The sequence below is a fragment of the Kineosporiaceae bacterium genome (assembly GCA_016713225.1).
Classification (GTDB): Bacteria; Actinomycetota; Actinomycetes; order Actinomycetales; family Kineosporiaceae; genus JADJPO01.
Window position 1 is genome coordinate 1 of record JADJPO010000004.1, and the last position, 461,373, is coordinate 461,373.

The 461,373-nt window shown below is 70.8% G+C and carries 366 protein-coding genes, 7 tRNA genes, 1 other RNA gene and 11 pseudogenes; 155 read left to right on the plus strand and 230 right to left on the minus strand.

What is annotated here, in order from left to right:
- Positions 1-418 precede the first annotated feature (418 nt).
- Positions 419-709 (plus strand): annotated as a pseudogene (locus IPK24_16615) (N-6 DNA methylase).
- Between the two features lie 787 nt (positions 710-1,496).
- Positions 1,497-4,815 (plus strand): annotated as a pseudogene (locus tag IPK24_16620) (DEAD/DEAH box helicase family protein).
- A gap of 264 nt (positions 4,816-5,079) precedes the next feature.
- On the opposite strand, the pseudogene IPK24_16625 reads toward IPK24_16620, so the two are convergent.
- The 6 genes and pseudogenes from IPK24_16625 to IPK24_16650 form a co-directional block, all read right to left on the minus strand.
- Positions 5,080-5,987 (minus strand): annotated as a pseudogene (locus IPK24_16625) (aldo/keto reductase).
- Positions 5,988-6,324: 337 nt separating this feature from the next.
- A tRNA-Ala gene (locus IPK24_16630) sits at positions 6,325-6,397 on the minus strand.
- Between the two features lie 70 nt (positions 6,398-6,467).
- The gene (locus IPK24_16635; protein MBK8077144.1) at positions 6,468-7,157 is read right to left on the minus strand and encodes a histidine phosphatase family protein; all 690 of its coding nucleotides are present in this window, start codon (positions 7,155-7,157) and stop codon (positions 6,468-6,470) included.
- Positions 7,154-7,531 carry a ribosome silencing factor gene (gene rsfS, locus IPK24_16640; protein MBK8077145.1) on the minus strand — a complete coding sequence of 126 codons (378 nt, stop codon included), beginning with the start codon at positions 7,529-7,531 and terminating at the stop codon, positions 7,154-7,156. The genes IPK24_16635 and rsfS overlap by 4 nt, the downstream gene beginning before the upstream one ends.
- Positions 7,528-8,128 (minus strand): annotated as a pseudogene (locus IPK24_16645) (nicotinate-nucleotide adenylyltransferase). The gene rsfS and the pseudogene IPK24_16645 overlap by 4 nt, the downstream one beginning before the upstream one ends.
- Before the next feature lie 30 nt (positions 8,129-8,158).
- Positions 8,159-8,347 carry a hypothetical protein gene (locus IPK24_16650; GenBank protein ID MBK8077146.1) on the minus strand — a complete coding sequence of 63 codons (189 nt, stop codon included), beginning with the start codon at positions 8,345-8,347 and terminating at the stop codon, positions 8,159-8,161.
- Positions 8,348-8,483: 136 nt separating this feature from the next.
- Here IPK24_16650 and IPK24_16655 point away from each other — a divergent pair, with 136 nt between their 5' ends.
- Complete coding sequence (locus tag IPK24_16655; protein ID MBK8077147.1) at positions 8,484-9,482, plus strand: glycosyltransferase family 2 protein; 999 nt, start codon at positions 8,484-8,486, stop codon at positions 9,480-9,482.
- A 373-nt stretch (positions 9,483-9,855) separates the two neighbouring features.
- On the opposite strand, the gene IPK24_16660 is transcribed toward IPK24_16655, so the two are convergent.
- The 10 genes from IPK24_16660 to IPK24_16705 all read right to left on the minus strand — a co-directional run bounded on the left by IPK24_16660 (position 9,856) and on the right by IPK24_16705 (position 18,234).
- Complete coding sequence (locus IPK24_16660; GenBank protein MBK8077148.1) at positions 9,856-10,449, minus strand: nucleotidyl transferase AbiEii/AbiGii toxin family protein; 594 nt, start codon at positions 10,447-10,449, stop codon at positions 9,856-9,858.
- The gene (locus IPK24_16665; GenBank protein MBK8077149.1) at positions 10,446-10,640 is read right to left on the minus strand and encodes a hypothetical protein; all 195 of its coding nucleotides are present in this window, start codon (positions 10,638-10,640) and stop codon (positions 10,446-10,448) included. The genes IPK24_16660 and IPK24_16665 overlap by 4 nt, the downstream gene beginning before the upstream one ends.
- Positions 10,641-10,830: 190 nt before the next feature.
- Positions 10,831-11,532 (minus strand): class I SAM-dependent methyltransferase, encoded by a 702-nt coding sequence (locus IPK24_16670; protein ID MBK8077150.1) that lies wholly within the window; start codon positions 11,530-11,532, stop codon positions 10,831-10,833.
- Between the two features lie 28 nt (positions 11,533-11,560).
- Entirely contained in the window at positions 11,561-12,859 is a 1,299-nt protein-coding gene (locus IPK24_16675) for a glutamate-5-semialdehyde dehydrogenase (protein ID MBK8077151.1), read from the minus strand.
- A 76-nt stretch (positions 12,860-12,935) separates the two neighbouring features.
- Positions 12,936-13,394, minus strand: coding sequence for a hypothetical protein (locus IPK24_16680; protein ID MBK8077152.1), 459 nt, complete (start codon positions 13,392-13,394; stop codon positions 12,936-12,938).
- A 32-nt stretch (positions 13,395-13,426) separates the two neighbouring features.
- A complete protein-coding gene (locus IPK24_16685) occupies positions 13,427-14,563 on the minus strand; it encodes a glutamate 5-kinase (protein MBK8077153.1) in 1,137 nt (378 codons plus the stop codon).
- Positions 14,560-16,113, minus strand: coding sequence for a GTPase ObgE (gene obgE / locus IPK24_16690; protein MBK8077154.1), 1,554 nt, complete (start codon positions 16,111-16,113; stop codon positions 14,560-14,562). Before obgE ends, IPK24_16685 begins: the two co-directional genes overlap by 4 nt.
- Before the next feature lie 90 nt (positions 16,114-16,203).
- On the minus strand, positions 16,204-16,458 hold the full coding sequence (rpmA, locus tag IPK24_16695; protein MBK8077155.1) for a 50S ribosomal protein L27: 255 nt from the start codon (positions 16,456-16,458) through the stop codon (positions 16,204-16,206).
- A gap of 23 nt (positions 16,459-16,481) precedes the next feature.
- A complete protein-coding gene (gene rplU, locus IPK24_16700) occupies positions 16,482-16,832 on the minus strand; it encodes a 50S ribosomal protein L21 (GenBank protein ID MBK8077156.1) in 351 nt (116 codons plus the stop codon).
- Positions 16,833-16,947: 115 nt separating this feature from the next.
- Positions 16,948-18,234 carry a S8/S53 family peptidase gene (locus tag IPK24_16705; protein MBK8077157.1) on the minus strand — a complete coding sequence of 429 codons (1,287 nt, stop codon included), beginning with the start codon at positions 18,232-18,234 and terminating at the stop codon, positions 16,948-16,950.
- A gap of 84 nt (positions 18,235-18,318) precedes the next feature.
- On the opposite strand from IPK24_16705, the gene IPK24_16710 reads away from it, so the two are divergent.
- Entirely contained in the window at positions 18,319-20,955 is a 2,637-nt protein-coding gene (locus tag IPK24_16710) for a CHAT domain-containing protein (protein MBK8077158.1), read from the plus strand.
- Positions 20,956-21,022: 67 nt separating this feature from the next.
- On the plus strand, positions 21,023-21,391 hold the full coding sequence (locus IPK24_16715) for a DUF393 domain-containing protein (protein MBK8077159.1): 369 nt from the start codon (positions 21,023-21,025) through the stop codon (positions 21,389-21,391).
- Between the two features lie 82 nt (positions 21,392-21,473).
- Here IPK24_16715 and IPK24_16720 read toward each other — a convergent pair whose 3' ends face one another.
- The 4 genes from IPK24_16720 to IPK24_16735 all read right to left on the minus strand — a co-directional run bounded on the left by IPK24_16720 (position 21,474) and on the right by IPK24_16735 (position 26,570).
- Complete coding sequence (locus IPK24_16720; GenBank protein MBK8077160.1) at positions 21,474-24,086, minus strand: Rne/Rng family ribonuclease; 2,613 nt, start codon at positions 24,084-24,086, stop codon at positions 21,474-21,476.
- A gap of 102 nt (positions 24,087-24,188) precedes the next feature.
- On the minus strand, positions 24,189-24,956 hold the full coding sequence (locus IPK24_16725; protein MBK8077161.1) for a DUF2344 domain-containing protein: 768 nt from the start codon (positions 24,954-24,956) through the stop codon (positions 24,189-24,191).
- Between the two features lie 49 nt (positions 24,957-25,005).
- Positions 25,006-25,710 carry a class F sortase gene (locus IPK24_16730; protein ID MBK8077162.1) on the minus strand — a complete coding sequence of 235 codons (705 nt, stop codon included), beginning with the start codon at positions 25,708-25,710 and terminating at the stop codon, positions 25,006-25,008.
- Complete coding sequence (locus tag IPK24_16735; GenBank protein MBK8077163.1) at positions 25,707-26,570, minus strand: DUF4397 domain-containing protein; 864 nt, start codon at positions 26,568-26,570, stop codon at positions 25,707-25,709. The genes IPK24_16730 and IPK24_16735 overlap by 4 nt, the downstream gene beginning before the upstream one ends.
- Positions 26,571-26,838: 268 nt before the next feature.
- Between IPK24_16735 and IPK24_16740 the strand changes: the two genes are divergently transcribed.
- Entirely contained in the window at positions 26,839-28,155 is a 1,317-nt protein-coding gene (locus IPK24_16740; GenBank protein MBK8077164.1) for a hypothetical protein, read from the plus strand.
- A 42-nt stretch (positions 28,156-28,197) separates the two neighbouring features.
- Here IPK24_16740 and IPK24_16745 read toward each other — a convergent pair whose 3' ends face one another.
- The 5 genes from IPK24_16745 to IPK24_16765 all read right to left on the minus strand — a co-directional run bounded on the left by IPK24_16745 (position 28,198) and on the right by IPK24_16765 (position 35,746).
- Entirely contained in the window at positions 28,198-30,111 is a 1,914-nt protein-coding gene (locus tag IPK24_16745; GenBank protein ID MBK8077165.1) for a TIGR03960 family B12-binding radical SAM protein, read from the minus strand.
- Between the two features lie 49 nt (positions 30,112-30,160).
- Positions 30,161-30,583, minus strand: a complete 423-nt coding sequence (gene ndk / locus IPK24_16750; GenBank protein MBK8077166.1) for a nucleoside-diphosphate kinase — start codon at positions 30,581-30,583, stop codon at positions 30,161-30,163.
- Positions 30,584-30,774: 191 nt separating this feature from the next.
- Positions 30,775-31,152, minus strand: a complete 378-nt coding sequence (locus tag IPK24_16755; protein MBK8077167.1) for a DUF4233 domain-containing protein — start codon at positions 31,150-31,152, stop codon at positions 30,775-30,777.
- Complete coding sequence (locus tag IPK24_16760; GenBank protein MBK8077168.1) at positions 31,149-32,510, minus strand: bifunctional folylpolyglutamate synthase/dihydrofolate synthase; 1,362 nt, start codon at positions 32,508-32,510, stop codon at positions 31,149-31,151. The genes IPK24_16755 and IPK24_16760 overlap by 4 nt, the downstream gene beginning before the upstream one ends.
- Positions 32,507-35,746 carry an isoleucine--tRNA ligase gene (locus IPK24_16765; GenBank protein ID MBK8077169.1) on the minus strand — a complete coding sequence of 1,080 codons (3,240 nt, stop codon included), beginning with the start codon at positions 35,744-35,746 and terminating at the stop codon, positions 32,507-32,509. Before IPK24_16765 ends, IPK24_16760 begins: the two co-directional genes overlap by 4 nt.
- Before the next feature lie 588 nt (positions 35,747-36,334).
- Here IPK24_16765 and IPK24_16770 point away from each other — a divergent pair.
- On the plus strand, positions 36,335-36,772 hold the full coding sequence (locus tag IPK24_16770) for an Hsp20/alpha crystallin family protein (protein ID MBK8077170.1): 438 nt from the start codon (positions 36,335-36,337) through the stop codon (positions 36,770-36,772).
- A 13-nt stretch (positions 36,773-36,785) separates the two neighbouring features.
- On the opposite strand, the gene IPK24_16775 is transcribed toward IPK24_16770, so the two are convergent.
- The gene (locus IPK24_16775; protein ID MBK8077171.1) at positions 36,786-37,979 is read right to left on the minus strand and encodes a glycine C-acetyltransferase; all 1,194 of its coding nucleotides are present in this window, start codon (positions 37,977-37,979) and stop codon (positions 36,786-36,788) included.
- Between the two features lie 46 nt (positions 37,980-38,025).
- Positions 38,026-39,075 (minus strand): L-threonine 3-dehydrogenase, encoded by a 1,050-nt coding sequence (gene tdh / locus IPK24_16780; GenBank protein ID MBK8077172.1) that lies wholly within the window; start codon positions 39,073-39,075, stop codon positions 38,026-38,028.
- A 221-nt stretch (positions 39,076-39,296) separates the two neighbouring features.
- On the opposite strand from tdh, the gene IPK24_16785 reads away from it, so the two are divergent.
- Both IPK24_16785 and IPK24_16790 read left to right on the plus strand, forming a co-directional pair.
- Complete coding sequence (locus IPK24_16785) at positions 39,297-40,175, plus strand: hypothetical protein (GenBank protein MBK8077173.1); 879 nt, start codon at positions 39,297-39,299, stop codon at positions 40,173-40,175.
- A gap of 18 nt (positions 40,176-40,193) precedes the next feature.
- Complete coding sequence (locus IPK24_16790) at positions 40,194-41,393, plus strand: MFS transporter (protein ID MBK8077174.1); 1,200 nt, start codon at positions 40,194-40,196, stop codon at positions 41,391-41,393.
- Here the strand turns inward: IPK24_16790 and IPK24_16795 are convergent.
- Positions 41,371-44,010, minus strand: coding sequence for a valine--tRNA ligase (locus tag IPK24_16795; protein ID MBK8077175.1), 2,640 nt, complete (start codon positions 44,008-44,010; stop codon positions 41,371-41,373). The two genes, IPK24_16790 and IPK24_16795, sit on opposite strands and share 23 nt — an antisense overlap.
- A 173-nt stretch (positions 44,011-44,183) precedes the next feature.
- On the opposite strand from IPK24_16795, the gene IPK24_16800 reads away from it, so the two are divergent.
- A complete protein-coding gene (locus IPK24_16800; protein ID MBK8077176.1) occupies positions 44,184-44,750 on the plus strand; it encodes a hypothetical protein in 567 nt (188 codons plus the stop codon).
- On the opposite strand, the gene IPK24_16805 is transcribed toward IPK24_16800, so the two are convergent.
- The 10 genes from IPK24_16805 to IPK24_16850 all read right to left on the minus strand — a co-directional run bounded on the left by IPK24_16805 (position 44,689) and on the right by IPK24_16850 (position 58,622).
- Entirely contained in the window at positions 44,689-46,977 is a 2,289-nt protein-coding gene (locus IPK24_16805; GenBank protein MBK8077177.1) for an EAL domain-containing protein, read from the minus strand. The two genes, IPK24_16800 and IPK24_16805, sit on opposite strands and share 62 nt — an antisense overlap.
- A gap of 91 nt (positions 46,978-47,068) precedes the next feature.
- The gene (locus IPK24_16810; GenBank protein ID MBK8077178.1) at positions 47,069-47,845 is read right to left on the minus strand and encodes an SDR family oxidoreductase; all 777 of its coding nucleotides are present in this window, start codon (positions 47,843-47,845) and stop codon (positions 47,069-47,071) included.
- Positions 47,842-50,154, minus strand: a complete 2,313-nt coding sequence (locus IPK24_16815; GenBank protein ID MBK8077179.1) for a bifunctional diguanylate cyclase/phosphodiesterase — start codon at positions 50,152-50,154, stop codon at positions 47,842-47,844. The genes IPK24_16810 and IPK24_16815 overlap by 4 nt, the downstream gene beginning before the upstream one ends.
- Before the next feature lie 149 nt (positions 50,155-50,303).
- Complete coding sequence (gene clpX, locus IPK24_16820) at positions 50,304-51,584, minus strand: ATP-dependent Clp protease ATP-binding subunit ClpX (GenBank protein MBK8077180.1); 1,281 nt, start codon at positions 51,582-51,584, stop codon at positions 50,304-50,306.
- Positions 51,585-51,729: 145 nt separating this feature from the next.
- On the minus strand, positions 51,730-52,350 hold the full coding sequence (locus IPK24_16825; protein ID MBK8077181.1) for an ATP-dependent Clp protease proteolytic subunit: 621 nt from the start codon (positions 52,348-52,350) through the stop codon (positions 51,730-51,732).
- A gap of 40 nt (positions 52,351-52,390) precedes the next feature.
- Complete coding sequence (locus tag IPK24_16830; protein MBK8077182.1) at positions 52,391-53,032, minus strand: ATP-dependent Clp protease proteolytic subunit; 642 nt, start codon at positions 53,030-53,032, stop codon at positions 52,391-52,393.
- 166 nt (positions 53,033-53,198) lie between these two features.
- Entirely contained in the window at positions 53,199-55,805 is a 2,607-nt protein-coding gene (locus IPK24_16835; GenBank protein ID MBK8077183.1) for a serine/threonine protein kinase, read from the minus strand.
- A 67-nt stretch (positions 55,806-55,872) separates the two neighbouring features.
- Positions 55,873-57,288, minus strand: coding sequence for a trigger factor (locus IPK24_16840; protein ID MBK8077184.1), 1,416 nt, complete (start codon positions 57,286-57,288; stop codon positions 55,873-55,875).
- A 358-nt stretch (positions 57,289-57,646) separates the two neighbouring features.
- Positions 57,647-58,390, minus strand: a complete 744-nt coding sequence (locus tag IPK24_16845; GenBank protein MBK8077185.1) for a DUF1361 domain-containing protein — start codon at positions 58,388-58,390, stop codon at positions 57,647-57,649.
- Between the two features lie 158 nt (positions 58,391-58,548).
- Positions 58,549-58,622: transfer RNA gene (locus IPK24_16850), tRNA-Pro, on the minus strand.
- A gap of 105 nt (positions 58,623-58,727) precedes the next feature.
- Between IPK24_16850 and IPK24_16855 the strand changes: the two genes are divergently transcribed.
- Positions 58,728-58,801 (plus strand) — tRNA-Gly (locus IPK24_16855).
- A 217-nt stretch (positions 58,802-59,018) separates the two neighbouring features.
- Here IPK24_16855 and IPK24_16860 read toward each other — a convergent pair.
- The 8 genes from IPK24_16860 to IPK24_16895 all read right to left on the minus strand — a co-directional run bounded on the left by IPK24_16860 (position 59,019) and on the right by IPK24_16895 (position 65,504).
- Positions 59,019-59,474: a hypothetical protein gene (locus tag IPK24_16860; GenBank protein ID MBK8077186.1), complete on the minus strand. Its 456-nt coding sequence runs from the start codon at positions 59,472-59,474 to the stop codon at positions 59,019-59,021.
- A gap of 189 nt (positions 59,475-59,663) precedes the next feature.
- Positions 59,664-60,425, minus strand: a complete 762-nt coding sequence (locus IPK24_16865) for a DUF429 domain-containing protein (protein MBK8077187.1) — start codon at positions 60,423-60,425, stop codon at positions 59,664-59,666.
- 503 nt (positions 60,426-60,928) lie between these two features.
- On the minus strand, positions 60,929-61,363 hold the full coding sequence (locus IPK24_16870) for a type II toxin-antitoxin system VapC family toxin (protein MBK8077188.1): 435 nt from the start codon (positions 61,361-61,363) through the stop codon (positions 60,929-60,931).
- On the minus strand, positions 61,335-61,538 hold the full coding sequence (locus tag IPK24_16875; GenBank protein MBK8077189.1) for a hypothetical protein: 204 nt from the start codon (positions 61,536-61,538) through the stop codon (positions 61,335-61,337). The genes IPK24_16870 and IPK24_16875 overlap by 29 nt, the downstream gene beginning before the upstream one ends.
- A gap of 317 nt (positions 61,539-61,855) precedes the next feature.
- Positions 61,856-62,497 (minus strand): DUF998 domain-containing protein, encoded by a 642-nt coding sequence (locus IPK24_16880; protein MBK8077190.1) that lies wholly within the window; start codon positions 62,495-62,497, stop codon positions 61,856-61,858.
- A gap of 208 nt (positions 62,498-62,705) precedes the next feature.
- On the minus strand, positions 62,706-63,086 hold the full coding sequence (locus IPK24_16885) for a VOC family protein (GenBank protein MBK8077191.1): 381 nt from the start codon (positions 63,084-63,086) through the stop codon (positions 62,706-62,708).
- 235 nt (positions 63,087-63,321) lie between these two features.
- Positions 63,322-64,701 (minus strand): amidase, encoded by a 1,380-nt coding sequence (locus tag IPK24_16890; protein MBK8077192.1) that lies wholly within the window; start codon positions 64,699-64,701, stop codon positions 63,322-63,324.
- 212 nt (positions 64,702-64,913) lie between these two features.
- Positions 64,914-65,504 (minus strand): TetR family transcriptional regulator, encoded by a 591-nt coding sequence (locus IPK24_16895; GenBank protein MBK8077193.1) that lies wholly within the window; start codon positions 65,502-65,504, stop codon positions 64,914-64,916.
- Positions 65,505-65,600: 96 nt separating this feature from the next.
- Between IPK24_16895 and IPK24_16900 the strand changes: the two genes are divergently transcribed.
- On the plus strand, positions 65,601-67,322 hold the full coding sequence (locus tag IPK24_16900; protein ID MBK8077194.1) for an amidohydrolase family protein: 1,722 nt from the start codon (positions 65,601-65,603) through the stop codon (positions 67,320-67,322).
- Positions 67,323-67,381: 59 nt separating this feature from the next.
- Here the strand turns inward: IPK24_16900 and IPK24_16905 are convergent, their stop codons facing one another.
- Complete coding sequence (locus IPK24_16905) at positions 67,382-68,224, minus strand: alpha/beta hydrolase (GenBank protein ID MBK8077195.1); 843 nt, start codon at positions 68,222-68,224, stop codon at positions 67,382-67,384.
- Between the two features lie 112 nt (positions 68,225-68,336).
- On the opposite strand from IPK24_16905, the gene IPK24_16910 reads away from it, so the two are divergent.
- The 4 genes from IPK24_16910 to IPK24_16925 all read left to right on the plus strand — a co-directional run bounded on the left by IPK24_16910 (position 68,337) and on the right by IPK24_16925 (position 72,288).
- A complete protein-coding gene (locus tag IPK24_16910) occupies positions 68,337-69,677 on the plus strand; it encodes a serine hydrolase (GenBank protein MBK8077196.1) in 1,341 nt (446 codons plus the stop codon).
- 134 nt (positions 69,678-69,811) lie between these two features.
- Positions 69,812-70,714 (plus strand): serine hydrolase, encoded by a 903-nt coding sequence (locus IPK24_16915; GenBank protein ID MBK8077197.1) that lies wholly within the window; start codon positions 69,812-69,814, stop codon positions 70,712-70,714.
- Positions 70,715-70,812: 98 nt separating this feature from the next.
- A complete protein-coding gene (locus IPK24_16920; protein ID MBK8077198.1) occupies positions 70,813-71,670 on the plus strand; it encodes an alpha/beta fold hydrolase in 858 nt (285 codons plus the stop codon).
- A gap of 24 nt (positions 71,671-71,694) precedes the next feature.
- Entirely contained in the window at positions 71,695-72,288 is a 594-nt protein-coding gene (locus tag IPK24_16925; GenBank protein ID MBK8077199.1) for a hypothetical protein, read from the plus strand.
- Between the two features lie 31 nt (positions 72,289-72,319).
- Here the strand turns inward: IPK24_16925 and IPK24_16930 are convergent, their stop codons facing one another.
- Together IPK24_16930 and IPK24_16935 are read right to left on the minus strand one after the other, a co-directional pair.
- The gene (locus tag IPK24_16930) at positions 72,320-73,417 is read right to left on the minus strand and encodes a serine/threonine-protein phosphatase (GenBank protein MBK8077200.1); all 1,098 of its coding nucleotides are present in this window, start codon (positions 73,415-73,417) and stop codon (positions 72,320-72,322) included.
- 52 nt (positions 73,418-73,469) lie between these two features.
- Positions 73,470-73,943 carry a ribose-5-phosphate isomerase gene (locus IPK24_16935; GenBank protein MBK8077201.1) on the minus strand — a complete coding sequence of 158 codons (474 nt, stop codon included), beginning with the start codon at positions 73,941-73,943 and terminating at the stop codon, positions 73,470-73,472.
- Between the two features lie 17 nt (positions 73,944-73,960).
- Here IPK24_16935 and IPK24_16940 point away from each other — a divergent pair, with 17 nt between their 5' ends.
- Entirely contained in the window at positions 73,961-74,962 is a 1,002-nt protein-coding gene (locus tag IPK24_16940) for a hypothetical protein (protein ID MBK8077202.1), read from the plus strand.
- Complete coding sequence (locus IPK24_16945; GenBank protein MBK8077203.1) at positions 74,959-76,983, plus strand: FAD-dependent oxidoreductase; 2,025 nt, start codon at positions 74,959-74,961, stop codon at positions 76,981-76,983. Before IPK24_16940 ends, IPK24_16945 begins: the two co-directional genes overlap by 4 nt.
- A gap of 83 nt (positions 76,984-77,066) precedes the next feature.
- Here the strand turns inward: IPK24_16945 and IPK24_16950 are convergent, their stop codons facing one another.
- The gene (locus tag IPK24_16950; GenBank protein MBK8077204.1) at positions 77,067-77,561 is read right to left on the minus strand and encodes a DUF2867 domain-containing protein; all 495 of its coding nucleotides are present in this window, start codon (positions 77,559-77,561) and stop codon (positions 77,067-77,069) included.
- Between the two features lie 89 nt (positions 77,562-77,650).
- On the opposite strand from IPK24_16950, the gene IPK24_16955 reads away from it, so the two are divergent.
- A complete protein-coding gene (locus IPK24_16955) occupies positions 77,651-78,250 on the plus strand; it encodes a TetR family transcriptional regulator (GenBank protein MBK8077205.1) in 600 nt (199 codons plus the stop codon).
- Positions 78,251-78,299: 49 nt separating this feature from the next.
- Here IPK24_16955 and IPK24_16960 read toward each other — a convergent pair whose 3' ends face one another.
- A complete protein-coding gene (locus IPK24_16960) occupies positions 78,300-78,920 on the minus strand; it encodes a histidine phosphatase family protein (protein ID MBK8077206.1) in 621 nt (206 codons plus the stop codon).
- The gene (locus IPK24_16965) at positions 78,920-79,537 is read right to left on the minus strand and encodes a DsbA family protein (GenBank protein ID MBK8077207.1); all 618 of its coding nucleotides are present in this window, start codon (positions 79,535-79,537) and stop codon (positions 78,920-78,922) included. Before IPK24_16965 ends, IPK24_16960 begins: the two co-directional genes overlap by 1 nt.
- 198 nt (positions 79,538-79,735) lie before the next feature.
- Between IPK24_16965 and pepN the strand changes: the two genes are divergently transcribed.
- The gene (gene pepN / locus IPK24_16970) at positions 79,736-82,297 is read left to right on the plus strand and encodes an aminopeptidase N (GenBank protein MBK8077208.1); all 2,562 of its coding nucleotides are present in this window, start codon (positions 79,736-79,738) and stop codon (positions 82,295-82,297) included.
- 70 nt (positions 82,298-82,367) lie between these two features.
- Here the strand turns inward: pepN and IPK24_16975 are convergent, their stop codons facing one another.
- Complete coding sequence (locus tag IPK24_16975; protein ID MBK8077209.1) at positions 82,368-83,288, minus strand: hypothetical protein; 921 nt, start codon at positions 83,286-83,288, stop codon at positions 82,368-82,370.
- A gap of 150 nt (positions 83,289-83,438) precedes the next feature.
- Positions 83,439-85,508 (minus strand): 4-alpha-glucanotransferase, encoded by a 2,070-nt coding sequence (gene malQ / locus IPK24_16980; protein ID MBK8077210.1) that lies wholly within the window; start codon positions 85,506-85,508, stop codon positions 83,439-83,441.
- 875 nt (positions 85,509-86,383) lie between these two features.
- Between malQ and IPK24_16985 the strand changes: the two genes are divergently transcribed.
- The 4 genes from IPK24_16985 to IPK24_17000 all read left to right on the plus strand — a co-directional run bounded on the left by IPK24_16985 (position 86,384) and on the right by IPK24_17000 (position 90,476).
- Entirely contained in the window at positions 86,384-88,582 is a 2,199-nt protein-coding gene (locus tag IPK24_16985) for a S9 family peptidase (protein ID MBK8077211.1), read from the plus strand.
- 11 nt (positions 88,583-88,593) lie between these two features.
- The gene (locus tag IPK24_16990) at positions 88,594-89,508 is read left to right on the plus strand and encodes a mechanosensitive ion channel family protein (protein ID MBK8077212.1); all 915 of its coding nucleotides are present in this window, start codon (positions 88,594-88,596) and stop codon (positions 89,506-89,508) included.
- Positions 89,444-89,956, plus strand: coding sequence for a globin (locus tag IPK24_16995; GenBank protein ID MBK8077213.1), 513 nt, complete (start codon positions 89,444-89,446; stop codon positions 89,954-89,956). The genes IPK24_16990 and IPK24_16995 overlap by 65 nt, the downstream gene beginning before the upstream one ends.
- 124 nt (positions 89,957-90,080) lie before the next feature.
- Positions 90,081-90,476: an STAS domain-containing protein gene (locus tag IPK24_17000; GenBank protein MBK8077214.1), complete on the plus strand. Its 396-nt coding sequence runs from the start codon at positions 90,081-90,083 to the stop codon at positions 90,474-90,476.
- Between the two features lie 145 nt (positions 90,477-90,621).
- Here the strand turns inward: IPK24_17000 and IPK24_17005 are convergent, their stop codons facing one another.
- From IPK24_17005 to IPK24_17015, 3 genes are read right to left on the minus strand one after another with little or no spacing between them, the layout of a single operon-like run.
- Positions 90,622-91,608, minus strand: coding sequence for an NADPH:quinone oxidoreductase family protein (locus tag IPK24_17005; GenBank protein MBK8077215.1), 987 nt, complete (start codon positions 91,606-91,608; stop codon positions 90,622-90,624).
- A gap of 17 nt (positions 91,609-91,625) precedes the next feature.
- Positions 91,626-92,444: an SDR family oxidoreductase gene (locus IPK24_17010; protein ID MBK8077216.1), complete on the minus strand. Its 819-nt coding sequence runs from the start codon at positions 92,442-92,444 to the stop codon at positions 91,626-91,628.
- Entirely contained in the window at positions 92,441-93,589 is a 1,149-nt protein-coding gene (locus IPK24_17015; protein ID MBK8077217.1) for an acyl-CoA dehydrogenase family protein, read from the minus strand. The genes IPK24_17010 and IPK24_17015 overlap by 4 nt, the downstream gene beginning before the upstream one ends.
- A 274-nt stretch (positions 93,590-93,863) precedes the next feature.
- Here IPK24_17015 and IPK24_17020 point away from each other — a divergent pair, with 274 nt between their 5' ends.
- The 7 genes from IPK24_17020 (at position 93,864) to IPK24_17050 (ending at position 103,196) form a co-directional block, all read left to right on the plus strand.
- Positions 93,864-94,121 carry a hypothetical protein gene (locus IPK24_17020; GenBank protein MBK8077218.1) on the plus strand — a complete coding sequence of 86 codons (258 nt, stop codon included), beginning with the start codon at positions 93,864-93,866 and terminating at the stop codon, positions 94,119-94,121.
- 210 nt (positions 94,122-94,331) lie between these two features.
- The gene (locus tag IPK24_17025; protein MBK8077219.1) at positions 94,332-95,285 is read left to right on the plus strand and encodes a sulfide/dihydroorotate dehydrogenase-like FAD/NAD-binding protein; all 954 of its coding nucleotides are present in this window, start codon (positions 94,332-94,334) and stop codon (positions 95,283-95,285) included.
- The gene (gltA, locus tag IPK24_17030; GenBank protein ID MBK8077220.1) at positions 95,282-96,844 is read left to right on the plus strand and encodes an NADPH-dependent glutamate synthase; all 1,563 of its coding nucleotides are present in this window, start codon (positions 95,282-95,284) and stop codon (positions 96,842-96,844) included. Before IPK24_17025 ends, gltA begins: the two co-directional genes overlap by 4 nt.
- Entirely contained in the window at positions 96,841-98,751 is a 1,911-nt protein-coding gene (locus IPK24_17035; protein MBK8077221.1) for a 2-oxoacid:acceptor oxidoreductase subunit alpha, read from the plus strand. The genes gltA and IPK24_17035 overlap by 4 nt, the downstream gene beginning before the upstream one ends.
- Complete coding sequence (locus IPK24_17040; GenBank protein ID MBK8077222.1) at positions 98,748-99,752, plus strand: 2-oxoglutarate oxidoreductase; 1,005 nt, start codon at positions 98,748-98,750, stop codon at positions 99,750-99,752. Before IPK24_17035 ends, IPK24_17040 begins: the two co-directional genes overlap by 4 nt.
- Positions 99,745-102,021 carry a hypothetical protein gene (locus IPK24_17045; GenBank protein MBK8077223.1) on the plus strand — a complete coding sequence of 759 codons (2,277 nt, stop codon included), beginning with the start codon at positions 99,745-99,747 and terminating at the stop codon, positions 102,019-102,021. The genes IPK24_17040 and IPK24_17045 overlap by 8 nt, the downstream gene beginning before the upstream one ends.
- 284 nt (positions 102,022-102,305) lie before the next feature.
- Complete coding sequence (locus tag IPK24_17050) at positions 102,306-103,196, plus strand: acyl-CoA thioesterase II (protein MBK8077224.1); 891 nt, start codon at positions 102,306-102,308, stop codon at positions 103,194-103,196.
- Between the two features lie 34 nt (positions 103,197-103,230).
- On the opposite strand, the gene IPK24_17055 is transcribed toward IPK24_17050, so the two are convergent.
- The 5 genes from IPK24_17055 to IPK24_17075 all read right to left on the minus strand — a co-directional run bounded on the left by IPK24_17055 (position 103,231) and on the right by IPK24_17075 (position 110,215).
- Positions 103,231-103,980, minus strand: a complete 750-nt coding sequence (locus IPK24_17055) for an SDR family oxidoreductase (protein ID MBK8077225.1) — start codon at positions 103,978-103,980, stop codon at positions 103,231-103,233.
- A 72-nt stretch (positions 103,981-104,052) separates the two neighbouring features.
- Entirely contained in the window at positions 104,053-105,819 is a 1,767-nt protein-coding gene (locus tag IPK24_17060; GenBank protein MBK8077226.1) for an alpha/beta fold hydrolase, read from the minus strand.
- A complete protein-coding gene (locus IPK24_17065; protein MBK8077227.1) occupies positions 105,819-106,985 on the minus strand; it encodes an acetyl-CoA C-acyltransferase in 1,167 nt (388 codons plus the stop codon). The genes IPK24_17060 and IPK24_17065 overlap by 1 nt, the downstream gene beginning before the upstream one ends.
- Before the next feature lie 81 nt (positions 106,986-107,066).
- Entirely contained in the window at positions 107,067-108,698 is a 1,632-nt protein-coding gene (locus tag IPK24_17070) for a long-chain fatty acid--CoA ligase (GenBank protein ID MBK8077228.1), read from the minus strand.
- Between the two features lie 2 nt (positions 108,699-108,700).
- Complete coding sequence (locus IPK24_17075; GenBank protein MBK8077229.1) at positions 108,701-110,215, minus strand: long-chain-fatty-acid--CoA ligase; 1,515 nt, start codon at positions 110,213-110,215, stop codon at positions 108,701-108,703.
- Between the two features lie 317 nt (positions 110,216-110,532).
- Between IPK24_17075 and IPK24_17080 the strand changes: the two genes are divergently transcribed.
- Positions 110,533-111,423: an alpha/beta fold hydrolase gene (locus IPK24_17080; GenBank protein ID MBK8077230.1), complete on the plus strand. Its 891-nt coding sequence runs from the start codon at positions 110,533-110,535 to the stop codon at positions 111,421-111,423.
- A 50-nt stretch (positions 111,424-111,473) separates the two neighbouring features.
- Here IPK24_17080 and IPK24_17085 read toward each other — a convergent pair whose 3' ends face one another.
- From IPK24_17085 to IPK24_17110, 6 genes are all read right to left on the minus strand, one after another.
- A complete protein-coding gene (locus tag IPK24_17085; GenBank protein ID MBK8077231.1) occupies positions 111,474-112,673 on the minus strand; it encodes a YbfB/YjiJ family MFS transporter in 1,200 nt (399 codons plus the stop codon).
- Between the two features lie 208 nt (positions 112,674-112,881).
- Positions 112,882-114,450, minus strand: a complete 1,569-nt coding sequence (locus tag IPK24_17090) for a cation acetate symporter (protein MBK8077232.1) — start codon at positions 114,448-114,450, stop codon at positions 112,882-112,884.
- Complete coding sequence (locus IPK24_17095; protein ID MBK8077233.1) at positions 114,447-114,860, minus strand: DUF485 domain-containing protein; 414 nt, start codon at positions 114,858-114,860, stop codon at positions 114,447-114,449. Before IPK24_17095 ends, IPK24_17090 begins: the two co-directional genes overlap by 4 nt.
- Before the next feature lie 254 nt (positions 114,861-115,114).
- Positions 115,115-116,614, minus strand: a complete 1,500-nt coding sequence (locus IPK24_17100; GenBank protein MBK8077234.1) for a wax ester/triacylglycerol synthase family O-acyltransferase — start codon at positions 116,612-116,614, stop codon at positions 115,115-115,117.
- 17 nt (positions 116,615-116,631) lie between these two features.
- Positions 116,632-117,636, minus strand: coding sequence for a 2Fe-2S iron-sulfur cluster binding domain-containing protein (locus tag IPK24_17105; protein MBK8077235.1), 1,005 nt, complete (start codon positions 117,634-117,636; stop codon positions 116,632-116,634).
- A 48-nt stretch (positions 117,637-117,684) separates the two neighbouring features.
- Complete coding sequence (locus tag IPK24_17110) at positions 117,685-118,713, minus strand: hypothetical protein (protein ID MBK8077236.1); 1,029 nt, start codon at positions 118,711-118,713, stop codon at positions 117,685-117,687.
- Positions 118,714-118,953: 240 nt separating this feature from the next.
- Here IPK24_17110 and IPK24_17115 point away from each other — a divergent pair, with 240 nt between their 5' ends.
- The 9 genes from IPK24_17115 to paaN all read left to right on the plus strand — a co-directional run bounded on the left by IPK24_17115 (position 118,954) and on the right by paaN (position 128,800).
- Entirely contained in the window at positions 118,954-120,501 is a 1,548-nt protein-coding gene (locus IPK24_17115) for a 3-hydroxyacyl-CoA dehydrogenase (GenBank protein MBK8077237.1), read from the plus strand.
- Positions 120,502-120,578: 77 nt separating this feature from the next.
- Entirely contained in the window at positions 120,579-121,778 is a 1,200-nt protein-coding gene (gene pcaF / locus IPK24_17120) for a 3-oxoadipyl-CoA thiolase (protein MBK8077238.1), read from the plus strand.
- Positions 121,779-121,867: 89 nt separating this feature from the next.
- The gene (gene paaA, locus IPK24_17125) at positions 121,868-122,860 is read left to right on the plus strand and encodes a 1,2-phenylacetyl-CoA epoxidase subunit A (GenBank protein MBK8077239.1); all 993 of its coding nucleotides are present in this window, start codon (positions 121,868-121,870) and stop codon (positions 122,858-122,860) included.
- The gene (gene paaB, locus IPK24_17130; GenBank protein MBK8077240.1) at positions 122,857-123,183 is read left to right on the plus strand and encodes a 1,2-phenylacetyl-CoA epoxidase subunit B; all 327 of its coding nucleotides are present in this window, start codon (positions 122,857-122,859) and stop codon (positions 123,181-123,183) included. Before paaA ends, paaB begins: the two co-directional genes overlap by 4 nt.
- The gene (paaC, locus tag IPK24_17135) at positions 123,180-123,965 is read left to right on the plus strand and encodes a phenylacetate-CoA oxygenase subunit PaaC (GenBank protein MBK8077241.1); all 786 of its coding nucleotides are present in this window, start codon (positions 123,180-123,182) and stop codon (positions 123,963-123,965) included. Before paaB ends, paaC begins: the two co-directional genes overlap by 4 nt.
- Positions 123,962-124,492 (plus strand): phenylacetate-CoA oxygenase subunit PaaJ, encoded by a 531-nt coding sequence (gene paaJ / locus IPK24_17140; GenBank protein MBK8077242.1) that lies wholly within the window; start codon positions 123,962-123,964, stop codon positions 124,490-124,492. The genes paaC and paaJ overlap by 4 nt, the downstream gene beginning before the upstream one ends.
- Positions 124,492-125,649, plus strand: a complete 1,158-nt coding sequence (gene paaK / locus IPK24_17145) for a phenylacetate-CoA oxygenase/reductase subunit PaaK (GenBank protein ID MBK8077243.1) — start codon at positions 124,492-124,494, stop codon at positions 125,647-125,649. Before paaJ ends, paaK begins: the two co-directional genes overlap by 1 nt.
- Positions 125,650-125,711: 62 nt before the next feature.
- Positions 125,712-127,067 carry a GNAT family N-acetyltransferase gene (locus tag IPK24_17150; GenBank protein MBK8077244.1) on the plus strand — a complete coding sequence of 452 codons (1,356 nt, stop codon included), beginning with the start codon at positions 125,712-125,714 and terminating at the stop codon, positions 127,065-127,067.
- Positions 127,068-127,120: 53 nt separating this feature from the next.
- Positions 127,121-128,800, plus strand: a complete 1,680-nt coding sequence (gene paaN, locus IPK24_17155) for a phenylacetic acid degradation protein PaaN (GenBank protein ID MBK8077245.1) — start codon at positions 127,121-127,123, stop codon at positions 128,798-128,800.
- Positions 128,801-128,819: 19 nt separating this feature from the next.
- Here the strand turns inward: paaN and IPK24_17160 are convergent, their stop codons facing one another.
- The 4 genes from IPK24_17160 to ettA form a co-directional block, all read right to left on the minus strand.
- Complete coding sequence (locus IPK24_17160) at positions 128,820-129,428, minus strand: TetR family transcriptional regulator (GenBank protein MBK8077246.1); 609 nt, start codon at positions 129,426-129,428, stop codon at positions 128,820-128,822.
- A 21-nt stretch (positions 129,429-129,449) separates the two neighbouring features.
- Positions 129,450-129,827 (minus strand): hydroxyphenylacetyl-CoA thioesterase PaaI, encoded by a 378-nt coding sequence (paaI, locus tag IPK24_17165; protein ID MBK8077247.1) that lies wholly within the window; start codon positions 129,825-129,827, stop codon positions 129,450-129,452.
- Between the two features lie 85 nt (positions 129,828-129,912).
- The gene (locus IPK24_17170) at positions 129,913-130,698 is read right to left on the minus strand and encodes an enoyl-CoA hydratase/isomerase family protein (protein MBK8077248.1); all 786 of its coding nucleotides are present in this window, start codon (positions 130,696-130,698) and stop codon (positions 129,913-129,915) included.
- Between the two features lie 216 nt (positions 130,699-130,914).
- On the minus strand, positions 130,915-132,591 hold the full coding sequence (gene ettA, locus IPK24_17175; GenBank protein ID MBK8077249.1) for an energy-dependent translational throttle protein EttA: 1,677 nt from the start codon (positions 132,589-132,591) through the stop codon (positions 130,915-130,917).
- Between the two features lie 72 nt (positions 132,592-132,663).
- Here ettA and IPK24_17180 point away from each other — a divergent pair, with 72 nt between their 5' ends.
- Positions 132,664-134,097, plus strand: a complete 1,434-nt coding sequence (locus IPK24_17180) for a class II fumarate hydratase (GenBank protein MBK8077250.1) — start codon at positions 132,664-132,666, stop codon at positions 134,095-134,097.
- A gap of 215 nt (positions 134,098-134,312) precedes the next feature.
- On the opposite strand, the gene IPK24_17185 is transcribed toward IPK24_17180, so the two are convergent.
- The 3 genes from IPK24_17185 to IPK24_17195 are packed head-to-tail and all read right to left on the minus strand — an operon-like array spanning position 134,313 to position 136,974.
- Complete coding sequence (locus tag IPK24_17185; GenBank protein ID MBK8077251.1) at positions 134,313-135,119, minus strand: ABC transporter permease; 807 nt, start codon at positions 135,117-135,119, stop codon at positions 134,313-134,315.
- Positions 135,119-135,952 (minus strand): ABC transporter permease, encoded by an 834-nt coding sequence (locus tag IPK24_17190; protein ID MBK8077252.1) that lies wholly within the window; start codon positions 135,950-135,952, stop codon positions 135,119-135,121. Before IPK24_17190 ends, IPK24_17185 begins: the two co-directional genes overlap by 1 nt.
- The gene (locus IPK24_17195) at positions 135,952-136,974 is read right to left on the minus strand and encodes an ABC transporter ATP-binding protein (GenBank protein ID MBK8077253.1); all 1,023 of its coding nucleotides are present in this window, start codon (positions 136,972-136,974) and stop codon (positions 135,952-135,954) included. The genes IPK24_17190 and IPK24_17195 overlap by 1 nt, the downstream gene beginning before the upstream one ends.
- A gap of 157 nt (positions 136,975-137,131) precedes the next feature.
- Here IPK24_17195 and IPK24_17200 point away from each other — a divergent pair, with 157 nt between their 5' ends.
- Positions 137,132-137,572, plus strand: coding sequence for a hypothetical protein (locus IPK24_17200; GenBank protein ID MBK8077254.1), 441 nt, complete (start codon positions 137,132-137,134; stop codon positions 137,570-137,572).
- Between the two features lie 243 nt (positions 137,573-137,815).
- Entirely contained in the window at positions 137,816-139,576 is a 1,761-nt protein-coding gene (locus IPK24_17205; GenBank protein MBK8077255.1) for a glycoside hydrolase family 13 protein, read from the plus strand.
- On the opposite strand, the gene cobA is transcribed toward IPK24_17205, so the two are convergent.
- The 6 genes from cobA to IPK24_17235 form a co-directional block, all read right to left on the minus strand.
- Positions 139,534-140,847, minus strand: coding sequence for a uroporphyrinogen-III C-methyltransferase (gene cobA / locus IPK24_17210; GenBank protein MBK8077256.1), 1,314 nt, complete (start codon positions 140,845-140,847; stop codon positions 139,534-139,536). The genes IPK24_17205 and cobA overlap by 43 nt on opposite strands.
- Positions 140,844-142,058, minus strand: coding sequence for a nicotinate-nucleotide--dimethylbenzimidazole phosphoribosyltransferase (cobT, locus tag IPK24_17215; GenBank protein MBK8077257.1), 1,215 nt, complete (start codon positions 142,056-142,058; stop codon positions 140,844-140,846). Before cobT ends, cobA begins: the two co-directional genes overlap by 4 nt.
- Positions 141,988-142,971 (minus strand): cobalamin biosynthesis protein, encoded by a 984-nt coding sequence (locus IPK24_17220; protein ID MBK8077258.1) that lies wholly within the window; start codon positions 142,969-142,971, stop codon positions 141,988-141,990. The genes cobT and IPK24_17220 overlap by 71 nt, the downstream gene beginning before the upstream one ends.
- A 65-nt stretch (positions 142,972-143,036) precedes the next feature.
- The gene (locus tag IPK24_17225) at positions 143,037-143,600 is read right to left on the minus strand and encodes a single-stranded DNA-binding protein (GenBank protein MBK8077259.1); all 564 of its coding nucleotides are present in this window, start codon (positions 143,598-143,600) and stop codon (positions 143,037-143,039) included.
- 216 nt (positions 143,601-143,816) lie between these two features.
- On the minus strand, positions 143,817-145,454 hold the full coding sequence (locus IPK24_17230; protein ID MBK8077260.1) for a 50S ribosome-binding GTPase: 1,638 nt from the start codon (positions 145,452-145,454) through the stop codon (positions 143,817-143,819).
- Between the two features lies 1 nt (position 145,455).
- Positions 145,456-147,297 carry a dynamin family protein gene (locus tag IPK24_17235; protein ID MBK8077261.1) on the minus strand — a complete coding sequence of 614 codons (1,842 nt, stop codon included), beginning with the start codon at positions 147,295-147,297 and terminating at the stop codon, positions 145,456-145,458.
- Between the two features lie 232 nt (positions 147,298-147,529).
- Between IPK24_17235 and IPK24_17240 the strand changes: the two genes are divergently transcribed.
- Positions 147,530-147,602 (plus strand) — tRNA-Arg (locus IPK24_17240).
- Positions 147,603-147,614: 12 nt separating this feature from the next.
- Here IPK24_17240 and IPK24_17245 read toward each other — a convergent pair.
- Positions 147,615-148,787 (minus strand): PrsW family intramembrane metalloprotease, encoded by a 1,173-nt coding sequence (locus IPK24_17245; GenBank protein ID MBK8077262.1) that lies wholly within the window; start codon positions 148,785-148,787, stop codon positions 147,615-147,617.
- Positions 148,788-148,982: 195 nt separating this feature from the next.
- Between IPK24_17245 and orn the strand changes: the two genes are divergently transcribed.
- The 3 genes from orn to IPK24_17260 all read left to right on the plus strand — a co-directional run bounded on the left by orn (position 148,983) and on the right by IPK24_17260 (position 152,700).
- Positions 148,983-149,552 carry an oligoribonuclease gene (gene orn, locus IPK24_17250; protein ID MBK8077263.1) on the plus strand — a complete coding sequence of 190 codons (570 nt, stop codon included), beginning with the start codon at positions 148,983-148,985 and terminating at the stop codon, positions 149,550-149,552.
- Positions 149,553-149,628: 76 nt separating this feature from the next.
- A tRNA-His gene (locus tag IPK24_17255) sits at positions 149,629-149,704 on the plus strand.
- 284 nt (positions 149,705-149,988) lie between these two features.
- Positions 149,989-152,700 carry a pyruvate, phosphate dikinase gene (locus IPK24_17260; protein ID MBK8077264.1) on the plus strand — a complete coding sequence of 904 codons (2,712 nt, stop codon included), beginning with the start codon at positions 149,989-149,991 and terminating at the stop codon, positions 152,698-152,700.
- A gap of 97 nt (positions 152,701-152,797) precedes the next feature.
- Here IPK24_17260 and IPK24_17265 read toward each other — a convergent pair whose 3' ends face one another.
- Positions 152,798-153,817 carry an endonuclease/exonuclease/phosphatase family protein gene (locus tag IPK24_17265; protein MBK8077265.1) on the minus strand — a complete coding sequence of 340 codons (1,020 nt, stop codon included), beginning with the start codon at positions 153,815-153,817 and terminating at the stop codon, positions 152,798-152,800.
- 188 nt (positions 153,818-154,005) lie between these two features.
- On the opposite strand from IPK24_17265, the gene IPK24_17270 reads away from it, so the two are divergent.
- From IPK24_17270 to IPK24_17285, 4 genes are all read left to right on the plus strand, one after another.
- Positions 154,006-154,081, plus strand: a tRNA-Lys gene (locus IPK24_17270).
- A 158-nt stretch (positions 154,082-154,239) separates the two neighbouring features.
- Positions 154,240-154,665 (plus strand): hypothetical protein, encoded by a 426-nt coding sequence (locus IPK24_17275; GenBank protein MBK8077266.1) that lies wholly within the window; start codon positions 154,240-154,242, stop codon positions 154,663-154,665.
- Between the two features lie 67 nt (positions 154,666-154,732).
- The gene (locus IPK24_17280; GenBank protein MBK8077267.1) at positions 154,733-156,841 is read left to right on the plus strand and encodes an HNH endonuclease; all 2,109 of its coding nucleotides are present in this window, start codon (positions 154,733-154,735) and stop codon (positions 156,839-156,841) included.
- A 97-nt stretch (positions 156,842-156,938) separates the two neighbouring features.
- Positions 156,939-158,015: an NAD/NADP octopine/nopaline dehydrogenase family protein gene (locus IPK24_17285; protein MBK8077268.1), complete on the plus strand. Its 1,077-nt coding sequence runs from the start codon at positions 156,939-156,941 to the stop codon at positions 158,013-158,015.
- On the opposite strand, the gene IPK24_17290 is transcribed toward IPK24_17285, so the two are convergent.
- Positions 158,016-158,645 carry a hypothetical protein gene (locus IPK24_17290; GenBank protein ID MBK8077269.1) on the minus strand — a complete coding sequence of 210 codons (630 nt, stop codon included), beginning with the start codon at positions 158,643-158,645 and terminating at the stop codon, positions 158,016-158,018. It lies immediately after the preceding gene.
- A gap of 132 nt (positions 158,646-158,777) precedes the next feature.
- Here IPK24_17290 and IPK24_17295 point away from each other — a divergent pair, with 132 nt between their 5' ends.
- The 5 genes from IPK24_17295 to IPK24_17315 all read left to right on the plus strand — a co-directional run bounded on the left by IPK24_17295 (position 158,778) and on the right by IPK24_17315 (position 163,334).
- A complete protein-coding gene (locus tag IPK24_17295; GenBank protein MBK8077270.1) occupies positions 158,778-159,344 on the plus strand; it encodes a DUF402 domain-containing protein in 567 nt (188 codons plus the stop codon).
- Positions 159,345-159,471: 127 nt separating this feature from the next.
- Complete coding sequence (gene ilvD / locus IPK24_17300) at positions 159,472-161,313, plus strand: dihydroxy-acid dehydratase (GenBank protein MBK8077271.1); 1,842 nt, start codon at positions 159,472-159,474, stop codon at positions 161,311-161,313.
- Positions 161,314-161,316: 3 nt separating this feature from the next.
- Positions 161,317-161,973: a class I SAM-dependent methyltransferase gene (locus tag IPK24_17305; GenBank protein MBK8077272.1), complete on the plus strand. Its 657-nt coding sequence runs from the start codon at positions 161,317-161,319 to the stop codon at positions 161,971-161,973.
- Positions 161,974-161,979: 6 nt separating this feature from the next.
- Positions 161,980-162,615 carry a TVP38/TMEM64 family protein gene (locus IPK24_17310; protein ID MBK8077273.1) on the plus strand — a complete coding sequence of 212 codons (636 nt, stop codon included), beginning with the start codon at positions 161,980-161,982 and terminating at the stop codon, positions 162,613-162,615.
- Positions 162,616-162,680: 65 nt separating this feature from the next.
- The gene (locus IPK24_17315) at positions 162,681-163,334 is read left to right on the plus strand and encodes a TVP38/TMEM64 family protein (protein MBK8077274.1); all 654 of its coding nucleotides are present in this window, start codon (positions 162,681-162,683) and stop codon (positions 163,332-163,334) included.
- Between the two features lie 4 nt (positions 163,335-163,338).
- Here the strand turns inward: IPK24_17315 and IPK24_17320 are convergent, their stop codons facing one another.
- Positions 163,339-163,545, minus strand: a complete 207-nt coding sequence (locus IPK24_17320) for a DUF2892 domain-containing protein (GenBank protein MBK8077275.1) — start codon at positions 163,543-163,545, stop codon at positions 163,339-163,341.
- A gap of 251 nt (positions 163,546-163,796) precedes the next feature.
- Here IPK24_17320 and IPK24_17325 point away from each other — a divergent pair, with 251 nt between their 5' ends.
- Together IPK24_17325 and IPK24_17330 are read left to right on the plus strand one after the other, a co-directional pair.
- A complete protein-coding gene (locus tag IPK24_17325) occupies positions 163,797-164,768 on the plus strand; it encodes an ABC transporter substrate-binding protein (GenBank protein ID MBK8077276.1) in 972 nt (323 codons plus the stop codon).
- A 7-nt stretch (positions 164,769-164,775) separates the two neighbouring features.
- Positions 164,776-165,582, plus strand: a complete 807-nt coding sequence (locus IPK24_17330) for an ABC transporter ATP-binding protein (GenBank protein ID MBK8077277.1) — start codon at positions 164,776-164,778, stop codon at positions 165,580-165,582.
- A gap of 9 nt (positions 165,583-165,591) precedes the next feature.
- On the opposite strand, the gene IPK24_17335 is transcribed toward IPK24_17330, so the two are convergent.
- Entirely contained in the window at positions 165,592-166,401 is an 810-nt protein-coding gene (locus tag IPK24_17335) for an ABC transporter permease (GenBank protein ID MBK8077278.1), read from the minus strand.
- On the minus strand, positions 166,398-167,192 hold the full coding sequence (locus IPK24_17340; GenBank protein MBK8077279.1) for an ABC transporter permease: 795 nt from the start codon (positions 167,190-167,192) through the stop codon (positions 166,398-166,400). The genes IPK24_17335 and IPK24_17340 overlap by 4 nt, the downstream gene beginning before the upstream one ends.
- Positions 167,193-167,367: 175 nt before the next feature.
- Between IPK24_17340 and IPK24_17345 the strand changes: the two genes are divergently transcribed.
- From IPK24_17345 to IPK24_17390, 10 genes are all read left to right on the plus strand, one after another.
- Complete coding sequence (locus IPK24_17345) at positions 167,368-168,408, plus strand: LacI family DNA-binding transcriptional regulator (protein MBK8077280.1); 1,041 nt, start codon at positions 167,368-167,370, stop codon at positions 168,406-168,408.
- 188 nt (positions 168,409-168,596) lie between these two features.
- Positions 168,597-169,910, plus strand: a complete 1,314-nt coding sequence (locus IPK24_17350; protein ID MBK8077281.1) for an ABC transporter substrate-binding protein — start codon at positions 168,597-168,599, stop codon at positions 169,908-169,910.
- Between the two features lie 108 nt (positions 169,911-170,018).
- Positions 170,019-171,041, plus strand: coding sequence for a sugar ABC transporter permease (locus tag IPK24_17355; protein MBK8077282.1), 1,023 nt, complete (start codon positions 170,019-170,021; stop codon positions 171,039-171,041).
- Between the two features lie 74 nt (positions 171,042-171,115).
- Positions 171,116-171,940 carry a carbohydrate ABC transporter permease gene (locus tag IPK24_17360; protein ID MBK8077283.1) on the plus strand — a complete coding sequence of 275 codons (825 nt, stop codon included), beginning with the start codon at positions 171,116-171,118 and terminating at the stop codon, positions 171,938-171,940.
- A gap of 38 nt (positions 171,941-171,978) precedes the next feature.
- A complete protein-coding gene (locus tag IPK24_17365) occupies positions 171,979-173,625 on the plus strand; it encodes a glycoside hydrolase family 13 protein (GenBank protein MBK8077284.1) in 1,647 nt (548 codons plus the stop codon).
- Positions 173,626-174,209: 584 nt separating this feature from the next.
- Positions 174,210-175,685, plus strand: a complete 1,476-nt coding sequence (locus IPK24_17370; protein ID MBK8077285.1) for an amidohydrolase family protein — start codon at positions 174,210-174,212, stop codon at positions 175,683-175,685.
- A 46-nt stretch (positions 175,686-175,731) separates the two neighbouring features.
- On the plus strand, positions 175,732-176,244 hold the full coding sequence (locus IPK24_17375; GenBank protein ID MBK8077286.1) for an NmrA family NAD(P)-binding protein: 513 nt from the start codon (positions 175,732-175,734) through the stop codon (positions 176,242-176,244).
- 57 nt (positions 176,245-176,301) lie between these two features.
- Complete coding sequence (locus IPK24_17380) at positions 176,302-178,281, plus strand: hypothetical protein (GenBank protein ID MBK8077287.1); 1,980 nt, start codon at positions 176,302-176,304, stop codon at positions 178,279-178,281.
- A 152-nt stretch (positions 178,282-178,433) separates the two neighbouring features.
- The gene (locus tag IPK24_17385) at positions 178,434-178,826 is read left to right on the plus strand and encodes a VOC family protein (protein MBK8077288.1); all 393 of its coding nucleotides are present in this window, start codon (positions 178,434-178,436) and stop codon (positions 178,824-178,826) included.
- Between the two features lie 127 nt (positions 178,827-178,953).
- Positions 178,954-179,958 (plus strand): GerMN domain-containing protein, encoded by a 1,005-nt coding sequence (locus IPK24_17390; protein MBK8077289.1) that lies wholly within the window; start codon positions 178,954-178,956, stop codon positions 179,956-179,958.
- A 2-nt stretch (positions 179,959-179,960) separates the two neighbouring features.
- On the opposite strand, the gene IPK24_17395 is transcribed toward IPK24_17390, so the two are convergent.
- Positions 179,961-181,622 carry a family 16 glycosylhydrolase gene (locus IPK24_17395; GenBank protein ID MBK8077290.1) on the minus strand — a complete coding sequence of 554 codons (1,662 nt, stop codon included), beginning with the start codon at positions 181,620-181,622 and terminating at the stop codon, positions 179,961-179,963.
- Positions 181,623-182,012: 390 nt separating this feature from the next.
- On the opposite strand from IPK24_17395, the gene IPK24_17400 reads away from it, so the two are divergent.
- Positions 182,013-183,719, plus strand: a complete 1,707-nt coding sequence (locus IPK24_17400; GenBank protein ID MBK8077291.1) for a hypothetical protein — start codon at positions 182,013-182,015, stop codon at positions 183,717-183,719.
- Here the strand turns inward: IPK24_17400 and IPK24_17405 are convergent.
- From IPK24_17405 to IPK24_17415, 3 genes are read right to left on the minus strand one after another with little or no spacing between them, the layout of a single operon-like run.
- Positions 183,716-184,624 carry a sugar kinase gene (locus tag IPK24_17405; GenBank protein ID MBK8077292.1) on the minus strand — a complete coding sequence of 303 codons (909 nt, stop codon included), beginning with the start codon at positions 184,622-184,624 and terminating at the stop codon, positions 183,716-183,718. The two genes, IPK24_17400 and IPK24_17405, sit on opposite strands and share 4 nt — an antisense overlap.
- 4 nt (positions 184,625-184,628) lie before the next feature.
- Positions 184,629-185,681, minus strand: coding sequence for an ADP-ribosylglycohydrolase family protein (locus IPK24_17410; GenBank protein MBK8077293.1), 1,053 nt, complete (start codon positions 185,679-185,681; stop codon positions 184,629-184,631).
- Positions 185,682-185,694: 13 nt separating this feature from the next.
- Positions 185,695-186,462 (minus strand): esterase family protein, encoded by a 768-nt coding sequence (locus IPK24_17415; GenBank protein MBK8077294.1) that lies wholly within the window; start codon positions 186,460-186,462, stop codon positions 185,695-185,697.
- 82 nt (positions 186,463-186,544) lie between these two features.
- Here IPK24_17415 and dinB point away from each other — a divergent pair, with 82 nt between their 5' ends.
- Positions 186,545-187,816, plus strand: a complete 1,272-nt coding sequence (gene dinB / locus IPK24_17420; GenBank protein ID MBK8077295.1) for a DNA polymerase IV — start codon at positions 186,545-186,547, stop codon at positions 187,814-187,816.
- A 1-nt stretch (position 187,817) separates the two neighbouring features.
- Here dinB and IPK24_17425 read toward each other — a convergent pair whose 3' ends face one another.
- Both IPK24_17425 and IPK24_17430 read right to left on the minus strand, forming a co-directional pair.
- Positions 187,818-188,255: a thioredoxin family protein gene (locus IPK24_17425; protein MBK8077296.1), complete on the minus strand. Its 438-nt coding sequence runs from the start codon at positions 188,253-188,255 to the stop codon at positions 187,818-187,820.
- Between the two features lie 97 nt (positions 188,256-188,352).
- Positions 188,353-188,940, minus strand: a complete 588-nt coding sequence (locus tag IPK24_17430) for a dihydrofolate reductase (GenBank protein MBK8077297.1) — start codon at positions 188,938-188,940, stop codon at positions 188,353-188,355.
- A gap of 289 nt (positions 188,941-189,229) precedes the next feature.
- Here IPK24_17430 and IPK24_17435 point away from each other — a divergent pair, with 289 nt between their 5' ends.
- Positions 189,230-190,996, plus strand: a complete 1,767-nt coding sequence (locus tag IPK24_17435) for a DUF222 domain-containing protein (protein ID MBK8077298.1) — start codon at positions 189,230-189,232, stop codon at positions 190,994-190,996.
- Positions 190,997-191,019: 23 nt separating this feature from the next.
- Here IPK24_17435 and IPK24_17440 read toward each other — a convergent pair whose 3' ends face one another.
- The 3 genes from IPK24_17440 to IPK24_17450 are packed head-to-tail and all read right to left on the minus strand — an operon-like array spanning position 191,020 to position 194,770.
- Positions 191,020-191,532: a (2Fe-2S)-binding protein gene (locus tag IPK24_17440; GenBank protein ID MBK8077299.1), complete on the minus strand. Its 513-nt coding sequence runs from the start codon at positions 191,530-191,532 to the stop codon at positions 191,020-191,022.
- A complete protein-coding gene (locus IPK24_17445) occupies positions 191,529-192,443 on the minus strand; it encodes an FAD binding domain-containing protein (GenBank protein MBK8077300.1) in 915 nt (304 codons plus the stop codon). Before IPK24_17445 ends, IPK24_17440 begins: the two co-directional genes overlap by 4 nt.
- On the minus strand, positions 192,440-194,770 hold the full coding sequence (locus IPK24_17450; GenBank protein ID MBK8077301.1) for a xanthine dehydrogenase family protein molybdopterin-binding subunit: 2,331 nt from the start codon (positions 194,768-194,770) through the stop codon (positions 192,440-192,442). Before IPK24_17450 ends, IPK24_17445 begins: the two co-directional genes overlap by 4 nt.
- Before the next feature lie 836 nt (positions 194,771-195,606).
- Here IPK24_17450 and IPK24_17455 point away from each other — a divergent pair.
- From IPK24_17455 to IPK24_17475, 5 genes are all read left to right on the plus strand, one after another.
- Positions 195,607-196,920 carry a hypothetical protein gene (locus IPK24_17455; GenBank protein MBK8077302.1) on the plus strand — a complete coding sequence of 438 codons (1,314 nt, stop codon included), beginning with the start codon at positions 195,607-195,609 and terminating at the stop codon, positions 196,918-196,920.
- 56 nt (positions 196,921-196,976) lie between these two features.
- On the plus strand, positions 196,977-199,661 hold the full coding sequence (locus IPK24_17460) for an amylase (GenBank protein MBK8077303.1): 2,685 nt from the start codon (positions 196,977-196,979) through the stop codon (positions 199,659-199,661).
- Between the two features lie 150 nt (positions 199,662-199,811).
- Positions 199,812-202,331 carry an FAD-dependent oxidoreductase gene (locus IPK24_17465; protein MBK8077304.1) on the plus strand — a complete coding sequence of 840 codons (2,520 nt, stop codon included), beginning with the start codon at positions 199,812-199,814 and terminating at the stop codon, positions 202,329-202,331.
- Positions 202,332-202,374: 43 nt separating this feature from the next.
- Positions 202,375-203,178, plus strand: a complete 804-nt coding sequence (locus tag IPK24_17470) for an electron transfer flavoprotein subunit beta/FixA family protein (protein ID MBK8077305.1) — start codon at positions 202,375-202,377, stop codon at positions 203,176-203,178.
- A gap of 41 nt (positions 203,179-203,219) precedes the next feature.
- On the plus strand, positions 203,220-204,203 hold the full coding sequence (locus tag IPK24_17475) for an electron transfer flavoprotein subunit alpha/FixB family protein (GenBank protein ID MBK8077306.1): 984 nt from the start codon (positions 203,220-203,222) through the stop codon (positions 204,201-204,203).
- Positions 204,204-204,230: 27 nt separating this feature from the next.
- On the opposite strand, the gene IPK24_17480 is transcribed toward IPK24_17475, so the two are convergent.
- The 5 genes from IPK24_17480 to IPK24_17500 all read right to left on the minus strand — a co-directional run bounded on the left by IPK24_17480 (position 204,231) and on the right by IPK24_17500 (position 211,661).
- Complete coding sequence (locus IPK24_17480; protein MBK8077307.1) at positions 204,231-206,330, minus strand: methyl-accepting chemotaxis protein; 2,100 nt, start codon at positions 206,328-206,330, stop codon at positions 204,231-204,233.
- 138 nt (positions 206,331-206,468) lie between these two features.
- On the minus strand, positions 206,469-207,461 hold the full coding sequence (locus IPK24_17485) for an ABC transporter substrate-binding protein (protein ID MBK8077308.1): 993 nt from the start codon (positions 207,459-207,461) through the stop codon (positions 206,469-206,471).
- A 90-nt stretch (positions 207,462-207,551) separates the two neighbouring features.
- Positions 207,552-209,597, minus strand: coding sequence for an ABC transporter permease subunit (locus IPK24_17490; GenBank protein ID MBK8077309.1), 2,046 nt, complete (start codon positions 209,595-209,597; stop codon positions 207,552-207,554).
- Positions 209,594-210,688, minus strand: coding sequence for a glycine betaine/L-proline ABC transporter ATP-binding protein (locus IPK24_17495; protein MBK8077310.1), 1,095 nt, complete (start codon positions 210,686-210,688; stop codon positions 209,594-209,596). The genes IPK24_17490 and IPK24_17495 overlap by 4 nt, the downstream gene beginning before the upstream one ends.
- A 163-nt stretch (positions 210,689-210,851) precedes the next feature.
- Positions 210,852-211,661 carry an IclR family transcriptional regulator gene (locus tag IPK24_17500; GenBank protein ID MBK8077311.1) on the minus strand — a complete coding sequence of 270 codons (810 nt, stop codon included), beginning with the start codon at positions 211,659-211,661 and terminating at the stop codon, positions 210,852-210,854.
- A gap of 329 nt (positions 211,662-211,990) precedes the next feature.
- Here IPK24_17500 and IPK24_17505 point away from each other — a divergent pair, with 329 nt between their 5' ends.
- A complete protein-coding gene (locus IPK24_17505; GenBank protein MBK8077312.1) occupies positions 211,991-216,148 on the plus strand; it encodes a fibronectin type III domain-containing protein in 4,158 nt (1,385 codons plus the stop codon).
- An 86-nt stretch (positions 216,149-216,234) separates the two neighbouring features.
- Positions 216,235-221,529 carry a fibronectin type III domain-containing protein gene (locus IPK24_17510; protein ID MBK8077313.1) on the plus strand — a complete coding sequence of 1,765 codons (5,295 nt, stop codon included), beginning with the start codon at positions 216,235-216,237 and terminating at the stop codon, positions 221,527-221,529.
- Between the two features lie 36 nt (positions 221,530-221,565).
- Here IPK24_17510 and IPK24_17515 read toward each other — a convergent pair whose 3' ends face one another.
- Positions 221,566-223,026 (minus strand): trimethylamine methyltransferase family protein, encoded by a 1,461-nt coding sequence (locus IPK24_17515; GenBank protein ID MBK8077314.1) that lies wholly within the window; start codon positions 223,024-223,026, stop codon positions 221,566-221,568.
- A 104-nt stretch (positions 223,027-223,130) separates the two neighbouring features.
- On the opposite strand from IPK24_17515, the gene IPK24_17520 reads away from it, so the two are divergent.
- The 6 genes and pseudogenes from IPK24_17520 (at position 223,131) to IPK24_17545 (ending at position 229,081) form a co-directional block, all read left to right on the plus strand.
- Positions 223,131-223,931 (plus strand): IclR family transcriptional regulator, encoded by an 801-nt coding sequence (locus tag IPK24_17520; GenBank protein ID MBK8077315.1) that lies wholly within the window; start codon positions 223,131-223,133, stop codon positions 223,929-223,931.
- Entirely contained in the window at positions 223,928-224,602 is a 675-nt protein-coding gene (locus IPK24_17525) for a corrinoid protein (GenBank protein MBK8077316.1), read from the plus strand. The genes IPK24_17520 and IPK24_17525 overlap by 4 nt, the downstream gene beginning before the upstream one ends.
- A gap of 65 nt (positions 224,603-224,667) precedes the next feature.
- Entirely contained in the window at positions 224,668-225,552 is an 885-nt protein-coding gene (locus IPK24_17530; GenBank protein MBK8077317.1) for a dihydropteroate synthase, read from the plus strand.
- Between the two features lies 1 nt (position 225,553).
- Positions 225,554-227,549, plus strand: a pseudogene (locus IPK24_17535) (DUF4445 domain-containing protein).
- A 79-nt stretch (positions 227,550-227,628) separates the two neighbouring features.
- Positions 227,629-228,246 carry a DUF1638 domain-containing protein gene (locus tag IPK24_17540; GenBank protein MBK8077318.1) on the plus strand — a complete coding sequence of 206 codons (618 nt, stop codon included), beginning with the start codon at positions 227,629-227,631 and terminating at the stop codon, positions 228,244-228,246.
- A 289-nt stretch (positions 228,247-228,535) separates the two neighbouring features.
- Positions 228,536-229,081, plus strand: coding sequence for an endonuclease V (locus tag IPK24_17545; GenBank protein ID MBK8077319.1), 546 nt, complete (start codon positions 228,536-228,538; stop codon positions 229,079-229,081).
- A gap of 141 nt (positions 229,082-229,222) precedes the next feature.
- On the opposite strand, the gene IPK24_17550 is transcribed toward IPK24_17545, so the two are convergent.
- Together IPK24_17550 and IPK24_17555 are read right to left on the minus strand one after the other, a co-directional pair.
- Complete coding sequence (locus IPK24_17550) at positions 229,223-230,914, minus strand: helix-turn-helix domain-containing protein (GenBank protein MBK8077320.1); 1,692 nt, start codon at positions 230,912-230,914, stop codon at positions 229,223-229,225.
- A complete protein-coding gene (locus IPK24_17555; protein MBK8077321.1) occupies positions 230,889-231,479 on the minus strand; it encodes an MEDS domain-containing protein in 591 nt (196 codons plus the stop codon). Before IPK24_17555 ends, IPK24_17550 begins: the two co-directional genes overlap by 26 nt.
- A 227-nt stretch (positions 231,480-231,706) precedes the next feature.
- Between IPK24_17555 and IPK24_17560 the strand changes: the two genes are divergently transcribed.
- The 6 genes from IPK24_17560 to IPK24_17585 are packed head-to-tail and all read left to right on the plus strand — an operon-like array spanning position 231,707 to position 236,283.
- Positions 231,707-233,218 carry a YHS domain-containing protein gene (locus tag IPK24_17560; GenBank protein MBK8077322.1) on the plus strand — a complete coding sequence of 504 codons (1,512 nt, stop codon included), beginning with the start codon at positions 231,707-231,709 and terminating at the stop codon, positions 233,216-233,218.
- A gap of 44 nt (positions 233,219-233,262) precedes the next feature.
- Positions 233,263-233,508, plus strand: coding sequence for a toluene-4-monooxygenase system B family protein (locus tag IPK24_17565; protein MBK8077323.1), 246 nt, complete (start codon positions 233,263-233,265; stop codon positions 233,506-233,508).
- Positions 233,505-233,909, plus strand: coding sequence for a Rieske 2Fe-2S domain-containing protein (locus tag IPK24_17570; protein MBK8077324.1), 405 nt, complete (start codon positions 233,505-233,507; stop codon positions 233,907-233,909). The genes IPK24_17565 and IPK24_17570 overlap by 4 nt, the downstream gene beginning before the upstream one ends.
- A gap of 37 nt (positions 233,910-233,946) precedes the next feature.
- The gene (locus IPK24_17575; protein MBK8077325.1) at positions 233,947-234,246 is read left to right on the plus strand and encodes an MmoB/DmpM family protein; all 300 of its coding nucleotides are present in this window, start codon (positions 233,947-233,949) and stop codon (positions 234,244-234,246) included.
- Position 234,247: 1 nt separating this feature from the next.
- Positions 234,248-235,255: a toluene hydroxylase gene (locus IPK24_17580; protein MBK8077326.1), complete on the plus strand. Its 1,008-nt coding sequence runs from the start codon at positions 234,248-234,250 to the stop codon at positions 235,253-235,255.
- Entirely contained in the window at positions 235,252-236,283 is a 1,032-nt protein-coding gene (locus tag IPK24_17585) for a 2Fe-2S iron-sulfur cluster binding domain-containing protein (protein MBK8077327.1), read from the plus strand. Before IPK24_17580 ends, IPK24_17585 begins: the two co-directional genes overlap by 4 nt.
- 109 nt (positions 236,284-236,392) lie before the next feature.
- Here IPK24_17585 and IPK24_17590 read toward each other — a convergent pair whose 3' ends face one another.
- Together IPK24_17590 and IPK24_17595 are read right to left on the minus strand one after the other, a co-directional pair.
- Positions 236,393-237,157: a pentapeptide repeat-containing protein gene (locus IPK24_17590; protein ID MBK8077328.1), complete on the minus strand. Its 765-nt coding sequence runs from the start codon at positions 237,155-237,157 to the stop codon at positions 236,393-236,395.
- Positions 237,158-237,178: 21 nt separating this feature from the next.
- The gene (locus IPK24_17595; GenBank protein MBK8077329.1) at positions 237,179-238,156 is read right to left on the minus strand and encodes a phosphodiester glycosidase family protein; all 978 of its coding nucleotides are present in this window, start codon (positions 238,154-238,156) and stop codon (positions 237,179-237,181) included.
- A 39-nt stretch (positions 238,157-238,195) separates the two neighbouring features.
- Here IPK24_17595 and IPK24_17600 point away from each other — a divergent pair, with 39 nt between their 5' ends.
- On the plus strand, positions 238,196-239,254 hold the full coding sequence (locus IPK24_17600) for an adenosine deaminase (GenBank protein ID MBK8077330.1): 1,059 nt from the start codon (positions 238,196-238,198) through the stop codon (positions 239,252-239,254).
- On the opposite strand, the gene IPK24_17605 is transcribed toward IPK24_17600, so the two are convergent.
- Positions 239,236-239,742: a GNAT family N-acetyltransferase gene (locus IPK24_17605; protein ID MBK8077331.1), complete on the minus strand. Its 507-nt coding sequence runs from the start codon at positions 239,740-239,742 to the stop codon at positions 239,236-239,238. The two genes, IPK24_17600 and IPK24_17605, sit on opposite strands and share 19 nt — an antisense overlap.
- A 23-nt stretch (positions 239,743-239,765) precedes the next feature.
- On the opposite strand from IPK24_17605, the gene IPK24_17610 reads away from it, so the two are divergent.
- The gene (locus IPK24_17610; protein ID MBK8077332.1) at positions 239,766-239,975 is read left to right on the plus strand and encodes a hypothetical protein; all 210 of its coding nucleotides are present in this window, start codon (positions 239,766-239,768) and stop codon (positions 239,973-239,975) included.
- 102 nt (positions 239,976-240,077) lie between these two features.
- Positions 240,078-241,592, plus strand: a complete 1,515-nt coding sequence (locus tag IPK24_17615; protein MBK8077333.1) for a flotillin family protein — start codon at positions 240,078-240,080, stop codon at positions 241,590-241,592.
- Positions 241,593-241,640: 48 nt separating this feature from the next.
- On the opposite strand, the gene IPK24_17620 is transcribed toward IPK24_17615, so the two are convergent.
- The 4 genes from IPK24_17620 to betA all read right to left on the minus strand — a co-directional run bounded on the left by IPK24_17620 (position 241,641) and on the right by betA (position 246,253).
- The gene (locus IPK24_17620; GenBank protein MBK8077334.1) at positions 241,641-242,435 is read right to left on the minus strand and encodes a crotonase/enoyl-CoA hydratase family protein; all 795 of its coding nucleotides are present in this window, start codon (positions 242,433-242,435) and stop codon (positions 241,641-241,643) included.
- A 400-nt stretch (positions 242,436-242,835) separates the two neighbouring features.
- Positions 242,836-243,711 (minus strand): hypothetical protein, encoded by an 876-nt coding sequence (locus tag IPK24_17625; protein ID MBK8077335.1) that lies wholly within the window; start codon positions 243,709-243,711, stop codon positions 242,836-242,838.
- Positions 243,708-244,556 carry a methylenetetrahydrofolate reductase gene (locus tag IPK24_17630; protein ID MBK8077336.1) on the minus strand — a complete coding sequence of 283 codons (849 nt, stop codon included), beginning with the start codon at positions 244,554-244,556 and terminating at the stop codon, positions 243,708-243,710. Before IPK24_17630 ends, IPK24_17625 begins: the two co-directional genes overlap by 4 nt.
- A complete protein-coding gene (gene betA / locus IPK24_17635; protein MBK8077337.1) occupies positions 244,553-246,253 on the minus strand; it encodes a choline dehydrogenase in 1,701 nt (566 codons plus the stop codon). Before betA ends, IPK24_17630 begins: the two co-directional genes overlap by 4 nt.
- Before the next feature lie 163 nt (positions 246,254-246,416).
- Here betA and IPK24_17640 point away from each other — a divergent pair, with 163 nt between their 5' ends.
- On the plus strand, positions 246,417-246,962 hold the full coding sequence (locus IPK24_17640) for an NUDIX domain-containing protein (protein ID MBK8077338.1): 546 nt from the start codon (positions 246,417-246,419) through the stop codon (positions 246,960-246,962).
- A gap of 67 nt (positions 246,963-247,029) precedes the next feature.
- Here IPK24_17640 and IPK24_17645 read toward each other — a convergent pair whose 3' ends face one another.
- Positions 247,030-248,607: a CYTH and CHAD domain-containing protein gene (locus IPK24_17645; GenBank protein MBK8077339.1), complete on the minus strand. Its 1,578-nt coding sequence runs from the start codon at positions 248,605-248,607 to the stop codon at positions 247,030-247,032.
- 80 nt (positions 248,608-248,687) lie between these two features.
- Here IPK24_17645 and IPK24_17650 point away from each other — a divergent pair, with 80 nt between their 5' ends.
- A complete protein-coding gene (locus IPK24_17650; protein ID MBK8077340.1) occupies positions 248,688-249,770 on the plus strand; it encodes a PHP domain-containing protein in 1,083 nt (360 codons plus the stop codon).
- A gap of 41 nt (positions 249,771-249,811) precedes the next feature.
- On the opposite strand, the gene IPK24_17655 is transcribed toward IPK24_17650, so the two are convergent.
- The 5 genes from IPK24_17655 to IPK24_17675 form a co-directional block, all read right to left on the minus strand.
- A complete protein-coding gene (locus tag IPK24_17655; protein MBK8077341.1) occupies positions 249,812-250,783 on the minus strand; it encodes an aminoglycoside phosphotransferase family protein in 972 nt (323 codons plus the stop codon).
- Between the two features lie 136 nt (positions 250,784-250,919).
- Entirely contained in the window at positions 250,920-252,293 is a 1,374-nt protein-coding gene (locus IPK24_17660) for a cytochrome P450 (protein ID MBK8077342.1), read from the minus strand.
- 34 nt (positions 252,294-252,327) lie between these two features.
- Positions 252,328-252,660 (minus strand): co-chaperone GroES, encoded by a 333-nt coding sequence (locus tag IPK24_17665; GenBank protein MBK8077343.1) that lies wholly within the window; start codon positions 252,658-252,660, stop codon positions 252,328-252,330.
- A gap of 43 nt (positions 252,661-252,703) precedes the next feature.
- Complete coding sequence (locus IPK24_17670) at positions 252,704-253,021, minus strand: DUF3618 domain-containing protein (protein MBK8077344.1); 318 nt, start codon at positions 253,019-253,021, stop codon at positions 252,704-252,706.
- A 113-nt stretch (positions 253,022-253,134) separates the two neighbouring features.
- Complete coding sequence (locus IPK24_17675; GenBank protein ID MBK8077345.1) at positions 253,135-254,247, minus strand: glycerate kinase; 1,113 nt, start codon at positions 254,245-254,247, stop codon at positions 253,135-253,137.
- A gap of 50 nt (positions 254,248-254,297) precedes the next feature.
- On the opposite strand from IPK24_17675, the gene bcp reads away from it, so the two are divergent.
- The 4 genes from bcp (at position 254,298) to IPK24_17695 (ending at position 257,376) form a co-directional block, all read left to right on the plus strand.
- On the plus strand, positions 254,298-254,762 hold the full coding sequence (bcp, locus tag IPK24_17680) for a thioredoxin-dependent thiol peroxidase (GenBank protein ID MBK8077346.1): 465 nt from the start codon (positions 254,298-254,300) through the stop codon (positions 254,760-254,762).
- A 25-nt stretch (positions 254,763-254,787) separates the two neighbouring features.
- A tRNA-Leu gene (locus IPK24_17685) sits at positions 254,788-254,872 on the plus strand.
- Between the two features lie 40 nt (positions 254,873-254,912).
- A complete protein-coding gene (locus IPK24_17690; protein MBK8077347.1) occupies positions 254,913-255,146 on the plus strand; it encodes a hypothetical protein in 234 nt (77 codons plus the stop codon).
- 115 nt (positions 255,147-255,261) lie between these two features.
- Positions 255,262-257,376 (plus strand): methyl-accepting chemotaxis protein, encoded by a 2,115-nt coding sequence (locus IPK24_17695; GenBank protein ID MBK8077348.1) that lies wholly within the window; start codon positions 255,262-255,264, stop codon positions 257,374-257,376.
- A gap of 27 nt (positions 257,377-257,403) precedes the next feature.
- Here IPK24_17695 and IPK24_17700 read toward each other — a convergent pair whose 3' ends face one another.
- The 13 genes and pseudogenes from IPK24_17700 to clpS all read right to left on the minus strand — a co-directional run bounded on the left by IPK24_17700 (position 257,404) and on the right by clpS (position 267,624).
- A complete protein-coding gene (locus tag IPK24_17700; GenBank protein MBK8077349.1) occupies positions 257,404-258,324 on the minus strand; it encodes a cation transporter in 921 nt (306 codons plus the stop codon).
- Between the two features lie 44 nt (positions 258,325-258,368).
- On the minus strand, positions 258,369-259,478 hold the full coding sequence (locus IPK24_17705) for a molybdopterin-dependent oxidoreductase (protein MBK8077350.1): 1,110 nt from the start codon (positions 259,476-259,478) through the stop codon (positions 258,369-258,371).
- A gap of 3 nt (positions 259,479-259,481) precedes the next feature.
- Positions 259,482-260,093, minus strand: coding sequence for an RdgB/HAM1 family non-canonical purine NTP pyrophosphatase (gene rdgB, locus IPK24_17710; GenBank protein MBK8077351.1), 612 nt, complete (start codon positions 260,091-260,093; stop codon positions 259,482-259,484).
- Positions 260,090-260,848, minus strand: coding sequence for a ribonuclease PH (gene rph, locus IPK24_17715; protein MBK8077352.1), 759 nt, complete (start codon positions 260,846-260,848; stop codon positions 260,090-260,092). The genes rdgB and rph overlap by 4 nt, the downstream gene beginning before the upstream one ends.
- A gap of 204 nt (positions 260,849-261,052) precedes the next feature.
- Positions 261,053-261,823: an MBL fold metallo-hydrolase gene (locus tag IPK24_17720; protein MBK8077353.1), complete on the minus strand. Its 771-nt coding sequence runs from the start codon at positions 261,821-261,823 to the stop codon at positions 261,053-261,055.
- A 17-nt stretch (positions 261,824-261,840) separates the two neighbouring features.
- Positions 261,841-262,671: a glutamate racemase gene (locus IPK24_17725; GenBank protein ID MBK8077354.1), complete on the minus strand. Its 831-nt coding sequence runs from the start codon at positions 262,669-262,671 to the stop codon at positions 261,841-261,843.
- Positions 262,646-262,870: a hypothetical protein gene (locus tag IPK24_17730; GenBank protein ID MBK8077355.1), complete on the minus strand. Its 225-nt coding sequence runs from the start codon at positions 262,868-262,870 to the stop codon at positions 262,646-262,648. Before IPK24_17730 ends, IPK24_17725 begins: the two co-directional genes overlap by 26 nt.
- Positions 262,871-263,033: 163 nt before the next feature.
- On the minus strand, positions 263,034-263,348 hold the full coding sequence (locus IPK24_17735; GenBank protein MBK8077356.1) for a hypothetical protein: 315 nt from the start codon (positions 263,346-263,348) through the stop codon (positions 263,034-263,036).
- Positions 263,345-264,140: pseudogene (locus tag IPK24_17740) on the minus strand (ABC transporter permease). The gene IPK24_17735 and the pseudogene IPK24_17740 overlap by 4 nt, the downstream one beginning before the upstream one ends.
- Before the next feature lie 99 nt (positions 264,141-264,239).
- Complete coding sequence (locus IPK24_17745) at positions 264,240-265,448, minus strand: ABC transporter substrate-binding protein (GenBank protein MBK8077357.1); 1,209 nt, start codon at positions 265,446-265,448, stop codon at positions 264,240-264,242.
- Between the two features lie 74 nt (positions 265,449-265,522).
- Complete coding sequence (locus IPK24_17750; GenBank protein MBK8077358.1) at positions 265,523-266,590, minus strand: ABC transporter ATP-binding protein; 1,068 nt, start codon at positions 266,588-266,590, stop codon at positions 265,523-265,525.
- 108 nt (positions 266,591-266,698) lie between these two features.
- Complete coding sequence (locus IPK24_17755) at positions 266,699-267,334, minus strand: DUF2017 family protein (GenBank protein ID MBK8077359.1); 636 nt, start codon at positions 267,332-267,334, stop codon at positions 266,699-266,701.
- The gene (gene clpS, locus IPK24_17760; protein MBK8077360.1) at positions 267,334-267,624 is read right to left on the minus strand and encodes an ATP-dependent Clp protease adapter ClpS; all 291 of its coding nucleotides are present in this window, start codon (positions 267,622-267,624) and stop codon (positions 267,334-267,336) included. The genes IPK24_17755 and clpS overlap by 1 nt, the downstream gene beginning before the upstream one ends.
- Positions 267,625-267,945: 321 nt before the next feature.
- Between clpS and IPK24_17765 the strand changes: the two genes are divergently transcribed.
- Entirely contained in the window at positions 267,946-269,967 is a 2,022-nt protein-coding gene (locus tag IPK24_17765; GenBank protein MBK8077361.1) for a hypothetical protein, read from the plus strand.
- A gap of 14 nt (positions 269,968-269,981) precedes the next feature.
- Here the strand turns inward: IPK24_17765 and IPK24_17770 are convergent, their stop codons facing one another.
- Positions 269,982-270,824 (minus strand): class I SAM-dependent methyltransferase, encoded by an 843-nt coding sequence (locus IPK24_17770; GenBank protein MBK8077362.1) that lies wholly within the window; start codon positions 270,822-270,824, stop codon positions 269,982-269,984.
- Positions 270,825-270,955: 131 nt separating this feature from the next.
- Here IPK24_17770 and IPK24_17775 point away from each other — a divergent pair, with 131 nt between their 5' ends.
- Positions 270,956-271,642 (plus strand): helix-turn-helix transcriptional regulator, encoded by a 687-nt coding sequence (locus tag IPK24_17775; GenBank protein ID MBK8077363.1) that lies wholly within the window; start codon positions 270,956-270,958, stop codon positions 271,640-271,642.
- A 31-nt stretch (positions 271,643-271,673) separates the two neighbouring features.
- On the opposite strand, the gene IPK24_17780 is transcribed toward IPK24_17775, so the two are convergent.
- The 3 genes from IPK24_17780 to IPK24_17790 are packed head-to-tail and all read right to left on the minus strand — an operon-like array spanning position 271,674 to position 273,731.
- A complete protein-coding gene (locus tag IPK24_17780) occupies positions 271,674-272,438 on the minus strand; it encodes a TIGR03943 family protein (protein ID MBK8077364.1) in 765 nt (254 codons plus the stop codon).
- Positions 272,435-273,454, minus strand: a complete 1,020-nt coding sequence (locus IPK24_17785) for a permease (protein ID MBK8077365.1) — start codon at positions 273,452-273,454, stop codon at positions 272,435-272,437. Before IPK24_17785 ends, IPK24_17780 begins: the two co-directional genes overlap by 4 nt.
- Positions 273,455-273,458: 4 nt before the next feature.
- On the minus strand, positions 273,459-273,731 hold the full coding sequence (locus tag IPK24_17790; GenBank protein ID MBK8077366.1) for a hypothetical protein: 273 nt from the start codon (positions 273,729-273,731) through the stop codon (positions 273,459-273,461).
- Positions 273,732-273,907: 176 nt separating this feature from the next.
- Between IPK24_17790 and IPK24_17795 the strand changes: the two genes are divergently transcribed.
- Genes IPK24_17795 through IPK24_17805 form a run of 3 tightly spaced genes read left to right on the plus strand, consistent with a single transcriptional unit; the run spans position 273,908 to position 276,243 of the window.
- The gene (locus IPK24_17795; GenBank protein MBK8077367.1) at positions 273,908-274,333 is read left to right on the plus strand and encodes a transcriptional repressor; all 426 of its coding nucleotides are present in this window, start codon (positions 273,908-273,910) and stop codon (positions 274,331-274,333) included.
- Positions 274,330-275,625 carry a nicotinate phosphoribosyltransferase gene (locus IPK24_17800; GenBank protein MBK8077368.1) on the plus strand — a complete coding sequence of 432 codons (1,296 nt, stop codon included), beginning with the start codon at positions 274,330-274,332 and terminating at the stop codon, positions 275,623-275,625. Before IPK24_17795 ends, IPK24_17800 begins: the two co-directional genes overlap by 4 nt.
- 9 nt (positions 275,626-275,634) lie before the next feature.
- Complete coding sequence (locus tag IPK24_17805) at positions 275,635-276,243, plus strand: isochorismatase family protein (GenBank protein ID MBK8077369.1); 609 nt, start codon at positions 275,635-275,637, stop codon at positions 276,241-276,243.
- 82 nt (positions 276,244-276,325) lie between these two features.
- Here IPK24_17805 and IPK24_17810 read toward each other — a convergent pair whose 3' ends face one another.
- Together IPK24_17810 and IPK24_17815 are read right to left on the minus strand one after the other, a co-directional pair.
- On the minus strand, positions 276,326-276,832 hold the full coding sequence (locus tag IPK24_17810; GenBank protein MBK8077370.1) for a MarR family transcriptional regulator: 507 nt from the start codon (positions 276,830-276,832) through the stop codon (positions 276,326-276,328).
- A gap of 10 nt (positions 276,833-276,842) precedes the next feature.
- On the minus strand, positions 276,843-280,088 hold the full coding sequence (locus IPK24_17815) for a cobalamin-dependent protein (protein ID MBK8077371.1): 3,246 nt from the start codon (positions 280,086-280,088) through the stop codon (positions 276,843-276,845).
- 91 nt (positions 280,089-280,179) lie between these two features.
- On the opposite strand from IPK24_17815, the gene IPK24_17820 reads away from it, so the two are divergent.
- Complete coding sequence (locus IPK24_17820) at positions 280,180-281,043, plus strand: hypothetical protein (protein MBK8077372.1); 864 nt, start codon at positions 280,180-280,182, stop codon at positions 281,041-281,043.
- Positions 281,044-281,057: 14 nt separating this feature from the next.
- Here IPK24_17820 and IPK24_17825 read toward each other — a convergent pair whose 3' ends face one another.
- The 3 genes from IPK24_17825 to IPK24_17835 all read right to left on the minus strand — a co-directional run bounded on the left by IPK24_17825 (position 281,058) and on the right by IPK24_17835 (position 285,360).
- Positions 281,058-282,116, minus strand: a complete 1,059-nt coding sequence (locus IPK24_17825; protein MBK8077373.1) for an RDD family protein — start codon at positions 282,114-282,116, stop codon at positions 281,058-281,060.
- A gap of 86 nt (positions 282,117-282,202) precedes the next feature.
- The gene (locus IPK24_17830; GenBank protein MBK8077374.1) at positions 282,203-283,882 is read right to left on the minus strand and encodes a GGDEF domain-containing protein; all 1,680 of its coding nucleotides are present in this window, start codon (positions 283,880-283,882) and stop codon (positions 282,203-282,205) included.
- Positions 283,883-283,974: 92 nt separating this feature from the next.
- Positions 283,975-285,360 carry an FAD-binding protein gene (locus tag IPK24_17835; protein ID MBK8077375.1) on the minus strand — a complete coding sequence of 462 codons (1,386 nt, stop codon included), beginning with the start codon at positions 285,358-285,360 and terminating at the stop codon, positions 283,975-283,977.
- Between the two features lie 91 nt (positions 285,361-285,451).
- Between IPK24_17835 and IPK24_17840 the strand changes: the two genes are divergently transcribed.
- Positions 285,452-286,141 carry a PAS domain-containing protein gene (locus IPK24_17840; protein ID MBK8077376.1) on the plus strand — a complete coding sequence of 230 codons (690 nt, stop codon included), beginning with the start codon at positions 285,452-285,454 and terminating at the stop codon, positions 286,139-286,141.
- 362 nt (positions 286,142-286,503) lie between these two features.
- Here the strand turns inward: IPK24_17840 and IPK24_17845 are convergent.
- The 8 genes and pseudogenes from IPK24_17845 to IPK24_17880 form a co-directional block, all read right to left on the minus strand.
- Positions 286,504-287,218 (minus strand): annotated as a pseudogene (locus IPK24_17845) (ATP-binding protein).
- Between the two features lie 56 nt (positions 287,219-287,274).
- Positions 287,275-288,748, minus strand: a pseudogene (locus tag IPK24_17850) (IS21 family transposase).
- Positions 288,749-289,172: 424 nt separating this feature from the next.
- On the minus strand, positions 289,173-289,784 hold the full coding sequence (locus tag IPK24_17855) for a hypothetical protein (protein ID MBK8077377.1): 612 nt from the start codon (positions 289,782-289,784) through the stop codon (positions 289,173-289,175).
- Positions 289,781-290,332: a SigE family RNA polymerase sigma factor gene (locus IPK24_17860; protein ID MBK8077378.1), complete on the minus strand. Its 552-nt coding sequence runs from the start codon at positions 290,330-290,332 to the stop codon at positions 289,781-289,783. Before IPK24_17860 ends, IPK24_17855 begins: the two co-directional genes overlap by 4 nt.
- Before the next feature lie 140 nt (positions 290,333-290,472).
- Positions 290,473-290,886 (minus strand): hypothetical protein, encoded by a 414-nt coding sequence (locus IPK24_17865; protein MBK8077379.1) that lies wholly within the window; start codon positions 290,884-290,886, stop codon positions 290,473-290,475.
- Between the two features lie 238 nt (positions 290,887-291,124).
- Positions 291,125-291,496 carry a barstar family protein gene (locus IPK24_17870; protein ID MBK8077380.1) on the minus strand — a complete coding sequence of 124 codons (372 nt, stop codon included), beginning with the start codon at positions 291,494-291,496 and terminating at the stop codon, positions 291,125-291,127.
- A gap of 421 nt (positions 291,497-291,917) precedes the next feature.
- Positions 291,918-293,237 carry an IS1380 family transposase gene (locus tag IPK24_17875; GenBank protein ID MBK8077381.1) on the minus strand — a complete coding sequence of 440 codons (1,320 nt, stop codon included), beginning with the start codon at positions 293,235-293,237 and terminating at the stop codon, positions 291,918-291,920.
- Positions 293,238-293,428: 191 nt separating this feature from the next.
- Positions 293,429-293,551 (minus strand): hypothetical protein, encoded by a 123-nt coding sequence (locus tag IPK24_17880; GenBank protein ID MBK8077382.1) that lies wholly within the window; start codon positions 293,549-293,551, stop codon positions 293,429-293,431.
- Positions 293,552-293,957: 406 nt separating this feature from the next.
- Between IPK24_17880 and IPK24_17885 the strand changes: the two are divergent.
- A pseudogene (locus IPK24_17885) lies at positions 293,958-295,210 on the plus strand (IS701 family transposase).
- A 456-nt stretch (positions 295,211-295,666) separates the two neighbouring features.
- Here the strand turns inward: IPK24_17885 and IPK24_17890 are convergent.
- Positions 295,667-302,065 (minus strand): hypothetical protein, encoded by a 6,399-nt coding sequence (locus IPK24_17890; GenBank protein MBK8077383.1) that lies wholly within the window; start codon positions 302,063-302,065, stop codon positions 295,667-295,669.
- Between the two features lie 869 nt (positions 302,066-302,934).
- On the opposite strand from IPK24_17890, the gene IPK24_17895 reads away from it, so the two are divergent.
- The 3 genes from IPK24_17895 (at position 302,935) to IPK24_17905 (ending at position 306,454) form a co-directional block, all read left to right on the plus strand.
- Positions 302,935-304,416, plus strand: a complete 1,482-nt coding sequence (locus IPK24_17895; protein MBK8077384.1) for an aminotransferase class V-fold PLP-dependent enzyme — start codon at positions 302,935-302,937, stop codon at positions 304,414-304,416.
- Positions 304,417-304,547: 131 nt separating this feature from the next.
- Entirely contained in the window at positions 304,548-305,738 is a 1,191-nt protein-coding gene (gene lhgO, locus IPK24_17900; protein MBK8077385.1) for an L-2-hydroxyglutarate oxidase, read from the plus strand.
- Positions 305,735-306,454 carry a hypothetical protein gene (locus IPK24_17905; protein ID MBK8077386.1) on the plus strand — a complete coding sequence of 240 codons (720 nt, stop codon included), beginning with the start codon at positions 305,735-305,737 and terminating at the stop codon, positions 306,452-306,454. Before lhgO ends, IPK24_17905 begins: the two co-directional genes overlap by 4 nt.
- Positions 306,455-306,469: 15 nt before the next feature.
- Here the strand turns inward: IPK24_17905 and IPK24_17910 are convergent, their stop codons facing one another.
- The gene (locus IPK24_17910) at positions 306,470-308,251 is read right to left on the minus strand and encodes a DEAD/DEAH box helicase (protein MBK8077387.1); all 1,782 of its coding nucleotides are present in this window, start codon (positions 308,249-308,251) and stop codon (positions 306,470-306,472) included.
- Positions 308,252-308,437: 186 nt separating this feature from the next.
- On the opposite strand from IPK24_17910, the gene IPK24_17915 reads away from it, so the two are divergent.
- Positions 308,438-309,895 (plus strand): NAD(P)/FAD-dependent oxidoreductase, encoded by a 1,458-nt coding sequence (locus IPK24_17915; GenBank protein ID MBK8077388.1) that lies wholly within the window; start codon positions 308,438-308,440, stop codon positions 309,893-309,895.
- 3 nt (positions 309,896-309,898) lie between these two features.
- Entirely contained in the window at positions 309,899-310,096 is a 198-nt protein-coding gene (locus tag IPK24_17920; protein ID MBK8077389.1) for a hypothetical protein, read from the plus strand.
- Here IPK24_17920 and IPK24_17925 read toward each other — a convergent pair.
- Both IPK24_17925 and IPK24_17930 read right to left on the minus strand, forming a co-directional pair.
- Entirely contained in the window at positions 310,080-311,522 is a 1,443-nt protein-coding gene (locus IPK24_17925) for an MFS transporter (protein ID MBK8077390.1), read from the minus strand. The genes IPK24_17920 and IPK24_17925 overlap by 17 nt on opposite strands.
- The gene (locus tag IPK24_17930) at positions 311,512-311,871 is read right to left on the minus strand and encodes a DUF3039 domain-containing protein (GenBank protein ID MBK8077391.1); all 360 of its coding nucleotides are present in this window, start codon (positions 311,869-311,871) and stop codon (positions 311,512-311,514) included. The genes IPK24_17925 and IPK24_17930 overlap by 11 nt, the downstream gene beginning before the upstream one ends.
- A gap of 375 nt (positions 311,872-312,246) precedes the next feature.
- Between IPK24_17930 and IPK24_17935 the strand changes: the two are divergent.
- Together IPK24_17935 and IPK24_17940 are read left to right on the plus strand one after the other, a co-directional pair.
- A pseudogene (locus tag IPK24_17935) lies at positions 312,247-313,203 on the plus strand (alpha-lytic protease prodomain-containing protein).
- A gap of 955 nt (positions 313,204-314,158) precedes the next feature.
- On the plus strand, positions 314,159-315,928 hold the full coding sequence (locus tag IPK24_17940) for an alpha-lytic protease prodomain-containing protein (GenBank protein MBK8077392.1): 1,770 nt from the start codon (positions 314,159-314,161) through the stop codon (positions 315,926-315,928).
- A 7-nt stretch (positions 315,929-315,935) separates the two neighbouring features.
- Here the strand turns inward: IPK24_17940 and IPK24_17945 are convergent, their stop codons facing one another.
- The 4 genes from IPK24_17945 to ssrA all read right to left on the minus strand — a co-directional run bounded on the left by IPK24_17945 (position 315,936) and on the right by ssrA (position 318,516).
- Entirely contained in the window at positions 315,936-316,523 is a 588-nt protein-coding gene (locus IPK24_17945) for a YqgE/AlgH family protein (protein MBK8077393.1), read from the minus strand.
- On the minus strand, positions 316,520-316,879 hold the full coding sequence (locus IPK24_17950; GenBank protein MBK8077394.1) for a VanZ family protein: 360 nt from the start codon (positions 316,877-316,879) through the stop codon (positions 316,520-316,522). The genes IPK24_17945 and IPK24_17950 overlap by 4 nt, the downstream gene beginning before the upstream one ends.
- A gap of 9 nt (positions 316,880-316,888) precedes the next feature.
- The gene (locus IPK24_17955; protein ID MBK8077395.1) at positions 316,889-317,836 is read right to left on the minus strand and encodes a calcium/sodium antiporter; all 948 of its coding nucleotides are present in this window, start codon (positions 317,834-317,836) and stop codon (positions 316,889-316,891) included.
- 307 nt (positions 317,837-318,143) lie between these two features.
- Positions 318,144-318,516, minus strand: a transfer-messenger RNA (tmRNA) gene (ssrA, locus tag IPK24_17960).
- A gap of 204 nt (positions 318,517-318,720) precedes the next feature.
- Here ssrA and IPK24_17965 point away from each other — a divergent pair.
- Positions 318,721-320,928 carry an EAL domain-containing protein gene (locus tag IPK24_17965; protein ID MBK8077396.1) on the plus strand — a complete coding sequence of 736 codons (2,208 nt, stop codon included), beginning with the start codon at positions 318,721-318,723 and terminating at the stop codon, positions 320,926-320,928.
- A gap of 20 nt (positions 320,929-320,948) precedes the next feature.
- Here IPK24_17965 and smpB read toward each other — a convergent pair whose 3' ends face one another.
- From smpB to ftsE, 4 genes are all read right to left on the minus strand, one after another.
- On the minus strand, positions 320,949-321,419 hold the full coding sequence (gene smpB / locus IPK24_17970) for an SsrA-binding protein SmpB (protein ID MBK8077397.1): 471 nt from the start codon (positions 321,417-321,419) through the stop codon (positions 320,949-320,951).
- Positions 321,420-321,448: 29 nt separating this feature from the next.
- Positions 321,449-322,768, minus strand: a complete 1,320-nt coding sequence (locus IPK24_17975) for a peptidoglycan DD-metalloendopeptidase family protein (GenBank protein MBK8077398.1) — start codon at positions 322,766-322,768, stop codon at positions 321,449-321,451.
- An 80-nt stretch (positions 322,769-322,848) separates the two neighbouring features.
- Positions 322,849-323,766, minus strand: coding sequence for an ABC transporter permease (locus IPK24_17980; protein ID MBK8077399.1), 918 nt, complete (start codon positions 323,764-323,766; stop codon positions 322,849-322,851).
- Entirely contained in the window at positions 323,763-324,449 is a 687-nt protein-coding gene (ftsE, locus tag IPK24_17985) for a cell division ATP-binding protein FtsE (protein MBK8077400.1), read from the minus strand. The genes IPK24_17980 and ftsE overlap by 4 nt, the downstream gene beginning before the upstream one ends.
- Positions 324,450-324,741: 292 nt before the next feature.
- Here ftsE and IPK24_17990 point away from each other — a divergent pair, with 292 nt between their 5' ends.
- On the plus strand, positions 324,742-325,650 hold the full coding sequence (locus IPK24_17990; protein ID MBK8077401.1) for an RIO-like kinase: 909 nt from the start codon (positions 324,742-324,744) through the stop codon (positions 325,648-325,650).
- A gap of 79 nt (positions 325,651-325,729) precedes the next feature.
- Here the strand turns inward: IPK24_17990 and prfB are convergent, their stop codons facing one another.
- Both prfB and IPK24_18000 read right to left on the minus strand, forming a co-directional pair.
- Positions 325,730-326,848: a peptide chain release factor 2 gene (gene prfB / locus IPK24_17995; protein MBK8077402.1), complete on the minus strand. Its 1,119-nt coding sequence runs from the start codon at positions 326,846-326,848 to the stop codon at positions 325,730-325,732.
- Positions 326,849-326,890: 42 nt separating this feature from the next.
- A complete protein-coding gene (locus tag IPK24_18000; GenBank protein ID MBK8077403.1) occupies positions 326,891-327,919 on the minus strand; it encodes a hypothetical protein in 1,029 nt (342 codons plus the stop codon).
- Between the two features lie 371 nt (positions 327,920-328,290).
- Here IPK24_18000 and IPK24_18005 point away from each other — a divergent pair, with 371 nt between their 5' ends.
- Positions 328,291-328,950 carry a PilZ domain-containing protein gene (locus IPK24_18005; GenBank protein ID MBK8077404.1) on the plus strand — a complete coding sequence of 220 codons (660 nt, stop codon included), beginning with the start codon at positions 328,291-328,293 and terminating at the stop codon, positions 328,948-328,950.
- Positions 328,951-329,030: 80 nt separating this feature from the next.
- Here IPK24_18005 and IPK24_18010 read toward each other — a convergent pair whose 3' ends face one another.
- Complete coding sequence (locus IPK24_18010; protein MBK8077405.1) at positions 329,031-331,646, minus strand: DUF3516 domain-containing protein; 2,616 nt, start codon at positions 331,644-331,646, stop codon at positions 329,031-329,033.
- Positions 331,647-331,735: 89 nt separating this feature from the next.
- Between IPK24_18010 and IPK24_18015 the strand changes: the two genes are divergently transcribed.
- From IPK24_18015 to IPK24_18025, 3 genes are all read left to right on the plus strand, one after another.
- Positions 331,736-335,458: an AAA family ATPase gene (locus IPK24_18015; protein ID MBK8077406.1), complete on the plus strand. Its 3,723-nt coding sequence runs from the start codon at positions 331,736-331,738 to the stop codon at positions 335,456-335,458.
- A 93-nt stretch (positions 335,459-335,551) separates the two neighbouring features.
- Positions 335,552-335,959 carry a hypothetical protein gene (locus IPK24_18020; GenBank protein MBK8077407.1) on the plus strand — a complete coding sequence of 136 codons (408 nt, stop codon included), beginning with the start codon at positions 335,552-335,554 and terminating at the stop codon, positions 335,957-335,959.
- A 32-nt stretch (positions 335,960-335,991) separates the two neighbouring features.
- On the plus strand, positions 335,992-336,750 hold the full coding sequence (locus IPK24_18025) for a SigB/SigF/SigG family RNA polymerase sigma factor (protein ID MBK8077408.1): 759 nt from the start codon (positions 335,992-335,994) through the stop codon (positions 336,748-336,750).
- Positions 336,751-336,771: 21 nt separating this feature from the next.
- On the opposite strand, the gene IPK24_18030 is transcribed toward IPK24_18025, so the two are convergent.
- On the minus strand, positions 336,772-337,140 hold the full coding sequence (locus IPK24_18030; protein ID MBK8077409.1) for a hypothetical protein: 369 nt from the start codon (positions 337,138-337,140) through the stop codon (positions 336,772-336,774).
- Positions 337,141-337,709: 569 nt separating this feature from the next.
- Here IPK24_18030 and IPK24_18035 point away from each other — a divergent pair.
- A complete protein-coding gene (locus tag IPK24_18035) occupies positions 337,710-337,958 on the plus strand; it encodes a WhiB family transcriptional regulator (GenBank protein MBK8077410.1) in 249 nt (82 codons plus the stop codon).
- Positions 337,959-338,025: 67 nt separating this feature from the next.
- Here IPK24_18035 and IPK24_18040 read toward each other — a convergent pair whose 3' ends face one another.
- Together IPK24_18040 and IPK24_18045 are read right to left on the minus strand one after the other, a co-directional pair.
- A complete protein-coding gene (locus tag IPK24_18040; GenBank protein ID MBK8077411.1) occupies positions 338,026-339,594 on the minus strand; it encodes a histidine kinase N-terminal domain-containing protein in 1,569 nt (522 codons plus the stop codon).
- Positions 339,591-344,534, minus strand: a complete 4,944-nt coding sequence (locus IPK24_18045) for an NAD-glutamate dehydrogenase (protein MBK8077412.1) — start codon at positions 344,532-344,534, stop codon at positions 339,591-339,593. Before IPK24_18045 ends, IPK24_18040 begins: the two co-directional genes overlap by 4 nt.
- A 111-nt stretch (positions 344,535-344,645) precedes the next feature.
- Between IPK24_18045 and IPK24_18050 the strand changes: the two genes are divergently transcribed.
- Positions 344,646-345,149: a DUF2505 domain-containing protein gene (locus IPK24_18050; GenBank protein MBK8077413.1), complete on the plus strand. Its 504-nt coding sequence runs from the start codon at positions 344,646-344,648 to the stop codon at positions 345,147-345,149.
- Positions 345,150-345,153: 4 nt separating this feature from the next.
- Here the strand turns inward: IPK24_18050 and IPK24_18055 are convergent, their stop codons facing one another.
- Genes IPK24_18055 through pruA form a run of 3 tightly spaced genes read right to left on the minus strand, consistent with a single transcriptional unit; the run spans position 345,154 to position 347,503 of the window.
- Positions 345,154-345,570, minus strand: a complete 417-nt coding sequence (locus IPK24_18055; protein MBK8077414.1) for a type II toxin-antitoxin system VapC family toxin — start codon at positions 345,568-345,570, stop codon at positions 345,154-345,156.
- Positions 345,567-345,824 (minus strand): ribbon-helix-helix protein, CopG family, encoded by a 258-nt coding sequence (locus tag IPK24_18060; protein MBK8077415.1) that lies wholly within the window; start codon positions 345,822-345,824, stop codon positions 345,567-345,569. The genes IPK24_18055 and IPK24_18060 overlap by 4 nt, the downstream gene beginning before the upstream one ends.
- 50 nt (positions 345,825-345,874) lie before the next feature.
- Entirely contained in the window at positions 345,875-347,503 is a 1,629-nt protein-coding gene (gene pruA / locus IPK24_18065) for an L-glutamate gamma-semialdehyde dehydrogenase (GenBank protein ID MBK8077416.1), read from the minus strand.
- A gap of 112 nt (positions 347,504-347,615) precedes the next feature.
- On the opposite strand from pruA, the gene IPK24_18070 reads away from it, so the two are divergent.
- A complete protein-coding gene (locus IPK24_18070; GenBank protein ID MBK8077417.1) occupies positions 347,616-348,401 on the plus strand; it encodes a hypothetical protein in 786 nt (261 codons plus the stop codon).
- Between the two features lie 24 nt (positions 348,402-348,425).
- Here the strand turns inward: IPK24_18070 and IPK24_18075 are convergent, their stop codons facing one another.
- Together IPK24_18075 and IPK24_18080 are read right to left on the minus strand one after the other, a co-directional pair.
- Complete coding sequence (locus IPK24_18075; GenBank protein ID MBK8077418.1) at positions 348,426-349,766, minus strand: hypothetical protein; 1,341 nt, start codon at positions 349,764-349,766, stop codon at positions 348,426-348,428.
- Positions 349,767-349,852: 86 nt separating this feature from the next.
- The gene (locus IPK24_18080) at positions 349,853-352,042 is read right to left on the minus strand and encodes an MMPL family transporter (GenBank protein MBK8077419.1); all 2,190 of its coding nucleotides are present in this window, start codon (positions 352,040-352,042) and stop codon (positions 349,853-349,855) included.
- A gap of 95 nt (positions 352,043-352,137) precedes the next feature.
- On the opposite strand from IPK24_18080, the gene IPK24_18085 reads away from it, so the two are divergent.
- Positions 352,138-352,893, plus strand: coding sequence for a TetR/AcrR family transcriptional regulator (locus tag IPK24_18085; protein MBK8077420.1), 756 nt, complete (start codon positions 352,138-352,140; stop codon positions 352,891-352,893).
- On the opposite strand, the gene IPK24_18090 is transcribed toward IPK24_18085, so the two are convergent.
- The 4 genes from IPK24_18090 to IPK24_18105 all read right to left on the minus strand — a co-directional run bounded on the left by IPK24_18090 (position 352,879) and on the right by IPK24_18105 (position 357,334).
- On the minus strand, positions 352,879-354,477 hold the full coding sequence (locus IPK24_18090; protein ID MBK8077421.1) for a GGDEF domain-containing protein: 1,599 nt from the start codon (positions 354,475-354,477) through the stop codon (positions 352,879-352,881). The two genes, IPK24_18085 and IPK24_18090, sit on opposite strands and share 15 nt — an antisense overlap.
- A 134-nt stretch (positions 354,478-354,611) precedes the next feature.
- Positions 354,612-355,154 carry a hypothetical protein gene (locus IPK24_18095; GenBank protein MBK8077422.1) on the minus strand — a complete coding sequence of 181 codons (543 nt, stop codon included), beginning with the start codon at positions 355,152-355,154 and terminating at the stop codon, positions 354,612-354,614.
- Positions 355,151-356,581 carry a wax ester/triacylglycerol synthase family O-acyltransferase gene (locus IPK24_18100; protein ID MBK8077423.1) on the minus strand — a complete coding sequence of 477 codons (1,431 nt, stop codon included), beginning with the start codon at positions 356,579-356,581 and terminating at the stop codon, positions 355,151-355,153. The genes IPK24_18095 and IPK24_18100 overlap by 4 nt, the downstream gene beginning before the upstream one ends.
- Positions 356,582-356,677: 96 nt before the next feature.
- Entirely contained in the window at positions 356,678-357,334 is a 657-nt protein-coding gene (locus IPK24_18105) for an HAD family phosphatase (GenBank protein MBK8077424.1), read from the minus strand.
- A 70-nt stretch (positions 357,335-357,404) separates the two neighbouring features.
- Here IPK24_18105 and IPK24_18110 point away from each other — a divergent pair, with 70 nt between their 5' ends.
- Positions 357,405-357,935 carry a hypothetical protein gene (locus tag IPK24_18110; GenBank protein ID MBK8077425.1) on the plus strand — a complete coding sequence of 177 codons (531 nt, stop codon included), beginning with the start codon at positions 357,405-357,407 and terminating at the stop codon, positions 357,933-357,935.
- Between the two features lie 15 nt (positions 357,936-357,950).
- Here the strand turns inward: IPK24_18110 and secA are convergent, their stop codons facing one another.
- Entirely contained in the window at positions 357,951-360,671 is a 2,721-nt protein-coding gene (gene secA / locus IPK24_18115) for a preprotein translocase subunit SecA (protein ID MBK8077426.1), read from the minus strand.
- A 90-nt stretch (positions 360,672-360,761) separates the two neighbouring features.
- Here secA and IPK24_18120 point away from each other — a divergent pair, with 90 nt between their 5' ends.
- The gene (locus tag IPK24_18120; GenBank protein MBK8077427.1) at positions 360,762-361,958 is read left to right on the plus strand and encodes a GNAT family N-acetyltransferase; all 1,197 of its coding nucleotides are present in this window, start codon (positions 360,762-360,764) and stop codon (positions 361,956-361,958) included.
- Between the two features lie 76 nt (positions 361,959-362,034).
- On the opposite strand, the gene IPK24_18125 is transcribed toward IPK24_18120, so the two are convergent.
- The 8 genes from IPK24_18125 to IPK24_18160 form a co-directional block, all read right to left on the minus strand.
- Positions 362,035-362,688, minus strand: coding sequence for a hypothetical protein (locus IPK24_18125; protein MBK8077428.1), 654 nt, complete (start codon positions 362,686-362,688; stop codon positions 362,035-362,037).
- A 92-nt stretch (positions 362,689-362,780) separates the two neighbouring features.
- Positions 362,781-364,040: a YcaQ family DNA glycosylase gene (locus IPK24_18130; GenBank protein MBK8077429.1), complete on the minus strand. Its 1,260-nt coding sequence runs from the start codon at positions 364,038-364,040 to the stop codon at positions 362,781-362,783.
- On the minus strand, positions 364,037-364,687 hold the full coding sequence (raiA, locus tag IPK24_18135; protein ID MBK8077430.1) for a ribosome-associated translation inhibitor RaiA: 651 nt from the start codon (positions 364,685-364,687) through the stop codon (positions 364,037-364,039). Before raiA ends, IPK24_18130 begins: the two co-directional genes overlap by 4 nt.
- A gap of 62 nt (positions 364,688-364,749) precedes the next feature.
- Positions 364,750-365,466 carry a ComF family protein gene (locus tag IPK24_18140; GenBank protein ID MBK8077431.1) on the minus strand — a complete coding sequence of 239 codons (717 nt, stop codon included), beginning with the start codon at positions 365,464-365,466 and terminating at the stop codon, positions 364,750-364,752.
- 127 nt (positions 365,467-365,593) lie between these two features.
- Positions 365,594-366,949 carry a GerMN domain-containing protein gene (locus IPK24_18145; GenBank protein ID MBK8077432.1) on the minus strand — a complete coding sequence of 452 codons (1,356 nt, stop codon included), beginning with the start codon at positions 366,947-366,949 and terminating at the stop codon, positions 365,594-365,596.
- Positions 366,865-367,455, minus strand: a complete 591-nt coding sequence (locus tag IPK24_18150; GenBank protein ID MBK8077433.1) for a hypothetical protein — start codon at positions 367,453-367,455, stop codon at positions 366,865-366,867. Before IPK24_18150 ends, IPK24_18145 begins: the two co-directional genes overlap by 85 nt.
- Entirely contained in the window at positions 367,452-369,074 is a 1,623-nt protein-coding gene (locus tag IPK24_18155; GenBank protein ID MBK8077434.1) for a HAMP domain-containing histidine kinase, read from the minus strand. Before IPK24_18155 ends, IPK24_18150 begins: the two co-directional genes overlap by 4 nt.
- Before the next feature lie 11 nt (positions 369,075-369,085).
- Positions 369,086-369,763, minus strand: a complete 678-nt coding sequence (locus IPK24_18160) for a response regulator transcription factor (protein MBK8077435.1) — start codon at positions 369,761-369,763, stop codon at positions 369,086-369,088.
- Between the two features lie 110 nt (positions 369,764-369,873).
- Here IPK24_18160 and IPK24_18165 point away from each other — a divergent pair, with 110 nt between their 5' ends.
- Genes IPK24_18165 through IPK24_18185 form a run of 5 tightly spaced genes read left to right on the plus strand, consistent with a single transcriptional unit; the run spans position 369,874 to position 375,150 of the window.
- On the plus strand, positions 369,874-371,082 hold the full coding sequence (locus IPK24_18165) for a hypothetical protein (GenBank protein ID MBK8077436.1): 1,209 nt from the start codon (positions 369,874-369,876) through the stop codon (positions 371,080-371,082).
- Between the two features lie 10 nt (positions 371,083-371,092).
- A complete protein-coding gene (locus tag IPK24_18170; GenBank protein ID MBK8077437.1) occupies positions 371,093-371,704 on the plus strand; it encodes a DUF4129 domain-containing protein in 612 nt (203 codons plus the stop codon).
- On the plus strand, positions 371,701-372,876 hold the full coding sequence (locus IPK24_18175) for a DUF4350 domain-containing protein (protein ID MBK8077438.1): 1,176 nt from the start codon (positions 371,701-371,703) through the stop codon (positions 372,874-372,876). The genes IPK24_18170 and IPK24_18175 overlap by 4 nt, the downstream gene beginning before the upstream one ends.
- Complete coding sequence (locus IPK24_18180) at positions 372,873-373,835, plus strand: MoxR family ATPase (GenBank protein MBK8077439.1); 963 nt, start codon at positions 372,873-372,875, stop codon at positions 373,833-373,835. Before IPK24_18175 ends, IPK24_18180 begins: the two co-directional genes overlap by 4 nt.
- Before the next feature lie 22 nt (positions 373,836-373,857).
- Positions 373,858-375,150 carry a DUF58 domain-containing protein gene (locus IPK24_18185; protein MBK8077440.1) on the plus strand — a complete coding sequence of 431 codons (1,293 nt, stop codon included), beginning with the start codon at positions 373,858-373,860 and terminating at the stop codon, positions 375,148-375,150.
- 111 nt (positions 375,151-375,261) lie between these two features.
- On the opposite strand, the gene IPK24_18190 is transcribed toward IPK24_18185, so the two are convergent.
- Positions 375,262-376,257 (minus strand): stage II sporulation protein M, encoded by a 996-nt coding sequence (locus IPK24_18190; protein ID MBK8077441.1) that lies wholly within the window; start codon positions 376,255-376,257, stop codon positions 375,262-375,264.
- 22 nt (positions 376,258-376,279) lie between these two features.
- Here IPK24_18190 and IPK24_18195 point away from each other — a divergent pair, with 22 nt between their 5' ends.
- Both IPK24_18195 and IPK24_18200 read left to right on the plus strand, forming a co-directional pair.
- Positions 376,280-377,182 (plus strand): RDD family protein, encoded by a 903-nt coding sequence (locus IPK24_18195; GenBank protein MBK8077442.1) that lies wholly within the window; start codon positions 376,280-376,282, stop codon positions 377,180-377,182.
- Between the two features lie 25 nt (positions 377,183-377,207).
- Positions 377,208-377,768, plus strand: coding sequence for a hypothetical protein (locus tag IPK24_18200; protein MBK8077443.1), 561 nt, complete (start codon positions 377,208-377,210; stop codon positions 377,766-377,768).
- Between the two features lie 108 nt (positions 377,769-377,876).
- Here the strand turns inward: IPK24_18200 and IPK24_18205 are convergent, their stop codons facing one another.
- A complete protein-coding gene (locus IPK24_18205) occupies positions 377,877-379,352 on the minus strand; it encodes an adenosylhomocysteinase (protein ID MBK8077444.1) in 1,476 nt (491 codons plus the stop codon).
- Between the two features lie 159 nt (positions 379,353-379,511).
- On the opposite strand from IPK24_18205, the gene IPK24_18210 reads away from it, so the two are divergent.
- From IPK24_18210 to IPK24_18220, 3 genes are all read left to right on the plus strand, one after another.
- Positions 379,512-380,150 carry a LysE family transporter gene (locus IPK24_18210; protein MBK8077445.1) on the plus strand — a complete coding sequence of 213 codons (639 nt, stop codon included), beginning with the start codon at positions 379,512-379,514 and terminating at the stop codon, positions 380,148-380,150.
- A 120-nt stretch (positions 380,151-380,270) separates the two neighbouring features.
- Positions 380,271-380,945 carry a hypothetical protein gene (locus IPK24_18215; GenBank protein ID MBK8077446.1) on the plus strand — a complete coding sequence of 225 codons (675 nt, stop codon included), beginning with the start codon at positions 380,271-380,273 and terminating at the stop codon, positions 380,943-380,945.
- Between the two features lie 20 nt (positions 380,946-380,965).
- A complete protein-coding gene (locus IPK24_18220; protein ID MBK8077447.1) occupies positions 380,966-381,808 on the plus strand; it encodes a hypothetical protein in 843 nt (280 codons plus the stop codon).
- Between the two features lie 46 nt (positions 381,809-381,854).
- Here the strand turns inward: IPK24_18220 and IPK24_18225 are convergent, their stop codons facing one another.
- Positions 381,855-382,484, minus strand: coding sequence for a DedA family protein (locus IPK24_18225; GenBank protein ID MBK8077448.1), 630 nt, complete (start codon positions 382,482-382,484; stop codon positions 381,855-381,857).
- 67 nt (positions 382,485-382,551) lie between these two features.
- Between IPK24_18225 and IPK24_18230 the strand changes: the two genes are divergently transcribed.
- The gene (locus IPK24_18230) at positions 382,552-383,259 is read left to right on the plus strand and encodes a response regulator transcription factor (protein ID MBK8077449.1); all 708 of its coding nucleotides are present in this window, start codon (positions 382,552-382,554) and stop codon (positions 383,257-383,259) included.
- Here the strand turns inward: IPK24_18230 and IPK24_18235 are convergent.
- From IPK24_18235 to IPK24_18260, 6 genes are all read right to left on the minus strand, one after another.
- Positions 383,201-384,589 carry a HAMP domain-containing histidine kinase gene (locus IPK24_18235; GenBank protein MBK8077450.1) on the minus strand — a complete coding sequence of 463 codons (1,389 nt, stop codon included), beginning with the start codon at positions 384,587-384,589 and terminating at the stop codon, positions 383,201-383,203. The genes IPK24_18230 and IPK24_18235 overlap by 59 nt on opposite strands.
- A 14-nt stretch (positions 384,590-384,603) precedes the next feature.
- Entirely contained in the window at positions 384,604-385,536 is a 933-nt protein-coding gene (locus IPK24_18240) for a cation diffusion facilitator family transporter (protein ID MBK8077451.1), read from the minus strand.
- 3 nt (positions 385,537-385,539) lie between these two features.
- Positions 385,540-386,706, minus strand: a complete 1,167-nt coding sequence (locus IPK24_18245) for a phosphosugar isomerase (GenBank protein ID MBK8077452.1) — start codon at positions 386,704-386,706, stop codon at positions 385,540-385,542.
- Between the two features lie 3 nt (positions 386,707-386,709).
- Positions 386,710-386,928 carry a hypothetical protein gene (locus tag IPK24_18250; protein MBK8077453.1) on the minus strand — a complete coding sequence of 73 codons (219 nt, stop codon included), beginning with the start codon at positions 386,926-386,928 and terminating at the stop codon, positions 386,710-386,712.
- Positions 386,929-386,931: 3 nt separating this feature from the next.
- Entirely contained in the window at positions 386,932-388,392 is a 1,461-nt protein-coding gene (locus tag IPK24_18255) for a phosphomannomutase/phosphoglucomutase (protein ID MBK8077454.1), read from the minus strand.
- 652 nt (positions 388,393-389,044) lie between these two features.
- Positions 389,045-389,428 carry a DUF3499 domain-containing protein gene (locus IPK24_18260; GenBank protein MBK8077455.1) on the minus strand — a complete coding sequence of 128 codons (384 nt, stop codon included), beginning with the start codon at positions 389,426-389,428 and terminating at the stop codon, positions 389,045-389,047.
- Between the two features lie 141 nt (positions 389,429-389,569).
- On the opposite strand from IPK24_18260, the gene IPK24_18265 reads away from it, so the two are divergent.
- Entirely contained in the window at positions 389,570-389,932 is a 363-nt protein-coding gene (locus IPK24_18265; GenBank protein ID MBK8077456.1) for a metallopeptidase family protein, read from the plus strand.
- 16 nt (positions 389,933-389,948) lie between these two features.
- Here the strand turns inward: IPK24_18265 and IPK24_18270 are convergent, their stop codons facing one another.
- The 7 genes from IPK24_18270 to IPK24_18300 all read right to left on the minus strand — a co-directional run bounded on the left by IPK24_18270 (position 389,949) and on the right by IPK24_18300 (position 401,658).
- Positions 389,949-391,568, minus strand: coding sequence for a hypothetical protein (locus tag IPK24_18270; protein MBK8077457.1), 1,620 nt, complete (start codon positions 391,566-391,568; stop codon positions 389,949-389,951).
- 105 nt (positions 391,569-391,673) lie between these two features.
- The gene (locus tag IPK24_18275) at positions 391,674-395,012 is read right to left on the minus strand and encodes a glycosyltransferase family 2 protein (GenBank protein MBK8077458.1); all 3,339 of its coding nucleotides are present in this window, start codon (positions 395,010-395,012) and stop codon (positions 391,674-391,676) included.
- 101 nt (positions 395,013-395,113) lie between these two features.
- Entirely contained in the window at positions 395,114-395,365 is a 252-nt protein-coding gene (locus IPK24_18280; protein MBK8077459.1) for a WhiB family transcriptional regulator, read from the minus strand.
- A gap of 419 nt (positions 395,366-395,784) precedes the next feature.
- Positions 395,785-397,812: a DUF2339 domain-containing protein gene (locus tag IPK24_18285; GenBank protein ID MBK8077460.1), complete on the minus strand. Its 2,028-nt coding sequence runs from the start codon at positions 397,810-397,812 to the stop codon at positions 395,785-395,787.
- Positions 397,813-397,910: 98 nt separating this feature from the next.
- Positions 397,911-399,749 (minus strand): hypothetical protein, encoded by a 1,839-nt coding sequence (locus IPK24_18290; protein ID MBK8077461.1) that lies wholly within the window; start codon positions 399,747-399,749, stop codon positions 397,911-397,913.
- Between the two features lie 86 nt (positions 399,750-399,835).
- On the minus strand, positions 399,836-400,471 hold the full coding sequence (locus IPK24_18295) for a response regulator transcription factor (protein ID MBK8077462.1): 636 nt from the start codon (positions 400,469-400,471) through the stop codon (positions 399,836-399,838).
- A 35-nt stretch (positions 400,472-400,506) separates the two neighbouring features.
- On the minus strand, positions 400,507-401,658 hold the full coding sequence (locus IPK24_18300; GenBank protein ID MBK8077463.1) for an ATP-binding protein: 1,152 nt from the start codon (positions 401,656-401,658) through the stop codon (positions 400,507-400,509).
- Positions 401,659-401,724: 66 nt separating this feature from the next.
- On the opposite strand from IPK24_18300, the gene IPK24_18305 reads away from it, so the two are divergent.
- Together IPK24_18305 and cofE are read left to right on the plus strand one after the other, a co-directional pair.
- The gene (locus tag IPK24_18305) at positions 401,725-402,738 is read left to right on the plus strand and encodes a 2-phospho-L-lactate transferase (protein MBK8077464.1); all 1,014 of its coding nucleotides are present in this window, start codon (positions 401,725-401,727) and stop codon (positions 402,736-402,738) included.
- Positions 402,735-403,817 carry a coenzyme F420-0:L-glutamate ligase gene (gene cofE / locus IPK24_18310; protein MBK8077465.1) on the plus strand — a complete coding sequence of 361 codons (1,083 nt, stop codon included), beginning with the start codon at positions 402,735-402,737 and terminating at the stop codon, positions 403,815-403,817. The genes IPK24_18305 and cofE overlap by 4 nt, the downstream gene beginning before the upstream one ends.
- On the opposite strand, the gene IPK24_18315 is transcribed toward cofE, so the two are convergent.
- A complete protein-coding gene (locus IPK24_18315; protein MBK8077466.1) occupies positions 403,800-404,108 on the minus strand; it encodes a hypothetical protein in 309 nt (102 codons plus the stop codon). The genes cofE and IPK24_18315 overlap by 18 nt on opposite strands.
- Before the next feature lie 122 nt (positions 404,109-404,230).
- Between IPK24_18315 and IPK24_18320 the strand changes: the two genes are divergently transcribed.
- Positions 404,231-405,169: an L-lactate dehydrogenase gene (locus tag IPK24_18320; GenBank protein MBK8077467.1), complete on the plus strand. Its 939-nt coding sequence runs from the start codon at positions 404,231-404,233 to the stop codon at positions 405,167-405,169.
- 61 nt (positions 405,170-405,230) lie between these two features.
- On the opposite strand, the gene IPK24_18325 is transcribed toward IPK24_18320, so the two are convergent.
- The 4 genes from IPK24_18325 to IPK24_18340 all read right to left on the minus strand — a co-directional run bounded on the left by IPK24_18325 (position 405,231) and on the right by IPK24_18340 (position 410,970).
- Positions 405,231-407,168, minus strand: coding sequence for a heparinase II/III family protein (locus IPK24_18325; protein ID MBK8077468.1), 1,938 nt, complete (start codon positions 407,166-407,168; stop codon positions 405,231-405,233).
- Positions 407,169-407,325: 157 nt separating this feature from the next.
- Positions 407,326-408,819 (minus strand): GGDEF domain-containing protein, encoded by a 1,494-nt coding sequence (locus IPK24_18330; GenBank protein MBK8077469.1) that lies wholly within the window; start codon positions 408,817-408,819, stop codon positions 407,326-407,328.
- Positions 408,820-409,040: 221 nt separating this feature from the next.
- Entirely contained in the window at positions 409,041-410,003 is a 963-nt protein-coding gene (locus IPK24_18335) for a DNA-3-methyladenine glycosylase 2 family protein (protein MBK8077470.1), read from the minus strand.
- A gap of 4 nt (positions 410,004-410,007) precedes the next feature.
- Entirely contained in the window at positions 410,008-410,970 is a 963-nt protein-coding gene (locus IPK24_18340) for a flippase-like domain-containing protein (GenBank protein MBK8077471.1), read from the minus strand.
- Positions 410,971-411,072: 102 nt separating this feature from the next.
- On the opposite strand from IPK24_18340, the pseudogene IPK24_18345 reads away from it, so the two are divergent.
- Positions 411,073-412,206 (plus strand): annotated as a pseudogene (locus tag IPK24_18345) (glycosyltransferase).
- 153 nt (positions 412,207-412,359) lie between these two features.
- Complete coding sequence (locus IPK24_18350; protein ID MBK8077472.1) at positions 412,360-413,028, plus strand: methyltransferase domain-containing protein; 669 nt, start codon at positions 412,360-412,362, stop codon at positions 413,026-413,028.
- Positions 413,029-413,109: 81 nt separating this feature from the next.
- On the opposite strand, the gene IPK24_18355 is transcribed toward IPK24_18350, so the two are convergent.
- Positions 413,110-414,057: a flippase-like domain-containing protein gene (locus IPK24_18355; GenBank protein ID MBK8077473.1), complete on the minus strand. Its 948-nt coding sequence runs from the start codon at positions 414,055-414,057 to the stop codon at positions 413,110-413,112.
- A 44-nt stretch (positions 414,058-414,101) separates the two neighbouring features.
- Positions 414,102-415,085, minus strand: a complete 984-nt coding sequence (locus IPK24_18360) for a glycosyltransferase family 2 protein (GenBank protein MBK8077474.1) — start codon at positions 415,083-415,085, stop codon at positions 414,102-414,104.
- A 141-nt stretch (positions 415,086-415,226) separates the two neighbouring features.
- On the opposite strand from IPK24_18360, the gene IPK24_18365 reads away from it, so the two are divergent.
- Positions 415,227-416,669 (plus strand): M1 family metallopeptidase, encoded by a 1,443-nt coding sequence (locus IPK24_18365; GenBank protein ID MBK8077475.1) that lies wholly within the window; start codon positions 415,227-415,229, stop codon positions 416,667-416,669.
- 56 nt (positions 416,670-416,725) lie between these two features.
- On the opposite strand, the gene IPK24_18370 is transcribed toward IPK24_18365, so the two are convergent.
- Positions 416,726-417,412: a DUF1996 domain-containing protein gene (locus IPK24_18370; protein MBK8077476.1), complete on the minus strand. Its 687-nt coding sequence runs from the start codon at positions 417,410-417,412 to the stop codon at positions 416,726-416,728.
- Between the two features lie 628 nt (positions 417,413-418,040).
- On the opposite strand from IPK24_18370, the gene IPK24_18375 reads away from it, so the two are divergent.
- Positions 418,041-420,077: a peptidase M13 gene (locus tag IPK24_18375; protein ID MBK8077477.1), complete on the plus strand. Its 2,037-nt coding sequence runs from the start codon at positions 418,041-418,043 to the stop codon at positions 420,075-420,077.
- A 32-nt stretch (positions 420,078-420,109) separates the two neighbouring features.
- Here the strand turns inward: IPK24_18375 and IPK24_18380 are convergent, their stop codons facing one another.
- The 3 genes from IPK24_18380 to IPK24_18390 form a co-directional block, all read right to left on the minus strand.
- On the minus strand, positions 420,110-421,981 hold the full coding sequence (locus tag IPK24_18380; protein MBK8077478.1) for a substrate-binding domain-containing protein: 1,872 nt from the start codon (positions 421,979-421,981) through the stop codon (positions 420,110-420,112).
- Between the two features lie 151 nt (positions 421,982-422,132).
- Positions 422,133-424,331: a hypothetical protein gene (locus IPK24_18385; GenBank protein MBK8077479.1), complete on the minus strand. Its 2,199-nt coding sequence runs from the start codon at positions 424,329-424,331 to the stop codon at positions 422,133-422,135.
- Between the two features lie 133 nt (positions 424,332-424,464).
- A complete protein-coding gene (locus IPK24_18390; GenBank protein ID MBK8077480.1) occupies positions 424,465-426,828 on the minus strand; it encodes a cell wall-binding repeat-containing protein in 2,364 nt (787 codons plus the stop codon).
- A gap of 130 nt (positions 426,829-426,958) precedes the next feature.
- Between IPK24_18390 and IPK24_18395 the strand changes: the two genes are divergently transcribed.
- From IPK24_18395 to IPK24_18405, 3 genes are all read left to right on the plus strand, one after another.
- On the plus strand, positions 426,959-427,768 hold the full coding sequence (locus IPK24_18395) for a CoA transferase subunit A (protein ID MBK8077481.1): 810 nt from the start codon (positions 426,959-426,961) through the stop codon (positions 427,766-427,768).
- Position 427,769: 1 nt separating this feature from the next.
- Positions 427,770-428,456, plus strand: a complete 687-nt coding sequence (locus tag IPK24_18400; protein MBK8077482.1) for a CoA transferase subunit B — start codon at positions 427,770-427,772, stop codon at positions 428,454-428,456.
- Between the two features lie 1,472 nt (positions 428,457-429,928).
- Positions 429,929-430,288 (plus strand): arsenate reductase, encoded by a 360-nt coding sequence (locus tag IPK24_18405; protein ID MBK8077483.1) that lies wholly within the window; start codon positions 429,929-429,931, stop codon positions 430,286-430,288.
- Between the two features lie 67 nt (positions 430,289-430,355).
- On the opposite strand, the gene IPK24_18410 is transcribed toward IPK24_18405, so the two are convergent.
- The 8 genes from IPK24_18410 to IPK24_18445 all read right to left on the minus strand — a co-directional run bounded on the left by IPK24_18410 (position 430,356) and on the right by IPK24_18445 (position 441,581).
- Positions 430,356-430,907: a SigE family RNA polymerase sigma factor gene (locus tag IPK24_18410; protein MBK8077484.1), complete on the minus strand. Its 552-nt coding sequence runs from the start codon at positions 430,905-430,907 to the stop codon at positions 430,356-430,358.
- Entirely contained in the window at positions 430,904-432,337 is a 1,434-nt protein-coding gene (locus tag IPK24_18415; GenBank protein MBK8077485.1) for a hypothetical protein, read from the minus strand. Before IPK24_18415 ends, IPK24_18410 begins: the two co-directional genes overlap by 4 nt.
- Positions 432,338-432,476: 139 nt before the next feature.
- Positions 432,477-433,022, minus strand: coding sequence for a hypothetical protein (locus IPK24_18420; GenBank protein ID MBK8077486.1), 546 nt, complete (start codon positions 433,020-433,022; stop codon positions 432,477-432,479).
- Positions 433,015-434,325, minus strand: coding sequence for a glycosyltransferase (locus tag IPK24_18425; protein ID MBK8077487.1), 1,311 nt, complete (start codon positions 434,323-434,325; stop codon positions 433,015-433,017). Before IPK24_18425 ends, IPK24_18420 begins: the two co-directional genes overlap by 8 nt.
- Entirely contained in the window at positions 434,322-437,042 is a 2,721-nt protein-coding gene (locus IPK24_18430; GenBank protein ID MBK8077488.1) for a glycosyltransferase, read from the minus strand. Before IPK24_18430 ends, IPK24_18425 begins: the two co-directional genes overlap by 4 nt.
- Complete coding sequence (locus tag IPK24_18435; protein ID MBK8077489.1) at positions 437,039-438,802, minus strand: glycosyltransferase family 4 protein; 1,764 nt, start codon at positions 438,800-438,802, stop codon at positions 437,039-437,041. The genes IPK24_18430 and IPK24_18435 overlap by 4 nt, the downstream gene beginning before the upstream one ends.
- 65 nt (positions 438,803-438,867) lie before the next feature.
- A complete protein-coding gene (locus tag IPK24_18440) occupies positions 438,868-440,181 on the minus strand; it encodes a nucleotide sugar dehydrogenase (GenBank protein ID MBK8077490.1) in 1,314 nt (437 codons plus the stop codon).
- Positions 440,178-441,581 (minus strand): glycosyltransferase family 4 protein, encoded by a 1,404-nt coding sequence (locus IPK24_18445; protein ID MBK8077491.1) that lies wholly within the window; start codon positions 441,579-441,581, stop codon positions 440,178-440,180. Before IPK24_18445 ends, IPK24_18440 begins: the two co-directional genes overlap by 4 nt.
- 48 nt (positions 441,582-441,629) lie before the next feature.
- Between IPK24_18445 and wecB the strand changes: the two genes are divergently transcribed.
- Entirely contained in the window at positions 441,630-443,075 is a 1,446-nt protein-coding gene (wecB, locus tag IPK24_18450; GenBank protein ID MBK8077492.1) for a UDP-N-acetylglucosamine 2-epimerase (non-hydrolyzing), read from the plus strand.
- Positions 443,076-443,234: 159 nt separating this feature from the next.
- On the opposite strand, the gene IPK24_18455 is transcribed toward wecB, so the two are convergent.
- From IPK24_18455 to IPK24_18465, 3 genes are read right to left on the minus strand one after another with little or no spacing between them, the layout of a single operon-like run.
- Positions 443,235-444,245: a Gfo/Idh/MocA family oxidoreductase gene (locus tag IPK24_18455; protein ID MBK8077493.1), complete on the minus strand. Its 1,011-nt coding sequence runs from the start codon at positions 444,243-444,245 to the stop codon at positions 443,235-443,237.
- Complete coding sequence (locus tag IPK24_18460; protein MBK8077494.1) at positions 444,245-445,333, minus strand: DegT/DnrJ/EryC1/StrS family aminotransferase; 1,089 nt, start codon at positions 445,331-445,333, stop codon at positions 444,245-444,247. The genes IPK24_18455 and IPK24_18460 overlap by 1 nt, the downstream gene beginning before the upstream one ends.
- On the minus strand, positions 445,330-445,980 hold the full coding sequence (locus tag IPK24_18465) for an N-acetyltransferase (protein ID MBK8077495.1): 651 nt from the start codon (positions 445,978-445,980) through the stop codon (positions 445,330-445,332). The genes IPK24_18460 and IPK24_18465 overlap by 4 nt, the downstream gene beginning before the upstream one ends.
- A 125-nt stretch (positions 445,981-446,105) precedes the next feature.
- Here IPK24_18465 and IPK24_18470 point away from each other — a divergent pair, with 125 nt between their 5' ends.
- On the plus strand, positions 446,106-447,494 hold the full coding sequence (locus IPK24_18470; protein MBK8077496.1) for a glycosyl transferase: 1,389 nt from the start codon (positions 446,106-446,108) through the stop codon (positions 447,492-447,494).
- Positions 447,491-447,949: a hypothetical protein gene (locus IPK24_18475; GenBank protein ID MBK8077497.1), complete on the plus strand. Its 459-nt coding sequence runs from the start codon at positions 447,491-447,493 to the stop codon at positions 447,947-447,949. Before IPK24_18470 ends, IPK24_18475 begins: the two co-directional genes overlap by 4 nt.
- 99 nt (positions 447,950-448,048) lie before the next feature.
- Here the strand turns inward: IPK24_18475 and IPK24_18480 are convergent, their stop codons facing one another.
- On the minus strand, positions 448,049-449,269 hold the full coding sequence (locus IPK24_18480; GenBank protein ID MBK8077498.1) for a hypothetical protein: 1,221 nt from the start codon (positions 449,267-449,269) through the stop codon (positions 448,049-448,051).
- 162 nt (positions 449,270-449,431) lie between these two features.
- Here IPK24_18480 and IPK24_18485 point away from each other — a divergent pair, with 162 nt between their 5' ends.
- The gene (locus IPK24_18485; GenBank protein ID MBK8077499.1) at positions 449,432-450,871 is read left to right on the plus strand and encodes a glycosyltransferase; all 1,440 of its coding nucleotides are present in this window, start codon (positions 449,432-449,434) and stop codon (positions 450,869-450,871) included.
- On the plus strand, positions 450,868-451,575 hold the full coding sequence (locus tag IPK24_18490; GenBank protein ID MBK8077500.1) for a hypothetical protein: 708 nt from the start codon (positions 450,868-450,870) through the stop codon (positions 451,573-451,575). The genes IPK24_18485 and IPK24_18490 overlap by 4 nt, the downstream gene beginning before the upstream one ends.
- Here the strand turns inward: IPK24_18490 and IPK24_18495 are convergent.
- The 6 genes from IPK24_18495 to IPK24_18520 all read right to left on the minus strand — a co-directional run bounded on the left by IPK24_18495 (position 451,541) and on the right by IPK24_18520 (position 458,685).
- Complete coding sequence (locus tag IPK24_18495) at positions 451,541-452,671, minus strand: glycosyltransferase (protein ID MBK8077501.1); 1,131 nt, start codon at positions 452,669-452,671, stop codon at positions 451,541-451,543. The genes IPK24_18490 and IPK24_18495 overlap by 35 nt on opposite strands.
- Positions 452,668-453,540 carry an ABC transporter ATP-binding protein gene (locus tag IPK24_18500; protein ID MBK8077502.1) on the minus strand — a complete coding sequence of 291 codons (873 nt, stop codon included), beginning with the start codon at positions 453,538-453,540 and terminating at the stop codon, positions 452,668-452,670. The genes IPK24_18495 and IPK24_18500 overlap by 4 nt, the downstream gene beginning before the upstream one ends.
- Positions 453,527-454,417 carry an ABC transporter permease gene (locus IPK24_18505; GenBank protein MBK8077503.1) on the minus strand — a complete coding sequence of 297 codons (891 nt, stop codon included), beginning with the start codon at positions 454,415-454,417 and terminating at the stop codon, positions 453,527-453,529. Before IPK24_18505 ends, IPK24_18500 begins: the two co-directional genes overlap by 14 nt.
- On the minus strand, positions 454,401-455,756 hold the full coding sequence (locus tag IPK24_18510) for a glycosyltransferase (GenBank protein MBK8077504.1): 1,356 nt from the start codon (positions 455,754-455,756) through the stop codon (positions 454,401-454,403). The genes IPK24_18505 and IPK24_18510 overlap by 17 nt, the downstream gene beginning before the upstream one ends.
- Before the next feature lie 39 nt (positions 455,757-455,795).
- The gene (locus IPK24_18515) at positions 455,796-456,884 is read right to left on the minus strand and encodes a glycosyltransferase family 2 protein (GenBank protein MBK8077505.1); all 1,089 of its coding nucleotides are present in this window, start codon (positions 456,882-456,884) and stop codon (positions 455,796-455,798) included.
- A gap of 79 nt (positions 456,885-456,963) precedes the next feature.
- Entirely contained in the window at positions 456,964-458,685 is a 1,722-nt protein-coding gene (locus IPK24_18520) for an LCP family protein (GenBank protein MBK8077506.1), read from the minus strand.
- 159 nt (positions 458,686-458,844) lie between these two features.
- Here IPK24_18520 and mtnA point away from each other — a divergent pair, with 159 nt between their 5' ends.
- Positions 458,845-459,873 carry an S-methyl-5-thioribose-1-phosphate isomerase gene (gene mtnA / locus IPK24_18525; protein ID MBK8077507.1) on the plus strand — a complete coding sequence of 343 codons (1,029 nt, stop codon included), beginning with the start codon at positions 458,845-458,847 and terminating at the stop codon, positions 459,871-459,873.
- Positions 459,874-459,935: 62 nt separating this feature from the next.
- On the opposite strand, the gene IPK24_18530 is transcribed toward mtnA, so the two are convergent.
- Together IPK24_18530 and IPK24_18535 are read right to left on the minus strand one after the other, a co-directional pair.
- Positions 459,936-460,649 carry an EcsC family protein gene (locus IPK24_18530; GenBank protein MBK8077508.1) on the minus strand — a complete coding sequence of 238 codons (714 nt, stop codon included), beginning with the start codon at positions 460,647-460,649 and terminating at the stop codon, positions 459,936-459,938.
- A gap of 100 nt (positions 460,650-460,749) precedes the next feature.
- Positions 460,750-461,139, minus strand: a complete 390-nt coding sequence (locus IPK24_18535) for a hypothetical protein (protein ID MBK8077509.1) — start codon at positions 461,137-461,139, stop codon at positions 460,750-460,752.
- Positions 461,140-461,373 lie beyond the last annotated feature (234 nt).

The window sequence follows — 461,373 nt, forward strand, 5'->3', positions numbered from 1 at the left end:
CTGAGCACTTAGATTTCCAGCTCTGCATTCAAGTAAGTTGTCGACGAGCCGTAGTCCGTTTCGCCGAGGTCGGAATCGAGGATGGATACGATCTTATTTGAGCAGATCACGCCCTACTCTTGGTGCGACGCATGGACGTGCTCCACGCCGCCGCGAAGAAGAAGCGCGCACATGACGGTGGCTCTGCTCGTGAATCTGATATTCGATACCGAGACGGATGCGATCCGCTGGTCAGGCTGAAGAACACCGCGCCAGACACATTGTTTGAACTCTTCGAGTCCAAGTTGTGCAGCAGGTCCACGAATACGACCGACCCATGGGGAGATGACCGCTTCACGATTCCTTCTCCGGGCGCTCCGAGTCGTATGATCGATCTGGTCGACAAAGGTCCCCTATGCTGGACCAGACCCAATGAAATGCCTACGAGTACTTTGATTCGAAGATCACAACGAAGAACAGCAGCAGCGGCTTCCCCACGCCGCGTCACCTCGTCGACCTCATCGTGAAGATGGTGGACCCGCCGCCCGGTGACATCGTGGCCGATCCGGCAATTGAATCAGGATGCTTCCTCGTCGCAGCCTGCACTTACCTCCGGAAACAGCACCCGGACCTGTTCATGGATGCTCTTAGTCGCGAGCCTCTTCCAGCGAACGATGTTTCTGGGATCGACAACGATCCCGCATTCGCTTACTCATGGCGGAAATCATGAGTCTCCTGCATACGCGGGACAATTAATCAAGATAGCCAGCTAGGAAGAACTCCCTTGGCGCCATACCCGGCGAGTTGGGAAATTCACTTGGTGTTTACCAACCCGTCGTTCAGCGAATCGATCGAGCCTTCTCGCTGGACGCGAATCTCTACCGCGACGTGAAGTCCGCTATCAAGGCTGCGCTCTTCATTGGGCGCGTGCTCACTCTTCTCAGACCTGGCGATCGAGCGGCCGTCATCGTTCCCGGGGGAGTTCTGTTCCGGGAACAGGAGGGCACAAATCGCTTTACGCAAGACTACTCGTAGATGATCACAGACTGGATGCAGTAGTCAGGATACCTCCGCTTCCCACGAACCATTCTCGCGACGGCCGGCCATTCTCTGTTGCACAAAGACGGGCCCCGAGCAGGACACGACGATAGTGTGGTCTACGACGTTCGCGCCGATGGTCGATCCCTCGACAAGAAGCGCCCCAGGAGTTGCTGAGAACGATTGCCCGACGCGCTCGCCCGTTAGCGATCACTGGAAACCGCGAGTCTGGAACTCGCGTTGAGCGGATCGAGCAGGCTTCTTCGCCCCGCGACGGGAGGTCACATCAAACGACTTCTTGCTCACCCTCAGCCAGTACGAACAGCCGACACGCAGAAGACCGTACGGTCTCCTGCACCGAGATCATTACATCCGCGCTCTCAACTCAGAGAGATCGAAGGGCGTTGGCCGCAATCGAGGAGTAGCTCAGCCGACTCATCGCCATATGTTGCCGACGTTGGATTGACAGGATAGATAGGATGACCAACTTCACCTTCGTCCAGCAGACGCTGCCGTCGATTCACCAGGACTGCGTCCGGGCTGGGTCGCATCTCGCCTCTGACCCGCGATCCGCGTGCTTCTACGCCAGGCGCGTGGTCGAACAGGTGGTCGGCTACCTGTACGACGTCCTGTCGCTGCGGGCGCCGTATCGCGACGACCTGGCGGCGAAGATCAGCGATGCCGCGTTCAAAGCCACAGTGCCGCAGGGCATCACGCAGAAGCTGACCGCCATCCGGCGCATGGCGAACACCGCCGTCCATGAGAACCGCACCATCCGGCCCGATGTCTCGCTCGCCGTGCTGCGCGAGTTGTTCCACGTCGTGGTGTGGGTGTCCTACCACCACTCCCCCAACCCTGGCGTGGTCCCGCTGCAGGCGCAGTTCGACCCGAAGCTCGCCGCTACGGCGGCGCCGCTGTCGCGTGAGGACGTCGTCCGGTTCGCAGCGAGGTTCAAGGCCCAGGACGAGCCTCACGCGACCGCACTGGCGGAGAAGGACGACCGGCTCGCCGCCCACGAGGCGGAGATCGCCCAGTTGAGGGCGCAGATCGCCGCTGCCCAGGCACTCGTCGCACCGGACGACCGTGACTACGACGAGGCGCAGGCGCGAGACCTGTTCATCGATGTACTGCTGCACGAGGCCGGCTGGCCGCTCGATCACGAACGTGACCGCGGTGAAGTCACCGGCATGCCGAACGCCGAGGGCAAGGGCTTCGTCGACTACGTCCTGTGGGGCGCCGATGGGTTGCCGCTGGCCGTGGTCGAGGCCAAGCGCACCTCGAAGTCGCCCGAGGTGGGCCAACAGCAGGCCAAGCTCTACGCCGACTGCCTGCAGGCTCAGTTCGGCCGCCGGCCCGTGATCTTCTACACCAACGGGTACGAACACCGGATCTGGGACGACGCCGGTGGCTACCCACCGCGTGAAGTGCAGGGCTTCTCCACGCGCGCTGAGCTGGAGCTGCTGATCCAGCGCCGAGAGACTCGGCTGCCATTGTCGGCTGCGGCCGTCAACACCGACATCGCCGGGCGTCCGTATCAGGTACGGGCGATCAAGGCGATCGGCGACGCCTTCGACCGCAAGCAGCGCGATGCCCTGCTGGTGATGGCCACCGGCTCGGGCAAGACCCGCACCGTCATCGCGCTGGTCGACCTTCTGCAGAAGGCCAACTGGGTCCAACGCGTGCTGTTCCTCGCCGACCGCACCGCTCTGGTGAAGCAGGCCACCAACGCGTTCACGGCGCACCTGCCCGGCTCCACCACGGTCAACCTGGTGACCGAGAAGAAGGTCACCGACGGACGCGTCTACGTCTCGACGTACCCGACGATGATGAACCTCATCAACGAGATGGACCACGGCACCAGGCGCTTCGGGCCGGGCTACCTCGACCTGATCGTGATCGACGAGGCCCACCGCTCGGTGTATGCGAAGTACGGGGCGGTCTTCGACTACTTCGACGCGATGCTCGTCGGCCTGACCGCCACCCCGAAGGACGAGGTCGACCACAACACCTACCGGCTGTTCCACCTCGAGGACGGCGTACCCACTGACGCCTACAGCCTCGACGAGGCGGTCGAGGACGGCTATCTGGTGCCGCCAAGGGCATCAGCGTCGGCACCCAGTTCTTGCGGTCGGGCATCAAGTACGACGACCTCACCGAGGAAGAGAAGGACCAGTGGGACGTCCTCGACTGGGGTGAGGATGGTCCGCCGGCCGAGGTCGGCGCCGAAGAGATCAACCGGTTCCTGTTCAACGAGGACACCGTTGACAAGGTCCTCGAAACCCTCATGACCCAGGGCTACACGGTCGCCGGCGGCGACCGGATCGGCAAGACCATCATCTTCGCCAAGAGCCAGAAGCACGCCGAGTTCATCGAGAAGCGCTTCAACGTCGCCTTCCCCGAACTCGCTGGTCACTTCGCCCGGGTCATCACCCACGGCACGCCGTACGCCCAGACGCTGATCGACGACTTCTCGGTCAAGGACAAGGCCCCGCATATCGCCATCAGCGTCGACATGCTCGACACCGGCATCGACGTACCCGAAGTCGTAAACCTTGTCTTCTTCAAGATGGTCCACAGCAAGTCGAAGTTCTGGCAGATGATCGGACGCGGGACGCGCCTGTGCCCGGACCTCTACGGTCCGGGCAGGGACAAGGAGGACTTCCTCGTCTTCGACTTCTGCGGCAACCTCGACTTCTTCAGCCAGAACCTCCCCGGCTCCGAGGGCCAGATCCAGAAGTCGCTTTCCCAACGTCTCTTCGAGGCACGACTCGCGCTCGTCACCGCTCTCGGTGACGCCGAACCAGACCTACGAACCTCCACCACGGCGATCCTGCACGAGATTGTTGCGGGGATGAACCTCGACAACTTCGTCGTCCGCAAGCAGCGCCGCGTCGTCGAGAAGTTCACCGACGCCGATACGTGGAGGACCCTCACGCCCGCGGACGCCCATGGCGCCCTGGCCCTGGCCGGCCTGCCCTCGTCGGTCCCGCGACGACGACGTGGCTGCCAAGCAATTCGACTTCATGGTGCTACGCCGCCAACTCGCTCAGCTCGACGGGGATGTGGGCCTCGCCGAGCTGGCTCCGCGAGACGATCCAGACCATCGCCTCCGCACTCCTGGGGAAGACGTCGATCCCGTCCGTCGCCCAGCAGGCTGTCCTCTTGGAGGCGGTGGCGGGGGACGAGTGGTGGATCGACGTGACCCTGCCGATGCTCGAACTCGCTCGTCTGCGCATCCGCAGCCTCGTCCGGTTCATCGAGAGGACTGCCCGCAACCCCGTCTACAGCGACTTCGAAGACACCCTCAGCGAGGGTGTCGAGGTGGTTCTGCCCGGTGTGACGCCCGGGACCAACTTCGAGCGCTTCCGATCGAAAGCCGAGGCCTACCTCAAGGAACATCTCGACAAGCTGGCTCTCGAACGCCTGCGCCGCAACAGGCAACTGACCCCAGAGGACCTCACCGAGCTCGAGCAGATGCTCATCGCCTCCGGCGGCCAGCAGGTCGACATCGCCTGGGCCACCGCGCACACCGGCGGACTCGGCCTTTTCGTGCGCGGCCTGGTCGGCCTCGACCGCTCCGCAGCCACCGAGGCCTTCGAGCACTACCTCGACAACACCCAGTTCTCGGTCGAGCAGGTCCGCTTCGTCAATCTGATCGTCGACGAGCTCACCAGGAACGGCGTCATGGAGCCACAGCGCCTCTTCGAGTCCCCCTACACCGACCACGCCCCAACCGGCCCCGACTACTTCTTCCGCGATGCGGACGTCGAGGTCATCGTCGACACGCTCCGGCACATCAGGAGACCGCCGTGCCCGAGGAGGTCGCGTGACAGCAAGCCGTGCTTGCCGTGTCCCCGCCCTCCGCTCCTCCTCGACCCACTGAGCTTGATCGAGGACATGACACGGGCCTCCGACCAAGATCGTTTCGGACGCCCGTGGACACCTGGTCTCCGTCCCATCGACCGCTCGGAACTCGACATGGGACGACACCCGGCTGAACCCTCGGCCGTCACGCCGAGGGGTGCCGGCCTGGCGTCGTGGGCACCCGTGCCGAACGGAGGCTCACCACCAGAAGTTGTCCTGCGCGGCATATGGCCGCTCGAGGTCTGCGATCTCCTCCGCGCTGAGCCGTAGGTCGAGCGCTGCCACGGCGTCCTGCAGGTGATGGGGCTTGGTGGCGCCCACGATCGGGCAGGCGACGACCGGCTTGGACAGCACCCAGGCCAGAGCGACGTGCGCCATCGGCACACCGCGGGCAGTTGCAATCTGTTCGACGCCGTCCACCACGGGCTTGTCGACGTCCCGGTCGAACGCCTTGGCCACGGTGTCCGTGGAGGACCGGGCGGTCTGCTCGCCCCACGGGCGCGCGGCGCGGCCCTTGGCGAGCGGAGAGTAGGGGGTCAGTCCGACCCCCTGGTCGAGGCACATCGGGATCATGTCCCGCTCCTCCTCGCGTTTGAGGACGTTGTACTGGTCCTGCATCGCCGAGAACTGCCCACCCGTTCAGGCGGCGGCATGCTGAAGCTTGGCGAACTGCCACGCCCACATCGACGAGGCGCGCCCAGGTAGCGGACCTTGCCCGCGCGAACCAGGTCGTCCAGGGTCTGCATCGTCTCCTCGACCGGCACCTGGTCGTCGAACCTGTGCACGTAGTAGATGTCGACGTAGTCCGTACCCAACCGTCGCAGGGACGCGTCTGCCTGCTCGAGGATCGCCTTGCGGGACAGGCCACCTCCGCCCGGCCCGTCGTGCATTCGGCCGCTCACCTTGGTGGCCAGCACGATGTCCTCGCGGCGGGAGAACCGGGTGACTGCGCGGCCGACGAACTCTTCCGACGTACCTGACTGGTAGACGTTCGCGGTGTCCCAGAACGTGACGCCCAGCTCGACCGCCTGCCGAAACAGCGGCGCGGCGGCTTCCTCGTCCAGCGTCCACTGGTGCAGACCAGCGCCCGCCTGGCCGTAGCTCATGCAGCCCAGCCCGACCCGGCTGACCTGCAGACCCGAACGCCCCAGCCTCGTGTACTCCTCGACACCCTCCAACCGGACGCCGTCGGACAACCGCAGGGACGCAACTGACGGCACGCTCGGCCGGTGCCCCACCGTTGCTGGCACGCTCTGCCCACACTGTGCCCCACAGTGCCACTCAGGTTCTCCACTCGATCCGGGTGAAGGGCCTGTGACCTGCAGAAAATGCGGTGGAGCTGAGGGGGCTCCGTCGCTCCGGCTCCGCTCCTCCTCGAATCACTCCGTTCGCTAACGAGAGAAGCACCCGGACGAACATCGTGTCCGGGTGCTTCTCTCGTTGTGGAGCTGAGGGGATTCGAACCCCTGACCCCCTCCATGCCATGGAGGTGCGCTACCAACTGCGCTACAGCCCCGTGGAGCGGAGCGAGTCTATCCCGACTTCCCCTCCGGACTCCAAATCGATACTCGCCCGGTCAGGCCCGGTCAGGACGCCGGCGCGTCCGGCGCGCTCAGGTTGAACCGCTCCAGCACCCAGCCGCTGCGCCGCACCCCCAGCTCGGCCCAATGGGCATTCCCGAAGCCGTCGAACGTCCGGTAGAGCGCCAGGTCGCGCGCGACCTCCTCGGCGCTGCTCCCCCGCCCGATCAGGCCCAGCAGCCGCAGCATCGCCCCACGCATCGAGGCCCCGTGCGAGACCACCACCAGCGTGCCGCCGTCCGCCTCACCGGTCATCGCCTCGGCGTGCCGACTGATACCGCCCTCGCAGCGCACCCAACACTGCCCCAGCGACTCCCCGCCGCCGATGACCAGGTCCTCCCCCGCCATCCAGCGGCCGTACTCGTCCGGGAAGCGCCGCTCGATCTCGTCACGCAACAACCCCTGCCACGCCCCGCCGTCCCGCTCGCGCAGCGCGTCGTCCAGCTCCAGGTCGACGCCGAGCGCCTTGGCCAGCGGCTCGGCCGTCTGTCGTGCCCGAGACAGGTCCGAGGAGACCACCCGGACGGCGCCGCGCGCCGCGGCGTCCGCCAACAGCTCGCCCAGGTGGGCCGCCGCGACGGCCGCCTGAGCCAGCCCCACGTCGTCCAGCTCGACGTCGAGGTGGCCCTGGAACCGGTTCTCGGCATTGGACGCCGTGCGCCCGTGCCGCAGCAAAACGAGCCGTCGAGCGCTCACTGGCTCGGGTTGCGCGGCATCACGGGCAGCTCGAGGGGCGGACAGTCACGCCACAGCCGCTCCAGCGAGTAGTACTGCCGCTCATCCGTGTGCTGCACGTGCACCACGATCTCGCCGAAGTCGAGCAGCACCCAGCGGCCCTCGCGCTCACCCTCGCGGCGCAGCGGCTTGGCCCCCAGGCCCAGCAGCCGCTCCTCCACCGCGTCGACGATCGCGCGCACCTGCCGATCGTTGGGCGCCGAGGCGAGGAGGAACACGTCGGTGATCACCAACTGCTCGCTGACGTCCAGCGCCACCACGTCGGACGCCAACTTGTCGGACGCCGCGAGCGCCGCCGCGACGGCCAGCTCCCGTGCCCGCTCCGAAGCACTCACCGAATGGACCCTTCCCCAACAGTCGACGGCGAACCAGGGGCATACAGCCCGTATTTGGCGATGTACTGAACGACACCGTCCGGCACCAGGTACCAGACCGGTTCGCCCCGCCCCACCCGATCCCGGCAGTCCGTGGACGAGATCGCCATGGCCGGCACCTCCATCAGCGAGACCCGGTCGGCGGGCAGCCCGGCATCGTTCAGCACGTGCCCCGGCCGGGTCACCCCGACGAAATGGGCCAGCTCGAACAGCTCGTCGCTGTCCTTCCACGACAGGATCTGCGCCAGCGCATCGGCACCGGTCATGAAGAACAGGTCCGCCCCGGCCGCGCTGCTTCTGCAGGTCACGCAGGGTGTCGATGGTGTAGGTCGGACCGGGTCGGTCGATGTCGACCCGACTCACGGTGAACCGCGGGTTGGACGCCGTGGCGACCACGGTCATCAGGTAGCGATGCTCTGCCGGGCTGACCTCGCGGTCAGCCTTCTGCCACGGCTGGCCCGTGGGCACGAACACGACCTCGTCGAGGTCGAACTCCGCGGCCACCTCGCTCGCGGCGACCAGGTGGCCGTGGTGGATCGGGTCGAACGTGCCACCCATCACCCCGAGCCGGGTGGGCTTGACCACTGGTTAGTGGCTACCCGTCCCCTGCGCGCCGGTCGAACCGTGAGCGACGAACGCCGCCGGGTCGTGGCGGTGGGCCACCGAGCGGAACGCCAAGGTGACCGCGAGCAACAGGGCGAACACAGCCAACGCGAGCAGGCCGAACCACATCGCGTCCATCGGCAGTTCGTTGACGACCTCTTCGGCCAACTTCATGGCGCCTCGATCCCTTCTCGAACCGTTTCCCGCGCGGGCTAGGCTTCCGGCAGGGGCAGCGCACAGTCTGTCATGTCGGGGCGGTCGCGTGCGATGCACCCGGCCGTGACGCGAACGAGGGAAGGACCACACCACGATGGACGACGCCGGGCATCCTGCGGCCCGGCCGGTGCGCGAACCGGTCGAGCTGAGCGTCGTCGTCCCGATGTACGACGAAGAGGACGTCCTGCCCCTCTTCGCAGCCCGGTTGCGCCCCGTGCTCGACGGCATGGTGAGCGACGGCCTGCTCACCGACTACGAGGTGCTCGCCGTGGACGACGGCAGCCACGACGCCACCCCGATCCTGCTGGTCAAGGAACGGCGCAACTGGCCGCAGCTGCGCGTCGTCCGGCTGCGGGCCAACGCCGGCCACCAGGCCGCGCTGTCGGCAGGTCTGGTGCGCTGCCGCGGCGAGTGGGTGGCCTCACTCGACGCCGACCTGCAGGACCCGCCCGAGGTGCTGCGCGACATGCTCGTGCGCGCCACGACGGACGGCGTGGACGTGGTCTACGGCGTCCGCACCGACCGCAGCACCGACTCGGTGTTCAAACGCCGGACGGCGCGCGCCTACTACCGCCTGATGCGCGCCACCGTGGGCAACCACGTCTCGGCGGACGCCGGCGACTTCCGCCTGATGAGCCGGGCCACGGTGGAGGCCGTCAACAGCCTGCCCGAACACAACCGGGTGCTGCGGCTGGTGATCCCGGCGCTGGGATTCCCCTCGGCCGAGGTCGGCTACCGCCGCGAGGCGCGGGCCGCGGGCGCCACCCACTACCCGATCTCGCGCATGATCCGGCTGACCGTCGACAGCCTGACCGGCTTCTCGATCGCCCCGCTGCGGGTGGCCACCTGGGCGGGCCTGGGCGGGGCCGTCCTGACCGCGCTGTTGTTCGGCTACGCGCTGCTGGCCTACCTGAGCGGCCGGGTCGTGCCCGGCTGGACCTCGACCTTCGTCGCCGTGGCCGGGGTGGGCGCCGTCCAGTTGCTGTGTGTCGGCATCCTCGGCGAGTACGTCGGCCGCCTCTACACCCAGATGCAGGGGCGTCCCTCGTACTTCATCGCCCACGACTCCCTGGACGACGACCTCGGCGAGTGATCACCACCAGCCCTCAACCATGATCACCGTCTTGAATCCAGTTTCGCGACAAAACACCGCATTCTGTATCCCAAACGGTGATCATGGGCCGTGGGTGGGACGGGGACGCTATTGCCTGCTGCCGCGGCGGGACCTGACGACGGTCACGATCAACCAGGCCATCGCGACGACGGCCATCGACAACCAGGCCGTGCCAGCGTCCACGAGCGGGTGCCCCACTGCGGCAGACATGGCCAGTGTCCCGAGAACAATGGCCATCACGGCGTGGACGATTCGTTGATTTCGCCTCGCCATCCCCGCCTCCTCGTCAGTGATCACCATTAGATCGCAGTTTCCACCGCTTCAGCCGGAGCAAACTGCGATCTAACGGTGATCAATAGGCGCCGTGCTCGCGTAGATCACGCAGAGCCGCACCCAGGTCACGCTCGCGGTGGAACCCTCGGGCTGTCACCAGGGCAGCGGCCGACGTCGCCACCATCCAATCGCCCTCGGTCGCCTCCTCGGCCAACGCGCGGAGGTCGTCGGCATCCATGGGCCGCTGGCGGTCATCGCGGGCAAGCAACTTCATGACGATCAGATGGCCGATCGACGCCACGGGCAGCGTCAGGCCGTCGGTGATCGCGAGGTCATCCGCTGCGTGCACGATCTCGGTCTCGATTCCCGACGAGGCGAGCAAGAGATCCACCACGAGCCCACCGTCGGCCGGATGGGTCAGTCGAACCGTCGACAAGCGCCCGGTGGACTCCTGCTCGACGAACAATCCCGCCGCGTACCCACGGCGAAACAGTCCGTGGATCAGATGCTCCGCGGCGGCGTCGTCCTCGACGGCCACGGCCAGGTCTGCGTCACGCGTGAGTCGAGGTTGCGCTCGGGCCGATACCGCGAGCCCGCCAACCAGGGCGAACCGGAACCCGACTTCTCGAACAGACTCGGCAATCCGCGCCAGGGCGGCCTCGAGCGCGATCACGAAGGCATGACGCGGACGACGCCCACACCGTCACCAAGTGGGGCACCCGGACGATCAGACCACCACGCCCGCACCGCGGACTCAACAGCGGCGTCCTCGGCGTCGGGGTGCTCGCGTCGGTAGCGAGCGGCGACCATGCGTGCACCGAACTCGGCCAGCTCACAGGCGATCTCGACGCCGGACCTCGTCATCCTGGGCTCCTTGTCAGTGATCGCCATTAGATCGCAGTTTCCACCGCTTCAGCCGGAGCAAACTGCGATCTAACGGTGATCATGGGCCGGGGGTGGGTTGTGGGCCGGGGGTGGGTTGTGGGCCGGGGGTGGGTTGGAGGGCGGGGTGGCTGTGACGCCCGGGGTGGGAGACCCGGGGCGTGGGGACGCCTCAGGCGAACTTGCGCGCCCGCACCAACAACGAGACCCCGGGCAGCGAGCCCACGGGCAGGTGACGCTCGGCGGCCACCACGGCACCCAGGATGCGGTTCATCCAGGCGGGCGGGTCGTCCAGGTCCGAGCCGTTCGCGCCGCCGAAGCGCCGGCGCAACGCCACCGCCGGACGCAACAGCACCATCCAGCTGCGCACGTCCTCGAGCACGAAGCCGGCGCCGGTGAGCAGGTCGGTCAGCTCGGTGCGCTCGTAGCGCCGCACGTGCCCCACCGACTCGTCGTGCGCCGACCACAGCCGCATGTCGACCGGGACGGCGACCAGGAACGTCCCGCCCGGACGCAACGCCTCGAACACGCTCACCGCGGCGGCCTTGTCGTCGTCCAGGTGCTCGAGCACGTCGAAGGCCACCACCAGGTCGAGGCTGTTCGGCGCCAGCGGCAGCGCGGTCGCATCACCGCGCAGCACCGTGATGCCGCGCTCGGCACACACCCGCGCGCCCTCGGCGCCGTACTCCAGCGCCGCCGCCCGCCAGCCGTGCTCGAGCAGCACCCGGGTGTTGCCGCCGCCGGCCGCGCCGACGTCGAGGGCATCCCCCGGGGTCATGCCGGTCACGGCCCGGCGCAACAGTTCACGACGCTCGGCGTACCACCAGTGGCGGTCCTCCACCTCGGTCAGCAGACGGACCTCGTGCGACTCCACGCGACGCTTCTCCTCGAACGACAACTCGCTACGGGCGGGTGTGGCCATCACCGATCACGACCCACTTGGTCGAGGTCAACTCGGCCAGGCCCATCGGACCACGCGCATGCAACTTCTGGGTGGAAATGCCGATTTCGGCCCCGAGCCCGAACTCACCGCCGTCGGTGAACGCGGTCGAGGCGTTCACGGCCACCACCGCCGAGTCGACCTCGGCCACGAACCGGTCGGCCGCCCGCAGATCAGTGGTCACGATCGCCTCGGTGTGCCCGGAGGACCACTGCCGGATGTGGTCGATCGCCGCATCCAGGGACGTCACGACGCCCACGGCGAGGTCACTGTCGAGGTACTCGGTGGCCCAGTCCTCGTCGGTGGCCGGGAACAACAGTTCGGCCGGCACCCCCGCCTGACGAGCCAGGACGGCGCTGGGCTCGTCGACGTGCAACCGCACCCCGCGCTCGGCGAGGGCGGTCAGCACCTGCGGCAGGAACCAGCGCGCCACCTCGGTGTGCACCAGCAGGGTCTCGGCGGCGTTGCACACGCTGGTGCGCCGGGTCTTGGCGTTGACCGTGATCGCCAGCGCCTGGTCGAGGTCGGCCGCCGCATCGATGTAGACGTGGCAGTTGCCGGTGCCGGTCTCGATCACCGGCACGGTGGCGTTCTCGACCACCGACCGGATCAGGCCCGCCCCGCCGCGCGGCACCAGCAGATCGACCAGCCCGCGGGCCCGCATCAGGTGCGTGGCGCCGTCCCGGCCGTGGGCATCGATCGAGGCCACGGCGTCGGCGGGTAGCCCCACCGAGCTCAGGGCGTCCCGAATACGTTGCACCAGAACGGTGTTGGTCTGCAGCGCCGCCGATCCGCCGCGCAGCACGGCGGCGTTGCCGCTCTTGAGGGCCAGCACCGCGGCATCGACGGTCACGTTCGGGCGGGCCTCGTAGATCATGCCGACCACACCCATCGGCACCCGCACCTGGCGCAACTGCAGGCCGTTCGGCAGCGTCGAGCCGCGCACCAGCTCGCCCACCGGATCGGGCAGTGAGGCCACGTGCCGCACCGCAGCGGCGATCGCCGCGATCCGGGCGTCGTCCAGCCGCAGCCGGTCGAGCAGACCCTCGGCCAGGCCGTCGGCCCGACCCCGCTCGAGGTCGGCGGCGTTCGCGGCGAGGATCTCGGCCGAGCCGGCCTCGAGCGCGGTGGCGATGGCCTCCAGGGCCTCGTCCTTGCGTGCCCTCGACGCCCCGGCGAGCGCCCGGGACGCCTCGCGGGCGTGGGCGCACACGGACAGGACGGCCTCGCGGACACCGTCCGCGTGCGGGTCACGCGGCATCAGATGCGTGTCGGCCAGAGTCATGGCCACAGCCTACGGTCAGACGCGCCGAGTCGGGCTCAGCCGGCAGCCGGGCTCAGCTGTCGCCGCCCTCCAACGGGCGGATCTCCCCCAGCTCACCGACCTGCGCCCGTACCGGCTCCTGCCAGCGACGACGCGCGGTGTCCCGGTCGACCACCTCGAGACCGACCACGGTCCACGCCGGCAACTGCGCCGTCTCCTGGTGCTCGCTCCACATCCGCAACGCCTGGGCGACAGCGCCCTCGATGTCGACCGATTCGTCCCAGTAGCGCAGTTCGGCCCGGCTGCTGGCGTACGCCGCCGAGACCAGGAACGGCTGCTCCTCGCTGAGGCGCTCCAAGCCCTGCCGCACCTCGTCGGCGCTCATCCGGGTGCCGCTCACCGTGATGGTGACGAACCACAGCGCCGGCTCCTCGCGCCGGTGCGCAGCGCGTTGAGCACGTCGGGAGGTACCCAGCGGAATGCCCCGCAACGGGGTCAGGGTTGCGAGCGGCTGGTCGTCGCCGGTAGTCACGGACCCAGTCCAGCAGGTGTCATCGCCTCGCGTCACCTCTTTGGCGCAGATGTCGCCACCAGGACCAGATCGTCGCGGTGGACGACCTCACGTTCGTACCCCGAACCGAGCTCTCGCGCGAGTTCACGAGTCGAACGGCCGAGCAGCGCCGGCAACTCGACGGCGTCGAAATTGACCAGGCCGCGCGCCACGATGCGCCCCGTGGTGTCGGTCAGGTCGACCGGGTCACCGGCGGTGAAGGTGCCCTCGACCCCGGTGACCCCCGCGGGCAGCAGCGACATCCGCCGCTCGACCACCGCGGCAACGGCGCCGTCGTCCAGCACCAGGCGCCCCTCGGCCTGCGCCGCGTGGGCCAGCCACAACAACCGACTCGCCGGACGCCGCGGCGCCTGTGCCCTGAACCAGGTACCGACGTCCTCGCCCGCCAGTCCCGGCCCGGCCAGGGTCGTCGAGGTGAGCAGGGTGGGAATGCCTGCCTCGGTGGCGATCTGAGCTGCCTCGACCTTGGTCACCATGCCGCCCAGGCCGACCCCTGCCGCACCGGTCTTGCCGATGGTGAGCCCGGCCAGATCGGTCCGGCTTCGCACCAGGGGCACCCGTGAGGTGCCCTCGCGCGATGGCGGCCCGTCGTAGAGCGCGTCGACGTCCGAGAGCAGCACCAGCGCGTCCGCCTGCACCAGGTGGGCCACCAGCGCCGCGAGCCGGTCGTTGTCGCCGAACTTGATCTCGTGGGTGGCCACGGTGTCGTTCTCGTTGACCACCGGGACGACGCCCATCGCCAGCAGCTTGTCGAGCGTGCGGCGGGCGTTGGCGTAGTGGCTGCGCCGGATCACGTCGTCCGCGGTCAGCAGCACCTGCCCCGCCTGCAACCCGTGCCGGGCGAACGAATTCGCGTACGCGGCGGCCAGCAACACCTGGCCGACGCTGGCGGCGGCCTGCTGCGTGGCCAGGTCTCGCGGACGGCGCTTCAGCCCCAGCGGGGCCAGCCCGGCGGCGATGGCACCGGAGGAGACCAGCACCACCTCGGACGGCGCCTGCCGGCGGTGGGCCAGCACGCTCACCAGCGCGTCCAGCCGATCGGGGTCCAGGCCGCCCTCGCGCGTGGTCAACGAGGACGAGCCCACCTTGACCACCACCCGGTGGGCACCGGCCAGCAGACGCCGGGTCATTCCCCGGGCTCCGTGGTCCCCTCGCCGGCCGTACCGGTCTGGCCGGCCTCGGCGGGGTCGGTCCACACCCCAGCCTTGCGCTCGGCGGCCAGCTCGGCCCGGGCATCGCTCTTGGCCTCGCGCCGTGCGGCGTAGCGTTCGCGCTTCTCCTCGCGGGTGGCCCGGCTGCCGGCGCTGAGCCGCACGTCCTCGCCTCGGCGCGAGGCGATCACGCCGGAGGCCGAGATCAGGGTCGGCTCCCAGTCGAAGACCACCCCGGTGACGTCGTCGCCGACGACGACCTCGTCACCGGCCACCGCCCCGGCGTCGTAGAGCGCGTCCTCGATGCCGAGACGGGCGAGCCGGTCGGCGAGGTAGCCGACGGCCTCGTCGTTGCTGAAGTCGGTCTGGCGCACCCAGCGTTCCGGCCGGACGCCGCGCACCCGGTAGCGCACGCCGTCCGGGGTGTTCTCGGCGGCCACGGTGAAGCCGCTGTCGTCAACGGCCTTGGGCCGCAACACGATGCGGGGCGGTTCGGCCGGTGCAGAAGCCGCGCGGGCCTCGGTGACCCGGCGGGCCATCGCGAAGGACAGCTCGCGCAGCCCCTCGTGGCTGGCCGAGCTCGCCAGGTAGACCTGTTCGCCGCGGGCCACCAGGTCGGGCAGCACCAACTCGGCCAGCTCGCGGGCCTCGGGTACGTCGATCTTGTGCAGGACGACGATCCGCGGCCGCTCGGTCAACGGCACCGCGCCGGGTTCGACCGGGTAGGCGGCCAGTTCGGCCTCGATCACGTCCAGGTCGCTCAGCGGGTCGCGGCCGGGCTCGAGCGTGGCGCAGTCGAGCACGTGGACCAGAACCGAGCACCGTTCGACGTGGCGCAGGAACTCCAGCCCCAGGCCCCGGCCGGTGCTGGCGCCCTCGATCAGGCCGGGCACGTCGGCCACGGTGTAGCGGGTGCCCCCGGCATCGACCACGCCGAGGTTGGGCACCAGGGTGGTGAACGGGTAGTCGGCGATCTTGGGTCGGGCCGCGGACAGGGCCGCCACCAGCGAGGACTTGCCGGCGCTCGGGTAGCCGACCAGCGCGACGTCCGCCACGGTCTTGAGCTCGAGCACCACCTGGCCGCTCGCGCCGGGCTCGCCGAGCAGGGCGAATCCGGGTGCCTTGCGCCGGGTGGAGGCCAGCGCGGCGTTGCCCAGCCCGCCCTTGCCGCCGGCCGCGGCGACGAAGCGGGTGCCGGCGCCGAGCAGGTCGGCGATCACGGCGCCGTCCATGCTCTTGACGACGGTGCCGTCGGGCACTCGCAGCACCAGATCGTTGCCGCTGGCCCCGGCCCGGTTGCTGCCCTGCCCGGCCTTGCCGGCAGGGGCGGTGCGATGCGGCGAGTGGTGGTAGTCGAGCAGGGTGGTCACCGAGGGGTCGACGACCAGGATCACGTCGCCGCCATCACCGCCGTTGCCGCCGTCGGGGCCGCCGAGCGGCTTGAACTTCTCGCGATGGATCGAGGCGCAGCCGTTGCCGCCGTCACCGGCGGCCAGGTACAGCACCACACGGTCCACAAAGGTGGTCATCGAACTGCCTTACTCTCCACGCCACAGCCAGACATGCGTGAAGGGCCGACCGGCTGACCGGCCCGCCCTTCACGGAGTCGAGAACCGGCGTTACTCCGCCGGCACCACGTTGACGACGCGGCGTCCCCGCTTGGTGCCGAACTCCACAGCGCCGGACGCGGTCGCGAACAGCGTGTCGTCCCCACCACGGCCGACGTTCTCGCCCGGGTGGAAGTGGGTGCCGCGCTGACGCACGATGATCTCGCCGGCGCCGACGACCTGCCCGCCGAACCGCTTGACGCCCAGGCGCTGCGCGTTCGAGTCACGCCCGTTCCGCGAGGAACTGGCGCCCTTTTTGTGTGCCATGGTGTCTCAGCCCTTTTCTGACGTCAGGAGATGCCGGTGACCTTGATGCGGGTGAGCTGGGCCCGGTGGCCCTGACGCTTGCGGTACCCGGTCTTGTTCTTGAACTTCATGATGACGATCTTGGGACCCTTGGAGGCCTCGACGATCTCGGCGGTCACACTCACCTTGGCGAGCGCATCGGCGTCGCTGGTGACGGTGGACCCGTCGACGAGCAGCACGGGGGTGAGCTTCACGGTCGAGCCGGGCTCGCCGTCCAGCCGGTCGACGTTCAGCACATCGCCGACGGCAACCTTCTCCTGCCGGCCACCGGCGCGGACGATCGCGTACACCTGGTACTCACTCTCTCGCGTGGAACTCGCGTGAACTCCGGTCATACAGACGCCCCGGTCGACTCGAGCGACCAGGCCACAGCGGGCGAGAACCTCGCACACACCAACGGACAGCGTACGGAGCACCCTTGGCAGGGTCAAACCGGTGATCATCCGCCGATCAGGGCACCAGCACCGGTCCCACCCCGGGAACCCGCACCAACCGCGCCTCGACCAACAGGTGCTTGAGCGCCGTGGCGGCGCTGATCTGGCAGCCGGACGCCCTGGCGGCGACCATTCCCGCCACCAACGGGGTGGCGAACGACGTGCCGCTCCAGCGTGCCAGGCCGGTGAAGGACCGTCGATCGCCCTTGAACGGGTCCTCGACACAGGTGAACCGACCCGTCGAGAAGGCGTTCACCAGGTCGGTGCCCGGGGCGTAGACATCGACCCACGGTCCGTGGTTGGAGTAGCTCGCGATCGAGGCGCAGTCCGGCTCGAGCGCCCCCACGCCGGTGACCCAGTCATAGGCGGCGGGGTACATCGGGTAGGACCAGCCGTCATTGCCGGCCGGGGCGAGCATCGCCAGGCCCTTCAGGTGCCTCAGGCGCTGTTCGTAGAGCACGTCGAAGGACACCAGACCCTGATCGCCGTAGGTGTTGGTGGCGAAGGTGTAGACCAGGACATCCGGCACCTGCTGGTCGAGCCGCGCCTGGATCTGGGCGACGATGTCGCGCTCGTAGGCCGCGCCGGTCGCCACGACCAGGGCGTCGCTGACGAACACGTCGGCCCGCGGCGCCACCACCCGGGCACACCCGGCGACGAAGGTGCCATGGCCGCCGTAGGGCAGGATCTCGTCCGCCTGCGGCCCGGTGCGCACCCCCGGGTCCGGATCGCCCTCGACCCCATGGGTCCACGGCCACTGCTCGACGGTCTGACGGTCGATGCCGGTGTCGACCGCCAGGATCGACATCCCCCACCCGGCGGCAGCAGGTCCGCAGCCGCACGTGGCCGAACCGCAGCAGGCGGTCGGCGGCCGGGTGAATCGCACCGTCGGCGTCACGACGTCGGTGTGCACCTCCTCCGGCTCGGTGGCCGGGCAGGGATGACCACAGACGTAGAGCAGGTGCTCCGGCCGGGCGATCGGCCGGCCGAGGCGATCGTTGACCTCGTCCAGCAGCCCGACCAGGCCCCGGCGGTTCTCCCGGTGACGGTCGGGCACGGTGATCCGGAACGCCACCACCCCCGAGACCGGCGAATCGTCCAGCCGGCGAGGCTCGGCGTCCAGGGCGCTCAGGGCCTCACCCACCACACCGGCGTCCTCGGCTCGCGCCATCACGGTGTCCGGCCGGTAGAGATAGGCCAGGGTCTGATCCGGATCACGCCAGTTCGGTGGATGGGCGACCACGTCGCCCTCGAAGGCGGCGAGGATCAGCTCGACCTGGTCATTCTCGCGCGGATCCGCCATGGTGGGCCTCCAGGGAAACCGTCGATCATCGACTGAGATCGTCATCTCATCGTGTCGTGACGATCAACGCAAGCGGAATGAACCATGCCAACTCACCCCACACCGATCAGCGGCGCCTCGACCACGACCGATCCCGAGCAGCTGCTGGCCCTGGCCCTTGCCGACCCGTCGAGTGCCCTGGTGGCCGCTCGTGAAGTGCTCGCCGGCCGACCGGAGGCGCGACTGGCCAGTGCCGCCCACCAGACGATCGGCGTCGTGTTCCGCCACTACGGGGCCATCGAGGAATCGATCACCGAATTGCGGCGGGCTCGTCGTTGGGCCGAGGCAGCCGGCGACAGTGAGCGAGTCCTCGATGTCACCTCGAGTCTCGGCGTCGCCCTGGCGCTCGCCGGACGCACCCGACCCGCCCTGACCGCCCTGGACGACGCCGTGGCCGCCGGCAGCGGCCGCACCCGGGGCCGGATCCTGATCCGCCGGGCTCACGTGTTCTGGCTCATCGGCCGGTATCACCAGGGGCTGGCCGATGCCCGCGAGGCCGTCAAACTGCTGCGACGCGATGAAACCCTCTGGCAGGCAAGGGCTTTCAATCACCGCGCGATGTTCCATCTGGCCCTGGGCGAGGCCGGGCGAGCCGATCGCGATCATGCCCGATCGGAGCAGCTCTTCCTGATCAGTGGGCAACACGCCGAGTACGCCTACGTCCGCATGGAGCGAGGGCTGGCGGCCCATGCCCAGGGCGACCTGCCCCGGGCGCTGCGCATGCTCCACCTGGCCGGGGAACTGTTCGCCCGTCTCGAGGTGGTCGAACCCGATCTGGCGATCAATCGCAGCGCCGTGCTGTTGGCCGCCGGGCTGACCCGGGAGGCCGTCGTCACCGCGGAGCACGCCCTGGCCGACGTGGTCGAGTACTCCGGCTCGGCAGCCAGTACGGCAGCGCTTCACCGCTCCGCGGCCCAGGCAGCGCTCGCCGACGGCGACCCGGACACCGCCGCCCGGCACGCCGAGAAGGCCCTGATCCACTACCGCCGCAGCAGTCATCCGCATGCCGCCACCGAGGTGCGCCTGGTGCTGCTGCAGGCCCAACTGGCCGGCGACGATGCCCGTGGGCAACCCGCCCTGCTGCGCCGCGCGGTCGGCCTGGCCCGCAGCGTCGACGGCCGGGACGTCGAGCTGGCCGGCGCGGCGCACCTGCTGGCCGGTCAACTCGCCCTGGCCCAACGCCGTCCCCGGTTGGCCCAGGCCGAACTGCTCGCCGCGGTGCCCCCACGCCGGGCACCCACCAGCGCCCAGGTGACCGGGTGGCTGGCCCGTGCCACGCTGCGGGCCGCCGCGGACGACGGGCCGGGTCTGTTGCGAGCCTGCGCCGCCGGCCTGAGGGTGCTCGACACCCACCTGAGCACGCTCGGTGCCACGGAACTGCGCAGCGCGGCCACGGCTCAGGGCGCCGCCTTGGCCACGCTGGCGCTCCGCCGAGCGATCGAGCTCGGTGATCCCGAATCGGTGCTGACCTGGAGCGAGCGCTGGCGGGCCGTGGTGCTGGCCACTCCCCCGGTGCGTCCGCCCTCGGACCCGGCTTTGGCGGCCGAGCTCACGGCGCTGCGGGCGACGATCCGCCGGCTCGCCGACACCGACAACCCCTCGCTGCGCCGCGACCGCCGACGGTTGGAGGACCGCGTTCGCTCCCGCGTGCTGCATCAACCCGGGCACGGCGCCCCCGAGTCGCGCCCTGCCACCGGCCGGACGGTGTTGGCCGCCCTACGCGCCGGTGCCGCCCGGCCGGCGCCGGAGTTGGTGCACCTGTCCGTGATCGACGGAACCCTGCACGCCGTCCACGTGCAGGACGGCTCGGCTCGGTTGCACCGGGTGGGTCCGGCGGACGCGGCCCGGCGCGAGCTGGACCACCTGCTGTTCGCCCTGCGTCGCGAGATCTCCGGCACCGCACGGCGGCCGATGGACGCCGAAGGGCTGGGCCGACGACTGCAGACGGCCCTGCTCGGCGATGTCGCCGAGCAGATCCGCGGCGAGGACGTCGTCCTGGCACCCCCCGGCAGTCTGCATGCCGTGCCCTGGAGCCTGCTGCCGGTGCTGCGCAACCGCGCCACCGTGGTGGCACCGTCAGCCACGGTGTGGCTGCGCGCCCTGACCGCCGATCCTCCGGCCACCGACCGCGTGGTCCTGGTCGGAGGTCCGAGACTCGGCGCCGCCCGGGACGAGATCGACGCCCTGGCCGAGCTCTACCCCGAGGCGACGGTGCTGACCGGGTCGGCCGCCACGGTCCACGCTGTCACCACAGCCATGGACGGCGCCCGTCTGGTGCACATCGCCGCGCACGGCACCCTGCGCGCCGACAGTCCGCTGTTCTCGGCCATCGAGCTCGCCGATGGACCGCTGACCGGCTACGACCTGGAACAGGTACAGCGCACCCCCCACCAGGTCGTGCTCTCGGCCTGCAGTTCAGCGGTCGGAGCACCGGCGGGCGCCGACGAGCTGCTGGGGGTCGTCGGGGCGCTGGTGGCCGGCGGCAGCACCGGGGTGGTGGCCAGCGTGGTCCCGGTGGCCGATGCGCAGGCGGTGCCCCTGATGACCGCGATGCACCGCCGCCTCTCCGGCGGGGCGAGCCTGGCCAGGGCACTGGCGGGCGCACGAAACGATCTCTACCGGGACGATCGGACCCTGCCCACCCGGCGTACGGCCGAGGCCTTCGTGGCGCTGGGTGCTTGACGCGGGGTTCCCGGGTTCCCGGGTTCCTGGGTTCCTGGGTTCCTGCTCTCGAGCGAGACTGGACGACGTGAGGTTCCTCTACGACGGCGACTGCGGGTTCTGCACCGCCTCGGCACGCTGGCTGCAGCGCCATGTGCGCCCCGCCGTCCCGATCGTGCCGTGGCAGGGCGAACCGGCGCACGTCACCGACCCGCTGCGCGACCAGCTCGCCCGCTCCGTGGTGTTGCTGGACGCCACGCAGCAGCTGCGCGCCACCGCGGGCAACGCCGTCGCGATCCTGGTGACCACCTCGCCGCACCGGTGGGCGCGATGGACCGGACACGCGATGCGGCTGCCCCTGGTGCGACTCGTGGTCGAGCTGATCTACCGCGTGATCGCCGCGAACCGGTACCGGTTGCCGGGCGCGACCGCGAGCTGCGCGATCGCCCCGGACTGACCACCCGGGTCGCACCACAACGGCGGGATTCGGTGCGCCCTGGCGACACCAAATCCCGCCGATGATCCTGCGTAAGCCTGGATCAGCCTGCGGCGGCCTCGACCGGCGCCGCCTGACCCGAGTTGCCGCCCTGGCCGCGACTGCGACCCCGGCTGCGACCGCTGCGGCCCGAACCACCCGAACCACTGCCACCCGAGCCGTTGCCACCGGAGCTGTTGCCACCCGAGGCGCCGCCACCGTCCTGCTGACGCTTCTCGACCGGCTCGTCGTGCATGATCAGGCCCCGGCCGCCACAGTGCTCGCAGGTCTCGCTGAAGACCTCCAGCAGGCCCTGGCCGACCCGCTTGCGGGTCATCTGCACCAACCCGAGCGAGGTCACCTCGGCGACCTGGTGCTTGGTGCGGTCACGCCCCAGGCACTCGAGCAGCCGGCGCAGCACCAGCTCGCGGTTCGACTCGAGCACCATGTCGATGAAGTCGACGACGATGATCCCGCCGATGTCGCGCAGCCGCAGCTGGCGGACGATCTCTTCGGCCGCCTCGAGGTTGTTCTTGGTCACCGTCTCTTCGAGGTTGCCGCCGGAGCCGGTGAACTTGCCGGTGTTGACGTCGATGACGGTCATCGCCTCGGTGCGGTCGATGACCAGCGACCCACCCGAGGGCAGCCACACCTTGCGATCCAGCGCCTTGGCGAGCTGCTCGTCCACCCGGTGCGCGGCGAAGATGTCGCCCCGCGCCGACCCGTCGACCACCTCGTCGGCGTCCCACTTGTGCATGCGCTCGACCAGGTCGGGCGCGACGTGACCGATGTAGCCGCGCAGCGTGTCCCAGGTGTCGGGGCCGCTGACCAGCAGCGAGGAGAAGTCCTCGTTGAAGATGTCGCGGACCACGCGGATCGCCAGGTCGGGCTCGCCGTACAGCAGGTTCGGGGCGTTGACCGCCTTCGCCTTGGCGGCGATGTCCTCCCACTGGGCGGCCAGGCGGGCCACGTCACGGCGCAGCTCGTCCTCCGAGGCCCCCTCGGCGGCCGTGCGCACGATCACGCCGGCCTCCTCGGGCACGACGTCGCGCAGGATCTTCTTCAGCCGGGCCCGCTCGGTGTCGGGCAGCTTGCGGCTGATGCCGGTCATCGAGCCGTTCGGCACGTAGACCAGGTAGCGGCCAGGCAGCGAGATCTGGCTGGTCAGCCGGGCGCCCTTGTGGCCGATGGTGTCCTTGGTGACCTGCACCAGCACGGACTCACCCGACTTGAGGGCGTGCTCGATGCGCTTGGCCTGCCCGTCCAGGCCCGCGGCGTCCCAGTTGACCTCACCGGCGTACAGGACGGCGTTGCGCCCCTTGCCGACGTCGATGAAGGCGGCCTCCATGCTGGGCAGCACGTTCTGCACCCGGCCGAGGTAGACGTTGCCGACCATCGAGGTCTGGGTGCGCCGGGCGACGTAGTGCTCGACCAGGACGCCGTCCTCGAGCACGCCGATCTGGGTGCGGCCCTCGAGCTCACGCACCAGCATGACCCGGTCGACGCTCTCGCGCCGGGCCAGGAACTCGGCCTCGGTGATGACCGGACGACGCCGGCCGGCCTCGCGCCCCTCACGGCGGCGCTGCTTCTTGGCCTCCAGCCGGGTCGACCCGCGCAGCCCGGTGACGTCACCGCTGCCCGAACCGCCGCTGGAGCCGCGCCGGCCCTCGCGGACCCGGACCACCGTGTTCGGCGGGTCGTCGTCCGTGCCGGCCTCGCCGCCGCCACCGCTGCGCCGACGACGCCGACGACGACGCCGGGTGCCCGCAGGCGTGTCCTCGTCCTCGTCGTCGCCGTCCTCGGCTGACTCGGCAGACTCTGCCGACTCGGCCGCGGCAGCCGCGCCGGACTCCCCGGCGTTCTCGCCGTCGGCGGCCTCGCCGGTGGTGGTCTCTTCGGCATCGCCGTCCTCGCGACCGCGGGGACGTCGTCCCCGACCGCCACGACGGCGCCGCCGCGGGCGCCCGGCCTCGTCGTCCTCGGCCTCGTCGTCGGCAGGTGCCGGTGCGGCGGGCTCGGCCACGGCGGGCACCGGCTCGTCGGCCACGAGCTCGACGACCGGCGGCCCGGCGGGGCGGCTCGCCGCCCGGCGGCGGCCACCGGTGGTGGCAGGTAGCGGCGCCGGTGCCTGGAACAGCGGCATGCTCAGCGACGTCGGGGCATCGAGCGCAGCGGCGGACTCGAGCGTCTCGTCCTCGTCCAGGACGGCGGACTCGGCCACGGCGAGGCGCGCCGGCTGGGCCGCGGCGGACTCAGCCGAGGTCTCGACGGGCGGTTCGGTGGCCTCGGCCGGTGGCGCTGCCACGGCCTTCTTGCGGGTGCGCCGCTTGGGTGCGGCGGCGGGAGCCGTCTCGGGCTCGGCAACCGGCTCGGCAACCGGCTCGGTGGGGGTCTCGGCAGCAGCCACCGCGGGGGCGGCGACGGCCTTCTTGCGGGTGCGGCGCTTGGGCGCCGGCGGAACCTCGCCAGCAGAGCCCTCGGCAGCAGAGGCCTCGACAACAGGGGCCTCGACAGCGGCGCCGTCGATGCTCGGGCCGGTGGGGCTGTCCGCGGGCGTGTCGGGAACCACAGGTGCCGGCGGGCCGGCCGGGCGAGAGGCCGCTCGGCGGCGGCGCGGGGTGGTGGTCGAGGTGGTGCTGGTCGTGGTGCTGGGTGCCTGCTCATTGTCGAGCGTCACGGGTACTCCCGTTCAACCCCGGGTGCCGCTCACACCATCAGCACCGCGCGGGGCGGTTGTCGCGTTCGTCCCGCCGGGCTCGGCGAAACGGAAGCATCTCTGTTACGAGGTCCGGTCGGCGGTCAGTGGATCGGCCACCGCGCCGCTCCGGTCGTCCAGCGGTCCCTGCGCCAGTCGCGTCATCCGGGCTGGAGACGGCGGCGCGAGGAGGGCCTGCGACCTGAGTGCGGCGAGGACATCGTCGGGTCGAACAGCCGGTGTGACATGCCGGACGACCAGACGAAGTATCGCACAGCCACCGTCGGTGACTCGAGCGACACCCGTACTGCTGATCTCCTCGGCAGATCGGCCCGCCGACTCGAGTGCCTCGGAGGTGGTGGTCTCGACGCGCACATCGAGCACCGCTGCCCGCGCGTCGAAGGTCCGCAGGCCCGCTTTCGTCATCCGGCTGACCTCGACCCGGTCTGCCACGCGGAAGGCCTCCACGGCCGCCGCGGCGGCGTCCGGGTCGACCCCGGGCAGCTCGATCCGCCACAACGAGGCCTCGAGCCGATCGGCCAGGCCCGAGGTGCGGGCCTCCACCACGTCGATCACGTCCAGGCCGGGCGGGAGCGCGGCGTCCAGGGCGGCCCGCAGCGCGTCCGGCTCGACCCGCGCCGCCAGTCCCAGCTCGAGGTACTCGGCCTCACTGGCCGCGCCGGTGGGGGCGGCATTGGCGTAGGAGATCTTGGGATGCGGATTGAACCCCGCCGAGTAGGCCATCGGCGCCTGGATCCGCCGCAGGGCACGCTCCAGCGCGCGCTGGAAGTCACGGTGGCTGGTGAACCGCAGCCGGCCCCGCTTGGCGTACCGGATGCGCACGCGTTGCACCGTGGGCGGCGGTGGAGGTCCTTCGGGCTGGCGGGCCATGACCAGAACCCTAAGCGCGCAGCGGCAGTGCCACGACGACGTAGTTGTCCCGGTAGCGGTGCTTGGCCCGGTCGAACGGCCCACCGCAGGTGATCAGAACCAGGCGATGCGGCCCCGCTTGACTGAAGAACTCGTCGTCCTGGGCCAGGCTCTGCTGGTTGATCTGCAGCGCCCGCTGGATCCGGTAGCGCTGCCGCTTCTTGCCGGCCTGAAGCACGATGACCTCGCCGGCCTTGGCCCACTTCAGCTCGGCCAGGGCACCCAATCCGTACGTGCGGGAATCGACATGGCCGGCGATCACCAGACTGCCGGACGGGTCACCGGCATGTGCCCCGCCGTCCCACCAACCGACGGTGTCGGGCCGGTCCGGGATCACCAGGCTGCCGTCCTCGGCGACGTCCGAAACCTGGACGGGTGCCTGACGACCGCTGGGCAACACCATCCGGGTGGGCACGAAGGTGGCCAGTTGTTCGCCGGTGCCCCGGACGACGGGTACCGAGACCGCCGGCGCAGGGCGCGCCGACGAGGAGGCCAGGGGCGGCATCAGGGAGGGCTCCACGAGGCCCGGTGCCGCCGCAGCCGAGGTTTCGGACAGCACCGTCACCACGGCAGGCACCGGCACAGCGGGCGCCACGGCGAGCGCCACACCCGAGGCGGCCATGCTCACGCCGTAGGCACCCAGGCCGATCAGGACCAGGGTCGAGCGACCTCTCACCGGGAGTGCCGGCTACCGATCACCGGACCGGCCGTCGAGCGGCGGTTGAGCAGGACCAGCCCGGCGAAGGCGGTGAACGCCGCCAGCAGCGCCCACGTCGCCGGCGAGGTACCGCCGATCACGGTGTCGGCAGCCTGGCCGCCGTCACCGGTGCGCACAACGCCGGGGCGCTTCGAACCGACCAGACCCAGGCGCATCACGTGCAGGACGGCGTCTGTCGTGCCGGCCGTGGCGTCACCGATCGCGTACAGCCGCACCAGGGTTCCCGGCTGCAGCGTCACCGTGACGGGGTCGAGGATCACCGGGCCGCTGGTCGCCGTGGGCACCATGTCGATCAGACAGTCCATGGCCTTGTTCTCGACCGTCAGCGACTCGCCGTTGGCGACGTTGCGGAAGATCACCTTGCCGTTGTCGCGGATGTCCACCGGCGGCGCGGCCGCCACGTGGGAGACCACCAACCGGGACTTGCCGGGGGCGATGGCGCGCAGATCGTTGCCGAAGACCGTGATGACCGCCGACCGGGCCGCATCGGCACTGCGGTGGGCGACGACGTCGATGCTCTCGCCGGCCTTGACGGTGAACGATCCGGTCACCACGGAGGTACCGGCGTTCTTCAACGTCAGCACGTGCGGACCGGCGGCCAGGTGCAACGGACCGACGATCGTCTTGGGCGCCGCCGCGGCGGCAACCGTGTGGCCATCGACCACGACGTCCGCGGGAGAGCCCACGAGCCCGTGGACGACGAAGACGTCACCGGTCGAGGCGGCGCCCGCGCTCATCGGCACGGCGAACAGCGCCGCGGTGCTCGCCAATGCCAGCGCCAGCACGCTCAGCAGGCCGCGAGCCCAGCGAACACCCATCGAGACCTCCGTGTCATGGCCGATCGTGACCAATCTGCGCGCAACCGCGGTTGTCGGCTGCTCTGCGTGAGCACACTCTAGGGCCGAGGATGCGACATTCGGTGGCAGCTTGGCCGAACCGTCACGGACGGGTCGTACCAGCTTGGTCACGAGCGGGACGTTTGACACCGAGTGTGACCATCGTGACGTCTGGATCCGGATAGTGTGTCCGGTAACAAGGCCGTCTCTTTGCACGTGGCGGGCTTGATCCGGGTGGTGGGAGGTACAGATGACGGAGCGGAATCCCGCTTCGACCACGGGGGAGATCGTCGAGCAGGCCTCGACGCTGCCCACCGTTGTCCCTGCGCCCGCCGAACCGGTTCCGGCCGGGGCGCTGTCCACCGAGGCCGAGCCACCCGAGATCACCGGGGACGCCGTCCCCGAGACGCGCCGCGCCGACGCCCCCGTGCCCGTGGTCGCGCCACCCCGTCCCGTGTCGAGTTCGCCGGGATTGAAGTCGCGCCACCCCCGCCGCCCCACGTCCCCGGTGGCGGTTCGTCCCGTCCGGGCGCCGCTGTCGGGCCTGCGCCAGAAGATCGAGAGCACGGCGGCACTGCGCGAGTCGCTGGACGCCAAGGAGGCCGAGGCCCAGGACCTGCGCGCCTCCATCGAACAACTGCGCCGCGAGCTGGACAACGAACGCGGTGCTCCGCCGGCAGCGCCGCTGCCCGACACCTTCGGCGGGGTGCCCCCGACCGCCGACGCGGTCGCCGACTCCTTCGAGCGCAGCGAGTCCGAGACCACGCGTCGTCCGTGGTGGTTCCTGATGCTGATGGCGGTGATCCTGGCGGCGCTGCTGCTGGCACTCGCCTCGCGGTGCGACAGCTCCCCCACGGCCTCCACCCCGCAACCCTCGGCCGGCGCCTCGGCACCGGTCACCGGAGCAGCCTCGCCGGCCGCGTCGTCCGAGCCGACCGCCGCAACCGGGGCGAAGGCGACGCCGATGCCCTGGCCGGGGTCCGGCCCCGTGGTCCGCCCGGCGAGTGTGCCGGCCACCGGCCCCGGGATCGACACGCCCGGAACCCATCTCGAGATCGCTCTCGACCGCGACGGCACGTCGGTCGACGCCTACGAGAGCCTGCGCCTGGTCGACCCGCGCAGCGAGCCGTTGGCCCTTCAGCTGCCGTCGATGACCAGCGAGGTCCGCTCGACGATACGCAGCATCCAGGTCGAGCTCGACGGCGTGCTCGCCCCGGTGACCGGCACGTCGGCCACCGGATTCAGCGCCGCACCGGTCGCCGGCAAGCCCTACACGACCGCCGTGGTGCGCTACCAGCTGGCCACCTCGGTCGTGGTGCCGACCCCGGCCCGGGCCGGGCGCATCTCGGCCGTGGCCGTGTCGCTGACCGCGCCGCTGGCCCAGGCCGCCGACCTGCCGGTGCGGCTGCACAGCGCTGATCCCCAGATGCGTGGGGTCGACTGCGCGCTGGCGGCCATCACCGACCGGTTGTGCGGTGCCCTCGATGCGAAGACCGGGCTGACCGCGCTCCTGCCGGCCTCGGCTCAGAGCGCCATCTTCTCCGTCCAGGTGGACCGCACGAGCTGAACGGTGCGAGCCACGACCTGAACGGTTCGGCTGAGCCGCCGGTCAGTGCGGGCGGGCGAGCTGGATCTCGGTGCCCAGCTGCGGGCAGACGCCGCAGTCGAAGCACGGGGTCCAGCGGCAGTCCTCGACCTCGACGGCGTCAGCGGATCCGACAGCGTCCTGCCAGTCCTCCCACAGCCAGTCCTTGTCCAGCCCCGAGTCCAGGTGGTCCCAGGGCAGCACCTCGCTCTGGTCACGCTCGCGCGTGGTGTACCAGTCGACGTCCACCGGTTCGCTCGCCAGCGCGGTCTCGGCCGCGCTCATCCATCGATCGAAACTGAAGTGCTCGCTCCAGCCGTCGAAGCGGCCACCGTCCGCCCACACCGCCCGGATGACCGCGGACAGCCGCCGGTCACCGCGCGACAACAGTCCCTCGACGATGCCCGGCTTGCCGTCGTGGTAGCGGAATCCGATCGCGCGGGCGTAGTTGCGATCCGACCGGACGGCGTCGCGCAGCTTGGCCAGGCGGGCGTCGGTGGTCTCGTGGTCGAGTTGAGCGGCCCACTGGAACGGGGTGTGCGGCTTGGGCACGAAGCCGCCGATGCTGACGGTGCACCGGATGTCGCGGGTGCCGGTCACGCGGCGTCCGGTCTCGATGACCCGCTTGGCGAGTTCGGCGATCTGCAGCACGTCCTCGTCGGTCTCGGTGGGCAGTCCGCACATGAAGTAGAGCTTCACCTGACGCCAGCCGGCCGAGTAGGCGGCCGTCACGGTACGCACCAGGTCGTCCTCGGTGACCATCTTGTTGATCACCTTGCGAATGCGTTCGCTACCGCCCTCGGGCGCGAACGTCAGCCCGGATCGCCGTCCGTTGCGGGACAGCTCGTTGGCCAGGTCGATGTTGAACGCATCGACGCGGGTGCTGGGCAGGGACAACCCGGTGTTGGTGCCGTCGTAGGTGTCGGCCAGCTGCTTGGTCAGGTCGGCGATCTCGGAATGGTCGGCGCTGGACAGGCTGAGCAGCCCGACCTCTTCGAAACCCGTTGCCGCCAAGCCCTTCTCGACCATGCCTCGAATACCGTGGGTGCTCCGCTCCCGCACCGGCCTGGTGATCATTCCGGCTTGGCAGAACCGGCAGCCGCGGGTGCACCCGCGAAAGATCTCGACGCTCATCCGCTCGTGCACGCTCTCGGCGAGCGGAACCAGCGGCTGCTTGGGGTAGGGCCAGGAGTCCAGGTCCATCAGGGTGTGCTTGCTGACCCGCCACGGCACGCCCGGGCGGTTGGGAGCCACCCGACGAATGCGACCGTCGGCGGTGTAGTCGACGTCGTAGAAGGCGGGCACGTAGACCGAGCCGGTCGCGGCAAGGCGCTCCAGCAGGCCGAGTCGTCCACCGGGGCGCCCCTCACGCTTCCAGGCCCCGACCAGGTCGGTCACCATGAGCACGGCCTGCTCGCCGTCCCCCAGGATCGCGGCATCGATGAACTCGGCGATCGGCTCGGGGTTGAAGGCGGCGTGTCCCCCGGAGAGGACGATCGGGTGATCCTCGCCGCGGTCGGCGGCGCTCAGCGGGATGCCGGCCAGGTCGAGCGCCGTGAGCATGTTGGTGTAGCCGAGCTCGGTCGAGAAGGACACCCCGAAGACGTCGAACGCTCCCACCGGCCGGTGGGCATCGACCGTGAACTGCGGGACGCCGTGGCTGCGCATCAGCGCTTCCATCTCGGGCCAAACCGCATACGTGCGCTCGGCCAACGCGTCGTCCCGCTCGTTGATGACCTCGTAGAGGATCATGACGCCCTGGTTGGGCAGGCCGACCTCGTACGCGTCGGGGTACATGAGTGCCCAGCGCACGGTGGCCTCGCCGACGAGGTCCCAGTCCTTGACCGTGCTGTTGAGCTCACCGCCGACGTACTGGATCGGCTTGCTGACCAAGGGCAGCAACGGTTCCAGGTCTTCGAAGACGCTCCGCACGGGCATGTAGGCAACCCTAACCCGGCTTGCACCGGGTGATGCTGACGAGGTGGGCTCAGCCCGCCAGGCCGGGGAACCAGAGCGCGATCTCGCGGGCCGCCGACTCGGGCGAGTCCGACCCGTGCACCAGGTTCTCGGTCGAGCCGTTGCCCCAGTCACGACCCAGGTCACCGCGGATGGTGCCCGGGGCCGCCTTGGTGGCGTCGGTGGTGCCCGCCAGCGAGCGCCAGCCCTCGATCACCCGTTGGCCCTCGATCACCGCGGCCACCACGGGGCCGGAGCTCATGAAGCCCACCAGGTCGTCGAAGAACGGCTTTCCGACGTGCTCGGCATAGTGGGCATCGAGCAGCGCTCGGTCGGCTCGGCGCAGATCCATCGCCACGATCGTGTAGCCCTTGGCCTCGATCCGGCGCAGCACCTCCCCCACGTACCCGCGCGCGACGCCGTCCGGCTTGATCAGTACGAGGGTTCGGTCCACGGCCGAAGCATAGCCAGACCGGGCATACCAGGCCCTGGACCAGAGGTCTCAGGTGCAATGCCGCTCGAGGTGATCCCTGGATGGTGTGCACCGCGAGCACCCATTCTTGGTGATCATGCAATCCGCGCACGTTTTGTGCACGGATTGCATGATCACCGAGGGTTTGGGGCGAGGACACCCACACACCGTGCTCAGGTCGAGGACTGACCTGCCTCGCGTCGGCGGTCCAGCTCCTGCGCGATCCGGGCGCGATCGCGCTCGACGCGGGTGCCCACCCGCAGGGCGGCGAACCAGAGCACCGCGAAGACCACCCCCACGATGTACATGGCGTGGATCCAGTACCCGGTGGCGATCACCGCGACCTGCAGCACGCTGCCCAGAACGTAGCCCGCGCGCGAGCGCAGCAGGCCGGCCGCCACGAGGCAGGCCAGCGCCAAGGCTCCCAGGATCAGCATCGAGCGGCCGAGGCTGATGGTGGTGGTTGCCTTACCCGCCAGGCCGCCCAGGAACACCGAGATCGACTCCAGCGCGAGCATGCTGGCGGCGAGGGTGCGGCGCGGAGATCTCATCGGTCCACCCGCAGCAGCGTGCGCACCTCTCCGGCCAGCGGGATCGAGCCCGTGACCAGCACTCCGGCACCCGGCTCGTGGTCGACCTCGGCCCGGGCCACGGCCAGGTCGAGAGCCGAGTCGAGCCGGTCGGCGACGTGCACGCGATCCTCGCCGAAGACCTCCCGGGCGATCTCGGCCAGCTCGTCCGGCGCCATGGCGCGCGGGGACGCCGAACGGGTCACGACGACCTCGTCCAGCACGGGTTGCAGCGCGTCCAGGATGCCGATCACGTCCTTGTCGGCCATCACCCCGACCACCCCGATCAGACGGGCGAACCCGAACGCGTCGTCGATCGAGTCGGCGAGCGCCTGGGCACCGGCGGGGTTGTGCGCGGCGTCCACCATGATCGTGGGGCTGCGGCGCACGACCTCGAGCCGGCCCGGCGAGTCCACCCCCGCGAAGGCGGCGCGGACGACGTCCGGATCGAGCCGTCCGCTGCTCGGCCCGGCGCCGAGGAACGCCTCGACGGCGGCCAGCGCACACACCGCGTTCTGCGCCTGGTGAATGCCGTGCAGTGGCAGGAACAGGTCCTCGTAGATGCCGCCGAGACCCTGCAGGGTCAGCAACTGTCCGCCGATGGCGACCTCGCGCCCGGCCACACCGAACTCGAGGCCCTCGCGGGCCACCGTGGCACCGACCTCGGCGGCACGACGCAGCAGGATCTCGGCCGCCTCGTGACTGTCCTGGTCGGCGATGATCGCCACGGCACCGGGCTTGATGATCCCGGCCTTCTCGGTGGCGATCTGGCTGATCTCGTGGCCGAGGAAGTGCTGGTGGTCGATCGCGATCGGCGTGATCACGGCGACCTCGGCATCGATCACGTTGGTGGCATCCCACGAACCACCCATGCCGACCTCGATGACGGCAACCTCGGCCGGGGCGTCGGCGAAGGCCGCGTACGCCATGGCGACGAGCACCTCGAAGAAGGTCATCCGTGGCTCGCCGCGCTCGGCCGAGCGGGCATCGACCAGGTCGAGATACGGGGCGATCTCGTCGTAGACCTCGACGAACCGCTCGGGCGAGAGCGGCTCGCCGTCGATCGCGATCCGCTCGCGGACGTCGGACAGGTGCGGGCTGACGAATCGACCGGTGCGCAAGCCGTGTTCGCGCAGCAGTCGCTCGACGATGCGTGTGGTCGAGGTCTTGCCGTTGGTGCCGGTCAGATGGACGGCGCGCAGCGAGGTCTGCGGGTCGCCCATCAGCTCGGTGACCGCTCTGATCCGGTCGAGGCTCGGCACCAGGTCGTGCTCGGGTGCCCGGGACAGGATCGCCCGGTAGACGTCCTCGAGGCGCTCGACCGGGTCGGTGTCGGTCACGCGCGTTCCACCGACACGGCCGCCACGGCCTCGCCGGACAGCGTCTCGTACGAGACCTGCCCATCACGTTCGGCCTGCGCGGACAGCACGACCTCGTCGGCCAGCGTCTCGCCGGCGATCAGGTCGCGATGCGCCTCGACCGCGGCAGCCACGTCATCGGATGGCGTGGTCAGCCGCAGCACGATCCGGTCGCCGATCGCCAGACCCGCGTCCCGCCGAGCCTGTTGCACGATCCGGATCACGTCGCGTGCCAGCCCCTCGCGGGCGGCCTCGGGCGTGACGGTGGTGTCCAGCACGACGAACCCGCCGCCGGGCAGCACCGCCACGGCCACCTGATCCTCACCGGCACCGGAGACCACGGTCTCGACCGCGAACTCGCCCTCGACCAGCGGCACCCCACCGCAGACCACGGCGCCGTCCTCGCCTCGACTCCAGTCCCCAGCCTTGCTGGCCTGGATCACCTGCTGGACGGCGCGCCCCAGCCGCGGGCCGGCGGCGCGGGCGTTGACGGTGAGCCGTTCGGTGACCCCGACGGCATGACCCCCGGCATCGGCCAGATCGACCAACCGGACGTCGCGCACGTTCACCTCGTCGGCGATCACCGCCGAGAACCCCTGCAGCGCAGCTGGTTCGGCAGTGACCACGGTGAGCTGGAGCAGCGGCAGCCGAACCCGCAGGTTCGCCGCCTTGCGCAGGCCCAAGGTGGCCGAGGCGACCTCGCGGGCGGTGTCCATGGCGGCCACCAGGGCGTCGTCCGCGGGCAGTTCGTCGGGGCTCGGCCAGTCGGTCAGGTGCACGCTGCGCCCGCCGGTGAGCTGCTGCCAGATGTCCTCGGTGACCAGCGGCAGCAGCGGCGCGGCGAGCCGGGTGAGCACCTCGAGCGAGCGGGCCAGGGTGTCGAACGCAGCCCGGCTCGAGGCGATGGCCGACGCCTCGGTTCCCGTGGCCCAGAACCGCTCCCGGGACCGGCGGATGTACCAGTTGGTCAGCACGTCGAGGTGGTCACGCACGCTCTGGCAGGCACCGGCGATGTCGTAGGCGTCCAGCTGCTCGGTCATGGTGGTGACCAGGGCGTGGGTCTTGGCGAGCAGGTACCGGTCGAGCACGTCGTCCGAGGTGGTGGCGCCTTCACCGGAGGCCCAGTTGGCCCGATACCCGTTCTCGCCGAACGTGTTCGCGTACAGCGAGAAGAAGTACCAGACGTTCCACAGCGGCAGCATCACCTGGCGCACACCGTCGCGGATGCCGCGCTGGGTGACGACCAGGTTGCCGCCACGCAGCACCGGCGAGCTCATCAGGAACCAGCGCATGGCGTCCGAGCCGTCGCGGTCGAAGACCTCGCGGACGTCGGGGTAGTTGCGCAGGCTCTTGCTCATCTTGCGGCTGTCGTCACCGAGCAGGATGCCGTGGCTGACGCAGCTCGAGAACGCCGGCCGGTCGAACAGGGCGGTGGCCAGCACGTGCATGGTGTAGAACCAGCCGCGGGTCTGGCCGATGTACTCGACGATGAAGTCGCCCGGGTAGTGGTGCTCGAACCAGTCCTTGTTCTCGAACGGGTAGTGCACCTGCGCGAACGGCATCGAGCCGGACTCGAACCAGCAGTCCAGCACCTCGGGCACCCGGCGCATGGTCGACCGTTGCCCTTCGGGGCGCGGGTCATCCGGGTTCGGCCGGGTCAGCTCGTCGATGAAGGGCCGGTGCAGGTCGGTGACCTCGACGCCGAAATCGGCCTGCAACTGCTCCAGCGAGCCGTAGACATCGGTGCGTGGGTAGGTCGGGTCATCGCTCACCCACACCGGGATCGGACTGCCCCAGTACCGGTTACGGCTGATCGACCAGTCGCGGGCATTCGCCAACCACTTGCCGAACGAGCCCTCCTTGATGTGCTCGGGCACCCAGTGGATCTGCTGGTTCAGCTCGACCATGCGGTCCTTGAACGAGCTGACCTTGACGAACCAGCTCGACACCGCCTTGTAGATCAGCGGGTTGTCGCAGCGCCAGCAGTGCGGGTAGGGGTGTTCGTAGGTCTCGTGCCGCAGCAGGGTTCCGGCAGCCTTCAGGTCGGCGACGATGCGCGGGTTGGCCTCGAACACCTGCATTCCGGCGTAGTCGCCGACCTCGCTGGTGAACCGCCCCTGGGCATCGACGGGGACGACGGGCTCGATGTCGGCGGCGTCGGTGACGAGCTTGTCCTCCTCACCGAAGGCCGGCGCGATGTGCACGATCCCGGTGCCGTCCTCGGTGGTGACGTAGTCGGCGGTCAGGATCTGGTGTGCGTTGCGCCGTCCGGCGAAGTAGGCGAACGGCGGGATGTAGGTCGAGCCGACCAGCTCGGCGCCGGTGAACCGGGCTGTGATGCGGGACGCCGCGTCGTCCCCGAGTTCGCGCGCGTACGCCGCCAGGCGCGCCTCGGCCAGCAGATACGAGGTGCCCTCGTGTCCGACCACGACATAGGTGACGTCCGAGTTCACCGCCATCGCGAGGTTGGACGGCAGCGTCCAGGGGGTCGTCGTCCAGATCAGCGCCTTGGCGCCGACGGCCGGACCGCTGGTGAGCTCGAAGGCCACGGTGACGGCAGGGTCCTGCCGATCGCGGTAGACGTCGTCCATGCGGGTCTCGGTGTTGCTCAGCGGGGTCTCACAACGCCAGCAGTAGGCCAGCACCCGGAAGCCCTCGTAGACCAAGCCCTTGTCCCACAGAGACTTGAAGGCCCACATGACCGATTCCATGTAGTCCAGGTCGAGGGTCTTGTAGTCGTTCTCGAAGTCGACCCAGCGCGCCTGGCGGTGGACGTAGTCCTCCCAGTCCTTGGTGTAGGCCAGCACCGAGGTACGGCAGGCATCGTTGAAGGTGGCGATGCCCATCGTCTCGATCTCGGCCTTGTGGGCGATGCCGAGCTGCTTCTCGGCCTCGACCTCGGCGGGCAGGCCGTGGCAGTCCCAACCGAAGCGGCGCTCGACCCGCCGCCCGCGCATGGTCTGGTACCGCGGCACGACGTCCTTGACGTAGCCGGTCAGCAGGTGGCCGTAGTGCGGCAGGCCGTTGGCGAAGGGAGGACCGTCGTAGAAGACGAACTCGTTGCCACCGGTCACGGTCTCGCCGTCGACGACGCCGTCCGCCGGACGGGCGTCCACGCTCGCCTGGAAGGTCTTGTCGCTCTCCCAGAACCGCTGGACCCGTTCCTCGAGCTGAGGAAAGGCGGGGCTCGCGGGCACCTCGGGATAGGGCTGGGACACGGGTCGTACTCCTCGGTCGGCTCGCACTACGCCGCGAGGACGACGCCACCGGAGTTCCGGGAGCACCGCGGTACCACCTCGCTTGCCCGACGCACGCGCCGGACCTCTCTCGATCGGCTGTGACGGGCCGTCCCGTCCGGTTCTACTGGGATCGGTCGACCGAGCTGATCGACCGTTCTGTTCTTCCGGAGGCTCGCCGGTGATGGCCGGGTCGACGCCTGTGCTGCGATGGTACGGGCTGTTGCGTGAGGTGGCCAAAGCGATACGCCTCGAGCTCACCGGCACCCCCGGTGAACCTGCCTCGGTCCATTCCCCCGCCACGCTCACAGTCCGAGGAAAATCGTTCACATGTTCGATCGCACGACGTGGGGACACTCCCACGGCACGGCGACCGACCCGAGGACATTGGCCCGTTACCCGCAGGGCCGCTCACGCCTAGACTCGTTCTATGGGGCCACTGCGCCCCGATGCGCGGCCACCGTCCGCCGATGTCCGACCGCCATGCAGCGCTGTGACCTGGGTAGCCCTGGTCGCCTCGCAACCGGCGGGGCCACGGGGAGGACGAGAAGGGCCGTGAGACACATGATCATGTATCAGATCGAACGCCGGCCCGCCGTGCCGCTCGGGCCGGCCTGGGCCACCTGGATGGGTTTGTGGTTCTCGCTGGCGCCGGTCTCCCTCGACCGGCCGGCGACGCCCCACGACGAGAACCGGATGGCGTGCCAGGAGTTCTGGCAGGACGGCCGGTACGGGTGGCGTACCGGGCTGCCGGGCATCGACCCCGATCGCGACCTTCGCGTCACCGTCGAGAACGGGGTGTTGACGCTCACCGCGCAGCGCTGGCACGGAACACGCACCTTCTCCGCCCGCCTGCCAGAGGGTGTCGACTCCGACGACATCGTCGCCGTCTACCGTGACGGTGTGCTCGAGGTGTCGATGCCGCTGGAACCGGACGACGCGATCGTCGCCTGGATGGACGAGATCCGACCCGAGAACGCGACGGTGCCGGTCCAGCATCCCGCGTGAACCCCGGCGTGGGTCACCGACCGAGGACGGCGCTCCGGGCCGTGACGAAAGCTGTCACGCAGGCCCGGACGTCGTCCTCGCTGTGTGCTGCGGACAACTGCACCCGAATCCGCGCCCGCCCCGTGGGCACCACGGGGTAGGAGAAGGCGATGACGTACACGCCGAGCTCGAGCATCCGGTCGGCCACCTGAGCCGCCTGCCGCGCGCCGTCCTCACCGGGGAACATCACCGGGGTGATCGGGTGCTCCCCGGGCAGCAGCTCGAAACCCTCGGCCGTCATCAGGTGCCGGAACAGCGAGCTGTTGCGGCGCAGTGCCTCGCGCCCCTGATTCGAGGACGCCGCGAGCTCGAGTGCCTGGAGCGAGCCGGCCACCACGCTGGGCGCGACCGCGTTGGAGAACAGGTACGGTCGCGCCCGCTGCCGCAGCAGCGCGATGACCTCGGCCGGGCCGCTCACGTAGCCGCCGGACGCCCCGCCGAGCGCCTTGCCCAGGGTGCCGGTGAGGATGTCGACCCGATCCGTCACGCCGAAGTGTTCGGGCGTACCCCGCCCACCCGGGCCGACGAACCCGACCGCGTGCGAGTCGTCCACCAGCACCAGCGCGTCGTAGGTCTCGGCCAGGTCGCAGATCCCCGGCAACGGCGCGAGGTAGCCGTCCATCGAGAACACGCCGTCGGTGACGATGCACCGCCGCCGGGCCCCGGACGCCGCCTGCAACCGGGCCTCGAGATCGGCCAGATCGGCATTGCGGTACCGATACCGCGACGCCTTGCTCAGCCGGATGCCGTCGATCAGCGAGGCGTGGTTGAGCTCGTCGGAGATGATCGCGTCGCGCTCATCGAACAGCGTCTCGAACACCCCACCGTTGGCGTCGAAGCACGACGAGAACAGGATGGTGTCCTCGGTGCCCAGGAAGGCCGACAACGCCGCCTCGAGCCGGGCGTGCAGCTCTTGGGTGCCGCAGATGAACCGCACACTGGCCATGCCGAAACCCCACTGCTGCAACGCCTCTGCGGCGGCAGCCTCGACGTCCGGGTGATCTGCGAGACCCAGGTAGTTGTTGGCACAGAAGTTCAGCGCCGCCCCCGAGGAGGTCGTGATCCGCGCCGACTGCGGCGAGGTCAACCGGCGCTCGTGCTTGGTCAGCCCGGCCGCCTCGATCTCGGCCAGCGTGGCCTGCAACTGCTCTCGCATCGTGCCGTACATCGTCAGACTCCCTTACCGCCGAAACGGGATCGCCACCGGAGAACGCTCAGCTCCAGTCGATCAGCACCTTGCCGCACTTCCCCGAGCGCACCACCTCGAACGCCCGGTCGAACTCCTCGGGGGCGAACCGGTGGGTGATCACCGAACCCAGCGCCGTCCGCAACGCAGCGGAGGTCTGCAGCATCGAACTCATGGCGTACCAGGTGTCGTACATCTCGCGACCGTAGATGCCCTTGATGGTGAGCATGTGGGTGATCACCCGGCCCCAGTCGATGGCATAGTCGCCGTGCGGCAGGCCCAGCATCGCCACCCGGCCACCGTGGTTCATCGTCGCCAACATGTCCGAGACCGCGGCCGGCGCCCCGGACATCTCCAGCCCGATGTCGAAGCCCTCCCGCATGCCGAGGCGGCCCATCGCCTCGCGCAACGGCGTGGTCGCCGCGTTGATCACCAGGTCGGCGCCGGCGGCCTTGGCCAGCTCGAGCCGCACGTCGCTCACATCGGTCACCACCACGAACCGCGCCCCCACGTGGCGCACGATGGCGGTGGCCATCACCCCGATCGGCCCCGCCCCGGTGATCACCACATCCTCCCCCGCGATCGGGAACGACAGCGCGGTGTGGGTGGCGTTGCCGAACGGGTCGAACAGCGCCCCCAGGTCGGGGTCGAGTTCATCGGGTTGCACCCAGAGGTTTCCGGCCGGCATGACCAGGTAGTCGGCGAACGCCCCGTCCCGGTTCACGCCGATGCCGACCGTGTTGATGCACAGGTGGCGCCGTCCGGCCCGGCAGTTGCGACAGGCTCCGCACACCAGGTGCCCCTCACCCGAGACCCGCTGTCCGACCCGCACGGCGCTCACATCGTCGGCGACGGCCGCCACCTCGCCGTAGAACTCGTGGCCGATGGTCATCGGCGGCGTCACGACAGAGGCCGCCCAGTCGTCCCAGTCGTACAGGTGCAGGTCGGTGCCGCACAGGCCGGTGCGCAGCACCCGCACCAGCACCTCGCCCGACCCCAAGCCCGATCGCTGGGTGGGCTCGGGGACGTCGAGCAGTTGCAGACCACGGCCGGCGGCCGTCTTCACCAGGGCACGCATCGCACTCCGTCGTGACGTTCTCTCGTGGCCTATCTTCGCCAGCCGCATCGTGGCAGGAATCCGCCCAGACGGGTGGTTGCCGGCGCGTGGCACGCCGCCACGACCGGATCTGCCCAGGTGGGACGGGCCTGCAAGCTACGCTCGGCCTCGTGGCTCGGCTGCTGTTTGCGGAGCAATCCGCTCGCGTCGCAGCCCGCCGAACCTCTCGATCAGCACTCTTAGTGTTCGCTTCACTACTCACAGCACTTGCACCCGCGCTGTCGGTCGCAGCGGCCCCCGGAGCGGCGGCAGCACCTGCCGCACCTGCAGCACCGGCAGCCACCCCGACCCCGAAGGCACTGTCCCTGGACCTCGCGGTCGCCGTCACCGGCACCGTGGCCGGACGCGCCGGTCAGAGCGTTCCGGTCACCGTCACCTGGCGCAACGCCGGCACGACGCCTGCCGTCGGCGTCTCCGTGAGCTACCTGCCCCCGTTGGGCGCCGAGCTCGGTGGCCTGCCGGCGGGCTGGACCAAGGCGGGCCGTAGCGCCGTCCGCACCGAGGCCGGCATGGCTCGAGGCGTCAGCCGGTCGGCAACCCTGACCGTCACGATCGGGGCCGCCGCCAAGCCCGGACTTCTGGTCGGCGGCGCCGCCGAGGTCCGCCCGGGCGTGGGGGTCGACAGCAAACCCGGCAACAACCAGGCGACCAGCCGGATCCGGGTCCAGGCCGGCCCCTCCCCCTCGCCCAGTCGCACCCCGACCCCCACCCGCACCCCCAGCCCGACCGCCAAGGTCACCACGCCGTCCGTCACGCCCACCCGCGCGGCACCCACCACCTCGCGCGGGGCGGTCGCGGCACCCGCCTCGACCAGGACGGCCCGCGAGCCGGCGCTGGCGCCGAGCACCTTCGTGGTGCCGGCCCGCACGACCTCGCCGAAGCCGGAGGTCGTCCAGGTCATCGACTCCGGCGGCGGCACCACCGCGGCGTGGCTGCTGCCGACCGTCGGGGCGATCGCCTGCTTCACCAGCGCCGGCTTGGTCGGCATGACCCTGCGGCGGCGCCGGGCCGCCGAACGCGCCCACGCCGACGAGGTGCGTCACCTGCAGCAAGTCCTCTGACCTGATGCGTGCGACCTGATGCGTTCTCGGCTCTGGCCCCTGTACGCCGGCGGGCTGCTCGGTCCGTTCGGCGGCGCCATGGTGACCACGATGCTGCCGGAGTTGGCCGAAGGGCTGCACACCTCGTTGGCCACCGCCGCCTCCTCGCTGACCGTCTACCTGGTGCCCTTCGCGGCGATCATGCTGGTCAGCGGCACGTTGGCCGAACACTGGGGACGTGCCCGCACCATCCGTTGGGCCTACCTGGTCTATGCCCTGGCCTCGCTGGCGTGCGCCCTGGCCCCCACGGCGGCAACCTTCCTGGGCGCCCGGGCGATCCAGGGCGCCGCCAACGCCTTCACCACTCCACTCCTGGTGGCAGCGATCTCGGACCTCGTGGGTCCCACTCGCCTGGGGCGTTCCCTCGGCGTCTTCGGCGGCATGCAGGCTGCGGGGCAGGCCTTCGCGCCGTTGGTCGGCGGTATCGCCGCCGCCCTCGACTACCGATGGGCGTTCGTCTCCGCTGCCGCAGCGGCAGCGCTGCTGGGCGCCGTCCCGCCTGCCGATCAGGCGCCGACCCAGTCGGCCACCACGGCCACCACGGTCACCGCGGACACCACGGACGACGCGGCGTCGCGTCTGTTCAGCGCCGCGCGCTGGCGTCCCCTGGCCAACCGGCGTCTCGCCCTGGCCTGCTCGGTGGCCTTCGGCCTGTACCTGACCACCAGCGGGCTGAACCTGCTGTCGGCGCTGCTCGCCCACGACCGATTCGACCTCGGCCCGGACCAGCGCGGCCTGGTCGTGGCCTCCTTCGGCCTGGCCGGTCTGCTCACCGGTCCCCGGTTCGGTCGCCTCGCCGATCGGGTGGGCATGACACGCTTCGGCGTGGTGGTGAGCCTGCTCTTCGCCGCTGTGGTCGCCGCAACCGCCTACACGCCGTCCGTCGCCCTGCTGGTGCTGGCGGTGGCGGCCGGGGGCGCGGCGTCCACCGCGGGGCGCCTGACCAGCACCACGCTGGCCGTCACCAGCACACCCGGCAACCGCGCCGGGGCGACGTCGATGACGTTGGCCTGGCAGTTCCTGGGCTCGGCGCTGGCACCGGTCGCCCTGCTACCGCTCTACCACCGCAGCGTCGGGTGGGGCTTCGCCGCCACGGCCTCCGGCGCCGTCCTGGCGGCCGTCCTGCTGGCCGGCGCGCCGGGCCTGAACCGAACCCTCAGGCGGTCGGCAGCGCGCTGAGCGAGGCGGTGATCCGCGCCACCTCGGAGGTGGCCTTGGCCGCACGCTCGCGAATCGTCGCGACCACGGTCGCCGGGGCCTTGGCCAGGAACTGCTCGTTGCCCAGCTTGGCCCCCGCGGCCGCGAGGTCCTTGGTCGCCGCGGCCAGGTCACGCTCGAGCCGCTGCCGTTCGGCGGCGACGTCGATCGCGCCGTGCAGGTCGAGGTCGACGTGCACCGAGCCCGCGGTCAGCGTCGAGGAGGTGGCGAACCCCTCGCCCTCGAACTCCAACGCCGCGAGCGCGCGGATCTCGGCCTCGTGGGTGGCCAGCGAGGGCGCGAGCCCGCTGATCCGGGCCGGCACCCGCTTGCCGGGTGGCAAACCCTGGTCGGAGCGGAACCGGCGCACCTCGGTGACCAACTCCTGCAGCGCGGCGACCTCGGCCTCGGCCGCGGTGTCCCTGCGGTCGGCGTCGGGAGCCGGCCAGGCGGCGATCACCAGGGACTCCTCGGCCGAGGCGCCCCGGGTCAGTTCGGTCCACAACGCCTCGGTGACGAACGGGGTCACCGGGTGCAGCAACCGCAGGACGACGTCCAGCACCTCGCCGAGCACCCGGCGCGTGACGTCGGCGGCGGGCCCGCCCGCCTTGAAGGGCAGCTTGGCCAGCTCGAGGTACCAGTCGCAGACCTCGTCCCACACGAAGTGGTAGAGCGCATCCGAGAGCTTGGCGAACTGGAAGTCCTCGTAGTCGGCGTCCACCTGCGCGGTCACCGCGGCCAGCCGCGACAGGATCCAGCGATCGACCACCGACAGGTCGGCCGGCTCCGGCAGCGGCCCGGCCACCGTGGCGCCGTTGAGCAGCGCGAACCGGGTGGCGTTCCACAGCTTGGTGGTGAAGTTGCGACTGCCCGCCACCCACTCCTCGCCGATCGGGACGTCGGTGCCCGGGTTGGCGCCACGGGCCAGGGTGAACCGCAGCGCGTCGGCGCCGTAGGCATCCATCCAGTCCAGCGGGTCGACCACGTTGCCCTTGGACTTGCTCATCTTGCGGCCGTGCTGATCGCGCACCAGACCGGTCAGGGCGATGGTGTGGAACGGGGCCACACCGTCCATCGCGTACAGGCCGAACATCATCATCCGGGCGACCCAGAAGAAGATGATGTCGTAGCCGGTGAGCAGCACATCGGTCGGGTAGTAGCGGCGCAGGTCGGCGGTGTCGTCGGGCCAGCCCAGGGTCGAGAACGGCCAGAGCGCACTCGAGAACCAGGTGTCCAGCACGTCGGGGTCCTGCCGCCAGCCGTCGCCGGTGGGCGCCTCGTCGTCCGGCCCGAGACAGACCGTCTCGCCGGCGGGACCGTAGTAGACCGGGATCCGGTGGCCCCACCAGAGCTGGCGCGAGATGCACCAGTCGTGCATGTTGTCGACCCAGTCGAAGTACCTCGAGCGCATCGTCGCCGGGTGGATCGCCACCCGGCCGTCGCGCACGGCGTCCCCCGCGGCCTGGGCCAGCGGGCCGACCTTGACGAACCACTGCAGCGACAGCCGCGGCTCGACCACGGTCTGGCAGCGCTGGCAGTGCCCGACGGCGTGGGTGTAAGGCCGCTTCTCGGCGACGATGCGACCCTCTTCGCGCAGCGCGGCGACCACGGCCGGGCGGGCCTCGAACCGGTCGAGCCCCTCGAACGGGCCGTGGGTGGTCACGATGCCGCGCTCGTCGAGCATGGTGATCGAGGGCAGGCCGTGCCGCTGACCGATCTCGAAGTCGTTGGGGTCGTGGGCCGGGGTCACCTTGACCGCGCCGGTACCGAACACCGGGTCGACATGGGCGTCGGCCACGATCGGGATCTTCCGGTCGGTCAACGGGAGCGAGACCTCGGTGCCGATCAGGTGCTGGTAGCGCGCGTCGTCCGGGTGGACGGCGACCGCGGTGTCGCCGAGCATCGTCTCGGCGCGGGTGGTCGCCACCACCACCGAGGACTCCCCCTCGCCGTAGCGGATCGAGACCAGCTCACCATCGTCGTCGGAGTGCTCGACCTCGATGTCGCTCAACGCGGTCTGGCACCGCGGGCACCAGTTGATGATGCGCTCGGCGCGGTAGATCAACTCATCGTCGTACAGCTTCTTGAAGATCGTCTGGACGGCGCGCGAGAGGCCCTCGTCCATGGTGAACCGCTCGCGGGACCAGTCCACCCCATCGCCGAGCCGGCGCATCTGGCCGAGGATCTTGCCGCCGTACTCGTGCTTCCACTCCCAGACCTTGGCGACGAACTCCTCGCGGGAGTAGTCGTGCTTGCTCTTGCCCTCGGTCTCGGCGAGCTGACGCTCGACCAGGGTCTGGGTGGCGATGCCGGCGTGGTCCATGCCGGGCAGCCACAGGGCGTCGTAGCCCTGCATCCGCCGGCGCCGGGTGAGTGCGTCCATCAACGTGTGCTGGAAGGCGTGCCCGAGATGCAGGCTGCCCGTCACGTTCGGCGGCGGGATGACGATGGTGTAGGTCGGTCGCTCCGAGGTCGGGTCCGCGGTGAAGTACCCGGCGTCAACCCAGCCCTGGTACAGCGCCCCGTCTACCTCCGCCGGTGTGTAGGTCGGCGGCAGGGTGGTCACGGGGCGCGCAGGCGCGGGGACGGTCTCGGACATGCCCTGATTCTACGGACGTGGCACACCGGTCGGCGCACGCGACCCCCCACCCGCATATGACTCAATGTCACGAATGACGTACGCATTGCAATAGCCGCGCGGGTATGTGAATCTCCCTCATCATGACCGAGACAGCTCCCTCCCTGTCTCAGTCCTCACCTGGCCTTGCCACAGTGCTGGATGACGACTGGGAACTCACCATCACCCTGTCACTGGCCCCAGACGCTGTCGAAGCGCTGTGGCCGATCTATCGGGACGCCTTCGACGCACTGCAGACGCAGGCAGCGCAGCGTCACCTGATGACTCGAGCCGAGTTCGATGACCTGATGACCGACGAGCGGGTCGACAAGCTCGTGATCACGGATCGACGAGCCGACCGGGTCGCCGCGCTCAGCATCATGACCAACCGCTTCGAGGCCGTCCCGCTCGTCTCGCCGGAGTACTTCAGGGCGCGCTGGCCGCAGGAGTTCCACGATGGCCGCGTCTGGTACGTCGGGTTCGTCGCGATCCCGCCCGCTTACCAGGGCAGCCGCGCGATCGGATCGATCATCCGACACGTGGTGGAGCAGGGCGGGACACTGGGCGGCGTCTTCGCGGTGGACATCTGCGACTACAACACTGAGGTCCATCGGCTCCCCGAGGCCATTGGACGACTCGGCCGGGCCTTTCACCCAGGCGTCACGAGTACCCGCCTGGATGCACAGGTGTACTGGGCCTACGAGGTGCCCCCACGACCGTAGCGGGCGTCCACCCGAAGTGGTCGCTCGCGAAAGCTGTCGCGTTGACTGCCTTGCCCCACAGCCACCCCTGGCCGCGCTGAACCCCGAGGTCACGCAGGATTCGATACTGATCTTCAGTTTCGATGCCCTCGGCCGTAACCACCAGGTCGAGGGAACCCGCCATGGCGACGATGGCTCGCGCAATGGTCTCGTCATGGTCGTTCTGCCCGATGTCCCTGACAAAGGAGCGGTCGATCTTGACACCGCAGACGGGCAGCTGACTGAGGTAGCTCAACGAGGAGTACCCCGTGCCGAAGTCGTCGACGGCCAACCGCACCCCGAGCCCTCGCAGATGCTCCAGCATCTCGAGTGCCCTCGTCCCGTCGACCATGAGGGCGGACTCGGTCAACTCCAGCGTGAGGCACGAGGGCGGTATCCGAAGTCGCTCCAGGGCTGACTCCACCGTGTCGAGCAGTCGATCGCCGACGAGTTGTCTCGCCGAGACGTTGACCGAGATCGTGAAGCCGTCGTCGACGATGCCCGCGCCTCGCCAGTCGGCGACCTGCCGCAACGACTCCAACAGCACCCATTCGCCGAGCTCGTTGATGAGGCCGGTGTCCTCGGCGATCCCGATGAACTCGGGTGGGGGGACGGCACCACGCACCGGGTGGTCCCAGCGCACCAGGGCCTCTGCCCCCGCCACCGTGGCGTCCGTCATGGAGACCAGCGGTTGGAACGCCACCCAGAGCTGTCCCTGGGCCAGAGCCGTCCGCAGATCCACCTCGGTCTGCACGCGCTTGCTGACCGATTCACGCATCTTCGAGGCGAACAGCGTCCATCGGTTGCGACCGTCGGCCTTGGATCGGTACATGGCCACGTCGGCGTCGCGCAGCATCGCCTCGACGCCCGCTTGGTCGCCACAACACACCACGCCGATGGAGGCCGTGGTGAACAGCTCGAGTTCCGGCAGATCGAACGGCTCCCGCAGAACCTGGAGGATGTCCTCGGCCATCGCGGTGCCACGACTCCGGTCACCGTCGCCCAGGATGACGAACTCGTCGCCGCCGATGCGGGCCACCGTGCCGTTCAGCCCGACCAGGCTCTGCAGCCGGTGGGCCACCTGCTTCAAGAGCAGGTCACCGGTCTCGTGACCCCAATGGTCGTTCACGAGTTTGAAGTCATCGAGGTCCAGGTAGATGAGCCAGAAGGCCGCGCGGGCGCGATCACCGGCGAGCCGCGCACCGACCGATGACACCAGGAAGGTCCGGTTCGGCAGGCCGGTCAGCGAGTCGTGCATCGCCGCGTGCAGCCACTCGGCCTGGGTCTCGGCGAGCCGCCCGACAGCCGACACCGCACGGGCGACCAACGCGATGGTGAGCAGTGCACTGAGAATGACGGCGATGAACCACCCGCGATCGATGGCCCGCGTCGCGGACAACACCACGAACGGCGCGACAAGGGCCGGCCCGATCAGGCTGAGTCGCATGAAGGACCACGGCTGGACGGGCTGGGAGACGATCTCGGCCATCCGAGCCATGCTCGGGTGCAGGGCTGACATGCCGAGTGCCACGAACCCGAGCAGGAATGGCAGGTCCAAGACTGCGGGCCCGACCAGGCGTCCCTGCGCACCGATCACGGCATATCCGAGATCGCCGACGAACAGCATGGAGGCAGAGAGCGCCAGCAGGCGGAAGCTGCTCAAGCGGATGGCGGTGGAGAAGGCGAGATTGACGATGACGAAGAGCACCAGGACGTCGATCACCGGGTAGAGCCCGGCCAGCACCGAGATCGCCAGCGGACGATCCACGATCCGGGCCGCGGGCAACGACAGGTACTGCACCGCAGGGGCAGCCATGCCGAGCGAGACGATCAGGCCGTCGATGACGGCGTTGCGGTCCAGACCACCGCCCACGCGGAGCATCAGGACGAGTCCGCCGATCATCATCCCGTAGGCGCTCAACGTGAACAGGTCGGCCGTCAGCGCTGCGACGCCCGACCTCTGGACAGCCCATGGTCGCGCGATGATGCCGCAAAGAAACAGCACGGTACTCGCCGTGAGCAAGCGCCAGGCCAACGGTCGGGCGGACCTGTTGATCCGTGGCCCCACCGCGGTGGCCAGCGCGGTCGTCACGCCGACGAGCAACGCCGAGGCAGAAGCGACCGCCGAACCGGGGAAGACGGCAAAGGCCACGCCCATGGCGACGCCTGCCGTCCCGAAGCCTGCGCTCAGCGCACCCGGCTTGATCACCCGAGTCTCCCCTCCGATCCCGGGACGTCGACCTGTCGCTACCTGGATCGGCCGATGAGACGCGCGGCCTGAGCCCTGAGTGCCCGCGGGTTCAGGCGCCTTCGCGCGCCACCAGGTGCTGGGCGGCCTGCGCCCTCGGGCGCACCACGAGCAGGTCGATGTTGACGTGGTGCGGTAGGTCGAGCGCCCAGCCGATGCACTCGGCCACGTCGTCGGCACTCAGCGGGTCGCGCACCCCCGCGTACACCGAGTCGGCCTTGGCGGCGTCGCCGCGGCTGCGGTTGAGCGAGAACTCCTCGGTCTTGACCATGCCCGGAGCGATCTCGATCACCCGGATGGGCTCACCCACCAGTTCGAGCCGCAGGGTGTGAGCCAGGGCGCCCTCGGCATGCTTGGCGGCGCAGTAGCCGCCGCCGCCGGGGTAGGCGACGGTCGCAGCGGTCGAGGTCACGAACAGGACGTCGCCGCGCCCGCCGGCCCGCAACGCCGGCAGCACCGCCTGGGTCACCCGCAGCGACCCGAGGGTGTTGACCTCGAACATCCGCTGCCAGTCGGCGACACCACCGGCTTCGACCGGCTCGAAACCGATCGCTCCCCCGGCGTTGTTGACCAGGGCGTGCACCGCGCCGTCCACGCCGGGCGCGGCTGCGGCGATCCGGGCCACGTCGGCGTCGACCGTCACGTCCGCGACGCAGATGTCACAGCCCGTCTCCGCCGCGAGCGCCTCGAGCCTGTCGCCACGGCGCGCCACGGCGAGCACCGACCATCCCGCCGCTCGCAGCCGCCGCACGATCGCAGCCCCGATCCCGATGCTGGCTCCGGTGACGACGGCACGCAGCGGGGTCACGGCGGCATTCGAGAGAGTCATGACCGCATGATGCCCGATCGCTCGACATGTTCCGCCGTCCAGCGCGTGACCCATGCCGTGAGCTCCTGCGCCGGCATCGGTGCGGCGAAGTGAAATCCTTGCAGCACGTCGAACCCGAGGCGCACCAAGGCCTCGGCCGTCTCGGCATCCTCCACGCCCTCGGCGACCGTGCGCAGCCCGAGACCGTGGGCCATCGCGTTCGTCGTGGCGACGATCATGTGGGTTCGATGGTCGGTCAGCAGCTGAGCCACGAACGACCGGTCGATCTTCACCTCGTTCACCGGCAACTCGCACAGATAGGCCAGCGAGGAGAAGCCGGTGCCGTAGTCGTCGATGGCCACCTGGTGGTCGTGGCGGCGGATGTCGTCGATCATCGCCCGGGCCCGGTCGGGTTCGGCCATGAACGAGTCCTCGGTGACCTCGACCACGATCGAGTTCGGGGGGAGCCCCGCCGAGGCGGCATCGTGGAACAGCCGAGCCAGCACGGGACCGCTGAGCAGCTCGGGCGGCGCGATGTTGACCGCGACCACGAACGAGCAGCCGCGGTCCTGCCAGCGACGGGCATCGGCGATCACCTGGCGCACCACGACCTCGGACAGGGCTGCCATGAGCCCCGCCCGCCGTGCGGTGGGGAGGAACGATCCGGGGGCGAGCAGACCATCGGACGGGTGTCGCCACCGCACCAGGGCCTCGACCCCGCACACCTCCCAGGTGCCGGCAGCGATCTGAGGCTGGTACCAGAGTTCCAGCTGCCCGGAGGCGATGCCGTCGCGCAGCTCGGCGGCCAGGCGCAACCGATGCCGGGAGAACTCATCCCGCTCGGGGTCGTAGATGGCCACGGACCCCCGGCGCTCCTTGGCCTGGAACAGTGCCACGTCGGCTCGGCGCAGCACGGAGCCGGGCTCGTCGTCCGGCCGGACACCGGCCACGCCGACCGACCCGCCGACTGCCAGCTCGAGACCATCGATGCGCACCGGCTTGGCCAGGGCAGAGAGCACGTCCCGGCCGAAGTGCGCCGCGGCGTCCGGCGAGAGCCCGGGCAGCAGCACGCCGAACTCGTCCGCACTCAGCCGGGCCGCCACGGCATTCGGCGGCACCAGGAACTCCAACCGCGTCGCCATGGTGCGCAGCAACAGATCACCGGCGGCGTGCCCCAGACTGTCGTTGATCTCCTTGAACCCGTCGAGATCGACCAACATCAGCGACCACGGTGCGGTGGTGGCCAACTCGGCTCGCACCCGGGCCATCAGACCCCGGCGATTGGCCAGACCCGTCAGATCGTCGGTCTGAGCCAGCCGAAAGGCCTCCGCCGCGAAACGGGCCTCACGCAACGCCAGCAGCAACCGCGCCCCTGCCGAGACGAGGGTGACGACAGCGGGGGCGACGACCCACACCCGTGCCTCACCCGCGGGCTGGAAGACCAGGACGACGACCGCGATCCCGGCGGCGAACACCACGCCCACGCCACCGGAGACGCGTCCGAGTCCGGCCACGCCCCACGGCGAGGGCGGCCGACAAACGCTGTCCACGAGCAGGACGAAGCCGGCCACCCACAGCAGCCCAGGCACCATCCCGTACGAGTAGGTGCCCTCGGACAGATTGACGACCAGACTCGTGTCGGCGGCCATGAGCAACAGCAGGGCCACCAGCAGCTCTGCCGTCGCTGCCGACCGGGGCCGCTGACGCAGCACGATCTGGCCACCGACGAGGACGATCAGCACCACGTCGAGCAGCGGGTAGAGCAGCGCGACGAGCAGCGGCACGCCCTGGCGTCCGAACGCCGGCGCGAGCGGGGTCACCAGCAACCCGCCGGCCAGAGCGCCGGCCCCGCCGCCGATGACGATCACCTCGAGCCAGGTCGAGGCCGCCGCGGCAGCCCGTGCCGGGACGTCGCGCAGCAGGGACGCGGCGATCCCCGCGTAGGCGGCCAAGAAGATGATCTCGCTCGGTGAGGGGAAGGTGGTCTCGGAACCGGTGCCCACCGTGAGCGTGGTCGAGCCGGCGGCCCACAGCAACACGCCCCCGGCCAGCAGCAGGAGCCCGATGCGCCGGGTGGGCCACACGATGATGCCGCAGAGCAACCGCACGATCAGGAGCGAGAACATCCCGCCCACGGCCACGCCGGCAACGGCCCCCGACACGGTGCCCTCGGGGGCGAGTGACGCGAGGACGGCAGCCCCTCCGGCCGACAGGAGCACCCACGCGGCGACGCCGAGCCATCCGAGGACCCGCGCGGCACGATCGTGTCCCGGCCCGGCACCCGGCAGGGGCGGGTGGGCGGCTGCGGAACGTCGAGGTCGTGGCAGCATCGCCCGCGGCGTCCCTTCGTGATCCCGGCCCAGGGAGGCACCCGCCGAACGGTAAGCGGAGCTCGTAGAGACTCTCGGATCGCGAAGAGGGTGACCTGAGGATTCGAGACGCAGATCAGCTCGAGCAGCAGGTCACGTCGAACCGCAGGTCACGCCGACTTCTCGCGCGGCGTCCGGGGCTTGCGCACCGGGGCCTCGCGCGGTACCAGCGTCGGGTTGACGTTGTTGAGCACGACCTCGCGGGTGACCACGACTCGGGCCACGTCGTCCCGGCTGGGCACGTCGAACATCACCGGCAGGAGGACCTCCTCCATGATGGCTCGCAGGCCACGCGCACCGGTGCCGCGCAGGATCGCCTGGTCGGCCACGGACTCGAGGGCGTCGTCACTGAACTCGAGCTCGACGCCGTCGATCTCGAACATCCGCTGATACTGCTTGACCAGGGCGTTCTTCGGCCCGGTCAGGATGGAGACCAGCGCGTCACGGTCGAGGTTGGTCACCGTGGTGATCACCGGCAGGCGGCCGATGAACTCCGGGATCAGGCCGAACTTCAGCAGATCCTCGGGCATGACGTCGGAGTAGGCCTCGGACTCCTCGCGCCGGGTGTGCAGCTGGGCACCGAAGCCGATGCCCCGCTTGCCGACCCGCTGCGAGATGATCGTCTCGAGACCGGCGAAGGCGCCACCGACGATGAAGAGCACGTTGGTGGTGTCGATCTGGATGAACTCCTGGTGGGGGTGCTTGCGCCCACCCTGCGGCGGCACGCTGGCCGTCGTCCCCTCGAGGATCTTCAGCAGGGCCTGCTGCACGCCCTCACCCGAGACGTCCCGGGTGATCGACGGGTTCTCGCTCTTGCGAGCGATCTTGTCGACCTCGTCGATGTAGATGATGCCGGTCTCGGCCTTCTTGACGTCGTAGTCGGCGGCCTGGATCAACTTGAGCAGGATGTTCTCGACGTCCTCGCCGACGTAGCCGGCCTCGGTCAGCGCCGTGGCGTCGGCGATCGCGAACGGCACGTTGAGCATTCGGGCCAGGGTCTGGGCCAGATAGGTCTTGCCGCAGCCGGTGGGGCCGATGAGCAGGATGTTCGACTTCGCGATCTCGATCGGGTCCTCGCCGCGTCGCGACGGTTCGCCGGCCTGGATGCGCTTGTAGTGGTTGTAGACCGCCACCGCGAGCGACTTCTTCGCCGGCTCTTGCCCGACGACGTACTGCTCGAGGAAGTCGAAGATCTCGCGGGGCTTGGGCAGCTCGACCAGGCCCAGCTCGCTGGCCTCGGCCAGCTCCTCCTCGATGATCTCGTTACAGAGATCGATGCACTCATCGCAGATGTACACCCCAGGGCCGGCGATCAGCTTCTTCACCTGTTTCTGGCTCTTTCCGCAGAATGAGCACTTGAGCAGGTCGCCACCGTCACCGATGCGTGCCACGAGGTGTCCTTCCCGATTGCCGGTTACTACCCATGGGCGCGTTGCTACCCATTGAACGCCACCCCGGGCCTGATGTCAGCGGATATCCCCGGTCGATGGACCGAGCGTGTCAGCCGAGGGCGAACGGGGCAACGGTGACGCACCGTTACGACGGTGTGGTTCCCTTACGGCTCGCCAGCACCTGGTCGACCAGCCCGTACTCGACGGCCTGCTCGGCGGTGAGGATCTTGTCGCGCTCGATGTCGGTACGCACCTGCTCGACCGTGCGGTTGGAGTGCTTGGCGAGGATCTCCTCCAGCCACTCACGCATCCGCTGTACCTCGTTGGCCTGGATCTCGATGTCACTGGCCTGGCCGTAGTCGCTGCCGGCGAGGGCGGGCTGGTGGATCATCACCCGGGCGTTCGGCAGGGCGAGCCGCTTGCCCTTGGTGCCGGCGGCGAGCAGGACCGCGGCCGCCGAGGCGGCCTGACCGAGGCAAACGGTCTGAATGTCCGGCTTGATGTACTGCATGGTGTCGTAGATCGCGGTCAGCGCCGTGAACGAGCCACCGGGCGAGTTGATGTACATCGTGATGTCGCGGTCGGTGTCCGCCGACTCGAGCACGATCAACTGCGCCATGATGTCGTCGGCCGACGTGTCGTCGACCGGTGCGCCGAGGAAGATGATGCGGTCCTCGAACAGCTTGTTGTAGGGGTCCTGGCGCTTGAACCCGTAGGCCGTGCGCTCTTCGAACTGCGGGACGATGTAGCGACCCGTGGGGTTCATCTGCCCTGCTCCTGTCGTCACGTGAGTCGGCGAGAGTTGGTCAGTTGGCGTTCGCGCCGGTGCCGCCGCCGCCGCTGACCTGGCCGGCCCGGCTGACCACGTGGTCGACCAGCCCGTATTCCTGGGCCTGCTCGGCGGTGAACCAGCGGTCGCGGTCGGAGTCCCGCGCGATCGTCTCGACGCTCTGACCGGTCTGCTCGGCGATCAGGGTGGCCATCTGCTTCTTCATGTGCAGGATGAGCTCAGCCTGGATCTTGATGTCGCTCGCGGTACCGCCGATGCCACCGAGCGGCTGGTGCATCATCACCCGGGCGTGCGGCAGGGCGTAACGCTTGCCCTTGGCCCCCGAGGAGAGCAGGAACTGACCCATCGAGGCCGCCAGGCCCATGGCCACGGTGGCGACGTCGTTGGGGACGAACTGCATGGTGTCGTAGATCGCCATGCCCGCGGTGACCGAGCCACCGGGAGAGTTGATGTAGAGGTAGATGTCCTTCTCGGGGTCGTCCGCGGTGAGCAACAGCATCTGCGCGCAGATCGCATTCGCGTTGTCGTCACGCACGTCGGAACCGAGGAAGATGATCCGGTCCTTCAGCAGCCGCTGGTAGATGTGCTCGTCCAGGCCGAATCCCGACTGGTTGCCCCGGGCGAGGCCCGCACCCTGCGGCACGATCAGGTCGCTCACGAAGTTCTCCGCTCCCCGGCTCGAATGAACCCCACCGACGGCACTGCCCCGAGGGGCTGCGACGTCGTGGGGCGGGCGATGGGTACCGCCCGGTTCTTGCCGACACTAACGCGAGCATCGCCACCAATTGATCCCGGCCCGAGCCGTGTTCGCTCTCGGCGCACGTTCAGCCGCTCGGGAAGGCCTTGGCGCAGTTGGCCTGAGAGCGCCCACCGTCGCCGCTGCGGTCGACGGTCAGGACGCACAACGGCTTCATCACCGCCCCGTCCGGCCAGGTGACCACGCCCGAGCGGATCGCGTAGTCGTTGATGGCCCCGGAGACGGCCACGTCGCGCACTTTGCCCGCGGTTCCCGCCGTCACTGCTGATCCCGCTGCACTCGGCTCGACCGCCGCGGCCCCGACCGCCACCGCATCCCAGACCAACGAGACGTGATCGCCGAGCTGAACTGCCGGCGTCCCGCAGGCGCCGAGGTCGCGGCGCGCCGCGTTGAGCAGTCTGGCCGCCTCGCCGTTGGGGTTGCGCCCGGCCCGCTGCACCAGCTCGGCGCACTGGGTGCCCTTCTTGAAGTAGGCCAACGGCCAGGGCGCCCGGACGGCGGCCCGCGCGGCATCGTTGGTCATGAAGCGGTTCACCGAGTCCCCGCCGACCACCAGGTCAGGCCCGGCCGCGCCACACAGCCGGGTCACGGCATCCGCGAAGGGGCCGAACGTGTTCCAGCGATCGACGAAGACCACGGCGGTCGACGGGCTCGCCCCGGTGCCGCTGCGACAGACCGACCGCGGGATCGCCTCGGGTGCCGAGACGATCCGGGCCGGCCCGGCGGCGGTGCGAGGGTTCGACCGCGCGGAGTTCTGGACGTCGCGGGCGAACGAGGTGGTGTAGAGGTCACCGGCGTCGGGCACGTGGTAGACGAGCACCTCGCGCGAGGCGGTGGCGGGGGTGTGCGCAGCGATGAAGTCGATGGCGGCGTCGGCCTGGTTCTGATTGGGAACCGACAGCTGCAGATAGCCGGGCCGGTTCACGAACGGCAGCCCTGGCCCATCGTCGTCCGAGGTGAGATTCGGTGCCACGAAAGGGATTCCGGCATCGAGCAGGTCGTTGAAGGCCTGCTTGGTGACGTCCCGGCTGTCACCGCCACCGACGGCCACCACCCGGCCCAGTTGGGCGCGCTTGGCCGTGATCAGCCGGACGACGTCGCCGGTGTGGCGCATGTCGGCACCGGCGTCGGCGATCACCACGCGCAGCCGGCCACCCAGGTCGGCCCGCCGTTGCGACAGCCGCAGGGCCTGCAGCGCCTGGCGCTCGGCGTCGTAGTCGCGGCCGTCCTGGCAGGCACCAGTGGGTGTATAGGCCGGGCAGGACAGCGAGCCCAGCCAGACCACGGTGAGGTCCTTCGGGCCGTACGGCGTGCCGACCGCTGCCCGGTTGGCGGCGAAGATCTCGTTCTGCAGGCGCAGGGCTGCCGGGTCACGGCCGAAGCCTGCGGTGGCGACGACCGGCAGGCCGACTCCGTCGGAGAAGCCGAAACACGCACCGTCCGATGCGGATCCGGCGGCGGAGAGCTCGGCACCGGCAGGCACCTGCAGGCAACTGGACGCCGCTGCGGCGACCGATCCCGGATCGCGGTTGCGCCAGGCCTGCACGCCCAGCCCACCGCCGGCCAGCACCACTGCGGCGGCGAGTGCTCCGGCGAGCACCTTGCGACGCTGGCCCGAGGTGACGGGGGGCCGGTTGGGTGGGATCGACAGCGGCGGACTTGTGGGCGGAGTCGTGGTGGACGGAGACGACAGGGGTGCGACCACCGGGGCCACCGGCGGGTTGGGCACCGCCGGCATCGTCACCGCCGTGGGGGCCACGACAACGGTCGGCGCCACCGGCGGCGGGGCGATCGGCGGGGCCGCCGTCGCCGGGGTCGCCGGGGTCGCCTGTGTCGCCGGAGTCGGCGGGGCGACCACGGACGGCATCGGGACGGTCGGCATCGGGTGTGCGCCGACGTCCAGGCCGGTGAGCAGTTCACGCGCAGTCGGGCGGTTCGCGGCGTCCCGATCGAGGCACTCGGCGACGACGCCGGCCAGGTGCGGGTCGGCGATGGCCGACAGGTCGGGCTTGCCGCCGATGATCATCGGGGTCTGCCCGGTGAGCAGGAAGTGCAGCAACGCGCCGAGGGAGTAGATGTCGCTGGCAGGGGTGGCGCGATCCCCCGCGATGCGTTCGGGCGCCATGTAGCGCGGCGTCCCGATCACCTGGCCGCTGCCGGTCAGGCCGGACTCCTCGGCGGCCTTGGCGATGATGCCGAAGTCGATCACGTGAGGGCCGTCCTGGTCGAACACCACGTTGGACGGCTTGATGTCGCGGTGCACATAGCCCGCGGCGTGGATGCCCTGCAACGCCTCGGCCAGGCCGAGCACCACCTGCCGGGCCTCGTCCGGTGCCAGCACGCCGTCGGTGTCGACCCGCTCCTGCAGCGAGCGCCCGTTGATGAAGCGGGTGGCCATCCAGGGGCTCGGCGCATCGGCGTCGAAGGAGGCCACCCCCGGGGAGTAGACCCCGCTCAAGCGGCCGGCGGCCTCGATCTCGCGGCGGAAGCGGTCGCGGAACTCGGGACTGCTCGCGAAGATCGAGTGCACCACCTTGACCGCGAACCGGCGGCCGCCGGGCGACAGTCCGAGATAGACCTTCGCCATCCCGCCGGTTCCCAGGACGCCGCGCAACCGGTACTCACCGATCTGGTGCGGGTCGTCCGGGCCGAGCGGGGTGAGGTCCGGATCCATCCCGCGATCACCCCCAGCAGCCGTGGTCCGTCCATCCGGGGTGAATCACCCCGGATGGGCGCAAAGGCTACTTGGCGACAGGCTCGTCGGGAACGAACCCACCGATGTCACTCAGCGAGACGGCGCTCGGGTCGGCCGCACCGGCCGGGGCCGGCTCGTCGTCGCCGATCGGCTCGAGGGCCTCGAGCTCCTCGCCCTCGGCGTCCTCGTCCTCGTCGGCCTCGAAGAGAGCCGCCAGGTCGACGACGTTGCCAGAGGCGTCGGTGACGGTGGCCTTCTGCAGGATCACGGCCAGCGCCTTGCGGCGGGCCACCTCGGCGACCATGGCGGGCACCTGACCGGCCTCACCCACGGCCTGCATGAACTGGTTGGGGTCCATGCCGTACTGCTGGGAGGCCTGCACCAGGTACTCGATCAGCTCGCGCTGACCGACGTTGACGTCCTCCTGCTCGGCGATGGCGTCCAGCAGCAGCTGGGCCTGGAGTGCCTTGCGGGCCTCGGCGTCGACCTCGGCGCGGTGCTCGTCGTCCTCGAGGCGTCCCTCGCCCTCGAGGTGGTGGTGCACCTCGTCGGCGATCACGGCGTCCGGCACGGGGATGTCGAGGGACTCGAGCAGCTGCTCGACCAGCCGCTCACGGGCCTGGATGCCCTGGTCGAAGACCTTCGCCTGGGCGGCCTGACCGCGCAGGTCCTCGCGCAGCTCGTCGAGGGTGTCGAACTCGGAGGCGAGCTGGGCGAAGTCGTCGTCGACGACGGGCAGCTCACGCTCCTTGACACCCTGCACGGTGATCGTGACGTGGGCGGTCTTGCCGGCCAGCTCGCCGCCGGGAAGCACGGTGTCGAACGAGGTGGTCTCCTCGGCGGACAGTCCGGGCAGCACGTCGTCCAGGCCTTCGACCAGCCGACCGGTGCCGACCTGGTACGACAGGCTCTTGGCAGCCTCGACCTCCTCGCCGTCCACCGCGATGGCGATGTCGAGGGTGATGAAGTCGCCGTCGGCGACCGGACGATCGACCGCCATCAGGGTGCCGAACCGCTCGCGCAACGACTCGACCCGCTCGTCGACGTCGGCCTCGGTGACCTCGGCGTCGTCCACGGTCACGGTCAGCGCGTCGAGGTCGGGCAGCGTGATCTGGGGGCGGACGTCGACCTCGACCGTGAACTTCAGGTCACCGTCGGTGCCCTCGGGGACGTCCGTCACCTCGACGGTCGGTCGGCCGAGCGGGCGGACGTCGACCTCCTGGACCGCCTTGGCGTAGAAGTCCGGCAGCGCCTTGTCGACGGCCTCCTGCAGGACGGCGCCGCGGCCGACCCGCTGGTCGATGATCCGCGGCGGCACCTTGCCCTTGCGAAAGCCGGGGATGGCGACCTGCTGAGAGATCGTCTTGTACGCGGCGTCGACGCTGGGCGCGAGCTCCTCGTAAGGGACCTCGACGGTCAGCTTGACCCGGGTCGGGTTGAGGGTCTCGACGGCGCTCTTCACGACAGATCTCTCCTGCGGACGGTGGTGGGGGTAGGGCTGGGTGGAGCTCGATCATCAGGTGGTGCAGCTGGGCGCGCGAGACGAGCCCTCGAAACGGTCATCGTAGCCGCCCGGTGAGGGGGCGCCGTCCGCACGGGGTGGGCGCTCCCCCGCACGGTTCAGCATGACGTCGCTCTTCGGGGTTCCCGTACCTCGGATCGCGTCCCCGCCCCCACCTTGATCACGTTGAAGATCACGTTGAGCGAATCGTCGACGTTCCCTGCGAGCGAGTCCTCAACGTGATCTTCAGGCGTGCACGAAGTCCTCACCGTGATCTTCAACGTGATCATGGACGGCGAGTGCCAGGCCTCCGGTCACGTCAGGACGCGCGATCCGAGGCGTCGACGTCCGCGGCGCCGTCCGCCCGCACCAGGTTGGCGAAGGCGTAGAGGGTCAGGTAGACGGCCGTGGTGAACACGATGAAGCCGAGCACCAGCAGCAGCGACTCCCGGCTGCGGGCGAGATCACTGAAGGACGTGGCGACGGCGTGTAACAACGAGGACGGCGCGGTGACGACGTCCCACGAGTTCCAGCGTTCGATGCGCCCGAGGTAGATGCCGTAGGCACCCAGGGTGATGGCCGCGCCGCTGACGGCCCATCCGGCACGGCTGCCGGCAGCGCGCCGGACGCTCGCCTGCACCAGGTAGAGCGAGACCAAGCCCAGCAACAGCCCCGTGGCGGCCACGGCGAAATAGAGCAAGGCGTCGAACCAGAGCGGGACGCCGCTGCTCGGGGCGAGATGGATCAGATCGGTGACCAGGTAGGGCGCGTTCGGGAAGAACGCCAGCCAGACTGCGCCAGGGATGGCCATCGTCCACCACGGGGCCGCGCGCCTGCTGAGTGCATCGACGGCCCAGGCCAGGGGGAACGGAACGGCGGCCAGGAAGAGGTTCCAGGCCAGGAACGTCGGGGACCAGCCGCCGAGGCGAGCGCGCAACACCAACATGGCGGCGCAGCCGACGAGGGCCATGACCAGCGCGGCGGCCATCAACCAGCGGCTGGTTCCGACGCGACGGGAGGGGGCCGCGGGCGCCGCTGGGTGCTGATCGGTCGTTGTCGCCACGAATCCACCATCGCATGACGACCACAGTCGATGGTCGGGGTAGCCGGAACCACCGTCGCGGTCAGCTCGTGCCTCGCTGCACGCTCCGGCTCCCATCATCACCGCTCCCCGACGCATGATGGCCCGCTCCGGCTGACGCCGGGCGGGCCATCAGTGAGTCGGGGTAGCCGGATTCGAACCGACGGCCTTCCGCTCCCAAAGCGGACGCGCTACCAAACTGCGCCATACCCCGGTGTCGCCCGAGTCCGAACCACGTGGGCATCGGGGGCGAGCACGCACTAGGCTACGCCGTCGAGGCCTGTACCTTCGACGAGGTTCCGTCGGGGGACGGCGTCACGCGGGTGTAGCTCAATGGTAGAGCTCCAGCCTTCCAAGCTGGTCATGCGGGTTCGATTCCCGTCACCCGCTCCAGGACATCACTGCAGGTCAGGGCTTGCGGGCATCGGCTCGAGGGCCCGTTGAGGATCGCCTACGTGCCACAAAGGGTCCCTTTCGGTCCCTGAGCGCGCTGAGTAACAGCCTCCAGCGACCGTGTTCCGCTCGGCATCCGCACACCTTCCTGATGGAGGTGTCATGGCCCGAGACCGCGGGCCGGTGTCGACCTGGGCGATGCGCAGCTCGACAGCGATCAGTGGCAACCCTCGCTGAGCCAATCATGTGTCCGCCTGTGACGGCCCAACCCGAGGGTGTCGAACTCGTCCTTGCCTCCGGCAGCCACCACCCCGATCTGTCGGAGCGCTTGGCTGATCGGCGAGCCGGGCCACTCGCCACCACCTTGGCGAACCCACTGAACAGCACCCCGATGGAGCACGGCGGCGGACTGTTCGCCTTGGCCGCCGAAGAACTCGGCCTCCACGTAGGCAACCGGCCCCTGGTGCGAGATCCTCTTCAGGTGTTGCAGCAACTCATCATCGAGGTACTCGAACATGACCAGCTCCGATGGCGTGGCGACGCCCCGGGGGCCGGCCTGGTCGCGACTCGTCCAGGGCAGTAACGCAAAGGACTGGTCCAGGGCCACGACGGGAGACTGCAAGCTGTCGCCCAACTCGGTCACGGTTGGCCCGCCGCCGATCACAGCGCTCAACTCAAATGCCACAGCTGCAGGGTAGGCGAAGCGCAGGGCAGCGGAGCGCGACCGAGGCGCTCGACGCCTACCCGGTGGGCCGGGGCAAACGGCTGCTCAGGACGCTGGCTTCTCCGCCGAGGTCGACCCCACGCCCCGCGCGGGGCATTCCTCTGTCCAACGGCCCAACCCGGAAGGCACTCTCCGCCGCTAGCTCGGTGGCGTCCTGACGAGGGTCGACAGGGGCTGGGTCGGGAGGGCGATCCATCCCTCGCGCGTGGCCTGCTCACGCTGAAGACCGGCGGCTGGGGTCGTGGTGAGCCCGAGTTTGTGTGCACGGGCGGTCAACGCGGCGATGACAGCGTCGAGTGCATCATCGGACCGGACGCAGAGGTCGCTCGAGGTACCGAGGTCCAACCAGGGCGCGGCGGCCAGGAGAGACGCGATCAGCTGCTCCCGCACCCGCTGGTTCTCGACCCGCTTGTAGCCCTGGTGTGGCAGTTGCCAGATCTTGAGCGATGCAGCGGGATAGACCTCCACGACGACGCCGCTGCCGGATCGATCGACGGGGCGACCTTCGTCGGCAAGGCGAGCGAGGATTCCGGCCGCTCGCATGGCGGTCAGGGCGATGCGATCCGCGGCCACGCTGAGCGGCGTCACCCCGCACACGAGGTGCACCTGCCGATCGGTTGCTCGGTTGGCCAGTCGTCGACGCCAGTCCCTGCCGATCACGTCCACGGGGGCGACAACGTGCCCGTTGTGATGAGCCTGAAGGAACGCCACGAAATCGTCCGGCCAGCCCAAGGGGCAGTCAATGCCGAGAACGTCCACACCGGCAATCGAGTTGAGGATGTCGTCATCATCGGCACCCAGCAGCACGGACGAGACCACGGCCCTGCCCGCGGTCCACGTGATGGTCGCTGTCGCCGTCTTGGCTGGCTCCGTCGCCAGGTCAACGCCGGCTGTGATCACAGAATCACCTTAGGTCGTGCCGCGTTCGCAGATCCCAGACCACCGCATTCCGCGCCCGTGCCGCTCTCGCGGTCCGCGCACCACGTGATGAAGCGGTGCAATCACATGCACGGCCAACCGCGCGTCCCGGGACTCAATCGTCCGCTCATGCCGCTTGCGGCTGGTCGCCACCCGGGGCATCAGGAGCCGTCAATGAGCTGCGGCCGGTGACGCGGAGATCACGGCCGTGTTCGGTGGACTCGACTCGCTCGCAGGGCAACGCTTCGGCCGCGCAGGGCCTCGCCCGCGGCGCGGCGTACCGCTCGGTGGCGGGTTTCGACCTGACGTTCACAGGTGCCGAAATCGGTAGGCGTCGTGTGGGCACTGACGGATCGCCGCATCCAGGCCGCGGTGGAGACGGCCCACCGGGCTTCATCCAGGCCGGCCGCGCCGAGGCAGACTCCGACTCATCGTGTGATCGAAACGTGAGCCACGGGGCGGGTGGTCTTCCGGCCTCAGGGTGGTCAAGCCGTGATGAGCCGCAGCCCGCTGCGTTCCGTGATGTCGCTGTAGTCCTTGACGTTCAGCGTGGCCAAGGGAAGCCCCTCCGCCAGGCAGCAGGCAGCGTTCCAGGTGTCGTTGGCAGGCGACGTTCTCCCGAGACGACGGCCCTCGGCCGACAAGCGCCCCCAAATACGGGCCACCTCATCGTCGTAACCCAGGCGCGGCACCATGTTGATCCAACGCTCGAGGCTCGCACGACGAGCAGATCCCCAGCCACGAAGGATCACCCACTGCTCCAGCTCAGCCAGAGTGACAAAGGTGATGCACGGTGACATGCCTGAGATTCGGCGCAACATCGACCCTGGCAAGGTGCGCTTGTGAAGACGCGAGACGACGTCCGTGTCCAGCACCACGAACTCGGCGGCGTCAGGCACCGTCCACCCGACGGGCCGCATAGGTGAACTGAATGAACTCCTCGACCTCGGCGTCGGACTCCCACGCCCCGTCCAACGCGTAGGTGTCAGCCGACTCGATCGGACGCGTCCCGCGTTCGCGGGCCTGTTCCTCGAGCGAGGGGCGACGTGGTGAGGCGACGCGGCCCACGGACGCCACAGTTTCTGGCTCGGTCATCACACTCCCCTTTCTCAACCCTGCCAGTGTGCCTCACGAGCCGCGAGTCGTCCTCCGACGGGCGAGGCGTCATAGGTTGCCGGCTCGCGCTGGAAACGTGCCATTCCGGTCCCTGAGTGGTCCCTGGGTACCGCCAACAGCGGTACCCAGGGGTCCACAACGGACAAGATCACAACGTGTTGGTGCAGGTGAGAGACGTTTCGACCAGATCGTCGCCACCCACGCGGCTGGCTTCCAAGCTGGTCATGCGGGTTCGATTCCCGTCACCCGCTCCAGGACATCACTGCAGGTCAGTGCTCCAGACCAGTCAGTCCGTTTCACGACGATCGGTGGAGCTCGCCCACACGGGTACCGGTGGAACGGGTGGCGCTGATGACCGCACAACCGACCCCGATCGCTCCGAACACCGTGACCGCGAGCAGCCGTTGCAGCAGGCCGCCGTTGGCGACCTGGTCGACCGGCGTCGTGCCGCTGAGCATCGCGGCGCATCCGATGAAGAGCGCGAGGTTCAGCCCGAGATAGCCTCGGACCACAGGTGATGCTGCCCTCCAGAGCAGGGTCGCCATCAGCAGCGGGATCACGAACATGCCGGCGCCGATCGGTCCGCCGCCGTGTCGGGGATCCGGCAGCGGGAAGACCCCCGCTGCGATGGCGGCGGCACCGGTCGATGCGACCGCCAGCGCGGTCAGTCTCGACCGGACCACGGGAATCGGACACCAGCGAGGGGCGACTGCCAGCCCGTACGCGGCGACCACAGCCAAGACCCCGGTCGAGATCGCACCCAGGTTGAAGACCATCGCCCGGATCGAGTCACCGACCCCGAGGTCGCTGGCCGCCTGCTGCCGGAAGCTGTACCCGGGCGTGAGTACCCCGACCACGCCCTGAGTCAGGAAGTAGAGCACCGGGACGCCGATACCCAGGCTCAGGGCGGCGCGGTCGAACCAGCGGGGAGAGGGCATGCCGTCACGATAGGGAGCGGACGGCATCAGGATCATCGGGGATCACCCTGATCGAGCCCTGACGATCCACTGATGTCGCGGCCGGTCGGCGGGCGCCCGTCCTGATGTACCGAGCCGACGACGACGCCCTCGAGGAGCCCGACACGTCGGCAGCCCTGCATGGCCCCAACTGATCGAACAACGCACAATGGCTCGAGAAGCCGATCGACTACACCGCCGCCATCCGACGCCGCAGCAAGCAGAACTCATGGCCCTCCGGATCGGCGAGCACGTGCCACGACGCGTCGGCAGGCTGCCCGATGTCGACTCGGCGGGCGCCGGCCGCGAGCAACCGCTCCAGCTCGTCGTCCTGGTCGCGGTCGGTGGCGTTCACGTCGAAGTGCAGCCGCAACGTGCCCCGCTTGGGTTCGCGGGTCCGGATGAAGACGATCGTGGGCTGCGGCCCACCGAACCCTGCATCGGGTGGTCCGATCTCCAGGGTCGCCTCGTCGCGTTCCAGTTCGACGTAACCCAGGACCTCACACCAGAACCGGGCCAGCAGCTCCGGATCGTGCGCGTACAGGACGAGTTCGGTGATGCGGCACGCCATGGCCTCACGGTAACCACTGCCGAACGACACCGCCGCACAGCGCACCAGACGAAGGGCACCAGCCGCGCACGATGCGCCGTGAACGCCAGGTAGGTCTCCCCCAGGCCGGCGATCAGGGCGCGCCCTCGAAGCGCATCCGATGCACGAGCGCTGCGAGCACGACAACGAACGAGGCACCCAGCGGCAACAGCAGGATCGCCCCGAGGCCGTACCGGCCAAGGACAATCCTCGCTACTCAGCTGAGCCCGGCCATCGGCGCGAACCGCTGCCACGGGGACGACGATTCCCATTGCGCCGCAACGGAGAGCAGCACGTCCTCGCCGCCGAGGGGTGCCACCAGTTGGACACCGATCGGCACCCCCGACGAGTGCATGGCGGCAGGCACCGTCAGGGCCGGGAACCCGGCGAAATTCCACGCCCCGGCGAACGGTGCCCACCGCAGATTGGCCGAGAAGTTGGCCAACCACGATCGCTCGCCCCACCGCGTGCCACCGGGCTCGGCGGGTAGCGGCGGGCCGGTGGTGACCGGGGTGATCAGAACGTCGTGATCGCGGAAGAACTCCCCCGCGCGCGCCGTCCACAGCTGCCGGTCGCTCTCACGGACCCGCCCCCACCGCTCCAACTGCCGCCCGATCCGAGCATGGTGGCGCTGCCGCGCCTCGAGCTGCGCGAACCCCTCGCCCACGCTGAGGATGTCATCGGAGGCTGCCGCGGCGAACCAAGCCGCGATCGCATTCGCCAGGGCCTGCGAGTACGGCGGGTCCGCCCGAACCACGGCATGCCCCGCTCGCCGCAGCACGCCCGCGACCCGGACGACGGCGCGCACGACCTCGGCATCGAGTCGCACGCCCGCGACCGGAACCCGGGTCGAGGCCGCGATCCGCAGCGCGCCGGCCGGCGGGGCGACCGCAGCGAGCTCGCGGCGTCCGGACATCACCGACAGCACCAACGCGGCGTCGGCCACCGTGGTCGTCAAGGGCCCGTTCTCGGCCAATCCACGCCAGGCCGTCGCGCCGATGTCGGCAGGGACCAGCCCGCCGCCCGGCTTCACACCCACCACACCACACGCCGCCGCGGGGATGCGGATGGACCCCATCCCGTCGTTGCCCTGCGCCACGGGAACCATGCCGGACGCCACGGCCGCCGCAGCACCACCCGAGGAACCACCCGCCGTCCGGTCGAGCTGCCACGGGTTGCGTGTCACGCCACCGGCGTCGTCCGTGGTGCCCCAGACGCCGAGCTCGGGCATCCGGGTCACACCGACCACGATCGCCCCGGCGGCACGCAACCGGACCACCACCTCGTGGTCGTCTCGCGCCGGCGTGGCATCGGTGACGGCGCAGCCGAACCGGGTCGCCTCCCCGAGCACGGCCGTGTTGCCCTTGACGGCGACAGGGACGCCGGCGAGCGGCAATCGGCCCAACTCGGGGTGTGCCGCGAGTTCCTCGGCCTCGGTCAGCGCCTGATCGCCGCGCACCTGAACGAAGGCCCCGACCACCGGATCGATCCGGTCGATGACCTCGAGGTGATCACGAACGACCTCGCGCGGCGTCACCTCGCCGCGGTGCACCGCAGCGGCGATCTCGCCCGCCGTCCATCCGACCGTGCTCGACATGTCGAACTCCTCTCGACGCGCCCTGTGGCGACCAATACTGGCGCCTGAGGCTCGTCAACCCCAGGTGTCATGGCTTCTTCCATCACAGCGCGGCCGCCTGGCGATGCCCGGCCTGCGGCACCGTGGTGATCCCGGCCGGTGATTCGGGCTTGGGCGGATCAGCCGCGGCGCCCACCGTAGGTTCGATCGGCGAAGGCTCGTGACGAACACCCTCAGGCGCCCGTGAAGTCGAGCAACGCCCGCACCACGGTCATCAGGTAGGCCGGCGCCCAGCGTTCGAAGTCCGGCTCCGGAACGCTGATCTGATACAGCACAAGGCCTTCCAGCGCACTGAGGTAGCGGTTGGCCGCCAGCTCCGGGTTCACGGCCCCCAGGCGTTCGAAGGCTCGCGTCTCGAGGTCGACGTGACGCCGCCGAGCCCTCGCCATCACCTCGGCCAGATCGGGACGGCGTGCCGCGTACAGATACAGCTCGTAGCGGGCCAGGGTGTTGGTGCGCCGGCTCATCAGTTCGGTGACGACCTCCCGAGCGATCTGATGGTGATCGAGCGTCGCCGGATCGGCCGCGGCCAGGCGCGCCCGGATCGCCGACTGCCAGGCGAGCAGCTCGTCGCCGACGAACTCCAGCAAGGCCCCCAGCAGGGCCTCGCGCGTGGCGAAGTGATAGGTCGTGACGCCGTGCGAGACCCCGGCGCGCCCCTCGATCGCCCGGTGGGTCAACGCCGACAGACCTCGTTCGGCCACCAGGTCACGGGCGCTCTCGAGCAGCAACAGCCGAGTCTGTTCCCCCTTGCTCCGCGCCATCGAGCCAGCCTACGAGCCACGGGCCGCCGGTCCGCCGAGAACCCCGCACCAATACTCTCCAGATGTAGAGTTTTCCCGAGGACAGGAGCGTGATCCATGGCTGCCAGCGACGAGCCTCAGCCCCGGGACGCCGACGCCACGGTGCTCAGCGGCGTCCCGATCTATCTGCGCCACGATCGGGCCCCGGTCGCAGCGATCGGCATCCTCGACGGTCACGTCCACGCGGCCGGACCGCTCGAGCACGTGCTCGCCACCCTGCCGCCCAACCCTCGACAGCTGACCTTCGACCGCGGCGCACTTCTACCGGCGTTCGTCGACGCCCACCAACACGCCTTCCTGGACGCCGTCGACCAGCCGACGGCCGACCTGCGCCTGCACGCGCACGACCTGCCCTCGCTGCTGGCGCAGGTGCGCCACCACGCCACTGTGGACGCCGCACTGAACGCCGCACTGAACGCCGCACTTGACGCCGCACCCTGGCTACGGCTGCACGGATACCTGCCCAGCGAGCTACGCGAGCAGCGCAGCCCCACCGCCGCCGAGCTCGACCCGGTGGTCTCCGATCGCCCGGTGCACCTGCTCTCCCGGACCTATCACGAGTCGGTGGTCAACTCAGCGGGCCTGGATGCCCTCGGGATCGGCCGCACCACCCCCGACCCGGTCGGCGGCCAGATCGTGCGAGACCGCTCCGGGCGGCCCACCGGCGTCCTGATCGAAACGGCCAGCTTCGCCGCCGAGGCGCGCAGCCGGCGTCCGCTCGACACCTCCTGGGCCGACCGGCTCAGCGCCCACGCGCAGCGGCTGCTCGCGCTCGGCATCACCCGCATCGCCGATGCCGCCGTACCGGCAGCCATCGCCGATCGGGTCGTGACCCTGTGCCGCGAGGCCGGCGTGGACGTCGTCCCGCTACTGGTCGACGACCGGATCAGCGAGCCGGCGCTGCAGGCGGGCTCGACCGCCAAGGTGCTGATCGACGGCGGCGAGCGTTCGCACCTCTGCTACACCCCGCGGCAACTGCGCACCGGATTGCTCTCGGCGCTCGCTGCCCCGCTCCGGGCTCGGTCGCGCACGGACCTGGCGATGGCGAAGGCGATCCTGCGCAGCGACCGGTTCCGCCGCGGCACCGACGGCACCTGGAACCACGGCACCTGGCAGTACGACACCGACAGTCTGCGTGCCCTGATGCGGCGCGCCGCCGACGCCGGGTCAGCGCTGGCGATCCATGCCATCGGCAATGGCGCGCTGCAGGCCGTACTGGCGGCCCGTGAGGCTGATCCTGTTCTGGCGCAAGCTGTTCCGATGCGGATCGAACACGCCATGGTGGTCGACCCTGGCCTGATCGGACGGCTCGCCGACGCTCGACTCACGGTCGTCACCCAGCCGGGCTTCCTGCCGGCGATGGGCCGCTCGTTGACGCTGGTTCCGCCGGCGCCTCCCCTGCAGTTGATGCCCTACCGGGCCATGCTTCGCGCCGGGGTCGCGCTGGCGTTCAGCTCCGATCACCCGGCCGCCGACCTCGACCCGTGGCACTGGGTCGCCGCAGCCGTGACCCGCCGCGACGACACGGGGCGAACCGTCCTGCCGGATCAGGCCATCACCGTCTCCCAGGCTCTGGACGCCGCCACGCGCGGTGCCGCAGCGGTGCTCGGCGAAGCGCCGGGTGTCCACAGCGGCCCGATCGGCGGTTCGCTCGAGCGGGGCGAGCGCGCGGATCTGATCTGGGCAGACGCCGACCCGCACCAGACGGCACCCGAGTCGCTGGCCGCCATCCGCACCCTGACCACCTGGCGGGCCGGACGACTGCGCGCCTGCCTCTGATAGCGCTCGTGCCCAACGCTCGTCGTATCCCCGTCGCGTTGGTGCCCAATGCCGACCGCTCAGCGCCCGGCACCGCTCGTGGCCACGAACTCCCGGATGTGCCTGGCGAGCACCAGGGGTTGGTCTTCCGGAATGAGGGTGAAACTGTCCTCGATCTCGACGAGCCGGGCGTGCGGCAGCAGGTCTGCGAACCGGCGCCCATGCTCGGGCTTCATCACCCGATCCTCGGGCGTCCAGACGACGAGCGTCGGGCGGTCGAACGAGCGCAGCTCCTCGGCCGCCGCCAGCATGTCGCCGCGCTGCGCAGTCAGCAGGTACTTCCGCAGGTCGCGCCGGATCTCACGGCTGCCCACCAGGGGCGCGACCCAGGCGTCGACGATCTCGTGCGGGACAGATCGCTTGGACATCCAGCCGTAGGTCATCGGCAGACGGCGCAGGAACCGGCAGCGCAACGCCTGCGCCGACAGCGCCACACCTCCCGGCAGTCGCGCCGACCAGACGAGAGAGCTGCCGGGCAGCCCCGGCGGGAAGTTCTCGAAGGCCTCACAGGTGGTGATGACCAGCCGGCTGATGCGGCCGACGTCCTGCGCTGCGGTGAAGAGGAATGCGCCGGAATCGTTGCCCACCAACGTGACATCGGCGAGGTCGAGCACCTCAAGGAACTCCCCTTCCAGGCGGGCGAGCCCCCGGGTCGACAAATCGGCATCCGGATTCATCGGTCGGCGATGCGAGCCGAGGGGCAGGGTGAGCGCCAGGCACCGGTGCGTCGGCGAGAGCTCCGCGACCACCGTGCGCCAGACCGAGGCGGACATCGCCAAACCGCCCACCAGGACGACGATCGGACCGTCACCACCACTGTCCTCATAGCTCAGCACCCCCGCCGAGAGTGTCACGTCGGGCATCGTCCCCCCGCTCCTACGGCCGCCGCTCGAGCTCGAACCCGGCGCTCCCAGGGTCGAGGACACCATCTTCGCGGACTGCGCAGCCACGGGCGAAGGCCCTACCCTGCCCCGCATGAGATGGCGCCGGATCCTGCTCGCCGTGGTGCTGCTGCTGGTCGCCGTCGTGACCGGGGGCCTGTTGTATGCCCGCCCACTGCTGCTGACCGGCACCGGCTACGCCGCGCACAACGCCTGCGCCGTCCGGTTTGTCGCCGAACGCGGCCCGGACGCCCCGGACGCCGACCTGCCACCGAACCCGCTGGTGCCCTATCTACGCACCTCGGTCGCGACCGATGAGCAGTCCGCGACCACATCGGTGCTGGGGCTGCTGTTCCGGCAGACCGCTTACTACACAGCGGGTTCCGGGTGCACCCTGGCCGATGAGCGTCCCGCCGCCGGCTCGGCGACCGCCACGACGGCGCCGGCCGCGACCAGCCTGCCGATCGAGGCAGCCGCCCCGAGCGCCGACGTCCAGCGCGCCCTGGACGACGCGTTCGGCGTCGGACTGCCCACCGACCAGGTGACGCGGCTGGGCACCCGGGCGATGGTCGTCGTCCAGCACGGCCGGATCGTGGCCGAGCGCTACGCACCGGGGTTCACCCCGCAAACCCGCCAACTCGGCTGGTCGATGGGCAAATCGGTCACCGCACTGATGGCCGGCCGCCTCGCCCAGCAGGGCAAGCTCGCCCTGACCGACGATCATCTCCGGCCGGAGTGGACCGACGGCCGGGCGCAGATCACGGTCGAGCAGCTGCTGCGCATGACCAGCGGGGTGCAGTGGGACGAGACCTACGACCTCGGTACCCCGATCACCCGCATGCTGTACCTGGAACCCGACATGGCCCGCTACGCGGCCTCTTTGCCGTCGGCGCACGCGCCGGGTAGCTACCAGCAGTACTCCTCGGGCACCACCAACGTGCTGTGCAGCGTGCTGCACCAGCGCACCGGGCTGGGCGCCGAACTGGGCGAACGGCTGCTGTTCGACGACCTCGATATCGGCTCGGCGGTGTGGGAACCGGACGCCACGGGGCACCTGGTGTGCTCGTCTTACCTGTGGGCCACCCCGCGCGACTGGGCGACCATCGGCCAGTTCGCGCTGCAGAAAGGCCAGTGGAAGGGCGAGCAGTTGCTGCCCGCCGACTGGATGGCCCGCACCACCACGGCCGTCCCGGTCACCGGCGAGGAGGACGGCTACGCCGCCCACTGGTGGGTCAACGCCCGGGCCGACGGCTCGCTGCTCGTGCCAGGGTTGCCGCGCGACGCCTATTGGGCCTCCGGCCACGACGGGCAACGGGTCATCGTGATCCCCTCGGCCGATCTGGTGATCGTCCGGATGGGCTTCTCCCCCGCGGCCGACGACCTCGGTGTCGAGCGCTGGGGACCCGCCCTGACAGCGGCGTTGTCTGCACGCTGAGATGTCACCGCACGGGGCCTGCGGCGCCCCACGGGTTTCCCAGCAGGGCGTGGTAGGACAGGCGCGTGACGCGGCACGACCACCCCTCTCCGGCGGAGCCACCCGTCCCCCGCCGGGCCGTCATCGTGGCAGGGATGGCCTTGCTGGCCACGGCGGCCGTCGGTGGCGGCCTCGAACTGGTCCTGGACGACGCCCCGGCCGAGGATGCGACCGTCACCTCGGCCGCCGACTCGATGGCGCCGTCACCCTCGGCCTCCTCGGCCCCGCCGGCCACCACGCTGTCGGCGACGCCGTCGGCCGCCCCCCGGTCGACCGCGGACTTCAGCCGCGTCGCCGCGGGCTACCTGCGCACCCGGCCCGGCCAGGCGGCCGTCGCGGGTGTGAACCTGGCCACCGGGGCCGTCGTGGGCCATCGCGACACCAGTCGGTTCACCTCGGCCAGCATCGTCAAAGTCGGCATCCTGATCAGCCTGCTGCTGCTCGACGAGGACGATGAACTGCCCGAGGCCGCACTGCGGACCCAAGCCCGCCAGATGATCACGATCAGCGACAACACCGCCGCCGACGCTCTCTGGGACCGGATCGGCGGTGACCGCGGCTATACCCGGGTCATGGCCCGCCTCGGCCTGACCGACACCGTCGCCGGCACCGGCGGGTACTGGGGCGCCACGCGCACCCCGGCCCGCGACCAGCTCAGGGTGCTGCGAGCACTGGTGCGTGAGGACGGGCCACTGTCGGCCCGCCAGCGTGACTACGTCCTCGATCTGATGCGCACCGTGACCCCCGAACAACGCTGGGGAGTCTCTGCAGCGACCAGACGCGACGGCTTCGCCCTCAAGAACGGCTGGCTCCCCTCGCGGGCGGACAAGGGGCGCTGGGTGATCAACTCGATCGGCTCCCTGACGCTCGACACGGGTGATCCGGCGCTGCTCGCGGTGCTGAGCAGCGGCTCGCCGAGCATGGCTGCCGGGATCACCACCGTCGAACACCTGGCAGGCCTGGCCGGAGCGGCGCTGACGGGGCGTCCGATCGCCTGATCCCGTGCGCTTCGGCGCGCTTCGGTGCGCTTCGGTGTGATCCGGCCCGGATGGCCCCTACCGCACGCGTTACCAGCGGGTAACAATCTCCTATGGCCATGGAGCTCACCTCGCAGATCTGTCGCATCAGCGGCCACGATCTGCACTACAAGCGCGGCGGCAACGGCCCCCCGTTGGTGTTCGTTCACGGGGTGCTCGGTTCGCACCGGGTCTGGGCCGACCTGGCCGCCGATCTCGCCGAGGAGTACACGGTCGTCGTCCCCGACCTGTTCGGTCACGGCGCCTCGGCCACCCACCGCGGCGACTACTCGCTCGGCGCGCACGCTGCCGCCGTCCGCGATCTGGTGCAGGCCTGCGGCCTGGACCGGGTGACGATCATCGGGCACTCCCTCGGCGGCGGGATCGCGCTGCAGTTCTCCTATCTGTTCCCCGAACGAGTGCGCTCCCTGGTGTTGGTGGCCAGCGGCGGCCTCGGCCGCGAGGTCAACGTGCTGTTGCGCGCCCCTACCCTGCCCGGCTCGGAGTGGATCCTGCCGATGATCGCCAACCGGTGGGCGCGACGGCAGGGCGCCACGCTCACCCGTGGTCTGAGCCTGGTGGGGTTGCGGGGCGGGCCGGATCTCGCCGAGGCGTTGAGCGGCTTCGAATCGCTGGGGGACGCCGAGCACCGCCACGCGTTCCTGGCCACGATTCGTGCGGTGGTCGGCCCCGACGGCCAACGGCTCTCGGCCCGCGAGATCCTGCCGGCCATCAGCGTGCCGACCCTGGTGGTCTGGGGTGACAGTGACCGCATGATTCCCATGAGTCATGCGCTGGAGGCCGTCGAGCTCATCCCCGGGGCACGGCTCGAGGTGTTCGAGAAGGCCGGCCACTTCCCCCACTTGGACGAGCCGGAACGCTTCGCATCCCTGGTGCGCGAGTTCACCGGAGCGCTGGACGACGCACCGCTGGGGTGATCACAGCACCTAGGCTGGGTCACCGTGACCGCTGACATGCCCGCCTCGACATCCCGCTGGGGACCGCACTGGCTGGCGCAGGGCGAACGTCCACCGCGGCTGGCCGATGTGCCGTTCGAGTCGTTGCCACCCGATCTTCGCCTGTTGCTGATCAGCGAGGGCACCCTGGCGCAGGCCCTCGAGGCACATCAGCTCGGCCCGATCGTGGCCGACGTCGAGGGGCACGAGCAGATGGTGCTGGACGCCGTGACCGCCCGGTGGCTGCAGGCCCACCCCGGCGATCGCGCCCTGAGCCGGCGCACGGCACTGCGCTCGGGCACCACCGGGCGACTCATCGTGCACGGTGACTCGGTGCTACTGCTCGACAGGTTGCCGCCGACGTTCCTGGACGTGCTGGCCGCAGAGCCACTCGGCCTGGGTGGGGCACTGGCGACGCTACGCCTCGAGACCCGGCGCGAACTGCTCTGGTTCGGCCGGACGCCGTTGCGCGGCCTGCGAGCCGGCGACCGCGCATTGGCCGGCGACGCCGGGGTGGCTCGCTGCTACCGGCTCATCGTGGACGGCACCCCGATCTGCTGCATCGAGGAGACGTTCCCCGACGGGGTCATCAGCCGCTGACGATCATGTCCCGATGACCAGGTGCCGATGATCACGTGCGGGTGATCAGGACCAGCGCGCGGTCGTCGTCCTGGGCGGCCCGCACGCCGGCGACGATCCGGTCGGCCGACCCGGCCAGTCCGTGGGCGATCACGCGCTCGGCGGCGCCGACCAGGCGGTCGATCCCCAGCACGATGTCGTTGTCGCGGCGCTCGACCATGCCGTCGGTGTAGAGCATCAGCGCATCGCCCGCCTGCAGCGTGCCCCGATGGGCCGGGAAGTCGGGCAGCGACACCACCCCGAGCAACGGGCCCCGGCCTCCCTCGACCACCTGCCAGCGCCCGTCGCCGCCGTGGTAATGCGCCCCCGGCGGGTGGCCGGCGCTGCGCAGTTCATAGTTGCCGGTGACCTGGTCGACAGCGACGTGCACCGCCGTGGCGAAGCCCTCGGACCAGTCCTGGCGCAGCAGATAGCGGTTGGCCTCCACCAGGAACTCACTCGACGGCAGCGCACCCAGGAGCCCACCGAAAGCACCGCTGAGCAGCAACGACCGGGTTCCTGCGGCCTGGCCCTTACCCGAGACGTCGACCAGCACGATCTCGAGCCGCCGTTCGTCGGGCGAGGTCGCCGCCACCATGAAGTCACCCGAGAACCGGTCACCGAACGCCGAGCGCAGCACCGTGTCGACCTGCCAGCCCGGGGCCAGCGGCGGCACCTTCGCCTGCGCCAGCAGGCGCTCTCGCAGGTCGATCAGCATCGAGTCGCCCACCGTGCCCTGGACGCCGGCCCGTTCCCGGCCACGGGTGTAGGCGTAGACCAGCGCCGCCGCGAAGATCATGCTCAGAAAGACCCCGGGCTGCGCTCTCGGCGCATCGCGCAGGGCCTGCGAGACGGCCGTCGCGCCGATCAGCGTGACGAAATAGACCAGCAGGTACCGCACCCGCAGGAAGAAACCCCCCAGCATCAGCCACACGAACACCACAGCCGAGGGAAACCAGTCCGGCCAGTGCACCGCAGCGACGGTGTAGAGCAGGATGAGCAGACACAGCAGGCCCAACAGCACGGGCTGGGAGCTGACCACCCGGCGACCACGGGCGCTGCGACGCAGGAGTCGCGTGATGCGACCCCGACCCGGCGCAGTGGACCCCACGCCACGACCCTAGCCAGCCAGGTGCCCGACCCCCGTCGGATCGGACAATTCCTCAGCCGACGGGCAAGGGCGGCAGATCACCGGTGCGCTCGTAATCGCCGAGCATGTCGATGCGCCGCTGGTGGCGCTCATCACCCGAGAACGCCTCGGCGAGGAAGGCGTCCACGAAGGCCGTCGACTCGTCGAGGGTGTGCATCCGCGCACCCACCGACACCACGTTCGCGTCGTTGTGCAGCCGTCCCAGCTGGGCAGTCTGCACGCTCCAGGCGAGGGCGCACCGCACCCCGGTGACCTTGTTGGCGGCGATCTGTTCGCCATTGCCGGACCCGCCGATCACCACCCCGAGGCTGCCCGTCTCGTCGACGACGGCGCGGGCTACCCGCAGGCAGAACGGCGGGTAGTCGTCGAGCGGGTCGAAGTGGTGCGGACCGTGGTCGACGACCTCGTGGCCGGCTTCGGTCAGGTGGGCGACGAGGTGCTCTTTGAGGTCGAATCCGGCGTGATCGGATCCCAGGTGGACACGCATGGCTCAGAGTGTCTCAGGTGACCGCTTCGTTGCATGCCCTCACCGTGATGGACGCCGCCGACGTCGCGCGATGCGGTGCGTACCTCGACCTGGTCGAGGCGCTCGAACAGGGCCATCGCGAGTCGCCGCCGCTGGTCGAGCGGCTGGTCTTCGGGCCGGCGGGGACCTCGCAGACGTTCATGGCGTTGCCCGCGTGGCAGCCGGGCGAGGCCATCGCGGCCAAGCTGGTGACCGTCGTGCCGGACAACCCCGATGCCCGAGGGATCCCGGCGGTGCAGGCGGTGCTGGTGCTCTTCGACGGCATCACCGGCTCGCCGTCGGCCCTGATCGACGGCACCGAGTTGACCTATCGCAAGACCGCCGCCGACAGCGCCCTGGGGTCACGTCTCTGCTCGCGCCCGGACGCCGCGACGCTGCTCATGGTGGGCGCCGGCGCCCTGGCCCCTCACCTGATCGCGGCACACCGCGCCGTCCGGGGGTCGATCGAGCACGTGCTGGTCTGGAACCGCTCCCCCGGCCGGGCGCTGGCCCTGGTCGAGGCCGGCCTGGCCGACGAGGTGGTCGAGGACCTGGACGGCGCCGTGGGCCGGGCGGACATCATCTGTACCGCGACCTCGAGCCGAGACCCGTTGATCCACGGACGATTCCTGCAGCCGGGGACACACCTCGACTGCGTCGGGGCGTTCCTGCCGTACCACCGCGAGGTGGACGACGAGGTGGTGCGCCGGGCGCGGATCGTGGTCGACTCGCGGCCCTCGACCATCGCCGGCAGCGGCGATCTGGTGATCCCGTTGGCCGCCGGCGTCATCGAGCCGGACGACGTGCTCGGTGATCTCTACCAGCTGGTGCAGGGCGAGATCACCGGGCGTACCCGGCCCGATCAGATCACCCTGTTCGAGAACGGCGGGGGTGGCCATCTCGACCTGATGGTGGCCCGGCACCTGGTTCGCCGTTTCACCGACCAGTCCCAGGCCCCTGCCCCTGCCCCGGCTCCTGCCCCTGAGGAGGCGCAGCCATGACACCCGACCGCCCACCGTTCCCGCACCTCGCACAGCCGCTGCAGCTGCGCCACCGTACGCTCCGCAACCGGATCACGTTCGGAGCCCACACCGCCAACATGAGCGAGGCCGGGCTGCCGGGCGAGCGCCATCTCGGCTACTACCTCGAACGGGCTCGGGGCGGGGCGGGCATGATCGTGGTCGAGCCGGTGCCGGTGCACGCCACCGGAGTGCTGACCCGGGGCAACTTCCGGGTCGGGGACGACGCGGTCGTCGCCGGCTTCCGGCGGATCACCGAGGCGGTGCACGCCGAGGGGACGACGATCATCCAGCAGCTCTACCACGTGGGTCAGCACGGTGACTTCGACAACTCCTTCCGCGAATCGTGGGCGCCGTCGGCGCTGCCGAGTTACCACGACGCGGACGGCGCGCACGCCATGACCGAGCGCGAGATCACCGAACTGCTCGAGGGATTCGTCGATGCCGCGGTGCGGGCGCAGGCGTGCGGGTTCGACGGCGTGGAGATCTTCGCGGCCTACAACGCCGTGGTCGACCAGTTCTGGAGTCCGTGGTCGAACCGGCGCGACGACCGCTGGGGCGGCTCGTTCGAGAACCGGATGCGGTTCTCGCACGAACTGCTCACCCGGATTCGCGCCGCGGTCGGTGACGACTTCATCATCGGGCTGGCCAGCGCGGTGAGCCCGCGGGTCGAGGTGGCGATGCAGGTCGAGAGCCTGTGCGAGATCGCTGCCTGGCACGACGAGCGCGAGCTGATCGACTACATCACTTGCGGCGTCGGCAGCTACTTCGACTTCGGTCCGCTGATGCCGACGTTCCTGTTCGGCGAGACGCTGGGAGCGGATGCGGCCCAGGCACTCTCGGGCGTCGTCCGGTTCGCGAAGGTGCAGTCGGAGTGTCACATTCGCACCCCGGACAACGCCGAGGCACTCATCTCGTCGGGCGCAGCCGACCTGGTGAGCATCGTGCGGGGCCAGATCGCCGATCCGCACCTGGCGGTCAAGGCGTTGTCGGGGCGGGCCGATCAGGTGCGCGGGTGCATCTCGTGCAACCAGATGTGCTGGGGGCGGCGGTCGCGCGACTACTGGATCTCGTGCCTGGTCAATCCGTCGGCCGGGCGCGAATTCGAGTGGGGCGGTGACCGTTTCGATCCGGCACCGCAGCCGCGGCCGGTGCTGGTGGTCGGCGGCGGGCCGGCTGGACTCGAGGCGGCACGGGTGGCTGCCGAGCGCGGGCACCGGGTGACGGTGGCCGAGGCAGGGCCACAACTGGGTGGGGCGTTCCGGCTGGCGGGGCTGCAACCGCGCCGGGCTCAGATCACCGACCTGATCGAGTGGTATCGCATCGAGCTGGCCCGCCTCGGGGTACAGGTGCAGCGCAACACCCCGCTGGACGGCGCCGAGGCCGCGGCGTTGGCCGACTCGCTGGGCGCGCAGGACATCGTGGTGGCGACCGGGTCCCGCCCGAGCGAGGACGGATTCCAGCGACCGCTGCCCGCCCAACTCGTGCTGCCCGGCGTCCGACGCCGAGACGTGGTCTCGATCGAGGACGTGCTCACCCGTACCGCCCGAATCGGCGAGCGGGTCGTCGTCCTGGACGATCTGGGCGATTGGCGCGGCACCGGAACCGCCTGGCACCTGGCCGAACAGGGGCACCAGGTGCACCTGGTGACCGGATGGCCGATGGTGGGTTACTGGATCCAGCGGACGGCCGGCGACGGCGAGCTGCGATCCCGCCTGACCCGGCTGGGGGTGACCTGGCAGACCGAGGCCGTCATCACCGCCTGGGACGACGCGGGCGCCCACGTGCGCAGTCTGCTGGCCGACCCGCACCACAGCGCCGAGCAGGTGGTCGCGGCCGACACGTTGGTGGTGGCGACCACGAACACCCCCGACACCTCGGTGGCCGACGAGCTGGCCGAGACGCCCTTCAGCGGACGGGTTCACGTGATCGGCGACTCGCGGGCCGCCCGGCTGGCGGTGCACGCGATCTACGAGGGCCGCCTCACCGGGATGCAGCTCTAGCCGGGCACCCCCCACCAGCCATGATCACCGTTGGATCGCAGTTTGCTCCGGCTCGAGGGGTGCACACTGCGATCCAACAGTGATCATGGTCGAGGGGTGGAGCCGGCTCGCTCGAGCAGTCGGCGCATGATCGCGGTGGTGACGATCGGATGGGCCAGGCGCACCACCGACCAGTAGGCCCGCCCACGCCAGCCGTGGAGCCGCACCACGGTGGTGACACGGACCAATCGGGCGGCGGGATCGATTCCGATGGCGCACCAGAAGTCCAGGTGCCGCTCGGAGGCCGTGATCAAGGCCTCGTTGCCGACCACCTCGTCGACCGCCATGGTGTCGCGAGGCGATGGCCTCACACCGATGAGTGGCACCAACACCTGACGCAGGCCGAGCGCCACCCGGGCCCAGACCGGCAGCCCGGCCGCAGTGAACGCCCGACGTGCCCACCAGGCCGGGTCGTCCGGTGCGCTGTCCGGCAAGGTCATCGCGTAGAGATCGACGTAGTCCGGGTCGGGGCAACGGTCCAGCGCCACGGAGGAGAACGCCGCTGCCGGGGGTCGTGGCTCATCAGTTTTTGAATTCATAACCAAAAACTATTCCAGCGCGAGCTCGTTGTCCACCAGTCCCCCTGCCCGTGCCCTGCCCGATGAACTCGGCATGACACCATGCGGGTGTGGGACGGCCTGCCAGGTACGACGACGATGCCGTCCTGGACGCCGCCCTGGCCGCCGTCGCCCGAACCGGTCGAGCAACGACCGTGGCCGAGGTGGCCGCCGCGATGGGCGGGCGGACCGGGTCGATCTACTACCGCTTCGCCTCGCGCGACGTGCTGCTGATCAGGCTCTGGGTACGCAGTGTGCAGCGGTTTCAGCAGGTGGCCTTCGCCGCCCTGCACGAGGCGCCCGGCCCGGACGACGCCCTGGTCGCCGCCGCCTGCGCGGTGCCGGACTACTGCCGCGGCGCCCCCGACGAGGCCCGAGCACTCACGCTCTACCGGCAGGACCGACTGCTCATCGACTGCCCCGCCGAGCTGCGCCCCGAGGTCGCCTCGCTCAACGACCACCTGCTGCGGCTGATCGACGAGACCGCGACAGCGCGGTACGGGCGGCTGACCCCCGACCTGCGACACCTGACGCGCACCGCGGTGCAATGGCTGCCCTACGGCCTGGTGAGGCCGTTCATCGGCAGCTCCCAGCCGATACCCCCGTGGGTCACCGACGCGGTGGCCGCCGGCGCGAGGTCGGTTCTGGCCGTCGGCGACGCCTGGCCATGATCACCGTTGGATCGCAGTGTGCACCCGCTGAGCCGGTGCAGACTGCGATCTAACGGTGATCATGGTCGAGCGGGGTGGGGGTGGGTGGTGGAGGCGCGTTCCAGCGCAGCAGGGCACGTCGCCCATGGGAGTCGCCGAGGACGCTGATGGTGGCCGTGTCCAGCGGGAACGCCTCGCCGTGCCCGAAGTCCAGGTCGAGCCAGACCAGGGTGAGCGCCCGCAACACGTGAGCGTGCGCAAAGCAGAGCACCCGATCGACCCCGGATGCCTCGGCGCGCTCGATCACCCGGCCCACCCGGGCCCGGACCAGATCGGCGGTCTCACCACCCGGGACGACACCGGTCCAGACCTCCCAGCCGGGCACGTCCTGCTGGACCTGATCGCGGGTCAGGCCCTCGTAGTCGCCGTAGGACCACTCGGCCAGGTCGTCGTCCACCACGACACGGGCCGGGTCGAACCCGGCGAGCTGCGCCGTCCGCTGCGCCCGCCGTCTCGGGCTCGACAACACCAATCCGAAGGCGGCCGGGTCGAGGTGGCCGCACAGCGATGATGCCTGAGCCACCCCGACGTCGGTGAGGTCGAGGTCGGTGACAGAGGTGAGCCGGCGAATCCGCGACCACGCGGTCTCACCGTGGCGCACCAGGTAGAGCTCCGGTGAAGTGAGGGTCATCAGTCGAAGATCGGACCCTGGGTGCGACTGCGCTTGAGCTCGTAGAACCCGGGCACCGAGGCCACGGCCACCGAACCGTCCCACAGCCGCGCCGCCAGCTCGCCCTTGGGCGCCGGGGTGACCACCGGACCGAAGAAGGCCACGCCGTTGACGGCGACCACCGGCGTGCCCACCTCGTCGCCGACCAGGGCCAGCGCCTCGGCCGTGCTGTCGCGCAGCATCTGGTCGAACTCGGAGCTGTGGGCCGCCTCGGCCAGTTCGGGCTTCAGGCCCACCTCGGCGAGTGCCTCGGCGAACACCTCCGGGTAGGTCGCGGCGTCCCCGCGCCCGCCCGGGTGGAACCGGTTGCCCAGGGCCGTGTAGAGCGGCAGCACGACGTCCTGGCCGTGTTCGGCGGCTGCGGCCGCCACCACCCTGACCGGCTGCCAGCCGGTCACCATCAAAGCCTGGTACTTCTCGGACAGGTCACGGCCCTCGTTCAACACCGACAGGCTCATGAAGTGCCAGCGCACGTCGACCGGACGAACCTGGGTCACCTCGAGCATCCAGCGTGAGGTCATCCAGGCCCAGGGGCAGATCGGGTCGAACCAGAAGTCGGCGACGTCGCGGTCACTCATGGGGCCAGGATCTCCTCGAGCGGGTCGAATGGGGCCGGCTGGGCCACCTCGGCAGGATAACCACGCCGCCGACGGGTCCATTCCGGCCTCGAAGACCATCCCGCGTGTCACCTCGGTACGACATCGTTCGGCGACACACCGTCACGACACGTCGACCTCGCCGGGAAGTCGTCCCACCGGCCGTGGCAGGATCGCCTGATGCCGGACGCCAACCTCACCCGCGACGAAGCAGCGGCCCGCGCCGCACTGCTCACGGTCGACAGCTACGCCATCGAGCTCGATCTGACCAGCAGCGAGCGCACCTTCACCTCGCGGACCACGGTGCGGTTCCGCTGCGCCCGGCCCGGGGCGGACACCTTCATCGACCTGATCGCCCCCACGGTGCACGAGGTCACCCTCAATGGACGATCGCTGGACGTGGCGGCGGTCGTCAGTGAGGCGCGCATCGCCCTGCCGGGGCTGGCCGAGGACAACGAACTGACGGTGGTGGCGGATGCCGCCTACATGAACACCGGTGAGGGTCTGCACCGCTTCGTCGACCCGGTCGACAAGGAGGTCTACCTCTACAGCCAGTTCGAGGTGGCCGACGCCCGGCGGGTGTTCACCTGCTTCGACCAGCCCGATCTGAAGGCGACCTTCGCGTGGACGGTGCTCGCGCCGTCCCACTGGCGGGTGCTCTCGGTCTCGCCCAGCCCGCAGCCCGAGCCCGCGCCGTCCGGCTCACCCGACGGCACCGCGGTGTGGCGGTTCGAGCCCACCCCACGGCTGTCGACCTACGTGACCGCGATCGTCGCCGGTCCGTACCACCGGCAGTCCTCGACGATCCGGCTGCGCACCGGCCGCGACCTCGAGCTCGGGGTGCTGTGCCGGGCCACGCTCGCCGAGCACCTGGACGCCGACGAGGTCATGGACATCACCGGTATCGGGTTCGCCCACTTCGAGGCGCTGTACGACTGCGACTACCCGTTCGCCAAGTACGACCAGGTGTTCGTGCCCGAGTTCAACGCCGGAGCGATGGAGAACGCCGGCTGCGTGACCATCCTCGAGGACTACATCTTCCGGTCCAAGCCTGCGCAGGCCACCGTCGAGCGCCGGGCGCTGACGATCCTGCACGAGTTGGCGCACATGTGGTTCGGCGACCTGGTGACCATGCGCTGGTGGGACGACCTGTGGCTCAACGAGTCGTTCGCCGAGTACGCCAGCACCCGGTGCCAGTCCGAGGCCACCCGCTGGCGCACGGCGTGGACCACGTTCCTGTCGAGTGAGAAGTCGTGGGCCTACCGACAGGACCAGCTCAGCTCGACCCACCCGATCGTGGCCGAGATCCGTGACCTGGCCGACGTCGAGCAGAACTTCGACGGCATCACCTACGCCAAGGGTGCCTCGGTGCTCAAACAGCTGGTGCACTGGGTCGGCCAGGATGCCTTCGACGCCGGCTTACGCGCCTACTTCGCCAAGAACGCCTGGGGCAACACGACTCTGGCCGATCTGCTGGCCGAGCTCGAGACCGCCAGTGGCCGCGATCTGTCGGCCTGGTCGACGGCCTGGCTGGAGCGGGCCGGGGTGACCACGTTGCGTCCGGCGGTGACGGTGGACGACGACGGCGTCATCACCGCCGCCGCGGTGCTGCAGGAGGCCCCGCAGTCCCACCCGACGCTGCGCCCGCACCGGCTGGGCATCGGCGGGTACGACGTCATCGACGGTGCCGTGCAACGGGTCTGGCATGTCGAGCAGACCGTGGACGGCGCCCGGACCGAGGTTCCCGAGTTGGTGGGGCGGCCTCGCCCGGACCTGCTGCTGCTGAACGACCACGACCTCGCCTACGCCAAGATCCGGCTGGACGACGCCTCGATGGCCACCGCCATCGGTCACCTCGGCGAGTTCTCGGACTCACTCGCCTCGACCCTGATCTGGGGCGCGGCCTGGGACATGACCCGGGACGGCGAGCTGGCGCCGGGGCGGTTCATCGACCTGGTGCTGGGCAACCTGCTGGCGGTGCCCGACGCCAGCGTGCAGTCGGTGTTGCTGAACCAGCTCTCCTCCACCCTCGCCTTCTATCTGGCCCCCGCCGGCCGCACCGACCGCCGGGACGACGCCACACATCGCCTGCTCGACCTGTTGCGCCAGGCGAAGCCCGGCAGCGACACCCAGTTGCTGCTGGCCCGCTCGTTCGCCCGGCTGGCCCGCCGTGAGGACCACCTGGACGTCATCGACGGCATCCTCGACGGCCGGCGAGCGCTCGACGGTCTGAGCGTCGACACCGACATGCGCTGGACCCTGCTGACCTCCCTGACCACGGCCGGCCGATTCGGCGACCACGAGATCCAGGCCGAACTCGACCGGGACGACACCGCGACCGGCCGGGTGCGCGCGGCGATGGCCACGGCCTCGGCCCCGACCGCACAGGCCAAGCAGGCGGCCTGGGCGAGCGTAGTGGAGTCCGACGAGCTGCCCAACGCCATCCAGGGGGCCACCATCGCCGGCTTCCTGCGGGTACACGACGAGCAGTTGCTGGAGCCGTTCGTCGAGCCGTATTTCGCTGCGCTGGAACGGATCTGGCGCGAGCGAACCAGCGAGATCGCGACCCAGATCGTCGAGGGCCTGTTCCCGGCGCAGCTGGCCAGTGAGGCGTTACTGGTTCGCACCCAACGCTGGCTCGACGAGACCACCACCGCCGAGCCCTCGATGCGCCGCCTGATCGCCGAGGGCCGCGACGGCGTCCAGCGGGCTCTGAAGGTGCAGTCCCGAGACACAGACTGACCCTCGATTGTGTGTGGTCGAACTGGGTTCATAGCCCCAGTTCGACCACACACAATCCATGGCGAGGGTGTCAGGCGGCTCGGGTGCGGGCCAGGTGATGGGCTCTGACCACCTGGTCCATGAAGGCATCCGGGGCCAGTCGCAGGCCGAGGACGGGGATGCGGAGCACCATGCGCCGGTCCAGGGTCACCTCGTTCTGGCGTAAGGCGTCATCGACCGGGTTCAACGCCTGCGCGTGATGCCCGCCGTCGATCTCCACCACCAGGCCCACGTCGGTGAACTCGACGTCGAGGTAGACCCGGCCACCCGGCCCACGACGCACCACCTGACGATCCGGCTCCGGCAGACCACGCTCACGGCAGCGCCGGGCGAAGTCGAGCTCACCCAACGACTGCGCGCCATCGCAGACATCACGCACCACCTGGTCGGGCAGAGCACGGCGCGGACTGTAGATCGTCGCCTCCCACGCCGCGAGCAGCCGGCCGGGCTCGACCAACCGTTGCTGCACCGGCAGACACACCAGCAGCGCTGCGGCGCGGTCGGTCCGAGCCCACTGCGCAGCATGCAGCGTGGCCCACTCGCGTCGCACGCGAGGTAGGCCACCACCACTGACCACCGGAGGCATCCGCCGACGGCGACGCACCCGCACGCCTACCAGCCGCCGCGGCTGAGTACCGGCAGGCACCGACACATCGATCACGTCGGGGTCGAACCCCTTCAGACCGACGGCCAGCAGCGCCGCCGCACCGTCCAGCACCGCGCCTGATCCGCTCTCCCAGACCGCCTGCCACAACAGGCCCTCGCCCTGCACCGGTCCACTACCCGCGATCACGGTGTGCCGTCCCGCCTTGGCCCATCGACCAGCAGCCACCTCGGCACGAACCCCCTGCTCGTCGATGCCCACACGTCGCAGGTCACGGCGATGCACGACACCAGCATGCCGAGCAGCAAGCGGAGCCACGAGCTCAGCCCGACGACGTCGCGGCGGCATCGACTCCACGAGGCCATCCTGCCCAGCCACGCGAGCCAGCGCAGCCGCCAGCCCTCACCCTGTGGACAACGCGCTGCACCAAGGATTGTGTGCGGCAGAACTGACGCCATAGCCCCAGTTCGACCACACACAATCGTGCGGCAGTGATGGCTAGCGGCCGTTGACCGTTCGGGCGAGGGATGCCGAGCGGACGGAGGCCATGACGTCCTCCAGCAGCACGGGCCGGCCGACACCATCGGCCAGGGGCAGCCGCCAGTTCGGGTACTCCTCATCGGTGCCCGGCTGGTTGATGGTGCGTCGATCCCCCACGGCATCGGCCAGGGCGACCCCCAGCAGCTTGGCCGGCGTCCAGGTCAGGTACCGGTGCAGCGCCTCGACCCGTTCGCGCTCGCTCGACTCCTCACCCAGCAGACCGAGTTCGCGCAGCTGTGCCAGCACGGCGGCGCGGTCGGCCTCGTCGACAGCGATCTCCTCGGCCACCGGCCGGGTGAGCAGGCCGAGCCGGTCACGCAGCTCGATGTGCTCACCGGCCAGATAGCCCGCGGTGGGGGGCAGGTCGTGGGTGGTCACCGTGGCCAGGCACAACTCACGCCACGCCTGCGGCCGCAACGGCCGGCCCTCGTGGTCGCGCTCGAACCACAGGATCGAGGTGCCCAACAGGCCCCGCTCGCGCAGGTAGTCCCGCGCCCACGGCTCGACGGTGCCCAGGTCCTCGCCGACCACGAACGCCCCGTTGCGCTGGGCCTCCAGCGCCAGGATGCCGATCAGCGCCTCGTGGTCGTACCGGACATAGGTGCCCGCACCGGCGTGGGTGTCACGCGGAATCCACCACAACCGGAACAACCCGATGATGTGGTCGACCCGCAGCCCACCGGCATGGCGCAGCACCGTGCGCAGCATGTCCCGATACGGCGCATACCCCAACTGCGCCAACCGGTCCGGACGCCACGGCGGCTGACTCCAGTCCTGGCCCTGCTGGTTGAAGGCGTCCGGCGGCGCCCCGACACTCACATCGCCCGCGAGCACGTCGGCCAGTGCCCAGGCGTCCGCGCCGTCCGGGTGGACCCCGACGGCCAGGTCGTGCACGATGCCGATCTGCATGCCGGCCTCGCGCGCCAGGCGCTGGGTGGTGGCCATCTGCTCGTCCAGGCACCACTGCAACCACATGTGGAACTGCACCCGCTCGGCCAGTTCCTCACGCAACTGCGCCACGGCGTGCGAGCGCGCGTCCAGGGCATGCGTCGGCCAGGCGGCCATCGGCAGCCCGTACTGCTCGGCCAGCGCGCACCAGGTGGCGAAGTCGAGCAGACCCTCGCCCTCGCGATCGCAGTACGCCTCGAACGAGGCCTGCCTCGAGCGTGACCGAGGCTGGGCGAAGACGGTCTCGAGGGAGGCTCGTTTGGCCTCCCACACGCCGTCCCGGTCGAGCTCACCCGGGTCACCGTTCAGACCGCGCATCGCCTCGGCCTGCCACTCGATCAGCGCCCGGTCCGTGGACGGCATGTAGGCCACCTCACGGATGTCCTCCACCCGCAGGTAGATCGGGTTGACGAAGCGGCGGGTGGCGGGCAGGTAGGGCGAGGCCTCCATCGGGGGAATCGGCTCCGCGGCGTGCATCGGGTTGACCAGCACGAAGTCGGCACCGTGGTCACGGGCACTCCACGCGGCCAGCTCGGCCAGGTCGGCCAGGTCACCCAGGCCCCAGGAGTACTGCGATCGCACCGAGTACAGCTGGGTCATGAATCCCCAGGCCCGCGAGGTCGCCAGCACGGGCGGCAGGTCGAGGCGCTGCGGCGTGATCACGAGCGGCCGGTCGTCCTCCCCGCCGGGGAAGCGCGCGCGCAATCGGTGCCAGCCCAGCGGCAGATCACCCGGGACGGCGAACTCGGCCTCACCGACCAACCGGCCGTCGATCTCGCGGGGATCGACCCAGTTCTCCTCCTGCGGCAGCGCGAACAGACCACCGTCCTCGAGCTCGACCCACACCTCCACCGGGCTGCCGTGGTCGACGTGCACCAGCACGCGGCCGCGAGAGCCCTGCCGCACCACGAGGACGTCGGGCAACACCTGTCGCCACGGCCGGTCCCTGACCTCGGCGAGCGAGCGGGAGATGGCCGCCTCCGAGGAGGCATCGACGTCCATGGCCGCCAGCACCGACAGGATCGTCGAGCGCGGCACGACCGTGTGACGGCCCTGCCAGTCCCAGAACTCGGTGGCCACGCCATGGGCCTGGGCGAGCTCGACCAGAGCCGGGAACAGCGACTGATCACCCTCGTTCGGCACCGCCGCCCGTCGGGCCCGGGCAGGGGCCGCCGGGGCCTGCGCGGGCTGAACCGCCGAAGCCGGACGCGGGGCAGGCTGCGGGGTGGCCGGAACGGAGGCAGCGGCCGCGGCGGGCGCCTGCGCCGGACGCTGGGCGGCGGCGGGCTGGGCCGGACGGGCCTGCGCCGGCTGGTGAGTCGGCTGGAGCGCCGGTTGCTTGGTGGGTTGCTGAGCCGGACGGACCGCAGCGGCGCGTGGGGCCGCCGGCGCCTTCTCGGCCTGAGGTGCCGCCTGGGGTGCCGCCTGAGGTGCCGCCTGAGGTGCCGCCTGGGGAGCTGCCGCGGGTGCCGCGGTCTTGGCCGGCGCCTTGGCGGGCGCTGGCGCGGGCGCCTTGGCCGAGGCCTTGCTCGCCTGACCGGACGCCGCGGCGTCGCCGCCGGCGGGCGCGGCAGCCGGGCTCTCGCCGTCCGGGGCCGCACCGCCGGCCCGCGCCGGAGCGGGCTTCTGACCGGCCGATTGCTTGCCCGCCGCCCGGTCCGAAACAGTCTCGGACGCGGCGGACCGAGCCTGGGGATCCGGCTCTGGGGCAGCCTGGGGCGCGTGGGCGTCACTCACGCTTGGGCATCCTGCCAGACCCGGCCCCTCCGAGCCGAGCCCGCGGGCATCGTGACAGGGTCCCGGGACCTCAGGTGAAGGCCTCCCGGCGTGAATTGCCGACCCCTGGGAGACGAACAGTCGGCGCATCGCGGGCGTGTCGCCCCGCGACGCCCACGCTGCCCTCGCCTCGCCCCGCCTGCCCGGCAGGGCGATCCGGGGCGCCTACCCTGGCCGCCATGAGCAGTCCTGCCGAACCCGACACCACTGCCCCACGCGACGACATCGTCGAGGTGATCCACGGACGACGCGTCGCCGACCCCTACCGCTGGCTCGAGGATGCCGACGACGAGCGCACCAGGGCCTGGTCGGCGTCCCAGGACGCGCTCTATGCCGAACGGCTGGGTACCTGGACGACCCGGGAGCACTTCGAGACCCGGATCACCCAGCTGCTGGGTGCCGGGATGATCGGGGTGCCGATCTGGCGGGGGGCGCGCCGGTTCCAGATGCGCCGCGAGGCCGGCCAGGAGCACGCCGTCCTGGTCGTGAGCGAGCCCGACACCGGCGAGCGAGTGCTGATCGACCCGATGGTGATCGATCCCACAGGCCTGACGACGTTGGACACCTGGCAGCCCAGCAAGGAGGGCGATCTGCTCGCCTACCAGATCTCGGTCGGCGGCACCGAGGAGAGCGTGCTGCAGGTGATCGACGTGGCCACCGGCGCTGTGGTCGACGGGCCGATCGATCGCGCGCGCTACTCACCCGTGGCGTTCCTGCCGGGCGGCCGGGCCTACTACTACGTCCGCCGGCTGGCCCCCGAGCTGGTGCCCGAGGGGGAGGGCCAGTTCCACCGCCGGGTCTACCTGCACCGGCTGGGCACCGACCCGGCCCAGGACGTCGAGATCTTCGGTGCACAGCAGGACCCGCGCAGCTATTTCGGCGTCGGCCTCTCGCGCGACGGTCGCTGGCTGACCGTGTCGTCCTCGACGGGCACCGCACCACGCAACGACCTGTGGATCGCCGAGATCTCGGCGGCGACGGACCAGGCCGACCCGCAGCTGGGTCACCCGGCGCTCACCGACCCCGCGTGGGTGCCGATCACCGTCGGCCTGGACGCCCAGACCGGCGTCCACATCGGACGCGACGGCCGGCTGTATGTCGCCACCGACCTGGACGCCCCCCGCGGCCGGTTCGCGGTCACCGACCCGCACGATCCGGCGCCACACACCTGGCGCACCCTGCTGATCGGCGGCTCCGACGGGGTGGACGGGGTGGACGGCCCCGACGCGCGGGTGCTGGCCGACACCGCGATCCTGGACGGCGACGAGCTCACCGAGCCGCTGCTGCTGGCCTCCTGGACCCGACACGCCGTCGGCGAACTGACCGTGCACCGCCTCGCCACCGGCGAACAACTGGACGGCGCCCGCGGCCGGGTGGAGCTGCCGGGCCTGGGCACCCTCGGCGGACTCGTGGAACGGCCCGAGGGCGGCCCACAGGTGTGGTTCGGCTACACCGACCACACCACGCCCCAGCACATCCACTGCTACGACGCCCGCACCGGCGAGGTGTCCCTGTTCGCCACCCCGCCCGGGGCCTCGACCGGGCTGGTGGCGCCGAGGGTGGCGGTGCGCACCGACCTGGTGCCCTTCACGTCGGCCGACGGCACCACGGTGCGGATGTTCGTGATCCGCCGCGACGAGCCGGCCGCCCCCGCCGGGCCGGCACCGACGATCCTGTACGGCTACGGCGGCTTCGGGGTATCGCTCACCCCGGGCTATTCGGCGGGCATCCTGGCCTGGGTCGAGGCCGGTGGCGTCTACGCAGTGGCCAACCTGCGCGGCGGCACCGAGGAGGGCGAGGCCTGGCACCGCGACGGGATGCTGGCGCACAAGCACCACGTCTTCGAGGACTTCGAGGCCGCGGCGGAGCACCTGATCGCGGCCGGCGTCACCACCCCCGCTCACCTGGCCATCAGTGGCGGGTCCAACGGTGGCCTGCTGGTCGGGGCCGCGCTCACGCGCCGTCCGGAGCTGTTCCGGGCCGTGGTGTGTTCGGCGCCGCTGCTCGACATGGTGCGCTACGAGAAGTTCGGCCTCGGGTCGACCTGGAACGTCGAGTACGGCTCGGCCGAGCTGGCCGAGGAGTTCGGCTGGCTGATCGGGTACTCGCCCTACCACCAGGTGCGCGAGCACACCGCGTACCCCGCGACGCTGTTCACGGTGTTCGACGGTGACACCCGCGTCGACCCGCTGCACGCCCGCAAGTTGTGCGCGACGCTGCAGTACGCGACGTCCGCCGATCCACGGCAGGCGCCGATCCTGATCCGGGCCGAGAAGGACGTCGGCCACGGTGCCCGGGCCCTGTCGCGCTCGGTGGCGCTGTCGGGCGAGACCATGGCGTTCACCGCGCACCACACCGGATTGACGGTGGCGCCGTGACGACGGCCGGCCTGATCCCGGCACGCTGGCCCTGGAACGGCACCTGGGCCGACCCGCTGTTCGGCGTCCCGCTGCGGATCGTCGCGATCGTGGTGGCCGGGGTGGTGGCCCGCTACCTGGCCCACCGCCTGATCGATCGCATCGTGCGGGGCATTGCCGCCGGCACCGCCGGGCTGGCCCGGTTCGAGGATCGGGTCAGCGTGACGCGCATCGTCGCCGCCCCGCTGCTGATGGAGCGTCGCGAACAGCGCGCCCGCACCACCGCCTCGGTGCTGCAGAGCCTGGCGACGGCGGTGATCAGCACGGTGGTGCTGCTCACCGTGATGGACGTGCTCTCGATCCCGGTGGCACCGCTGCTGGCCAGCGCCGGGATCGTGGGCGTGGCCGTGGGCTTCGGCGCGCAGTCGCTGGTCAAGGACGTGATCAGCGGCCTGTTCATGATCGTCGAGGATCAGTACGGCGTCGGGGACGACGTCGAGCTGGCCGGGGTCAAGGGCGTGGTCGAGGCGGTGGGGCTGCGGGTGACCCGCCTGCGGGCGCACGACGGCACGGTCTGGTACGTGCGCAACGGTGAGGTGCTGCGGGTGGGTAATGCCTCGCAGGGCTGGTCGCACGCCACGCTGGACGTCGCCGTGGCCTACGACGCGGACGTCGAGCGCGCCTCGGACGTGCTGCTCGAGGTGGCCCAGGAGGTGGCGCAACAGCAGGGTCTGGCCGACCGGGTGCTCGACCCGCCCAAGGTGGTCGGGGTGCAGCAGCTCACCGCAGAGGCGGTCGTGTTGCGCCTCGAGGTGCGCACCGAGGCCGAGGCCCAGGACGACGTCGCTCGCGAACTGCGCCGGCGGATCAAGCAGCGGTTCGATGCGGACGGCATCGCCCTGGCCCCGAGCCTCGACCACTCACCGTCCGGCCCCCGGACCCGCTGACCCGCTGACAGCCGCCTCGGTTCACCATGGGGTTCACAATGGAGGGGTGGAGACCCAGGACACCGCGGCCGCGACCAGCTTCTACGAGCTCATCGGCGGCCACGACACCTTCGTGCGGCTGATCGACGCGTTCTACGAGGGCGTCGCCACGGACGAGCTGTTGCGCCCGATGTACCCGGCCGACGACCTCGGCCCGGCCAAGGAACGGCTGCGGATGTTCCTGGAGCAGTACTGGGGCGGCCCCACCACGTACAGCGAGCAACGGGGCCACCCCCGGCTGCGGATGCGTCATGCGCCGTTCCCGGTCGGGCCGGCCGCCCGCGATCACTGGCTCTCGCACATGCGGGTCGCGGTCGACGCGTTGCACCTGCCGCCGCCGCAGGCCGCCGTACTGTGGGACTACCTGGAGCGGGCGGCGATCAGCCTGGTCAATCAGCGCGAGGGCTGAGGCGACCGGTCGACCACTCGACCGGCCGCTCGACCGGCACGGAGGGGGCGATGTGGAGGAGTCCTTCGACACCCGGCGCATCGGGCTGGATCGGCTCTCCCTCGGTCACCCTCGCCGCCACGTCCTGCACACCTATCGCCGCGACGGGTGCCAGGTGGTGGTGCTGCGCGGGGAACTCGATCTCTACACCGGCCCGGCCCTGCGCCGCCTGATGAGAGAGATCGCCCAGAGCGACCCGGTGGCCCGGGTGGTGGTCGACATGACCGAGCTGAGCTTCCTGGACTCCTCGGGTCTCGGGGTTCTGATCGGCGGGCTGCGCCGGCTGCGAGCGAGCGGCGGCAGTATGCACCTGGCCGGATGCCGCGGCCCCGTGCGCGACGTCCTGACCATCACGGGGTTGCACCAGGCCTTCCCGATCCACGACGACCTGCCCCGGGCACTGGCCGCTGCAGCCGGGCTCTCCGGCCCGGCCGGCCCGAGCCATGATGCCGATGACCCGTCACCTTCTACCGGTGTGTAACGAAGAGGCGACCCAGCGCGAATGAACCCCCGGAGGTCAGGACGTCGGTGAAGGGGAGGGGTCTTCACCGCCGTCTTCCTCCGCCCGACGCAACCAGACCCCGACCGGACCCCGCCCGACCCGGCCCACCCGGCCCGTGGAGGGCTCAGGTCGGCAGCACCACCAGGCGCCCGGTCGTGGACCCCTCACCGAGCCGGCGCAATCCGTCGGCCGCATCGGCCAACGACAACTGCTCGGTGACCAGCGGACGCACCGCGCGCGCCGAGGACAATCGCACCAGGTCGTCGTGGCAGCGGGCGACCAGCTGTGGCGCCTTCGTGCGGTAGAGCCCCCAGTGCAGCCCCAGGATCGAGTAGTTCTTGACCAGCGCATGGTTGAGCGCCGGCGTCGGGATCTTGCCGCTGGCGAACCCGACCAGCACGATCCGCCCCTCGAACGCCACCACCTTGGTCGAGACCTCGAACGCCTCGCCCCCCACCGGATCGAACACCACGTCGGCACCGTGCCCGTCGGTGGCCTTCAGGACGGCCTCGCGCACGTCGGTGGTGCTGCGATCGATGACCGTGCCGCACCCCAGCCTGCGCGCGGCCTCGACCTTGCCGGCATCGCCGACGACACCGATCACCCGCGCGCCCGCCGCGAGCGCCAGTTGCACGGCAGCGCTGCCCACTCCCCCGGCCGCGGCGTGCACCAGGACGTGCTCCCCGACGCGCAGTGCCGCCCGGCGGTAGAGCGCGAACCAGGCGGTCTGATAGGCGATGTGCATCGCCGAGGCGTGGACGTCGTCCAGCCCCGGGGGCGCCGGCATGACCTCGGACGCCGCGCAGATCGCATGGGTCGCCAGGGCGCCGTGCGGCAGGGTCACCGTGCCGATCACCCGCTCGCCCACCTGATGCGGCGAGACCCCCTCGCCGACGGCGACCACCAGGCCGCACAGCTCGAGACCCGGGGTGAACGGCAGCTCGGGCCGGTCCTGGTAGTGACCTCGGGCCAACAGGACATCAGCGAAATTGAGGGCACCGGCCCACACCTCGACCAGCACCTGGCCCGGGCCGGGCTCGGGCACCGGCAGCTCGACGAGCTGCATCACCTCGGCAGGTTCGCCGAGGGCAGGGACCTGCCATGCCCGCATGGATGTCGCAATACTGCTCATCCGCTCGCCCGACCTCCTGTCAGCCCACCGGCCATGCTCACTCCCCCGTCCACCACGAGCGTCTGACCGGTGATCCATGACGCATCGGGCGAGGCCAGGAACGCTACCGCGGCAGCGACGTCCTGTGGCACTCCCAGCCTGCCCAGCGGGTAGCTCGCTGCGACGTCTGTCTCTCGGCCCTCGTACAGCAGCCGCGCGAAGGCCGTCTTGACCACCGCGGGCGCGACGGCGTTCACGCGGACAGCGGGGGCGAGTTCCAGGGCCAGCTGCGCGGTGACATGGATCAAGGCAGCCTTGCTGGCGCCGTAGGCGCCCAGCGGCGGCGCCGGGGCGAGACCGGCGACCGAGGTGATGTTGACCACAGCGGCGCCCTCGCGCCGGCCGAGCCCGGCCTCCAGGGCCAGACCGGTCCAGGCGATGCTCGCCCCCACGTTGACCGCGAAGGTCTTGGCCAGCGCGTCCGGGTCGGTGGCGATGAGCGGGCCGGCGATCGGGTTGATGCCGGTGTTGTTCACCAGCACGTCGAAGCCCCCGAAGGTCTCGACCAGCATGGTGACGGCCTCGCGGCGGTGCTCGTCGTCGTCCGCCCGGCCGGCGATCGCGATCGCGTGGCGCGGGCCGCCGAGCGCCGCCACCGCCTCGGCGAGCGCCTCGGCGCCGCGGGCGGTGATCCCGACCCGGGCGCCCTCGGCCACCAGGCGCTCGGCGATGGCCAGCCCGATACCCCGGCTGGCCCCGGTGACCAGGGCGACCCGGCCCTCGAAGCGCCGCGGCGCGCCCGGCCGCGCCGCGCCGTGGCCCTCGACCGGGTTCACAGCCCGAGGTCCCGACCGATGAGCTCCTTCATGATCTCGTTCGAGCCCGCCCAGATCTCGGTCACCCGGGCGTCCCGCCAGGCCCGGGCCACGCGGTACTCGTTCATGAAGCCGTAGCCGCCGTGCAATTGGACGCACACGTCCAGCACGTCGTTCTGCACCTGGGCGCTCCACCATTTCGCCTTGGCGGCGTCGATGGCGCTCAGTTCGCCGGCCACGTGCGCCATCACGCACTGGTCGACGAAGGCCTGGGTCACCTCGACGGCGGTGACCAGCTCGGCGATCTTGAACTTGTTGTGCTGGAAGGTGCCGATCGCCTGACCGAAGGCCTTGCGCTGCTTGGTGTACTCGATCGTCTCGGCCAGGATCGTGCTCACATGGGCGATGTTGCAGACGGCCGCCCCGAGCCGCTCCTGGGGCAGACGCTCCATCATGTGGATGAAGCCGCGGCCCTCGGTGCCGATCAGGTTCGCGGCGGGCACCCGGACGCCGGAGAAGAACAGCTCGGCGGTGTCGGACTCGTCCTGACCGACCTTGTCGAGCTTGCGGCCGCGGCTGAACCCCGCCATCCCGGTCTCGACGGCGAACAGCGAGATGCCCTTGGCGCCCTGGGCCGGGTCGGTCCGTGCCGCGACGATCACCAGGTCGGCGCCGTAGCCGTTGGTGATGAAGGTCTTGGAGCCGTCGAGCACCCAGACGTCGCCGTCGCGCACCGCGGTGGTCTTCAAGGCCGCCAGGTCGGAGCCACCACCCGGCTCGGTCATGCCCATGGCGGTGACGATCTCGCCCGCAGCGAAGCCGGGCAACCATCGCTGCTTCTGCTCCGGTGTCGTCAGCTCGACCAGATAGGGAGCGTTCACGTCGCAATGGATGCCCAGGCACGAGCTGAAGGCTGCCGACACGGCCGACAACTCCTCGGCGAAGACCGCGGTGAACCGGTAGTCGTGGCCCACGCCACCACCGCCGTACTCCTCGGGTACCTGCAACCCCAGGAAGCCCTGTCTGCCGGCCTCCAGCCAGATCTCGCGGGGGATGGCCTTGGCCGCGATGAACTCCTCGTGGCGGGGCCGGACGTGACGGTCGAGGAACTCGCGCACCGAGGCGCGCAGGGCGTGATGCTCGTCGGTGAAGATGGTGCGCCGCATGGCGGCCTCCAGCGAACTGGTCGAGTCGAACTGTCGGATGGAGCTGTCGGATGGAGCTGTCGAATGGAGCGGGTGTCCGTTCCCGATGAGTCTTGCACCGACGTCCGACAGCCGATGATGAACCTCGACACGCACTCACGACAGAAGCCGGCGTGAGTGAGCTGAAAGTGACCGAGGGATCACAGTGCGTCGATGATCCCCTCGAGCGAGCAGGGTCCGACGATGCCGGACGGCGTCCCCGAACCCGAGACACGTTTCTCGACAACGGATCTGGATGCGAACCACCGGCCCCGTGCCGGCCGCGGTGGACACGCCCGCGCTGCACGCAGCGGTACTCGCCTACGCCAGCGACTACTCGATGCTCGAGCCGGTGCTGCGCCGCCACGGCCACACCTTCGCCGAACCGGGCATCAAGATGGCGAGCCCCTCGGCCCAGGCCGCCCGAGGGCTGGGTCTGTCGCGGATCTTCACCCGCGACGGCCTCCTGGCGGCCTCGGTGGCCCAAGAGGGCATGATCCGCGTCCCCGGCTGACGCCACCGAACCGACTCCACTGCCGTCCGTCGCACAACTCCCGCCGCTGGGCCGACATCGGCAGGATCCATCGGCGACGCCCGCACGAGGACGCACTGTTCAATGAAATTGCCCCCGACCCGACGGTCGGCCTCACCGGCGCAGCTGCCGGGGGAGCCGCCCGCCCGTGGGGCCTGAACACAATGGCGTGCTCGGCTCCAGGGAGCTCTCATGCAACGTGCGTCCCGTCGTCGCCCCGGTGGCTCTCGTGCCCGCGGGGTTCCTGCCAGTTCCTTCGAGATCGTGGCCAGGCAGGACTTCTCCGACGTCAGCTATCTGCTCGAGGTGCACCACCCGCTGATGGCACGGGCCGCCCTGCCGGGGCAATTCGTCATCGTGATGTCCCATCCCGAGGGCGAGCGCATCCCGCTGACCCTGGCCGACTTCGATCGCGAGGCGGGCACCATCACCCTGGTGGTGCAGGCGGTCGGCAAGTCCACCCTCGAGCTGCAGCGCGACGCCCAGGTGGGCACCACGCTCTACGGGATCGCCGGCCCGCTGGGCATGCCCAGCCCGATCCACCGGCTGCGCACGGTGATCTGTGTGGGCGGCGGGCTGGGCGTGGCCCCGACGTTCCCGCAGGCGCGGGCGTTCCACGAGAACGGCACCCGGGTGGTCGGCGTCCTCGGATTCCGCAGCGCAGGGCTGGTGTTCTGGGAGGACAAGTTCCGTGAGGTCTGTGACGACCTGATCCTGTGCACCGACGACGGGTCTGCCGGCATCCAGGGTCGCGTCACCGACGGGCTGACCCTGGCGCTGGACAGCTACGACGACGTCGACGAGGTGGTGGCGATCGGCCCGCCGGTGATGATGGCCGCCTGCGCCGAGGTCACCCGGCCACGCGGCGTCCGCACCAGCGTCAGTCTCAACCCGATCATGGTCGACGGCACCGGTATGTGCGGCGGCTGCCGGGTGCGACTGAAGGACGGCGTCAAGTTCGCCTGCGTCGACGGCCCCGACTTCGACGCCCACCAGGTCGACTTCGCCGAGCTGATCAACCGGCTCGGCAGCTTCCGCCCCACGGAATCCCAGGCCGTGGACGCCTGGGAACACTCCTGTCAGCGCGCCGAGCAGGCCTCTGCCGAGACCCTGGTCTCCGGCCTGCCGACCGACGGAAAGGCCTGACCGTGGCGGCCAAGCGGACCATCCGCACCATTCCTCAGGAGCGCACACCCGCTCGCGAGCAGGATCCCGCCGAACGGGCTCGCAATTTCTCCGAGGTGACTCTGGGCTACAACGAGGCCGAGGCCACCCGGGAGGCACAGCGGTGCCTGGACTGCGCCGACCCGGTCTGCATCCGCGGCTGCCCGGTGTCCATCGACATCCCCACCTTCATCCGCAAGATCAATGCGGGCGATCCGCGGGGCGCGTACGACACCATCGCCGAGTCCAATCTGCTGCCCGCGGTCTGCGGGCGGGTGTGCCCGCAGGAGAACCAGTGCGAGGGCGTCTGCACCGTCGCCGACTCCCTGGAGCCGGTGGCGATCGGGCGGCTGGAGCGCTACATCGGTGACCTGGCGATCGCCAACGACTGGGCGCGGCGTCCGCACATCGTCGCGACCGACCACCGGGTGGCCGTCGTCGGCTCCGGCCCGGCCGGCATGGCCTGCGCCGCCGACCTGGCCAAGGCCGGCTGCGAGGTCACCGTCTTCGAGGCCCTGCACCTGCCCGGCGGGGTGCTGCGCTATGGCATCCCCGACTTCCGGCTGCCCAACGAGGTGATCGACGCCGAGATCACCAATCTCGAGAAACTCGGCGTCCAGTTCATCACCAACACCGTGGTGGGTCGGTTGTTCACCATCGAGGACATGGTCACCGAGCTGGGCTTCGACGCGGTGTTCATCGGTACCGGCGCCGGGTACCCGACCATGTTGGGCATCCCGGGGGACTCGCTCAAGGGCGTGCTGTCGGCGAACGAACTGCTCACCCGGGCGAATCTGATGCACGCCCGGGAGTTTCCCGTCTACGACACCCCGATCCCGCTGGGCCGCGAGGTGGCAGTGGTCGGCGCCGGCAACACCGCGATGGACGCGATGCGGATGGGCATCCGGCTGGGCGCCGAGCGGGTGCACTGCATCTATCGGCGCTCGCGGGCCGAGGCCCCGGCCCGCGTGGAGGAGGTGCACCACGCCGAGCAGGAAGGCGTCGAGTTCCACTGGCTGACCAACCCGGTCGAGCTGCTGGACGACGGCACCGGCGCCGTACGCGGCATGCGCTGTGTGCAGATGGAGCTCGGCGAGCCCGATGCCTCCGGGCGACGCCGCCCGGTGCCGGTACCCGGCAGCGAGTTCGAGTTCGCCTGTGACCAGGTGGTCTTCGCCATCGGCACCAACGCCAACCCGATCATCGGTCAGACCTCGCAGCTGACCATGAACCAGCGGGGCTACCTCGAGGTCGACGAGACGATGGCCACCTCGATCATCGGCGTCTATGCCGGTGGCGACATCGTCACCGGCGCCGCCACCGTGATCGAGGCGATGGGCGCCGGACGACGGGCCGCCGCGGCCATCAAGGACTACCTCGCGATCCGCGATCCGCGCCGGCGCTACCGCGAGCCGGGCGAGCCGATCGTCTTCGGCCTGCCCGCCGGTGAGCGGAACTTCGCCCCGCTGCAGCTGGTCGCCGACCTGCCCGAGGACGTCGCCGAGACCGGCGACCGCAACGAGAGGACGCCGGCCCCATGAGCACCGTTTCCGAGGCGCAGGAGGCATCGGCCGGGGACACCGACCACGCCCGCGCCGGTGGCCCCAGCCTCACCCGGGTCACCGAGCACGTGGTGGAGATCATCAGCGACTCCGGTGAGGGCGCCCAACGGTGCGGCCAGTCCTTCGGCGCGATCGCCGCCCGCTCGGGGTACGGGATCTGGACCGTCGAGATCATTCCCGCCGAGATCCAGCCGCCGGCGCGCAGCGTCGCCGGGGCCAGCGGCAACCGGGTGCGGCTCGGGTCGGGCCGGATCACCAACGGTGGGGACGCCGCCGACCTGGTGGTGGCCTTCAACGAGCAGGTGCTGCTGGGCCGGGTCCGGATGAACGAGCTGCGCCCGGGCTGCACGATCCTGCTGGAGAACATGTGGCGCGAGCACCGCGACCCCGCGGTGGTGGCGTCCTACACCGAGACCTACGACGCCCTGGTCGCCGCCGGCTACCGGGTGATCGAGATCCCGATGGAACGCGAGTGCAAGAAGATCGTGCGTGACCCGCGCAAGGGCAAGAACATGTTCGCCCTCGGCATGCTCAGCGCCGTCTTCCGCTTCGATCTGGCGCTGGCGCGCGACCAGGTGGCGCTGACCTTTCGCAAGAAGTCGCGCCAGCTCATCGAGAGCAACACCCGCCTGCTCGAGGCCGGGTACGCCTGGGCGCAGGCCAACCTGCCCTTCGCCTTCGACATGCCCGCCACCCTGACCGCCGGCGACCAGATCGTGGTCAACGGCAACACCGCGCTGGCGCTGGGCGTGGTGGCCTCGGGCATGGAGATCTGCGCCATGTACCCGATCACGCCCGCCACCTCGGCCTCGCACTACCTGTCGGAGATCTTCGCCAAGGTCGGCGGGATGGTGCACCAGGCCGAGGACGAGATCGCGGCCTGCACCTTCGCCATCGGCGCCTCCTACGCCGGCAAGTGCGCGGTGACGATCACGTCCGGGCCGGGGTACTCGCTCAAGCAGGAAGCCATCGGGCTGGCGGTGATGGGCGAGATCCCGCTCGTCGTGGTGAACGTGCAGCGCGGGGGGCCGAGCACCGGCCAGCCCACCAAGGTCGAGCAGGGCGACCTGATGACCACCATCTTCGGCAGCCACGGTGACGCCCCCAAGGTGGTGATCGCCCCGAGCACGATCGAGGACTGCTTCTACTCGGTGATCGCGGCGCGACGGATCGCCGAGACCTTCAACATGGTGGTCGTCGTCCTGTCGGACGCGAGCCTGGCCACCGCGCAACAACCCTTCCCCCGGCCCCGGTTCGACCCGGCGTGGCTGGCCCCGCCGGTCGACCAGAGCCAGGTGCCCGAGGGCCTGGCGCCGTACGCCTGGGACGCCGACACGGGGCTCGCCCGCCGGTTCGTCCCCGGCCAGCCGGGAGGGATGTACACCATGACCGGTCTGGCTCACGACGCCGAGGCCGGGGTGGCCTACGACCCGGCGTCCAACGAGCAGGGAATGCACGCTCGAAGCCTCAAACTCGCGGCGCTGCAACGCACCCTGGTCACCCCACCGGTGGTGGGCGGTGACTCGGGCGAGTTGTTGGTGATCGGCTGGGGCAGCACGAAGGGGGCGATCGAGGAGGCTGCAGCCCGGGCGCGCGAGGAGGGATTGCGGGTCTCGTCCCTGCACCTGCGCTTCGTCCACCCGTTGCCCGGTGGCCTGAAGGAGATCATGCAACGGTTCGAGCAGGTGATGACCGTCGAGGGCAACTGGAGCGACAACCCGGACGACCCGCTCATCGACGAGTCCAACCGGCGTCACTCATCGCTGGCGATGCTGCTGCGTTCGCGCTACCTGGTCGACGTCGACTCCTGGAGCGAGGTCGGCGGTAACCCGATCAAGCCCGGCACCGTGCACCGCGTGATCTCGAGGAAGGTGGGTCGGCGATGACCGAGCTGCTGCACAACGGCTCCACACCCCAGGGTGCGGCCGAGTCCCTGCTGCGGTTGTACGACGAGCGCGTCGAGATCGAGGGCTACCAGAAGGCCATTCCCCGATGGTGTTCGGGCTGCGGCGACAACGCGGTCCTCGCGGCGCTGCAACGGCTGCTGCGGGACGAGGGGCTGCGGCCGGAGAAGACCGTGTTCGTGTCCGGCATCGGGTGCTCGAGCCGGTTGCCGCACTACATGAACACCTACGGCTTCCACGGCATCCACGGTCGCTCGCTGCCGGTGGCCGAGGGCATCCGGCTGGCCCGGCCCGACCTGCACGTGTTCGTGAACACCGGGGACGGCGACTGCTTCAGCATCGGGGCCGCGCACTGGATCCACGCCATCCGCTACAACATGAAGATGGTCGTGATGGTCCACGACAACCAGATCTACGGCCTGACCAAGAAGCAGGCCTCCCCCACCTCGCCGACGAACACCATCTCCAACACCACCCCTCGCGGGTCGCGGCTCGAGGCCCTGAACCCGCTGACGGTCACCCTCGGCATCCAGAACGTCTCGTTCGTGGCCCAGGCTGCCGACTGGATCCCCGAGGTGCTCTACGACATCGTGCAGGCCGCCTTCCACCACGACGGGCTCGCCTTCGTCCGCATCATCCAGCGCTGCCCGGAGTGGATGCCGTCGCTGCTGGACCCGTGGCTGCACGATCCGAGCCGGGTGCAGTTGCTGCACCACGAGAAGGCTCTCTCGCTGAGCTCGTCGACCAAGCTGCTCTATCGCAACACCCTCGAGCACGACCCGTCCGACATCCACCGGGCCCGCGAGGTGGCGTCCTCGACGGACCCGTTACCGATCGGCATCCTCTACCACGACCCGAGCGTGCCGCGGCACGACCAGATCCTGCGCGAGAACGTGACGCACTCCGCCGAATCGGTTCGCCGGCTGCTCGAGACCGAGTTCGACAAGTTCGCCGTGGCCGAGCGGGCAGGTTCGGATGAGTGAGATCGTCGAGGCCCTGCGCGCCAAGGCCCGCCAGCGCCGTCCGAACCGTCAGCAGGACCGGGCCGCGTTCTACCTCACCGGCCGGACGGCGCAGACCCAGCTCGGTGACGTCGCCGACCTCGGGTTGCGGGCCGCTCCGCTGGCCGCCTACCGGCGGCTGGAGGAGCTGCGCCACGACTTCCCGGTGATCCTCGTCGACGACCCGGTCCGGCCGGTGCGCGCCCTGTCGGCCGTGATCGACGACCTGGTGGACCTGGTGGTCGAGCAGGCGGGCAGCGACAGCGCCGAGCAGGTGCGAGCCGTGGCACTGGCCCTCGAGCAGGAACTGCGCCGCCGAGCCGAGGAGGGCGTGAGCCCGCTGGCGACGCGCTGGTCCGCGGCGGTGGCCGCCTCGCGCGAGCAGCTCAGTGAGTCGGACGACGCGCTGGCGTCGATCCTGGCCCAGCTCACCACCGCACGAGCCGCCGGCGGGCTGGACGGCGACCTGGTGGCGTGCACCACCGACAGCCCGCGGCGGATCGTCATCCACGCGTGGTCCGTCGTCCAGGCAGCCCGGGTGAGCCGGCTGGCCACCCGGATGGACCGGCTGCGCCGCGGGCTGGCCGACATCCTGGACGCCGAACAGGCCAACTCCCCCGCCGGCCTGACCCCGGACCGGTTGGCCCACTCGATCGGCATCGGGTTCGCCGACGAACTCGACGTCACGGCGCTGTCCCGGTTGCTCACCGAGAACCGGCCGGCCTTCGTGCTGTCCGACACCCGGCGGGCTCGGGTGCGCCGACTGCTGACGGTGCTCGAGGACCAGCAGTTCGTTCCGGTGGCCGGCCACGAGGGCTACCCGTTCGTCTACGAGACCCCGCGTGAGGCGATCGCTGCCCACCACGAACGGGTGTCGGCCACGACGGAGCTCGCCAAGGCGCTCGTGATCGCCGAGCTCGAGATCGACGGTCGCTACCACGGCCATACCCACGACGCCCTGTTCGAGACCTGGAGCGTCGCCGACCTGGACGCCGATCTGCTGGAGATGTTCCCGGAGTACCTGGTGCACTGCGACGCCGAGACCCTGGCCGCCGGGGACGACGTGGCGCTGCTCGAAGCGCTCTCGGACGGGCTGCCGATCAAGGCGCTGGTATGCGTCAACGACCTGGTCCCGCACCGGATCAACCAGAGTGCCAGTGGGTTGTCGGCCCGATTGATGACCGGTGCCGCCCTCGGCGACGGCGAGGCGTTCGTGCTGCAGGTGCCGATCTCGGCGCTGGCGGTGGCCGCCGGCCAGGTGGCCCGGGGGTGTGCCACCCCCGGATCGGCGCTGTTCACCGTCTACACCGGTGCCGGTCAGTGGATGGGCGACCTGCCCCCCTTCATCGCGGCAGCCGCGGCACTCGAGTCGCGGGTGTTCCCGGCCTACTGCTACGACCCGGCCGCCGGGCCGACCTGGGCCGACCGGTTCAGCCTGCGCGGCAACCCGCAGCTCGAGGCCGACTGGCCGGTGCACTCGTTGGAGTTCGCCGACGAGGAGCTGCAGCGACAGCGGGTCGAGCTGCCCTTCACCGCGGCCGATCTGTTCGCCGGCGACGCCCGGTTCCTCCCTCACCTGGCGCTGGCCGGCGACGACGAGAGCAGCGGCACCGAGGTGCCGTTCGCCGAGCACCTGGCCAAGGGCACCGACGCCTGGGCCGGTGAGCTGCCCTACCTGCTGATGGCCGATGCCGAGGAGGGGCTGCACCGGGTCCTGGTGGACCGGCCGATGCTGCGCCTGGCCGGGCGCACGGTCGGGCAGTGGCGACGCCTGCAGGAGCTGGGCGGCGTCCACAGCTCTTTCGCGGCGCGAGCAGTGGAGGTCGAGCGCGCCCAGTGGGAGATCGAGCGCGCCGAGCTGCTGACGGCCCGGACGACGTCCGGCGCGGTTGCGGTGACCGGGTCGGTGCCGGGCGCAGCGCCGTCCGGGGCGGGTGCCGTGCCTGCTGCCGCCGCGGTCGCCGTCGAGGACGAGGACGACGAACTGCCCGACGAGCGTGACCCGTACCTGCCCTGGATCGAGACGGCACGGTGTTCGACGTGCAATGAGTGCACGCAGCTCAACAACCGGATGTTCGCCTACAACGAGAACCGCCAGGCCTATGTCGCCGACCCGGACGCCGGGACCTACGCCGAGCTCGTCGAGGCCGCCGAGAACTGCCAGGTCGCGATCATCCACCCCGGCAAGCCCCGCAACCCGGCCGAGCCAGGCCTGGAGGAACTGCTCGAGCGCGCCAAGCCTTTCGTCTGAGACGCGCTCCTGGTGACGTGACGGGCGGCGAAACTCGCGCCCGGAAGCTTGCCGCGCCTCGGGCCGTTCGGTGACGACGGTGCCCCACGCGGCGTCCGCCACGAGCCGTCGGACGAATCGGTGTCGCTCACCCCGGCGTCGGGTACCGACGTGCGACGGCCGATGATGGCCCTGGACACGCGAGGACAGGAGATGACGTGACAGAGCAGCACGTGACCGGGGGACCACAGCCCGTCGACTCGACGCCACCGGACGAGCACCCGGACCGCGCGGGCGCGGACGACGTGGCGCCGTCCGGCACGCTGGAGGGCCTGGTGCAGCTGCTCGACCTGCGCGCCGAGCCCCGGCTGGGCGCCGACACCTTCATCGGCGAGAGCCAGCCGCAGCCCTGGGGCCGGATCTACGGCGGCCAGGTACTGGCCCAGGCGCTGGTGGCGGCTCAACGCACCGTCGACCCGATCGGGCTCGATCGCCCGGTGCACTCGATGCACGCCTACTTCCTGCGCGCCGGGGACGACCGCGAACCGATCACCTTCGGTGTCGAACGGCTGCGCGACGGCCAGTCGTTCTCGGCACGACGGGTCCTGGCGATGCAGTACGGCCGCGCGATCCTCACCCTGGCCGCCTCGTTCCAGGCACCGGGTGAGGGTCTGGACCATGCCGAGCCCATGCCGGACGACGTGCCGCCCCCGGAGCAGCTGCCGACCCTGGCCGAGCGCTATGCGCACATCACCGACGAGGGGCCGCGGCGGTGGCTGCGTCAGCGTCCGATCGATCTGCGTCACGTCACCCCGCCCGCCTACGTCGAGCCGGCTCCCGGGCAGGTGGCCCGCCAGCAGCTCTGGCTGCGCACGCACGGCCCGCTCACCGGCGCGCAGGACGTCCCCGCGCTGCACGCAGCGGTGCTCGCCTATGCCAGCGACTATTCCCAGCTCGAGCCGGTGTTGCGCCGCCACGGCGTGATGTTCGCGTTGCCGGGCCTGCGGGTGGCCAGTCTCGATCACGCCATGTGGTTCCACCGTCCGGTGCGCGCCGATGAGTGGCTGTTCGTGGACGTGACCAGCCCCAGCGCCCAAGGCGCCCGGGGCCTGGGCACCAGCCGGTTCTACACCCGGGACGGTGTGCTGGTCGCGTCGGCCGCGCAGGAGGGCATGGTCCGCGTGCCGCCTCGGTGAGAGCAGCACGCGGACCCATCGTCGGCCGTCGGGCTCACATCATCAACAGGCCACCGGCGACCGGCAACAACGCGCCGGTGATGTAGCCGGCCTTGTCCGAGCACAGGAACTGCACTGCCTCGGCGATGTCCTCGGGCGAGCCCATCTTCTTCATGGGCACCATGTCGAGGACCGCCTGCAGGATCTCGGCAGGCAGCTTGCCGGACATCTCGGTCTCGATGGCGCCCGGGATCACGCAGTTGACCGTGATCCCCTTGCCGGCCGTCTCGAGGGCGAGCGTTTTGGTCAGGCCGAACAGGCCCGACTTGGCCGCGGCGTAGTTCGACTGGCCGATCCGCCCGGTCTCACCCACGAACGAGCTGATGTTGACGATGCGGCCGAAACCGCTCTCGATGAAGTGCGGCAGGGCAGCCTTGGCCAGGAAGAACGGCCCGTACAGGTTGGTCTTGATGACCTGGTCCCAGTCGAGCAGCTGCATCTTGATCGCCGTGCGGTCACGCACGATGCCGGCGTTGTTCACCAGGTAGTCGAGCCGGCCGTGCTCGCGCACCACGGCGTCCACAACGCTCTGGCAGTCGGTGGGGTTGGCCACATTGGCGTGCCGGACCTCGATGTCCAGGCCGTCGGCGGCGGCCTGCTTGGCGTAGTCCTCGGCCGAGTCGGCGTGGCTGTTGTACACCGCGACGACCTTGGCGCCGCCGGCGGCCAGCACACGCGAGATGGAGGCACCGATACCCCGCGTCCCGCCGGTCACCAGGGCAACTCGGGTCTCAGTCGTGCTCATCGGGTACTCCTCTTCTTCCGCGCAGCGGCGGTCTCGCAGATCCGGTGGGGGTCGGGTGAACTGTCGTGGATCTCATTGCCGGACATAGGTTCCCGGTGCCTTCTCCAGCACGGGGTGAGCGGCGTTGCCGAGCTTGGCGGGGGCGCGCCGCCGCCGTCCGGAGCGCTCGCCGAGCCATTGGACCCAGTGCTCCCACCAGGTGCCCTCGTGGCGTTGCGCCCCGGCGAACCACTCGTCGGGGTCGGCCGGGGTGGCCGGGTTGACGTAATAGGCCAGGCCCCGGTGGCTGGGAGCGGCCACCAGGCTCTGCACGTGCCCGCTGGAGCAGAGCACGAACTCGCTACTGCCGCCGACCATCTGGGTGGTGCGGTAACAGCCGCCCCACGGGGTGATGTGATCGGTCAGCCCGCCGACCACGTAGGTGTCGATGTCGATCGCGGAGATGTCGACCGGGGTGTCCAGGATGCGCACGCGGCCGGGGGTGGCCAGCTGGTTCTCGGTGACGATCTCGAGCAGTTCGTGGTGCAGTTGCGCCGGCAGCCGGGTGGTGTCGGCGTTCCAGGCCAGGATGTCGAAGGCCGGCGGCTCCTTGCCCAGCAGGTAGTTGTTGACCCAGTAGTTCCAGATCAGTTCGTTGGGTCGCAGCCAGGCGAAGACCTGGGCCATCTTCCACCCGTCGAGCACACCCTGCTTGCCCGACATCCGCTTGGCCGCCGCCACGGTGCGCGGCGAGGCGAACAGCAGGATCTCGGCGTCCACCTTGCTGTCCAACAGGGTGACCAGGGTGGTCGCCGAGTGGATCCGCCGGTCCCCGTGCTCGGCCAGGATCGCAGCCAGGATCGAGACCATCATCCCGCCGGCACAGCCGCCCATGACGTTGACGTCCGCGCTGCGCGAGACCTCGCGGACGACGTCCACCGCCTCGAGCGCCTGCGCCGCGTAGGCGTCGAAGCCCCAGTCCCGCTGCGCCTTGGTCGGGTTACGCCAGCTGATGCCGTAGACCTGGATGCCGTGCTGCAGCAGGTACTCGTACATGCTGCGCCCGGGCGCGAGATCGAGAGCGTAGTACTTGTTCACCTGCGGCGGGATCACCAGCATCGGCCGCGCGTACACCTGGGGCGTCTGCGGGGTGTACTGGATCACCTCCATCATCTCGGTGCGGTGGATCACCGCACCGGGGGTGACGGCCAGGTTCTCGCCGACCCGGAACGGCTTGCGGTTCACCTGCGAGGGCATCGCGTGATTGCGCCGGACGTCGTGCACCAGGTGGCCGGCGCCGCGCACGATGCTGCGGCCCCGGGTGCGCTTCAGCTCGCGCAGGGCGACCGGGTTGGTGAGCAGGTTGTTCGTCGGGGCGAGCCCCTCGCGGATCAGGTGGATGACGAACTCGACCTTCTCCACGTCCTTCTGGTCCAGGCCCAGGTGCTCGACCACCTCGTCGGCCTCGTGGCCGAGGAACAGGTAGCCCTGCATCAGGGCGCGGAACAGCGGGTTGGTCTGCCAGACCGGGTCACGGAAGCGCTTGTCCCCCGGTTCGGGGGCCACCGGGGACTTTCCGGTGCCGATCCGCAGCAGGTGCCAGGCCGCGCGGGGGGTGCCCGCGACCAGAGCCTTGGGGTTGCGCAGCGAGCGCCGGCCCAGCACGCCCAGGCCGCTGATCGCATCGCGTAACCCGAAGCCCACGAACGGGCTCGGCCCGACGACGGCACCGGCGCCACCGGCCAGATGGGTCGCCGCGTGCTCGTCGTCCACGGCGTGAGCCGGATCCCCGGGCGAGGTGGACGGCGGCGTCGGCGTCCCCTCCTCCCCCGGGGAGTCCGACTCACGCGAGGTGGCCATCAGGCCAGCCGCTCCACCACGATGGCCATGCCCTGGCCACCGCCGACGCACATGGTCTCGAGCCCGACGGACTTGTCCTTGACCTTCAAGCCGTTGAGCAACGTGGTGAGGATGCGCACCCCGGTCATCCCGAACGGGTGACCCAACGCGATCGCGCCGCCGAGCGGGTTGAGCTTCTCGCTGAACGGGTCTACCCCCAGGCTGAGTGCCGAGGGGATCACCTGCGCGGCGAACGCCTCGTTGATCTCGAGGATGTCGACATCGTCGATGCTCATGCCCGCGCGCGCGAGCGCCTGCTGGGAGGACGCGATCGGGCCCAGGCCCATCAGCTCCGGCTCGAGCGCGCTGACCCCGGTCGAGATGATACGGGCGATCGGGGTGATGCCGAGTTCGGCGGCCCGGGTGTCGGACATGATCACCGTAGCGGCCGCCCCGTCGTTGAGCGGGCAGGAGTTGCCGGCGGTGACCTTGCCGTCGCGGCGGAAGACCGCGCGCAGACCGGCCAGGGACTCCATCGTGGTCTCGGGTCGGGGGCTGTCGTCGATGTCGGCAAGACGCCCCCCGGACAGCGGCACCGGGATGATCTCGTTCTCGAAGTAGCCCGCCTTCTGGGCGGCGACGGCGCGGCTGTGGCTCTGCACCGCCAACCGGTCCATGTCCTCGCGGCTGACGTTCTGCTCGTCGGCCACCCGCTCGGCGGTCAGGCCCATCGGCATGTAGGCGTTGGGCAGCCCCTCACGGTTGCCCTTGAACAGCCGCGGGTTCTGGGTCTCGGGCTGGTCGGCGTAGACGCCCAGTGGCGAGTGGGTGGTGGACTCGATGCCCACGCACACGAACGCATCGCCCTCACCGGCCTTGATGGCGTGGAAGGCCATCCGCACTGCCTGCAGTGAGGACGAGCAGTACCGGTTCACCGTCGTCCCCGGGGCGTTCACGCCGGCCAACAGGCTGACGATGCGGCCCATGTTGTGGGCCTGCTCGCCACCGGGCAACGCGCACCCGGCGATGACGTCGTCCACCGTCGTGCGGTCGAGCTGGGGGATGCGCCCCAGTACCTCGTCGACGACCAGCGCGCCGAGGTTGTCGGGGCGCTCGTCGATGAGCGATCCCCTCATGGCTCGGCCGATCGGCGTTCGGCCAATGGCGACGACCACAGCTTCTGGCATTGTGCGCTCCCGGTCTGTGCGAGTTGGTCTGGAGACGTTCTGGCGTTCGGTGGTGCAGTTCTGGCGGGGATCCGTTGGGGCTCAGCCGCTCTGGCCGGGTGCCGGTCCCCCCGATCGGACGTCGAGCTCGCCGTCTGCCAGGCGAGCTCGCAGCAACTTCTTGTCGTACTTGCCGACACTGGTGCGCGGCACCTCGTCGATGAAGGTCCACTTCTCCGGCAGCCACCACCGGGCCACCCGGCCGGTGAGGAACTCACGCAGTTCCTCGGGCGTCACGCGGGCGCCGCTGGTGGTGACGACGCACGCCAACGGGCGCTCCCCCCAGCGCTGGTCCGGGGCTGCGATCACCGCCACCTCGCGCACCGCGGGGTGCTCCAGCAGGGCCGCCTCGAGGTCCAGCGACGAGATCCACTCGCCACCGGACTTCACGACGTCCTTGGCCCGGTCACTGATCCGCACGAACCCTCGGGGATCGATCGACCCGACGTCGCCGGTGCGCAGCCAGCCGTCGTGGAACTTGTCCGGCGTGGGGTCGAGGTAGTACGCCTGCGTGACCCACGGCCCGCGCACCTCGATCTCGCCCACGGCGACGCCGTCACGGGCCAGTACCTCGCCCTCCGAACCGGTGATGCGCACCTCGACCCCGCCGAGCACCTGCCCGGCCGTGGCACGTAGGTCCAGCGACTGCTCCGGTGTGGCGTGCTTGGGCGGGAAGGCCAGCGAGGCCACGGGGCTGGTCTCGGTCAGGCCCCACCCCTGCACCACCAGGACGCCGAGTTCGGACTGGTAGGCCTCGATGAGCGCGCGCGGCACGGCCGCGCCACCGCACATGATCATGCGCAGCGAGTCGAGGCCGAGAGTGTCGCTCCCCAGGCCGAGCATGTCCCACCACACCGTCGGCACCGCCGCGGCCATGGTGACCTGCTCGTCGGCGATCAACCGGGCCAGCCGCGGCGGGCTCGCGAAGGCCCCGGGCAGCACCAGATCGGCACCGACCATCCAGCAGGCGTACGGCAGACCCCAGGCGTTGCCGTGGAACATCGGCACCACCGGCAGCACGCGGTCGCGCTGGTTCAGGCCCAGCGCCTCACCCGAGGAGACCCCCAGGCTGTGCAGGAACGTCGACCGGTGGCTGTACACCACACCCTTGGGCGGCCCGGTGGTGCCGCTGGTGTAACACATCGCCGCGGCGGTCGACTCGGGCAGGTCCGGCCAGGCGAAGTCGGTGGGCTGCCCGTCGAGCAGGTCCTCGTACTCGATGGCCCCGGGAAGCAGCGACCGGTCGCCGTCACCGAAGACGATCAGGTGCTTCACCGTGGTCAGCTTGGGCAACGCCGGGGCGAGCGCCGGGGCCAGGCTGGCATCGACGAGCAGTGCCCGGTCCTCGGCGTGATTGATGATGTAGGCGATGTGCTCCGGGTCGAGCCGGATGTTGACGGTGTGCAACACCGCACCCGAACACGGCACCGCCAGGTAGGCCTCCTGGTGCTCCTGGGCGTTCCAGGCGAAGGTGCCCACCCGGTCGCCCGGGCCGATCCCCAGGCGGGCCAGGCCGTTCGCCAGCTGACCCGCGCGCGCGGCCAGGGCGACGAAGTCGATCCGGCGCGCCGAGTCCCGGGTCGCGGTCACCACCTGGCTGTCCGGATAGGTGTCGCGTCCGTGCTCGAGGATGTGCCGGATGGTCAACGGGAAGTCCGGCATGGTACTGCGCATGATCAACTCCCTGATACCTGAACCGTCTGGCCGGCCCAGAACGGCTCGCGCAGATCGCGTTTGAGGATCTTTCCGGCGGCCGACTTCGGCAGCGCCGCCTGACGCAGGTCGATCGACTTGGGCACCTTGAAGCCGGCGATGTGCCGGCGGCAGTGCTCGATCAGCTCCTCCTCGGTGACGCTGTCCTGCACCACCACGACCACCGCGTGCACGGCCTCGCCCCACTTGGCATCGGGGACGCCGAACACGGCCACCTCGTCGACGGCCGGGTGGGAGGCCAGGGCGTTCTCGACCTCGACCGAGTACACGTTCTCGCCACCGGTCACGATCATGTCCTTGGCCCGATCGACCAGGAAGATGTTCGAGGCCCCGTCCCGGTAGCCCAGATCGCCGGTGCGGTACCAGCCGTCGAGGAAGGCGTTCGCGGTCTCCTCCGGCTTGTTCCAATAGCCTTGCATCACGCTCGAACTGCGCACCATGAGCTCACCGACGTCGCTGGGTCCACACTCGCTGCCGCTCATGGTGTCGACCACCCGGACCTGCACGCCGACGGCCGGCTGGCCGCAGGTACCCACCAGATGGGTGTCGAGCAACCGCTCCTCGTGGGTCAGCAGGGTCGTGATCGGTGTGGTCTCGGTGGTGCCGTAGATGTGCATCAGCTCGGCGTCGGGAAAGGCCTCTCGCGCCCGGTGCAGGGTCTCGGCCGAGATCGGCGAGGCGCCGTGGCTGAGGTAGCGCAGCGAGCTGACGTCGCGCGGGTGGGCCAGCTGTTCCTTGGTGGCCGCGGCGAGCATGGTCGGCACCAGCAGGGTGTGGGTGACCTTCTCGTCCTCGATCAGCTGAACCGCCTTGCGGGCGTCGAAGCTCGGCATCAGCACGTGCTGACCGGCGTGCCAGAGCGTCGAGAAGATCGCCAAAGTGCCCCCGGTGTGGAACAGCGGCGAGGCGATCATCCACCGGGTGTCGACGTCGAACGGCCAGGTGGCCATCAGGTGCAACCCACTCGAGATCAGCCCGCGATGGGTGTGCATCGCCCCCTTGGGCAGACCGGTGGTGCCGGAGGTGTAGAACAACGCCGCGAGGTCGTCCTCGACGACCCCCTCCCCCAGTTCGACCTCCTCGGACGCCGCCAGGAGCGCCTCGTACTCGTCGGGGATGCGGATCACCCGCTCGACGCCCTCGGGCACCGGGAAGTCGCCCTCCATGAACACCACCCGGGCACCGGCATCGGCCAGCACCGCGGTGATCTCGGACGGGGCGAGCCTCGAGTTGACGGGAACGAACACACAGCCGGACGCCGGCACCGCGAGGTACAGCTCGAAGTAGCGATCGGAGTTCGGCCCGACCATGCCGACCCGGTCACCCTTGGCCAGACCAAGGTCACGCAGCGCGCCGGCCAGCCGACGACACCGCGCGGCGAGTTCGGCGTAAGTGCGTTCTCGGCCCTCGAAGACCAGCGCACGTCCGGTCGGATTGAGGCGCTCGGCGCGGTCGAGAGGAGCAGCAAACGTATACATGCGGTGCGCCTCCGTACAGTCGACGGGCAAACGGTCCGGCGGGGGACCCGCCGGCGGACGAGTGGGCCTGCGCATCGTGCGGAGCAAGCGACTGCTGCGATGTCCTTGTGAGCGAGCCGGGGGTTTCGATGCCTTGCCGCACAGCCGTCCTGGGAGCAGAATGTAACCGACCGTTCGTTCAGCTGCATAGACCTCTGGTGTCGGATTTGTGATGATCATCGTGAAGCACTGTTCAGCTCCGTTCCACCCGGTTGCCGCCTGCCCCGATCGAGCAGGTTCCCCCGTCCAGTCCCATCGCTCCATCTCGAGGAGCCGACATGTCCTCCGATGACATCCTCGACCTGCTCTCGGGCATCTCGAAGGCCGAGGTAACCCATCAGCAGATCCACATCCGTGGCCTGAACCTGCACGTCCAGGTCTGGGGGGAAGGCCCACCGCTGCTGCTCTACTCGGGCATCTTCGGCGAGGTCGACCTCTGGGAGACGTTGCTGCCCTACCTCAAGGGATTCCGCACCATCGCGTTCGACCCGCCCGGCATCGGCAAGTCACAACTGCCCCGGGTGCCCATGACCATGTTCACCCTGGCCGAGCTCGGCACGCTCGTGCTCGATCTGATGGGCATCAAGAAGGCACACGTCCTCGGTGCCTCCTTCGGTGGCGCGGTCGCCCAGCAGATGGCCTTCATGCACCCGCGCCACGTCGACCGGCTGGTGCTGGTCTCCACCTCCTACGGAGGAGGTGCCGTGCCGGGCAATCTCAAGGCGTTCTGGCACTTCATCCAGCCGTCCAGCTATCGCCCGCCACGCATGGAACGCGTAGCCGGCGACATGTTCGGTGGGCGGTTGCGCGAGGAACCCGAGCTCATGTCGCAGCTGCACGTGAGCCGGCCGACGAGCATGCGGCACGCGGTGTTCCGGATGGTGCCGCTCTGGGGCTGGTCGAGCCTGCCCTGGATGTGGGCGATCCGGCAGCCGACGCTGATCGTGGCCGGTGATGACGATCCGGTGACCCCACTGGTCAACCACAAGGTGATGAAGACCCTCATCCCCAAGGCCCGCCTGCACGTGGTCGAGGGCGGCGGCCACATGGCGCTGCTGGACAGCCCCGAGCGGGTCGGCCCGGTGATCACGCGGTTCCTGCGCGGTGAGGACGACGAGCAGCCCCAGGCCTCCTCCGGACGCTGGCGCGGCCTGCGCCGCCTCGGCTGACCAGCGCATCGTTCGACCAGCGCATCGTTCGACCAGCGCATCGACGGCGATCAGGGCTGCCGGGCGGCGGGCGGGCGCAGGGCCAACGACAGCAGCGCGGCCCCTGCCGCGAGGGTTGCGGTGAGCCGGAATGCCGAGGAGAAGCCGCCGCTCGCCTCGGCCATCGCCCCGGCGACGATCGGGCCCAGCGCCTGACCCGCTCCGAAGGTCACGGTGAGCCGGCCGAAGGCGGTCACGGCCTGCCCCGGGCCCATGTAATCCCCGACGGCCGCCCCCATGATCCCCGGGATGCTCCAGGCGCTGACCCCGAAGAGCAGCACACTGAGCAGGATCGTGGCCACCGGCGCGAGGGCGAGCCCGACCAGCAGGTAGGACGCACCGTGCAGGGCGAACACGACAGCGAGCCCGATCCGGCGTCCGGCGCGATCCGACAGCGCACCGAAGACCGGACCGGACAGGATGCTCAGCGCGCCGACCACGAACCAGAATCGTCCGGCAGCCCGCTCGCTGAAGCCTCGCTGGACCAGCGTCTCGACGATGAACGTCACGTACACGACGTAGGTGAACCCGAACAGGAAGTAGATCGCCCCGAGGTGCACCATGGTGCGGGCCGCACCCACCGACCGCGGGTTCGCCACCTTCGGAGCGCTCGTCCCGCCGCGGTCGGCCGGTGCGGCCACGGGGTCGTCACCGTGGGGGGCCAGGCCCAGCTCGCGAGGGTGGTTGCGCAGGAACACGCCCACCGTGATCGCGACGGCGAACACCACGGCAGCCAGGATCGCCCAGCCCAGCCGCCAGCCCGGCGCCCCCCAGCGGGCGGTCAGCTCCGGGATCAGCAGCCCGCTGCCCATCAGGGCGAACCCGCTGCCGATGACCATGATCCCCGAGGCGCGGCCGCGCGCCCTCCGGTGGAACCAGTGCGGCACCAGCCCCATCACGGCGACGTTGGCGACACCACTGCCCACCCCGGTGATCAGGTACGCGGGAAGGATCACCGCGACACCGGCTGCCCCGGCCACCACGCCGAGGCTCGCCGTGACGGTCAGCAGGGCCGCGAGCACCGTCCGGCGAGCACCGATCCGGGCCACCACCTGCCCCGCGCCGAGAGCGCCGACCAGGTAGCCGACGAAGTTGGCCGTGCTGATCCAGCCCAACACGGTGTAGGACAGGGCGAGGTCGGCGCGCATCGAGGGCAGCAGCATCCCGAGGGAGAACCGTGCGATGCCCAGGCAGGCGAACACGGTGGCCATGCCGAGCAGCGCGATCACCCAGCCGTAGTGCACCCGCCCCGCGAGCCACCCCACAGCACCCGGTGCCCGGACGGCGCGATCCGGCGGCCGATCGTGTCCCACGCTGCTCCCCTCGGCTCCGCGCCGCCGCCTGCAGTGCGTGGCCCAGGGGGCGAGGTCCGGGGTCCCGCCGAGCGCAGGCGGGACCCCGGACGCTCTCACCCCCCGATCAGACCGCGGCCTGGCGACCCTGTGCGGTCAGGTCCACAGACTTGGTCGGGTCGATACCGGTGACGGCCTGCACCTGGATCCGGTCGAAGAGCCGGTTGGCCGAGGCCAGCGCCTCACCCTTGGGTTGAGTGGCCAGCGAGACCAGGTACATGACCAGGAAGCCGACCGGCACCGAGATGATGCCGGGGCTGCTGATCGGCAGCAGGGCCTTGTCGGCCGTGCCGTGGAACGTCGGACTGAGCAGGATGATGACCACGGCCGTGACCAGACCGGCCACCATGCCGGCGGTGATCCCGGCCGCGGTCGCCCGCCGCCAGTAGATGGTGAACAACAGTGCCGGCAGGTTGGCACTGGCCGCCACCGCAATGGCCAGCGTGGCCAGGAAGGCCACGTTCTGCTTCTGCGCGGCGAGCGCGATCAGCATCGAGATCAGCACGCTGATCACGGTCGTGGCCCGGGCCACGGTGAGCTGTTTGGTGTGGTCGATGTGGCCCTTGCGCATCAGCTTGCCGTAGATGTCGTGCGAGACCGCACCGGTGGTCGCGATCACCAGGCCGGACAGCGCCGCGAGGATGGTCGCGAAGGCCACCGCCGAGACGAACGCCAACAGCAGGTCACCACCGAGCGTGTCCGCCAGCTGCGGCATGGCCAGGTTGCCACCCTTGCTGGCCTTGACGATCGCAGCCTTGCCCACCAGCAGCATCGCGCCGTAGGACACGAACGGCAGGGTGATCAGGAACACCGCGAAGATCCAGATCGCGGTCACCGCCGACGTCCGGGCGGCAGCGCCGTCCCGGACGGTGAGGAACCGGATCATGACGTGCGGCAGGCCGAGGACACCGAGAGTGACGCCGAAGATCAGCGAGAACTGCTCCCACTGCGCAGCCGTCCCCTTGCGCGCCGGCATGAGCGCCGCGTTCTTGGTGGCCTCGCCCGCCTCTTGGAAGATCGCCAGCGGGTTCCAGCCGAACTTCGACAACACCAGCACCAGCAGCAGCGCACCGCAGAACAGCAGGATCGCGGTCTTGACGATCTGGATGTAGGTGGTGGCGATCATGCCGCCGAACAGGGTGTAGATCAGGGTGAGCAACCCGATGGCCCCGGCCGCCTGCCAGTACTTCACCCCGAAGAGCAACTGCACCAGCAGGGCTGCACCGACGAACTGCGCCACGATGTAGAGCAGCGACACCACGACCGAGGACGTCGCGATCGCGGCCCGCACGCCGTCCCCGTGGAACCGGGAGGCGAGCACGTCCCCCAGGGTGAAGTGCCCCAGGTTGCGCAGCGGCTCGGCCACCAGCAGCAGGCAGAGCAGGTAGGAGATCGGGATGTACACGGCGAGGTAGAACCCGTTGAACCCACCCAGCGCGATCGCGCCGGTGGTGCCCAGGAACGTGGCCGCCGAGATGAAGTCCCCGGCGATCGCGACGCCGTTCTGCCGCCCCCCGATCGCTCCCTTGGCCACCAGGTGGGACTCCACGCTCTTGTTGCGCTTGCCGGCCCAGTAGGTGATCCACAGGGTGACGGCGACCAGCATCAGGAAGAGGGTTGCGGACTCGGTGTTCATCGGGGGTCCTCCTCGTCCAGCCGAGAGCCCTGCACGTGCTGGAATTGCTCGTCGCCGTCGCCCTCGGCAGCCGACTCGTGCGTCTCCATCGTGGTCCAGTCGTCGTAGTGGGTTCCGGCGGCCGCGGCGCCCGCGATCGGGAACTGCTCCTCGAGCTGCTGCATCCGGCGGCGGTAGATGGTCGTCAGGATGACCACGAAGAAGAACTGGGCGAAGGCGTAGATGTAGGCCCAGGTCATGCCGCTGAAGGCCAGCCCGTCCAGCACGGAGGTGAAGTTGGTGAGCACCTGCTGCAGGAAGAAGAAGGCCAGGGTGGCGATCGCCATCGGGATCACCAGTTTGTGACGGGCCTGGACCATGTCGGCGTACCGATTGGTCGTCGCCCTGTTCGCATCATCGAGAGTGGGCATGTGCGTGTCGTCCTTTCCGCCGACGACCGGGATGCGGGAATCGACCCGGCTGGAGGTGTCGGTCAGGGGTTGGGATGGACGGCGCCCGCGGTCGCCAGGTCGGCGAACACACGGTTCCGCGCAGGGCCTGCCCTGTACGGATGCCGGCCAGTATTTCCGACCGAACGTTCTGTTGTCTATGTCCCGAGGAGACCCATTTCACAGCCTTGTCGACGCCGCGAGCTGCCCGGGCGAAGTCGTTGGCCGCGAGGGCGTCATGTGGTGGTGGCCTGCCGCAACACCGTCAACTCCTCGCGCAACAGGTCGGCAAGATGGTGCAGGTCCGCAACCAGATGCGGGTCGGCCAGCAACCCCCAGCACAACCGATCCGCGAATCCGAAGACGCTGATGTTCAAGCCCTGGCCGTGCACCAGGACCGACACCGGGTGATGCCCGACGACACGGGCACCGGCCAACGACAGCGGGCCCGCCGGGCCCCGCACGTTGGCCACCATGACGTTGAACGCGTTCACGTGTCGCATCACCCGCGACGAGAGCCACCACCCTGCCTCCGCCACCACCGGCGGTGCGTACTCCGCGGCGTCCGACACCAGCCCGCGGGTCAGGTTGTCGTGACGCTGCAGCGCCGTCGTCATGCCCTCTCGGACGGCGAGCAGCCGAGCGAGCGGGTCGGCGAGCTGGGTCGGCAGCGGGCTGCGCACCAACGCCAGGCGGTTACCGAAGGAGTCGCTCTGCGCAGCGGTGCGCTCCGAGACCGGAACGGCCGCGAGCAGCGGGACGGCCGGCAGCGCCTCGTGCTCGATCAGCCATCGGCGCAGGGCACCGGCGCACAACGCCATCACGATGTCGTTGACCGTCGCTCCCCCGGCTGCCCCCCCGCGACGGATCCGGTCGACCTCGGCCAGCGGGAACTCGCTCAGCACGCAGGCCCGCGCCGGAGTGATCTCGGCATTGAACGGCGTCCGGGGTGCACGTACCGGCAGTACCCCGGCGTCGGTTGCGACGTCGGAGGACCCTGTGGCGGGCAGGCGACGGACCACCGCCTGAGCCACCGCGGGCGCCCGCGTCATCATCTGGACGCCGAGCCGCATGCTGCGCAGGCCGGTGCGGGTGATCGACCAGGCGCTGCGGCTGATCAGGTCGAGGTGGCTCGGCACCGGCTCCGGCCGCCACTGCGGTGCATCCGGGTCGGCGCCGAGTTCGGCGCCCGACTCGACGGGCTGGTCGGCGAGGCTGGCAGGGAGCGCGGCGGCGTCCGTGGAATCGGCCGACAGGTCCGGCTCGGTGTCCTCGAACACCGCCGCGATCAACGCGCTGCCCCCGACGCCGTCCATCACCGCATGGTGGATCTTGAAGTAGACCGCGGCCCGCCCGTCGGCGAGGTCGCCGAACAGATACACCTGCCACAGGGGTAGCGCCCGGTCGAGGTGCTCGGCATGCAACTCGGCGATCCGGTCGGCCAGCTCCCGGGTTCCACCGGGCGCCGGCACCGACATCTCGTGCACGTGGCGCGCGACGTCGAAATCGGCATCGTCCACCCAGTAGGGCTGGTCCAGGCCGAACACCACGCCCATCAGCCGCTGCCGCAACACCGGCACCCGGTGCAGTCGAGAGTCGATGTGTGCCCGCAGCCGGCTCAGGTCCAGCGCCCGGGCACCCTCGAGCAGGGTGACGGTGCCGAAATGCCCGCACACGGCGTCCGACTCCATCGCCAGGAACTCCGCGTCCAGCCCGCTGAGCTGTCGCACGCCCATCGCCCCTCCCTCACCCGTCACTGCTCGTGGAACCCCTCGGTGTGCAACAGGTTCCCGGGCGCACCGAGCGCCGACACCGCCGAGACGCAGGCGTCGACGAAGTCCTGCCTGCCCGCCACGAAGACGCTGTGATCGCGCAACGAGCGCACCAGGGAGCCCAGGATGTCGGGAATCCTGCCATGGCACATGCCGGGGACCCGCTGCCTGGTCAGGGTGGGGACGTAGTGGAAGTTGGGGTGGCGCTGCTCCCAGTACCGCAGCAGGCCGCGGTCGTACAGGTCCTCTTCACGCCGGGCCGAGAACACCACGGTCACCTCGTACGGGAACCCCCGGCGCAGCGCGGCCTCGCTCAGTGATCTGATGGGCGCCAGCCCCGAGCCGGCGGCCAGGCACAGCACCGGGCTGCACACGGAGGGATCGCCGACGAATGTGCCGTGCGGGCCCGACACCCGTACCGCGGCACCGGGCGTCAGACCGTGGAGCCAGCGGCTGGTGAACCCGCCGTCCAGCCGGGTGACGTGCAACCGCAGTTCGCCGTCCGGGTGAGGTGCCGTGGCCAGCGAGTACGAGCGCAACGGGACGCCGGCTGCCGGATCGCCGATTCTGATGTACTGCCCCGGCCAGAACCGCAGCTCCTCGGCGAGCGGGCGCAACACCAGCTCGGTGATCCGCGGGGTGCGGGGCAGCGAGTCGACCAGCACGAACGGCCAGTCGTCACGAGCCGGGAACAGCGTGGGCCGCGCGTCGGGGGTGCCCCAGTCGATCTCCAGCTCATCGCCGGTGAGCTTGGCCATACACATCAGCCCGTAGCCGGCGGCGCGATCCTCGGCCGACAGCGCCATGTCGAGCACGAAGCCCTGGTCGAACTCACCCGAGCGCACCCGAACCCGGCACTCGCCGCAGGCTCCGGCCCGGCAGTTGTTGGGCAGCGCGTAACCGGCTCGCTCGAGCGCTTCGAGTACCGTGTCGCCCCGTTCGCAGGGAACCAGGTGCGACGAGGGGTACAGCCTGATCTGTGCCATCCGCCGCCCTTCCCGACGTCCCGGTGCGCACCTGCCCGTACGCGAGGATCAGAAGACCGGGACGACATCCCTCAGGTCGATGTCGGTGACCTCCTCACCGGTGATGCCCACCTCGGGAATCGCCGGGAACGGGATGCCGTACCGGTCGAGCACACCCTTGAGATTGAGCATGGCGCGGCGCCAGTTGTCCCGCTTCTCCTCGTAGGCGGGAATGGCGAAGCCGGCCCGACGGGCGACGTCCTCGGCCTCTCGCTGGGTGGCGATGAAGTCCTCCGGCAGGTCCCAGAACTCGGCCGGCGGCTCGAACAGCACCGCGGACAGGAACAGGTAGCCAGCCCGGATCTGCTTGGTGATCAACGGGTGGCGCGACACGTCCAGGCGGGGATAGTCGCGCTCCATCAGCGCCATGCAGATCCCCATGTGGCGCCCCTCGTCGCGACCGATCCGCCGGAAGGCGTCCTGGAACACGGTCTCGGTGCACCGGGCGGCCATCTGGTGGAAGATCGTCGCGGCGGCGATCTCACCCATCAGGAACGAGGAGAACAACACCGCCAGGTCGTAGTGCGGGACGGCGTCCTTGTAGGCCTCCCAATAGCGGCCCCCGTTGTAGAACAGCCAACGGACGTTCTTCTGCAGCCGCTGCCCCAGCTCGGTCCTCGGCTGATAGGTCAGCGGATCCTCGTGCCCGAGCACACGGGCCAACGAGAGCCGACACATCTGCTCGTGCACCTGCTCGTCCCGGGTGACGCTGAGGAAGCAACGCCGCACCACGTCGTCCTCGTGGTTCTCGTAGGTCTTGACGAGGGCGGTGGCGAACACCGGCGGCGCCGAGGCGTCGAAGACCGACAACAACGTCCACCAGTAACCGATCGCCTCGCGCTGTTCCCAGGTGTACTTGGCCGGGTTGAACGAATCCCAGGCGAGCTTGGCCGGATCCCAGAGTTCCTTCTGCGCCGAGGCCCAGATCTCCTCCAACTTCGCCGGCCCCGTCGGCCAGCTCAGCGGGTAGATGTTGGGTTGCCGAGTGTCCGGGGGGTACTCCTGCAGGTGTGCGATCTTCTCGTGGTGAGCGGACACGGGACATCTCCTCTTCGTCAGGCGGCCGGGGCACACGCCGTCCGGTACCGGGGTGACCCCGTCGACGGAACGTTTACCGACTGATCGTTCGGTTATATGGTTAGCAATCTGAGCCGCACCCGCACCTACTGTCAAGGCATGTCACCGGTGACCTTTCGCCCCGAAGGCGGGTACTTCCGACCGACCCCGCACGGCGACATACTGAACATTCGGTAATCACGGCAGGATCGAGGAGAGGTCATGTCCCACGGGCTGGAGCCGAGCGCCGGGATCGGGGTCGTGGGGGTCGGCACGATGGGGTCCGGCATCGCGCAGATCGCTGCCCTGGCGGGCCATCAGGTGATCATGGTCGACGCCGTTGCGGGGCGAGCCGACGAAGCCGTCGGGCGACTCCGAGCGCAGCTGGCCGCCCTGGTCGCCAAGGGCCGGCTCGACGCCGCTACCGCCGAGGCGACCGGCGACCGGCTGGGCTCGGGCGACGACCTCGGCGCCTTGGCACCGGCGGCGCTGGTGATCGAGGCCGCCGCCGAGACCCTCGACGTCAAGACCGCGCTGTTCACCGCGCTCGAGGCGATCGTCGATGAGGACTGCATCCTCGCCACCAACACCTCCTCGCTGTCCGTCTCGGCGATCGCCGCTGCGCTACGCCGGCGGCAGCGCCTGGTCGGCATGCACTTCTTCAACCCGGCGCCGGTGATGCGGCTGGTCGAGGTGGTCTCGGGGCTCGACACCGATCCGGCGGTGGCCGAGCGGGTCGCGGCCACCGCGCGCGCCTGGGGCAAGAGCCCGATCCACGTGGCCTCCACGCCGGGGTTCGTGGTCAACCGGGTGGCCCGGCCCTTCTACGGTGAGGCGCTGCGGGCGGTCGAGGAACGCGCCGCCGACCCGGCGACCATCGACGCGGTGATCCGCGAGTGCGGCGGCTTCCGCATGGGCCCGCTGGAACTGACCGACCTGATCGGCCAGGACATCAACCACGCCGCCAACCGCAGCGTCTGGGAGGCCTTCGGCCACGATCCGCGCTACACCCCGTCGCTGGCCCAGCGCGCCCTGGTGGACGCCGGACGGCTGGGTCGCAAGAGCGGGCGCGGCTTCTACTGCTATGACGGCGCCGAGCGGCCGGCCCCGGCAACGGCCGATCCGACACCGGCGCCGGCCGAGGTGAGCGTGCAGGGCGAATGGAGGGTCTGGTCACCGCTGTGGGACCGGATCGCGGCCGGGGGCGTCACCGTGCACCGCACCCCCGCGACCGAGCGAGCAGCCGGATCGGCGGCCGGGCCGGCACTGGCCCGGACGGCAGGCATCACCCTGGTGCCCACGACCGGTCGCACGGCCACCGAGCTGGCCCGCGAACTCGGCGGACCGGTGGCGGTGATCGACCTGGTACGCGAGGCGGCGACCAGCCCGCGGTGGGCCATTGCCGTCGACGACGGTTGCCCACCGGCGGCGCGCGCAGCGGCGGTCGGGCTGCTGCAGGCCGGCGGCGCCGCAGTGAGCGTGGTGGCCGACGTCCCGGGACTGGTGCTGGCGCGCACGGTTGCCATGCTGGTCAACGAGGCGGCGGACGTCGCCGGGCGGGGCGTGGCGCGGGCGATGGACGTCGACCGCGCCATGGAATGGGGCGCGAACTACCCGCAGGGGCCACTGACCTGGGGGGACGAGGTCGGGGCCGCCTGGGTGGTGGCACTGCTGGACACCCTGGGCGCCTACCACGGCGACGGCCGGTACCGGCCGTGCCCCACCATGCGCCGAGCGGCCCTGGGCGCTCGATCCCTGCGCGACCTCTGAGGCGAACCCGGACGCGCACGAACCACCGACGAACCACCACGACGAACCACACGACGAGGCTGGAGAGCGAGCACACCATGGTCGAGGCCTATCTGGTCGATGGCACCCGAACCCCGATCGGACGCTACGGGGGTGCGCTGGCCCCGGTGCGGCCGGACGACCTGGCCGCCCACGTGCTCGGCGCCCTGGTACAGCGGCTGCCGGGTGTGGACTGGGACGCGCTGGACGACGTCCTGCTCGGGTGCGCCAACCAGGCCGGCGAGGACAACCGCAACGTCGCGCGGATGGCGGGCCTGCTCGCCGGGCTGCCGATCCAGGCGCCGGGGGGCACGCTCAACCGGCTCTGCGGATCGGGCCTGGACGCCGTCGGGCTGGCGGCCCGCTCGATCCGCGCCGGCGACGCCGATCTGGTGATCGCCGGTGGCGTGGAGAGCATGAGCCGGGCACCGTTCGTGGTCCCCAAGGCGACCACGGCATTCAGCCGGTCCACCGAGATCCACGACACCACGATCGGTTGGCGCTTCGTCAACCCGCGGATGCGGGTGCTGCACGGCACCGACTCGATGCCACAGACCGCCGAGAACGTGGCCCGGGACCTGGGGATCAGTCGCGCCGACCAGGACGCCTTCGCGCTGCGCTCGCAGACCCGCGCCGCGGCGGCCATCGCCGACGGCCGGCTCGCCCGAGAGATCACGCCGGTGCCGATCCCGCAGCGTTCCGGCGACCCGGTGCTGGTCGAGGTCGACGAGCACCCCCGCAAGACCACCGCGGACTCGCTGGCCTCGCTGCGACCGCTGTTCCCGGACGGCACGGTGACCGCGGGCAACTCGTCCGGGGTCAACGACGGTGCCGCCGCCCTGCTGATCGCCTCGGCCCGCGCGGTGGAGCTGTACGGGCTGAAGCCGCTGGCGCGAGTCACCTCGATGGCCGCGGTCGGCGTCCCGCCTCGCATCATGGGCATCGGACCGGAGCCGGCCACCCGCAAGCTGTTGCGGCGCAACGGGCTCGACCTCGCCGAGATCGATGTGATCGAACTCAACGAGGCGTTCGCATCCCAGTCACTGGCGGTGTTGCGCGGGCTGGGCCTGGGCGATGACCCCGACCACGTCAATCCGCACGGCGGAGCGATCGCACTCGGGCACCCGCTCGGCATGAGCGGCGCCCGGCTGGCGCTGTCCGCAGCGATCGAGCTGGCCGATCGGGGCGCCCGGCGCGCGGTGGCGACCATGTGCATCGGCGTGGGACAGGGCATCGCGCTGCTCCTGGAGCACGCGTGACCTGCTGTGCGGGAACGGATGTCCGAGGCGTTGACTTTGTCCTCGAGGAACTAGAAACTGACTGAACGTTCGTTAATTGGAGGCATGCTGTGTACGGCAACTACGACACCGAGATCGCCCCCGCCCCCGACGACGGCGCGACAGATCGCCAGGCGCAGTTCGACCAGTTGATCGCCGACGATCAGCGCATCGAGCCCCGCGACTGGATGCCCGAGGGCTACCGCAAGACGCTGATCCGCCAAGTGGCCCAGCATGCCCACTCGGAGATCATCGGCATGCAGCCGGAGGGCAACTGGATCACCCGGGCGCCGAGCCTGCGACGCAAGGCGATCCTGATCGCCAAGGTGCAGGACGAGGGCGGCCACGGGCTGTACCTGTACTCGGCCTGCGAGACCCTGGGCGTCGACCGGGACGACCTGCTCGACCAGCTACACGCCGGTCGGCAGCGGTACTCCAGCATCTTCAATTACCCGGCCCTCACCTGGGCCGACGTCGGCGCGATCGGCTGGCTGGTCGACGGCGCCGCGATCATGAACCAGGTGCCGTTGTGCCGGTGTTCCTACGGCCCCTACGCCCGGGCGATGATCCGGATCTGCAAGGAGGAGTCCTTCCACCAGCGGCAGGGCTTCGAGATCCTCTACACCCTGGCTCAGGGCACCCCGGCCCAGAAGGAGATGGCCCAGGACGCGGTGAACCGGTTCTGGGCGCCGGCCCTGATGATGTTCGGCCCGCCGGACGCCTCCTCGCCGCACTCGGTGCAGTCGATGGCCTGGGGCATCAAACGGTTCAGCAACGACGAACTGCGCCAACGGTTCGTCGATATGAGCGTGCCTCAGGCCGAGGTGCTGGGCCTGACCCTGCCCGATCCCGACCTGCGGTGGAACGCCGAGCGTGGCCACTACGACTTCGGCGAGCTCGACTGGGACGAGTTCAGCCGTGTGATCGGCGGCGACGGCCCCTGCAACGTCCAGCGCATGACCCGCCGGATCCGCGCCCACGAGGAGGGCGCCTGGGTCCGGGAGGCGGCTCAGGCCTACGCCGCCAAGCAGGCAGCCCGCACCCAGGAGGTGGCAGCGTCATGACCCAGACCTCGCACAACCCCACACCGACGAACGGTTCCGGTCGTCGTGGCTGGCCGCTGTGGGAGGTGTTCATCCGCGCCCGCCGCGGCCTGGCCCACCAACACGTCGGCAGCCTGCACGCCCCGGACGCCGCATTGGCACTGCAGAACGCCCGAGACACCTATACCCGCCGCGGCGAGGGGGTCTCGATCTGGGTGGTGCCGTCGACCGCAATCGTGGCCAGCAGTCCGGAGGAGAAGGACCCGTTCTTCGACCCGGCGCTCGACAAGGCCTACCGGCACCCGACGTTCTACGACATCCCGGAGGGGGTCGAGCACCTGTGACGCCACCCCCCGTGACCAGTGCCCTGGCCATCGGGGCGCTGCCGGCCACCGCACGCTATGCACTGGCCCTGGGCGACGACGCGTTGATCCTGGGCCAGCGGCTGGGTGAGTGGATCGCCGATGCGCCCCAGCTCGAGGAGGATCTCGCGCTGGCGAACATCTCCCTCGACCTCATCGGCCAGGCACGCATCCTGCTCAGCTACGCCGGCGAGCTCGAGGGCGCCGGCCACACCGAGGACGACCTCGCCTACTGGCGCGACGACAACCAGTTCCGCAACGTGCACCTGGTCGAGCAGCCCAACGGCGACTTCGCGGTGACCATGGCGCGTCAGCTGGTGTTCGCCTCCTACCAGTACGAGCTGTACCGGGCACTGCAGGACTCCGGCGACGAGGCCCTGGCCGCCCTGGCCGCCAAGGCGTTCAAGGAGGTCAGCTACCACCGCGAGCACGCCCGCACCTGGGTGGTCCGCCTCGGGGACGGCACGCAGGAGTCGCACCGGCGCATGCAGGCCGGGCTGGAGGCGGTCTGGCCCGGGGTTCCCGAGTTGTTCGAGCCGGACGAGGTGACCCTGGCCCTGCCCAGCGTGGCGGTGGACCCGGCAACGCTCGAGCCGGACTGGGGCCGTTTCGTGGACGACGTGCTGGCCCAGGCGACGCTGACCCGGCCCACGCCGCGGTGGCGCTCGCGGGGCGGGCGCTCGGGGCTGCACACCGAGCACCTGGGGCACCTGCTGGCCCCGATGCAGCACCTGCACCGCTCGCACCCGGGCGCCTCCTGGTGAGCGCGGAGGTGAGAGCCGTGACTGCCGACACCGCAACCCTTCTCGCGGCGGCACGCGACGTGCCCGACCCGGAGATCCCGGTGATCACCCTGGGCGACCTGGGCGTGATCCGCGATCTGCGGGTGGACGATGCGGGCACGGTCCACGTCGAGGTGACCCCCACCTACGTGGGCTGCCCCGCCACCGCGGTGATCGCCCAGGACGTCGCGACCGCGGTACGCGCGGCCGGGGCGTCTCGCGTCGAGGTGCACACGGTGCTCGCCCCCGCCTGGACCACCGACTGGATCAGCGAGGAAGGCCGGACCAAGCTGCGCGAGTACGGCATCGCGCCGCCCGGCCCCGTCGTTCCCCCGGCCTCGACCCGGCCCACCCGGGAGGGCGCGGTGCCGCTGCCTGTGCTGGTCCGCTGCCCGCGCTGCGGTTCCGCCAACACCCGCGAGGTGACGCGATTCGGCTCCACCCCGTGCAAGGCCCTGATGACCTGCCAGTCCTGTGCCGAACCCTTCGACTCCTTCAAGGCGATCTGATGGCTGACACCACTGCATCCGCTGCGGCGCAACCGACCCCGACCGGCACGCCGCGCCGGCACTCCGTCTTCCACTCCTTGCGGGTGGCCTCCATCGAGCGACTCACCGACGACGCCATATCGATCACCTTCGACGTCCCGGCCGACCTGCGCGAGGCGTTCCGCTTCCGTCCCGGGCAGCACCTGTCGGTGCGCGCCGAGGCGGTGGGTGACGACATCCGGCGCAACTACTCGATCTGCTCGGCGCCGAGCACTGGAACCCTGCGCATCGGCGTGAAACGCCTTCCCGGCGGGGCGTTCTCGGGGTACGCGACCCGCAAGCTGCTACCCGGCGATGTGCTGGACGTGATGACCCCCACCGGCAGCTTCGTGGTCGACCCCGACCCGGCCCGCCGGCGTCACTACGGGGCACTGGCCGCCGGTTCGGGGATCACCCCGATCCTGTCCATCCTGACCAGCGCGCTCGAGGTGGAGCCCGAGAGCGCCGCCACCCTGATCTACCTGAACAAGAGCACGCTCAACATCATGTTCCTGGAGGAGCTCGAGGACCTGAAGAACCGGTTCCCGGACCGGTTCAACCTGATCCACGTGCTCGACGAGGAGCAGACCGACGTCGACCTGTTGTCCGGCCGGCTCGACGAGGACCGGCTGCGCCGGATCATGACCCACCTCGTGCTCGTCGAGGAGATCGACGCCTGGTACCTGTGCGGGCCGTTGCCCCTGACCGACCTGACCCGCCAGGTGCTGCTGGACTCCGGCGTCCCCGAGGAGGCCGTGCACCGCGAGCTGTTCCACGTCGGCCCACCGGTCGACCGCGCGGCGATCGCGGCGTCCGGGCCGGGCGGAATGGGCGGCGCGACGGAGGCGGACGCGTCCACGGGGTCGCAGGTCACCGTGATCCTGGACGGGCGTTCGCAGAGCTTCCTGCTGCCCACCGAGGGCGCCTCGGTGCTGGACGCCACCCTGCGCTACCGGCGGGATGCCCCGTACGCGTGCAAGAACGCGGTGTGCGGCACCTGCCGCGCCAAGGTCGTCCAGGGCCAGGTGCGGATGGACTCCAACTTCGCCCTGGAGCCCAACGAGGTGGCCGCAGGGTTCGTGCTCACCTGCCAGGCCCACCCGGTCACCGACCAGGTGACCATCGATTTCGACCAGTGATCTCGACCGGCTCGATCCACCCGATTCACGGCTCGATCCACCCGACTTAAGGACACACGCAGATGGCCCTCGTACGCACCTCGCGTCGCGGTTCGGCACTCTTGATCGGTTTGCACCGACCGGACAAGCACAATGCCCTGGACGAAGTCATGGTCGCCGAGATCGACCGGGCGCTCACCGAGGCATCCCGGGAACCGTGCGTGGTGATCGTGCACTCCACCACGCCGGGCATCTTCGCCGCCGGAGCGGACATCGCCGAGCTGATCGAGCGGGACGCCGACGCCGCTCTGCGCGCGATCAACGCCGGCCTGTTCGACCGGCTGGAGGCCCACCGCTGGCCCACCATCGCCCTGGTGGACGGCCCTGCCCTGGGCGGCGGCTGCGAGCTGGCGCTGGCCTGCGACCTGCGCCTGGTCAGCACCCGTGCCCGGTTCGGCCAGCCCGAGCTCGGGCTGGGCATCCTGGCCGGGGCCGGCGGCAACTGGCGGCTGGCCCAGGCGGCCGGGCTGCCGGTGGCCCGGCGCATGCTCTACACCGGGCAGGTGCTGCAGGCCGCCGAGGCGGTCGAGGCGGGCCTGGCCGACGCGGTGCACCCGCCCGAGGACCTGATGGACGCCGGGCTGGCCATGGCCGAGACCGTGGCCGCCCGCTCGTGGCGGGCACTGGAACTGACCAAGCTGGCCCTGCGGATGCATCGTCCCGCGACCACCGGCTTCGACCTGGCCGCCCAGGCCCTGCTGTTCGAGAGCCAGGACAAACGGGACCGGATGGGCCGCTTCCTGACCCAGCGTGCCGAGCGTTCCGCCGCTCCCACGCCGGCCGAGGCCTCGGCCACGGCGGCGCGGAGCACCGCGGCACCCGCCGGCGGTGCCCCGTCGAACGGGACGGCCAAGGCACCCGTGCCCCCGTTCCACCTGCGCCAGCTCACCATCGAGGACGGCCTGGACCTGGCCGCCTCACCCCAGCCGGGGGCCTGGCAGGTGTACGACGCCATGCAGCCCTTCCCCGCCGACGAGGGGTACCGGGCGGTGGTCGACAGCGAGGGCAGCCTGCTCGGCTACTGCTGCCTCGGCGAGGCGGCCCGGGTGCCGGGGGCCGGCGGCACCCCGGTCGTCCTCGACGTGGCGATCGGCATCCGGCCGCAGCTGTCCGGCAAGGGCTGGGGCGCCGCGCTGGGGCGCGCCGCCATCGAGTACGCCCGCAGCGTCGCGGCCGATCGGCGGCTGCGCACGACCGTGCCCGAGTGGAACACGGTCGGGTTGCGGGTGGCCGAGCAGTCCGGTTTCACCCCGGTCACCACGGTCACCCACGACCGCAAGCGGTACGTCGTCCTGGAGTCCTCCGGGGCGCAGGAGCCCGTGGCCCAGCACCCCTCCACCGAGCAGTCCCCCCGATCCGCGGCGCCACGTCCCGCGTGATCTCCGCCCCGCCCGTCCAGGCCGTTTCGAGCGCACTTTTCCCGAGGAGCGTCATGTCCGAGTCCCCCGACTTCTTCGCCCGCCACCGCGAGCTGCTGGAACGTGCTGTGCGTGCCACGACGGAGCGCGCCAGCTGGTCGCCCTACCCCGAGATGCCCAACGACCCTTCCTACGGCGAGAACGGCATGGCCGCCGGCGCCGAGGCCTTCGAGGCGCAGCTGGGCAAGCCGTTCGAGCTGGGCCAGCCAGGCGAGCTCGTGGCCGCCGGCGAGGTCTCGCCGTACGGGCTCGAGCTGGCCATCAGCTACCCCTACCTCGCCCCGGACGAGGCGGTCGCCACCGCCAAGACCGCGGGCCGGGCCTGGCGCCGGGCCTCGGCGGACACCCGGGCCGGGGTGGCGGCCGAGATCCTGGCCCGGCTCAACGCGGCCAGCTTCGAGATCGCCCAGGCGGTGCAGCACACCACCGGGCAGGCCTTCGCCATGGCCTTCCAGGCGGGGGGTCCACACGCGCAGGACCGCGGCCTGGAGGCCGTCGCCTACGCCTGGGCCGAGCAGAAGCACCACCCGGCCTCGGCGATCTGGAGCAAGCCGCAACGCAAGGGTGACCCGATCACCATGGAGAAGACGTTCACCCCGGTGGGGCGCGGCGTCGCCCTGGTGATCGCCTGCGTGACCTTCCCGACCTGGAACAGCTACCCGGGCCTGTTCGCCAGCCTGGTCACCGGAAACCCGGTGCTGGTCAAGCCGCACCCGAGGGCGATCCTGCCGCTGGCGGTCACCGTGCGGATCGCCCGCGAGGTGTTGGCCGAGGCGGGCTTCGACCCGAACGTGGCGCTGCTGGTGCCCGAGAAGCCGGGCAGCCCGAACGCCGGCGACCTGGCCCGCCACCCCGACGTGAGGATCATCGACTACACCGGGTCGACGTCCTTCGGTGACTGGCTGGAGCAGAACGCCCGTCAGGCCGTGGTCTACGCCGAGAAGGCGGGCCTGAACACCGTCGTGCTCGACTCCACCGACAACTACAAGGGCCTGCTGGCCAACCTGGCCTTCTCGCTGTCGCTGTACAGCGGGCAGATGTGCACCACGCCGCAGAACCTGCTCATCGCCCGTACCGGCATGAGCACCGACCAGGGGGTCAAGACCCCCGGGCAGTTCGCGCAGGACCTGTCCGCAGCCCTGGACGGCCTGCTCGGTGACCCCAAGCGGGCCGCCGGAATCCTCGGTGCCATCACCAGCACCGCCGTGACCGAGCGGCTGGAGCAGGCCGCCGCCACCGGCTCGGTGGTGCACCCGTCGTCCGCGGTCGAGAACCCGCAGCACCCCGAGGCCGTGGTGCGCACGCCGCTGGTGGTGGCGCTCGCGTCGACCGGCGAGGAGGTCTACACCCGGGAGTGGTTCGGACCGATCTCATTCGTGATCGAGACCGAGTCCACCAAGGAGAGCCTCGAGCTGCTGCGCCGCACCGTCGGCGATCACGGGGCGCTCACCGCCATGGTGCACTCGACCGACCCCGAGGTTCTCGAGGCCGCCCGGGACGCCGCGCTGGACGTCGGCGTCCACCTGTCGGAGAACCTGACCACCCCGGCGGTGTTCGTCAACCAGACCACGGCGTTCAGCGACTTCCACGGCAGCCCGGCCAGCCCGGCAGCGACCGCGGCGCTGTCCGACCCGGCCTATGTGACCGGCAGGTTCACGACGTTGCAGAGCCGCCGCCACGTGGCCCCGGTCTGATCGGTGGGTGGTACCGGCCTCAGCAGCGCAGCCCGTCGAAGCTGACGGCGACGATGATGTCGGCCAGTTCCTGCGGGTTGTCGCCGCGCCGGGGCCGGTACCACTCGACCACCGAGTTCACCATGCCGAACAACAGGCGCGCGGTGATCGCCGGCACCACGTCGGCGCGCAGGTGACCCTCGTCGCGGGCCTGCTCGACCATCTCGGTGACCAAGGCGTCGAACTCGCGCCGCCGGGCCAATGCCTTGCGCTCGATCTTGGTGTTGCCGCGCACCCGAAGGAGCAGCGTCACGAACGGCAACTCGTCGATCAGCAGCAGGACACTGTTGTGCACCAACAGTTCCAGCCGGTGCAGCGCCGTCCCCTCGGCCGCCTTGACCTCCTCCAGGACGGCGAACAAGCCGTCGAGAGCTCGGTTCACGCCGAGCCGCAGCAGTTCCTCCTTGCCGACCACGTGGTGATAGATGGCCGACTTGGTGATGCCGAGCTCGCGGGACAGGTCCTCCATGCTGGTGCCGTCGTAGCCGCGTTCGTTGAACACCCGGACGGCGCCGCTGAGCACCGACTCGAGGTGGTGCCCGGGGCGGCCCCGGCGGGCCTGCGCTGGTGGCGAGGTTCTGGCTGCCATGGCCGGAGTATTCCCTACCGATCAGCGTTCGATCGTGCGGCTGCGTCCGCGGAACTCGAGCACGACGTCCTGCGGTGCGTCGTTGCGGTACACCGTGACGTCATAAATCCCGTTCCGCCCGTAGCGCACACGCTCGGTCGCGACCGCTGTCAGCTGGTCACCGACGTGGGCTGGTGTGATGAACGACACCTCGGCGCCCGAGGCGACGGTGACCGGGCCGTAGCTGTTGCAGGCAGCCGCGAAAGCGGTGTCGGCGAAGGCGAACAGGTACCCGCCGTGGGCGAGATAGTGCCCGTTCACCATCTCCCCGGTGACCGTCATCGTGAGCGTCGCCGAGCCACCGGCGGCACGCTGCAACTGGATCCCGAGGACCTGCGCCGCGATGTCGTCCTCGAGCATCCGGTGCGCGGCGTTCCGCTCGCCGTCCATGTCTCATACTCCCTATCGTGGGTGGGCACGTCCGGGCACATCGGGCTCGACCGGGCTAGCGCGCGGTGAACACCGGCTTCTGTTTGGCGAGGAAGGCCGCCACCGCGCCCTGATGGTCGGTGGTGGCACCGAGTCGCAGTTGCCCGGTTCCCTCGGTCGCGAGCACCCTGGCGAGGTCGGCTCCCCAGCCCTCGCGCATCGCCCGTTTCGCCTCGGCGTAGGCCAGAGTGGGCCCGGCAGCCAGCCGGGCGGCCAGTCGCTGGGCGCTCGCTGCGAGCTCGGCGACCGGGACCACGCGCCCCACCACCCCCCAGGCGAGCGCCTGCTCGGCGGTGAAGGGCTCGGCCAGCAGCACCAGCTCGCTGGCCCGGGCGGCGCCGACGGCGCGGGCGAGCGAGGCGGACAGCCCGGAATCACAGGTCAGGCCGATGGCCGTGAAGGCGGTGCCGAACCGGGCGGTGTCGGCGGCGATCCGCACATCGCAGGCCAGCGCGAACCCGAGGCCGGCGCCGACGCAGCTGCCGTTGATCGCTGCCACCACAGGCTGCGGCATGGTGACCAGGGCGGTCACGATCGGGTTGTAGTGCTCGGTCACCGTGGCGAAGGCCGCCTGCGGGCCACCCGAGCGCAGCGCGGCGGCGTGCTCGGCCAGGTCCTGCCCGACACAGAAGGCACTGCCCGACCCGGTGAGCACCACCGCGCGGACCCCAGGATCGCCCGAGACCTCGAGCAGCGCATCGCGCAGCGCGCTCTTCAGCTCGGTCGTGAGCGCGTTGGCGCGCTCGGGCAGGTTCAGCGTGAGGGTGGCGACCGCGTCGTCGTCGGTACGGAGCAGGGGCACACGGTCCTCCCGGGGGACGGCGATGAGCCCGGTCACATTCCTGACCGAACGGTTGGTTAATCATCGCGATCCGGGCGAACCGTTGTCAATGGGCGACCGCCGTCGCCGGGGGCAGCCGGCGGACATCGTCGGTACCGGCGGCCAGCCCCACGATTCGGCGCATTCAGCAGGGTACGAGCGGGTGTGGATGCGGTTGCTCGGTGCCGCTGAAGGGTCTCAGTCGCGGGTGAGCTTGCGGTAGGTGACGCGGTGGGGGCGGGCGGCGTCCTGGCCGAGACGGGCGATCTTGTTCTCCTCGTAGGAGGCGAAGTTGCCCTCGAACCAGAACCACTTGGACGGGTCCTCCTCGTCCCCCTCGTAGGCCAGGATGTGGGTGGCCACCCGGTCGAGGAACCACCGGTCGTGGGAGATCACGACGGCGCAACCGGGGAACTCGAGCAGCGCGTTCTCCAGCGATCCCAGCGTCTCGACGTCCAGGTCGTTGCTCGGCTCGTCGAGCAGCAACAGGTTGCCACCCTGCTTCAGGGTGAGCGCCAGGTTCAACCGGTTGCGCTCACCCCCGGAGAGCACCCCGGCCGGCTTCTGCTGGTCCGGACCCTTGAAGCCGAACGCCGAGACGTAGGCGCGAGAGGGCATCTCGACCTGGCCGACCTTGATGTGGTCCAGCCCGTCCGAGACCGTCTCCCACACGTTCTTCTTCGGGTCCAGCCCGGATCGGCTCTGGTCGACGTAGGAGATCTTGACCGTCTCGCCGATCTTCAGGTCCCCCGAGTCGACCGGTTCGAGCCCGACGATGGTCTTGAACAGGGTGGTCTTGCCGACGCCGTTGGGGCCGATCACGCCGACGATGCCGTTGCGCGGCAACGAGAACGACAGCCCGTCGATCAGCACCCGATCGCCGAACCCCTTGCGCAGCTTGTCGGCCTCGATGACCACCTGACCCAGCCGCGGACCCGGCGGGATCTGGATCTCGTCGAAGTCGAGCTTGCGGGTGCGCTCGGCCTCGGCGGCCATCTCTTCGTAACGGGCCAGACGCGACTTGCTCTTGGTCTGGCGTCCCTTGGCGTTCTGGCGCACCCAGGCCAGCTCCTCGGCGAGGCGCTTGGCGAGCTTGACGTCCTTGCGGCCCTGAACCTGCAGCCGCTCCTGCTTCTTCTCCAGGTAGGTGGAGTAGTTGCCCTCGTAGGGGTAGAGCCGGCCGCGGTCGACCTCGGCGATCCACTGCGCGACGTTGTCGAGGAAGTACCGGTCGTGGGTGACCGCGATGACGGCGCCGGCGTAGGCGGCCAGGTGCTGCTCCAGCCACTGCACGCTCTCGGCGTCCAGGTGGTTGGTGGGCTCGTCGAGCAGCAGCAGGTCGGGCTTGCTCAGCAGCAGCTTGCACAGTGCCACCCGGCGCCGCTCACCGCCCGAGAGCACCGTCACGTCGGCGTCCGGCGGCGGGCAGCGCAGCGCGTCCATCGCCTGGTCGAGCTGGGCGTCCAGGTCCCACGCGTCGGCGTGGTCGATGTCCTCCTGCAGCCGGCCCATCTCCTCCATGAGCTCGTCGGAGTAGTCGACCGCCATCTTCTCGGCGATCTCGTTGTAGCGGTCGAGCTTGACCTTGATCTCGCCGAGGCCCTCCTCGACGTTGCCCAGCACGCTCTTGTGCTCGGTCAGGGCCGGCTCCTGCATCAAGATGCCGACGGTGTAGCCGGGCGACAGACGTGCCTCGCCGTTGGAGGGCTGATCGAGCCCGGCCATCATCTTCAGGATCGTGGACTTACCCGCGCCGTTCGGGCCGACCATGCCGATCTTCGCGCCAGGGAAGAACGACATGGTCACGTCGTCGAGGATGACCTTGTCCCCGACGGCCTTGCGAGCCTTGGTCATGGTGTACACAAACTCCGCCATGCCCGAAAGGCTATCCGGCCGCACGCGGTGCTCTCACCACGCCGCCCGTCCCCGCAGGTGTCACGCTGAGGCATGAGCGAGCACGAACACGACGTCGAGCATCCCCTCGACGGACCGGACCGCAACGCCCGCCGGACCGAACGCGACAGCATGGGCGAGGTGTCGGTGCCGGCCGGCGCCTTGTACGGCGCGCAGACCCAGCGCGCGGTGGACAACTTCCCGATCAGCGGGTTGCGGCTCAGCCGCTCGATGATCTGGGCACTGGGCACGGTCAAGGCCGCGGCGGCGACCGCCAACCGCGAGCTCGACGTGGTGGACCCGGCGATCACGATCGCGATCGAGAGTGCCGCCCTCGAGGTGGCGGGTGGCGCGCACGACGCGCACTTCCCGGTGGACGTGTTCCAGACCGGGTCGGGCACCTCCTCGAACATGAATGCCAACGAGGTGATCGCCCGCCTGGCCTCGGCCCGGCTCGGCGAGCCGGTGCACCCGAACGACCACGTCAACGCGAGCCAGTCGAGCAATGACGTCTTCCCGACGGCGATCCACCTGGCCGCGACCCGGCTCGTGGTCCGCGACCTGCGCCCCGCGCTGGCGCATCTGGCCGCGGTCTTCGAGGACGCCGCGGCGCGGGCCGACGATGTGGTCACCGCCGGGCGCACCCACCTGATGGACGCCACGCCGGTCACGGTGGGCCAGGAGTTCGGCGGGTACGCCGCCCAACTGCGGCGCGGCGTCGAACGGCTGGACGACGCGCTGCCCCGTCTGGCCGAGGTACCCCTGGGCGGTACCGCCGTGGGCACCGGGCTCAACGCCCCGGCCGGCTTCGCCGAGACCGCCCTCGCGATGATCACCGAACGCACCGATCTGCCGATCACCCGGGCGCGCAATGCCTTCGAGGCTCAGAGCGCCCGCGACAGCCTGGTCGAGGCCTCCGGCGTGTTGCGCACCATCGCGGTGAGCCTGACGAAGATCTGCAACGACCTGCGCTGGAAGGCCTCCGGACCCACCGCCGGGCTCGCCGAGATCCAGCTGCCCGACCTGCAACCGGGGTCCTCGATCATGCCGGGCAAGGTGAACCCTGTCGTCCCCGAGGCCGTGCTGCAGGTCTGTGCCCGGGTGATCGGCAACGACGCCACGATCGCCTGGGCCGGGGCGAGCGGCGCGTTCGAGCTGACCGTGATGATGCCGGTGATGGCCCATGCCCTGCTGGAGTCGATGGACACTCTGACCAACGCCGTCCGACTGCTGGCCGACCGCTGCGTCAGCGGCATCACCACGGACGCCGCGCGCTGCCTGCGCTACGCCGAATCCTCCCCCGCGCTGGTCACCGCGCTGAACCCGCTGATCGGTTACGAGGCCGCCGCCCGGATCGCCCACCACGCCGTGGCCCACGGGACGACGCTGCGTGAGGCGGTGACGGAGCTGGGGTTCCTCGACCGCGGTGACCTGACGGCCGAGCAGCTGGACGCCGCGCTCGACGTCCGGACCATGACCGGGCCATGACGGGGCCATGACCGGGCCGTGTGAGAGAGGGCCATTGCCGACCGATCACCGTGGCACCCAGCCCGACATGCCCCGTCAGGCATGATCACGTTGAAGATCACGGTGAAGGATTGCGTCACCTTCGACCACACGATTCCCTCAACGTGATCTTGTCGCCGTCCACATTCCCTCAACGTGATCTTCAACCTGATCACCATCGCGGATGCCGTGGGTAGTCAGCTCAACAGCAGCTTCGACAGCCGCCGCGAGACCCCGTACAGCCCGACCAGGCCGAGCGCACCCAGGTAGACCAGGTGACCGAGGATGCCCCAGCCGACCTCGCCCAGCATGAGCGCCCGTTCCAACGCCACCCCGTGATAGAGCGGCGTCGCCTGCACCAGCCAGCGCAGGGATTCGGGGTAGGTGCTCAGCGGGAAGAACGTCGCCGAGAACAGGAACATGGGCTGGATCGCCAGCGTGATGTAGTCGAAGTCGAGGAACGAGCGCATGAACGTGGTGGCGAACATGCCGACCGCCGCGAACGCCCACGCGATGAACACCGCCGCGGGCAGCGCGGCCAGCGCCCACCACGAGTCGACCGCGCCGATCAGCGCCGCGACGAGCAGGAACGCCGCCGAGTAGATCCCGCCCCGGATCAGCGACCACGCGATCTCACCCAGGGCGACGTCGCGCACCCCGATCGGGGTGGCCAGCATCGCCTGGTAGGTCTTGGCGTACCTCAGCTTGAAGAACACGTTGTACGTGCTGTCGAACACCGCCCCGTTCATCGCCGAGGACGCCAGCAGCGCCGGCGCGACGAACGTGGCGTACGGCACCTGCGCCCCGCCGTCCAGCCTCACGCTGTGCACCAGCGCACCCACCCCGAGACCGAGCGAGAACAGGTAGAGCACCGGTTCGGCGAATCCGGTCGCGAAGGCGACCCACATGCGCCGATAGGCGAGAACGTTGCGCTCGACCACCCTGGCGGCCAGTCCCGGGTCGAACGCCCGCCGCAGCGCGGGTCGCAGCGCCAGCGAGAGCATCACGGCGCCAACCGACGGGTGAAGGTGCGCAGCGCCGCCCAGCCGCCGAGCCCCACATAGAGCAGCAGGACGGCGAGGTGAGCCAGTGCGCTCCCCGCGCCGAGGCCACCGATCACCGCGCCGCGGCACAGTTCGACGCCGTGCCACAACGGCGTCGCCCACGCCAGCGGCTGCAGGAACCCCGGCAGGCTGGTGATCGGGAAGAACGTGCCCGAGAACAGCATCAGCGGCGTCACCACCAGCCGGAACAGCACGCTCATCGCCGCATCGGATTCCTGCGTGGCGGTGAAGGCGAACAACGGCACCGCGAACGCCAGCCCGGTGAGCACCGCCACCGGCAGGCAGACCACCAGTCCCCAGCCACTCACCGCCCCGAACCCGGCGCACACCCCGATGAAGATCACCGAGGCGAGGGTCAGATGGCCGGCCACGGCCGCGAGGTGACCGACCAGGACGTCGGCCACGCTCAGCGGGGTGGCGAGCATGGCCCGGTACATCTTGTTCCACATGATGTAGGTCATGACCTGGTAGGTCGACTCCCCCATGGCCACCCACATCGCCTGGTTCGCGATCAGCGCCGGGACGACGAAGCGCAGGTACGGCACCCCGTTCACCCCACCCGAGGAGGAGTCGACCAGCGCGCCCAGCCCCAGCCCCATCGAACCGAGGAACATCAGCGGCAACAGGAACCGGCCGATGATGCTGCCCCGCCAGGTCCGCCGGTAGACCACCCAGAAGAACTCCAGCACCACCGCCAGATGCCGACCACGCACCCGGGCGTACGCGATCGCCTCGGCGCGATCGGCCGGCGTGGCGAGCAGGTTCGGTGCCATCAGTCGGCCAGGCTTCGGCCGGTCAGGTGCAGGAAGACGTCCTCCAGGCTGGCCCGGCGCACCAGCGAGGACACCGGCCGGACGCCGCGCGCGTGCACCGTGGCCAGCGCCGCCTCACCGTCCTCGGCGTAGACCAGCACCCGGTCGGGCAGCACCTCGACCCGGTCACCGATGTCGACCAGCCGAGCGGCGATGGTCGGTGAGTCCGGTGCCGCGCCGGCACCGGCATCCGCCGCTGCGGCGTCCAGCTCGACATCGAAGCGCAGCTCGAGCACCTCGCGGCTGCAGTGTCGCTCGATCAGCTCGCGCGGCGAGCCCTCGTCGGCGATCCGCCCGCCGTCCATCACCACCAGCCGGTCGCACAGTTGCTCGGCCTCGTCCATGTAGTGGGTGGTCACGATCAGCGTGACGCCTTGGCGTTTGAGCCGGAACAGCCTGTCCCACAACAGGTGCCGGGCCTGCGGGTCGAGGCCGGTGGTGGGCTCGTCGAGCAGCAGCAGGTCGGGTTTGCTGATCAGCGATCGGGCGATCGTGAGCCGGCGCTTCATGCCGCCCGAGAGCGGCTCGACCTTGTCGGCGCGGCGTTCGGTGAGCTGGGCGAAGTCGAGCAGCTGGACGGCGCGTTCCTTGGCCTCGCGCCGGCTCAGGCCGAAGTAGCGCCCGTAGATCCAGAGGTTCTCCTCGACGGTCAACTCGCCGTCCAGCATGTCCTCTTGCGGGCAGACGCCCAGCCGGGCACGGATCGCGGCGCCATCGGTGGCCGGGTCCAGCCCGAAGATGCGCAGTTCACCCGCGGTGACCGGCGAGACGCAACCGATCATCTTCATGGTCGAGGACTTGCCCGCGCCGTTGGGGCCGAGAAAGCCGAACGACTCGCCGGCGCGAACCTCGACGTCGATGCCGTCGACGGCGGTGAAGTCACCGAAGCGCTTGGTCAGGCCCCGAGCGCGCAGCAGGACACCGTTCGCGGCGTCGCGCCTCGCACCCTCGTCCACGTCATCAACCGCCTCGGTCCCCGCCATCTGTTCGACGTTACCCGCGCCCGGCCCGCAGAAGCCTGAGCCGCCCCGGCGGGTCACCGGGTAGTACACCGTCGGCATTCCGGCCCCCGGCCGCCGATGGCGCGGCTAGGGTCGCCCTCGGACGAACCAGTCACCGGTACCGAAAAGGATCTCGACGATGACCTCCCTGCCCCTGGTGCTCACCGACCCCGCCCGACGACCGCAGGCGGTGGAGGCCCTGGCCGGCGTGGTCGAGAGCGAGGTGCGTGACCGATCGGGCATCAGCGGCGTGGCCCTCAAGACGGCGTTCAAGGCGGTCACGGCGATCAAGTCCGACATCGTGTTCAAGGCCGTCGACTACATGCTGCCCGACTTCGCCGACGCCCTCGACCCGTTCTGGGCCGCTCGCGGCGGGCAGCCGTTCGGCGCCTATCTGTCCGGTCGCGGCGCCGAGGCCGCTGATGCGCTGCTGAACGTCACCGACAAGCGCGCGAACAAGCCGGAGCACGCCACCATCGCGAAGATCTACAACTCCTTGCGGCCCAAGGCTCAGGGCATGGTCGAGGCGGCCCTGCCGCGCCTCGGCGCAGCCGTGGAGTCCCTCGCCCACCCCTCGTGATCATGTAGGCCGTGCCCGTGCACGGCCTCGAACGGCCGGCGCACGCGTGCACGGATTGCCTGATCACCACGAGTTCTCGGGTTCTCAGTCGACGCGAGTCGACGAGTCGTAGAGTATTTCCTCGTGTCGTCCACCACCGCTGCGCTGCAGCCCACCACCACGTCCACCGCCACCGATTGGTGGCGCCACGCCGTCACCTACCAGGTGTACATCCGCAGCTTCGCCGACGGCGACGGCGACGGCATGGGTGACATCGCCGGCATCCGTTCGCGATTGGACTACCTGGCCGACCTCGGGGTCGATGCACTGTGGATCAACCCGTGGTACCCCTCACCCCAGGCGGACGCCGGGTACGACGTGTCGGACTACCGCGACATCGAGCCGATCTTCGGCACCCGGGACGACGCCGAGGCGCTGATCGCCGAGGCTCACGACCGGGGCCTGCGGGTGCTGCTCGACATCGTGCCCAACCACAGCTCCGACGAGCACCCGTGGTTCGTCGAGGCGTTGGCCTCGCCCCCCGGCTCACCCGAGCGCGAGCGGTACATCTTTCGCGACGGCACCGGCCCGGACGGCGCCACGCCACCGAACGACTGGCTCTCGGTGTTCGGCGGGAGCGCCTGGCAGAAGGTGGACGACGCTGCGCGCCGTCCGGGCGAGCCGGCGCAGTGGTACCTGCACCTGTTCGACACCAAGCAGCCCGACCTCAACTGGGACAACCCGGTGGTACGGGCCGAGTTCGAGGACATCTTGCGGTTCTGGTTCGATCGCGGGGCAGATGGGTTCCGCATCGACGTGGCGCACGGGTTGATCAAGGACCCGGCGCTGCCGAACCTCGACGGTCGCAGCACGGTGCCCGAGCCCGGGCAGGCGACGCACGACGACCGAGCACCCCACCTGCTGAACGCCGCGGACCGCACCGACCACCCGCACTGGGACCGCCCCGGCGTCCACGAGGTCTACCGCGGCTGGCGCGCCGTGGCCGAGAGCTTCGCCGACCGGCCCGGTGGTGCGCCGATCTTCGTCGCCGAGGCCTGGGTCACCTCGCCACACCGGTTGGCCCACTACCTGCGCCCCGACGAGCTGCACACCGCCTTCGACTTCGACTTCGTGATGGCGCCGTGGAACGCCGAGTCGCTGCGGCGCACCGCGACGTCCAGCCTGGCCGCCCACGACACCGTCGGCGCCCCGGTGATGTGGGTGCTGTCGAATCACGACATCACCCGGCACGTCACCCGACTGGGCCGGGCCAGTGCGCATCGGGCCACGGACCCGTTGCACGGCCACGACACCGAGGCGAGCGACCTGGCCCTGGGCCGGCGGCGGGCCCGCGCGGCCCTGCTGCTCGAGCTGGCCCTGCCGGGCGGGGTGTACCTGTACCAGGGCGAGGAACTCGGCCTGGAGGAGGTCGACGACCTACCCGCCGAGCTGCGTCAGGACCCGGTCTGGTTGCGCTCGAACGGTGCCGAACGCGGCCGCGACGGGTGCCGGGTGCCACTGCCCTGGACCGCGGACGGGCCGTCGCTGGGCTTCGGGACGGCGCCGGGCTGGCTGCCGCAGCCCGCCGAGTGGGCCGGCCCGGACGGGTTGTCGGCGCAGGTGCAGCGGGACGACCCGGCCTCCATGCTCACCTTCTACCGGACGGCGTTGCGACGGCGCCGCGACCTCGTCGCCGCCGGTTACCTCGGCGCGGGCACTCCCACCGCCGCAGGCGGCCGCGCGCTGACCTGGTGGGACCCGGCCGGCGATGAGGCCGAGAACCTGGTGGCGTTCCGTCGGCACGGCCGGAGCGGTGCCGCAGCCTCGAGCGGTTCGGCGGCATCGGTCTTCGCCTGCGTGGTCAACGTCGGCAGCGAGCCGAGCGACCTGCCGGCCGAGCTGGCCGGCGCACGGGTGTTGCTGGCGAGCGCACCCCTGCCGCTGGCCACCGGCGGGGAATGGGACGTCGTGGTCGAGGGGGCTCAGCTACCGGGCGATGCCGCGGTGTGGCTCGCCGGCGACTGATCGGTTCGGGACGGTGCCCCCAGCGCCGCGACAGCTCCGACCACGATCACGGCCGGCGCCCTGACCCCCTCGGCCTCGGCGACCGCGACGATCCGGTCGAGCGTCGCCCGGATCGCCCGCTGCCCCGGAAGCGAACCGTCCTGCACGATCGCGACCGGCGTGGCGGCGTCCCGGCCGTGGGTGAGCAGGGCGGCGACGATCTCGGCCAGGTGCTCCACCCCCATCAGCACCAGCAGGGTGCCGCGTAGCTGGGCCAACACGGCCCAATCGACCTTGCTGCCCGCTGCCCCGGGCGCCAGGTGCCCCGAGACGATCACCGCCTCGTGGGCCAGGCCTCGGTGAGTCAGCGGGATGCCCGCCAACGCCGGCACCGACAAGGCGCTGGTCACCCCCGGGACCACGGTCACAGGGACCCCGGCCTGAACGCAAGCATCGACCTCCTCGCTGCCGCGGCCGAACACGAACGGATCGCCGCCCTTGAGCCGGACGACGAACGCGCCGGCCGCTGCGCGCTCGACCATGATCTGGTTGATGCGCTCCTGGGCCATGGCGCGACCCCGGGGCAGCTTGGCCGCATCGATCACCTCGACGTGCGGGCCGAGGTCGGCCAGCAACTGCTGCGGCGCCAAGCGATCGGCGATCACCACGTCGGCCGCGGCCACCAGGCGCTGTCCGCGCACCGTGATCAGCTCGGGGTCACCCGGCCCCCCACCGACGATCGCCACCCCGGCAAGCCGTCCGGACGCTGCCGTGCCCGTGCCGGCCCGGCGCTGCGGCGTGAGGTCGAACCTGTTCTGCCGCAACGCCTCGGCCAGGGAATCGCGCAGCGCGACAGCACGCCGCGGATCGCCGCCACCGAGCACCGCCAGCTGCACCGGGCCGACCGCCCCTGCAGTCGGTGCGGCGGCCGGCACCTCAGCCGTGGCCGGAGTGACGGCCGTGCCGCCACCGGCCGCGTCGCCGCGAACACAGAAGATCCGGGCGGTGTGCGCGTCGGCCGCCACGGCGGCGTTCACCTCCGGGTCATCGGTCAGTGCCAGCACGTACCACGCGCCGTCCAGGTCGCCGGGACGGTAGCCGCGGGACTGCCACGTGATCACCGCGTCACCGGCCAGGCCCTGCAGCGTCGGGGTGAGTGCGGGGGCGATCAGTTCGACCGTCGCGCCGGCTGCCATGAGGGACGGCAGCCGCCGCTGGGCCACGGTGCCGCCGCCGACCACCACCACCCGGCGGCCGGTGAGGTCGAGCCCCGACAGGTAGTACCCGCTCATCGGCTCGCCGGTGCTCCCTCGGCCGACTCGGCCTGGCCGCCACGGTCAGCAGCCTGGCCGCCGTCCGCGACCCCGGCATCGGCGAAGGTGGCCATGTCGCGCAGGATGCGGGCCGCAGCGGCGACCAGAGGCAGGGCGAGCACGGCCCCGGTGCCCTCGCCCAGCCGTAGGTCGAGCTCGACCAGCGGCCGCAACCCCAGCCGGGCCAGGGCCACCGAGTGGCCGGGCTCCACCGAGCGGTGCCCCGCGATACAGGCGACGACGACCTCCGGCGCCAGCGCCTGGGCGACCAGGGCTGCAGCACCGGCGATGACCCCGTCGAGGATCACGGGGACTCGGCGGGCCGCTCCGGCCAGGATGAACCCGGCCAACGCCGCGTGTTCGAGCCCACCGAGAGCGGCCAGCACGCCGATCGGGTCCTGCCCGGCGCAGGCCACGACCTCCTGATGACGTCGCAGTCCCGCCTGCACCACCTCGATCTTGCGGGCATGGGTTCGGTCGTCCACGCCGGTGCCCCGACCGGTCACCAGTGCGGGGTCGGCGCCCGTGAACGCCGCGATGAGCGCCGCGGACGCCGTGGTGTTGGCGATGCCCATGTCACCGGTGAGCAGGCATCGGGCGCCGGCAGCGATGAGTTGATCGGCCACCTCGGCCCCGACCCGCATCGCCTGCTCCGCCTCCTGGCGGGTCATCGCCGCCTCGACGGTCAGGTCGCGGGTACCTTCCCGGACCCGGCGCCGCAGCAGACCGCGTGGGGCAGCATCGTCCAGGGGCAGATCGGAGGCCACCCCGACATCGACCACGACCAACTCTGCGCCGGCCTGGTCGGCCAGGACACAGACGGCCGCTCCACCGTGGACGAAGTTGGCCACCATCTGCGCGGTGACCTCTTGCGGCCAGGGTGTCACGCCCTGCGCGTAGACGCCGTGGTCGGCCGCGAACACGGCGACCGCGGCCGGCGTCGGCATCGGCGGTGGGCATACGCCGGCCAGGCCACACAGTTGCACCGAGACGTCCTCGAGCACGCCCAACGCCCCCGGTGGCTTGGTCAGCCGGGCCTGCCGGGCCACCCCGGCCGCCACCGCAGCGGCGTCCTCCGGCGCAACGGCCTCGACGATCCGGCGCAGATCGCCGGGTAGCTCACTCACAGGTTTTCCCTCGCCCACGGCTCCAGCTTCCCAGGCCCGCGGCCACCGCCACGGCCGATCCACTCGCGACCGCCCCGACGAACCGGATCAGCCGCACCACCCGCTGCACGTCGGCAGCTGTCGCGTCGCGGCCACCGTCACCCAGCACCGGGCGGCGTTCGACGGAGCCGTGATAGGTGTTGGCTCCACCCAGCTCCACGTCCAACGCCCCCGCGGCAGCGGCCTCGGGGAACCCGGCGTTGGGGCTGGGGTGACGAGCTGCGTCCCGGCGCATGGTCCGCCAGGCCCGCCCGGCGGACCCGCCGACCACCGGCGCACAGCCGGCGACCAGTGCCCCGCTGAGCCGCGCCGGCACCAGGTTGACCAGATCGTCGAGCCGGGCAGCGGCCCAGCCGAAGCGCAGATACCGGGGTGAGCGGTAGCCCACCATGGCGTCCAGGGTGTTGACGGCGCGGTAGCCCAGCAGGCCGGCCGGACCCGCCACCACTCCCCAGAACAACGGCGCCACCACGGCATCCGAGACGTTCTCGGCGAGCGACTCGACGGTGGCCCGGCTCAGGTCGCCGCCGGACAGGCCGGTGGCCTCCCGGGCACACAGATGGCTCAGCCGCGCCCGGGCGCCGTCCGGCCCGTCGAGCCGATCGGAACCGATCAAGGTCGCCATGACCTCGCCCTCCCGCGCCAGGCTGGTACCTCCCACCACCGCCCAGGTGGCCACCGCCGTGACCGCCAGCCGAGCCAGTGGACGACGCCGGGTCACCCGCCCGGCGAGCAGCCCCACCCCGACCGCTCCGCCGACGCAACAACCGGTGAACGCCACACCGTGAGCCCGGCTGTCGCCGTACAGCCTGCGCTCCAGCCCGGCGGCCACCCGACCGAACCCGGCGACCGGGTGGTACCGCCGAGGATCGCCGAACACAGCGTCGGCGACGACGCCGAGACCCAGACCGAGCGCGCCGGCGGTGAGGACGTGCATCCGACAGATCCTGCCGCACGACACGGCCCACTGCAGACCTCGTTCGCCCACCGCCGGTGGCGCGCTCAGACCCCGACCGGCTCGAGGTCGTCCAGCTCGTCCAGTCCGTCGTCCAGGTGCTCGTCCAGGCCCTCGTCCAGCTCGTGCCCGCCGAACGCTCCGTTGATGCCGGCGATGCCGGCGAACTCCGCCGGGAACGAGTCCTGCTCCACCTGATCGGCCAGCTCGTGTTCCTCCGGTCGCTCGACGAGATGGTTCGGCTCGGACCAGCCGACCTTGTGGAAGTCCACGGTGCCGAAGGTGAGGTCGACGGCGACACTGTCGGCATCCACCTCCACCCGCGAGCGCGGCTGGCCGTCGGCCGTGGTCCATTGCGAGGACACCAGCTTGCCGCTGACCATCACCCGCGACCCCTTGGCCAGGCAGGCCATCACGTTGCGGGCGACCTGCCGCCAACACTTCACGGTCACCCAGGTGGTGCGGCCGTCGACCCACACCCCGGTACGGCGGTCGAGGTGCCGCGGCGTGCTGCCGAGCCGGAAGCTCGCCACCAGGCTGTCCCCGTTGACCGTGCGACTCTGCGGATCGGTGGCGACGAACCCGCTGAGGCTGACGTGATTCTCCTTCATGGCGATCTCCTCTCGACGCCGGCGCGGTGCCGGACGAGAGTCAGCCTGGGGGTCACGAGATCCGGCCGCGACGGGGCCGTCGCAGCCTGTGGACAGTGGGACGAACCACCCGACTTGTGCACGCAACGACGCCGACGTCGCGAGGCGTACCGCCGACGTGATCAGTCGAACATGCGCACAAAGTGTGCACGGATTACATGATCACCGAGGTGGGGGTCAGATGGCGCGCTGCAACGACTCGCGCACCGACCGATGCTCGGTGAGCACCTCGGCGATCGGGGCGATCACGTGCGACCAGGCGACGTCCTGAACCGCCTCGCGCATCTGGGCGGCCACGCCCATGCGATGACGGACTGCCCCGACAGCTGTCGCACGCCAGGCCACCAGGGTCAGCAGCCCTCCACCGACCAGCCCGACGAGCAGCAGCAGGGTCGGCAGCGGCAGGCCAGCGGCATAGGGGGTGTCCACGCCGTCCACCCCGAGAAAGGCCAGCAGCCCCAGGATCGCCAGCCACCCGAACCCGACGACGGTCAACGCGGCGAGCACCAGCTGCCCGACGCCGAGGGCCAGCCACCAGCCGGGACGCGACAGGCTCAGGTCCACAGCGGCCACCGAACGATCGAGCGCACCCGACAGGTCGGCCTCCGGCCGCGTGGCCACCGAACGGACGCTGTCGGCCCACGGGCGCGGCAGCGACTCGGCGACCCCACTGACCACCTGGCGCACCGACAGCTCCACCCGCGACGTCTGTGACGGCGTGGTCTCGGGCACCGGATCCGAGGCCAACTGGCGCAGGTCTCCCTCGGCGCCGGTGTCCAAGCCCAACCGTCGCAACGGATCCGGCCGCAGCCGCCGCCACCATCGGATGAACGGCCAACCCAGTGCCTTGCCGGCCTGACGTCGGTAGTCGGTCGTCACGGCGTCCAAGACCGCCGGCACCCCGGCGGCCTCGGCGAGTGCCCCGACCAACTCGTCGGCACCGTGCAGGTCCTTGGCCTCGGGCTCGGTGGTGGACACCGACTGCATCAACCGCCGTGCCGCCCGGTCCATGTCGGCGGCCGCCCGCGCGGCCACGGCACCCTGGACGTCGACCACCTCGGCGAGCAGCTTGCGCAGGTCGTCGACGCCCGTGCCGTCGATCGCCGAGGTCACCAGCAGCCGCACGGATTCGAGACCGTCGGAGTCGAGCAACCGACGCAGGTCGCGCTTGCAGGTCTCGGCCTCGGCCGGGGCCAGCTTGTCGATCTGGTTGAGCACCACGATCATCACGCCGTCATGGTTCGCCAACCGCTTGAGATAGCCGTGGTGCAAGGCTTCGTCGGCGTACTTCTGCGGATCGACCACCCAGACCAGCAGATCGACCAGTTCGACCAGGCGGTCGACCTCGAGCCGGTGTGCGACCTGCGTGGAGTCATGGTCGGGCATGTCGAGCAGCACCAGCCCGTGCAACTCCGACTCGCGGTCGGCGTCCAGCACCGTCTCGCGGCGGGTGCGGTGGCGACGCGGTACCTCGAGCCAGTCGAGCAGCGGCTCGGCATGGTCCTCGCCCCAGACGCAGGCCATGGCGCGCCCGGTGGTCGGACGGCGCACGCCGGTCTCGGCCAGATCCATACCGGCCAGCGCATTGAACAGCGTCGACTTGCCGCTACCGGTCGCTCCGACCAGCGCCACGATGGTGAAGTGCGGCCCCAGCCGCAGCCGCTCGCCGGTGCGATCGATGACCGCGCGGGCATAGGTGACGGCCTTCGGGTCGAGGCGGTCACGACCGGCGGTCAGCGCCTGCTCCAGGCTCTCCGCGCGGGTCGCCAGATCGGGGCCACCTCCCGTGGACCCGACGTGTCCGGCCAACCTCACCTCAGCGTGCCTCCTCGATCGCGAGAGCCAGTGCTCTGAGCATCTCACCACGCCCGTCGCGAACCTCGGCACGATCCAGCAAACTCTCGATCCGCGCGCGCTCGGCGTCGAGCACCGAGGCAGCCCGCGCCACCAGGTCACCGCGAGCCTTGGTGGTCAGCGCTCGAACCGCCTGATCACCGAACACGGCCTCGAGCACCCGCTGGGCCACCGCGGAGCTCGCCCCGGCGTCGGGCGCCCCGGCCCCGGGATGCCCGATGCCCCTCTCGGGCGCACCGTGCGTGAACACGGAGAGCATCACGATCAACGCCGCAGCGTCCAGGCCCAAGGGCATCGCCCGCGCCCCGCCGCGCCTGTTGGCGCTCTCGTCACGCACCAGATCCATCACCTGCACATGCCAGTCCCGCAGGGTGCGACCGACGCGCGCATCGAAGTCGGAGGCGAGCCGCTGATCGATGATCGAGGCCCCGCCGGCCGCCTCGAGCAGCGAGGCACCCTCCGGCCGAGCCCGCCACCGCTGAACCGCCTGATCCGCGCAGCGCTGGGCGGACACCCTGACGAGCGCGGCGACGCCGATCTGCACCGCCTGGTCCAACTGGTCGGTCGGCATCGGCTGGGCGGGCACCCCTGCGACCGCGCCCTCACGCGGCCGGGACGCCGTGGCGTCCAGGCTCTTGTAGAGGTCACCGGTACCGACGAACTCCTGCCACCGGGCGAGCACCTCGCCGCGCATCAGGGTGCCGTCGCAGAGCCGCTCCTCGAGTTCGTCGGTCGCGGCCGTGTAGACCTCGTCCAGGTCGTCGCGCAACCGCTCATCGGCGGCCACCTGGTCATCGGCACACCCGGCGATCGTCGGGATCCGATCCCGCAGGCTGTCCAAGGCGCCGACCAGGGTGCGCCGGATCACCACATCACGGCTGCGTGCGTCGCGGGCCAATCGGGTCAGCCAGGCCACCAGGGGCTGAATGACGTCCTGCGGCAGGAATCCCTCGGCCGAGCGCGGGGTCTCAGGGATCGTGAACATCGGGGACGTCGCCAGACCGCGGTCGCGCAGCAGCGTCGCCAGGTGCGAGCGCACCTCCTGCATGGCTTTCGGCGGCACCCGGTCGAGCACGACGGCCACCGAGACTCCCCGCTCGACGGCCTTGCGCAACATGTCCCACGGGACGGCATCGGCGTACCGGGCGGCGGTGGTCACGAAGATCCACAGATCGGCAGCGGCCAGGAGTTGCTTGGCCAGCTCACGGTTGGTCTCGACCAGCGAGTCGATGTCGGGGGCATCCACGATCGCGATCCCGGTCGGCATGCCCTCGTGCGGCACCAGCCGCAGGGCGGTCGCCCGCGGCGCGTCGACGTCGATCGGCTGGGCCGGCTCGGGCGCCTCGGAGGTCACCCGGGCCAGACCGGGCAGGATCCGCTGGGACAGGAACGCCCCGGAGTCGTAGGGGTGATGCACCAGCACCGGCGATCGGGTGGTCGGGCGCAGCACGCCCGACCGGGTCACCTCCCGGCGCACCAGGGAATTGACCAGGGTGGACTTGCCGGCCCCGGTCGACCCACCGACGACGGCGAGCACCGGAGCGTCCATCCGACGCAGCCGGGGCAGCAGGTAGTCGTCGAGCTGAGCGATCAGGATGTCGCGCTCGCGCCGTCCCTGGTCGACGCCGGCCAGGGTCAACGGCAGCCGTAAGGCCCCCAGCTCGGTGCGCAACAGTTCACTGGCCTCGAGCAGGTCGAGCGGGTCGTCGTGATCCCCGGGCAACGACCGCGGCATGCCCGCCGAGGCATCGGCAGAGTCGGCTGAACCGGACGACGCGTAGGCGGCGCCGACGTGCTGCTCCACCCTGCCTCCCGTCCCTCGTTCGGCCCTCGATCCCCCAGCGGATCGCGACGCCGACTCCATGGTCGACCTCCAGCCTGCCCTGAGCGGCACATCTTGCCAAAACAACTACCCGGCGCAGCGGGTAGGCACCCTTCCGTCGCCCAACGGCTACCCTGAGCGGTGCGATCGCACTTGTCGTTCACGACGCGCCCGGATTGTGGCACCTCGGGTGACGACGGGTCGATACCCGCACGGGCCCGTAGCTCAATGGACAGAGCATCCGGTTTCTACCCGGCTGGTTGGGGGTTCGAGTCCCTCCGGGCCTGCTGTTCCCCCGGCTACACCCGCCGTCCCGCGAACACCTGGCGCAACCCGGCCATGGTGGTCAACATGCTCAGCTCGTGATGCCGAGCATCCGGCGCCCCGGCGCCTCGCACCATGCGTTCGCGCAGAAACGCCAGCTCACTGCCCAGATCCTGGAACTCGTCCATCGCCCGCTCGGCCAGTGACCCGCCCATGCCCCGAGCCCAGGCACGGGCCTGGCGCCGCTCGGCCAGCGACCCGAGCATGCGCACCTCGGCCGCACTGAGCCAGCCGGTACTGGCGTAGACCGTCAGATTCCGCTCGATCAGCCGGCCCTCTCGCCGCCGGGCCATCACGGCCATCACGCCGAAGAGCACGAACACCGGCACCTGCAGCAGTACGTAGCCGGTGAGGAAGCCGTTCAATCCCGACGAGGCCGACAGGTTCCACGCGCCGTGCAGCACGACGGCGACGACGAACCCGAGGATCGGCGCGAAGAGCGCCACCGCCACGTTGCGGGTCCGCGAGGCGATCCCCAGTCCGATCCCGGTGGCACACGTGAACAGCGGGTGGGCGAAGGGCGAGACGACACAGCGCAGCACGAACACGGCCGCCGTGGCCACGCCGCCGTCCCCGAGGGTGCGCCCCAGGTAGAGGATGTTCTCGACGAAGGCGAACCCGATACCGGCCAGCCCGGCATAGACGATCCCGTCGACGATCCCGTCGAACTCTCGACGCCGCACCAGCAGGATGAGCAGTACGGCCAGGCCCTTGAAGAACTCCTCGGTCAGCGGGGCGACCACGATCGCCCCCATCGTGGGGTCGCCGCCGGCTGCGGTGATCGCACTGACGGACGCCGTGTTGATCAGCAGCGCCGCGAAGGTCGCCACCCCGGCCCCCCAGGCGAAGGCGAAGGCCAGCAGGTGGGTCGGCTCGGCCTCGTAGCGATCGAGCCAGAGGAAGGTGGCGATCACCGGGAAGGTCGGGACGGCGGCCAATACCAGCCCGGTGATCAACCCGGTGAACCCGGTCTCGCTCGAGATCGCGGCGATGGTGAGCAACCCGCTGCCGACCGTGAGCAGCATGACGGCCGCCCGGGCGATCGTGCTGCGGGCGCGGGCGGGTCGCGCGCGTGGTCCGGAGGGCGGTACCGGCCCGGCAGGCTGGTACGGCGAACCACCGAACGGCTGTGGAGTCGTCATGGCCATCGGAGCGAGGCTAGTCGCCCCGACGGGTTTGCGGGCACCCCCCGCCGCGGCGAAGCGACCGGTGAGCGACCAACAGTCACGATCAACGTCGGCGCGTACCCACGCGCGCGCCGTAGAGTGACGGCCGTGTCCACAGCAAGCAGCCCACGCCCGGGTGAGCGGTCGCAGGACCGGATCGTCTGGATCGACTGCGAGATGACCGGGCTCGACCTGGTCAACGACGCGTTGATCGAGGTCGCCGTCCTGGTCACCGACTCGCAGTTGTCGGTGCTCGGTGACGGCGTCGACATCGTGATCCGCCCACCCGAGGCAGCCCTGCAGCAGATGCAGGACGTCGTCCGGCAGATGCACACCACCTCGGGGCTGCTCGACGTCCTGGACGGCGGCGTCGGTCTGGACGAGGCCCAGGCGATGGTCATGGAGTACGTGCGCACCTGGGTACCGGAGCCGCGCAAGGCCCCGCTGGCGGGCAACTCCGTGGCGACCGATCGCGGCTTCCTGGCCCGAGACATGGCCGAGCTGGACGAGCACCTGCACTACCGCATCATCGACGTCTCCTCGATCAAGGAGCTCGCTCGCCGGTGGTTCCCCCGGGTGTACTTCGCCTCACCGGAGAAGAACGGCGGCCACCGGGCGCTCGCCGACATCCGCGACAGCATCAACGAGCTCAAGTACTACCGCGAGGTGTTGTTCGTCCCCCCGCCCGGTCCCGACAGCGACAGTGCCCGTGCCGTGGCTGCCAAATACCGTGGCGCGCAGGTCTGATCCGGGAAGGTATGCTTCCGCACGACCGATGGTGACACCCCCCGGGCGAGCAACCCGGGCACACCACTCGGCCATGGTGGGTGTAGCTCAGCTGGTAGAGCATCTGGTTGTGGTCCAGAGGGTCGCGGGTTCAAGTCCCGTCACTCACCCCATGGCCGCCCTGAGGCGGCACCGCGGCGCTGACTGGCACCGACTGGCACGCTCGACCGGGTTCGGCCACGGCAAGGTTCTCGACACACCCCCGTCGCCTGGTGTCTGCCAACCGGACATCCGAATCGGATTGCGTTACGGGTTGCGGTGTTGTGATCGCCAGTGGTCACCGGCGACAGTCGTTCGGCCTAGACCTAGGTCCTACAGGGTGGCCTGGATCACCAGGGAGGGTTGACGGCGTCGGGCCGTACCAAGGGGCTGTTCGGAATAAAGGGGTGTGCATTCAATGACGAAGTTCGTCTACGACTTCGCCGAGGGCAACAGAGACATGAAGGACCTGCTCGGCGGCAAGGGTGCGAACCTCGCCGAGATGAGCAACCTGGGGCTGCCGGTGCCGCCCGGTTTCACCATCAGCACCGAGGCGTGTACCTACTGGCTGCGCAACGGTGAGGAGCCGCCCGGCCTGGACGCCGAGATCACCGAGCACCTGCAACGTCTGGAGCAGTTCTTCGGCCGCTCCCTCGGCCAGAAGGACGACCCGCTGCTGCTCGCCGTCCGATCGGGCGCCAAGTTCTCGATGCCCGGCATGATGGAGACGGTGCTCAACGTCGGCCTCAACGACGAGAGCGTGCAGGGCCTGTCGACCCACTCCGCCGACCCCCGTTTCGCCTGGGACTCCTACCGCCGGTTGCTGCAGATGTTCGGCAAGACCGTGCTGGGCATCGAGGGCGAGCACTTCGAGTCCAAGCTGGACGCCGCCAAGGCGGCCAAGGGCACCAAGAACGACCTCGGCCTGGACGCCGACGACCTGCGCGAGCTGGTCGACGTGTACAAGGCCGTGATCCTCGAGCAGACCGGCAGGCCGTTCCCGCAGGAGCCGGTCGAGCAGCTGCGTGAGGCCGTGCGCGCCGTGTTCCGCTCGTGGAACACCGACCGTGCCCGCCTCTACCGCCGCCAGGAGAAGATCTCCGACGACCTGGGCACTGCGGTCAACGTGATGACCATGGTGTTCGGCAACCTGGCCGAGAACTCCGGTACCGGCGTGGCGTTCACCCGCGACCCGGCGTCCGGCAAGCGCGGTTCCTACGGTGACTACCTGCCCAAGGCCCAGGGTGAGGACGTCGTCGCCGGGATCCGGAACACGTTGAGCCTGGACGACTTCGAGGACATCGACAAGGCCTCGCACGACGAGCTGATCCGCATCATGAACACGCTCGAGGCGCACTACAAGGACCTGTGCGACATCGAGTTCACCGTCGAGCGCGGCAAGCTCTGGATGCTGCAGACCCGCATCGGCAAGCGGACGGCGGCCGCGGCGTTCCGCATCGCCGTCCAGCTGGTCGACGAGGGCGTCATCGACATGGACACCGCGCTGACCCGGGTCAGCGGGGCACAGCTCGCCAAGCTGATGTTCCCCCAGTTCGACGCCAAGTCTCCCCGCGTGCTGATGGCCACCGGTATGGGCGCGAGCCCGGGTGCCGCGGTCGGCAAGGCGGTCTTCGACAGCGCCACGGCGGTGGAGTGGGCAGCCCGCGGCGAGGACGTCATCCTGGTGCGCCGCGAGACCAACCCCGACGACCTCGGTGGCATGGTCGCCGCGCGAGGCATCCTGACCAGCCGCGGCGGCAAGACCTCACACGCCGCCGTGGTGGCCCGCGGCATGGGCCGCACCTGTGTGACCGGCGTCGAGCAGCTCGAGGTCGACACCACCGTCGGCAAGGCGTCCACCGATGACGGCAAGACCTTCGCCCAGGGCGATGTCATCTCGATCGACGGCTCCACCGGCGAGGTCTTCATCGGTGAGGTCACCGTGACCCCCTCCCCCGTGGCCCAGGTGCTGCGCGGCGAGGACGTCCACGTCGACGACGACGAGCAGCGCGAGCTGCTGGACGCCGTCCGGCGCCTCATGGATCACGCCGACGCCCGCCGCCGGATGGGCGTGCGGGCCAACGCCGACACCCCCGAGGACGCCGCGCGTGCCCGAGGCTTCGGCGCCAACGGCATCGGACTGTGCCGGACCGAGCACATGTTCCTCGGTGAACGTCGTCAGGTCGTCGAGCGGTTGATCCTGGCCCACACCCCCGAGGACCAGCAGGCCGCCCTGGACGAGTTGCTCCCGCTGCAGCGCGACGACTTCTACGGGATCTTCGAGGCGATGGACGGGCTACCGGTGGTCATCCGGCTGCTCGACCCGCCGCTGCACGAGTTCCTGCCCGACTTCACCGCGCTCTCGGTGAAGGTGGCCATCGCCGAAGAGAGTGGCAAGCCCGACCCCCAGGCGGCGGAACTGCTGCGCCAGGTGCAGCGGCTGCACGAGCAGAACCCGATGCTCGGCACCCGCGGGGTACGGCTCGGCCTGGTCGTGCCGCAGTTGTTCCAGCTGCAGGTGCGGGCCATCGCCGAGGCCGCCGCGCGGTTGCGGCGCGAGGGCAAGGACCCCAAGCCCGAGATCATGGTGCCGCTCATCGCCACGGTCGAGGAACTGGTCTACATCCGGGTCGCCTCGGAGAAGACCCTCGCCGAGGTGTCGGCCGAGACCGGTCAGGAGCTGCACTTCCCGATCGGCACGATGATCGAGCTGCCGCGCGCGGCGCTCACCGCGGCTCGGATCGCCGAGGAGGCGGACTTCTTCTCCTTCGGTACCAACGACCTCACCCAGACGGTGTGGGGCTTCAGCCGGGACGACGTCGAGGCGGCGTTCTTCCCGCAGTACCTCGACGCCGGGATCTTCGCGGTCAACCCGTTCGAGTCCATCGACGTGGGTGGTGTCGGCCGGTTCGTGGCCGTCGCCGGCTGGGAGGCCCGCGAGGTCAAGCCCGACCTGACCCTGGGCGTCTGCGGTGAGCACGGCGGCGACCCGGACTCGATCCACTTCTTCAACTCGATCGAGATGAACTACGTGTCCTGCTCGCCGTTCCGGGTGCCGGTGGCCCGGCTGGAGGCAGCGCGCGCGAGCATCCTGACCGAGAGCGGTGGCGCGTTCAGCGACAGCCGCTGAGGTCGAACAGGTTCACAGCAGTGTGGGGTCCGACTCGAAGGAGTCGGACCCCACACTGCTGATCAACGAGGGCCGGTTGATCAACGAGGGCCGGGTGTCAGACCTCCAGACCGACCACCAGGAAGCCGTGGTCCGAGGGCCACAGCCCGGACGCCGTCCGGTCCTCGGGTTGGTCGCCGGTCACGTGAGCGTGGCACACCCGCATCGAGCCATCGGTGAAGACGTAGTCGATGCGGTGATCGAACTCGGCCACCGGGTTGCGCAGGTCTGCGGCATGCCCGCTGGTGAAACCGAGGCAGTGCTCCTTCGGGTGCATCCGGGTCCAGGCGTCCAGCAATCCGACACTGCTGAGCACCTCATAGGCGTCGCCGCTCACCTCACGGGCCCCGACCGGCGTCGTCTCACGCACCGGGCGACAGCGGGGAGGACGGCAGTTCAGGTCACCCAGCACGATCGTCGGGGGTCGGGTGTCCGGCGGGTGCACCACCTCGGTGGCCAGTTCGTGCGCTTGAGCGATGCGCGTGGGGGCGTCGTACGACTCCAGATGGGTGTTGATCACGTGCAGCCGGACCCGGCCCACCTGGACGTCCGCCGCGCACCAGCCGCGGGTGACCTCCAGTGGGTGCCCCAACACTGCGGCGCGCAACGCGGCGCGGTACCGCCCCTGTTGCGGATTGCTCGCCTGGACGGCCGGATCGTCGCGCACCAGGATCGCCGTGCGGTCGTAGAGCTCGACGAACTGGCCGGTGGCCGAGGCCAGGGTCGCGGACATCGTGGCGCTCGAGAACCCGGCACCCTCGCTGACAACGCGGTAGGGAGTTCCCTGGGCCGCCAGCGCGTCGAGGAAGAACGTGAGCAGATCGTGGATTCGCGGATGCTCGGTGGTGCCGGCCTGCCATCGACCGGCCTCCTGCAATGCCACGACGTCCGGCAGGTAGCGCACCAGTTGAGTCGCGGCCGCGGTCATGCGTTCCGCCGGACGGGACGCCTCGACGGCTGACCAGACCGTCGCTGTCCGACTGGCGAGCGCCTCGCTCTGACCGGCGGCGAACAGGGGGGCCAGGTCCGCACCGAGGTAGAGGTTCAGCGTCGCCACGGTGATGCCTGTGGGGCGCATGTCCCTCACCCTAGGGGCCGTGACCACGGCCCACCAGGCCCGTCGCGGTCACGCTCCGGAAACGGAGCGAATCGGGCGCGCGACGGCCCGGACGGTGCCCGCGAAGCGGCTCCGCGCGCCCGTCGAGTGATCGTTCCGCAATGGATTTCATGTCCACGCCCGGTCGCTGATAGCCTCATCCCGCGTTCGCGCCGCTAGCTCAACTGGCAGAGCAGCTGACTCTTAATCAGCGGGTTCGGGGTTCGAGTCCCTGGCGGCGCACCACCTGACAACCTGCGGCAATGCCGCAGGTTGTTTCCTTTTGGCGCCCCCGATGGCCGGTCCACGCGCCGGACCCGACCGGCGAGCCGTCACCACGATGCGGTCGGCAGTTCCGCGTCCGACCCGACCCAGCCACCATCAGGGTGTGATTCGATCCCGACATGATCAGTCTGCCGAGTTCGCCGTCCTCACTGTTGGTGCGCACGGACTTCACCTCCGACGAGGCCTGGGCCAGGACCCGAGCCGCCGCTGAGGCCGAGAGCCCCGAAGGCTTCAGCGCCGGCCTCGAGATCGTCGACGACCGAATCCTGGACGGCGCCCCGGCGGCGGCGTTGCGCGAGGCCGCCCTCGCCGCGGCCGATCCGGAGCAGTACGCCGTCGTGCTGTTCGTGGCGGACCAGCAGGCTCTCACCGGGGCCGAACACCCCATCGTGGTGATCGATCTCGACCCGGACGGCCGAGCCCCGTTCCGCTGTGTCGCCCGTGAGCTGTGGTCTGTCGAGAACAACCTGAACCTGGCGAACATGGACTGGGAGGACTTTGCCGGGGCGACCGACCCTGACGGCACGTTCCGCGGCTTCGCCTGAGGATTCGCCCCGAATACGCCCGTTCACGTCTCTTGTCATCGTACATATGTTCGATTAGACTGTTTCCATGTCCGTGATGCAGGCCTGCTTCGCCGAGTCGGGTGACCCCGACGAGGTCGCTGCGCTGCGCGCGGAGTGTGCCCTGTTGCGGGTGCGGGACGGGGAGCTGCGGACGGCGTGTGGTCGCCTGGAGCGGCGCGTGAACCGGTTGAGCGAGGAACAGGACTGGGCCACCCGCCGGATCGCGCGGCTCACCGACCGGTGCGCCCACCTGGCCGGGTTGGTGCCGGTGAGTGCCCTGACCACACTGCCTGCCGGGAACGCACCGGAAGACCGGACCGCATCGGACGAGGAGCGATCGCCGGCGATCGTTGGCGCAGCCGACAGCGGGCGCCGGCCGGACCGCGTGAGCGCACCGGGTGGGCCGAGCCCCGCGGACGCCGTGCCCGGACCGGACGGCGTGAGCATCGTCGGTGAGCCAGCCCCTGGTGGGTTGGTGGCGGCCCTGGCCGGTGTGGGTGGTGCCCGGTTGGCGGCAGCGGTACAGACCGCGGTCGGTGACCTCGCCGCCCTGTCGATGCCCGACCCCGCCGCGGGGGTGGAGTTGGGGTGCCTGGCCGATCTGCCCGACCGGGCCGTGGCTGACCTGGCCGCTGCGGGGTGCCGGGTGGCGACCTGGGCGAAACTCGCCGCGACCGTGGCCGCCGAAGAACTCGTCACCCGGTGGGAGAACGGCGCCGCCGACGAGCACGCCAGCCCCGTGAACGCCCAGCCGGTGTTCCCCGACCACGACCTGGGCTACCGCGCCGCCATCGCCGAAACCGCCACCACCTGCGTGATCGGCGAGACCACGGTGGCGGCGCGGGTGGACGCCCTGCGGGAACTGCCTGCCCGTCTGCCCGGCCTGTGGCACCTGCTGGCCACCGGGGAGGTCGACATCGACACCGCCCGCATGGTCCACACCAAGACCCGCCACCTACCCGGCGAGGTCCTTTCGCGGCTGGAACCGCAGCTCCTGGTCAAGGTGAGCGCCCTGACCTGGGGTCAGCTCGCCGCGTGGCTGGACCGGGTGGTCGCCACAGCCGACCCCCGGGACCTGGCCGAGCAGATCGCCGACAACATCGAACGCCGCCGGGTCGCCTTCCGTACCGCCGGCCCGGGGACCGGGCGGATGACGTTGATCGCCTCGGTCGCCGACATCGAAGCCATCCAGATGACCCTGCTCGCCCACGCCTCCGCCGGGGATGACCCCGACCGGCCCCGACCGACCGCCGCGGTCCGCGCTGACATCATCACCGACCTCATCACCGGCACCCACACCGGCACCGGCACCGGCGCTGGCACCGGAAGCGCATCCACCGAACCTGCAACCCAGCCAGAGCCACAGACCGAGTCCCCTTCCGACGCAGCAGCAGACGATGACGCCCAAGCCGAGGCCGACGCGAACGCCGCATCGGCGGCAGACGCCGCCTCCCCGCCCGACGCCGACACCGAGGCAGAGGCCGAGGCCAACGACGTGCCCGACACCCACACCGGCACGTGCACCCCAACCGCCGCAGCCGGCCCACCCGGGCCAGGGTGCCCGCCGACGCCGTCTGGTAGCTGCCGACCACCCCAACCCTTCACACCCGACTCCCTCGCATCGCTACCCGGACCCCGCGTCCACATCACTGTGCCCCTGTCCGCCGTCCTCGGCGGCGACGGCATCGGCGAGACCAACGACTACGGACCACTCACCGCATCCGCCATCCGCGAACTGCTCGCCGGACTCCACCGCATGGGCGTCACCGCGACCTGGCGCTGCCTGATCACCGACGACACCCCCGGCTCACCCACCCACGGCACCGTGTTGGGTATCGGCAAGGCACCCCACGCCCTGGTCCGCACCGCCACCGGCCTACTCCGCGAACTCGTCCAAGCCCGCGAACAGTGCTGCACCTTCCCCGGCTGCCGACGCCGCGCCATCACCTGCGAAGTCGACCACCGCACCCCACACGCCGAGGGCGGCCCGACGTGCGAGTGCAACCTGCACCCCCTGTGCAAGCACCACCACCGGCTCCGCGACCGAGGCTTCACCCCGACCCTGATCGACCCCGGCACCGGACTACCCATCACCCAATGGGTCACCCCCACCGGACGAGTCATCCGGACCGAGAGCGAACACCCACCCTTCTGAGCATCTGGCGCCCGAGAGATCTCGACAGGCCCGTGCACAGCCTCGGTGACATGGTGGCAGTAAGTGATGTTGGAGCGAAGACGGGCGGCTTGCGTCGATGAAGGTTGCAGTGCTGGGAGCGGGCGGCGGAGGGTTGGCTGTCGCCTACGAGTGGGCAGCCCGCGGACACCAGGTCTCGCTGTACGCCCAGGGTGCCCACGACCATCATCTGGCGCCCGTCCGCGAACGCGGCGGCATCCAGGCCGAAGGCCTGCTCGAGGGGTTCGTGCCGCTGCACGCGGTCACCACCGACATCGCCGAGGCGCTGGACGGCGTCGAGCTCGTCTTCGTCGTCGGTCCCGCCTATGCGACCGAGCCGTTCGGTGCCGACACCCGTGGTCACCTCCGACCCGGCATGACCGTCGTGGTCTGCCCCAGCTCGTGCGTCGGCAGTCTCGCCTTCAAACACGCCGCGGGCCTGGACCTCGACGACGAGAGCGTCCTGGTCGGCGAGACCAGCACACTGCCGTACGCCGCGCGGGCGTCGATGCACGCCAGTGTGCGGATCTTCCACCGCTTCGACACCGGGTTGTCGGCTGCCGCTGCTCCGCGCGCCGGTACCCCGCGGCTGGTCGAGGTCCTGCGGCAGGTGTACCCGCACACGGAGGAGGCCTCGGGGATCTTCCAGACCACGCTGCAGAACGGCAACCCGGTCATCCACCCGGCGGTCACCCTGCTGAACGCAGCGCTGATCGAGCGCACGGGCGGCGACTTCATGTTCTACGAGGAAGGGGTCACCGAGGCGGTCGGGCGTTTCATGAAAGCCGTGGACGACGAGCGGCTGGCGATCGCACAGGCGGTCGGCGTGACGATCCTGACCGAGCCGGAGATCGGCGTCCGCCAGGGTTACATGACCGAGGCCAACTACACCACGGGCTACTCCACAGCACCGGGCTTCCGCGGCATCAAGGCCCAGGGTGAGCTGGACCACCGCTACCTGACCGAGGACGTGGGCTACTCGTTGGTCTTCTTCACCGACCTGGCACGGCACCTGTCGGTGCCGACCCCGACCATGGACGCCGTGATCCACATCGCCTCGGTCGTCACCGGTCAGGACTTCGCCACCGAGCGCGCGCGCACCATGCACACCATGGGTCTGGCGGGGATGACGCGCGAACAGCTCGCAGCATTCTGATCACCCACCTGCGAGACGACGACCCTCGGCGAAGAACTCCGCCACCGCGGCGGCGTCCGGCAGCTGCTCGAGAGGCCGCGCCGCGCCGAACGGGGCGTTCCAGAAGTCGCCCTTCGGCGGCGTCCAGGGGCCGACATAGGCGTACGGCGAGGGGTGGTAGCCGTCTCCGGGCGACACGCCGTAGTTCACCTTGTCGACGGTGATGCCCACGTCGAAGTGCTCGGGCCACAGCACCGGGGACGCCTCTGGGGCCAGCAGCCGCAGAGCGGCATCGCCGCGCTGCCACGCGTCCGCCAGGGAGGCCGCGGCAGCGGCATCGACGGCAACCTGATCGTCGGGGTCCGTACCGGTCACATCGGTGTACAGACCCGCGGGCAGGCCGACGGTGACACCCGCCGCCTCGGCGAGCCCCCGATAGGTACCGGTCAACGAGACGCTGCCACCCTCGAAGTTCAGGGCCGTGCCTTCGACGCGCAGTGGCAGGCGCAGGCCGCTGAAGCCCCCGGGCGAGACCAGCAGCCGGATCGTGCCGAACCGGCCGTGCTGCGGCCCAGCGATGACCAGCTCCGCCACCGCGTGCAGCGAACGGCGGGTACTGACGAGGGTGTCGGCGTCGAACTCGGTGCCCATGATGTGGCCTCCTGAATCGATGTAACGATCGGCGTCCATTCTTCGTTGTCCGCGAAGAAGACCGATGCGGGCACGGCCGGCGAGAGGTCATCTCGACGCGACGGAGCCGGGCGCCGGTCGTAATGTCCGGTTGTGATCGACATCAGGGGTCGGCGTGAGGCCCGACTGCACCGGATCAAGCGGCCTGCCGGGCTGTACACCTTCGAGGTGGAACTGCTGTGCGAGGACCACGACGGCACGTGGCTGTACGGCCGGATTGGCTCTCGCTGGAACACCCTGCACGAGAGCGGTGAGATGCCGGTCGCGATCGCCATCCTGCTCGCCACGGATCGTCCCTGGGCTGTCTGGTGGATCGACGACCCGGTCGACCGCCGGATCGAGATCGACGTGTGCCTGCCGCCGGAGCGGGTCGACAACGGCTGGGTCTATGTCGACCTCGACCTCGAGGTGACCCGGCACGAGCCGGACCAGCTGGTCGAGATCGAGGACTGGGACGAGCACGAGCGTGCCGTGGCCGCCGGCTGGATGAGCTTCGACGAAGCCCTGCTGGCCCGTGCCACGGCGGAGGCGATGACGGACACGCTGCGCCGGGACGAGGAGCCCTGGCTCGCCCGCGGCTGGCAGCTGCTGGCCGAAGCCGCCGAGCAGCACCGTGACGCCGAGCAGGCCGCGAGCCCGCAGGTGATGGCCGGCGGCTGATCGACCGGCCGGCTCGACTCACCTGACCTCCGGTTCGAGATCGGATTCGGGAACCGCCGCCCTCTGGGCCAAGATGTGGGTCGGCGGGCAGGTGCCGCCGCAGACCGCTCAACCGAAGGGTTCCGCCGTGCCGGCCTACCGCTCCAAAACCTCCACCGCCGGACGCAACATGGCCGGCGCCCGTTCGTTGTGGCGCGCCACCGGGATGAAGGACGGCGACTTCGACAAGCCGATCATCGCCGTCGCCAACTCCTTCACCCAGTTCGTGCCGGGCCACGTGCACCTGAAGGACCTGGGCCAGCTCGTCGCGCGCGAGATCGAGGCCGCGGGCGGGGTCGCCAAGGAGTTCCACACCATCGCCGTCGACGACGGCATCGCGATGGGCCACGACGGCATGCTCTACTCGCTGCCCAGCCGCGACATCATCGCCGACTCGGTCGAGTACATGGTCAACGCGCACTGCGCCGATGCGATCGTGGCCATCTCGAACTGCGACAAGATCACCCCCGGCATGCTGATGGCCGCCATGCGGCTCAACATCCCGGTGGTGTTCGTCTCCGGCGGCCCGATGGAGGCCGGCAAGACCACGCTGGCCGCAGGCGGCGTCCGCAAGCTCGACCTGATCGACGCCATGGTGATGGCGGCCGACCCGACGGTCTCGGACGACGACGTCGCCCGGATCGAGCGCTCGGCGTGCCCGACCTGCGGGTCGTGCTCGGGCATGTTCACCGCCAACTCGATGAACTGCCTGGTCGAGGCACTGGGCCTGGCGCTGCCGGGCAACGGCACCGTGGTGGCCACGCACGCCGACCGCGAGCAGCTGTTCCGCCGCGCCGGACGCCTCGCCGTCGAGTTGTGCCGGCGCTGGTACGAGCAGGACGACGCGTCCGTGCTGCCGCGCTCGGTGGGCATGGCCGCCTTCGAGAACGCCATGACGCTGGACATCGCGATGGGCGGCTCGACCAACACGATCCTCCACCTGCTGGCCATTGCCCAGGAGGCCGAGATCGACTTCACGATGACCGACATCGACCGGCTCTCGCGCTCGGTGCCGCAGCTGTGCAAGGTGGCGCCCAACACCACCAAATACCACCTCGAGGACGTGCACCGCGCCGGCGGCATCATGGCGATCCTGGGTGAGCTCGACCGGGCCGGCAAACTGCACACCGACGTGCCGACAGTGCACAGCATCAGCCTCAAGGCAGCGCTCGACGAGTGGGACATCGCCCGCCACCCCAGCGATGACGTGGCGACCTTCTACCTCGCCGGCCCCGGCGGCGTCCCCACGCAGCAGGCGTTCAGCCAGTCGACGCGCTGGCCCGACCTCGACCTCGACCGCGAGACCGGCTGCATCCGCTCGGCCGAGCACGCCTTCAGCCAGGACGGCGGCTTGGCGGTGCTGACCGGCAACATCGCCCCCGACGGCTGCGTGGTCAAGACCGCCGGCGTGGACGACGAGCTGCTGGTCTTCGAGGGCACCGCCCACGTCACCGAGTCGCAGGACGAGGCAGTGGCGAACATCTTGTCCGACAAGGTCCGTGCCGGCGACGTCGTCATCGTGCGCTACGAGGGGCCGAAGGGTGGCCCCGGCATGCAGGAGATGCTCTACCCGACGTCGTACATCAAGTCGAAGGGTCTGGGTAAGGCCTGTGCCCTGCTGACCGACGGCCGATTCTCCGGTGGCACCTCGGGCCTGTCGATCGGGCACGTCTCCCCCGAGGCCGCGGCCGGCGGCCCGATCGGCCTGGTGCGCAACGGGGATCGGATCCGCATCGACATCCCGCAGCGCCGGATCGACGTCCTGGTCACCGACGACGAACTGGCCCGGCGCCGGGCCGAACAGGACGCGGCGGGATGGCGACCGGCCAACCCCCGCCCCCGCAGGGTGTCCGCCGCGTTGCGCGCCTACGCCAAGCTGGCCACCTCGGCCGACAAGGGCGCCGTCCGCGACCTGTCGCAGCTGGACTGAGCCGTGACCCACGCTCACGGTTCCGAGTTCCCCACCACGCAGTCGCCCAGCGAGTTCTGGGAGCAGCGCTACGCCGGGGACACGTCGGTGTGGTCGGGCCGGGTGAACGCCACCCTGGCCGACGTGCTGACCCCCCGGGCGATCACCCCCGGCCGCGCACTCGACCTCGGCTGCGGCGAGGGGGGCGACGCGATCTGGTTGGCCCGACAGGGCTGGCAGGTCACCGCGGTCGACATCTCGCCGACGGCAGTGGCCCGCGGTGCCGCGATGGCCGCCGAGACCGGGCTGGACGGCGCGATCACCTGGATCGCCCACGACCTGACCACCTGGACCAGCGAGGCGACGTTCGACCTGGTCACGGCGTCCTTCTTCCAGGCCCCGGTCGAGCTGGCCCGGATCGAGATCCTGCGCCGGACGGCCGGCCGGATCGCTGCGGGGGGCCACCTGGTCGTCATCTCGCACGCGGCCGCGCCGCCGTGGGCGTCACCGGAGCACATCGGCAACCACCGGTTCCTGACCCCGGCCGAGGAACTCGCCGAGCTGGCCCTGGCCGACGGCTGGGAGGTCGTCCTGGCCGAGGTGCGCCGGCGAGAGGCAACCGGCCCGGACGGCGGACCGGCCCAGCTGGACGACGGGGTACTGTTGCTGCGGCGCCGCTGAGCCTCGATGACCCGCACCTGGCTGAAGCTGTTGCTCTTCGTCGCCGTGGTGCTGTCCGGCGTGGCGGTGCTGATCCTCGCGCCACGGCCGGACGTCGAGCAGCTCCGGGAGTGGGTGGCTGGCGGTGGCCCGTGGGTCCCGGTGTGGTTCGTGCTCGGCTATGCCGCCGCGACGCTGTTGCTGGTGCCGCGAACCGTGCTCTCGGCCGCCGCCGGCCTGGCCTTCGGCGCGGTGGCAGGGGTGGCGATCGTGTGGACCGGGTCGATGCTGGCGGCCCTCGCGGCCTTCTGGCTGGGCCGGGCGCTGGGGCGGGACGGCGTGGCCCGACTGGCTGGGCACCACCTCGATCGCCTGGACGCGCTCGTGCTGCGCCACGGAGTGCTCGCCGTCCTCCTGGCCCGGTTGGCGCCGATGATGCCGTTCTCGGTGGTGAATTACGGTAGCGGGCTGAGCGCCGTCCGGTTCTGGCCGTACACCGTGGCCACCGCGGTCGGCATCGTGCCGGGCACGGTGGCCTATGTGACGGTCGGCGCCGCCGGCGCGCAGCCCGACCGGCTGCTGCTGGCCGTCACGGGTGCGCTGTTCGCCCTGACCGGGATCGTCGGCTGGATCGCTCGCCGGCGCGCCCGAACCTCCGGCTGACCTGGCGGGAAGTGGGCCGCAGGCCCCGCGCGCTGTGCTGCCATCCGTGTGAGCATGGGTGGACGATGAGCGAGATCAGAACCTGGTGGCGGCTGAGCGCGTTCGGCGCTCTGCTGCTGACCGGTGTGCTGGTCGTGATCTTCGTCCCGATGCCGGACGTCGCACAGGTGCGCTCGTGGGCCGGCGACAGCGGCATGTGGTTCCCGCTGCTGTTCGGCCTCGGCTATGTCGTGGCGACACTGCTGCTGGTGCCCCGCACCCTGCTGTCGGCCATGGCCGGGTTGGTCTTCAGCCTGACCAGCGGCCTGGTGCTGGTCTGGGTCAGCGCCCTGGTCGGCGCCATCGCCGGGTTCTGGATCGGCCGCTGGCTGGGCCGAGACGGGGTGGCCCGGCTGGCGGGCCGGCATCTGGATCGCCTGGACGACCTGGTGGTGCGGCACGGGGTGTTCGCCGTGCTGACCGCCCGGCTCGCGCCGATGGTGCCGTGTGCCGCGGTGAACTACGGCAGCGGGCTGACCGCCGTCCGGTTCTGGCCCTACACGCTGGCCACGGCGATCGGCATCGTGCCGGGAACCGTGGTGTACGTCGGGCTCGGCTCCTACGCGGCCCACCTCGACAACTGGTGGTTGGTGCTCTTCGCCGGTGCGCTACTGGGGCTGACCGCGGCCGGTGGGGTCTACGCCAAGCGCCGAGAGAGTCCCACCAGCCGCACCACCTGAGTGACTACTTGCGCACGCCGCAGGTGTTGATGCCGAAGATCCGGTACAGCGGGCAGAAGCCCACGACGCCGGTCAGGAACATGATCGCCGCGACGACCAGGAGCACCGTGCTCACCACGGAGCCGAGACCCGACGCCAGGCCGGCCACCAGGGCCACCAGCCCGATCGTGATCCGCAGACCCCGGTCCACCACGCCCTCGTTGGTACCCATCTCGTGCTCGTCTCCCTCATGTCGCGGCCCGGCAGCTGTGGCGCGGGTCCGTGGTTGTTCTCTGACACGCCATGGACGGGCACGGGGCAGGAATCGATACCGGCAACGTCCACGCGACAGATGTGAGGTAGGCCACTGGTCCGACATCGACGATCGCCACCCCCGACCGCCTGCAACCCTCCGAGCACCGCACTAGGGTGCCGATGTCCGGCCACGGGGACCGGGCCGAGGGGAGAGACATGGTCGAGCGAGTGTCACGTCGAACGGCGATCGCGCTGGGTGCGGCGCTGAGTGTGACGATGGCCCTGACGGCCTGCGGCGGAAGCGACTCCGGTGGCAGCAGCGCCTCGTCCGGCGGGGTCACCAAGGTCTCGGTCGGCGTGATCCCGATCGTCGATGTCGCCCCGCTCTACCTGGGCATCCAGAAGGGCTTCTTCGCCAAGGCCGGGCTCGAGGTCAGCGCCAAACCCGCACAGGGTGGCGCGGCGATCGTGCCGGCGGTCATCTCGGGTGAGAACCAGTTCGGCTTCAGCAATGTGGTGTCCCTGCTCACGGCCCGCGACAAGGGTCTACCGCTGGTGTCGATCGCCGCCGGGGTCAGCTCGACCGGCGACCCGGCCGACGACGTCAACGCCGTGCTCGTGGGCAAGGGCTCGACGCTGAAGACCGCCAAGGACCTCGAGGGCCGCAAGATCGCGGTCAACTCGCTGAACAACATCGGCGACACCACGGTCAAGACGGCGGTGACGAAGGCCGGCGGTGATCCGGCGAAGGTGACGTTCGTCGAGATGCCCTTCCCGGACATGCCGGCCCAGCTCGCCGCGGGCACCATCGACGCCGCATGGGAGGCCGAGCCGTTCCGCACCCAGATCGTCGCCGCCGGCGGGCGCATCCTGTTCGACAATCTCACCGAGACCTACCCGACGCTGCAGATCTCGCACTACTTCACGAGCGCGCAGACCAAGCAGAAGAACCCGGCGATGGTCACCGCGTTCGTCACCGCGATCAACGAGTCCATGACCTACGCGGCCGCCCACCCGGACGAGGTGCGCGCCGTCCTGGCGACCTACACCAAGATCAGCCCGGACGTCGCGGCGAAGATGTCGTTGCCGGACTGGCCCACGGCGATCGACCGCGACTCGCTCACCGCGGTCGGCACGGCCGCTCGCACTTACGGCACGTTGACCAAGGACCCGGACGTCGCAGGGCTGCTCGGTGGCTGACGCGACGATGCTCGAGGCGCGCGGCGTCCGGCATGTCTATGCCGACCACGCCCGCACCGTCGAGGCATTGCGCGACGTCACCTTCTCGGTGGCCGCAGGTGAACTGGTGTGCGTGGTCGGTCCGTCGGGGTGCGGCAAGACCACCCTGCTGAAGTGCCTGGCCGGCCTGCTCTCGCCGACCGCCGGCGAGGTGATGGTCGAGGGCACCCCGGTCACGGGCCCCGCGCCGGGCATGGCGGTGGTGTTCCAGGAGTACGGCCGTTCGCTGTTCCCCTGGATGCACGTGGCCGACAACGTCGAACTCCCGTTACGGCTCAAGGGGTTACCCAAGGTCCGGCGCGTCGAACTGGTCGAGCGGTCACTGGAGGCCGTCGGCCTGACCGACGTCCACCGGGCCTACCCGTGGCAGCTGTCCGGCGGCATGCAGCAGCGGGTGGCGATCGCCCGCGCCCTGGCCTACGAACCGCACGTGATGCTGCTCGACGAGCCCTTCGCGGCGGTCGATGCCCAGACCCGGGCCGACCTCGAGGACCTGATCCGCGAGATCTGGGCAAGCACCCAGGTGACCACGCTGTTCATCACCCACGACATCGACGAGGCGGTCTACCTCGGCCAGCGGGTGATCGTGCTGTCGGGCTCACCCACCGTGGTGCAGGACGACGTACACATCGACCTGCCCGACCAGCGCGACCAGTTGGAGACCCGTGCGCTGCGGCGGTTCGCCGAGTTGCGCCGCCATGTGTATGCGGAGATTCGTTCCGCGGCAAGGGGTTCGGCGACCTCTACCTCCCTGCCGCGCCTCGCGTCGTCCTGATCACACGCCTCAGCCGGAACGCTGCGATCGACGCTGGCCGTGGTACCAGTGCAAGACCCGATTCTCGCCCAGGCGAAAGAGCATCGACAGGACGACGCCCAGCAGGCCGAGCACGATGATGCCGGTCCACATCTGCGGCAGCGCGAAGGTGCGCTGGAACTGCACCACGGTGAAGCCGAGACCGTTACTGGCCGCGAACATCTCGCTGATCACCATCAGGATGATCCCGATCGACAGCGCCTGTCGCATGCCGGTCAGGATCTGCGGACCCGCCGCCGGCAGCACCACCGCGCGGATCCTCGCCGGGCCGCGAATCCCATAGGCCCGGCAGGCCTCCAGCATCACCGGGTCGATCGCCCGCACCCCCGCGACCGTGTTGAGCAGGATCGGCCACACGCAGCCGAACACGATCACCAGCACCTTCATGGTGTCGTCGATCCCGGCCAGGGCCACGAACAACGGCACCATGACCGGCGGCGGGATGGCGCGGAAGATCTCGAGCACCGGCTCGGTCACCGCGCGCACGGTGCGGAACCGGCCGATGACCAATCCCGTCCCCACGCCGAGCACGACCGCGCCGACGTACCCGGCAGCGAGCCGGGCCAGACTGGGCAGGACGTCGCGGACGAGGCGCGACTGCGTGCCGCCGGCCAGCCAGGTGTCGGGGAACGCCGCCACGATGGTGCGCAGCGGCGGGAAGTAGAGGCTCTGACTGCGCTCGCTGACCAACCACCAGATGAGGATCAGCAGCACCGGCAGCCCGAGGGCGACCACGGCACGGCGCAACGGGGCCGGAACCCGCTGGATTGCCCCGGTCATGAAGCCACCTCGGAACGCACCGACACATGCCACGCGAGCAGTCGCCGTTCCAGCGCGCGCATACCGACGTTGACGCCGAGCCCGATCAGGCCGGTCAGCAGGATGAGCCCGTAGACCAACGCCGTGGCGCCGCCGCTCTGCGCCGCAGTGATCTCACGCCCCAGGCCGGGTGAGCCGATCACCAGCTCGGCGGTGACCGCCAGGATCAGGGCCACGCTGGCAGCCAACCGCACCCCGGTCACGACATACGGCTGCGCCGTCGGCCAGAGCACGTGACGGATCCGCGCCAGCCGCCCGAAGCCGTAGCAGCGCGCCGTCTGCTCGGCCACCGGGTCGACGTCCTGGACGCCGTGCAGGGTCTGCACCAGCACCTGCCAGAACGAGGCGTAGACCACCAGGAGCAGGGCCGACCGCAGCTGAGTCCCGAGTACCAGCACCGCCAACGGCACCAGCGCGACCGACGGGATGGGCCGCAGGAACTCGATGGTCGTGGCCGTGGCGGCCCGCACCGCCGGCACCGCGCCGATACCGATGCCCAGGACGACGCCGGCCACCACCGCGATCGCCAGGCCGAGCCCCCACTGCACCAGGGTGTCGAGCACCGCTCGCCACAGCGCCGGCTCTCCGGCCTCGGCGGCCAGTGCCGCCAGGATCGCGGACAACGGGGGCAGGACGCCGGGCGAGAGGTTCAGCACCCTCGGCACGACCTCGAGGGCCGCAGCGAAGGCCGCGACCCCGACCGAGCCCCACAGGAGCGGCCCGAATCGACGCTCGACGAGGGCTTCGGCCACGCCCCGGACGATACCCGCTGACCGTGGATCGATCGGCCGATCCGACGAGCCCCACAAGGTCCGAGGACACCCCACCCTCGCCCAGCGCGAACCGGCATGAGAAAGTGACGTCGATCCGACGTCGACGCGAGTCGATCTCTTCACCCGAGTTCACCCGAGATGTCCGGGAGGTCACGTGGCAGCCAGGCCTTCTGCGCGCGGCGCGGCGACCCGGGCCGACGTGGCGCGACGTGCCGGCGTCTCGGCCAGCACCGTCACCTACGTCCTGACCGGCGAGCGCCCGATCAGCGCCGAGACCCGCGAACGCGTGCAGGCCGCCATGGCCGAGCTGGGCTACCAACCCAACGCCCTGGCCAGCGGCCTGGCCGGACGACGCAGCCGCATCCTCGCGCTGTTGCTGCCCTCGGGCGGCCGTGAGGTCGACAACGCCGACCTCGAGTACGTCGTCGCCGCGGCGGACGAGGCACGCGGCCTGGGCTATCACCTGATGCTCTGGACGACGGACGGTGACGACATCCAGGAGGCCGTCCGGCTGGCTCGCACCGGCTTGGTGGACGGTCTGCTGTTGATGGAGGTCACGCTGCACGACGAACGCGTGAAACTCTTGAGCGACACCGGTGTTCCGGTGGCCCTGATCGGACGCACCGCCGATCCGGATGCCGTCCCCTACGCCGACGCCGATGCCGAACAGATGGGCGCCATGGCGGTCGACCACCTGGCCGACCTGGGCCACCGACGGCTGGCCTACCTCGACGAACCGGAGGCAGCGGGCCGCCGGGGCCTGGGCTACAGCAGCCGCCTCACGGACGCCGTCCGAAAGCGTTGTGCCGAGCGGGGACTGAGCCTGACCGTGGCCGCGACCGAGCATTCCCAGGCCGCCGGCCGCGAGGCCTTCACCCGCGTCTACCGCGGACGCCACAAGATCACCGGGGTCATCTCGGCCAACTGGCGTGCCGTGCTGGGCCTGGTGCACGAGGTGACCGACCACGGACTGACGATCCCCGGCGATCTGTCGGTGGTGTCCATCACCAGCTGGGATCAGCATGCCCAGCTCACCACCCCCGAACTGACCACGATCAGCCAGCCGGCCCGGGACATCGGCCGGGCGGCCGCCCTCGGGCTGATCCGGCGCCTGGAGGGTGACGGCGCACCCGAGCACCATCTCTTCCCCGGGCGCATCGACCTCCGGGGCAGCACCGCACCCCCACCGAGCTGATCCAGCCTCGGCCGCGAGCGGCGGCCATCGGCGAGGCGCGTTACCAACACGTTACGGAGTGACGGGTTGACCACTGTCGACGCGCGTCGCTAACGTCACCACTACGCGTCGTCGACGCGTGTCGATAATTCGTCCGGGTACCACCCGCCGCGTCCGACAGGACCCAGGTCAAGGAGCACTCAGTGAGGATCAGAGCAACCAGGTGGGCCGCGGGTGCGGCCCTGCTGACCGCGAGCAGCCTGCTCGCCGCGTGTGGTGGTTCGGGGTCGTCCGACACCGCGTCCAGCTCGGCCGCCGGCGGCGGGGCTGCCGCCGCCACCGAGCGTGGTCCGATCACCTATGTGCAGGGCAAGGACGTCTCGGGCACCGTGCAGGCTCAGCTCGACGAGTGGAACACCGCTCACCCCAACGAGAAGGTCACCCTGGTCGAGCTGCCGGATGCGGCCGACGCTCAGCGCCAGCAGATGATCCAGAACGCGCAGACCAAGTCGGACGCCTACACGGTGCTCTCGGTCGACGTGGTCTGGGTCAGCGAGTTCGCCGCCAACCGGTGGATCGACGAGCTGCCGGCCGACAAGTTCAACCTCGACAAGATGCTGCCCGCGATCACCGAGACCGCGAAGTACCGCGACAAGGTCTACTCGGTGCCGGCCTCCTCCGACGGCGGCCTGCTCTACTACCGCACCGACCTGTTGAAGGCCGCAGGCATCGCCGCTCCCCCGAAGACCTTCGAGGAGATGCAGGCAACCTGCACCACGGTGCAGGCCACCCCCGAGGGCAAGGGCATCGGCTGCTTCGCGGGCCAGTACGAGAAGTACGAGGGACTGACGGTGAACTTCGCCGAGGCCATCAACTCCGCCGGCGGCGTCATCACCGACAGCTCGGGTAAGCCGAACGTCAACACCGCCGAGGCCAAGGCCGGCGTGAACGCCCTGGTCGACGGCTTCAAGAGCGGCTTCATCGCCAAGGAGGCCATCACCTACCGCGAGGAGCCGGGCCGCCAGGCGTTCCAGGCCGGCAAGCTGCTGTTCCACCGCCAGTGGCCCTACCAGTTCTCGCTGGCCAACAAGACCGACGGGTCCAGCAAGGTGGCCGGCAAGTTCGCGGTGACCGCCCTGCCGGGCATCGGCAGCGCGGCAGGCGCCTCGTCGCTCGGTGGCCACAACGTGGCCGTCTCCTCGTTCGCCAAGAACAAGGCGACCGCGATCGACTTCATCTCCTGGTTCACCAGCGAGGCCAACCAGCGCACCAACCTCACCAAGAACTCCAACGCCCCGACGTTCACGGCGCTCTACGACGACCCGGCCCTGGCCGAGCAGTTCCCGTACCTGCCGGCACTCAAGGCCTCGATCGAGCACGCCGTCCCGCGGCCCAAGGTGGTCAAGTACGGCGACGTGACCGCTGCCATCCAGGACGCCGCCTACGCCGCCCTCACCGGTGCGAAGACCACGGACGCCGCCCTGGCCGAACTGCAGGACAAGCTCACCACCCTCACCCAGTGAACGCGGCGGGGGCGGGCCAACTCGGTCCGGCCCGCCCCCGTCGTCCCCCTCAGCGCCTCGTCGCTGACCCTCACGAAGCGGTACCCGTCGAGCCAAGGAGACCGGCCAGTGGCGACCACGACACACGGCGCTGGAACCGAATCACGTCCACCCACGAAGGCACGGACCCGCAGTGACAGCCGGCGGGCGGCCGAACGCCTCGCGTACACCCTGATCTCACCGACGTTCATCGTGTTGGCGCTGATCGTCGCCTATCCGATCTTCGCTGCCATCCGGCAGTCGTTCTACGGTGCCGCCGGGTTGGACGAGGAGACCGGGTTCGTCAGTGACACCGAGCCCTTCATCGGCCTGGGCAACTTCACGGACATCTTCCAGGGGGCCACCTCGACGAGGTTCTGGAACGCCTTCTGGAACACCACGTTCTTCACCGTCACCACGGTCACCGTCGAAACCGTGCTCGGGGTGGCCATGGCGCTGATCATGCATCAGGCCTTCAAGGGCCGCGCCCTGGTGCGGGCCAGCATCCTGGTGCCGTGGGCGATCCCCACCGCAGCCTCGGCCATCCTGTGGGGCTGGATCTTCAACGCGGACGGCGTCGCGAACGCCCTCCTACCGGGCGACCCGATCCTCTGGACCTCCGAGGGGTTCCAGGCGAAACTCGCGGTGATCGTCGCGGATACCTGGAAGACGGCTCCGTTCATCGGCCTGCTGGTGCTGGCCGGGCTGCAGGTCATCTCGGAGGACATCTACGAGGCTGCCCGGGTGGATGGCGCCGGCACCGTGCGGCGCTTCACCAGCATCACGCTTCCACTGGTGAAACCCGCTCTGCTGGTGGCGGTTCTGTTCCGCCTGCTCGACGCCCTGCGCATGTTCGACCTGCCCTACATCCTGATCGGGCCACGCAAGAAGACCGCCGAGACGCTGTCGATGCTGGTCCAGGACGAGGCCTCCAACCTGCGCTACGGATCGGCCGCGGCCTACGGGATCATCCTGTTCATCTACCTGTTCGGCATCGCCTACGTGTTCGTCACCCTGCTCGGCGCCGACGTCCTCGGCGACCGCGACGAACGCAAGCAGATCGTCAAGGCCAACCGAGCTCGCCGCCGCCTCACGAAGGGAGCCACGGCATGACCACCGCCTCTGCCACCAGCTCGGCCCGGGCCGGGTCCCCGGCTGGATCGGTCAACGACGACCCCAAGAAGCGGATGCGCCAACTGGGTCAGGCCGCAACGTATCTGGGCGTGATCGGCATCGTGATCTACTGCCTGGCCCCGTTCGTCTGGATGCTGATCTCCAGCCTGCGGCGCACCAGCGACATCTTCGAGAAGTCCCCGATCCCCTCGCCGGCCTCGATCGAGAACTATCGCGCGGTGTTCGCCCCCGGGCAGAACTTCGGCCGCGCCCTGGTGAACAGTCTGATCGTGGCCGGCATCACCACGGTGATGGCCCTGGTGGTCGGCACCCTGACCGCCTACGCCCTGGCACGCCTGGAGTTTCGCGGCAAGCGCCTCGCGTTGACCGCGATCATCGCGACCTCGATGTTCCCGCTGGTCTCGTTGATCGTCCCGCTGCTCAAACTGTTCACCCAGTTGGGCTGGATCAACACCTACCAGGCGATGATCGTGCCCAGCCTGGCGTTCTCGTTGCCACTGGCGGTGTGGAACCTGACCTCGTTCTTCAAGCAGATGCCGGTCGAACTCGAACAGGCCGCAATGGTCGACGGGTGCACTCAGGGGCAGGCCTTCCGCAAGGTGATCCTGCCGCTCGCCGCGCCCGGGGTGTTCACCACGGCGATCATCGTGTTCGTCGGCGCCTGGAACGAGTTCCTGATCGCCCTGACCATGACCAACCGGGCCAACATCCAGACCGCGCCGGTCGCGATCTCGAAGTTCACCGGCGCCACCCAGTTCGAGACCCCGTTCGGCAGCCAGATGGCCGCCGGCGTCCTGGTCACGGTTCCATTGGTGATCATGGTTCTCGCGTTCCAGCGGCGGATCGTCGCCGGCCTGGCTGCCGGTGCCGTCAAGTGACCTCACCGCCCACGCTTTCCACGCTTGCCACACTTCCCATACGGCCCGCACCGCCGTGGTGGCGCGATGCCGTCGTCTATCAGGTGTACCTGCGCAGCTTCGCGGACAGCTCCGGCGACGGTATCGGCGACATCAACGGCATTCGTTCGCGGCTGGGGTATCTCGCCGAGCTCGGGGTCGATGCCCTGTGGATCACGCCGTGGTTCCGCTCGCCGATGCACGACGGCGGCTACGACATCAGCGACTATCGGGACATCGACCCCGTCTTCGGCACGGTGGACGACGCCCGCGCGCTCATCGCCGATGCACACCAGGTCGGCCTGAAGCTGGTCATCGACGTCGCGGCGAACCACACCTCGCACGACCACCCGTGGTTCGCCGAGGCGCTGGCGGCCGAGCCCGGATCGCCCGCGCGAGAGCGGTACCACTTTCGCGACGGTCGCGGGCCGGACGGCGCCCAGCCACCGAACGACTGGATCAGCTCGTTCGGGGGCACCGCCTGGACCCGGATCACCGAACCCGACGGCCGACCCGGGCAGTGGTACCTGCACTTGTTCGCCCCGCAGCAACCCGATCTCAACTGGGCCAACCCCGAGGTGCGCAGCGAGTTCGAGGGCGTCGTCCGGTTCTGGTTCGACCTGGGCATCGACGGCCTGCGGGTGGATGCGGCGTCCGCCTTCGCCAAGCATCCGGACCTGCCCGACCACGGCTTTCGACCCGGCGACACCTTCTCGCCGCGGTTGTGGGACTCCAGCCCGTTGTGGGATGTCGACGCCGTCCACGAGATCTTCCGCTCCTGGCGCGCGATCGCCGATTCCTACGACCCGGCCCGGATCTTCGTCGGTGAGGTCACCGTCAAAGGGGCCGACCGGCTCGCGTTGTACCTGCGCCCGGACGAATTGCACACGGCCTTCAACCTCGACTTCCTCAAGTCCGCCTGGACCGCTGACGCGTTGCGAGCCAACATCGTCGACACCTGCACGGCCATGGCCGCGGTCGGCGCCCCACCGACCTGGGTGCTGTCGAATCACGACGAGACCCGGCACATCACGCGGTACGGCCGGCACGACACCGCGGTGCCGGACGGTAGCGCCGGGGCCGACACCGGGCGGCCAGCAGACCTCGCCCTCGGCACCCGGCGTGCGCGCGCCGCCGTCCTGCTGATGCTGGCCCTACCCGGCAGCGCGTATCTCTACCAGGGCGAAGAACTGGGCCTGTGGGAGGTCACCGACCTGCCGCCGGAGTGTCGGCAGGACCCGGTCTGGCATCGCACCGCCGGGGCCGCGTTGGGGCGCGACGGCTGTCGGGTGCCGCTGCCCTGGTCGGGCCAGGCGCCCCCGTTCGGGTTCACCGAGGGTGCACAGCCATGGTTGCCGCAGCCGGCCGAGTGGTCCGCGCACACGGTCACCGCGCAGGACGACGACCCCACCGGCATGCTCGCGCTCTACCGTGCTGCGCTGGGTGCGCGGCGCCGGCTGCTCCCCCACCTGAGCGCGCAGATCGACTGGCACGACACGGGTCGCGACGTGCTCGACCTGAGCCGCGGTGACGCGTTGCGGTGCCTGGTCAACCTCGGCGGCAGCGACATCCGGCTGCCCGAGGGGCGCATCCTGCTCGCCAGCCTGCCCGGCATCGTCGACACGCTGCCGCCGGATGCCGCCGTCTGGTTGGGTCCTGTCACTTAGCCTGCACACATGGCGACTCACCCGGTGTCACGTCGGATGCTGATCCTGGGCGGAGTGGGCGTGGTGGGGTCGTCGGCGCTGGCCGGATGCGTTCTCCCCAAGGGTGATCAGGGCGGAGGGACCTCGCCCACGCCAGCCGTCAAGATGCCCTCCGAGGAGTCCCTGTCGGCAACGGACCTCGCCCTCCGCATCCACGGATCGCTCGGCACCACACCCTCGGCGCGGTTCAGGTCCCAGCGGCAGAAGACCTTCGGCCACTCCTATGGCTGGACGGCCACCGGGGTCGTCACGTACCCGCCGACCGGACCGACCCCACATGCCCGATACTCGGTGCTCCTCGATGCAGGTGGTCGCGTCGACATCCTGCTGCGGGGCGATGCCATGTACGTCCACGCAGGGAGCGCCTGGCAGAAGGTCAGCGCATCGACCCTCAACGTCGAGGGGCAGCGTCTCGATCACGAGATCCGGCTCACCACATCGTTTCTCGGTCAGGCGGCCGTGGTTCCCACAGCCCGCTTCCACCGATCGGCAACCAGTGGCATGGCGAGGACGACGCAGTGGACCGGGTCCCTGACCGGCGAGGAATGGCTCGGCAGTCTGCCGCCCGCCGTGGCTGCCCAGATGGGACCCGCCACCGCCTTGGACGTCCAGCTCTACCTGGACCCCGCGGGACGTCCGGTCAGACGCATCGATGCGGTCCGGCCGAACAACCTCGAGTTCACGATCGAGACCACCTGGCAGCGTTGGGGAACCCCGGTGTCCGTTCCCTCTGTCCCGGTGGACGCGCTCTCCGCCTGAGCGCAGGCCGGGCGGCCCCACATGACAAGCGGGCGACCGAGCGGGAGAGTGCCTCGGTGAATGCTGCGACGTCCGTCCGGGAACGCCCGCGCCGTCTCGCCCTGCGGGGGTCACGACTCTTCGACGGACGCGAGCTGCACCCAGGCCCCGCGGTCGTGGTGCTGGACGGACCGGCGATCAATGCCGTCATCCTCGGCTCCACTCCTCCGGCCGATGCCGAGCTGATCGACCGGCCCGGGGCCACCCTGTTGCCCGGGTTGATCGACACCCACGTGCACCTGGCCTTCGACGCCACGGAGAACCCCGTGGCCACCCTGGCCGCGCGCGACGACGACGCCGTCCGGGTCGCCATGACCGCCGCCGCACGCACGGCGGTGGCGGGCGGCGTCACCACGGTGCGCGATCTCGGGGACCGCGACCATCTCTCGCTGGAACTGCGCGATCAGCCCGGTCTGCCGCGCATCCTGGCCTCCGGACCGCCGATCACCACCTTCGCCGGACACTGCTACTTCCTGGGTGGTGCGGTCGCGGACGACGCGGACGCCGTCCGGATGGCGGTGCGGCAGCGCGCCGAACGCGGCTGCGACGTCGTCAAGGTGATGACCAGCGGGGGCACGATGACGCCGGGTACGAGCCAAGAGGTCGCTCAGTTCGACCGCGAGGTGCTCGCGGCGGCGGTCGATGAGGCACACCGGCTCGGGTTGCCACTGACCGCGCATGCGCACGGCACGTCCGCCATCGAGAACTGCATCGCCGCCGGAGTGGACGGCATCGAACACGTCTCGTTCTGGAGCGCCACCGGTGTCGATGCGCCCGAGCACCTGATGCGGGCCATCGCCGAGCGTGGCATCGTCGTCGGCGCCACGGCAGGCTTGCTGCCCCCACCGCCCGGCCACGTCCCGCCCCCCGCCGTGATGGTCCGGATGCCGCAGATCCTCGCCAACCTGCGCCGCCTGCGCGAGTGGGGCGCAGTGATCGTCGCGGGCACGGATGCCGGCATCGCACCCGTGAAACCGCACGACATCCTGCGGACGGCGCTGTGGCAGCTCGCCGACATCGGCATCGGGCCGCTGGACGCGCTGCGCACCGCGACCTCGGTCGCCGCCGAGGTGCTGGGGCTGGGCGCGCGCACCGGGCGGCTGGCCGCCGGCTACGACGCCGACGTCCTGATCGTGGACGGCGACCCGCTCGCCGACCCGGACGCGATCCACCGCATTCTCGCCGTCTACGCTCGGGGCACCCCGGTGATCCCCGAGCGGTGAGCGCGAACGACGACCCAGCAGCCGATTTCGCGGACGTCGCCCTGGAGTGAGCCTGGCGCTGGCGGGCATCGACACCCTGTTCCTGGTCTCGGCCACGGAGCACCCGGACCGGGTCGGCGTGCACGCCGGTTTCGTGGACGCCGCAGCGCAGGCCGGCGTGCGGCACATCGTGGACACCTCGTTCTACGCAGCGGCGCCGCAGGCCACATTCACCCACGCCCGCGATCACTGGCATACCGAGCAGCACATCCGTTCGGGCGGAATAGGTTTCACATTTCTGCGCGACAACCTCTATGCCGACTTCGTGCCGCTACTCGCCGATGAGCACGGTGTGATCCGCGGACCGGCGGGTTCGGGCAAGGTGTCGGTGGTGGCGCTGGACGACGTCGCCGACGTCGCGAGCATCGTGCTGCGCGAGGTGCTGTCCGGCAGCAGCGTCCACAACGGTCGCACCTATGACCTCACCGGCCCACAGCCGCGCGCGACAACCCCACCCATCCCCACCCTCTCCGCAACCCTCCACCCGGCTGGTGTGGGCGTGAAAACCGTTCTGGGGTAGGGCAATCCGACGAGCCCATCGCTGGCGTTCGAACATGTGTTCTAGTAGAATCGGGGCATGTTCACGCCCGACCTCCTGCACGACGCGGACGCCGAGGTGGCTCGCCTCAGCGCCGAGAACGAGGCGTTGCGGGCGCAGGTCGAGACACTCCGGGAACAGAACACCCTGCAACGTGAACAGCTCGACCGCGGCTCGGCGCGGTTGTCGGCGCGGGAGGCAGTGTGGGACTGGTTCACCGACGGCGGACCGGAGAACGAGGACGACCGGGATCAGGTCGCGGGGCGGATCTGCCGGACGTTCCTGACCCCGGGGACCGTGGAGCCCTCGTTGGTGACGGTTGCGGCGGTGACGTTGGCGCAGTCGCAGCCGTCGGGACTGTCGGATGCTGAGGTGGTGTCGGCGGCGGTGGCGTGTCGGCAGGCGATCACCCACATCGAACTCACCCAAGCCCAGCTGACCCGGGAGTTGGCGTGGCGGTACCAGGCCCGTCACCCGCACGAGTTGGACCTGGATGTCGAGGTGAACCTGCCGGAGTGGGTCCGTGACCCCGAGGAGCGGGCGTTGACGGCGGCGATCGAGGAGGTCGCCGCCGTCGCGCGGATCAGCCCGTCGGGACTCCGGGCGCGGGTGGAGATGTTGGCGACCTGGCCCGAGGACCACGGCCGGCTGTACCGGGCGCTGCTGGACGGGTCGATCTCGACGACCCGGGCGCGGGAGGTGGCCCGCCAGACCGGACGCCTCGCAGCGGGTCGGGCACGGGACTGGGTGGAACAGATGATCCTGCCGGTCGCCGAGCACCTCGGCGCCGTGGGGCTGAAGAACCGCATCGAACGGCTGATCGCGCAGGCCGATGCGGTGGCGTATCGCCGGATCCTGGACGACGCCGCCGCCGAGAAGGACACCATCAAGGTCACCCAGCAGGGCTACGGCCGGGCGGCCATCACCTACCGGGGCTCGCTCACCAACGTCGCCGACCTGCACGCCGCGCTGCTGCACCGGGTCCAGGCCGCCACCTGCCCCGACACCGGCACCGACCCGGGCGCGGGCACCGACCCGGGCAGGGGTGATGGCGTCCGGGGTGGTGGGTCGGTGGGGCAGCGGGAACGGCAGGCAGCCTCGATGGCGCAGGTCATGTTCGACCTGATCACCGACCCCAACACCATCCCCCCACTACTGCCCACCACACCCGGCAGCACCGGCGGCAGTGACCCCGACACCGCGACCACCACCCAGCACACCCACACCCCGCACGCACCCGAACCAACCGAGGCGCCCACGACCCAGGCAGGCGAGGACACGACCGGTGACGACGTGGTCAGTGACGACGTGACCGGTAACGACGTGACCGGTCACGACGCGACCGGTGGCGGCGGGGCCGGTGGTGGCCTGCTCGGCGGCGGGGCTGTCAGCGCCCCGGCACCGGCCTGCCCGGGGATCCGGGTCGAACCCAAGGTGTCGTTGAACGTGACCATCCCGTTCCAGGTCCTCACCGCCCTCTGGGCAGGGCAGCCACCACCGACCGGATCCGGATGGGTCGAAGCCACGGGGCACGGTCCGATCCCCACCGACGCGCTCGCGGCGATCCTCGACAAATACGGCCAACGCGCGCTGTGGCGATGCCAAGTCCTCGACGACCGACCCGACTCACCGACCTACGGCACCCTGATCGCCATCGGACGCGCCGCCACCGACCCCGGGTACACGCCGTCGCCGTTCATGAAGGCGTTGGTGAAGGCTGCCCGGCCCCGGTGCTCCCACCCCGGCTGCGGGCGCCCCGCGATCGAGACCGACCTCGACCACGTCACCGCCCACAGCAGCGGCGGCACAACCGAGGAGAAGAACCTGGCCCCCCTGTGCCGGTTCCACCACCTGCTGAAGCACCACGCGGGTTTCACCCCGACCCTGGACCCGGTGACCGGGCAGGTCACCTGGCGCACGCCGTCCGGACACCACATCAGCGAACCACACGACATGCCACCACCCTTGGCCACCGAAGGCGACCTCCCCGGCGCCTGGCCACTCCCGCCACCCTTCTGAACAACGGGTCGAGGCCAGCGATTGTGTGCGGTCAAAGTCGTCGCATGGCACCACTTTTGCCACACAGAGTCCGGGAACCAGCCAACTGGCCTCAGCTCGGACACTGCGCGAAACTCGCCTCAGTAGCCGACCCCGACCCAGCAGGAGCCCCGATGTCCCGTGTGGTGCACTTCGAGATCCAGGCCGACGACATCGAGCGGGCCAAGGCCTTCTATGCCGCCGCCTTCGACTGGACCTTCGAGGATTACAGCCAGTTCACGGGCTCGACCTACTGGGGGATCGTCACCGGCCCCGAGGACCAGATGGGCATCAACGGTGGCCTGCTCGCCCGCCCCGCTCCGGTGACTCCCGGTGGCGGCAGCAACAGCTTCGTCTGCACGATGGGCGTCGGCGACTACGACGAGACCGAGCAGCGCATCCTGGCCGCCGGTGGCCAGGTCGCCATGGCGAAGTCCGCGTTGCCGGGGATGGCGTGGCAGGGCTACTACCTCGACACCGAGGGCAACACCTTCGGCATCCACCAGCCCGACCCCGAGGCCGGCTGACCCCGCCTGACAGCCTCCGCATCATGCTCGCGTCAACCGCGCGAGCGGGTCCGACGTCCATGGTGTGAGCGCCCGATCGGCGCGACAATGGAGGTAGCGCCGGAACCTCGGCGCAGGAGGCGACACCATGAGCACCGTCGACCCGGGAACCACCCCGAGCTTCCGCCCCGCACCCCACACCCCGCTCCCTCCCGCCCTTCCCCCGACGCGGCGACGTGTTGCGCGTCGGCTGGTGCCGGTGGTCGCCGCGCTCACGTTGATCGCCGGTGGCACCGCGGTCGGCGTGCTGTGGCGCACCTCGGGCGATGACGGTTCCGCCGGACCGGTCATCACGCCGGCTACCTCGGTGCCGGCCGCCTCGACATCGGCATCCTCGGCCCCCACCCCGAGCGGGCCGACCGGAGCGGCCACGACTCCCCCGGTCACGACCCCGATCACCGGTCCCGTGCGCGCCCTCCCGGTCTACTACGTCGCCGACGTCGGCACCGGGCCGCGGCTCTATCGCGAGTTCCACCGCGTGGCGATCCGCGACAACAGCCCGGCCCTGACCTCGCTGGTCGAGATGCTGAGCGGGGCGCCGGTCGACCCCGACTACACCTCGATGTGGCCGTCCGGGATTCGCGTGCTGTCGCTGACCACCCAGGGCGGGATCGCCACGGTCGACCTGTCGGGCTTCGTCGCGGTGGGATCGGCCTACGAGCAGGCCGCCGTCCAACAGCTGGTGTACACCGTCACAGCCGCCGACCCGACCACCCGCCGGGTGCGGCTCCTGGTGAACGGCGCGACCGCGCCGTCCGGTCACCAGGACTGGTCGGCACCGATCGCCCGCTCGACGGCCCTGGGCACCCAGGCCAACGTGTGGATCCTCGGCCCGGCGCAGGGCGCCACCGTCAGCTCCCCGGTTGCCGTCTCGGTCCTGGGCACCGGCTTCGAGGGCAACGTGCCGCTGCGGGTGTACCAGGGTGAGACCGTCGTGGCATCCACCTTCGTGACCACCATGATGGGTGGGTTCGCGCAGGCCCGGACCACGATCGCGTTGCCACCGGGCAGCTACGAGCTGCGCGCCTACAACGACAGTGGGCTCGACGCGAGCCTGCAGCTCTGGGACACCAAGACGTTCACCGTTCGGTGACGTCAGCGCTGGTAGACCCGCACGTAGTCGACGTCGTAGCTGGCCGGGAAGTCCGTCGCGGAGGTGGGCGCTCCCGGCCAGTTGCCGCCGACGGCCAGGTTGAGCCGCAGGTAGAACGGCTTGGCGAAGGCCTCGTCGAGCCACGGCGTGGTGCTCGGCGTCCGGGTGTAGGTCAGGACGTCGTCGATGTACCAGCGCATCTCACCGCGCTCCCACTCGACGGCGTACACGTGAAAAGCGGCCGAGGGCAGGGCGCCGGGCACCGTGACGGTGACGGGTTGATGGCTGTGCGTGCCGGAGTAGTCGTACCAGATCGTCTGGTGCACCTTGGTGTGCTCCGAACCCGCCCCGTCGGAGCCGATGGCCTCGAGCACGTCCAGCTCGCCCGTTCCCCCGGCACTCGGCCGCAGCCAGAACGCCGGCCACAACCCCTTCGTCGTGCCCGCGGCCGTCGGCAACTTCGCCCGAACCTCGAACCGACCGTAGGTCCAGTCCGCCTTGCCTTTGGTGGTCAGGTGGGCCGAGGTGAACTTCCGGCCGCCGGGGAATCGGGAATCCGAACTCCCACACACGAACGGCGTGGATTCCCGCCGGGCGATCAGGTGCAGTACTCCACCGCTGACATTCAGGTTCTCGGGGCGATTCATCAAGCAGGCGAGTTCCTTGTTTCCCTCGCCATAGGTCGAATGGTCCTCGGCCCGCCACCGAGCGGAATCGACGCCGGTGCCGGCGAACTCGTCCGCCCAGACGAGCTTCCATCCGGAGCGACCGGCCGACGGTGAGGTCACCTTCGGCTGGGTGGTGCCGGACGACGAGACGGTGCGGCTGGACGACGCTGTTCGTGGCGAGCGCCTGCCCGTCGAGGGCGTGACCGTCGAGGGCTTGCCGCTCGTGGTCGTCGCCGAGGGCGACCCCGCCGAGTCGGAGGCGTGCGGCGCCCCGGTCACCGCCCCCTGCGCGGTGACCGGGGCAGGCCCCTCCGGCGCGGGCCCGCCGGAGGGGGTGGTGGCGCCCGAGGCGTCTGCACCCTCGGGCAAGAACAACCGAACGTCGTCCACATCGACCCCGCGACCGGAGGGCAGGTCGTGGGCCACCACGTTCAGATCGAGCGAGTCGCCGCTCTCGACGGCTCGGTAGGTCACGCTGAGCCGGTGCCACCCGTCGTCCGGCATGGTCTGGGTATCGAGTGCCTGACCTCGCAGGATGCTGCCGCGGTAGGCCATCAACCGCAGGCTCACCTGCTGCCCCGGCTGCGAGCGGACCCAGGCCTCGGCGCGGTAGGTCGCCCCCGCGGTCGTGGCGGGAACGGAGTTGATCGCGTCGTTCAGGGCGATGGTCCACCGGTCACGCGTGCGCTGGCTGATCCGGCCACCCCGGCCGTGGCGGCCCGGTACCGACTCGAGCCGCGCACCGGGGTTGACCCCCCAGCCGGCCAGGCCGTCGTCCAGCGAGGAATTGAGCACGGCGTTGCCCGACTCACCCAGACCGTTCGCCGCGACCAGCACACCGCCGGTGCCGAGCACAGCCATCGCCACCACAGCGGCGGAGATCCGGCGCCGGGAGCCGGGCCGGGGCGCGCCGACCGTCCCCAGATCCGCCGCACCCAGATCCGTCGCACCCAGGTCGAATGGGCCGGCGCCGGACCGCGCCGAATGTCGACCCATGGTGTGACAACTCCCAACTCGCACTGCCGGTGCACTGCCAGGCACTGCCTGAACCCGAGGATTTCCCCGCGACGATCCACGGATCCGCGACGTTCCATGGCCACTCCATGGAACCGTTCGAGTACAGACCAGCGAGTGTTAACAGCGGGATATCACGCTGCTATGTCGAACTGTCACTCGTTTGGAGCAACGTCGCTGGTGAGGGGCCTTTTCCAGAGGTGCGAGAACCCCTCCGCCCACCCCGCGGTCATCACCCGGATCCTCGCTCCGGACCTCACCGACGCGCCGTCCGAGGGTGGAGCCGGACCGGGGGACCCCAAGACACCACAGAAGCCTCGGCACTAACATCGTGGCGCCACCCGCTCTAACCTCCCGGAAGGGACATACGGCATGGATGTGGTCCCGGACGAGGAGCAGACCCTCACCCATGCCGTCACCCGGCTGCACCGCAGCGTGCAGAGCGTCCAGCTGGCCCCCGAGGCCCCCGCCCTGGCCGGGATGCGCGCCCGCCGGGAACGAGCGCTGCGGCTGCTGGAGAGCTACGCCCTGCCCCGCCTGGCGGACGTCGAACCCCCGTTGATCGTGGTCATCGGCGGTCCGACCGGTGCCGGCAAGTCGACCTTGACCAACTCACTGGTGGGGGCGCCGGTGAGCCTGAGCGGGGTGCTGCGGCCCACCACCCGCCAGCCGGTGATGGTCTACAACCCGCTGGACACCGAGGCCTTGCAGGCCGTGGGACTCGTCGGAGGCGGCACCGAGAACCAGCGAGCGGACGCCGCGCGCTGGGTCGACCTGCGCGCCGTCCCGCACCCGGACGTGGCCCGCGGCCTCGCGGTGATCGACTCCCCCGACCTGGACTCGCGGGTGGACCACAACCGCGACCTCGCCTCACGGCTGTTGGCCGTGGCGGACATGTGGCTGTTCGTGACCACCGGCACCGACTACGCCGACGCGCTCTCTTGGGGCGTGCTGGCCGAGGCCGCCGAGCGCAAGGTGCCGCTCGCCGTCCTGCTGAACCGACTGCGCGACAACGAGGCCATGCAGGTGCGGCGCCATCTGGCGACGCTGCTGACCCAAGCGGGGCTGGCACACGCCCGGATGTTCACCTTGCCCGAGATGATGCTGATCGAGGGCCGCCTGGCGGTTCAGGCGATCCTGCCGCTGCAGCGCTGGCTCGAGACGGCCAGCCGCGCAACCGACCGCCACGGCCCCGCCGCCCCGGTCTTCGACTCCTCGGTCGAGCAGGCGGTGGCGGCCGTGCACGCCCTGGCCGACGCCGCCGACGACCAGGTGGTGGCGGCGCGGCGGCTGCGCGTCGACGTCGAATCGATCTTCGCCCACGCCCGCGAGCAGGTGCGGCAGCGCTGCACCGATGCCTCGCTGGTGACCGAGGACCTGGCCCGGGCCTGGCAATTGGCCCGCGGGCCGGCTCGCGGGCCGAACAACCCCGCCCACGCGGCCCCGCCCTCGGGTGGGCTGTTGCGCCGCCGCAGCCGGGCCACCCAGCGCCCCCAGGACGGCGTGGTCAAGGTCGCCGAGACGCTGCACTCGGCCATCAGCGCACTGTTGCACGAGCAGGTCGACCTGGCCCTGTTCCGGATCACCGAGCGGTGGGCCGACCATCCCTCGATCACCCCGGCGCAGGCCCAGGACCTGGCCCGACCGACCGGCGACTTCGCCCGCCGGGTGGACGACGCCGTGCTGGGATGGCTGACCGGCATCCACGCCCGGGTCCACGCGGGCGAGACTCCGGTGCCGCCGTCCTCCCCCGAGGTGGCGCGTGCCGACCCGGTCACCGTGGCCGTCGCCACGCTGGCGGTCGAGGGCGGCCCGGCCCGTGGCTCCGCCGGCGTGCGTCAAGAGGTGCACACCGCGGCCCGGCGTCCGCTCGCGCACCTGACCGAGCCCCAGATCGCCGCACTCGCCCGCGAGTCCTGGCTCGACCTGGTCGCGGCCGTCAACGCCGTGATCCTGCACGACGAGGCCCGGCTGTCGAACATGTTCGACGAGTCCCAGGTGTTGCCGGAGGTCGCCGCGCTGCTGCGCGAGGCCGCAGACACGGTCACCGCGGCCCTGCACCGGCCCGAGCCGGCCTAACCCGACAGCCCCAGTTCGCGCCGGGTCGGGCCGGACGCCGCCCCGCGACGGGTGATCGAGAAGGCCGCGGCCCGGTTGGCCAGCCCGAGGGCGGCCGTCCAGTCCAGGCCCGCGGCGCGGGCCGCGAGCAACGCGCCGAGGTGCGTGTCGCCGGCGCCGTTGGTGTCGATCACCGGGCCGGGCGGGACCACGCCGGGCGAGGCCACGACGTCGACGGCAGCACCAGGATCGGCGGCGCGCAGTTCGGCACCCGCGGCGCCTCGTCGCACCACGAGTCGCCGGGGCGCCGGCAGGGCCTCCAGCGCGACGAGTTCGGCGGCGGACACGCTCACCAGGTCGGCGCGGGCCACGACCGACCGCAACGACTGTCCGGCGATCTGACCGACCAGCGGCCCGGGGTCGAACACCACCCACGGGCCGCCGTCCGCGGCCGGGGGAAGCGCCGCGAGCCAGGTGGTCAGCGCCGGCGCGGCGTCCGGGTAGACCAGGTCGTAGCCCGAGAGGTACACCGCATCCCCGGGGCGCAGCACGATCGCGGCCAGACTGGTCGCGTCCTGCGCCGACTCGGCGCCGGGCGCGGTGACGAAGGTGCGCTCACCGCTCGGTTCGACCAAGGCCAGGCACCAGCCGGTGTCACGGCCGGGCGTGGCAGGCAGGAGGCAGTCGATCCCGTTGTGCCGCAATGCATCTCGCACCAGGGCGCCATGCGGGCCAGTGCCGTGGCGCCCGGCATGGACGGTGGGCAACCCGAGGCGGGCGGCAGCCACCAGGGCATTGATCCCGCCGCCGGCCGCCGGGCCGAGATCGTCCGCGATCACGTCCCCGCCGCGCTCGGGCAGCGCCGGCACCGCCAGGGTGTGATCGATCAGGATGCTGGCCAGTCCGACCAGCCGGCTCACTCTCATCGACTCACGCCCATCGGCTCACGCTCATCGGCTCACGCTGGGGTCGATGGCGCAGCGCCACCAGGCCATCGACCAGCCGGACGACCCGGCCGGCGTCCAGCCGGAGCGCTGCCACCGCCTCCCCCGGCAGTGCCGCGAAACCCGTTGCGGCACCGACCATCGCCCCCGCCATCGCCGCGATGGTGTCACTGTCGCCGCCCAGCCGGGCGCCGAGCCAGCCGGCCCGCCACGCGTCGTCCGGGCTCAGCGCAGCGATCGCGAAGGCGGCCGGCACGGCTTCGAGGGTCGCCAGGCTGGTACCGAGCGTCTCGGCGAGGTGATCGAGCGTCTCGGCACTCACCGAGGCCGGCGCGCTCGGAGCGGCGCTCGCCGCCAGATCGAGGGCAGCGTCGAGCCGCCGCGCCAGCGCGCCGTCCGGCTGGGCGCACCGGGCGACCCGCATCGCCACGCGGACCGCCTCGGCCCAGCTCGCGCCGTCCAGCGACACCGAGATCACCGCGGCCACGGCCGCCGCGCCGGCGACAGCCACCGGGGTGTCGTGGGTGACTCGGCAGGCATGGTGCACTGCGGCGACGAAGGCGTCGTCGTCCGAACCCCTGCCCCAGTTCGGCATCGCTGTCGCGATGCCGAGGGGGGCGATGCGCATGGCGGCCCCGTTGGTGGTGCCGTGGCGTCCGGTGGTGGCCGGGTCGGCGCCGGCCCGCACGGCCTGCAGCGCCGCCCGGGTGGAGGGGCCGAGCAGGTCGAGGGAACCCCGGGCGGCCATCTGCTCCTGCCACTCGAGCAGGGCATCGGCCAGGCGCAGCGGGTCGATCACCCCCGCCCCCTCGACCAGCACCTCACCGAGCAGCAGGGCCTGTTCGGTGTCGTCGGTGATGCTGCCGGCCGGTAGGCCCGCGCTGATCGGGTTGTCCGGCGGACCGGCCAGGAAGCACGGGCCGACGGCCAGCAGTTCCTCGGCCCGGGCGCGCGAGAGCTCCTGGGTCGGCATGCCGAGCGCGTCGCCCAGGGCCAGACCGATCAGTGCCCCCCGGGCGCGATCGCGCAGCGTCGTCATGAGGGCCGCGGGGTCACGAACTCAGCGGCAGCCAGGCCAGGACGTCCTGGATCGTGGCGTCCCAGTACGACCAGACATGCTCGCCGGGGCCGAAGTCGCTCGTCACCTGCGCTCCGCGTTCCTCGGCCCGCGAGGCGAAGCGGCGTGAGTCGTCGATCAGCTCGTCCTCGGTGCCACAGCACACGTAGAGGCGCGGCAGCGCCGCCACCTCGGCGGCGTCCAGCAGGTGGAAGAGATCGGCGTCCGTTCCGGCGATCGAGCGGCCGCCGTGCACCAGGCGGAACAACTCGTCGTGGGTCCCCGCATCACGCAGCGCCGGGACGTCGAGCGCGCCGGACAGCGACGCCGCCGCCGCGAACCGCTCCGGCTGCCGCAAGGCCCACCGCAGCGCGCCGTAGCCACCCATGGACAACCCGGCGACGAAGGTGTCCTCCCGGCGCTGGGAGACCACGAAGAACCGGGACACGATCTCGGGCAGTTCCTCGGCCAGGAAGGTCCAGAACCGCAGCCCGTTGGCCTGATCGGTGTAGAAGCTGCGGTGCACCTGGGGCATCACCACCGCCAGTCCGCGTTCGTCGGCATAACGTTCGATCGAGGTCTGCCGGGTCCACATCGTGTCGTCGTCGCTCAAGCCGTGCAGCAGGTACAGCACCGGCGGCGGGCCGCCGCGATCGACCTCGTGGGTGCCGATGCGCGCCTGCGTCGATTGCGGCAGCACCACGGTGATCGACGTGCCCAGTTCGAGCGCCTCGGAGAAGAGGGTGCAGCGAATCAGTGCCATCGGACCATCCTCGCCTATACCGGCCCCGGCGAATCCGCCGGCCGCCCTTGGTTTCGAACATCTGTTCGAGTAGCCTGATTCCATGTCCGGCGAGCCCAGCATCCTGCACGCCGACCTCGATGCCTTCTACGCCTCGGTGGAGCAGTTGCTCGACCCCGCCCTGCGCGGGCGACCGATCGCCGTGGGTGGCAGTGATCGTGGCGGCGTGGTCCTCGCGGCCTCCTATGAGGCCAAGGCGTTCGGGGTCAGCGGGGGCATGCCCGGCTGGCGGGCACGACGGCTCTGCCCGACCATCACCTTCGTCCGCGGGCACTTCGATCGCTATCAACAACTCGCGGACACCGTGATCGGGGTGATGCACGACCTGACCCCGTTCGTGGAGCGGATCTCGATCGACGAGGCGTTTCTGGACGTGTCCGGCGCGACGCACCTGTTCGGGTCGCCCGCCACGATCGCCACGGTGCTGCGCGACCGAGTGCGCGACGAGGTCGGGCTGCCCATCTCGGTCGGCGGTGCCCGCACCAAGCACCTGGCCAAGATCGCCTCACAGGTGGCCAAGCCCGATGGCCTGGTGATCGTCGAACCCGGCAGCGAGGAGGCCTTTCTCGATCCGCTGCCGGTCGCGTTGATGTGGGGGGTGGGGCCGGTGACGCGGCAACGGCTGGCCACCGAGGGCATTCACACCATCGGTGACCTGGCCCGCAGCTCCCCCGACTCGGTGCAGCGCCTGCTCGGCATGGCTGTCGGATCGAAACTGTCGGCGCTGGCGCACGACGAGGATCCGCGGCGGGTGGTCGGGCCGGCCCGCGCCCGCTCCGTCGGGGCACAGTCGGCGATGGGGCGGCGCCGGGCCACGCCCGAGCTGGTGCGCTCGGTGCTCGGCCACCTGGCCGATCGGGTCGCGACCCGGTTGCGCGCCAAGGAGCGCGCCGGGCGCACCATCACGGTTCGGGTGCGCTTTCCCGACATGCACGCCGTCACTCGCTCGACCACCCTGGGCGGGCCGATCTCGGCGACGCTGACCCTCACCGAGGTGGCCGAGGAGCTCGCCTGGCAGGCGATCCGCGATCAGGAACAACCCGCGGACGGCGGCCCGTGCGAGATCAGTCTGCTCGCCATCTCGGTGTCGAACCTGGCCGTGCAGCGCATGATCCAACTCGAACTGCCGTTGCCGCCGCCCGATCCCCGCAGTCCCGGGTCGCAGGCCGGTGCGGCACGGTGGGCGGTGGATTCCACGATCGACGCGGTGCGGGCCAAGTTCGGCACCGCCTCGGTCGACTACCTACCGGCCGCCCTGGGCCGGCGACGTGGCGTCCCGGACGACTTCCGTGGCCTGGCCGAGCGTGAGCTGTGAGTCAGGCCGCCACGGCCTCGGGGACCAGATCGGCGATGGCCTCGCGCGCCTGGACGGCGGTCACGGCCCCGGACATGCGCCGCACGATGCGGCCCTTCCCGTTCAGGATCAGCACCGTGGGCGTGCGGCGGACATGCAGGCGACGAACCAGGTCGAGGTGCTGCTCGGCGTCGAGTTCGACATGGGTCACCTCGGACAGGTGCGAGATCAGCTCGCTCAGGACCGCCCGGGTGGCACGACACGGGGAGCACACGGTGGTCGAGAACTGTACGAACGTGGCCCGGCTGCCGAGAGCGGCGCTCAGCTCCTCCGTGGTGAGGACGTCGTCGCTGCGCACCTCACGGGCACGGCCCGACCGAGCCATGACGGCCGCGCCGACCACCACGGCGATCGCCAGAGAGCTCACCAGGATGACGACTCGCATCAGGTCCGGACTCATGCCGTGACTCAACCCGAGGTCCGCGGCAGATCATCCAGCCGTCCGCATCGTGAGACGACCGTCCCAGCGGAGGTGGCTGTTCAGCGTTGGCCGGTGGTCACTGTCGGCGGTCGAAGGTCAGCATGATGGCGCCGGAGTCCGTGGGGAGGCTGGCTGCGAGCGCCCACCTGGACGGCGTCAGCCCCTCGGGGAACAGTCGCTCGCCGCCACCCACCAACTCCGGGGCGAGCGTGATGCGCAGCCGGTCCACCTCGTCGGCCTCGAGCAGCTGCCGGATGATGGACTGGCTGCTCAACACCCAGATGTCGCCGTCGCCCTGAGCTCGTAGTGTCCGGACGGTGTCGGCCGGGGAGGCCGTTGCCAGCCGTGAGTTCCGCCAGTCGAGGTCGGGCGCGAGGGTGGTGGAGAAGACGACCTTCTCGACCTCCGTGAGCCAGGCGGCGAACCGTCGGTCGCGCGGCTCGGCGGACTCGTCGGCAGCGACGGGCGGCCAGTAGCCACCGAAGCCTTGGTAGTTGACGCGGCCCAGCAGCGCCGTCGTCCCCGAGGTCATCGCCACCAGGCCGTCCCGAGCCTGATCCGTGATGGCGTGGGGCACGATCCAACCCATGTCGAACGGACCGCCCGGCCCGGTGGTGCGGCCATCCAGCGACAGCATGATGTTGGCGATCACCTGGCGGGTCATGAGGTCGGTCCCAACGTGTGGTGGGCGAGATGGTGCCGCGGCCTCGAGCGGTCGCTGCGTCACGCTACCGCCGACCGGCACGCGAGGCGTGTTCACGTCGGGGCACCGCTTCGGAGCGCGCCGAGGCCTCGGAAAGTCGTTGTCGTTGCGAGGTCTCGAGAGTGGTCATATTCCCGTCCGTGCGGAATTGCCCATCGTGACGTGGTTCACAAAATTCGTTGCAGTGCAATGGCTTTCACGGCCATCTCAGGGGGCTTGGTTGTCGGTGGTCGCCCGTACTGTCTGATTCATGGAACCGGAGCAGACACCCACCCCGGACGGCGAGCCCGCCGTCGGGAATGGTGGGCTGCCCGGTATCCCGCACGGCGACGCCGACGCGGCCGCGATGAACGCGTCACCGGTCACCGCCGTGTTGGATGCGGTCTCGGCTCAGATCCGCTCACTACAGACGACGCCGACCCTGACCTTGTCGGACGACGAGCTGCGCGACGCGCTCATCGCGGTCCACCGGGTCGCCAACCAGGTCGAGGCCGCCACCTTGCACTTGGTGCGGGCGTTGGATGATCGGCCGGAGGCGATGCCCACCTGCGCGCCCGGCAAGGTCGCCGCCACGTTCCTGGTGCACGCCCTGCGGGTCGATCCCGGCACCGCGGCCCGGGACGTCGCCGCAGCCCGTGCCCTCGACCCGGACGGCGCCGGGGTCGGTGTCGCCGGCGACAGCGACGGTGCGGGTCTGGGCGCGGCTGGGCTGGGGTTGCCGGAGGTGGGGGCGGCGTTGGCTGCCGGCGACATCTCGCGACGTCACGTCGACCATGCGGTCGGGTGCCTGGGCCGCATCGATCGGGACGTGTTGGCCCACCTGGATCCGGACGGGATCTCCGGGATCCAACGCGTCGATGAGTTCCTGGCCGAGATGGCCCGCCAGCACGCCCCGCACGTGTTCCGGCGCCTGTGCACCCAGTTGGAAGAGGCCCTCAACCCGGACAGAGGCTTCGACCCGAAGGCTCACGAGAAGCGGTACCTGCACCTGGGCACCGACAGCAACGGGATGTTGGTCGGCCGGTTCGCGTTGTCCCCGGCGGACGGGTTGATCGTCCGGAACGTGATCCACGCGTTGAGCAAACCCACCACACCCACCACGACCACCGACGCCGAGGCTGCCGCTGAAGCTGGTGGTGACAAGCAGGTGCAGGGTGAGCTGCCGCTGCGTGACCCCCGCACCGCGGCACAACGCCGCGCCGATGCCTTGACCCACCTGGCTCGGCTGGCCCTGCACCGCGGCACCGACCCCGACGCAGACCCCAACCCCGAGGAAGGTCCACCGGCCGACGGCGAAGACGACCGCAACGGCTCAGCGACCGCTGGCCGGATCACGAGTAAGACCGTTCCACCCACCCGCCGCGGACCCACCCCACCACCGGCCACCGGCGTGCACATCTCCCTGATCGCCACCCTCGACCAACTCACCGCCTGCCTACGGTCCGCACCCACCCCCGGCGCTGGGCTGGGCAGCGACCTGGGACCCGGCGGCGGACCCCTACCCCGCCACGTCCTGGCCCAGATGCTCTGCCAGAGCCTGATCTCCCCCAGCCTCCTGGACGGCAACGGCGCCGTGCTCGCTCAGGGCCGAGCCCAACGCCTCGCTACCCCCACCCAACGCCGCGCCGTGTTCGCCCGAGACCGGGGCTGCATCATCCCCGGCTGCACCGCGCCACCGGACTGGTGCGACGTCCACCATGTCGTGCCCTGGGCCGACGGCGGCCTCACCGACGTCGACAAGATGGTCCTGGCCTGCGACCGCGACCACACCGGCATCCACGCCGGCATCTGGACCATCACCATGATCAACGGCGTGCCCTGGGTCATCCCCCCACCCTGGATCGACCCACTGCAACGACCCGTCCGCAACACCATCCACGACGACGAACGGACAGCCCACCGGCTCGCCCGACACCTCGGCAACCAACTCAGCCTCGACCTCGAGCCGGACACTGGTGTCGGCCCATGCCCTGACGCCTGCCATGACGCAGGCCCCGACCCGCCGGAGCCGACGTGAATGCCGCCGGCCGAGCGAGCGACCTACTCCTCGCCGGCGGCCACCGACGCCACGGCCTTGACGATGCCGTCGTATCCGGTGCAGCGACAGAGGTTCCCGGACAACGCGACGCGAATCTCGTCCTCGCTCGGGTGGGGGGAACGGGCCAGCAGCGCCGTCGCCGACACCAACATGCCGGGGGTGCAGAAGCCACACTGCACCCCGCCGCGGGTGAGGAACGCCTGCTGCAGCGCCGAGAGCTGCTCGCCGCCGTCACCCGTGCTGCTTCCGGTGCCCTCGCCGGTCCCGGTGAGATCCGACAGCCCCTCGACCGTGGTCACCTGCGCGCCGTCGGCCTGGACCGCCAGGTACGAGCACGAGTTCGTGGGCCGGCCGTCGACCAGCATCATGCAGGCGCCGCACTCGGAGTCGTCGCAGCCCTCCTTGGCCCCGGTCAGGCCGACCTGCTCGCGCACCGTGTGCAGCAGGCTGGCATGCGGGTCGATGTCCACCGGGTAGCTGATCCCGTTGACCACCAGGGTGATCGGCACACTCATCGCACAACGCTCCAGTCACTCGCGGGAACCGCCACCTGCTCACCCGTGGCGCGCCGGATCGCGGCCTGCACGGCCCGCCGGGTCACCACCGCCGCCATCGCCCGGCGGTACTCCGCCGAGGCCCGCACGTCCGAGATCGGCCGGGACGCCGCCGCGGCCGCCTCTCCCGCGGCGCGCACCGCGGCGTCCAGGTCACCACCGCCCGCACCGGCCAGGGCCTGCTCCGCCGCGGTCACCCGGCAGATCACCGGGGACAGCGCCGTGATCGCCACCCGCGCCTGCTGCACGGTGGCGCCGTCCGGTGACAGCTGCACCCAGGCACCGGCACCGACGACGGCGATCTCCATCTGGCGCCGGTACTGCAGCCGGACATAGGCGCTGGCCTCGGTGCCACCGGCGGCAGCAGCGGGGATCTCGATGGCCACGAGCAGCTCGTCCGGGGAGGCCGAGATGCGGCCGGGCGCCGTCCAGAGCTCGTCGAGCCCGAGGCTGCGGGTGCCCTGCGGTCCGACCAGGACGGCGCGGGCGCCGTGACAGAGCAGCGGCGCTCCGGTGTCCATGGCCGGGGAGGCGTTCATGACATTGCCCCCGAGGGTGCCGTTGGCCCGGGTGGCGTGGGAGCCGACGATCGCGCTCGCATCCTGCAGCCCCGGTAGCCGTTGTGCCACAACGGGATCGGCCAGCAGCTGGGCGTGGGTGACCAGAGCACCGATACGCACGCTGCCATCGGCGGCATGCTCGATCGTCGACAGTTCGGCGATACGGTGAATGCCGACCAGCGCCTCCGGCAGCGGCGACTTGCCGTGTCGGGCGCCCACCACCAGGTCGGTTCCGCCCGCGATCGGGCGGGCGCCGGCGGCCATCGCGGCCACGGCGGTCGCGACGTCCCGCGCCTCGACGTAGGTGCTCACTGCTGGCCCTCCTGGTTCAGTGCGGCCTGGTTCAGTGCGGCCTGGTTCACTGCGGCCCAGACCCGCTCGGCGGTCATCGGCAACTGGTCGACGTGCCGTCCGATCACCTTGGCAATCGCGTTGCCGACCGCCCCCGACGTCGGCACACTCGGCGGCTCACCGATCCCCTTCGAGCCCTTCGGCCCGGCGTTCGGGGTGTCGATCTCGATCCACCGGATGTGGATCGGTGGAGCGTCGCTGGCGGTCTGCAACTTGTAGTCCAGCAACCCCGGGTTGCGCTGCCGACCGGACTCGTCGAACCAGGTCGCCTCGCTCAGCGCCTGCCCGATGCCCATCATCACCCCGCCGTAGACCTGGCCGTCGGCGCCGATCCGGTTGAGGATCACCCCGGAGTCGTGCGCCGCAGCGAACTCCATCACGCGCACCACGCCGGTCTCGCGGTCGACCTTGACCCGCGCGGCGTGGGTGATCAGCTGCGGCGCCAGGAACGACTCGAAGCCCAGCCGCCCGACACAGGACGACGCATCGGCCGGCGGATTCTCCGGCACCTCACCGGACCCCTTACCCAGCAACGGGGTCCCGGTACCGGCCAGGTCGGCGATGCTCACCGCGACGTCGGGCGAGCCGGTGGCTCTGACCAGCCCGTCGACCAGCTCCAGCTCGGCGGCATCGATCTCGAGCTGCTGCGAGGCCAGCTCCAGCAACTGCGTGCGCACCTCACGAGCCGCCTCGATCACCGCGCGGCCGTTGTTGAACGTGGTCTGTGATCCCGAGGACCCCATGTCCCACGGACCGGAGTCGGTGTCCTGATAGAGGATCGAGAAGTCCTCCGGGCGCATGCCCAACTCGGCAGCAGCCAACAAGGGCAGGCCCATCACCGACCCGGTGCCGTTCTCCTGTGCCCCGGTGATGATCACCCCGGTGCCGTCACCGTTGAGCTTGACGTACGCCCCGGACGGCGAGGCCATCGAGGGCCACCAGCCGCACGCGAAGCCGATCGCCTCGTCGTCCGGCAGCTCACCGCGCAGGTAGGCGTCGTACCCGATCATCTCGAGCGCCGCCTCCAGGGTCTGCTTGACCCCGATCTCGTCGAACACCTGCCCCGCCGGGCCGATCGCGCCCTCCTCGATCAGGGTGCGCCGGCGCAGTTCGGCCGGGTCGAGTTCGAGGGCCGTCGCCACCTCGTCCATGTGCTGCTCGAGCGCCCAACACGCCTGGGGCGCCGTGGGTGCGCGCACCGAGGCCGACGGCTGATTGGTCGAGTAGACCAGCAGCGACTCGATGTTCACGTTCTCGAGCACGTACGGCCCGCAGACGTGCATCGCCGCCATCTGAGCGAAGAACCCGCCCTCACCGCAGTACGCGCCGGCGTCCATGACGACCCGACCGCGCCGGGCCACGATCCGGCCGTCGCGGGTCACGCCCGTCTCGAGCTCGACGAGCATGCCCTCGCGACGGTGGTCGGGCGCGAGGAACTCCTCACGCCGGCTGAACACGAGCTTGATCGGACGTCGCGCCGCCCGGGCGAGCGCCGCGACGTGCGCCTCGAAGTGGAAGTCGCACTTGGACCCGAAGCCACCACCGAGCAGCGGCACGATCACCCGCACGTTCGACTGCGGCAAACCCAGGGTGTGCGCCACACCCTCGCGCGCCGCGAACGGCACCTGGGTCGAGGTCCAGACGGTCACCTTGTCGCCGGTCCACTGCGCCAGGACGGCGCGCGGCTCGATCGGCGCCCCCTGCGAGGCATCGGCCAGGTAACTCCCCCGCACGACGACGTCGGCACCGGCCATCGCGGCGTCCGCATCGCCCTTGACGATCGTGGAGCGGCCCAGGATGTTGCCGTTACGCCCCATCGAGCGGCTACCGCCGTAGGACTGCCACTCCGGGTGCACCAGCGGCGCGGCGGGATCGGCATTGGCCACGTAGTCCGGCAGCGGGTCGAGCACGTCGTAGGTGACCTCGATCGCGGCCGCGGCCTGCCGGGCCAGAGCGGCGGTGCGCGCCGCCACGGCCGCGATCACGTCGCCCTCCCACCGCACGACATCGGAGGCGAACAGGTACCGGTCACTCACCATGCCGCCGTAACGGATCTCCGGCACATCGGCGTGGGTGATCACCGCGAACACCCCCGGGATCGCCCGCGCGGCCGTGGTGTCGACGCTGACGATGCTGGCGTGTGGATGGTCGGCGAACCGGAAGGCGCCGTGCGCCTGGCCGGTCAGGTTCATGTCGGCCGTGTACCGACCGGTCCCGGTGACCTTCTCCTTGCCGTCGGGACGGATGAACACACTCGGCCTGCTCTCCGCCTGATCCGTCATCGTCATGGCTGCCACCTACTCTCCTGCCGAAGCCATCATCGGCGGGCGCCCCCGTCGCTGGCCACGGACTGTGCGGAACTGCATCGTGCCGGTTCGGACCGAGGGTAGAGCAGCCCCACCCCAGTTCCACGGCCATGGCCTTCCGCGCTGCGTCAGCGAAGTCCATTCGGGAATGAAAGGAATGCCATAAGTGACGTGCCACACACTCAGCGTGATAGTCCACGGGGAAGTCACCGCCGTACCGCCTCGAGAGATCAGCCATCACCACGTGGATCAGCGCGCCGTCCGACACCTCACAGCCTGTGCCATTGCCCCCGCTATGGGTGTTGCTCTTCGCGGCCCCGGCCTTCGCTGACACCTATCGGTATCTGCGCTCGACCCAAATCCAGCTCGGCGTCGACACGCCGATGGCAGAACGGCGCGCAGCAGCAATGACGTGTCGGGAACTCCAGTGCGCTCACGAGCTGGGCACCCTGAGCACATCGTGTGACTCGGCTTACTCGCCGATCACCCATCCGCGTTGTCGGGCCTTCTCGTCACGCGCCGGTGGCCTGCTGGAACAGTCGAATTCTGACCGAGAGACCGCTGCTCGCCGTGAGCAACTGCCCTGATCGGCGGCCTGCTGACAGTCGACAGGTCCACCACCTCGAGGAAGGCCAACCGATCGGTTCGAAGATCACCTGGCTGAACAGTGGAGATCCACTCGGAAGTCGATTTAACAATTAGTATCGTGCTATCAACAATACGTGATCGAAGGCTCAGCAGTCGTCATCCGCGAGAACACCCGTATCTCAGAGCACGGTCCCCGATACCTGTCGCGCATCCGGCGGTGGAATACATCGTTGCCCGCCGGCGTCGTCGCGCCGATTCTCGTCATGGTGTTCGCAGCGCTGACGTTCGCTGTCCATTGGCAGGGACCGACACGCAGGGCTCAAGGCGACACCTATTGGTATCTCCGCTCGATTCAGATCTTCCGCGGCGTCGAACCGTCACTGGCCGGACGCCGAGCCGGCATCTCGGTGTGTCGAGACATCAACCGTGCCCACCGAGCCGACCCTGCGCTCTCCTCATGCCCCGGGACGTATGCGGCGATCTCCCATCCGCGCTACCGAGCCATCTTCGAGAGCCGTCCTGGCTACCCCGTGCTCAGCCTGCCGGCCGTCGCCCTGCTCGGACCGTGGTGGGGCATGGCGGCCACGTCGGCGATGGTGTTCGTGGCACTGTCGTTGCTGACGTATCTGGGGTGCCGCCTCTCGGGGCTCTCTGCCCCTGCCGCCGCCATCGGTGGCTGCCTGCTGGCCGTGCTGCCGGTGGCCTACTGGAACAGTCGGATGCTGGCCGAGGGGCCAGCCATGCTCGCGGCGGGCGGCGCCCTGATCGGCGGGCTGCTGGTGCTGCGCGATCGGTGGGCACGCGGCGTCTGGCTGTTGGTCGGGAGCCTCACGGCCGCATGCGCCGCCAAGCCGGCCTGCGGCGTCGCCACGGCGCTGGCGCTGACGGCCGCCGGTCTGGTGCTGGGGCTGCGGCCCCGGCGCTGGGGACGGCGGGCACCTGGCTGGGTCGTGGCCGGCAGCGGGCTGGTGTGTATCGGCGGGTGGCTGCTGATCAGCCAGCAGGCGGGCCTGCCCTCGCTCGGCGAGACCGTGCAAGACATGGCGACGTCACATTTCAAGCGGCCGGACGTCGCCGATCCGATGGCCGTGCTGGTGCAGTCTGCCGCGAGCCTGTGGACCGACACGGCACCGTCACGGTTGGGCCTTCCGTGGCCACTGATCATGGTGCTACCGGCCTGTGGATATGCCCTCTGGCGGCTCGGCGCCCGCGGCCTGCTCTGGGCGGGCGTCTCGCTCGCACCCATCGCCGTGGTGACCGCTCACCCCCTCGTGAGCGAGTACAGCCGGCTGATCGGGCCATCGTGGATCGCGGTGGCGCTGGCGGCTGCCGTGGCCAGCGACCACCTCAGGGATGCTCGGGGACCCGTGAGGAAGGCGGCACAGGGGCCAGCGCCCAACCCCCACGGGCAGTGTGCCCTGGAGTCCACCGCCGCCGCACGTCGGCACCAGGTGCTGCTGCCAGAGGCGCCCGGCACTCTGAAGGGCCATCATCTCTGGTCACCACTCGCCACGCTGGGTAGCCTGCTGAGGCCGGACGGCTGAACGCCGGGCGAGGGGGACCCACCATGCAGGTATCGCCGCCAATGTCGCCACGCCCGATGCGCCAGGCACCACGCCGCTCCCGCGGCCGGATCCTGGTGGCCGCAGCGCTCGGCATCGCCCTGGCCGCGCTGGTGCCGGCCTTCAACGGCACCCGGACGCCGGCCAGCGCCGCCGGGACCGCCCCCGGCTCCCCCGGGCTCGCCTCGACCTGGGGGCCGGGCGAGAAGTCCTTCCTCGGCACCTCACGCAGCACGACCAGCAAGGTCTACTTCACCGGCTACCGCGGCATCATCTCGGAGGTCTTCAACCCGGTCGCCGACACGGTCGAGACCGTCGACCTGCAGTTCCTGGTGGGTGACACCGCCAAGACGTTCGTCGACGAGGAGAAGCTGCAGAACTACACGGTCACCCAACCGAACCGGCGCTCGATGCGCTGGCAGACCACCACCGCCAACCCCGGCCACCGCTGGAGCATCACCAAGAACATCTTCACCGACCCCGGTCGCGACGCCCTGATCGCCCGGGTGACCCTGAACGCCACCGGCGGGGCAACCCTGGGCGACCTCGAGCTCTATCTGTTGCACAACCCGGCGATGGACAACTCCGGAGCCGGCGACACCTCGAGCACCCTGACCACCGGCGGGCGCACCCTGCTGGTCTCGTCCCAGGGCACCCGAGCCTCGGCGCTGGCGATCAGCCGGCCGTGGAAGACCTCGGCCGGCGCACCGATGGTGTCGAGCGGCTTCGTCGGCACCTCGGACGGCTGGACCGACCTGCTCGGCGGAGCCTCCGACAAGACCATGACCTGGGCCTACGACAGTGCCGGGGCCGCCGGCAACCCCGGTAACACGGCCCAGCTGGGCTGGGTCGACCTCCCGACCACCGGCACCTCGGTGAGCTTCGACGTCGTCCTCGGGTTCGGGGCCGGCACCGCGGCCGCGGCCGCGACCACCAACGCGACGCTGGCGAGCAACCTCGCCACGCTGCAGTCGACCTACGACAGCGGCTGGTCCGGTTACACCGCCACGCTGAACACCCAGGGCGGCACGGCCGACGATCAGTACTACCTGGCCGCGATGGCCCTGAAGTCGATCCAGGACAAGACGAACGGCGCGATGATCGCCGGGCTGGGCACGCCGTGGGGCGCGAGCAACGGCGACGGCAATCCCGGTGGCTACCACCTGGTCTGGTCCCGCGACCTGTTCAAGTTCGCCAACGCCCTGCTGACAGCCGGCGACGTGGCCACGGCGCAGCAGGTGACCAGCTACCTGTTCACCGTGATGCGGCAGACCTCGGCGTGTGGCACGGCCGAGTACGACGCCCCCGGATGCCCCCAGGGCTACTCCCGCATCGGGCGCTTCCCGCAGAACTCGTGGGTCAGCGGCTGGCAGTACTGGCAGGGCACCCAGCTCGACGAGCAGGCCATGCCGATCATCCTGGCCTGGCGCACCTACTCCCTCGGCCCGACCGCGACGAAGACCGCGGTGAACGCGCTCTGGCCCCAGATCAAGACCACCGCCGACTACCTGCTCGCCACCGGCCCCTGGACCCACCAGGAGCGGTGGGAGGAACAGTCGGGCTACTCGCCGTCCACGATCGCGGCCGAGATCGCGGGGCTGGTCGCGGCGTCCGAGTTCGCGAAGCTGAACAACAACACTGCCGCCGCCGCTGCCTACCTGGCCGCTGCGGACCGCTTCCAGCAGCGGATCGAGCAGTGGACGCTCACCACCACCGGCCCGTGGGGCGACGGCCGGTACTACGTGCGGATCAACCCCGCCCCGCGCAGCAACGCCGGCATCGGACCACAGCGCTACAACCCCGCCTTCGGCCCCGACACCGCCGCCACGATCCAGGACAAGAACGGCGGTGGCGCCCGCGACCAGCGCCGGGTGGTCGACGGGGGCTTCCTCGAGCTGGTGCGCATGGGCGTCAAGCGCGCCGACGATCCCTCGATCACGGCCACGCTGCCCGAGTACGACGCCCTGTTGAAGCAGACCATCGCCGGCAAGGGCGACGCCTGGTTCCGCTACAACTACGACGGCTACGGCGAGAAGAACGACGGCAGCGCCTTCGACGGCACCGGCAGGGGCCGGTTGTGGCCGATCTTCACCGCCGAGCGCGGTATGTACGAGATCGCGCGCACCGGCACGGGGTCGGCCGGGGTTGCGTACCGGACGGCGGTCAAGAACTTCTCCTCGGCCACGGGAGCGATTCCCGAACAGGTCTGGAACACCAGCGCCACCCTGAGCGGCGACTGGGTGACCACCACCCCGGCCGGCCGCACCCCTGGCACCGCCACCGGGTCGATGTCCCCGCTGAACTGGGCGATGGGTGAGTACCTGAGCCTGATCGCCTCGATCAAGGCCGGCAGCGTGGTCGACATCCTGCCCGCCGTGTGCGGGCGCTATCACACCTGCACGGTGCCGACCCCGGCCGGGCAGGCAGGGATCACGTTCGCAGCGACGGCCACCACGGTGCCCGGCCAGCAGGTCTACGTCACCGGCAATCACGCCGCCCTGGGCAACTGGAACCCCGATCTGGCCGTGCCGCTCGACCCGGCGACCTACCCGGTGTGGACGAACCGGGTCAACCTGCCGGCCTCGACCACCGTGCAGTACAAGTACCTGCGCAAGAACGACGACGGCACGATCACCTGGGAGAACCTCGCCGGCGGCGGCAACCGGTCGTTCACCACGCCTGCCGCCGGCGCGGGCAACCGCAGCGACACCGTCGCCTGGTGAGCCCACGCACCTCGGTCCACCTGCGCACCCACGATGCTTGACCTTTGCTCCGTCAGCGCAGCATCCTGATGCACGTGCGTTCCGCATGACGCATGCGCGATGCACAGTACGCAACACGACTCGTCGTATGGACCAGAGAGGCCACCTCACATGAGCACAGTGCCGAGCCGGGCACGGACCGTCATCATCGGCTCCGGGATCGTGGGCAACAGCGTCGCCTACCACCTGGCTCGCCTCGGCTGGCGTGAGCTGGTGCAGATCGACAAGGGTCCGCTGCCCAACCCCGGCGGCTCGACCGGTCACGCCAGCAACTTCATCTTCCCGGTGGACCACTCCCGCGAGTTCACCGACATCACCAAGGACAGCGTCGCGCAGTACAAGGAGCTGGGCGTCTACACCCAGTCCGGTGGCTACGAGGTCGCCCGCAGCGCCGAGCGCATGCAGGAGCTGAACCGTCGCATCACCTCCGCGATCTGCTGGGACATCCCGGCCGAGATCCACACCCCCGAGCAGGTCCAGGCCAAGGTGCCCTTCCTCGACCCGAGCGTGATCGTCGGCGGGTTCTGGTCGCCCACGGTCGGCGTGGTCGACTCGTTGCGCGCCGGCACGATCATGCGCGAACGCGCCGTCGAGATGGGCGCGCTCACCACGCACGCCAACGTCGAGGTCACCGGCATCGACGTCGAGGGCGGGCGCGTCGTCCGGGTGCGCACCGACAAGGGCGACATCGAGTGCGAGACCATCGTCATCGCCTGCGGTGTCTGGAGCCCGAAGATCGCCACGATGGCCGGGGTGCACATCCCGCTGACCCCCGCCGTCCACCAGATGATCTCGGTCGGCCCGGTGCCCGAGCTGGCCGCGATCCCCGGTGAGATCTCGTTCCCGATCGTCCGCGACATGGACACCTTCTGCTACGAGCGCCAGCACGGGTCGGACATGGAGGTCGGCTCCTACGCCCACCGCCCGATCCTGATGCGCGCCGAGGAGATCCCCTCGATCGAGCAGTCGGCGCTCTCACCCACCGAGCTGCCCTTCACCTCCGACGACTTCGACCCGCAGCTCGAGCAGGCACTCGAGCTCATGCCCGACATCCTGGGCAACCCGGACGTCGGGATCCGTTACGCCATCAACGGTTTGCTCTCGTTGACCCCCGATGGCTTCCCCGTGCTGGGCGAGTCCCCCGAGGTCAAGGGCGTGTGGTCGGCGGCCGCGGTCTGGATCAAGGAAGGCCCGGGCGTCGGTCGCATGATCGCCGAGTGGATGGTCGAGGGCGACAGCGAGATCGACGGCGCCCACAGCGACATCGCCCGCTTCTACCCGCACCAGACCACGCGGCACCACATCACCTCGCGCACCTCCGAGGCGTTCAACAAGACCTACGGCATCGTGCACCCGAGTGAGCAGTGGTCCTCCAACCGCGACGTCCGCCTCGCCCCGATGCACGCCAGCGAGAAGGAGTTGGGCGCGGTCTTCTTCGAGACCGCCGGCTGGGAGCGGCCGTTCTGGTACGCCAGCAACGAGGGCCTGCTCGCCGAGTACGGCGACCAGGTCATGCCCCGCAGCGCGGAGTGGGACTCGCGCTGGTGGTCGCCGATCATCAACGCCGAGCACCTGGCGATGCGCGAGCGCGCGGGCCTGTTCGACCTGTCGGCGTTCTGCGTGTTCGACGTCATCGGCCCCAAGGCCCTGGACGTCGTCCAGCGGGTCTGCGTGCAGAACATGGACGTCAAGAGCGGGCGTGTGATCTACACCCCGGTGCTGTCCGCCAAGGGTGGCTTCAAGTCCGACCTGACCGTGATGCGCCTGAGCGAGAACCACTTCCGCGTGGTGACCGGTGGCGCGCACGGCAATGCCGACCGTAAGTGGTTCGCCGATAATGCCGAGCGCGCCGGCGGCGGCGCCGTCGTGGTCGACCTCACCTCGGCCTGGACCACCATCGGTGTGTGGGGTCCGAAGTCCCGCGACATCCTCGGCAAGCTGACCGACGACGACATCTCGCACGCCGGCTTCGCCTTCAGCTCCTGCCGCGAGATCGAGGCGGCCGGACTGCGGGTGCTGGCCTCGCGGATCAGCTACGTCGGAGAACTCGGCTGGGAGCTGTACGTGCCGATCGAGACCGGCGCGCGGTTGTGGAGTGCGTTGCGCGAGGCCGGATCCGGCGACGGCCTGGTGCCCTGCGGCATCGGGGTCTACGGCACCACCGGCCGGCTCGAGAAGGGCTACCGCGCCTACGGCGCCGAGCTCGACGGTGAGCGCACCGTGGTCGAGGCCGGGATGCAGCGGCCCAAGGTCAAGGAGATCGACTTCATCGGCCGCGACGCCTACCTCGCCCAGCGTGAGAAGGAGCCGGCGAGCATCCTGTGCACCCTCACCGTCGACGACCACACCAGCTCGACCGGTGAGAAGCGCTACATGCTCGGCGGTGAGCCGATCCTCACCCCGGACGGCGAGGCGCTGGTCGACGGCCATGGTCACCGCTCCTACGTGACCAGCGCCGGGTCGGGCCCGAGCGTGGGCAAGCACCTGCTGCTGAGCTACCTGCCGGCGGCGCAGGCGGTCGAGGGCACGAAGCTGGCGGTGCAGTACCTGGGCGAGCGCTACCCGGTGACGGTGGCGGTGGCCGGGTCGACCCCGCTGTTCGACCCCGAGAACGCGCGGATCCGGGCCTGAACGACCCTGGGCGCAGGTCCACCCGATCGAGAGACTGAGAGACATGCCGAACGTATTGGTCTGCATCAAGCGAGTAGCCGGATCGAGTGGGCAGGTGTTGCTGTCCGCCGATGCGATGTCGGTGGACGCCCGCCATGTCGGGCACACCCTCAGCCCGCACGAGGAGTGCGCCATCGAGGCCGCCGTCCAGATCGCGAGTGAGACCGGCGGCGCTGCCACCGTGCTCACCCTCGGCCCGGACGGCGCGCTGGAGCAGTTGCGTGAGGCGCTCGCGGTGGGCATCACCTCGGCGGTGCACCTGCGCACCGCCGACGAGGGTGAGCCCGGCTCGGTGGACGCCTTCGGCCCGGCGGACGTCGCCGAGGCCATCGCGGACGTCGTCCGCCGCCGCGAGGCCGCGGGCGAGGGTTTCGACCTGGTCCTGGTGGGCAACGACGCCGCGGACACCGGCGACTTCCAGGTAGGCGTCAGGGTCGCCTACCTGCTGGGTCGCCCCGTGGTGACCGGTGCCCGCACGGTTGCGGTCGCCGGCTCGACGGTGACCGTGGTGGGCGACGGCCCGCAGGGCACCGAGGAGTTCGAGGTGCCGCTGCCGGCCGTCGTCACGGTCAAGGAGGGCGAGATCACCCCGCGATACCCCTCGATCCCGGGCCGGCTGAAGGCCAAGAAGGCCCCGGTCGAGGTGGTCGAGGTCGCCGCTCCAGCGCACGGCACCGGTCGACGCACCCTGATCCTGCCGCCCGAGCAGCCCAGCACGGTTCAGGTTCTGGGCACCGACAAGGACACCTCGGCCGCAGCCGCCGCCGTGGTCGACGTGCTGCACACGATCGGGGTGGTGACCAAGTGAGCGGGGTTGTTCTCGTTCTCGTCGAGTCCGAGCCGGAGGAGATGTCGACCCTCTCGCTCGAGGCGCTCACCTTCGCCCGGGGTCTGGCGGAAGCCAAGGGAGCCAGTGGAGCCGATGCCGTGGCCGTTCATGCCCTGGTCGTCGGGGATGTCCCGGCGAGCGGGCTGGATGAACTGTCCGCCCACGGTGCTGCGGTGCTGCATCAGGTCAGCGACCCTCGTCTGGCCGCCTACAGCGCGGCGGCCTGGGCCTCGTGCGTCGTGGACGCCGTCCGCGCCCACGCGCCGTCCGTGGTGTTGGCCCCGGCCAGCCCGCGCGGCAACGAGGTGCTGGCCCATGTGGCCGCCCGGCTCGACCTCCGGATGGCCGCCAACGTCACCGAGGTCACCTCGGCGCAGCTCGGCGGCACCGACACGGGCGATGCCGTGTTGGTGGCACGACGACAGGTGATGGGCGGGGCGGTGCTCGAGGAGCTCGACCTGGTCGGTTCGCCGGCCCTGTTCACCATGGCCGGACATGCGGTGGAGCACTCCGTCGTGGCCTCGCCGGTGCCGGTTCAGGTCGTGGCGGCGACACCCGCCTCACTCACCGACGCCGACCTGGTGGCCCAGGTGCGGCGCACGGTGCCCGTGGCCAGCTCGGGCACCGACCTGACCCGGGCCCGGGTCGTGGTCGGCGGCGGACGCGGCGTGGGCGGTCCGGACGAGTTCGACGAGCTCATCGCCCTGGCCGCGCGGCTGGGCGGTGCCCTCGGCGTCTCGCGCGTGGTGACCAGCCTCGGCTGGCGCCCCCACCACGAACAGGTCGGCCAGACCGGCAGCCGGATCACGCCGGACGTCTACCTGGCCTGCGGTATCAGTGGCGCGATCCAACACTGGGCCGGCTGTTCCAGCGCGAAGACGATCATCGCGGTGAACACCGACCCCGAGGCACCGATGGTGACCAAGGCGGACTACGCGGTGGTGGGTGACCTGCACCAGGTGGTACCGGCGATCAGCGCCGAGCTGGACGCCCGTCACCACTGAGGCGCCGTCCTGGGGGTCGGCCGTGCATCAGACCTCGGCCGATCCCAGGACGTCCTCGAAGTAGGTCGCGATCGCGTCCCGCAGGTCGCGGCTCGCCTCGATGAAGCCCAGGCCGAGGTGGATCAGCCCACCACTGACAGCCAGCCGCTGCACCGTGCAGACCACCCGGATCTGCCGGCCCACCAGGACGAACTCCAGGGTGACCTTGTCGTTCTCGCGGACGGGAGTGTCCGAGCGGACCGTCCCGGCCATGCCGCCGATGCTGATGTCCTTCCAGGCGATCGGTGCCTGCACCGCGTTGACGATCAACAGGCCCTCGCCGTGGAACGGCACCCGGCGAGCGGTGCGGCGTTCCACCTCGCTGGTGGCATTGGTCAGGGCCTTGACCCGGGCCACGGCCGTGCTGACGGCCCCCTGCATCGCGGCGACGATCTCGTTCTGACGATGGGTCACGCCGACGACATCGGCGGTGGCCTCGTCGATGCCGTTGACGCTGCCGGCCATGGTGGCGATCACCGTGGCGACCGAGCGGGCATGGTCCTCGATGGTGGCGATCGTCGCCGAGATCTCGCCGGTCGAACGGGACGTCGAGCCGGCCAGCGACTTCACCTCGTCGGCCACCACCCGGAAGCCCTGCCCGGCCTCGCCGGCCCGATTGGCCTCGATGGTCGCGTTGAGCGCCAGCAGATTGGTCTGTGAGGCCACGCCGGCGATCATCTCGGCGATGCCCCCCACCTTGCGCAGGCTCTCGCCCAGGGCCTCGACGTAGGTGTCGGCCTCACCCGCCTGGTCCACCAGGCTGCGGGTGGCCCGCCCGGTGCCGCCGACCCGGTGCGAGATGGTCTCGGCGCCGTCCTGCACCTCGCGGACGTGCTCGACGATCCGGTCGAGCTCCTCGGCGATCTGGGCCGCGGTCTGATCGATGATCTCCTGCGCCCGGCGGCGGACGTCCTCCTCTGCCCGACGCTGCTGCTCCTGGGTGTTGCGCAGCTGTTCGCGACGCTCCTCGTGCTCGCGCTGCAGGGCAAGGTTCGCCTGGCTCATGGTGTCGATGGCCAGGTTGACCGCCGCGGCCATGCGCCCGATCTCGTCGGCTCGCCGAACATCGGTGCGCCGGGTCAGATCGCCGGCGGCCATGGCCTCGGCCACCTCGGTGACCTGCTCCATCGGGGCGCTGATGCCCCGGCCGAACCGGGTGGTGATCAGGCTGAGCACGACGCCGCCGACCACCACCAGCAAGCCCAGCTCGAGCAGCAGCGAGCCCGTGAGCACGCTGGTGTCCGCGCGGCTGACCTCCACGGTCCAGGCGTTGGCATTGCCCTTGCCGAGCCCGACGTCCGCCGAGGCCCGGATCGGCCCGGCGGCACCCGCCCACTCCCCCCATGGCGCCAGGGGCTTGTCCACGATCGGCTGGTCGACCGCCGTATCGGCGATCACCTTCTTGCTCTCGGTGTCGACGATGCGCACCTGCATACCGCCGTGCAACTGCCGGACGACGCGGCTGCGCACGGCGTCCAGGTTCGCCTCGAAGTGCAGGATGACGAGGTTCTTGCCCCCGAAGGTCAGCGGCGTCGAGTTCGAGACCACCCACCGACCGGAATCCTCCGACACGTAGGGGCTGCCCTGCCACACCTCGCCCTCGCGCAGCGCGAACGAGGGCGCGAAGAACGCGGCCTCCGACTCGTCGGGTGACAGGTCGTCGTCCGGCGCGATCTCACCCTTGGTCTGTCGCGCCAGCTCTCTGCCGTCGGCGGCGATGAAGCAGGACTCGTCGATCAGCCCGGGCTCGATGTCGTGCAACGCCACCAGCGCGTTGTTGATGCGCACCGTGGTGAGCCGCCGGTTCTCGGGTTGCTCGAACCAGTCGCGGTAGGCGGTGTTGCCCGCGGCGATGAGCAGGTCCTGGCGCCAGGTGGCGAACTGGTTGGTCAGTTCGTCGGAGATCAGGGTCGCGAACTCGGCCGTGTCGTCCTGGGCGCGCTGGTGGCTCTCGCGCTGGGATTGGTAGGCGAACAGCGCCGCCGTGGCGAACATGGCACTCAGCGCCATCGCCATGGTGCGAACCACCAGGGCGCGACGCAGGCTGCGGCCCCCCGCAAGGGCCGCGATGCGCCGAGTGATGACCATGGCGGGTTATCGCCAGGTCAACCCGAGCTCTTGAGCACCACAGAACATCAACCCGACGACTGATGGTGTCACGACAGTGAAACGGCGGGCGCAGCATGTGCTGCGCCCGCCGTCATCACTCGTTCGGCCCAGACCAGCTCAGCTCGCGAGCCAGGCCTTCACCTTGTCGGGGTTGTCCTCGACCCACTTCTTGCCGGCGTCCGCCGCGGACATCTTGTCCACGGTGATGTACTTCGCCACCAGGTTCTGGTCGTCGTTGGTCCACTGGAAGTTCTTGACCAGCTTGGCCGCGGGGCCATTGGCGTCCATGAACTTCTTGCTGGCGATCTTGTTCAGCTCGTACGGCGGGTAGTCACAGGCCACCTTGGCCACATCGGCGTCACAACCGTCGGTGTACTTGGGCAGGTTCACCTTGACCAGCGGCACCTCGGCCATGAACCACTGCGGTTCGTAGAAGTAGCCGAGCAGCGGCTTCTTCTGCTTCTCCGCCTGGCGGAACGCGGTGATCAGGGCCGTCTCGCTGCCCGCGTAGACCACCTTGTAGTTCAGCTTCAGGTTCTTGACCAGCGCCGCATCGATGGTGACGAACGACGGGTCACCGTCCAGCAGCTGACCCTGGCCGCCCGACTCGGAGGTCTTGAACAGGTCGGCGTACTTGTTCAGGTTGTTCCAGTCGGTGATGTCCGGGTGCTCCTTGGCCAGCCACGGCGGCACGTACCAGCCGATGACGCCCTTGTTGCCGGTCAGGCCGGCGTCGACGGCGGTCTTCTGCTCGTCGATGTACTTCTTGACCAGGTCCGGGTGGCCCCAGTTCTCCAGGACGACGTCGACCTCACCCGAGCCGAAGCCCTGCCAGGCGATCTCCTCCTTGAGGTCCTTCTTCACCACCTTGCACTTCAGGTCACGCTCGGCCACGTAGCCGACCACGGCGGCATTTGCCTCGTAGCCGACCCACGGGTTGATCGCGATGTTGAAGGTGCCACACTCGGCGCCGCCACCGCCCGACGCCGACGCGGCCCCGGAGGCCCCGCTCGTCTCGCCGACCTTGGCGCCGCCACAACCGCTGATCGTCAGCGCCACTGCGGCGCTGGCGACCAGAGCGATCGCACGGGCCGTCCTGAGTCCTCGCACTGTGTTCCGACCTCCTCGTTACGGGTGAATCCCTTGCGTCTGTCTCAGGACCTTCCTGGGACGATCACTCCCCCTGCACCCGGCCCACACTCACCGTCCGGGACGACCCACGCGACGTGAAGCCGCCTGGGTCACCCGGTCGAGCGTGATGCCGAGCAACACGATGGCCAGGCCGGCAGCCAGGCCCTTGCCGTACAGCTGGCCCTGGGAGAACCCTGCGACCACGTCGTAGCCGAGCGCTCCGCCACCGACCAGCCCGCCCATGACCACCATCGACAGCACGTAGATCAGCCCCTGGTTGGTCGCCAGGGTCAGCGCCGGTGCCGCCATCGGCAGCTGCACCTTGCGCACCACCTGAGAGGTGCTCGACCCTGCGGCCACCGCCGCCTCGACCGTGGTGGCCGACACGTGCCGAATGCCGTCCGCGGTGATCTTCACCGCGACCGGTGCCGCGAACACCAGGGCCGCGATGATCGCGCTGAACCGGCTCGGGTTGAACAGGGCGACCACCGGCACCAGGTAGACGAACGGCGGCAGCACCTGTGCGGCGTCCAGGATCGGACGGATCGCGGCGTCCGCCCGGCGGCTGCGGCCCATCCAGACCCCGACCACGATGCCGAACGCCACCACCAGCACGGTGGCGACCAGGGTCGAGGCCAGCGTGATCATGCTGTCCTCCCACAAGCCGGTGGCCATCACCAGCACCAGGCACAGCGCCGCCACGATCGCCGCACGGACGTTGCCGAGGATGAAGGCGATCGCGGTGATCGCGGCAGCGGTGACCCACCAGGGGCTGTCGGTGAGCAGACTCTGCAACGGGTCGATCAACCAGGTGGTGGTCACCTCCTGCAGCCCGCTGGTGAGGGTGGGGAACGTGTCCTGCACCCAGGTGGTCGCGTTGTCGGCCCCGCTGCTGATCAGGCGACCGAGGTTGAGCGGTGAGCCGCTCGCCGGCTTCGGGAAGATCGCCAGGTCGACGTAGACCCGGGACAGGTAGGCGACGACGATCGTCGCCACGGCCCCGGCCAGAACCATGGGACGGCGCAGCTGCGCCAGGCGCGCTGCGAGCCCGAACTGACGCTTCTGCGTCACGCCCTCGCTGCGCACCGCCATCGCGGTCGTCGTCCGGTCGAGCACGATGGCGAGGATCACCAGGGCGATGCCGGCGTTGAACGCGGTCCCGACATCGACACTCTGCAGCGCCTTGATCACGGTCTTGCCCAGCCCGGGCGCGTCGATCAGGGCCGCGATGGTGACCATCGACAGCGCTGCCATGATCGTCTGGTTGATGCCGAGCACGATGGTGCGGCGCGACATCGGCAGCAGCACATGGGTGAGGGTCTGCCAGGAGGTCGACCCCAGGGACTGCGAGGCCTCGACCGTGGCCTTGTTCACCGAACGGATGCCGTGCGCGGTCAGCCGGATCGCCGGCGGCGCCGCATAGATCACCGTGGTGATCACCGCCGAGGACAGTCCGATGCCGAAGAACAGCGTCAGCGGGGCCAGGTAGACGAACGACGGCATGGTCTGCATGAAGTCGAGGAACGGGGTGATCATCCGGTTGAAGCGATCATTGAACCCCGCGAGCACGCCGAGCGGAATGCCGATCAACAGCGAGACCAACACGGCGGCCAGGGTGACCGCCAGGGTGTCCATCGACTCGGTGAACAGGCCCTGCAGGCCGAGGATGACGAAGCCGACCGCAGTCAGCAGTGCCACCCGGATGTTGCCCAACCACCCGGCTATGAAGGTGAACACCGCGGTGACGCCGAGCCAGCCCAGGGTGGGGATGGTCTCGCCGTCCGCCGGGACCGCGATCAGGTGCCGCAACGCCGTCGACAGGGCGTCGATCACGACCCGGATCTCGTTGAAGACGTAGAGGAAGATCGGGGAGGAGTTGCGGTTGGCGTCCACCCAGTCGCGCAGATCGTTGATTCGCTCGTGGAACGGGGTCAGGTCGGCCTCGGCCAGCGCCAACGTGTTGGTGCCCCGCAGCACCAGCCACAGGACGATCCATACGACGAGCACGCCGAGGATCTGCACCAGGCGCCCCGGCCGCCGAGGACCGGGGGCCGGCAGGTCGGTGGGCTGGATCGGCGTCTGGGGCACCACCGGGGGCGCCACCGAACTGCTCACCGCGCGACCTTCACCGCAGAGTCCGAGGACGCCGAGGCGACCGTCTCGGTCGAGGAGATCACCCCGAAGATCTCCTCGTCGCCCACCATGCCGATCAGCTCGTCGTTCGCGTCGACGATGCGCGCCGGCTTGCGCGCCGCGAGCACCGCGCGCAGCGCCTCGTGCACCAGCACGTCCTGACCGAGCACCGGCCCGTCCATCGGGTCGTCCGGCCGCGGCTGGCGCATGATCCAGCGCAGCGTGAGCACGTGCGATCGGTTGACGTCCTGGACGAAGTCGCGCACGTACTCGTCCGCCGGTGCCCCGACGAGCTCGTCACCGGTGCCGACCTGGATCTGCGCGCCGTCCCGCATGATCATGATCCGGTCGCCCAGCTTGAGCGCCTCGGACAGGTCGTGGGTGATGAAGACCATGGTCTTGCCGACCTCTTTGTGCAGCCGGATGACCTCGTTCTGCATGTCCCGGCGGATCAGCGGGTCGAGCGCCGAGAACGGTTCGTCGAAGAACAGCACCTCGGGGTCGACGGCCAGTGCCCGGGCGAGTCCGACGCGCTGCTGCATGCCACCGGAGAGCTGGTCGGGGTAGGAGGACTCGTAACCGCTCAAACCCACCAGCTCGATCACCTCCATCGCCCGCTTGGTGCGCTCGGCCTTGCCGGCACCACGGATCTCGAGACCGTAAGCGACGTTCTCGACCACCTTGCGGTGCGGCAGCAGACCGAAGTGCTGGAAGACCATCGAGAACTTGGTGCGCCGCAGCTCACGCAATCGCTTGGCGTCCACCGCCAGGATGTCCTCGCCACCGAAGAGCATCGAGCCCGACGTCGGCTCGATCAGGCGGGTCAGGCAGCGCAGCAGGGTCGACTTACCCGAACCCGACAGACCCATGACCACGAACACCTCGCCCGGGGCGATGTCGAAGCCGACATCGCGCACCGCAGCCGTGCAGCCAGTGCGGTCGATCAGCTCGCGCCGGCTCAGGGCGGCCAGCTCCGGCGACTGCGGAACCTTCTCGGCGCCAGGGCCGAAGACCTTCCAGAGATCCCGCACACTGATCACCGGTTCGGAGCCGGTCGGCTGCACTTGCGTCATATCGGGACGACCTTCCTGGCGCCGAGGCGCCTGTCAGGTGGTTCTGGCCGACACGCTGTGTTGCGCATCACGCACCCGGGTGTTCAACGAGCAACAGAATCGACGGGGACTGTGACCAGCGTCAAGCGTTCGAGGTCAGATCAGCTCGTTTGGTAGCTGATTGTTAGCCAACCACACGTCGGGTTGGCTCCACCTCATGCCAACCCATCCGTTGTGAGATCTCTCGGGCTGCGGCCATCACTCGGGCGGCCACGTCAGGGGTGCGTTCGGCGGTGAGGCGGAACGTCGGCCCGGAGGCGCTGAGGGAGGCGATCACGGTTCCATCGGCCCCACGGATCGGGGCCGCGATCGCGGTCAGCCCTTCCTCCAGTTCGTCGACCGCCAACGCCCAGCCCCGGCGGCGGACCTCCTCGAGGTCGCGTTGCAGGGCGGGAATGTCCACCAGGGTTCGGGGGGTGAATCGGCGCAGGGAGCGCAGCGCCTCGGTGATCACCGGGGCACCGGCATAGGCCAACAGCACCTTCCCGTTGGACGTCGCGTGCAGCGGAATCCGCTGGCCGGCCCAGTTCTGCAACGCCAGGGCCGACGGCCCACTCACCTGGTCGAGGTACAGCGCCTCGGTACCCGACAGCACCGCCACGTTCACGGTCTCCCCCACGGCCCGGGCCAATCCGGCGGTCACCGGCCGACTCTCCTGGATCAGGTCCAGGCGTACGGTCGTGGCCCCTGCCAGCCGCAACACCCCGACGCCGAGCCGGAACTTGCCCCGGTCCGAGACCTGCTCGACCAGGTCGTGGGCCTCGAGCGTGGCCACCAGCCGGAAGGCCGTCGACTTGTGCACGCCCAGATCGGCGGCGATCTCGGTGACGCCCAGTTCGCCGTCGCGGGCGAGCACCCGCAGGATGGTCAGCGCCCGGTCGACGGACTGCACCAGCCCTGAACCGGCGTCCGCCGCCTGCGCGCTGTTGCTCATGACGCACCAGTATGCGCGATGCGATCGCTGCTGAGGAGATCTTCCCGCCAAGGGGCGCGAGCTGGGCCGACCGAGTGACGCGCCCTGGACAGCGCCGGCCAGCTCGACCCCTGGGTTCGCGGGGGGGGGGGGGGGCGCCCCGCGCCGGGGAGCCCGCCCCGCCTGAAGGAGCCTGCGTCTCATCTTTCCGATCCGGGGGCTCTGCCCGGGGGCTCGAGGTGCCGAAGAGGAGAAACATGGTGGTGGATGCTTCGAGGGGCGGTTCGGCGTCCCCGCGCGGGCCCACCTCTGGCTCGAACCACACCCGGCGCCGGTGGAGTCGGGTGGTCGTGGGTGGCGCGTTGCTGTTCGTCGGCTTCGCGGCGCTGTTCTCCTCCCAGGTTCAGGGGGCGTTCACGGCCCAGACCTCCAACGGCGGGACGGCGCTCAGCGCCGCCCAACTCGACCCCTGGATCCCCACCAGCGTCACCACCACCCGGACGACGCCCACCACCTGCCAGGTCACCTGGACCCCCGCCGTCGGCCTGCGCTCCGGGGCCACCTACGACATCACCGATGGCGTCACCACCTACGCCACCGGCGTCAGTGGCACCACGACCACCATCACCGTGCCCACCACCCAACTCACCCCCCAGGTCCGCATCCGCTACGGCACCTGGACCTCCACCGCCACCACCACCGCCACCACCCCCTGCACCGGCGTCCCCGACGCCCCCGCCGTCACGGCCATCCCCAGCGACCAACAAACCACCATCACCTGGCCCCAACCCGACGACCAGGGCTCGGTCATCACCCACTACACCGCCACCACCAGCCCGGCGTCCCAGACCTGCACCATCACCGTCCCCGCCACCCGCACCTGCACCTTCACCGGCCTGACCAACGGAGTGACCTACACCGTCTCGGTGACGGCCACCAACGCCAACGGCACCAGCACCCCCGGCACCACCACGACCATCCCCTACCCCGCCGGGATCATGACCACGGCAGGGCTGGGGGTGTGGCTCGATGCCGCCGACATCACCACCCGGTACAGCGACAGCGGCTGCACCACGACCGCCGGCACCGGTCTCGGCTCGGCCGTGCAGTGCTGGAAGGACAAGTCGGGTCATGCCCGACACGCCGCCGGCCCCGTCGCCGCGGCCATCGGGCCGGCGCTGAATGCCCTGCCCACCTTGGCCTTCAACGGCTCGTCCCAGCTCGGGGTCCCGTCGCCGGCCTCGACGGACATGACGATCTTCGCCATCACCCGCACCACTCAGTCCCGGGCCCTGGCGACCGACCACTGGTGGGTCGGGGCTCCTCTGCTCGACGGCGAGGTCACCGGCATCGGCTACGACTACGGTCTGTCACTCACCGCCGGAGCACCTGCCTTCGGGACCGGGAGCCCGTCCGACACCACGGCCCACGGCCCGGTCACCGTCAACAACGGCTCCGGCCACCTCGCCGTCGGGCGCCGCAGCGGCACCAGCCTCGAGGCCTCGGCGGACGGCGCCGCCCGCGGCACCGCCACCGCGGCCGGTAGCCCGGCTCTGACCAACACCGTCACCGCCTACCTCGGAAAGAACGCCGACGCGGCCACCTACGTCGGTGACCTCGGCGAAGTCATCGTCGCCACCACTGCCCTGTCGCGCACCGACGAGAGAACCCTCACCGAGTACCTCGCCCGCAAGTGGGGGATCACCATCACGCCCGGCGCACCGGTCGGGCCGACCGCCACCGCGGGCGGCGGGCAGGTGGCCCTGAGCTGGTCGGCGCCCACCTGGGACGGCGGGTCAGCCATCACCTCCTACACCGTCACCGCGAGCCCCGGCGGCGCGTCCTGCACCACCGCCACCACCAGCTGCACCGTCACCGGACTGAGCGGAGGGACCACCTACACCTTCAGCGTCACCGCCACCAACGCGGTCGGCACCGGCCCCGCCTCGACCACCACGGGCACACCCACCACCACGGTGCCCAGTGCACCCACCGGGGTCACGGCCACCGCCAGCACCACGGTCAGCGGCCAGGCCACCGTCGCCTGGACCGCTCCCACCTCCACCGGCGGCGCCGCCATCACCTCCTACACCGCCACCGCCACCGCCGCCGGCCAGACCACCCGCACCTGCACCGCGGCGTCCAGCCCCTGCACCCTGAGCAGCCTGGTCGACGGAGTCGCCTACTCGGTATCCGTCACGGCCACCAACAGCGCCGGGACCGGCCCGGCGTCCACCGCCACCACCGTGACCACCTACCCCGCCACGATCATGTCCGGGACGAACCTGAAACTCTGGCTGGACGGCGCCGACCCCGCCACGCTGTACGCCTCCTCGGCCTGCACCGGCGCCCAGGCCACCACCACCGTCGGCTGCTGGACGGACAAGTCCGCCTCGGCCAACCACGCCAGCCAGGCCACCGGTACCTACCAACCCGTCCTGAGCACCGTCGCCGGACACCCCGTGCCCAGCTTCGACGGCAGCAACGACTACCTGTCGGCCAATCCGAGCCTGCTGCCCACCGGCACCACCACCGGCACCGTCATCATGTCGGCAGCCGTCAACCCCAGCGTCGCCATGAACGGCATCTCCGCCCTCTCCTACGGCGGCACCACCGCCGCCAGCCAACGCCGCGTCACGAGCTGGTCGGCCACCGGCGCCGACGTCAACGGCAGCCCCATGGCCTTCTCCACCGCCTGGCCCGGCGCCCAGGCCCAAGGGGTCGCCGCCGCCGAGTTCGCCTCCGGCACCTCGGTCACCATCTGGGCCCAGGGCGGCACCGGCGTCACCACCAGCGGAGCCTTCACCACCGGCACCGATCACTTCTGGATCGGCACCGGAGGCGACACCACCCCCGCCGGCCGCTGGTGGGGCACCACCCCCGAGATCATCGCCTTCACCGGCACCCTCACCACCGCCGAGCGCCGCACCCTCGAGGACTACCTCGCCCACAAATGGGCCAGCATCATCACCCCCGCCGCACCCGGCACCCCCACCGCCACCGCCGGCAACGGCACCGCCGCCATGAGCTGGACCACCCCCACCTGGGACGGCGGAGCAACCGTCACCGGCTACACCGCCGCCGCCTCCCCCGGCGGTCAAACCTGCACCGCCACACCACCAGCCACCACCTGCACCATCACCGGCCTGACCAACGGCACCACGTACACCGTCTCGGTCACCGCCACCAACTCCATCGGTACCGGCCCGGCCGCCACAACCACCGTCACCCCCGCCACGACACCCGGCGCGCCCACCGCGGTCACCGCCACGCCCAGTACCTCCGTCAACGGTCAGGCGTCGGTGACCTGGACCGCACCGGCCTCCAATGGCGGCAGCGCGATCACCGGCTACACGGCCACAGCCACCGCGAGCGGTCAATCCACGGTCACGTGCACCGCGGCGTCCAGCCCCTGCACCCTGACCGGCCTGATCGACGGCATCACCTACTCGGTCACCGTCACGGCCACGAACGCCCTCGGCACCGGAACCGCCTCCACCGCAACGTCAGTGACCACCTACCCCGCCGCGATCATGACGTCGACGACCATGAAACTCTGGTACGACGCCGCCGACGCCACCACGGTTTTGACCACCAACTGCTCCGGCGCCCAGGCGACCACCACGGTGGCCTGCTGGAAGGACAAGTCCGGCGCGGCCAACAACGCCTCCGTGGTGTCGACCAGCTATGCGGCCGTGGGCACGAGCATCAACGGCCATCCCACGGTGGCCTTCAGCGGCACCAGCCAATTGAGCGCGCCGCGACCGTTCGCCGGGGACATGACCTGGTACGCCGTGGTGCGGCCCACGGCAACGGTCGGCACCACATCGAGCCAGTGGTACGCGGGAAGCCCGATCTTCGACCTGTCGGGCGCCAGCGTGCAGAACGACTACGGCATCTCGATCACGGGTGGCCTCCCGGCAATGGGCACCGGCAACCCCGACACCACAGCCCATGGCCCGACCGCCATCCCCAACAACACCAACCATCTGATGTCCACCCGCCGGTCGGGCGGCGGTCTGCAGGCCTCGGTGGACGACGCGGCTCGGGGCACGGCCACTTCGACCAACACGGGTTCATTGACCGCCTCGGCAACCGCCTATATCGGCAAGAACACCAACAACATCACATACACCGGGTCGATCGGTGAGCTGGTCGGCTTCAACACCGCCCAGACCACCACGGACCAGCGCACCATCGCCGAGTACCTGGCCCGCAAGTGGGCGCTCACCATCACGCCGTCGGCCCCGACGTCCCCGGCCGCCACCGGCGGCAGCACCCAGGCCACCGTGTCGTGGACGACGCCGTCCTGGAACGGCGGGTCGGCGATCACCGGGTACACGGTGACGTCGAGCCCGGGCGCCAAGACCTGCACCACCGCCGGAACCACCAGCTGCACCGTCACCGGCCTGACCAACGGCACCAGCTACACCTTCACCGTCACCGCGACCAACACCATCGGCACCGGCACCGCGTCGGCAGCGTCCAACGCCGTGACGCCGAACTGATCCGCCCGGTTCATGGCATCTCGGCCCGTGATGCGCGGTTCGCGGGGCTCAGGTCGGAGCCCTGGGGTGTCGACAGGAACAAGGTGGTGGGTGCCCGAGGCGATTCGGCGTCCCCGCGCCGGGCTCGGGGCACCGACACGCGGCCGCGGCGGAGGCTGGTCGCGTGGGGCGCCGGTCTGGCCTTCCTGGGATTGGTGGCCCTGTTCTCGTCGCCGACCCAGGGTGCGTTCACGGCGCAGACCTCCAACGGTGGGACGACGCTGAGCAGCGCCCAACTCGACCCCTGGGTCCCCACCAGCGTCACCACCACCCGCACCGCACCCACCACCTGCCAGGTCACCTGGACCCCCGCCGCCGGCCTGCGCGCCGGCGCCACCTACGACATCACCGACGGCGTCACCACCCTGGCCACCGGCGTCAGCGGCACCAGCACCAGCGTGACGGTGCCCACCACCCAACTCACCCCCCAGGTCCGCATCCGCCACGGCACCTGGACCTCCACCGCCACCACCACCGCCACCACCCCCTGCCCCGGCGTCCCCGACCCACCCGTGGTCACCGCCACCGCCGAGGACACCCAAGCCACCGCCACCTGGACCCAACCCGACGACCAGGGCACCGCCATCACCACCTACACCGCCACCACCACCCCGGCGTCCCAGACCTGCACCATCACCGTCCCCGCCACCCGGACCTGCACCTTCACCGGCCTGACCAACGGGGTGACCTACACGATCTCGGTGACGGCCACCAACACCAACGGCACCAGCACCCCCGGCACAATCACGACCATCCCCTACCCCGCCGCGGTCATGTCCGCCTCGGCCCTGAAACTCTGGGTCGACGCCGCCTCCCCCACCGCACTGTTCACCGACAGCTCGTGCAGCACCCCTGCCGCCCCCGGCGACCGGGTGGCCTGCTGGAACGACCAATCACCCGCCGGGAACGACCTCACCGAGACCACCGTCCCCAACCAACCCACCGCCACCACCAGCAGCGACCGCCTGCTCCCCGTCTTCGACGGCGGCGACGACCTGCTCCACAACGCCGCCACCGGCCTACCCACCGGCACCGCCGCCTCCACCGCCTTCGTGGTCGCCGCCTCCAGCGAGACCACCCCCGCCACCTCACCCTCGACCAGCGCCCTGTTCTGGGGCAGCGGCATCACCGGCGGACGCCGCTACATCACCTACGCCGCCGGCACCGGCGCCATCAGCGTCGACGCCGGCTCCACCCCCACCCTCACCGACGGCACCTGGACCACCAACACCACCCACATCGTCGACACCCAGTTCGCCTCCGGCACCTACGACCTGATCCGCGACGGCCGCCCCGCGATCAGCCAGACCTACCCCTACAGCACCACCGGAGCCGGCTACGTCCGCGTCGGACCCAACTGGAAAGGACCCATCAAAGAAGTCATCGTCCTCAACACCACCCCGACCCCCACCCAACGCCGCCACATCGACGCATACCTCGCCCGCAAATGGGCCACCCCCCTCACCCCCGACGCACCCACCGGCCTCACTGCCACCCCCGGCAACACCCAAACCAGCGTCTCCTGGACACCACCCACCTGGGACGGCGGCGCCGCCATCACCTCCTACACCACCACCGCCAGCCCCGGCGGCGCCACCTGCACCACCGCCACCACCACCTGCACCCTCACCGGACTCACCAACGGCACCACCTACACCCTCACCGTCACCGCCACCAACACCACCGGCACCGGACCCGGGGCGAGCGTGAGTGCCACTCCGATGGCTCATCTGCTGGCCTCGGCGGGGCTGGACGACGCCGGCCAGCTCGGCCTGGGCCTGAACACCCCGTTGTCGCCGCAACAGATCGGCACCGCCACCACCTGGTCCTCCCTCGCCGTCGGGAAGACGTCGACCTGCGGCCTGCGCAGCGACCACTCCCTGTGGTGCTGGGGCACGAACGACTCGGGCCAACTCGGGCAAGGCGACTACGCCACGCATGCCGTACCGGTGCAGATCGGATCTGCGACCACCTGGAACGCGGTGACGGTCGGCAACACCCATGCCTGCGCCACCCGCACCGACAACACGTTGTGGTGTTGGGGCTCCAACAGCACCGGACAACTCGGCATCGGCAGCACCACGATGCAGAACGCCCCCACCCAGGTCACCGGCACGGTGTGGGCCACCGTCGATGCCGGTGACTCCTTCACCTGCGCCACCCGCACCGACGGCACCCTGTACTGCTGGGGCCTCAACTCCTCCGGGCAACTCGGTAACGGCAACACCACCCAACAGACCAGCCCCGCCCTGGTCAGCGGTGGTGCCACCACCTGGAGCAGCGTGTCGGCGGGCGGCACGCACACCTGCGCCACCCGCACCACCCACACGGTGTGGTGCTGGGGCTACAACAGCTTCGGCCAACTCGGCAACGGCACCTCCGCGTACACCGCCCAGACCACGCCGCTGCAGGTCGGTGCCGCCACCACCTGGGCGAACGTGTCCGCCGGGGGTGTGTTCACCTGCGCCACCCAAACCACCGGCACCCTGTGGTGCTGGGGCTACGGCGGCGACGGCGCCACCGGTCAAGGCAACACCACCAGCCCGACCAGCCCCAGCCAGGTCACCGGCGCCGTCACGACCTGGAACAGCATCACCACCGGGGACGACCATGCCTGCGCCACCCGTACCGACAGCACCGCCTGGTGCTGGGGCTACAACAGCTCGGGCCAACTCGGCGACGCCACCACCACCCGTCGCACCAGCCCCACCCAACTCAGCTCCACCTGGACCACCCTGGCCGCCGGCTACGACGCCAGTTGCGGACTGCGCGCCACGGGCGCCCTGTGGTGCTGGGGCAGCAACGACTATGGCGAGCTCGGCCTGGACCCCGAGACCCGGGCACGCCAGATCGGTGCCACGAGTACCTGGACCACCCTCGGCGGCGGAGCCGACCATGGCTGCGGTATCACCGGTGGCACGCTGTGGTGCTGGGGCAACAATGCCACCGGCGACCTGGGGGACGGCAGCACGATCAACCGCCCGAGCCCGACCCAGATCGGCGCCGCCACCACGTGGACCGGCGTCGCCCACGGCTCCAACCACGGCTGCGGCGTCCGCAGCGACCACACCCTGTACTGCTGGGGTGACAACGGCTTCGGTCAGCAGGGCAGCGGGGACTACACCGACCACCCCGCCCCCACCGCGGTCACCGGCACCACCTGGGCCAGCGTCTCCGCCGGAACCGAGATCACCTGCGCCATCCGCGCCGATGCCAGCCTGTGGTGCTGGGGCCACGCCTATATCGGCCAAGGCGACCTCAACAATCAGCTGAGCCCCGTCCAGGTCTCCCCCGGAGCCAGCTGGGCGAACGTCTCGGTCGGGGGCAACGTCACCTGCGCCGTCCGCACCGACGGCACCCTGTGGTGCTGGGGGGTGAACACCTCCGGTCAGGTCGGCATCGGTAACACCAGCTCACCCCAGAACAGCCCGGTCCAGGTCAGCGTCGGCGTCACCACCTGGAGCCGGGTCGCCGCCGGGGGCAACTCCGCGTGCGCCACCCGTACCGACGGCACCCTGTGGTGCTGGGGCCTGAACAGCCATGGCCAGCTCGGCGACGGCACCACCACGCAACGCACCAGCCCGGTGCAGGTCAGCGGCGGCGTCACGACCTGGAACACCGTCAGCGTCGGCAGCTCTCACGCCTGTGCCACCCGTACCGACGACACCACCTGGTGCTGGGGCTCCAACGGCTTCGGCCAACTCGGCCTCGGGGACCTCACCAACCGCACCACCCCCACCCAGGTCCCCGGCATCCTCAGCCAGGGCGTTCTCGCCGCCGCCAACTGGACGCTCTTCCACGCCGTCGCCCTCGCCCCCGACCGACCCACCACCGTCACCCCGACACCCGGCAACAGCTCCGCCACCGTCTCGTGGGCGGCCCCCGCCCTCGTCGGCAGCGCGGCCATCACCTCCTACACCGCGACTGCCTCGCCCGGCGGCGGCACCTGCACCACGGCGTCCACCGGTTGCACCATCACCGGCCTGACCAGCGGCACCAGCTACACGGTCACGGTCACCGCCACCAACAGTGTCGGCACCGGCCCCGCGTCAGCGGCGTCCGCATCGTTCACCCCGACCACCGTCCCCGGCGCGCCAACCGGCGTCACCGCAACAGCCAGCACCACGACCTCGGGGCAGGCGTCCGTGGCCTGGACCGCACCCGCCTCCAACGGCGGCAGCGCCATCACCTCCTACACGGCCACCGCCACCGCGAGCGGCCAGACCACCCGCACCTGCACCGCGGCGTCCAGCCCCTGCACCCTCACCGGCCTGGTCGACGGCATCACCTACTCGGTCACCGTGACCGCCACCAACGCGATGGGCACCGGAGCGGCGTCGAGCTCGGCCACCGTCGTCCCCTACCCGGCGACGATCATGTCCGGGGCGAACTTCACACTCTGGCTGGACGGCGCCGACCCAGCGACGCAGTACGCCGACTCCACGTGTACCGGCGCAGCGGCCACCACGACCGTCGGCTGCTGGAGCGACAAGTCCGGCAACACCAACCACGCCACCCAGCCCACCGCCGGAAACCGGCCGGGGCTGACGACCATCGCAGGACGCTCGGTGGTCAACCTCAACGGCAGCAGCAGCTACCTCAGCCTCACCGTGGGCAAACTTCCCACCGCGCGCACCACGAGCACCCTGTTCGTGCTCGCCGCCACCACCGATGCCACCTATGCCGCAGGGGACGTGGTCTGGTGGGGCACCGACGGCACCGGAACCAAACGCACCCTGTTCAAGGGCGGCACGACGGTGACCTACGACAACGGCGGCGGCGGTGTCACCCAGCCGGGCATCAACTGGATCGCCGGAACGCTGACCGAGGTCGCCGTCGAGGCCGCCACGGCCGCCAACCGCTCGGCCGCCAACGGCGCGGACTACGGCTCGGCCACCAGCTACGACTTCGTGACCACCACGACCGCCGCCGAGATCGGCCGCGCCAGCTGGGGCGGCGGCTACTGGCAAGGACCCGTCCCCGAGATCATCGTCTTCTCCCGCACCCTCACCACCGGCGAACGCCGCCAGATCGACGAGTACCTGGGCCGCAAGTGGGCCACCACACTCACCCCGGCCGCACCCGGCACCCCCGTCGCCACGGGCGGCAACACCCAGGCCACCGTGTCCTGGACGGCGCCGTCCTGGAACGGCGGGTCGGCGATCACCGGCTACACGGTCAGGTCGAGCCCGGGGTCCAAGACCTGCACCACGGTCGGTGCCACCAGTTGCACGGTCACCGGCCTGACCAACGGCACCAGTTACACCTTCACCGTCACCGCAACCAACGCCGTCGGCATCGGCACGGTCTCGGCGGGGTCCAATGCCGTGACGCCGTACTGATCCTCGGACCGGCGGACGCTCTGATGGAAAGCCGGCTCAGTCGCCCAACTCGGCCCGCCGCACCGTCACGTAGGCCTCCAGCTCCTCGCGCACCGCATCGTCCATCGGGGGCTGCTCGTAGGCGTCGAGCTTGGCGTGCCAGACATCGGAGGCGCGGGCCGCAGCGTCCTTGGCACCGTTACGCATCCAGCGGTCATAGTTGTCCGAGCTGGACAGGAACGGCCGGTAGAAGCAGGTGCGGAACCGCTCCATCGTGTGCTCGGCGCCGAGGAAGTGCCCGCCGTGGCCGACCTCCGCGTGAGCACCGAAGGCCAGGGTCTCCTGCGAGAACTCGATCGGCGTGAAGGTGTGCTGCAACATCTCGTGGATCTGCATGTCGATGACGAACTTCTCGTAACAGGCCACCAGCCCACCGTCGAGCCAGCCGGCGGTGTGCATCACCCAGTTGATGCCCGCCAGGAACGTCGGCCACATCGTCATCAACGCCTCGTAGGCGGCCTGGGCGTCGGGCACCTGGGACGACGTGAAGCCGCCGCCCGAACGCACCGGCAGCCCGAAGTGGCGGGCGATCTGACCCGTGCAGAGCAGCCCCATCGCCGACTCGGGAGTGCCGAACTGCGGTGAGCCGGACTGCATGTCGATGTTCGACAGGAACGACCCGAAGATCACCGGGCTGCCCGGCCGGATCAGCTGCGACAGGGTGATGCCGGTGAGGGCCTCGGCGATCTGCTGGGCCAGCGTGGCGGGGATCGAGACCGGCGACATCGCGCCCATGAGCAGGAACGGCGTGATCACCACCGGCTGGTTGGCCGCGCTGTACTCGAACTGCGAGTCGAGCATGCGGTCGTCCCAGCGCAAGGGCGAATTGCAGTTGATCAGAGAGATGGTCGCCGGGGTCTTCTCGATCGAGGCCCGGCCGGCCTCACGGCCCTTGCCGCCACCGAACAGGATCTCGGTCATGGCCAGGGTGTCCCGGGCATTGACCCCGCTGACCACGTTGCCCATGTAGATCTTGTCCGTCAGGGTCTGCAGCGCGTAGATCATGTCCAGGTGACGACTGTCGAGCGGGGCATCGTTGGGCTCGCAGATCACCCCACCGGCGGAATCCAGGCCCGAGAACGACTGGGCCAGACGGGTGAAGTTGCGGAAGTCGTCCATCGTGGCGTCCCGGCGCACGTCGCCCTCGCGGACGAAGGGCGGGCCGTACACACCCCCGAAGACCATGGCATCGCCGCCGATGTGCACCGAATTGGCGGGGTTTCGGGCCTGGACGTCGAACTCGTGCGGCGCCTTGGCGACCTGCTCGAGGATGAAGTCGGGGTCGAACTTCACGTTCTGGTCCTCGACCGTCTGCCCGGCGGCTCGGAACAGGTCGAGGGCGCGGTCGGAGCAGAACTCCACGCCGATCTCGGACACCAGCCGGCGCCACCCGGAGTCCAGCACCGCCAGCGACTCCTGCGAGAGGATCTCGTAGCGCGGCATGGTGTTTCGGAACATCGGGGCTCCTTCGACTCGATGGAGTAGGGGCGCTTGTGCGGTCGTGCTTGACCTCGGACGAGGGCCGATCCTACGCTTTCGTCGTGAAACAACGGTTCCATGATATGGAACAGTCCTCGACGCGCCAGCCGACCGGCTCGACCGCCGGCAGCCAGGCCGTCGATCGCGCCGCCGCGCTGCTCGACCTGATCGTCGCGTCGGGCGAGCCGCGCAGCTTCACCTCGCTGGTCGACGAACTCGGCCTGGCCAAATCGACCACCTCACGACTGCTCCAGGCCCTCGAACGCAACCGGTTGGTGCAGCGCGATCGGGACGGCCTGTTCCGCCCGGGAGCCCTGTTCGCGCTCTACGCTGCCCGCCACAACGCCGGCAGCCATCTGCACGACCTGGCCGAACTCGCCCAGCCGGCCCTCGACCGACTCGCCGGGACCACCGGTGAAACCGCAAACTTCGCCGTCCCCCGGGGCGGCGTCGTGGTACAGGTATCCCAGGCCGACGGCCGATACCTGTTGGGTGCCACCAGCTGGGTCGACGTCGAAGTGCCACCGCACTGCTCAGCCCTGGGCAAGATCTTCTACGCCTTCGGGCGGATCCCTCTGCCCGAGGGGCCGCTCGAGGCACGGACGCCGGCCACGATCGTCACCCGGGCCGGGCTGGAGTCCGATGTGGCCGTGGTACGTCGCCGGGGATGGGCGATCGCCGCGGAAGAACTGGAAGTGGGTCTGGTCGCGGTCGCCGCGCCCGTGCGCGGACCCGATGGCACCGTGGTGGGGGCACTGTCGGTCTCCGGACCGACCGCTCGAATTCCGGCAGAACGCCTGCCGGCGCTCGGCGCACTCGTCGCCGAGCAGGCACTCTCCGTGTCCATACATCTCGGGTTCTCTCGAAAGGTAGGAGCCGCATGACCGACGCCGCGCAGGCCGACCTGTTGAAGGCCCTGTATGACGAAACCCTGGTGGGCAACAAGCCCCGGGTGATCGAACTGACCCAGCAGGGCCTCGAGATCGGCATGACCCCGGAATCGTTGCTGTTCGACGCCCTCATCCCCTCTCTCGAAGAGGTCGGCGCCCGATTCGAGCGGGGTGACTTCTTCGTCCCCGAGATGCTGATCGCCGGCAAGGCGATGAGCGCCGCCCTCGACCTGCTGCGCCCGCTGCTGGCCAACACCGGCGCCGAGACCGTCGGCACCTACGTGATGGGCACCGTCAAGGGCGACGTCCACGACATCGGGAAGAACCTGGTCAACATCATGCTCGAGGGTGCCGGCTTCCACGTGATCGACCTGGGCGTTCAGGTGCCGCCGGAGAAGTTCATCGCCGCCATCCAGGAGTACAAGCCCGACATCGTCGGCATGTCCGCCTTCCTGACCACGACCATGCCCATGTTCAAGGCCAACATCAACGCGCTCGAGAAGGCCGGCCTGCGCGACTCGGTGATCGTCATGGTCGGTGGCGCCCCGGTGACCCAGGAATACGCCGACGCGGTCGGCGCCGACGGGTACGCCCCGGACGCCGCCACCACCGTGCGCCGCGCCAAGGACCTGATCCAGCGCAAGCGCGCCGCCGTGCCCGCCTGACCCTGCTCACGCCGCCACTCACTCACCTCTCGCGAAAGCCGTTCCACGACAAGGAGTTCTTGCACATGCACACCGTTCTGCGCTCGGCCACGCGTGAGGTCGTCATCGGCCCGGACCAGCCGTTCTGCATCATCGGCGAGCGGATCAACCCGACCGGCCGGCCGAAGTTCCAGGAGGAACTGCGCGCCGGGGACATGCACCGGGTGATCGAGGACGTGAACGCCCAGGTGGCCGGCGGCGCGACCATGCTCGACGTCAACATGGGTGTCCCGCTGGCCGACGAGGCGCAGTTGCTCTCGGACGCCGTCAAGCTGATCCAGTCGCTCACCGACCTGCCGTTGTGCATCGACTCCTCCGTGGTCGAGGCGTTGGACGCCGGGCTGGCCGCCTACCAGGGCAAGGCGCTGGTGAACTCGGTGACCGGCGAGCGCGAGCGGCTGGAGGCGATCCTGCCGTTGGTCAAGAAGTACGGCGCCGCGGTGATCGCGCTGCCCAACGAGGAGGACGAGATCCCCGAGGACCCGGCCAAGCGGCTGGAGATCACCAAGAAGATCGTCGAGATCGCGACCAAGGAGTACGCGATCCCGATCGAGGACATCGTGATCGACCCGCTCGCGATGCCGGTGGGCGCCAACCACGAGTACGGCAAGTGGACCATGCAGGCGATCACGCTGATCCGCGACGAGCTCGACCTGAACACCACCCTGGGCGCCGGCAACGTCTCGTTCGGCATGCCCGGGCGCCATGCGCTCGGGTCGGCGTTCCTGCCGATGGCGATGCACGCCGGACTGACCAGCGCGATCATGGACTCCCGCACGCCGCAGATGGTCGACTCCATCAGGGCCGCCGACCTGATGATGGGCAACGACGAGTGGGGTGCCAACTGGATCGCAGCCTTCCGCGCCAAGCAGAAGGCCGCCGAGGCGGCTGCCGCCGCGGCAGCCGGCTGACGTGACCGAGCCGGCGGCCCTCGCGAGCGAGCCCGACCGCGAGCGATATCTGCGCGAGGGCTTGCTCGGCGAGCACCCCGAGGCACATCACCTGCTCGACGCGACGCCCGACGAGACCGGCACTGACGAGCCCAGCCGGGCCCGGATCACGTTCGTGCGCACCGGCGAGGGCAACACCGGCCCTGACCGCGAGGTGCGGGTGCCCGCCGGGGTGACGGTGTTCGACGCCGCCAGCTGGAACGGCATCGCGATCGACTCGACCTGTGGTGGGCACGGCACGTGCCGCAAGTGCAAGGTGCGAGTGATCGGCGGCTCGGTACCGGTGTCGCGGCTCGACCCGCGGGCCTTCTCCCCCGATCAGCTGCGCCAGGGCTGGCGGCTGGCGTGTCTGGCTGCGGCCCAGCACGATCTGACCGTCGAGGTGCCGCCGCTGCTCACCCGGCCGAAGGCTGCCACGGTGGGTGTGGGCCGACAGGTGATCCTGCGGCCGGCCGTCCAGAAGCGCTACGTCGAGCTGGACGAACCGAGCCTGGCCGACCAGCGCACCGACGTCGAGCGGTTGTTGGCGGCGATCGACGACCTCGAGCCCCGGCCCGAGTTGTATGCGGTACGGCGGTTGCCGAAGGTGTTACGCGAGAACGACTTCAAGGTGACGGCGGTGATCGTCGACGAGGTGTTGATCGACGTCGAGCCGGGCGACACCACGGCGACCCGTTACGGCATCGCCTTCGACCTGGGCACCACCACGGTGGTGGCGACCCTGCTCGACCTGAGCACCGGCACCCCGGCCGCTGTGCGCTCGATGCTCAACAAGCAGCAACCGTTCGGTGGCGATGTGATCAGCCGGATCAGCGCCACCATGCTCGATCCGGACGCCCTCGGCCGGCTGCAACAGGCCGCCCGCGACACCCTGGCCGAACTCGCCGGTGAGGTCTGCGCCGAGGCCGGCGTCGCGCCGTCCGGGGTGTACGAGGTCGCCCTGGCGGGCAACGCCACCATGGCCCACCTGGTGCTCGGTATCGACCCCGAGCCGCTCGGGGTGGCGCCATTCGTCATGTCCAGCAAGGAATTCCCCGACCTGCTCGCGAGCGAGCTCGGGCTGACCGAGGCCCACGTGCACCCGCGGGCCCGGGCCTATCTGTTCCCCTCCCTCGGAGCCTACGTCGGCGGCGACATCGTGGCGGGCATGCTGGCCTCGGGCATGGACCGCGACAAGCGGCTGCGGCTGTTCATCGATGTCGGTACCAACTGCGAGATCGTGCTGGGCGATTCGACCCGGTTGCTCTCGACCGCGGCACCGGCCGGCCCGGCGTTCGAAGGCGCCTCGATCCGCTGTGGCATGCGCGCGGCGGACGGCGCCATCGAGGTGGTCAAGCTCAGCCCGGACGGCGTCGCGCTGCAGGTGATCGGGGACGTCGAACCCGGTCGGGTTGTGCGGGTCCGGGCTGGTCGATGCCGTGGCCGAACTGGTCGCGGTCGGGTTGCTGGACTCCTCCGGCCGGTTGCTCACCACCGAGGCCGCCCGGCCGGTGATCCCGGGCCTGGCCGACCGGTTGGTGGAACTCGAAGGTGGCGAACGGGTCTTCGTCCTGCACTGGTCCGGTGAGGCCGGCGATGTCGAGCACGCGATCTACCTGTCGCAGCGCGACGTCCGGGAGCTGCAGTTCGCCAAGGCCGCGATCGCCACCGGCTGGAACCTGCTGCTGGCCGAGTACGGCGCCGGCGTGGCCGACGTCCAGCAGGTGTTGCTGGCCGGCTCGTTCGGCTCGTACCTGTCGGCGGCCAACGCCGTCCGGATCGGCCTGGTGCCCAAGGTGCCGGTGGTGCGCATCGTCAGCGCGGGCAACGTGGCCGGTGAGGGCGCCAAGATGACCCTGCTCTCGATCCGCGAACGCGAAGGCGCCCGCAGACTGCTGGACGAGGTGCGCTATGTCGAACTCTCCGACCGAGCCGACTTCAACGACCTCTTCGTCGACCAGCTCGCCTTCCCCCACTGACCCCTCCCCCGAACCCCCCACCCCAACCCGCTCATGCTCCGCAGGTGACGCGCCATGCTCCGCAGAGACCGCGATATCGATGGCTGACAGCGCTGTCAGCACGACACCTGCGGAGTATGAGCCGGTTGTGGTGATCGCGTGCGGCGCCATTGCCCAGGGCGTCGCGCGCGTGGCGACCGCACGCGGCTGGGCGATCGAGGTCCGACCGCTGCCGCCGTTGCTGCACAACCACCCCGCCAAGATCGCGGGCGAGGTCGAGCAGCTCGCGGCGTCCCTGCTCGAGGCCGGACGGCGCGTGGCCGTCGCCTACGCCGATTGCGGCACCTACGGCGCCCTGGACGACGTGTGCGCGCGCCTCGCGATCCCCCGGTTACGCGGGGCGCACTGCTACGACGTGTTCGCCGGCCCGGAACGGATCGAGGCGTTGCTGGCGGAGCAGCCCGGCACCTATCTGCTCACCGACTACCTGGCGGCCTCGTTCCGGCGCAGCGTGGTCGTCGAGCTCGGAATGAATCGTCACCCCGAGCTGCGCGATGACTACTTCCGCCACTACACCCGCGTGGTCTGGCTGGCGCAGCACCCCACCCCCGAGTTGCGCGAGGCCGCCCAGGCCGCGGCCGCGATCATGGGGCTGCCGCTGGAGGTGATGGTCACGGGCGAAGTCGGACTCGAGGCAGAGTTGGCTCGGCTGGTGTGACGAATTCCGTGGGCCGATCCGCACCGTCGAGCGGCACGATCCCCGAGGCACTTGGCAGGGATCCCTCGGCCTCTCGGCGATCACGAAGACCGAGCACTGATCCACCCGGCAGGGCACTCATGCGGTGGCAGGGCACTGGTGTGCCGATATGCCAGTGCCACAGTGACACCAGCCCGGGCACAGTGCACGAACCCCAGCACAGTCTCTGCACCGCTGATGCAGTGATGACCCGAGCCGGCTGTGATCACATGACTCGGCCGGTTCGACCAGGTCGAGAGGAGCTACGCCCGTGACAGCCGAGAGCCCCCGGCAACCGGGGTATGGCGCAGTCGACGTGCACTACCTGCCGGACGGCGGTGCGCGCGCCGCGCTGGTCATGGCCGAGGACGCGCGGTTCGCCCGGATCACCGGCGAGTACGTGGTGACGGTCGACCAGGTGAGCCCTTACCGACCGGGCCACTTCTACGAGCGAGAGCTGCCCGCCGTCCACGCGGTGCTCGTGGGGCACGTACCGGGCCTGCTGGTGGTCGATGGCTACGTCGACCTGGATCCGCAGGGGCGCCCGGGGCTGGGCGCTCATGCCCACGCCCGGTTCGACGTCCCGGTGATCGGGGTCGCCAAGACGGCGTTCGCCACCGCAACACACGCTGTCGCCATCCGGCGCGGGTCTGCCACCCGACCGTTGTACGTCACCGCGGCCGGCCTCGACCTCGACCAGGCGGCTGATCTGGTGACGGCCATGGCCGGGCCGTTCCGGCTGCCCGATGCGTTGCGGCGGGTCGATGCCCTGGCCCGAGGGAACGTGTCGCCCACGACCCACGGGTCCGGCTGGTAGACCCCACCCAACCCGCTCATGCTCCGCAGCCGCCCGTCCATGCTCCGCAGAGGACGCTTCCGGGCGGTCCCCGCGGAGCATCGAGGTGTCACCCACGGAGCATGAGCGGGTTTGGTGGGGTGACGTAGCCGAAGGGGATGGCTACTCGGCCAGGGCGCGGCGGGTGGCCCAGGCCCGGGTGGCGAGCTGCAGGTTGAAGCGGGTGTCGGGGTCGGCGAGGTCGAGGCCGCTCAGCTCACGAATGCGACGCAAGCGATAGCGGACCGTGCTGCGGCCCAGGGCGAGTTCAGAAGCCGTCGCGTCGTAGTTGCCACCACACTCCAGGAAGCGTGCCAGGGTCACGACCAGGTCTGCCCCGCGGCGAGCGTCGTAGTCGAGCAGTGGCCCCAACCACCGTCGCACGAACGTCTCGAGCACCACCGGGTCGGCGGCGTCCGCGAGCAGCTGGAACACCCCGAGATCGTCATGCCGCCGGACGCCGCCCGTGCGCCCGCCGAGAGTACCGAGCCGTTGCGCGAGCAGCGCCTCGCGGTGAGAGCGCGCGAAGTCGCGCGGCTCGCGGCACCGCCCACCCACGCCGATCAGGTGCCCGGGGCCGAGCGTCCGCACCAACACCTCGCCCAGATCCTCAGCGCCGGGCACCTCGGCGACCAGGGCCACCACGGTCTGCGCGGTCTGCATCAGCAACGGCGGCGGCTCCTCGCGCCGAGCCCTCGCGCCGGTGAGCGCCTCACGGACCCGCAGCACCAATTCGTCCGGTGAGGATCGGCGGCCCCCCTGGATCACCAGCACCCGGTGCGGACGACGCAGGTCATGCCCCAGCGCCTGCGCCCGCTCGTGCGCCTGGGCATCGGTACCGGCCACCAGGTCGGCCACCAGGTCACGGCCCAGCCGCAGCTCGGTCTCGGCCAGGCTGTGCAGCCGGGCCAGCTCGATCGCCAGCACCGTGGCGGCATGCTCGACGGCGACCGTCTCCTGTTCGCCCGCCACGCCGTCCGGGTCGATCAGGCTCAACACCCCCACCACGTCCGAGCGGGGCCGGGCGACGGTGAGCAGCCGTCCGTCGATCCGGATCGGGTGACCCGCCCGAATCGCCCGCTGCACGATCCGGTCGCGCCGTCCGGGCAGCTCCGAGTGCGGCGGGACGTCGGCGTCCGGGCCGGCCCAGGCCAGCACATCGCCGGCCCGGTTCTCGATGCTGGCGGCCAGCCCGGTCAACTCGTACAACGCCGTGACGATGCCCGCGCGCCCGCCCCCGGTGAGGGCGACCTGGGTGAAGCGGTCGTGGATGGCGGTCTGATGCCGCAACGTCGCGACGGTTCGGGCCAGGTCGTCGTTGGCCTGCTGGTGGCTCGAGAGCAGCCGGGCGTTGGCCAGCGCGATCCCGGTCTGCTGGGCCAGCGAACGCAACAGCAGCATGTCGTCCGGTGAGGGTGGCTCGTCGGCGGCCACCACCAGATGCCCGATCCGCTCGTCCTGGCTGCGCAAGGTCAACGCCCACACCCACGGCAGGCCGGTCACCATCAGAGCTCCTCCGGTGACCGGCAGCCCACGGAGCTGGGCCGCCACCTCGGCCCGCACCACGGCGGCGTCGAAGGCACCCGTGGTGGCGTACCAGCGCACCGCATCACGCGCGGTGAGTCGGACGCCGACCGGCCGCGCCCGTACCAGCGCGGGCACCGCGCTGGTCACCAGCAGGATGATCTCGTCCTCGTGCCGACGGTCGGTCATCAGCATCGACAGGGCGAGCAGCCCTCGCAGACTCGAGAGCTGCTCGCGCAGAACGAGTTCGTTCTCGCTCAGGGAGTCAATCCCGAGCCGCGTCGAACTCATCCGCCGAGATGTGGTGCGGGTTCTCGAGCACCAGGCCACCGAGCAACAACTTCGGATGGGTCCGCATCAGGTCCATGAGGATGCCGCTGCCCAGACGGCGCAGGTCGTACAGGCAGAGCACGGTCTGGGCATAACGGGTGGCGAAGCCATCGGCCCAGGACTCGTAGCGCACCACCGACCCCCGGGGCGGCGGCACTCGTTCGAGCCACGACATCTCCCCGACCAGCCGCGAGAAACTGAACCGGCCCTCCTCGGCGATGCCCCGCGCCCGGTCCTCCCAGAACGCGATCATGCGTTCGGCGTCGAACGCACCGGAGCTCAGATAGGTCTGCTCGGCGTCGTAGAACTCCAGCTGGCCGGAGGCGAGCGAGTCCGCCGTCCCACCGATGCCGGCCATGACGTCCTCCGGCGCGGTGGAGTCGACCACCACGAGGCACTTGTCGCCCTCGAGCAGGCCGTCGCGCAGGAACGGCAACAGCATCGCGTCGCGCTCGTCCTCGCCGTAGTAGAAGCCGCAGACGTGATCGCCCGGCACGAACTCGGTGGCGGTCGCGCTCGCGGTCATGGCCTGCCTCCTCTGGGTGCGCGGAATGTAACAGGCGTTCCCGCCGTCGTCGAGGGAGCGTTCCGCGCACCGAAACACAGCCGGCAGCGGCCAGATTTCCGCCGAGATCGGCCCTGCCAGGGCATGGCGTCGCCCCGGGGGCACTACCGATCCTCAGGGGGCGCTGACCATCCGGCGCACAGGTGACCTTGCGCCGCTGGCGGCGCAGGCGATCGGAAGGAGCCGCGATGCCGCGCCTGCCGCGGTCCGAGTGGTACGACCTCACTCGCGACATGAACTGGGACCTGACCTACGTCACCGAGGACGAGGCCTTCCCGCCGCAGCTGTCGAACAGCTTCGGTGTGCCGGCCGAGGACTGGTGGGCGTGGGACGAGCCGTACAAGATCTCCTACACCGAGTACGTCCACAACCAGGCCGGCAAGGACCAGGGCCTGTTCTCGGTGAACAACGTGATCAGCCGCTCGAACATCTTCGAGAACCTCGAACCCGGCTGGAAGGCCGCCGTCCTGGCGCACTACGGCGCGATCGCGGTGGCCGAGTACCAGGCCGGGATCGGCGAGGCCCGGATGGCCCGCTTCGGCCGGGCCGCGGCCTGGCGCAACATGGCGACCTACGGCACCCTCGACGAGACCCGTCACGGGCAGCTGCAGACGTACTTCCCCTACCAGGCACTGGCCAAGGAGCCGCGGCTCGACTGGGCGCACAAGGCGTACCACACCAACGAGTGGGGCATCATCGCCGCCCGCCACGTCTTCGACGACATGTTCACCGCGAACGACGCCGTCTCGATGGCCATCCAGCTGACCTTCACCTTCGAGACCGGCTTCACCAACCTGCAGTTCCTGGGTATGGCCGCGGACGCCATGAAGGTCGGTGACCTCGACTTCGGGGCGCTGATCTCCTCGATCCAGACCGACGAGGCCCGGCATGCTCAGCAGGGTGAGCCCACGCTCAAGGTGCTGACGAAGGCCGGCAAGGGCGACATCGCGCAGAACCTGCTGGACCGCATGTTCTGGCGCGCCTGGAAGCTGTTTTCGCTGCTGACCGGTCTGTCGATGGACTACTACACCCCGATCGAACACCGCACGCACTCCTTCAAGGAGTTCATGGAGGAGTTCATCAACAAGCAGTTCATCGACCAGTTCCGCGACTTCGGGCTCGAGAAGCCCTGGTACTGGGACCAGTTGCTCAACGAGATGAACTGGGTGCACCACGCCTACCACCTCGGGGTGTGGTTCTGGCGGCCCACCGTGTGGTGGAACCCGGTCGGCGGCGTCGCGCCCGAGGAGCGCGACTGGCTGGAGGAGAAGTACCCCGGCTGGAACGACTCGTTCGGCCGCTACTGGGATGTCATCGGCGACAACATCCGGGCCGGGCACCCCGAACTGAGTCTGCCCGAGACCTTCCCGATCGTGTGCAACAGCTGCCAGGTGCCGGTCTGCACCCCTGCGGGCTACGCGGGCGGTCACCTCGACAGCCCGCTGCCCCGGCAGCTCGATCACGGCGGACGCCGCTACACGTTCTGTTCCGAGCCGTGCCAGTGGGTCTTCGAGCAGGCACCCGAGCAGTTCGCCGGCCACCTGTCGATCATCGACCGGCTGCTCGGCGGCATCATCCAGCCGCCGACCATCGAGGGCGCCCTGGCCTACATGGGCCTGTCCCCCGAGGAGTGCGGCGTCGACGGTACCGACTACGCCTGGGCACACCCCAAGCCGTCCGCCCCGCGCAAGTCGGCCTGACCCGGACCTGACCCGGACCTGAACCGGAACGGAGAGAACACACCATGGCACTGTTCCCGATCCAGGGCATCGTCGAGGGCGACTTCGTCGTCGTCCTGGTGCCCGTCGACGACACCGACCCGATGACCGTGGTGGCCGAGAAGATCGCCTATCACGGTGTGGGCAAGCGGGTTCCGGCCCAGGAGCGACCGCTGAAGGTGCGCTACCGCGGCAACCTGTTGGACGACGAGGCCACCCTCGCCGGTCTCGGCGCCACGCCCATGGAGGTCCTCGAGGTCGTCTACGCATGAGCGAGCAGATCTCGCAGACCCAGCACAACCAGAAGGGTTCCGACATCACCTGGGTCAGCGCCGCCACGGCGGATGACCTGTGGGAGGGCGACATTCTCGACGTCGAGCTGGAGGGCGAGCCGGTGTTGCTCGCCCACCTGCTCGGCGGCCCGGTCAAGGCGTTCCAGGGGATGTGTCCCCACCAGGAGATCCTGCTCGCCGACGGCACCTGGGACCCCGACACGAATGTGCTGCTCTGCCAAGGCCACAAGTGGGAGTTCGACCTGACCTCCGGCGCGGGCCTGAACCCGACCGGGTGTCGGCTCTACGAGTACCCGGTTCAGGTGCGCGAGGACGGCGAGGTCGTCGTCGGCATCCCGCAGGACGGCACCCGTCACCACAACCGTTTCGAGGGCGACTAGCCCCGCAATCTGTTCCCGCCCAAGGGAGAGGACCACCATGCCAACCCCCGCCAAGATGGTGGGCCCGGTCATTCGCGGCCTGGACGCCGCGCTCGCCGAGGCCGTGATCGCCGCCATCGAGATCGACAATCCCGACGTCGACGTCGACGTCGAGGACGCCGGCGGCTACATCCGCATCGGCACCCCCGGGCGCTGCCGGCTCACCCGGGCCAGCCTGGAGGAGGAACTGGGCCGCAGCTTCGGCCTGCACCAGCTCGAACCATCCCTGGCCGGGTTCGCCGGCCGCATGACATCAAGCGACGACGAGGTCGTCTGGTACCTGGAGAGGCAGGACTGACATGGCCGTCACCCGGCGCACCCCGCCCAAGACCTGGAGCCTGCTCGGCGAGGTCCGACGTCGTCCGAGCGTGTACGAGGTCACGGCGGCCAAGTTCAACTACCACTTCCGCCGCGAACCCGCCCCGTTCGAGATGGACCCGACGGCCGCGATCAACCTCTGGTACCTCGAGCACCGTGAGGGCTCGGCGTTCAACGTCGCCGACTGGGAGGGCTTCCGTGACCCGGCCAAGCTCACCTACTCCGACTACGTCAATCTGCAGCACGAGCGCGAGACCTACCTCGACCTGCTGATCGACCACCACGAGCTGGTCGGCAGCGTCGATTCGCTGGACCCCGCCTGGGTCGCCACCCTGACCCGGCTGCTGGTGCCGATGCGGTTCCCGCTGCACGTGTTGCAGATGACCGGCCTGTACGTCGGGCAGATGTCGCCGAGCGCGTTCATCATCAACTGCGCCAACTTCCAGGCCGCGGACGAGATGCGGCGCATCCAGCGGTTGGCCTACCTGACCAAGATGATGGCCAATGCCCACGGCGACGACATCGCCGCCACCGCCACCGCCCGCGACCCCTGGCAGTCGGACGCCGCGTGGCAGCCGCTGCGCGAGGCGGCCGAGCGGATGCTGGGCGTCTACGACTGGGGTGAGTCGTTCACCGCGCTGAACCTGGCGCTCAAGCCGGCGGTGGACTCGGTGGTGAACGAGCAGCTCACCCAGCTGGCGATCGCCCACAGCGACGAGTTCCTCGCGTTGCTGCTGGCCGAGTTCCAGCGCGACACCACCCGCAGCCAGAACTGGACGGCGGCCCTGGTGCAGTATGCCCTCGGCGCCGACCCGGCGCTCGCGGACACCCTGCGGGGCTGGCTCGACGTCCATGTTCCCCGGGCGGACGCCGCGGTGGCCGGGATCGCCGAGCTGTTCGCCACGGCACCGAACCCGGTACCTGCCGGGCAGGTGATCGAGGCCGCCGGCGCGGCACGCGGCCGGCTGTTGGCGGCGTGCGGCCTGTGACCGCACAACACCCGCACCGGGTGACGGTCGCGCCAACGGGCGAGACCTTCCAGGTGGCGCCCGGCGAGCGGATCCACTCCGCCGCTCGCCGGGCGGGCATCTGGCTGCCCTTCGAGTGTGGCTGGGGCAGCTGCGGAACGTGCAAGGCCACCCTGGTCGAGGGCGAGGTCGAACTGCTGTTCCCGCAGGCGCCGGCCGTCGATGCCCGCGACGAGCGGCGCCGCCGGGTGCTGCTCTGCCAAACCACCGCCACCACCGACCTGGTCGTCAAACCCACACGCGCCGAGACGGTTCCACCGCCGGAGCGGCCGGTGAACGATCTGATGGGCCAGCTGGTGGACGTCGAGTCGCTCGGGCCGTCGATCTCGCGATTCCGGTTCGCTCTGACCGATCCGGCGGGGCGGCCGACCGCAGCCGAGTACCGGCCGGGCCAGTACGCCGTCCTCGATCTGGCCCCGGGGCTGCGCCGGTGTCTGTCGATGGCTGGCCTGCCCGGCCGCGACCGGGTGGAGTTCATCGCCAAGCACTATCCCGGCGGGGCGGGCAGCGACCGGCTGTTCGCACTGCAGCCCGGTGATGAGATCCCGCTGGAACTGCCGTACGGCGACATGTGGTTACGCGACGCGGTGCGCCCGCTGGTGCTGATCGCCGGGGGCACCGGGATCTCCGCCGTGCTGGCGCTGGTGCAGCAATTGCGCTCAGCTCACGCGGGCCGGCCGGTTGCGGTGGTGTACGGCGCAGCCACCGAGCCGGAGCTGGTCTGCTGGGACGAGCTCACCGACACCGTGGCGAGCATCCCGGAGGCCCGGCTGCACGGCGTCCTGCTGAGACCCGAACCCGGCTGGACCGGCGGCACCGGGCTGGTCACCGACCCTCTGCCGGAGCTGCTGGCCGAGCCGCACGGCGACCCGGCGGTGGGCGTCGAGGTCTACCTCGCCGGCCCGCCCGCGATGGTGCGAGCCGTGCAGGAGGTACTGGGTGCCCACCGGGTGCAGCGCGACCGGATCCACGTCGACAGCTTCGGCTGAGACCCCAACCCGCTCATGCTCCGCAGGTGACACCTCCGTGCTCCGCAGGTGACGCTTCCGGAGCGTCCCAGCGGAGCATCGGCTGGCACCCGCGGAGCATGAGCGGGTTTCAGCGGCGGGCAGCGGCGAGGCGCACCGGGGTGAGGAACAACGCGTCGTCCAGCTGCGCCTCGCGCAGGTCGGCGCCCCGCAGGTCGGCGCCGAGCAGGTCGGCGCTGCGCAGGTCCGCCCCGCGCAGGTCCGCCCCGATCAGGACGGCGCCGCGCAACCCCGCCGCGCGCAGGTCGGCGCCGCGCCAGCGCACCCCGGCCAGGTCGGCGTGGGTGTGATCGACCGGGTTCTCCCGGACGGCGTGACGCAGCTCGGCGCTCACCTCGGCGAACAGCACCGATGCCCGGCCCCGCAGCCCGGGCAGATCCGGCTGCACGGGCTGGTCCGGGTGATCCAGGACTCCGGCCACGGCCTGCTCGACGTCGCGCAGCACCACCCTCGCCTCGGCGCGCAGATCCTGTGACACCTGCCGGGCCAACACGTCCCGCAGGTACCAGGCCATCTCGTGCAGTGCCTCGACGACCTCCAACGCGCCGAACATCGCCGCCGCCGTTCCCGCGTCGTCTCGCCAGGACCGGTCACCGAAAGCCGCGCAGACCCGTTGCCCCGCACCGAAACAGTCGTACACGACGCACCCGGTCATGCCCCGTTCACGCAGCGCCCCATGGATCGTGCAGCGATGATCGCGCCCGAGGTGGGTGCACGGCGTTCGGCCGGGTTTGTCGAAGGCGAAGTCGGACGACGCCGCGAACGCCGGCACCACACAGCACAATCCCTGGCACCGGGAGCAGTCGGCGCGCAATGCCTGCCGCGGATCGGGCATGGGGTGAGGGTAACCGCGGGCTCAGGCCGGGGTGACCACCAGGGCCACCGGCATCGGGTAGGTCCGCAGCGCCACCAGCGAGCGCAGCAGCTCCAACCGGCCATCGTGGACGGCGGTCTCGTAGTTGCCACAGTGCCGGCGCCGGTAGTCCCCGGCCGCCACCGCGTGACAGGACACCGGCCCGCCGTCCAGGTTGAGGGCCAGGCGCAGGTCGAGCCCCGAGCGGGGCAGGAACGCTGACAGTGCGGTCAGCGAGAAGTAGGCGTCGGTGGTGCTGACCACCAGGATGCGCCCGGCACGGTCCTGGCCGAGGAAGCTGCGATTGGCCAGCCAGCGCGGGTCCGCCGTCCCCACCCGGCCCTGACCGTCGGCCCCGAGCAGCAGCGGGTAGGACACCATGGCCTGCTCGGCCGTGGCGAGCAGGGGTCGCCAGTCTCGACCGGCCAGATCCTCCAGACGCGCGCCGGCGGCATCCACCACGAAGGCACCGTGGGTGGCCTGGTAGGTGGCCGGTCCCAGCAGGCGCCCGTCGCTGACGACGGGGGTGTCGGGGGCGCCGCGCCGGGCGAAATAGCTGCCGTTGATCACCACGGTGGCGCCGGTGGCCGACATCCACTGGTCGAGGTCACGGTCCCCCGCCGGCCGGCTCATCACCCGGAACCGGTAGCGGTGGGGATCGACCCGGGTGACCAGCAACGTATCCACCGGCCGGCCGGCCACGCGCACCGGCACCTCGGCGACCTCGAGCCCGGGGCGCACCTCACGCCAGATCACCGAACTCACGACGTCCGGGGTCGGCGAACCGGCCAGGGCCAGCCGCATGCCCGGCGTGAGTCTCTCGTCGGTGGGGCTGACCTCGTCCCACGTGCTGACGCCCCGGCGCGCCATCACGTTGACCCCGTACCAGCCTGCGGTCTGATAGGCCACGGCCACGGCGGTCAACACCGACGCCAGGACGATGCCTGCCGTCGCGATCAGCCCCCGCGATCGACGACGCATGAGCCATACCCTGCCAGACGGCAGAATCCCCCCATGACCATGTCGCCCATCGCACCTGAGTTGGCCGCTTTCATCGCCGGTCTACCCAAGGCCGAGCTGCACGTGCACCACGTGGGCTCGGCGACGGCCGACATGGTCGCCGAGCTGGCCGATCGCCACCCGGGGGTGCTGCCGGTGGCGCCCGAGGCCCTGGCGGACTACTTCACCTTCACCGACTTCGCCCACTTCATCGAGGTCTACCTGTCGGTGGTCGACCTGCTGCACACCCCGGACGACGTGCGGTACCTGACGTTCGAGGTCGCCGGAGAGCTTGCCCGACACCAGGTTCGCTATGCCGAGCTCACCATGACGCCCTACACCTCGGTGATGCGGGGCATCCCGATCCAGGCCTACACCGAGGCGATCGAGGACGCGCGACAGGCCGCCGAACGCGACCACGGCATCGTGCTGCGCTGGATCTACGACATCCCGGGCGAGGACGGCGTGTCCGCCGCCGACGCCACGCTCGCCTACGCCCTCGACCACGGCCCGTCCGCCCTGGTCGGCTTCGGCCTCGGCGGGCCGGAGGTCGGCGTGCCCCGGCCGCAGTTCGCGCCGCACTTCGCCGCCGCCCGCGCCGCCGGACTGCGCAGCGTGCCGCACGCCGGCGAGACCACCGGACCGCAGACCATCTGGGACGCACTCAACCACCTGGGCGCCGAACGGATCGGCCACGGCACGTCCGCCGTCCAGGATCTACTGCTCATGGAACACCTTGCTGCACAACGCATTCCCCTCGAAGTATGCCCGACGTCCAACATCGCCACCAAGGCGGTCGCCCGGCTCGAGGAGCATCCGATCCGCGCGATGCACGAGGCGGGCCTGGTCATCACGATCAACAGCGACGACCCACCGATGTTCGCCACCTCCCTGACCGTCGAGTACGAGGTCGCCGCCCGCCTCCTCGACCTGGACGCCGCCGGGGTCGCCGAACTCGCCCTGGCCGCGGTGGACTCCTCCTTCGCCCCGGACGACGTCCGCCGCCGGGTGCGCGCCGAGATCGAGGCCGCGGCGTCCGGGATGAGTGCAGGTTCGCCGGGTCACAGCTCGCAGCGGTAACGGACCTCGGTCAGCATCACTCCGCTGAAGTCCTCGTGCTGCTCGGTTCCGTCGGGCACCCAGCCGTGACGCCCGTAGAACGCTCGCGCCTGCACATTCTCCGCGAGCACCCAGAGCCGGGCCGCCCGGAACCCGGCGGCGCGCAACGATTCACAGGCCGCCTCGAGCAGAGCCGCACCCACGCCCCGACCCCACCAGCCGGCGTCGACGTAGATCGCGAAGACCTGCCCCTCGCGGGGTTCGCCCACTCGTTCGGCGGCCGGTCCGTGGGCCACGAAGCCGATCACCTGGTCGGCGTCCACCGCCACCCACGGCGCGGCGGCCTCGGGGCGCTCGATGACCGAGCGCCACATCTCGGTGCGGGCGGCGACGTCCAGGGCGTTCAGGTGACCGTCCGGCACGATGCCGCGGTAGGCCACCCGCCACGTGCCGACCTGCACCCGGGCAATGCCCTCGGCGTCCTCGATCCGCGCCTCCCGCACGATCATGTGACCCAGTATGGTCGCTGCTCATGGACGACGACCTGGTGGGACGACGTGGCCTGGTCACCACGACGATCCCCGCCGGGGGGATCGGTGAGGTGAGGCTTGCCTTCGGCCGAGGCACCGACACGTACGGCGCGTACGGCGCCAACCGCGGCGTGACGATTCCCGCCGGCACCCGGGTCACCGTGGTCGAGATGTTCCCCCCGCGGACTGTCGTCGTGAGTGCCGACGAGTAACGTCATCGCGACCGGAACTCGGCGTGATCGCGCCGCGTTCCAGATCCACAACTCTCTCGGGGACAGGTCCCGTTTCAGCCAAGAAGGAGCTGGGACATTCACATGGAACTTCCGTTTGCCCTCATCGTCGTGCTCGTCATCGTCGCCGGCCTCGGCATCGCCGTGGCGCTGTTCAAGAGCATGTGGCGGGTCGCCGAACCCAACCAGGCCCTGATCATCTCCGGTTCGAAGGAGAAGGGCGCCGGGCTGGGCTTTCGGGTCGTCACCGGCGGCGGCACCTTCATGGTGCCCGGCGTCCAGGTGTTGCGCCGGCTCTCCCTCGACATCAACGAGGCGCCGTTGCACGTGGAGTGCGTGACCAAGCAGGGCATTCAGGTGGGGGTCCGCGGGGTGGTGATCTTCAAGGTCGGGGACGACGTCGCCTCGATCTCGAACGCCGCCCGTCGCTTCCTCGACCAGCAGGACACCATGGTCGACAAGATCGTCAACGTGTTCGAGGGGCATCTGCGCTCGATCATCGGTTCGCTCACCATGGAGGAGCTGGTGCGCGAGCGCGAGCGGCTCACCCAGGAGACCCGCGCCGCCGCCGGGGTCGAGGCCGAGAAGCTCGGCCTGGTGATCGACAGCCTGCAGATCAAGGACCTGGTCGACCCCACCGGCTACATTGCCAACCTCTCGCGCCCGCACGCCGCCGAGGTGACCAAGCAGGCCCGCATCGCCGAGGCGACCGCCAACCAGGAGGCCACCGAGGCCGAGGCCGCCGCCCAGGCACGCCAGGCCGAGGCGGTGCGCGCCTCCAAGATCGCCCAGGCGCAGTACCAGGCCGAGGTCGACCAGGTCTCGGCGAAGGCCCAGATGTCCGGTCCGTTGGCGGCAGCGGCCGCCCGGCAGGAGGTCGTCGTCCAGGAGACCGAGGTCGCCAAGCTCGAGGCCGCCCGGCGCGAGCAACAGCTCGAGGCCGAGGTGCGCCGTCCGGCCGACGCCTCGCGGTACCGGGTCGAGCAGGAGGCCATGGCGGCCCGCAATGCGGCGATCGCCGAGGCCGAGGCCCGCAAGGCCGCGGTCATCGCCGCCGCCGAGGCGGACGCCGAGAAGGCCCGGCTCAGCGGTGAGTCCGAGAAGTCCCGCCGGACGGCGCTCGCCGACGCCGAGGCCATCGAGGGCGCCCGTCGCGGTGATGCCGAGAAGGCTCGACGCGTGGCCGAGGCCGATGCGGTGCGCGCCGAGGGTGAGGCGCAGGCCGCCGCGGTGCGCGCCGTCGGTGACGCCGAGGCCTCCGCCATCAAGGCCAAGGGCTTCGCGGACGCCGAGGCCATCGAACGCCGGGCGCAGGCCCTGTCGTCGAACTCCGAAGCTGTTGTGCTGCAAGAGATTGCCGAGAACTACCCGGCCATCGTGGCGAATGCTGCCAGGGCGTTCGAGAACGTCGACAACATGCAGGTGCTGAACGGCGCCGAGGGGGTCACCGAGATGGTGACCTCGGTGATCGGGCAGGGCCTGGCCGGATTGAGTGTGGTCAAGGGCATGCTGGGCAACGGCTCGACCAGCACCCCCAAGACCGGTCCCACGGTCGCGCCGCCCGCCGTCACGCCGTCCGAGAACCACAGCACCGCCTGATCACCCCGCCCGTGCCCGCGGGCGAGTGAGGACGAACGCTGGGGGTGGTCAGCGAGCGCGGGATCGGTAGGCCGGTGCGGTCTTGTCGAGGGCGGCGCGGCGGGCGATGGCGGTGTTGCGGGCGATCAGGAGGAACGCCTGCTCGAGGCGCTCACGGGCGAAGGTGCGCCGGGGGCTCGCCGTCCAGGTTCGAGTGAACAGGCGTTTCGCGGCGGCCAGGGCATCCGGCGAACGACGGGCGAGTTCGACGGCGAACGCCGTCGCCTCGGCCACCGGGTCATCGGCCAGGACGCCGACCAGGCCCAGCTCGTGCGCGCGGCGTCCGTCGAACAGCTCCGCGGTCATGGTCAGCCGCTTGGCGGTCTCGATGCCGACCAGTTCGGCGAGGCTGCGCACGCCGGTCATGTCGGGGATCAGCCCCCACTTGCCCTCGAGCACCGACCAGGTGGACGTCGGCGTGGCACAGCGGAAGTCGGCTGCCAGCGCGATCTGCAGCCCGCCGCCCAGACAATGACCGTGCACCGCGGCGATCACCGGCACCGATAGGCGACGCCACCCCCAGCACGCCTCCTGAAACAGGTTGGTGCCGCGCCAGGGCCGGGGCACGAACCCCGCCGCCACCCGAGCCGGCTGGGCGAGCACGGTCGCGAAGTCGAGCCCGGCGCAGAAGGCCTCACCCTGCCCGGCGATCACCACCGCGCGCAGCTCGCGGTCGCGGCGTAGCTGCCGGGCGAGAGCAGCGAGTTGCGCGAGGGTGTCCAGCGTCAGGGCATTGAGCTTGTCGGGGCGGTCGAGACGCACCTGAGCGATGCCGTCCGTCACCTCGCAGGTCACCAGCTCCACGTGGTCGAGCCTAGACCCGGCGCTCACCGTCCACCCATGATCACGTTGAAGATCACGGTGAGGGTTTCGTGCAGGTTGTGCGGCGTGTCGCCTCACCGTGATCTTCACACTCGAACGAATCCCACATCGTGATCTTCAACGCGATCTACGAGGTGATCTACGAGGCCTCCGGAGCCCTCACCCGGGGCCGCGGCGTCCATGATCAGCGTTAGATCGCAGTTCACTCCGGGTCAGCCGGTGCAAACTGCGATCTAACGGTGATCATGGGGCGAGGGGGATGAGAGGGCGCGAGGGCGGCGAGAGACGCGAGGACGCGAGGGCGGCGAGGGGGGCGAGCGCGGCGAGGCACGGCAGGACGAGGGCGACGGGCAGGACGTCGGGCACCGCGGCACCGATCGCCTCAGCGCCCGATCCACCACGCAGCGACCAGGCCCACGCCGCCGAGCACCCAGCCGTAGCGGGCCGACGCGGCCACCGTGGCATCGGCGTAGCCGTAGACCGTCGACATCTGAGACGGTCCGAACGCCGGGATGGACAGCGCCATCAGCACCGCCACCACCCCCAGCGCCCTCGTGGGAGCCCACACCACCAGCGGGGCCACCAACACCACCCGGACGACGATCAGCCGTAACCAGGGCATCACCCCCGGCCGCGGGTCCAGTCGCTGGGTCGGATGCAGCACCGAGCCGACGAACAGCGCCGCCCCCGAGGCGGCCAGCACCGGTGCCGAGATGGCCGAGACCAGCACCGTCCACGACGGCGCCTGCCCGGTGAACTTGAGCAGCAAGCCCACGACGAACGCGATCAGCGGCGACTGATCCACCCACGACGTTCGGACATGCTGCGGGATCGGTGCATCACGGCGCAGCATCCACAGGGTGAGCGACCAGACCGGCAACCCGAGCCGATCGACCAGCACCGCGGCGCCCACACCGGCGGGACCAGCCAAGGCTCCCGCCACCGGGATGCCGAAGTAGGAGGTGTTGGCGAACGCCGTCCAGGCCCGCAACGCCGAGATCCCGGCCCGCTGCGGCGCCGGGGTCAGCACGTACGACGCGGCGAGCACCACCGCGAAGGCCGCCACCAACAACCCCGGCCACACCATCTCGGCCGCGGTCGAGAGCCGCCAGGCGGCCGCCACCGACAGCAAGACCGAGGCCAGCATGATCTGCGCGCGCACCAACATCGGCCACACGGAGGCCAGCCGAGCCTGACGGTGGGCGGCCCAACCCGCCACGGCGCCCACCAGGTAGGCGCCGATCACCGCGAGGCTCACAGATCGGCGAGCAGCTTCTGCCGCCAGGCCTCGGTCTCGGCCACCTGATTGAAGGTGAAGACGTGCAATCCGCTGACGCCGTACGTGGCCCCGCCCACATCGTGTGCCACCTTGCCGATCAGGGCCTCGGGGGCGTACCCGGGCCCGGCCATGCGCGCGAACCAGCCGGCGTGCTTGGTCAGGAACCGGGTCGACTCCCCCACGCCGACCTTGGTCGCCATGGTCAACAGCTTGGTGCGCTCCACCGGCCCGGCCACGCCGATCTTGATCGGGAGCTCGATGCCGCGCCGGCGCACCCGCTTGACCCAGTTCGAGATCAACTTGGGGTCGAAGCACATGTTCGAGACGACGTTGGTGGCGTGAGATCGCTTGTCCCACATGGCCTGCACGGTGACGTCGTCGTCGATCGCCGGGTGCGACTCGGGGTACCCGGTGATACCGACCTCGGGGATCGGGTCACCGAGGCGGCTCAGCGCCTGCAGGCCCGGCAGCGAGGCGTCCCAGTCACCGGCCGGCGGGTCGGCGTCCCCGGCAGGCATGAACACCTCGGTGATCCCGGCCGCCGTCACCCGCTCGACCACCTCGGCCAGGTGCTGTTCACCCCGCAGCAGCCGGACGGCGATGTGCGGCACCACGGTGTACCCGTGCGCCGCGAACTTCTCGGCCAGGTCGAGCGTGGGGTCGAGCCCCTTGACCGGTGAGGCGGTCACGGTGAGCGTGACGTCCTTCGGCACCGCATCGAGCACCTTCGCCTCGATGGTGGCCGTCGGCAGCACCTCGTAGCGGGCGGCCCGCAGCAACCGACCGAACGCCTCGTGATGTCCCCCCGGCAGGATCCTTCTCATGCAGTGCCACCTTCGGTCAGCGAGCTCACACCGTGCCGGTAGAACGGAGTGGGTTGCGGGGCAAGGGGTTCGACACCCAGGATCAGGTCGGCCGCCTTCTCCGCCAGCATCATCACCGGGGCGTAGATGTTGCCGTTGGTCACGTACGGCATCACCGAGGCATCGACGACCCGCAAGCCCTCGACCTCGTGCACGCCGAGGGTCAGCGGGTCGGTCACCGCGTCGTCCCCAACACCCATCTTCGCGGTGCACGACGGGTGCAGCGCCGTCTCGGCATCGTGACCGACCCAGTCCAGGATCTGCTCGGGGGTGCGCACCTGCGCACCCGGTGAGATCTCACCTCCGTTGAACGGGTCGAGTGCTCGTTGCGCCATGATGTGCCGAGTGACCTCGATGGTCTCGACCCACTCGCGACGATCCTGCTCGGTCGAGAGGTAGTTGAACCGCAGTTCCGGCTTGGTCAGCGGGTCGGTGGAGCGGATCCGCACGCTGCCCACCGCATCGGAGTACATCGGCCCGACGTGCACCTGGTAGCCGTGGCCCCCGGGCGGTTGCGACCCGTCGTAGCGGATCGCGATGGGCAGGAAGTGGAACATCAGGTTCGGGTAGGCGACCTCGTCGTTGCTGCGCACGAAGCCACCGCCCTCGAAGTGGTTGGTGGCACCCGGCCCGGTGCGGCCGAACAGCCACGCGGCCCCGACCCAGGGCTTGTAGCGGTGCTTGAGGTAGGGCTGCATCGAGACCGGCTGCTTGGAGGTGTGCTGGATGTAGACCTCGAGGTGGTCCTGCAGGTTCTCACCCACGCCCGGCCGGTTCGCCACCACATCGATGCCCAGCGCCCGCAACCGGTCGGCGTCCCCCACCCCGCTCAGCTGCAGGATCTGCGGGGTGTTGATCGCCCCGCCACTGAGGATCACCTCACCGGCGTCGATCCGCTCGGCGCGACCCGGGCGCACCAGACCGAGCTGGTTGACCTTGACCACCTCGACGCCGCGGGCCCGCCCTCCCTCGATGATCACCTTGGTGACCAGGGACGACGTGCGCACCGTCAGGTTCGGCCGCTTCTCGGCCGGGTGCAGGTAGGCCTTGGACGCCGAGAGCCGGCGCCCGCGGTGGACGTTGCGGTCGAAGGGGGCGAAACCCTCCTGCCGGTAGCCGTTGACATCGGGCGTGAGCGGGTAGCCCGCCTGCTGCACCGCTTCGAAGAACGCCCCGAACAGGGGGTTCTTCGCGGGGCCACGCTCGAGCACCAGCGGGCCGGAGTGCCCGCGCCACGCGTCGTCCGGGGTGGCCGCCAGGCAGTTCTCCATGCGCTTGAAGTACGGCAGGCAGTGGGCGTAGTCCCAGGTCGACATGCCGGGGTCGGCGGCCCAGCGCTCGTAGTCCATCGCGTTACCGCGCTGGAAGATCATGCCGTTGATCGAGCTCGAGCCCCCCAGCAGCTTGCCGCGGGCGTGGTAGATCTTGCGCCCGTGCATGTGCGGTTCCGGTTCGGACTCGTACTTCCAGTCGTAGAACCGGCTGCCGATCGGGTAGGTCAGAGCCGCCGGCATGTGGATGAAGACGTCGAACGGGTAGTCGCGCCGTCCGGCCTCGAGCACCAGCACCGAACGCGTCCCGTCGGCGCTCAGCCGATTGCCCAGCGCCGAGCCGGCCGAACCGCCGCCGACGATCACGTAGTCGTAGCGCTGCGCCATCCCTCACCTCGCGGTCGAACCCCGAATGCTCGCCGGAATCGTAGCGACAGGCGGAACACGTTGCATATAGCGAGACGAAATGCCGCCACCTGGACCGCAGGAGACTCACCGAGGGCCTTCCTCCGGTTACGTTGAGAGGGCAGAGACGGAAGGGACGCCGCCGATGACCACCACCCCCTCCCCGCGCAAGGTCGCCGTCAAGGCCCGGCGGTTCAGCGCCGGCATCGTGCTGTTCCGGCGCACCGCACCGGACGGCACCGCGGACACGACGGCCGCCCAGGGCACCGAGGTGCTCTTGGGACACATGGGCGGCCCGATGTGGCTGCGCCGCGACATCGGCGCGTGGAGCATCCCCAAGGGCGGCTACGACGCCGACGAGGACCCGTTCGAGGCCGCCCGCCGCGAGTACGCCGAGGAGGTCGGGGTGCCACTGCCCGAGGGCTGCGAGTTCCTGCCCTTGGGCGACGTGGTGCAGGCGAACAACAAGAAGGTCGTTGCCTGGGCGGTCGAAGGCGACCTCGACCCCGCGGACGCCGTCAGCAACACCTTCGAGGTCGAGTGGCCGCCCCGCTCGGGCCGGATGCAGACCTTCCCCGAGTTCGACCGGGTGGCCTGGTTCGGCCTGGACGACGCGCGCGAGCGCATCGTGGCCGCGCAGGCCGCGTTCCTCGACCGGTTGCGCGACGCCCTCACCCACCCCACGCCGTGATCATGCAATCTGTGCACAGCGATATATCGATGTGCACAGATTGCATGATCACCAAAGGTTGGGTCAGTCAGGCGCCCAGCCAGCGCAGCACCGACCGGTCGGAGGCCTTCTTCCACGCAGCCGCGAACGCCTCCTCCGTCTCGGCCCCTCGGACCTGTTCCAGCGCGTGCAGTCGGCCGTAGGTGAACGTCGACTCATCCGCCTCCTCGGCCGCTGCCGCCAGCGCGATCAGCTCCTCGCGGATGACCACCGAGTCCTGGTGGTCGCCGAGGGCACCCTGGATCGCCGCCATCGCCGAGGCGAACCCGGAGGCCGCCGCGCCGAAGGTGGGCGACAGCGCCTCACCGGCATACCGTGCCCGTTTGGCTGCCTTGCGCACCTCGTGCAGGTGGACGTCGCGCTCGTACCGGTCGTCGGTGCGATCGAGTTCATCGTGCAACGCATCGATCGTCCGCCAGGTACGCCGCACCAGTTTGGTCAGGTGCTCGACCGGCAGCGTGCCGGCGTCCGGCGCCAGCGGCGGGTCGGCCACCAACGCGTCGAGCGAGTCCAGCAGGGCGTAGTACCGCTCGCTCCCGAGCTGAGCCACCCCGTGGGTGTGGGCCTGCTTGTACCGAGCGGCCATCGTCGAGCGGATCCGGCGGACCACGGGGCCGTGCTGCAGGGCGGCAGGCTCGGCCGCGACCGCGGCGATCAGGTGATCGCGGATCACCTCGACATCGCGCGCGCTGCCCAACTCGGTACCGATCCACTGCAGCTCGGTGCGGATCGGGTCGGTGATGCTGCGGTCGAACAGCGGTCGGAACGTGGCCAATGCACTGCGCAACCGGCGTGAGGCGACCCGCATCTGGTGCACCGCGTCGTCCGCGTCGATGCGCACCAACGGGTCGTTGGCCTGCAGGTGACCGACCTCGCCGGCCAGATAGGTCAGCACGACACCGACCGCCGTCGACGGGCCGTACCGGCTGGGCGGCGCAATCCGGCCCAGCGGCTCGACGGCCAGCCGCTCCTGCATCGCCTGGGCCAGCTTGGACACGCTCGGGCTGGGCCAGGCACCTGCCGACCGCACCCTCTCGTCCAGTGCCCGCAGCAGGGCCCGGTCACCGGTGCCCAGCTCGATCTCCATCTCGAACCAGGTCGAGGCGTCGCGCACCTGACCGTCGGCGTGCAGCGAGGCCGCGTCGACGGCGTCCAGCATCACCTCGGCCAGCACCTCGCCCTGGCGATCACGCAACGCCCTGACCGTGCGGGTGGTGCTGAGCCGGGCGATCGGTACCAGTGCCCGCCCGCGAGCATGGACGGCGACGGCGCGCTGCACCGCGACCGGGATCGTCTTCGACGAGCGACCCACCGGGAACTGCATCTCGTCACGCTCGCCGTCCGGCAGCGGTCGCTTGAGGTGCCAGCCGGCATCCGAGCCGCCGGTGCGCCGTCGCAGGATCCACTTGTGGGTCAACAGGTCCAGACCCTCGGTGTCGAGATAGGTGGCCTCCAGCTGATGAACCACGGGATCATCGACCGCAGCCACGCCGGGCAAGTCGATCAGCTCGGGGAGGACGAAGTCGGTCGGGACATCGAACTTCTGCTCGATCTCGACGACATGGTCCTGCTTGCCCTTGGATGCGCGCTTCGCCTTCTTGGCCATGCCGGTCAGTATCGGGGTTCCAGGCCTGGAGCGTGAGTGGTCCGGCGTCCTCTTTGCGGTCAACGTGCCAGGCTTGACCGATGAACCCCGTACGAGACCCGGTCGCCGACCTGCGCCGGGTGGCCTTCCTGCTGGAACGGTCGCTGGAGTCGACATATCGGGTCAAGGCGTTCCGGACGGCGGCCGCCGCGCTCGCCGCGCTCCCACCGGACGACGTCGCGCTGCTGGCCTCGACCGGCTCGTTGCGTTCGATCAAGGGCATCGGGGAGCGGACGGCGTCCGTGGTCGAACAGTCGGTGGCCGGGCAGGAGCCGGACTACCTGATCGAGTTGACCGAACGCACCAGCGGTCGGCTCGCGAACGGCGGGGACGAACTGCGGGCCGCCCTGCGCGGCGATCTGCACAGTCATTCCGACTGGTCGGACGGTGGCTCACCCATCGCCGAGATGGCGGCCACCGCAGCCGACCTGGGCCATGCCTACACCGCGCTCACCGACCACTCCCCTCGGCTGACGGTGGCCAATGGACTGACCCCGCAGCGGCTGCTGCGCCAACTCGACGTGGTGGCCGAGGTGAACGAGGCGTTCGACGACTTCCACCTGCTCACCGGCATCGAGGTCGACATCCTCACCGACGGTGGGCTCGATCAGAGCGAGGAGCTGTTGGGCCGGCTCGACGTCGTGGTGGCCAGCGTGCACTCCGAGCTGCGGATGCCGTCCGAGGCGATGACCCGCCGCATGATCGCGGCGATCCGCAACCCGCACACCGACGTCCTCGGTCACTGCACCGGCCGGTACGTGATCGACCGGCAGTACGGTTCCTCGTCGCTGTCGGGCCGAACCCGCGGCGGCAAGGCTCGCCCGCCGTCCTCGTTCGATGCCGCCGCGGTGTTCGCCGCCTGCGCACAGGCGGGGGTGGCGGTCGAGATCAACTCCCGCCCCGAGCGGCTCGACCCACCGCTGGCCCTGCTGCGCCGGGCGGTCGCCGAGGGGTGCCTGTTCGCCATCGACACCGATGCCCATGCCCCGGGTCAGCTCGACTGGCAGCTGATCGGGTGCGACCGGGCGATGGCCTGTGGCGTGCCGGCGTCCTCGATCGTCAACACCTGGCCGGTCGAGGACCTGTTGGCATGGGCCGACGACCACACCCACCGCCCCGCCTGAGCGGTGCTCAAGCGAGGTGCCCGAGAGGTCGGGGACGAGGCTCACTCCGCCGCGGCGCCGGCCAGACGCAGCGCCTCGGCGATGATCCTGTGCCGGGCCGGAGCCGCTCGGGGCGGGCGCAGCACCGGCCAGCCGTGCACGATCCGCACCAGCGCGGCGGCGCGGTGGGCATACCCCGAGCGCACCCCCACCACGTCGCACCGCTGCGGCCCCGACGGACGCGGAATCCCCGCGAGAGGCGTGGCCCGCCACTCGGGTTCGAGGCCGGCCACCAGCTGGGTGGCCCAGTCCCAGGCCTCCCAGTGGGCGAGATCGCGACCAGCCGGTGCCAGATGAGCACCCTCGAGATCGATCAGCACCGGCCCGGCCGGGCCGAGCAGCACCTGGTCCGGGGAGAAGTCCCCGTGACCGGCCACCACCGGTTCGGGTGCGGGCGGCAGCCGGTCGAGCAGTGCCACCACGACCCCGAGGCGACCGGCGGTGACCTCGTCGCGGGCGACCAGCTCGGTCACCAGGCGCCACAGTGAGGCCAGCTGGTGCCGCTGGTCGATCACCGGCCAACCCTCGGCTGCCGGCGTGCGCTGCAGCCGGGTCAGCAACCGGGCGGCCGAGTCGGTGAGCTCGGGACCGATCGGGACGCCGCGCCGTCCTGCCGTCGGCCCCGCCACGTATTCGGTGATCACCAGACCGGAGGCCGGCAGCACCGCGATCGGCCGGGGCATTCCGGCGGGTCGGGTCGGATCCCCGACCCCGAGTGGACCGGACCACAGGTGCTGCAACACCTCGAAGCCGGCGGCCGCTGCCGCACCGCGGTACCGGACGACGACCGGCACACCCGCCACCTGCGCCCGGAACACCGGCATGCCCCGGCGGTCATCGAGCACCCGGACATCCCGGGCATCCAGGCCGCCCAGCCAGAGGCCGGCCAACACCTCGCCGGCGTCGGTCGGGGGTGGGGCACAGTGCCAACCGGCCAGCGGCCGGCGCGAGGCGGATGATCCTGAGGCGGGCATGGCGGCAGCCTCGAAGAACGCCGGTTCTACCCGGCAGCCGCCCGTTGGTTCTAGAACCTCGGGTCCAGGCACTGTGAATCCTCGGTGATCATGTAATCCGTGCACATCGATATATCGGTGTGCACGGATTACATGATCACCGAGGGGAGGGATCGGGGGCGAGACGCAGGGGCAGACCGCCGTGCGGGCGCACCGTGATCAAGGCGTCCACCGTGGGTGAACTGCGGCGGGTAGGGAGTACTCGGCGGCCACGCAGCAGAACCGCGAGCAGCAACGGACCCTCGAGCCGGGCGATGTCGCGCCCGATGCACAACCGCGGGCCGAGACCGAACGGCAGGTAGTCCCCGCGGGGACGTGCCACGGTGCCGCGCTCGTCGAGGAACCGCTCGGGGTCGAACCGCTCGGGATCGGGCCAGCTCTGCGGACGGCGGTGCAGTAGCCACGGACTGATGACGATCAGGGTGCCGGCGGCCACCGGGACCCCGGCGACCTCGTCGGCCACGGCAGCTCGCCGGGTGATCAACCAGGCCGGTGGGTAGAGCCGCAACGCCTCGTCGAACACCGCGCGGGTGTAGGGCAACCGCGCCAGCCGGCCCATCGGGTCCACGATCGAGTCACCGCTCGACTCCTCGGTGGGATCGGCGGCGGCGTCCAGTTCGGCGGCGAGGCGTTCGGCCACATCCGGGTGGGTGGACAGCAGGTGCAGCGCCCAGGTCATCGCGCTGGCGACGGTCTCGTGGCCGGCGATGACCATGGTGACCAACTCGTCGCGCACCTCGGCCGGGCTCAGCACCCCGGCGTCCTGGGCGGCGAGCAGCAGGCCCAGGACGTCGTCCATCGGGGGTGCCGGCATGGCCCGGCGCTGCGCCACGATCTGGGCGCACACCTCGTCCAGCGTGGCGATCGCCCGGTGCAACCGACGGGTTCGCACCGGGTCGGCCCAGCCCGGCCGGCCGGATTGCGAACGCGCGATGACCGTCCGCAGCGCGACGTCCGCGGCGGTGGCCAACCGCTCGCCGTCCGGGCCGTCGGGACGCGCCAGGTCGGTGCCGAACAACGTCTGGCCCACCACGTCGAGCAGGGTGTGCAGCAGCGCCGAGTCGGCGTCCAGGACCTGGCCGGGCGCGGCGTCCCAGCGTCGGCGCAGCCGCTGGGCAGCCTGCGCGGTGGCCGTCGTGATGGCGGCGAAACCGGTGTGGTGAAAGGCCGGCTGGACGACGCGGCGCCGGCGCCGCCAGTCCTCCCCGTCCGCGGTGAGCAGGCCGACGCCGGTGACCGTGGTGAGCGAGCGGTACTGGATCGTGGCCTTGGTGTAGCCGCCGGGGTTGTCCTGCAGCACCCGGCGGGCGCCGTCCGGATCGTTGACCAACAGCACCGGCTGACCCGGGATCGGCAACGACACCAGGTCGCCGTGGGCCGCCGCGGCCTCGGTGAGGAACCCCACGGGATCGCGGCGGATGCGCGGCAGCGACCGCAGCAGCTGCAGCGGGGTCGGTCCGGTGGCGGTCACGGGTTCGTCCGGGTTCATCCGGGTCTGTCGCGGGCTAGAGGTACAGGCCGGTCTGGCCGTCCTCCACCCGCGGCGCGGCCACGGCGTGGATGTCGCGCTCACGCAACAGCACGTACTGGGCGCCGCCCAGTTCGACCTCGGCGCGCTCCTCGGGGTCGTAGAGCACGCGGTCGCCGATCTGCACCTGGCGAACGTGCTGCCCGACGGCCACGACGGCGGCCCAGGCCAGGCGCTTGCCGACGGCTGCGGTGGCCGGGATGACGATGCCCGCGATGGAGCGACGCTCGCCACCCTCGCCGTCGCTCGAGACCAGCACGCGGTCGTTGAGCATGCGGATCGGCAGCTTCTCGCCGGCAGCGGGGCTCATGGTCGGAACGGACGGATGCACAGCCGAAACCTACCGGCTCGACTCACTCCCCCGAACGTCGGGCGTCACGACGTCGGCGACGGCGATTGCTGGCGCGGCGGATCAGCGCGAACACGGTGATCACGCCGGCGATCGCCGCACCGGCAGCGGCCAACCGATCGGTGCGCAGGGCGCCGTCCTCGGTGTGAGTGGCCGTCGTCACGCGCTGCTTGACACCCGCCAGCGACCGCGACGCGATGGCCTGGGGCTGGGCACGCACCAGCAGTTCGTCGACGGTGGCGGCCAGATGGGCGCGGCGTTTCGCGATGACTGCCTCGAGCTCGTCCGCGCTTCCCGAGGAACCGTTCTGTTGCGTGCTCACCCGGCACCACCTCCAGCACTCACCGTAGGCGATCGCCGGGCGAGATGCGCTGCGCGAGGCTGCTCAGCTGTCGGGTCTCACCAGATGCCTCACCAGATGCCTCACCAGATGGCTCACCAGATACTGCCGATCCGGCGTCCGATCTCTTCGAGAAAGTCGCCGGCCCGAGCCATGCTCTCGGCCTCGTCGGCCGCCAAATCGCTCAGGGCGTACCAGGCGGCCACCGCCGGGGCGAGCGCCGTGACGCCCGCCGGTTCGACGCGGCCGGCGACCAGGACGACGGGGACGCCGGCCGCCGCGGCCAGCTGGACGACGCGTCCCGGCCCCTTGCCGTGGGCGGTCTGCTCGTCGACGGCGCCCTCGCCGGTGATCACGACGAGGGCATCGGCGAGCGCCTCGGGTAGGCCGGTGGCGCGCAGCACCAGGTCGGCACCAGAGGTGATGCTCGCGCCCAGCACGGCGAGCGCCGCCGCGGGCATGCCACCCCCGGCACCGCTGCCGGGGATCGCCGGATCGGTGCCCAGCACGGCAGCCAGGCGGCGCAGACCGCGTTCGAGCAGCTCGACCTGGCCGGGGGTGGCGCCCTTCTGCGGGGCGAACATCCGGGCGGCGCCGTGGGGGCCGGTCAGCGGGACGTCCACGTCGGTGGCGAACACCAGGTGGGTGGCCGGAGCGTCGCCGACCAGCTCGTCCGGCAGACCGGTCAGATCGAGGTGGTCGAGCTCGGCCAGCGCCCCGCCGCCGCGGGGCAGTGGGTGACCGGCGGCATCGAATGCCTCGGCGCCCAGGCCTCGCAGCAGCCCCAAACCCCCGTCGGTGCAATTGGTTCCACCCACCCCGACGATCACCCGGTGAGGACGGCGCGGCAACAGGGCGCGGATCGCCCGCCCGACGGGTTCGGAGGAGGCACCCAACGGGTCGACCATCCGCACGCCGCCCCGGACCAGGCCCACATACTGGGCGGACTCGAGGATCGCGGCGTCCTCGAACCAGACCACGTCGCCGCCGGGATCACTCGCTCCGGCGGCCTGGAGGAGCGCGGCAGGCTCGTGGGGAAGGCCGGCGGCGACCAGAGCTGTCAGCAGCCCGTCTCCCCCGTCCGCCACCTCGAGCACCTGCACCGGGTGAGCGCTGGTGGCGCGCAGGCCTGTGGCCAATGCCTCACCGGCCTCGCGCGAGGTGAGCGATCCCTTGAACTTGTCCAGGGCGACGACGAGGTGGGGCATCCGGGCATCGTCCGGCCTCGCCGGGCGGGGAGCAAGATTAGAGTGCAGGCGTGCCTCAACTGACTGCGGGATCGCCCGCCCCCGACTTCACCTTGACCGCCGCCGACGGTTCGCACGTGACACTGTCCGATCTGCGCGGACGCCATGTGATCGTGTACTTCTACCCGGCCGCGATGACCCCGGGATGCACCAAGCAAGCCTGCGACTTCCGCGACAGCCTGGCGTCGCTCGCAGCGTCCGGCTATGCGGTGCTGGGCATCTCACCCGACCAGCCCGCGAAGCTGGCCAGATTCGTCGAGCGCGATCAGTTGACGTTCCCGCTGCTGTCCGACCCGGACAAGGAGGTCATGCAGGCCTGGGGGGCGTGGGGCGAGAAGACGCTCTACGGCAAGAAGGTCACCGGCGTGATCCGCTCGACGATCGTGATCGACCCGGACGGCGTGGTGCAGCTCGCGAAGTACAACGTGAAGGCGACCGGCCACGTGGCCTCGCTGCGTAAGGCGTTGGGGGTTTGACCCGGATCTGACACCCTGGTTCCACGCGGGAGTGGTGTAACTGGCAGCCACGCAGGATTTAGGTTCCTGTGCCTTCGGGCGTGCGGGTTCGAGTCCCGCCTTCCGCACCAGGCCCGTCGCGCTTGCGCGGCGGGACAGGAGCGGATGGCGGTGACGACGGGAGAGGCCGCAGCGCAGCGAGGCCACGGCTCCCGCCTTCCGCACACCGCTCACCCGGACACGTTTGAGGTCGCCGCCTCAGGACGCGCCGCGGACAGCCTGCCCGCTCAGGTTGCCCTGCACGTCGTCCTCGGACTGATCGAGGAGCTGGAGGTCTTCCGTGGCGAGGGCGAGGTCGTCCCGTCGCCGATCGAGATCGACCCCACGCAGATCGTCACCGAGTGACAGCCGACCCGGGTCTTGAGGTGGATTCGGCGCCACCTCCTGCCGACAAGTGAGTGGGGTGCCCTCACCCCAGAGCCGGCTCTGTCCGGATCTCGCGGATCGTCAGGAGTTGTCGATGCTGTTGGGCCGCAAGATCGCCATCTCTGGTTTCGTGGCCGTCCTGGTCGCCTCGACGGCGGTGGGTGGCGCCGCGGTCTGGCAGGCATCGTCCTTCAGCGACTCGGCCCGGATCGCCGTGGCGAGCGCCGCCGACCGGGATCTGGACCACATCACGAAGGGCGCGCGTGACCTCGTCCAGGCCCAGAACGACGCCGTCCAGCTCAAGGTGGACGGCGACCTGAAGGTGGCGCACGACGTCCTGGCGCGGTCCGGACCTCCGTCGTTCGGACCGTCGCAGCGATGGGCTGCGACGGATCAGATCTCCAAGCAGGTGCGCTCGGTCAGCCTGCCCCGGATGCGCTTCGGGTCGACCGAGCTGGGCCAGAACAGCAGCCCGCGCACCGCAACACCGATCGTGGACCGGGTCAAGACCCTGGTGGGCGGTGCGGCGACGGTGTTCCAGCGCATGAACGCGCGCGGCGACATGTTGCGGGTCGCGACCAACGTGATCACCACGAAGGGCGAGCGCGCGATCGGCACGTTCATCCCCGCCACCACGGCTGCGGGAACGCCGAACCCCGTGATCGCCGCCCTGCTGGCCGGCAAGACCTACCGAGGATCGGCGTTCGTGGTCGATGCCTGGTACGTCGCCGCCTATGAGCCCATCACGAACGGGAAGGGGGAGGTCGTGGGCGCCCTGTTCGTCGGGCAGCGGCAGGAGTCGGTGCAGTCTCTGCGGAAGGCCTTGACGGAGACCAGGGTGGGTGAGCGCGGGTTCGTCACGGTTCTGGCCGGTACCGGGGACGACGCCGGCCAGTGGGTGATGAGTCACAGCGGCGACCGCGACGGCCAGGCCGGCGAGCAGGAGCGGGACGCTGCCGGCCGGCCCTATGTCGCCGACATCCTCGCCGCAGCCCAGAAGCTCACGGCTGACCAGGTCACGACCGTGCACTACCTGATCACGACGGACCAGGGAGTCGAGCCGGCGACCGCCCGGATCACCTACTACGCACCCTGGGACTGGGTCATCGTGGCCAACGCTCTCGACCAGGACTTCACGGCGGGGCTCAACGCCGAACTCGCGACCGAGCAGCGCCGTATGTTCGTCGCCATCGGCATCGCAGCCCTGATCATCGCCGCCCTGGGCGCCTTGGGTGCCCGGGCGTTCGCCTCGCGGATCACCGCAGGGTTGGGCCGGGTGACCCGAGCGCTGCACTCGCTGGCCGCTCGCGATGTCACCACCCAACTCGAGGTCACCGGGACCGACGAGATCTCCGTCATGACCGGTGCCCTCAACGAGGCCGCCACGGGGATGCGCGCAGCAGTCACCTCGATGAGCAGCAGCACCGTGGTGCTGCAGCAGGCATCACGTGATCTGACCGACGTGTCGAGCCAGGTCGGCGCCGGTGCCGACCTGACGGCGACCCAATCTCGCGAAGCCGCGGCCGGCACCGCAGAACTCGCCGGCACGGTCTCGGCCGTTGCCACGGCTGCCGAGCGGATGACCTCGGCCATCGCCGAGATCGGCCGCAGCACTGACGAGGCGGCCGCCGTCGCGACCCAGGCGGTGACCACCGCGGTCGCCACCAACCAGTGCGTCTCGGCCCTCGGTGACAGCTCCGCCCAGATCGGCGAGGTGGTCAAGGTGATCACCGGGATTGCGGAACAAACCAATCTCTTGGCGCTCAACGCCACGATCGAGGCCGCCCGCGCCGGCGAATCGGGCAAGGGTTTCGCCGTCGTGGCCACCGAGGTGAAGGAGCTCGCCCACCAGACGGCCCAGGCCACCGAGAACATCGAACAGCAGATTGGCGCGCTGCAGACGGACTCCCTGGCGGCCGTCACGGCGATCACCGAGATCGTCGGCGTGATCACCCGGATCAGCGACCACCTCGCCTCGATCGCCGCCGCCGTCCAGGAACAGACGGCGACCACCCGCGAGCTGAACGAGCAGGTCGGTCAGGCAGCGGGTCTGGGTCGCTCCATTGCCGGCAGCCTCGAGACGGTTGCCGCCACGACAGACGAGGCCCGGCAGGCAGCCCGCACCGCCAGCGAGACGGCAGGCACCCTTGCCGAGGCCGCCAGCGGACTGCGGTCGACCGTCGACTCCTTCACGTTGACGTCGGACTGACGTCGCCTCGAGTGGGGACGAGTGCGCTCAGCCGACGGACTGCGTGGCGGCGTGGTCGTGGGCGCCGTGCGGCTCGATGTGGGTCTGCGCGTCGCATTCGGGCAGGGCCTCGGCCAGGGCTCGTTCGACCTCGTCGGCCAGCAGGTGACCGCGCACCACGGTCCAGTCCCCCGGCACGAGCACGGTCAGCGAGATGAACCGGTTGCGACCGGAGGCCCGGGTGCGCAAGCCGGCGAACGCGACATCGGCGGTGCGGTAGCGATCCAGCACCGATTCGATCGCCGCCAGGTCCTCGGCGGGCAGTGCGGCGTCCAGCAATGAGGTCACCGACTCCGAGACCAGCTTGTAGCCGGTGAACAGGATGTTCAGGCCCACCAGGATGGCCACGATCGGGTCGAGCCGCCCCCACCCGGTGACGACGACCAGCATCACCCCGACGATCACGCCGACCGAGGTCCAGACGTCGGTGAGCAGGTGCTTGCCGTCGGCCTCCAGCGCGGCCGACCGATGCGCCCGCCCGGCACGGAGCAGCATCACGCCGACGACGCCGTTGATCACCGAGGCGACCGTCGAGATCACCAGGCCCAGGCCCAGGCTCTCGAGCTCTTGGGGGCGCATCAGCCGATCGGCTGCCGCGAGCAGGATCAACGCCGCCGCCACGAAGATCATGACGCCTTCGACGCCCGCCGAGAAGTACTCCGCTTTCCCGTGGCCGAAGTGGTGGTTGTCGTCCGCCGGACGCGCCGCCACCCGCAGCGCGGTCAACGCCACGACGGCCGCCACCAGGTTCACCCCGGACTCGGCGGCGTCCGAGAGCAACCCCACCGAGCCGGTGATCAGATACGCGCCGGACTTCAACGCGATGGTGAGCACCGCCGCGGCGATCGACCACCAGGCGAATCGGGTGAGCCGCACCGCCCCCTCGACCTCGTCGGGACCACCTGTCACTGCCGCGCCACGCACTGCCCCGCCACCCTCACCGAACGACACCGTCACCGAACCGAGACCTCGATCGAGTGCCACCCCGTCGCTCCGTCCGGGGCCACGGGAGCCTCCTCGCCAGTTTGCACCTGCCCGGTGGCGTCGATGGCCCGCACGGTCAACCGGTGGTCACCGGGGGTTGCATCCCAGGTGAACGCCCACTGCCGCCAGGTGTCGACCCCGGGGACGGCCCCCAGCCGGGCCGGCTGCCACGCGCCGTCGTCGACACGCACCTCCACCCCGCGGATGCCGACGTGCGGCGACCAGGCCACCCCGCCGACGGCGATCCGGCCCGCCGTCAAGCGCGCACCGCCACGGGGGGCATCGATCCGTGAGGACAGTTTCACCGGGCCGTGATCGGACCAGCCCCGCGTCGACCAGAACGCCTTGGCCTTGTCGAACCGGGTGACCTCGAGGTCGACCACCCACTTGGTCGCCGAGACGAACCCGTAGAGGCCGGGCACCACCATGCGCACCGGGAAGCCGTTGCGCTGTGGCAGCACCTCACGGTTCATGCCGATCGCGAACAGGGCGTCCCGTGAGTCGGTCAGCACCTCCAGCGGGGTGGACGCCGTCCAGCCGTCGAAGCTCTTGGAGAGCACCATGTCGGCCTCGGGGCTCGGCCCGGCCTCGGCGAGGATCGGAGCGATCCGGGTGCCGAGCCAGGCCGCGTTGCCCAGCAGGTCACCGCCGACCTCGTTGGACACACACGACAGGGTGATGTCGCGCTCGATCAGTGGTCGGGCGAGCAGCTGGGCATAGGTCAGGGTGATCTCACGCTCGACCATGCCGTGGATACGCAGGCTCCACCGCGCGGCGTCCAGACGAGGCAGCCCCCGGGTGGTGTCGATCTGGAAGAACTCCTCGTTCGGCACTCGAAACGGGCTGACCCCCGGGACACCGACCTCGACACCTTCGGGAAGCGTCGACGCGGCACTCGACGCCGGCGAGGGCAGCGCACTCTCGCTCGGGGGCGTGGCCCCACTCGGGACCCCGGCCCCGACACCGGGGGAACCACTGTCCGGGCCGGCGGAACATGCCCCGAGCGTGAGAGCGCCACCCAATCCCAGTCCGGCGCCGAGCAGTGCGCGCCGGCGAGGCTCCCGCGGTTCGGTCACGATGTCTCAGACCAGCTCTCGCACAGAGGCCACCAATGCCCGGAAGGCCTCGCCACGGTGGCTGATCGCGTCCTTCTCGGCCGGCGCCATCTCGGCCGAGGTACGCGTGCCGCCGTCCGGAACGAAGATCGGATCGTAGCCGAACCCGTTCTCGCCCAAGGGTTTGCGGTTGAGTCGCCCACGCATTTGACCTTCCACCACCCGCTCGGTGCCGTCCGGCAACGCCAACGCCGCAGCGCAGGCGAAGTGCGCGCCACGGTGCTCGTCGCCGACATCGGACAGTTGGGCGAGCAACAACTCGAGGTTCGCGACGTCATCACCGTGCCGGCCCGACCATCGTGCGCTGAACACCCCTGGAGCGCCACCCAGAACATCGACACACAAACCGGAGTCGTCGGCCACGGCGGCCAGACCGGTGGCTCGTGCCACCGCATGGGCCTTGAGCAGGGCGTTGGCGGCAAAGGTCACCCCGGTCTCGGGCACCTCCGCCACCTCGGGGAAGGCCGACATGTCGAGCACCTCGACCTCCAGCCCCGCCTCGACCAGGATCCGGCGCAACTCGGCCACCTTGTGCAGGTTGTGGGTGGCCAACACGATGCGCCGTCCGACCACGCTCATCGATCGAGCGCCTCACGCTGCAGCCTGGTGAGTTCGGCACAGCCACCCAGGGCCAGGTCGAGCAGGGCATCGAGTTCGGCGCGGTCGAACGGCGCGCCCTCGGCGGTGCCCTGCACCTCGACGAACGTGCCGGCACCGGTGGCGACCACGTTCATGTCGGTCTCGGCGCGCACGTCCTCCTCGTAACACAGGTCGAGCACCGGAACCCCGCCCACGACGCCCACGCTGACCGCGGCCACCGACCCGATCAGCGGCGTCGCGCCGGCCTTCACGATGCCCTTGCCCTTGGCCCAGGAGATGGCATCGGCGAGGGCGACGAACGCACCCGTGATGGCAGCAGTGCGGGTTCCGCCGTCCGCCTGCAGCACATCGCAGTCGAGCTTGATGACGTTCTCGCCCAACGCCTTGGTGTCGACCACGGCCCGCAACGAGCGGCCGATCAGGCGCGAGATCTCGTGGGTGCGCCCGCCGATCCTGCCGCGCACCGACTCACGGTCGCCGCGGGTGTTGGTGGCTCGGGGCAGCATCGCGTACTCGGCGGTCACCCAGCCCTTGCCCTTACCCTTCAGCCACCGCGGCACACCCTCTTCGAAGCTCGCGGCGCACAGCACCCGGGTACGGCCGAACTCGACCAGCACGCTGCCCTCGGCATGGTCGAGCCAGTTGCGGGTGATGGTCACCGGACGGAGCTGATCAGGGGTGCGACCGTCGGCGCGCGCGCCGGGCCGAGCATCGGAGGTTGCAGGATTCGCCATGACGGCGAGCCTATGCGACACCCCCGACAACACCCGCACCCCGCACGAATACCCCCGATACTCACCGCGCGTGGGCGGTTGTCCACCGTGCCCCGCCACCGTGCCCTGTCTCGGGACCGATGTGCACGGATTGCATGATCACCAAGGAATTGTGCACGGATTGCATGATCACCGAGGAGTGTGGCGGGGGGACTCACACGAGGGCTATGGCAGGTCGACGACCTTCCCCGGTTTGGCGACGTCCACCGGGCCCGAGAACACCTCGCGCGCCTCGGCGGCCACGACCTCCGGATCGGTCCAGATCGGCTGGTGGGTCAGCAGCAGCGCCTTGGCGCCGGCCTCTCGCGCGGTCTCGCCCGCACGCCGCCCGGTGAGGTGGATCCCGCGCTCGTGGTCTCGTCCCTCGACGAACGAGGCCTCGGCCAGCAGCAGGTCGGCGCCGGCCGACAACTCGGTCAACGCCTCACAGGCATCGGTGTCGCCGCTGTAGGTCAGCACCGCGCCACCCGCCTCGACCCGCAGCCCGAACGCCTCGATCGGGTGCTGTACCCGCCGCGGGGTGATGGTGAACGGCCCGATCGTCACCGGCTCACCCTCGACGAGGGTGTAGCCGTCGTAGGTCAGCGACAGCGAACCCTTCTCGTGCTTGCCGTAGGCCCGCTCCAGCCGACGCAGCGTACCGGCGGGGCCGTACACCGGCATCCGGTGCGCCCGGGTGCCCTCGGGGTGGTAGCGGAAGGCCACGTACAGCCCGCACAGGTCCAGGCAGTGGTCGGGGTGCAGGTGAGAGAGCACCACCGCATCCAGGTCGTCCAGAGCGATGTAGCTCTGCAGCGGGCCGAGCGCCCCGTTGCCGAAGTCGAGGGCGACCCGCCAGCGCAGCCCGCGGTCGTCGTCCGCCTCGATCAGATAGCAGGACGCCGCCGAGCCCGGTGCGGGGAAGGACCCCGAACACCCCACGATGGTCAGCCGCATCCCGGTGATCGACTCGCTCACGCGAACACCCCCACCTGCTCGACCACCGCCACCTCCGGCCCGAGAAAGCGCCGTGCCAGCCGGGCGAAGGGTTCCGCCGGGCCGGTTGCCAGGAAGCGGTGCACCGGTTCGGGCGCTGCGACGTCCCGTGCGAGGCCTTCGGCCATCAGCGTGCGGTAGACGTCCTTGGCGGTCTCCTCTGCACTGGAGACGAGCGTGACGTCATTGCCCATGACATAGGAGATCACGCCGGTGAGCAGCGGGTAATGGGTACAGCCCAACACCAGGGTGTCGACCCCGGCCTCACGTACCGGATCGAGGTACTCGTGTGCCACCGCCAGCAGCTCCTCCCCCGCGGTCACTCCAGCCTCGACGAACTCGACGAACCGCGGGCAGGCCCGCGTGGTCAACTGCAGGTGCGGCGCGGCGGCGAAGGCGTCCTCGTAGGCCCGGCTGGTGATGGTGGCCCGGGTGCCGATCACGCCCACCGCCCCGCTGCGGCTGGCTGCCACCGCGCGGCGTACCGCCGGCGCGATCACCTCGATCACCGGCACGGCGTACCGCTCGCGGGCATCGCGCAGGGTGGCCGCGCTGGCCGAGTTGCAGGCGATCACCAGCATCTTGACCCCGACCTCGACCAGGTGGTCCATCACATCGAGGGCATGGGCTCTCACCTGGGCGATCGGCAGTGGCCCGTAGGGACCGTGGGCGGTGTCGCCGACGTAGAGCACCCCCTCGTGCGGCAACTGGTCCAGGACGGCGCGCGCCACGGTGAGCCCACCCACCCCCGAGTCGAGGATGCCGATCGGGGCATCGGCGCGATCAGCCTGCACGGGGACGAGCGTAATGGGCGCTGCACCGGTGCGGCTCACAACAGCGGGGTTCGCGGGCGTGGCCAGGTAGACCGGCGGGCACCAGGACGGCGGCCACGACGTTGACCACCGGCGCCTGGTTCGGGCGGAACAGGTTCGAGAAGATCCACACCGGCAGGGTCTGCAGCCCGGCGCTGATCGTGAACTGGGTGACCACGATCTCGTCGAAGCTCAACCCAGGGAGCGGCGAGGGACGAAGGTCTGCAGCAGGTTCGCGCCCAGGTCGGCGGACGCCTCCTCGAGGGTGGTACCGGTACGCCGCAGCCGGGCCGCCGTTGTTGTAGGGCCCCCGACCGTCAGGGAAGCCCAGCGGGATGCCCCCGCGGCGAACGCCGAGTTCAGCGGCCGGTCACGATGCCGGGCAACGCGTCGGCAGCACCACCAGCGGTGGACCGTCCCGGGCCCGAACCACGAGTACGGGGGCGGCCATGGTTCCCAGCACCAAGGCCGGGCGCCGGGCGGGGGGCCCGCACGCCCTCGTTGGCCGCGGCCCGCGACCACCACTGCAGCGTGAGACCGCGTGGCGGCCAACCGAAGACCTTCGAGGGATTGAAGGCATTGATCAGGACGACGAGCAGCGGCAAGTAGATCACCGCGAGTCCGGCCACGGTGGCCGCCAGCACCAGGGATCGCGCCCTGGACGAGAAGATCACAGGTTCTCCAGGGCGCCAGTGCGACGGACCAGGGCGAGATAGAGCAGGACGGCGGCCACCGGGAACATGGCGGTCGCAGCCGCGAACGGCAGGTTGCCGGCCACCCCGATGTTGTCGTAGATCACGTTGGCGATCATCTGGGTGCTGCCGCCCACGATCTTGACGGTGATGTAGTCGCCCAGGGTGAGCGAGAAGGTGAAGATCGACCCCGCCACGATCGAGGGGAACAGCAAGGGCAGCACCACCGAGCGCAGGGTTCTGCCGGCCTGCGCCCCCAGGTCGGAGGATGCCTCGAGCAGAGCCCGGGATCCGTTCCAACCCGGTCACCACCGGCAGCACCATGTACGGCAACCACAGGTAGGCCAGCGTCATGGTGGTGGCCACCACGCCGAACCCCGGCCCGTGGCCGCCGAGCGGATGCAGCATCCAGTTCAGGACGCCGTCCTGGGCCAGCATCGTGCGCCAGGCGTAGGCCTTGACCAGATAGCTGGCCCACAGTGGCGTGATGACCAGCGCCAACAGCAACCGGCGGGCCCGAACCCCGGCCAGCTTGGCGATGTAGAACGCCATCGGCAGCGCGATCAGGGCATCGATGACCGTGACCGCCACCGCGATCCCCAGCGTGCGCAGCGCCACCACCCGGTAGACCGGCGTCCGGACCAACTCGACGAAGTTCGCCAGCGAGAACGAGCGATCCAGGACGGCGGCGAAGCCGCTGGTGTCCAGGCGCCAGAACGCGGTGACGAACATGACCGCGAGCGAGCCGAGATAGACCACCACCAGCCAGAGCATGGGCACCGACAGCAAGCCCGCCAGCCGCAGCCGCGCCGGTGCAGGACGGCGGACACTCGGGCGGCGGCTGACACGTGCTGGGCCTGCTGGGGTGCTGGGTCACGTCAGCCCTGGCGTCCAGGCCTGGGTCCACTGGGGAGTCCTGCAGAGGGGGGCGTCGCCACAGGCCTTCACCGGGGTGGTCCAGTACGCGATCTTGTCGGCGTAGGCCGCGTCGGTGGCGTGGTAGGTGGCGCAGTGGGCCTTGTCGGCGGTCTGGTCACACGCCTTCTGGTTGGCCGGCGCCTCACCGAACCATTCGGCCACCTGGGCGTTTGCCGTCGGGCCGGCGATCCAGTTCATCCACTGGTACATGCAGTTCGGGTGGGCGGCCTTGGCCGAGACCATCCAGGTGTCCGACCAGCCGGTGGCCCCCTCACTCGGCACCGAGGCGGCGATCTTCACCTTCTTGTTGGCGGTGACCAGGTTGGCGATCACCTGCCACGAGGTGGTCAGCACGGTGTTGCCGGACTCGATCGAGCTGGTCGCCTTGGTGTAGTCCGACCAGTACTCCCCGACAATGCCGCGCTGGGTCTTCAGCAGGTCGACCGCGGCGGTGAACTGGGCGTCGTCCAGCTCATAGGGATTCGTGATCTTCAGTTCGGGCTTGGTGGCCTTCAGGTAGAGCGCCGCGTCGGCGATGTAGATCGGCGAGTCGTAGGCCGACACCTTGCCCTTGTACGGCGAGTTGGCATCGAACACCGCGCCCCACGAGGTGGGCGGGGTCTTCACCACGTCGGTGTTGTAGAGCAGCACGTTGGCGCCCCAGCCGTGCGGGATGCCGTACATGGTGCCGTTCACCGAGTTCCACGGCCGGTCCTTCAGGAACGGGGAGATGTCGGCGTAGGCCGGCACCAGCGCGGTGTTCACCGGCGCGACGTCCCCGCCGTAGATCAGGCGCAGCGTGGCATCACCCGAGGCCGAGACGCCGTCGTACTGGCCCGACTTCATCAGGGTGACCATCTCGTCGGAGGTGTTGCCCACCTTGACGTTGACCTTGCACCCGGTGGACTTCTCGAACGGGTGCACCCAGTCGACCTTGGGGTCGTTGGTGCCGTCCTCGGCGTACCCGGCCCAGGCGATGAGGTTCAGCGCGCCCTCACCCGTGCCGAGCGCAGCCAACTGCTCCACCTTGGGCGGCGCCGGCTGGGCGCTGCCGTTCGCGGCACCGGAGGTGGCAGTGGTCGAGCCGTCCGAACCACCGCAGCCGGCCAGGGCCAGCACTGCCACGGACAGGCTCGCGACCAGCGCGAAGGGGCGACGTCGCATCGTTGTTCTCCTCGGTTCGGGTGAAGCGGGGTCGGATGGATCGGGTTCGGATGGATCGGGGTCGGTTACGGGGGTCAGGAACGCGCCGGGATCCGGACGGCGTCCGACCGGTTCCAGGCCAAGCGGACGGCGCGACCACGCAGCGCGCTGACGCCGTCCGACCCGGTGCGCTGGTTCTGCTGCTGGACGACGAGGTCCTCCCCGGCGTCCAGGCGCACCAGCACCCGGGTGATCGCACCGGCGTACACCGCTTCTCGCACCGTGGCCGGGGCACTGGTCTCACCCTCGCGAGCGAGCTCGCCGTCCTCGAGCAGGCGCAGCTTCTCGGGCCGGATGGTGAAGGTGCCCCGCTCGCCAGCAGCTCTGGCGGCGTCGGGGTGCAGCAGGTTCGAGGTGCCCACGAACGAGGCCACGAACTCACTCGCCGGGCGCTCGTAGACCTCGCCGGGAGTGCCGACCTGCTCGATCCGGCCGCGGTCGAAGACCACGATCCGGTCCGACATGGTCAGGGCCTCCTCCTGATCGTGGGTGACGAAGACGAAGGTGATCCCGACCTCGCGCTGGATCGCCTTGAGCTCGATCTGCATCTGCTCGCGCAGCTTGAGGTCCAAGGCCCCCAGCGGCTCGTCGAGCAGCAGCACGGTGGGTCGGTTGACCAGCGCCCGGGCGAGCGCCACCCGCTGCCGTTGCCCCCCGGACAGCTGCGCCGGCGAGCGCTTCTCGAGCCCCTCCAACCGGACGGCGGCCAGCGCCGCCAGCGCCCGCTCACGGGCCTGCGCGGCCGGCACCTTCTTCACCATGAGCCCGTACTCGACGTTGCGTAGCACGTTGAGGTGCGGGAACAGCGCATAGTCCTGGAACACGGTGTTGACGTCGCGTTCGAACGGCGCCAGCGCGGTGACGTCGCGCCCGCGCAGGTGGATGCTGCCGGCACTGGGCTGTTCGAAGCCGGCGATCATGCGCAGCACGGTGGTCTTGCCCGACCCGGACGGCCCCAGCAGGGTGACGAACTCGCCATCGGCGATGTCGAGGTCGATGCCGTCGACCGCGACCACCCGGTCGAGAGCGCGCCCGGCGCCGCGACCGGCGAACTCCTTGCGCAGGCCGCGCAGGCTGACCGAAGCCTGCTTGCTCTCGCTCACTCACGTCTCCCTGGGCCGGGGGTATCGCCGCAAGGTACACGGGGTGATGCCGACCTCGACAAGGAACGATTCGGTTACGACCCGCCCGGACGATCCGATCTTCGGCGTTCAGCGCAGCGCCGCGATCAGGGCCTCCTGCCACCAGGTGAGCTCCTCGTAGAGGGCGCTGAGCGACAGCCAGTGCTGCTCGGGCTCGGGCAACGCCGCCAGGCCGGCCACCTCGGCGCGCACCTGCAGCAGGGCGACGTGCGCGTGCAGCGCCTCGGCGTCCTCGTCGGTGCGCAGACCGATCCGGTCGGCCAAGACCAACCGGACGTCGGTCAGCGCCTTGAGCAGATCGTTCGCCTCGTCCGGCTCGAGCACCACCGGCGCCTCGCGCCGCAGCGCGAGGGCGGCCCGACCCAACCCGGTCTGCTTGCGTTCGCGCAGGGTGTGCTCGGTGAGTCGGCGATAGCTCTGGGCCAGCTCGGGATCGTCGCGGTGGCCGTCCGGCAGCAATCGGGCGACCGCCGGGTCGGCGGGTGGGTCGACCTGCAGCTCGGCCTCGAGCCGCAGCCAGTCCAGGTCGCCGGACGAACCGCCGCCCCCCGGTTCGCGGACGCCGTCCGGCTCGGTCGGGTCGAGCAGCCGCACCACGTCGTCCATCACCTCGGCCACCAGACGGCGCGAGGCGGCGTCCAGGTGCACCTGCACCGCACCCGGCCGATCGGCGGGCTCGAACGGTGCATCGGCCGGGTGTGACATCAGGTGTCCTTGGAGAAGGTGGCCCACAGGCCGTACTCGTGCATGGCCTGGGTGTCGCGCTCCATCTCGTCGCGGGTGCCGTGGCTGACGGCGGCCTTCCCCTTGGTGTGAACGTCCATCATCAGCCGGGTGGCCTTGGCCTTCGGGTAGCCGAAGTAGGTCTGGAAGACGTGGGTGACGTAGGACATCAGGTTCACCGGGTCGTTCCACACCAGCGTGACCCAGCCCGGATCGACCTCGACCGACTCGTCGGTCTCGGGTCGTTCGACCTCGACCGGGGCCACACTCACGCGGTCCACTGTAGAACGAGCGCGGGGGGACGCTTGCGCGCAGGCCTGCCCTGCCGGCGCGATCACTCGAGGCCCGCCACAACCGACGTGGGGCACGCCAGCCCTGTGGCCACCCCGCGGGCCGGGGGGGGGGGGGGGGGGGGGGGGGGGGGCCCCCCCCCCGGGGGGGGGGGCGGGGGCGTCAGTGGGCTCGCCTCGCCCTGCCCCGCGAGATTCGGGCCTGGATGCACGAATGGGGACCTCGGCAATCAGGCCGGGCATTGGACGCGAACCTACCGATCCCCTCTTGTATTCGTACATATGTTCGATTAGACTAGGTCCATGTCCGTGATGGAGGCCTGCTTCGCCGAGTCGGGTGATCCCGACGAGGTCGCTGCGCTGCGCGCGGAGTGCGCCCTGTTGCGGGCGCGGGACGGTGAGCTGCGGACGGCGTGTGGTCGCCTGGAGCGACGCGTGAACCGGTTGAGTGAGGAACAGGACTGGGCCACCCGACGGATCGCCCGTCTCACCGACCGGTGTACCCACCTGGCCGGGCTGGTGCCGGTGGCGGCCCTGACCACACTGCCTGCCGGGAACGCACCAGAGGACCAGACCGCATCGGACGAGGAGCGATCGCCGGCGATCGTTGGGGGGCGGGGGGGGCGAGGGGGGGCTGGGCGGAGGGTGAGCGCCGTCGGTGAGCCAGGCCCGGAGGGGTTGGTCGCGGCCCTGGCCGGTGACGGTGGTGCCCGCCTGGCGGCAGCGGTACAGACCGCGGTCGGTGACCTGGCCGCCCTGTCGACCCCCGACCCGGATGCCGGCGTCGAGTTGGGGTGCCTGGCCGATCTGCCCGACCGCACCGTCGCCGACCTGGCCGCCGCGGGGTGCCGGGTGGCCACCTGGGCGAAACTCGCCGCCACCGTCGCTGCCGAAGAACTCGTCACCCGGTGGGAGAACGGCGCCGCCGACGAGCAGGCCAGCCCGGTGAACGCGCAACCCGTCTTCCCCGACCACGACCTGGGCTACCGCGCCGCCATCGCCGAAACCGCCACCACCTGCGTCCTCGCCGAGTCCACCCTCGCCGCCCGGGTGGACACCCTGCGCGAACTACCGTCCCGCCTGCCCGGGCTGTGGCACCTGCTGGCCACCGGGGAGGTCGACATCGACACCGCCCGCCTGGTCCAGGCCAAGACCCGCCACCTACCCGGCGAGGTGCTGGGGCGGCTGGAGCCGCAGCTGCTGGTCAAGGTGGTCGCCCTGACCTACGGTCAACTCGCGGCCTGGCTCGACCGCATCGTCGCGAAGGCTGACCCACGGGACCTGGCCGAACAGATCGCCGACAACATCGAACGCCGCCGGGTCGCGTTCCGCACCGCCGGCCCGGGGACCGGGCGGATGACGTTGACCGCCTCCGTCGCCGACATCGAAGCCATCCAGATGACCCTGCTCGCCCACGCCTCCGCCGGCGACGACCCCGACCAGCCCCGACCCACCGCCGCCATCCGCGCCGACATCATCACCGACCTCATCACCGGCACCCACACCGGCACCGGCGCTGGCACCGGGAGCGCATCCACCGAACCTGCAACCCAGCCAGAGCCAGAGCCGCAGACCGAGTCCCCCGCCGACGCAGCCGCCGACGATGACGCCCAGGCGAAGGCCCAGGCCGAGGCGAAGGCCCAGCCCGACGCAAACGCCGAGACGCAGGCAGACGCCGCATCCCCGTCCGGCGCCGAGGCCGAGGCCCACGACGACACCCCCGACATCCACACCGGCACCGGCCCACCCGGCTGCCGACCACCCCAACCCTTCACACCCGACGCCCTCGCATCCCTACCCGGACCCCGCGTCCACATCACCGTGCCCCTGTCCGCCGTCCTCGGCGGCGACGGCATCGGCGAAGCCAACGACTACGGACCACTCACCGCCGACGCCATCCGCGAACTGCTCGCCGGACTCCACCGCATGGGGGTCACCGCCACCTGGCGGTGCCTCATCACCGACGACACCCCCGGCTCACCCACCCACGGCACCATCCTCGGCATCGGCAAGGCACCCCACACCCTGGTCCGCACCGCCACCGGACTCCTGCGCGAACTCGTCCAAGCCCGGGAGCAGTGCTGCACGTTCCCCGGCTGCCGACGCCGGGCGGTGACCTGCGAGGTCGACCACCGGACCCCGCACAGCGACGGTGGACCGACCTGCGAGTGCAACCTGCACCCACTCTGCAAGCACCACCACCGACTCCGGGAACGAGGGTTCACCCCGACCCTGATCGACCCCGGCACCGGACTACCCATCACCCAATGGGTCACCCCCACCGGCAGGACCATCCGGACCGAGAGCGAACACCCACCCTTCTGAGCGTTCTGATGAGCTCAGACCCGATGGGCGGTGACCAGCAGGTACTCCCAGTCCATGACCAGGGGTCCGCCGTCGCCGACATCGCTCGTGCGGGCCAACTCGATCAGGGCCTCGTCCAGCTCGGCCAGCCGAGCCGGATCGTCGGCCAGGCCCCGCCGGGCCGCCACGATCGGGCCGTACCGGGCGGCGAAGAAGTCGCGGAAGTCCTCGGGCGCCTCGAACCGGTCGACCCGCAGCGAGGCGCGGGTGGCCGAGAACCGGGCGACCCGATCACCGAACAGTCCCCGGACGTGGTCCGGGTCGCCCCACAAGGGAGCCGGCCGCGCGTTCGCGGGTGGCGCGGGCAGGAACGGCTTGACGGCCGCCAACATTCGCCCGATGAAACCCTGTGGGGTCCAGTTGATCAGCCCCACGACACCGCCCGGCCGGGCCACGCGCACCAACTCGTCGGCACTGGCCTGGTGGTCGGGAGTGAACATCACTCCGACACACGACATCACGACGTCGAACTCGGCCTCGCCGAAGGGCAGCGCTTCGGCGTCCGCCTCGCGCCAGTCGACGTCGACCCCTCGGGCGGCGGCGAGCCGGCGTCCTGCGTCGAACAGCTCGGGGGTCAGGTCACTTGCCACGACACGTGCCCCGACCTCGGCCGCCGGAACCGCGGCGTTTCCTGAGCCTGCAGCCACGTCCAGCACCCGCTGGTCCGGGACGACGCCGCACGCCTGCACCAGACGATGCCCCAGGGCGGGGATGACCTGCTCGGCCACGGCCGGGTAGTCGCCGAGTGCCCACATGGCACGCTGGCGCTGCTTCAGCGTCATCGGAGCACTGGACGCGATGTTGGTGGTGGTGCTCATGGTGTCTCTCCTGTCGGGTGGACTCGCCGCCTCTCGCGGCCTGTCTCGACTTTCGCGCTGGCGCCGGCCGCGGCCCCAGTGCAGGCTCTGTACTGACCCGATACCGGATCTGTACCTGTGGGGTGAGGCGCATGCCCGGTGGATACGGCCAGTTCTGCCCCGTGGCCAAGGCGATGGAGTTGCTCGACGAACGCTGGACGATGCTCGTCGTCCGCGAGCTGATGATGGGCAGCCGCCATTTCAACGACCTGCGGCGCGGCGTTCCGCGGATGTCGCCCACGCTGCTGTCCAAACGGCTGCAGACCCTGGTCCGCGCCGGGGTGGTCGAACGGTGGGTGGACGGCCCGAAGGTGAGTTACCGGCTGACCGAGGCCGGTCGCGAACTCGAGCCGATCGTGCAGGCACTCGGCGCCTGGGGGGTGCGCTGGGTCGGTGAGCTCGGCGAGGCCGACCTCGACCCGCACCTGCTGATGTGGGACATCCATCGCAGCGTGCACACCGAGGTGGTGCCTCCCGGGCGCACCGTGCTGCGCTTCCATTTCACCGATATCCCTGCCGGGCAACGGGATTGGTGGATCGTGATCACCGGCGACGAGGTCGACGTGTGCGATGTCGACCCCGGGTTCGACGTCCGGGTGACGGTCGAGTCGACGCTGCGCGCCCTCACCGAGGTCTGGCGCGGGGACAGCTCCTGGCAGCAGGCGGTGCGTTCGGGCGCTCTGGCGCTACACGGCGAGGCGCAGGCCCGACGGGCATTCCCGCAGTGGCTGAAGTTGTCGAGCACGGCGGCGGTACCCCGACCGGCGGTGGCCCGCTGACGGACAACGCGGCCGCAGCGACCATCGACGATCATTCGTAGGGGTTCTCCGGGGCCACGACCTCACGCACCGAGACGGCGCGCAGCTGGGCGGGCGCCTCGATCTCGTCACTCACGGGCAGCTCGGTGGCGACCCAGGTGCCTTCGACCTCGACCCAGGTATCGACGGCGGGTGGTGGCGTGGAGGTCAGGATCGCCACCCGCCAGGCCGAGGCGTCGCCGGCGCAGCATTGGATGGACATCCGGGTCACGAACCAGCGGCCGCCCTCGTCCACGGTCACGAACCCGACCAGCCGCACCCGCCGACCGGCCAAGGTCTGGTTCGGATCCCACAACGCCCGCGCGACGTACTCCGACACCGGCAGCGCCACCACGGGAGCGGCCGGCAGGGGTTGCCACCCCGAGTCGGCAGGAATGACCTCGACCTGGTCGGTCACCACGGCCGCGTCCACGGCGCGGGCGGCCGAGAACGCCCCGAGCGACGGCGGTGCCAGCAGCGCGAAGAACACCGCCGGGACCGCGAGCAACCAGGACACCCTCGGCATCCCGTCGTGCGCATGATGGCCGTCAGGGTCCGGCTCGGGCGACGGCGACGCGGCCATGATCCGAGCCCGGTCCCGTCGGCGCCAGTCGGTCAGCGCGCCGTGCACCGCGAGCAGGAGCAGGACCACCCCGGTGGCCAGCAGCACCACCCGCATCCCGGGGCGCACGTAATTGACGTACCGGCCGCTGGCCACCGTGGCCAGGACGAACGAACCCAACGCCAGCAACAGGATCCGGCCACTGAGCGGGGTCACAGCAGCACCACTCCCACCACGACGCTGGCGGCGACCGCGGTGACGAAGGTCGCCGGGGCGAAGCGGACGGCGAACCGGCGTCCGAACGTGCCGACCTGCATCGAGACGAGCTTGACGTCCACCATGGGACCGACCGTCATGAAGGCGAGTTGGGCCGTCGGGGAGAACTGGGTGAACGAGGCGGCGACGAACGCATCGGCCTCCGAGCAGATGGCCACCAGGACGGCGAGCGCGGCCAACACGAGGACGGCCAACCACGGCCGGTCCTGCAGGGCGAGCACCGCCGAGGTGGGCAACAGGACGTTCACCGTGGCGGCGAGCATGCCTCCGAGGACCAAGAACCCCCCTGCATGCAACAGATCGTGGCGCATCGTCTCGAAGAACACCTCCCGGGGCGGGGTGCCCTCACCGTGCGGCCGACGCGGCATGCGCAACCACTCGGTACGGCCGCGTCTCAGCCAGAACCACCCCATGGCCACCGCGGCCACCAGCGAGGCCGTGAACCTCGCCAGAACCATCTCGGGGCGCCCCGGGAACGCGACCGACGTCGACACCAGCACGATCGGATTGATCGCCGGGGCCGCCAGGAGAAAGGCCAGGGCCGGGGCAACGGGGGCACCCTTGGCGATCAGCCCGCCGGCGACAGGAACCGAGGCACACTCGCACCCGGGCAGCACGACCCCGGCCAGACCGGCCACCGGCACGGCCACGGCCTGCCGGCGCGGGAGCACCGCGAGCAGCTTGCTCAGCGGCAACGCGGCAGCGATGGCGGCGCTCAGGCCGACCCCGAGCACCAGGAACGGCAGCGACTGCAGGCTCACCGAGACGAACACGGTCGACCAGGCACTCATGCGTGGGTGGCTCGACACCCACGCGTTCAGGTCCTCGCGAGCCACGACGGCGACCAGCAGGACGGCCACAGCGGCCCAGCCGGCCAGTCGCCCCTGTCGCGACGCCCGGTGCCGGGTGGCTGCCGGTGTTCCCGGCAGCGCGGGGGCACGCGTGGACTGCGTCATGCCGTCATCGTGGGGTACCCGGTGCCCGGCCCGGTGGATCTGTGCGGGCGCGTCGTCCGACCAACTCCACGATCTCGGCCTCGGTGCGGGCGTGAGCCCCGGGAGCCTCCCTGCCGACCGCGACGAGTCGATCGAGCACCGACAGCACCCACGGACGACGCAACCTGGCCTGTGCCAGCAGCCGCGTATCGCCGAGCAGGACGGCGGGCGCACCCTGGCGGACCGTCCCCGCCGTGACCACCGCAAGGTGGTCGGCCCACGCCGGGGTCAAGGTCATCCTCCGAAGTGGTGTTCCGCCGCGGGGTCGAGTCACCGGATGGGTGGACGCAGCAGCGGGCGGTCGAGCGATGGCCGCATCTTATTGAAATTCATAATCATTGTCGATTTGATGGGAGCGGGACCGGATACGATCCTGCAGACACGTCCCGGCGCACGAGGAGAGGAGGAGACAGCATGGTCATCTCGGGAGCCCGACCGGCTGTGCGCACCACCCGGCAACGAGCGGCGGTCGCGGGCATCCTCGAGGAGATCGAGGGATTCCGCACCGCGCAGCAGGTACACGAGCTCCTGCGCGGCCGCGGCGAGCAGATCGGCTTGACCACGGTGTACCGCTCGCTCCAGCTACTGGCCGCCGACGGAGCCGTCGACAGCCTGCGTGACTCGGGTGGAGAGGTCGCCTACCGACGCTGCCGGTCGGCGCGTCATCACCATCACCTGGTGTGCCGCAGCTGCGGCCGCACCGTGGAGATCGCCCCCCGGGGTATCGAACGTGCAGCCGACCGGATCGCCGTCGAGCACGGCTTCACCGACGCGAGTCACCTGATCGAGATCTTCGGGGTCTGCCCCGACTGCACCGCCACCCCTACATTGGCCCGGTGAGACGCGCATCTACCGGTCTGCTCACCGACCGCTACGAGCTGACCATGGTCGAGGCCGCCCTGCGCAGCGGCGCGGCCGACCGCCGTTGCGTGTTCGAGGTGTTCGCCCGCCGGCTGCCGGACGGGCGCCGCTACGGCGTGGTCGCCGGCACCGGACGCCTGCTGCAGGCGATCGAGGACTTCCGGTTCACCGACACCGAGCTCACGGCACTGGAGTCGGTGGTCGACCCGCCGACACTGCGCTGGCTGGCCGACTATCGATTCGCCGGCAGCGCCTGGGGCTACGGCGAGGGCGAGACCTTCGTTCCGGGCTCACCGATCTTCGGGGTCGAGGGCAGCTTCGCCGAGGCCGTGGTGCTCGAGACCCTCGTGCTCTCGATCCTCAACCACGACAGCGCGATCGCTGCCGCGGCCAGCCGCATGGTGGTCGCCGCGCACGGACGGCCCTGTCTCGAGATGGGCTCGCGCCGCACCCACGAGGAGGCCGCCGTGGCCGCGGCGCGGGCGTCCTACCTGGTCGGGTTCGCGGGCACCTCGAACCTCGAGGCCGGACGCCGCTACGCCATCCCCACGATCGGCACCGCCGCCCACGCCTTCACGCTGCTGCACGACGACGAGACGTCGGCCTTCGCCGCCCAGGTGGCCTGCCTCGGCGCCGAGACCACGCTGTTGGTCGACACCTACGACGTCGAGCAGGGGGTGCGGACAGCGGTGGAGGTGGCCGGGGCCGCGCTGGGCGCCGTCCGGCTCGACTCGGGCGACCTGCTCGACCAGGCCTACGCGGTACGCGCTCAACTCGATGCCCTGGGCGCGCGCACGACCAAGATCGTCGTGACCAGCGATCTCGACGAGTACGCCATCGCGGCGCTGGCCGCCGCACCGGTGGACTCCTACGGCGTGGGCACCTCGCTGGTCACCGGCTCGGGCGCCCCCACCGCAGGGCTGGTCTACAAGCTGGTGGCCCGTGAGGGCGCCGACGGCGGCATGGTCTCGGTGGCCAAGCGCAGCCTGGACAAGACCAGCATCGGCGGACGCAAGTGGGCGATGCGCCGCCGCTCGCACGGAGTGGCCCAGGCCGAGGTGGTCGGCATCGATCATCTGCCGGCCGACACCCCGGACGACGGCGCCGATCGCCCGTTGCTGGTGCCGCTGATCGATCGGGGCGAGAGCATCGGGGCCGAGCCCCTGGACGCCGCCCGCGCCCGGCACGCGGCGTCACTGGCCGAGTTGCCCGCCACCGCCCGCCAGCTCTCGCGGGGTGAACCTGTCATCCCGACCATTCTCGAACCCTGAGGAGACCCCATGGCCCGTGCGCTGATCATCGTCGACGTGCAGAACGACTTCTGCGAGGGCGGCTCGCTGGCCGTCACCGGCGGGGCGGGGGTGGCCGAGCAGATCGCGGTCTTCCTGCGCGCTCAGCGGGATGCGTATGCCGCCGTGGTCGCGACCCAGGACTGGCACGTCGACCCGGGCGCCCACTTCGCCACCACTCCCCCGGGGCCGGACTTCGTCGACACCTGGCCGGCCCACTGCGTCGCCGCGACGGACGGCGCGGCCAGCCACCCCGCTCTGGACGACGTGATCGGCGACGGCCTGATCGACGCCTGGTTCACCAAGGGCGAGCACGCCGCCGCCTACTCGGGGTTCGAGGGCGCCACGGACGCCCCCTCGGGTGAGCGGGTCGGCCTGCGCGAGTGGTTGCGCGAACGGCAGATCACCGAGGTCGACGTGGTGGGCATCGCCACCGATCACTGCGTGCGGGCCACCGCGCTGGACGCCGCCGCCGCCGACCTGACCACCCGGGTGCTGCTCGATCTGACCGCCGGCGTGGCCCCCCAGACCACCGCCGCGGCCCTGGAGCAGCTGGCCGAGGCCGGCATCGAGTTGCTCGGCGAGCCGGTACTCGGCTGACCCCGAAACCCCGTGATCATGCAATCCGTGCACGTTTTGTGCACGGATTTGCGGAGGGTTTGCGCAGTGGGGTGGCGCCGGGTCAGGCGAAGTCGCCGGCGTCGCGGCGCAGGTCGGTGAGCAGATGGACCAGCCGCGTGACGCCGTCCGAGTCGAGACCGGGGGCCGCGAAGACCGTGACATTCAGGTCGGCGGTGGCGGCTCGAGCAAGGTCACGCCCCGCCGGCGTCAACTCGGCCAGGGTGGCGCGGCGATCGCGCGGATGCGGCACGCGCAGCACCAGACCGGCGGCCGCCAGACGATCGACCAGGTTGGTGACGCTGGCGGGATGCACCTGCAGCCGCTCGCCCAACCGCGACAACGGCAGCGCCCCGGTGCGGGCGAAGCTCAGCAACATCAGCACCTCGTAGCGCGCGAAGCTCAACCCGTGCGGGCGCAGCACCTCCTCGATCCGGGCGAGCAGGATCTGCTGCGCCCGCATGATCGAGGTGACCGCCGCCATGCCCGGTGCCGCCGCAGCCCAGCCCGAGCGTTCCCAGTGCTCGCGGGCCTCGCACACCGGGTCGAACGGAAGGGGTTTGTCGGCCATGGCGCGCGGCTCAGACGTTGCGGCGGTACTGGCCGCCGACCTCGAAGAACGCCTGGGTGATCTGGCCGAGTGAGCACACCCGAACCGTCTCCATCAGTTCGGCGAAGACGTTCCCGCCGGACGCCGCGACGTGCTTCAACTGCTCCAGAGCGGCCGGCGCGTCAGCGGCATGGCGGGTGTGGAAGTCGGCCAATCGCTGCAATTGGGACTGCTTCTCGCCTTCGGTTCCTCGGGCCAGGGCCAGCGGGCCGGCCGCGGCGGTGGGGTCCGCATCCTGCTCGGTGGGGGCGAGGAAGGTGTTCACCCCGACGATGGGCAGCGAGCCGTCGTGCTTGCGATGTTCGTAGCGCAGCGACTCGTCCTGGATCCGCCCGCGCTGATAGCCGCTCTCCATCGCGCCCAGCACCCCGCCGCGTTCGGCGATCCGCTCGAATTCGCGCAGCACCGCCTCCTCGACCAGATCGGTGAGTTCGGAGACCACATAGGAACCCTGCAACGGGTTCTCACACCCGGCCAGGCCCCACTCGGCATCGATGATCATCTGAATCGCCAGTGCCCGACGCACCGAGTGCTCCGTCGGCGTGGTGACAGCCTCGTCATAGGCATTGGTGTGCAACGAGTTCGCGTTGTCGTAGATGGCACACAACGCCTGCAGCGTGGTGCGGATGTCGTTGAAGTCCATCTCCTGGGCATGCAGCGAACGACCCGAGGTCTGGACGTGGTACTTGAGCATCTGCGAACGCTCGCTCGCGCCGTAGCGCTCGCGCATCGCGATCGCCCAGATCCGCCGGGCCACGCGGCCGAGCACGGTGTACTCGGCGTCCATACCGTTGCTGAAGAAGAACGACAGGTTGGGCGCGAAGTCGTCGATCGCCATGCCGCGCGCCAGGTAGCTCTCGACGTAGGTGAAGCCGTTGGCCAGGGTGAAGGCCAGTTGACTGATGGGGTTCGCCCCGGCCTCGGCGATGTGATAGCCGCTCACCGACACCGAGTAGAAGTTGCGGATCCGGTGGGCCACGAAGTACTCCTGCATGTCGGCCATGCAGCGCAACGCGAACTCGGTCGAGAAGATGCAGGTGTTCTGCCCCTGGTCCTCCTTGAGGATGTCGGCCTGCACCGTGCCGCGGACCCGGGCCAGGGTGCTCGCCTGCAGACCGGCACGTTCGGCCGGCGTCGGTGGCCGACCCTCGTGCGCGGCGAAGACGTCGACGGCGGCCTCGATCGCGGCGTTGAAGAACATGGCCAGGATGGTCGGCGCCGGCCCGTTGATGGTCATCGACACCGACGTGGTCGGCGAACACAGATCGAAACCCCGGTACAGCTCACGGATGTCGTCGACGGTGGCGATCGACACCCCGGAGGTGCCGACCTTGCCGTAGATGTCCGGCCGCGGGTCGGGGTCACGCCCGTACAGGGTCACCGAGTCGAACGCGGTCGACAGTCGCGTGGCCTGCTGCCCGGCCGAGAGCAGGTGGAACCGCCGGTTGGTGCGGAACGCGTCGCCCTCACCGGCGAACATCCGGGTCGGCGCCTCGGCGTCGCGCTTGAGCGGGAAAACCCCTGCGGTATAGGGGAAATGGCCCGGCAGGTTCTCGCTGCGCCAGAACGAGACCAGCTCACCGTCGTCCTGGGTTCGGGGCAGCGCCACCCGGGGAACCGAGGTGTCCGACAAGGTGGTGCGCCGCAGCGGGGTGCGCACCTGCTGCCCACGCACCGTGTAGACCAGCTCGTCGCCGCGGTACTGCTCCACCACCTCGGGCCAGGCGGCCAGCGCCTGCCGGGTGTCGTCGTCCAACGCCGCCTCGGCCTGGCGCACCAGCGTCTCGATCGCACTGGTGTCGGCCCCCGAGGCCGCCAACTCGCTCAGCGCCGTGATCAGGTGTTGCCGACGGCGCACGGCGGTGGCCAGCTCGAGGGTGCGGTGGTGGTGCGCCCGCACGGATCCGGCCACCTCGGCCAGATAACGCACCCGGGACGGCGGCACCACCGGGCGTGCGCCGGTCGACTGTCGCAGCTCGACCGATGGCAGCTCGAGCCGCCCCGGTGAGGCCGGTAACCCCTTGGCCACCAGGGAGTCCCGCAGGAATCGATACAGCGCGCTCACCCCGTCGTCGCCGAACCGGGCCGCGCTGGTGCCGAACACCGGCATGTCCTGCCAGTCGAGGCCGAACGCCTCACGATTGCGCACGAGCTGGCGGGCGACATCACGGCGGGCGTCCTCACCGGTGCGTGACATCGAGCGTTCGACCTTGTTGACCGCCACCGCGTCGGCGACGTCCAGCATCTCGATCTTCTCGAGCTGCGAGGCGGCGCCGAACTCGGGGGTCATCACATAGAGCGAGATGTCGGCCAGGTCGGCGATCGCGGCGTCCCCCTGCCCGATCCCGGGAGTTTCGACGATCACCAGGTCGCTCATCGCCCGGCAGGCAGCGATCACCCGGGCCAGGTGATCGGGCAGTTCGCCGATCGCCCCGCGGGTGGCCAGCGAGCGGAAGAAGGTGCGCTCGGGCGCCAGCGAGGTCATCCGGATCCGGTCGCCGAGCAGCGCCCCGCCACCGCGGCGACGCGTCGGATCGACCGCCAGGACGACGACCCGCAGGGTGTCGTCGTAGTCGGTGCGCAGCCGCCGGACCAGTTCGTCGGTCAGCGAGCTCTTACCCGACCCGCCGGTGCCGGTGATGCCGAGCACCGGCACCGGGTGCTCGGTGGCGGGCTGGTTCACCTCACGACCGGCTTCGATGCGGGTGATGCGGCGGGCGAGTGCCCCGGCATCCCCGTGGGCGGGGGGCAGGTCGGCCAGGTCGACGTCGCACTCGCGCACGATGAGATTGATCATTCCGGGCAGACCCAGCCGCTGGCCGTCCTGAGGTGAGAAGATCCGCACCCCTCGCTCGGCCAGCAGGGCGATCTCGTCCGGGACGATCACCCCGCCGCCACCGCCGTAGACCCGCACGTGCCCGGCGCCACGCTCGCGCAGCGAATCGACCAGGTAGCCGAAGTACTCCACGTGGCCGCCCTGGTACGAGCTGATCGCCACCGCCTGCACGTCCTCGCTGATCGCGGCGTCGACCACCTCGGCCACCGAACGATCGTGCCCCAGGTGGATCACCTCGCACCCCTGGGCCTGCATGATGCGGCGCATCACGTTGATGGCGGCGTCGTGGCCGTCGAACAGGCTGGCCGCCGTGACGACGCGCACCGGGTACTTGGGTACGTGGAGCTGGGACACCTGCGGGTCGGGACTGCGGTCGGTCATGGCCACCTCTCAAGAAGCTATGACTTCAAACTATATGACTTCCGAGAAAGAGACCAGGCCTCGGCCGATCACCTCCGGATAGGGTCGCGACATGACCAGCCCGACCAGCCCGAGCGAGCCCTTGCACGATCTGCCCGGGTCGAGCACCGACGCCGGCACCGGCCCCGTGGTCGCCGAACTGGTCGAGGCGCTCTTCGACGATGCCGGCCCCCTGGGCGCCCATCGCGACCACCGCGCCGCCTGGTACGGCGAGACCGTGGGGTGCCTGCTCGTCGAGGCGTCGAACACCGAGCGCGCCACCGAAGACCTGATCTCCCGAGACCACGCGCTGCCGGTGTTGCTGGCCGGGCGTGACCGGCAGCAGGTGCGCGCCGCCCGTGACCTGCTGGCCGAGGACGACCGCGTCGAGCTGGTCGGCGTGCGCCTACCCCTGCCCCAGGTGGGCGCGCTGGCGGCCGCACACCTGTTGGCCGCGTTGGACTTCACCGTGCCGGCCTGGATCGAGCTCAGCCCCGCCTCGGGGTGGGCCGACGTGGTGCGGGTGCTGGCCGGGGACGGCGCCGAGAGCCTGACCCTGCTGCTGGACGACGCGAGCCCGATCGAGGCCGCCCGACTGCTGCGCGCGGTGATCGACCACGACCTGGCGTTCCGCCTGGGCGGCGCCGACCTGCCGGTGATCACGCCGGACGCCGCGGCCTCACCGTCGGGCGGGCGCCGTTACGGCGTCCTGAACGTGCTCTGCGCCGTCCGGGCCGCCCTGAACGGCGCCGAGTCGCCGGCGCTCGCGGCGATCCTGGCCGAACCCGACTCCGCCCCGCTCACCTCGGCGTTGCGCCGGATGAGCGAGGCGGATGCCGCGGTCGCGCGCGGGTTCTGCACTGCGGTGCAGGTGGACGACGTGGCCGCGATGGTCGCGCAGTGGGTGCGGCACGGGCTGATCGGGCCCGAGGACTGACCGGCCCCGTTCGTTCAGCGGCTGGGGACCACCACGGTCTTGGGCAGCTTGTCGTGCAGGCACTGGCGCTTGCTGTCCCACAGACACCACAGCACATTGAGCAGGCCGTAGAGGCCACCGATGGTCGGGATGGCCGAGGGAACCCCGGCGCCGGCCCAGCGCAGGGCCGCCTGGCCCCAACTGAGCTTGCCTCCGGCGATCGGCTGAACCCGCACTCCCACCAGCATCTTGCCGAGCGTGGCGCCCTTCAGGCCGAGCAGGGTGACCTCGTAGATCCCGCTGACCACCAGTCCGATCAGGGTGATCTTGAAGGTCTCGGCGGTCACCGACACGGTCTGCCCGGCAGTCGTCGCGTCGCTGGCCGCCTTGAAGATGGGCTGCAGGATCGGCCATGCCAGGGCCAAGGTGACGGCGCCGGTCAGGATGCCGTCCACGATCCGGGCCACCAGGCGCAGACCACGCGAGGCATACACGGTGCCCGACGGCGCACCGGGGTATCCATACGGGGCGGCTGCGGCGTATCCCTGGTTGGCGGGCGGCGGATAGGCACCGTACTGCGGCGGGTAGGGCGTTCCGGCCGGCTGGGAGTACCCCGGGTAAGGCGACGGCGCCGGGTCCTGCGGGGCGCCCCAGGGGGCCTGGCCGGCGGCCGGGTCCTGCGGAGCCCCCCACGGGGCCTGGCCCACGGCCGGCTCCTGCGGAGCACCCCACGGAGCCTGCGGCGTGGGCTGGGCGGGTTGCCCGTAGCCCTGGTTGCCGTAGTCCGAGGTGGGCGTGCCGTAGTTCGGGGCAGGGTTCTGGTCCGGGTTCTGAGCCGGGGAGCCGTACCCGGTGGACCCGGCGTCCTGCCCCGAGGTCGCATACCCCTGGCCGCCATACCCCTGACCGGCATCGCCGGAACCCTGAGCCAGAGACCCCTGATTCGGATCTGTCGTGCTCTGGTACGGCGCCGGCTCGGGTGCCGCCGTGGACGAGGGCCGGGTGACGGGGCTCCAGGCGGCACCATCCCACCAGCGCTCATGCCCGGGCATGGTCGCGTCGGGGTACCAACCGGGTGGCTGCGACGAAGTCATGCCCCAAGAGTGCACCATCTCGGCCGTCGTTCCCTCACTCTGCGACGAAGCGGCCTCGCGTCGCGCCGTCCCGTGGCGAGAGATCGTCAGCCGGTCACCACCCGATTACGTCCCGTCCGCTTGGCGGAATACAGCGCGGCGTCCGCACGGTGCAGCACGGACATGAGGTCACCGGCCGGCCCGCAGGCGACCCCTGCACTCAGGGTCAGACCGAGCCCGTCGGCCAGATGACCCCAGTGATGTTCCTGGGCGCGGCGGCGCACCCGGGTGGCCACCTCGGCGCCGAATTCGACCGAACTGGTGGGCAGGGCCAGCAGGAACTCCTCCCCACCCCAGCGCGCCACCCGGTCGACCGCGCGCACCGACGAACTCAGGACGTGCGCCACCTCGCGCAACGTGGCGTCCCCCACGGCGTGGCCGAACCGGTCGTTGACCATCTTGAAGTGATCGATGTCGACCATGACCAGACACACCGACTCCGCCGGCGCCATGGCCGCGCAGAACCGTTCCACCCCACGGCGATTGGCCAGGCCGGTGAGCGGATCCTGCTCGGCGGTGCGGATCAGGATCTCCTCGCGCGCCTCGAGGTCACGGCGGCGGCCCTCGACCCCGGCGCGGCCCCAGATCTGGTCCATGAACCCACCGATCTGGCGTCGGTGACGCAGCCAGACCAGCGTGCTCAGGCTGCGCATGTCCGACAGCGCCCCGGCGGTGTTCCCGGCGCGTTCCCGGGCAGCCGAGCGCAGCTCGAGGGCATGCAGGTGTTCCACCAGGTCGCGGTCGGGGTGCAGCCCGTCCAACGCGCCGTCCAACTCGACGAGGGCCTCGTGAGGCTGGTCGAGCATGAGCAGGCAACGCCCTCGGGCGAGCTGCAGCTCGGCCAGGTCGCGCCGCGTGGGGCGGGCGCGCACCGGCCCTCGCGCAGCTGCCTCGGCGCGCTCCAGCTCACCCCACGCCGTCCGGGGCTGATCGCGCTCACACAGCACCTCGGCCACCAGGCGCGGGCCGACCACCAGGGCGACCGGCCCCCGTTCGCCCGAGGCCAGCGCGCGGCCCAACTCATCGGCGGTGTCCAACAGCTGGTCCCGGCGCGCCGCGTCGTCCGCAGCGAGCTCGCGAGCCCGCACCAGGGCGACCTGGGCCATCAGGCGTGCGGACGCCGTCCAGCGGCGCTGCCCCTGGGTGGTCTGGTTCAGCGCGATCTCGGCGAACCGCAACGCCCGTTCGTGGTCGAAGAACTGGCAACACAGCAACGCCAGCGTGCCGGCCATCCGCGCCTCGGCCGCGCGGTCGCCGTCCTGCGTCGACGGAGAGAGCGACTCGAAGGCCACCAGACCGCGCACCGCCAAGTCGAGCGCCTCGGAGACCTCCTCCGAGCGCAGCGCCGAGATCGCCGCCGTGACGTAGCAGGTGGCGGCGTGCGCACTCTCACCCAGTTGTTCGTAGAGCGCGGCGGCGTCGGCGTCGTCCCGGAAGGCCTGGCGGGCGCTGGGCCGGCCCCCGCGGGCCAGCTGATCGCGGACGACGGCGCAGGCCTGCAGCAGTCGCGCCCGGTCGAAATCGCCCGCCACGGGCAGCAGCCGCTCGGCGTCGGCGAGCCAGACGCGCGCGGTGGCCTCGTCGCAGTCGTGCGGCACCGCTCCGAGCAGCGACTCGACCTGCGCCAGGCGGCGTTCCAGCAGGTCAAGGCGCAATTTGCCACCCTGAACCAGCTGCAGGGGCAGGTGCTCGACAGGTGTCGTCGCGCCGGCCCTCCCCGAGTTCATGTACTCAGAGTGCCATGTCCATCGCAATCTGTACTCAGTTCACGGGTGCCAATTTTATCGGAGTGTCACGGATCAACTTCACAAAGTAACCATCACGGGGCGAAAACCTTGCCCGGGTTGAGGATGCCTGCCGGGTCCAACGCCCGCTTGAGATCCCGGTGCACCTGCAGCCCGACCGGCCCGATCTCGCGGGCCAGCCAGTCGCGCTTGAGGACGCCGATGCCGTGTTCGCCGGTGATCGTGCCCCCGAGTTCGAGCCCGAGTGCCATCACCTCGTCGAAGGAGGCCTGGGCGTGGGCAGTCTGCTCGGGATCGGTGGCGTCGAACACCACGGTCGGGTGCATGTTGCCGTCACCGGCGTGGCCGACGACCCCGATCACCAGGCCTCGCTCGGCGGCGATCCGTCCCACGCCGTCGATCAGGTCGCCGAGCCGGCTCCGCGGGACGCACACGTCGTCGATCAAGGTGGTGCCCAACTGCTCCAAGGCCAGCAGCACGCACCGACGGGCCGCCAGCAACAGGTCGGCCTCGGCGGGGTCGCTCGCCTCGAGCACCTCGCCGCCGCACCGGACGGCGAGCTCGCCGATGGCGGCCACCTCGGCCGCGCCGACCTCGCCCCCGGAGTCGGACTGCCACAGCAGCATGGCGGCGGCGTCGTCCGGCAGATCGGCACGCAGGTAGGCGCTGGAGGCCCGCAGCGAGGTCGAGTCCATGATCTCGAGCAGGCTCGGCTGGTGCCCGCCCGCCACCACGGCGGCCACGGTGTCGGCGGCGGCCCGGGCCGAGTCGAACAGTGCGGCCGCGGTCGCGGGACGGCGGGCCACCGGTCGCAGCGACAACGTCGCCTCGGTGATCACCCCCAGTGTGCCCTCGCTGCCGACGAACAACTTGGTGAGGTCGTAGCCGGCCACGCCCTTGACCGTGCGCCGTCCGGTGCGCAGCACCTCGCCGGAGGCGAGCACGACCTCGAGTCCCAGCACGTAGTCGGCGGTCACGCCGTACTTCACGCAGCACAGCCCGCCCGAGTTGGTGCCCAGGTTGCCGCCGATGGAGCAGAACTCCCAGCTCGACGGGTCCGGCGGGTAGAACAGCCCGGACGCCTCGACGTGGCGGCTCAGGTCGGCGTTGAAGATGCCCGGCTGGGTGACCACGAACCGGTTGGCGACGTCCAGCTCGAGCACCTCGGTCATCTTCTCGGTGCTCACCACCAGGCAGCCCTCGATGGCGTTCGCGGCCCCCGACAGTCCGCTACGGGCACCCTGCGGCACCACCGGGACCCCGAACCGGCTCGCCACCCGCAGTGCGTGCTGCACGTGGGCGGTCTCGCGGGCCAACACCACGGCCAACGGCATGCCGGCCGGGCAGAACATCGCCCGATCGTTGCGGTAGCTCTGCAGCAGGTCGTGATCGGTCAGGACGACGTGCGCGGGCAAGTGCTCGGCGAGCGCGGCCAGCACGTCAGCGTGATGGGTACCCATCGACCCAGGGTAGTGAGCTGCTCAAGATGCGGGCCTGGTTGGCCGAAGGGCTCTACGACGAGTCAGCGCGCGCCCTGAAGGAGTGCGGTCGATGGTCGCTGCAACCGCAATGTCGGCCACGGTGTCGGCACCACCCATGCGTCGGCGCGGGCTGGCCCGGTGGCGCCTGCCCGAGCTGCTGGCCTGTACCGGCATCGCGTTGGCCGGGGCCTGGCCGGGGACGCCGCTGTCCTCGACCCACCTGATCATGGTGACCGCCTGCCTCGTGCCGCTCGGGGTGCGCACCCTGTTGCGCCTCGAGGAGGCCCTGATCATCCCGGCGCCCGCCGCGTTCTACACCGACCTGGGCCGCACCGACTACCGCACCGTGTTCGACCACACCCGCACCGCGCTGGCCGTGCTGGACGTCGACGCCTCGGGTGAGGCGCGCATCCACCGGGCCAACCCGGCCTTCACCGACATCCTCGGGCCGGTGATCACCCCGGTCGACGGCGAACCGGCCCGTCTGGATCCGCAGCGGGTGTTCGCTGCGGCCGACGCGGTTCGGCTCGCCCAGGCGTTGGCGGCCCTGCACGCGGCCGAGCTGACCACCTGGGACGGCGAGCTCAGCGACGATCAGGGCGAGGCAGTGCGCGTCGGCCTGGTCCGCCTGCCCGGCGCCGACGCCGCCACAGCGCGTGCCGTCGTCCGACTCGGCGTCAGCCTGGTCCCCCTGGCCACCCGGCCATCCCCCCAAACCCCCGACGCAGCCGACCCCACCCCCCTCCCCCAAGCCAGCTGACCCTCCCCCCTGATCGCCACGCCCCCTCCCCTGATGAGCGCGATGTCACGTCACGCTCGTCCAGCGAGCGCGATGTCACGTTGCGCTCGTCGGGGATGAGCGTGATGTGTCTCGCTGACCGATCACCGATCACGCTGTGCTGCTGTCGACGGCGTGGTGAATCCGACCGGAGCACTGCGAGCCACTCGTCTGGCGTTGAGTCACTGTTCTGGGGTTGCGGTCACTGGGCGCCTGGCACATCACGGCAACAGTGAGCTGCTGGGTGGACAGTGCTCGAATCCGGTGGCCAGTGGATGTCTGTCAATGGCCAGGTTGTGGTCCCCGTTGGTGGCCAGTTGGAAGTCCCCACTCCTCGGGGTTGATCAGCGTGTGTTCTTGGTGGCACCTCCCCGGGCTCGGGCTTGTTTCATCCGGTAGGAGTCGCCGTCGGTGACCACGGTGTGGCAGTGGTGCAGGAGCCGGTCGAGGAGGCTGACGGCGGTGGTGTGTTCGGGCAGGAACCGGCCCCAGGACTCGAACGGCCAGTGCGAGCCGATGCCCAGGAGCGACGTTCGTAGGCGGCGGCGACGAACCGGAACAGCAGTTGGGCGCCGGTGTCGTCCAGGGGCGCGAACCCGAGTTCGTCGACCAGGACGACGTCGTTGCGCAGCAGGTTCTCGATCACTCTGCCGACGGAGTTGTCGGCCAGGGCGCGGTAGAGGGTTTCGACGAGGTCGGCGGCGGTGTAGTAGCGGACGCGGTGTCCGGCCTCGACGGCGGCGACCCCCGAGAGCGACCAGGCAATGCGATTTGCCGGTGCCGCCGGCCCGATGAAACAGGTGTTCTCCTTGCCGCGGATCCACTCCAGGGATGCGAGGTAGTCGAACGTTGCCTTCGGGATGGAGGATGCGGCGACGTCGAACTCCTCCAGCGTCTTGACCACCGGAACGCCGCCGACCGCATCCGGTTGCGGGCATTGGACTCATCGCGGGCGGTGATCTCGGCCTCGACCAGGGTGCGCAGGAACTCCTCCGGGCTCCAGCGTTGGGTCTTGGCGGTGATGAGCAGCTCGGGGGCGAGACGACGCATCGCGGCCATCTTCAGCCGTTTCAGGCCCTCGTTGAGGTCGGCGGCCAGCGGCGGCGCTGCGGTGGTCACGACAACTCACCACCGATCGCGTAGTCGGCCAGGGACCGGGTCGGCACCGAGGGCAGGGTCATGACCAAGGCTTCGCCCGCCGGGCGCGGTGTGGGTGCGGCACCGGCGGCGGCGAGGATGGAGCGGACGTCGTCGGCGCGCCACCGCCCGAACTCGACCGCCCGGGCCAGCGCCGCGAGCAACGCCTCGTGGCCGTGGGCATCGTGCAGGACCAGGATCTGTTCCAGCTCGCCGGGCAGCCGGCTCACCCCGGCCGCGGCCGCACCGACCAGGAACGCCTCAGCGACCTCACCCAGGGCCAGGAACCGTTTCTCCACAACGGTTTTCGGTCGCGGCGCGCGACGTGGCTTGTCCGGGCGGGTCGAGCCGTAGTGCTCATCAAGGATGCTGGTCTCACCCGGGGCGACCAGGGTGTGTTCGGCGACGACCTCACCGGTGAACGCCTCCAGCACCTGCACCCGCGCGTCCAGCACGGTGAGCAGCACGCTGGTGCCGATGAGCCGGTTCGGGACCGAGTAGCGGGCCGACCCGAACCGGACACAGGACAGCTTGTCGACCTTGCGGCTGATCGGCGCAGCGCCGACCTCGAGCCGCAGCGACGGCAACGGCCCGAGTAGGTCCCGTTCGGCCTCGAGCCGCTCGGCGGGGACGGCGCAGATCTCCGAATGGACCACCGTGTTGACCTCGGCGCACCAGTGGCCGGCGGCCCGGTTCGCGCCGCCCAGATCACTCACCGACGGTTCGGCCGGCACCATCAGGTCCCGCTTGGCATACCCGACCAGCGCCTCCACGATCCCTTTCGACTCCGGATCCGCGGCCTGGCAGAAGTCCGGCCGGAACCCGTAGTGGGTGGCGAACCGGACATAGTCCGCGGTCGGAACCACCACATCGGCGACCACCCCAGCCTTCAGGCAGCCCATCCGGTCGGCCAACACGGTCTTCGGGACCCCACCGAGGACCTCGAAGCACTCTGCGAGCAGCCCGAGTGTGGTGGACGCCTTCTCGTCGGCGGCGAACCGGAAGAACCGGATCCGCACCAGGCCAACACCGCGCAGAACACGTGCACCCCCGCCTGGACACCCCAATCGATCACCAGCGTGTCCCCGGGCGTCCACACCGCCGGACGACGGCCCCGATGATGACCCCGCCGCCAGGCCGCCTTCTGCGCCGCGACCAGCCGCCGGAAGTTGCGGGCCGACCCCCCATAGCCCGCTGCGCGGGCAGCCGGTAACAGCCGCTTCGCGCTGATCTTCCCGTGCGTCGCGCGGACCTTGTCCGCGACCAGCGAGCTGACCTCGTCGTAGTTGTGGCCCCGGCCCTGGCGTTCCGATCCGCCATCACCGGCGTTGTGTCGTTCGACGACCCGCCGCACCGTCTTGTGCGTCGTCCGCAGATCACTGCGGCCGCTCGATAACTGCCCACCTCACGGTAGGCAGCCAAGATGTCCATCCGTTCCCTCGCGTTCTTCAATACAGGCACCCCTGCGCGGTCGATCCGATGTCTGGTTGGCACCGACACCGTCACCGCGCAGGGCCACTCACCCCGGACAGGACACGCGAGGAGTGGGGACTTCTAACCGGCCACCAGCGGGGACCACCACCTGGCCACCAGTGGGGACTTTCTCATGGCCACGGACAATGTCCGCTCCCGGTCAGCTCTCTGCGCGCTGCGTCTCACAGCCGAAGGCATATCGGCAGCGGCTCGAGCACGACGCCTGGGCGAACACCCACGCAGGGCGGGCGACACGTCACGCGATTCACGCACAGCGATCTTCACCCAGCCCCGCCCCGCCCCGGCCCATCCCTGACGAGCGCAATGTGACATCACGCTCGTCCAGCGAGCGCGATGTCACAGTGCGCTCGTCGGGGATGAGCGTGATATGCCTCCTGACCGATCACGGTGACGCTCCGAGACGTGATGGAGAGCCGGTCCAACTCCCCCAGGCGTCGATCCGTTGGGCGTCGAACGTCTCGGTGTATCCCGCACACTCGGGCACGGTGATCACTCGGTCGGGAATGCTGCCGCCGGTGAGGTGCAGATGCTGCCCGGTCCGGGCGATGACCGTCCCGTCACTGCTCAGGACGTCGATGCGTCCGTCCTCGGCGAGGCGTCCCGTGGTGCCTCTGGGCCAGATGACGAGCAGATCGCCCACGAGGAGGCAGGTGCCGCGTTGGGTCAACGACCCGGACAGCTCCGCGAGCATCGCGGAGCTGGTGCCGTCTGGGGCGGGCCAGTTGGACGTCGGCAGCGCCACCGAGGTGGCAGCAGCTGACGCAGGAATCACGGTGCGGGTCGGATGGTCCATGAGCCGCGGCGCAAGGGCGACGGCGACAGCCACGCCGAGGGCGGCCGCCGCTCCTCCCAGCGCGAAGGTTCGCTTCCTGGCCCGCCGCGACCGGCCGCCCTGGATGGCCCGTTCGATGTCCAGTGCAGCGGGCGGGGCGGGCGCGCCGAGAGCTCGGGCGAGGATGGTCCGAGCGAAGTTGTCGTCGGTGTGCTGGTTCACTGCTCACGCATCCTTCCAGCGGCTGCGTCATGGTCGGCCCACGGCTCCGCTGCGAGGGTCGTTCTCAGCGTGGCGAGGCCGCGTGAGATCTGGCTCTTCGCGGTGCCGACGGAGCAGCCCATCGCCGCGGCGACCTGCTCGAGGCTGAGGTCCTCCCAGTAGCGCAAGGCGATCGCCGTCCGCTGGCGGGGCCCGAGCGCTCGAAGCGCGGCGACGATCGCGTCGTCCGGACCCTGGTGTCGGTCCCCGTGCCCGGCGTCGACCGGAACGTCGGCCACCGACTTCTCCCGGCGGAACCAGGGGGATCGAGTTCGGTCCACATACAGGTTGATCAGAACTCTTCGGGCGTAGGGCTCGGGTCGTCCGCGGGTGGTGATGGCGGCCCAGCGGGCATAGAGCCTGATCAGCGTCTCCTGCACCAGGTCATCGGCGATGTACCAGTCACTCGACACCAGGAACGCCAGCGCCCGCAGTGCGCCCTGGTGTGCCCGTGCCCAGTCGCGAAATTCCTGCTGCAGAACGGCCTCACGGTCCGCGCTCGTGGTCACCACACCTCCCTGACCGTCACCACGTTTCCGGTGCTCGCCAAGGTTGCATGCCCCAGCAGGAATCTCGGGGACGGCCCGCCCCGGCTGACGCGCGGCACAACGAGATCGCTGGTCCGACCAAGGAACTTGGCCTCGCGGACTCAGGTCGGAGGAGTCCGCCAGATGGCCAAATCACCACCTGGAACGGATACGACCCGAAGCCCGTCCGGACCGACCAGCTCCCAGGGCTCCAGATCCTCGGCCGTGGGCACACGCACCCAACTGCCGTCGGCAAAGTCCAACTCCAGGTGCCCGTCCTTGAACGCGAGGCCCCGCCGGGCTACCTGCCGACAGACCGCCAGCGCCGGAGCCAGCCGCACCGGATCACCCTCCAGAACGATCAGGTGCTCAACACCCTCAGCCGTTCGATACACGAACAACTGCTCGATCCGCAGAGTCACGTCATTTCCGAAACGGAACGTCAGCGCATAGTCGACGCAGCAGGTAACCACAGGCTGATCTGCGACCGGCAGCACCCACCGATCCGACGACTCGCTGACATCAGGCCCGCTCACCGACCCGGCCACCCTGGCCACGGACCCACGTAGTCCTCAGGGATGTGCGTAGTCGCAGGCGGCCCTGGCTTCCCGAAGACATCCACAGGTTGGCCATGCGAGTTGCAGACGCGCGCGCATAACCGTTCGGGTACTTCGGAGTCGGTTCCATGATGCGGATCATGTCTGCCTTCCCCGTCGCGCCGGGCCACTGGTGTCCGGGGAAACCCGGGTCAAGCTCCACCCGAGCGAGACCTCGTCAGCCGCCATCAGTCTCACCGAACGGAACCGTGGTGGCCCCTGCCTTCGACCACCGCTGCGCCGCCCTCTCGACCTGAGCAGGATCGCCTGCCAGGACAACATGGAACGGGATCGCGGGCCGGTCCCACCACTCGCCGAGCTCGACCGGCTGTGCCCACTCCTCGGCAGCCGATGCCAGGGAACGCGCTAGCCAGTCGAGCGCTGCGGCGTCCTCCTCGTCTGCGAGGACCTGATCTGGCTCCGTGATCGTGACGACGTACCCCTCGCCAGCAGGCAGGCTCTCGAGTTCTGCGATGCACTCATTGAATGCGTCCTCGTTCTCTCCGAAGTAGAGCGGGAACTGCATCGCCGCCGCGAACTCGTTGAGCACGCCCCCGAGTGTCCGCATCTTTCGGCCACGGACCACACGGACGGTCAGGCCGGACTCGACCCAGCCCATCACGGCCGATCCGATCGACTGCGAATCGCCCTCCAGTAAAAGGGGCCGGAGCTCTTCCTCGACCCTCATGAGCGCCAAGACACCCGTCATTGTGCCGGTCCTCTGACCCTGATCTTTCAGCCCAATCGTGGTGAGCTGCCGGATTCCCGATGTTGATCTCCGTTTCTGTTGTAGCGCGGGGGTTCTGGCCTGGTGAGAGCTGCTGTGCGAGGTGGTCCGGGGACGCGATCGGCGTATGGGCGTCCAGATCACGCGAGTCCGGGCGTGCGCGGGCGTGCGCGGGCGTGCGGTGGCTCGGGCCCTGTGGGCCCGGTCGGGTCGTTCGGTCAGGTTGTGCGCAGTTCGGGTGGCGTCAGCCGAACGCCGGTAGGGCGCGGATGGCTCGTAGCGCGTCGGTGAAGTCCTGCACGTAGGCGTAGGCGGCGGGGAAGCACAGGTACAGGCGGCGGCCGGTACGGGCCAGGCGGGCGGGGACATTCAGGAACGCCAGGCGCAGCCGTTTGCCGCGGGCCCGGCGCACGGCGCGGGGCAGCCCCAGGGTGCGCAGCCACAGGGACACGTTGTGGGCCAGCGCGCTGGCCTGCCAGTACAGCCAGTTGCCGAAGAACGGCTGCACCGGGGCGTGGATCATGCCGTAGTCGTTCTTCAGTGCGCGGATGGTGTCTTCGGGGATCCCGCCGCGCAGCCGGTGGTGGGCCTCGACCGCGGCGGCGCTCATCCGCTCACTGCTGATGTTGGTGATGATCGCGTGCAGCCGCCAGCCGTCCAGGTCATCGATCGCCAACTGTTCCCCGGCCTTGCGGGGCTGACGGCGCAGGATCAGCCGGACCTGGTGGCCGAGCAGGTCGGTAGTGGTCTCGGCGATCTGGCTGCCCTTGTGCGTCTCGTTGCCCTCGGCGGCCACCCACTCGGTGTCCGGGTCGACCGCCAGGGCGTGCACGGCGGCGGCCACGTTGGTGTAGTTCTTCGCGGTGACGGTGTAGTCGGCGCCATGACGTTCGGCGGCGGCGATCACTTCGGCTTGGTAGCCGGCCGAGTCCACCCGGATCCACAACCGGTACCGCGGGCGAGCACCGGCCGGGATCGCGGAGACGCACTCGTCGATGAACCGGCCCATCGCCCGGCCGTCGTTGGCCGATCCCCGGCGGGCCCGCAGGGCGAGCACGTCACCGGTCTCCCCGAGGACCCCAACCAACGGGGACAGCGCGGTCTGCCCGGTCCGGGAGAACGCCGAGCCCTCCTTGCCCGGCCCGTACACCGCCACCCGGGTGGCGTCCGGGTCGATCGTCAGCCGGTCTCCCTCGGGGGCGGCCCCGGCGGCCCAGGCCCGGCGCAGCATCACCCGGTTCACCGCGGCGGCCTTGGCGACCCGACCCAGGTCCGCCCCGGCCAGGAACCGCCACAAGGTCGGCACGCTGGGCAGCGCGTTTGTCCCGCGCAACACCTGGGTGGCCTGGTCGGCGAGCAGGAACCGGTCGGACAGAAAGTCCCCACCGGCCAGCAGCACCTCGGTTAACGCCCGGTAGCACTCGCCCCCGGAGTACCCGGTCGGGCCGATCTCGCGCAGGCCCCGCCGGTCGGCCTCGGCGACCACGTTCAGCCGGTCCAGCAGCGGCCCCCACAGCGCCACCCCGGCCACGCCGGTCAGGTCGTCCTCCGACGCGGTCACCACCGGGGTCGGCACACTGCGGACCGGACGCGCCCGCACGACGTCCTCGACATCGAACAGCAGCTCGGTAGCATTCACCCTGAGAGTGCCCTTCCCAACGGCAATGGTTTGGTCTCGACAACCACCATCTTCCGTTGCGGCAAGGGCACTTTCGCGTCACGACACGGCCCTCACACCCCACCCCGGCTGAAAGATCAGGGTCTGAGCATCAAGAAGGTGTCGTAGTGATCGTTGGTCCGGTAGGCCGAGCCGTCGCTGCCAGTGACAATCCGCTCGGTCCCTCGATCGACGCCCTTGGTGTAGGGATTGACGTCCACTCCCGATACGTGACGCCCGGAGACTCGGGGAGCTTCCCTCGGGAGTTCTTGAAGATCGAACCGCCCTTGTATCCAGGCAGAGGCGCTCCCTTGGCATCGACCCGATTCAGGACCGTCCAAGCCTTCTCCGACCCCGGACCGAACGGGATCTTCGATCCTGTGTTTGCGGCAACACCGGTAGCCACCGCAGTTACGACCCGGTCGGCCGCTTCTCCTAGTACTCCAGTCCGACTTCGTGATCTGGCCGGTGTGAGGCCCTGATCCGGGGAGTTGCGCGCGTGTCGGTCCAGGGCGCGGGGCAGCCACCGCCAAAAGATCATGGTTTGTGAAGACTCAATGTTCTCCAGCGGTGGCTGCTGGGCTGATCGTAGACCGAGATCGATGGCAGTCCGAGTTCGAGGGTCTGATGGCGCGGATCGCGCCCCGGTTCGCTCGGGTGGAGCCGCGTCGGCATGCCCGGGACCTGATGGGAGGGTTGCTGGCTGGGCTGGGTCGGGCGAACTGTTGGACGATCGCCGAACACACCGGGCATGAGCGTCCGGGCCGGTTGCAGCACCTGCTCTCGACAGCGAAGTGGGACGCCGACGCGGTACGCGATGACCTGCGCGGCTACGTCATCGACCACCTGGCGCCGGCCGACCCCGACCTGGCGGTGTTGGTCCTGGATGAGACCGGGGATGTGAAGAAGGGCGTCAAGACCGTTGGCGTGCAACGCCAGTACACCGGCACCGCGGGTCGGATCGAGAACAGCCAGGTCGCGGTGTTCCTCGCCTACGCCACCCCGACCGGGTGCGCATTCATCGACCGTGCCCTCTACCTGCCCAAGGCCTGGACCGACGACGCAGGCCGGATGAGCGCTGCCGGCGTCCCCGCGGACACCGAGTTCGCGACCAAGCCGGCCCTGGCCCGTGCCATGATCACCAGGGCGCTGGATGCCGGTGTCCGAGTCGGGTGGGTGACCGGCGATGAGGTCTACGGCCAGGACCCGACCCTGCGCACCGACCTGATCACCGCGGGGATCGGCTACGTCCTGGCCGTGGCCCGCGACCACCAGTGGTCACCGGCATCGGTAAGCGCCGCGCGGTGGAGATCGCGGTCCGCCTGCCGAAACACGCCTGGCAGTCACACTCCGCCGGTGCCGGCGCGAAAGGGCACCGCGTCTACGACTGGGCGCAGGTCGCTCTCACCGGCGACGGGCAGGACGGGCCCGGCCAGCACCATCTCCTCCTGCGCCGCAACCGCACCACCGGTGAGCTGGCGTTCTACCGCACCTGGAGTGCGGAGGCGGTCCCGCTCGCCACGCTCGTGCGGGTGGCCGGCACCCGGTGGCGGATCGAGGAAGGCTTCCAAACCGCGAAGGAACTCGCCGCCCTCGACCAACACCAGGTCCGCACCTGGACCTCCTGGCACCGCTGGACCATCCTCGCCCTGCTCGCCCACGCGTTCCTGACCGTCCTGGCAACCTCTACGAGCAGCAGCAGCGACACGCCCGGCATCGGCCTGATCCCGTTGACCCGCAACGAGATCCGCCACCTGTTCACCCAACTCACCCAACACGGACGCCGAGCCCTGACATCGATCGCCGACTGGTCCGGCTGGAGACGACGACACCAAGCCCGAGCCAAGGCCTGCCACTACCGACGACAAGCACTCACATGATCATCACGAAGTCGGACTGGAGTACTAGCCGCGAGGCCGCGCCGTCGCCATCTCGGTCACCACCGACAGCCTCATCTTTCGGCGACACCCCACGAGGCCCCCGACCAAGTCCGCCAAATCAACGTCAGCTGACCTCGTTGGGAACGTCTCTCGCCAAGTACTCGGCGAGCAGTTCGAGTAGTAGCCGAGACGCCGCATCCTGGTCCCCGTCTGTCAGCGCAGCTAAGGCGCCGCGCTCACCCGGATGCCGGATCTGAGCAGCCACTTCCGCCCCCCAATGCAAGGAGGACGGCTCGCGACCTAGGCGTGCAACCAACCAACGCTGGAACTCATGCATGTCCAAACCCTGAGCAAGGGCGAAACCGTCAATGAAGGAGACGAGCGATGCGTATCGGTCGTCCAACACGAACATACGCCGCCGGCGGTGGAGCTCTCTGACCAGCTCAGACAGATCCATTAGAATCCAAAATTGATGTCGTCGGCAAACTGGAACTGACCCTTGAAATCCGGAATCGACATTCCGCCCGGTCCCGTGAAACCGTCATAGACGCGCCCAGCCTTAACCACCACCTCGTGGAAACTCCAGTCTCCAGCAGGGTAGTGTTTCGACGGACCGAGAACTGGCGTATTCCTGGGCGTGATAGTCACACGCTCACCGCCGATCATCCTCTGAATAGCAGCAGCGCACTGCTGGCAGTTCGACGACGTTGGCGTCGGCCAGTAGCTCGCGTTGTGGACCAGGATCGGCGTCGCCCCGGCGAGGGCGTAGTAGTCGTGGTTGACCGCGACTTGGAAGTTGAACACGGTCGCAGCCTTGGCGACTCGCTCGATGCCGGTCAGGACGGTGGTGCCGGTCGGTGTGACGAGCACGTCGCCGATTGCGAGGTCGCCGGCTTTGACCCAGCCGCGTTCTTTGACCATGAACGGGTGATCCGCAGTGGTGGTCACCGCTGCCCCGGCGACGGTCAGCTTCAGCAACGTGTCTGCATGCCGGACATACGTCTCGACAACTGGTTGGAGTTCGTCCTTGCCTGTGGTGGTGTTGCGGGACCAAACCTTGTCCCCGACCTTCACGACCTCGATCGGGACGTCCCCGAGTTCGGTGCGGATCAACGTCCCCGCCACGAAACACGTCCCCGGCAAGACGCACTTACCGCCAGCGCACGCTTCGACCGCGCCGGCTTCGGCTTTTGCGGCCCTAGCAACATCTTCGGCTCTTTCGAGGTCGTGGGCGAGGTGGCCGATCTTGAAGAGCTTCCCGGGGGTGAATGCCATGCCGACCATGGCGCACGCAGCTGCGCTGTGGCCGAGGCAGTCGTGGAAGTCCTCGATGGGGACGATGGCATTGAGGATGGCCTTGCCCTGTTCCTGGCCTATCGCTCGGAGTTCTGCGTTGTCGTAGTAGTACTTGGTTCTACCGAGACCGATCCCGTACGTGCCGTGAGGGTTTGTCCTGCCGTCGATCACGGGGCCATAGACGTAGGTGCGGTCTGATTCTTGATAGTCGACGTGGTATTGCAGTGTTTCTGGGGGGGAGGGGTGGTATCCGCGTCGGGTGTCCGTGGTGGCGTTGACTCCCCCTCCGTGTCCGTTGCTGTTGGTGGTGCAGTCGCCCGCGTCGAGGCAGGCTGGTCGTAGCCCGGACGGGTCGCTGTAGGTGGTGGGGTTGTCGGCGGCGTAGGTGTAGGGGTTGGCGGCTTGGGGGGTGGCGGTGTTGTTGAGGGGGTCGGTGGAGATGAAGTGGGCGAGGGTGGGGTCGTAGTAGCGGGCGTTGAGGTAGTCCAGGCCGGTGGCGACATCACGGGTTTGGCCGAGCCAGCCGCGGTCGGTGGGCAGGGTCCAGGAGCTGGCGCGGTTGCCGCCGTAGGGCAGGTACCGGTCCCGGGTCTGGGTGGCGGTGGCGGTGTCGATGCCGATGCTGGCTGAGCCTTGGGCGTCGCCGAGCAGCCAACTGGCGGTGTCGGTTCCGGTGGTGGTGGAGGTGCGGGCGGCGATGGTGGCGCCGGCGTGGGTGTAGTAGCGGACTGCGGTGGTGGCGGTGGCGCCGGTGGCGCGGTGGGCTTCTTGCCCGGGTAGGTAGAGCACGGTCTCGGTGGGGGTGGTGCGGATCCACCGGTCTCCGCCGGGGCCGTAGGTGTTGCTGGTGGTGATGGCGCCGGTGGTGGCGGCGAGTTGGTGGAACGGGGTCCAGGTGTGGGTGGTGGTCCCGGCCGCGTCGGTCTTGGTGGTCAGTTGTCCGGCGGCGTCGTAGGAGTAGGACGCGACGGCGGCACCGGTGGTGGCCTTGGTCGGGGCATGCGGGCCGCCGGTCAGGGTGCCGCTGGTGCCGTAGGTGTAGGTGGTGGCCACGCCGCCGGCGGTGCGGGTGGTCATGTTCCCGTTGTCCGCGTAGGTGTAGTCCTGGCTGTAGGGGTTCGGGCCGGTGCCATCGGTGGTGATCCCGGCGGTGCAGGCGGTCGCCGCGGCGACGGTTGCCGCGTTGGTGAGGCGGTTCAGGCCGTCGTAGGTGTAGCACTGTTTCTGGGCGGCGTTGACGTCGGTGGCGGAGGTGACCTGACCGGAGGGGGTGTAGGTGTAGGTGTCGTGCTGCACGTTGATCGATGCCGCTGTGGAGGGGGTCTGGGCGGTCATCGTGGTCAACCGGCCCGACCCGTCGTCGTAGGCGTAGGCCCGTTGCACCGATCCGGTCGCGCCCGCCGCACCCAGGGTGCGGCCCGCGATCCGGCCGAGGGTGTCATACCCGGTGGTCTGGACGTAGGTTCCGGCGTCGCCGTTCAATGCCGAGGCGTAGGCGCCGGCGTAGCCGGCGGTCACCGACTCGGCGGCCAGGCCACCGAGAGCGGGGTAGGTGGTCGTGGTGGGCCGGTCCATACCGTCGTAACCATACGACGTCGTGTACGTCCCGGCCAGAGCCCCCGCTGCTGCGGGCACGGTCCGGTCGACGCGGGTGGTGCGGTAGCGGGTGTCGTAGCCGTAGGCCTCGGTGTAGGCGGCGCCGGCGATCGTGGCGGTCGTCGAGGTCAGGGTTCCCTTGAGGGCGGTGGCCCCGCCCGACGGGGTGGCGTCGTAGACGTTGTGGGTGAGCATCGTCCCCGCGGTGGAGGTGCCGGTGTAGACGTCCAGGCCCCGGCCGAGGGAGTCGTAGGTGTGGTAGAGGTCTTGCCCGTTGGCGTCGTGGGTGGTCTTGACCGCTCCGCCGGGCCAGTACGTGGCCGAGGAGGAGCCGGCGTCCGGGTCGGTGGTGCTCAGGCGCCGTCCGAGCCAGTCGTAGGTGTAGGTGGCGGCTGGGGCGTCGGGGGTGGTCAATGTCGTCAGGTAGCCGCGGACGTCGTACACGTACGCGGTGTCCACGGCGCCCTGGGTGTGGTTCAAGGGACGCCCGGACCAGTCGTTCAGGACGACGTCGCTGGTGCGGTTCGGTTGCCCGGTCCCGGTGTTCGACGGATAGGTGGTGGTCACCTTCGTGCCGTCGTGGGCGGTGATGGTGGTAGCGGTGTAGGAGGAGTTCGCGCCGGACACCGTGGCCGAGTACAACCGGTCCATCACGTCGTAGACGTACAGCCTCTGGGAGGGCCAGGCATCGCTGACGCTGCCGTACCAGGTGATGGGTGTGCCCGCAGCAGTGGTGGTCGCGACTGCGGGAACGTCGGCGGTCTTGTTGCCCTTGCCGTCGAAACGGACCCCGGAGACCACCGCGCCGGTTCCACCCGGCCCGGGCTGCTGGGTCTGGAACGCCCGGCCCAGGGCATCGTGGAACGTCCACGACGACGCCGTCGGTGGCCGCTGCACATTGGGCAGCGCATCGATGGCGAAGTAGTCGGTACGGATCGTGGACGGTGAGGTGTTCGACCAGTCGTAGGCATACGTCACCCACGGCGAGCTGTCCCCGGGCCGGGTCACCCCGGTCAACTCCCCCATCCCGTCATAGGACAATCGGGTGTCCCGGGCGTTGGCGTCAGTGATCTTCGTCGGTTGCGCCCGGCCGGGCGTCAGGTCCGTGACCACCACGCCGCCCGTGGGGTCGGTGACCGTGGTCGAGGCGATCGGCTGCCCGGCGGTCTGGGTGTACTCGGTCTTCGTCTCCGCACCGGCGGTCGCGTAGGTGGTCGCGGACAGGTTCAGGTTGGCCGGGGCGATCACACCGGTCACGTGCCCGGCGTTGTCGTAGTTGTAGGCCGTGCCCTCACCGACCGACGAACTCGACCAGTCGATGACCTTGACCAGATTGCCCGCCGACGGGGTGCCGGCGAGGGTGGCGAAGTTCGCGTCGTAGTAGGTGTCGCGGCGGTTCAGTTTCGCGGTGGTCGGTGCCACGCCCGCACCCGCCGGGCACTGGCCCACGTAGGTGGTCACGGTCTTGGGCAACGCGATCAGGTACGCGGTGGCGTTCTGGGCGTAGCTGGTGATGGTGCACGTGCCTCCGGTGTCACTGATCGGATCACCGGTGTCGCTGGTCGAGGCCGGCAACCCGTAGGTGCCCTCGAACTGGTGACTGACCTGCCGCAGGTACTTGCGGGACACGTTGTCCTGGGTGATCTGATCGGCGGTCGCGTTCTCGCGCACCATCACCGCGTCGTGCAGCGACAACCCGTGCGGGCGGGTCGGACCGACCGCGGTGACCTTCGCCCAGTACTGGTGCAGATCACGCGAGTACTCCGAGGTGCCGGCCTGGGTCAACCGGCGATGCTCGAGCAACCGGCCCCGCAGCTGGTGGTAATCCGGTCGCACCGCATCACCGGTGGCGGTGCTGACGTTCACCGCATCGGTACTGCCGTTGGCGTTCCAGTCCCCGTGCATACCGCGGAAGAAGGTGTACTCATCCGTGGTCCACGACGCTGGATCGGTGCCTCGGTGCACGATCACCTTCGAATAACCGCGGTAGTCACCCCACGACTGCTCGGCGACGGGCGCGACCGGGTCGTCATCGGAATGCCACGCCGCCCCACCGAGGTAGGTGTACGAGGTGGTCATCGACGGCGCTCCGTACCGGTCGGTCACCTCGACCTGGCTGACCAGGTACTTGTTGAACCACTCCGTCGTGGTGGTGCCGGGCTTGATCCGCGGGAAACAGTCCCGGGTCTGGCTGTCCTCGTGCCCGACCACCGCCGCCGTCGAACACCCATCCGGTTGGTCGTAGGTGACCAGGATGTGCCCACCGAGCTCGGTGACCACGTCATCGATGCGCCACTTGCTGTAGCTGGTCGGGGTCGAGTCGTACCGGTTGGCCAGCAAGACCCCGTTGAAGAACGTCCTCGGCAACGTCACCGCGGCCGCGGTCGACCCGATCCGGGTGATCCCCGACAGGTACAACGACGGGTCGTCACCGTTCCCGGGCGAGGGGAAGGAGTAGTCCAGGTTCGCGCGCTCGACATACGACCATGTCGACCCGTTCCACACCTGAGCGACCACCGAGTCCAACCGGTCCAGGGAGAAGAACGCCGGCACCGTCGGACCACTCGGGCACGACGTCGCCGTCCCCGAACACCACTGGTCGAACGGGATGTCCGGATAATGGATCGCCGTGGCGGCCGACGGGTAATCGCACGTCCCGCTCGGGACCTGGTCACAGCGACCGGAGTACTTCAACCACAACCGCGCCGGGGCCTGCCCCGACGTGGACCTCGACCCGTAATAGATCTGCGAGAGATACCCCGCCGAGTCGTAGTGGCGTACCGTGCCACCGGCCGGCTGGTACGACGTGGTCTGGCGACCCCAGATCCACGACTGCACATTGATGTTCGCGTCGATGACATACGCCAGGTTCCACCGCCACGCCAACTGGCACGTGTTCCCCGACGAGGTCCAACACGGCTGCGTCGACAACGTCGCCCGCACCGGAACCGTCAACGCCGAATTCGTCGCCGGAGAGGCCGTGTTCCAGGCCTGCAACCCGAAGTAGTACCGCGTCCCCGACGGGTCCGTGACCAGCCAATACGACCCCTGCGCATCACCGTTCGGGTTCGACGCCGTCCCCGCCAGCACCCGCTGCACCCGCCACGCCGGGTCATCCTCCAGACGCCACCCACCCGACGTGTCCGCGATCAGCATCGAGGTGTGGCCGTTCAACGAGATCGTCGCGTTGTCACTGTCGTAACACAGCCCCGACACCCCGGACGTGCAGGTGTCATAGCGCCGCTCGATGAACGGCGCGTTCAACCCCCACCCAATCCCCTCCTGCGGGGCCTGGGAATTGTCGGCATCGGTCATCCCGTCCACCGACCCCGAGTCATACGACAACGCCAACGCCGGCGCCGCACCCGACGGAGACGCAGCCGCCGGCAACGGGTAGGTGTGCTGGAACGCACCGGACTGCAACCCCACCGACCACGCCATCGACGGCCGCAACGGCGTCGCCGCATACATGCCCGTCGAAGCACCGGCCATCAACAGTGTCGGACCAGTCGCCGTCGCCGGGCTCGCGGCCGCACGCAACGAACGCGCCGCCGCAGCAGTCAGACCCGACGATGCCCGCGCCGACAGCGACGACACGCCATCCCCGTTCGTCACCGACGAATCAGGCGCCGCCGACACCAACGCCGTCAACAACTGACCCTGCAGATCGTTCTGGGTGAGCAACGGGGTCTGCACCAGACACTCCGCGACCTCCGGCGTCGTCAACGCACACGCCGGCACCGACACGATCTGCAACCGCGACCCGAAATCACCGCCGAACTGATGCACGAACCCCGAATAGTCGATCGAGACATTCACATCCCCCGCGCTGGCACCCCCATCAGCCCGCTCGGCCAGCACCGCCACCCCGTGCCCACCCAACTTCTCAGCCGCCCCCGCACCCAACGACCGAACCCGCACCCGGCTCACCACCGACGCCGCCCGATCCACCAACCCCGACACCGTCGACACCCTCACCGGCAACGAGCCAACCGCGACGGGCTTGGCCCCCGGCGACGCCTCCCCACTCCCAGCACCCTCGGTTCCACTCAAACCCCGACCCGTCGTCGGCGCCTTCCACAACGGCATCACCGGATGCGCCAGATCCCTGCCCTTCAACACCACCCCGGTCACCGCATCCCCGCTACGACCCACCACACCGGCATCCGGCGGACTACCCACCCCCGCCGAAATCGCATCCCCCGCAGGCTTGGCCGCCGCCAGCGAGGCCGGAGGCTTCGGCGTAGCCGAACCAGACGGTGACGACGACACCGACGCCGTCGCGGCCCGCGGACTGGGTGCCGCAGAGGGTGTCGCACTGGGAGAAGGCTCAGACGGAGCAGTACCAGTCGGCGACGGCACAGGCGCGGCCCACGACCCGCTCGACGACCCGACCACCACAGCGATGGTCACCACCGGGACAACCAGCACCCGCAGCCCTCGTCGCCCAGCAACCCCGACAGTCCCGCGCGCCAACCGCCCAGACACCCAGACCACCCCACGCCGGCGCGCCGCATCAACCGCACGCTGTGAACGCTTCAACCCACCCCACGGATGAGCCTCACGCAGTCCACACCCACCGCCCTCACCAGCAACAGCCACACATCACGATCTCGACCATAAAGACGAGGGACGAAGCCGACAAGGGCTGCCGAGGCGAGCACCTGAGCGTCGCCACCCAGAGCCAGTCTCGGCGTTCGCCCGACCTACATGGCGCCCTTGTCTCCATCGCCAGCTGCCACCTTGCTCCTCATCCCGCACTGCCTGGATTGCCCGAACGGCATCCACCTGCTTGGCTCCCCTGTGTGACCCAGCTCTCACCCGATGTTGACCTGACGCCGTCCGCCGACCCCCGCGACCCGTACGGCCTCGCCGCTGACGCACCCCTGTTCCGGGCCTGGCTGGACGCCGAGCAGGCCGTCACCGATGGCCGCCTGACCCCCTTCACGATCCCCGGTCACAAGCAGCGCACCGACCTGCTCGGCGACCTGGCCCGCGGCGACCTGCCGCTGTACGGCGGTCTGGCCCCGATCAAGACCGCCGATGACCTGCTCGCGGACGCCGAGCAGCGCGCGGCGTCCCACTTCGGCGCGGACTGGTGCCGGTTCTCGGTCGGCGGCTCCACGCACGGCAATCAGGCGCTGGCCCTGGCCGCCGGACGCCCCGGCCGCTCGGTGATCGTCTCGCGCACGTTGCACCGCTCGATGCTGCTGGCCCTGGTGCTGGCCGGCCTCGACCCGGTGTGGGTGCGGCCCCGGCTGCACGCCGACACCCACCTGCCGCTCAGCGTCGAGCCCACGGCGGTCAAGGCGGCGCTGGCCGCGCACCCGGACGCGTGCGCCGTCCTGCTCACCGACCCCAGCTACATCGGCACCTGCGCCGACGTCCCGGCGCTGGCCGACGTCACGCACGCGGCCGGCGTCCCACTGATCCTGGACGCCGCGTGGGGCGCGCACTTCGGCGCCCACCCGGCGTTGCCGCCGCATCCGCTCACCGCCGGCGCCGACGCCCTGGTGACCAGCGCGCACAAGACGCTGCCGGCACTGAACCAGGCCAGTTACGTGCTGGCGCGCACCACGCGCACCGACGGCCTACTCGCCCCCGACCGGCTCACCCGCGCCTTCGAGGCCGGGCACACCACCTCACCGTCCGGGGCGATCCTGGCCAGCCTGGACGCCGCCCGCGCACTGCTCGCCGCCCGGGGCCGAGACCTGGTGGACGAATTGATCCTAATCACCGCCCAGGCCCGCCGCCGGCTGTCCGCGATCCCCGGACTGACCGTGCTCGACCCCGCCGCCGACGGCCTGGCCCGGTTCGACCCGGCCAAACTGGTGCTGCAACTGGCCGGCACCGGCGCCCACGGGCACGCCGTGGAGGCCGACCTCATCGCGGCCGGGGTGCCGGTCGAGATGGCCGACCGCGACACCCTGATCCCCATGATCACCCTGGCGGACGACGCCGAGAGCGTGCAGCGGCTGGTCGACGCACTCGAGGACGCGATCCCCCGCCACGCCGGCCCGCCCCGCGCCCTGGGCCACCACCCCGCCTGGACGGTGGACGCCGAACAGGCGATGTCGCCGCGCGAGGCCTACTTCGCCGACCACGAGCGCGTGCCCTGGGACGACGCCGCCGGCCGGATCTGTGCCGAGGTGCTCGCCCCCTACCCGCCCGGGGTGCCGGTGCTGGCCCCCGGCGAGCTGATCACCCGCGAGACGCTGCAGGCCCTGGCCGAGGCCAAGGCCGACGGCAGCCGCATCGCGTATGCGGGCGACGCCACCCTCGCCACCCTCGAGGTGGTGCGCCGGCCCGGTTGACCAGCCGCCGACTACACCGGTCGTGACGCCTGACGCCGTCCGGTGCGAGATAGTGGAGGACGTCTCGCCCCTCGCCCGAGCCGGAGGAAGATCACGTGTCCACGCAGGCCCCCCGCGACCGCATCGGTGTGATCGGTGCCGGCATCGTCGGCCTGGCCGTGGCCCGTCGATTGACCCAGCTGATGCCGGGCGCCCAGATCACCGTGATCGACAAGGAGAGCCGGGTCGCGGCGCACCAGACCGGCCACAACAGCGGGGTGGTGCACGCCGGGCTGTACTACGCCCCCGGCTCGCTGAAGGCCACCCTGTGCCGGCGCGGCATGGCGATGCTGAAGGAGTACTGCGCCGAGAAGGACCTGCCCTACCAGGAGTGCGGCAAGCTGGTCGTGGCCATCGACGACTCCGAACGCCCTGCGCTGGAACGGATCTGGCAACGAGCCACCGACAACGGCGTCACCGGGCTGGTGCGCCTGGACGCCACCGGGATCAGCGAGCTCGAACCCCACGCCGCCGGGGTCGGGGCGCTGCACTCCCCCCACACGGCGATCACCGACTTCGTCGCGGTCACCCAGGCCTACGCCGACGACGTGGTCAAGGCCGGCGGCTCGGTGCGGCTGAGCACCCCGGCGAACCGGATCGTGCAGCGGGCCGGGGTGGTCGACGTCCACACCCCGCACGAATTGCTCACCTTCGACCGGTTGGTGATCTGCGCCGGGCTGCAGTCCGATGTCATGGCCCGCATGGCCGGGGACGAGTCCGAACCGGCGATCGTGCCGTTCCGCGGCGAGTACTACACGCTCACGCCGGAGCGAACCAGCCTGGTCAACGGCCTGATCTACCCGATCCCCGACCCGAACTACCCCTTCCTCGGGGTGCACTTCACCAAGCGGGTCGACGGCCGGGTGGACGTCGGCCCGAACGCGGTGCTGGCACTGGCCCGTGAGGGCTACGAACGCAAGAGCGTCTCGTTCGGTGAACTCAAGGACACCCTGGCCTGGCCGGGGTTCCGGGCGCTGGCCCGCAAGCACTGGAAGATGGGCGTGGAGGAGATGGCCGGGTCGGCCAGCCGCAAGCTCTACCTGAACCGCGCCCGCAAGTACGTGCCCGACGTCGGGCCGGACGACGTGGTGCCGGCGCCGTCCGGGGTGCGCGCCCAGGCGGTCGACCGGGACGGTTCGCTCGTCGACGACTTCAGGATCAACCACCTGGGCGCGGTGACCGCCGTCCGCAATGCCCCCTCGCCCGCCGCCACCGCCAGCCTGGCGATCGCCGAGCACATCGGCGACGAGGTCGTGGCCGCGATCGGCCGGGGGACGCGATGAACGTCGAGGACATCGCCGTGGTGGGCGACCGGTTGCCGTTCGACCCGGCGCCACGCCGGCGGGCGGTGTTCGATCTGGGGCGCGCCCGGCCGCTGCACCTGGGTGACCTGTTCGGCACCGTGAGCGCGTTACGGACGCTGGCCGCGGACCCCACGGTCGACCTGACCGTCCGGTTGACCGGCGACGAGTCGGCTTGCGCCCACACCGCGGCCGAGCTGGTGGCCTGCGGGCTCGGATCGGTGGTCTTCGAACGCGGTTCGGGTAGCGCCACGGGCGCCATCGACCTGGACGCCGTGCGCCTGGGTGATCTGCACGGCGACGCCTCGGGCTCACCGGCCGGCACCACCATCAACGACCTGCGCCAGCCGCGCCGTCCGATGGGGGCGGTGATGCTGGACGGCGAACCCGACCTGCGCGGCGTCGTCCGGGTGGTCGATGCCCCGCTGCGGGTGGCGGCGGCGATCCGGCATGCCCAGGTCGACCTCGACCCGACGCTCGGCTACGACCCGCAGTTGCGTCCGGGAGTGGCCAACCTGGCGGTGATCCTGGGCCTGCTCACCGACAAGCCGCCGATCGCCGCCCTGTTCGGGCTGCACGGGGCCGGCCAGCTCAAGCAGGTGGTCACCGAGGCGCTGCAGCAGCGGTTGCGCCCGATCCGGGGCCTCTACACCGAGCTGGCGGCCGACCCGGTCACCCTGTCACGCCTCGTCCGCTGACCACGCCGCCGACAACTAGCGGCGGCCGACGAACCAGTTGCGCAGGGTCGCGATGCGCGCCTGAACCTCCTCCGAGCTGGCCTTGGCCACCTCGGGGCCGCCGCACTTGGCGCGCAGGTCGGCATGCACGACGCCGTGGGGCTGGCCGGTGCGCCGTGCCCAGGCACCCACCAGGGTGTGCAGCTCCTTGCGCAGGGTGGTCAGCTCGCGGTGGGTGGCGACCTCGACCACCGTCGCGCCCTTCTTCTGCCCGGCCAACTGACGGTTCTGGCGCGCCCGCAACGCGGTGGTGACCTCTTCGGGCTCGAGCAACCCGGGCAACTGCAGGAAGCCCTGTTCATGTTCGCTGCCGATCTCGGCGGTGGTGCCGAACTCCTGCGCGTCGAACAGCACCCGGTCGAACTCGGCCTGCGCGTCGAGGGCCTCGAAGGCCTTGCCCTCCAGCGTGTTCGAGGCTTTGTCCTCGCGGTTGGCTGCGGCGAGCTCGTCGTCCTCGGGCGACCAGCCCTCGTCGTCCTTGGCCGGCTTGCCCAGCACGTGATCGCGCTCGACCTCGAGCTCACCGGCCAACGCGAGCAGCGTCGGCACGCTCGGCAGGAAGATCGAGGCCATCTCGCCGCGGCTGCGCGCCCGCACGAACCGGCCCACCGCCTGGGCGAAGAACAGCGGCGTCGAGGTCGAGGTGGCGTAGACCCCGACCGCCAGCCGCGGCACGTCGACCCCCTCGGAGACCATGCGGACGGCGACCATCCAGCGCTGGTTCGAGGTGGTGAAGTCCTCGATCTTCTGCGAGGAGGTGGCGTCGTCCGAGACCACCACCACCGGTGGTTCGCCGCTGATCTCGCGCAGCAGCGCCGCGTAGGCGCGGGCCGCGGTCTGGTCGGTCGCGATCACCAGGCCGCCAGCGTCCGGCACGCTGCGCCGCACCTGGGTCAGCCGCTGATCGGCCGCGGCCAGCACCGCCGGGATCCACTGTCCGGTGGGGTCCAGGGCGGTGCGCCAGGCGTGGGCGGCCATGTCGCGGGTCATCTGCTCGCCGAGCCGGGCGCTCAGTTCGTCGCCACTACGGGTGCGCCAGCGCATCTCACCCGAGTACGACATGAAGATCACCGGCCGGACGACGCGGTCGGCCAGCGCGTCGGCGTAGCCGTAGCTGTGGTCGGCGCGCGAGCGCATCACGCCGTCCGGGTCGCGCCGGTCCTGCTCGTAGGTGACGAACGGGATCGGGGCGTCGTCCGAGCGGAACGGGGTACCGGTCAGCGACAGCCGCCGGGTGGCCAGCTCGAACGCCTCCCGAATGGCATCGCCCCAGCTCAGCGCGTCCCCGCCGTGGTGGATCTCGTCCAGGATCACCAACGTGCGGGCGGCCTCGGTGCGCGCCCGGTGCAGCGCCGGCCGGGTGGCGATCTGGGCATAGGTGACCGCGACCCCGTCGAAGGACCGCGAGTGCGAGCCGTGGCTGTTGCGGAAGGTCGGGTCGATCCGGATGCCCATCCGGTGCGCGGCGTCGGCCCACTGCGTCTTCAGGTGCTCGGTCGGGCAGACCACCGTGACCCGTTGCACCACACGGCGTTCCAGCAGCTCGGCGGCCACCCGCAGCGCGAACGTGGTCTTTCCCGCGCCGGGGGTGGCCACGGTGAGGAAGTCGCGCGGGTCACGCTCGAGATAGGTCGCCAGCGCCTGTTCCTGCCAGGCCCGCAGCTTCGAGGCGGTACCCCAGGAGGCCCGGGCCGGGAAGGCCGGAGAGAGTCCGGTGCGCCGGTGCGGAACAGGATTCTGCCGGCCACTCACGAACATCGGACCCTAGCCCAGGTTCGCCCGGCGACTCACCGAGACCGGCCACCTCCGGGCGCGGCGGCGTCCGGCATGCTACGCATTCAGGTGGATCTTGGGCCTGCGGACGCCGCAGCGCCCCAGAACATGGTTGACTATACCCGGGGGGGTATATGACCCATCAACCCCGGTGAGTCGACGGAGGAACGTATGGCCAGGATCGTGATCCTCGGAGCGGGTGTGTCCGGCCACACCGCAGCCCTTCACCTGCGGCGCACGTTGGGCAAGAGCCACGAGGTGATCGTGGTCTCACCCAACTCTCAGTGGAACTGGATCCCCTCCAACATCTGGGTCGGCGTCGGCCGCATGGGTGCCGACAAGGTGGTCTTCCCGCTGGCACCGATCTATCGCCGCAAAGGCATCACCTACCACCAGGCCAAGGCCGTGGCGGTACGCCCGGAGGGTGACGACACCGACCCCACCGGCGCCGTCGACATCGTCTACACCAGCCCCGATCGGGCCGGTGAACAGGTTCGACTGCGCTACGACTACCTGGTCAACGCCACCGGGCCCCGGCTGAACTTCGCGGCCACCCCGGGCCTGGGGCCTGACGGCCACTCGCTGTCGGTGTGCACCGCCGGCCACGCGGTCGAGGCCGCAGCAGCACTCGCCGAGACCATCGAGCGGGCCAAGCGCGGCGAACGGCAGACGCTGGTGGTCGGCATGGGCCACGGCACGTGCACCTGCGAGGGTGCGGCCTTCGAGTACGTGTTCAACGTCGACCACGAACTACGGCAGGCCGGGGTGCGTGATCTGACCGAGGTCATCTACCTGACCAACGAGTTCGAGCTGGGCGACTTCGGGGTCGATGGGATGACGTTCGCGCAGAGCGGTTTCCGGACGACGAGCAAGCTCTGGACCGAGTCGTTGTTCCGCGAACGCGGCGTCCGGGCCATTCTCGGGGCGCACGTCGAACGGGTCGAGCCCGGCGTGGTGCACTACGAACAGCTCGACGGCACCCGCCACGAACTGGCCTTCGACTTCGCCATGCTGCTCCCACCGTTCCGCGGCGCCGACCTGGCCGCCTACGACCGCTCCGGGGCCGACATCACCGGGACCGTCTTCGCCCCGAGTGGGTTCATGAAGGTCGACGCCGACTACACCGCCAAGGGCTACGACGACTGGCGGGCCGAGGACTGGCCCACCACCTACGAGAGCCCGGCCTACCCCGGGGTGTTCGCGGTGGGAATCGCCTTCGCGCCGCCCCACCAGATCTCGCGGCCGCGCAAGAGCCCGAACGGCACCGTGGTGGCACCCTCACCCCCGCGTACCGGCATGCCCTCGGGCGTGATGGGCAAGACCGTGGCCCTCACCATCGCCGAGCGGATCACACAGGGCAACAAGGCGCACACCCACGAGGCCTCGATGGCCTCGATGGGGGCCGCCTGTGTGGCATCGGCCGGTACCGGCCTGCGCACGGGGTCCGCGGCCTCGATGACCATGTACCCCGTGGTGCCGGACTACCAGAAGTACCCAGGCCACGGCCGTAGTCTCGACGACACCATCGGTGAGATCGGGCTGGCCGGGCACTGGCTCAAGCTGATGCTCCACTACCTGTTCATCTACAAGGCCAAGGCCCGCCCGGGCTGGCAGTTCATTCCGGAGTGATCGATGACCATGCCCTCGCCCCAGCCCTCGCCCACACCGCGGGACGACGCCGCCCTGCTCGAGGCGGACCGCGCCATCGCAGCCGCACCGCTGCCGACCCCCCGCACGATCCGGGCACGCCAGAACCTGCTGATCCAGCTCGGCCGATTCGTCGTGCTGAACACCCGCATCATGCGGATGGTGCTCAAGGGAGACCACTGACCGCCGGGGTGAGCTCGGCGCGCTCACTCGTCCTCGGTCGGACCCGAACCCCGACCCAGCCCGAGAGCACGCCGACGATCCCCAGCACGCCCCAGATCAGCATGTAGACACCCACGTCGTCACCACCCGGGTCGTGGCCGGCCGCGAACACGGCGCCGGACAGCCCGATCCCGAGGATGCTGCCGAGGTTGTCCCCGATCTGGACGGCGGCCGCGCTGCGCCCGGACTCCCCCGCCGGTGACAGCCGCAGCAGCAGCACGCTCGAACAGGACATCGCCCAGCCCATGCCCAGCCCGGCGACCGCCCACACGGGTGCCGCCACCACCACCGGGACGCCGTCCAGAGGGGTCAGCGTCAGCCCCGCCAACGCGAGCCCGATCAGCAGACCCCCGACCACCAGCAACCGGAAGCGATCCGGGGCACCGCCCGGCCAGTGCCCCTGGCTCCACGAGCCGGCGAACCAGCCGAGGGCACCGCAGGTCAGGGCCAGGCCCGCCAGGGCCGGGGGCAGGCCGCGGTGCTCGACGAGCATCAGCGTGAGGAAGGCCTCCGACCCGAAGAAGGCCGCGTTGACGGCGGTGCGGTACACCACCAACGCCGGCAGGCCGCGAGCCAGCCGGAACACCCCGTCGGGCATCAACCGCACCAGCCCGGTCAGCATCACGAGCGAGGCGAGGACCGCGGCGGCCACCAGGGGCGCGTCACCGACGGCACCTGGCGAGGCCGCGGCGTGCAGCGCCCACTGCACCCCGCCGGCACCACCGGAGAGCAGCAGCCCGTTCAGCACGGTACGGCGCCGGCGGACGGCGCGCGGCGCGCCGTCCGGGGGGTCGTCGTCCGGGGCAGGTGAGGGGATCCGCACGGTGCGCAGCCGGGCGGCCAGCACCCACAACGGAGCCGGCAACAGCGGCAGCACCGCCAGGAACGGGGCGCGCCAGCCGATCTGGGTGGCGAGCAAACCGGCGATCGGCGGGCCGATCAGACTGGGCAGCACCCAACTGGCCGAGATCAGCCCGAACACCTTGGGCTGCAACGATTCCGGGTAGGCCGCGGCGACCAGCACATACATGCAGACCATGTGCACGCCGCCGCCCAGCCCGCTCAGCGCACGCCCGGTCAGGAAGACCAGGAAACCACTCGCCGTCCCGCTGAGCAGCAACCCGGCACCGAAGGCGACCAGCCCCGCCACCATCACCGGCCCCGGGCCGCGCCGGTCGACGACGTCACCGGCCACCACGATGCCCAGCAACGCCGCCGTGACGAACAACGAGAACGCCAGGCCGTACTCGCGCAGGCCACCCAGGGCGCGGGCGGCCACGGGCATCGCCGTCACCACGGCGTAGGCCTCGAAGGCCACCAGCAGGACGACGGCGACGACGGCCGCGGTGGTGGTGCGATACGGACGGCGCCAGGGGCTAGCTGTCACCACCGGAACCGGAACCCGACCCCGTGTCGCCGCCACCCTTGCCGTCGCCGCCCTTGCCGCCACCGCGCGGCAGCTGCTCGTAGATCTCCTTGCAGGCCGGGCAGACCGGGAACTTGCTCGGATCGCGGCCGGGCACCCAGACCTTGCCGCACAACGCGATCACGGGCATGCCGGTGACAGCCGACTCGACGATCTTCTCCTTGCGCACGTAGTGCGCGAAGCGCTCGTGGTCGCCGGGCTCGACCGGCTGCTCGACCAGTTCGCGGTCCAGCAGAGCGGTGGCGCCGTGGTCGACCGAGGGCGCCGTCATGGGTGAGGACAGCGGGGCGGGATCGTCGACGGAGCTCATGGCGAGCGAGTCTAGGCCGCACTCGGCGGGTTCACCATCAAGGCCGCAGGTCGATCACACAAGGCACCGATAAGGCGCCTTTACCCCCGGCTCGAGGGGAGGCATCCGAGGGTGTGAGTCACCATCACACCACGAGAAGGGCCGCACACCGTGAGAGTGCTCCGACGCCTGGGGATCGCCGCCACCGCTGGGTTGACCTTGGCCGCTGTAGGGGTCGCCGTGCCCCGGATCCTCAGCCAGGACGCCACCCTCCCCGGAACCGCAGCGCAGGCGACGCACGCCACCGGCGCAGCTGTCGAAGCCGCCGACGCCGGCACCGCCGCGGCGACCGACGACCCCGCGGGTTCCGTGGCACCCGAGCCGGTGCTGACGGCGATGCAGCGCGACCTCGGGCTGAGCGAGCAGGACGCCGTATTGCGGGTACTCGCCGAGGACGCAGCCCGCGACACCGACGCCTCGCTGCGGAGCCGGCTCGGTGCGAGCTACGTCGGGTCCTACCTGAGCGCAGACGGCAACACCCTGACCGTGACCGTCACCGATCGTGCGGCGGCGAAGATCGTCACGGCGGCCCACGCCGTCCCGGTGATCGTCCGGACGAGTGCCGGTGAGCTCGACCGGGTCAAGTCCGCCCTCGATGCGCAGCCAGCACCCGTTGAGGTCGTCGGCTACTTCGTCGACGTGAAGTCCAACACCGTTCGGGTGAGAGCTCGCTCCCACGAGGCTGCCCAGGCGTTCGCCACGGCGGCAGGCGTCGGCGGCAAGGTCACGATCGAGGTGACGGACGAGCAGCCGCGGCCGCTGGCCGACGTCCGGGGTGGCGACGCCTACCTGATCAACAGCCGGTCCCGGTGCTCGATCGGCTTCCCGGTCGAGGGTGGCTTCGTGACCGCCGGCCACTGTGGTGCAGCAGGCGCCAAGACCGCCGGGTCGAACGGGGTCGCTCAGGGAACGGTCACCGAAGCGATCTTCCCCGGCAACGACATGGGCCACGTCGTGGTCAACGCCAACTGGACGCCGCAACCGTGGGTCAAGGGGTCAACCGCCGCGAACGTTCTGGTCACCGACTCGCAAGAAGCGGTGGTCGGTGCCTCCGTCTGCCGCTCGGGGTCCACCACGGGCTGGCACTGCGGCACGATCCAGTCGAAGAACAACACCATCCGCTACCCCGAGGGTCAGGTCAGCGGGATGACCCGCACCAACGTGTGCGCCGAACCGGGTGACTCGGGGGGCTCGTGGATCTCCGGGGCGCAGGCGCAGGGCGTCACCTCTGGCGGCTCGGGCAATTGCACCTCCGGCGGCACCACGTACTTCCAGCCGCTCAACCCGATCCTGACCCGGTACGGCCTGAAGCTGAAGGTCGTCGGTGGTGGCACCCCGACGCCGTCGCCCACCCCGACCACACCGTCACCCAGCCCCACCCGGCCGAGTCCGACGGTGACCACCCCGGCGCCGAGCCCGACGGTCACCACCCCGGTACCGAGCCCGACCGTGACGACCCCGGCACCCAGCCCGACGGTCACCACCCCCGTGCCGAGCCCGACCGTGACGACCCCGGCACCCAGCCCGACGGTCACCATCCCCGTGCCGAGCCCCACGGTCACCACCCCGGTACCGAGCCCGACGGTCACCACCCCGGTGCCCAGCCCCACGATCACCACCCCGGTACCGAGCCCGACGATCACCACCCCGGCGCCCAGCCCGACGATCACCACGCCCGCACCCAGCCCCACTCAGACTGCCCCCGGCTCACCGATCTGCTCCGGCTTCGGTGAACAGCACGCCGGCAGCGTCGGGCGCGGTTCGCACCGGTACAGCTTCTTCTCGATCCGCGGTCTGGACGTCGTCCACACGGTCTGCGCGGGAGCCCAGGCCCCGGCCAGGCACAGCCTGTCGCTCTACTTCTTCGTGCAGAAGTGGGTGCCGGGCAAGGGCTGGTCGACCGTGGTCCGGGGCAGCGACCGCGTGCACGGCGGGCAGGTGGCCCAGGTGAGCGCGAGCAACCTGTCGCTCACCGGCGAGCTGCGCTACCTGGTGTACCTGCCGCAATCCGGCCAGCGGAAGTTCGTCGCCGCGGCCTCCTGACCCTGGTTCGGGAGCACCAGGGCACCACGTTCGGGGACGTCGGCCATCGGTCGACGTCCCCGAACCGTTGCCCGGCATCCCGAGGTTCACGGGGTCATCCACAAGCTGGACATAAGGCGCCGTTACCGCAGCGCTCGAGAGCCTGCCCACAGGGTGGGACCAGCACCACGTCGATCACCGCGACAACCATGAGGACGGCTGCACTGTGAGAGCGCTTCACCGCCTGGGTATCGCCGCCGCTGCCGGGCTGCTCCTGGCCGGCATCGGGGTCAGCCTGCCTCAGGTTCTCGACCGGTCACAGCCCGCCGGAACGGCAGCACCTCAGGCCCGCACCGCGTCCTCGCACGCCCCGGCGGCCAAGGCCGCTGCGTCGTCCCGCCCGATCGCCTCGACCGCGCCGAAGGCCGCACCGGCGCGACGGAAGGCCACGCCCGTGGCGCCCGCCGCTCCCGACGCCGTGGCCCCGGCGCCCGTGCTCGAGGCGATGCAGCGCGACCTGGGCCTGAGCGCCGATCAGGCGGTGATCCGCGTGATCCAGGAGGACGAGGCCCGCACGATCGACCAGGATCTGCGCTCGCGCCTCGGCGATGCCTACGCCGGCTCGTACCTGTCCCCGGACGGCGGCGTGCTCACGGTCGCCGTCACCGACGCCGCGGCCGCCCGGACCGTCGAGGACGCCGACGCCATCCCGGCCGTGGTGGCGCTGAGCCAGAGCACGCTGGAGGAGACCACCTCGGCCCTGGACCGTCAGGGCGCCCAGGCAGTGCCGGACGGCGTGTGGTCGTGGTACGTCGACGTGGCCGCCAACACCGTGAGCATCGTCGCCCGCGACCAGGCCGCCGCGACCGCCTTCGCCGACGCGGCGGGCGTGGCACCTGCCGCCTACCGGGTCACGGTGAGCGACGAGCAGCCGCAGCCGATGGCCGACATCCGTGGCGGCGATGCCTTCTACATCAACAACATGTACCGCTGCTCGGTCGGGTTCTCGGTCGAGGGCGGCTTCGTGACCGCCGGCCACTGCGGTGACGCCGGTGCCACCGTGGCCGGGTTCAACCGGGCCGCCGCAGGCGTGTTCAAGGCCTCGAACTTCCCCGGCACGGACTTCGCCTTCGTCCAGACCAATGCCGGCTGGACGCCGCAGCCCTGGGTGAAGGACGCCGCCGGGGGCAACGTGCAGGTCGCGGGCTCGCAGGAGGCCGTGGTCGGCGCCACGGTGTGTCGCTCCGGGGCGAGCACCGGCTGGCACTGCGGAACCATCCAGTCCAAGAACGCCACGGTGAGCTACCCCGAGGGCCGGGTCAGCGGGCTGACCCGCACCAACGCCTGCGCCGACCACGGTGACTCCGGCGGCGCGTGGATCTCCGGACAGCAGGCGCAGGGGGTCACCTCCGGCGGAAACGGCAACTGCACCGCCGGTGGAACCACCTATTTCCAGCCGCTCAACCCGATCCTGTCCACCTACGGGCTGCGGCTGAAGTCCACGGTCGCGGCTCCTGCACCGGCCACCCCGCCGGCGCCCACAACTCCGGTGCCCACCACACCGGCGCCGACCAAGCCCGCGCCCGTCCCGGCTCCGTCGACGGGCGGCAACCCGCCGTCCGGCAACCCGCCGGCGGCGGGTCGACCGGCACCCGGCCAGGGCACCTCGGCAGCGATCTGCTCGGCGTACCACAAGAAGGTCAGGGCCTCGGTGGGCAGTAGCCGCTACCTGATCCTGCCGGCCAAGGGCCAGTACAGCGCCAAGGCATCGGTTCAGCGGGCGTGCGCCGGTCTGGCCGGTCCGGTGCGGATCCACCTGTTCCTGCAGAAGTGGGTCCCGCGCAAGGGCTGGGTCACGGTGGTCTCGGCCAAGGGCGGATCGTCCAGCACGGCCGTGGGCCAGGCCACCACCCGGGCTCGGGTGTCGGCGGGCCGCTACCGCTACATCGTCTACATCCCGACGGGCGCGCGAACCTTCACCTTCGGCACCGCCTGACAAACCCTCAGTTGGCGGCGGGGGTCTCGGGGTAGGTCGAGACGAAGGCCAGGTCGCCGCGCTGGCGGCGCAGCACCGAGCGCCACAGGTCGTCGGGACGGTCGCTGAAGGGGTCGCGCGCCTCGACGTCCACGATGTACCAGGCACCCTCGGCGAGCTCCTGTTCGAGCTGGCCGGACGACCAGCCGGAGTGCCCCGCGAAGATCCGCAGGCCCGCCACCCCGTCGGCCACGATCTGGGGTGGCACGTCGAGGTCGACCAGGCCGAGGGCACCGAAGATGCGCCGGACGCCGATCGGGTCCTGATCGTCCCCGGGCACCGCCACCACCCCCAGCGCGCCGTCCAACCCGACCGGCCCGCCCTGGAACAGCCGGCCCGGTGCCGTGACATACGGCTGCCACTCGGGCAACACCCGCGAGACATCGACGTCCATCGGGCGGTTCACCACGATGCCCATGGCGCCCTCGTCGGTGTGATCGAGCATGAGGACGACGGTGCGCTTGAAGTGGGGATCCTCGAGCAGTGGGGTGGCCACCAGGAGCCGACCGGCCAGCCGCTGCCCGTCGGCGGGCGCGTTGTGCTCGGGACCGATCATCGGAGGTCACCGCCCACGACGACCGAGCGGACGCCGCGCCAGCGCAGCAGTGCCCAGACCAGCAGTACCCCGAGCGCGTCGGCGACGGCGTCCCAGACGTCACCGGAGCGGCGCGCCAACCACAGGTACTGAGCCAATTCGCTGATCACCGCGTTGGCGAGCAGGGCGATCACCAGGGGCTTGATCGCCAGGCCCGCTCGCACGCCGGTGTAGAGCACGACGCCGAACAGCGCCATGTGGACGATCTTGTCCGTGCCCAGGACGGGTGAGGCCACACCGGCCTTGGGGCTGTACAGCGCCACCAGGTGCACGAGGACAGTCACCACGAAGATCGTGCGCCGGGTACGGACGTTCACGCCACGACCCTAACCCGCGGCCAGCAAGGGCAGCGCCGAGATGAACGTGCCCACCAGGACCGCGGCCTCCCACCGCACCACGCGAAAGCCCCTCACCATGAACGCCAGAGCGAGCACGGATACCGCGATCATCAGCAGGCATCCGGTCACCGCCACCTCGGGACCGGCGACGACGTCCGGCTGGATCAGGCCGATGACGCCGCCCACGGCCAGGGCGTTGAACAGGTTGGATCCCATCAGGTTGCCGACGATCAGGTCGCTCTCGCCACGCCGGGCGGCCTGCGCCGCGGTGACCAGCTCCGGCAACGAGGTGCCCACCGCGACCACGGTGGCCCCGATGAAGCCCTCCGACAACCCCATACCGGAGGCGATTCCGACGGCGCCCCACACCAGCAGTTGCGCTCCCGCGAGGGTGCCGAGCAATCCGCCGACCGTTTGCACGGCCACCCGAGAGCCGGCCCGCGGGGCCTCGACCAAGTCGTCCACCTCGTGGCCCAGAGCGACGGCGGCCGGTTGCGTCCCGCCCGCCAGCGCCCATCGCACCAAGGCCCACAACGCCAGGGCCAGGACGATGATCAATCCCAGCCCCTCGCGGCGCGAGAGCCCACCCTGAAGCGCACCGGCGAACAGCACCGAGGCCAGCAGGGCCAAGGGCACCTCGCGACGTACCACCTCGACCCGCACCACGATCGGCGCGGTCATCGCCGCCACCCCGAGAACCAGGGTCAGATTGGCGATGTTCGACCCCACCACGTTGCCGAAGCCGATGTCCGCCGAGCCGGACGCCGCGGCCAGGCCGGAGACCAACATCTCGGGCGCCGACGTGCCGAACCCGATCACCACCACCCCGACGATCACCGAGGGCACGCCGAGCCGCGCCGCCACGGACGACGCCCCGATCACCAGGGCATCCGCCGACCGGGCGAGCAGCACCAGGCCGGCGAGACACGCCGCCAGATACGCCGCGAGCACGTCAGTGCGCTCGTCGGGCGCAGGGGCGCAACGCAGGGGTCGAAGAATCCACGGGAGCTCCTCGGGCAGGTGGGCACCAGCGCCGACCAGACTTCCCGGCTCACCGATCACGACTGTACGGGGCTGCCGTGCCCGAGATCACCACTGAGGTGGGATTTGTTCGCCGTTGCAGAGGTGGCGGGATCCGTCGGCTGAACGCCCCTCGTCCCTCGGGGCAGCCTCCTCCCGATTCCCACAGCGTCGACGAACGAGGCAGGCCCCCCACGAAGTGCGTGTGGGGGGCCTGCCTCGTTGGTGGAGGTGGCGGGAATCGAACCCGCGTCCGCCGGTGGTGAGCCAGTTCTTCTCCGGGCGCAGTCCGCTGTGGCCTTTCTCAGCCCCGGCGATCACGCGGACGAGTCGCCGAGCCGGGCTCAGTCACTGTTTGTGTCGCATCAGCTCCGTGACCGGGCTTTCAGCCAGTGGCCTTCTAGATGACGTCAGCACCCGGGCCGAAGGCGTGCTCGGGGCTGACGGAGACTTGCCTCGCTCAGGCGGCGAGGGCGAAGTGCTCGGTGCTCTGCTTGTTGGCAGTTATTGGTTTGCGACGAGGATTAACGAGATCACGTCACCTACTCGGCCCGCTTCACCTGCCTCGACATCCGACGTCGAAGCCTGTCACCCCCCTGGGTGTGTCATGTCCTGCCGTGGATCTTCCTGGATGGTGCGTGGATCATGCCGACTGCCACCGGCCTCACCAGCGTACTGCGCGCAACGCCGTCGGCTCCAGCGGCATTCCCCGGATGGAGTCACGGCAGGTCGACCCGAGCAGCACATCCGCCGAACGGGTGATCAGGGTGACGGTCTCACCCGCCGATGGAGACCGGGTGATGGCCCAGCGACCGGCGACCGAGCCTGCCCGCGCGGCGCCCGCTGCTGCCCTGCTCCGGGTGCCACGTCAGCGCACCGGCGGCGGCATGCGCGTCGACGACCTGCAGCAGGCCCTCACCGCCATCGGCCGTCAGACCTCGGACGCCGGGGTGGCCCAGCTGCTCTTGGAGGCCTCCCGCCGCCTGACCGGCCTGGCGATGTGGAGCTGGGACCTGGCCACGGGTCGGCTCACCTGGTCACAGGAGATGTTCGCCCTCATCGGCCTGCCCCCGGGAACCACCCCCTCGATCGAGGAATGGCAGCAACTGCTGCACCCGGATGACCGTGACGACCTCACCGAGTCCGACACCGCCTCGGCCCAGGCCGGCGAGGGCTGGCAGGTCATCTTCCGGGTGCTGCCCCCCGACGGTGTCATTCGCTACCTCGAGGCCTGGTCGGACGTCATCACCGACGAGCAGGGCCGCCCGGTCGCCGTCCTCGGCGCCACCATGGACGTCACGGCCCAGCAGCAGACGCTGCAGGCGCTGCAGTCCAGCCGTGAGGTGTTCCGGCTCGCCTTCGACGAGGCGCCGATCGGCATGGCGATCCTCGAGGTCGTCGCCGACTCGGTCAGTACCGTCATGATCAACCGTGCCCTGCGCCGCCTGGCCGGGGCGGACGAGGATCTGACCGATGACGCCGACGGCGTCGACCTCGCCGACGGGTTCGACCTGGCCTCGCGAGTGCACCCCGACGACCGCGCCACGCTGCACGCCCTCACCGTGGTCGACGAGAACGCGGCCCAGGCGGTTCGAGCCGCCGAACTGCGTCTGGTGCGACCGGACGGCTCGTACACCCACACCTGGGTCCACGCCGCCGCAGCCGTCTCGGGCGACGGCGCCGACCGGCTGTTCCGGGTCATCCTGCACATGATCGACATGACCGTGCTGCGGCGCACCCAGGCCGAGCTGGAGCGCCTCGCCCTCACCGACACCGTGACCGGGTTGGCGAACCGGACGGCACTGGAGGTGGCCGCCCAGACCGCCCTGGCCGACATGCGCCCGGGGCTCGGGCTGGGCTTCATGTTGCTCGACCTCGATCGGTTCAAGACCGTGAACGACTCCCTGGGCCACCTCGCCGGCGATGCCCTGCTGGTCGAGGTCGGCCGGCGGCTGCGCAGCGCCGTCCCGCACAGCGCGACCGTCGCCCGGCTGGGAGGCGACGAGTTCGCCGTCCTGATCAAGGGGAGCCCCTCCCCCAAGGCGCTGGCCGACCAGGCCGACATGGTGCGACTGCGGCTGGGCCACCCCTACACCCTGCCCGGCGCCGCGCGGCTGAACTCGACGGCCAGCGTCGGAGTGACCTGGTGCGGTCAGGGCACCCACACCATGCAGGACCTGTATCGCGAGGCCGACCTGGCGCTCTACGCCGCCAAGGGCGCCGGCCGCGACGCGGTCGCGTTGTTCGACGACGACCTGCGCGCCACCGCCGATCAACGGATCGAGAACGAACGCAAGCTGCGGTCCGCGCTGGCCAACGACGGAGTGCGGATGGTGTTGCAGCCGGTGGTCGCCCTCGCCTCGGGCGAGGTGGTGGCCAGCGAGGCGCTGGCCCGCATGGAACACCCCGAGCTCGGTCTGCTCACCCCGGACGTGTTCATCACGGCCGCCGAGGAGACCGGCCTGGTGATCGAGATCGACAGCCGGATCTGCGAACTCGCCATCGCTGCCCTGGCCAGCACGTCCGACGACCCGCGGCTGCAGCGGATCGCGGTCAACGTCTCACCCCGCACGCTCGACCACGCCGAGTGGCGTGCCCGGATGCGCGCGGCCCTGCGCCGCCACCGGGTCGACGCCCAGCGGCTGTTGATCGAGGTGACCGAGTCGAGCCTGCTGGACGCCGGCAGCCCCCGCGCCGCCCAGCTGCGCGAGCTGCAGGACGAGGGCATGACGGTGGGCATCGACGACTTCGGCACCGGCTACTCGGCGCTGGCCTACCTGGACGCCTTCAACCTGGACTTCCTCAAGATCGACCGGTCGTTCGTGTCGCGGCTGGGCACCGGCAAGCGGCCCGATGCCGTGGTGTCGGCGATCATCAAACTGGCCCATGCCCACGGCATGACGGTCACCGCCGAGGGCGTCGAGACCGCCGAACAGGCCGAGATGTTGCGCCTGATGGGTTGCGACCGTGGCCAGGGCTGGCACTTCGGCAGGCCGTCCCCCCTCTGAGACTCAGCGGTATCCGAGACTCAGCGGTGCTTGTGAGCCTGGACGGCGCGGTCGACCTCGCGCTTGTCCTGCCGCTCGCGCAGGGCGTGCCGCTTGTCGTACTCCTTCTTGCCTCGGGCCAGGGCGATCTCGACCTTGGCCCGGCCGTCGGAGAAGTACAGCTGCAGCGGCACGATGGTGTGCCCCTTCTCGCGCAGCGCCGCCTCGAGCTTGTCGATCTCGGTGCGGTGCATGAGCAGCTTGCGCTTGCGCCGCGGGGCGTGATTGGTCCAGGTGCCCTGCGAGTACTCCGGGATGTGCACGGACTGCAGCCAGGCCTCGCCGTCGTCGATCGAGACGAACCCGTCGACCAGCGACGCCCGCCCCGCCCGCAATGCCTTGACCTCGGTACCGGTCAGCACCAGCCCGGCCTCGACCACATCGTCGATGTGATAGTCGTGGCGGGCCTTGCGATTCGAGGCCACCACCTTGCGGCCGGTTTCACGAGGCATCCGACCAGTGTAGGCAGGGGTGAGGCGCCTCAGAGCCAGCGCATCGGGTTGGCGTAGTTGCCGTCCACCAGGGCCTCGAAGTGCAGGTGACACCCGGTCGACAAGCCGGTGGTACCCACGTACCCGATGACCTGGCCTCGGCTCACCGAGCCGCCTCCCCGCACGATGCGCGACAGGTGGTTGTAGGTGGTGGCCAGGTCGGCGCCGTTGACCAAGCCGTGGTCGATGATGACCCGGTTGCCGTACCCCCCGGCCCAGCCCGCCGAGATGATCTCGCCGTCCGCCGCCGCGTACACCGCGGTGCCGCAGCCGGCCGCGAAGTCGGTTCCGGTGTGCATCCGGGAGTAGTGCAGGATCGGGTGGTAGCGCATGCCGAAACCGGAGCTGATCCGGCCCGAACTCGGGTACCCGAAGAATCCGTTGGACGCCCGCTGACCTCCGCTGTCGCCGCCTCCACCGCCACCCTGACGGGCGCGCTTGCGAGCCGCCTCGCGGGCCTTGCGCGCCCGCTCGGCCAGGATCGCCCGGAGTTTGGACTGCTCGGCGGCCAGCTCGTCCAGCCGCTTCTTCTCGGCGGCGATCTTGCCCTGGATCGTGGTCACCGCGCCCTGCTGGGTGGCCACCAGGGTGGTGACCTCGGCCTCGGCGGTGGCCGCCTGCTGTTCGGCCGCGCGGCGCGCCGCGACCACGAGGGTGGACTGGCGCTTCAGCTCGGCGATCTGGGCCCGGACGGCGGCCAGCCGGCTGCCGCGGGCCCGCATCTCGGCTTGCTGCACCGCGAGCCGGTCGATGGCACCGTTCTGTGCCCGCAACGCGGCTCCCGCATAGGCGAGACGCTCACTGAGGTGCTCGGGGCTGTCGGCCTGCAACAGGATGGACAGCCCGTTGATGTCGCTGCCCACGTACGCCTGCCGGGCGATGTCGCCCAGGGCCTTGCGGGTCTCGTCCTCCGCGGTGGCCTGGGCCTGCAGGTCACGTTCGGCCTTGCCCTCCTCGGCGCGGGCCACCTCGAGCTGGGCGGCCAGGTGTGCGTCCTGCGCGGTGGCCTGAGCCAGTCGGCCCTGTGCCGTGGCCAGGCTGGCCCGCGCCACGACGAGGTTCTGCTCGGCTCGCTTCAACGCGATCGCAGCCTCGACGAAGTCGGCGTTGGCGCCCTCGAGGGATTCCCGCAGGTCGGCGATCGCCGAGTCGACGTCCTTCTTGCGCTGGTCGATGTCGTCGGCCAACGGATGGGAGGCAGCCTGCGCCGCGCCCACCGGCCCCATCCCGGCGCAGGTCAGGCCCGGGACGACGAACAGCGCCGCGGCGCCCACGGACGCCAGTGCGCGTCGTCCGAACCTCGATGCCATCGCCTGCTCCCGAGTCCACCACAGGCACGCACCACCCCCCGGTGGAACGACACCTCAACCTCGACTAGAGGTCGAGGTGTCTACACCTTGAGGTATCGACGCAGGGAGAGGAAGGACGACACGCCCGCGATCAGCATTCCGATCAGGAACAGCCAGGGCGCCACCCACAAGGCGTCGCTCACCCCGACCCAGCTGTTGATGAACTTCACCTGCTCGGCGAGCCAGCCTTGGATGGCGATCCGGGTGAACAACGCCAGGATCACCGAGGCGGCCAACGCCCCCGCCATGGCGGCGATCAGGCTCTCCAACACGAACGGCAGCTGGATGACGAGGTTCGACGCCCCGACCAGGCGCATGATCGAGGTCTCACGCCGTCGCGTGAAGGCGGTCAAGCGGATCGTGGTGGCCACCAGCAGCACACTCGACAGCAACGTGAGCGCGGCCACCGCCCAGGCCGACCACTTCAAGCCACCGAACAGGGCGAACAACTTGTCGATCACGCGGTTCTGATCCTCGACGTCGTCCACGCCGGGCAGGTCGCGGAACGCCTGCGAGACCACCGCGTACTTCTTGGGATCCTTCAACTTGACCCGGAACGACTCCGGCATCTGGTCGGCGGTCAGGTTGTCCGAGAGGACGGAGTCCTTGTACTGCTCCTTGAACCGGGTGTAGGCCTCCTGCTTGGACTCGTAGAACACCGCATCGACGTAGGGCGCCAGCTGCGCCGAGGACAGCTCGGCCCGGATCTGGTCGCGCTGGGCCTGGGTCACCTCACCGCTGGCGCAGGTGGTCTTGTCGGAGTCCTTGGTGCACAGGAAGATCGAGACCTGGACCCGGTCGTCCCAGTAGTTCTTCATCAGACCGACCTGCTTCTGGGTGAGCACCCCCACCCCGAACAGCAGCAGCGACACCGTGGTCACCAGGATCAGCGACAGGGTCATGGTGAGGTTGCGACGCAGACCGATCCCGATCTCGCTGAGGATGAACTGAAATCTCATCGCGCGTACCCGTAGACGCCACGGTCCTGGTCACGAACCAGCTTGCCGGCGTCCAGCTCGCACACCCGCTTGCGCATCTGGTCGACGATCTCGTCGTCGTGGGTGGCCATCACGATCGTGGTGCCGGTGCGATTGATCCGGTCGAGCAACCGCATGATGCCGACGCTGGTGGTGGGGTCGAGGTTGCCCGTCGGTTCGTCGGCCAACAGGATCGAGGGCCGGTTGACGAAGGCCCGCGCGATCGCCACCCGCTGCTGCTCACCACCGGACAGCTCGTGCGGGAAGCGCTGTTCCTTGCCACCCAGCCCGACCAGGTCGAGCACCTCGGGCACGGTGTGGGCGATGGCGTGACGCGGCTTGCCGATCACCTGCAGCGCGAAGGCGACGTTCTCGAACACGGTCTTGTTGGGCAGCAGGCGGAAGTCCTGGAACACCACGCCGATCTGACGCCGCAGCGTCGGGACCTTCCAGCTGGCCAGACGTGCGACGTCCTTGCCGGCCACGTGCACCAGGCCCTTGGTGGCGCGCTCCTCGCGCAGCACCAGACGCAGGAAGGTCGACTTGCCCGACCCCGAGGAACCCACCAGGAAGACGAACTCGCCCTTGGCCACCTCGAGGCTGACGTCGTCCAGGGCGGTGTGCTGCGCCTGGCCCCCGCCCCGACGGCGAGCGCTGGCCCGCATGGCCCGCGACCCGCCGGACAGCGCCGAGGCGCTGTCGTAGATCTTGGTGACATTCTCGAAACGGATCACAGGCTGGGCGTCCTCGGTCGACGGTCCATTCCGATGCGCCGATGGGCACACCGCGGTCAGGGGTACATCGTGCTCAGGAGTCTAGACACGCCCCCCCGGCGTCCGATAACTCGCCGCGCCCGCGGACACCGCCTCGTCCTGCGGGAAATCCGTTGCCACCGCGGGCCGACCGGGTCCAGGCTGAGACGTCACACCCGAGGAGAGGAGAACGTGATGACCGTCGCTGCCGAGGTCGCCACCCACCGTCCCGTTCCCGCTCTCACCGGAGTTCGCGTTGACCCGTCCCCGCCCGACCGATGACCCCTGCCACCCCGACCCGTACGACGAACCCAGCTGGTCCAGCTGGGGTGCCGCTCAACACGGGCCGGAACCCTTCCCCGACTGGGTGATCACCGCGCTCGGCGCGGTGGACACCGAACGCGGCATCCTCAAGACCGGCAAGGAAGCCGACGTCTTCCTGGTCGAGCGCACCGAGACCCCGGACGACGCGAGCGAGCGCAGCGTCCTGCTGGCCGCCAAGCGCTATCGCACCGCCGAGCACCGCCTGTTCCACCGTGACGCCTCCTACCTCGAGGGACGCCGCGTGCGCCGCTCCCGCGAGACACGCGCCATGGCCCGGCGCACGGACTTCGGCCGCGAACTGATCGCGGCGCAGTGGGCGGCGGCCGAGTTCGGCGTCCTGGCTCACCTGTGGCAGCTCACCAACGGCCAGCCCGGGACGGCGCGCGCCCTGGTGCCCTACCCGGTGCAGCTGCGCGACCGCGAACTGATGATGGAGTTCATCGGGGACGACGACGGCACCGCGGCGCCCCGACTGGCCCAGCTGCGCCCCGAACCGGCCGAGCTGCTCGACCTGTGGCACCAGATGCTCGGTGCGCTGGGCACGCTGGCCCTCGAGGGCCTGGCCCACGGCGACCTGTCGGCCTACAACGTGTTGGTGCACCGGGGATCGCTGGTCCTCATCGACCTGCCCCAGGCGGTCGACGTGGTGGCCAACCCTCGAGGCGCCGACTACCTCGCCCGGGACGTCGCGAACGTCGCCGCGTGGTTCCTCGGTCGCGGCCTCCCCGAGGAGGTGTGCGACCTCGACCGGCTCACCGCCGACCTCCTGGCCGACGCCGGCCTCCACTGACTGCGCCCCCCACCGACGCCCACCCCCGTGATCATGCAATCCGTGCACGTTTCGTGCACGGATTGCATGATCACGGGGGTCAGTTCTGCTCGCTGGTGCGGCGCCAGCGGATGCCCGACTCCAGGAACTCGTCGATGTCGCCGTCGAACACCGCGGTCGGGTTGCCGACCTCGTACTCGGTGCGCAGGTCCTTGACCATCTGGTACGGGTGCAGCACGTACGAGCGCATCTGGTTGCCCCAGCTCGAGCCACCGTCGCCCTTGAGCGAGTCGAGCTCGGCCTGACGTTCCTGCCGGGCGCGCTCGAGCAGCTTGGCCTGCAACACCCGCATCGCGGCGGCCTTGTTCTGCAGCTGGCTCTTCTCGTTCTGGCAGGTCACCACGACACCGGTCGGCAGGTGAGTGAGCCGGACGGCGGAGTCGGTGGTGTTGACGCTCTGCCCACCAGGACCCGAGGAGCGGTAGACGTCGATCCGGATGTCGTTCTCCGGGATCTCGATGTGGTCGGTCTCGGCCACCACGGGCAGCACCTCGACCCCCGCGAAGGAGGTCTGGCGGCGTCCCTGGTTGTCGAACGGACTGATCCGCACCAGCCGGTGGGTGCCCTGCTCGACCGACAGGGTGCCGTAGGCGTAGGGCGCGGAGACCTTGAAGGTGGCCGACTTGATGCCGGCCTCCTCGGCGTAGGAGGTGTCATAGACCTCGGTCTTGTGGCCGTGCCGCTCCGCCCAGCGCAGGTACATCCGCATCAGCATCTCGGCGAAGTCCGCGGCATCGACGCCACCGGCCTCGGAGCGGATCGTGATCAGCGCCTCGCGGTTGTCGTACTCCCCCGACAGCAGGGTGCGCACCTCGAGCTCGCCGAGCGCCTTGGTCACCTCGACCAGTTCGGCCTCCGCCTCGGCGAAAGCGTCGGCGGCCTCGCCCCCGTCACCAGCTTCCTCGGCCATCTGCACCAGCACCTCGAGGTCGTCCACCCGCGAGGTCATCCGGGTCAACCGGTCGAGCTCGGCCTGCAGGTGTGACAGCGAACTGGTCACCTGCTGGGCCTTCTCGGGGTCGTCCCACAGATCGGGGGCGGCGGCCTGCTCGTTCAGGTCGGCGATGCGGGCGCGCAACCCGTCGAGGTCGCTGACCTCGAGGATCGAGTTCAGGGTCGTACGCAGGTCACGCAGGGCGGCGGGGAAGTCGACGGACACACCGCAAACGTACGGGGTCGGCGCGCTCGGTGTGGCCTCGGATCACGCCACCGTGTCGAGCCAGCCCGGCAGGTCGGTGTACCCGGCCTCGCGCAACCGGTCGGCCAACCGCCGATTCGACCCCGCGTAGAACTGATCCAACCGCCCCCGCAGCCGGTCGGCCTGGCGCGGCAACCGGCCCCGGGCAACCCGGCGCACCAGATCCGCGGTGCCGGCCAGACTCGGACGGCGACGGCGGCCGTCGTCCGAACCGAAACTCTGCAGCCACGACGGTTCGCGACCGTCCAGCCCGACGGCGCTGGCGCCGCGCTCCCGCGGACGGGCGGTGTCCGGATCCAGGCCGAGCCAGGTGAACATCCCGGCCATGGCCGCCCGCGGTGTGCGGTCCAGGTCCTCGGCGAAGACCACCCGCACCCGGTCACCGAAGGCGGTCAGCCACCGATCGAGGTGGTCGACGTAGAGGCCGGAGGACAGGGTGCGGAAGTAGCGGTTGCCCTCGAACCGGTCGGCTTCGTTGACCCGCAGCGCCAGACAATGTTCGACGTAGGTCTCGTACGTCATCGCGCCGGGTAGCCGGCCCCGGGCGACCTTGTCCTGATAACTGGTCCACAACCGTTGCACCGGGTCACGCAACAGGATCAGGACCCGGACCTCGGGCAGGTCCCGGGCGACGGCGTCCACCAGTTCCTGGCCGCCGTCGAAGTACACCGGCGAGCGCTCCAGCCGGTAGCGCTGCCCACGCCAGGTGGCGAAGTGCCGGTCGTAGTCGGCCAGGGTCGCCTGGATCGGTTGACCGAAGCGCAGCGGGCTGTAGTGGTCGAGTCGCTGCACCACGGGCAGCTTGACGTCGGGGTGGCGGCCCAGCGAGCGGCCCAGGGCGCTGGCCCCGGCATGGGTCACGCCGGCGAGCAGCAGGTTGGGCAGGAGGTGGTCGGGCGAGGGCGGCGGTGACTCGGGTCGCAGGGCCAGGTCGAGCGCCGGCGCCCGCAGGGCCACCGTCGTGCTCGTCCCTGCCCGTGAGAACTGGCCATGTCGGTCGCCCGCCCGCGCGGAGGGCACCACAGGGGTCATCGTCGATCCCATCCTCGGCGTGGGCCGTACCCCGAGAGTCGTGCCTGCTGCTCCCACACCTGTTGCTTGCTCGTACGTCGATGGCCGGAAGACCACCGACGTCAGCACTCCTAGGAGTTCTGAGATCACGGATCGTAGTGATGACTCGAGTTCAAGCCCACCGATTCGCCCCGATTACCGCCGAGCTGTGACGAATATCGTCCAAAGCCCCGAGGGTGATCCGTCGAACACCCGAGAGATGGATCGGCCATTCGGCCGATCGCTCGACAAGCGGGGGACGAGTCGATGCCCAGCCACGTTTCGATGCGACAAGAATACTCTGAGCAATTAACAATGTACTGTTAGTGATTCCCATCCTCTGGAGGACGTCCGTGGCACCGCTGGTCAGCCATGACCTGGACTCAACCCACGCCCTGCTCCCGGGGTCGATGCCCGCGCCGAGGATCGGGGCACCGGCGGTCATCGTGCCGGTCGACGGGATCGAACCGGTCGCCGGGGAGGTGACGGTGTGGTCGCCCGGCGGCGGCATCGTGGTGACCATCCGGGTGCGGATCAACCTCGGGTCGGTCACCGAACTGCTCGGCACCCAGGTCTGGGTCCGACTGCGCGCACCCGAGGCGCTGATCGTCGTCCGAGGTCTGGCCCAGCCGGTGGGCGGACGGCCCGACGAGATCGAACTGATCGGTGTCACCGGATTGGCGGTCGAGGCCCGACGGCAGGCCGTGCGCGCCCGCCTGGTGCGCCCGATCCTGCTGTTGAGCACGGACGGCCCGGCCCGGGGCACCCAGACCCTCGACCTGTCCGCCACCGGGTGTCGGGTCCGTCTGCCCGAGGGTCACTCACTACAGCCCGGCGACCTGCTCGAGTCCGTGGTCACCGACAGCCGCGGCGAGAACCTGCGGCTGTCCAGCGAGGTGGTGCGGGTCGACGAGGGACGCGGCGAGGCGGCGCTGCACTTCATCAGGATCGCGGACGGCGACCGCGACCGGCTCGAGCGTGAAGTGCTCGCCTGGCACTCGCGCCACCGCTGACCCTCGGTGATCATGCAATCCGTGCACGAAACGTGCACGGATTGCATGATCACCGAGGAGGGGCGGGTGGGTGGGGGCGGTCAGACGAGGGGTAGTTCGCCCACCCCGGTCACCGTGATCACCGCGGCGCCGGCCTCGTCGCTGGCGTCCAGGTCGACCTCGGCGGTGATCCCCCAGTCGTGATCGCCGTCCGGATCGTCGAAGATCTGGCGCACCGACCACACCCTGCTCCCGCTGCCTCCGCTGTCCACGACCTCACGCACGACGAGCAGGTGCGGCCCGCGGGCGTCGGCACCCGTGCTCAGCTCACCGTGCACGTCCTCGTAGTCCTCGATCGCGTCGGCCCAGGCGTCCAGGTCCCAGCCGGCGGCGCCGTCCAGTTCGGCCAGCTCCTCCCACCGGCCGCGCGCGGCCAGCTCGACCCGGCGGAACATCGCGTTGCGCACCAGAACCCGGAAGGCACGCAGGTTCGCCGTCAGGGGCGGCGGCTCGTCGTCGCGCCCCGGACGACGCACCGCACCGGCCGGTGCTTCGCTCGGCTCGAGCAGCGCCTGCCATTCCTCCAGCAGGCTGGAGTCGGTTTGGCGCACCAACTCACCCAGCCACTCGGTCAGGTCAGTGAGTTCCTCGGTGCGCATCGGCTCGGGGACCGTCTGGCGCAACGCCCGATACGCATCGGCCAGGTAGCGCAGCACCGACCCCTCGGCGCGGGCCAGGTTGTAGAACCGGACGTACTCGCTGAACGACATCGCCCGCTCGTACATGTCGCGCACCACCGATTTGGGCGCCAGCTCGTGATCGGCCACCCACGGGTGACCACCGCGGTAGATCTCGTAGGTGGCGCGCAGCAGCTCGGCCAGCGGCTCGGGGTGGGTCACCGACTCGAGCAGCTCCATGCGCTCCTCGTACTCGATGCCGTCGGCCTTCATCTGCGCCACCGCCTCGCCGCGCGCCAGGTGGCGCTGGGCCAGCAACACCTGGCGCGGGTTCTCGAGGGTCGACTCGATCACCGAGACCGCGTCCAGGGCGAACGTCGGTGAATCCGGGTCCAGCACATCCAGAGCAGCCAGCGCGAACGGCGACAACGGCTGGTTCAGGGCGAAGTCGCCCTGCAGATCGACGGTCAGGCGCACGTGGCGCCCCCCGGCGTCCGGCGGGTCGAGCCGCTCGACCACCCCGGCCGTGACCAGCGCCCGGTAGATCGCCACCGCCGAGATCACGTGGCGGATCTGCGCCGCACGCGGCTCGTGATTGTCCTCCAGCAGATGCCGGGCGGCGGCCACGGGATCACCCGGGCGAGCCAACAGATTGAGCATCATGGCGTGGGTCACGGCAAAGGACGAGCCGAGGGTCTCGGGCGAGGCGGACTCCAACCGCTCGAAGGTGGCGCGGGTCCAGGAAACCTGCCCGGGCGGCGCCTTCTTGCGCACGATGCGCTTCTTCTTGCGCTCGTCGTCGCCCGCCCGGGCCAGCAACCGCTCGTTCTCGACCTCGTGATCGGGCGCCTGCACGACGACCGTGCCCGCGGTGTCGAACCCGGCCCGCCCGGCGCGACCGGCGATCTGGTGGAACTCGCGCGCGCTCAGCTGGCGCATCCGGCGGCCGTCGAACTTCACCAACCCGGTGAGCAGCACGGTGCGGATCGGCACGTTGATGCCCACCCCGAGGGTGTCGGTGCCGCAGATGACGCGCAGCAACCCGGCCTGCGCGAGCTGCTCGACCAGGCGCCGGTATCGCGGCAACATGCCCGCGTGGTGCACCCCGATCCCGTGGCGCACCAACCGGTTCAGGGTGTGGCCGAAGCCCGCCGCGAAGCGGAACCCGGCGATCTCGCGGCCGATCTGGTCCCGGACGGCGCGGCTCGCCACGGCGATGCTGGTCAATGCCTGGGCGCGCTCGAGCGCGGCGGCCTGGGTGAAGTGGACGACGTACACCGGGGCACGGTCGGTGGTCAGCAACTCCTCGATCGTCTCGTGCACCGGCGTGACGGCGTATTCGAAGGTCAGCGGCACCGGTCGCTCGCCGGAGTCGATCACCGCGGTGGACCGCCCGGTGCGCCGGGTCAGGTCGTCGCGAAAGAACGACACATCGCCGAGCGTGGCCGACATCAGCAGGAACTGCGCCCGCGGCAGCTCGACGATCGGCACCTGCCAGGCCCAGCCGCGATCGGGCTCGGCGTAGAAGTGGAACTCGTCCATGATCACCACCCCGACATCGGCGCGAGCCCCCTCGCGCAACGCCTGGTTGGCCAGTACCTCGGCGGTGCAGCAGATGATCGGGGCGTCGGCGTTGACCGCGGCGTCCCCGGTGAGCATGCCGACCCGCTCGGCGCCGAAGGCCTCACACAACGCGAAGAACTTCTCCGAGACCAGCGCCTTGATGGGGGCGGTGTAGACCGAGCGGCGTCCGGCGGCCAGCGCTGCCGCGTGGGCACCGAGGGCCACCAGGGACTTGCCCGACCCGGTGGGCGTCGCGAGGATCACGTTCGAGCCGCTGACCAGCTCGATGAGTGCCTCTTCCTGGGCCGGGTAGAGGGTCAGTCCGAGCTCGCTCACCCAGCCCGCGAAGGCCTCGAAGACCTCGTCGGGTGAGGTCGGGTCGAGACCGGCGAGCAGGTCGGGCAGCGATGCGGCGTGAACGGTGTGAGCGGTCAGGGGGACGGACGCGGGGGACGGCACCGGTTCATCGTGCCGCATCCGGATTACCCACAGGCTTTTCCACAGCAAGGCATGGTTGTCCACAGGTGCGCTGCGAGCTGTGCCCGCCGAGCCGCAGACTGCCGGGCGTGACCTCCCCGGCGGAACAGTGGCAGGTGCACGTCGTGGCGGGCACAGGGGCCGGGCGCCGCACGCCGCTGCCCCGAGCCGCCGAGCCGGACGTCGCGCTGATCGGGCGCGACCCGACGTGCCTGCTGCGCCTGGACGATCCCGGGGTCTCGCGCCGCCATGCCGAGCTCACCCTGACCCCGCCGCTGTCGGTGCGCGACCTCGGCTCGGCCAACGGCACCCGGCTGATCGGCCCGGGCGCGCCACCTCGGGTCGTCGGCGCCCAGCCGCAGACCTGGTCACCGGCTGCCGTGCTCGCGGTCGGCGGGTCACGACTCGCGCTGCGCTCCGGCACCGAGCCGGTCGCGGCGATCACCACGGACGCCGCCGGCCACCGCGTCGTGCACCGGGCACCCCGGCTGCCGGACGACGCGGCGTCCGGCACGTTGGAGGTCACCGAGCCCACCGCGCCGGCCGAACCCACGGCCGGGCGGCTGCCCTGGGCGGCTGCCCTGGTCACCACCATCGCCCTGGTGCCGATCGCCCTGGTCTGGCACCAACCCCTGATGCTCACCTTCGCCGTGATCGGGCCGCTGGCCCTGCTCGCCCAACACCGTCTCGATCGGCGCTCACGCGCCCGTGAGCACCGCACCACCCTGTCCCGGCATCGCGACGCCTGCCGGGCGGTCGCCGATCAGGTCGCCGAAGCCCTTGGCCACCAGGCAGTCTCGCGCCATCACCGATACCCGGATCCGGCCCACCTGGCCCAGCTCGCCGAGGGGCCGGCGGCACGGTTGTGGGAACGCGGCCTCGACCACACCGACCTGCTCCAGGTGCGAATCGGCCTCGGCGACGTGCCGTCCGGGATCACGGTCCGGTCCGCCGGCGCCTGCCGAGCCCCGGCGCTGACCGAGGTACCCGTCATCGTCGACCTGACCCAGGCCCGGGTGATCGGCCTCTGCGGACCTCGCGGATCGCGAGAGGCCTTGGCACGCAACCTGTTCGGCCAACTGGCGACGCTGTGCTCACCGGTCGAGGTCGCTCTGCGCTGCCACCCCGGGACGCCGGATTGGGCCTGGCTGCGCCGGCTGCCCCACGCCGCCGGGGACCGCTGCCCGCCGATCATCGTGCGGCTGCTCGGCGCGGGGGAAGCTCTGCCCACTCCCCTGCCCGAGGGGGATCACGTGATCGTCCTGGCCGACCGGACGCAGGACCTGCCGCGCGGTTGTGTCGCCGCGGTCGAGCTGGCCGAGGTCCCCGGCGAACCGTCGTGGCTGCGTCGGGCCGGCAGCCCGCCGCAGCAGGTGCTCGCCGATCTCCCCGACGCCGAGTGGGCCGACCAGCTCGCCGACGCCCTGAGCGAGCTGCGCGACGGGACCCCCGAACTCCTGGAGCAGCAACGGATTCCGGATCAGGTGCGGTTGCTCGACCTGATCCCCCGTGACCCGGCCGAGATCGCCACGGCCTGGCTCGCGGCCGCTGCCCGACCCGGCCCGCCGGCCCGACTGGCAGCACCGGTCGGACGCACCCGGAACAGCGTGTGGTCACCCTGTCTGGTGGCCGACGGCCCGCACACCCTGATGGCCGGCACCACCGGCGCCGGCAAGTCCGAGGCGCTGCTCGCGTGGGTCACCGCGCTCGCCACCCTCCACCCACCCGAGCAGGTCAGCTTCCTGCTGGTGGACTACAAGGGAGGAGCCACCTTCGGCGCGCTCGCCTGCCTGCCCCACGTGGCCGGGGTCGTCACCGACCTGGACGCCGCGACGTCCCGTCGGGCGATCAGCTCGCTGTTCGCCGAACTGCGGCGCCGAGAACGCGTGTCGGTCGCGGGGGCGCCGCCCTCGCCCCGGCTGCTGATCGTGGTCGACGAGTTCCGGGTGCTCGCCGAGGAACAGCCCGACCTCTTGGCCGCCCTGGTGCGGGTGGCCGGTGTGGGCCGTGGCCTCGGGGTGCACCTGGTGCTCGCCACGCAACGTCCGGCCGGGGTGGTCAACGGTGAGATCCGGGCCAATACCGCTCTGCGGGTGGCGCTTCGCGTGCGCGAGCGCGCCGACTCCCAGGACGTGATCGATGCCCCGGACGCCGCCCGACTGGCCACCCGGACCCCCGGCCGGGCGCTGGTGCGCCACGGCGCGGACGAGCTGGTCGAGGTGCAGCTGGCCTGGCTGACCGCCGATGATCGCCGCCGCCAGGTGGCCGCCGTACAGGCCTGCGCCCGGCTTCTCGGCAGCACCGTGCCACCACCGCCCTGGCTGCCCGAGTTGCCGGAACGACTGACCCTCGCGGACCTCGCAGACCTCGTGGCGACCGAGGGGGCTCCCCCGCCGTCGGGGCTGCCCTATGCGATGGCGGACCTGCCGACGCGTCAGCGGCGGGAACCCGTGGCCTGGGACGGCACCCGCGGCCACCTGGCCATCGTCGGTGGGCCGGGCTCGGGCCGCACCACGACCCTGCGCACCGTGGCCGCCGCCGTGGCCCGGTCACCTCGGGCCGGGGGGCTGCAGGTCCACGTACTCGACGCCGGCGGCGGGTGGGCCGACCTGACGCACGCTCCGGCGGGGCGGTCGAGGATCGGCACGGTGGTGGACGCCCAGGACACCGACCGGGCGGCGCGGCTGCTGGAGCTCATCGGTCAACGGTCGCCGGCCGAACCCACCGTGCTGCTGATCGACGATTGGGACCACCTCGCCCAGTCCTGGGCCACGGTCGATTCCGGCCGGCTGCTGGACGATCTGCTCCGGCTGGCCCGACAGGGTGCGGCCACCGGACTCCAGGTGGCGATCACGGGCGGGCGGGCGCTGCTGACCGGCACGATCGCCTCGCTGGTCACCGACCGGCTGCTGCTGCCCAGCGCCGACCCCGGCATCACCGTGCTCGCCGGCATCCGTGCCGCCTCACCGCGCGCCGTCCCCGGGCGGGGTCTGCTGATCCGCCACGGCGAGGCGGTCGAGGTGCAGGTGGCCCTGCCGAGTCCACCCGAGGTGCCCGATGAATCCCGTTGCCTCCCAACGGATGAGGGCGGCGCAGCGCGGGCGGGGCGACTGGAACCACTCCCCGAGCAGCTGACCCTGACAACACTCCTGGCCCATCCAGGGCGGGTCACGCTCGGGGCCACCGGCGTGGTGCCACTCGGCCTCGGCGGCGACGACGCCACCCCGGTCGGCCTTCCCCTGGACGCCCCGGGCGCCCTGATCTGCGGACCGCCGGGATCGGGCCGGTCGACCACCCTGACCACCCTGGCGGCGATGCTCCTCGGCATGGGCCGGCAGGTGATCTATGCCGCCCCCACCCCGTCGGACCAGCCGCTACCCGCCGGCGTCACCGCGGTGACCGGACGCCGCGAGCTCACCGAGGTGATCCGTCGCGAGCTCGCCGGGGGCGAGGCCACCCTGCTGCTGGACACGGGGTGGAACGCCGTGGCGGGCCTGGAGGACCTGGCCCACCACCACCTGCTGACGGCCGCCCCGCCCACCGGTCAGCCGCCGCGGGTCGCCCTGCAGGTGGTCGCGGCCGGCACCGCGGCCGAGGTCGCGATGGCCCTGCGCGGCGCCCTGGCCGAGCTACGGACGGCGCGGTGCGGCGTCCTGCTCGGCCCACGGGTCCGCGCCGACGGTGCGGCGGTCGGCGCTGCCGTGCGGGGGTGTGCTGCCCTGCCCGCCGGACGGGGCATCCTGGCCGTCCGCGGCCGCGTCACCCGGATTCAGGTTGCGCGTCCCGCGACTGGCCGCAGCGTGCTCGCATGAGGGACAATGACCACAGGGTGTAACGTCGCATGTCCATACGGCGATCATCCGATCGGACGACGGCACGCGGGTACGAACGGGGAAGGCTGATCGATGACGATGATGGCCACTCACGGCGGGACCACGACCGTGGCTGACACGGTCGACCTACGAGTGCCGGCAGATCCTGCCTATCTCGCAGTGATCCGGACCGCCACCGCCGGCTTGGCCGCCCGGCTGGACCTGACCCTCGACGAGATCGAGGACATGCGCATCGCTGTCGACGAGGCCTGCGTCCTGCTGCTGTCCGACCGGGTCGAGCCCGGCGAGGAGCTGCATGCGATCTTCACCGTCTCACCTCGTTCACTGCATGTTCGCGTGTCCGGTCCCGCACGAGTCCTGCCCGAGGGGGGTAATTTCGCCTGGTCGGTGCTGAAGGCGCTGGTGGGCGAGGTCGAGACCGGCTCGGCGCCGTCCGGCAGCTGGATTCAGTTGACGCACATCGGAGGTCGGAGGGCGTAGTGGCAGGTCGCTCCAGCCGGCTGGCCGGCGACATGCCGGCGGTTGCGAGCGCCCCCGCCGGATCGGCCGAGGAGACGGTGCTGCGCCTGGCTCAGGTGCCGCTCGACCACCCGTTTCGCCCTGCGGCCCGTCATGCCGCGATCGAGGCGAACCTGCCGCTGGTGCATCACCTGGCCCGCCGGTTCACCGGGCGCGGGGAGCCCTATGACGACCTGGTGCAGGTGGGCACGATCGGCCTGCTGAACGCCGTCGACCGGTTCGACCCCGAGCGCGGCAGTTTCACGGCCTTCGCCGTCCCGACGATTCTCGGCGAGATCCGACGACACTTCCGTGACCGGGGCTGGGCGCTGCGCGTGCCTCGTCGGTTGCAGGACCTGGCCCGCCGAGTCAGTGAGGCCCGTGAGGTCCTCACTCAGCGACTGGGGCGTTCGCCCACGGTCCAGGAGCTGGCCACCCACCTGGACATCGAGCCCGACCTGGTGCTCGATGCGCTCGAGACCGCCGCCGTCTACGCCACCGTGCCGATGCCCACCTCGGCCGAGGGCGTCGAGCTCGATCTACCGATGGTGGAAGAGGACTACGACACGGTCGAGGTGCGCGCCACCCTGCGCCCACTCCTGGCCGGCCTGCCGGCCCGTGAACGGCGGATCCTGGTGCTGCGCTTCGTCCGTAACCTGTCGCAGTCGCAGATCGCCGCCGAGGTGGGCCTGTCGCAGATGCACGTCTCCCGGTTGATCGCCCGCAGCCTCGCCACCCTGCGTCGCTCGCTGAATCCGCAAGACCTGTCGTGAGCCCGTGGTGAGCCGAACGACTCAGTGATCGGAGGCCGTCGGCTCGCCACCGTCACGCACCAGGGCCAGCACCCCGAGGCCGGCGATCAGACACAGCGCCAACACGCCCACCTCGACCAGTCGGTGGATGCTCAAGGCCTCGGCGGCAACGGCTCCGAGCAGCACCTGCCAGAGCAGGATCGGTGAGCGGGCCCAGCGCCGCCCGGCCACCAGAGCTCGTGCCAGGACCACCAAAGCGGCTGCCACCACGAGAAAGAACACGGCCATGACGATGGCAGCGGGCAGTTCGGTGGCCTGACTGGTGACGCTCGACACCGCGAGATAGACCCCGAAGCCACCGACCAGCGCCGCTTCGATCAGGACGGCGACCGCCACGACACGCGCAAGCATGAGCGTCAGCATCTCACTGCACGCGTCACTGCACGCGTCACTCCACGGGTCACTCCACGGGTCACTCCACGCGTCACTCCACGGTCACTGCACGACGCCCGGCTCGACGTCACCGCGTGGCCGTACGGATGCCGGCGGCCACCTGACAGCGTCATTGCTCTACGCATCGAACCCGTACACACCGTGAAGAGCACCCATCAGTGGACTGCGATCACGGACGGTGACCCTTGACGTGAGTTGAAGGTCACTGTTGGTTGCCGGAGCGAATGGTCCGAATGGTTGATGTCGTGCTCACCAGCGACTATTACTGTTAGTAGGGACACGAACACAGGTGACCTTGGGTAACAATAACGGTTTCATAGGAGTCTGTTGACGTGCAGAAACCTTGTGAAGCCGGGCACAAGCGTGTGAGGCTGAGCGTTATCGAAAGCAGGGGCACGCAGGACTGCTCTCTGGAATCATCGATTCCCACACACACCTTCGGCAGGGATTGATCCCTTCCGTCCGGATTCCCCCCGGTCGCCGACACGACTACGAGTGCCCCTCGGGGCGAAGGAGAGAACCACCTCATGGACTGGCGGCATCGCGCAGTATGCCTCGATGAGGACCCCGAGCTGTTCTTCCCGATCGGGAACACGGGGCCGGCACTGCTGCAGATCGAAGAAGCAAAGGCGGTGTGCCGGCGCTGCGACGTGCTCGACACCTGTCTTCGCTGGGCCCTCGACACGGGCCAGGACGCCGGGGTGTGGGGCGGTCTGTCCGAGGATGAACGTCGCGCACTCAAGCGACGCAATGCTCGGGCTCGCCGCGCAGGGTGACCTGCGTACCACGCATCCGACCTCCTGTCCGTATCACCTACTCGACCGGAACGCCCCGGGCTCGGCCTCACGGCCGAAGACCGGGGCGTTCTGTTGCGCGTGGAGCGGTTCGGCCCGTGCCGGCCCGCCCGGTCATCGGCCGATTGGACACGGTCACATCGACGACCACCTCGGTGCCGCCGGTCTTCGGGCTGTTCCAGGTGATGGTGCCCCGCATCTCACCGCCCACCAGGGCCTGCACGATCTGGGTCCCCAGACCGTCCTGCCCCGGCCGGAACCCCTCGGGCAGACCGCATCCGTCATCACGGACCACGGCCCGCACGGCGGTCCCCTCGCGCAAGGCGATGATCCGCACCTGGCCACCCCCTCCGGGAGCCAGGCCGTGCTCGACCGCGTTGGTCACCAGTTCGGTGAGCACCAGGGCCAGCGGCGTGGCGTTGGCGGCCTCCAACTCACCGAAGTTGCCCTCACGGCGCACCGAGACCCCACCACCGGCGCCGGCCAACTCGACGGCCAGGGCCACGGTGCGGTCGACCACCTGATCGAAGTCGACGGTCTCGCCCAGGCCGGTCGACAGCGTCTCGTGCACCATGGCGATGGTGCTCACCCGGCGCATCGCCTCGGTCAGTGCCGCCTTGCCGTCCGGTGAGGACAACCGCCGCGCCTGCAACCGCAACAGCGCCGCCACGGTCTGCAGGTTGTTCTTGACCCGGTGGTGCACCTCGCGGATGGTCGCGTCCTTGCTGACCAACTCCCGTTCACGACGACGCAGTTCGGAGACGTCGCGCACCAGCACCAGCGCCGCCGTCCGCTCCCCCGCGACCGTCAGCGGGATCGCCCGCATCGACAACGCCGCCCCCCGGGTCTCGATGTCGCTGCGCCACGGCGCCCGACCCGAGAGCACCAAGGGCAGTGACTCGTCCACCGGCCCCGTGCTGTCCAGCAACGGGGTGACCACCTCGGCCAGGGAGCGGTCGACCAGCACCCCGACGTACCCGAGCCGGTGCAGCGCCGACACGGCGTTCGGACTGGCGTAGGCGACCCGGCCCTCGGAGTCCAGCCGGATCAGGCCGTCACCCACGCGCGGTGCCCCTCGGCGCGGCCCACTCGGAGCGCCCAGGGAGGGGAAGTCCCCCGCCGAGATCATCCGCACCAGGTCGTCGGCACATTGCAGGTAGGTCAGTTCCAGCCGGCTGGGAGTACGCGAGGAGCCGAGGTTGGTGTGGCGCGACATCACCGCGAGCCGGCGACCGCGGGCCACGACCGGCACGGCCTCCTGCCGCACCGGCACGTCGTCCAGCCACTGCGGATCGCGATCGCGCGCCGGACGCCCGGTCTGCCAGGCGTTCTCGACCAACGCATTCGCGGTGCGCGTGACGATCTTGCCGACGCGGTCGTCGTGAAACGACGTCGGCCCGGTGCTCGGCCGGCACTGCGCGACGGCGAGCCAACGGCCGGCGTCCGGACCGGACTGCATCGGCACCCAGAGCACCAGGTCGGCGAAGGACAGGTCCGACAGCAGCTGCCAGTCGCCGACCAGCAGGTGCAACCAGTCGACGTCCGGCGGGGCCAGATCACCGGTGGCGCGCAACAACTCCTGGAACGTCGGCACCGCGATCGACCCCGTTTCGCTCATCCGGTACTCCGGACGACGCCACGCAAGGTCCGCAACGCCACCGACAACGATGCCAGGTCGCCCTTCTCCAACCGCCGCACCTCCTCCAAGGTGTTCGTCGCCCGCCCGACGGCAGCGGTGTTCGCCCGCTCCCAGGCGGCGATCCGCTCGTGCGGCGGCATCGGGGCATTCGGTGAGGCGGTGAGCACCGCGACCGTCAGCGACTCCAGCGCCGCGTAGAGGTCGTAGCGCAGCGCCGCCCGGGCCAGGGCCTGCCAGCGATCGGCCCGGGGCAGCTGGCTGATCCGGGTGAGCATGGCATCGACGGCATAGCGGTCGGACAACGCCGTGTAGACCGGCGCCACCTCGGCCGGCGTGGCATCGACCTGGGTCGAGATCTCGGTGATGTCCAGCAACTGGAACTCGTTCAGCAGCGCGGCACCTTGCACCGCCAGGTCCTGCGGGATCCCCATCCGCACGAACTGGGCGGCGTCCGCCTGCAGTTGTTCGGCCTCCGACCCCACGGCCAGCTCGGGCATTCTCGGGCCCAGCTCGGCGACGACCGGCGCGAACCGGGCGATCTCTGCGCCGACGTCGATGACACCCGGTCGGGTCTGCAGGAACCACCGGACGGCGCGGTCGAGCAACCGCCGGAACGCCAGGTAGAGCGCGGTCTGGGCCTCGGTCGAGACCTGGTTGTCGAGCGCCTCCACCGAGGCCACGAAGTCACGCAGCCCGAAGATCTCCCGGCAGACGGTGTAGGCCCGTGCCACCTGTTGCGGGGCGGCCCCGGTCTCTTCCTCGGACCGGAACGCGAAGGTGATCCCGCCCCGGTTGACCATCTCGTTGACCAGGCACGTGGTGATGAGCTCGCGCCGCAGCGGGTGGTCGGCCAGGTTCGCGGCGTACCGCGAGACCAGTTGCCCCGGGAAGTAGTCGCGCAACGTGCCCTCGAACCACGGGTCGTCGAGCAGGTCCGAGGCCATCAGGTCCTCGGTCAGGGTGATCTTGGCGTAGGCCACCAGCACCGAGAACTCCGGTGAGGTCAGGCCCTCGCCGGAATCGGCCCGCACCGCCAGCGCGGCGTCGTCGGGCAGGAACTCGAGCTCGCGGTTGAGCAACCCCCGGGTCTCGAGTGAGCGCATGAACCGCTGGTGTACCCCGAGCATGCCGTGGGACTGCTTGCGGGCGTTACCCAGCAGCACGTTCTGCTCGTAGTTGTCGCGCAGCACCATCCGACCGACGTCGTCGGTCATCTCGGCCAGCAGTTGATTGCGCTGCTTGCCGGTGAGGTCACCGGCGGCCACGATGCGGTCGAGCAGGATCTTGATGTTGACCTCGTGGTCGGAGCAGTCCACACCGGCCGAGTTGTCGATCGCATCGGTGTTGATCCGCACCCCGTGCTGGGCCGCCTCCACCCGGCCGAGCTGGGTCAGTCCGAGGTTGCCGCCCTCGCCCACCACGCGGCAGCGCAGCTGTGCCCCGTTGACCCGGATGGCGTCGTTGGCCTTGTCGCCGACCTCGGCGTGAGTCTGACCGGCGGCCTTGACGTAGGTGCCGATGCCCCCGTTCCAGAGCAGATCGACCGGCGCCTCGAGGATCGCCGTGATCAGCTCGGCCGGGGTCATCGACTCCACCCCGGCGGGCAGGGAGAGTCGCTCGGCCACCTGCGGGGTGATCGTGATCGACTTCGCGCTGCGCGGGTAGACCCCGCCACCGGCAGAGATCAGCGAGGCGTCGTAGTCCGCCCAGGACGAGCGCGGCAGGGCGAACATCCGGGTGCGCTCGGCGAAGGAGGTCGCGGCGTCCGGATCGGGGTCGAGGAAGACGTGCCGGTGGTCGAAGGCGGCCACCAGACGGATGTGCGGCGAGAGCAGCATGCCGTTGCCGAAGACGTCGCCGCTCATGTCGCCGATGCCGACGACGGTGAACTCCTCGCTCTGCACGTTGCGGCCCATCTCGCGGAAGTGCCGCTTGACGCTCTCCCAGGCACCCTTGGCGGTGATACCCATCGCCTTGTGGTCGTAGCCGACCGAACCGCCGGAGGCGAAGGCGTCGCCCAACCAGAACCCGTACTCGGCGGCGAGCCCGTTGGCGATGTCGGAGAACGTCGCGGTGCCCTTGTCGGCGGCGACCACCAGGTAGGTGTCGTCCTCGTCGTGCCGGACGACGCGCGAGGGCGCCACGACGCCACCGCCCGCCAGGTTGTCGGTCAGGTCGAGCAGCCCGCTGATGAACGTGCGGTAGCAGTCGATCCCGGCCGCCAGCCAGGCCTCCCGGTCGACGGCGGCGTCGGGCAACAGCTTGCCGACGAAACCGCCCTTGGCCCCGGTGGGCACGATCACCGCGTTCTTGACCGTCTGGGCCTTGACCAGGCCCAGGATCTCGGTGCGGAAGTCCTCCGGACGATCGCTCCAGCGCAGGCCGCCGCGGGCCACCTTGCCGAAGCGCAGGTGTACGCCCTCGACCTTCGGGGAGTAGACGAAGATCTCGAATGCCGGCCGCGGCGCGGGCAGGTCGGGCACCGCGCTCGGGTCGAACTTGAACGAGACGTAGTCCTTGAACCCGCCGGTGGCATCGTGCTGATACGCGTTGGTCCGCAACGTGGCCCGGATCAAACCGAGCATGGCCCGCAGGATGCGGTCGTGGTCGAGGCTGGCCACGCCGTCCAGCAGAGCGGTGAGCTTGGCGGTCAGCCGCTCACCCTCGGCGAGCCGAGCCGCGTGGCCTGCGGCGTCCTCGGGGTAGGCGTCGGGATCGAAGCGTGCCCGGAACAGCTCCACCAGCGTGACCGTGATGGGCACGTTCACCCGCAGGCACCGCTCGATGTAGTCCTGACTGAACGTCGTCCCGGTCTGGCGCAGGTACTTGGCGTAGGCCCGCATCACCACGACGGCCCGCCAGCCCAACCCGGCCAGGAGTACCAGCCGGTCGAAGCCGTCGCTCTCGGCCCGGCCGGCCCAGGCCGCCGTGAAGGCCTCGCAGAACAGATCCCGCGAGATCGTCGGGTCGGGTACCGCCCCGCCGTACCGCAGCCCGAAGTCGTAGACGTAGCCCCGCTGATCGTGGCCGGTCATCTCGAGGACGTAGGGCCGCTCGTCGACCACCTCGACGCCGAGGTTGGACAGGTACGGCAACACCTCGGTCAGCGACAGCGGCGCCAGCCGGTAGAGCTTGAACCGGCGCTCGTCACCGGCGCAGCCGACCGGCTGGTACAGGTTCATGGACAGCGCCCTGGCACGGGCCGCCTCGACGTCCGGGCCGGCGTTGGCCTGGGCTGCCAGCTGCTCCAGCCGACGCAGGTCGCTCACCGCGACCCGGGCGTCGAAGTCCTCCTTGTAGGCCTCGGGGAAGGCCTGACTCCAGGCACGCTGGAGCTTGGCGGCCTCCTCCTCACCGGTCTCGGACTGCAGGGCGTCGGCGAAGTCCTCGTCCCAGGCTCGGGTGGCCTCGACCAGCTTGTCCTCGAGGTCGGCGGCATCGACGTCCGGCAGGGTGACCCCGGGATCGACGCGGACGACGAAGTGCAGCCGGGCCAGCGCCGACTCGCTGACCCGGGCCGTGAAGTCGACCGAGCTGGCCTGGAACGCCGTGGTCAGCACCTCGGCGATCTTGAGTCGGACCTTGGTGGTGTAGCGATCACGGGGCAGGTAGACCAGGCAGGAGATGTAGCGGCCGTAGACGTCCTTGCGCAGGAACAACCGGGTCCGCCGGCGCTGCTGCATGTCCATCACGGCGCGCGAGATGGTGCCCAGGTCGTCCACGGAGATGTCGAACAGCTCGTCGCGCGGATAGGTCTCGAGGATCTGCAGCAGGTCCTTGCCGGAGTGGGTCTCCTCGGCGAAGCCCGAGCGTTCGAGCACCTCGGCCACCTTGCGGTTGACCAGCGGGATGCGCCGCACGCTGTCGGTGTAGGCACTCGAGGCGAACAACCCGAGGAACCGGCGTTCGCCGACCACCTCACCGGCGGCGTCGAAGGTCTTGACGCCGATGTAGTCCAGATAGACCGAGCGGTGCACCGTGGCCCGCGAGTTGGCCTTGGTGACGACGAGCAGGGTCTTCTCCCGGGCCCGGGCGCGGGCCGCGACGCTCAGCCGGTCGTAGCCCGAGCTCGTGGTCGAGTCGTGACGCAGGATGCCCAGACCGGTGCCGGTCTCGGCGACCAGCACGTCGTCCTGCCCTTCGTGGGCATCGGCCAGGCGGTACTCGCGGTAGCCGAGGAAGGTGAAGTTGCCCTCGGCGAGCCAGGCCAACAGGGTGCGGGCCTCGGCCACCTCCTTCTGGTCGATCCCCACCGGCGGGTCGACCGCCAGGTCGGTGATGATCCCGCTGACCCGGGTCATCATCATCGGCCAGTCCTCGACCGCCACCCGGACGTCCTCGAGCACCCGGCGCAGTTCCCGGGTGATCTCCTCTTGGCGTGAGGGCAGGGTCTGCCGGTCGATCTCGACGTGGGTCCAGGACTCGACCATGCTGTCGTGGGGGTGATCGCCGGAGTGCCACTCGCCCGGCCCCAGGTCGAGCACCTCGATCAGCTCGCCGGTCACCGTGCGGCGGACCACGAGCTGCGGGTGCACGATCAGATGGATGCCGCACCCGAGCCGGTTGAGCTCGCTGATCACCGAGTCGACCAGGAACGGCATGTCGTCGGTGATGATCTCGATCACCGTGTGTCCGGCCGACCACCCGTGGTGTTCGACCGTCGGGGTGAACGTGCGCACGATCGCCGTGCCCTGCGGCCGCGTGGCGGCTGCCTGCCGATGCGACAGCGCCGCGCCGGCGAGATCCACCGGCTCGCGAGAGCGCATCTCCTCCACCGGCATGTACCGGTAGTACCGCGTCAGGTAGGTGACCAGATCGTGCTGAGACTCTCGGGATCCCTGCCGCTCGGCGGCCTCGACCGCCCGGTCGATGATCGATGCCCGCTCGTTCTCCTGCAGCGCCACCGCGTGGGCCGTCATGCTTCCGCCTCCATGGTGGGGGCACCGTTGCCCCCGGCCAGCGCCGACTCTACCCATCTGTCCCCGGCAAGCGAACGAAGCTTCGTGAGCGTCGGCTATAGAGTCGCGACCATGCGCCTGACAGCCGAGATCCGCTACCCGGACAGCGATCCCGCCGCCGTGTTCACCATGCTCACCGATCGGGCTTTCCAGGAGCGCAAGTGCGCCGCCGCCGGGTCGCTGGCCTACGAGGTCGACGTGGCGACCTTCGAGGACGGCGGCGCCCGGATCAGCACCGAGCGCACCCTGCCCAGCGACTCGGTGCCCGAGTTCGTCCGACGCTTCGTCGGGGGCACCGTGCGGGTGAGTGAGCACGACGACTGGCAGCCCGAGGGGCCGGACGGCGTGAGGTCGGGCGAGGTGGTGGTCGAGATCCTCGGCGCCCCGGTGCGGCTGACCGGGACGTTGTGGCTCGGCCGGGACGGCGCTGACGTGGTGCACCGGGTCGAGGGCGACCTCAGGGCCTCGGTGCCACTGATCGGCAGCAAGATCGAGAAGGCAGCCGAGCCGGCGATCAAGGGGGCCATCCGGGTCGAGGAGCGCACCGGACGGGCCTGGCTGACCGAGCGAGCCTGACCCGTCACGGCCCGAGCGCGTCCTGGGGTGGAGTGCGCAGCAGTCCGGGGGCGTGATCGAAGTCAGTGTCCGGGGACACGATGGTCTCGAACCCCACGGTCAGGGCCGTCGCCGCGTGGACGGCGTCCCGGCCTCGCAACGGCGACGTCGCCACCAGGTCGATCGCACGGCGCGCGACAGCCACGTCGAAAGCGTGCACGCGACACACCTCCATGATCTGCAAGGCCTCGGCGACGGCACGGGGCCGGTCACCCCGGCGCATCCGATGGAACAGGTACTCCTGGACGGCCTCGACACTCACGTGGAGCTCGAGCTCGCCTGCCGCCGCACCCGCGAGCAGGTCACGGCACGGTCGACGCAGCGGATGATCCGTACCCGTGGCGTAGAGCAGGGTCGCCGTATCGAGGAAGAGGTGCTTCACCGAATGGCGTCCAGCTTCGGGTTGGACTCGAGCAGCCTCTTGGTCTCGGCCCAGTCCGGCTCGGGGCCGTCCGCACTCTCGGTGAAGGCCAGGAACCGGGCGGCGGCCTCCTGACGGGCCGAGGCGCCCGGTTCGAAGTAGACGTCGATCGCCGCCCTGATCACCGCAGACACGCTTCGCCCCGATCGCTTGGCCTCGGCCTCGACCCTCGCGTACCGCTCCTGATCGAGCAGCAGCTGGAGCCGTCGCTCCATCACCGACATACACATACACAACCATGTGTAGGTCGGGACGGCAACCCTACTCAGCCCATGTGGGGGTAGGCATGAGACGTCGGCGGGTTGAAGGTCTCCTTGATCGAGCGAGTCGAGGTCCAGCGCAGCAGGTTCTGCGCGGCGCCCGCCTTGTCATTGGTACCCGAGGCGCGGGCCCCGCCGAACGGCTGCTGACCCACGACGGCGCCGGTCGGCTTGTCGTTGATGTAGAAGTTGCCGGCCGCGAACCGCAGCGTCTCGGTGGCCTGCGCGATCGCCGTCCGGTCCTGGGCGATGATCGAACCGGTGAGCGCGTACTCGGCGACCGACTCCATCTGGGCCAGCATCCGGTCGTAGCGACCGTCCGGGTAGACGTGCACCGCCAGGATCGGGCCGAAGTACTCGGTGGTGAGCATCTCGTCGGTCGGGTCGGCCACCTCGGTCACCGTGGGCCGCACGAACCACCCCTCGGAGTCGTCGTAGCGGCCCCCGGCGATCACCGTCACCCCGGACGTCGCGTGCGCCCGGTCGATGGCCGCGGCGTGGACGGCGAACGCCTTGTCGTCGATCACCGCACCCATGAAGTTGCCCAGGTCGGTGACCGGCCCCATGGTCAGGCCGTTCACGGTGTCGGCCAGGTCGTCGCGCAGCCGCTTCCACAGCGAACGCGGCACGTAGGCACGCGAGGCCGCCGAGCACTTCTGGCCCTGGTACTCGAAGGCCCCCCGCACCATGGCGGTGCGCAACACGTCGAGATCGGCGCTCGGGTGGGCGACGATGAAATCCTTGCCACCGGTCTCACCGACCAGGCGCGGGTACGTGCGGTAGCGGTCGAGGTTCTCGGCCACGGTGCGCCACAACAGCCGGAACGTCGGGGTCGAACCGGTGAAGTGGATGCCGGCCAGGTCGCGGTGGTTCAATGCGACCTCGGAGACCGCCCGGCCGTCTCCGGTCACGAGGTTGATCACGCCGGGCGGCAGGCCGGCGGCCTCGAGGATCGCCATGGTGAAGTGCGCGGCGAACATCTGGGTGTGGGCCGGCTTCCAGAGCACGGTGTTTCCCATCAACGCCGGCGCGGTCGGCAGGTTGCCGCCGATCGCCGTGAAGTTGAACGGCGTGATGGCGTAGACGAAGCCCTCGAGCGGGCGCGAGTCGGTGCGGTTCCAGATGCCCTTGCTGTGCGCGATCGGCTGCTCGTCGAGCACCTGCTGCGCGAAGTGGACGTTGAACCGCCAGAAGTCGATCAGCTCGCAGGCCGCGTCGATCTCGGCCTGGTACACCGTCTTGCTCTGGCCCAGCATGGTGGCCGCGTTGAGTACCTGGCGCCACGGCCCCGAGAGCAGCTCGGCCGCCTTGAGGAACACCGCGGCCCGGTCGTCGAACGAGAGCGCGCGCCACCCCGGGGCGGCGGCGCGGGCCGCCTCGATCGCCGCGGCGGCGTCGTTCTGGGTGGCCATCTTCATGGTGCCCAGCACGTGCCGGCGGGCGTGCGGCTGGACGACGTTCACCTTGCGGCCGCCGCCCATGACGTGCTTGCCGCCGATCACCATGGGTAGGTCGATCCGCGTGGCGGCCAGGTCCTTCAGCGCGGCCTCGGCTGCCGCCCGCTCGGTGGAGCCCGGCGCGTAGTCCAGCACGGGCTCGTTGACGGGGGCGGGAACGCGGGTCACGGCGTCCATGAGTTCTCCTCGGTGAGGTCACGCAGGTGCAGGCAGCGCCGACACTATCTCGGGCCTGCCATGAGAGCCTGGCGTTCACCGCCGAGCATTTCGAGACCTTCCAGGGGGAAGGATGACCACGTGGCAGTTCTGGCGGGCCGGGTTCTGGACTCGCCCGGTGCTGCTAGCGATGCTGCTGATCCCGGCCGTGGCGTTGGTGATCGCCGCCGGGATCCAGGTCGCCGGCGCCGTGCGCCGAGCGCACGCCATGGAGTCGGCTCCGATCTGTGGTGGGTCGATCGCCACGAACTGTCTGGCGCCTCGGGTCGGCGTGCTGGTCTCGTTCTACGCCAAGGGCCCTGGCGAGTACTACGCCATCGACACCGGGGGTCGCCCGCACGACAACGCCATGGTCGACACCTCGACGTCCGCTCGGCTGGATCACTACCTGGGGACCCGTGAGGTGATCGGCTTGACCTGGGACCGCCACCTGGTGGCCTTTCTGCTGCCCGATGGTCAGGTACGCACCTCACTCGGCTTCGGGTACCGCGCCACGCAGAACTGGGTGGCCCTGCTGCTGTTCCTGCTCGTCGTCCCCGCAGTCGTCCTGTTCAAGACCCTCGAGAAGCGGCGCCTGAGCCCGACCTGGTGGGCAGTACCCCAGTTGGACGGCGGCCCGCAATGGGCGCCACCACCTCGACTCGACCTCGCCGTCCGGCACTACCTGCTCGTGGCATTCGTCGGGTGCTGTCCGGCGAGCCTCGTCTATCTGGCCAGCGTCCTCGCCCTGCCGATCTGGGCAGGGTGGGCACTCGGCGCTGCCTTCGGCGCCCTGGTGGTGGTCGATAGCCGTCGCAAGGGCATATGGACGACGCACCCGTCACGGGGACGGCATACCTACCCTGAGCCCGACGCGTGAGCCGACACGGGCACGAGCGTGGGTTCAGCGGACGACGGTGACCGTGGTCCCGCTGTAGGGCAGGGCCAGCGCCCCGACGGCGCTGCTGGACAGGTACCCCCAGACCCGGGGTGCCGCCGCCGTGGTGAGCCGGGACGCCGAGGAGTCGGTCACCGTGAGCTGCCAGGCCGGGACGGTGGCACCGGCGGCGTACGCACGCACCGAGATGGTCACCGCAGTGGTGCCGGACACGGACGACTCGACCCGGATCGCGGACCCGGCGGCGAATCGCGTCGGCAACACGGCCGAGGAGCCCAGGGGGGCCTCGGCCGCTCCGGCGACGTTGCGGGTCACCGACAGGGTGATCGAGCCGTCGGCGGCGAACCGCGCCCGCGCGGCGTAGCCCGTGGACGATCCCGCGCCGCGCATCAACGCCCCGGCGTAGACCCCGCCGCCGAGGTTGGTGGTGCGCGGCAGGGTGAAGGTGGTGGCGACCTGGCCGTCGGTGAAGGAGGTGCCCGTGGCCGCGGTCGAGCTGCTGCCGGGCGTCAGGTTCAGGCTCGTCGTCGAGGGCCAGGCCGTGGCGTAGACCGGACTGTTGCCACCCTCGGAGCCCAGGTAGATGGTCTGACCATCGCCGCTGACCTCGACCGATTCCCCTTGGAAGAGAGACGGTTTGGCGAAGGACGACGGGGCCGCCCCCAGTCCGGCGTAGATGTGGGCCTTCCAGTAGTCGACCAGGACGAACCCGACACCGTTGGGTGCGAACGCCGCAGCGGTGACGTAGGCGGGGGCATCGGCGACGCGGGTCAGGAGATTGGCGGTGTTGGCGCTCAGCGTGGCGGGCGCCACGTAGATGGCGGCACCTGTGGCCTGCTTGCTCACCAGGTAGACCCGGCCCGTGACCGGGTGGACCATGAGCCCCTCGGCATCATGGGCGCCATCGGGGTAGGTCAGCACGTACTTGGTGGCCGCCAGGGTGCCGGTCGCCAGGGTCTGCGGTTCGGTGACCTTGTAGATCGCGACCGCGCTGCGGACGCGATCGTTGTCGCCGGTGTCGGCCACCCACAGCGAGTGGGCCGGACCAGAGGCGATGTCCTCCCAGTCGTTGGCGTTCGCCCCGGCCAGGGTGTAGGTCGCCTTCGTGGTGCCGTCCGCGGCGATGGCGAAGATGCGGTTGAGGTCACCGCTGTCGTTGTGGGTCCACAGCACCGAGGACGACCAGGTGCTGCGGGCCAGACCGCTGGACTCGGTGATCCGCGTGTCGCTGATGGTGCGATCGAGACGGTACGTGGCCGCCTGTGCGGGGGCGGCGCCCGTCGCGAGCAACGCCAGCGGGAGCAACAACACGGCGAGCGAGGACAGGGTTACCCGGAGCGGATTCACGAGATCCGATCATGACACATTCGCCACCCGAGCCATCGTCCGGTCGTCGATTTCACGACATCGCTCACCCTGCGTGACCGTCGGCGTCACAACCCTCCCTCCCGCAGCCCGTACCGGGCATGCAGCCTGCGCAGCGGGGCGGGCGCCCACCAGTTGACCGATCCCATCAAGCGCATGATCGAGGGCATCAGGACCCCGCGCACCAGCGTGGCGTCGAGCACGATCGCCAAGCCCGTTCCCAGACCGAACATCTGGATGAAGCTCACCTTGCTGGACACGAACGCGAACAGGGTGATCGACAACAGCACCGCCGCAGTGGAGATGATGCGCCCGGTGCGCGCCAGCCCCCCGGCGACCGCCTCGGCCGTGTCGGCCCCGCCCTGGTGCAACTCGGTGATCCGCCCGAGCAGGAACACCTCGTAGTCCATCGAGAGGCCGAACGCCACCGCGAACATGAGCAGCGGCATGGTGATGGTCAGCGGCATCGGGGTGAAGCCCAGCAGGTCGGCGAGATGCCCGTCCTGGAACACCCAGACCATGCTGCCGAGCACGGCGACGATGGTGAACGCGTTCAGCACCAACGCCTTCAACGGCAAGACCACCGAGCCGGTGAAGGCGAACAACAGCACGAAGGTGGTCAGCCCGATCAGCAGGCCGGCCCAGGGCAGCCGGTGGCCGATCGTGGTCTTGGTGTCGACCAGCGCGGCGGTGGGCCCGCCCACCGAGACCTCCCCCAGGTCGGCGTCCGCCGCCGCCACGGCGCGGATGTCGCGCACTGCCCGCTCACCGCCGGCCCCGAACGGGTCCACGGCCAGGGTGGCCTTGACGACGCGGCCCTCGGCGTGAGCCCGCGCCACGTTCGGGACGGCGGCCAGCCGGTCGGCGAAGGCGCTCGCCTGGCCCGGGGTGGCCTGGGGCAGGACCGCGAACACCGCCACGTCGTCCTGGCCACCGAACTCGGTGCGCAGGATGTCGCCCACCTGACGTCCCTGCGACACCTGCGCCGGGATCGCGCGATCGTCCGGAACCGAGAACGAGATCCCGAGGAAGGGCAGGCCCAAGGTGAGCAGCAGGACGATCACGGGGAGGCCCGAGGCCACCGGACGGCGCATCACGAACTGCGCCAGGCGATGCCAGAAGGCCCCACCTCCGACGGTGAGGTCGCGGCGCCGTCCGACGGGCAGCGCGTTCACCCGGCGGCCCAGCACGGTCAGCAGGGCCGGCAACGTCACGGTGGCAGCCAGGGCGGCGATGCTCACCACGGCGATGCCCGCGTAGGCGAACGACCGCAGGAAGTACAACGGGAAGACCAGCAGCGCCGCCAGGGCCACCGCGATCGTGGCGCCCGAGAAGGCCACCGTCCGGCCGGCGGTACGCACCGTGATCGCGACGGCGTCCGGCACGGCGTGCCCGGCGGCCAGCTCCTCACGGAATCGGTTGACGACGAGCAATGAGTAGTCGATGCCCAGACCGAGGCCCAGGGCCGTGGTCAGGTTGAGCGCGAAGATGCTCACCGAGGTGAACTCGGCCAGGCCGCTCAGGACGGCGAAGGTGGCCAGGATCGCGATGCCGCCGACGAGCAGCGGCAGGAGGCCGGACACCACCGACCCGAACACGACGATCAGCATCACCACGGTGAGCGGAATCGCGATCAGTTCGGCACGGGCGAGGTCGGTGGCCACCTGGCTGTTGATGTCCAGACTCGCCTGGGCCAGGCCACCGGTCTGTACCTGCACGGTGCCCCCGCCGGGCAGCGGCGTCGGCCCGGTGAACTGTTCCTGCAGCGGTCGGGCGCGATCGAGCACGGCGTCCTCACTGCCCTCGACGTGGGCCACCACCATGGCCCGGTGCCCGTCGGTGCTGCGCAACCCGGCGGCCACCGCAGGCGGCGCTCCCCAGTACGAGGCCAACACCTCGACGTCGCCGACGGCGTCCAACCGGCGCGCGACGTCCCGGCCCACGGCGGCGACGGTTGCGTCGTCCACGCCGACGCCGTCCGGCGCGGTGACCAGCAGCACCAGATTCGCCGGCCGCTGCCCGAAGCTCTGCTCCAGCACCCGATTGGCCCGTGAGGACTCGCTGGACGGGTCCTCGAAGCCGCCACCCAGCAGCTTGCCGATCGCACCGGCGCCCAGCGCCCCGGCGAGGACGACGGCGAGCAACGAGGCGGCGAGGACCCACCGGGCGCGGCCGATGATCACTCGGGCCAGGCGCGAGGGGGGCGTCGACCGGCTCGACCCGGACTCACCGGACACCGTGGTGAACGTTGTTGTCATGCGAGAACAATGTTCTCGGTTTGAAGGGTTGTCAAGACTGACATTCACTGAAGCGAACAATGTTCACAGAACGGGTCGGTGACTAGAGTGGCACGGTGTCCATGACCGAGTCGGCGCCCGCCGAGGGTGGCCGCCGCCAACGCCGTCACGAGGCCACTGCCGAGGAGATCAAACAGATCGCCCGCGACCTGATGGCCCGCGAGGGCACGTCGTCGCTCAACCTGCGCGCGATCGCCCGCACGATGGGATTGACCCCCTCGGCGCTCTACCGCTACTTCCCCAGCCGCGATGCGATCCTCACGGCACTGATCGTGGACGCCTACGACCAGATCGGCGAGACGGTCGAAGAGGCGATCGCCGCCGCACCGGTCGACCCGACCTCGACAGCGATCCTGGCCGGCGTGCACGCCTTCCGGCGCTGGGCACTCGAGCACCCGCAGGAGTTCGCCCTGATCTACGGGCCGGTGGTGCCGGGCTACGAACCGCCCGTGTACGAGCAGACGCCCGCGGCGATGCGCACCGGGGCGGCGCTGCTCGGGCTGTTGGTGCGGGCGATGGAGCAAGGATTGCTGCAGCCCCCCGGGGATGACAGCGTGCCGGCCGCGCTGCGCCCGGCGCTGGTGGAGGTCGGACAGAAGGAGAACACCGACCTGCCCGTCGGCGCCACGGCGCTGGCGATGCAGTTCTGGGTCATCGTCCTGGGCATGCTCTCGGCCGAGGTCTTCGGACACCTGCCGCGACCGCTGCTGACGGTCAGCCGAGAGTTCTTCGACCTCACCGTGCGCCAGACGCTGCTCGCCATGGGCATCGATCCGGTCGCCGTGGCGGCGGGGGTCTCACCGCTGGACTGACTGCGCGAGTGAGGATTCCGCGGGCGAGGACGGCTCGGACAGCGGGCCGCTCACCCGGCCGCGGCCCCCCTCCTTGGCGACGTAGAGCGCGGCGTCGGCGCGAGCCAGCACTCCATCCCAGTCGTCCAGGCGGCCGGCGCCGATCCCGATGCTCACCGAGATGTGCACGTCCGGATGCCGCTCCTGCCAGGGGCGCGCGGCCAGCTTCCCCAGCACCTGCTCCCCTCGCTGACGCCCTGCGTCGGGGTTCGCCGTGGCCAGCACCACCATGAACTCGTCACCACCCAGCCGACACGCGAGGTCCTCCGCTCGAACGCTGCCGGACAGCGCCTGGGCCACCTCGACCAACGCCTCGTCCCCGACGCCGTGCCCGAAGCGGTCGTTGATCTGCTTGAACAGGTCCAGGTCGACTGCCAGCACGCTCACCTCCTCCTGCCCGCGACGCAGCATGGAGTCCAGGTACCGCGCGAGACCACGACGGTTGGCCAGACCCGTCAGAGGATCAAGATGCGCCTGACGCAACAGCTGATCATGCTCCTCCCGCCGCCGTTCGGCCTCGAGTCGCGCCCGCATGACGTCCAGCGCAGCGACGCGATGCCGCCACCGGTCCTGCGCGAGATGACGTGCGTACACCAGACCGTCCTGGACGCCGTCTCGGCGCGCCACCCATTCCGCCGCCAGGCACAAGGCCGTCTCGTATTCGGCCGGGAGAGTCAACCGGTCCAGCCGTTGCGAGGCCTCGCGGGCCGCCTCCAGCGCCCGATCGAGACCCACCTCCTCGACAGCCAGGGCGAGCGCCAGCGGGAGGTTGCCGTCGAGCGGCCCCTCCACGCCGGTCTCCTGAAGCTCCTCGACGGCCTCGGCGACCGGCTCCCCGGCCAGTGCACGGATCACCAGCCCCATGAAGCGGACCTCCTGACGCCACAGGTGCGGCATGGTGTCGAGCTCCAGCGCCTGCTGCAGGACCTCGCGCGCCCGACCGAGCTGCTCCGGCAGCGCCGAGGGGTCCACACAGCGCAGCGCCAGGGCCCAGGTCAGGTTGACCGAGGCCCGGTTGTAGATCAACACCGGCGCCACCAGCGAGTCGCCCACCTCGGGCAGCAGGTGCTCGGCGAGCGCGTACTGCTCCTCCTGCAGTTCCCAGAGGCCACGGTCGTAGAGCCCGAGGGCACACTGCAGGCGGGCATTGACACGTTCCAGGGGTGGACTGTCACAGGTGTCCAGCAGGGCCAACGCCCGAGCCAGTTCGGCGTCCGCCTCCAGGGCAGAGGTGCCGCTGACGGTGGTGTACCGCCCCAGCGCTCGCGAGGCCAGGGCCGCCGCCAGCATGGCATCGTCGCCGGATTCCTCCGCCACCGCATGGAGGCGGTCGACCCAGACGACGAACGGAGCATCACCGCCCTGCCACCGGGCGTGCAGCAGGCGAGCCAGCAGGCAGGCGCTCTGCACATCGCTCCACGCGTCCTGGGTCGCTCGCTCCAGCAGGGCATCCAGCTCGTCGAGCGGCGGCGCGCCGGCGTCCTGCACCTCCCAGATCAACTCGAACGCACGGAGCCGGGCAGCGAGGTGTTCGGATGTGGTCATCTCACCGTCACCACCCGTCGCGGCACCTGCCGCTCATCCCGTCGCGCGTCGAGGGGCGCTGCCGGACGGCAGGCCTGTCCTGGTGTCGTCGGCCACGGGTGCGCTCGGCCTGAGGACGAGACCCGATCGGGCGATCAGATCACGTCGGGGATCTCCGTGACGTCGAACCACAGCAATTCGTGCGATCGCGCCTCATCCAGGACGAAGGCGGCATCGTCGTCCCCGGCATCGGCGGCCGGCAGGGCCGCGATGGCATCGGCGACGGCGCTCCGCACCGCCGGGGCATCCTCGTCGACGTGCACGCTCACCATCGCCCTCAGGGGCACGGTGCACGACAGCCGGATCGCCGAACGAGCACGACCGGGCGAGGCATCCGTCACCGGCTGCACGCACTCGGCGGCGACATCGGCGGCGATCACCACCCGGCGGTACTCGTAGCGCGCCTCGGCGGCCAACTCTCCTGCCAGCAGCCGCAGCGAGGCGTCGGCCGCCTCACTCAGGGCGGCGTACTCCAGCTCTTCGAGGTCGCCCTCGATGTACCACTCCCGCACCGCACCGGTCACCGCGTGCGCGGCGCAGCCGGCCCCGAACCCGCCGGAGACGTAGGCGGTGGCCAGGGTGGCCAGGGTGGCCGGCAAGTAGACCCGGGTTCGGGTCGGTGGACTCTGCGGGCTCATCCCGCGGCCTCCAAGGTCTCGGCAAGGGAATCGATCAGACACTGCGCCAACACATCCAGGTCGGCCATGGCCTCGCGGTCGCCGTACAGCCCGTAGTGCACGCGCCCACGGTAGGACGTCAGGCCGATGCTCAACGCCTGACCCCGCGCCAGGGGGATCACCGGGTAGGTGGCCAGCATCAGGGAACCGTCCAGGTACAGCGGCTCCTGGGGGCCGGGCACGTTGGTCACCACCAGATTGAACATGTGCCGCGAGAGTCCGCTGGCCACCCGTGCCCCGAGCGAGTGCAGGGTCGGCGGCGCGAACCCCGCGATCCCCGCGATGGCCTGGGCATCGACGGCCTGCCCGGCCTCACGGTGCGCCCGGGTCTGATAGCTGACCTGGTACAACCGGATCAGGGGGCTGGCCTCGCCGGTGGGCAGGTCGACCAGGAGCGACGAGACCCGACTGCCGATCGCCCCGGCGTGGGCGGCGTCCGCGCTGTCGACCTTGACGCTGATCGGCACCAGGGCGCGGACGATGCTCGCCGGGGGAACCGGCTCACCACGGGCGAGCAACCACGACCGCAGCGCCCCGGCCACGACCGCGAGCACCACGTCGTTGACGGTGGTCACCGGCCCCTCACCGGTGGCCCTGTCGGCCAACCGGTTTCGGATCGTGCGGTAGTCGGCCAGGTCGGTGTCGATCATCTGGAAGCGGCGGTCCTGCCCGATCTCGACGTTGAGTGGGCTGCGTTGCGGCGGGTTGGCCGCCACCCGGGCGGCCACGGCCAGCCCGGCCACCGCCTCGGTGGCCTTCGAAGCGGTCTTGCGGACGTCGCCCAGCCCCGAGCGCAGCGTCTCGAGTACCCGGGTGGGTCGGGTCACCGACTCCGCGATCGCGCCCACCACGAGCTCACCGAGCGAGGGCTCCGGTGCCGGGTGCCAGGTCTGCGGCGGGTGCTCGCGCACGGTTGCCTCGTCGTCCAGCACCACCTGGCCCAGGTCGACGGCATGGTGGCCGTCGACCAGCGCCTGGTGCACCTTGGTGATCACCGCGATCTGGCCATGGGGCAGTCCCTCGACCACCGCGGCCTCCCACAGCGGCCGGCCCCGGTCGAGCTGTCGGGCCTGGATGCGGGCGACCAGGTCCTCGAGCTGCTCGCGACCCCCCGGCTCGGGCAGGCTCACCCGGCGGAGGTGGTTGGCGATGTCGAAGTCCTCGTCATCGACCCACACCGGGTTGGCCAGGCGACCGGGCACGGTGCGCACGCGTCGGCGATACCGCGGCACGAAGGCGATCCGGGCCTCGATGTGACGCACCAAGCGGGGGTAGTCCAGCCCCTCCGGCCCGGGGTCGAAGACCATCACAGAGCCCACGTGCATCGCCGTCCGGGGCTCCTCGAGGTACAGGAACGAGACGTCGAGCGGGGTCAGGCGATCCGCCACACGTGCTCCCTCCGGCCTGGCCATCTCCCAGGCCGTGCCACGACTGTCCGGCGAGGCACCGAGCATACGGCTCCGGGTCGGCAGCGGGGCACATCCTCACCGCAACGACATCTGGAACAACTCCTCCAACTCGGCCAGGGTCTGTTCCACGCTGCGATGGTGCACCGCGACCATGCCGGCCTCGGTCGCCGCCGCGACGTTGCGCTCCATGTCGTCCACCAGGACGCACCGCTGCGGCGGTAGGGCCAGGGCGTGCGCGGTGTGGGCGAAGATGCCCGGCTCGGGCTTGCGCAGCCCCACCCGCCCCGAGACCACGACGACGTCGAACAGGTCGTGCCACAACGCCTCTGGATAGTTCTCACCCCAACTGTTGGACAGCAGCGCGGTACGCAACCCGCCCCGCCGTGCGGCCCGGATGGCCGCGATCATGCGGGGCTCCAACAGGGCCAGGTCGGCCAACAGCCGGGCGAGCAGGCCGCGCGGGTCGACGACACTGCCCCGGGCACCGAGCTCGGCCGCCAGCAACCGCTCGAAGTCCCGCTCGGCGAGGGTGCCGCGCTCGAGGTGATGGGTGGGTGGGTCACCGGACTCCAGCCAGGTGCGCAGGACCTCTCGGAAGTGGCCGAAGTCCACGCCGTCCCGCAGCGCCCACTGCCGCAGGGCGACGTCGAGCGCCGGGGTGAGGACCCCGCCCCAGTCGATGACCAGCGCGCCCGGACCCCGCGCCGCGTTCTTCGGCGTCTCGAGGTTCATACCACCACGGTGTCACAGCGTGCCGCCGAACCGACCTTCCTCGGTGGAGTCGATCCGAGGAGTGCGAGTCATGAGTGTGTGGAGTGTCGCCGGTGCGCCGAGCCGGCCGACTTTGCGCCGGTTGCCGATCCCGGCCGCCGAGCCACGGCCGGCGCTGCGGCTGGTCCGTGAGCCCGAGCCGGGCGATCTGCCCGGGCAGGAGTCGTTGTCCCTGGTGGTCCCGCCGCCGGGACGAGTCGCCCCACCGGATCCCGCTGCGAACGCCCGCGATCAGCTGCCGGATCCCCGCTCATGGGCCGCCCAGTTCGTCCAGGTCGCGCTGGAGGTGGCCGCGGGGTTCCGGCCCCAGGGCCAGGTGGTGCGCTGGACCAGCCCCGAGGTGTTCGAGACGCTCTGCCGGCGCCATCGCCTGGCCGCCGCGCGTGGCGAGGCCCGGCGACGGCCGGTGATCCGGGTCCGGGCGATGCAGCTGGGCACCCCGCGTCCCGGCGTGGTCGAGGCTGCCGCCGTGGTGGACGACGGCCGCCGGGCTCGGGCGGTCGCGCTCCGCCTGGAGGGAACCGAGGGCAGGTGGCGGGTGACCGCGTGGGAGACCGGCTGAACCGATGCCGCCGAGCTAGCGACGGCGGCGCGCTGCGCGACGCTGAGCCCGGTTCTGCCCGGCCTCGCCGTCCTCGGCCCCCTGGGCGGACGCCTCGCCGTCGCCACCGTGCACCTCGACTCCGCCGTCCTCGGTCGGTGCGCTGTACTGCAGTTGGTTCGGGCGCTGCGGCGTGACGAGCCCCTTGGCCACCAGCACACCACCCGGCACCTCCGGGGCGCCCACCTCCGGCTCGGGCTGGGCCACCTCGACCTCGAGGTTGAACAGGTAGCCGACCGACTCCTCCTTGATGGCCTCGGTCATCGCCTGGAACATGCCGAAACCCTCACGCTGGTACTCCACCAGCGGGTCACGCTGAGCCATGGCCCGCAGACCGATGCCCTCCTGCAGGTAGTCCATCTCGTAGAGGTGCTCACGCCACTTGCGGTCGAGCACCGACAGCACCACGCGACGTTCCAGCTCGCGCATCACCTCGGCGCCCAGGGCCTGCTCGCGCCGCTCGTAGGCGACCTGGGCGTCAGCGGTCAGCTCACGCACCAACATGTCGTGCGTGACACCCTCGCGACCGCCGGCCTCCTCGATCACCTCATCGACGGTGATCCCGACCGGGTACAGGGTGCGCAACGCCGTCCAGAGCCGGTCGAGATCCCAGTCGGCGGGCATGCCCTCACTGGTCTCGGCCGTGACATAGGCGGCGAGCACGTCACCGATGAAGTGGCCCAGCTGGTCGTGCAGATCGGCGCCCTCGAGCACCTTGCGCCGCTCGCCGTAGATGACCTCGCGCTGCCGATTGAGCACGTCGTCGTACTTGAGCACGTTCTTGCGGATCTCGAAGTTGCGCGCCTCGACCTGGCTCTGCGCGCTGGCGATCGAGCGAGTGACCATCTTGTGCTCGATCGGCACGTCGTCCGGGATCTTGGCCGCGGTGAGGAACGACTCGACCATGTTCGAGTTGAACAAGCGCATCAGGTCGTCGGTCAGCGACAGGTAGAACCGGCTCTCACCGGGGTCTCCCTGGCGGCCGGAGCGACCGCGCAACTGGTTGTCGATCCGGCGGGATTCGTGCCGCTCGGTACCCAGCACGTACAGACCGCCGAGTTCCTTGACCTCTTCGTGGGCGGCGGCGACGCTCGCCTGCGCCTGGGCGAGCACCTCGGGCCAGGCCGCCTCGTACTCCTCCGGCGACTCGGCCGGGTCGAGACCGAGCTCGGCCATGCGGGCCACGGCCGTGAACTCGGCATTGCCGCCGAGCATGATGTCGGTACCGCGGCCGGCCATGTTGGTGGCCACGGTGACCGCGCCCTTGCGCCCGGCCTGCGCGACGATCGACGCCTCACGTTCATGGTGTTTGGCGTTGAGCACCTCGTGGGGCACCTCGCGCTCGATGAGGAGCTTCGAGAGGTATTCGCTCTTCTCGACGCTGGTGGTACCCACCAGCACCGGCTGCCCGGTGGCGTGCCGTTCGACGAGGTCCTCGACCACCGCGTCGAACTTGCACTCCTCGTTCTTGTAGATCAGGTCCTGACCGTCCATCCGGACCATGGGCCGGTTGGTGGGGATGGTCACCACCCCGAGCTTGTAGATCGACATGAACTCGGCCGCCTCGGTCTGGGCGGTGCCGGTCATGCCCGAGAGCTTGTCGTACATGCGGAAGTAGTTCTGCAGGGTGATCGTGGCGAGGGTCTGGTTCTCGCTCTGGATCTCGACCCCCTCCTTGGCCTCGATGGCCTGGTGCATGCCCTCGTTGTACCGCCGCCCGGCCAGCAATCGGCCGGTGTGCTCGTCGACGATGAGCACCTCGCCCTCGAGCACGACGTAGTCCTTGTCGCGCTTGAACAGCTCCTTGGCCTTGACGGCGTTGTTCAGGTAGCCGATCAGCGGGGTGTTCACGCTCTCGTAGAGGTTCGCGATGCCGAGGTAGTCCTCGACCCGGTCGATGCCGGATTCGAGGATGCCGACGGTGCGCTTCTTCTCGTCGACCTCGTAGTCGACGTCGCGGCGCAGCCGGTTGGCCATCTTGGCGAACTCGCCGTACCACTTCTGCGGCTGATCGGCCGGGCCGGAGATGATCAGCGGTGTGCGGGCCTCGTCGATCAGGATCGAGTCGACCTCGTCGACGATGGCGAAGTTGTGGCCCCGCTGCACCATCTCGTCGGTCGACCAGGCCATGTTGTCGCGCAGGTAGTCGAAGCCGAACTCGTTGTTGGTGCCGTAGGTGATGTCGGCGGAATACTGCACCCGGCGCTCGTCCGGGGGCATCTGACCCATGATGCAGCCGACCTGCAGCCCGAGGAAGCGATGGATCCGCCCCATCAACTCGCTCTGGTAGGAGGCCAGGTAGTCGTTCACGGTGATGATGTGAACGCCCTTGCCGGACAGGGCGTTCAGGTAGGCCGGGGCGGTGGCCACGAGGGTCTTGCCCTCACCGGTCTTCATCTCGGCGATGTTGCCCAGGTGCAGCGCCGCACCGCCCATCAACTGGACGTCGAAGTGGCGTTGGCCCAGGGTGCGCTTGGCGGCCTCGCGCACCGCGGCGAAGGCCTCGGGCAGCAGGTCGTCGAGCGATTCCCCGTCGGCGACGCGGGCGCGGAAGACATCGGTCTCACCGCGCAGCTCACCGTCGGAGAGTCGGGCGAAGTCCTCCTCGAGCGTGTTCACCTGGCTGGCCAGGCCGGCGAGCTTTTTGAGGGTTCTCCCCTCACCGAGCCGCAGCATCCGCTCGACGATCTTCACCACACGTACTCCCGTCAGGTCTCAGTGCCGCCATCGTAGACGCCGAACGCCCTGCCATTGCCCCGGGCAAGCCTGCCGCGTCAGGCTGGCCCTGTGTCCCCGCCGCCCCGGCCCCCGACCCTGCGCGAATCGGCGACCCCCGATGGCCTGACCCTTCGGCCTCACCACCCCCAGGACAGCGAGGCCCTCCTGGCCCAGGGCAACGACGCCCAGACCCGGCGCTGGACGACGGTGCCCGATCCCTACACGCGTGAGGACGCCGCGGAGTTCCTGGCGCGCCGGATCCACGAGGGACACGACAGAGATGACAGAGATGACAGAGACGACGGAGTCGACACAGACGACACAGACGTCGGAGACGTCGGGCGCGACGGGCGCCTGTCGTTCGCGGTGGAGCTGAACGGCGCGTACGCCGGCACCGTGGACCTGCGCTGCGGCCCACCGGGCGCCGCCGCGGTCACCTACGTGATCGCGCCCTGGGCCCGGGGCCACGACCTGACCGAGCGGGCGTTGCGGCTGCTGTTGCCCTGGGGCGTGCGGGCGCTCGACCTGCAGGTGGTGAGCTGGCAGGCCGCCGTGGGCAACTGGGCCGCTCGCCGGGCGGCGTGGTCGGTCGGGTTCCGGATCGACGGACGAACCCGGGGCCTGATGGTGCAGCGCGGCAACGTCGTGGAGACCTGGCAGGGGGCTTGGCGTCGCGGACAGCCGTTGTATCCGGCCCACGCCTGGCTGGAGTCACCGGTGCTCACCGCCGGCTCCGCGCGGCTGCGTCCGCTGCGCAGCGAGGACGCCAGGGCGATCGCCGAGGCCTGTTCGGATGCGCTCTCGCAGTACTGGCTGCCGTTGTTGCCCTCGCCCTACACCCTGACCGATGCCCACGAGCATCTGCTGGGCACCGCGGAGGACCAGGCTTGCGGGCGCGCCCTGTACTGGGCGGTCACCGACATCCGGCGCGAGGAGCTGTTGCTCGGCGAGATCGGCCTGCAGGTGCGCCGAGCAGGTCGCCACGGCGAGGTCGGCTACTGGGCACACCCGGACGGGCGCAGCCGAGGACTCACCAGCGACGGGGTCGCGCTCGCCGTCCGGCATGCCCTGCTTCCCGCCGAGGACGGCGGGCTGGGTCTGGATCGGGTGCTGCTGCGGGCTGCGGACGGCAACACGGCCTCACAACGGATCGCGCGCCGTATCGGGTTCCGCCCCAGCGGCGTCGATCGCCACGGCGAGCGGCTGCGGGACGGCACCGTGCGCGACATGCTGCGGTTCGACATCCTGGCCCGGGAGTGCCCCTGAGCCACACCAACCGCCGTGATCATGCAATCCGTGCACATCGATGTATCGATGTGCACGGATTGCATGATCACGGTCTTCAGGTGAGGCGCAGTGGGCTGACCCTCACCCGCGCCGAGCCGATGCCCAGTTCGTGCGCGAACGCTGCCCGGGCGGCGTCCAAGCGGGCCTGGCTGACACCGCGACCGACGTAGACCATCGAGGTGTCGTCGCCCTCGACGTAGGTCTCGGCGTCCACCGGCAGCTGTGCCAGCGCGGCCTCCACCGGAGCGCCCGCACCCGAGGCGAGCGGAGCGGTGAAGGTGAACGCGGTCAGTCGCACCGAGCGCACACTCACCCGGTACCAGGGCTTGCTGCGCACCAGCGACCGGGCCGCGGCCCGAGCCGTGGCGACTCCGCCGCGGCAGACCGTGGTGACGCCGGCGCGATACACCCCGGCCGCGACGGTCGATTCCGGCACGGCCGCGAGGCAACCGTCGATCGAGACCAGGCGGTCATCGACGACGCCGTCGATCCAGCGCGCCTGCGCGCTGCGCCGCACGCCGTGCACCACGACCTCGGTGCGGGCCCCCGTGATCTGCAGCGAGGCCACCGGCACCCGCGAGGTCGGTGCCGTCGTCGCCGCGATGGCCGCGGCGGACGCGGCGGGTGTTGCACCGGCGGTCGTGCCGGCGCCGAGAACCAGAGCGGAAGACGTGGCCAGAGCGGCCAAAAGTGTTGCCAGCGAACGCATCGAAAGGCTCCTGAAGCAGATCGGGGCGCCCCACCGGCCCAACCCCGCGACGGCATCCTACGCGCTCGATCGAACCGCCGGCGCCGGTTGCCTCACCACCGGCCGAGTGCCCGCAACGCCGCGGTGAGGTCACCGCGTTCGCCCACCACGACGTCGTCCAGCCCCAGCCACTGCGCCATCGCGCGTAGATCGGCGGCCAGTGCCCGGGCCACGTCGCCGGCGCCGATCCGTCCCCGCGCCGGCGGCTCCTCCAACCAGGCCCCGGGAACCGACAGCACGCCGGCCGCTCGGTTCGCGGCGACGTCCACCCTGGCCACCAACCGGTCACCGAGCAGGTAGGGCAACACGTAGTACCCGTGAGTGCGTTGGGCCGCGGGGGTGTAGATCCCGATCCGATAGTGGAACCCGAACAAGGCCTCGGTGCGTGGGCGAAACCAGACCAGGGAGTCGAACGGGCTGAGCAACGCCGACCCGCCCAGGCGCGCCGGGATCCGTGCCGCCGGGTCGAGGTAGGCCGGACGACGCCACCCCGCCACCTGCACCTCGACCAGCCGGCCATCCTCCACCAACTCGGCGACCGCCTTGCGCGATTGCCCCGCGCTGAGTCGGAAGTAGTCGCGCAGGCAGGCCTCGGTGCCGATGCCGTGGGCGCGGGCCGCGATGGCCACCAGTTCACGACAGGCCTCGGCCTCCTCCGGCGGGGCGGCGAGGGCCAGGTGCGCGCCGAGCACCCGCTCGGGCAGGTCGTAGCGCCGCTCGAATCGCGTGGTCCGACCGGCGCTGGCCAGGTCACCGGCGTGGAACAGGTACTCGATGGCCATCTTGGCGTGCGACCAGTTCCAGCCCCAGTTGCCGCGGTCGGCCGGAGCGCGGCGGCCCAGCTGCTGTTCGATCTCGGCCGAGGTCAGTGGCCCCTGGGCGGCGATCACCGCGCGGACGTCGTCCAGCAGGTGAGGGTGCTCGGCGGCAGCCTGACGCAGCCCCGACCAGGTCTCCGCGTGGGCTCGGACCATGCGGAAGCCGAGCAGCGCGTGGGTGGCGGGGGTGGTGTAGGAGGCCTGGTGTGCCCAGTACTCGACGAGCCGGCGCGGCGCGCGGTGCGCGGCGCGATCGAGCAGCTCGCGCCGGTAGGGACCCAGCCGGGAGAACACCGGCAGGTAGTGGCTGCGGACCAGCACGTTGACCGAGTCGATCTGCACCACCCCGACGGCGTCGATGACGCGGTCGAGGTGACGTGGCCCCACGGCCGCTCGGGGATGTGAGCGGCCCAGGCCCTGCGCGGCAACGGCGATCCGGCGGGCCTGGGCCGGCGTGAGTCGTTCGGTCGGTCGTACGGTCGGTCGTTCGGTCAGTCGGAGTCCTCGGCAGCCGGTGCGCCGGGCGCATTCGGAACGGTCAGCCGGATCACGCCGTAGTTCCAGCCGTGACGGCGGTAGACCACGCTCGGCAGACCGCACTCCGCATCCTGGAACAGGAAGAAGTCGTGCTGCACCAGTTCCATCTCGTAGAGCGCCTGCTCGACCGTCATCGGCGGAGCCGAGTGATCCTTGGTACGGATCACCACGGGGCTGTCGGGGTTCTGGTCCGCGTACGGGTCCTCCAGCTCGGCCGAGTCGTCCTCGACGACGGCTGCCGCCGTGCCGTTGACCGCGAGCGCCCCGGGAACGCGCACCGAGGCGGGTCGCTGCCGGCCATGGTGCACCTTGCGGCGATCGCCGCTGCGGCGCAAACGCTCCAGCAGCTTGCCCAGGGCGAGGTCCAGGGCGGCGCCTGACTCCTCGGCGCGGGCCTCGGCGCGAATCACCGGGCCCTTGCCGCGCAGGGTGATCTCGACCTTCTCGGCCGTCTGGGTCTGACGCGGGTTGCGTTCGTGCGAGAGTTCCACGTCGGCCCGATGAGCCTTCGGGGCGAGCTGGCCCACCTTGGCCAACTTCTCCTCGGCGAGTCGACGGAACCGCTCGGACACGTCGGTGTGGCGGCCGGTGATCACGATCTCCACGGAAGACCTCCTGCATCTCGAAGGGGGAGTCGTTCCTGAAGCCCCACGCTAGTCCAGTCTGGTCACACCCGACAGCGGTCATCCGAAGGATCGGCGCGTCGGGGATGGTGACGCGGCGTCGCGCAGACCGTGGCCACCCCGAGCACGTCCCAACCACCGGAACGCAGCACCCGAACCGCCTCTGCGAGGCTCGCTCCCGTGGTCACCACGTCATCGACCACGATGCAGGGCTGTCCCGGTCGGCGCGCACCCCTTCGGGTGAACCCGAACGCCCCGGACACGTTCCGTGCCCGCTCCCCCGCGCCCAGACCCGCCTGGTCGGCGATCCGACGGACCTGGCGCAGCACCGGCGCCGCCCGTGCCCCGGGCACTCGGCGCGCGGCGTCCCGGGTCAGGTCGGCCACCAGATCGCCACCGCGGCGGCGGACCGCCCCCGGTGCGGACGGCACCGGGACCACCTGGACCGGGCGATCCGGCGCCACCCCCGACACCACCCCCGACACCACCCCCGGCAGCAGCCTCACGGCGCGGGCCAGGGCGGCACCCAACACCGGGGTGAGGTCACGCCGCCCGCCGTCCTTCCAGCGGTGCACCAGGTGAGCCACTGCTCCCTCGTAGCGGCCGCAACAGGCCACGGGCCACAGCATGTCCCCGGCGGCAACCCAGCGAGCCGGCGCCTCGACCTGTGCCCGACACGGCGGGCACAGCGCCACGTCCGGCGCCGCGCACCCGGCACAGTCGCGGGGCAACACCAGATCGAGCAGCGGTTGGAGGATCACGCCCGCCACAGTGACCCAGCCGAGCCGCAGCTCGCCCGCGCGGGGGCCGTGGCTGTGGACGGCGGGACGAACCGGGCCGGATGTGCCCGCCACGACGCGGACGTCGCGAGGTCTGTTCGCCGAGGACTCAGCCCGGCATGGCCGGCCAGCGCACGCCCGGCAGCGCGATCAGGCCGCCGCCCGACTGGTAGCGCACGCCCTGGTCGGTCTGGACCCAGAGGTCGTTCACGCTGCCCCCCACCGTCAGGCTCAGCCCCCCGGGGGCAGCGATGCCACCGGAGGTCTTCCCGCCGATCTCGACGGTGAACACCTGCGTCTGGGTCGCGGGCGGCGCCGCGGCGAGCACCATCATGCGGCGGGCATCGAGCCAGGCGGCGTCCCGCACCGACTGCAGGTCGGTGGCCACCAGCAGCGGTGTCCCCGCCAGACTCACCGGCGTCCCGGTGCCATCGCGGGCGACACCGGCGACGAAGATGTAGGAGCGGCGGCCGCGGTGGGCGACCACGATCGCGCGGGCTCCCTCGCGGCTCAGGCGCACCGAGGCGACGGTGAAGCCGGCCAGCCACGGGGCCGGGACACGCAGCTGGCGGGTCCCCCGAATCGCCGTCAGGGTGCCGGAGGAGGCCGCCGGTGAGGTCCAGACCCAGCCGTAGGGGTCGAAGGAGGGCGCGGTGAGGCCGGGCGCCTCGACCTGGGGCTGCGGCGCAGCACCGGCCGACAGCGTGGTGAGGGTGGTCCCGCCGCGGGTGAGCACCGCGAACACCGTGCCGTCCGAGCTGACCGCCGGTCGGGTGGCATCGGAGCCCAGGGCCGCCAGCCCCGGCACGACAACCGGCTTGGCGCCCTCCACGCGAGCCAGGCGATTCTGGTCGTCCAGCACCACCGGACGGGAATCCAGGGGTGCCTCGTCGGCGGGTCGAGGGGCCGGCGCGGCGAGCTGGGTGACCTCGAAGCGGGCCCGATCGACCGTCAGGGCGAGTTGCCCGGTGGTGAACTCCAGCACCCGGGCCGACTCGGTCAGCGTGGCCTGCAACTGGGCCGCGAGCATCTGACGTTGCGGTGGGGTGGCCTGCAGGGCCTGACGGTTCAGGTCGACGGTCAGCAGCCCTCCGCCGACCCGCACCCCGACGGCGGTCAGCGCCGTCCCCGTCGGCGCGGGCGTGATCACGGCCTGCCGCAGCCAGCGCGACGGCCCCTCGAGCAGCGCGGTGACCACCACGCTGGGCACCGAGGTCACCGGGAACCAGCGCACGTCCGGCACCAGCCAGCGCCCGGTGGGGTCGGGGAAGTAGAGCGGGACGTCGGCGAAGGTCGCCTGGAAGTCGTCCTCCGAGATCAGCACCCCGTCGGCCGGATCGCTGATCCGCCACTCGCCCTCGATCGCGACCAGGTGCACGGTCACCTCGGCCACGTCGCCGGACGGCGAGGGCTGGTAGATCCCGGCGCCGTCCACCCGGGCTGCGGCGTCGACCTGCAGGTGCACCGCGGCGCGAGCCCCGGGCGCCGGCGCGGCATGGAGGAGGTCATGGAGGAGGTCATGGAGGAGGTCGCGGAGGGGGTCGCGCCCGGCGAGCGGGACGGCGAGGCGGTGTCCTCGACCACCCGCGCCTCGCCGCGGTAGACCACCACCGCGGCGTCCGGCCGCCACCGGGTGCGCTGTTCGGGGGTGAGGTAGCTGCGGGCGACCTGGTGGTCGACCGAGAAGTCCTTGGCGGCGCGGATGAAGCCCTGCACGATCCGGGTGGGGGTGTCCCCCGGCAACGGGTAGGCGGCATAGAACTTCACCCGGGGTGGGCGCGGGGCGTCGACCATGGTGCGCCCCTGCAGGATCGGCCCCTGATCGGGGATGCTGACGCACCCCGAGACCAACCCGGCCAGGGTCAGGATGATCACGATCACCGAGGTCAGCGAGGTCAGCGACCTCGTCGACGTCGGCGAGGTCGGCGAGGTCAGCGAGGTCGGCGAGGTCACCGGGCTGCGGCGGGTCATACCCGCCCCACGGGCGCCACCTCGGCCGGCACGAGGGGCAGTGGCGAACCGGAGAGCACCTGGCCCCCCTGGCGCGGCAGGGTGAGCCGGAAGTGTGCCCCGCGGCCGGACTCACCCCAGGCCTGCAACCAGCCCCCGTGCAGGTGGGCGTCCTCCAAGGCGATGGCCAGACCCAGTCCGGTCCCGCCGGTGGACCTGGCGCGAGCCGGATCGGCCCGCCAGAACCGGTCGAAGACCATCCGGACGTCGGCCTGGCTCAGGCCCACGCCATGATCGCGCACCCCGATCGCCACGGCGGCGTCGTCCATCGCCACCCGGATCTCGACCGGGCGGCCCTCGCCGTGCTCGATGGCGTTACCCACCAGGTTGCGCAGCACCCGTTCGACCCGGCGGCTGTCCACATCGGCGATCACGGTGCCGCGGGGCTCGTGCACCAGCAGCCGCACCCCCTTGCGATCGGCCAGCGGCCGGAGGTGATCGACCACCCGATGCACGATCTTGCGGACGTCGACCGGGTCGGTCTCGAGCACCGCGGCACCGGCATCGAATCGGCTCACCTCGAGCAGGTCCGACAACAGCGACTCGAACCGGTCGAGCTGGGTCACCAGCAGTTCGGAGCTGCGCGAGAGCGTCGGTTCGAGGGCTGAGCGGGCCTCGTGGATCACCTCGGCCGCCATCCGCACGGTGGTCAACGGGGTCCGCAGCTCGTGCGAGACGTCCGAGACGAACCGTCGCTGGACCCGGGACAGTTCCTCCAACTGATGGATCTGGCGCTCGAGACTGGCGGCCATCTCGTTGAACGCCCGGCCCAGGCGCGCCAGCTCGTCCTCACCGCGCACCGGCATCCGCCGATCGAAGCGGCCCGAGGCCAGCTGTTCGGCGGCCAGCGCGGCTTGGCGCACCGGATCGACCACTTGACGGGTGACCACCCAGGCGACCAGGGCGATCAGCACCAACAGGGCCACGGCGCCCACCAGGAATGTGCGCTGGACATCGGCCAGGATGTCGACCTCACGGTCGAGCGGATAGACGAAGTAGAGCTCGTAAGTGCCACCGATCGGCTCGTCCGACCCGGCGGCAATGGTGCCCAGATCCACCAGGGTGCCCACGGCGATCACCCGCTTGTCGACCGTCTCGCCGGCCTCGCCCATGGGCAGGGTGAGCACCTCGGTGACCAACCGGTTGCGGTTGAGCGCCACCGACCGGCGCAGATCCACCGGGATGGCGCTGGCGTCCACCCCCAGGCTCTGGTCGCTGATCGGGCCGGGCGAGGTGTTGATCTCCTTGCGCAGGGCCACGTACCGCAACGGGTCGTCGGCCGGACCGTGCAGGCCGTTGAGGGTGTCGCGGATCCAGGTCCGGAACTCCTGCCCACCGTCGAAGGTCTGGTCCGCACGGCTGGTCAAGGTGTTCTTGACCTGTTGCGAGGCATCGTTCTGAGCGGCGGTGCGCGCCGAGTCGACCAGTCCGTCGCTGATCGCCTGCAGCAGCAACTGGCCGACCACGAGCAGGACGACGACGCCGAGCGCCACCGTGGCCGCGATCACCCGCAGCAGCAGCGAGCGCCGCCACCGCCCCCGGATCGCCCGGACGTGCGGGCGCAGTGCACGACGGACCATGGCGAGCAGTGTCACGCGGGTCCGGCCTTGTACCCCACTCCGCGCACGGTCACCACGATCTCGGGGCGCTCCGGGTCACGCTCGATCTTCGAGCGCAGCCGCTGCACGTGCACGTTGACCAGCCGGGTATCGGCGGCATGGCGATACCCCCAGACCTGCTCCAGCAACACCTCGCGGGTGAACACCTGCCAGGGTTTGCGGGCCAGTGCCACCAACAGGTCGAACTCCAGCGGGGTGAGAGCGATCGGCTCCTCGCCCCGCCGAACGGCGTGTCCGGCCACGTCGATGGTCAGATCGCCCAGGTCGAGCAATTCGGGGGCCGGTTCGTCGGTGCGCCGCAGCCGTGCCCGGACCCGGGCCACCAGTTCCTTGGCCTTGAACGGCTTGACCACGTAATCGTCGGCGCCCGACTCCAGGCCCAGCACGACGTCCACGGTGTCGGTCTTGGCCGTGAGCATCACGATCGGCACCCCGGATTCACCTCGGATCTGCCGACAGACCTCGATCCCGTCCCGCCCGGGCAGCATCACGTCGAGCAACACCAGGTCGGGACGGGTGGCCCGGAACACCTCCAGGGCACCCGAACCGTCGGCACAGAAGACCGGTTCGTACCCCTCACCACGCAACACGATGCCGAGCATCTCGGCGAGCGCGGTGTCGTCGTCGACCACCAGCACACGTCCTCTCATGCGCACATGGTGGCACCGACGACGCACCGGGCGGGCACCGTGGAGCTGTTGTCGTGCGTTTAGCGGCAGAATCGAGCCGTCACGACCGGCCATCGACGAGGGGGCAGCACGTGACCGAGCAGCCCGGGCCACCCGGACCGACCGAATGGGGCAGCGCTCCGCAGTGGGGTGGCCCGCCGCCCGGGTACGACTCACCCACGGGGTCCGAGTCGCCACCGCCGGGGTATGGCCCACCCCCGGGGTATGGCCCACCACCGGGCTACGGCCCACCACCTGGGTACGGCCCACCCCCGGGGTACGGCCCACCGGGCTACGGCCCGCCCGGGCTGCCGAACGCCGCTCAGAACTGGCGGCCCAAGCCCGGGATCATCCCGCTACGGCCGATCAGCCTGGGCGAGATCTTCGACGGGTCGTTCCAGGCGATCCGCACCAATCCGCGCACCATGATGGGCATCTCCGCCGTGGTGACGATCGTGGTCACCCTGATCGGACTCGGGCCGCAGTTCTACTACCTGGCCGCGATCTTCGACTTTCAGAACGTGGCCGAGGACGCCGCCGTCACCGGCGACTTCGACCCGGCCAGCCTCGCACCGCTGGTCGGCGGCGTCGGCGGCCTGGTGCTCAGCACCATGGTCAAGGCGATCGCCACCACGGTGCTCAGCGCCATGCTGGTGCGTGCGGTGAGTGAGGCGGTGCTCGGCCGCCGCACCTCGGCGAGGGCACTGTGGCAGCGGGTCAAACCGCGGATCTGGGCCGTGATCGGCGTCAGTCTGTTGAGCACCCTGATCCCGTTCACCGCTTTCCTGATCGTCGCGGCGATCTTCACCGCCGCGGGGTTCGCCCTGGTCGCCGCGGGCGCGTCGACCATTGCCGCGGTGGCCATCTGTGTCGCCCTCGGCAGCATCGCCGTCATCGTGACCGGCCCCTACCTGTGGGTGAAGCTGTCACTGGCCGCACCGGCTCTGCTGCTCGAGGACATCGGTCCGGTCGCTGCGCTGCGACGTTCGTCGGCCCTGGTGCGCAGCTCGTGGTGGCGCATCTTCGGCATCCTGGTGCTGACCTCGCTGGTCGTCGGCTTCGCGGCCTCGATCCTGGCGATTCCCCTCAGTCAGCTGGGTGGCTTCCTGGCTGCCGCCAACGAGGGCAGCACCGGCAGTCTGGTGACGGCCACCCTGCTCAGCGGGTTGGCCGAGATCATCAGTGGCACCGTCATCACCCCGTTCTCCGCCGCGGTGACCTCGCTGCTGTACATCGACCGCCGGATGCGGGCCGAGGGCCTGGACGTCGAGCTGGCGCGGGCCGCCGGCGTGGCCGGCTGAACGGCGTATCGTGCTCGATCCGACGCGCGAGCAGGCCCGGCGCTGGGCCGCCGAGGAACTGGCCAAGGGCGAGTACGCGCGGGCCCGGCCCGGCCCGGTTCAGCGCGCCCTGACCTGGTTGTGGGACCAGATCCGAGACCTGCTGTCGCAGCTGCCCGCGGTGTCCGGCTCGGGGTGGGCGTTGGCCGCGGTCGCCGTCATCGTGGTGCTGGTGATCGGCTACGCGATCTGGCGATCGGGCGGCATCGGCCCGGTGCGGCCCACCGCCGGACCCGGTGGCATCTTCGGCGACGAGGCCGAGCTGACCTCGGCCGAACACCGGGCGGCAGCCGATCGGGCGGTGGCTCAGGGCGACTGGGAAACCGCTGTGGTGGAACGCTTCCGGGCCATCGTGAGGCAGCTGGAGGAACGCACACTGTTGGCCCCCCGCCCCGGCCGAACGGCCGGTGAGGTGGCCTCGGAGATCCGCACCACCCTGCCGGACCTGGCCGACCAGGTGCGGCTGGCCTCGGACATCTTCGGCGCCGTCCGGTACGGCGGGCGCGCCGCGACGCGCGAGTCGGCACTGCAGGTGCAGTCCGTGGACGAGGCCCTGGGCGCAGCGCGGCCGGTGCTCGCGTGAGGTCCACCCCGCTGCGGCGCCGGCGCTGGTTCTGGCCGGCGATCGTCGCCGTCACCATGGTGGCGGTGGCCGCCCTCGGTGCCCTGCTGACCCCGACCGCGAGCGGCGACCTCGACCCCGACTCCCCCGCCCCCCGGGGAACCCGAGCGCTGGCCCAGACCCTGCGCTCGCACGGCGTCCGGGTGGACGTGGTACGCAGTCGCGACGATCTCGACGCGGGCGCGGGGCGCACGATCTTCGTCGCCGACCCCCGGCTGACCCCGGACGACGTCCTGGCGGGACTGTCCCGCACGCCCGCCGACGTGGTCGTGTTGCGACCCAATGCCCTCGCGCTGGAATCACTCGAGCTGCCGCTGTTCCCCGACGGCACCACCACCGCGGGTTCGACCGAGCCCTCGTGCGCCGACCCCGATGCCATCGCCGCCGGCACCGTCCGCGGCGGCGGGCTGCTGTATCGCCCGAGCGTCGACGCCGACCCGGAGCAGGGCCGGGCCACGCTGTGTTACCCCGAGGGGGCGGGCACGGACAACGGGTCGGTGGCCGTCATCGAGCGCGGCGAACGGCACCTGGCCGTGATCGGGCAGGCCGACATCCTGCGCAACGCCTACCTGGCCACCGATGGCAATGCCGCCCTGGCGCTCCGGCTGCTCGGTCGCCAGCCGGTGCTGCAGTGGTACATCGCCGATCCGGCCGAACTCGGTGACGGCCAGGCACCGACCCTGGGTGAACTGATGCCGCGCTGGGTGGGGTGGATGCCGGCCATGGCAGGGCTGACGGTGCTCGTCGTGATGCTCTGGCGCGGCCGGCGTCTCGGCCGGTTGGTGGCCGAACCGCTACCGGTCGTGGTGCGGGCCGTGGAGACCGAGGAGGGTCGCGCCCGGCTGTATCGGCAGGCCCGCGCCCGCGATCGGGTGGCCGCCACCCTGCGGACCGCGACACTGCGTCGGCTGGCCCGCCGGTTCGAGGCTGCCAACGGACAGCCCGAGGCGCTGATCGCCCGTATCGCCGAGTCGACCGGTGGTTCCGTCGGCGAGCTTCACGAGACGTTGCTGGGCGCCGTCCCGCCGGACGACGCCGCGCTGGTGCGCCTGGCGCGCCGGATCGATGCGATCGAGCAGGATGTCAGCGCGCCGACCGGCGCACCGCGACCAGACCCTCGGGACGGATCATGACGTACGACCCCACCGAAGCCCGCGAGGCACTCACCCGGGTGCGCGCCGAGGTGGCCAAGGCCGTCGTCGGCCAGGACGCCGCCGTCTCGGGCCTGGTGATCGCCCTGCTGTGCCGGGGTCACGTGCTGCTCGAAGGCGTGCCCGGGGTGGCGAAAACCCTTCTGGTGCGGGCGTTCGCGACCGCGCTGGAACTGCGGACCACCCGGGTGCAGTTCACCCCCGACCTGATGCCGGGCGATGTCACCGGATCACTGGTCTACGACGCCCGCACCGCCGAGTTCTCGTTCCGCGAGGGGCCGGTGTTCACCAACCTGCTGCTCGCCGACGAGATCAACCGGACGCCACCGAAGACCCAGGCCTCCCTGCTCGAGGCGATGGAGGAACGGCAGGTCAGCGTGGACGGCGTCCCCCGGCCGCTGCCGGCGCCGTTTCTCGTGGCCGCCACCCAGAACCCGGTGGAGTACGAGGGCACCTATCCGCTGCCCGAGGCGCAGCTCGACCGGTTCATGCTCAAGCTGACGATGCCGCTGCCGCCGCGGGAGGTCGAGCTCGAGGTACTCAACCGGCACGCGAACGGCTTCGACCCGCGTGATCTGGCCGCCGCCGGGTTGCACGCCGTCGCCGGCCCGGAACACCTGGCCGCCGCACAGGACGCGGTACGAGCGGTCAACGCCACCCCCGAGGTGATGGGCTACATCGTCGACCTGGTGCGCGCCACCCGGGCCGCGCCGTCGCTGTCGCTCGGGGTCTCGCCACGTGGTGCGACGGCGTTGCTGGCGACCGCCCGCGCCTGGGCGTGGTTGTCGGGGCGCGACTACGTCACCCCGGACGACGTCAAGGCGCTGGCGCGGCCGACGTTGCGCCATCGGGTGCAGCTGCGCCCCGAGGCCGAGTTGGAGGGCACCACGACGGACGCCGTGCTCGACAGCGTGCTGGCCACCGTGCCGGTGCCGCGCTGAGACCGGCCGAGATCGGGTCCTGATGGCGATCACCGGCCGGACGGCGCTGCTCACCCTGGCGGGGGCGGTGCCGGTGGCGCTCGCCCCGGGGTGGGCGATGCTGCTCGGCTGGGTCGGTGTGGTGATCGCCCTGGTGGGGATCGACCTGGCCCTGGCCGGTCGGTTGACCACGGTGACCGTGACCCGTGAACCGCTGCGCTCGGTGCGCCTGGGCGAACCGACCAGTTCGGCCGTGCTGGTGACCAACACCGGGCCGCGGGCGGTGCGCGGCGTCGTCCGGGATGCCTGGCAACCCTCGGCGGGAGCGCATCCGACCCGCCAGCAGCTCGTCGTCCCGGCAGGTGAGCGGCGCCGGGTGGTGACGCAGCTGCGTCCGGTGCGCCGGGGCGACCGGCTGGCGACCGGTCTGACGGTGCGCAGCGTCGGCCCGCTGGGGCTGGGGGCGCGCCAGCGCACGCTCGCGGCATCGGGGCGGCTACGGGTGCTGCCGCCGTTCACCTCGCGCAAGCACCTGCCGAGCAAGCTGGCCCGATTGCGCGAACTCGACGGCCGCACCAGCCTGCAGGTGCGGGGTCAGGGCACCGAGTTCGACTCGTTGCGCGACTACGTGATCGGCGACGACGTGCGGGCCATCGACTGGCGCGCCACGGCCCGGCGCCAGCAGGTGGTGGTGCGCACCTGGCGTCCGGAACGGGATCGGCGGGTGCTGATCGTGCTCGACACCTCGCGGACCTCGGCCGCCCGGATCGGCGACGAACCGCGGCTGGACGCCTCGATGGATGCCGCTCTGCTGCTGGCGGCCCTGGCCGCCCGGGCCGGTGACCGGGTGGATCTGCTCGCCGTGGACCGGCGGGTGCGGGCCCGGGTCGAGGGCGCCTCACGTACCGAGCTGCTGCCCGCCATGGTCGAGGCGATGGCGCCGCTCGAGGCCGACCTGGTCGAGGCCGACTGGACGACGATCGTCGCCACGGTGCGCGCCCGGCTCAGCCACCGGGCGCTGGTGGTGCTGCTGACCTCGCTGGACTCGGCGGCGGTCGACCAGGGGCTGCTGCCGGTGCTGGCTCAGCTGACCAGTCATCATCTGGTGGTGCTGGCATCGGTGAGTGACCCCGCGCTGGCCGAGATGGCCGCCGGCCGGGAGGACGCCCACGCCGTCTACGGGGCCGCCGCCGCCACCCGAACCCTGCTGGACCAGGACGGCCTGGCCGCCGAGCTGCGCCGCTTCGGCGTCGAGGTCGTCACCGGCACTCCCGACCACCTACCCCCCCGCCTGGCCGACCGCTACCTGAACCTCAAGGCCACCGGCCGCCTGTAACCCCACACAACCCGCTCATGCTCCGCGGGTGACGCGTGATGCTCCGCAGGGGACGCATGACAACGTCTTCATCCCGGGCTGAACGGGTAGCCGCGGAGCATGAGCGGGTTGTCAGCCGGCGACCGGGAGGGTGTCCTCGATCAGGTCGGCGCGAAGGTCGCCGGTCTCGCCGGCAGCGGCGGCGCGGCGTCCGAAGTGCCAGACGTAGGCCAGGAAGGCGATCCAGACCACGGCGCCGATGGCGATCCGAGCCCACGTGGGCAGCGGGGACGGCGTCACGAAGGCCTCGACGATGCCGGAGACCAGCAGGACGCCGACCAGCCCCATCGCCACGGTGAGCATCGAACGGCCCTCGCGGGCCAGGGACCGCGAGCGCGGGAGGGGACCGGGGTCGACCCACGCCCAGAACAACCGCAGCCCGGCACCGGCCGCGACGAACACGGCAGTCAGCTCCAGCAACCCGTGCGGGGTGATCAGCGCGAAGAACAGCCCGAGACGGTCGTGGGCGGCCATCAGGCCGGCGGTCACCCCGACGTTCAACGCGTTCTGGAACAGCAGGTAGACCACCAGGACCCCGGAGATGCCGAAGGCGATGCACAGGGCAGCGACCCAGGCGTTGTTGGTCCAGACCCGGGCGGCGAAGCTGGTGGCGGGGTTCTCGCTGTAGTACCGCTCGAAGTCGACCTCGACCAGCCGACGGATCTCCTCGTCGGTGCCCAGCGCCGACTGCGCCTGCCGGTTGCCGGCCACCCAGTAGCCCACGACCAGGCTGATGATCACGGTGAAGGCCGCGGCGCCCGCCGTCCACCATCGGCTGCGCCAGACCGCCGCAGGGAACGACACGGTGACCAATCGCACCAGTTCACGGGTGATCGGCTCGTGGCCGCCGGTGAGAGCGCTGCGTCCGGTGGCCACGATGCGCGAGAGCCGGCCGACCACCAACGGATCGCCGCCCGCCGAACGCACGGCGCTGAGATGGGTGGCGGCACGTTGGTAGAGGTCGACCAGTTCGTCGACCTCCGCGCCGCTCAACCGGCGACGACGGCCCAGGGCCTCCAGCCGGTCCCACTCGGCGGCGTGCACCGCGGCGAACGCATCGACATCCACTCCGGCAGGTTAGCCTCGAGACATGCCGGAGGGCGTCGACGACCTGCTGTTACCGGAGGCTCTGGTCACCGGCGAAGCCGTCGTGCTCGATCTGCGCCCGGCCTCCTTCGCCAGCCGAGCCCTCGCCTACCTGCTCGACCTGGTCATCATCGTCGTCCTGGCGATCGTGTTGCTGATCGTGCTCGGGGCGCTCTCGCTCTCGCTGGACGCCGCGGCGCTGGCCGCCGTGGGCGTCGTGCTGACCGTCGGGCTGCTGGTGCTGCTGCCCGCCACCTGGGAATCGCTCAGCAGAGGCCGCTCCCCCGGCAAGGCCGCCGCGGGCCTGCGCGTGGTGCGCGACGACGGGGGGCCGGTGCGGTGGCGCCAGTCGTTGATGCGTTCGTTGGTCGCCGTGTTCGAGATCTACAGCCTCAGCGGTGCCGGGGCGCTGATCTGTTCGCTGGCCAACCCTCGCGGCAAGCGCCTGGGCGACCTGATGGCCGGAACCTTCGTCGTCCGGGACCGTGCCCCGACCCCGCCCCCGCCGTTGCCACCGGTACCACACCATCTGGCGGGTTGGATCACGGGGGCCGACATCGCGCGGCTGCCCGACCCGCTGGCGGTGGCGGCCCGGCAGTTCCTGAATCGCATCGCCACCTTGAACCCTGCCTCGCGGGCTCGGCTCGGCGGGCAGCTGGCCGCCGACATGTCCCGCTTCGTCGCGCCCCCGCCGCCGATGGCGGTGCATCCCGAGGAGTACCTGGTGGCCGTACTCGCCGAGCGGCACCGCCGTGCCCTCGGTCAGCTGATCGCGCTGGAGCAACGGCGCGCGGCCCGCGCCGACCGCCGCGTCCGGGCCGATGTGTTGTCGCCCGGCTCGAGCCGGTTGATCGAGCCGGCCGGCCCGTCCGCCGTGCCCGCCACGCCCGCCGTACCGCCACCCTGATCGGGCCTGCGGCCAGGACGATGCCGTGACCTTCACCCGGATCTTTATCCCGACCTCCACCCTGGCCAGGACGCTGGCCGTGGCCGGGGTGACCGTCGGCTTCGCCGGGGTGATGTGGTGGGGATACGTCGCCTTCGGTGCGCGCAGTGTGTGGTTCTCGTTCTTCACGGTGTGGTTCCCGACCGCGTGGTTCGCCGTCGTGGACGCCGCGGTGCAGGTCCGGCTGCCACCGTGGGTGTACCGGCTGCGCCCGGTCGAACTCCGGGGCCGGCTCTACGAGCTGCTCGGCGTCCGGGTGGCCAAGAAACTGCTGCGACGCGGCCCGTTGTCGATCTTCTCCCGCGGGCTGCGGCTGCACGGTGAGCGGACGCCGCAGGCCATCGCCCGGCTGGAGCAGCAGATGCTGCGGGCCGAGACCGCCCACCTGGTGGTGCTGGTCGCGGTGCTGCCGGTGGCCGTCGTCCAGGCCTGGCTGGGGTGGTGGGACGCCATGGGCTGGACGCTGCTGTTCGACGTCCTGGTCAACGCCTACCCGGCGATGGTGCAGCGCTACAACCGGGCCTGGCTGCAGCGGCTGACCCCCTGAACCTGCTCATGCTCCGCAGGTGACGGCTGATTCGGGCTGAGCGGCCTCGAAACGCGTCATCTGCGGAGCATGAGCGGTCACCCGCGGAGCATGAGCGGGTTGGGTGGGTCAGTAGCGGTAGTGGTCGGGTTTGTAGGGGCCCTCGACCGGGACACCGATGTACTCGGCCTGGGCCTTGGACAGCTCGGTGAGGTGGACGCCTAGGGCGTCCAGGTGCAGGCGGGCCACCTTCTCGTCGAGGTGCTTGGGCAGCACGTAGACGGTCTCAGCGCCGGGGCGCGAGTAGTCGTCGGGCTTGGTGAACAGCTCGATCTGGGCCATCACCTGGTTGGTGAACGAGTTCGACATCACGAAGCTCGGGTGGCCCGTGGCGTTGCCCAGGTTCAGCAACCGGCCCTCGGACAGCACGATGATGCTGTGCGCCGGACGCTCGCCGTCCGCCGGGAAACGCCACTCGTGCACCTGCGGCTTCAGCTCCACCTTCTCGATCCCGGGCAAGCGGGCCAGGCCGGCCATGTCGATCTCGTTGTCGAAGTGACCGATGTTGCCGATGATCGCCTGGTGCTTCATGCGGCTCATCTGCTCGGCGGTCACCACGTCCTTGTTGCCGGTCGCGGTGATCACGAAGTCGGCACGGTCGATCACCTCGTCGAGCCGGACCACCTCGTAGCCGTCCATCGCCGCCTGCAACGCGCAGATCGGGTCGACCTCGGTGACCAGCACCCGGGCACGCTGTCCGCGCAGTGACTCGGCGCAGCCCTTACCGACGTCCCCGTAACCGCAGACCACGGCCACCTTGCCGCCGATCAGCACGTCGGTGGCCCGGTTGATGCCGTCGATCAGCGAGTGCCGGGTGCCGTACTTGTTGTCGAACTTGCTCTTGGTGACGGCGTCGTTGACGTTGATCGCCGGGAACAGCAGCAGGTTCTGCGCCGCGAACTCGTAGAGCCGGTGCACCCCGGTGGTGGTCTCCTCGGTGACGCCCTTGATCTCGGCCGCGACCGTCGTCCAGCGCTGCGGCGTGGCCGCCAGCGTGGTGCGCAGCAGGTCGAGCACGCAGGCCCATTCCTCGCTGTCGTCCTCGGCCGTGGTCGGCACCGCGCCACCGGCCTCGAACTCCACGCCCTTGTGCACCAGCAGCGTGGCGTCGCCGCCGTCGTCCAGGATCATGTTCGGGCCGGCCACCCCGGTGGCACCGGCGGACCAGTCGAGGGCCCGCTCGGTGCACCACCAGTACTCGGGCAGGGTCTCGCCCTTCCAGGCGAAGACCGGCACCCCGGACGGCGCGTCGAGGCTGCCGTTCGGGCCGACGACGACGGCTGCGGCGGCGGTGTCCTGGGTGGAGAAGATGTTGCAGGAACACCAGCGCACCTCGGCACCGAGCACCACCAGGGTCTCGATCAGGACGGCGGTCTGCACCGTCATGTGCAGCGAGCCGGTGATCCGGGCTCCCCGCAGCGGCTTGCTGGCACCGAACTCGGTGCGCAGCGCCATCAGGCCGGGCATCTCGTGCTCGGCCAGACGGATCTCGTGGCGGCCGGCCTCGGCCAGGGCCAGGTCAGCGACCTTGTACTCGAACGTCATGGCGTCATTCCTCGACAGGTGTGGGTCGTGCACGGGACATCGGGACGGGTGAGCGCAGGCTGAAGCCGAGCACACTCACCCCGGCGCGGCCCCTCTGGGCCTGCGGCATCACCGACGCCGAGCAGAAACCCCATGCTAACGCCCCCTACGGTGTCAGGCGTGTTCAGCATGTTCCTGCAGGGCCTGGTGGCCGGGCTGGCCCTGGCGCTGCCCTTGGGCGCCATCAGCGTGCTGCTGCTGCACGAGGCCTTCGCCCACGGCTGGCGGCCGGCGGCTGCGGGTGCCCTGGGAGTGGCCCTGGTCGACCTGACGTATGCCATCGTCGCCGTCACCGCCGGCACGGTGGTCTCGCGAGCCCTCGCCGGGCACGAGCGCTGGGTCCACCTGATCGGCGCCGCGGTGCTGGTGGGGGTCGCCGTCCGGGGGCTGCTGGGGCTCCGCGGTGCCGGCGCCCCCTCGATGGCAGCGGCGGATGCCGAGCCTGGCCGGCCCCCCGAGCCGGGCGGCACGTTGGTGCGCCCCGGCGCCGTCCTGGGCCGCTTCGTGGCGCTCACGGCGATCAACCCGCTCACCGCGGTGTACTTCGTCGTGCTGGCCACCGGCCTGGCGATCAGCGGACCGGGTGCGGCCACGACGTTCATTCTCGGGGTGTTCATCGGTTCGCTGTCGTGGCAGCTGGCACTGGTCGGCATCGGCGCGGCCGCCGGCGAACGACTGCCGGACGGCGTGCGCACCGCCGTCGGCGTGATCGGGTACCTGATCGTGCTGGGATACGCGGTCCGACTCGCCCTGAGCTGACCCGAACCCGCACGGTCTCGGATGTATCCCGGATGCATCCAGGATGTATCCAGGACGGCCACCGCGGACTCCTGCCCACCGGAAGATCTGTCCCCGGGATAGGCAGGGTGTGGAACGGACATGGCGAGCATCGGGATCGAGTGGGTGCAGGAGTACAACGGGTTGCAGGGCAACCTGTCCAACACCAAGGCCCAGGCCGAGGGGTTCTACACCACCCTCGCGGCCGTGCGGGAGTTCAACTGGGGCGACGACTGGGCCTGGGATCAGGACTTCGAGGCGTCCGGCGTGGGCTCGCCCGCCAGCGGCAGCGACAGCACCTGGGCCGATTCGGTGGATGCCGTGTTCTTCTCGGGGCACGGCTCACCCGATCGGTTCTACTTCGGGCGCAGTATCGACGACGCGGTGGCCAAGAACACCGAGATCCTCTGGGGCGACCTCGATCTGGAGTTCATCGCCCTCGACGCCTGCAACGTGCTCGAACGGGACGGGGTCTTCGACCGCTGGGGCTGGCGCTGCTTCGCCGGCCTGCACTACATGCTCGGCTTCCACACCACCACCGGCGACGAACCCGACCGCGGCCGGCTGCTGGCGCAGTACCTCAACGCCGGCTGGACGGTCCGGGAGGCCTGGATCAAAGCCGCCCAGGACACCGAGGGCTCGGACACCGAGTGGGCCTATCTGCGCGCCGACGCCGACGGCACCACCACCTACACCGACCACTGGTGGGGCAAGGGTTCGGTCTCGGCCGACCCGGTTCACCCCACCACCTTGTTCTACGCCCGCGCCGCCTGCTGACCGGACCGGAGACCACGATCATGGCTGTCACCATCACGTTGCCCGAGCTCGACCTGCCCGGCGAGTACCCCGTTCTGCACGCTGTCCCGGCCCGCTGGGACGAGGATTCGCGCGCCGTCCTCGCCGCGCGGTTGGGCGTCGAGGCGAGATTCGAGGACCGCGGCCTGTGGCACGTCGCGCGGACCGATCGGATGAGCCTGGAGATCTACGCCGCCACCGACTCCTTCCGGCTCGACATCGTGGACCGGACGAACGAACTCGACTCGGCCACCGAACGCGGCCTGGACCAGGCGGACGCCGTGCGCCGAGCGGAGGAGTTCCTCGCCCCGTTCCGTCCCGGTGCGGCCGAGTCCCGGGTCGTCTCGGTGGTCGAGGCCGAGGTGTTGGTGAGCCGGGAGCCGCGCTCCGAACCTCGCCGCTACGTCACGGGAACCCAGGTCAACCTCGGCTTCACCGTCGAAGGTGTGCCGTTGCTCGGCCCGGGGGCCAAGATGCAGGTCACGGTGGGCGCCGAAGGCGAGATCCAGGCGGCCTACCGGATGTGGCGGAAGGTCGCGACGGTCGACCGGGTGCGGGGATTCGCACCGGAGGAGCTCGCCGACCGCCTCGGACGGAGCCGGATGTTCGCCCAGCTGACCGACGAGACGGCCCGGGTCGAGATCACCACCGCGCGCGCCGGCCTCTTGTGTCTGCCCCCGACCGAACGCCAGACCCTGCTGCCGCCGGCGATCGAGATCCGCGGCACCGTCAGCACCGAGACGGCACCGGACGTCGGCTTCTCGATCTTCGTGAGCGCGGCCGACACCCGGGGACGGCGGCCGCGGACGGAGCGCACCGGACTGCCGTCCCGCATCGTGGCCTGACCACCGCGACCAGCGCGACCCGTGCGGCTCACGCGACCCGTGCGGCTCAGGCGGGGTGGGAGTCCGGTTCGCTGCGCTCCTGCCGACGGCGATGCCGATGCCACAACGCGACGGCTGCCACCAGGACGACCACGGTCATCACCGCCGCGCCCCGGCCGATCACCTTCTCGACCAGGTGGTAGGAGTTGCCCGCCAGGTAGCCGACCAGGCAGAACGTGACGCCCCACACCACACCACCCAGGGCGTTGTAGGCCAGGAAGGTGCCGTAGGGCATCCGGCTCAGTCCGGCCAGACCGGGCATCACGGCCCGCAGGAACGCCGTCCAGCGCCCCAGGAAGACCGCCGACCCACCGCGGGTCCGCAAGAAGTCGCGCGCGCCGTCCAGCCGGGACCGGTGACGGCGCAGCGGCCCCAGATCGAGCACCGAGTCGCCGTAGTGACGCCCCACCTCGTAGCCCACGCTGTCCCCCACGATCGCGGCGATCACCACCAGGACGCCGAGCGCCCAGATCGAGATCACGTCCTGTGAGGCCAGCACCCCACCGAGCACCACGGCCGTCTCACCGGGCAACACGAACCCGACGAACACCGCCGCCTCGCCGAAGACCAGCAAACCGATCACCAGATAGGCCAGACCCGGCGGCAAGTGGAGGATCGGCTCCAGATAGGCGGACACCAGGGCACCGTACCGTCGCCGTCACCGCAGGTGTTGCTCGTAGGCTGTGGCCGTGGCTGATCCCGTGGTGACGAGCATCCTGCTCGTCGAGGACGACGAGGCGATCGGACGGCCGATGGTCGGGGCACTGCGCGGCCAGGGGTACGACCCGCTGTGGGCGCTGACCGCGGCCGAGGCGCTCGAGCTGGCCGGCACCGAGACCCCCGCCCTGGTGTTGCTCGACCTCGGCCTGCCCGACCTGGACGGCGTGGAGTTGTGCCGCCAGCTGCGCGCCGTGCTGCCCGCCACGGTGATCGTGGTGCTGTCCGGCCGCGCTGATGACGTCGACGTGGTGCTGGGGCTCGAGGCCGGTGCCGACGACTACCTGACCAAGCCGTTCCGGTTGCCGGTGCTGCTGGCCCGCATCCGCGCCCACCTGCGCCGACTCACCCCGGTGCTGGGCCCCGCGGACTCGCAGGTGGTCCGACTCGGGGCGCTGAACCTCGATCTCGGTGCCCGCCGCTGTGACGTCGCCGGCCGCGAGGTGCCGCTACGACCCAAGGAGTTCGAACTGCTCGCCGCCCTGGTGGCGGGGGCCGGGCAGGCGGTGAGCCGCGACCAGTTGATGTCGCAGGTGTGGGACGAGAACTGGACCGGGTCGACCAAGACGCTCGACATGCACGTCTCCTCGCTACGGCGCAAGCTCGCCGATCACGGCGAGGACCCGAACCGGATCGTCACCCTGCGGAGCTTCGGGTACCGGTACGACCCGCCGGGTCGGGCTGCGGCGAACTGACCGCGGGCAGCACCGCGGCGAAGATCGCCGGACGACGCGAGGTCACCTCGAGTCGACCGCCGTCGGCCTCGATCAGCGAGCGGGCCAGCGCCAGGCCGATCCCCGTACCGCGAGCATCCGGTGAGCGCCTCGTGAAGATCACCTCGGCGCCGGCGCTGGTGGGATCGGGCAGGCCCTCCCCCTGATCGGCGACCTCGACGATGACCGTCTGGTCGGCACTGCGCACAGCCACCCGCACCGTGCCCGCCCCGTGCGTCAAGGCGTTGTCGAGCAGGACGTCCAGCACGGTGCGCAGCGCGGGCGGCGACACCAGCGCACCGGGCAGCTCGTCGTCCAGGGCCGTGATCAGGGCCCGCCCGGCATCGGCCAGCCGCCGTGACCAGGGCTGCACCACGTCCCTGACCAGTGCACCGGCATCGATGCACTCGGTCGCCCGCCGGGTGTCACGGGCCAATGCCAGCAGGTCGAGCACCGTGCGCTCGAGCCGGTCGAGATCGCTCAGAGCGTCCTGTACCGAGGTGCGCAGGTCGGCGCCCGGGGTGAGCAGGGAGGCCTCGAGACCGATCCGCACGGCGGTCAGCGGCCCGCGCAACTGATGGCTGGCATCGGCGCTGAAGGCGCGTTCCCGCTCGAGCATGCCGCCCAGGCGGCGGGCGGTCAGCTCCAGGTTGCGGCCGGCGTCGTCCACCTCTCGCACCCGCGAACGATTCGGGCGCACCGAGAAATCACCCTGCCCCAGAGCAGCGGCCGACTCGGCGAGTTGCTGCAGCGGCTGGGCGAGCCGTCGGGCCTGGCGACGGGCCAGCGCAGCCGCCAGGCCCAGGACCGCCAGGGCCAGCGCGGCCATCAGCGCCCAGGTGAGCCACACGATGTGTTGCACCAGGGCGTACGGCTCGGCGGCCCGCACCACGTACGCGGCCGGCGCGTCGGCATCCTCGGTCAGGGGGACGACGGTCACCAGCTCGGAGCCGAGCCGGGCCGACTCCTCGACACCCGTGGCGGAGACCCGGCCGGTGATCGGGTCGGCCCGAGCCGGGCCCTCCCCGGCGATCCGTAGGCCGGTGCCGTCGTACACCCCGATCACCACCGTCGGCTCGTGGGGAACCGGGAGCACCGAGGGGATCGTGGACGGCTGGGCCAGGACCGCCGGAGTGAGCACCGAGCGGGAGCGCTCGGCGTCGCGGGCCAGGTGCTCCTGTGCCTCACCGCGGTACAGGCCACCGACCACCACGGCCAGCGGCACCGCGAACAACAGCATGGCCAACGCGCTGACCACCACGATGGTGCGTTGCACCATCGACGACAGCCGCACCGTGTCGCCCGCCGTCATGACCCGGGTACCGATCAGGTGAGGGACGCCGCGGCACCCACGCGATCGACGTCCGGCTCGAGGTAGATCACCCGGGCGATCGGGACGGCGCTGCGCACCCGAGCCTCGGCGTCGTCGATGATCCGGGCGACGTCGGAGGCCAGCCGCTGGGGCCCGACGGCGATCTTGGCCGCCACGAGCAGCTCGTCCGGCCCCAGGTGCAACGTCTTCATGTGGATGACCCGTTCGACGCCGACACCGACCAGGGCGGTCTCGATCGCCGTGAGGTGTTCGCGGGTCGCCCCCTCACCGATCAGCAGGGAGTTCATCTCGATCGCCAGCACCGCCGCGACCACCACCAGCAGCACCCCGATCAGGGCGGTGCCGGCCGCATCCCAGCGGCCGTCATCGGTGAACAGGGTCATGCCCACACCGAACAACGCAAACACCAGACCGACCAGGGCGGCCAGGTCCTCCAGCAGCACCACGGGCAGTTCCGGGGCCTTGGCGGTGCGCACGAAATCGACCCAACTACGGTGCCCTCGTACGTGATTGGACTCGGCGATCGCGGTACGGAAGGAGAAGGACTCCAGCCCGATGGCCACCACCAGAACCGCGATCGGCACCCACTTCCAGGCCTCGATCGGCTCGGGGTGCGACCACTTGTGCCACGCCTCGTAGAGTGCGAACAGGCCCCCCACGCTGAACAGCACGATCGAGACGATGAAGGCGTAGACGTACCGCTGGCGGCCGTAGCCGAACGGGTGCTCGGCGGTCGCCGCCCGGCTCGCCCGCTTGCCACCGATCAACAGCAGCAACTGGTTGCCCGAGTCGGCCAGTGAGTGGATCGACTCGGCGAGCATGGAGCTGGACCGCGTCAGCAGGAACGCCACGAACTTGGTCGCGGCGATCCCCAGATTGGCGGCCAGGGCAGCAACGATGGCGCGGGTGCCACCTTCGGTCGACATCGTTCAGCGAGTCCGATCGCGCAGGTCCGCCACATGCGGAGAGGTCAGTGGGTCCAGCCCCGAGGCCAGGGCGAGGTAGGTGGCCGCGAAGTCGGTCAGCGAGACCAGGTCCGCGAAACGCTCCAGCGGGTGGCCGGGTTCGGCGCTGACCTCACTGACCCGCACGCCGGCCTCCTGCGCGGTCAGCCGGACGGCGTCCGCGGTACGGCTGGTCACCAGCCAGGTGCCGTCCGGGCGATCCACGCTCGGCTCGGCGTCGCGCAACAGCAGCAGCCGCAAGGCGACCCGACCCGGACCGTCCAGGAACGGATCGGCGAACACGTCCTCCTCCGCACGGGCGGCGAACGGCCCACCGAAGGTGGCCACCACATCGCCGGCGTCGTCCGGCAGGGCACCGCGCATCGCCGGCACCCGCGCGGTGCGGGCCAGCATGGCCACGGCGCGGCTGGCCGCGACACCCGTGACGTCACCGTCGCCGAGCACCACCGGCACGCTGTCGGCCAGATCGAGAGCCAGCGTCTTGGCCGGGTTCACGAACGCCTCGGACGCCGGCCGGTACGTCGCGGCCCGGGCATCGAGCCGGTCGGCCACGCTCTCGAGCACTGCGTCGGAGGTGTCGGTCAAGCCCACGGCATGGGCGGCAGCCAACACCGGGGTGAGCAACGACCACATCCCCATGCGCGAGGCTCGCGCGGCCGGGCTGGCCGGCGGTGGTACCGGCACGTGCACCCCGCCGGTGCGCTGGGCCACCTCCTGCAGCGGCGAACCGGTCATCCCCACGGTCAGCAGCCGAGAGCCCCTCCGAGCGGCCTCGGCAGCCAGCCCCAGGGGGCCCGGCGCACGTCCCGACATCGACACGGCGACCACGAGATCGAGCGGGCCGACCCACCCCGGCAACGGCAACCCGCGGCGCACCGTCACGGGCACCGGTGATCCACTGCCGGCCAACATGGCCAACACGTCGCCGACCACGGCTGATCCGCCCAGACTCGCCACCACCACCGACCGGGGACGCCCGTCCCCCACCAACCGGCTGACCTCCGCCTCGGCGGTGGCGCGCATCGAGACCCGCACCTGGGCGCCGGCACTGGCCAGCGCGCGCAGGCTGCCCGAGGGATCGGCGCCCGCCAGTCCCTCGGCGTCGTCCAGCAGCTGTTCGTCGAGTGCCATGTCTCAGCCCTGGTCTCGGGTGCGGGCCTCGTCCACGAGCAGCACCGGGATGCCGCCCTCAGCCACCGGATAGGCCAGCCGGCAGACCGTGCAGTGCAGTTCGGGAGCCGAACCGTCCGGCCCCTCACCGTCCCGCAGCACACCGGAACAGGACGGGCAGCGCAGGATCTCGCGCAGCCAGCCATCGATCGTCGTCACAGTCACGAACCCATCCTGACCCATAGGTCACCCATTGCGGACGAGGCTGAGCACATCGTCGCGCAAAGCTGCCATCTCGGTGGCGGTCGGAGCCTCGGCGTTGAGCCGCAACAACGGCTCGGTGTTGCTCGGGCGCAGGTTGAACCACCAGCCCTGGGCGTCGTGGATCACACTCAACCCATCGAGCCGGTCCAGGCGGACCCCGGGACGATCGACGAACGCCGCCTCGACCCGGGCCGTCGCCGCGGCCACGTCGTCCACCCGGGAGTTGATCTCACCGCTGGCGACGTACCGCTCGTACTCGGCGGTCAACTGCGACAACGGCACCGCACCCGCATCGGAGGCCTCGCCCAGCGCTGCGAGCACGTGCATCGCGGCCAGCATGCCGGTGTCGGCGAACCAGAAGTCACGGAAGTAGTAGTGCGCCGAGTGCTCGCCCCCGAAGACCGCGCTGTGAGCGGCCATCTCGGCCTTGATGAACGAGTGCCCCACACGGGTGCGCAGCGCCGTCCCGCCGGCCTCGGCGATCACCTCGGGCACGGCCCGTGAGGTGATCAGGTTGTGGATCACGGTGGCCGACCGGCCCGCGGCCCGCTCCTTGGCGATCTCGCGCCGGGCGACCAGCGCGGTGACCGCACTGGGACTGACCGGCTCGCCGCGCTCGTCGATCACGAAGCACCGGTCGGCGTCCCCGTCGAAGGCCAGGCCGATGTCGGCCCCCTCCCGGACCACGGCCGCCTGCAGATCGCGCAGGTTGGCCGGCTCGAGCGGGTTGGCCTCGTGGTTGGGGAAGGTGCCGTCGAGCTCGAAGTACAGCGGGACGACGTCCAGCGGCAGCGCGGCCAGCCCTGCCGCGGTGCCCAGCACCGCCGGGGTGGTCAGACCGCCCATGCCGTTGCCGGCGTCGACGACCACTCGCAGTGGCCGGCTGCCGGACAGGTCGACCAACGCACGCAGGTGGGCCGCGTACCCGGCGAGCCGGTCCTCGGTGACGATCGTTCCCGGGGTCGGCGCGACCGGCGCGCTCGCCCCGGACAACAACTGCTCGGCGCGCTGCCGGATCCGCACCAGGCCGGTGTCCTGCCCGATCGGGCGCGCGGCGGCGCGGCACAGCTTGATGCCGTTGTAGGCGGCCGGGTTGTGGGAGGCGGTGAACATGGCCCCGGGGGCGTCCAGCGCCCCACTGGCGTAGTAGAGGCCGTCGGTACTGCACAGCCCGATCAGGACGACGTCCAGCCCGGTCGCGGCCGCTCCCTCGGCGAAGGCCTGCGCCAGCTCGGGCGAGGAGGGCCTCATGTCGTAGCCGATGACCACGCGCCGGGTGGCACCCGAGGCCGTCCGATCGTCGGCGACCTCCTCGGCGAACGCCACCCCGAGGGCACGGGTCACCTCGGCGTCGATCTGCTCACCGACCAGACCCCGGACGTCGTAGGCCTTGACCACATCGGACAGATCACGACGTGACGCTCCCTCGGCCGGATCAGCCAGGTCGCAGAGTTCGAGCACCGCCGCATCGCCATCGCGAAGGTCGATGGCCGGCGAGAGGGCGGTGGGTGCGGTGGTCAGGTCATCACGTGCTGGAGTCACGCCTCGACCCTACCCAGCGGCACCGACACCCGGCCGGGGATCATGAACAGACCACACGATCACACGATCACACCTTGCGGGTGCGATCGAGCACGCCGTCCACGCTCAGTTCGGCTCCGCCGTGCTCCCAGGTCTTGTGTTCGCAGCGGTGGCAGGAGGTGAAGTCCACCGGTGTGCCGTCGGTGAGGTTCATCGAGAGCCGGGTCACATGGCCCGAGCCACAGGCCTGGCAGCTGATCGCCGTTCGATTGTCACGCTGAGTGAGCGACCCCAGCGGGGGATGCACGACCTCGGCGCGGCCACGACCCCGCCGGCGTACCGGGCGAGAGTGGTTCGACGGTTGGTGGGTCGTGCGGACAGAACGAGACGCTGCGGCGCGAACCGGCATCGGGAGGTTCTCCTCGGATCCACGGGCGCATCCACGGCGCCGTTCGGGTGACCCCCAGTGACTCGACCCGATCAGGGATGACCTTGAGCCCCGGGAGTGTCCCGGCGAACCCGTCCATTCCGGACGGCGCCGCTCGGGTGGTTCCGCTCGCCGAACGAGTGGGCCTCAGTGGCCGGGATCGCGCAGCACCCGCAGATGACCTCGACGGCCGACCTCCACCGAGGAGGCGGCGGCCTCGCGCATCAGGCCGGCAGCCGGTTCCGGATCGGGGCGCACCCGGGCCGCCTCGCGGACGGCGTCGGCCAGGGCCAGCAGATCGTCGTGTGAGGGTGCGGGCGACTCGAACGGTTCGGTCGACAGCCGCATCACCTCCCAGCCCCGGGGAACGGTGAGCCGCTCGGCGTGCGCAGCGCACAGGTCGTAGCAGTGAGGTTCGGCATGACTGGCCAACGGGCCGAGCACGGCCGTGGAATCCGAATAGACGTAGGTCAAGGTGGCGACGGCGGGCCGGCCGCACGCCGTCCGCGAACACTGCCGCACAGCACCCACCCGCCGGACAGTACCCGCCCGTGGCAACCCGCGACAGCCCGGCGCGCCGGTTAGCCTGGCCAGGTGTCCACACCCTCCCCCCGGCCCGGGACTCCCGCCCGTCGACGCGACCGTCACGGCCGGGGTCCGAGAGGGCCGGTGATCCCCCGCACGGTGCCCGCGTGGAAGAGCCGCTCGGACCGGTTCGACGCCACCGTGCTGGATGCGGTCGAGCGGTTGGAGCAGACCTGGCCGGCCGAGGTCGACGGCATCGAGTTCGCCGTCGAGGACGTCCCGCCGTCCGACCCGGCTCCCTGGGAACACGGAGCGGTGCCGTTGGGACGGTCCTTCCCCGCTCACGGCGATCTGCCGCACCGGGTGGTGATCTACCGGCGACCGGTGGAGTCGCGGGTGGGCGACGGTACCGAGTTGCCCGCCCTGGTGCACGACGTGGTGGTCGAGCAGGTCGCCCACCTGTTGGGCCGGCGCCCGGAGGAGATCGACCCGCGCTACGGCACCGGTTGACCGGGCCCGAACCGGATCAGCTCACGCCGACGCCGGGGTCGTGCACCACGACGGGGGGCGATACCGGGGCCGTCGGACCGGGACGCACCGGAACCACCGAGATCATGGGACCGGCAGCATCCGCCGCCGTCAGCACCATCGCCGCGTGGATCGACCCGCTACCGGCGCTGGGTACCGAACGCAGCAGCACCGCGGTGGCCGTCGCGCTGATCGGCACATCGACCTGACGCCCCGCCTCGATGCTGACGAGGCGCTCCGCTCCGGCCACACCGGCCGCGCTCACCTCGCTGACCCCGACCTCGGCGGCGCTGCCCTGCCCCGGGCTCGCGGAGGAGGCGGCGACGTCGGCGCCCGCCGTCGAGCGCTCTGCGGTGGTGAGCACCAACCGGGAGCCCACCCCCGTCGGGGGCGTCGCGAGGATCACCGTGCCGCGCAGCGGTGACGTGGCGGCCGCCCAGGCCAGATCGCTCGGCGGCACGGTCTTGCCCACAGCGGCCGCGGTACCCGCCAGCTCACCACCGGCCAGAGTGCGGGTGAGCAGAGCACCGGCCACCACCGGCTCGTCGGCCTCGACCACTGCGGTGTAGTGCCCGGCCGGCAGCGCCGCCGAGACCTGCAGCGGGACGTCGCGCACACCCCCCGCGGGAACGGTCACCACCGCGCCGGGAACGGTTACCGGCCCGGCCGCGCCGATCAGGTGGACCCGCGCCACGGCCTCGGCGTCACCGGGTGCCACGACCCGGACGGCGGTGCGCCCCGGAGCGGCCAGATCGAGCCCGGGGATCACCTGACTGCGCGCGGCCGGGGCCGCGGGGACGATTCCGTCGACCCCACCAGGGGTGAAGCCGGCCAGTCGCTGATGGTGCAGGGTCGCGACCACCCGACCGGTGCGCACCAGGACCTCGACCGCGAGCTGCCCGGCGTCCGGGGCGAGGGCGTCGACGAACAGCACCGTCTGGTGGTGGGCCGCCACGACGACGCCTTCGCCGGCAGGGGCTTTCACGATGCCCTGTGGGCCGTGCACGAACACGTCGAGCAGGGCAGTACTCGGCGTCGGGTTGATCAGCACCAGCCGGGTGCGCTCGCCGGGCCCGGTGCCACCGCCGACCAACCAGGCGTGGTTGGTGGCCGCCGAGCAGCCCGCGGCGGACAGTCCCCGCAGATCGCCCGAGGCAGCCAGTGTGGTCTGCAGCGCTGCGGCCGGCACGGCGCGTCCGGCCCCGGCGGTCCGGGCGTCGAGCCGCACCGCACCCGCAGCGGACCGGGGCAGCCGTGCCTGCGCCAGATCGCCGGCCAGGGTCAGGGGCGTCGATCCCCCGGACCCCCCGGACGGCGCAGACGCCGCAGACGCCACGGTCGCGCCGGCCAGACTCGCCGAGCCGCCGGCACCGGTGAGCGCGACCGCGCTGATCGTCACCGGGCCTTGGGGGGCGACGACGCTGCCACCGGCGGGGGCGAGCAAGGTCTCGGGGCCAGGGCACACCAGCGTGGGGGTGGCCGACGACAACGACAGCGTGACGGGGCGAACAGCCGTCGGCATCGGCGTGCCGTAGGCCTGAGCAGCCAGGCTCAGCCCCACCGCGGCGGCACCCGTCACCACGAGAGCCAGCGCGCCACGCAGTCGCGCCGCCTTCATACCGGCGACCCCTCGGCCGTGGCCTCGGTCGAAGCGTCACCGGACACGTCGGCGTCGGCCACGTCGGCATCGGCCACGTCGACGGCATCGGCCACCTCGGTGAGGTCAGCAAGCAACGTCGGGCATGACGTCGGGCATGACGTCGGGCAGGACGTCGGGCAGCTCACCCTCTTCGGGGTGATCGAGGTCGAAGACCCTGGGCGCGGGACGGATCTCGGTCTCCTGCGTGGTCTCACGAGCCACCGGGTGGGTCGGGCGGGGTGCGGGAGGCGGCGCGATCCGGCTGCGGACCCTGGGCAGGGGCAGCGCCAGCAACAGGGCGAGCAACGCCGTCACCCACCGGGCGCCGTCGACCCAGCGGCTCGCCGTCCAAGGGCTCGGCCCGACGTGACCCAGCTGGAGCCGACCGGCGTGGGCGGGCAGCACGAACGCCTGTGCCCAGCCGTTCGTGCCCGCCGTCTGGGCCACCAGCGCAACACCGTCGTAGCGCGCCTGCCACCCCGGATCGGCGGCCTCGGCGAGCACCACCCGCCGCCCGGCAGCACCTTGGGGCACGTCGGCCTCGACGCTGACGCCGTCCCTCGCCGTGGGCAGGACAGCGCGCACCACGCCGTCGGGGTCGATCACGCGCACCCGGTAGGTGCGGGCACTGGCCCGCTCGGTGGGCGCCGGGTCGACGCGCCACATCGCGCGGCCGGCCCCGGCGTTGACGCGCACCAGGCCCGGGGCGCCGTCCAGGGCGCGTTCGGCGGTCTCGTCGAGCGGTTCGAGCAAGGCCACGCTGCCCACCCCGAGGCCGGCGAGGGCGCTGCGCTGGTCGCGGCCTGCCGGGGAGAGCAGGCCCGAGATCACCGGCAGGACGACCGCGTCGTCCCGCTGGGCCGCGGCACCGGAGAAGCCGGCGAGCCGGCGGTCGGCGGAGTCCTCACCCCAGCGCTGCACGCTCCCGCGGGACAGCGACCATCGGATCCGTTCGCCGTCGACGGCGAGCACCAGGGCGCGGGTCGCCCCCGGCCCATCGCCCTCGGCGGCCGCCACGGCCGGGAGCAGGGCGGTCCGGCTGCGGTGCACCGCGAGGGCATCGGCGGAGGCGAACACGGCCAACGCCGTCAGCGACGGAACCGCCAGGAGTACCAACACCGGGCTCAGCAGACGGCGACGCCAGGGGCCGGTGCGGCGCATCCGGCGCCCCACCTGGGGCAGCACCGCGACCACGGCGATCGCGACCCCGAGCAGGGCCACCGACAGCGCCGGCCCGGACCACACCCGAGACCCGGCCACCAGGATCCGTTCGCCCACCAGGGCAGCCGCCAGACCGGTCAGCGCGATCAACCAGCCGAACACCGCGACCCGGCCGGCACCACCCCGCCGGAACAGGGCAGCCGCGGCCAGCACGATGACCGGCACGGCCAGCGCGATCGCCACGGCCACGGCGCCCACGACGATCAGGGGTAGGTCACCGACCACCGGGGGCAGCGGCTGTCCGACAGCCTGCGACAGGTACGCACCGCCGAGGCGCTCGGCCAGCGGCCCACCCAGGCTGAACAGCTGCTTGGGCGATCCGGGCAGGAACATCAGGTGCCACCACGGCGAGGACGGCGCCGCCGACCAGGGCGCGTCGCCGGCCAGTAACAGGCCGGGACGCCGCGCCACGGCCGCCCACCAGGGCAGCAGCACCACGGCCGGGATCAGCACGGTGAGCACCACCGGCAGCAGGCGGCGGGCGCCGAACACCACGGCCGCCGTGCCCGCGGCGACCAGGACGAGCACGGACAGCGGGACGGCCGTGGCCGGCGCCGCAGCGATCAGGGCAGTCATCAGGGCCCCGGCTGCAGCGGCTGCGGCGGGCGAGCCCGCGGTCAGGGTGCGCCAACAGGCCAGGGCGAACACCGGCAGCAGCAGGTGCACCAGGACGGCCGTGGGGCGGCCGGTGGCGACGGCCGCCAACAGCGGTGGGGCGGCCGACCAGATCAGCGCCGTGATCAGGCGCGTCGGGCGCGAGCGGGTCAGCGAGGCCGTCACGGCGTAGGCGACCGCGGCAGCCACGGCCGGGCCCGCCACCAGCAGCACCGTCACCAGACGGTCGGGAGTGCCGAACGGCAGGGCCAGCACGGCGAACAGCGATGTGGCGGGATCCGCGATGGCGCTCGCACCCAGACCGACCGGGCGCCAGGTCGGGCCGGCCTCGCGCCACACCCCGGCGATCCCGTCCGGCATCGGGCGCAGATGGACCCCGGTGACGGCCCCCGCGCCGGTGATCAGGTGACGGCCCGCGACCAGCCCCGCGACCAGGGCCGGCAGGCTCGCCAGCAGGCCCGGGACCGCCCGACGCAGCCGTGACGGCCCGGGCTCCGGCGGGGCGTCGCGCCAGCGAGCCGAGGGCCGGATCCACGACGTGATCTCGTCGCGGCGCTGCCTGGCCAACAGCCGGACAGACGCCCCCAGCGTGCGCACGGCCCCGGCGGGAACGGTTCGTGCCGAACGGATCCGGCGGCGAGCCCCGATCCAGCGGGCGGGCCGGGTCAGCACCTCGGACGTGGTGATCAGTTCGTCGAGACTCTCGGAGGGCTGCTTCAACACCAGCCGGACGACGGCCCGCGCCGGCCCGGCGAGCAGGGTCCAGACCAGGGCGACCGGCACCAGCCACCACCGGGTCCAGGCCAGGCGCAGCAGCAGGGCGTCGCGTCGATCGTCGCGGTAGCTCGCGCGAGGGGCGGTGGACGCCGCGGCGACCACGGCGCCGGGCACCACGACCACGCGGTGGCCGCGCAGGTGAACCCGACGGCAGAACTCCAGGTCGTCCCGGGCCCCGACGAGCGCCCGGTCCGGGCCACCCAGGTCGGTCCAGACGTCACGTCGCACCAGCATCCCCGCGGTGCGCACCGCCAGGACGTCACTGCGCAGGTCGTGTTGCCCCTGGTCGAGTTCACCGCGGTCGAGTCCGGTGATCACCGCACCCCAGCGGGACGTGGTGACGCCGACGTCGCGCAGCCGCTGGTCGTCGTCCCACTCGACCTGTTTGCAGCCGGCGACCGCCACGGACGGCGCGGTCTCGACGGCGGCGAGTAGTCGCTGCAGGGCGTGAGGAGCCGGGGCGGCATCCGAGCGCACCAGCCACAGCCACTGCCCCCGGGCGTCGGCGGCTCCGTCGAGTTCGCCCCCGGGCCGGCCGCTCGCAGAGGGTTCGGACGTCGCCTCGTCGGCCTCCTCCGGGCGGTCGAAGCGCAACGCCGCGGCCACCTGATCACGCAGGCCGCCGCGCGAGACTCGATCCCCGGCCGGGGTCTCGGCGATCGGGATCGATCGGCTGGTGAGCAGTTCGGCGGCCTCGCGTGCCTCGACCGCGGGCAGCGCGGCGTCCAGAACGGCCACCACGGCGTCCGGCATCCGGGTCTGTTGGGCGAGGGCGTCGAGAACTCGCGTGAGTCCCGCCGAGCCGGTCACCGACAGAATCGCTACAACGCGTGCTTGACCCCACACGCTCCGCGACGAACGCCGACCGACGGACACCGCTCCCGCCGCGGTGTCGATGGCCATCGTGACGATCAGACCGCGCGCTTCTTGACCCGGCGGCGTTCACGCTCGGACAAGCCGCCCCAGATACCGAAGCGTTCATCGTTGGCCAGCGCGTACTCGAGGCACTCCGGTCTGACCTCGCAGGACAGGCAGACACGCTTGGCTTCGCGCGTGGACCCCCCCTTCTCGGGGAAGAACGCCTCGGGGTCGGTTTGGGCGCACAGCGCCCGTTCCTGCCACTCCAGCTCCGGAGGGAACGCTGCCTGCGCGTTGTGATCCACCCCGTGACCGAACGGCAGAGCCGGCTCGGAGGCGATCTGGAGAGTGATCGCCATCGGCTCGTGCACCTGGTGCCCTCCTCGACCCTCGGGTACCAGCCGGCCTCCCGCTGACCGGCTGGCATCCCGTGTATGTGCCCGAATTCGCATGTTACTCAACTAATGCACCTGGACACGTTCAGTTGCCGCGGCCGGATGACACTGAGGGAATTACACGCGTGTCGTACCCATGACGTCAAGCCGCTTGGTGGTACTCGGGCAAAGAGATGACTTCACGCCTCGGCCATGTTCGGGCGTGTTCGGGCGTGTCGCTCGTGCCACCGAGAGCCGGCAACCCCCGCTGATCAGCAACGATCCCCCCGGACCGTCGCGGCGCCCGTGACCTTCGCCACGGGCGCCGCGATCCCCCTGTCACCGACGGCTCACCCGGCCGCCGGAGCCTCACCGACGAGGCCGGGGCGCGATCGGGTGCGCTCCAGGACCTCGGCCACGGCCCGGGCGTACCGGGTACCAGCGCCCAGCAGCACCACACCGGCGACCATGAACGTGGCCGCCCGGGTGAAGCCGCTCAGGGCCGACAGGTCGAAGAACACCAACTTGGCGGTGGCGGCCGCGAGCACCGTCAGACCCGAGGCCATCGACGCCTGCACCACCGCGGGGCGACTCAGACCGAGCAGCAGGATCGCGCTGCCGGCGACCACCCAGGCCGTGGTGGCCAGGAAGTGCCCCACGTGGAAGCCCCGGCCCCACACCGCGATCGGGGCGGCGACACAGATCATGGTGAGCGCGTACAGACCGACCAGGACGGCGAGCCCGGCCACCGGGGCGGGGGCGAGCTGCAGCGCCCGGGTCCGGGCCGCGGTCGCCACCAGCAGGCAGACCAGGGCCAGCAGCAGCACCCCGGCCACCACCGCCCCGACGCCGAGAACGGACCGGTCGTAGTTCCGGTCGGCCAGCTCGGACGGCGGCAGCACGCTCAGCACCTGCCCCAGACCGATCACGGCGAAACCGGCCGTCACCAGCAGCATCACCCGGGAGGCGGCGCGCAGACAGATGGCCGCGCCCACCACGGCGATCATCAGGACGGGGGCGGCATCGAGCACCACATCGTCGGTCGGGACGGCGATCGCCGCCTGCAGCAACGAGATCGCACCGACGGTGGTGATCACGGCATCGACCGGGGCACCAGCGGCGCGGCGCCAGTAGGAGACCGGCCAGAAGGCTGCCGCCACGGCGAGCGGTACCACCCCGGCGTGGGCCGGACCGTCGAGGAAGCCGGTCACGAGCACTGGCAGCGCGGCCAGGCCCACCGAGGCCGCGGTGGCCACCGGGTGCGCCCCGGTGCGAGCGGCCAGCACTCCGGCGGTCAGGCCGATCACGGCCACCAGGACGGCGGTGACCAGCACCGACCAGCGCAGCGGGACGCCGTCCGCCTCGATCAGCGCGAGGGTCACGAGCGCGCATGCCACCGGGACGGTGCGCACCACGGTCAGCACGGACCAGCGCCGCAGCCGGTCGGTGGCGGCGCCACCGGCCTGCAGCAGCACCAGGAATCCCACCAGCTGCAGGTCCAGCAGAGCCGAGACCATCGACCCCGTCAGGGCCGCGGCGACCACGACGATCACCGCCAGGGCCTGCGACGTCCAGCGCAACGCCAACCACATGCCCCCGACGGTCACGATCCCGGCGAGCACCAGACCGATGGACGTCGGAACCCAGTGATAGCGAGTGGTCACCGCCACCACGTCCAGGAACGCCGCAGCCAAGCCTGTGGCGGCGAGCGCCACCCCGCCGACCCGACCGCCGGGCCGGTCGGCCACACGGGATCCTGCGGCCACCAGAGCGGCCGCGAGCAGGGCGCCGCCGGCCACCCGAACCCAGGGCTGCAGCAGACCGGCCTGGGCGGCGAGCACGAGCATCATCACCACGCCGATGAGGGTCACTCCCACCCCGGCCAGGGCCAGCAGCCGGCTGATCAGGCCCTCACGTCCCCAGCCGAACCAGTCACCGCGTCGTGGCGCGGGAGTGCGATGGACGTCCGGGGTGCCGGGGGTGCCGGGGAGCGGGGGCGGGAGGTGGGGCGGGAGTGGGGGCGGGGTCGCCGCGCGACTCGGGAGCCGGGTGCCCGGCGCGGGCGGCGGAAGTGGCGCGTCGGGCGCGGCCGTCGCCGCCGGTCGGGGCGGAGGTGACGCCGGGCGATCGACGGCAGCAGGCGCGACGGGGCTGGCGGCGACGGGACGGGGGGCGACGGGACGGGGAGCGACGGGACCGGAGGCGAAGGCACCGGGAGCCGCGAACGGCGAGGGGGCGACGGGCGAGGGCGCCGCGGAAGGCGCCGTGACGATGCCCCGCAGATCGACGGCCACCAGATCGAGCTGGCGGCTGAGCAGGGCGCAGTGTTCGGCCAACCGACCGAGCACGAGGGGGTCGATGCGAGGGGTGGTGTCCATGACGATCACCTTGCGCCGCAGGGCCACCCGGCGGATGAGTAGGCCTACTCACGAGAGTTGGGGGTTGTCGCCCGGCACGCTCGCCCAACAGCCACGACTCAGAAGGGCGGGTGTTCGGTTTCGGTGGTGATGGTGCGTCCGGTGGGGGTGGTCCACCGGGTGATCACCGGCGAGGCTCGGCCCCGGACCGCTGCCGAACCCTGCCGAGGTCGGGGGATCACGATGCGCGGCACGAAGCCGCGTTCACGCAGGCGATGGTGATGGGCGCAGAGCGGGTGCAGGTTGCACTCACAGGTCACCCCGCCCTCGCGGTGGGGAATCCGGTGGTCGACCTCACAGCCGCTCGCCTGTCGACGACACCCCGGGAAGGAGCAACACCGGGCTCGCGCCTGGACGAGTTCGCGCAGCAAGCCGGTCGCGGTGCGGACCAACGCAAGGGGCGCACGACCGATGCCCAGCACGGTGCCGTGGGTGGGTGAGGTGGGGTCGTCATCGGTGATCAGACACCGCCAGGTCGCTGAGGCCCCCATCCGCTGCAGAGCCGCGAGCAGCTCTCGGACCTGCTCGGCCGGCAGGGGGCCGTCGTTGCCGACCTCGCCGAGGCCGTCCGCACCCACGATCACCGACAACGGGACGGTCACGTGGACCCGGGCACTGGTGTACCGCTCGATGGCGGCCCGGTTCAGGCAGGCCGGTGTGACGCCGGCACCGGGGCTGGCGGTGTCGGTGACGTCGGTGGTGTCGGTGTCAGCGGTGACGTCGGTGGTGTCGGTGTCAGCGGTGACGTCGGTGGTGTCGGTGTCGGCGGTGTCGGGAGTGTCGTCCGGAGCAGCGTGGGGATCGAGCGCTGCGGCGATCAGGTCCAGAACCGTGTCGGCGCGCTTGGCATCGGGCAAGCGTTCGTGGCCGGGGTCATCCTGAGCCAGGGCAGCCAGGGCGGTCACCACGATCCGGGCGGTCTCGATATCGGCCAGAGAGCCGGTCACCGCCATCCGGCCCATGCCGTGACCTGCCGCCCGGAACGACACCCCCCGATGGTCGTGGGCCTCGCGCGCCTGACGGGAGTAGCCCTCGGGATCAGCCGCCGCGACGGCTCGCTCCAACCACACCCGCAATTGAGGCATGGTCAAGGTGGTCACCTTCACCACGAGCTGCGGTTCGAGAACGGCGAGACTGTCGGTGGTCAGCGAGAGAGTCTTCTCATGGATCAGCCGCGCCCGATCGAGGTCGACGACCCCGGTGGTCACCTGGCCCCACACCCGGGGCAACCGCGTCGGCAATGCCCGCAGCGCATCGATCCGAGCGGCGACCGTGTGTTCGGTCAGCAGGCAGGCGGTGGCGGTCTCGGCGACCGCTGCCCGAAACCCCAGATCCCGCGACCCTGCCGTGCCCGGCGAGCGCTCGGCGTCCTCGGGTGGGTATCTCTCCCACCGGGCGGCCAATTCCCCCGCCGCCAGCGTCGAGGCCACCAGGCTCCAGGCCGCCAGTCGCTGACCGGCGCTCGCCAGGTCGACCAGCACCGCGTCAGGCAGATCCGCGACACAGCCGCCGTCCACCACGGCATCGACGGTGTCGGCATCCAGCGCCGGGGTGGTTCGGCTCAGCCCGGGCAGGTCCCCGACCGCCGCCGCGACAGCAACAGCCAGCCGAGGCCCGGCCTGCCGAGTCAGGGCCTGAGCCAGGCCACCCCGAGTACCGGCCCCCACCCCGCCGTCCGGGTCGCCATCTCGATCGGCCGACATGGTGAGCGGGACCTGCGCCGCCATCCGGGCAGACCGCGTGGTCAGTTCCTCGACCCGATCCCACGCCGCCTCACGCTCGGCGACCAGCCGCTCCACGTCGGCGTGCAACCGGTCGATGCGCTGCCACAGCTCGGCCACCACCCCGGGTTCGCCCGGCTCCGGCGAACCCGCAGCAGGAACCTCCAGCGCGGTCATACCTACATCATAATCGTACATATGTACGATAGCAAGAGGGCACAGAAGCCCATCACACCTTTTCGTGACGTCCGAGCTACGGGGCATCAGCCCTGGTCGAGGCCCTGTTCGATGACGTAGCGCGTCAGCTCGACCCGGTTGGCCAGGTGCAGTTTGCGCAGCGCCGATTGCACATGGTTCTCGACGGTTCGATGCGACAGGCCGAGCCGGCCGGCGATCTGCTTGGCCGACATGCCCTTGGCCACCAGGCGCAGTACCTCGGTCTCGCGCTCGGTCAACACCGCCCGGGGCGCCTGCCCCGCCGGGGCATGGGCCGACATCCGCCGGTACTCGCCCAGCACCAGGCCGGCCAGCCCCGCGGTGAACACTGCCTGCCCAGCCGCCGTCCGCCGGACGGCGTCGATCAACTCCGCTGCCGAGGCGCTCTTGACCAGGTATCCGCAGGCCCCGGCCTTGACCGCCTCCAACACGTCGTCCCGCTCGGAGGAGGCCGACAGCACCAGCACCCGCGAGGCCGTCGAGGCCGCCAGCACCCGGGCGGTGGCCTGGGCGCCACTGCCGTCGGGCAGGTGCATGTCCATCAGGACGACGTCCGGCAGGGTCGCGGCAGCACGCCGAGCTGCCGCCTCGACGCCATCGGCGGTGGCCACGACCTCGAACCCGGCCTGCTCCAGGTCGCGGCTCACAGCGTCGCGCCACATGGGGTGATCGTCGACGACCATCACGCGCCACGCCGCCGGGCCGGTGCCCGTCTCACTCACTCGTCAGCCTCCCCCGCGCCCGCGGTTCGGGGCACCCGCAGCTCCCACTCGGTGCCGTCGTCCGGCCCGGTGTGCACCACGGCGCTGCCCCCGATCGCGGCCATCCTGCCGCGAATCGACTGGACGACGCCGAGCCGGCCCTCCCCCGCAGCGCGGGCCAACCGGCCCTCCGGAATCCCCGGGCCGTCGTCGCGCACGGTCACCACCACCTCGTGGCCGAGGTCCTCGACGAGGATGTACCGGCCGGCGCCCGGGGCGTGCTGTGCGGTGTTGTGCAGCGCTGCGCGCACCGCAGCGACCAGGTCCGCGAGGTGTGCCGGTGGCAACGGCACCGGGTCCGGCGGGACCGAGACCGCCGTTCCCGCCTCCTCGAGGGCAACCATCGCAGCGGCCACGTCGCCCTGCGCCGGGTCGGGTGCTCCGGGTTGGGCGGCGAGCACCCGGCGCAGAGCGCGCTCGGCGAGACCGGCCTGCTCGGCCAGGTCGGGGTCCACCGAGCCACCGCGCCGGTTCACCAACGCGAGCACCTGCAGCGCGCCGTCGTGCACCTGGCGGGCCAGACGTTCGCGCTCGGCGGTGGCCGCGCGGATCTCGATCGCCTGGCGCAATTGCTCGTTCGCCCGCGCCACGATGCCGGCGAGCAGGCCGATGACCAGGCCCATGATGGTCAGCACCGGCACGGTGGCGTCGCGGAACACCGAGGCAAACAGAGCATCCGAGACCGCGTTACAGGCCAGCGCGACCGGCAGCGCCACGGCCACCCCCGCCACCGGACCCCAGAGCAATGCCGCCGAGATCACGGCGTTGGTCGCCCACAACGTGGTCGGCAACGACTCATGGGTGCGCCAGAAGTCCGCCGGGGACACCACCCAACTGCTGAACACCAGCACCAGCGTGATCACGATGTCGGCCACCACGACCGGACGGCGACGACGGACGAGGGCCGGCGACGTCAGCGCGGTCACCGCCAGCCCGCTCCAGATCACCTGCACCGCGATCAGCAGCCAGCTCAGCGCCGGGTGCTGGTAGCTGCGGTAGGAGGTGATCTCCACCCCGATCGCGTACGCCAGCCCGGCCAGCCGAAAGGCCTGCGCGGCGCGCCACAGCGGCAGCACCGGATCACTCGCGGGGGCAGCGGCATCGCTCACGTGCCCATGATGGCCGGTGCCGGGGCCGTCCGGGGAGGCCGCCACCGGGATGACAGGATGGGCGACATGCACATCACTGCCCTGGCCGGAGGCATCGGAGGTGCCCGGTTCCTGCGTGGCCTGATCCACCACCTCGCCACGCGCGAGGCCGGGCCGGACGCCGCGACCGAGATCACGGTGATCGGCAACACGGCCGACGACGTGACCCTGCACGGGCTGCGGGTCTGCCCCGATCTGGACACCGTGATGTACACCCTCGGCGGCGGCATCCACGAGGAGCAGGGCTGGGGACGCGAGGGCGAGACCTTCGGGGTCGCGGCGGAACTCGCGGCCTACGGCGCCCAACCCCAGTGGTTCACCCTCGGCGATCGCGACATCGCCACCCACATCCAGCGCACCCGCATGCTCGGCGCGGGGATGACCCTGTCGGCCGCAACAGCGGCCCTCTGTGAGCGCTGGCAGCCGGGCGTTCGGTTGCTGCCGATGAGCGACGACCGGGTCGAGACCCACGTGGTGATCGAGCGGGACGGCGCGCGCGAGGCGATCCACTTCCAGGAATGGTGGGTGAGACTGCACGCCGCCGTCCCGGCGCAACAGATCCTGGCGGTGGGCATCGAGCAGGCCAAGCCGGCTCCTGGGGTGGTCGAGGCGATCGAGTCCGCGGACGTCGTCCTGCTGCCGCCGAGCAACCCGGTGGTCTCGATCGGCACCATCCTCGGCGTCCCTGGCATCCGTGAGGCGATGCGCCGCACGACGGCGCCGGTGGTCGGGGTCTCGCCCATCGTCGGCGGCGCCCCGGTGCGCGGCATGGCCGATGCCTGTCTGACCGCGATCGGCGTGCCCACGACGGCCGCCGCCGTGGCCGGGTTGTACGCGGACTTCCTCGATGGCTGGCTGGTCGACGATCGCGACGGCGACGACAGCGAGGACAGCGGGGACAACGAGGACGTGGACGCCACGGCCTGGCCGGATGGAGTGGCCCTGCAGGCACGGCCGTTGCTGATGACCGACATCCCGGCAGCAGCCGAGATCGCCGGCGCCGCACTGGATCTGGCGCTCCGGCTCGCCGCTGCCCGGTGAACCGGGTCGAGCTGGTCGCCCTCACCGGGCTGCCCGAGGTCGGGCCTGGCGACGATCTGGCGGAGCTGATCGCGAACGCCTCCCGGGACGGCGTCCGGCTCACCGACGGTGACATTTTCGCCGTGTCGAGCAAGGTGGTTGCCAAGGCCGAGAACCGTTACGCACCAGGTGAATCCACCGACCAGCACACGGCAGCCGTGGCAGCCGAGACGGTTCGGGTCGTGGCCTCGAGAACCACGCCGCGCGGCACGGCCCAGATCGTCGAGTCGCGGTCGGGCCCGGTCTTGGCGGCGGCCGGCGTCGATGCCTCCAACGTGCCCCCCGGGCCGGACGGCGCGGCTCGGGTGCTGCTGCTGCCCGCCGACCCGGACGCCGCCGCCCGGCAGCTCCGGGCGAGGCTGACCGCGCTGACCGGTCGCCGGCTCGGCGTCCTGCTCACCGACACCCTCGGCCGGCCGTGGCGAACCGGGCAGGCCGACACCGCGATCGGCGCCGCCGGCGTGTGCCCCGCCGAGGACCTGTCCGGCCACCCCGACACCCAGGGGCGGGCGATGGAGGTCACGTTGCGTGCGCTGGCCGACGAGATCGCCGCCGCCGCCGACCTGGTCAAGGGCAAGACCGACGGCGCCCCGGTGGCCGTCGTCCGGGGCCTGGCGCACCTGGTGACCGAGGACGACGGGCCGGGGGCCGCCTCGCTGCTGCGCCCGGCGAGCGAGGACTGGTTCCGCTACGGCCACGCGGAGGCGGCCCGGGCCGCACTCGGCCTGACCCCGGAGCTGGTGACGGCAGCCGGCCTCGCACCGCAACCGGTGAGCGCGGGCACCCTGACCGAACGGCTGCAGCGAGCCGTCACCATCGCTCGGGCCGCCCCGGCGCCCGGCTGCCCCGGCGCCCTGGTCACGATCGAGCCGGACGCCGTCCGGCTGAACCTGCCGCCCGGCGCCCCCGGGCCGGCACTGTTCGCCCTCGGCGCCCTGGCCCAGCGGATCCTGGTGGCCGCATGGGCCGAGGACGTCCTGCTCACCCTCGAAGCCGGCGGTGACGGCATCGCCCTCACCCCGTCAGGGCGACGACCCTGATCCGGCGCGGGGCATCCACCGGGCGAGGAGGACCTCGACCAGTCCCAGCACCGCGATCGTCACCACCAGGGCAACGCCCCCGATCACCCACGAACCGAACGGCAACCGGTCGGCCCAGTCCGCGGGCATGCCCATGCCGTCCCGGATCAGACCCACCCCGCCGTACCCCGCGGCGAGGCCCACCGTGCCCAGGACGACGGCAGCGACCGCGGTCGGCACACTCCAGCCATCGAGCACATCCCAGCGGTCTGCCCGGGCGATGAGACGATCCGCCCTCGCGCCTCGAGTCATGACCCGAGCCTGAGCCGTGTCCCCGGCAGCGTCGAGACCCGGACGTCCCGGTTCCGACGCGCCGATGCATTGTGCCCCGGCGAGGCCCCCGACAGGATGAGACGACCTACAGGGGGACGGACATGACCAAGGTCAGCATCATCGGCGCCGGAGCGGTGGGCACCGCCATCGCGTATGCCGCCCAGATCCGCGGAGTGTGCCGAGAACTCGCGCTGTACGACCTGAACGCGACCAAGGTGCGGGCGGAGGTGCTCGACCTGGTGCACGGGATGCAGTTCACCCCGATGACCCACATCACCGGGGGCGACGACCTCGGGGTCTGCGCCGGCTCCGACGTCGTGGTGGTGACCGCGGGCGCCAAGCAGAAGCCGGGCCAGACCCGCCTCGACCTGGCCGCCGCCAATGTCGCCATGTGCCGCGACCTGATCCCGCGGGTGGTGGCCCTCGCCCCGGACACCATCCTGTTGCTGGTCACCAACCCGGTCGACGTGGTGACCTATGCGGCACAACAGTTCTCGGGTCTGCCGGCCGGCCGGGTCTTCGGCTCCGGCACCGTGCTCGATTCGTCGCGGCTGCGGTTCCTGATCGCCGAACACACCGGCGTCGCCGTCCAGAACGTGCACGCCTACATCGCCGGCGAGCACGGCGACTCCGAGGTGCCGCTGTGGTCGACCGCCAGCATCGGCGGCGTCCCGGTGCGCGATTGGGTGGGCCTCGACGGCCGCGGCATCGACGAGGCGACCCGGGCCGAGATCCACCGGTCGGTGGTCAGCTCGGCCTACGAGATCATCGCCGGCAAGGGCGCCACCAGTCTGGCGATCGGGCTGGCCGTCTCGCGGGTGCTGGAGGCCATCCTGAACGACGAACACCGGGTGTTGCCGGTCAGTTCTCGGCTCACGGACGTGCACGGACTGTCGGACGTCTGCCTGTCGATGCCCTCCGTCGTGGGACGCCGCGGTGTCGAGAGCGTTCTGGCCACACCGCTGGACGCCGTCGAGTTGGCCGCGCTGCAGGCCTCTGCCGCCACGGTCACCCAGTCGGCGCGCAACCTGGGCCTCTAGTCGCCGGCACCGTCGCTCACCGTCGCATCACCGTCCCACCAACGTGCGCCGATCAGGCCGATCAGTTGGTACGGGTCAGCGATCCATCCGGGTTCAGCGTCATGGTGACGGTGTCGCCGCCGACCACGACGGTCAGCGTGGTACCCGAGAGCCCCACGGAGACCTGGGAACTCGCTGCCGGCGCCACCACCGTGATCGCATTCATCGATCGGCCCAGCGTGGGGAACTGGACGTCGAGGTTGCGGTAGGCCTTGCCGATGTCGGGCGACTGGTAGGAGCCGGCCAGTTTCGCCGACTGGGCACCCGAGCCCGCGATGCGCACCAGCGTGGTCCGTGAACTGCCCGAGGCGGCCTCGACCCGGTTGGCGCCCAGCACGCTCGCCGTCCAGCCGACCGGAAGGTGCCAGTGCTGACGCCAGGTGACCGTCTTGGGGGCACCCCAGGCGGCATCCCGGACGACGAGCAGGTCCGGGTTGCGGGCGATCAGCAGGCCGCGCCGCTGGGTGGTGTACCCCGTGCCGCCGACCACCGGGTAGCCGTAGGTCTGCGCATCGAGCAGGAAGGTGTCCGCCGGGTCGGAGGTGGTCGAGCCCAGCAGGTGCGAGCGTCGCGCGGTGGGCCGGAAGCCCCGGAACTGATCCGCGGTGACCACGTTGTGCGCATCCGGCCCGACCAGCCAGGACCGCAGGGTCGGGTTCGCGTAGCCCACGTGACCCGAGTCGACCAACCGGTCACGCCCACCGACGATCCAGGTCACCGCGGTCCGGTCGAAGTGACCGTGATTGGTCACCGGTGGCCCGTAGCGCACCGAGTAGAACGAGCTGGTGCCGAACGGATTCCACGCCGAGCGACCGAAGATGAAGCCCGAGGTGGTGAAGTTCGCAACCCGCTGTGCCGGGGCGGTGCCGGTGGACCCCAGACTGGCCGGGTACTCCGAGCCGGGCATCGACGGGGTCGCCGCCGCGGTGGTGTCGCCGATCTGCACCATGCGCCCGTTGGGCTGGGTGGCATGGGCCAGGAAGATCGGGATGCCGGCCATGCGCGCCGGGATGGCACCGTTGGAGGGCAACCCACAGCCGGTGTAGGTCGCGCTCACGTTGGCCCACAGCCGATAGACGTACCCCGAGTACCCGGGAGCCTGTTCCAGCGGCACCCCGTCGGCGCCGATGGACGCCACGAGTTGCTTGCCCAGCCGGTTCACCGCGAGATTGCGATAGGTCGGCGAGCTGAACACGCACCCGACCGCGAGGACGCCGAGATCTTGATCCATCGCCTGGTTGGGAACCGCGGCGTAGTGGGCCGAGGAGGACAGGTAGGCCGCGTGAGCCTTGGCCGCGGTGGCCAGCCACGCGGGGGTGTTGGCCGGGCCGAGGGTCTCGGCCAGACAGGCCAGGAACTGCGTGCGGTGGGCAAAGGAGCTGACCTGCACGCGGTCGGGTGACGTGGCGACCTTCGGGTAGGTGTCGAGGTAGTTCTTGGTCGCCCCCAGCGCCAGGGCCAGGGCGTCCCAGCGCTCGTCGGTGGTCGGCGTCCGGCCCACGCCGTTGGCGTCGAGGTAGCGACTACCGCCCCCGGTGGCGACCAAGGCGCCCATCCACTTCAGCGAGTGCAACCAGCTCTGCCAGGAGATGTCGCCGTACGGGTTCTTGGCCCAGCCGACCGTCACCTTGGCAGGTGCTCCCCACGCCGTCGTCACCGACGCCGGCATGCTGGCCACCGGATAGGTCGACCGGCCACCGGAGGTGTACCGGCCGGTCTTGACCACCAGATAAGGGTTCGTGGTGGTCAGGCCCGAGTACCCGGGACAGGATCGCTGAGTGAGGGTGGGTGGTGGGCCGCTCGCCGCCTGGGCAGGTGAGACGGTGGGTGCGAACACCACGGCAGCGGGCCCGGACATCAGCACCGCGATCAGGACCGCGATCAGGACCGTGATCGGCGCCGTGATCGGTGCCCTGGTGGTCGACCCCGGCCGCCCGCTCGTCCTCACCGATGCGTGCACGGGCCGCTCCTCTTGCCGTCCTGACCGCCCCCGCGGGGGCATGACGCCTGCCGGTCAGGTATCGGCACCCGGGCCGAATGGCTCCAACCTCGTGACCCGAACGGACGCCGGGCACCACGTTCGGCCCATCGACGGGCGGCAACGGCCCGCCACGCGCTCAGGCGAGGTTGCGGCGCTGCGGCTTACGCGCGACGTCGTGGCTCTCGTCGGTGCTGGTGTACTCGTGGACGCCTCGGCCGTCACCCTTGGCCAGGTACATGGCGACATCGGCCAGGCGCAGCAGGTCGCTGCGACCCGCCGCGGGGTGCGCCGCGAGATCCACCACCCCGATGCTCACGCCGATCGAGATCCCTCCGGGCATCGCCAGCGCGGCCACGGCGGCGACCAACGCGTCCGCCAGCACACCCCCGTCACCCGACTGCGTCGTCCGAGCCAGGACGGCGAACTCGTCCCCACCCATCCGCACCACGGTGGACCCGGCAGGCGCCGTCCCCCGCAACTCAGCGGCAACCTGGATCAGCGCCTGGTCGCCCGCGGCGTGGCCGAACCTGTCGTTGACCTCCTTGAACCGGTCGAGGTCCGCCAGCAGCAGCACCGCGTCGACCGGGCCCTCGCCCGCCAGGCCGTCGAGCACCTCGTACAGCACCCGGCGGTTGGCCAGCCCGGTGAGTTCGTCGGTGCGAGCCTGTTCGCGAACCCCGGCGAGTTCACGCATCTCGACGTAGGCCGTGAACATGCGCAGCAGGGCACTCACCAGACACGCCGCCGCGAGGACGACGCCCAGCCGCGGTAGCCGGCGCTCGGTGCCGAACGACATCACGCTCAGAGCCACCGCGGCCGACCCGATGGTGATGCCGAACGCCGTCACGCTCCAGGACTGCCCGGCCCGCCGGGATGCCGGACCCGTCACCGCGACCAGGCCGACGACCGCCGAGGCCACCATCCACACTCCGTCCACCGGGTATCCGGTCAGCCAACTCCCGTCGGCCATCCCCAGGGCATAGCGCCAGTCGGCAACGGCGAACAGGGACATCCCGAGGGCCACCCACCCCGACATCCGCTCCGGCTGGTGGCCCGACAGCGCGACCGCGATCAGCAGCAGGGCCGCCAGGATCAGGTCCATCAGCGGGAAGACCAGCACCACGGTCAGGCCGAGGAGATCGTGACCGATCGTCGCGAGCGCTCGAGGCACGACCAGGCAGACCATGATCGAGGCAGCGGCCAGCACGCCGGTCACGGCTTCGAGCACCTGGCTGACCCCCGACGGGCGCCATCGACCGCGATAGGCCAGCACCACCGCAGCCAGGGCGCAAGGGTAGGAACAGATGAAGATCAGGGTGCTGAGGGAGACCAGCGAGGCGTGACCGCCCTCCACCGTGTTCGACACGAGGTTGCCGAACGTCATGCACCACATCCAGGCGGCCACCGGGGCGATCCACCGCCGGTTGCGAGGGTCCGCGACCGCCCGTGCCGTGGCATGCGCGGCGACCAAGGCGAAGGCCGGTACCTGCAGGCCCAGTTCGCGCCAGGTGTGCGGACCCCGCGGTCCGGCGAGGAGCGCGACGAGGTAGACGGCGATGACCGTCCCGGCCATCCAGCGCAGCCAGCGGGTCGTCCGGGAATCACCGGACGACGAGTCCGCGGTGCTCATCCGGGTCACCGATCCCCGCTCCTCCACCCGCCAGGCAGCTTCGCCGACCTGCATGGGACGGCCCCGACCCAGAACCGGAACCACGCATACCAGTCGTATCCCATTGGATCACCTGGAGGAACGTCGGAACGTCGCTGGTCGCAAGGACCCGCCCGGAGAGTCGTCCGACGGTCGCGGGAGCGATCGTGGCCGAGAGCGCCACCCGTCGACGGGCCGAGCCGTCAGATCACGGTGGGCAGATGCGTCGGCCGGGTCATCCGGGGCGCGCGACGCGGGCGGGCCGCACCGTCGAGCTCGAGCAACCGCTGTACCCGGTATCGATGGCCGCGATAGCACTCGATCAGCTCGGCGCATCCGGCGTCGTCCAGCACCTGCCCGCTCAGCGCCCACGAGACATTGCGCGAGACGTGGAAGTCGCTCCACGAGAACGCGTCCGGGTCGCCGTGCGCGCGCTGGCGAACCTCCGCGGCGGTCCACACCCCCACCCCGGGCACCACCCGCAACGCTGCCGCGATCCGCTCGCCCGCACCCTCGCCGTCCAGGGAGGTGGTCGCCTCGAGGCGACCGGCCACCCCGGCCGCCGCGATGATCACCCGGCGCCGGGCGTCCTCGACGCCGGCGCGCAGGTACTCCCACGACGGGATCGCCGCCCAGGTCCGGGGCGCCGGGGGCACCTGCATCCCGTGGGCGAAGGTGCCCTCGACCCCACCCGGACCCGGTGCCACCTCACCGAACCGGCGCACCAACGACCGCCACGCGGCGTGCGCCTCACCGCCGGTCACCCGCTGTTCCAGCGCCGCCGCGGCGAGCGCCTCGAACACCGCGCGAGTGCGCATCACCCGCCAGCCGGGCCGGGCTCGCCAGGCGGTCACCAGCCGGGGGTGTTCGGGCAGCGGCGTGAACGCCGCGGCGTCGTCGCGCGCCCCCAGCAACTCCGGGACGCCGTCCAGCAGCCAGTCCGCGCCCTCACCCCAGGCGTGGGCCACCACCTCGCCGGCCGCCGGATCACTCGCCAAGCGCAGCAGCCCCGGGCCGTCCGGGGTGCGGGTGGCCCGCCAGAGGACGCCGTCCGGCTGCACCCGGAAGCAGGGGTCACCGCGCCCCCGCCCGAGGGCGGACAGCGTGGCGCGCAGCGACACCGGATACCCCGGCGCCCAGGTGCGCTGTCGCGGCTGCTCACTCACCGGATCACCCGGGCCGGTGCCGACGTCCCAGCCCGTAGCCCAGGCCCGCGGCGACCAGGTCGGCCAGGCTGAACAGTGCCCGCGAGATCATCACCAGCACCAGCAGCGAGCCGCCGTCCAGCACCGAGGCCAGCGCCGCGATCAAGGCCAGCTCGCGGGCCCCGGCACCGGCCGGGGCGATCACCACCATCAGCCCGACGGCCCAGGCCAGCGCATACCCGCCCACGGCCAGCGCGAAGGTGCGCAAGGTCAACGGGGCACCCAGCCCGCCGGCGAGCAGCCACACCTGTGCCCCGGCGGCCAGCCACGACCCGATCGCCCAGGCGATGCCGATGGCCGTACCGCGCAGCGACGGCGGATGTTCCAGCGGCTCACCACCGATGGCGCCGAGCAAGCGGTCGAGCAGCGGCCCGAGCACCCGCGGGTGCAGCACGACCAGCAACGGCACCACCAGCAGCAGCGTCCAGGCGAACGACCCCTCGGCCACCTGCGGGACGAACGGGAACGCACCGATCACCACCACCAGCGCGGTGGCCGCCGACAGCAGGATCATCACCAGGGTTGCCGCCGCCGTCCGGCGCCGCGGAACCCCGTGGTCACGAGCCAGTTCGGCCTGCACCACCACCGGCCACAGGCTGCCGGGCATGTACTTGCCGATCTGCCCCACGAAGAACACCCGGGCAGCCACCGGTAGCGGCAGCCGTGAGCCCAGGTCGGCCAACAGGGCACGCCAGGCCATCCCGGTCAGGGCGAGGTTGGCCACGGTCGCAGCCGCGGCGGCCACCACGAAGCCGGCGTCGAGTCGCGAGAGGGCATCGAGCACCTGGGTCCGCCGGCTGTTGACCGCCCAGATGGCCAGCACGACGGCCACGGCGCCGAAGCCCCAGCGCACGAGGGGCGAGCGACCGAGCGCCAGGACTCGCTTCACCAGCGCGGCGACGCCCCCGTCAGCCACCTGAATGCTCACCCACCGAACCTACCTCGCCCTCGTGAGCCTCGTGAGCCCTCGCGGGCACAGCCGCCGAACCGTGCTCACCTCCGCCCGGTAGGGTCGCCCTCCGTGCGGGTGATGGCGTTCGGGACGTACGACGCGCGGGTCCACCCCCGGGTCGGCGTGCTGATCGACGGTTTGCGCGCGCACGGCGTCCAGGTGCGTGAGGTGAACCGGCCGCTGGGGCTCGACACGGCGGCCCGGGTCGACCTGTTGCGTCACCCGTGGCGGCTACCGCTGCTCGGCCTGCGGCTGGCCGGTCGATGGTCGCGGCTCGCGGTGGCCGGGGTGCGCCTGGCCCGCAGCTGGCAGCCGGACGCCGTCCTGGTCGGCTATCTCGGCCACTTCGACGTCGTGCTCGCCCGGCGACTGTTCCGCCGCACCCCCCTGGTGCTCGACCACCTGATCTTCGCCGCCGACACCGCGGCCGATCGAGGCGAGTCCGGCCAGGTCAAGCAGGCGCTGCTGCGCCGGCTGGATCGGGCCGCGATCACCGCCGCCGATGTGGTGGTGCTCGACACCCAGGCCCATGCCCGGCTGCTGGCCGAGTTGATGCCCGACGCGGCGGCCAAGGCGGTGGTGGCCCTGGTCGGGGCACCGGCCGAGTGGGTCGCCGCCGGCCGGCGGCGGCAGACGGCCACCCCGGCACCGGACCGCGAGCTCTCGGTGATCTTCTACGGCCTGTTCACCCCGCTGCAGGGCGCCACCGTGATCGGTCGGGCGCTCGCCCTGCTGGCCGCCGATCCGGGGCCCGGGCGCATCCGGGTGAGCATGGTCGGGCACGGCCAGGACCGGGACGCCGCCCGCGCCTCGGCTGCCGCCACCCCGGACGTCACCTGGATCGACTGGGTCGACCCGGGTGAGCTGCCGACGCTGGCCGCCGGCCACGATGTCTGTCTGGGGATCTTCGGTACCGGCCCGAAGGCGCTGCGCGTGGTGCCGAACAAGGTGTTCCAGGGCGCGGCCGCCGGGTGCGTCATCGTCACCTCCGACACCGAGCCGCAGCGCACCGTCCTGGGCGAGGCCGCCTGCTACGTGCCCCCCGGGGACGCCACGGCGCTGGCGGCAGCCCTGCGTGACCTGGCCGCCGACCCGGTGCGCCGGGCCGACCTGCGCCGCCGGAGCACCGAGCTGGCGGGCGAGAACTTCACCGCGTCGGCCGTCGCGGCACCGCTGTACCGGCGGCTGGTGGAGCTCACCGGTCCCGGATCGTCCGGGCTCATCGCGGCGCCAGAACGTGAGAGGTTGACCGACGTGACCTCCTCTCCCCTGCCACCGCTGCCTCCCCTGGCCCCCCGGGCCTGGCTGCGGTACGACCTGGTCGGGCGAATCCTCGATCGCCTGCAACCGGCCTCGGTGCTCGAGATGGGCTGCGGCCAGGGCGGTTTCGGTGCCCGGCTGGCGGCCCGGGCCGACTACGTCGGGGTCGAGCCGGACCAGCTCGCGGCCACGGTGGCCACCGCTCGCATCGCTCCGCTGGGCGGCACCGTGCTGCAGGGCGACCAGCACGCCGTCCCGGCGGGGTCGGGCTATGACCTGGTGTGCGCCTTCGAGGTGCTCGAACACCTCGAACACGACGCCGAGATGCTGGGGGTCTGGGCCGGGTTCGTGCGTCCCGGCGGGCACCTGCTGATCTCGGTCCCGGCGTGGCCGGATCGGTTCGGCCCGATGGACACCCACGCGGGGCACTACCGCCGGTACACCCCGGCGGGCCTGGACGGGTTGCTCGTCGCCGCCGGGCTCGAGCCGGTGAGCACCCAGGTCTACGGCTGGCCACTCGGCTATGCCCTCGAGGCGGTGCGCAACCCGATCGATGCCCGCAAGCTCGCCCGCGAGGCCCAGCTGGCTGCCGACGCCGGGCGCGCCTTGTCGAACGAGGAACTGACCGCATCGACCGGGCGCACCTTCCAGCCCCGCACCGCGCTGGTCGGGACGGCGGTCGCCGTGGCCACCACCCCGTTCCGCTATCTGCAGCGCCTCACCACGGCGCGCGGCACGGGTCTGGTCGCCCTGGCTCGCAAACCCCTCGCCTGACGCGCCTCACGCACCCGCATGATCACCGTTGGGAATCCGCAATCCGGGGTTTTCGTCCCAGATCCGGATTCCAAACGGTGATCATGGCTCGGGGTCAGCGGGAGTGGGCGACGCGGGGACGGTCCGCCGGACGGCGAGCGCCGCCGCACCGGCGAGCACCAGGTCGGCCGAGGTGACCACGAGCCGCGCCAGCAGTGCCACCACCAGACCGGCCGTGGTGGGCATCACCGTGGCCAGCACCGCGACCAGTGCCCCCTCGCGGGCGCCGGCACCCGCCGGGGCGACGACCACCACCAGCCCGGCCAGCCAGGCCAGGGCGTAGCCACCGATCGTCAGCGCCAGCGACCGCCAGCTCGACGTCAACCCGAGCGGCACCGCCAGGGCCAGCACCATCGCCCCCGCGCAGGCCCACTCGAGCAGCGCCCAACCGCCGGCCACCAGGGTGGCGCGCCGCGTCGTCCGGGTTCCCAGGGGTTCCCGCCGGACGGCGCGCAGTCCGGCGTCCAGCACCCGCCCCAGTACCGCGGGGTGCAGCACCGTGAACGACGGGACGGCGAGCAACACCAGCCAGCGGGTGCCACCGCCGACGTCCGGACGCAGCGGCACGGTCAGGGCGATGAGCACCGTGCCCGCGGCGATCGTGATCAACATCGTGATCACCGACGTCGCCACGGTGCGGCGCGGGGACACCTGGTGCCGACGGCCGATCTCGGCCTGCATCACCATGGGCCAGACGCTGCCCGGCAGGTACTTACCCAACTGCCCCAGCAGGAAGATCTCGGCGGCAGCAGGTACCGGCAACCGGTGCCCCAGGTCGATCAGCACCGTGCGCCAGACCATGGCGCTACAGGCCACCAGGCCCAGGCCCGCGACGAAGGCGAGCAGCAGGTCGAGCGCGCTGAGCTGCTGGATCGCCGCCAACGCGGCATGACGTTCGCGCACCAGCACCCACGCACCCAGGCCGACGGCCACGAGCAGCAGCAGCCGCGTCGTCCAGGGCGAACGGGCCAGCGCCATCAGGCGGCTCACCCGCGGCGCCCCCCGAGGCGGACCCAGGATGCGGGACGCACGGCTCAGGCCCCCGCTCGGTCGTGGTGATCGAGGTGCCGTTGCACGCCGGGGTCCACGCCCGAGTCGGGTCGCGAGCGCACCACCAGGTCGGCCAACAGCGCCATCGAGCCGATGATCAGACTCGACAGCACCACCAGCACGGTCGAGGCGGGGAAGTAGAACGGGTGGCGCACCATGTCGACCCCGGCCTTGACGACCCCGATCAGCAGCAACCACAGGGCGGGCGGCATGAGCACCTTGAGCGGGTCGAAGTACATCACCATCCGCAACACCTGCAGGATGTAGCGGTAGGCGTCGCGGGTGAAGTGGAACTTCGACGTGCCGGCCCGCTTGGCGTAACCGATCGGCACGTACTTGATGTCGTGCTGGTTGCTCAGGAACGCCAGGGTGATCGTCGTGACGCAGCTGAACCCGGCCGGGAGCAGCCGCAGATAGGGCAGTGAGACCTCGCGCCGAAACGCCCGCAACCCTGAGTTGAGGTCGGGGATCGTCTGGTTCGAGAGCCGCTCGGCCACCTTGCGGATGAACCACTTCGCCGGCCAGCGCAGCCACTTGTGGCTGCCCTCCTCGCTGGTGCGGGCGCCGACCACCTGGTCGTAGCTCGGGTCGTCCAGCAGCTCACGCACCAGCTGCGGGATCTGCTCGTTCGGGTAGGACATGTCGGCGTCGGTCCACACCACGATCTCGCCCCGGGCGAGCTGGGTCCCGATCCGGCGCACGGTGCCCGACCCGCCGTTGCGGCGAAACGAGATCACCTGCAGGTGGGCGAAGCGGCCGGCGTTCTCCCGCAGCACCTGCAGCGTGCCGTCCGTGCTGGCGTCGTCGATGGCGAGCAACTCGTAGGTCAGGCCCGAGGCATCCAGGGCCGTGGTGATGCGCTCCAGCTCGGCGGCGACGTGGTCGGCCTCGTTGTAGCAGGGCAGGACGACGGTGAGCATCGGCGATGCGGCGGCGTCGGCGTCAGGGGGTTCGATGGCGGTCTGCATGGCAGTGGCGAGGCTACCGCTGACCGGGCACGCGGGCGGCAGCCTGTGCCAATCCCGCCGCGGGGTCGTGTGCAGGTGTCGAGGAACCCGGTCGTTGATAACGTCGCGACGATCAGTGCTGCTCACGAGGGGATGAGCCTCATGCCTGCATCGATTCGCCGCACCCTGGCCCTGCTGCTGACCACCGCGACCGCCCTGGCGACGGCCTCGGGCGCGCTCGCCACGGCGTCCGCTGTCCCTGCGCCGGCCGGTGGGGCGCCCATCGACGGTAGCCACAGCGGAGGTGACCCGTACTTCCCGGAGGCCGGTAACGGCGGCTACGACGTGCAGCACTACGACGTCGACATCCGCTACACCCCGGCCGATCGCCGTTTCGAGGCCACGGCCGCGGTCCGGCTGCGCACGACCGTGGCGCTGCGCTCGTTCAGCCTCGATCTGCGCGGCCTGACCGTGCGACGCGTGAGCGTCGACGGACGCGCCGCCACGTTCGCCCAGTCGGGGCGGGAACTGGTGATCACGCCCTCGTCGCCGTTGTCCCGAGGACGGACCGCGACCGTGAAGGTGGTCTACGGCGGCACGGCCGGCACCCCCACCGACATCGAGAATGCCCCGTACGGCTGGTACTCGTTCGGGGACGGCGCGATGGTGGTCAGCGAGCCGGACGGCTCCTCGACCTGGTTCCCCGTGAACGACATCCCCGCCGACAAGGCGACGCTCGACGTCACGGTGACGGTGCCCGCCGGGCCGGCCGGCACCGTGGCCGTCGGCAACGGCCGACCGGCGCGCCCGCCACGCACCGCGGGCGGCTGGACCACGTGGTCGTGGTCGGCCCGAGATCCCTTGTCGCCGTACCTGGCCACCGCCTCGGTCGGCAACTATCGGATCACCACCACGCGTGGCCCGCACAACCTGCCGATCATCAATGCCGTGGACGCCGACCTGACCGCGGCGAACCTGGCCACCACCACGGCGTCCCTGGCGCTGCAACCTCAGATGATCACCTTCTTCGAGGGGATCTTCGGTCGGTATCCCTTCGAGGCGTTCGGCGCGATCGTGGACGACGACAGCGTCGGGTATGCGCTCGAGACCCAGACCCGCCCGGTCTACTCCCGGGTGGCCCGCGAGAGCACGGTGGCCCACGAACTGGCCCACCAATGGGTCGGGAACAGTGTGGGACCGGCTGCCTGGCAACACATCTGGCTCAACGAGGGCTTCGCCACCTACGCGCAGTGGCTGTGGAGCGAGCACCGCGGCCAGGGGACGGCGGACGCCGCGTTCGCCGAGGTGATGGCGATCCCCGCGGACGACGAGTTCTGGGCCACCGTGATCGCCGACCCCGGTCCGCTGCACCTGTTCGTCGACCCGGTCTACGACCGTGGCGCCGCCACGCTGCATGCCTTGCGCCGCACCATCGGTGACACCGCCTTCTTCACCCTGCTGCGCCGCTGGGCCACCCAGAACGCCGGCGGGTCGGTGACCACCGCCGACCTGGAGGCCCTCGCCGAACGGGTCAGCGGTCGCGACCTGACGGCCTTCTTCGACGCCTGGGTGGACTCGGCCGGCAAGCCCCAACCGCCGGCCTGAGGCCCGCCGGTCACGGAAGCCCTGGCGGCATCCGTGACCGGCGCACCACGCGATGCTCACCCGAGCGGGGTCAGGTCGCCCCTCGGGGACGGCTTCTCGGTGCCTTGCGGCCCCGGGCACGCCACCGCGCGGCACTGATTGATGATCGCCAGCTGCGCAGCGGGGTCCCAACCGGACACGAAGTCGGCGTGCATGCTGCCGCTGGGACCGGAGGCGAGTCGAATCGTCGACTGTGCCCCGGGCGTCTCGTTCCACCAGAAGGAGAGGAACAGGATCAACTGGGGCACGTGCACCGCGTGTGACACCGGGCACCGGCCGGAGGAATCGGCGTAGGCCATGTGGGAGGCGTGGTCCGAGCTGTCGAGGTTCTTGCCGTCCCAGCACCCCGGGAAGTTGATCTCCACCGACACACTCTCCTTGGGCTCACACTCCGCCGGGGCCGTGGCGAACCTCCGGTCGTGGCCGCCTCCGGCGCACCTCCAGGCGAGGCGCACCGAGTCGAGCGCGGTCGTCGTCGGCTTACCCGCGAGGATCGCGAGGCCACGGGGGGTCGCCACGGTCATGCTGTCGGTCACGTAGTAGGCCTGAATCCGCTGCGGACGCACCGGGTTGTCGCCCTTGTAGACGGTCGGCACCCAGTAGGCGGATCGGTCCAGGTCGGAGCTGCACGAGGTCGCGACCTCGGCCAGCTCGGACGTCAGGCCAGCGGCCTTGACCTTGGTGGGCCCGTAGAAGTCGTGCATGTGGCTGGCGTTCCGCTGCCCCGGGAAGACGATCGGGTCCTCCTGGCCACGGGGGGGGGGTGGTGGCGGGGGGGGCGGGTGGTCGGGCGGGGGACGGGTGTGGGGGGGGTCGGGGGCGGGTCGTGGTGGCGTGCTGGGGGGTCGTGCCGGGCACCATGCCGGGGCGGGGGGGTGCGGTGGTCGCGGGGTGCCGGGTCGTGGCGGGGGGGGGGGGGGGGGGGTCCTCGGCCCGTGGTGGTTCCCGGAGTGCCCACGACGACGGGACCAGCTGCCCGGGTTCCACCACGAAACCGATTCGGTCTGAACTGTTTCGGCTGCTGTGACGTTCCCGGGGGCGTCCCCGGGCGGCGACCAGACTGCAACCAGCACGGCGGCCCCGAGCAGGGTGACCACGGCGCCACCGGCGCGACGGCGCCGGGCATCATGGCGAAGGAACGGCATGGACTCCCCGATTCTCGACGGCTCCTGCGCCGTCGACGATGTGCTGGATGTGGCGTGGTTCGGAAGCTAACCCACCCCGAAAGGCCCGATCCAGAGCCGACGACGAGCCATAAGCGGCGGTTGACCGCGTCTTATGGGGGCACCTGGTGAGTGCTCCGCGGAGTGCCACTCCGTGCCCGACCACGCGATGACCTACGGTGAACTCGTGCGCTCAGGGATCGACACCACCCACCTCGACACCGCCGTCCGACTGCAGGACGACCTGTTCGGCCACGTGAACGGGGGCTGGCTGGCCACCGTCGAGATCCCTCCGGACCGTTCGCGTTACGGCTCGTTCGACATGCTGCGCGAGGCGAGCGAGCTCGCCGTGCGTGAACTGATCGAGGCGGCGGCAGCATCGGTCGATGCCGCATCGGCCGGGCAGGCCGACGGCACCCAGCCGGACGACGCAGCGCGCCGCGTGGGCGGTCTGTACCGCAGCTTCATGGACACCGACCGGGTCGCCGCGCTCGGCTGGTCACCGCTGATCGAGGACCTGCGCCGCATCGGTGCGGTCGCCACGCCCTCGGACATCGTGCGCACCATGGCCCACCAGCAACGTCACGGTACCGGTGGACTCGTCGGGGTCTACGTCAGCCCTGACGCCGGGGACCCCGACCACGAGATCGCCTACGTCAGCCAGAGTGGCCTCGGCCTGCCCGACGAGGAGTACTACCGGGCCGACCAGCACGCCGCGGTGCGCGAGGCCTATCAGGCCTATCTCGCCCGGATGCTCGAGCTGGCCGCCCCGGCGCTGGCCGAGGCCGGACTCGACCTGGGTGAGGAGGTCCCGGCGCGGGTGATGGCCCTCGAGACCGCCATCGCCGCCGTCCACTGGGACAAGATCGCCACCCGCGATGCGGTGAAGTCCTACACCCGCCTGACCCGCGACGATCTGGAGGCCATCAGCCCGGGCTGGGACTGGCCCGCCTGGCTCGACGGGCTGCAGGCGAGCCCCGACGCGATCGCGCGGGTCGTCGTCCGCCAACCGGACACGCTCACCGCGATCAGCGGACTGCTCACCTCGGCGGCCCTCGCCGACTGGCAGGCCTGGCTGACCGTCAGGCTGCTCAACGGGTTTGCGTCCTACCTGACCGACGAGGTGGTCGAGACCCATTTCGACTTCTACGGCCGAACCCTCAGCGGCACACCGCAACTGCGTGAGCGATGGAAGCGCGCCGTAGGCCTGGTCGAGGGCCTGCTCGGTGAGGACGCCGGCCGGATGTACGTCGCCCGGCACTACCCGCCGCACGCCCACGCCCGCATGGAGGCGTTGGTGGCCAACGTGGTCGAGGCGTTCCGGGCCCGGATCGGCGAGCTGGAGTGGATGGGCGAGCAGACCCGCGCCGAGGCGCTCGAGAAGCTCGCTGCGTTCCGGCCCAAGATCGGCCACCCGGCCCGCTGGCGGGACTACTCGGCGTTCGTGGTCGAGGCGGACGACCTGATCGGCAATGTCCGGCGGGGCGCGGCGGTCGAGACCGACCGCCAACTCGCCAAGATCGGCCAACCGGTCGATCCCGACGAGTGGTTGATGACCCCGCAGACGGTCAACGCCTACTACCACCCGACCCGCAACGAGATCGTGTTCCCCGCGGCGATCCTGCAGCCACCCTTCTTCGACGTCGAGGCGGACGACGCCGCGAACTACGGCGGCATCGGCGCCGTGATCGCCCACGAGATCGGGCACGGGTTCGATGACCAGGGGTCGCGGTACGACGGCACCGGGGCGCTGACCGACTGGTGGACGGCGGAGGACCGGGCCGCCTTCGATGCGCTCGCCGGGAGGTTGATCGCCCAGTTCGACCTGTTGTACACCCGTGGGGTGCCGGACCAACCGGTCAAGGGCGCCCTGACCGTCGGGGAGAACATCGGCGACCTGTGCGGTCTCGAGATGGCGTTGGCCGCCTATCGACTCGCTGCCGCCGGCCAGGGGGCCGACGAGGCCGGTGGCGCCGAACTGGACGGCTGGACCGGCGTCCAGCGGTTCTTCCTGGGCTGGGCGCAGGTGTGGCGCACCGCGATCCGCGAGGCCGAGGCCCGGCGGATGCTGAGCATCGACCCGCACTCCCCCGCCGATCTGCGCGCCAACGCGGTACGCAACGTCGCCGCGTTCCACGAGGCGTTCGCCACCGCCGAGGGCGACGGGCTCTGGCTGGCCCCGCAGGATCGGGTGCGCATCTTCTGACGTGGCTGACGTGGCGTGACCTCGGGCCGAAGTCACAGGTTCGACAGCGCCGCCGAGTAGATCTTGGGGATGTCGGCGTCGGTCGGGGCGACGTAGGCCGCGCCCTTGGTGGCCCGCGCGATCTTGGCCAAGGAGTCCTTGTCGGCGTCCGGACCGTAGGCGATGGTGATCACCCGGATGGTGTGGCCGGGGTCGAGCGTGGTCATGCTGTCGAGCAACCCCTTCAGGCTCAACCCACCCTGGGCGTCGTTGCGGCCGTCGGTGATCACCACCAGGGCGTTGATCCGGTCCTGGCGATAGCGGGCCAGCAGGGCGCGATAGGCGGCATCGATGCTGTTGTAGAGGCCGGTGTCGCCCTGGGCCTTCAGCGCGGCGAGCTGGGTGGCCAGAACCGCACGCCGCGGGGTGCCGCCGAGCGATTCGGCCATCGGGCCGACACCGACGAGCTGGTGGTGGTCGACCACGCCGCGCTTGCCTCCCGAGAACGACCACAACCCGACCTCGTCGCGGTCGGTGAACAGGTCGAGCGAGGCGGTCGCGGCCTTCTTCGCGGCGTCCAGCTTGGTGCTCTTCGAACCCGGCAGGCGCTCGAGCATCGACCCCGACACATCGACCAGATTGATCACGCTGGCGGTCTTGCGCAGCTGCGACCAGCTGTCCAGGATCGCCGAGGTCACCGCGGGGGCCGGCGGTTGCAGCACCGCACGCGGCTCGGCCGGCAGCACCCCGTCGGCGACGGTCAGGCCCGCGGCGGGCCGTCCCGCGGCGTCCCGGAAATGATTGTCCTGCCAGCGCTGCTGCACCGGCGCGCTGCGCAGGTAGTCGGCGAACGCCTGGGCCGCAGCTCGTTTCGCAGGCGTCACCCAGGGCGCGCTGAGCGCCGCGAACGGGTGGTCGGCGACGAACGTGCCTTCCTTGGGGTAGATCGCCACCAGGGGAACCGTGGGCGGGGTGCCCTTGCCGGCCAGGGCCGGGTCACCGGTCGGGTTGCCCTCGTTGTAGCTGACGACCAGGTTCTCCTCGGTGACCAGAGCCGAGATGTACGACATCGCCTGACCGGCCTGATCGGCTCGCAGCCAATCGGTTTGGAAGCTCACCGTGGTGTCGCCGTAGCGGATCACGGACTGTTCCACCCCGGCGACGAAGGTTCGGGTGGCCGCGGCACGGACGTCGGCCTCCGTCAGCCCCGAGGTGCGCCCCACCGCCGCGAAGTAGGTCGCCACGGTGCCCTCGAGCCCGGCGTGGGAGAAGTTCGGATTGGTCTTGCCCAACAGGAATCGGCCCCACTCGGGGTGACCGAAGGAGCCCCATCCGGTCTCGGCAGAGGCGAGCGAGAGCATGTCGGCCCACCCGAGCTGCTTGTCCGGCCAGCCGAGCGCCTCGGCCATCGGCCGTGGCATGGCCACGACCATCGGTGAGGCCGCGAGGCGTGGCGCTGCAGCCGGCGCGGGCACCAGGCTCGACCGCTGCGCCTGCGCCAGCCGCTGCTCGAGCAACGGCAACCAGATCGAACCGGTCGGCGACCAGACGTCGGGCTGGGGACCATCGGTGGTGGCCCACCCCTTGGCCAGCGCGGACGCCGCGGCGCCCGATCCCTTGCCCACCACGGTGACGGCCACGCACTGGCCGGTGGCCGTTCTGCCGCCGGCAGAGAAGTCCGCCGCGAACCGGGTCATCAGCGCGACCTTGTCCATCGAGGCGACCACCACCAAGGGCACGGGCGGGCTGTCGCAACTGCGCGCGGCGCCGTCCGCCGATCGATGCCGGGTCACATAGCCGACCAGACCCCCGGCGAGCACCAGGACGGCGGCTGCCGCGCCGGCGATGCGGCGGCGTCGACGACGACGCTCGCGGCGTGCGAGCAGGGCCTCCGCAAAACCGGGGGGCACCGGGAACGACGACATGTCCTCCCCCGAGGAACGTCTGACACGTGATCGACCGGGTGCCCGGTCGACCGAGAGCCCGCATCATGCCCTAGGCGCCACCAGCGGACAACCCACCCGATCCCACCGTGAGCTCGCCCTGAGCTCGCCCTGAGCTCGCCCTGGCCCCGCCTCATCGGGCGAGCCAGACCTCGATCACCAGGCGGGCGCCGTTGGGTGGACGCCGCGTCAGCAGTTTGCGGTCCTCCACGGTCGACAACCGGGCAGCCGGCAGGCGCGGGGCACCCTCTCGGGAGGTGCCGGCGGTGGCCGCATCGAGCACCCGCTGCGCCGCCGCGGCGTCCTCCTGGGCGGTCAGCAACACCAGGTGTCCGCCGGCGCCCTCGACCAGCGCGGCCAGGCGGGTCACGGCGTCCGGCAACTGCGCCACCGGGGTCAGCAGCGCCCCACTCGGGTGGCCACAGACCCCGCGGATCACCTGCAGCCACTCGTTCGCCGAGCGCTGGGCGTGGCCGTCGTCCGTGCCCTCCACCGCGACCACGACATCGCCCGGCTGCAGCTGGGCGCACACCGATCCCACGGCAGCCACCTCACCGCGTTCGGTGCGCAGCAGGGCCACCGGCGCCGTGGCCCACACCGTCGGCCCCAGCAGGACGGCGACCCCCGCCGCGGCGAGCACGCGCCGTCCCAGCGCAGAGGTTCTCGCCCCCAGAACCCTTGTGGACCAAGCGATTCCCGCGACGGCAGCGAGGACGATGACGGGCAGGACGACGGTGACCAGCCGGCGATCGGCCCACGGGTGATCCGGGGTGATGCCCGGCCGGTAGAGCACCAACACCGTTGAACCGAACCCGGCGACGGCCGGCAGCAGCCAGGTCGGCGGCGTCGCGCGACGGGCGAACCACCAGGTCACCACCTGCCCGGCGAGCGCGGCCAGCACACCCCAGGCGATGACCACGCCGCCCCACCCGAGATACCAGGCCACCCACGCGAGGGAGTGCTCGGAGTACAGCCGGCCGGCGTCGACCGCGAGCCCCTGACCGGCCTGCAGGCTGGCGACGAATCGGGCGCTCGGTGTGTCCGGCGCCTGCCGCGCGATGAGCCACAGCGGGCGTGAGAGCAGCACCAGGCCGACCGCGACGACGCCGACCGAGGCGCCGCGCGCCATCAGTCGGTGCGCCCGAGCCGGCTGGGCTGCGGCCGCCATGCCGTCGGTCGACCGAGCGCGATCACGCCGCCGGGCCAACGGGACGACCACCGCTGCCACCAGCACCAGGGCGCCGGTTGCCGCCAACAGGGGCACCAGGGAGGAGGACACGGTGTTCAGGTAGGGCCGCGACATGATCGACCAGACCCCGATGCTGACCAGGGTTCCCGCCACCGCACCACCCGCGAGGGGGGCCGCGGCCCGGTTACCGCGCACCGCCGGCAGGACGCAGACCGCGACCACGGCGGCCACCTCGCGGACGCTGTCGACCCGGATCAACCCGGCCAATCCGAGCACCGCACCGGCCAGCCCGCCGAGCGCGCGCCGTCCGGACCCGATCGCGTCGACCGCCAGGCACGCGCCGGCCAACAACACCAGCAGCGCAGCGGGTTCGGAGAACGTGGTGCGCGCGGACCAGGCCACCGGGTAGCTCACGGCGAGCACGGCCACCGCGAGCGGCGTCCAGCGCGGCCCGATCAGCCGGGTGGCCAGCGAGCCGAACGTCACCAGCGCCAGGCCGCCCAGGAGGGCCGGCATGATCTGCGCCCCGGCCCACGGCTGGCCGACCGCGGATCCGGCCCACCACCCGAACGAGTACAGCGCGGGCGGTCCGACCAGGAACTGCGGCACGATCTCGGCCTGCAACCCGGCGCCGGTGCCGTGCAGTACCTGGTAGTAGGCGGGGGCATCGAGGGTGAACCCGGTGACGTCGTACGCCGCCGGCCCGCCGAAGGCCGCCAGATCAGCCGGGATCGGCAGCCGATGGCGCGTGGCGATCCACTGCGTGTAGAGGCCGTAGGCGCCCGGGTCGCGGCGCAGCACCAGGTGCTCGGCGTGCAGCACGGCGTTCCACACCGTGAAGGCCAGCGCCAGCCCCGCCGTCGTCAGGCTCGACAGCAGGAGGGTCCGGCGCCCGTCGTCCGTGGCGGTCGACACCTCGAGCCCGGCGGACCAGCCGGCCATGACCCAGCCCGCCGCCGTGATCGCCAGGGCACCCGGCCAGGCCAGCCACGGCGTCCAGAACCCCAGCGGCACCGCGATCGCTGCCACCAGGGCGATACCCACCGCGCTGATCCCGGCGGCGATGCCCACCCGGTCGATCGTCACGGCGACACCGCCGCGCCGACCCGACGCGGTCGATCGCATCGTCACGGCGCTCGGCACGGCCGCAAGGCTAACCCTGCAGGGCGTCATCCGAGGGACGTCGCCCACCGCCAGCCCTCACCACAGCACCAACCCTCCCCGTGATCATGTAATCCGTGCACAAAACGTGCACGGATTACATGATCACCGAGGGTCAGGCCATGTTGACCAGCAGCGAGCGCATCACCGCGGTGTTCACGGTCCGCTGGTCGGCCATCAGGGAGATGGCACCGGGGTGTCGTGCCCGCAACCACGCGGCAGTGGCCGGCGGCACCGTCGACGAGCTCGCCAGCACGGTGAGCCGGCCCTGCCCGGCCCCCACCACCGACCACAAGCTGGTCGAGGAGGGGACGGCGACGATCTGGTTGATCCCCACCGGGTTCGCGAACGCGGTGGCCACCGCGGTGGCCGTGCTCGCCCGGTCGGCCGAACCGACCCGCGACAGCCGGGTGACGCCGTACGCGCTCAGTCGGGCTGCAACCTTGGCAGGCACCGCGGCGGTGGTGCCGACCACCAGTACCCGCTTGACGCCCAACGCCTTCAACGCCGAGCCGGTCGCGGCCGGCACCCCGGTCGAGGCCACCAACAGCAGCGGCCGGCCGGTGGCTGCGGCCGGACCGGCGACCGCGGCGGCGTCCGCCACGTTCGATCCGGACACGACCACCGCGGCACCGCCGGCAGCGCCCATCTGCCGGGCCACGGCGGCCGACATCGCGTACCGGTCACGCCCGCTCAGCCGCACGATGGTGGTCACGCCGAGCCCCCGCAGCTGGGTCTCGACCGCGGCGCTGATCGAGGTGGTGCCGCCGACGATGTAGGCCGTGGTGACCCCGCCGCGGGCCGTGATGTCCTGCGCCACCACGGCGGGCAACGACTTCAGCCCCGACAGCAACAGCGGCGCGCCCTTGGCTGCGGCCAGCGGCGCGGCGACCAGGCCGTCGACCAGCGACCCCGATCCGGCCAGCACCACGCTGGAGGCACTCGGGTAACGGGACCGACCCGCGAGCACGGCCGAGGTGTAGACGTCGACCACTCCGGCGCGCGCCACCCGGCAACGCCCGGCCGGGGAGTCCACCGTCGGCAAGATCTCGAGGTCCTGCGCCTGCCGTACGCTGCCCACCGGCGAGTTCGACACCACCGAGACCTGATACACCCCGGGCGCCGCGGGCGCACCGTTCGTGTCCTTCAGGTCCCAGATCGCGCCGATCCTGGACGCCGTCATGCCGGTCTGACTGTTGATCGGCGTGCTGGCGCACATCGGCCGAACCGTGAAGGACCACTTCTGGTTCGTGGGCACGACGGCCGAGAAGCCGACGGGCGAGCCGTTCCAGGCCACCGCCGTGGAGGACAGCCGCGGACCGATCAGCCCGGGGGCCATCCGGGCGGCCACCGCGCCGCGCATCCAGTTCAGGTCGGGATACAGCTTGTCGCCGGGACACTCGGTCGAGCCGACGTCGCGGTGCCCCGAGATGGTGCGCAGCAGAACGCGTTTGCCGGCCGGGAACTTCGAGGCCCCACCGCTCGAGGTCACGTAGACCGAGCCGCGTGGATTGACGAAGTACTGCGCCGACTTCCAGGCTGCGACGTCGACCACGCCGCGCAGGGCGGCCGAGGACGGCGAGACCGTGGTGAACGTGCCGAGCACCGAGATCCCGATCGCCTCGGTGTTGAACCCGCCGGTGTGGGCACCGCGCACGGCCTGGGTGATGCTGCCGCGGCGGCCCTCGAAGACCCGGCCGAAGCGGTCGACCAGGAAGTTGTAGCCGACGTCGTTCCACCCGCGGGACTTGGTGTGGAACAGGTACACCGATCGCACCTGGGCGTAGGCCTGCGCGGCCGTGTAGGTGTTCGTGGTGTCGGTGTGGTGGATGAACAGGGTGCGCGCGGTGGTGTCGTAGATCGGCGGGTCCTTGACCAGTGATTCGTCGGCGCCCCACTTCGCCCGGCTGATGATCGTCGGTGCCCGGGTCGCCGCTGCGGCGCTCGCCGCCGGACCGGAGGGCGAATCGGCGGCCGAGCGGCCGCCGTCCACCATCACCGCGTGCAACCCGGACGGCCCGCTGCCGGTCGGCGAGACCACGCGCACCTGGACGCCGTCCGCGCCGGCGGTCAACAGCGGGGACGACGCGCCCTTCGCGCCGGCCGGTGGGACCTCTTGACCCGGGTTGGGCGCGTGCTCATCGGATTCGAGTGTGTGCCACGCCGTCCACTGCCCGTTCTCACGGACACGCACCGACAGCGTCGTGTCGGCGCGCAGCGTGCCGGACCAGGTCAGCGCGACCAGGTCGAACCGAGCCGTGGTGCGTGGCGGGGTCAGGGCCGTCACCCGACCGGCCTGTGGGCCGGTCGCCAACCCGCGCAACCCGCCGGCGTCGACACCGCTGATGGCGATCTCACGCACCGAGCCCGACACCGGGCCGGCCGCGGCCCGCAAGCCGGCCACGGAGGCCAGGTCCACGGTCGGTAGCGCGATCATCGCGGGGAGCAGACCGAGGACGGCGAGTGTGCGTCGGTGCATGATGATCCCCCGGGGCCTGGAACTCTTAGTAACCAATTGTCGCGCTTCGTAGTCACACCTGTCACATACGTTATCGAAGACGTGGCGCACACCACCCCAGCGACACCGGGGGCACGAGTAGATTTCGGCCGTGGACAAAGTCGTAGCCAGCGCTGCCGAAGCGGTCGCGGACATCCCCCACGGCGCCTCACTCGCCGTCGGCGGTTTCGGGATCTGTGGCATCCCCTCCGTTCTCATCCAAGCGATCCTCGAGCAGGGCACGTCCGATCTCGAGGTGATCTCGAACAACTGCGGCGTCGACGGCGTGGGGCTCGGACTGTTGTTGGATGCCAAACGCATCCGGCGGATCGTGGCCTCCTACGTCGGCGAGAACAAGGAGTTCGCCCGGCAGTACCTGTCCGGCGAACTCGAGGTCGAGCTGACCCCGCAGGGCACCCTGGCCGAGCGGCTACGGGCCGGCGGGTCGGGCATCCCGGCCTTCTACACGGCGACCGGCGTCGGCACCCAGGTCGCCGAGGGCGGCCTGCCGTGGAAGTACGCCGCGGACGGCTCGATCGCGCTGTCCTCCCCGGCCAAGTCGACCGCCCAGTTCGACGTGGACGGCAAGCAGCGCACCTTCGTGCTGGAGAACGCCATCCGCGCCGACTACGGCCTGGTGCGGGCCTGGGCCGGTGACCGGCACGGCAACCTGGTGTTCCGGCACGCGGCCCGCAACTTCAACCCGTTGGCCGCGATGAGCGGAAAGATCACCATCGCCGAGGTGGAGCACCTGGAGGAGCCCGGCGAGCTCGACCCGAACCGCATCCACCTGCCCGGCGTGTTCGTGCACCGCGTGGTGGCCCTGTCGGTGGAACAGGCGCACGACAAGCGGATCGAGAAGCGCACCGTCCGGCCGCGTCCGCGCGACCTGTACGGCGCCGGAAGCGAAGGACTCAGCTGACATGGCCCTCACCCGTGAGCAGATGGCGGCCCGTGCCGCCGCCGAGCTGCACGACGGCTCGTACGTCAACCTCGGCATCGGCCTGCCGACCCTGGTGCCGAACTACGTGCCGAACGACGTCGAGCTGGTGCTGCAGTCCGAGAACGGCATCCTCGGCTTCGGCCCCTACCCCTACGAGGGCGACGAGGACCCGGACCTGATCAACGCCGGCAAGGAGACCGTGACCCTGCGCCATGGCGCCTCGTTCTTCGACTCGGCAACGTCCTTCGGCATGATCCGCGGCGGCAAGGTCGACGCGGCCATCCTGGGCGCGATGCAGGTCTCCGCCGACGGCGACATCGCCAACTGGATGATCCCCGGCAAGATGGTCAAGGGCATGGGCGGGGCGATGGACCTGGTGCACGGCGCCAAGTCCGTGGTCGTGCTGATGGAGCACGTCGCCAAGGACGGCACCCACAAGGTCGTCGTGAAATGCGACCTGCCGCTCACCGGCCAGGGCGTGGTGAACCGCATCATCACCGACCTCGCCGTGATGGACGTGACCGATGACGGCCTGGTGCTGCGCGAGCGCGCCCCCGGCGTGACCGTGGAGGAGATCGTGGCCGCCACCGGCGCGCCCCTGGTGGTCTCGGGCGACATTCCCGAGATGTGGGCAGGCCGAGGCGTGAGCGGAAGGCCTCCCCGGTGAGGGTGCGCACCTGGCCCGCCCCGGAGGTCGCCTTCAGCGCGGTCACCGCGCCGGCTGCGTCCCGGGTGGCGATGGCGAGCGAGGCGATCCCCGAGCCGTCGGTGATGCCGAAGGCCGAGGCCAGTTTGGTGACGGTGACGGTGCGCTTCCACGCGGCAAAGCCCGGGTTCACGCTCGGGTCGAGACTCCACGGGTCGGCGACCACCCGCAGGTAGGGCACCGAGCTGCCCCAGACCGCCTTCGGATCACGGGTCTTGCCGCCGGTCGACGAGGCGTAGTAGGTCTGCACGGGGCGCCCCTGGTACAGCACCGCGATCCCGGTCGTCGGCGTCGGTGAGGTCGCCGTCACCGCGGCCACCCACCGGGCGCCGTAGTCGGTCGAGCCGATCTTCTCGCCCTCCTTGGCCCAGCCGACGTACATCTGGCTGCGCTGGTCGTCCCACAGCTGGCAGCCGCCGCAGCTGGCCTTCGGCGCCGAGGTCGCGGCCACCAGCGCATAGCTGCGCGCCGTGATCACCTGCGCCTGCAGGGCTGCGGCGGGCCAGGACGACGGCATCTCGGCGAGGCCACGCAGGTAGCCGGCATGCAGGTCGACGGTCGTGACCGCCTCCAGGCCGCCGGCGAGGTTGGTCAGCGCGAGCCGGCCCCACCGGTAGGAGCGTTCCTTGGTCGCGGTGCCGCCGAGCATGCGCGAGGTGAGGGCCAGGCGGGTGGCCGGGCCTGACCAGGCCTTGGTGCCGGTCCAGTCGACCGTCCACCCCGTGCTGCTGCGGGTGATCGTGGCGCCCGAGCCCCGACGGACGGCCACCGTCACGGCACCGGACGACGGCGTCACGGTGGCCAGGTCGCCCGGGGCCAGCAGGAGCGGCGTCCCGGTGGTGGGGGTCAGGCGCGCGCGGTGCGCAGCGGCGTCCCCGATCGCGACCGGGCGCAGCACGATCGAGCGACCGCGATGCACCACGTTCACCCGCAGGTCGACGGCGTCGCGGGCTGCGGTGACGGCGACGCCCGTGTAGTAGTGCCCCACGATCTCCGGCGCGGTCTTGCCGGCGCGGGCCATGCCCAGGGCGCCGTACTGCGACAGTCCGACGCCGTGACCGAACCCTGATCCGCTGATGGTGGCGACCCCGGACGTCGCCGCGCGTCTCGCCACGGGCGTCGGCGCGATGCCACCGACGGGGCGCTCGGCCGGAGAGGCCCCGGCGGCCGTGGTCGCCATCGCCGACGACGGGATCATCAAGGAGCCCAGCGCCGTGGTCAGCGCGACGAGCACGGTCGCCGGGTGCCGGACGGGGCGGAGCATGCGCAGGTCTCCTCGCGAGGGGGCGGTGAGGACGGGGGCGGCGGTGAGGGCGGCGGGACGTGGCCGGGTGGTCGGTGCCGGGTGATCGCTGTCGCCTCTCTCGTCGTCCGCGATCGTTCGAACCTGATCACCCGAATGGGTGCAGAAGAACGCCGGTTAGGCTGCCGACATGGAGGAATTGACCCTGCTGCACAATCCCCGGTGCTCGAAGTCGCGGGGAGCCTTGGCGGCCGTGACCGCCGCCGGTGAGGGGGTTCAGGTCGTCGTGTACCTGAAGACTCCCTTGGACGCCGCGGCGCTGGCCGACCTGCTGGCAATCCTCGACGACCCGCCCTCGGCACTGGTACGACGCGATCCGCTGTTCGCCGAGGTCGGGTTGACGGCCGCTGACGTGCAGACCGCCGAGCAGGTGGCTGTGGTGCTGGCCGAGCACCCGGCATTGATGGAGCGCCCGGTGCTGATCCGCCCCGGGCGCGCGATCATCGGGCGCCCCGCCGAGCGGGTGACGGCCTTCCTCAGCGAGGCGTGACGGCCTCCCTGCGTCCCGCCCCTTCCCCCGACGTCCCCGGCCAACCTTCCTCAGCCCATGATCACCGTTAGATCGCCGTTTGCTCCGGCTTGGCGGTAGCGAACTGCGATCTATCGGTGATCATGGGATCGGGGTCGACGTCCAGGTCGGGTAGCAGCGCCCGCAGCCGGGTCAGCGCATCCCGCGCCTGCGATTTCACCGTGCCGATCGAGATGCCCATGAGCTGCGCCGTCTCGCGTTCGGTCAGGTCCTCGTAGTAGCGCAACACGATCACCGCCCGCTGACGCGGAGCCAGGACGGCGAGCGCTCGGCGCAGCTCGTCGTCCTCACCCAGCCGATCGGACGCCGCCGCAGGCCTTTCGGGCAGCGTGTCAGTGAGCACCTCCGGTCGCCGACGGCGCCACCGCCAGCGAGACACGTTCTCGTGCAACATGATCCGGCGGACATAGGGCTCGGGGTTGCCCCGAATGCGCGACCAGGCCGGGACTACTTTGACCAGGGCGGTCTGCACCAGGTCCTCGGCGTCCTGCTCGTGGCCGCCGGTGAGCAGGAAGGCCGTGCGCAGCAACGCGTTTCGCCGGGTGGCGACGAAGTCGGCGAAGTCACCAGGAGGCGTCATGCTCCGGCCTCCGACCCGGCGGACCCGACGTCCTCACCGTGCGCGATGGCGACGGCGCGCCGCCGCCGGACGAACCGGGTACCCCACAGCCCGAGCAGAACTGCCCCGGCAATGCTCGCAGCCGTCCAGCGCGGATCGGTCGGCGCACCCGGCGAGGCGGGCACGATCTCACCCTGCCAGGCGTCGTCCGCAACGATCGTTCCAGGTCCCCGGTTCTGGGTCGCGATCCGCGACAGGGGCGTGCTCGCCCCCGTGCGAATGTCGACGCTGAGCAGGCGGGCCTGGCTCTGCTCGTACCGCTCCACGACGACGTGGGACGCGTCCCGCCAACCCCGAACCTCCTGCGCCTTGACTCCGGGCACCTCGCGTAGGGTCACGGTCAGGTCCGCGCTCGCACTCAGGTGTCCTCGGTCGACATCGGTGAGGTTGAATCCCAGCGGAATCGGCTTGGCGAGCCGACCGACCAGCAGATCATGCGGCTCGCTGTCCATCACGCCGGGGGACGGCTGCAGGATCGCCGCCAGAGCTGAGCCGTCAGCCGAGAACACCGGGGGGACATTGGCGTCACGATCGAGCGCCAGCCGGACGACCGAGCGACCGTCGCTGATGGAGTAGTCCCAGGGCGCGTCGTCGGACAGCACCACGCCCCACGGCGTCCCCGCGTTCAGTGCTGACGCCACCGGATAGGTCTCGTCTGCCCGAGCGACGGCGTCCATGGGCCACTGCCACATCGCGGCCGTCCCTGAACTCGACCCATCAGCAGCCAAACTGGTGATCTTTACCGAGCTGAACCAGAGGGTTTCGCCTACCCAGACCAGTGTGTCGGCACGTGTGCCCAGGGCGTTGTCGAAGCGGTGTGTTCGAACAGTGCCGCTCACGGTGTCGTACACGGCCAGGCCGGTCACGGCGTTGTCCTGTGCCGACGCATCGGGGGACTGCCAGTAGGCCAGCCTGCGCCCATCGGCCGACAAGGCAGGGCGACCCGGCGAGGGTGAGTACCCGGGCAGGTCGAGGAACCGGTACTCGCCGGTCCGTGCCGATACCCCGGCCAGGCCGTTCGTTGTGGCCGGGCCGAGTCCGCGCCAGCTGCGCCGCGCCCCCCCGACCACCGCCGACAACGGCCCGATCGGTCCGGCTTGATCGGTTCCGGGCAACCATGGCGTCGGCGTGACGAAACGATCCGGCAGGGTCAGCGCCGGCCATGGCGATTCCGTCCGCTGGCTCGTGCTGGGCAACTGCGTGGTGGCCGTCCGAGACCACAGCGTGGCCCCTCCCAGACCGGACACCGTGGCGATCAGCAGCACGGCCAGCGCCCCGGCTGCGGTGCGCAGACTGTGTCGGCGACGTCCCGTCGTCCAGAGCTGCGCGGCGTCCAGGTCGCCCGAGGCGCCCTCGGCGAGCCGGTTCAGCCGCTCTCGCAGATCGCTCACGTGAGCCCTCCTCCATGATCCTCACCCGTCATGACGCACACCGGGTGACGGAAGGAGGGGTCGGGCGGGGATCACGCTCATCCCGCCCGAGCGCAATGTCACGTCGCGCTCGCCAGACGAGTGCAACGTGACATTGCGCTCACTGGGGGGTGGGGGTGCGGGCGAAGAGAGCGGCGGGGACGTCCCAGCCGTAGGTGACGGAGGAGGAGCGGCGGCACAGTTGCCAGGTGATGGGCCAGGACTCGACGCTGACGATCACGATGTGGTCCAGCTCGTCCAGCCGGACGACGTCCAGCCGGCGGCGCAGTGCCCGCCACAGCACCCAGGGGCGCACGGCGCGATACGGGCGCGAGGTGCCCCAGAGCTGCCAGACCCGATGCGGGCGCAGCAGGGTGTGGACGCCGACCCGGCGTTCGTCGGCCACCAGGTCGAGCACCTCGACGCCGGGGGGCAGGTCCTCGGGCGCGGCGCCGTCCGCGATCAGCAGCAACGCCGATCCGCCGGCGGCCACGACCTCACCCAGCATCTGGACGACGATGTGTCGCCGGGCGGGGCCGATGCACACCCCGAGCACGCGCGGCCGAGCCGCCGGCCCGGTCGTGGGTGCAGTCGTGGGCCCGGTCGTGGGCCCGGTCGTGGGCTGCGTCGAGGGCTCTGCCGAGTGCCCGGCCACGATCTCAGCCACGGATCATCGCCTCCACCTCGGCGCCGACCGGCTCCATGGCCAGGTCCCAGGTGTGGCGCATCGCCAGGTCACGGCAGGCCTCGAACTGCTCGGTGGTCTCGGCACGGGCCGCTGCGGCGGCCGCCACCAGGGCGTCGCGCACCGCGGCGGCGTCCACGGTCGGCACCCCGAAGAACAGCGGGTAGTCGCGGAACACCTGGGTGGTGTGGTTGCGCGGGTCGTGCACCCCGATCACCGGACGCCCGGCGGCCATGTAGTCGTAGCCCTTGCCGGCGGTCATGTAGATCGAGGACGGCAGCAGCATGGCCAGTGCATCCAGCCCGGAGTAGATCCGCCCCAGCTGCGGCTGCGGCACCGGGCCGCGGTAGCGCACGCCCTCGACGCCCGACTCGAGCCGTGCCCGGATCGGCCCCTCGGTGTGGGTGAAGAACCCGAGGTAGCCGTAGAAGTCCATGGTGGCCTCGTGCAGTGCGGGCTCCTTGCGCGCCAGCGCCCAGCCGTCCAGGAACTCCTCGATCGGCAGGTCGCCGCGCACGGTGCCCACGTAGCCGAAACGCAGCGGCTCGGCGGGATCCCGCGGGGTGAAGGCGACGTCGGCCACGACCTCCTCGGCCAGACCGTTCTCGACCACCCGAATGCGTTCCGCGGCAACGGGATAGCGCTCGCGGTACCACTGCCCCAGCGGCTCGTTGACGGTCACCGTGAGCGCAGCCTTCTCGATGATCCGCCGCTCCCAGGCGAACGCGGGGTGGTTCGGCGGGAACGCGTCGTCCTCGGTCAACGGGTTCAGCGTCCACGGGTCGTGGTAGTCGACCACGTACGGCCGGCGCAACATCCGGCCGAGGTGATACGCCGCCCCGTACTGCGCGTAGGGGTTTCCGGTCGCGAATACGACATCGACCCGGTGCCGGGCGTGCACCGCCAGCGCGTGCGCCAGGAACAGCGGGATGATCGAGGCGTAGATCTCGGGGAAGATCTTGCGCCGGGCCTTGTCGTGGCCGCGGATCCAGGCCCGGGGAAAGTTCGCGTGCGACCACGACATGGTGCGCAGGTTCTGCCGCAGGTGTTCGCGCGGCACCTTGACGTGCACCACCCGGACCCGCGGATCGACGGTGCGCTCCAACTCGGGGTCGATCACCCCGGCCCGCTCGACCCAGTAGTCGCGGTCGGCCGCCAGCACCGTGACATCGAATCCCCGCCGGGCGAAGTGGTTGGCCCAGCTCCGGATCCGGTACACCCCGCTGCCGCGCGCCGGCGGGAACTGCATACCCAGCAGCAACACGTGAGGCCGCGAACTGCTCACTGTGACCCACCCACCGTGGGAACACCCTCCGCATCCAGGGACAAGGCCGGTACCGCATCCAGGAACGAGGCCAGGACGCCGGCCGAGCGCCGTCCGTCGTGCACCTCGGTGACGAAGCCGGGCCCGGACGCCGCCGCCCGCGCAGCCCCGTCGCGGTCGTCGAGCACCTGCTGCATCACCTCGCCCAGACTACGGGGCGTGGCCTCGAGCACGGGCACTTCTGCACCGGTCAGCGCCTGCACCGCCTCGCGCAACGGCTGCCCGAGGTGACCGAGCACCACCCGTCCGGCGGCCATCGCCTCGCAGGCCAGCACGCCGTAGAGCCCGAGCAGCAGTTGGTCGACCACGACGTCGGCGGTGCGGATCAGCTCGGCGGCCTGCTCCGGCGGCATCCCGGTGACCATGCGCAGCTCGATCACCCCGCGCTCGGACAGCGGGCCGAGCACCCGCTCGACGTCCACGGTGCCCTTGAGGGCCGGGTTGGACGGCGCGTGGACGACGAGCGGTCGCGCTCGCTCGAGCGGCGCGGGCGCGCCGTGAGGTGAGAACCGATCGGTGTCGACGACCACCGGCAGCCACTGCGCGGGGGCAGCAGGCTCGGCGCGTTCGGGGAGGTAGTCGAGCTGATCGGGGGTCGAGGCGAACAGCGGCCCGTCGAAGGCCCGCACCTGCGGCAGCAGCGCATCGCAGCGGGCCTGCAGCCGCCGGGTCAGCTCGCTCCTGGGGTCGGCGAACGGCGAGAACTCGTGCGTCAGACGGTGCCGGCGCGGATCGCGCACCTCCGAGCCGTGGAACACCAGCCCCACCTGGACCCCGCTCGCCCGCAACAGCGCGGCGTCCGCGACGAAGTCCCGCCCGGCGAGTCCCCCCAGGATCGGCCGGCCCGCCTCGAGCAGCACATGCGTCCAGGTGGCGCGGGCCCGGGCCAGGGTACGCAACTGCCAGTCGGCGTCGGTCAGATAGGCCTGCCGGGCCACCAGCTCGTCGGCGGGGTAGTCGTACTTCTCGTTGCGCAGCGCCACCACGTACCCGGCGACACCCTCGAGATGCCCTGCGGCGCAACGGGTCCACGCCCAGGCCTGCCCGGCGCTGTTGGCCGGCCCGATGGCCAGGGTGCGTTGTCCGTCGGGTACGGCGAGTTCGTCCGGCTCGGCCACGGTCAACGCGGCCGCCGCGGCGTCCACCTCCGTGAACGGCGCCTCCGGCAGCAGGTCGCGGTACACCCCTTGCAGCACCGTTGCCTGCGCCTGCCAGGTGTAGGCCCCCCGCAACGCGGGATCGTCCATCCGCGCGCGGATCTGCTCGCGGTCGGCCAGCACCCGCTGCACGGCCCGGGCCAGATCGGCGGCGTCACCGGCGATGTGCACCTCGCCCAGATCGTGCCGGCGCACGAAGTCGGCCTGGGCCCGGCAATCGCTGACCACCATCGGCAACCGGGCGTGCAGGTACTCGAACAGCTTGTTGGCCAGCGCCATCTCGTGAGACCCGAAGTGCCGCAACGGGATCAGGCCCACATCGGCGGTCCGCAGGAACGAGACCACCTGGTCCGGGGCGACCCCGGGAACGACGTGCAACCGGTCGGCCACGCCGGCCTGGTCCGCCGCGGTGCGCACCGCGGCCACCGCCGGGGTGTGCACCGAGGGCACCGCCACCACGACCAGATGGGCCTCGGGCAGGTGGGTCAACGCCGCCACCGCGGTCTCGACGCCGCGGGCCGCCTGCACTCCCCCGCTGTAGACCAGCAGCGTCGCCCAGGCGGGAACCCCGGCCGCGGTGCGGACGTCGGCGGCACCCGCCCCGAGTGCCTCGCTCACCTCGGCCACCTCGGCCACCTCGGACGCCGCGGCGCCCGCCAGGGGCGGCACGTTCAGCACCACGTCCGGCAGTCGAGGCAGGCCGTAGCGCTGCTGCAGCGCCTCGGCCAACGGTGGCGAGACGGTGATCACCCGGTCGGCGCGCCGGGCCCACCGCTTCTCGAGCGCGGCCCAGGCGGCGACCACGCGCGCCGTCCGGCCGCCGTAGCGCGACAGTCCCGGCACCCACTCGTGGGCGTCGTACACCCACGGCACCGTGCGTCCGGCGGCCCGTGCCCGGGCCACGGCGCGGCCGACCACCGCCAGGAAGTGCACGTCGTGGGCATGGATCGCGTCGGGAGCCAACTCGTCGAGTACCGGCCCGACCGCCACCTCGAGGTCGTCGATCTCGGGGACGATGCGTTCGGGGGTGGCGCCCACCGTGAGCTTCTGGACGCCGCGGTCGTAGACCTTGAACGCCAACGTCGCCGCCCGCGCCGCACGACGGCGGCCCAGACCCTCGGCCCGCACCGTGAGGCGCCGGGCCTGGGTGACCTGGCGGGCCAGCGCCCCGCCCACCCCGTCGCGCACGGCGGCGTCGCGATGCGCCACCGCGAGCCGCCGACGCTCGACCGCCTCGTCGGCAGGATCCGCGGTGAGCCAGCCGATCTCGCCGCGATGCAGCCGAGAACGCCGTTCCCGGCGGCGGTCACGCAGCAGGAAGTCGACGGGCACCCGCAGGATCGTGACCGGACCCAGCCGGGTGGTGCTGCGTCGCGGCTGCGCGGTGATGCCGACGATCGTCACCCGGGCACCCAGGGCGGCCACGGCCAGCGCACTCTTACGCACCCGGGTGTCCGCGCTGACGTCGTTGGCGACCAGCATCACCACGTGGGGCAGGGCAGGGCCGGGCAACGTGGTCACGGCGCCACCACCTGCCCGGCCTCGCTGTCGACGCTCGGGCCGAGTGGCCCGACCCGGTCGAGCTCGACCACCGGCTGCAGCTGCGGATGCGCGGCCAGCAGGGCCCGCGCCAACGGCATCGACTGGCAGTCCCCCAACACCAGCTGAGCCCCCTGCAAGAAGTCGTCGTCCACTCGGACCCCCGCAGCGCGCTGGCGCGGAACGGTTCCGGCGTCGAGCAGCCGCAGCGCCCGGCGTCGCAACGACCCGACCGTGCGCCGGGCCCGGACGGCGAGCGAGGCACCCGGCGCCGCCATGGCGGACACCTCGACGCCGCCGGTGAGCGCGCTCGCCTGCTTGGTCGCCACGACGGTGGCCGCGGCGCCCGTCGCCTGCTCGCGCAGCGGGACGTCGTCGCTGATCAGCGCCACAGGCACCCCGAGGGTGCCGGCAGCCTCCAGCTCGGCCTGCACGTGGTAGCGGCGCCACCCCGAAACCGCCACCAGGACAACACGTTCCGGCGGCGCGGCGGCGCCGTTCAGCGCGTCGCCCGGGACGTCAGGGGTCGCCACAGTGCCGGGTAACCCGTAGGCCCGAGCCAGTGCAGCGCTGATCGCCTCCCGGCCGTAGCGGGCATCGAGCGTGGCGCGGGCGGCGTCCAGATCGAGGTCACCCAGCCCGGCGGACAGGTCTCGCCAGGCCTCGACCAGCTCGTCCGGGTCGTCGTTCACGTCGACGAACCGGCCCACCTGGTCCTCCACCCCGGCCAGGGCCTCCTGCGGGCCGCCGCTGCGCGTGACGATCACCGGCAGGCCGGCGGCCACCGCCTCGGGCACCGCCAGGTGGAAGGTCTCGTAGGTGCTCGGCGCGAGCAACAGGTCGTAGGACGGCAACTGCGCCAACAACTCACGGTGGCGCACCACGCCGGGCAGGTGCAGCTTGTCGGCCACCCCACCGTCACGCGCGAGCCCGATCAGGACCTCGGCCAACGCGCCGCTGCCGAACAGGGTCAGGCTCAGCTCGCCGTCCTCGCGGGCTGCGGTGACAAAGGCCCGAACCAGCCGCACCACGCCCTTGCGTTCGTGCAGCCCGCCGATGAACACCCAGCGGCGCAACCGCTCGGGCAGGCTGGACCGCCGTGGCGCCCCGGCGAAGTCGACCGGGTTCGCCAGCACCCGAACCACACCCTGCGGGTCGGGCACCGCGTCGAGGATCTGTTCGCGCAGCAGGTTGCTGACACAGAACACCGCATCGGCTCGCTCGATCAGCTCGGCGTAGTGCTCCCGCGCGGCCGGCTGGGCCAGCACGTCCCGCAAGGCCGTGGAGTGCTCGGTGGCGAACACCCTCGCCCCGGGCTCGGCCAGCCGGGCGGCCACCAGCCCGCCCAGGTAGCCGACGTGGCCGTGCACCACGGGCGAGGCGAAGGTGCCGACCGCCCGCGAGACGTCACGCACCGCGGCCTCGGCCCGCGCCCCCCAGTCGGCGCCGCCGACGGTGAACACCGGCACCCGGTCGAGCGGTCCGGCGACCCCGTGCAACCGGGTGCCGCCGCTGTGCCGCAGCCGGTCGAGCACCGCGTCGAACGAGGGACGCAGCGCCAGAGCCGCCGCGGCATCACCGCCCGGCCACTCCAGGCCGTGCACCACGTGCACCCCACCCGGACGCACCCCGGGTAACCCCGAGGCCAGCACCGCGTGCTCGGCGACGAACGAGCCGGCCATGCGGTTGTAGGGCGTGGGGTACCAGGGCGTGGCCACGGTGACGTCGAACCGCTCAGCCATCGACCGCGGCGCCCCTTTCTGACCGGTGCGTGTCCGACCGGTGCATGCCTGGCCGGTGCGTGGCCTCAGCCACGCCCCACGACGCGCAGCGTGACATCCGGCCAGTTCGCGGCGTCCAGCACCCCACGGCCGTCGACCACGGTGCGCACCCCCGGCAGATCGGTCGCGGTGAGCGTGCGGTAGCCGGCGTGGTCGGTGTGCAGGATCGCGGCGTCCACCGCAGTGCCCTTGGGGTAGGCGGTGAAGCCGTACCGCTCCAGCTCGGCGTCGGCGAACATCGGGTCGTCCACGAACACCTCGGCACCGCGCGCCCGCAATGCCTCGACGGTGGCGAAGACGCCACTGAACGCGGTCTCCTTCACCCCGCCCCGGTAGCTCGCCCCGAGCACCAGCACCCGCTGACCGCGCAGGTCGCCGTGGGCACCCTCGAGCACCCCGACGGTGTACTCGGGCATCTCGGCGTTCGCCTGCCGGGCCGCGCGGACGACGGTGGCGTCGGGGTCGTTGAACAGGTACAGCCGCGGGTACACCGGGATGCAGTGCCCGCCCACCGCAATACCGGGCCGGTGGATGTGGCTGAACGGCTGGCTGTTGCTGGCCTCGATCACCTGGTGCACGTCGATGCCGTTGCGTGCCGCGAACCGGGCGAACTGGTTGGCCAGGCCGATGTTGACGTCGCGGTAGGTGGTCTCGGCGAGCTTGGCCATCTCGGCCGCCTCGGCGCTGCCCAGGTCCCACACGCCGTTGGGGCGGTCGAGGTCGGGGCGCTCGTCGAAGGTCAGCACCTGCTCGTAGAACGCCTGCCCGCGCTTGGCACTCTCGGCGTCGATGCCACCGATCAGCTTGGGGTACTTGCGCAGGTCGGCGAACACCCGACCGGTGAACACCCGCTCGGGGCTGAACACGAGGTGGAAGTCCTTGCCGGCGCTCAGGCCACTGCCCGCCTCGAGCATCGGCAGGAACCGGGTGCGCGTGGTGCCGACCGGCAGCGTGGTCTCGTAGCTGACCAGGGTGCCCGGCTGCAGCCCGGCCGCGATGGCGCGGGTGGCGTCGTCCATCCAGCCGAAGTCGGGCTGACTGTCGGCGTCGACGAACAGCGGGACGACGACCACGACGGCTTCGCTGCGCCGCACCGCCTCGGTGGTGTCGGTGGTGGCCTCCAGCCGACCGGCCGGGGCGCCGTTGACACTGCGACCGGCCACGACGTCGGCGAGGTAGTCGGCGAGGTGGTCCTCACCGGGGAAGGGCTCGATGCCCGCGTTGACGGTCTCGACCAGACCGGCGTTCACGTCGGCACCGATCACGTGGTGCCCGCGGGTGGCGAACTGGACCGCCAGAGGCAGACCGATCTTGCCGAGGGCGACGACAGTGATGTTCACGAAGACCTTCCATCGACGGTGAGCGATCCGAACGGCTCGACCTCGATGCCGTCCGGGGTCGGGGGCGCCACCAGAGGTGTGTACACCCCGCGGATGGCGCGCTCCTGGCCCTGCCAAGAGTAGTGCCGACGCACCTGTTGCCAGTGCGGGTCGTAGGAGTTGCGCGGATTGTCGAGCGCTCGCCGGACGGCGCGAGCCAGGCTCACGCCGGCCGTGGCGGCGTCCTGACCGGTACCGGACCGGTTCGGACGACCGAACGAGAACACCTCGCCCAGGTCGTGCTCGCGCACGAAGGCCGCGATCAAGGCCGCGTCGCAGGTCACCATGGGCAACCCCGCGTGCACGCTCTCGAACAATTTGTTGGGCAGCGCCTGCTCGATGTTGGCCGACCCGGTGCGGATCGGGAACACCGCAAGATCCGCGCCCGCCAGATAGTGCAGCAGGTGATCCTGGCCGACCGGGGGCGCGACGTGAAACCGCTCACCCACCCCGAGTTCTGCCGCCCGCTGCTGCAGCGCGGGCAGCTGTGGGTGCGGGTAGGGCACCGGCACCACGACGGCGTGCACCCCCGGCAGGTGGGGCAGCGCCTCGATCAGCACATCGACGCCACGGGCCTGGCTGACCGCGCCGGAATAGACCAGCAGCGGCACCTCGGCGGCCAACGGCCGACCGGCCACGTCGATGACGTCGCGCACCGTCGGCAACCCCCAGACGGCGCCACCCCCCGGACGGCGCGTGACGTCGTCCACCGGCACGTTCAGCACCACCGTGGGGGTGGTGGCCAGCGCATAGCGCGCCGCCAGGGTGGCGGCGATGGGTTCCGAGACCGTGATCACCGCCTCGGCCTGACGGATGTAGCGGGCCTCCTCACGCACCAGCACGGCGTGCCGGCGGCGACGTCCCTGCTCCTGCACCGGTAGACCGGCGAAGTCCTCACGGGCGTCGTAGATCACGTGGCAGGCGGCACCGGCGGCGCGGCGACGGCGAGCGGCACGCACCGCAGTGCCGAGTACCAGGGGGTGGTGGGCGTGGATCACCTCGGGTTCGAGCCGATCGAGCACCGGGGCGAAGGCCGCCGCGTAGTCCTCGATCTCGGGCAGCACCCCACGGGTGGTGGCCAGCCAGGTCGAGTTGGCGCGCAGGTCGTCCCACCGCCGCCAGGCCAGCCGGTGCGCGACGTTGATGGCCCACTGCAGCTTGCCGCGGCCCCCGCGCCAGGCCAGCCGGACGCCGCCCAGCACCTTCCGGGCGCCGCTCGCGGTGGTCATCGCGGCCCGCAGCTCACGCATCGCGGTGCGGTACTCGTCCTCGGAGGAGCGGTCGAGCAGGGTGAACCGGCGGCGCCGACGGTGCACCAAGGCGGCGCGATGCAGGTCACGGTGCGTGGTACCGACCAGCACGGTGTGCACGGTGACCTGCAGTTCCCCGCCGCGGCCGTGCGCGGTGAGATGACGCGGTGTCGTGACGGCGGCTGCCGCTGTGCCGGTCGACGAGCCGGCCGGCTCGGCGGACAGCAGGTGCACGTCGTACCCGAGCCGCGCCAGCGTCATCCCGAACTTCTTGGCCCGGGAGTCGGTGTCGACGCCATTGGCACGGAACAGCACCACCCGCGGCCGGCTCGACACAGCGCTCAGGGTAGTACCGATGAGGCATGGCGCCGTCCGCCCCTAGAGTGGGGCGCCGTGAAGGTGTTGAGCGTCGTCGGTGCCCGCCCCCAGTTCGTCAAGCTCGCCCCGGTGGCGGCCGCGTTCGCGGCCACCACGGCCGGGTCGGCGTCCAGGTCGGGCGCCGGATCGAGCGAGTCCATCGAGCACGTCATCGTGCACACCGGTCAGCACTACGACGCCTTGATGTCGGACGCGTTCTTCGCCGACCTGCACATCCCCGCCCCCGACGTGCACCTGGGCGTCGGGTCCGGCTCGCACGGCGCGCAGACCGGGGCGATGCTCGCCGCGATGGACGAGGTGCTCACCACGCACCGCCCCGACTGGGTGCTGGTCTACGGCGACACCAACTCGACCCTGGCCGGGGCCGTGGCGGCGGTGAAGCTGCACCTGCCGGTGGCCCACCTCGAGGCCGGGCTGCGCTCGTTCAACCGGCGTATGCCCGAGGAGCACAACCGAGTGCTCACCGACCACGCCGCCGACCTGCTCTTGGCACCCACCCAGGTCGCGATGGACCACCTGGCGGTCGAAGGTCTGGCCGCCCGGTCGCGGCTGGTGGGCGACGTGATGACCGATGTCTGCTTCCTGGTGCGCGATGCCGTGCGCGAGGCGCCCGCCGACCTGCCGGACGGCGTCGACCCCGCCGCGCCGTACGTGGTGGCGACCATCCACCGGGCCGACAACACCGACGAGCCGCAGCGGCTGGCGGCGCTGATCGACGCCCTGGCGCGGGTGCCGGTACCCGTCGTCCTGCTGGCCCACCCGCGGCTGCGCGCCCGCGCCGAGGAGTTCGGGATCTCGTTGTCCCGTGGTGCCTCCGGTACCGGGGCATCGCGGGTGGTCGCGACCGACCCACTGCCCTACCCCCAGATGGTGCGCGCCGTGATGGGCGCGGCCGGGGTGGTGACCGACTCGGGCGGCCTGCAGAAGGAGGCGTTCCTGCTCGGGACGCCGTGCACCACACTGCGCACCGAGACCGAGTGGACCGAGACCCTCGAGTCGGGCTGGAACATCCTCGACCCCGGTCTGGCCCAGGTCGCCGATGTCGCCGTCCGCGCCGTCCCCGCCGGCCCGCAGTCGACGCCCTACGGCGACGGCAAGGCCGCCTTCCGGGTCGCCGACGAACTGCTCGCCGCCCACGGGTGCCGCCCACGGGTGATTCGCCTGATCACGTTGAAGATCACGTTGCGGGATTCCGTCGCATTCACGCATACGAATCCCTCAGCGTGATCTTGCGGTATGCACGAATCCCTCAACGTGATCTTCAACGTGAGCACAGAACGTGGCGGCGGACAGGGCGGAGCACCTCAGCGCACGACGAGTGGGGACGAATGCACCGTTCTCAGCTCGCGAACGGTGCGTTCGTCCCCACTCGACGTCGTATCGGCGTCAGGGCTGGGGGGCCTCGACCACACGCCCCTCGCGCGCCGAGGTGAGCACCATCTCGGCCACGGCCACAGTGGCCAGGCCCTGGCGCATGGTCACGACGTCCATGCTCTTGCCCAGGACGGCGTCCCGGAACGCCTCGTGCTCGGTGCGCAGCGGCTCGGGCTTGGCGAACGCGAACCGGATCATGTCGCCCTCGGCCACGCCCCGGAAGGCGGCGACGCCGTCCCAGGTGGTGGGGATCAGGCCGTTGGCGAAGAAGGTCAGGTCGGCGGTCAGGGTGTCCGCGACGAAGGCGCCGCGCTCACCGGTGACGATGGTGACCCGTTCCTTCATCGGCGAGAGCCAGTTGACCAGGTGCGAGGTGACCGTGCCGTCGGTCAGCTGACCGACGACGGCCACCAGGTCCTCGTGCTGGCGCCCGCTCTTGAACGCCGTCCGCGCACTGACCGAGGCGAAGTTCTGCTGCGTCACCCACGCGGTCAGGTCGATGTCGTGAGTGGCCAGGTCCTTGACCACACCGACGTCCGCGATCCGGGCCGGGAACGGCCCCTGCCGCCGGGTGACCACCTGGTACACGCTGCCCAGGTCACCGTGCTCCAACCGGGAACGCAGGTTCTGCAACGCCGGGTTGTAGCGCTCGATGTGCCCGACCGCCCCGACCAGGCCGGCCTTCTCGAAGGCATCGGCCAGGTTCAGCGCCGCGGCGCTGTCCTGCGCCAGCGGCTTCTCGATCATCGCATGCACCCCGGCTGCGGCCAGGGCGAGCCCGATCTCTTCGTGATGGATCGTCGGCACCGCGACCATGGCGTAGTCGATGCCGTGGGCGATCAGCTCCTCCACGGTCGAGTACAGCGGCAAGCCTCCGGCCACCCCGTGCGGGTCGCCACCGGCATCGGCCACGGCGACCAGCTCGACGTCCTGCAGGCTGCGCAACACCCTTGCGTGGTGGCGGCCCATCATGCCGACGCCGATCAACCCGGCACGCAGCGGCAACTGTCCGTTGAATCCCATCAGGCACCTGCCCCGGCGAGCGTGTTCACGGCGGTGACGATGCGCTCGAGGTCGTCCTGGGTCAGCGAGGGGTGCACCGGCAGCGACAGGCACTCGGTCGCGGCCTTCTCGGTCTGCGGCAGGTCGACCGACACCGCGAACGGCGCCAACCGGTGGTTGGGCACCGGGTAGAACATGCCCGAACCCACCTGGTACTCCTCGCGCAGCGCCTTGGCCAGACCATCCCGGTCCTCCGGCACCCGCACCGTGTACTGGTGATAGACGTGGACGGCGCCCTCGGCCACCGGCGGCGGGGTCACCCCGCGCAGGTTCGCCGACAGGAACGCGGCATTGTCCTGGCGCTGCTTCGTCCAGCCGCCGACCTTGGTCAGCTGCACCCGGCCGATAGCGGCGTGGATGTCGGTCATCCGCGCGTTGAAGCCCACGACCTCGTTGTGATACTGCATCTCCATGCCCTGGTTGCGGTAGAGCCGCAGCAGGCGCTCGACCTGCGGATTCGCCGCCGACACCATGCCGCCCTCGCCCGACGTCATGTTCTTGGTCGGGTAGAGCGAGAACATCGCGAACGTGCCGAAGGCACCCACCGGCGTGCCGTGCAGCGAGGCGCCGTGGGCCTGCGCGGCGTCCTCGAAGATCTGCAGGTTGTGCTTGTCCGCGATCGCCTGCAGCGCGGGCATGTTCGCCGGGTGCCCGTACAGGTGCACCGGCATGATGCCCACGGTGCGCTCGGTGATCGCGGCCTCGACGGCAGCGGGGTCGAGGCAGAACGAGTCGGCCTCGATGTCGGCGAACACCGGGGTGGCACCGGTCAGGGCCACCGAGTTGGCGGTGGCGGCGAAGGTGAACGAGGGCACGATCACCTCGTCGCCGGCCTTCACCCCACTCGACAGCAACCCCAGGTGCAGCCCCGAGGTGCCGGAGTTGACCGCGACACAGGCCCGGCCGAGGCCGAAGTGCGCCGAGAACTCCTCTTCGAACGCCTTGACCTCGGGACCCTGCGCGAGCATGCCGCTACGCAGCACACGGTCGACGGCCTCCCGCTCCTCGTCACCGATCAAGGGCTTGGCGGGCGGGATGAATCCGGTCATGCGTGGTCTACCTCTTCCAGGACGATTTCTTCCAAGACAGTGCCGTGTGGGGTCTGAAGCGCCTCGGCACCCTCGTCGGCGGCGCGCTCTCGATAGGTCCGCCCGGTTTGCGGGCAGCGCCACAGCCCCTCGCCCGCACTCTCCAGCGGGACGCCAGCCTGGCCGACCCATCGTATCCAGCGGGCCGGAACCCCGGCGACGAGCGCGAAGTCCGGCACGTCCTTCACCACGACCGACCCGGCGGCCACCATCGCCCAGCGGCCGACGGTGACCGGGGCAACACACACCGAGCGCGCCCCGATGGCCGCACCGGTGCGCACCGTGACCCCGACCGGCTCCCAGTCGTGGGCGCTCTTGAGCGTGCCGTCCGGGTTGATCGCGCGCGGGTAGTGGTCGTTGGTGAACACCACGGCGGGGCCGACGAACACGCCGTCCTCGAGCACTGCGGGTTCATAGACCAGGGCATGGTTCTGCAGCTTGCAGTTGTCGCCGAGCTGCACGCCGGGGCCGACGTAGGCCCCGCGTCCGATGATGCAGCCCGCGCCCAGCACGGACTTCTCACGAACCTGCGCCAGATGCCAGATGGACGAGCCCTCACCGATGGTGGCGTCGGGCGAGACGTCGGCACTGGCCTCGATGCGGGCCATCGCACTCCTTGATCCGGGTGGTGTCAGGTGGCGCGCTCGCTCGAGGGATACGTGGCGTGCCACAGGTCAGCGGCGTTCTACGCTGGCGCCGTCAACGTATCGCAACCGGCTGTAGAGGACTCGAGGTGACAGACCGGCTCACCGGCCCACCCCATGTGCTCTACGTCGCGTGGGGCTTCCCACCGTCGCGTACCGGCGGCGTCCATCGCGCGCTGGCCACGGCCAATGCCTTCGCCGCGGACGGCTGGCGGGTCAGCGTGCTGACCGTGCCGCGCGAGGTGTTCCGCGATGTCACCGGCTCGGACGACGCCCTGGAGCGCCTGGTCGACGAGCGCGTCGAGGTGATCCGGGTGCCGTTCTCGTGGCCGGCGCAGCAGACCGATCTCACCGCGCGCGCGGACTGGCCGGCGCTGCGCGTGCTGGCGCCCCGACTGTGGAGCACGCTGCGGGTGCGCCGTGACCTGGCCGCCTTCCCGGAGGTGGGCTACGGGCCGTGGCGGCACCGCATCGAGCAGACCGCCGTCGAACTGCACGCCCGCACCCCGATCGACCTGGTGGTGGCGACCACCAACCCGCAGGTCTCGATCACCGCCGGACTGCGCCTGGACGCCGAGGACGACGTCCCCTACGTGGTCGACTTCCGTGACGCCTGGACCTTCCACACCTACTCGGGCACCCGGCGGCTGGCGGGTGACTCGCCCGCGGGTCAGTGGGAGGCGCGCGCGATCCGGGGCGCCACCGAGGTGTGGTTCGTCAACGAGGCGCTGCGGCGCTGGCACGGCCAGACCTACCCGGACGCCGCCGCGCACCTGCACGTGGTGATGAACGGTTACGACCGTGACCTGCCCGAACCCGTGCCGTTCGCCGACCGTCCTCCCGAGCACCCGCTCACCGTCGGCTACCTCGGCACGCTGACCCCCGTCGTCCCGCTGCGCGAACTGATCGAGGGCTGGAAGCACGCCGTACTCCCCCACTCGCAGGCCGCCACGGCCCCCGAACTGGACGGCGCGCGCGCCGTCCTGCGCGGTTATCTCGGCTACTACGCCACCCCCGATCCGGGGCTCGCGGCGCTGGTGGACGCGGCCGCGCCGTCCGGCATGAGCTACGACGGGCCGGTCTCCAAGACCGAGGTGGACGCCACCTACGCCACCTTCGACGTGCTGGTCCTCGCCCTGGGCGGCGGCGAGTACGTGACCAGCGGCAAGGTCTTCGAGTACGCCTCGACCGGGCTGCCCATCGTGTCGGTGCTCTCGCCGGGCAATGCCGCCGCCGAGGTGTTGGCGTCGTATCCGCGCTGGCACCCGGCGGCCGACCTGTCCCCCGCCGCGATCGCGGCTGCCCTGGCCTCGGCGGCCCGGGACGCCCGTCACCCGGACACGGCCGCGCGCGCTCGGGCGGCCCAGCAGGCGGCCCGGGCGTTCCGCCGCGACGTCCAACTCGCCCCCCGGGTCGCCGCGCTGCGCGAACTCGTCGCCACCCGTCGCGCCCGCACCTCCCCGGAAGTCGTGCGATGACCGTGCTGCTGATCGCGCTCGGCCCCTCGGTGCCCGGGGACGGCCTGATCTCGGGAGTGCGGGCGCTGCAGGCCGCCGGGCACCGGGTGCACCTGATCCACCGCTGCCCACCCTCGCCGGCGCTGGCCGAGGTGCTGGACGGCGTCACCCCGCTACCGCCCGGCCGGCTGCCGTGGCGTCCGGTCGCGGCGGGCAAACTCCGCCTCGACCCCGACCGGCTGCCGGCGGCGCGGCGCCTGGCCCGCCACGCGGGGACGCGAGACCTGCTGCGCGAGGCCGAGGTGCTGGTCGCCGTCGATCAGGCGGCGATCCCCGCGGTCTGGCTGGCAGCTCGACGGCGCGCCAGGAACGGCAAGACCAGTAGGGCCGGCAGGGCCGACAACACCACCGGGTCCGGCCCCGTCATGGCACTGTCCGGCCTACCCGCCGCGCAGAACCGCCTCGCCCCGCCGTGATCATGTAATCCGTGCACGCTCGTGAAGCGCTTCACGAGCGTGCACGGATTACATGATCACCGAGGTTGAGGGTCGGCTGTCCCGAGGCGTACGACCGGCTCACTCGAGGAAAGCGCTCAACACCTGCGCCGAGCGCCGTCCGTCGTGCACCCGGCGGACGTACTCCACCCCGGACGTCGCCCGCGCCCGAGCCCAGTCGCGCTCGGAACACACCCGGTCCAGCACCTCTTCGAGGGTGTCGGCGGTTGCCTCGACGATCGGCAGGTCCTCACCGACGCGGTCGCGGACCCGATCGGCGACATGGCCGATCACCACGCGCCCCGCAGCCAACCCCTCGCACGCCGCGACGCCGTAGCTGCCCAGCACGAACTGATCGAGCACCACGTCGGCCTGCGCGAACAGCGCCGGCATGTCGGCGTTGGCCACCCCGGTGATCCGGCGGTAGTCGATCAGGCCCTTCTCGGCCAGGCGTTCCACGATCGGCTCGATCAGCTCGGTGCCCTTGATCCGGGTGTTGGACGGCGCGTGCACCACCAGCGGACGCTCGCGCTCGAGCGGCACCGTCGGGCAGGCCCACCGCGCCAGGTCCAGGACGACGGGCAGCCAGGTCGCGCGGGGCACGTCGTCCAGCAGGTCGGGGGTCGAGACGAAGGCGAGCCCGGTGTCCTGGTTGATGATCGCGCCGAGCCGCTCGGCCTGAGCCTCGAGCTTGGCGACCAGATCCCACTCGGTGTCGGTGAACGGCGAGTGCGGGTACAGCTCGGCATGACGCGAGGGCAACCGCACGTCCGAGCCGTGGGCCAGCATGGCCACCGCGACGCCGGCGGCGCGCAACCGCGCCGCCTCGGCGGGCACCTCGCCGCCGTGCGCGAAGCCCAGCACGGGCCGGCCCGCCTCGATCAGCACGTGCGTGAAGTGCTGCGGAACGTAGTCCTCCTGCTGGATCCCCCAGGCCGTCGAGCGATAGACAGGCGCCGGCACGCCGTAGTCACACGGGTAGTTGAAGCCATCGGGCCGAGTGAACATGAACACCTGGACGCCGACGCCGTCCAGTTCGCGCTCGGCAGCGCGACCCCATTCCCAGCCCTGGCCGGCGAAGTTGGCCGGGCCGATGAGCAGCCTCACCGGGGTGTCCGGAGGCTCCGGCCGGACCGGCAGCTCGACCGGGGGCGGGGGTGCGGGACGTGAAACCCGTTGGGCCGCAACGGGCCGGCCCAGCGCCCGGCGCACGATCCGGCGGGCTCGCCCCGCGAGTCGCCGGGCGGGCGCGGGCAGGCGGCGGGCGAGTCGGGCAGCGACAGAGGTCACAGCTGCTGGCACCCGCTCACTGTAGCGATCCGACCGCCGAGGGATGCCGAACACGTTGAGCGACCGCGCCTTACGGAACGTCGCCAAAAGCCCTCACGGAGTGGTCTAGAGTTGGACCCACGGTCTCGAACACACCCGGGTTCCCACCCACCCGAGCCAGCTGGGAGAAGTTGCATGTCGGATCGGCGCGATGCGCCGCACCTGCTCTACGTGGCATGGGGGTTTCCCCCATCGAGAGGTGGCGGGGTCTACCGCGCCCTGGCGACCGCGAACGCGTTCGCGAACGCCGGATGGCGCGTCACCGTTCTGACCGCCGAGCGCGAGGCGTTCGAGCGGTACACCGGGCTCGACGCCACCCTCGAGGATCACGTCGATCCCAGCATCCGGATCGAGCGGTTGCCGTTCTCCTGGCCCTTGCTCGACACCGACATCCGGCGCTACTCCTGGTTGCGGGCGCACTCCCCCGCCCGGTGGCGCAAACGGCACGTGCGCAAGGACACCGCCGACTTCCCCGAGGCCGGCTACGGGCCGTGGCGCAAGGTGCTCGAGCAGGCGGCGCTGCGCATCCACCAGGCCGACCCGGTCGATCTGGTGGTGGCCACCGCCAACCCGAACGTCGACTTCACCGCCGCGTGGGTGCTCAACCGCCGCCACGGCGTCCCGTTCGTCATGGACTACCGCGATGCCTGGCTGCTGGACGTCTTCGAGGGCGGCATGCTGCACGAGGAGGGCAGTCGCGCCGCGGTCTGGGAGCGCGACCTGATCGCCGCCGCTCACGAGGTGTGGTTCGTGAACGAGCCGATCCGGGCGTGGCACCAGAAGCGTTATCCCGCCAGTGCATCCCGGATGCACGTGGTCTCCAACGGTTTCGACCCCGAACTGGCACCACCGGCCCGCCACCACGCCGCCGATGCCGGTGCCGGGCTCACCTTCGGCTACCTGGGCACGATCAGCCCCAAGGTGCCGCTGGCCGAGCTGATCGAGGGCTGGCGTTCGGCCCGCGAGGACGACGAGTTGGTCGCCACGGGTCGGCTCCGGCTGCACGGCTACCTGGGCTACTACGCCGCCCCCCGCGCCGACCTGGCCAACCTGGTCGAGGACGCCGCCGACGCCGACGTGAGCTACGAGGGACCGGTCGCCAAGACCGAGATCGCCGCGGTCTACGAGTCCTTCGACGTGCTGCTGCTGGTCATCGGTGCCGGTCGCTACGTCACCAGCGGCAAGGTGTTCGAGTACATCGCCACCGGCATGCCGATCGTGTCGGTACACGACCCGATCAACGCGGCCTCCGACGTGCTGCGCGGCTACCCGATGTGGTTCCCGGTGCGCGATCTCGACCCGGCGTCGGTGGCCGAGGCCCTCACCGCCGCCGCCCACGCGGCCGTGAACGCGGACGACGACCTTCGGGATCGGTGCCGCGCGTTCGCCGCCTCCTACGAGCGCGATCTGCAACTGCTGCCCCGGGTGCAGGAACTGAGCACCAGTGTCGGTGGCCTGGTCGTGATCCCCGCACCCGCCCCGACCGGTGGCGCCGAGTCGAGCACGACGACGGGCACGACGGGCACGACGGGCAGGGTCGAACTCGCCGGCGTGCCGCAGGGGGAACCCCGATGAGAGTCCTGGTACTCACCGCCGGCACCGCCCTGTCGAGTACGCGGGTGACCGAGGTCGGCGAGTCGCTCCGGGCAGCCGGTGGCGACGACCTCGAGATCGACCTGTTCACCTGGCGCGCCATGGAATCCACCCAGGGCCTGCGCTCGGCCACGATCCTCGGCCCGGTGACGCGCTACGTCCCGCCGCCCCCCAAGCCCGAGGACGCCGTCCGCGTGGCGGCGTCCCGTCCGGCGGCGCGCGCCTCGACCACCGACGCGATGGCCCCGCCCGAGGACTCGTCCGAGACCGGCGCGGAGGGAAGGGACACCGCAGACACCACAGACGGCACAGACGCCACCGACACCGACGAATCCGCAACCTCGGACGCCACGCCCCTGACGCTGCGCCGGATGGCCGGCACGGTGCGGTGGGGCACCAAGCGCAAGATCATCAAGGCTCGTCGGAGCAAGCCCTACCAGGCGGTGCGCCGCGCCGTCCGGGGTGGCATCGCCCGGCAGTTCGCCACCAAGGCCCGCCGCGACCCGGCGGTGCTGGCCTGCGCCGAGAACGCCCAGCTGGTGCTGGCGCTGGACTCCGGCGCCATCTCGGCGGCGTGGTGGATCGCCCGGCGCGTCCCGGCACCGCCGGTGGTCTCCGGCCTGGCGGCCGCCGAGCGCGAGCTGCGCGCGATCAGACGCCCCGAGCGCCAATCGCTGGCGCACTGAGCACGGCGGCGATCGCCGCCGCGAACTCGTCGTACCCGGTACCGGACGCCGCCCGCGTCGCGGTCTGCGCGGCGGTGCGCCACCGGTCCAGCCGTGAGGCATCGGCCGTGAGCGCGCGCAGCACGATGGCCGTGGCCGCGGCGCTCTCCGGCCCCGAGGGCACCACGGCGCCCGCACCGAACTGCTGCACGATGGCCGCCTGCCGCGGCAGGTCGCTGCAGATCACGCCCAGCCCGGCCGCCAGGTACTCCCCCAGCTTGCTGGGTACGGCGTCCCGAAAGGCCGGGGTGTCCGCCAGCAGGCACAACCCGACCCACGCGCCCGCGGCCACCGCCCATGCCTGAGTGGGCGGCATCCGGCCGTGCAGCCGAACCCGGCCGGCGACGTCGGCGGCGGCCAACCGCTCGTGCAGCGCTGCGGCGTCCGCCGGCGCCACCGGACCGATCACGTCCAGCGTCCAGCCGGGCGCGGCCGCAATGGCCTCGACCATGACGAACGCGCCTCGGCTGGCCCGCACGTCGCCGATGTAGACGGCCCGCGGAACCGGTTCGGGCGCCACCGGTTCGGGGATCATCGAGGTGTCCGGCAGGTTGCGCAGCACGTGGCGGCGACGGGCCGTGGCCGGCGGCACGTGGTCGTCGGCCACCACCGTCAGATCGGCCCGACGAGCGGCCAGGTCGGCCACCCGCACCAGCACCGCGGCCACCGTTCCCGCCGGACCGCGCGCCCAGGCCCGGTCGCGCAGCAGGGCGGCGTAGTCCTCGTGGACGTCGACCACCAACCGGCGCCGGCGCACCCGGGCCGCGGGCCAGGTCGCCACGGCGGAGTCCGGGTCGAGGGTCATCAGCAGCCGGCCCCGCGCCCGCCAGCCCAGCCCGGCCGCCAGCAGCGCCCGGCCGACCGGACCGCGCCGGGCCCGGGTGCGCACCTGCGCGCCGTCCGGGCCGTCGGTGGCCTCGCCCAGGCCGAGCACCTCGACGCTCAGCCCGGCACGGCGCAGGGCGGCCACCTCGCGGTGCAGCCGGGCATCGGCCACATCGTGGCCGCTGGTCAGGATCGAGACGTCCGGCCTCACGAGCGCGCTCGCGCCGGTCAGAGGTCTTCGAGGGAGAAGGACTCCTCGCCGACCTGCATGAACCGGTTGTAGGCCGCGATGACGTCCTCGGGGTGACCGTGCATCATCAACTTGCCCTTGTGCAGCCAGATGGCGTCGTTGCACAACTCACGGACGCTGCCCAGGGCGTGGCTGACCAGGAACATGGCGCGCGAGCTCTTCATCAGCTCGCTCATCTTGTCGGCGGCCTTCTTCTTGAAGATGGCGTCACCGGCCGACAGCGCCTCGTCGATCATGAGGATGTCGGGCTTCATGTGCACGGCGACCGAGAACGCCAGCCGGCTGAACATGCCCGAGGAGTAGGTCCGCATCGGGGCGTCCATGAAGTCACCGATGTCGGCGAAGTCGGCGACCTCCTCGGCGCGCTCCTCGACCTCCTTGCGGCTCAGTCCGGAGGCCAGACCACCCAGGATGACGTTCTCGCGCCCGGACAGCTGCCCGTTGAAGCCGACGCCGAGCGCCAGCAGGGTGCTCACCCGGCCGTAGACCTCGATCCGGCCCGAGGTGGGGGGCAGGATGCCGGCCAGGGCGCGCATCAGGGTCGACTTACCGGCGCCGTTGGCGCCGATGATGCCCAGCGACGTGCCCACCGGGACGTCGAAGGTGACGTTCTTGACCGCCTCGATCTCGCGGACGGCACGCTCGCCCCGCCCGAACCGCACGATGGCGTTCTTGAACGTCGGGATCCGCTCGAAGGTGGTGCGGTAGGTGATCGAGACGTCCTGCACCCGGACGGCGGCCGGCCCGGCCGCGCGAAGCGCCCGCGCCGCGTCGGCCTCGGCTCGTACGGCCCGACGGGCAGCCTCTTCGTCGTCGAAGCCCGCGGCGGTGGTCTGGTCAGATACGGACAGCGAAATCACGCTCCCGGGACATGAAGTACCACGCCCCCAACAGGGCCGCCCCGACCGTCCAGCCCACCGCACCGGCCCACATCTGCCACGGCGGCATGCGCGAGCCCACCAGCAGCTCGGTGAACCCGCCGAGCAACGAGTACAGCGGGTTGAGGTAGAGCAGCTGCTCGACCCCGGCCTTCGAGGCATAGCTCTTCAGGTGCTGAACGGTCATGATCACCGGCGACAGGTACAACCAGATCCGGATGAAGTACGGCAGGAACGCCGCCGTGTCCCGGAAGTAGACCTGCAAGGTGGCGAAGATCGCGGCCAACCCGGCGGAGAAGATGACGATCATGAACAGGAACACCAGGGACAGCGCAGTCTTCCAGCTGAACTGCCGGTTCGGCGCGAGCAGGTAGAACGCCAGCCACACCGGGATGGTCGGCAAGAACCGGTAGAACGCGGTGCGGACCGCCGACAACGGCAGCAACAGCCGCGGGAAGGCGGTGTTGAGCAACAGCCGCCCCCCGCCGACCACCGAGGCAGCGCCCGTACTCATACAGCCGCTGATGAAGTAGAAGGTGAACAGCCCGGCGGTGAGGTGGGCGAAGAAGTCCATCCCCTGCGATTGCCGCGACAACACGTTGACCAGCAGGTAGTACACCAGGGCCAGCAGCAGCGGGTTGAGCACCAGCCAGATCTGGCCGAAGACGGTGCGGGTGTTCGCGGCCCGGATGCCCGAGCGGGACATCTCGGCGGCGAACTCCCGCCGCTCCCACAGCTCGCGGAAGTACGGCCCCAGCTTCTTGGGCAGACCGGCACGGTGCGGCTCGTAGACGTGCAGGGTCTCCGACGACAGCGGGCCGGGTCGCGCCACGTCAGCAGGGGTCGTCATGCTCGTGTTCCCCGACCTCTCTCGTAGTGCGAGGGCTGCCGCCCGACGCAGTGCGTGACCAGCGACCAGCGTAGTCGACGCCAGTGACCGCGTCGGCCCGCTCGCCCGCATCCGGCACCGGCTCGGAGCCGGCCGCGGGGGCGGCCACCGGAACGTCGCCCAGCTGGGCGTACAAAGCGGTCAACGCGGCGGCGTCCGCCTCCCACGACAGGGCCGGGGCCGCCGTCCGGACGGCGTCACACAGCGCGCCGTAGCGCTCACCCGCCCGCTGCAACGCCGCCAGCAGCGAGGCCGCATCCCCCGGGCGGTACAGCTCCCCCACACCGTGGTGCCGCACGATCGCCCCGAGCTCACCGACGTCGGTGGCCACCACCGGCACCCCGACGTGCACCGCGTGGAACAGCTTGTTCGGCATCGCCAGCCGGTGGTTGACCCAGCGGTCGGAATGGGTGACCAGCGCCAGCCCGGCCTCGGCCAGCAGGTCGTCGACGGCCTCGACCGAGCGGGCGGGCTCGACGCGAGCGCGGCCGGGGTCGAAGGCCGCCAGCCAGGTCTCGTCGGCCGGGCCGACCAGGGTGATCGGCAGGTCGGTGCCGCGGCTGGCCTCGGCGATGGTCTCGAGTTCGCGGTAGGGCGCCAACCGCCCCGCGTAGACCGCGCCCACCGGGGCGTCCAACCGGTGGCGGGTGACTCGCTGCCCGCCGTCCCCCGGCCCGCCCTCGGACGGTTCGGCCTGCAGCGGGAAGGTGTTGCGCACCACGTGCACGTGCCGCCAGCCGTAGGCCTGCCGCAACGCGGCGGCGACACCGTCCCCCACCGTGATCACCGCCGCCGCCCGGGACCCGAGCTCGGCCTCGACGGCACGCTCGCGGCGGGCCTGCCACGGCGTCGGGCGTCCGATGCGCGGCCGGCCCGACCACAGCTCGTGGCTGTCGTAGACCAGGGGCACCCCGGCGCGCCGGGCCAGCCGATCGCCCACCTCGAGAGCGGTGAAGTCGTGGGCGTGCACGACGTCGTACTCGCGCTGCGCCCCGTCCGCCTCGGCACCCGTCGCCCACCGGCCGAAGGCCTGGTTGCGGTGGGTGGGCAGCAGCAGCCATCGGGCGGTGCGGGCGGGCGGGCTCAGCCGGCGCCGCGACAGCGAGGGCGCGCCGTCCGGCCGGAACACCGACGAGGCCCCCACCGACGAGGCGGTGACGCCGTCCGGGGGCTGCCAGCCGGTGGGCACCTGCTTGCCGATCACATGGACGCAGTGCCCGGCCCGGGCCAGCGTGGTGGCCTCACGCAGCACTCGGGTGTCCGAGGCCAGCGAGGTCGCGACCAGCATGAGGATGCGCACGGGGGTCCTGTCGTCCGATCGATTCGTCGGCTCGCCGGTTCAGCCGACGTCGGCCGGTGCCGGAGCGCGGCGGGCCAGGCGCCTCGGGCTGGTCAGGAAGCCGATACCCCAGCTCACGTGCATCGTGGCGTACACCACCGGCAGACTCGCCACCGACCGCAGCGACAGGCCCTTGGCGGTCAGCGCCGTGGCGCCCAGCACGCCCAGCAGGTAGCCACCGGGCACGATCAACGCCCACGGCGAGACCAGTGCCCCGACGGTCCCCGCCGCGCACGCCAGGACGACGGCCGGCGGCGTCAGGTAGCGCAGGCTCACCGTCTCGGGGTGCTGGCGCATCACCACCCGACGCCACCGGCCGTAGTGGAAGTACTGCCGGGCCAGCGCCTTCAGGCTCGACCGCGGCCGGTAGGTCACCTGCAGGTCGGGGGTGAACCAGACCGTGTGGCCGGCACTGCGGATGCGGTGGTTGAGCTCCCAGTCCTGCGCCCGCAGGAACGACTCGTCGTACCCGCCGAGGTGGTCGAGCACCTCGCGGCGGAACACCCCGAGGTAGACGGTGTCGGCCGGCCCGGGCTCACCGCCGGTGTGGAACCGGGCGCCGCCGACCCCGAAGATGCTGCGCATCGCGGTCGCCACGGCCCGGGTGAAGTCGGTGGTGCCCTCGGCGGCCATGACGCCGCCGACGTTGGCCGCCCCGGTCTGTTCGAGCAGCCGGACGGCGGTGGCGATGTAGCCGGGATTGAGCAGGCCGTGCCCGTCGACCCGCACCACGATCGGGTGGCGTGAGGCGGCGATGGCGGCGTTCAGCGCATTGGGCGTACGTCCGGTCGGGTTGGGCACGGTGCGCACCCGAGGATCGGCGGCGGCCAGCGCCGCGGCGACCTCGTCGGTGCGGTCGGTGCTCGGGCCGAGCGCCAGCACCACCTCGAGCTGACCCGGGTACCCCTGAGCGAGGATCCGGGTCACCGACTCGTGCAGGTGACGTTCCTCGTTGAGCACCGGGACGACGACCGACACCGGCGGCCAGGTGGCATCGCCGGAGCTGTCACCGGTCAGGCCCGACGCGGGACCTGGTGGGGTGGGACTCGGTGAGGTGGGACCCGGTGGGGTGGGAATGGTCGCGGACATCGCCTCCGACGGTAGCCCAGAATCCTCGGTGCCGATCGACGCTCGCCGCAGGCGCAGGGCAGAACCCGCAGAACCCACCTCAGGCCGGCGAACAGGCGGCCGCGACGTCCTCGGGAGCGGCCTTGGCGGCGTCCGCGCTCGAGATCGGCGACGGCGCCACCGACGGCGAGACGGCCTTGCGGGTGGCGGCCGACGAGACCTGCACGCCGTTGAGGCCACCGGCGCCGGGGATCGCGACCAACGACGGCGAGGCGGTCGGCGAGACCTTGGCGGACGGCGTGGCCGACTCCTTGCGCGAGGTCACCAGGGCCTGGACCACCCGGTCGTGGATCAGGGCGAAGTCGGGGTAGGCCGGGTTCACCAGCGGCGGCACGAACGCCACACTGCTGATCTTCTGGCTCTTGCCCTTGCTGCCCAGGGTGATGAACGTGGCCAGGTCGGACGCCGGGATGTCGGTGCTCATGACGTCCTGCGCCGCCGCGGCGATCCCCTGGAACTTGGCCAGCAGCGTGCTGGGGTCCATCTGCCCGACCATGGCGTTCATGACGCAGCGTTGCCGGGCCATGCGGGCATAGTCGTTGGCACCGTGGCGCGACCGCGCGTACCAGAGCGCGTGATAGCCGTCGAGGTGCTGGGTTCCGGGTTCGATGTAGCCGGACACCTTCGAGGTGCCACCACCGATCGGCACCCGTTCGCGAACCGTCAGATCGATGCCGCCCATGGCATCGATCAACCGCCGGAAGCCCTTGAGGTCGACCAGGACGTAGTAGTTGACCTCGAGGCCGGTGACGCCCTCGACGGCCTGCTTCATCGCCTCGGCCCCGGCATCGCGCACCCCCGGGAAGGCGGCCTTGTGCTCGCTGCCCCAGGTGTAGATGCCGTTCAACAGGCACTTGTCACCGCAGGTCCAGCCCTGCGGAAGCGCCTTGGCCGCGGCCGAGCCCTCGGGGAAGCGGACGTTCTCGAGATTGCGGGGCAGGCCGAACAGCACCGTCCGCCCGGTCGTGGCGTCGATGCTGGCCAGCGTCATGCTGTCGGGTCGGGTGCCGACGCGATCGGGGCCGGCGTCCCCGCCGAGCAGCAGCACGTTGTACCGGCCCGCCACGGCGGCCGACTCGGCACCCACACCGAACACGCCGTCCAGCAGGTTCGCCGCCGCCCACGTGCGGCGACCGGCGCCCAGCACCGGCAGGCTGGTCACCAGCACGGCCACCACCAGCAGGCCGGTCATGCCCAGGCGAGCCCGGCGCGGCAGTAACACCGGCCGCCCCAACCGCCAGGCGTCCACCACCAGCACCGGCCACACCACCGCGACGGCATACAGGAACACCGCGACCAGGATCAGTACCAGCGAGCTGGTCACCAGGTGCAGCACGACCGTCCGGGCCACGAACCACAACCCGGCGAGGACGACGACCAGCCCCACCACACCGAGCCAGATCCGCACCGCCAGCCGCCCCACCCACCGGTTGCCGGCGGCGAGCTGAGCGGCGCCGGGCACCACCAGGGTGAGCAGGATCAGGAACACGGCCCGGACGACGCGCTGACGCACCGGCAGGGCATCGGGGCGACGCATCGGCTCGGTGGTGGGCCGCGGTCTGCCCGGGCGCGAGGCGGGCCGGCGATTCGGCCCGACCTCGGTTCGGGATGCGGGCCGCACGGACTGACGCGATGCTGGGCGTGCTGCGGGACGCGATGCCGGGCGCGAGGCATCGGGCCGGTCGGCCGTCGGCGGGCCGGGTGCGGGCGCGGCGTCCGTGACCACCACGTCGTCGGTGATCACCGTGCCGTCATGCCCCATCCCCGCAGTATCACTGCGGCCGTGGCCGATCATTCGAAGGCGCGCGGTGAGTTCGCCCGATGCGCGACCAGCGGGCTGAATCGGCCCAAATCGACCGGCATCCGCCGCGGTAGGTTCCTGGCCATGAGTGGCACGGCATCGAAGGCCGCAGCCGGCACCCTGCGGCCGATCGACTGGGACCCAACCGGCGCGTGGATCCGCGTGTTGGACCAGACCCGGCTGCCCCACGAGCTGGTCTTCCTCGACGTGACCGACGTGGATCAGTTGATCGAGGCCATCGGGCGGTTGGCGGTGCGGGGTGCGCCGGCGCTGGGAGTGGCCGGGGCGCTGGGCGTGGCGCTCGCCGTCCGTACCCTGCCCCCGGACGCCGCGGCCGAGGCGATCACCCGATTACGGGCCGCGCGGCCCACGGCGGTGAACCTGGCCCGCGGCGTCGACCTGGCGGCGTCCGCCATCGCGGGCACGGCGCCGGGACCGGAGCGCGACGAGGCCGTACTCGCCGTCGCGCTGGCGCTGCGCGACGCCGAGATCGCGGCCTCGATCGCCCTGGCGCGGCGCGGCGCCGACGAGCTGTACCGGGTGCTGCCGGATCGGCGCCGGCTGGCCTTGCTGACCATCTGCAATTCCGGCGCGCTCGCCGCGGTCGAGCACGGCACCGCGCTCGCGGTGGCCGAGCAGGTGTGGCGCGACGGCCGGCTCGATCGCGTGATCGCCTGCGAGACCCGGCCGCTGTTGCAGGGTGCGCGACTGACCGCGTGGGAGCTGACCCGCCTCGGCGCCCCGTTCGACCTGATCGTGGACGCCGCAGCGGCCTCGCTGATCCGCCGCGGGCTGGTCGACGCCGTGCTGGTCGGGGCCGACCGGATCGCGGCGAACGGCGACACAGCCAACAAGGTGGGCACGTTCGCGCTGGCCCTGGCCGCCCGGCACGCGCGACCCGCCGAGGCCGGTGGCGCCGTGCCGTTCTACGTGGTGGCGCCCGAGTCGACCCTCGATGCGGCCACCCCGGACGGCGCCGCGATCGTCATCGAGGACCGCGGCCGCGACGAGGTGGTGGCGCTGCACGGCGTCCGGATCGCCCCGGACGGTGCGAGCGCTCTCAACCCGGCGTTCGACGTCACGCCGGCCGACCTGATCACCGGCATCGTCACCGACCGCCGCATCATTCACCCCGCCAACCCTCGGTGATCATGTAATTCGTGCACAAAACGTGCACGAATTACATGATCACCGAGGGTTGGTGGGGTCGCTCAGCCGGCGTCGACCGGCGGGAACTCGTGGCTGGCCTGGTCGGCGATCTTCTTCATCAGGTAGCCGTCGAGGCCGGCACCGACCACACCGCCGGCCAGCGGGATGCCCCGGCCCAGCTTGGCCAGCACCTTCTCGCCGACGCCGCGCAACAGCCGGAAGCCGACGCCCTTGTTGATCACCAGCAGGGCCGCCGGGGGCAGCCGCTTGAGGGCGAGCGAGGTCAACCGGCCGCCACCGGTGCTCAGGCCCGCCTTGGCCAGGACGTCATCCGCGCTCGAGCCGATCAGAGTGAGCAGCACGGCGGTGCGGATCCGGGGCTGGTTCACGTCGTAACCGCGCAGGTGCGCGATCGCCCCCACCATGCGGGTGGCCTGCACGTAGAACTCGAACACGTTGACCGGCAAAGCGATCGGCATGGTGACGAAGCCGCCGAGCCCGGTGACGAAGCCGCCGATGCCACCGGTGATGACGTGCGATCGCACCACCTTGTCGACGGCCTCCTCGACGGTGTCCGTGGCCTCGCGAGCGTGGCCCGCGACCGTCATGGCCGAGTCGATCGGCCCCTTGCCGTCGAGGCCGACATTGAGCAGCGAGGTGATCAGCGCCGTCACCGCGCCGCCGTCCCCATCGCCCGTCTGGTCGGCCTGCTCCAGGGCCGACCGCGTCACCTCGACCGAGTCACGACGGGGTCTCAACAGGTCGAACAGGCCCATGGGCTGACACTCTCCTCGAGCGGTGGCTGAAGGGAGATGCTGCCAGGCCACCGCGCCTCGTGCGAGGCAGAGCAGCCTCGGGTGACTCACGACTCCTTGATCAGCCGATGCAGGTCGGCCGCCAGGCGGGTGATGTCGTCCAGCCCGGCGGCGGTCTCCTTTGGTCGGGGGTGGGAGCTCGTTTCGGTGGACGCGACGCCTCGATCGCCGAGGCGACCGAGCCCTGGGCGTGCTCGATCTCGCCGATCTGGGTCTCGATCTCGGACAACGCCTGCACCCCAGCCGCAGCCGCGCGCTGGATGGCCGCGATCCGTGACTCGATGTCGCTGGTTGGGCCGGGGCCGGCGGTTGCCGACCTCCTGCCCCACCGAGAACCCTGCTCGAGCGCCTCGATGGTGGCGTTCAGGGCCAGCAGCTTGGTCTGTTCGGCCACCCCCGTGATCAGCTTCAGGAACTCGCCGATCTCGGCGCGGTCGGGTGTCTCGCCCACGGGTCGTCGAGGCGACCGTGGATCGCACCTGCTCACTGGCCATGGCCGAGGCGCGGGCGATCTCGCCGACAGCAGGGTCTCTGGGCCGGCCATCGACTCGGCCGAGGTCCGGCCGATCGCCACCCATGCGGACACCTTATCTCGCCCGCCCCCACCCCCGGGCGGCGGGTCGCAGATCCCACGGGCGGGTCCGGGGAACCGGTGGATCGACCCGCCGATCACATCCTTCACGCT

Coding starts and splice junctions, on each gene's coding strand:
- IPK24_16650 (MBK8077146.1), bottom strand. CDS start 8,347: ATGAAGTTGGCCGAAGAGGTCGTCAACGAACTGCCGATGGACGCGATG.
- IPK24_16655 (MBK8077147.1), top strand. CDS start 8,484: ATGGACGACGCCGGGCATCCTGCGGCCCGGCCGGTGCGCGAACCGGTC.
- IPK24_16665 (MBK8077149.1), bottom strand. CDS start 10,640: ATGACGAGGTCCGGCGTCGAGATCGCCTGTGAGCTGGCCGAGTTCGGT.
- IPK24_16675 (MBK8077151.1), bottom strand. CDS start 12,859: ATGCCGCGTGACCCGCACGCGGACGGTGTCCGCGAGGCCGTCCTGTCC.
- IPK24_16685 (MBK8077153.1), bottom strand. CDS start 14,563: ATGACCCGGCGTCTGCTGGCCGGTGCCCACCGGGTGGTGGTCAAGGTG.
- obgE (MBK8077154.1), bottom strand. CDS start 16,113: ATGACCACCTTTGTGGACCGTGTGGTGCTGTACCTGGCCGCCGGTGAC.
- rpmA (MBK8077155.1), bottom strand. CDS start 16,458: ATGGCACACAAAAAGGGCGCCAGTTCCTCGCGGAACGGGCGTGACTCG.
- rplU (MBK8077156.1), bottom strand. CDS start 16,832: ATGACCGGAGTTCACGCGAGTTCCACGCGAGAGAGTGAGTACCAGGTG.
- IPK24_16705 (MBK8077157.1), bottom strand. CDS start 18,234: ATGGCGGATCCGCGCGAGAATGACCAGGTCGAGCTGATCCTCGCCGCC.
- IPK24_16710 (MBK8077158.1), top strand. CDS start 18,319: ATGCCAACTCACCCCACACCGATCAGCGGCGCCTCGACCACGACCGAT.
- IPK24_16735 (MBK8077163.1), bottom strand. CDS start 26,570: ATGGGTGTTCGCTGGGCTCGCGGCCTGCTGAGCGTGCTGGCGCTGGCA.
- IPK24_16740 (MBK8077164.1), top strand. CDS start 26,839: ATGACGGAGCGGAATCCCGCTTCGACCACGGGGGAGATCGTCGAGCAG.
- IPK24_16745 (MBK8077165.1), bottom strand. CDS start 30,111: ATGCCCGTGCGGAGCGTCTTCGAAGACCTGGAACCGTTGCTGCCCTTG.
- IPK24_16755 (MBK8077167.1), bottom strand. CDS start 31,152: ATGAGATCTCCGCGCCGCACCCTCGCCGCCAGCATGCTCGCGCTGGAG.
- IPK24_16770 (MBK8077170.1), top strand. CDS start 36,335: ATGTATCAGATCGAACGCCGGCCCGCCGTGCCGCTCGGGCCGGCCTGG.
- IPK24_16775 (MBK8077171.1), bottom strand. CDS start 37,979: ATGTACGGCACGATGCGAGAGCAGTTGCAGGCCACGCTGGCCGAGATC.
- tdh (MBK8077172.1), bottom strand. CDS start 39,075: ATGCGTGCCCTGGTGAAGACGGCCGCCGGCCGTGGTCTGCAACTGCTC.
- IPK24_16790 (MBK8077174.1), top strand. CDS start 40,194: ATGCGTTCTCGGCTCTGGCCCCTGTACGCCGGCGGGCTGCTCGGTCCG.
- IPK24_16795 (MBK8077175.1), bottom strand. CDS start 44,010: ATGTCCGAGACCGTCCCCGCGCCTGCGCGCCCCGTGACCACCCTGCCG.
- IPK24_16810 (MBK8077178.1), bottom strand. CDS start 47,845: ATGACTCTCTCGAATGCCGCCGTGACCCCGCTGCGTGCCGTCGTCACC.
- IPK24_16815 (MBK8077179.1), bottom strand. CDS start 50,154: ATGCTGCCACGACCTCGACGTTCCGCAGCCGCCCACCCGCCCCTGCCG.
- IPK24_16825 (MBK8077181.1), bottom strand. CDS start 52,350: ATGAACCCCACGGGTCGCTACATCGTCCCGCAGTTCGAAGAGCGCACG.
- IPK24_16835 (MBK8077183.1), bottom strand. CDS start 55,805: ATGGATCCGGACCTCACCCCGCTCGGCCCGGACGACCCGCACCAGATC.
- IPK24_16870 (MBK8077188.1), bottom strand. CDS start 61,363: ATGCGGCCCGTCGGGTGGACGGTGCCTGACGCCGCCGAGTTCGTGGTG.
- IPK24_16875 (MBK8077189.1), bottom strand. CDS start 61,538: ATGACCGAGCCAGAAACTGTGGCGTCCGTGGGCCGCGTCGCCTCACCA.
- IPK24_16880 (MBK8077190.1), bottom strand. CDS start 62,497: ATGCCCTCTCCCCGCTGGTTCGACCGCGCCGCCCTGAGCCTGGGTATC.
- IPK24_16885 (MBK8077191.1), bottom strand. CDS start 63,086: ATGGCGTGCCGCATCACCGAACTCGTCCTGTACGCGCACGATCCGGAG.
- IPK24_16890 (MBK8077192.1), bottom strand. CDS start 64,701: ATGTCGAGCACGGTCGGATGGACGGCGGGCGAGATCGCCGCTGCGGTG.
- IPK24_16895 (MBK8077193.1), bottom strand. CDS start 65,504: ATGGCGCGGAGCAAGGGGGAACAGACTCGGCTGTTGCTGCTCGAGAGC.
- IPK24_16900 (MBK8077194.1), top strand. CDS start 65,601: ATGGCTGCCAGCGACGAGCCTCAGCCCCGGGACGCCGACGCCACGGTG.
- IPK24_16905 (MBK8077195.1), bottom strand. CDS start 68,224: ATGCCCGACGTGACACTCTCGGCGGGGGTGCTGAGCTATGAGGACAGT.
- IPK24_16910 (MBK8077196.1), top strand. CDS start 68,337: ATGAGATGGCGCCGGATCCTGCTCGCCGTGGTGCTGCTGCTGGTCGCC.
- IPK24_16915 (MBK8077197.1), top strand. CDS start 69,812: ATGGCCTTGCTGGCCACGGCGGCCGTCGGTGGCGGCCTCGAACTGGTC.
- IPK24_16920 (MBK8077198.1), top strand. CDS start 70,813: ATGGAGCTCACCTCGCAGATCTGTCGCATCAGCGGCCACGATCTGCAC.
- IPK24_16935 (MBK8077201.1), bottom strand. CDS start 73,943: ATGCGTGTCCACCTGGGATCCGATCACGCCGGATTCGACCTCAAAGAG.
- IPK24_16945 (MBK8077203.1), top strand. CDS start 74,959: ATGACACCCGACCGCCCACCGTTCCCGCACCTCGCACAGCCGCTGCAG.
- IPK24_16950 (MBK8077204.1), bottom strand. CDS start 77,561: ATGAATTCAAAAACTGATGAGCCACGACCCCCGGCAGCGGCGTTCTCC.
- IPK24_16960 (MBK8077206.1), bottom strand. CDS start 78,920: ATGACCCTCACTTCACCGGAGCTCTACCTGGTGCGCCACGGTGAGACC.
- IPK24_16965 (MBK8077207.1), bottom strand. CDS start 79,537: ATGAGTGACCGCGACGTCGCCGACTTCTGGTTCGACCCGATCTGCCCC.
- pepN (MBK8077208.1), top strand. CDS start 79,736: ATGCCGGACGCCAACCTCACCCGCGACGAAGCAGCGGCCCGCGCCGCA.
- IPK24_16975 (MBK8077209.1), bottom strand. CDS start 83,288: ATGCCGCCGCGACGTCGTCGGGCTGAGCTCGTGGCTCCGCTTGCTGCT.
- IPK24_16985 (MBK8077211.1), top strand. CDS start 86,384: ATGAGCAGTCCTGCCGAACCCGACACCACTGCCCCACGCGACGACATC.
- IPK24_16995 (MBK8077213.1), top strand. CDS start 89,444: ATGCGGACGGCATCGCCCTGGCCCCGAGCCTCGACCACTCACCGTCCG.
- IPK24_17005 (MBK8077215.1), bottom strand. CDS start 91,608: ATGCGGGCATGGCAGGTCCCTGCCCTCGGCGAACCTGCCGAGGTGATG.
- IPK24_17015 (MBK8077217.1), bottom strand. CDS start 93,589: ATGCGGCGCACCATCTTCACCGACGAGCATCACGCCCTGCGCGCCTCG.
- IPK24_17020 (MBK8077218.1), top strand. CDS start 93,864: ATGCGAACCACCGGCCCCGTGCCGGCCGCGGTGGACACGCCCGCGCTG.
- IPK24_17025 (MBK8077219.1), top strand. CDS start 94,332: ATGCAACGTGCGTCCCGTCGTCGCCCCGGTGGCTCTCGTGCCCGCGGG.
- IPK24_17035 (MBK8077221.1), top strand. CDS start 96,841: ATGAGCACCGTTTCCGAGGCGCAGGAGGCATCGGCCGGGGACACCGAC.
- IPK24_17040 (MBK8077222.1), top strand. CDS start 98,748: ATGACCGAGCTGCTGCACAACGGCTCCACACCCCAGGGTGCGGCCGAG.
- IPK24_17045 (MBK8077223.1), top strand. CDS start 99,745: ATGAGTGAGATCGTCGAGGCCCTGCGCGCCAAGGCCCGCCAGCGCCGT.
- IPK24_17055 (MBK8077225.1), bottom strand. CDS start 103,980: ATGAGCACGACTGAGACCCGAGTTGCCCTGGTGACCGGCGGGACGCGG.
- IPK24_17060 (MBK8077226.1), bottom strand. CDS start 105,819: ATGGCCACCTCGCGTGAGTCGGACTCCCCGGGGGAGGAGGGGACGCCG.
- IPK24_17065 (MBK8077227.1), bottom strand. CDS start 106,985: ATGCCAGAAGCTGTGGTCGTCGCCATTGGCCGAACGCCGATCGGCCGA.
- IPK24_17070 (MBK8077228.1), bottom strand. CDS start 108,698: ATGCGCAGTACCATGCCGGACTTCCCGTTGACCATCCGGCACATCCTC.
- IPK24_17075 (MBK8077229.1), bottom strand. CDS start 110,215: ATGTATACGTTTGCTGCTCCTCTCGACCGCGCCGAGCGCCTCAATCCG.
- IPK24_17080 (MBK8077230.1), top strand. CDS start 110,533: ATGTCCTCCGATGACATCCTCGACCTGCTCTCGGGCATCTCGAAGGCC.
- IPK24_17085 (MBK8077231.1), bottom strand. CDS start 112,673: ATGGCCACCGTGTTCGCCTGCCTGGGCATCGCACGGTTCTCCCTCGGG.
- IPK24_17090 (MBK8077232.1), bottom strand. CDS start 114,450: ATGAACACCGAGTCCGCAACCCTCTTCCTGATGCTGGTCGCCGTCACC.
- IPK24_17095 (MBK8077233.1), bottom strand. CDS start 114,860: ATGCCCACTCTCGATGATGCGAACAGGGCGACGACCAATCGGTACGCC.
- IPK24_17100 (MBK8077234.1), bottom strand. CDS start 116,614: ATGGGCGTGCGACAGCTCAGCGGGCTGGACGCGGAGTTCCTGGCGATG.
- IPK24_17105 (MBK8077235.1), bottom strand. CDS start 117,636: ATGGCACAGATCAGGCTGTACCCCTCGTCGCACCTGGTTCCCTGCGAA.
- IPK24_17115 (MBK8077237.1), top strand. CDS start 118,954: ATGTCCCACGGGCTGGAGCCGAGCGCCGGGATCGGGGTCGTGGGGGTC.
- pcaF (MBK8077238.1), top strand. CDS start 120,579: ATGGTCGAGGCCTATCTGGTCGATGGCACCCGAACCCCGATCGGACGC.
- paaB (MBK8077240.1), top strand. CDS start 122,857: ATGACCCAGACCTCGCACAACCCCACACCGACGAACGGTTCCGGTCGT.
- paaK (MBK8077243.1), top strand. CDS start 124,492: ATGGCTGACACCACTGCATCCGCTGCGGCGCAACCGACCCCGACCGGC.
- IPK24_17150 (MBK8077244.1), top strand. CDS start 125,712: ATGGCCCTCGTACGCACCTCGCGTCGCGGTTCGGCACTCTTGATCGGT.
- paaN (MBK8077245.1), top strand. CDS start 127,121: ATGTCCGAGTCCCCCGACTTCTTCGCCCGCCACCGCGAGCTGCTGGAA.
- IPK24_17160 (MBK8077246.1), bottom strand. CDS start 129,428: ATGGCAGCCAGAACCTCGCCACCAGCGCAGGCCCGCCGGGGCCGCCCC.
- paaI (MBK8077247.1), bottom strand. CDS start 129,827: ATGCTCGAGGACGACATCGCGGCGCAGGTCCTCGGGATCCAGTTGCAG.
- ettA (MBK8077249.1), bottom strand. CDS start 132,591: ATGGCGGAGTTTGTGTACACCATGACCAAGGCTCGCAAGGCCGTCGGG.
- IPK24_17180 (MBK8077250.1), top strand. CDS start 132,664: ATGAGCGAGCACGAACACGACGTCGAGCATCCCCTCGACGGACCGGAC.
- IPK24_17185 (MBK8077251.1), bottom strand. CDS start 135,119: ATGCTCTCGCTGGCGCTGCGACCCGCGCTGCGGCGGGCGTTCGACCCG.
- IPK24_17190 (MBK8077252.1), bottom strand. CDS start 135,952: ATGGCACCGAACCTGCTCGCCACGCCGGCCGATCGCGCCGAGGCGATC.
- IPK24_17195 (MBK8077253.1), bottom strand. CDS start 136,974: ATGGCGGGGACCGAGGCGGTTGATGACGTGGACGAGGGTGCGAGGCGC.
- IPK24_17200 (MBK8077254.1), top strand. CDS start 137,132: ATGACCTCCCTGCCCCTGGTGCTCACCGACCCCGCCCGACGACCGCAG.
- IPK24_17205 (MBK8077255.1), top strand. CDS start 137,816: ATGGGTGACATCGCCGGCATCCGTTCGCGATTGGACTACCTGGCCGAC.
- cobA (MBK8077256.1), bottom strand. CDS start 140,847: ATGAGCGGGTACTACCTGTCGGGGCTCGACCTCACCGGCCGCCGGGTG.
- IPK24_17220 (MBK8077258.1), bottom strand. CDS start 142,971: ATGCACGTCCTCACCGCCGGCGCGCTCGGTCTGGGTCTCGGCGTCGTC.
- IPK24_17225 (MBK8077259.1), bottom strand. CDS start 143,600: ATGAAGGAGAATCACGTCAGCCTCAGCGGGTTCGTCGCCACCGATCCG.
- IPK24_17245 (MBK8077262.1), bottom strand. CDS start 148,787: ATGGCCATGACGACTCCACAGCCGTTCGGTGGTTCGCCGTACCAGCCT.
- orn (MBK8077263.1), top strand. CDS start 148,983: ATGACCGGGCTCGACCTGGTCAACGACGCGTTGATCGAGGTCGCCGTC.
- IPK24_17260 (MBK8077264.1), top strand. CDS start 149,989: ATGACGAAGTTCGTCTACGACTTCGCCGAGGGCAACAGAGACATGAAG.
- IPK24_17265 (MBK8077265.1), bottom strand. CDS start 153,817: ATGCGCCCCACAGGCATCACCGTGGCGACGCTGAACCTCTACCTCGGT.
- IPK24_17275 (MBK8077266.1), top strand. CDS start 154,240: ATGATCAGTCTGCCGAGTTCGCCGTCCTCACTGTTGGTGCGCACGGAC.
- IPK24_17280 (MBK8077267.1), top strand. CDS start 154,733: ATGTCCGTGATGCAGGCCTGCTTCGCCGAGTCGGGTGACCCCGACGAG.
- IPK24_17285 (MBK8077268.1), top strand. CDS start 156,939: ATGAAGGTTGCAGTGCTGGGAGCGGGCGGCGGAGGGTTGGCTGTCGCC.
- IPK24_17290 (MBK8077269.1), bottom strand. CDS start 158,645: ATGGGCACCGAGTTCGACGCCGACACCCTCGTCAGTACCCGCCGTTCG.
- IPK24_17310 (MBK8077273.1), top strand. CDS start 161,980: ATGACCCGCACCTGGCTGAAGCTGTTGCTCTTCGTCGCCGTGGTGCTG.
- IPK24_17315 (MBK8077274.1), top strand. CDS start 162,681: ATGAGCGAGATCAGAACCTGGTGGCGGCTGAGCGCGTTCGGCGCTCTG.
- IPK24_17320 (MBK8077275.1), bottom strand. CDS start 163,545: ATGGGTACCAACGAGGGCGTGGTGGACCGGGGTCTGCGGATCACGATC.
- IPK24_17330 (MBK8077277.1), top strand. CDS start 164,776: ATGCTCGAGGCGCGCGGCGTCCGGCATGTCTATGCCGACCACGCCCGC.
- IPK24_17335 (MBK8077278.1), bottom strand. CDS start 166,401: ATGACCGGGGCAATCCAGCGGGTTCCGGCCCCGTTGCGCCGTGCCGTG.
- IPK24_17360 (MBK8077283.1), top strand. CDS start 171,116: ATGCGCCAACTGGGTCAGGCCGCAACGTATCTGGGCGTGATCGGCATC.
- IPK24_17370 (MBK8077285.1), top strand. CDS start 174,210: ATGGCTCGGCAGTCTGCCGCCCGCCGTGGCTGCCCAGATGGGACCCGC.
- IPK24_17380 (MBK8077287.1), top strand. CDS start 176,302: ATGTTCACGCCCGACCTCCTGCACGACGCGGACGCCGAGGTGGCTCGC.
- IPK24_17385 (MBK8077288.1), top strand. CDS start 178,434: ATGTCCCGTGTGGTGCACTTCGAGATCCAGGCCGACGACATCGAGCGG.
- IPK24_17390 (MBK8077289.1), top strand. CDS start 178,954: ATGAGCACCGTCGACCCGGGAACCACCCCGAGCTTCCGCCCCGCACCC.
- IPK24_17395 (MBK8077290.1), bottom strand. CDS start 181,622: ATGGGTCGACATTCGGCGCGGTCCGGCGCCGGCCCATTCGACCTGGGT.
- IPK24_17400 (MBK8077291.1), top strand. CDS start 182,013: ATGGATGTGGTCCCGGACGAGGAGCAGACCCTCACCCATGCCGTCACC.
- IPK24_17405 (MBK8077292.1), bottom strand. CDS start 184,624: ATGAGAGTGAGCCGGCTGGTCGGACTGGCCAGCATCCTGATCGATCAC.
- IPK24_17410 (MBK8077293.1), bottom strand. CDS start 185,681: ATGACGACGCTGCGCGATCGCGCCCGGGGGGCACTGATCGGTCTGGCC.
- IPK24_17415 (MBK8077294.1), bottom strand. CDS start 186,462: ATGGCACTGATTCGCTGCACCCTCTTCTCCGAGGCGCTCGAACTGGGC.
- dinB (MBK8077295.1), top strand. CDS start 186,545: ATGTCCGGCGAGCCCAGCATCCTGCACGCCGACCTCGATGCCTTCTAC.
- IPK24_17425 (MBK8077296.1), bottom strand. CDS start 188,255: ATGAGTCCGGACCTGATGCGAGTCGTCATCCTGGTGAGCTCTCTGGCG.
- IPK24_17430 (MBK8077297.1), bottom strand. CDS start 188,940: ATGACCCGCCAGGTGATCGCCAACATCATGCTGTCGCTGGATGGCCGC.
- IPK24_17435 (MBK8077298.1), top strand. CDS start 189,230: ATGGAACCGGAGCAGACACCCACCCCGGACGGCGAGCCCGCCGTCGGG.
- IPK24_17440 (MBK8077299.1), bottom strand. CDS start 191,532: ATGAGTGTGCCGATCACCCTGGTGGTCAACGGGATCAGCTACCCGGTG.
- IPK24_17450 (MBK8077301.1), bottom strand. CDS start 194,770: ATGACGATGACGGATCAGGCGGAGAGCAGGCCGAGTGTGTTCATCCGT.
- IPK24_17460 (MBK8077303.1), top strand. CDS start 196,977: ATGCGCCAGGCACCACGCCGCTCCCGCGGCCGGATCCTGGTGGCCGCA.
- IPK24_17465 (MBK8077304.1), top strand. CDS start 199,812: ATGAGCACAGTGCCGAGCCGGGCACGGACCGTCATCATCGGCTCCGGG.
- IPK24_17470 (MBK8077305.1), top strand. CDS start 202,375: ATGCCGAACGTATTGGTCTGCATCAAGCGAGTAGCCGGATCGAGTGGG.
- IPK24_17475 (MBK8077306.1), top strand. CDS start 203,220: ATGTCGACCCTCTCGCTCGAGGCGCTCACCTTCGCCCGGGGTCTGGCG.
- IPK24_17480 (MBK8077307.1), bottom strand. CDS start 206,330: ATGGTCATCACTCGGCGCATCGCGGCCCTTGCGGGGGGCCGCAGCCTG.
- IPK24_17495 (MBK8077310.1), bottom strand. CDS start 210,688: ATGACGCAAGTGCAGCCGACCGGCTCCGAACCGGTGATCAGTGTGCGG.
- IPK24_17500 (MBK8077311.1), bottom strand. CDS start 211,661: ATGAGCAACAGCGCGCAGGCGGCGGACGCCGGTTCAGGGCTGGTGCAG.
- IPK24_17515 (MBK8077314.1), bottom strand. CDS start 223,026: ATGTTCCGAAACACCATGCCGCGCTACGAGATCCTCTCGCAGGAGTCG.
- IPK24_17520 (MBK8077315.1), top strand. CDS start 223,131: ATGGAACAGTCCTCGACGCGCCAGCCGACCGGCTCGACCGCCGGCAGC.
- IPK24_17525 (MBK8077316.1), top strand. CDS start 223,928: ATGACCGACGCCGCGCAGGCCGACCTGTTGAAGGCCCTGTATGACGAA.
- IPK24_17530 (MBK8077317.1), top strand. CDS start 224,668: ATGCACACCGTTCTGCGCTCGGCCACGCGTGAGGTCGTCATCGGCCCG.
- IPK24_17540 (MBK8077318.1), top strand. CDS start 227,629: ATGGCTGACAGCGCTGTCAGCACGACACCTGCGGAGTATGAGCCGGTT.
- IPK24_17550 (MBK8077320.1), bottom strand. CDS start 230,914: ATGAGTTCGACGCGGCTCGGGATTGACTCCCTGAGCGAGAACGAACTC.
- IPK24_17555 (MBK8077321.1), bottom strand. CDS start 231,479: ATGACCGCGAGCGCGACCGCCACCGAGTTCGTGCCGGGCGATCACGTC.
- IPK24_17560 (MBK8077322.1), top strand. CDS start 231,707: ATGCCGCGCCTGCCGCGGTCCGAGTGGTACGACCTCACTCGCGACATG.
- IPK24_17565 (MBK8077323.1), top strand. CDS start 233,263: ATGGCACTGTTCCCGATCCAGGGCATCGTCGAGGGCGACTTCGTCGTC.
- IPK24_17570 (MBK8077324.1), top strand. CDS start 233,505: ATGAGCGAGCAGATCTCGCAGACCCAGCACAACCAGAAGGGTTCCGAC.
- IPK24_17575 (MBK8077325.1), top strand. CDS start 233,947: ATGCCAACCCCCGCCAAGATGGTGGGCCCGGTCATTCGCGGCCTGGAC.
- IPK24_17580 (MBK8077326.1), top strand. CDS start 234,248: ATGGCCGTCACCCGGCGCACCCCGCCCAAGACCTGGAGCCTGCTCGGC.
- IPK24_17590 (MBK8077328.1), bottom strand. CDS start 237,157: ATGCCCGATCCGCGGCAGGCATTGCGCGCCGACTGCTCCCGGTGCCAG.
- IPK24_17595 (MBK8077329.1), bottom strand. CDS start 238,156: ATGCGTCGTCGATCGCGGGGGCTGATCGCGACGGCAGGCATCGTCCTG.
- IPK24_17600 (MBK8077330.1), top strand. CDS start 238,196: ATGTCGCCCATCGCACCTGAGTTGGCCGCTTTCATCGCCGGTCTACCC.
- IPK24_17605 (MBK8077331.1), bottom strand. CDS start 239,742: ATGATCGTGCGGGAGGCGCGGATCGAGGACGCCGAGGGCATTGCCCGG.
- IPK24_17610 (MBK8077332.1), top strand. CDS start 239,766: ATGGACGACGACCTGGTGGGACGACGTGGCCTGGTCACCACGACGATC.
- IPK24_17615 (MBK8077333.1), top strand. CDS start 240,078: ATGGAACTTCCGTTTGCCCTCATCGTCGTGCTCGTCATCGTCGCCGGC.
- IPK24_17630 (MBK8077336.1), bottom strand. CDS start 244,556: ATGAGAAGGATCCTGCCGGGGGGACATCACGAGGCGTTCGGTCGGTTG.
- betA (MBK8077337.1), bottom strand. CDS start 246,253: ATGGCGCAGCGCTACGACTACGTGATCGTCGGCGGCGGTTCGGCCGGC.
- IPK24_17640 (MBK8077338.1), top strand. CDS start 246,417: ATGACCACCACCCCCTCCCCGCGCAAGGTCGCCGTCAAGGCCCGGCGG.
- IPK24_17645 (MBK8077339.1), bottom strand. CDS start 248,607: ATGGCCAAGAAGGCGAAGCGCGCATCCAAGGGCAAGCAGGACCATGTC.
- IPK24_17650 (MBK8077340.1), top strand. CDS start 248,688: ATGAACCCCGTACGAGACCCGGTCGCCGACCTGCGCCGGGTGGCCTTC.
- IPK24_17655 (MBK8077341.1), bottom strand. CDS start 250,783: ATGCCCGCCTCAGGATCATCCGCCTCGCGCCGGCCGCTGGCCGGTTGG.
- IPK24_17665 (MBK8077343.1), bottom strand. CDS start 252,660: ATGAGCCCCGCTGCCGGCGAGAAGCTGCCGATCCGCATGCTCAACGAC.
- IPK24_17675 (MBK8077345.1), bottom strand. CDS start 254,247: ATGCCCCACCTCGTCGTCGCCCTGGACAAGTTCAAGGGATCGCTCACC.
- IPK24_17695 (MBK8077348.1), top strand. CDS start 255,262: ATGCTGTTGGGCCGCAAGATCGCCATCTCTGGTTTCGTGGCCGTCCTG.
- rdgB (MBK8077351.1), bottom strand. CDS start 260,093: ATGAGCGTGGTCGGACGGCGCATCGTGTTGGCCACCCACAACCTGCAC.
- rph (MBK8077352.1), bottom strand. CDS start 260,848: ATGGCGAATCCTGCAACCTCCGATGCTCGGCCCGGCGCGCGCGCCGAC.
- IPK24_17720 (MBK8077353.1), bottom strand. CDS start 261,823: ATGCGGCTGACCATCGTGGGGTGTTCGGGGTCCTTCCCCGCACCGGGC.
- IPK24_17745 (MBK8077357.1), bottom strand. CDS start 265,448: ATGCGACGTCGCCCCTTCGCGCTGGTCGCGAGCCTGTCCGTGGCAGTG.
- IPK24_17755 (MBK8077359.1), bottom strand. CDS start 267,334: ATGTCACACCCGGCCGATGCACCGTTCGAGCCCGCCGATCGGCCGGGT.
- IPK24_17765 (MBK8077361.1), top strand. CDS start 267,946: ATGTCCGTGATGGAGGCCTGCTTCGCCGAGTCGGGTGATCCCGACGAG.
- IPK24_17770 (MBK8077362.1), bottom strand. CDS start 270,824: ATGAGCACCACCACCAACATCGCGTCCAGTGCTCCGATGACGCTGAAG.
- IPK24_17775 (MBK8077363.1), top strand. CDS start 270,956: ATGCCCGGTGGATACGGCCAGTTCTGCCCCGTGGCCAAGGCGATGGAG.
- IPK24_17785 (MBK8077365.1), bottom strand. CDS start 273,454: ATGACGCAGTCCACGCGTGCCCCCGCGCTGCCGGGAACACCGGCAGCC.
- IPK24_17790 (MBK8077366.1), bottom strand. CDS start 273,731: ATGACCTTGACCCCGGCGTGGGCCGACCACCTTGCGGTGGTCACGGCG.
- IPK24_17795 (MBK8077367.1), top strand. CDS start 273,908: ATGGTCATCTCGGGAGCCCGACCGGCTGTGCGCACCACCCGGCAACGA.
- IPK24_17805 (MBK8077369.1), top strand. CDS start 275,635: ATGGCCCGTGCGCTGATCATCGTCGACGTGCAGAACGACTTCTGCGAG.
- IPK24_17810 (MBK8077370.1), bottom strand. CDS start 276,832: ATGGCCGACAAACCCCTTCCGTTCGACCCGGTGTGCGAGGCCCGCGAG.
- IPK24_17815 (MBK8077371.1), bottom strand. CDS start 280,088: ATGACCGACCGCAGTCCCGACCCGCAGGTGTCCCAGCTCCACGTACCC.
- IPK24_17820 (MBK8077372.1), top strand. CDS start 280,180: ATGACCAGCCCGACCAGCCCGAGCGAGCCCTTGCACGATCTGCCCGGG.
- IPK24_17825 (MBK8077373.1), bottom strand. CDS start 282,116: ATGACTTCGTCGCAGCCACCCGGTTGGTACCCCGACGCGACCATGCCC.
- IPK24_17830 (MBK8077374.1), bottom strand. CDS start 283,882: ATGAACTCGGGGAGGGCCGGCGCGACGACACCTGTCGAGCACCTGCCC.
- IPK24_17835 (MBK8077375.1), bottom strand. CDS start 285,360: ATGGGTACCCATCACGCTGACGTGCTGGCCGCGCTCGCCGAGCACTTG.
- IPK24_17840 (MBK8077376.1), top strand. CDS start 285,452: ATGGTCGCTGCAACCGCAATGTCGGCCACGGTGTCGGCACCACCCATG.
- IPK24_17905 (MBK8077386.1), top strand. CDS start 305,735: ATGAACGTCGAGGACATCGCCGTGGTGGGCGACCGGTTGCCGTTCGAC.
- IPK24_17910 (MBK8077387.1), bottom strand. CDS start 308,251: ATGTTCGTGAGTGGCCGGCAGAATCCTGTTCCGCACCGGCGCACCGGA.
- IPK24_17915 (MBK8077388.1), top strand. CDS start 308,438: ATGGCCAGGATCGTGATCCTCGGAGCGGGTGTGTCCGGCCACACCGCA.
- IPK24_17920 (MBK8077389.1), top strand. CDS start 309,899: ATGACCATGCCCTCGCCCCAGCCCTCGCCCACACCGCGGGACGACGCC.
- IPK24_17930 (MBK8077391.1), bottom strand. CDS start 311,871: ATGAGCTCCGTCGACGATCCCGCCCCGCTGTCCTCACCCATGACGGCG.
- IPK24_17945 (MBK8077393.1), bottom strand. CDS start 316,523: ATGATCGGTCCCGAGCACAACGCGCCCGCCGACGGGCAGCGGCTGGCC.
- IPK24_17965 (MBK8077396.1), top strand. CDS start 318,721: ATGGCCCAGCGACCGGCGACCGAGCCTGCCCGCGCGGCGCCCGCTGCT.
- smpB (MBK8077397.1), bottom strand. CDS start 321,419: ATGCCTCGTGAAACCGGCCGCAAGGTGGTGGCCTCGAATCGCAAGGCC.
- IPK24_17975 (MBK8077398.1), bottom strand. CDS start 322,768: ATGGCATCGAGGTTCGGACGACGCGCACTGGCGTCCGTGGGCGCCGCG.
- IPK24_17980 (MBK8077399.1), bottom strand. CDS start 323,766: ATGAGATTTCAGTTCATCCTCAGCGAGATCGGGATCGGTCTGCGTCGC.
- ftsE (MBK8077400.1), bottom strand. CDS start 324,449: ATGCGGGCCAGCGCTCGCCGTCGGGGCGGGGGCCAGGCGCAGCACACC.
- IPK24_18000 (MBK8077403.1), bottom strand. CDS start 327,919: ATGACCCCTGTGGTGCCCTCCGCGCGGGCGGGCGACCGACATGGCCAG.
- IPK24_18010 (MBK8077405.1), bottom strand. CDS start 331,646: ATGCGGCACGATGAACCGGTGCCGTCCCCCGCGTCCGTCCCCCTGACC.
- IPK24_18020 (MBK8077407.1), top strand. CDS start 335,552: ATGACGATGATGGCCACTCACGGCGGGACCACGACCGTGGCTGACACG.
- IPK24_18025 (MBK8077408.1), top strand. CDS start 335,992: ATGCCGGCGGTTGCGAGCGCCCCCGCCGGATCGGCCGAGGAGACGGTG.
- IPK24_18030 (MBK8077409.1), bottom strand. CDS start 337,140: ATGCTTGCGCGTGTCGTGGCGGTCGCCGTCCTGATCGAAGCGGCGCTG.
- IPK24_18035 (MBK8077410.1), top strand. CDS start 337,710: ATGGACTGGCGGCATCGCGCAGTATGCCTCGATGAGGACCCCGAGCTG.
- IPK24_18040 (MBK8077411.1), bottom strand. CDS start 339,594: ATGAGCGAAACGGGGTCGATCGCGGTGCCGACGTTCCAGGAGTTGTTG.
- IPK24_18045 (MBK8077412.1), bottom strand. CDS start 344,534: ATGACGGCCCACGCGGTGGCGCTGCAGGAGAACGAGCGGGCATCGATC.
- IPK24_18050 (MBK8077413.1), top strand. CDS start 344,646: ATGCGCCTGACAGCCGAGATCCGCTACCCGGACAGCGATCCCGCCGCC.
- IPK24_18060 (MBK8077415.1), bottom strand. CDS start 345,824: ATGGAGCGACGGCTCCAGCTGCTGCTCGATCAGGAGCGGTACGCGAGG.
- pruA (MBK8077416.1), bottom strand. CDS start 347,503: ATGGACGCCGTGACCCGCGTTCCCGCCCCCGTCAACGAGCCCGTGCTG.
- IPK24_18070 (MBK8077417.1), top strand. CDS start 347,616: ATGACCACGTGGCAGTTCTGGCGGGCCGGGTTCTGGACTCGCCCGGTG.
- IPK24_18080 (MBK8077419.1), bottom strand. CDS start 352,042: ATGACAACAACGTTCACCACGGTGTCCGGTGAGTCCGGGTCGAGCCGG.
- IPK24_18090 (MBK8077421.1), bottom strand. CDS start 354,477: ATGACCACATCCGAACACCTCGCTGCCCGGCTCCGTGCGTTCGAGTTG.
- IPK24_18095 (MBK8077422.1), bottom strand. CDS start 355,154: ATGAGCCCGCAGAGTCCACCGACCCGAACCCGGGTCTACTTGCCGGCC.
- IPK24_18105 (MBK8077424.1), bottom strand. CDS start 357,334: ATGAACCTCGAGACGCCGAAGAACGCGGCGCGGGGTCCGGGCGCGCTG.
- IPK24_18110 (MBK8077425.1), top strand. CDS start 357,405: ATGAGTGTGTGGAGTGTCGCCGGTGCGCCGAGCCGGCCGACTTTGCGC.
- IPK24_18125 (MBK8077428.1), bottom strand. CDS start 362,688: ATGCGTTCGCTGGCAACACTTTTGGCCGCTCTGGCCACGTCTTCCGCT.
- IPK24_18150 (MBK8077433.1), bottom strand. CDS start 367,455: ATGACCCGCCGCAGCCCGGTGACCTCGCCGACCTCGCTGACCTCGCCG.
- IPK24_18155 (MBK8077434.1), bottom strand. CDS start 369,074: ATGGTCCGTCGTGCACTGCGCCCGCACGTCCGGGCGATCCGGGGGCGG.
- IPK24_18160 (MBK8077435.1), bottom strand. CDS start 369,763: ATGAGAGGACGTGTGCTGGTGGTCGACGACGACACCGCGCTCGCCGAG.
- IPK24_18180 (MBK8077439.1), top strand. CDS start 372,873: ATGACGTACGACCCCACCGAAGCCCGCGAGGCACTCACCCGGGTGCGC.
- IPK24_18185 (MBK8077440.1), top strand. CDS start 373,858: ATGGCGATCACCGGCCGGACGGCGCTGCTCACCCTGGCGGGGGCGGTG.
- IPK24_18195 (MBK8077442.1), top strand. CDS start 376,280: ATGCCGGAGGGCGTCGACGACCTGCTGTTACCGGAGGCTCTGGTCACC.
- IPK24_18205 (MBK8077444.1), bottom strand. CDS start 379,352: ATGACGTTCGAGTACAAGGTCGCTGACCTGGCCCTGGCCGAGGCCGGC.
- IPK24_18215 (MBK8077446.1), top strand. CDS start 380,271: ATGGCGAGCATCGGGATCGAGTGGGTGCAGGAGTACAACGGGTTGCAG.
- IPK24_18220 (MBK8077447.1), top strand. CDS start 380,966: ATGGCTGTCACCATCACGTTGCCCGAGCTCGACCTGCCCGGCGAGTAC.
- IPK24_18235 (MBK8077450.1), bottom strand. CDS start 384,589: ATGACGGCGGGCGACACGGTGCGGCTGTCGTCGATGGTGCAACGCACC.
- IPK24_18240 (MBK8077451.1), bottom strand. CDS start 385,536: ATGTCGACCGAAGGTGGCACCCGCGCCATCGTTGCTGCCCTGGCCGCC.
- IPK24_18245 (MBK8077452.1), bottom strand. CDS start 386,706: ATGGCACTCGACGAACAGCTGCTGGACGACGCCGAGGGACTGGCGGGC.
- IPK24_18250 (MBK8077453.1), bottom strand. CDS start 386,928: ATGGGTCAGGATGGGTTCGTGACTGTGACGACGATCGATGGCTGGCTG.
- IPK24_18270 (MBK8077457.1), bottom strand. CDS start 391,568: ATGAAGGCGGCGCGACTGCGTGGCGCGCTGGCTCTCGTGGTGACGGGT.
- IPK24_18285 (MBK8077460.1), bottom strand. CDS start 397,812: ATGGACACCACCCCTCGCATCGACCCCCTCGTGCTCGGTCGGTTGGCC.
- IPK24_18290 (MBK8077461.1), bottom strand. CDS start 399,749: ATGACCGCGCTGGAGGTTCCTGCTGCGGGTTCGCCGGAGCCGGGCGAA.
- IPK24_18295 (MBK8077462.1), bottom strand. CDS start 400,471: ATGGTCGTCGACGATCACCCCATGTGGCGCGACGCTGTGAGCCGCGAC.
- IPK24_18305 (MBK8077464.1), top strand. CDS start 401,725: ATGCACATCACTGCCCTGGCCGGAGGCATCGGAGGTGCCCGGTTCCTG.
- IPK24_18315 (MBK8077466.1), bottom strand. CDS start 404,108: ATGACTCGAGGCGCGAGGGCGGATCGTCTCATCGCCCGGGCAGACCGC.
- IPK24_18320 (MBK8077467.1), top strand. CDS start 404,231: ATGACCAAGGTCAGCATCATCGGCGCCGGAGCGGTGGGCACCGCCATC.
- IPK24_18330 (MBK8077469.1), bottom strand. CDS start 408,819: ATGAGCACCGCGGACTCGTCGTCCGGTGATTCCCGGACGACCCGCTGG.
- IPK24_18350 (MBK8077472.1), top strand. CDS start 412,360: ATGGGCTGCGGCCAGGGCGGTTTCGGTGCCCGGCTGGCGGCCCGGGCC.
- IPK24_18360 (MBK8077474.1), bottom strand. CDS start 415,085: ATGCAGACCGCCATCGAACCCCCTGACGCCGACGCCGCCGCATCGCCG.
- IPK24_18365 (MBK8077475.1), top strand. CDS start 415,227: ATGCCTGCATCGATTCGCCGCACCCTGGCCCTGCTGCTGACCACCGCG.
- IPK24_18370 (MBK8077476.1), bottom strand. CDS start 417,412: ATGCACGACTTCTACGGGCCCACCAAGGTCAAGGCCGCTGGCCTGACG.
- IPK24_18375 (MBK8077477.1), top strand. CDS start 418,041: ATGACCTACGGTGAACTCGTGCGCTCAGGGATCGACACCACCCACCTC.
- IPK24_18380 (MBK8077478.1), bottom strand. CDS start 421,981: ATGTCGTCGTTCCCGGTGCCCCCCGGTTTTGCGGAGGCCCTGCTCGCA.
- IPK24_18390 (MBK8077480.1), bottom strand. CDS start 426,828: ATGCACCGACGCACACTCGCCGTCCTCGGTCTGCTCCCCGCGATGATC.
- IPK24_18400 (MBK8077482.1), top strand. CDS start 427,770: ATGGCCCTCACCCGTGAGCAGATGGCGGCCCGTGCCGCCGCCGAGCTG.
- IPK24_18405 (MBK8077483.1), top strand. CDS start 429,929: ATGGAGGAATTGACCCTGCTGCACAATCCCCGGTGCTCGAAGTCGCGG.
- IPK24_18410 (MBK8077484.1), bottom strand. CDS start 430,907: ATGACGCCTCCTGGTGACTTCGCCGACTTCGTCGCCACCCGGCGAAAC.
- IPK24_18435 (MBK8077489.1), bottom strand. CDS start 438,802: ATGGCTGAGCGGTTCGACGTCACCGTGGCCACGCCCTGGTACCCCACG.
- wecB (MBK8077492.1), top strand. CDS start 441,630: ATGACGCGGTGTCGTGACGGCGGCTGCCGCTGTGCCGGTCGACGAGCC.
- IPK24_18455 (MBK8077493.1), bottom strand. CDS start 444,245: ATGGGATTCAACGGACAGTTGCCGCTGCGTGCCGGGTTGATCGGCGTC.
- IPK24_18460 (MBK8077494.1), bottom strand. CDS start 445,333: ATGACCGGATTCATCCCGCCCGCCAAGCCCTTGATCGGTGACGAGGAG.
- IPK24_18465 (MBK8077495.1), bottom strand. CDS start 445,980: ATGGCCCGCATCGAGGCCAGTGCCGACGTCTCGCCCGACGCCACCATC.
- IPK24_18475 (MBK8077497.1), top strand. CDS start 447,491: ATGACCGTGCTGCTGATCGCGCTCGGCCCCTCGGTGCCCGGGGACGGC.
- IPK24_18485 (MBK8077499.1), top strand. CDS start 449,432: ATGTCGGATCGGCGCGATGCGCCGCACCTGCTCTACGTGGCATGGGGG.
- IPK24_18490 (MBK8077500.1), top strand. CDS start 450,868: ATGAGAGTCCTGGTACTCACCGCCGGCACCGCCCTGTCGAGTACGCGG.
- IPK24_18505 (MBK8077503.1), bottom strand. CDS start 454,417: ATGACGACCCCTGCTGACGTGGCGCGACCCGGCCCGCTGTCGTCGGAG.
- IPK24_18515 (MBK8077505.1), bottom strand. CDS start 456,884: ATGTCCGCGACCATTCCCACCCCACCGGGTCCCACCTCACCGAGTCCC.
- IPK24_18520 (MBK8077506.1), bottom strand. CDS start 458,685: ATGGGGCATGACGGCACGGTGATCACCGACGACGTGGTGGTCACGGAC.
- IPK24_18530 (MBK8077508.1), bottom strand. CDS start 460,649: ATGGGCCTGTTCGACCTGTTGAGACCCCGTCGTGACTCGGTCGAGGTG.